Annotated in this window: 368 protein-coding genes, 2 tRNA genes and 1 pseudogene (2 of these 371 running past the window's edge); 196 read left to right on the plus strand and 175 right to left on the minus strand. The window is 37.3% G+C overall.

Features of this window, described 5'->3' with window-relative positions; genetic code table 11:
* Positions 1-3600: the 3' portion of a methionine synthase gene (gene metH / locus HMPREF9456_RS05050; protein ID WP_006842389.1), read on the plus strand. Its footprint begins 93 nt before the window's first position; only the last 3600 of its 3693 coding nucleotides appear in the window; its start codon lies beyond the left edge, outside the window; its stop codon occupies positions 3598-3600.
* A gap of 136 nt (positions 3601-3736) precedes the next feature.
* The gene (locus HMPREF9456_RS05055) at positions 3737-4579 is read left to right on the plus strand and encodes a metal ABC transporter permease (RefSeq protein WP_006842390.1); all 843 of its coding nucleotides are present in this window, start codon (positions 3737-3739) and stop codon (positions 4577-4579) included.
* Between the two features lie 28 nt (positions 4580-4607).
* Here HMPREF9456_RS05055 and HMPREF9456_RS05060 read toward each other — a convergent pair whose 3' ends face one another.
* Positions 4608-5117, minus strand: a complete 510-nt coding sequence (locus tag HMPREF9456_RS05060; RefSeq protein WP_006842391.1) for a threonine/serine exporter family protein — start codon at positions 5115-5117, stop codon at positions 4608-4610.
* Between the two features lie 6 nt (positions 5118-5123).
* A complete protein-coding gene (locus tag HMPREF9456_RS05065) occupies positions 5124-5924 on the minus strand; it encodes a threonine/serine exporter family protein (protein ID WP_006842392.1) in 801 nt (266 codons plus the stop codon).
* Between the two features lie 130 nt (positions 5925-6054).
* Between HMPREF9456_RS05065 and HMPREF9456_RS05070 the strand changes: the two genes are divergently transcribed.
* Positions 6055-7947, plus strand: coding sequence for a glycoside hydrolase family 35 protein (locus tag HMPREF9456_RS05070; protein WP_006842393.1), 1893 nt, complete (start codon positions 6055-6057; stop codon positions 7945-7947).
* A 66-nt stretch (positions 7948-8013) separates the two neighbouring features.
* Here HMPREF9456_RS05070 and HMPREF9456_RS05075 read toward each other — a convergent pair whose 3' ends face one another.
* From HMPREF9456_RS05075 to recO, 9 genes are all read right to left on the minus strand, one after another.
* Entirely contained in the window at positions 8014-8568 is a 555-nt protein-coding gene (locus tag HMPREF9456_RS05075; RefSeq protein WP_006842394.1) for a 2-oxoacid:acceptor oxidoreductase family protein, read from the minus strand.
* 10 nt (positions 8569-8578) lie between these two features.
* Positions 8579-9337 carry a thiamine pyrophosphate-dependent enzyme gene (locus HMPREF9456_RS05080; RefSeq protein ID WP_006842395.1) on the minus strand — a complete coding sequence of 253 codons (759 nt, stop codon included), beginning with the start codon at positions 9335-9337 and terminating at the stop codon, positions 8579-8581.
* A gap of 88 nt (positions 9338-9425) precedes the next feature.
* Complete coding sequence (locus HMPREF9456_RS05085) at positions 9426-10508, minus strand: 3-methyl-2-oxobutanoate dehydrogenase subunit VorB (protein WP_006842396.1); 1083 nt, start codon at positions 10506-10508, stop codon at positions 9426-9428.
* 63 nt (positions 10509-10571) lie between these two features.
* Positions 10572-10802 (minus strand): 4Fe-4S dicluster domain-containing protein, encoded by a 231-nt coding sequence (locus tag HMPREF9456_RS17015; protein WP_006842397.1) that lies wholly within the window; start codon positions 10800-10802, stop codon positions 10572-10574.
* A 201-nt stretch (positions 10803-11003) separates the two neighbouring features.
* Positions 11004-11480: a Cys-tRNA(Pro) deacylase gene (ybaK, locus tag HMPREF9456_RS05090; RefSeq protein WP_006842398.1), complete on the minus strand. Its 477-nt coding sequence runs from the start codon at positions 11478-11480 to the stop codon at positions 11004-11006.
* Between the two features lie 125 nt (positions 11481-11605).
* Positions 11606-12820 carry a DUF6051 family protein gene (locus HMPREF9456_RS05095; RefSeq protein ID WP_006842399.1) on the minus strand — a complete coding sequence of 405 codons (1215 nt, stop codon included), beginning with the start codon at positions 12818-12820 and terminating at the stop codon, positions 11606-11608.
* Between the two features lie 7 nt (positions 12821-12827).
* Positions 12828-14093 carry a DUF2851 family protein gene (locus HMPREF9456_RS05100; RefSeq protein WP_006842400.1) on the minus strand — a complete coding sequence of 422 codons (1266 nt, stop codon included), beginning with the start codon at positions 14091-14093 and terminating at the stop codon, positions 12828-12830.
* 22 nt (positions 14094-14115) lie between these two features.
* Positions 14116-15909, minus strand: coding sequence for a MutS-related protein (locus HMPREF9456_RS05105; RefSeq protein ID WP_006842401.1), 1794 nt, complete (start codon positions 15907-15909; stop codon positions 14116-14118).
* Positions 15910-15947: 38 nt separating this feature from the next.
* The gene (recO, locus tag HMPREF9456_RS05110) at positions 15948-16670 is read right to left on the minus strand and encodes a DNA repair protein RecO (RefSeq protein ID WP_018074785.1); all 723 of its coding nucleotides are present in this window, start codon (positions 16668-16670) and stop codon (positions 15948-15950) included.
* A 323-nt stretch (positions 16671-16993) separates the two neighbouring features.
* Between recO and HMPREF9456_RS05115 the strand changes: the two genes are divergently transcribed.
* From HMPREF9456_RS05115 to HMPREF9456_RS05125, 3 genes are all read left to right on the plus strand, one after another.
* Positions 16994-17626: an HAD family hydrolase gene (locus tag HMPREF9456_RS05115; RefSeq protein WP_006842403.1), complete on the plus strand. Its 633-nt coding sequence runs from the start codon at positions 16994-16996 to the stop codon at positions 17624-17626.
* A gap of 15 nt (positions 17627-17641) precedes the next feature.
* Entirely contained in the window at positions 17642-18583 is a 942-nt protein-coding gene (ribF, locus tag HMPREF9456_RS05120; RefSeq protein ID WP_006842404.1) for a riboflavin biosynthesis protein RibF, read from the plus strand.
* A gap of 251 nt (positions 18584-18834) precedes the next feature.
* Positions 18835-19155: an RNA recognition motif domain-containing protein gene (locus HMPREF9456_RS05125; protein ID WP_006842405.1), complete on the plus strand. Its 321-nt coding sequence runs from the start codon at positions 18835-18837 to the stop codon at positions 19153-19155.
* Positions 19156-19229: 74 nt separating this feature from the next.
* Here the strand turns inward: HMPREF9456_RS05125 and HMPREF9456_RS05130 are convergent, their stop codons facing one another.
* From HMPREF9456_RS05130 to mce, 6 genes are all read right to left on the minus strand, one after another.
* Positions 19230-20213 (minus strand): beta-ketoacyl-ACP synthase III, encoded by a 984-nt coding sequence (locus tag HMPREF9456_RS05130; RefSeq protein WP_006842406.1) that lies wholly within the window; start codon positions 20211-20213, stop codon positions 19230-19232.
* 73 nt (positions 20214-20286) lie between these two features.
* Positions 20287-20472 carry a 50S ribosomal protein L32 gene (gene rpmF / locus HMPREF9456_RS17020; RefSeq protein ID WP_006842407.1) on the minus strand — a complete coding sequence of 62 codons (186 nt, stop codon included), beginning with the start codon at positions 20470-20472 and terminating at the stop codon, positions 20287-20289.
* Between the two features lie 62 nt (positions 20473-20534).
* Positions 20535-21113 carry a YceD family protein gene (locus HMPREF9456_RS05135; protein WP_006842408.1) on the minus strand — a complete coding sequence of 193 codons (579 nt, stop codon included), beginning with the start codon at positions 21111-21113 and terminating at the stop codon, positions 20535-20537.
* Positions 21114-21629: 516 nt separating this feature from the next.
* Positions 21630-22076, minus strand: coding sequence for a biotin/lipoyl-containing protein (locus tag HMPREF9456_RS05140; RefSeq protein ID WP_006842409.1), 447 nt, complete (start codon positions 22074-22076; stop codon positions 21630-21632).
* A gap of 212 nt (positions 22077-22288) precedes the next feature.
* Positions 22289-23839, minus strand: a complete 1551-nt coding sequence (locus HMPREF9456_RS05145) for an acyl-CoA carboxylase subunit beta (RefSeq protein WP_006842411.1) — start codon at positions 23837-23839, stop codon at positions 22289-22291.
* A 92-nt stretch (positions 23840-23931) separates the two neighbouring features.
* Positions 23932-24345, minus strand: coding sequence for a methylmalonyl-CoA epimerase (gene mce / locus HMPREF9456_RS05150; RefSeq protein ID WP_006842412.1), 414 nt, complete (start codon positions 24343-24345; stop codon positions 23932-23934).
* Positions 24346-24687: 342 nt separating this feature from the next.
* On the opposite strand from mce, the gene HMPREF9456_RS05155 reads away from it, so the two are divergent.
* Positions 24688-24951 carry a hypothetical protein gene (locus HMPREF9456_RS05155; protein WP_006842413.1) on the plus strand — a complete coding sequence of 88 codons (264 nt, stop codon included), beginning with the start codon at positions 24688-24690 and terminating at the stop codon, positions 24949-24951.
* A 90-nt stretch (positions 24952-25041) separates the two neighbouring features.
* Here HMPREF9456_RS05155 and HMPREF9456_RS05160 read toward each other — a convergent pair whose 3' ends face one another.
* From HMPREF9456_RS05160 to HMPREF9456_RS05185, 6 genes are all read right to left on the minus strand, one after another.
* Positions 25042-25758: a head GIN domain-containing protein gene (locus tag HMPREF9456_RS05160; RefSeq protein WP_006842414.1), complete on the minus strand. Its 717-nt coding sequence runs from the start codon at positions 25756-25758 to the stop codon at positions 25042-25044.
* Positions 25759-25838: 80 nt separating this feature from the next.
* The gene (locus HMPREF9456_RS05165; protein WP_006842415.1) at positions 25839-26228 is read right to left on the minus strand and encodes a DUF423 domain-containing protein; all 390 of its coding nucleotides are present in this window, start codon (positions 26226-26228) and stop codon (positions 25839-25841) included.
* Entirely contained in the window at positions 26225-27586 is a 1362-nt protein-coding gene (locus HMPREF9456_RS05170; RefSeq protein ID WP_018074786.1) for a citrate synthase, read from the minus strand. The genes HMPREF9456_RS05165 and HMPREF9456_RS05170 overlap by 4 nt, the downstream gene beginning before the upstream one ends.
* A gap of 84 nt (positions 27587-27670) precedes the next feature.
* Positions 27671-28108 (minus strand): GNAT family N-acetyltransferase, encoded by a 438-nt coding sequence (locus tag HMPREF9456_RS05175; protein ID WP_006842417.1) that lies wholly within the window; start codon positions 28106-28108, stop codon positions 27671-27673.
* A gap of 10 nt (positions 28109-28118) precedes the next feature.
* Positions 28119-28703 (minus strand): DJ-1/PfpI family protein, encoded by a 585-nt coding sequence (locus HMPREF9456_RS05180; RefSeq protein ID WP_006842418.1) that lies wholly within the window; start codon positions 28701-28703, stop codon positions 28119-28121.
* A gap of 108 nt (positions 28704-28811) precedes the next feature.
* The gene (locus tag HMPREF9456_RS05185; protein ID WP_006842419.1) at positions 28812-31079 is read right to left on the minus strand and encodes an aconitate hydratase; all 2268 of its coding nucleotides are present in this window, start codon (positions 31077-31079) and stop codon (positions 28812-28814) included.
* Between the two features lie 287 nt (positions 31080-31366).
* Here HMPREF9456_RS05185 and HMPREF9456_RS05190 point away from each other — a divergent pair, with 287 nt between their 5' ends.
* From HMPREF9456_RS05190 to porN, 21 genes are all read left to right on the plus strand, one after another.
* Positions 31367-32401, plus strand: a complete 1035-nt coding sequence (locus HMPREF9456_RS05190; RefSeq protein WP_006842420.1) for a tetratricopeptide repeat protein — start codon at positions 31367-31369, stop codon at positions 32399-32401.
* Positions 32402-32434: 33 nt separating this feature from the next.
* Positions 32435-32986 carry an RNA polymerase sigma factor gene (locus HMPREF9456_RS05195; RefSeq protein WP_006842421.1) on the plus strand — a complete coding sequence of 184 codons (552 nt, stop codon included), beginning with the start codon at positions 32435-32437 and terminating at the stop codon, positions 32984-32986.
* A gap of 58 nt (positions 32987-33044) precedes the next feature.
* Entirely contained in the window at positions 33045-33410 is a 366-nt protein-coding gene (locus HMPREF9456_RS05200) for a hypothetical protein (protein ID WP_006842422.1), read from the plus strand.
* Positions 33411-33424: 14 nt separating this feature from the next.
* Complete coding sequence (locus HMPREF9456_RS05205) at positions 33425-33901, plus strand: hypothetical protein (RefSeq protein ID WP_006842423.1); 477 nt, start codon at positions 33425-33427, stop codon at positions 33899-33901.
* Between the two features lie 226 nt (positions 33902-34127).
* Positions 34128-34982 (plus strand): ATP phosphoribosyltransferase, encoded by an 855-nt coding sequence (gene hisG / locus HMPREF9456_RS05210; RefSeq protein WP_006842424.1) that lies wholly within the window; start codon positions 34128-34130, stop codon positions 34980-34982.
* On the plus strand, positions 34979-35506 hold the full coding sequence (locus tag HMPREF9456_RS05215; RefSeq protein ID WP_006842425.1) for a GNAT family N-acetyltransferase: 528 nt from the start codon (positions 34979-34981) through the stop codon (positions 35504-35506). The genes hisG and HMPREF9456_RS05215 overlap by 4 nt, the downstream gene beginning before the upstream one ends.
* Before the next feature lie 2 nt (positions 35507-35508).
* On the plus strand, positions 35509-36795 hold the full coding sequence (gene hisD / locus HMPREF9456_RS05220; protein WP_006842426.1) for a histidinol dehydrogenase: 1287 nt from the start codon (positions 35509-35511) through the stop codon (positions 36793-36795).
* Complete coding sequence (locus tag HMPREF9456_RS05225) at positions 36792-37142, plus strand: hypothetical protein (protein ID WP_006842427.1); 351 nt, start codon at positions 36792-36794, stop codon at positions 37140-37142. Before hisD ends, HMPREF9456_RS05225 begins: the two co-directional genes overlap by 4 nt.
* On the plus strand, positions 37139-37570 hold the full coding sequence (locus tag HMPREF9456_RS05230; protein ID WP_006842428.1) for a GNAT family N-acetyltransferase: 432 nt from the start codon (positions 37139-37141) through the stop codon (positions 37568-37570). The genes HMPREF9456_RS05225 and HMPREF9456_RS05230 overlap by 4 nt, the downstream gene beginning before the upstream one ends.
* Positions 37571-37616: 46 nt before the next feature.
* The gene (locus HMPREF9456_RS05235) at positions 37617-38072 is read left to right on the plus strand and encodes a cupin domain-containing protein (RefSeq protein WP_018074788.1); all 456 of its coding nucleotides are present in this window, start codon (positions 37617-37619) and stop codon (positions 38070-38072) included.
* Between the two features lie 88 nt (positions 38073-38160).
* Positions 38161-38739: a DJ-1/PfpI family protein gene (locus tag HMPREF9456_RS05240; RefSeq protein WP_006842430.1), complete on the plus strand. Its 579-nt coding sequence runs from the start codon at positions 38161-38163 to the stop codon at positions 38737-38739.
* A gap of 148 nt (positions 38740-38887) precedes the next feature.
* Entirely contained in the window at positions 38888-39916 is a 1029-nt protein-coding gene (gene hisC / locus HMPREF9456_RS05245) for a histidinol-phosphate transaminase (RefSeq protein ID WP_006842431.1), read from the plus strand.
* Between the two features lie 58 nt (positions 39917-39974).
* Positions 39975-41090 (plus strand): bifunctional histidinol-phosphatase/imidazoleglycerol-phosphate dehydratase HisB, encoded by a 1116-nt coding sequence (gene hisB, locus HMPREF9456_RS05250; protein ID WP_006842432.1) that lies wholly within the window; start codon positions 39975-39977, stop codon positions 41088-41090.
* A gap of 97 nt (positions 41091-41187) precedes the next feature.
* Positions 41188-43293 (plus strand): putative porin, encoded by a 2106-nt coding sequence (locus HMPREF9456_RS05255; RefSeq protein WP_006842433.1) that lies wholly within the window; start codon positions 41188-41190, stop codon positions 43291-43293.
* 7 nt (positions 43294-43300) lie between these two features.
* Positions 43301-44113, plus strand: a complete 813-nt coding sequence (locus HMPREF9456_RS05260) for a transporter substrate-binding domain-containing protein (protein ID WP_006842434.1) — start codon at positions 43301-43303, stop codon at positions 44111-44113.
* A gap of 189 nt (positions 44114-44302) precedes the next feature.
* Positions 44303-45496 carry an AAA family ATPase gene (locus HMPREF9456_RS05265; RefSeq protein ID WP_026177032.1) on the plus strand — a complete coding sequence of 398 codons (1194 nt, stop codon included), beginning with the start codon at positions 44303-44305 and terminating at the stop codon, positions 45494-45496.
* A gap of 89 nt (positions 45497-45585) precedes the next feature.
* Entirely contained in the window at positions 45586-49149 is a 3564-nt protein-coding gene (nifJ, locus tag HMPREF9456_RS05270; protein WP_006842436.1) for a pyruvate:ferredoxin (flavodoxin) oxidoreductase, read from the plus strand.
* Positions 49150-49334: 185 nt separating this feature from the next.
* Positions 49335-51497, plus strand: a complete 2163-nt coding sequence (porK, locus tag HMPREF9456_RS05275; protein WP_006842437.1) for a T9SS ring complex lipoprotein PorK/GldK — start codon at positions 49335-49337, stop codon at positions 51495-51497.
* A gap of 26 nt (positions 51498-51523) precedes the next feature.
* Positions 51524-52411: a type IX secretion system motor protein PorL/GldL gene (gene porL / locus HMPREF9456_RS05280; protein ID WP_006842438.1), complete on the plus strand. Its 888-nt coding sequence runs from the start codon at positions 51524-51526 to the stop codon at positions 52409-52411.
* A 53-nt stretch (positions 52412-52464) separates the two neighbouring features.
* Positions 52465-54033, plus strand: a complete 1569-nt coding sequence (gene porM, locus HMPREF9456_RS05285) for a type IX secretion system motor protein PorM/GldM (protein ID WP_006842439.1) — start codon at positions 52465-52467, stop codon at positions 54031-54033.
* Positions 54034-54054: 21 nt separating this feature from the next.
* The gene (porN, locus tag HMPREF9456_RS05290; RefSeq protein ID WP_006842440.1) at positions 54055-54927 is read left to right on the plus strand and encodes a type IX secretion system ring subunit PorN/GldN; all 873 of its coding nucleotides are present in this window, start codon (positions 54055-54057) and stop codon (positions 54925-54927) included.
* Between the two features lie 240 nt (positions 54928-55167).
* On the opposite strand, the gene HMPREF9456_RS05295 is transcribed toward porN, so the two are convergent.
* The 16 genes from HMPREF9456_RS05295 to HMPREF9456_RS05370 all read right to left on the minus strand — a co-directional run bounded on the left by HMPREF9456_RS05295 (position 55168) and on the right by HMPREF9456_RS05370 (position 72781).
* Entirely contained in the window at positions 55168-56538 is a 1371-nt protein-coding gene (locus tag HMPREF9456_RS05295) for an alpha-amylase family glycosyl hydrolase (protein ID WP_006842441.1), read from the minus strand.
* A gap of 35 nt (positions 56539-56573) precedes the next feature.
* Positions 56574-57911: an SLC45 family MFS transporter gene (locus tag HMPREF9456_RS05300; RefSeq protein ID WP_006842442.1), complete on the minus strand. Its 1338-nt coding sequence runs from the start codon at positions 57909-57911 to the stop codon at positions 56574-56576.
* Positions 57912-57945: 34 nt separating this feature from the next.
* On the minus strand, positions 57946-58971 hold the full coding sequence (locus HMPREF9456_RS05305) for a LacI family DNA-binding transcriptional regulator (RefSeq protein ID WP_006842443.1): 1026 nt from the start codon (positions 58969-58971) through the stop codon (positions 57946-57948).
* 36 nt (positions 58972-59007) lie between these two features.
* Positions 59008-60852 (minus strand): glycoside hydrolase family 13 protein, encoded by a 1845-nt coding sequence (locus HMPREF9456_RS05310; RefSeq protein ID WP_006842444.1) that lies wholly within the window; start codon positions 60850-60852, stop codon positions 59008-59010.
* Positions 60853-60874: 22 nt separating this feature from the next.
* On the minus strand, positions 60875-63541 hold the full coding sequence (locus HMPREF9456_RS05315; protein WP_006842445.1) for a 4-alpha-glucanotransferase: 2667 nt from the start codon (positions 63539-63541) through the stop codon (positions 60875-60877).
* Positions 63542-63776: 235 nt separating this feature from the next.
* Entirely contained in the window at positions 63777-65321 is a 1545-nt protein-coding gene (locus HMPREF9456_RS05320; RefSeq protein WP_006842446.1) for a 4Fe-4S binding protein, read from the minus strand.
* A 21-nt stretch (positions 65322-65342) separates the two neighbouring features.
* Positions 65343-66281, minus strand: coding sequence for a DUF362 domain-containing protein (locus HMPREF9456_RS05325; RefSeq protein WP_006842447.1), 939 nt, complete (start codon positions 66279-66281; stop codon positions 65343-65345).
* A 29-nt stretch (positions 66282-66310) separates the two neighbouring features.
* Entirely contained in the window at positions 66311-68212 is a 1902-nt protein-coding gene (locus HMPREF9456_RS05330) for a TonB-dependent receptor plug domain-containing protein (protein ID WP_006842448.1), read from the minus strand.
* 6 nt (positions 68213-68218) lie between these two features.
* A complete protein-coding gene (locus HMPREF9456_RS05335; RefSeq protein ID WP_006842449.1) occupies positions 68219-68620 on the minus strand; it encodes a phosphoribosyltransferase in 402 nt (133 codons plus the stop codon).
* A gap of 9 nt (positions 68621-68629) precedes the next feature.
* On the minus strand, positions 68630-69139 hold the full coding sequence (locus HMPREF9456_RS05340) for a hypothetical protein (RefSeq protein ID WP_006842450.1): 510 nt from the start codon (positions 69137-69139) through the stop codon (positions 68630-68632).
* A 328-nt stretch (positions 69140-69467) separates the two neighbouring features.
* Entirely contained in the window at positions 69468-70106 is a 639-nt protein-coding gene (gene pdxH, locus HMPREF9456_RS05345; RefSeq protein ID WP_006842451.1) for a pyridoxamine 5'-phosphate oxidase, read from the minus strand.
* A gap of 376 nt (positions 70107-70482) precedes the next feature.
* Positions 70483-70827, minus strand: a complete 345-nt coding sequence (locus tag HMPREF9456_RS05350; RefSeq protein WP_006842452.1) for a DUF2023 family protein — start codon at positions 70825-70827, stop codon at positions 70483-70485.
* A 14-nt stretch (positions 70828-70841) separates the two neighbouring features.
* Positions 70842-71342, minus strand: a complete 501-nt coding sequence (fldA, locus tag HMPREF9456_RS05355) for a flavodoxin FldA (RefSeq protein WP_006842453.1) — start codon at positions 71340-71342, stop codon at positions 70842-70844.
* 213 nt (positions 71343-71555) lie between these two features.
* Entirely contained in the window at positions 71556-71819 is a 264-nt protein-coding gene (gene rpmA, locus HMPREF9456_RS05360; RefSeq protein WP_006842455.1) for a 50S ribosomal protein L27, read from the minus strand.
* Positions 71820-71839: 20 nt separating this feature from the next.
* Complete coding sequence (rplU, locus tag HMPREF9456_RS05365; protein WP_006842456.1) at positions 71840-72151, minus strand: 50S ribosomal protein L21; 312 nt, start codon at positions 72149-72151, stop codon at positions 71840-71842.
* 129 nt (positions 72152-72280) lie between these two features.
* The gene (locus HMPREF9456_RS05370; protein WP_006842457.1) at positions 72281-72781 is read right to left on the minus strand and encodes a hypothetical protein; all 501 of its coding nucleotides are present in this window, start codon (positions 72779-72781) and stop codon (positions 72281-72283) included.
* A 261-nt stretch (positions 72782-73042) separates the two neighbouring features.
* On the opposite strand from HMPREF9456_RS05370, the gene asnB reads away from it, so the two are divergent.
* The 10 genes from asnB (at position 73043) to HMPREF9456_RS05420 (ending at position 88471) form a co-directional block, all read left to right on the plus strand.
* Positions 73043-74713, plus strand: a complete 1671-nt coding sequence (gene asnB / locus HMPREF9456_RS05375) for an asparagine synthase B (protein ID WP_006842458.1) — start codon at positions 73043-73045, stop codon at positions 74711-74713.
* Between the two features lie 405 nt (positions 74714-75118).
* Positions 75119-75958: a diaminopimelate epimerase gene (gene dapF / locus HMPREF9456_RS05380; protein ID WP_006842461.1), complete on the plus strand. Its 840-nt coding sequence runs from the start codon at positions 75119-75121 to the stop codon at positions 75956-75958.
* A gap of 47 nt (positions 75959-76005) precedes the next feature.
* Entirely contained in the window at positions 76006-77238 is a 1233-nt protein-coding gene (locus HMPREF9456_RS05385; protein WP_006842462.1) for an LL-diaminopimelate aminotransferase, read from the plus strand.
* A gap of 33 nt (positions 77239-77271) precedes the next feature.
* A complete protein-coding gene (locus HMPREF9456_RS05390) occupies positions 77272-79449 on the plus strand; it encodes a glutamine synthetase III family protein (protein ID WP_006842463.1) in 2178 nt (725 codons plus the stop codon).
* A 308-nt stretch (positions 79450-79757) separates the two neighbouring features.
* Positions 79758-84275 carry a glutamate synthase large subunit gene (gene gltB / locus HMPREF9456_RS05395; RefSeq protein WP_006842464.1) on the plus strand — a complete coding sequence of 1506 codons (4518 nt, stop codon included), beginning with the start codon at positions 79758-79760 and terminating at the stop codon, positions 84273-84275.
* A 17-nt stretch (positions 84276-84292) separates the two neighbouring features.
* The gene (locus tag HMPREF9456_RS05400) at positions 84293-85720 is read left to right on the plus strand and encodes a glutamate synthase subunit beta (RefSeq protein WP_006842465.1); all 1428 of its coding nucleotides are present in this window, start codon (positions 84293-84295) and stop codon (positions 85718-85720) included.
* Between the two features lie 147 nt (positions 85721-85867).
* Positions 85868-86338, plus strand: a complete 471-nt coding sequence (locus tag HMPREF9456_RS05405) for a calycin-like domain-containing protein (protein WP_006842466.1) — start codon at positions 85868-85870, stop codon at positions 86336-86338.
* A 109-nt stretch (positions 86339-86447) separates the two neighbouring features.
* Positions 86448-86993: a C40 family peptidase gene (locus tag HMPREF9456_RS05410; protein WP_006842467.1), complete on the plus strand. Its 546-nt coding sequence runs from the start codon at positions 86448-86450 to the stop codon at positions 86991-86993.
* A gap of 94 nt (positions 86994-87087) precedes the next feature.
* Entirely contained in the window at positions 87088-87849 is a 762-nt protein-coding gene (locus tag HMPREF9456_RS05415) for a C40 family peptidase (protein WP_006842468.1), read from the plus strand.
* A 142-nt stretch (positions 87850-87991) separates the two neighbouring features.
* On the plus strand, positions 87992-88471 hold the full coding sequence (locus tag HMPREF9456_RS05420; RefSeq protein ID WP_006842469.1) for a methylglyoxal synthase: 480 nt from the start codon (positions 87992-87994) through the stop codon (positions 88469-88471).
* Between the two features lie 33 nt (positions 88472-88504).
* Here the strand turns inward: HMPREF9456_RS05420 and HMPREF9456_RS05425 are convergent, their stop codons facing one another.
* Together HMPREF9456_RS05425 and HMPREF9456_RS05430 are read right to left on the minus strand one after the other, a co-directional pair.
* A complete protein-coding gene (locus HMPREF9456_RS05425) occupies positions 88505-89107 on the minus strand; it encodes an IMPACT family protein (protein ID WP_006842470.1) in 603 nt (200 codons plus the stop codon).
* A gap of 113 nt (positions 89108-89220) precedes the next feature.
* Positions 89221-90156 (minus strand): hypothetical protein, encoded by a 936-nt coding sequence (locus tag HMPREF9456_RS05430; protein ID WP_006842471.1) that lies wholly within the window; start codon positions 90154-90156, stop codon positions 89221-89223.
* Positions 90157-90919: 763 nt separating this feature from the next.
* Between HMPREF9456_RS05430 and HMPREF9456_RS05435 the strand changes: the two genes are divergently transcribed.
* Together HMPREF9456_RS05435 and HMPREF9456_RS05440 are read left to right on the plus strand one after the other, a co-directional pair.
* Positions 90920-93436 (plus strand): ATP-dependent Clp protease ATP-binding subunit, encoded by a 2517-nt coding sequence (locus tag HMPREF9456_RS05435; protein ID WP_006842473.1) that lies wholly within the window; start codon positions 90920-90922, stop codon positions 93434-93436.
* 100 nt (positions 93437-93536) lie between these two features.
* On the plus strand, positions 93537-93971 hold the full coding sequence (locus HMPREF9456_RS05440; RefSeq protein WP_006842474.1) for a VOC family protein: 435 nt from the start codon (positions 93537-93539) through the stop codon (positions 93969-93971).
* 4 nt (positions 93972-93975) lie between these two features.
* Here the strand turns inward: HMPREF9456_RS05440 and HMPREF9456_RS05445 are convergent, their stop codons facing one another.
* Entirely contained in the window at positions 93976-94575 is a 600-nt protein-coding gene (locus tag HMPREF9456_RS05445) for a hypothetical protein (RefSeq protein ID WP_006842475.1), read from the minus strand.
* A 69-nt stretch (positions 94576-94644) separates the two neighbouring features.
* On the opposite strand from HMPREF9456_RS05445, the gene HMPREF9456_RS05450 reads away from it, so the two are divergent.
* A complete protein-coding gene (locus HMPREF9456_RS05450; protein WP_006842476.1) occupies positions 94645-95400 on the plus strand; it encodes a creatininase family protein in 756 nt (251 codons plus the stop codon).
* Between the two features lie 146 nt (positions 95401-95546).
* Here HMPREF9456_RS05450 and HMPREF9456_RS05455 read toward each other — a convergent pair whose 3' ends face one another.
* The 6 genes from HMPREF9456_RS05455 to HMPREF9456_RS05480 all read right to left on the minus strand — a co-directional run bounded on the left by HMPREF9456_RS05455 (position 95547) and on the right by HMPREF9456_RS05480 (position 110626).
* Positions 95547-97139: a glycoside hydrolase family 43 protein gene (locus HMPREF9456_RS05455; protein WP_006842477.1), complete on the minus strand. Its 1593-nt coding sequence runs from the start codon at positions 97137-97139 to the stop codon at positions 95547-95549.
* Between the two features lie 123 nt (positions 97140-97262).
* Positions 97263-99464 (minus strand): beta-glucosidase, encoded by a 2202-nt coding sequence (locus tag HMPREF9456_RS05460; protein WP_006842478.1) that lies wholly within the window; start codon positions 99462-99464, stop codon positions 97263-97265.
* A 22-nt stretch (positions 99465-99486) separates the two neighbouring features.
* Positions 99487-101853 (minus strand): glycoside hydrolase family 95 protein, encoded by a 2367-nt coding sequence (locus tag HMPREF9456_RS05465; protein WP_006842479.1) that lies wholly within the window; start codon positions 101851-101853, stop codon positions 99487-99489.
* Positions 101854-101856: 3 nt separating this feature from the next.
* Positions 101857-104211: a glycoside hydrolase family 31 protein gene (locus tag HMPREF9456_RS05470; protein ID WP_006842480.1), complete on the minus strand. Its 2355-nt coding sequence runs from the start codon at positions 104209-104211 to the stop codon at positions 101857-101859.
* Between the two features lie 14 nt (positions 104212-104225).
* Complete coding sequence (locus HMPREF9456_RS05475) at positions 104226-106409, minus strand: glycoside hydrolase family 3 C-terminal domain-containing protein (RefSeq protein ID WP_006842481.1); 2184 nt, start codon at positions 106407-106409, stop codon at positions 104226-104228.
* A 95-nt stretch (positions 106410-106504) separates the two neighbouring features.
* Positions 106505-110626: a hybrid sensor histidine kinase/response regulator transcription factor gene (locus tag HMPREF9456_RS05480; protein ID WP_245530992.1), complete on the minus strand. Its 4122-nt coding sequence runs from the start codon at positions 110624-110626 to the stop codon at positions 106505-106507.
* Between the two features lie 199 nt (positions 110627-110825).
* On the opposite strand from HMPREF9456_RS05480, the gene HMPREF9456_RS05485 reads away from it, so the two are divergent.
* The 10 genes from HMPREF9456_RS05485 to xylE all read left to right on the plus strand — a co-directional run bounded on the left by HMPREF9456_RS05485 (position 110826) and on the right by xylE (position 130515).
* Positions 110826-113660 (plus strand): TIM-barrel domain-containing protein, encoded by a 2835-nt coding sequence (locus HMPREF9456_RS05485; protein ID WP_006842483.1) that lies wholly within the window; start codon positions 110826-110828, stop codon positions 113658-113660.
* 76 nt (positions 113661-113736) lie between these two features.
* Complete coding sequence (locus HMPREF9456_RS05490) at positions 113737-116904, plus strand: SusC/RagA family TonB-linked outer membrane protein (RefSeq protein WP_006842484.1); 3168 nt, start codon at positions 113737-113739, stop codon at positions 116902-116904.
* A gap of 21 nt (positions 116905-116925) precedes the next feature.
* Complete coding sequence (locus HMPREF9456_RS05495; RefSeq protein WP_006842485.1) at positions 116926-118542, plus strand: RagB/SusD family nutrient uptake outer membrane protein; 1617 nt, start codon at positions 116926-116928, stop codon at positions 118540-118542.
* 19 nt (positions 118543-118561) lie between these two features.
* Complete coding sequence (locus tag HMPREF9456_RS05500; protein ID WP_245530993.1) at positions 118562-120478, plus strand: hypothetical protein; 1917 nt, start codon at positions 118562-118564, stop codon at positions 120476-120478.
* A 76-nt stretch (positions 120479-120554) separates the two neighbouring features.
* A complete protein-coding gene (locus HMPREF9456_RS05505; RefSeq protein WP_006842487.1) occupies positions 120555-122261 on the plus strand; it encodes a cellulase family glycosylhydrolase in 1707 nt (568 codons plus the stop codon).
* A 123-nt stretch (positions 122262-122384) separates the two neighbouring features.
* Positions 122385-124883 carry a glycoside hydrolase family 2 TIM barrel-domain containing protein gene (locus tag HMPREF9456_RS05510; protein ID WP_006842488.1) on the plus strand — a complete coding sequence of 833 codons (2499 nt, stop codon included), beginning with the start codon at positions 122385-122387 and terminating at the stop codon, positions 124881-124883.
* Positions 124884-125153: 270 nt separating this feature from the next.
* On the plus strand, positions 125154-125870 hold the full coding sequence (locus tag HMPREF9456_RS05515) for an NUDIX hydrolase (RefSeq protein WP_006842489.1): 717 nt from the start codon (positions 125154-125156) through the stop codon (positions 125868-125870).
* A 33-nt stretch (positions 125871-125903) separates the two neighbouring features.
* Positions 125904-127385, plus strand: coding sequence for a xylulokinase (locus tag HMPREF9456_RS05520; RefSeq protein WP_006842490.1), 1482 nt, complete (start codon positions 125904-125906; stop codon positions 127383-127385).
* Between the two features lie 33 nt (positions 127386-127418).
* Positions 127419-128747 (plus strand): xylose isomerase, encoded by a 1329-nt coding sequence (gene xylA / locus HMPREF9456_RS05525; RefSeq protein WP_006842491.1) that lies wholly within the window; start codon positions 127419-127421, stop codon positions 128745-128747.
* Between the two features lie 211 nt (positions 128748-128958).
* Positions 128959-130515: a D-xylose transporter XylE gene (gene xylE / locus HMPREF9456_RS05530; RefSeq protein ID WP_006842492.1), complete on the plus strand. Its 1557-nt coding sequence runs from the start codon at positions 128959-128961 to the stop codon at positions 130513-130515.
* A 73-nt stretch (positions 130516-130588) separates the two neighbouring features.
* On the opposite strand, the gene HMPREF9456_RS05535 is transcribed toward xylE, so the two are convergent.
* The 8 genes from HMPREF9456_RS05535 to HMPREF9456_RS05570 are packed head-to-tail and all read right to left on the minus strand — an operon-like array spanning position 130589 to position 137544.
* Complete coding sequence (locus HMPREF9456_RS05535) at positions 130589-131701, minus strand: ABC transporter permease (protein WP_018074796.1); 1113 nt, start codon at positions 131699-131701, stop codon at positions 130589-130591.
* 5 nt (positions 131702-131706) lie between these two features.
* The gene (locus HMPREF9456_RS05540; RefSeq protein WP_026177034.1) at positions 131707-132813 is read right to left on the minus strand and encodes an ABC transporter permease; all 1107 of its coding nucleotides are present in this window, start codon (positions 132811-132813) and stop codon (positions 131707-131709) included.
* 4 nt (positions 132814-132817) lie between these two features.
* Positions 132818-133561: an ABC transporter ATP-binding protein gene (locus HMPREF9456_RS05545; protein WP_006842495.1), complete on the minus strand. Its 744-nt coding sequence runs from the start codon at positions 133559-133561 to the stop codon at positions 132818-132820.
* On the minus strand, positions 133558-134472 hold the full coding sequence (locus HMPREF9456_RS05550; protein ID WP_006842496.1) for an ABC transporter ATP-binding protein: 915 nt from the start codon (positions 134470-134472) through the stop codon (positions 133558-133560). Before HMPREF9456_RS05550 ends, HMPREF9456_RS05545 begins: the two co-directional genes overlap by 4 nt.
* A gap of 3 nt (positions 134473-134475) precedes the next feature.
* Complete coding sequence (locus tag HMPREF9456_RS05555; RefSeq protein WP_006842497.1) at positions 134476-134679, minus strand: winged helix-turn-helix domain-containing protein; 204 nt, start codon at positions 134677-134679, stop codon at positions 134476-134478.
* Between the two features lie 11 nt (positions 134680-134690).
* Positions 134691-135590, minus strand: a complete 900-nt coding sequence (locus HMPREF9456_RS05560) for an HlyD family secretion protein (RefSeq protein WP_006842498.1) — start codon at positions 135588-135590, stop codon at positions 134691-134693.
* A 57-nt stretch (positions 135591-135647) separates the two neighbouring features.
* A complete protein-coding gene (locus HMPREF9456_RS05565) occupies positions 135648-136913 on the minus strand; it encodes a TolC family protein (protein WP_026177035.1) in 1266 nt (421 codons plus the stop codon).
* A gap of 10 nt (positions 136914-136923) precedes the next feature.
* On the minus strand, positions 136924-137544 hold the full coding sequence (locus HMPREF9456_RS05570; protein WP_006842500.1) for a TetR/AcrR family transcriptional regulator: 621 nt from the start codon (positions 137542-137544) through the stop codon (positions 136924-136926).
* 374 nt (positions 137545-137918) lie between these two features.
* Here HMPREF9456_RS05570 and HMPREF9456_RS05575 point away from each other — a divergent pair, with 374 nt between their 5' ends.
* Genes HMPREF9456_RS05575 through HMPREF9456_RS05590 form a run of 4 tightly spaced genes read left to right on the plus strand, consistent with a single transcriptional unit; the run spans position 137919 to position 140196 of the window.
* A complete protein-coding gene (locus HMPREF9456_RS05575; protein ID WP_006842501.1) occupies positions 137919-138425 on the plus strand; it encodes an RNA polymerase sigma factor in 507 nt (168 codons plus the stop codon).
* Between the two features lies 1 nt (position 138426).
* On the plus strand, positions 138427-138855 hold the full coding sequence (locus HMPREF9456_RS05580; RefSeq protein ID WP_006842502.1) for a hypothetical protein: 429 nt from the start codon (positions 138427-138429) through the stop codon (positions 138853-138855).
* A gap of 11 nt (positions 138856-138866) precedes the next feature.
* Positions 138867-139352: a DUF6108 family protein gene (locus HMPREF9456_RS05585; RefSeq protein ID WP_006842503.1), complete on the plus strand. Its 486-nt coding sequence runs from the start codon at positions 138867-138869 to the stop codon at positions 139350-139352.
* 4 nt (positions 139353-139356) lie between these two features.
* The gene (locus HMPREF9456_RS05590; RefSeq protein WP_006842504.1) at positions 139357-140196 is read left to right on the plus strand and encodes an outer membrane beta-barrel protein; all 840 of its coding nucleotides are present in this window, start codon (positions 139357-139359) and stop codon (positions 140194-140196) included.
* A 93-nt stretch (positions 140197-140289) separates the two neighbouring features.
* On the opposite strand, the gene HMPREF9456_RS05595 is transcribed toward HMPREF9456_RS05590, so the two are convergent.
* The 3 genes from HMPREF9456_RS05595 to HMPREF9456_RS05605 form a co-directional block, all read right to left on the minus strand.
* Positions 140290-143802, minus strand: a complete 3513-nt coding sequence (locus HMPREF9456_RS05595; protein ID WP_006842505.1) for a bifunctional proline dehydrogenase/L-glutamate gamma-semialdehyde dehydrogenase — start codon at positions 143800-143802, stop codon at positions 140290-140292.
* A gap of 174 nt (positions 143803-143976) precedes the next feature.
* Entirely contained in the window at positions 143977-144561 is a 585-nt protein-coding gene (locus tag HMPREF9456_RS05600) for a hypothetical protein (protein WP_006842506.1), read from the minus strand.
* 73 nt (positions 144562-144634) lie between these two features.
* On the minus strand, positions 144635-145219 hold the full coding sequence (locus HMPREF9456_RS05605) for a Crp/Fnr family transcriptional regulator (protein WP_018074798.1): 585 nt from the start codon (positions 145217-145219) through the stop codon (positions 144635-144637).
* A 218-nt stretch (positions 145220-145437) separates the two neighbouring features.
* Between HMPREF9456_RS05605 and HMPREF9456_RS05610 the strand changes: the two genes are divergently transcribed.
* Positions 145438-147597: an elongation factor G gene (locus HMPREF9456_RS05610; protein WP_006842508.1), complete on the plus strand. Its 2160-nt coding sequence runs from the start codon at positions 145438-145440 to the stop codon at positions 147595-147597.
* An 80-nt stretch (positions 147598-147677) separates the two neighbouring features.
* Here HMPREF9456_RS05610 and HMPREF9456_RS05615 read toward each other — a convergent pair whose 3' ends face one another.
* Positions 147678-149066 carry an aspartate ammonia-lyase gene (locus HMPREF9456_RS05615; RefSeq protein ID WP_006842509.1) on the minus strand — a complete coding sequence of 463 codons (1389 nt, stop codon included), beginning with the start codon at positions 149064-149066 and terminating at the stop codon, positions 147678-147680.
* A 186-nt stretch (positions 149067-149252) separates the two neighbouring features.
* Here HMPREF9456_RS05615 and HMPREF9456_RS05620 point away from each other — a divergent pair, with 186 nt between their 5' ends.
* The 4 genes from HMPREF9456_RS05620 (at position 149253) to HMPREF9456_RS05635 (ending at position 155341) form a co-directional block, all read left to right on the plus strand.
* Positions 149253-149708 carry a hypothetical protein gene (locus tag HMPREF9456_RS05620; protein WP_018074799.1) on the plus strand — a complete coding sequence of 152 codons (456 nt, stop codon included), beginning with the start codon at positions 149253-149255 and terminating at the stop codon, positions 149706-149708.
* Positions 149709-149799: 91 nt separating this feature from the next.
* A complete protein-coding gene (locus HMPREF9456_RS05625; RefSeq protein WP_006842511.1) occupies positions 149800-151035 on the plus strand; it encodes an efflux RND transporter periplasmic adaptor subunit in 1236 nt (411 codons plus the stop codon).
* 17 nt (positions 151036-151052) lie between these two features.
* Positions 151053-154151, plus strand: a complete 3099-nt coding sequence (locus HMPREF9456_RS05630) for an efflux RND transporter permease subunit (protein ID WP_006842512.1) — start codon at positions 151053-151055, stop codon at positions 154149-154151.
* A gap of 17 nt (positions 154152-154168) precedes the next feature.
* Positions 154169-155341 carry a TolC family protein gene (locus tag HMPREF9456_RS05635; protein ID WP_006842513.1) on the plus strand — a complete coding sequence of 391 codons (1173 nt, stop codon included), beginning with the start codon at positions 154169-154171 and terminating at the stop codon, positions 155339-155341.
* 84 nt (positions 155342-155425) lie between these two features.
* Here HMPREF9456_RS05635 and HMPREF9456_RS05640 read toward each other — a convergent pair whose 3' ends face one another.
* Positions 155426-156253, minus strand: coding sequence for an ROK family protein (locus tag HMPREF9456_RS05640; RefSeq protein ID WP_006842514.1), 828 nt, complete (start codon positions 156251-156253; stop codon positions 155426-155428).
* A gap of 165 nt (positions 156254-156418) precedes the next feature.
* Between HMPREF9456_RS05640 and HMPREF9456_RS05645 the strand changes: the two genes are divergently transcribed.
* The 6 genes from HMPREF9456_RS05645 (at position 156419) to HMPREF9456_RS05670 (ending at position 168830) form a co-directional block, all read left to right on the plus strand.
* Positions 156419-159247: a triple tyrosine motif-containing protein gene (locus HMPREF9456_RS05645; protein ID WP_245530994.1), complete on the plus strand. Its 2829-nt coding sequence runs from the start codon at positions 156419-156421 to the stop codon at positions 159245-159247.
* 281 nt (positions 159248-159528) lie between these two features.
* Complete coding sequence (locus HMPREF9456_RS05650; protein ID WP_006842516.1) at positions 159529-162591, plus strand: SusC/RagA family TonB-linked outer membrane protein; 3063 nt, start codon at positions 159529-159531, stop codon at positions 162589-162591.
* 19 nt (positions 162592-162610) lie between these two features.
* Complete coding sequence (locus HMPREF9456_RS05655; protein WP_006842517.1) at positions 162611-164131, plus strand: RagB/SusD family nutrient uptake outer membrane protein; 1521 nt, start codon at positions 162611-162613, stop codon at positions 164129-164131.
* Positions 164132-164238: 107 nt separating this feature from the next.
* Positions 164239-166536, plus strand: a complete 2298-nt coding sequence (gene bglX / locus HMPREF9456_RS05660) for a beta-glucosidase BglX (RefSeq protein ID WP_006842518.1) — start codon at positions 164239-164241, stop codon at positions 166534-166536.
* 72 nt (positions 166537-166608) lie between these two features.
* On the plus strand, positions 166609-167970 hold the full coding sequence (locus tag HMPREF9456_RS05665) for a glucoamylase family protein (protein ID WP_018074800.1): 1362 nt from the start codon (positions 166609-166611) through the stop codon (positions 167968-167970).
* 95 nt (positions 167971-168065) lie between these two features.
* Complete coding sequence (locus HMPREF9456_RS05670) at positions 168066-168830, plus strand: carboxylesterase family protein (RefSeq protein ID WP_006842520.1); 765 nt, start codon at positions 168066-168068, stop codon at positions 168828-168830.
* Positions 168831-168946: 116 nt separating this feature from the next.
* Here HMPREF9456_RS05670 and HMPREF9456_RS05675 read toward each other — a convergent pair whose 3' ends face one another.
* From HMPREF9456_RS05675 to HMPREF9456_RS05705, 6 genes are all read right to left on the minus strand, one after another.
* On the minus strand, positions 168947-169726 hold the full coding sequence (locus HMPREF9456_RS05675) for a prephenate dehydrogenase/arogenate dehydrogenase family protein (protein WP_006842521.1): 780 nt from the start codon (positions 169724-169726) through the stop codon (positions 168947-168949).
* A 6-nt stretch (positions 169727-169732) separates the two neighbouring features.
* A complete protein-coding gene (locus HMPREF9456_RS05680) occupies positions 169733-170794 on the minus strand; it encodes a bifunctional 3-deoxy-7-phosphoheptulonate synthase/chorismate mutase type II (protein WP_006842522.1) in 1062 nt (353 codons plus the stop codon).
* 166 nt (positions 170795-170960) lie between these two features.
* Positions 170961-172130: a pyridoxal phosphate-dependent aminotransferase gene (locus HMPREF9456_RS05685; protein WP_006842523.1), complete on the minus strand. Its 1170-nt coding sequence runs from the start codon at positions 172128-172130 to the stop codon at positions 170961-170963.
* Positions 172131-172170: 40 nt separating this feature from the next.
* Positions 172171-173013 (minus strand): prephenate dehydratase, encoded by an 843-nt coding sequence (locus HMPREF9456_RS05690; protein WP_006842524.1) that lies wholly within the window; start codon positions 173011-173013, stop codon positions 172171-172173.
* A 267-nt stretch (positions 173014-173280) separates the two neighbouring features.
* Positions 173281-174378 (minus strand): sialidase family protein, encoded by a 1098-nt coding sequence (locus HMPREF9456_RS05700; RefSeq protein ID WP_006842525.1) that lies wholly within the window; start codon positions 174376-174378, stop codon positions 173281-173283.
* 36 nt (positions 174379-174414) lie between these two features.
* Complete coding sequence (locus HMPREF9456_RS05705; RefSeq protein WP_006842526.1) at positions 174415-175746, minus strand: PhoH family protein; 1332 nt, start codon at positions 175744-175746, stop codon at positions 174415-174417.
* A 152-nt stretch (positions 175747-175898) separates the two neighbouring features.
* On the opposite strand from HMPREF9456_RS05705, the gene kdsA reads away from it, so the two are divergent.
* From kdsA to HMPREF9456_RS05775, 14 genes are all read left to right on the plus strand, one after another.
* Positions 175899-176693: a 3-deoxy-8-phosphooctulonate synthase gene (kdsA, locus tag HMPREF9456_RS05710; RefSeq protein WP_006842527.1), complete on the plus strand. Its 795-nt coding sequence runs from the start codon at positions 175899-175901 to the stop codon at positions 176691-176693.
* The gene (locus tag HMPREF9456_RS05715) at positions 176694-177404 is read left to right on the plus strand and encodes a 2-phosphosulfolactate phosphatase (RefSeq protein ID WP_006842528.1); all 711 of its coding nucleotides are present in this window, start codon (positions 176694-176696) and stop codon (positions 177402-177404) included.
* A gap of 7 nt (positions 177405-177411) precedes the next feature.
* Entirely contained in the window at positions 177412-177777 is a 366-nt protein-coding gene (locus tag HMPREF9456_RS05720; RefSeq protein WP_006842529.1) for a YraN family protein, read from the plus strand.
* Positions 177778-177852: 75 nt separating this feature from the next.
* Entirely contained in the window at positions 177853-178224 is a 372-nt protein-coding gene (locus HMPREF9456_RS05725) for an MmcQ/YjbR family DNA-binding protein (RefSeq protein ID WP_006842530.1), read from the plus strand.
* Positions 178221-178961, plus strand: coding sequence for a biotin--[acetyl-CoA-carboxylase] ligase (locus HMPREF9456_RS05730; protein WP_006842531.1), 741 nt, complete (start codon positions 178221-178223; stop codon positions 178959-178961). Before HMPREF9456_RS05725 ends, HMPREF9456_RS05730 begins: the two co-directional genes overlap by 4 nt.
* A 14-nt stretch (positions 178962-178975) precedes the next feature.
* A complete protein-coding gene (locus tag HMPREF9456_RS05735) occupies positions 178976-181318 on the plus strand; it encodes a glycoside hydrolase family 3 N-terminal domain-containing protein (RefSeq protein ID WP_006842532.1) in 2343 nt (780 codons plus the stop codon).
* Positions 181319-181330: 12 nt separating this feature from the next.
* Positions 181331-182233 (plus strand): hypothetical protein, encoded by a 903-nt coding sequence (locus HMPREF9456_RS05740; protein WP_006842533.1) that lies wholly within the window; start codon positions 181331-181333, stop codon positions 182231-182233.
* Between the two features lie 67 nt (positions 182234-182300).
* Positions 182301-182795, plus strand: a complete 495-nt coding sequence (gene argR, locus HMPREF9456_RS05745; protein ID WP_006842534.1) for an arginine repressor — start codon at positions 182301-182303, stop codon at positions 182793-182795.
* Between the two features lie 10 nt (positions 182796-182805).
* A complete protein-coding gene (locus tag HMPREF9456_RS05750) occupies positions 182806-183444 on the plus strand; it encodes a GNAT family N-acetyltransferase (protein WP_006842535.1) in 639 nt (212 codons plus the stop codon).
* Positions 183441-184640 carry an argininosuccinate synthase gene (gene argG / locus HMPREF9456_RS05755; RefSeq protein ID WP_006842536.1) on the plus strand — a complete coding sequence of 400 codons (1200 nt, stop codon included), beginning with the start codon at positions 183441-183443 and terminating at the stop codon, positions 184638-184640. The genes HMPREF9456_RS05750 and argG overlap by 4 nt, the downstream gene beginning before the upstream one ends.
* 30 nt (positions 184641-184670) lie before the next feature.
* Positions 184671-185639, plus strand: coding sequence for an N-acetyl-gamma-glutamyl-phosphate reductase (argC, locus tag HMPREF9456_RS05760; protein ID WP_018074802.1), 969 nt, complete (start codon positions 184671-184673; stop codon positions 185637-185639).
* 109 nt (positions 185640-185748) lie between these two features.
* Positions 185749-186879 carry a glycosyltransferase family 4 protein gene (locus tag HMPREF9456_RS05765; RefSeq protein ID WP_006842538.1) on the plus strand — a complete coding sequence of 377 codons (1131 nt, stop codon included), beginning with the start codon at positions 185749-185751 and terminating at the stop codon, positions 186877-186879.
* A gap of 230 nt (positions 186880-187109) precedes the next feature.
* Positions 187110-188462 (plus strand): MutS-related protein, encoded by a 1353-nt coding sequence (locus HMPREF9456_RS05770; RefSeq protein WP_006842539.1) that lies wholly within the window; start codon positions 187110-187112, stop codon positions 188460-188462.
* 10 nt (positions 188463-188472) lie between these two features.
* Positions 188473-189594: an aspartate aminotransferase family protein gene (locus tag HMPREF9456_RS05775; RefSeq protein ID WP_006842540.1), complete on the plus strand. Its 1122-nt coding sequence runs from the start codon at positions 188473-188475 to the stop codon at positions 189592-189594.
* A gap of 30 nt (positions 189595-189624) precedes the next feature.
* On the opposite strand, the gene HMPREF9456_RS05780 is transcribed toward HMPREF9456_RS05775, so the two are convergent.
* Both HMPREF9456_RS05780 and HMPREF9456_RS05785 read right to left on the minus strand, forming a co-directional pair.
* A complete protein-coding gene (locus HMPREF9456_RS05780; protein ID WP_006842541.1) occupies positions 189625-190038 on the minus strand; it encodes a DUF2752 domain-containing protein in 414 nt (137 codons plus the stop codon).
* 63 nt (positions 190039-190101) lie between these two features.
* The gene (locus HMPREF9456_RS05785; RefSeq protein WP_006842542.1) at positions 190102-190485 is read right to left on the minus strand and encodes a CD225/dispanin family protein; all 384 of its coding nucleotides are present in this window, start codon (positions 190483-190485) and stop codon (positions 190102-190104) included.
* Positions 190486-190609: 124 nt separating this feature from the next.
* On the opposite strand from HMPREF9456_RS05785, the gene HMPREF9456_RS05790 reads away from it, so the two are divergent.
* Positions 190610-191347 (plus strand): glycoside hydrolase family 25 protein, encoded by a 738-nt coding sequence (locus HMPREF9456_RS05790; protein WP_006842543.1) that lies wholly within the window; start codon positions 190610-190612, stop codon positions 191345-191347.
* A 67-nt stretch (positions 191348-191414) separates the two neighbouring features.
* On the opposite strand, the gene HMPREF9456_RS05795 is transcribed toward HMPREF9456_RS05790, so the two are convergent.
* The 5 genes from HMPREF9456_RS05795 to HMPREF9456_RS17555 all read right to left on the minus strand — a co-directional run bounded on the left by HMPREF9456_RS05795 (position 191415) and on the right by HMPREF9456_RS17555 (position 197570).
* On the minus strand, positions 191415-193475 hold the full coding sequence (locus HMPREF9456_RS05795; protein ID WP_006842544.1) for a M13 family metallopeptidase: 2061 nt from the start codon (positions 193473-193475) through the stop codon (positions 191415-191417).
* A gap of 14 nt (positions 193476-193489) precedes the next feature.
* Positions 193490-194158: a GDSL-type esterase/lipase family protein gene (locus HMPREF9456_RS05800; RefSeq protein ID WP_006842545.1), complete on the minus strand. Its 669-nt coding sequence runs from the start codon at positions 194156-194158 to the stop codon at positions 193490-193492.
* Between the two features lie 11 nt (positions 194159-194169).
* Complete coding sequence (locus HMPREF9456_RS05805) at positions 194170-196107, minus strand: ABC-F family ATP-binding cassette domain-containing protein (RefSeq protein WP_006842546.1); 1938 nt, start codon at positions 196105-196107, stop codon at positions 194170-194172.
* A 105-nt stretch (positions 196108-196212) separates the two neighbouring features.
* Positions 196213-196890 (minus strand): hypothetical protein, encoded by a 678-nt coding sequence (locus HMPREF9456_RS17550; protein ID WP_006842547.1) that lies wholly within the window; start codon positions 196888-196890, stop codon positions 196213-196215.
* 59 nt (positions 196891-196949) lie between these two features.
* Positions 196950-197570 (minus strand): hypothetical protein, encoded by a 621-nt coding sequence (locus tag HMPREF9456_RS17555; protein ID WP_006842548.1) that lies wholly within the window; start codon positions 197568-197570, stop codon positions 196950-196952.
* Between the two features lie 92 nt (positions 197571-197662).
* Between HMPREF9456_RS17555 and HMPREF9456_RS05820 the strand changes: the two genes are divergently transcribed.
* The 3 genes from HMPREF9456_RS05820 to HMPREF9456_RS05830 all read left to right on the plus strand — a co-directional run bounded on the left by HMPREF9456_RS05820 (position 197663) and on the right by HMPREF9456_RS05830 (position 203250).
* Positions 197663-199168 carry a helicase HerA-like domain-containing protein gene (locus tag HMPREF9456_RS05820; RefSeq protein ID WP_006842549.1) on the plus strand — a complete coding sequence of 502 codons (1506 nt, stop codon included), beginning with the start codon at positions 197663-197665 and terminating at the stop codon, positions 199166-199168.
* Positions 199169-199394: 226 nt separating this feature from the next.
* Positions 199395-200291: an RsmD family RNA methyltransferase gene (locus HMPREF9456_RS05825; protein ID WP_006842550.1), complete on the plus strand. Its 897-nt coding sequence runs from the start codon at positions 199395-199397 to the stop codon at positions 200289-200291.
* 304 nt (positions 200292-200595) lie between these two features.
* Positions 200596-203250 (plus strand): AsmA family protein, encoded by a 2655-nt coding sequence (locus HMPREF9456_RS05830; RefSeq protein WP_006842551.1) that lies wholly within the window; start codon positions 200596-200598, stop codon positions 203248-203250.
* 75 nt (positions 203251-203325) lie between these two features.
* On the opposite strand, the gene HMPREF9456_RS05835 is transcribed toward HMPREF9456_RS05830, so the two are convergent.
* From HMPREF9456_RS05835 to HMPREF9456_RS05845, 3 genes are read right to left on the minus strand one after another with little or no spacing between them, the layout of a single operon-like run.
* On the minus strand, positions 203326-204705 hold the full coding sequence (locus tag HMPREF9456_RS05835) for an efflux transporter outer membrane subunit (RefSeq protein WP_006842552.1): 1380 nt from the start codon (positions 204703-204705) through the stop codon (positions 203326-203328).
* Positions 204698-207850 carry an efflux RND transporter permease subunit gene (locus HMPREF9456_RS05840; RefSeq protein WP_006842553.1) on the minus strand — a complete coding sequence of 1051 codons (3153 nt, stop codon included), beginning with the start codon at positions 207848-207850 and terminating at the stop codon, positions 204698-204700. The genes HMPREF9456_RS05835 and HMPREF9456_RS05840 overlap by 8 nt, the downstream gene beginning before the upstream one ends.
* A complete protein-coding gene (locus tag HMPREF9456_RS05845; RefSeq protein WP_006842554.1) occupies positions 207847-209019 on the minus strand; it encodes an efflux RND transporter periplasmic adaptor subunit in 1173 nt (390 codons plus the stop codon). Before HMPREF9456_RS05845 ends, HMPREF9456_RS05840 begins: the two co-directional genes overlap by 4 nt.
* Positions 209020-209624: 605 nt before the next feature.
* Here HMPREF9456_RS05845 and HMPREF9456_RS05850 point away from each other — a divergent pair.
* The 4 genes from HMPREF9456_RS05850 to HMPREF9456_RS05865 all read left to right on the plus strand — a co-directional run bounded on the left by HMPREF9456_RS05850 (position 209625) and on the right by HMPREF9456_RS05865 (position 218061).
* Positions 209625-212633: a SusC/RagA family TonB-linked outer membrane protein gene (locus tag HMPREF9456_RS05850; protein ID WP_026177038.1), complete on the plus strand. Its 3009-nt coding sequence runs from the start codon at positions 209625-209627 to the stop codon at positions 212631-212633.
* A gap of 13 nt (positions 212634-212646) precedes the next feature.
* Complete coding sequence (locus HMPREF9456_RS05855; protein WP_006842557.1) at positions 212647-214254, plus strand: RagB/SusD family nutrient uptake outer membrane protein; 1608 nt, start codon at positions 212647-212649, stop codon at positions 214252-214254.
* Between the two features lie 22 nt (positions 214255-214276).
* Positions 214277-215671, plus strand: a complete 1395-nt coding sequence (locus HMPREF9456_RS05860) for a SusF/SusE family carbohydrate-binding protein (protein WP_006842558.1) — start codon at positions 214277-214279, stop codon at positions 215669-215671.
* Positions 215672-215844: 173 nt separating this feature from the next.
* Entirely contained in the window at positions 215845-218061 is a 2217-nt protein-coding gene (locus HMPREF9456_RS05865; protein ID WP_006842559.1) for a glycoside hydrolase family 97 protein, read from the plus strand.
* 104 nt (positions 218062-218165) lie between these two features.
* Here the strand turns inward: HMPREF9456_RS05865 and HMPREF9456_RS05870 are convergent, their stop codons facing one another.
* Complete coding sequence (locus HMPREF9456_RS05870) at positions 218166-219449, minus strand: L-cysteine desulfidase family protein (RefSeq protein ID WP_006842560.1); 1284 nt, start codon at positions 219447-219449, stop codon at positions 218166-218168.
* A 449-nt stretch (positions 219450-219898) separates the two neighbouring features.
* On the opposite strand from HMPREF9456_RS05870, the gene HMPREF9456_RS05875 reads away from it, so the two are divergent.
* Positions 219899-220846, plus strand: a complete 948-nt coding sequence (locus HMPREF9456_RS05875; RefSeq protein WP_006842561.1) for a diacylglycerol/lipid kinase family protein — start codon at positions 219899-219901, stop codon at positions 220844-220846.
* 2 nt (positions 220847-220848) lie between these two features.
* Here HMPREF9456_RS05875 and HMPREF9456_RS05880 read toward each other — a convergent pair whose 3' ends face one another.
* The 5 genes from HMPREF9456_RS05880 to HMPREF9456_RS05900 form a co-directional block, all read right to left on the minus strand.
* Positions 220849-223407, minus strand: coding sequence for a DUF5686 and carboxypeptidase-like regulatory domain-containing protein (locus HMPREF9456_RS05880; RefSeq protein ID WP_006842562.1), 2559 nt, complete (start codon positions 223405-223407; stop codon positions 220849-220851).
* Between the two features lie 131 nt (positions 223408-223538).
* Positions 223539-225227: an energy-dependent translational throttle protein EttA gene (gene ettA, locus HMPREF9456_RS05885; RefSeq protein WP_006842563.1), complete on the minus strand. Its 1689-nt coding sequence runs from the start codon at positions 225225-225227 to the stop codon at positions 223539-223541.
* A gap of 5 nt (positions 225228-225232) precedes the next feature.
* Complete coding sequence (locus HMPREF9456_RS05890; RefSeq protein WP_006842564.1) at positions 225233-225790, minus strand: DUF1697 domain-containing protein; 558 nt, start codon at positions 225788-225790, stop codon at positions 225233-225235.
* A gap of 13 nt (positions 225791-225803) precedes the next feature.
* Positions 225804-227459: an AMP-binding protein gene (locus tag HMPREF9456_RS05895; protein ID WP_006842565.1), complete on the minus strand. Its 1656-nt coding sequence runs from the start codon at positions 227457-227459 to the stop codon at positions 225804-225806.
* Between the two features lie 98 nt (positions 227460-227557).
* Complete coding sequence (locus HMPREF9456_RS05900; RefSeq protein WP_006842566.1) at positions 227558-228487, minus strand: LysR family transcriptional regulator; 930 nt, start codon at positions 228485-228487, stop codon at positions 227558-227560.
* Between the two features lie 228 nt (positions 228488-228715).
* Between HMPREF9456_RS05900 and HMPREF9456_RS05905 the strand changes: the two genes are divergently transcribed.
* The 3 genes from HMPREF9456_RS05905 (at position 228716) to HMPREF9456_RS17610 (ending at position 230280) form a co-directional block, all read left to right on the plus strand.
* On the plus strand, positions 228716-229378 hold the full coding sequence (locus HMPREF9456_RS05905; protein WP_006842567.1) for a YceI family protein: 663 nt from the start codon (positions 228716-228718) through the stop codon (positions 229376-229378).
* A 76-nt stretch (positions 229379-229454) separates the two neighbouring features.
* Positions 229455-229952, plus strand: coding sequence for a dioxygenase family protein (locus HMPREF9456_RS17605; protein ID WP_018074808.1), 498 nt, complete (start codon positions 229455-229457; stop codon positions 229950-229952).
* 28 nt (positions 229953-229980) lie between these two features.
* Positions 229981-230280, plus strand: coding sequence for a class III extradiol ring-cleavage dioxygenase family protein (locus HMPREF9456_RS17610; protein ID WP_147591719.1), 300 nt, complete (start codon positions 229981-229983; stop codon positions 230278-230280).
* A gap of 16 nt (positions 230281-230296) precedes the next feature.
* On the opposite strand, the gene HMPREF9456_RS05920 is transcribed toward HMPREF9456_RS17610, so the two are convergent.
* The gene (locus tag HMPREF9456_RS05920; protein WP_006842570.1) at positions 230297-231235 is read right to left on the minus strand and encodes a hypothetical protein; all 939 of its coding nucleotides are present in this window, start codon (positions 231233-231235) and stop codon (positions 230297-230299) included.
* 313 nt (positions 231236-231548) lie between these two features.
* Between HMPREF9456_RS05920 and HMPREF9456_RS05925 the strand changes: the two genes are divergently transcribed.
* From HMPREF9456_RS05925 to HMPREF9456_RS05945, 4 genes are all read left to right on the plus strand, one after another.
* On the plus strand, positions 231549-231929 hold the full coding sequence (locus tag HMPREF9456_RS05925) for a hypothetical protein (protein WP_006842572.1): 381 nt from the start codon (positions 231549-231551) through the stop codon (positions 231927-231929).
* Positions 231926-232495, plus strand: a complete 570-nt coding sequence (locus HMPREF9456_RS05930; RefSeq protein ID WP_006842573.1) for an RNA polymerase sigma factor — start codon at positions 231926-231928, stop codon at positions 232493-232495. The genes HMPREF9456_RS05925 and HMPREF9456_RS05930 overlap by 4 nt, the downstream gene beginning before the upstream one ends.
* Positions 232496-232839: 344 nt before the next feature.
* Complete coding sequence (locus HMPREF9456_RS05935) at positions 232840-233790, plus strand: tetratricopeptide repeat protein (RefSeq protein WP_006842574.1); 951 nt, start codon at positions 232840-232842, stop codon at positions 233788-233790.
* Between the two features lie 790 nt (positions 233791-234580).
* Complete coding sequence (locus tag HMPREF9456_RS05945; RefSeq protein WP_018074809.1) at positions 234581-235546, plus strand: helix-turn-helix domain-containing protein; 966 nt, start codon at positions 234581-234583, stop codon at positions 235544-235546.
* An 85-nt stretch (positions 235547-235631) separates the two neighbouring features.
* On the opposite strand, the gene HMPREF9456_RS05950 is transcribed toward HMPREF9456_RS05945, so the two are convergent.
* Entirely contained in the window at positions 235632-236219 is a 588-nt protein-coding gene (locus tag HMPREF9456_RS05950; RefSeq protein ID WP_006842577.1) for a DUF1287 domain-containing protein, read from the minus strand.
* 89 nt (positions 236220-236308) lie between these two features.
* Positions 236309-237073: a hypothetical protein gene (locus HMPREF9456_RS05955; RefSeq protein WP_006842578.1), complete on the minus strand. Its 765-nt coding sequence runs from the start codon at positions 237071-237073 to the stop codon at positions 236309-236311.
* A gap of 492 nt (positions 237074-237565) precedes the next feature.
* On the opposite strand from HMPREF9456_RS05955, the gene HMPREF9456_RS05960 reads away from it, so the two are divergent.
* A complete protein-coding gene (locus tag HMPREF9456_RS05960; protein ID WP_006842580.1) occupies positions 237566-238288 on the plus strand; it encodes a pirin family protein in 723 nt (240 codons plus the stop codon).
* Positions 238289-238364: 76 nt separating this feature from the next.
* Here the strand turns inward: HMPREF9456_RS05960 and HMPREF9456_RS05965 are convergent, their stop codons facing one another.
* Positions 238365-239177, minus strand: a complete 813-nt coding sequence (locus HMPREF9456_RS05965) for an MBL fold metallo-hydrolase (protein WP_006842581.1) — start codon at positions 239175-239177, stop codon at positions 238365-238367.
* 370 nt (positions 239178-239547) lie between these two features.
* On the opposite strand from HMPREF9456_RS05965, the gene HMPREF9456_RS05970 reads away from it, so the two are divergent.
* Positions 239548-240090 (plus strand): DUF4924 family protein, encoded by a 543-nt coding sequence (locus HMPREF9456_RS05970; protein ID WP_006842583.1) that lies wholly within the window; start codon positions 239548-239550, stop codon positions 240088-240090.
* Positions 240091-240136: 46 nt separating this feature from the next.
* Here the strand turns inward: HMPREF9456_RS05970 and HMPREF9456_RS05975 are convergent, their stop codons facing one another.
* On the minus strand, positions 240137-240517 hold the full coding sequence (locus tag HMPREF9456_RS05975; RefSeq protein WP_006842584.1) for a hypothetical protein: 381 nt from the start codon (positions 240515-240517) through the stop codon (positions 240137-240139).
* The gene (locus HMPREF9456_RS05980) at positions 240514-241125 is read right to left on the minus strand and encodes an RNA polymerase sigma factor (protein ID WP_006842585.1); all 612 of its coding nucleotides are present in this window, start codon (positions 241123-241125) and stop codon (positions 240514-240516) included. The genes HMPREF9456_RS05975 and HMPREF9456_RS05980 overlap by 4 nt, the downstream gene beginning before the upstream one ends.
* Positions 241126-241225: 100 nt before the next feature.
* Between HMPREF9456_RS05980 and HMPREF9456_RS05985 the strand changes: the two genes are divergently transcribed.
* From HMPREF9456_RS05985 to HMPREF9456_RS06000, 4 genes are all read left to right on the plus strand, one after another.
* Positions 241226-241663, plus strand: a complete 438-nt coding sequence (locus HMPREF9456_RS05985; RefSeq protein ID WP_006842586.1) for a DUF6249 domain-containing protein — start codon at positions 241226-241228, stop codon at positions 241661-241663.
* Between the two features lie 12 nt (positions 241664-241675).
* Positions 241676-242029, plus strand: coding sequence for a hypothetical protein (locus HMPREF9456_RS05990; protein WP_006842587.1), 354 nt, complete (start codon positions 241676-241678; stop codon positions 242027-242029).
* A 237-nt stretch (positions 242030-242266) separates the two neighbouring features.
* Positions 242267-244783: a TonB-dependent receptor gene (locus tag HMPREF9456_RS05995; protein ID WP_006842588.1), complete on the plus strand. Its 2517-nt coding sequence runs from the start codon at positions 242267-242269 to the stop codon at positions 244781-244783.
* Between the two features lie 91 nt (positions 244784-244874).
* Positions 244875-245783, plus strand: a complete 909-nt coding sequence (locus tag HMPREF9456_RS06000; RefSeq protein WP_006842589.1) for a DMT family transporter — start codon at positions 244875-244877, stop codon at positions 245781-245783.
* A gap of 318 nt (positions 245784-246101) precedes the next feature.
* On the opposite strand, the gene HMPREF9456_RS06005 is transcribed toward HMPREF9456_RS06000, so the two are convergent.
* Together HMPREF9456_RS06005 and HMPREF9456_RS06010 are read right to left on the minus strand one after the other, a co-directional pair.
* Positions 246102-246965 carry a helix-turn-helix domain-containing protein gene (locus HMPREF9456_RS06005; protein ID WP_006842590.1) on the minus strand — a complete coding sequence of 288 codons (864 nt, stop codon included), beginning with the start codon at positions 246963-246965 and terminating at the stop codon, positions 246102-246104.
* Between the two features lie 279 nt (positions 246966-247244).
* The gene (locus HMPREF9456_RS06010) at positions 247245-247595 is read right to left on the minus strand and encodes a DUF805 domain-containing protein (RefSeq protein ID WP_006842591.1); all 351 of its coding nucleotides are present in this window, start codon (positions 247593-247595) and stop codon (positions 247245-247247) included.
* Positions 247596-248077: 482 nt separating this feature from the next.
* Here HMPREF9456_RS06010 and HMPREF9456_RS06015 point away from each other — a divergent pair, with 482 nt between their 5' ends.
* Genes HMPREF9456_RS06015 through HMPREF9456_RS06025 form a run of 3 tightly spaced genes read left to right on the plus strand, consistent with a single transcriptional unit; the run spans position 248078 to position 250047 of the window.
* On the plus strand, positions 248078-248905 hold the full coding sequence (locus HMPREF9456_RS06015; RefSeq protein ID WP_006842592.1) for an ABC transporter ATP-binding protein: 828 nt from the start codon (positions 248078-248080) through the stop codon (positions 248903-248905).
* 10 nt (positions 248906-248915) lie between these two features.
* Positions 248916-249674 carry a hypothetical protein gene (locus HMPREF9456_RS06020; RefSeq protein ID WP_245530997.1) on the plus strand — a complete coding sequence of 253 codons (759 nt, stop codon included), beginning with the start codon at positions 248916-248918 and terminating at the stop codon, positions 249672-249674.
* Positions 249675-249678: 4 nt separating this feature from the next.
* Positions 249679-250047, plus strand: coding sequence for a GntR family transcriptional regulator (locus HMPREF9456_RS06025; protein ID WP_006842594.1), 369 nt, complete (start codon positions 249679-249681; stop codon positions 250045-250047).
* Between the two features lie 318 nt (positions 250048-250365).
* Here the strand turns inward: HMPREF9456_RS06025 and HMPREF9456_RS06030 are convergent, their stop codons facing one another.
* From HMPREF9456_RS06030 to glmS, 3 genes are all read right to left on the minus strand, one after another.
* Positions 250366-250800, minus strand: coding sequence for a PaaI family thioesterase (locus HMPREF9456_RS06030; protein WP_006842596.1), 435 nt, complete (start codon positions 250798-250800; stop codon positions 250366-250368).
* Positions 250801-250809: 9 nt separating this feature from the next.
* Complete coding sequence (locus HMPREF9456_RS06035; protein ID WP_006842597.1) at positions 250810-251334, minus strand: Hint domain-containing protein; 525 nt, start codon at positions 251332-251334, stop codon at positions 250810-250812.
* 91 nt (positions 251335-251425) lie between these two features.
* On the minus strand, positions 251426-253270 hold the full coding sequence (gene glmS, locus HMPREF9456_RS06040; protein ID WP_006842598.1) for a glutamine--fructose-6-phosphate transaminase (isomerizing): 1845 nt from the start codon (positions 253268-253270) through the stop codon (positions 251426-251428).
* Positions 253271-253439: 169 nt separating this feature from the next.
* Here glmS and HMPREF9456_RS06045 point away from each other — a divergent pair, with 169 nt between their 5' ends.
* The 3 genes from HMPREF9456_RS06045 (at position 253440) to HMPREF9456_RS06055 (ending at position 256099) form a co-directional block, all read left to right on the plus strand.
* Positions 253440-254291 carry an energy transducer TonB gene (locus tag HMPREF9456_RS06045; protein WP_006842599.1) on the plus strand — a complete coding sequence of 284 codons (852 nt, stop codon included), beginning with the start codon at positions 253440-253442 and terminating at the stop codon, positions 254289-254291.
* Positions 254292-254367: 76 nt separating this feature from the next.
* Positions 254368-254778: a DoxX family protein gene (locus HMPREF9456_RS06050; RefSeq protein WP_006842600.1), complete on the plus strand. Its 411-nt coding sequence runs from the start codon at positions 254368-254370 to the stop codon at positions 254776-254778.
* Between the two features lie 145 nt (positions 254779-254923).
* The gene (locus HMPREF9456_RS06055) at positions 254924-256099 is read left to right on the plus strand and encodes a DUF418 domain-containing protein (protein ID WP_006842601.1); all 1176 of its coding nucleotides are present in this window, start codon (positions 254924-254926) and stop codon (positions 256097-256099) included.
* Positions 256100-256182: 83 nt separating this feature from the next.
* On the opposite strand, the gene HMPREF9456_RS06060 is transcribed toward HMPREF9456_RS06055, so the two are convergent.
* The 9 genes from HMPREF9456_RS06060 to kbl form a co-directional block, all read right to left on the minus strand.
* Entirely contained in the window at positions 256183-256629 is a 447-nt protein-coding gene (locus HMPREF9456_RS06060) for a hypothetical protein (protein ID WP_006842602.1), read from the minus strand.
* Positions 256630-256842: 213 nt separating this feature from the next.
* Complete coding sequence (locus HMPREF9456_RS06065) at positions 256843-258348, minus strand: PspC domain-containing protein (protein ID WP_006842603.1); 1506 nt, start codon at positions 258346-258348, stop codon at positions 256843-256845.
* Positions 258349-258360: 12 nt separating this feature from the next.
* Positions 258361-258696: a PadR family transcriptional regulator gene (locus tag HMPREF9456_RS06070; RefSeq protein WP_006842604.1), complete on the minus strand. Its 336-nt coding sequence runs from the start codon at positions 258694-258696 to the stop codon at positions 258361-258363.
* A gap of 9 nt (positions 258697-258705) precedes the next feature.
* Positions 258706-259284, minus strand: a complete 579-nt coding sequence (locus tag HMPREF9456_RS06075) for a PspC domain-containing protein (protein ID WP_006842605.1) — start codon at positions 259282-259284, stop codon at positions 258706-258708.
* Between the two features lie 404 nt (positions 259285-259688).
* A complete protein-coding gene (gene creD, locus HMPREF9456_RS06080) occupies positions 259689-260993 on the minus strand; it encodes a cell envelope integrity protein CreD (RefSeq protein ID WP_006842606.1) in 1305 nt (434 codons plus the stop codon).
* Positions 260994-261057: 64 nt separating this feature from the next.
* Positions 261058-261357: a winged helix-turn-helix domain-containing protein gene (locus HMPREF9456_RS06085; protein ID WP_006842607.1), complete on the minus strand. Its 300-nt coding sequence runs from the start codon at positions 261355-261357 to the stop codon at positions 261058-261060.
* Between the two features lie 2 nt (positions 261358-261359).
* Positions 261360-261965, minus strand: coding sequence for a hypothetical protein (locus HMPREF9456_RS06090; RefSeq protein WP_006842608.1), 606 nt, complete (start codon positions 261963-261965; stop codon positions 261360-261362).
* Between the two features lie 160 nt (positions 261966-262125).
* Positions 262126-263088 (minus strand): NAD-dependent epimerase/dehydratase family protein, encoded by a 963-nt coding sequence (locus HMPREF9456_RS06095; protein ID WP_006842609.1) that lies wholly within the window; start codon positions 263086-263088, stop codon positions 262126-262128.
* Positions 263089-263149: 61 nt separating this feature from the next.
* Positions 263150-264346, minus strand: a complete 1197-nt coding sequence (kbl, locus tag HMPREF9456_RS06100; protein WP_006842610.1) for a glycine C-acetyltransferase — start codon at positions 264344-264346, stop codon at positions 263150-263152.
* 256 nt (positions 264347-264602) lie between these two features.
* Here kbl and HMPREF9456_RS06105 point away from each other — a divergent pair, with 256 nt between their 5' ends.
* Positions 264603-265610, plus strand: coding sequence for a glycerophosphodiester phosphodiesterase (locus HMPREF9456_RS06105; RefSeq protein WP_006842612.1), 1008 nt, complete (start codon positions 264603-264605; stop codon positions 265608-265610).
* Between the two features lie 446 nt (positions 265611-266056).
* Positions 266057-266818 carry an SDR family NAD(P)-dependent oxidoreductase gene (locus HMPREF9456_RS06110; RefSeq protein WP_006842613.1) on the plus strand — a complete coding sequence of 254 codons (762 nt, stop codon included), beginning with the start codon at positions 266057-266059 and terminating at the stop codon, positions 266816-266818.
* Positions 266819-266886: 68 nt separating this feature from the next.
* On the opposite strand, the gene HMPREF9456_RS06115 is transcribed toward HMPREF9456_RS06110, so the two are convergent.
* Entirely contained in the window at positions 266887-267828 is a 942-nt protein-coding gene (locus HMPREF9456_RS06115) for a hypothetical protein (RefSeq protein ID WP_006842614.1), read from the minus strand.
* Between the two features lie 182 nt (positions 267829-268010).
* Here HMPREF9456_RS06115 and HMPREF9456_RS06120 point away from each other — a divergent pair, with 182 nt between their 5' ends.
* On the plus strand, positions 268011-270554 hold the full coding sequence (locus HMPREF9456_RS06120; RefSeq protein ID WP_006842615.1) for a S9 family peptidase: 2544 nt from the start codon (positions 268011-268013) through the stop codon (positions 270552-270554).
* A gap of 163 nt (positions 270555-270717) precedes the next feature.
* Positions 270718-272181 carry an alpha-amylase gene (locus HMPREF9456_RS06125; RefSeq protein ID WP_006842616.1) on the plus strand — a complete coding sequence of 488 codons (1464 nt, stop codon included), beginning with the start codon at positions 270718-270720 and terminating at the stop codon, positions 272179-272181.
* A gap of 40 nt (positions 272182-272221) precedes the next feature.
* Here HMPREF9456_RS06125 and HMPREF9456_RS06130 read toward each other — a convergent pair whose 3' ends face one another.
* The 7 genes from HMPREF9456_RS06130 to HMPREF9456_RS06160 all read right to left on the minus strand — a co-directional run bounded on the left by HMPREF9456_RS06130 (position 272222) and on the right by HMPREF9456_RS06160 (position 278569).
* Entirely contained in the window at positions 272222-273388 is a 1167-nt protein-coding gene (locus HMPREF9456_RS06130; RefSeq protein WP_026177040.1) for an esterase, read from the minus strand.
* A gap of 2 nt (positions 273389-273390) precedes the next feature.
* Positions 273391-274452 (minus strand): AI-2E family transporter, encoded by a 1062-nt coding sequence (locus tag HMPREF9456_RS06135; protein WP_006842618.1) that lies wholly within the window; start codon positions 274450-274452, stop codon positions 273391-273393.
* Positions 274453-274564: 112 nt separating this feature from the next.
* The gene (locus HMPREF9456_RS06140) at positions 274565-275266 is read right to left on the minus strand and encodes a porin family protein (RefSeq protein WP_006842619.1); all 702 of its coding nucleotides are present in this window, start codon (positions 275264-275266) and stop codon (positions 274565-274567) included.
* A 5-nt stretch (positions 275267-275271) separates the two neighbouring features.
* Positions 275272-276150 carry a TolB family protein gene (locus HMPREF9456_RS06145; RefSeq protein ID WP_006842620.1) on the minus strand — a complete coding sequence of 293 codons (879 nt, stop codon included), beginning with the start codon at positions 276148-276150 and terminating at the stop codon, positions 275272-275274.
* 4 nt (positions 276151-276154) lie between these two features.
* The gene (locus HMPREF9456_RS06150; protein ID WP_006842621.1) at positions 276155-277075 is read right to left on the minus strand and encodes a TolB family protein; all 921 of its coding nucleotides are present in this window, start codon (positions 277073-277075) and stop codon (positions 276155-276157) included.
* A 6-nt stretch (positions 277076-277081) separates the two neighbouring features.
* Positions 277082-277732 carry an outer membrane beta-barrel protein gene (locus HMPREF9456_RS06155; RefSeq protein WP_006842622.1) on the minus strand — a complete coding sequence of 217 codons (651 nt, stop codon included), beginning with the start codon at positions 277730-277732 and terminating at the stop codon, positions 277082-277084.
* 114 nt (positions 277733-277846) lie between these two features.
* Positions 277847-278569: an MBL fold metallo-hydrolase gene (locus tag HMPREF9456_RS06160; RefSeq protein WP_006842623.1), complete on the minus strand. Its 723-nt coding sequence runs from the start codon at positions 278567-278569 to the stop codon at positions 277847-277849.
* A gap of 623 nt (positions 278570-279192) precedes the next feature.
* On the opposite strand from HMPREF9456_RS06160, the gene HMPREF9456_RS06165 reads away from it, so the two are divergent.
* Both HMPREF9456_RS06165 and HMPREF9456_RS06170 read left to right on the plus strand, forming a co-directional pair.
* A complete protein-coding gene (locus HMPREF9456_RS06165; RefSeq protein ID WP_006842624.1) occupies positions 279193-280611 on the plus strand; it encodes a Gfo/Idh/MocA family oxidoreductase in 1419 nt (472 codons plus the stop codon).
* Positions 280612-280713: 102 nt separating this feature from the next.
* Positions 280714-281352 (plus strand): annotated as a pseudogene (locus HMPREF9456_RS06170) (3-keto-disaccharide hydrolase); the annotation flags it as partial.
* A gap of 175 nt (positions 281353-281527) precedes the next feature.
* Here HMPREF9456_RS06170 and HMPREF9456_RS06175 read toward each other — a convergent pair.
* The gene (locus HMPREF9456_RS06175) at positions 281528-282979 is read right to left on the minus strand and encodes an amino acid permease (protein ID WP_006842626.1); all 1452 of its coding nucleotides are present in this window, start codon (positions 282977-282979) and stop codon (positions 281528-281530) included.
* A gap of 161 nt (positions 282980-283140) precedes the next feature.
* The gene (locus tag HMPREF9456_RS06180; protein ID WP_006842627.1) at positions 283141-284592 is read right to left on the minus strand and encodes an amino acid permease; all 1452 of its coding nucleotides are present in this window, start codon (positions 284590-284592) and stop codon (positions 283141-283143) included.
* Positions 284593-284872: 280 nt separating this feature from the next.
* Here HMPREF9456_RS06180 and proC point away from each other — a divergent pair, with 280 nt between their 5' ends.
* The 10 genes from proC (at position 284873) to HMPREF9456_RS06230 (ending at position 294427) form a co-directional block, all read left to right on the plus strand.
* Entirely contained in the window at positions 284873-285658 is a 786-nt protein-coding gene (proC, locus tag HMPREF9456_RS06185) for a pyrroline-5-carboxylate reductase (protein ID WP_006842628.1), read from the plus strand.
* 306 nt (positions 285659-285964) lie between these two features.
* Positions 285965-287692 carry a single-stranded-DNA-specific exonuclease RecJ gene (gene recJ / locus HMPREF9456_RS06190; protein WP_006842629.1) on the plus strand — a complete coding sequence of 576 codons (1728 nt, stop codon included), beginning with the start codon at positions 285965-285967 and terminating at the stop codon, positions 287690-287692.
* An 18-nt stretch (positions 287693-287710) separates the two neighbouring features.
* Positions 287711-288508 carry an MBL fold metallo-hydrolase gene (locus HMPREF9456_RS06195; RefSeq protein WP_006842630.1) on the plus strand — a complete coding sequence of 266 codons (798 nt, stop codon included), beginning with the start codon at positions 287711-287713 and terminating at the stop codon, positions 288506-288508.
* Between the two features lie 87 nt (positions 288509-288595).
* A complete protein-coding gene (locus HMPREF9456_RS06200) occupies positions 288596-290500 on the plus strand; it encodes a RecQ family ATP-dependent DNA helicase (protein ID WP_006842631.1) in 1905 nt (634 codons plus the stop codon).
* Between the two features lie 77 nt (positions 290501-290577).
* Positions 290578-291045, plus strand: a complete 468-nt coding sequence (locus HMPREF9456_RS06205) for a magnetosome magnetite crystal formation protein family (protein WP_006842632.1) — start codon at positions 290578-290580, stop codon at positions 291043-291045.
* A 5-nt stretch (positions 291046-291050) separates the two neighbouring features.
* Positions 291051-291767 carry a 1-(5-phosphoribosyl)-5-[(5-phosphoribosylamino)methylideneamino]imidazole-4-carboxamide isomerase gene (gene hisA / locus HMPREF9456_RS06210; protein WP_006842633.1) on the plus strand — a complete coding sequence of 239 codons (717 nt, stop codon included), beginning with the start codon at positions 291051-291053 and terminating at the stop codon, positions 291765-291767.
* Positions 291768-291781: 14 nt separating this feature from the next.
* The gene (gene hisF / locus HMPREF9456_RS06215) at positions 291782-292534 is read left to right on the plus strand and encodes an imidazole glycerol phosphate synthase subunit HisF (RefSeq protein WP_006842634.1); all 753 of its coding nucleotides are present in this window, start codon (positions 291782-291784) and stop codon (positions 292532-292534) included.
* Positions 292531-293127, plus strand: coding sequence for a bifunctional phosphoribosyl-AMP cyclohydrolase/phosphoribosyl-ATP diphosphatase HisIE (gene hisIE, locus HMPREF9456_RS06220; RefSeq protein ID WP_006842635.1), 597 nt, complete (start codon positions 292531-292533; stop codon positions 293125-293127). The genes hisF and hisIE overlap by 4 nt, the downstream gene beginning before the upstream one ends.
* 61 nt (positions 293128-293188) lie before the next feature.
* On the plus strand, positions 293189-293884 hold the full coding sequence (locus HMPREF9456_RS06225) for a cell division ATP-binding protein FtsE (RefSeq protein ID WP_006842636.1): 696 nt from the start codon (positions 293189-293191) through the stop codon (positions 293882-293884).
* A 15-nt stretch (positions 293885-293899) separates the two neighbouring features.
* Positions 293900-294427 carry a GNAT family N-acetyltransferase gene (locus HMPREF9456_RS06230; RefSeq protein ID WP_006842637.1) on the plus strand — a complete coding sequence of 176 codons (528 nt, stop codon included), beginning with the start codon at positions 293900-293902 and terminating at the stop codon, positions 294425-294427.
* A 73-nt stretch (positions 294428-294500) separates the two neighbouring features.
* On the opposite strand, the gene HMPREF9456_RS06235 is transcribed toward HMPREF9456_RS06230, so the two are convergent.
* Complete coding sequence (locus HMPREF9456_RS06235; protein WP_006842638.1) at positions 294501-296837, minus strand: glycoside hydrolase family 20 protein; 2337 nt, start codon at positions 296835-296837, stop codon at positions 294501-294503.
* Positions 296838-296999: 162 nt separating this feature from the next.
* Between HMPREF9456_RS06235 and HMPREF9456_RS06240 the strand changes: the two genes are divergently transcribed.
* Positions 297000-297236: a YecH family metal-binding protein gene (locus HMPREF9456_RS06240; protein WP_006842639.1), complete on the plus strand. Its 237-nt coding sequence runs from the start codon at positions 297000-297002 to the stop codon at positions 297234-297236.
* A gap of 76 nt (positions 297237-297312) precedes the next feature.
* Here the strand turns inward: HMPREF9456_RS06240 and HMPREF9456_RS06245 are convergent, their stop codons facing one another.
* Positions 297313-298101 (minus strand): glycosyltransferase family A protein, encoded by a 789-nt coding sequence (locus tag HMPREF9456_RS06245; RefSeq protein WP_006842640.1) that lies wholly within the window; start codon positions 298099-298101, stop codon positions 297313-297315.
* Complete coding sequence (locus tag HMPREF9456_RS06250; protein ID WP_006842641.1) at positions 298091-298786, minus strand: PIG-L deacetylase family protein; 696 nt, start codon at positions 298784-298786, stop codon at positions 298091-298093. The genes HMPREF9456_RS06245 and HMPREF9456_RS06250 overlap by 11 nt, the downstream gene beginning before the upstream one ends.
* A gap of 202 nt (positions 298787-298988) precedes the next feature.
* On the opposite strand from HMPREF9456_RS06250, the gene HMPREF9456_RS06255 reads away from it, so the two are divergent.
* Positions 298989-301337 carry an ATP-dependent helicase gene (locus HMPREF9456_RS06255; protein WP_006842642.1) on the plus strand — a complete coding sequence of 783 codons (2349 nt, stop codon included), beginning with the start codon at positions 298989-298991 and terminating at the stop codon, positions 301335-301337.
* A gap of 64 nt (positions 301338-301401) precedes the next feature.
* Here HMPREF9456_RS06255 and HMPREF9456_RS06260 read toward each other — a convergent pair whose 3' ends face one another.
* The 5 genes from HMPREF9456_RS06260 to tamL form a co-directional block, all read right to left on the minus strand.
* Positions 301402-302010 (minus strand): FKBP-type peptidyl-prolyl cis-trans isomerase, encoded by a 609-nt coding sequence (locus HMPREF9456_RS06260; RefSeq protein ID WP_006842643.1) that lies wholly within the window; start codon positions 302008-302010, stop codon positions 301402-301404.
* A 105-nt stretch (positions 302011-302115) separates the two neighbouring features.
* Positions 302116-303300: a MalY/PatB family protein gene (locus HMPREF9456_RS06265; RefSeq protein ID WP_006842644.1), complete on the minus strand. Its 1185-nt coding sequence runs from the start codon at positions 303298-303300 to the stop codon at positions 302116-302118.
* Positions 303301-303449: 149 nt separating this feature from the next.
* Complete coding sequence (locus tag HMPREF9456_RS06270; protein WP_006842645.1) at positions 303450-304085, minus strand: peroxiredoxin; 636 nt, start codon at positions 304083-304085, stop codon at positions 303450-303452.
* Between the two features lie 131 nt (positions 304086-304216).
* Positions 304217-305038, minus strand: coding sequence for a tetratricopeptide repeat protein (locus HMPREF9456_RS06275; protein WP_006842646.1), 822 nt, complete (start codon positions 305036-305038; stop codon positions 304217-304219).
* Positions 305039-305167: 129 nt separating this feature from the next.
* A complete protein-coding gene (gene tamL, locus HMPREF9456_RS06280) occupies positions 305168-307582 on the minus strand; it encodes a translocation and assembly module lipoprotein TamL (RefSeq protein ID WP_006842647.1) in 2415 nt (804 codons plus the stop codon).
* A gap of 117 nt (positions 307583-307699) precedes the next feature.
* On the opposite strand from tamL, the gene HMPREF9456_RS06285 reads away from it, so the two are divergent.
* Both HMPREF9456_RS06285 and HMPREF9456_RS06290 read left to right on the plus strand, forming a co-directional pair.
* On the plus strand, positions 307700-308092 hold the full coding sequence (locus HMPREF9456_RS06285) for a VOC family protein (RefSeq protein ID WP_006842648.1): 393 nt from the start codon (positions 307700-307702) through the stop codon (positions 308090-308092).
* A 44-nt stretch (positions 308093-308136) separates the two neighbouring features.
* Entirely contained in the window at positions 308137-308889 is a 753-nt protein-coding gene (locus HMPREF9456_RS06290) for an RNA methyltransferase (protein WP_006842649.1), read from the plus strand.
* A gap of 20 nt (positions 308890-308909) precedes the next feature.
* Here the strand turns inward: HMPREF9456_RS06290 and HMPREF9456_RS06295 are convergent, their stop codons facing one another.
* From HMPREF9456_RS06295 to HMPREF9456_RS06340, 10 genes are all read right to left on the minus strand, one after another.
* Positions 308910-310103: a hypothetical protein gene (locus HMPREF9456_RS06295; protein WP_006842650.1), complete on the minus strand. Its 1194-nt coding sequence runs from the start codon at positions 310101-310103 to the stop codon at positions 308910-308912.
* Positions 310104-310115: 12 nt separating this feature from the next.
* On the minus strand, positions 310116-311678 hold the full coding sequence (locus HMPREF9456_RS06300; RefSeq protein ID WP_006842651.1) for an MBOAT family O-acyltransferase: 1563 nt from the start codon (positions 311676-311678) through the stop codon (positions 310116-310118).
* Positions 311668-313113 carry a LysM peptidoglycan-binding domain-containing protein gene (locus tag HMPREF9456_RS06305; protein ID WP_006842652.1) on the minus strand — a complete coding sequence of 482 codons (1446 nt, stop codon included), beginning with the start codon at positions 313111-313113 and terminating at the stop codon, positions 311668-311670. The genes HMPREF9456_RS06300 and HMPREF9456_RS06305 overlap by 11 nt, the downstream gene beginning before the upstream one ends.
* On the minus strand, positions 313110-314531 hold the full coding sequence (locus HMPREF9456_RS06310; RefSeq protein WP_245531004.1) for a GDSL-type esterase/lipase family protein: 1422 nt from the start codon (positions 314529-314531) through the stop codon (positions 313110-313112). The genes HMPREF9456_RS06305 and HMPREF9456_RS06310 overlap by 4 nt, the downstream gene beginning before the upstream one ends.
* Before the next feature lie 181 nt (positions 314532-314712).
* Entirely contained in the window at positions 314713-315201 is a 489-nt protein-coding gene (locus HMPREF9456_RS06315) for a pyridoxamine 5'-phosphate oxidase family protein (RefSeq protein WP_006842654.1), read from the minus strand.
* Positions 315202-315213: 12 nt separating this feature from the next.
* Complete coding sequence (locus HMPREF9456_RS06320; RefSeq protein ID WP_006842655.1) at positions 315214-315609, minus strand: hypothetical protein; 396 nt, start codon at positions 315607-315609, stop codon at positions 315214-315216.
* Between the two features lie 16 nt (positions 315610-315625).
* Entirely contained in the window at positions 315626-316441 is an 816-nt protein-coding gene (locus tag HMPREF9456_RS06325) for a DUF3316 domain-containing protein (protein WP_147591728.1), read from the minus strand.
* 112 nt (positions 316442-316553) lie between these two features.
* Entirely contained in the window at positions 316554-319286 is a 2733-nt protein-coding gene (locus HMPREF9456_RS06330; RefSeq protein ID WP_006842657.1) for a DNA gyrase/topoisomerase IV subunit A, read from the minus strand.
* A gap of 258 nt (positions 319287-319544) precedes the next feature.
* Positions 319545-320327, minus strand: a complete 783-nt coding sequence (locus tag HMPREF9456_RS06335) for a TIGR02757 family protein (RefSeq protein WP_006842658.1) — start codon at positions 320325-320327, stop codon at positions 319545-319547.
* A gap of 84 nt (positions 320328-320411) precedes the next feature.
* Positions 320412-320849, minus strand: a complete 438-nt coding sequence (locus tag HMPREF9456_RS06340) for a PepSY-like domain-containing protein (RefSeq protein WP_006842659.1) — start codon at positions 320847-320849, stop codon at positions 320412-320414.
* A 256-nt stretch (positions 320850-321105) separates the two neighbouring features.
* Here HMPREF9456_RS06340 and HMPREF9456_RS06345 point away from each other — a divergent pair, with 256 nt between their 5' ends.
* Both HMPREF9456_RS06345 and HMPREF9456_RS06350 read left to right on the plus strand, forming a co-directional pair.
* Positions 321106-321975: a mechanosensitive ion channel family protein gene (locus HMPREF9456_RS06345; RefSeq protein ID WP_006842660.1), complete on the plus strand. Its 870-nt coding sequence runs from the start codon at positions 321106-321108 to the stop codon at positions 321973-321975.
* A gap of 130 nt (positions 321976-322105) precedes the next feature.
* Positions 322106-323806 carry a tetratricopeptide repeat protein gene (locus HMPREF9456_RS06350; protein ID WP_006842661.1) on the plus strand — a complete coding sequence of 567 codons (1701 nt, stop codon included), beginning with the start codon at positions 322106-322108 and terminating at the stop codon, positions 323804-323806.
* 70 nt (positions 323807-323876) lie between these two features.
* Here HMPREF9456_RS06350 and HMPREF9456_RS06355 read toward each other — a convergent pair whose 3' ends face one another.
* Positions 323877-324575: a carbonic anhydrase gene (locus tag HMPREF9456_RS06355; RefSeq protein WP_006842662.1), complete on the minus strand. Its 699-nt coding sequence runs from the start codon at positions 324573-324575 to the stop codon at positions 323877-323879.
* A 199-nt stretch (positions 324576-324774) separates the two neighbouring features.
* Here HMPREF9456_RS06355 and HMPREF9456_RS06360 point away from each other — a divergent pair, with 199 nt between their 5' ends.
* Positions 324775-325728, plus strand: coding sequence for an aldo/keto reductase (locus HMPREF9456_RS06360; protein WP_006842663.1), 954 nt, complete (start codon positions 324775-324777; stop codon positions 325726-325728).
* Positions 325729-325802: 74 nt separating this feature from the next.
* Positions 325803-326570 (plus strand): M15 family metallopeptidase, encoded by a 768-nt coding sequence (locus HMPREF9456_RS06365; protein WP_006842664.1) that lies wholly within the window; start codon positions 325803-325805, stop codon positions 326568-326570.
* A gap of 90 nt (positions 326571-326660) precedes the next feature.
* On the opposite strand, the gene aspS is transcribed toward HMPREF9456_RS06365, so the two are convergent.
* The 4 genes from aspS to HMPREF9456_RS06385 all read right to left on the minus strand — a co-directional run bounded on the left by aspS (position 326661) and on the right by HMPREF9456_RS06385 (position 329974).
* On the minus strand, positions 326661-328415 hold the full coding sequence (gene aspS / locus HMPREF9456_RS06370) for an aspartate--tRNA ligase (RefSeq protein ID WP_006842665.1): 1755 nt from the start codon (positions 328413-328415) through the stop codon (positions 326661-326663).
* A gap of 19 nt (positions 328416-328434) precedes the next feature.
* Complete coding sequence (locus tag HMPREF9456_RS06375; RefSeq protein WP_006842666.1) at positions 328435-328725, minus strand: putative quinol monooxygenase; 291 nt, start codon at positions 328723-328725, stop codon at positions 328435-328437.
* 254 nt (positions 328726-328979) lie between these two features.
* The gene (locus tag HMPREF9456_RS06380) at positions 328980-329393 is read right to left on the minus strand and encodes a putative quinol monooxygenase (protein ID WP_006842667.1); all 414 of its coding nucleotides are present in this window, start codon (positions 329391-329393) and stop codon (positions 328980-328982) included.
* 74 nt (positions 329394-329467) lie between these two features.
* Positions 329468-329974 carry a hypothetical protein gene (locus HMPREF9456_RS06385; RefSeq protein WP_006842668.1) on the minus strand — a complete coding sequence of 169 codons (507 nt, stop codon included), beginning with the start codon at positions 329972-329974 and terminating at the stop codon, positions 329468-329470.
* 372 nt (positions 329975-330346) lie between these two features.
* Between HMPREF9456_RS06385 and HMPREF9456_RS06390 the strand changes: the two genes are divergently transcribed.
* Positions 330347-330937 carry a sigma-70 family RNA polymerase sigma factor gene (locus HMPREF9456_RS06390; RefSeq protein ID WP_006842669.1) on the plus strand — a complete coding sequence of 197 codons (591 nt, stop codon included), beginning with the start codon at positions 330347-330349 and terminating at the stop codon, positions 330935-330937.
* A gap of 182 nt (positions 330938-331119) precedes the next feature.
* Here HMPREF9456_RS06390 and HMPREF9456_RS06395 read toward each other — a convergent pair whose 3' ends face one another.
* From HMPREF9456_RS06395 to crcB, 4 genes are all read right to left on the minus strand, one after another.
* Positions 331120-331515 (minus strand): DUF1573 domain-containing protein, encoded by a 396-nt coding sequence (locus HMPREF9456_RS06395; RefSeq protein ID WP_006842670.1) that lies wholly within the window; start codon positions 331513-331515, stop codon positions 331120-331122.
* A gap of 126 nt (positions 331516-331641) precedes the next feature.
* Positions 331642-332319: a murein L,D-transpeptidase catalytic domain-containing protein gene (locus HMPREF9456_RS06400; protein ID WP_006842671.1), complete on the minus strand. Its 678-nt coding sequence runs from the start codon at positions 332317-332319 to the stop codon at positions 331642-331644.
* Entirely contained in the window at positions 332316-338300 is a 5985-nt protein-coding gene (locus HMPREF9456_RS06405; protein WP_006842672.1) for an alpha-2-macroglobulin family protein, read from the minus strand. Before HMPREF9456_RS06405 ends, HMPREF9456_RS06400 begins: the two co-directional genes overlap by 4 nt.
* Positions 338301-338390: 90 nt before the next feature.
* Positions 338391-338747 carry a fluoride efflux transporter CrcB gene (gene crcB, locus HMPREF9456_RS06410; protein WP_006842673.1) on the minus strand — a complete coding sequence of 119 codons (357 nt, stop codon included), beginning with the start codon at positions 338745-338747 and terminating at the stop codon, positions 338391-338393.
* 312 nt (positions 338748-339059) lie between these two features.
* Between crcB and HMPREF9456_RS06415 the strand changes: the two genes are divergently transcribed.
* The 7 genes from HMPREF9456_RS06415 (at position 339060) to HMPREF9456_RS06445 (ending at position 348228) form a co-directional block, all read left to right on the plus strand.
* Positions 339060-340538 (plus strand): DUF3943 domain-containing protein, encoded by a 1479-nt coding sequence (locus HMPREF9456_RS06415; RefSeq protein ID WP_006842674.1) that lies wholly within the window; start codon positions 339060-339062, stop codon positions 340536-340538.
* 4 nt (positions 340539-340542) lie between these two features.
* A complete protein-coding gene (locus HMPREF9456_RS06420; protein ID WP_006842675.1) occupies positions 340543-340962 on the plus strand; it encodes a GNAT family N-acetyltransferase in 420 nt (139 codons plus the stop codon).
* A 378-nt stretch (positions 340963-341340) separates the two neighbouring features.
* A complete protein-coding gene (locus HMPREF9456_RS17035) occupies positions 341341-342807 on the plus strand; it encodes a hypothetical protein (protein WP_147591721.1) in 1467 nt (488 codons plus the stop codon).
* Between the two features lie 176 nt (positions 342808-342983).
* Positions 342984-344597, plus strand: a complete 1614-nt coding sequence (locus tag HMPREF9456_RS06430; protein WP_006842677.1) for an OmpP1/FadL family transporter — start codon at positions 342984-342986, stop codon at positions 344595-344597.
* Between the two features lie 237 nt (positions 344598-344834).
* Complete coding sequence (locus HMPREF9456_RS06435) at positions 344835-345302, plus strand: SMI1/KNR4 family protein (protein WP_006842678.1); 468 nt, start codon at positions 344835-344837, stop codon at positions 345300-345302.
* An 865-nt stretch (positions 345303-346167) separates the two neighbouring features.
* A complete protein-coding gene (locus tag HMPREF9456_RS06440) occupies positions 346168-347088 on the plus strand; it encodes a helix-turn-helix domain-containing protein (protein WP_006842679.1) in 921 nt (306 codons plus the stop codon).
* 657 nt (positions 347089-347745) lie between these two features.
* Complete coding sequence (locus HMPREF9456_RS06445) at positions 347746-348228, plus strand: HAD-IB family phosphatase (RefSeq protein WP_006842681.1); 483 nt, start codon at positions 347746-347748, stop codon at positions 348226-348228.
* 50 nt (positions 348229-348278) lie between these two features.
* Here HMPREF9456_RS06445 and HMPREF9456_RS06450 read toward each other — a convergent pair whose 3' ends face one another.
* The 3 genes from HMPREF9456_RS06450 to HMPREF9456_RS06460 are packed head-to-tail and all read right to left on the minus strand — an operon-like array spanning position 348279 to position 350453.
* On the minus strand, positions 348279-349124 hold the full coding sequence (locus tag HMPREF9456_RS06450) for a M48 family metallopeptidase (protein WP_420864494.1): 846 nt from the start codon (positions 349122-349124) through the stop codon (positions 348279-348281).
* A gap of 43 nt (positions 349125-349167) precedes the next feature.
* Complete coding sequence (mscL, locus tag HMPREF9456_RS06455) at positions 349168-349578, minus strand: large-conductance mechanosensitive channel protein MscL (RefSeq protein ID WP_006842683.1); 411 nt, start codon at positions 349576-349578, stop codon at positions 349168-349170.
* Between the two features lie 50 nt (positions 349579-349628).
* A complete protein-coding gene (locus tag HMPREF9456_RS06460; protein ID WP_018074823.1) occupies positions 349629-350453 on the minus strand; it encodes a hypothetical protein in 825 nt (274 codons plus the stop codon).
* A gap of 33 nt (positions 350454-350486) precedes the next feature.
* Between HMPREF9456_RS06460 and gldG the strand changes: the two genes are divergently transcribed.
* The 5 genes from gldG to dapA all read left to right on the plus strand — a co-directional run bounded on the left by gldG (position 350487) and on the right by dapA (position 357748).
* Positions 350487-352883, plus strand: a complete 2397-nt coding sequence (gene gldG / locus HMPREF9456_RS06465) for a gliding motility-associated ABC transporter substrate-binding protein GldG (RefSeq protein ID WP_006842685.1) — start codon at positions 350487-350489, stop codon at positions 352881-352883.
* Between the two features lie 119 nt (positions 352884-353002).
* Positions 353003-355000: an NAD-dependent DNA ligase LigA gene (gene ligA, locus HMPREF9456_RS06470; RefSeq protein WP_006842686.1), complete on the plus strand. Its 1998-nt coding sequence runs from the start codon at positions 353003-353005 to the stop codon at positions 354998-355000.
* Positions 355001-355035: 35 nt separating this feature from the next.
* Entirely contained in the window at positions 355036-356178 is a 1143-nt protein-coding gene (galK, locus tag HMPREF9456_RS06475) for a galactokinase (RefSeq protein WP_006842687.1), read from the plus strand.
* A 90-nt stretch (positions 356179-356268) separates the two neighbouring features.
* Positions 356269-356781, plus strand: a complete 513-nt coding sequence (locus tag HMPREF9456_RS06480) for a DUF6913 domain-containing protein (protein ID WP_006842688.1) — start codon at positions 356269-356271, stop codon at positions 356779-356781.
* Positions 356782-356854: 73 nt separating this feature from the next.
* Entirely contained in the window at positions 356855-357748 is an 894-nt protein-coding gene (dapA, locus tag HMPREF9456_RS06485; protein ID WP_006842689.1) for a 4-hydroxy-tetrahydrodipicolinate synthase, read from the plus strand.
* A 1-nt stretch (position 357749) separates the two neighbouring features.
* On the opposite strand, the gene HMPREF9456_RS06490 is transcribed toward dapA, so the two are convergent.
* Complete coding sequence (locus tag HMPREF9456_RS06490) at positions 357750-358514, minus strand: DeoR/GlpR family DNA-binding transcription regulator (protein WP_006842690.1); 765 nt, start codon at positions 358512-358514, stop codon at positions 357750-357752.
* A gap of 240 nt (positions 358515-358754) precedes the next feature.
* On the opposite strand from HMPREF9456_RS06490, the gene HMPREF9456_RS06495 reads away from it, so the two are divergent.
* From HMPREF9456_RS06495 to HMPREF9456_RS06545, 12 genes are all read left to right on the plus strand, one after another.
* The gene (locus HMPREF9456_RS06495) at positions 358755-360350 is read left to right on the plus strand and encodes a glycerol-3-phosphate dehydrogenase/oxidase (RefSeq protein ID WP_006842691.1); all 1596 of its coding nucleotides are present in this window, start codon (positions 358755-358757) and stop codon (positions 360348-360350) included.
* 45 nt (positions 360351-360395) lie between these two features.
* Positions 360396-361886, plus strand: a complete 1491-nt coding sequence (gene glpK, locus HMPREF9456_RS06500) for a glycerol kinase GlpK (RefSeq protein WP_006842692.1) — start codon at positions 360396-360398, stop codon at positions 361884-361886.
* Positions 361887-361904: 18 nt separating this feature from the next.
* Positions 361905-362600 carry an MIP/aquaporin family protein gene (locus HMPREF9456_RS06505; protein WP_006842693.1) on the plus strand — a complete coding sequence of 232 codons (696 nt, stop codon included), beginning with the start codon at positions 361905-361907 and terminating at the stop codon, positions 362598-362600.
* 55 nt (positions 362601-362655) lie between these two features.
* A complete protein-coding gene (locus HMPREF9456_RS06510) occupies positions 362656-363609 on the plus strand; it encodes an HAD family hydrolase (RefSeq protein WP_006842694.1) in 954 nt (317 codons plus the stop codon).
* A 2-nt stretch (positions 363610-363611) separates the two neighbouring features.
* Positions 363612-364784: an OprO/OprP family phosphate-selective porin gene (locus HMPREF9456_RS06515; RefSeq protein ID WP_006842695.1), complete on the plus strand. Its 1173-nt coding sequence runs from the start codon at positions 363612-363614 to the stop codon at positions 364782-364784.
* A gap of 146 nt (positions 364785-364930) precedes the next feature.
* Entirely contained in the window at positions 364931-366547 is a 1617-nt protein-coding gene (glpA, locus tag HMPREF9456_RS06520) for an anaerobic glycerol-3-phosphate dehydrogenase subunit A (protein WP_006842696.1), read from the plus strand.
* Positions 366548-366555: 8 nt separating this feature from the next.
* A complete protein-coding gene (gene glpB, locus HMPREF9456_RS06525) occupies positions 366556-367806 on the plus strand; it encodes a glycerol-3-phosphate dehydrogenase subunit GlpB (protein ID WP_006842697.1) in 1251 nt (416 codons plus the stop codon).
* A gap of 8 nt (positions 367807-367814) precedes the next feature.
* Complete coding sequence (gene glpC, locus HMPREF9456_RS06530) at positions 367815-369029, plus strand: anaerobic glycerol-3-phosphate dehydrogenase subunit GlpC (RefSeq protein ID WP_006842698.1); 1215 nt, start codon at positions 367815-367817, stop codon at positions 369027-369029.
* Positions 369030-369411: 382 nt separating this feature from the next.
* Positions 369412-369585, plus strand: coding sequence for a hypothetical protein (locus tag HMPREF9456_RS17360; RefSeq protein ID WP_006842699.1), 174 nt, complete (start codon positions 369412-369414; stop codon positions 369583-369585).
* 381 nt (positions 369586-369966) lie between these two features.
* The gene (locus tag HMPREF9456_RS06535; RefSeq protein WP_006842700.1) at positions 369967-370536 is read left to right on the plus strand and encodes a helix-turn-helix domain-containing protein; all 570 of its coding nucleotides are present in this window, start codon (positions 369967-369969) and stop codon (positions 370534-370536) included.
* Positions 370537-370616: 80 nt separating this feature from the next.
* Positions 370617-372830: a heavy metal translocating P-type ATPase gene (locus tag HMPREF9456_RS06540; RefSeq protein WP_006842701.1), complete on the plus strand. Its 2214-nt coding sequence runs from the start codon at positions 370617-370619 to the stop codon at positions 372828-372830.
* Positions 372831-372856: 26 nt separating this feature from the next.
* On the plus strand, positions 372857-373075 hold the full coding sequence (locus HMPREF9456_RS06545) for a heavy-metal-associated domain-containing protein (RefSeq protein WP_006842702.1): 219 nt from the start codon (positions 372857-372859) through the stop codon (positions 373073-373075).
* 173 nt (positions 373076-373248) lie between these two features.
* Here HMPREF9456_RS06545 and HMPREF9456_RS06550 read toward each other — a convergent pair whose 3' ends face one another.
* From HMPREF9456_RS06550 to HMPREF9456_RS06615, 14 genes are all read right to left on the minus strand, one after another.
* Positions 373249-373629, minus strand: coding sequence for a DUF3244 domain-containing protein (locus HMPREF9456_RS06550; RefSeq protein ID WP_006842703.1), 381 nt, complete (start codon positions 373627-373629; stop codon positions 373249-373251).
* A 167-nt stretch (positions 373630-373796) separates the two neighbouring features.
* Positions 373797-375503 (minus strand): tetratricopeptide repeat protein, encoded by a 1707-nt coding sequence (locus tag HMPREF9456_RS06555; RefSeq protein WP_006842704.1) that lies wholly within the window; start codon positions 375501-375503, stop codon positions 373797-373799.
* A 197-nt stretch (positions 375504-375700) separates the two neighbouring features.
* Positions 375701-377779, minus strand: a complete 2079-nt coding sequence (gene dpp5 / locus HMPREF9456_RS06560) for a dipeptidyl-peptidase Dpp5 (protein WP_245530998.1) — start codon at positions 377777-377779, stop codon at positions 375701-375703.
* Between the two features lie 197 nt (positions 377780-377976).
* The gene (locus HMPREF9456_RS06565; RefSeq protein ID WP_006842706.1) at positions 377977-379269 is read right to left on the minus strand and encodes a 3-keto-disaccharide hydrolase; all 1293 of its coding nucleotides are present in this window, start codon (positions 379267-379269) and stop codon (positions 377977-377979) included.
* 193 nt (positions 379270-379462) lie between these two features.
* On the minus strand, positions 379463-380284 hold the full coding sequence (gene murQ / locus HMPREF9456_RS06570; protein ID WP_006842707.1) for an N-acetylmuramic acid 6-phosphate etherase: 822 nt from the start codon (positions 380282-380284) through the stop codon (positions 379463-379465).
* 6 nt (positions 380285-380290) lie between these two features.
* Complete coding sequence (locus HMPREF9456_RS06575; protein WP_006842708.1) at positions 380291-381148, minus strand: BadF/BadG/BcrA/BcrD ATPase family protein; 858 nt, start codon at positions 381146-381148, stop codon at positions 380291-380293.
* Entirely contained in the window at positions 381145-382314 is a 1170-nt protein-coding gene (locus HMPREF9456_RS06580) for an acyltransferase family protein (protein ID WP_006842709.1), read from the minus strand. Before HMPREF9456_RS06580 ends, HMPREF9456_RS06575 begins: the two co-directional genes overlap by 4 nt.
* Before the next feature lie 128 nt (positions 382315-382442).
* Positions 382443-383678, minus strand: a complete 1236-nt coding sequence (locus tag HMPREF9456_RS06585) for an exo-beta-N-acetylmuramidase NamZ family protein (protein WP_026177046.1) — start codon at positions 383676-383678, stop codon at positions 382443-382445.
* A 13-nt stretch (positions 383679-383691) separates the two neighbouring features.
* A complete protein-coding gene (locus HMPREF9456_RS17665) occupies positions 383692-385563 on the minus strand; it encodes an MFS transporter (RefSeq protein ID WP_006842711.1) in 1872 nt (623 codons plus the stop codon).
* Positions 385564-385588: 25 nt separating this feature from the next.
* Entirely contained in the window at positions 385589-386884 is a 1296-nt protein-coding gene (locus HMPREF9456_RS06595; protein ID WP_006842712.1) for a SpoIID/LytB domain-containing protein, read from the minus strand.
* A complete protein-coding gene (locus HMPREF9456_RS06600) occupies positions 386869-387822 on the minus strand; it encodes a DUF4922 domain-containing protein (RefSeq protein ID WP_006842713.1) in 954 nt (317 codons plus the stop codon). Before HMPREF9456_RS06600 ends, HMPREF9456_RS06595 begins: the two co-directional genes overlap by 16 nt.
* 85 nt (positions 387823-387907) lie before the next feature.
* Entirely contained in the window at positions 387908-389365 is a 1458-nt protein-coding gene (locus HMPREF9456_RS06605) for a glycosyltransferase family 2 protein (RefSeq protein ID WP_006842714.1), read from the minus strand.
* A gap of 10 nt (positions 389366-389375) precedes the next feature.
* On the minus strand, positions 389376-390854 hold the full coding sequence (locus tag HMPREF9456_RS06610; protein WP_006842715.1) for a sodium:solute symporter: 1479 nt from the start codon (positions 390852-390854) through the stop codon (positions 389376-389378).
* Between the two features lie 12 nt (positions 390855-390866).
* Positions 390867-392030 carry an exo-beta-N-acetylmuramidase NamZ family protein gene (locus tag HMPREF9456_RS06615; RefSeq protein ID WP_006842716.1) on the minus strand — a complete coding sequence of 388 codons (1164 nt, stop codon included), beginning with the start codon at positions 392028-392030 and terminating at the stop codon, positions 390867-390869.
* 536 nt (positions 392031-392566) lie between these two features.
* Here HMPREF9456_RS06615 and HMPREF9456_RS06620 point away from each other — a divergent pair.
* From HMPREF9456_RS06620 to HMPREF9456_RS06655, 8 genes are all read left to right on the plus strand, one after another.
* Positions 392567-394426, plus strand: coding sequence for an outer membrane protein assembly factor BamB family protein (locus HMPREF9456_RS06620; RefSeq protein WP_006842718.1), 1860 nt, complete (start codon positions 392567-392569; stop codon positions 394424-394426).
* An 8-nt stretch (positions 394427-394434) separates the two neighbouring features.
* Entirely contained in the window at positions 394435-395928 is a 1494-nt protein-coding gene (locus HMPREF9456_RS06625) for a glycoside hydrolase family 10-like protein (RefSeq protein WP_006842719.1), read from the plus strand.
* Between the two features lie 293 nt (positions 395929-396221).
* On the plus strand, positions 396222-399734 hold the full coding sequence (locus HMPREF9456_RS06630) for a SusC/RagA family TonB-linked outer membrane protein (RefSeq protein WP_006842720.1): 3513 nt from the start codon (positions 396222-396224) through the stop codon (positions 399732-399734).
* 13 nt (positions 399735-399747) lie between these two features.
* The gene (locus HMPREF9456_RS06635; protein ID WP_006842721.1) at positions 399748-401592 is read left to right on the plus strand and encodes a RagB/SusD family nutrient uptake outer membrane protein; all 1845 of its coding nucleotides are present in this window, start codon (positions 399748-399750) and stop codon (positions 401590-401592) included.
* 129 nt (positions 401593-401721) lie between these two features.
* A complete protein-coding gene (locus tag HMPREF9456_RS06640; protein WP_006842722.1) occupies positions 401722-404262 on the plus strand; it encodes a bifunctional glycoside hydrolase family 9 protein/polysaccharide deacetylase in 2541 nt (846 codons plus the stop codon).
* Between the two features lie 13 nt (positions 404263-404275).
* A complete protein-coding gene (locus HMPREF9456_RS06645; RefSeq protein WP_006842723.1) occupies positions 404276-407296 on the plus strand; it encodes a golvesin C-terminal-like domain-containing protein in 3021 nt (1006 codons plus the stop codon).
* Between the two features lie 357 nt (positions 407297-407653).
* The gene (locus HMPREF9456_RS06650; protein WP_006842724.1) at positions 407654-408778 is read left to right on the plus strand and encodes a DEAD/DEAH box helicase; all 1125 of its coding nucleotides are present in this window, start codon (positions 407654-407656) and stop codon (positions 408776-408778) included.
* Positions 408779-408806: 28 nt separating this feature from the next.
* A complete protein-coding gene (locus HMPREF9456_RS06655; RefSeq protein WP_006842725.1) occupies positions 408807-409262 on the plus strand; it encodes a cold-shock protein in 456 nt (151 codons plus the stop codon).
* Positions 409263-409278: 16 nt separating this feature from the next.
* Here the strand turns inward: HMPREF9456_RS06655 and HMPREF9456_RS06660 are convergent, their stop codons facing one another.
* From HMPREF9456_RS06660 to HMPREF9456_RS06670, 3 genes are all read right to left on the minus strand, one after another.
* Positions 409279-410127, minus strand: coding sequence for a hypothetical protein (locus tag HMPREF9456_RS06660; protein ID WP_006842726.1), 849 nt, complete (start codon positions 410125-410127; stop codon positions 409279-409281).
* Positions 410128-410196: 69 nt separating this feature from the next.
* Entirely contained in the window at positions 410197-411345 is a 1149-nt protein-coding gene (locus tag HMPREF9456_RS06665) for a dipeptide epimerase (RefSeq protein ID WP_006842727.1), read from the minus strand.
* 27 nt (positions 411346-411372) lie between these two features.
* Entirely contained in the window at positions 411373-412578 is a 1206-nt protein-coding gene (locus HMPREF9456_RS06670) for a C40 family peptidase (protein ID WP_006842728.1), read from the minus strand.
* 305 nt (positions 412579-412883) lie between these two features.
* Between HMPREF9456_RS06670 and HMPREF9456_RS06675 the strand changes: the two genes are divergently transcribed.
* Both HMPREF9456_RS06675 and HMPREF9456_RS06680 read left to right on the plus strand, forming a co-directional pair.
* Positions 412884-414146: a putative DNA modification/repair radical SAM protein gene (locus tag HMPREF9456_RS06675; RefSeq protein ID WP_006842729.1), complete on the plus strand. Its 1263-nt coding sequence runs from the start codon at positions 412884-412886 to the stop codon at positions 414144-414146.
* Positions 414146-414907, plus strand: a complete 762-nt coding sequence (locus HMPREF9456_RS06680) for a TIGR03915 family putative DNA repair protein (RefSeq protein ID WP_006842730.1) — start codon at positions 414146-414148, stop codon at positions 414905-414907. The genes HMPREF9456_RS06675 and HMPREF9456_RS06680 overlap by 1 nt, the downstream gene beginning before the upstream one ends.
* Before the next feature lie 104 nt (positions 414908-415011).
* Here HMPREF9456_RS06680 and HMPREF9456_RS06685 read toward each other — a convergent pair whose 3' ends face one another.
* Positions 415012-415848, minus strand: coding sequence for an energy transducer TonB (locus HMPREF9456_RS06685; RefSeq protein ID WP_006842731.1), 837 nt, complete (start codon positions 415846-415848; stop codon positions 415012-415014).
* A gap of 218 nt (positions 415849-416066) precedes the next feature.
* On the opposite strand from HMPREF9456_RS06685, the gene HMPREF9456_RS06690 reads away from it, so the two are divergent.
* The 11 genes from HMPREF9456_RS06690 to HMPREF9456_RS06740 all read left to right on the plus strand — a co-directional run bounded on the left by HMPREF9456_RS06690 (position 416067) and on the right by HMPREF9456_RS06740 (position 426640).
* Positions 416067-416804, plus strand: coding sequence for a polyprenol monophosphomannose synthase (locus HMPREF9456_RS06690; RefSeq protein WP_006842732.1), 738 nt, complete (start codon positions 416067-416069; stop codon positions 416802-416804).
* Between the two features lie 43 nt (positions 416805-416847).
* Entirely contained in the window at positions 416848-417474 is a 627-nt protein-coding gene (locus HMPREF9456_RS06695; protein WP_018074828.1) for a fumarylacetoacetate hydrolase family protein, read from the plus strand.
* Between the two features lie 146 nt (positions 417475-417620).
* Positions 417621-418787 carry a type IX secretion system outer membrane channel protein PorV gene (gene porV, locus HMPREF9456_RS06700; RefSeq protein WP_006842734.1) on the plus strand — a complete coding sequence of 389 codons (1167 nt, stop codon included), beginning with the start codon at positions 417621-417623 and terminating at the stop codon, positions 418785-418787.
* 32 nt (positions 418788-418819) lie between these two features.
* The gene (gene ispF, locus HMPREF9456_RS06705) at positions 418820-419299 is read left to right on the plus strand and encodes a 2-C-methyl-D-erythritol 2,4-cyclodiphosphate synthase (protein WP_006842735.1); all 480 of its coding nucleotides are present in this window, start codon (positions 418820-418822) and stop codon (positions 419297-419299) included.
* A 19-nt stretch (positions 419300-419318) separates the two neighbouring features.
* On the plus strand, positions 419319-419996 hold the full coding sequence (gene mnmC2, locus HMPREF9456_RS06710; RefSeq protein WP_006842736.1) for a tRNA (5-methylaminomethyl-2-thiouridine)(34)-methyltransferase MnmC2: 678 nt from the start codon (positions 419319-419321) through the stop codon (positions 419994-419996).
* Between the two features lie 155 nt (positions 419997-420151).
* On the plus strand, positions 420152-421147 hold the full coding sequence (dusB, locus tag HMPREF9456_RS06715; RefSeq protein WP_006842737.1) for a tRNA dihydrouridine synthase DusB: 996 nt from the start codon (positions 420152-420154) through the stop codon (positions 421145-421147).
* A 160-nt stretch (positions 421148-421307) separates the two neighbouring features.
* Positions 421308-422783 carry a cysteine--tRNA ligase gene (cysS, locus tag HMPREF9456_RS06720; protein WP_006842738.1) on the plus strand — a complete coding sequence of 492 codons (1476 nt, stop codon included), beginning with the start codon at positions 421308-421310 and terminating at the stop codon, positions 422781-422783.
* A gap of 133 nt (positions 422784-422916) precedes the next feature.
* Positions 422917-423618, plus strand: a complete 702-nt coding sequence (locus HMPREF9456_RS06725; protein WP_018074829.1) for a DNA alkylation repair protein — start codon at positions 422917-422919, stop codon at positions 423616-423618.
* A complete protein-coding gene (locus tag HMPREF9456_RS06730) occupies positions 423615-424838 on the plus strand; it encodes a M16 family metallopeptidase (protein ID WP_006842740.1) in 1224 nt (407 codons plus the stop codon). The genes HMPREF9456_RS06725 and HMPREF9456_RS06730 overlap by 4 nt, the downstream gene beginning before the upstream one ends.
* A 33-nt stretch (positions 424839-424871) precedes the next feature.
* Positions 424872-425570, plus strand: a complete 699-nt coding sequence (locus tag HMPREF9456_RS06735) for a porin family protein (RefSeq protein ID WP_006842741.1) — start codon at positions 424872-424874, stop codon at positions 425568-425570.
* Positions 425571-426013: 443 nt separating this feature from the next.
* Positions 426014-426640, plus strand: coding sequence for a ribonuclease H1 domain-containing protein (locus HMPREF9456_RS06740; RefSeq protein WP_018074830.1), 627 nt, complete (start codon positions 426014-426016; stop codon positions 426638-426640).
* 107 nt (positions 426641-426747) lie between these two features.
* Here the strand turns inward: HMPREF9456_RS06740 and htpG are convergent, their stop codons facing one another.
* Positions 426748-428637, minus strand: a complete 1890-nt coding sequence (gene htpG / locus HMPREF9456_RS06745) for a molecular chaperone HtpG (RefSeq protein WP_006842744.1) — start codon at positions 428635-428637, stop codon at positions 426748-426750.
* A 395-nt stretch (positions 428638-429032) separates the two neighbouring features.
* Here htpG and HMPREF9456_RS06750 point away from each other — a divergent pair, with 395 nt between their 5' ends.
* The 7 genes from HMPREF9456_RS06750 (at position 429033) to HMPREF9456_RS06780 (ending at position 433627) form a co-directional block, all read left to right on the plus strand.
* Positions 429033-429566: an RNA polymerase sigma factor gene (locus tag HMPREF9456_RS06750; protein WP_006842745.1), complete on the plus strand. Its 534-nt coding sequence runs from the start codon at positions 429033-429035 to the stop codon at positions 429564-429566.
* 366 nt (positions 429567-429932) lie between these two features.
* On the plus strand, positions 429933-430388 hold the full coding sequence (locus HMPREF9456_RS06755; RefSeq protein ID WP_006842746.1) for a DUF4494 domain-containing protein: 456 nt from the start codon (positions 429933-429935) through the stop codon (positions 430386-430388).
* 50 nt (positions 430389-430438) lie between these two features.
* Entirely contained in the window at positions 430439-431107 is a 669-nt protein-coding gene (locus tag HMPREF9456_RS06760) for a YggS family pyridoxal phosphate-dependent enzyme (protein ID WP_006842747.1), read from the plus strand.
* Between the two features lie 21 nt (positions 431108-431128).
* A complete protein-coding gene (locus tag HMPREF9456_RS06765; RefSeq protein ID WP_006842748.1) occupies positions 431129-432070 on the plus strand; it encodes a hydrogen peroxide-inducible genes activator in 942 nt (313 codons plus the stop codon).
* 141 nt (positions 432071-432211) lie between these two features.
* Positions 432212-432877 (plus strand): hypothetical protein, encoded by a 666-nt coding sequence (locus HMPREF9456_RS06770; protein ID WP_245530999.1) that lies wholly within the window; start codon positions 432212-432214, stop codon positions 432875-432877.
* 75 nt (positions 432878-432952) lie between these two features.
* Positions 432953-433026 (plus strand) — tRNA-Ala (locus tag HMPREF9456_RS06775).
* Complete coding sequence (locus tag HMPREF9456_RS06780) at positions 433019-433627, plus strand: hypothetical protein (RefSeq protein ID WP_245531000.1); 609 nt, start codon at positions 433019-433021, stop codon at positions 433625-433627. Before HMPREF9456_RS06775 ends, HMPREF9456_RS06780 begins: the two co-directional genes overlap by 8 nt.
* A 66-nt stretch (positions 433628-433693) precedes the next feature.
* On the opposite strand, the gene HMPREF9456_RS06785 is transcribed toward HMPREF9456_RS06780, so the two are convergent.
* The 9 genes from HMPREF9456_RS06785 to HMPREF9456_RS06825 all read right to left on the minus strand — a co-directional run bounded on the left by HMPREF9456_RS06785 (position 433694) and on the right by HMPREF9456_RS06825 (position 443995).
* A complete protein-coding gene (locus tag HMPREF9456_RS06785) occupies positions 433694-434167 on the minus strand; it encodes a GNAT family N-acetyltransferase (RefSeq protein WP_006842751.1) in 474 nt (157 codons plus the stop codon).
* Between the two features lie 62 nt (positions 434168-434229).
* Positions 434230-436512, minus strand: a complete 2283-nt coding sequence (locus HMPREF9456_RS06790) for an NADP-dependent malic enzyme (protein WP_006842752.1) — start codon at positions 436510-436512, stop codon at positions 434230-434232.
* 175 nt (positions 436513-436687) lie between these two features.
* A complete protein-coding gene (locus tag HMPREF9456_RS06795; RefSeq protein ID WP_006842753.1) occupies positions 436688-437701 on the minus strand; it encodes a S41 family peptidase in 1014 nt (337 codons plus the stop codon).
* Between the two features lie 18 nt (positions 437702-437719).
* Positions 437720-438421 (minus strand): glycoside hydrolase family 25 protein, encoded by a 702-nt coding sequence (locus HMPREF9456_RS06800; protein WP_245531001.1) that lies wholly within the window; start codon positions 438419-438421, stop codon positions 437720-437722.
* 96 nt (positions 438422-438517) lie between these two features.
* Positions 438518-439066: a dTDP-4-dehydrorhamnose 3,5-epimerase gene (rfbC, locus tag HMPREF9456_RS06805; protein WP_006842755.1), complete on the minus strand. Its 549-nt coding sequence runs from the start codon at positions 439064-439066 to the stop codon at positions 438518-438520.
* A 54-nt stretch (positions 439067-439120) separates the two neighbouring features.
* Positions 439121-439984 carry a glucose-1-phosphate thymidylyltransferase RfbA gene (gene rfbA, locus HMPREF9456_RS06810; RefSeq protein WP_006842756.1) on the minus strand — a complete coding sequence of 288 codons (864 nt, stop codon included), beginning with the start codon at positions 439982-439984 and terminating at the stop codon, positions 439121-439123.
* Between the two features lie 199 nt (positions 439985-440183).
* Positions 440184-440639, minus strand: coding sequence for a ribose 5-phosphate isomerase B (gene rpiB / locus HMPREF9456_RS06815; protein WP_006842757.1), 456 nt, complete (start codon positions 440637-440639; stop codon positions 440184-440186).
* Between the two features lie 19 nt (positions 440640-440658).
* Positions 440659-442686, minus strand: coding sequence for a transketolase family protein (locus tag HMPREF9456_RS06820; protein ID WP_006842758.1), 2028 nt, complete (start codon positions 442684-442686; stop codon positions 440659-440661).
* Positions 442687-442804: 118 nt separating this feature from the next.
* The gene (locus tag HMPREF9456_RS06825; protein WP_006842759.1) at positions 442805-443995 is read right to left on the minus strand and encodes an L-serine ammonia-lyase; all 1191 of its coding nucleotides are present in this window, start codon (positions 443993-443995) and stop codon (positions 442805-442807) included.
* A gap of 611 nt (positions 443996-444606) precedes the next feature.
* Between HMPREF9456_RS06825 and HMPREF9456_RS06830 the strand changes: the two genes are divergently transcribed.
* From HMPREF9456_RS06830 to HMPREF9456_RS06855, 6 genes are all read left to right on the plus strand, one after another.
* Positions 444607-445896 (plus strand): MFS transporter, encoded by a 1290-nt coding sequence (locus HMPREF9456_RS06830; RefSeq protein ID WP_006842760.1) that lies wholly within the window; start codon positions 444607-444609, stop codon positions 445894-445896.
* Positions 445897-446221: 325 nt separating this feature from the next.
* Positions 446222-448348, plus strand: a complete 2127-nt coding sequence (locus tag HMPREF9456_RS06835; protein WP_006842761.1) for a Tex family protein — start codon at positions 446222-446224, stop codon at positions 448346-448348.
* A 106-nt stretch (positions 448349-448454) separates the two neighbouring features.
* Positions 448455-448628 (plus strand): histone H1, encoded by a 174-nt coding sequence (locus tag HMPREF9456_RS06840; protein ID WP_006842762.1) that lies wholly within the window; start codon positions 448455-448457, stop codon positions 448626-448628.
* 122 nt (positions 448629-448750) lie between these two features.
* A complete protein-coding gene (locus HMPREF9456_RS06845) occupies positions 448751-449548 on the plus strand; it encodes an inositol monophosphatase family protein (protein ID WP_006842763.1) in 798 nt (265 codons plus the stop codon).
* 136 nt (positions 449549-449684) lie between these two features.
* Positions 449685-450443 (plus strand): NYN domain-containing protein, encoded by a 759-nt coding sequence (locus HMPREF9456_RS06850; RefSeq protein ID WP_006842764.1) that lies wholly within the window; start codon positions 449685-449687, stop codon positions 450441-450443.
* A 146-nt stretch (positions 450444-450589) separates the two neighbouring features.
* Positions 450590-451636 carry a carbohydrate porin gene (locus tag HMPREF9456_RS06855; protein WP_006842765.1) on the plus strand — a complete coding sequence of 349 codons (1047 nt, stop codon included), beginning with the start codon at positions 450590-450592 and terminating at the stop codon, positions 451634-451636.
* Positions 451637-451806: 170 nt separating this feature from the next.
* Here the strand turns inward: HMPREF9456_RS06855 and HMPREF9456_RS06860 are convergent, their stop codons facing one another.
* Positions 451807-452925 (minus strand): AAA family ATPase, encoded by a 1119-nt coding sequence (locus HMPREF9456_RS06860; protein ID WP_006842766.1) that lies wholly within the window; start codon positions 452923-452925, stop codon positions 451807-451809.
* A gap of 573 nt (positions 452926-453498) precedes the next feature.
* Here HMPREF9456_RS06860 and HMPREF9456_RS06865 point away from each other — a divergent pair.
* From HMPREF9456_RS06865 to HMPREF9456_RS06880, 4 genes are all read left to right on the plus strand, one after another.
* A tRNA-Ser gene (locus HMPREF9456_RS06865) sits at positions 453499-453583 on the plus strand.
* A 269-nt stretch (positions 453584-453852) separates the two neighbouring features.
* Positions 453853-455085, plus strand: coding sequence for a site-specific integrase (locus HMPREF9456_RS06870; protein ID WP_006842767.1), 1233 nt, complete (start codon positions 453853-453855; stop codon positions 455083-455085).
* 89 nt (positions 455086-455174) lie between these two features.
* On the plus strand, positions 455175-455594 hold the full coding sequence (locus HMPREF9456_RS06875) for a virulence RhuM family protein (RefSeq protein WP_006842768.1): 420 nt from the start codon (positions 455175-455177) through the stop codon (positions 455592-455594).
* Position 455595: 1 nt separating this feature from the next.
* Positions 455596-456111 (plus strand): ORF6N domain-containing protein, encoded by a 516-nt coding sequence (locus HMPREF9456_RS06880; protein WP_006842769.1) that lies wholly within the window; start codon positions 455596-455598, stop codon positions 456109-456111.
* 10 nt (positions 456112-456121) lie between these two features.
* Here HMPREF9456_RS06880 and HMPREF9456_RS06885 read toward each other — a convergent pair whose 3' ends face one another.
* Positions 456122-456298 carry a histone H1 gene (locus HMPREF9456_RS06885; protein ID WP_006842770.1) on the minus strand — a complete coding sequence of 59 codons (177 nt, stop codon included), beginning with the start codon at positions 456296-456298 and terminating at the stop codon, positions 456122-456124.
* A 247-nt stretch (positions 456299-456545) separates the two neighbouring features.
* On the opposite strand from HMPREF9456_RS06885, the gene HMPREF9456_RS06890 reads away from it, so the two are divergent.
* Positions 456546-460685 (plus strand): NACHT domain-containing protein, encoded by a 4140-nt coding sequence (locus HMPREF9456_RS06890; RefSeq protein ID WP_006842772.1) that lies wholly within the window; start codon positions 456546-456548, stop codon positions 460683-460685.
* 77 nt (positions 460686-460762) lie between these two features.
* On the opposite strand, the gene HMPREF9456_RS06895 is transcribed toward HMPREF9456_RS06890, so the two are convergent.
* A protein-coding gene (locus tag HMPREF9456_RS06895; protein WP_245531002.1) for an exodeoxyribonuclease VII large subunit crosses the window boundary here: on the minus strand, positions 460763-461373 show its 3' portion. It continues 817 nt past the right edge of the window; the window shows 611 of its 1428 coding nt (coding positions 818-1428); the start codon falls outside the window, past its right edge — the gene reads right to left on this strand; the stop codon is at positions 460763-460765.

Below are 461373 nucleotides of genomic sequence, written 5' to 3' on the forward strand. Positions count from 1 at the left end.
GATTTCAGAGGCGAGCGTTTTCGTGATAGTGCAATATTACAAAAAGGGAATAATGATTTGCTTAATCTCACACGCCCGGATATAATAGAAGAAATTCATCGAAAGTATCTGGATGCGGGAGCTGATATTATTGAAACAAATACATTCAATGCAACAGCTATATCCTTAGAGGATTATAACATGTCGCATCTGGCAAAAGAAATAAATAGAGAGGCAGCGAAAATAGCAAAAAAAGCTGCTATAGATTATACAAACCTGAATCCGGATAAGCCTCGTTTTGTTGCGGGTTCTATTGGACCGACCAATAAAACGGCATCAATGAGCCCTAAGGTTGAAAATCCGATCTATCGTGCTGTTACTTTTGATGACTTGTCTTCTGCCTATAAGGAGCAGATAGAAGGGCTTGCGGATGGCGGTGTTGATCTATTGCTCATAGAAACGATATTTGACACGCTAAATGCAAAGGCTGCCTTATTCGCTGCCGAAGAGGTTCGCAAAGAAAGAAATATAGAGTTGCCGATAATGATATCTGTTACTTTATCAGATAAAGCAGGACGTACATTATCAGGTCAAACAATAGGAGGATTTTTGGCATCAGTCAATCATATCGATTATCTTTCGGTCGGGCTTAATTGCTCTTTTGGAGCATCGGATATGAAACCATTCTTAAAGGAATTGGCTCGAATGGCTCCAAGTTTTATCTCAGCATATCCAAATGCAGGGTTGCCAAACCAGTTTGGAGAATATGATCAGACTCCCGATATAATGGCTGAGCAGATCAGCGAATTCATCGGAGAAGGATTGGTAAATATTATTGGTGGCTGTTGTGGTACAACGCCCGAACATATAGCAAAGTATGTTGATTTGGTGAAGGATGCAAAACCTCATAAACCTGCCGAAAAGCCAAAATATATGTGGCTTTCGGGTTTAGAGTTGCTAGAGGCTAAGCCTGAAATTAATTTTATCAATATAGGAGAACGTCTCAATGTAGCGGGTTCTCGCAAGTTTCTTCGCCTGATAAAAGAAGAGAAATATGAAGAGGCTCTAACTATTGCTCATAAGCAGGTAGAAGATGGGGCGCAGGTACTCGACGTGAATATGGATGAAGGGCTACTTGATGGGGTAAAAGAAATGACTACTTTCCTCAACATGATGGCCTCCGATCCTGATGTCTCTCGTATTCCTGTGATGATTGACTCCTCGAAGTGGGAAGTGTTGGAAGCCGGTCTAAAATGCGTTCAAGGAAAGGCTATTGTAAATTCAATATCGCTAAAAGGCGGAGAGGAAGAATTTCTTCGTCACGCTCGTCTTGTAAGACAATATGGTGCAGCAGTCATCATAATGGCTTTTGATGAAACAGGGCAAGCCGATACATTCTCCCGTAGAATAGAAATATGTGAGAGAGCATACAAGTTATTGGTGAATGACGGATTCGATCCGCTTGATATTATCTTCGACCCCAATATTTTGGCTATAGCTACCGGCATAGAAGAACACCGTAATTATGCTGTTGATTTCCTAGAAACTATTACATGGATAAAGAAAAACCTTCCGCATGCTAAAATTAGTGGAGGGGTAAGTAATTTATCTTTCTCCTTCCGTGGAAATGACTATGTGCGAGAAGCCATGCATGCCGTATTCCTCTATTATGCTATTCAGAGGGGAATGGATATGGGTATTGTTAATCCGGGGCAATCGGTGGTGTATGATGATATTCCACTCGAACTTAAAGATCTGGTAGAAGATGTGATCTTTAACCGCAGACCGGAAGCTACTGACGAACTTATCGAATATGCAGAACGCATTAAAAATGAGAAGAACGGGCAGACTGAACAAAAAGTGGAAGAGTGGAGATCATTCCCGCTTGATGAACGTATCCAGTACTCATTAATAAAGGGTATTAGCGACCACTTGGAAGAAGACTTGGAAGAAGCTCTCAAAGTATATCCTAAGGCTGTGGATATAATTGATAAGCCTCTGATGGACGGTATGAACAAGGTCGGCGACCTGTTTGGCTCGGGTAAGATGTTTTTGCCGCAAGTGGTGAAAACAGCTCGTACAATGAAGCGTGCCGTGGCTATTCTTCAACCAACACTGGAAGCGCAGAAATCATCTTCGGCAGGGAGCAATAAAGCCGGAAAGCTTGTTATTGCGACTGTGAAAGGCGATGTCCATGATATCGGTAAAAACATTGTAGCTATAATTCTTGCTTGCAACAACTATGAAGTTATAGACTTGGGGGTTATGACTCCTCCTGAGGTTATTATTCAGAAAGTAAAGGAAGAACAGCCGGATATTCTTTGCTTAAGCGGATTGATTACCCCATCGCTGGAAGAAATGAGTATTGTTGCTCACGAGATGGAAAAGGCAGGATTCTCTATTCCATTGATGATTGGCGGTGCAACTACATCTAAACTGCATACAGCAATAAAGATAGATCCTAAATATAATAATGGATCAGTAGTTTATGTAAAAGATGCGTCTCAGGCTCCTGCTGCTGTAAGTAAATTAATAAATCCGAATACAAAAGAAAATTATATAAACGAAGTAAAACAGGAATATTCTCAATTAAGAGATAATGCCGGAGATAAAAAGGCAGATCTGTTACCTCTATCTGAAGTTTTAGATAAAGGAATGCCAATAGACTGGTCTGAATATAAAACACCTGAGCCGAAAGTAAAAGGGCGACAGGTTTTGAAGAAGATACTGGTTGATGAAATAGTTCCGTATGTGGATTGGAAGTTCTTCTTCCATTCATGGAATTTGTCAGCTCGTTATGCATCCGTGCAGCATATTGATGATTGTTCTTCGTGTCGTACGTCATGGTTGAATTCTTTTCCCGAGCACGAACGAGAAAAAGCAAGCGAAGGTATGCAGCTTTATAAAGATGCGAAGGCATTGTTAGATCAATTGATATTTGATAAAGTAGGGTATATCAATGCTGTTTTTGGTGTTTTCGAGGCATATAGCGAAAATGAATGTCTTTACATCGATGATGTCTGTTTTCCTATGCTTCGTCAGCAAAAAAAGAATGACAGAGGAGAATATTTGTCTCTTTGCGATTTTGTTGCACCTAAATCATCCGGCAAGAAGGACTATGTAGGAGGTTTTACAGTAACTGCCGGAGTAGGCTCGAATGAATTGATGAGCGAATTCGAGCAGCAGGGTGACGAATACAAAGTTCTATTACTAAAGTCAGTGTTAGATCGGTTGGCAGAAGCTACAACTGAGTGGTTGCACGCAAAAATAAGAAGAGAGTATTGGGGCTTTGCTGCTGACGAAAATATTTCAGTCAATGATATGTTTACTCTTAAATATCAGGGTATTCGTCCGGCAGTAGGCTATCCGTCTATTCCCGATCAGTCTATCAACTTTTTGTTGAATAATGACCTGCTACAATCGAAAGAAATAGGAGTAGAACTTACCGAAAATGGCGTTATGTTACCCAATGCTTCGGTAAGTGGAATAATCATATCTCATCCTAAATCGAAATATTTTAATATTGGAAATATTCTCGATGATCAGATGGAATCCTATGTTGAAAGAAGGGGAGAGGAAGCAGAGGTCATTCGCAAATTTTTAAGTGCGAATCTGATATAAATATAAAATAAGGGACAAAACAGGTAAATAAGAAACCTTCAATAAAGTGTTACTTTTGTCACTTTTCTGGAAAATAGAAACGATAATTGTTTCTCATTCTAGAAATGTATGATTCAGAAAAAATAATATTATCACAATGGAATTTTTTGATCTTCTATCCTATAGCTTTTTTCAGAATGCTCTTCTAGGTAGTCTTTTTGCCTCTATTGCGTGTGGAATTATAGGATCGTATGTTGTTATCCGCAGATTAGTTTTTATTAGTGGAGGGATAACACATGCTTCGCTCGGTGGTATAGGAATGGGCTTTTATTTTGGGTGGAATCCAATTCTGTCGGCAATGATTTTTTCTATACTGTCGGCATTTGGTATTGAGTGGCTTTCTTCAAGGCAGGGTGTTAGAGAAGACTCTGCTATTGGCTCATTCTGGTCTTTAGGGATGGCTGTTGGTATTATTTTCATCTATCTAAAGCCTGGGTTTGCCCCCAATCTTTCCGATTATCTCTTTGGGAATATTTTAACTATAACAAAACCAGATATTGTATATCTGGCTGTTTTATCATTGGTGCTTATCATTGTTTTTTTACTTTTTGGGCGACAAATACTTTTTGCAGCATTTGATCCTGATTTTGCAAAGACGCGTAATCTTTCTGTCAATCTGATTAAGTATGCTATGATGATGGGTATAGCAATAACAATCGTTTTGTCTATCCGTTTGGTTGGGATCGTTCTGTTGATGTCTATATTGACTGTTCCTCAGATGACAGCAAATCTATTCACTTCTAATTTTGTGAAGATGATTTTGCTATCTATTCTTATAGGGTTCGTAGGCTGTTTGGTCGGATTGTTTCTTTCTGCTGTTTTGGACGTACCATCCGGCGTATTTATTATTTTTACTCAGATAATAGTATTTCTTGTATCCCGATGGATCGTCAAATTAATACATAAGAAGCAATTGATCGGTTCTTTAGAGAGGAACTGATTAACAGATAATAAAGTAAATTATAGCATCAGCCTTTTCCTATTATATCTTTCAGTGATATATTTTTTACACTCGATTTTCGGAAAAGCAGCGCACTGATACATATTCCTATTGCCAAGGTGAATAAAAGAGACATTGTCAGCATAAGATTGTGTGACATCTCTATGAGTATACGAGGGTTCTGCTCTACAATTGTTAGGTCTGTAACCTTTATTCCGGCAAGCATCGTTTTATAAGCAAACATACCCGGTATCATCGTAATACAGGCCGGCATTGTAAATACAACAGGAGGACTGTCTACCTTATGTGCAGCAAAAATGCCTATCAGTCCTATCAATACAGATCCCGCCAGAGTTGCGGTTATTAACCCGAAATCGAGCTGAACCAGAATAAAACGAATGCAATGTCCCATTCCTCCCAGCAGGCCGGCTACCCATAACAAACGTTTAGGTGAACCAAATAATATAGCCCAACAGAAGCCGACGATGAATGCAATGCCAAAGTCGCGTAGTATATTTATGATAGTAAGTTCTTCCATTTTTTTCTAAAAATTATTGATCCCCATTAATGTAATACATAAGGTCATCCCTGCGGCAATACAAAGTAAAATAAACCCTCCGAATAAGGCTCTGTTGATTGCAGACGAGAGGTATCCTTCTATCAGATCTATAACACAATTTATAAGAGGAACTCCCGGTATAAGATATAATACGCCTGTAGCCATAGCTGCTTCGGGATGCGCTCCGATTCCATATAGCCTTCCAAGCCCGGTAATGAGAGTGGTAACAAAAGCTGCTATCGATATACAAATCATAGAGTTGAAATTCTTCTTCGAGAAGGCGACACGGACAAAATAACCTAAAAAAGCAGCAACGAAAGTTACTACAGCATTCATCGAATCTCCTAATGAGAAAAGGCATAGACCTGCACATGAAAGCCCGACAGCTATAGCAACATATATATCTTTATAATATGGTTTAGCTTTGATTAGAGCAAATTCGTTTTCCGCTTCGGTGATGGAAAGTTTCTCTTCTTTTACTTTCCACGACAAATGTGATATTTCGGTCAAAACAGCAAGGTGGACATTGTGAGGGGGCGAATTCTTAAATCTGGTGACTGTATTTGCAGGGTCGTTCAGATCTTTTAGCGTAATTAACAGCCCTTTGAACGTCGGATCTATATGCAGATCAAACTCCCATGTCGAAGCCATTCTCCCCAGATTACTGTTCAGTCTTCCGCAGTGCGCGCCCGATGCAAGTAGATAAGTACCTATATCTAAAATGAGATCAGCTAAGCGTTGCGCTGGTATTTTTACTTTTTCTGTTGTATCTTTATACTCTAACATTCCAACCTTAATTTTACAACAAAGATATTAAAGAATATTTAATGTAGTAAACACTTATAATTGAGTTTATAAACGTGAGTTTAATTTATAATAATATATAGCTTTAAATTAGTAATTTAAAAAGAAAACCATGTGTAAAAAGATTTGTTCAACCTTTTTTATATTATTATTCGTTTTTTCTATTAGTTCTTTTTCTCAGAAGAAACATACGTTTGAGATTAAGAATGGAGATTTTGTATATGACGGAAAACCGGTAAGAATAATTTCAGGCGAAATGCATTATCCGCGTATTCCTCACCAATATTGGCGTCATCGTATGCAGATGCTAAAAGCAATGGGGCTAAATGCCGTGGCCACTTATGTATTCTGGAATATTCATGAGCCTGAACCCGGTAAATGGGATTTTACAGGAGATAAGAATCTTGCCGAATATATAAAAATAGCAGGTGAAGAAGGATTGATGGTGATACTTCGTCCCGGTCCGTATGTATGTGCTGAGTGGGAATTTGGAGGTTATCCTTGGTGGCTTCAGAATGTAGAGGGTTTGGAATTGAGACGTGATAACGAACAATTTCTAAAATATACCCAGTTATATATAAATAGATTGTATAAGGAAGTTGGAAATTTGCAAATAACTAAAGGTGGCCCTATTGTTATGGTGCAGGCAGAAAATGAATTCGGATCTTATGTCTCCCAACGTAAAGATATTCCATTGGAAGAGCATCGCAGATACAATGCAAAAATCGTTCAGCAATTAAAAGATGCAGGTTTCGATGTTCCATCTTTTACTTCGGATGGAAGTTGGTTGTTTGAAGGAGGTGCTGTTCCCGGAGCTTTGCCAACTGCAAATGGGGAAAGTAATATAGAGAATTTAAAGAAAGCTGTAGATAAGTATAATGGAGGACAAGGACCTTATATGGTTGCAGAGTTTTATCCCGGATGGCTTGCTCACTGGCTCGAACCTCATCCTCAGATAAGTGCTACAAGTATAGCTCGTCAAACAGAAAAGTATTTACAGAATAATGTGTCTATCAACTATTACATGGTGCATGGCGGAACTAATTTTGGTTTTACCAGTGGCGCTAACTATGATAAGAAACATGATATTCAGCCCGATCTTACTAGCTACGATTACGATGCACCTATTAGCGAAGCCGGATGGGTAACACCAAAATACGACTCGCTTCGTAATGTAATTAAAAAATATGTCAATTACTCTTTGCCTAAGGTTCCCGCTGCTATACCTGTTATAGAGATCCCATCTATTAAACTTGACAAGATCGCTACCTTAGACGGATTGAACTCAAAAGTAGTGGAAAATAATAAACCTATGACTTTCGAACAGTTAAACCAAGGTTATGGATATGTTTTATATAAAAAGCACTTCAATCAGCCAATAAGCGGTACACTGAAGATAAATGGTTTGCGCGATTATGCCATTATATATGCAAACGATGAAAAGGTAGGGGAGCTTAACCGATATTTTAATCAAGATTCTATCGATGTTGACATTCCATTCAATTCTACGTTAGAGATCTTAGTAGAGAACATGGGACGCATCAATTACGGATCAGAGATTGTTCATAACACAAAAGGAATCATCAGCCCTGTTATAATAAACGGAATGGAGATAGAAGGTGATTGGCAAATGTACCAGATACCGATGGATGAAGCTCCTGATTTTAGTAAGATGCAAAAAAATAGCGTATTTGGTAACACCGAATCAGCAGCGAAACGTCTTCTCGGAGCTCCGGCCTTATATAAAGGAACATTCAATCTGACAGAAACAGGGGATACATTCCTCGATATGGAAGATTGGGGCAAAGGTATTGTCTTTATAAATGGTAAGAACATCGGGCGTTATTGGCATGTAGGACCTCAACAAACGTTATATGTTCCGGGGGTATGGCTGAAAAAAGGACAAAATGAGATCGTAATTTTTGAACAACAGCATGATAAGCATCACACAGAAGTAAGAACAACAAAAGTTCCTGTGTTGACAAATCTTAAGTTGCCTCAATAAAATAAATATAGAAAGAGGCTGTCTAGTCTCAGACAGCCTCTTTTTTATTTTCAAAGAAACGAAATCTTATTCAGATTTTTGAACTTCTTGTATAATCTCCATACCTTTCATTATTGCCTGCTCATTCATTGGCAGTAAACCATGGTGACGTTCAGGTAAAGATTTTTTCAATCCTTTCATAACGTTTTCGAGTTTTACCATTGGGCTTACTTTCAATAATCCACCTAGAACAATCATATTGAATGCTTTCGTATTTTTCATCAATATAGCTGTATCCACAGCTTCAACTTTATAGATATTGATATCCTTGCGTGTTGGTGGATGTTGAAATCCGTTCGGGTCATAAATTAATATTCCTCCCGGTTTTACATGCGACTCGAATTTGTCCAATGACGGCTGATTTAAAATAATCGCAATATCAAACTCATTCACTATCGGCGAGCTGATGGGGCTGTCGCTCAATATTACAGTCACGTTAGCTGTGCCACCACGTTGCTCCGGTCCGTAAGAAGGGAACCATGAAACTTCTTTATCTTCCATCAGACCTGAATAAGCAAGGATTTTACCCATAGATAATACACCTTGTCCTCCAAAACCTGCTATAATTATTTCTTGTGTCATGTTTCTTTGTTTAAATATTTTTCAAATCGCCTAATGGATATGCAGGAAACATATTTTCTACCATCCAATCGTTAGCTGCCTGAGGAGACATTTTCCATCCGGCATTACATGTAGATACAATTTCTACAATAGATGTACCTTTATTCTCCATCGAGTTTTCGAACGCTTTACGTATCATGCGTTTCGCTTTCTTTACAGAGGCTGCTGTATGAACGCTCTGACGAGTAGCCAGACAAACTCCTTGTAACTGAGCCAACAGATCGAGAATCTTGAGAGGGTATCCACTCTCGTGAGTATCGCGTCCGTTAGGAGATGTTGATGTTATCATTTGGCTAAGGGTTGTTGGAGCCATTTGTCCCCCGGTCATGCCATAAATTCCGTTATTTATAAAGATTATAGCAATATTTTCACCTCTATTAGCCGCATGTATCGTTTCACCAGTACCAATGGCAGCTAAGTCTCCGTCTCCCTGATATGTAAATACCATTTTATCGGGATTCAGTCGTTTTGCTGCTGTAGCCAGTGCCGGAGCACGTCCGTGTGCAGCTTCCTGCCAGTCGATATCCAAATAGTTGTATGCAAACACAGCACAACCAACCGGAGCTATACCGATTGTTTTATCACGCAATTCCATATCATCAATAACCTCAGCTATCAACTTATGAACTACACCATGTGAACAACCCGGGCAGTAATGCATGTCCACATCGTTCATCAACGCAGGCTTGGCATATACTAGGTTAGCCGGATCTATAATATTTGTACTCATAATTGTTTAAACTTTGAATTTTAAGGTCTCAGACCTACTTACTATTCTCGCAAATGTAATGAACACTTGCCTATCTTAATATCGTTTTTCAACAGTCAAATTTATTCTGCAAGGCGTCTACTACTTCGCTTGGTGTAGGAACAATTCCACCCAAACGTCCGTAATGTTCAACCTTTACTTTACCGTTTACAGCCAAACGAACATCCTCGACCATCTGTCCGGCGTTCATTTCCACTGTAAGCATTCCTTTTACCTTTGTTGAATATTTGTCAATCTCCTTCGATGGGAACGGCCACAAAGTTATTGGGCGTATAAGACCCACCTTTATTCCTTGAGCACGTGCTATCTCCATTGCCTTTTGGCATATACGGGCAGCAGACCCAAATGCAACAAGTATATAATCTGCATCTTCGCAGTTTACTTCCTGGTGCAAACAAACATCTTTCTCTATCTTCTTAAACTTAGCTTGAAAACGGAGGTTATTTATCTCCATCTTATACGGATCAAGTTCCAGCGAAGTTATTACATTCGGTTTTCTATCAGCTGGTTTTCCAAGGGTAGCCCAAGGACATTGTTCGCGTATCTCCTTTTCGGTTCTTCTTCGTTTAAATTCCGGAAGTTTTACCTTTTCCATCATTTGCCCGATAACACCATCGGTAAGTATCATAGCCGGTGTTTGATATTTGAACGCGAGATCGAATCCCAATGCAACAAAGTCCACCATTTCTTGTACCGACGCAGGAGCAAGAGTTATCAGGTTATAATCGCCATGCCCTCCTCCTTTTACAGTTTGGAAATAATCGGCTTGCGATGGTTGTATTGTACCCAATCCGGGTCCTCCACGCATAACATTCACTAACAAACAAGGCAATTCGGCTCCGGCAAGATAAGACACCCCTTCGAGCATTAAGCTCATGCCCGGGCTTGAAGATGAGGTCATCACGGCCTTGCCGCATCCGGCTCCCCCGTAAACCATATTTATAGATGCTATTTCGCTTTCAGCCTGAAGTACAACCATACCGGTAGTATTCCACGGTGCTTCGGCCATCAACGTTTCCATTATCTCCGATTGAGGAGTAATAGGATAGCCAAAATATCCGTCTGTCCCATATCTAATTGCAGCATGAGCTATGGCTTCATTGCCTTTCATTAAAACTATTTCTTCTGACATAATTTTTGGTTAATTAAAAAAACGAATCTACTAAGCGAAAAAGCTGTATTGATTCGTCATCATTTATTCAAATTTTTTCTTGTAGACTGTGAGACATCCGTCAGGACATACATAACCACAATTGGCACAACCTATACAAGCATCTGGATTTTTCATGTAAACGTAGTGATAACCCCGACTGTTAACTTCACGAGGTTGAAGTTCTAAAACATCACAAGGACATGAAACCACACAGAGGTCACAGCCCTTACAACGTTCTTCGTTTACAACTACTGTTCCTTTTATTTTGGCCATTTTTCTTTATAATAATTTTTTTAGTAATCGCTAACTATAATAAAGTTCTCATTTGATCCCCACACAAAGGTAGATGTTATTCTTATTATATTCCTTTTTTTTATGAATAAAGATGTTAAAAAAAAGATGTCTTAAAACATATTGAGCTAGCATTTTATCATACAAAATCCAATAATCTCTATCTTTGGGGAGGTTCGGTCTTTATTTGGTTAGGTTTCCGCTGGTTGTACTTACTATTTGTACTAAATCTAGCGGATTTAACTGAATTTGTAGACCTCTTTTTCCGGCACTAATGTAAATATATTCGAACGCTTCATAAGATTTATCGATATAGGTTGGAAATAATTTTTTCATACCAATAGGAGAGCAAGCGCCTCTTATATATCCTGTGATGTTAAGAAGCTCTTTCATCGGTATCATATCACAACTCTTATTTCCTGAGATTTTCGCAGCTGCTTTCAAGTCAAGCTCTTCTGCTCCGGGTATAATACAAACAAAATAACCGGATTTATCTCCTTTCAGTACCAGTGTTTTAAAGACCTGTTCAACAGGCTCGTGTAACTGTTCGGCCACATGTATGGCACTAAGATCGGACTCGTCGACCTGATATGGAATAAGCTTATATTCTATTTTCTCTTTATCCAAAAGCCGGACCGCGTTTGTTTTATCAATCTTCATTTCTACTTATTTTTCTGCAAATAAAACAACTAAACACGATAGATGTTTACAAAGTCTATTTTGTACTCATATTAATTGCCATTATTGCTTTCTCATATATTAAGTTCAGAAAGAAAAATACAGGACTAGGATTGGAGAAAAGCACTGATTTTGTCAAATGTAAATCTGAATTGCTCGTCTACTTCATCTGCGATTTTTGGTAGTGCAGGAAATGGATCTTCATGTATATATTTGTATGGATAATCCAAAATTTCGATATTGATCGGGATATCCCTGCGTGAACCTTGCAGTGTATTTATCACTTCATAGGCTGGAACAACTTCATCCTTCGCCAATGTTATAGCATAAAACTGATGGCTCATTTTTCGGAATACTTCCTCCCGGCATTCTGTCAATACCCTATAATTCAGCATGCTTCTGAAGTTGTTGCCTTCCGGATGTGTATGCATATAATGACGAAGCACTTCGTCGCGTTTCATATGGCTATCCAGATGTTCTACGACATAAGAATAAAGACTTACATTGGCTTCACTGTCGAGGATGAATTTTGATACAGGTGATAGCCTGTTGAATACAGCTCCTCCACAAAAAGTAGCATACTTGGAGTTAGAGAAATGCCCATCTTTGTTGCTCATCATCAGTATTTCGCCTAAGAATGTACCTATAGAATATGAAAAGAAATCGATAGAAGCATCCTTATCTATAGCCGGATGTAGTCCTTCCTTGAAGTTTTCTACAAAGTCGATCACATCATAGTAGGTTTGCAACCCCGACCAAATAAAACGTTGAGGTTTATTATGCAAACGGGTACTGATCGCTACATTGGATAAACTGGAACAGATAACATCGGGATGTCGCATTTTTCGCTGCTCACTCACTCTGTACATTTCACGGGTGCTACTCCAAACCGCAGGAGCACGATTCATATGAAATGCTATAGGGAACATAACGACAGATTTACCCGTTTTATCAACGATATACTTAGCCCACGGTAAATATTTATACCATGTTTTTTCATTAAAGCCGTGAAACATGAGTATAATGCCCTTAGCTTTCGTTTCTTTCTTAGGCATTATCATGTGATATCTGAACTTGATATTCTCTAATATTTCAGCGTCTCTCTTGTTCAACATTTCCTGAATCACATCGGGCTCATAATCTTCAGGTACACTCGGTATAAATTCATAATCATCGTTATTGCCCAATCCTCCGGGAAGGATAAAACGATAATTGGAGTCGAAGGTAAAGTTACGCATTACCAAATTTTGATCGATCTCGATCTCACTATCAGTATAGTTCTCGATCTTCTTTAGATGATTAAAAAGGTCTATGTACTTCATTTTATTCTTATTTTTCTACCAGTAATTGATGTCCTATTCTACAAAACAAACATTTGCGAAGTTCGCAATATTCTCTCTTCAGTTGAATCATGGCCTGTGAGTCGGCTGCACTGTTTAATGGCATTTTCAATTTTGCAAAAAGCCTGGTTATACTATTTTGTTCAGGTTTTAGCATTTCCAAAAACTTTAGAGCTCGTTCGCAAAGGGCTTCATTGTCTATACTTTTCCCATATATAAATAATATTGGAGCTACAGTATTGATCAGTAAAATGTCGAGAGACGAATCACCCAGATACTTCGATTTGCGTTCCGATGTTACTCCAAATGCATAATGAGTCTGCCAATACTCAGAGGCATTGACATGAAACATCAGCCGGATACGTCCGATATCATCACAAGCTGTAATTTTAGAAAATAATACATGTGAACTATGCAACAAAGAAGCCAGTTGGGCAATTCTTATCTGAGGAAAAGCCGTAGGCCGTGATCTCATACTTTTGAATATATATGAATCTAACGGTTTTAGATCATATTTATTTTTCAGAAACTCATATTCTTTTTTCAACAAAACGAAGTAATCGTCTTCAACTTTCACATTATCAAGCATACCGGCCTGTCCGAATAAAAGAGCTTCTATTTGAATAATATTGTCTCCTTGTTTTTGAATACATTTCAACGGCAGACTAAGAGCTAATCGCTCAAAGGAGTCGGAGTTGAGACCGAATCCAAAATTTCGAGTAAGCAGCACATAAAAAGCATCTTCCCACGAGTTTTGGAAACGCTTTAACAAGCTTTCTATATGGTTTGCTTTTCTTTCAAGACGCTCTATCAGTAACGTATTCATCCACGAGCTGAGGTGAAAAGGCGGAATGTTTCCTATATAGTTGCGACACGGAATGTCTGTATTGGAATGAATTAGGAAATCATAGTTCTCTTTTATATGCTGCGGATAGACTATCTCGCATTGGATAACAGATTGTCCCAGTTCATTAAACACTTCACAATTAGCCTTCTCTACTACATGAAGTATCACCGAATTGTAGCTTTTATTTTTATGATGGTTATGCACTTTCCATTGATCTGAGCTTGTATGTATTTCTATATTTCCTGCCCATAGCTCACCATCTATTTTTATTTTAGCATTAAAATAATCGGGACCCTCATTCGTATTCGGTAAGCCCACGTCCAAAACTTCTATCTGACGACCATCAGTCGTTTTTAGTTCTTTTTGATAGAGTTTAAATTTCCAGATATAGTGTAAAATGTCTTCCATAAGTTAAGTGTTAGGTTGTCGATCATAATCCGGTGATACCCATCTTCTTCATCAGAAAGCTTGCATTCATGTTTTGAGCTACTCCTTCCCTGATTTTATAGGTAAATGAGAGATGATCGTCTTTAATATCCGCCTCAAAGCGGTAATTTTTTATAGCATCGGGGAATTCTTTTTCAAGGTCGCCCAACAATAAATCGTGTGTAGCGATGATACCATTCGCCCCAAGTGACAACAATTGTTTCATCAAGGCAATAGAGCCTTTTTGCTTATCTTCCGAGTTGGTGCCTTTCAGTATCTCGTCGAGAATAATAAATAATGGTTCGCCCGATTGCAAGCGGTCGATTATCATCTTCAGACGCTTAAGTTCTGCAAAAAAATAAGACTCATTGTCTGTAAGAGAATCGGAGGTACGAAGATTGGTAACTAGCTTGTATGGATAGAATCTCAATGAGGAGGCACACACCGGAGCTCCGGCACAAGCCAGCATGAGGTTTATACCTACGGTTCGCAAGTATGTACTTTTGCCTGCCATATTTGCTCCTGTGACTACAAGAAAAAAGGGATGGCTTTCTATTGTTACATCGTTGCTTACACACACACACCGATTGAGCATCGGGTGACCAAGATTTTTACCTTCCAATATATATGTTTCAGATGCCTCGGGATAAATATAGTCGGGGTGGTTGTAGGCATATACAGCAAAAGACACCAGACTGTCAAACTCTGCCAAAACATTTAGCCAACTTCCGATATTTTCTTGGTGGCGGGTTATCCACTTTTCAATCTTTATTGAATAAATAATATTCCAGAAGAAAATGGGATTGAGAAGAAGCAACCCCAAGACGTTGGATGACTGATCGAGGTTGTTGCTATATGATTTTAGCTGGCGGATAGCTAGTGAGGCAAGTTCCCCATCTTTAATTTTATTTTGCAATTCGATTAATAACGGTGATTTAAACTCTTCGGTTTCTATTATTTCAAATAGGCTTGAGTATGTTTGTAGCGTCTCTATTTTCTTTTCAAAAAAACTCATTTTCAGACGAATGTCTTTCATCGGAGTAAGGCTTGCTATAAAGAAAATAGTCCAACAAGATCCTAGTATTGCAATAGGAATCAAATCAAAGAAACTTAGAACAATAGATAGAGCAAATACAATAGGGGCGATATATACAAAGTATCGCCAATAGCTTTCAGATAATAAGCGAGTTTGCATAAATTGACGAGAGAAGTTGTCTATATCCAATCCTTCAGTTTCGCTCATCTGCCCTGTTGCTCTCAGGTGGTTGAGTAGCCGTGGGTTGCGACTCAATTCTTTTACGGCTTCCTGATGTTCAATAATATCATCTTTTTTCTCAAAAGGCTTTAGCAGGGAGCCTGCTAGTTTGTTCTTGCCAAAAGAAGTAACAGTACGGTTTATAGATTGAAAGAAAGAGTGATTTCCAAATAAGTCGAGATCTACACTATAGCTGTGACTGCCATCAGCCTTTTCGGGTGCTCCATCGAACGCTGAAAAATCATAATCGATACCTTTCAGCTCACTTTCGGCATTCTTTATCAGCAACTCACAATATCTTTTTTTTAGAAATAGCTTGTTGTGATATTTCAGCAGATAGAGAAAGAAAGCGGCTGTTATAAAAATAATAGAGACAACTGCAACAGTATGTCCCCACATTACCCAGCAAAGGAGAATACATCCCAAGATAGTAACTAACCGCAAAGTTCCGATCTGAAAAATAGCACTTTTTAGTTTAGTCAGCTTTTCGTCTTCTCTTTTTATAAGATCCTTATAAGATTCTTGTACTTCTTCTAGTGTCATTCGCTAAAGTTATAGATTTTATTATAATTAATCGTATGCTAAAACAATTCGTGTAAGACATCCAGCGACTTCAGTGCCGGAAAGTCGTATAGATGCAAACGGTAGTATTCCAATATTCTATTTATGATGTTAACCCGATCTTGCCGAGAGAAAACAAAATGATGCATATTTTCGTATGTAATACGTGCCAGCATAGATAAAGCTTTACTGTCGTACCTATTAAGATAATAATTATGCAAAGGTTGATAATGAACAAACTCGCCGTTTATCATATCAAACAAATTATTTTCCCTGTATTCTTCAAGGTTCGGATAAAATCCCATAAAGTGGCTCAGTTTGAGCATAAATACCAAATGGAAATTAGCTATGCTTTTATCCGTCATCTCGAGTATCTGTACCGACTGTTCAAGAAAGTCGAATAGCAATTGGCTGGTGTCGGCATCTTTTAAGACCCTTGACAAAAACTCGGAAAGGAAAAAAGTCATTGACGTTTTTCCCATATCTCCGGCTATCTCATATAAATAAAAATCGGAGCGGGCTTCTCTGATTCTTTGAATATCTCTATTGCTTTGATGCTCAACTTCCATGTCGAGTATCGCTAAAGGCGAAAATAAAGATTTGGGAACTTTTGAGCCCTTACCTCTTGCTTTGGACACCATATACGTTACCCGCCCGAAAGATTCGGTAAATAACTGAGCAAGCAAATACTTGTCGTTGTAGTTTATGGTATTCAGTACCAGTCCTCTTGTCTTATAAAGCACTTCGATAATGTTTAGCTTGACAAAAATACTATTTTTTATCCGAGTGAGATTCGTTATCTCTACAAAGAAGATAAAAGGGGATAGTAAAAAAGTAATAAACTCGTTTAGCTTTATTTTCAAATATTATCTTATTATAAGAGACCGTTTGATGTGTAATAAGTATTGTAATGGGAAAAAGTAACATCAAAAAATAAGTAAAATACTGTCACTTTTGTCACTTTTTGAAAATTTTTGATCAATGATCCTTATTTATTAAACATGCATGAATTATCTCAGCCATGTAAAAATAATTGACTAACTTCGCATATAATAAATATAACACTATGTCTCAAAAAATAAAAAATATACTTTTTGATCTCGGGGGAGTTATTATAAGCCTGAATAAGCAGGAAGCGTTGAACCGTTTTACGGCTATTGGCTTTCCTAATATTGAAGATTATTTAGGTGAGTTTCGTCAAGAAGGAATATTTCTGGAGTACGAAGAAGGTAAAATAAGTCCCGAAGGTTTTTATAAAGAATTCCGCAAGTTATGCGGTAATGATAATATTGCCGCCGAAGATATCGATAATGGATGGTTAGGCTTTTTAGCGGGAATTCCTCCATACAAATTTGAACTTTTGAAAGAGCTTCGCAAAAAGTATAAAGTATATTTATTAAGCAATACAAATCCGTCTGTAATTAAATGGGCTTCAAGTGAGGCTTTCTCACCCGAAGGTTTGCCTATTCAGGCATATTTCGATAAATGCTATCTTTCTTTTGAGATAGGGCATGCAAAACCCGACAGAGAGATATTTGACTTTATACTTGCCGATTCGGGAATGATTCCGTCCGAGACTCTGTTTCTTGATGATGGCAAAGCGAATATAGAAATAGGTAAAGAGATTGGCTTTGAAACTTGTTTGGTCGATCAAACAGAAGACCTAAGAAAAGTGTTTACTGATAGAGACCTGTTATAAGTTAATATTTAGGATATGCAGTTGGTAGATAAGACAAACAAGATAGAACTTCCGTCATTAGTGGCTACTATTGGCTTTTTCGATGGTGTACATACAGGACATCGGTATCTGATTGATCAGGTGAAAGAAGAAGCAGCCAAGCGAGGTTTACCCTCTGCTGTCATAACTTTTCCTGTACATCCGCGAAAGGTATTGCAAAAGGACTATCAACCGGCTTTACTTTGTGGCTATGACGAAAAGATAGAGCGTCTGGCTACTACCGGAATTGATTATTGTATTTGTCTCGATTTTACGGTTGAGATATCACAAATGTCTGCTAAAAGATTCATGCAGAATATCCTGAAAGAAAAATTGAATGTTGATTCTCTCGTTATAGGCTACGATCATCGTTTTGGTCACAATAGAGAAGATGATTTTTCTGACTACGAACGATACGGCAGTGAAATAAAAATGCAGGTAATAGAAGCCAAAGCTTTACCGGGGCTCGAACATGTTAGTTCGTCACGTATACGTAAGCTTCTGGCAGAAGGATATATCCGTAAAGCGGGGAAGCTATTATCATATAACTACACTATCTCAGGAAAGATTGTGGAAGGATTTAAAGTAGGCAGGACGATAGGCTTCCCAACAGCCAATATACAGATATGGGAGACTTACAAGGTAGTTCCTGCATTTGGTATATATGCAGTCTATGTACATGTCGAAGGTGTTAAATATGATGGTATGCTTTACATTGGCAAGCGCCCTACACTGCATAATGGAGATAATATAAGTATAGAGGTTAATCTCTTCGATTTTGACGGAGATCTGTATAATAAAACCCTCACGGCCGAGTTTCTCGATTTTGTGCGTCCTGACGAAAAATTCTCAGATATTGCGACTTTAAAGGATCAGATTAGTAGAGATAAAGAGACTGTAATAAAAGTTATTGAAAATTATAAAGGGCTTAATACCTAGTCTCTAAACCATATCTCAGTTATATAATCCTAAAATATTAACTTATAACAAAAAAATAATAGATAAAGAGTTAAATAACTGATTTTTATTTTTATATTTGTGGAGCATTAGAGTTCTTAACAGTATGGTTTAAATTTTTCTTCGCAAGTCACTTCCCTTCTTGGTAACCTTTCTTGTCTAGTTTATTTTAGCTTTTTATTCTTATTTACTTCTTCTGCAAAGTATTAAATTTTAAATTTTATTTTTTTACAATGAACATTTTTATTGCAGGGTTGAGCTACAGCATCAACGACAATGATTTGAGAGATTTATTCAACGAATACGGTGAAATTTCCTCAGCAAAAGTTATTATGGACAAGGCTACAGGCCGTTCTAAAGGTTATGGATTTGTTGAACTTGAAGACAATGCAGCCGGACAAAAAGCTATTGAAGAATTAAATGGTGCTGAATATGACGGAAGAACTATTTCTGTTTCAGAAGCTCGTCCTCGTACAGAAGGTGGAGACCGCCCACGCAGAAACTTCGATAACAACAGAGGTGGAAACGGTGGTTTTAGAAGACGTGAATATTAATTAGTATTCTACATAAACAATAAAAGGTGCCATTTGGCACCTTTTTTGTTTTTATTAATTGACAGGCTTAATAATCAGTATGCCCATTTTAAGTATAAAGCTCCCCATGTAAATCCTCCGCCAAATGCTGTAAGGATAAGGTTGTCTCCTTTCTTAAGCTGAGATTCCCATTCGTGTATGCAGACAGGAATGGTGGCAGCACTTGTATTGCCATACTTTTGTATGTTTACCATAACCTTGTTTGGCGAAAGTCCCATGCGATTTCCTACAGCCTCTATAATGCGAATGTTTGCCTGATGAGGAACTAACCAGTCTACCGATTCGTTTGATAGATTGTTGCGTTCCATTATCTCTACAGAAACATCAGCCATTTTAGATACGGCATGTTTGAATACTACTTGTCCTTCTTGATAAACATAGTGCATGTCTTTATCTACGGTTTCGTGGGAAGCCGGATATGCCGAACCTCCTCCATATTGGTGGAGATGAGTTATCCCAACCCCGTCGAGATGAAGAATACTATCCATAATACCAAACTCTTCTTCGGTAGGTTCCAGCATTACAGCACCTGCAGCATCTCCAAATAGAGGACATGTAGCACGATCTTTATAGTTGGCTATAGATGTCATTTTATCTCCTGCAGCTACAATTACTTTTTTGTATTTGCCTGATTTGATAAAATTAGAACCAACCTCTAATGCATATATAAAGCCTGAACATGCAGCTTGGATATCAAACCCTAAAGCATTTTTTATTCCACAAGCTTCAGCAGTCATTGCAGCCGTTGATGGGAATACATAGTCAGGTGTAGTAGTGGCAAAAATGATTACCTCAACCTCCTCTGGTTTGGTATTTGTTTTCTTCAATAATTCTTTCACAGCTTCGGCTCCCATAACAGAAGTACCTTTGCCTTCGCCTTTGAGTACACGACGTTCTTTGATTCCGACACGGGTCATGATCCATTCGTCTGTAGTATCCACCAATTTTTCAATATCACTGTTGGTGAGAATATCCTCAGGGACATATGCTCCTATACCGGTAATTGCAGCTCGAATCATTGTTTTTTTGGTTTTGTGAGTATTTATAAAAAAAATGCCCTAATATTAGGGCTTAAAGTCTTGGTTTAAGATATTAAACCGCAGCTCCTTTTTCTATTGCCAATTTACCTCTGTAGTATCCGCACTCAGGGCAAACTGTGTGGAATACATGCCAAGAGCCGCAATTAGAGCATACAGCTAATGTTGGAGCTACTGCTTTATCATGAGTTCTTCTTTTAGCTGTTCTAGACTTTGACTGTCTTCGTTTCGGATGTGCCATCTTTTTGTTTTATTTAGTTATTTCTATATATCTGAATTAAAAAATCAAATTTCTGTTCTTATTTAATCTTCGTCAATAGAGACATCTTTCAATGCATCCCAACGAGAATCTGTAAGAGGTGAGTCCTCTTCTATTTCGATATCGTCTAAGTCGTCTTCGTCCGAATCTTCATCGGAAGTACTTTTAGCTCTATGCTTATTTAACTTAGAAGACATTGCTTTATTGCATGTGCCTGGAGGATGTATGCGTTTTGCTGGTAAGCTAAGTATGATAAATTCATACAAAAACCATGCTATATTAATTTCCCCATCATCTTCAGGAATGATAACAATCTCATCACTTTCTTCAGAGTATTCTTTACCGAATTTAACGATAAGCTTGTTTTTTGTTTCCACATTCATGTTGATGTCGTCTAAACATCTGTCGCATGGAACTAAAACAAATCCGGTAATATCAAAATTGAGCTCAAAAATAGTACTTGTCTTTTTTAAAGATACTACTACTTTTAAGTTGCCCCTTTTTATATCGGCTGTGCCGTCATCAATAAGAGCAAAGTACTTATTATCCAAGTCATACTTGAATTCATGTTTCCCTTCGCTTAAGCTTCTCAAAGGGATATTATATAAGCTAAACTTTCCCACGTATTGTATTTAAAACTCAAAAGAACGGCGCAAAGGTATAAAGTTTTTTTGGAATAAATAAATATTTTAAGTCTAATCTTGAAACAAAGTAGAAGAGGAGATTCAAATGTAAATAATCTGATTTTGAATTTGTATATGAAAAAGCTACATAAAAATTAATTTATGTAGCTTTCTCGTAATTGGCGTAGTAATGTTGTTTGTTTTCTCTTATAATATATCTTTATAATACAAGATATATAATTTTAATTATGTAGTGTAGCTTTGTTTAAAAAAGTATTGTTCTAGTGCTCATTTACTATATAGATGGAGGAAATATAAAAACGTTGCATAAAAAAAATAGTTTTTTTGTTCTTTAATAATATAGTGTTTAGGTAAGGTGTTGATAAGCAGTTGATTCGTTTGGCGTCGTTATGGAATTATCAGGAATCAGGAAGTATTCTTTAGTATAAGGTGAAATAAAAAGAGAGTGCTGCATAAAAATAATTTATGCAGCACTCCTTTATAGGTAGTTGTTTTTTATCCGATTGTAATCAGAGCGACTCCTTCTAATACAGAGTCTCCTTTGGATACATGTATACCGGTAACTTTTCCGTCTTGAGTTGCTTGAATAGCATTCTCCATTTTCATAGCCTCAAGCATAACTACAGTCTGTCCTTTCTTCACTTCGTCACCTTCATTAACTAATACGTCGATGATGATGCCCGGAAGTGGAGATTTTACACTGCCTGCACCACCACTCGCTGGTTTGGTTGGTGCCGGAGTTGTAGCTTTAGGTGCTGCTGTGGCAGTAGCTGCCGGCGCTTTCGAAGCCGGACGAGTAACAAGAGTGATTTCTTCCTCGTTGTTTACCAATTCTACTTTATAGTTGCTTCCGTTTACGGCAACTTCAGCAAGACCGTTATCCATTTTGTTTACGGCTACTATGTATTCCTGTCCGTTTATTCTATATATGAACTGTTTCATAATAATTTATCAATTTTATTTTCTTACTGGCATTTGAAGCATAGCTTTACTTTTGTCAGCCCATGGTAGATAATCTTTCGACACATGTTTGATCGTTAGCACATTGCTTTCTATGTCGTGCTGGTTTTGCACTTCATATATCGCTAAGGCTATAGCTGCTAATACTTCTGACGGTATATTATTATTACTCATAATACTAATTCGTTTAGAGATTATAGAGGCAGGTTGTCATGCTTCTTGGAAGGATTAACTTGCTTTTTAGTTCTCAGTTGTTCCAAAGCACGGATAACGCGGAAACGAGTATTTCTCGGTTCGATCACGTCATCGATATATCCATAGCGTGCAGCGTTGAAAGGATTACAGAATAATTTGTTGTATTCTGCTTTCTTTGCAGCAAGTGCTTCAGCCGGATTCTCAGATTCTTTGATTTCTTTCGCGTAAAGTACTTCTGCTGCTCCATCAGCACCCATAACTGCGATTTCGGCAGTAGGCCATGCATAGTTGATGTCGCCACGAAGTTGTTTACAGCTCATTACGATGTGTGAACCTCCGTAAGACTTACGTAGAGTAACTGTTACTTTAGGTACTGTAGCTTCTCCGTATGCATAAAGAAGTTTTGCGCCATGAGTAATTACACCGCCGTATTCTTGACCTGTTCCAGGAAGGAATCCCGGTACGTCTACCAGTGTCACCAACGGAATATTGAAAGCATCGCAGAATCGTACGAAACGAGCTGCTTTGCGTGAAGCGTTGATGTCTAGTACTCCGGCAAGGTATTTAGGTTGGTTAGCCACGATACCAACAGATTGGCCATTCATGCGGGCAAAACCAATTATTATGTTCTTAGCATAGTTCCCATGTACCTCAAGGAATTCGCCATTGTCGACAACCGCACCGATTACTTCAAACATATCGTATGGTTTATTCGGATTGTCAGGGATGATTTCATTTAGTAAATCCTCCATTCTGGCAATTGGGTCTGTACATTCTTTGCGAGGAGCTTCTTCCATATTGTTTTGAGGAAGGAAGCTATATAAGTGGCGGATCAAAGATAATCCATCATCTTCGTTTGCTACAGAGAAATGAGCAACCCCCGATTTAGTAGTGTGTACGCTTGCTCCACCAAGTTCTTCTTGTGTTACATCTTCTCCGGTAACAGTTTTTACTACTTTAGGTCCTGTAAGGAACATGTAAGATGTGCCTTCTGTCATCAAGACGAAGTCTGTCAAAGCTGGTGAATATACAGCTCCACCGGCGCATGGGCCGAAGATTCCTGATATTTGAGGTATTACACCCGAAGCTAAGATATTACGTTGGAAAATTTCTGAATAGCCGGCAAGAGCGTTAACTCCTTCTTGTATACGTGCACCTCCCGAGTCGTTGATGCCGATTACCGGAGCACCTACTTTCATCGCCATATCCATTACTTTACAGATCTTTAATGCCATAGTTTCGGAAAGTGATCCTCCTATAACAGTAAAGTCTTGAGCGAAGACATAAACAAGACGACCTTCGATCGTACCACAGCCTGTAACAACTCCGTCTCCAAGGAATTTTTGTTTGTCCATTCCGAAGTTTGTACTGCGGTGTTCAACGAACATGTCAAATTCTTCGAAACTACCTTCATCCAATAAGATGGCTAAGCGTTCGCGTGCAGTATACTTGCCTTTTGCATGTTGAGCTTCTATTCTCTTTTCTCCTCCACCGAGGCGTGCCTTTGCGCGGAGCTCTATCAGCTCTTTTACTTTTTCAAGTTGGCCCATGTTTTAATATTTTAGATTCTAATTAAATTATAGGATAATGCAAAAATGACTTTACTTCATTGTGGGTTTAATGAGTAAAGTCATCTTCTTATTTATTTTTTTGGAGTCTCACAGAGTTCTGTAAGAACGCTTCCAGTTGATTTCGGGTGAAGGAATGCGATATCAAGACCTTCAGCGCCACGGCGAGGGGCTTTGTCTATTAGTTGAACTCCTTTAGCTTCTACTTCAGCTAAAGCGTTTGCTACGCCGTCTTGAACACACCATGCAATGTGGTGAATTCCTTCTCCTTTTTTCTCAATAAATTTAGCAATTGTGCTGTCTGGACTTGTTGGCTCAAGCAGTTCAATTTTTGTTTGACCTACTTTGAAGAAAGCAGTCTTTACTTTTTGATCTTCAACAACCTCTATGCTGTAGCATTTCAAGCCTAAAACTCCTTCATAATAAGGAAGTTGTTCTTCGATGCTTTTCACAGCAATACCTAGATGTTCAATGTGCGAAATATCCATGTTATATTTGAATAAAAAGTTATTATTTAGTTCGCCCCAAAGGTACTATTAAAATATAAGACAACGAAATTAAAATTATAAAAAAACTTGTATTATGCACAAAAAATAAGAAACTGTGCATTTGTGGAAATATGTTACTGTTTCTATTGATATTGTGGTTCTTGTAGTTGTACTACGTAACAATATATTCATATTTAGCACTAATTGCTATGTTATTAATATTGATTGTATATTGCCTACACTCATATCCCTTTTATATCAAACAGATAATTTTGTGAACAATGTGTTATAGCTGGTTGTTATATTATAACCTATTGTTCCATCTTTTAAAATGATATTGCTATGAGACTTAGAGATGTTTTGAAGGTAGGGGATATATTATATAGAGTTGACCCCAAAAAGTTGTCTATTAAGGAGTTTAAGGTTAATTCTCCTGACGAAGTCGTAAATTTTACGACGACCAATTATGAGGATTTTTCCGTAGCGTGTGAAAAGAAACGATTCTCTTTGCCTTTCGATAACTTCCCTTTTGAGTTTAAAGGGTTTATATACTTCCAGAGTGAAGATGAAGCGAATAACTTTATAAAAACTCAAATAGGATTATAGTTGTTTAGTTTATACAATTGCTATTGTATTATAATACAAAAAGATTATCCCAATCGGGATAATCTTTTTTGTTTTTATGCTTTAGGCTTCTTATTCTTGTCTCGAAATCTTACCGCTTCCGGATATTGACTGATCTATTTGTGGGTTACCTTTATACTTAACACTACCACTGCCAGAGATACTTACGTCTAGATATTTGTTTGCATATACAAAAAAGTCTCCGCTCCCTGATACCGAACATTTAACAGAGTCGGCAACCAGATCTGTAGCTATTACTTTACCGCTTCCTGATATTCTGGAGTCTATGTTTGTTACTTTACCTTTTGCATTTACATCGCCCGATCCTGATACTCTTGTTGATAATGAGTGGCATATAAGGCTGTCTATAATAATGTTGCCGCTCCCTGATACCGATACATCTAATTTTGATGTTTCTAACTTGCCTTTTAGGTGAGCTTTCATAGAACCGCTTATGCTTAGGCTTGTCAGGTCTTTCGAGTTAGTATATATCTTGTATGTTGTAGGGTTGATGTTTTCTTTACTCTTGAAAGATAGCACGTCACCATCTGTTTTTATTATCAACAATGGATAAATATTTTCATCAGTCTCTACGCGCACATATGGTGCTACGTCCGGCTTTTGCTCATAAACGAGTTCACCGCCTCCGCCAAATTCAATGGCTTTATAGTCAGATATACTAACTTCGTTTTCTACTATTGTTCCGTTACCTCTTACCGAATTGAAGTTACAAGACTGGGCAACAAATATTAATAAACTAATGCTGATTGTGTATAAAATAGATTTCATTTCTATAATAATTTAAAATTGTTAACTTATAGATATGACGGCATAACTATGTTTTTGGTTACAGAAAAAATCAAAAAAAATTAAATAATTTTATTTTTAATGAAAAATACAACCAGCAGCACCCATCCTGCAATCATAAACATGCCTCCGATAGGGGTAATGGGACCTAAAAATTTTAAGTTCACATTCCAATATTCGGAGAAGGCTAGAAAGTAAATACTAAACGAAAACAAGAATACACCCACAATTATGGAGATAGCAGCCCACTTCTCGATAGAGGACGTGAAAGACAGAGTCAGCCCTATTACCAGCAATACAATCGCATGATACATCTGATAACGTACCCCTGTGTCGAAGCTCGCTAACTTGTCGGGAGTAAGCATCGCTTTGAAGGCATGTGCTCCAAAAGCTCCAAGTATAACAGATATAGTCCCGTATACACTTGCTGCAATTAATACGAGTTGTTTCATTCTCTTTTATCTATTGGTATGTATTCGCGAACGTCAGCAGCATTTTTATATGCCGGGCGGATAATTCGTTTTTGCTTAAAGTTCAGTTCTTCGATACGGTGTGCTGTCCATCCTACAATACGAGCCATGGCAAACAAAGGAGTGTAAATTTCCTGCGGAAGGCCAATCATATCGTATACAAATCCGGAGTAAAAGTCCACGTTGGCACATACCTGTTTGTTTACATTCTTGCCTTTGGTTTCCATGAAGTTGAAGATTGCCCGCTCTTCTAATAAGGTGTAGAAGTTATATTCAGCTTCGCGCCCTTTCTCAATTGCCAGATCTCGAGCCATTTCTTTCAGGAGAACAGTACGAGGGTCTGATATGGTGTATATAGCGTGCCCGATACCGTAAATAAGCCCGGTGCGGTCATAAGCTTCTTTGTTCAATATCTTGCAAAGGTAATTGTCTATTTCTTCAACGCTGGTCCAGTCTTTAACCTCACTCTTGATTGTTTGTATCATGTCTATAACCTTCAGGTTTGCTCCTCCGTGCAGTGGCCCTTTTAGTGAGCCGATACCTGCGGCAATAGTAGAATATGTATCAGTGCCTGTCGAGCTGGTTACGCGTACCGTAAATGTAGAGTTGTTCCCTCCACCATGGTCGGCATGTACCATCATGGCTAGGTCTAGAATTTTTACATCTAGTGGAGTGTAATGTCGTCCTTTCATCATGTAAAGGAAATTCTCGGCTAGAGAAACGTCCGGTTGAGGGTGTCTTATATGTAACGACTTGCCTTGTCCATGTCGTATGGCATTATGTGCATAGGCTACTATAGTAGGGAATGTTGCGATTAGATTGACCGATTGTTTGATTAGGTTTTCGGGAGTTGTATCATCTGGATTCTCATCGAATGTATATAGCTCGAGCACGCATCTTGACAGATAGTTCATGATGTCTTTTCCTACCAAGTCTAATATATGCATCACTATCTTAGGATTCAGATCCATGGTTCTGCTTATTACACCCGAGAACTCTTTTAGTTCTTCTCTACTCGGTAGATTACCTGAGAGAATCAGATAAACGACTTCTTCAAATCCCAGACGGTCTTCTTTCTGAGCTCCTTTTACTATATCTTCAAGGCTAATTCCTCTGTATATCAGTCTACCCGGTATTGGAGTCAGTTTCCCTTCAGCATCACGTTCGTACCCAACAACGTCACCCACCTTTGTCAGACCAACAACAACTCCTGTATGGTCTTCATTTCTAAGTCCACGTTTTACATTGAATGTTTTGAAAAGTTCGTTGTCAATGTTGCATGTTGTTTCTACTGTTTTTGATATTTTTTTTATTGTTTCACTATCTTTTAATCTATCCATAATATCTGGTTTTAATTGTTTGTCAATGGTACTTATTAGGAACAAAAAATTATTCAAATAGGTTCTTGAATAATATAAATATATTTAGAATACTATATCGCAATTTCTTTCTGTTTCGTCTATTTTTGCTCCCAAACTTTTGTAGAAGGATATCGCTGGTTTGTTCCATTCTGAAACTTGCCATCTTAACCTGTCGCACTTCTCTTTCTCCGCATGTTTGATAACTGCATTGATGAGTAGCGAGCCGATTCCCTTTCCTCTATATTTTTCTTTTATGTAAAGGTCATCCATATATAAGGATTTACCCACCCATGTGTAATATGCAAAGAAAAATGTAGCATATCCTATAATACTATTATCTTCGTCTCTGGCTGTAAAACCATGAAGGAAGTCTTTCTCGGATATCATCTTTTCTACCGAATTTTTCATCTTTTCCGGTTGGTTCTGGAATGTTGCAAATTCAAGAAAAAGAGCAACTAGTTCTTCGAAATCATTCTCTTCAATGTTTTTTATTGTTACCATATTTTGATCCTTAATCAGTAAAGTTGTCAACGATTTTATCTTCTTGCCAGTTGTATTCTATTCTTTTTGCTATTTCTCTTGCTTTTTCTAGTCCCTTTATGTCTGCGATAAAGCCTAAAGCCATATCTATCCCTGCGCTAATACCTGAGGATGTATAGTATTTGCCATCTACTACCCATCGGGCTTGTTTTATCCAAGTGACTTGATCGGAGCTTTGTTTTACCCAATCGAAAGACCGTTTGTTAGATGTTGCTTCTCTTCCGTCCAATAGACCCGTCTTTGCCAGTAAGGCACTTCCTGTACAGACGGTGATAACAAATTGACTTTTAGTAGCTAGATGTTTAATTGTGTCAATAAAGCTGGAGTTGTTTATTTCATCCCTTGCGCCTATTCCTCCAGGAAGAAACAATACCTGATCGGAGATAAACTGATCAAGTTTTTCTGTTGCGATGTGTATATTGTCTTGATTCGAAATCAAACCGCCATCCAGAGAATAGTATTTGATTTCCCATTCGTCTGCTTTGCCAAAAACTTCCACAGGACCAAATACGTCAAGGGTTTCAAAGTTGTGAAATAGTACAACGTTTATGATCATTGCTACATTGTGTTTCTACGTAAAAGGTGACAAAGGGAACAGTTTAATGATGTTTTCGTAATGTCACCTTTTACTATAGGTGTAACTTTATAATGAGATAAATAAAAATTATTTTTGTTTCATATAGTTCAGGGCACTACCGGCTTTAAACCAAGCTATCTGCACCTCATTATATGTATGGGCAACCTCAAAAGATTCTTTTGTCCCATTCTTGTGTATTAGTTCAACAGTCAGGTTCTTTCCCGGTTTAAATTCGGAGAGTCCGATTATGCTGATTTTGTCGTCTTCCTTTATTTTTTCATAGTCATTCTTATCCACAAAGGTAAGTGCTAGCATCCCTTGTTTTTTTAGATTTGTTTCGTGTATACGAGCGAAAGACTTTACTAGTATAGCTTTTACATTCAAGAAACGAGGTTCCATCGCAGCATGTTCACGAGAAGACCCTTCTCCATAATTTTCTTCGGCAACAACAACTGACCCTAACCCCTCGGCTTTAAACTTACGGGCTAATTTTGGAACAGGAATGTATTCGTTCGTTTCCTGATCAAGTACTGCATTTGTCATATCATTGAAGGCGTTCACCGCCCCAATGAGCATATTGTCGGATATATTGTCCAAATGTCCTCTGAATCGAAGCCACGGGCCTGCCATCGAAATATGATCCGTTGTACACTTTCCTTTTACCTTGATTAGAAGCGGTTGTTCTATTATGTCTTTACCATCCCATGCCGCAAATGGCGCTAATTCTTGAAGTCGTTGCGAATCTTTTGCTATGCTGATTTCGATATCCGATCCATCTGCAATTGGTGCTAAAAATCCGGATTCTTTCAATTCGTATCCCAACGGAGGTAATTCGTATCCTTTTGGTTCTTCCAATTTTACTTTCTCTCCTTCACTATTCACTAAGGTGTCAGTCATAGGGTTGAAGCAGAGATCACCGGCAATGCTCAATGCTGCTACAATCTCGGGAGATGTAACAAATGCGTGAGTATTTGGGTTTCCGTCGTTTCTTTTTGCAAAGTTCCTGTTAAAAGAGGTGACGATAGAATTCGCACGCTCAGGGTCTTTACTTTCGCGTTTCCATTGTCCTATACATGGGCCGCAAGCATTCGCCATGATGGTAGCACCCACTTCTTCGAAGGCCGGAAGTATACCGTCTCTTTCGGCTGTATAACGTACCTGTTCCGATCCGGGATTGATAATGAATTGTGCTTTAACTTCTACATGCTTTTGTTTTGCATCTTTTACGATCGATACTGCTCGTGATAAGTCTTCATACGATGAGTTCGTACACGAGCCTATCAAGCCCACTTCCATTTTTTGAGGATAGCCTTTTTCTCTCACGACTTTGGCAAATTCCGAAATCGGATGAGCTGCATCGGGAGTGAAAGGGCCATTTACGTATGGTTCGAGTGTCGATAAATCTATTTCTATAACCTGATCGAAATACTCTTTCGGATTGTTTACTGTTTCTGTATCCGGTTGAAGGTATTCAATTACTTTATCTGCAAGTTCAGACACATCGGTGCGTTCTGTTGCTTTTAGGTAATCAGATGATTTTTTGTCGTAAGGAAAGATAGATGTGGTTGCACCTACTTCTGCTCCCATATTACATATCGTTGCTTTGCCCGTAGCAGATAGCGAGCTCGTTCCATCTCCGAAATATTCTATAATAGCATTCGTGCCTCCTTTTACGGTAAGTATTCCTGCCAATTTTAGTATTACATCTTTTGGCGAAGCCCACCCGGATAGCTTTCCTGTGAGTTTTACACCGATCAGTTTAGGCATTTTTAGTTCCCAAGGCATTCCCGCCATAACGTCTACTGCATCGGCACCACCCACGCCTATTGCTATCATGCCCAATCCTCCGGCATTAGGCGTATGAGAGTCCGTTCCTATCATCATACCTCCCGGGAAGGCATAGTTCTCGAGTACTACTTGGTGTATGATGCCGGCTCCCGGTTTCCAAAAGCCGATACCGAATTTATTAGATACGGTACTAAGAAAGTCATATACTTCTTTGTTTGTTACTTCGGCCGTGTTCAGATCTTCTTTTGCCGATTTATGAGCTTGTATAAGATGGTCGCAGTGTACGGTGGAAGGCACAGCCACTTTTGTTCGTCCCGAGTTCATCAGTTGCAGTAAGGCCATTTGAGCCGTAGCATCCTGCATGGCAACCCTATCGGGTGAAAAGTTTACATAGTCGGTAGCACGGACATAGTTTCTTAAAGGCTCATCTGTTGATAGGTGAGCGTATAGGATTTTCTCGCTAAGGGTTAATGGTCGCTTAAGAATCTTCTTTGCTTCATCAACTTTTTGGGGGTAAGATTCATAGAATTTACGAATCATCTCTATGTCAAACGTATTACTTTTCATCGATCATTGTTTTTTTAGTTATGTCCAAATACCTAGAATAACAAAAATAATAAAAATGTTCTATTATGTGACGTCTTTTATATAGAAAGATTATATTGCGCATAGATAAAGTAAGCTAAAATTGAATATCTATATATAAATGTAAGATGTGCATAAAATCGTTGTTTTAGATAATATGGAATAGCTGTATATTAAACCTCGGTCTTTTAAAAAAGTCTAAGAATTTTAGTTAAAGGCTTATTTTAGCAGGATTTTCTTATTTTTGTAGCTCTAAACAATTTTATGGCATGAAGAATATCATCTTTATATTAATTCTATTATTCGCAACTCTATCTATAAAGGCTCAGTCTTCCTCCGAAAAACTCATTAGAGAAGGGGTTAGCCTTCATGATAAGGGGCGTTATAAAGAAGCCATATCTTCTTATGAAGAGGCATTGAAGGTAAATCCTTCGTCAATGTCTGCTGTTTACGAAATGTCTTTGTCTTATTTGAAACTTAATAATTATGAGCGTGCCGTAAGCTTGAGCTCAAAAGTTATTAATGCCAACTTTCAGCCTTTACTTATGGATGCCTATATTGTAAAGGGTACGGCGCTGGCTAATATGGATAAGATGAGCGATGCAATTAAAACATTGAACGATGCGGTTGTCAGATGTGGAGATGAGTATTTGCTTCACTTCAACCTAGGACTCTGCTACTTCAATAGTAAGGATAATAAAATGGCGGCGCATCACTTGCGTAAAGCGATAGAAATAGATGCAACGCACTCGAGTGCATTCTTGTTGTATGCTTATGCTTTGAATGACTTGGATCAGTGGGTGCAGAGTTTTTATGCATTCCATTTCTTTTTGTTGCTGGAACCCAATACCGAAAGATCGAAAGATGCTTTCAGTGAGATGCTTGATATATTGAATGCTAAATTAGAGCCCGGTTCAGTAAGGTTGACTCCAGAAGATGGCATAGACCGTGAGTGGCTCTATAAGAATATACAATTGAAGAAACCGCAAGGTACAGATAGTGCCTCTGAGTATTCTTATTTTGTAGAGGCATCTAAGCTGATATTCTTTACTATAGCGCAAATGCAGAATGACTCTCAAAGTGGATTATTGTGGTTTTTCTTTGTTCCTACCTATGAAGAAATCTTAGGTTCGGGACATTTTGATACTTATTGCCGCTATGTGAGTGTCGCTTATTTCCCCGAATCGCTTACATGGTGGGATAAGAACAAGACGCAAGTTGATAATTTCATTGAATGGTTCGAGCATGGTCAGGGTGAAGCCGATGAGGAAGCCGATTTTGGTGATGATTCGGATTTAGAATAATAGAGTAATTGATATTTGGAAGATTTATAGTAAATGTCACGGGAGGCAGAAGAACAACTTATAGAGAGGCTGCACGAGCCCAAAACTCAGCAGGCGGCATTTGCCGAGCTGGTGAAGGAATATAGTGAGCCTTTGTATTGGCAGATACGAAAGATCGTATTGAGCCATGATGATACGGATGATGTCTTGCAAAATACATTTATAAAAGTATGGACAAGTATCGAAAATTTCCGGGGAGACTCCAAATTGTCTACCTGGCTTTATCGTATAGCTGTTAATGAGGCTATTACATTCCTGAATAAACAGCGATCTTTAAACAATGTTTCGATAGATGATGCCGATACGTTTTTATTGGGTAAACTCGAAGGTGATGAGTACTTTGACGGCGACGAAGCTCAACTGAAACTACAGAAAGCAATTCTTCTTTTACCGGAGAAGCAGCGTATTGTTTTCAATATGAAATATTTTGATGAAATGAAATATGAAGATATGTCCGATATTTTAGAAACCTCTGTGGGTGCGCTAAAAGCGTCTTATCATCATGCGGTAAAAAAAATAGAGGAATTTTTAACAACGGAGAATTAAACCTTTTATCTAAATAATAGTCTATACTACAGATAAGGACTCTAAAGATTAAACAATCATGTTGGATAATTTTGACAAAAGCAAAAAACCTTTTAAAGTTCCCGAAAATTACTTCGAGAATTTTAATAACAGGATAATGGATCAACTGCCTTCTAAAGAAGAACCAAAGGTAAAGATTGTTCCGTTGTGGAGGAAGGTATTGCCTTGGACAGCAGCTGCGGCAGCAATTGTTGGTATTTTGTTCACAGTTGGTGTTTTTGACAAAAACAATATGCCTTCGGATAAACAATATGCCAATCAGAAGACGGATATGACCGAAGAAACGATTGCATATCCCAGTGCTCAGGACGAAGAGGATTACTATCTTTTTTTGCAGGATGAGGTAAGAAAATCTCAATTTAAGGAAATGTTATATAACTATTAATAATGAATATCGATATGAAGTTGAAAAATATTCTGGTTTTGTTATTGCTGTTCTGTTTTACGTTTTCAGTTGCAGCCCAGAATAGACCAAGACAAGGTGGAGGACGGTTCGATATACAAGCATTCAATCAAAAGAAAGCAGAGTATTTAAAAAAAGAACTAAACTTAACAGATGCGGAAGCTAAAGCATTTTTGCCATTGGAGGCAGAGTTTTCAATGAAAAAATATGAAGCTAACCGTGAAGCACGAAGAGAGACTCGCGAACTGAAGCGTAAGAAAGACAAAACAGATGCAGACTATAAAAGAATTGTTCAATTGAATCTGGAATCGGAACAAAGGGATTCTCAGTTACAAATCGAATATTATAAGAAGTTTGCAAAAGTATTGTCGGCTGAGAAGTTGGAAAAGTATAGGTCAGTTGATATTCGATTCAAGGAAGACGAATTGAAGCGCCACAGGGAAAGATTCAATTCCGGTAGAGATTCGGATTAAAAGTAAAAAAATAATGACATAAAGTTTGGTTTATTGCAAATAATGTATACTTTTGCTTTTGTAAAAATAAAATTATGAGCAATAAATTTCATCATCATCATTATAGTGTTACTCCCGTTGGGTAAGTAAGTATATTGATGTGGTGTTTGCCAAAATATAGAAGAGCTTGCCTGATAGAGGTGAGCTCTTTTTTTGTTGCTGGAAAATAATATAAAATTAATATATCATGGTATTAAGAATTGCTGTTCAGTCGAAAGGTCGGCTATTTGAGGAAACGATGGCGCTTTTGCAAGAAGCCGGTATAAAACTGAATAATATTAAGCGCACGCTGCTTATTCCTGCGAAAGACTTCCCTGTAGAGATTCTCTTTCTGCGTGACGATGATATCCCGCAAGCTGTAGCTACAGGAGTTGCCGATATCGGTGTGGTAGGAGAAAATGAATATAAGGAAAAAGCCGAGGCTGCGGATGTCGTAAAAGGCTTAGGGTTTAGCAAATGCCGCTTATCGCTGGCTATTCCAAAGGATGAAAAATACGAGGGTGTGCAATGGTTTGAAGGCAAGAAGATAGCCACATCTTATCCTCATATCTTAAACCAATATTTAGCAGAGCAGGGTATTAAATCAGATATTCACATTATTACAGGATCGGTAGAAATTTCGCCTAGTATAGGTCTCTCAGATGCTATTTTTGATATAGTGAGCTCCGGCGGAACATTGGTGAGTAATCGTTTGAAAGAGGTTGAGGTTGTGATGCAATCGCAAGCCTTACTCATAGCCACTAAAAACTTACCACAGGAAAAAAAAGATATACTTGACGAACTAATATTCAGGATAGAAGCTGTTCAGAGTGCAGAAGGGAAAAAATATGTACTTCTGAATGCACCCGAAGATAAGCTTGAAGAAATATTTGATATCTTGCCGGGGATGAGGAGTCCTACAGTTACCCCACTAGCTACAAAGGGTTGGTGTTCTGTTCAGTCGGTTATCGAAGATAAACGTTTTTGGGAAGTTATTACCAAATTAAAAGCATGTGGTGCTGAAGGTATTATTGTATTACCTATAGAAAAAATGATTTTATGATAGAGGTTTCAGATGATATTGTATTATACCCATTGTCTGTAGATGACATCTTTAAGATATTTAATACGCTCAACAACGAGAGAGAATATATGCGTGAATGGTTACCGTTTGTGGATGCTACAAAAGAGATAGAAGATACGGGTAACTATGTGAGATATGTATTGCAGACTGCCGACAAACAATTTACTATATACTATAAGGATCAGTTTGTAGGACTGATTGGTTTTAAAGATACGGATACAGATAATAAGAAAACAGAAATAGGATACTGGTTGTCTCAATATGCTCAAGGTAAAGGCATCATGATACAGTCGGTTGCTAAACTTATAGAACATGCTTTCGGTGAATTAGATATGAATCGCATCCAGATAAAAGTCGCTGTAGGTAATGATAAGAGCCGTCGTATTCCCGAGAAGCTTGGGTTTCAGATGGAAGGGATAGAACGTGATGGGGAATTGTTGGTAGATAATGTGTTTACTGACATAGCTGTTTACAGCCTGTTGAGGAAAGAATATAAGAAGTAATTATGCAGATAATAAAATACCCTTTACGTAGTCAGTGGGCCGAAATACTCACACGCCCTGTTTTCGATACTTCGGCATTGAACAGCACAGTCAGTTCTGTCCTTGATGATATAAAAGAAAGAGGAGATCAGGCTGTCTTTGAATATGAAGAAAAATTCGATAAGGTGAAACTTCTCTCTCTGGCTGTTTCTGCAGAAGAAATAGCAGAAGCCGAGAATTTAGTTTCTCAGGAATTAAAGGAAGCCATTCGACAAGCAAAAGAGAATATCGAGATATTTCATCGTAGTCAGATATTTGAGACGAAAAAAATAGAGACAAGCAAAGGTGTCATTTGTTGGCAAAAAGCCGTCGCTATTGAAAAAGTAGGGCTTTATATTCCGGGGGGGACAGCTCCTTTGTTTTCTACAGTGCTGATGCTTGCTATTCCGGCTAAAATTGCAGGTTGTAAAGAGATTGTTCTTTGCTCGCCTCCCAATAAAGAAGGAAATATACATCCGGCTATATTGTATGCAGCAAAAGAAGCCGGTGTAGACAAAGTGTTTAAGGCGGGAGGAATACAGGCTATTGGAGCAATGGCTTACGGTACGGAATCTATACCGAAAGTATATAAAATATTCGGGCCTGGAAACCAATATGTAATGGCTGCGAAACAGCTTGTAAGCCTCAGAGATGTAGCGATAGATATGCCGGCAGGGCCATCCGAGGTACAAGTGATTGCAGATGAGACATCCATACCTGCATTTGTTGCGGCCGATTTATTGTCGCAGGCAGAGCATGGAGCAGATAGTCAGGTGATATTAACAACAACCAGTGAATCTTTTATCTCCGAAGTTTTACATGAGATAGAGCGACAATTGTTTGAACTTCCTCGTCGCGAGATTGCACAGAAGGCATTAGAAAACAGTAAGCTAATACTATTAAAAAATAATCGAGAAATTATAGATATAACCAACGAATATGCACCCGAACACCTTATTATAGAAACAGCAGACTATGCAGATATTGCAGACGAAATAGTAAATGCAGGTTCTGTTTTTCTTGGAAATTATACGCCGGAAAGTGCCGGAGACTATGCTTCAGGGACAAATCATACGTTGCCTACTAATGGTTATGCGAAGGCTTATAGCGGCGTTAATCTGGATAGTTTTGTGAAAAAGATAACTTTCCAGAAGATTACAAAAGATGGTATTCATAATCTTGGAAAAACGATTGAAGTAATGGCCGAGAACGAACAATTGTTTGCTCATAAAAATGCAGTAACTTTACGGCTAAAGGACAAAGGAAAATGAAATCACTTAGTTTATTAGTTACAATCGGACTATTGGTAAGCTGTTCGGCTTTTGAGAAAACAATCAATAAAGCTCAGTATGTAAATGCCGACAAGGTAATCTACGAAAAATATTTTGGGGAGAGAGTTGAAATACGAAACAAGGCGCAAATAGCCAAGTTAGTTGATATCATAGGTTCGGCGCAGAAGGAAGCTGTAGACTTTATACCGAAAGATCAATTTGTATTTATTCGAAGTAAAGATACTATCTCAATACAGCGAAACGGAGCATTATTAAGGGACGGAAATGGTACATATCGCTTAGGTGCTTACATGTCGACAGAACTAAATAAACTGTTAGAAAAATGATTCAGACCAGAATTATAAAGTATGGTACAGCAGACTATGACAAGATGGTTGCTCTTCGTTATAAAATATTGAGAGCGCCTCTGGGACTTACATTTTCAGCAGAATATCTGGAAAAGGAGAAAGAGGATATTCTCTGTGTTTGTGAAAATGAAGGGCAGATTGTAGGTTGTTGCATTCTTACGCCAGCAGATAAAACGGTAGTTCAATTGCGTCAAATGGCAGTAGATGATTCTGTTCAGAAAAAAGGAATAGGTGCAAAGTTGCTCTTGTTCGCCGAAGAGTCTGCAAAAGAAAACGGATTTGATAAGATTGTACTGCATGCCCGAAAGGTTGCGATAGGATTCTACCTGAAATATAATTATGATATAGTTGGCGATGAGTTTGAAGAAGTAGGTATTCCTCATTTTGAAATGCAGAAAATACTCTAAACATACCAAGAAAAATATTCGTAAAAAGACATATATAAATTGAATAATGATGGAAAACGAAAAAAAACAAGTACTGGAAACAGTATCAAAATATATAGATATTACATTAACTCCTTTTGGAAAATCTCAACGTACAGTTATAGATATAGAAAAGAGAGACCCGATGTATGATGGTAATGGCGTTGTTTACATGCTGTCTATATTCGAGAAAGGAGAATTGGTGAATAACCGTATCGGTACTTACATGGTTCTGTTGAATAAAGGTGATCAGGCTGGGTTTCATGAGCATGGGACTAAAAAAGAACAAGAGCTATATGTACTGGTTCATGGCGAAGGTGAATATATAGAACGTGAAGGATTGGACAAAATTACTAGAAAGTTCAACCTGAAAAAAGGAAACGTAACATCTATCCAGGGAGATAATAATTATCACTCTATAATCAATACAGGAGACGAGCCTCTGATTGTATTTGTTGTGACTACATATCAGCCTAATATATAAATAACTTTAACTCATAGAGCCTTTTGTTAAAATATTATTTATATTTATTGGAGTTAATTGATTGTCTAATTATAAAATCTGTTTTATCATGAATAAAAGAATATTGATGCTAGCGGGCGATTTTGTTGAGGATTACGAATTGATGGTTCCTTATCAGGCACTGGTAAGTGTAGGATTCCATGTAGATGTAGTATGTCCGGGGAAGAAAGCCGGAGAACAGGTTGCTACAGCAATACATGATTTTGTGGGATTTCAGACTTATGCAGAGCTGAGAGGTCATAACTTCACATTGAACAAGAGTTTCGATAATGTAAAACTTGAAGATTACGCAGGATTGTATATTACAGGAGGACGAGCTCCTGAATATATTCGTCTTGATCCTAAAGTATTAGAATATACAAAGTATTTCTTCGAAAAAAATCTGCCTGTTGCAGCTATTTGCCACGGTATTCAGGTGCTTACTGCCGCAGATGTAGTTAGAGGAAAGACGCTTACTTGCTATGTAGCTGTAGGGCCTGAAGTAAAGTTGGCCGGCGGTAATTACAAAGATATTCCCGCTACCGAAGCTATTACAGACGGTAATCTGACTACCTCCCCTGCATGGCCCGGACATCCGGCTATACTAAAAGAGTTTTATAAACTTCTTGGGGTTAAAATTGAATTGTAAATTATAGAAGTATAAGGGAATGGGAGTGCTCAAAAGTGTATTCTTCTTTTTTGAGCACTCTTATTACTCTAATATATAGCAGTGCTCGCTGCGTAGTTAAGTTAAATAAATAAGATAAAAAGATATCTAAACTAAACAGTTTAAAGGAATGAATTTACAGCAGCTCGTGCGCAAAAATGTATGGAATATGAAGCCTTATTCATCGGCTAGAGATGAATTTAAAGGGGATGCATCAGTGTTTTTAGATGCGAACGAAAATCCACTGAATGATAAATATAATCGCTACCCCGATCCTTTACAATGGTGTTTGAAACAAAAAATAGCTAAAGTAAAAAATATAGCTCCCGAAAATATTTTCTTAGGCAATGGAAGTGATGAGCCTATTGATTTGGTTATTCGTATTTTTTGCGAACCTCGCATTGATAATATTGTGGCCGTAGACCCTACTTACGGAATGTATCAGGTTTGTGCAGAGGTGAACGATGTAGAGTATCGGAAAGTATTGCTGAACGAAAACTTCGACCTGGATGCTCAGAAACTGCTTGAAAAAACAGATTGTAATACAAAACTGATATTTTTATGCTCTCCTAACAATCCTACAGGGAACTTGTTAAGCAGAGAAGAGATAAAAAAGGTATTAGATTCTTTTGAGGGTATTGTAGTTGTCGACGAGGCTTATATCGATTTTGCTTCTGAAGCGACATGGCTGAATGATCTTGATAAATATCCTAATCTTATAATTCTGCAAACATTCTCTAAAGCATGGGGGTTGGCTGCCGTACGTCTGGGTATGGCTTTTGCTTCGGCTGAGATAATTAAGCTGTTCAATAAAGTTAAGTATCCATACAATGTAAATATTCTGACTCAAAACTTTGTTGGAGATGAATTAGACAAACTTGAATTAAGAAAGCAGTGGATTGCTACCTTGCTCGAAGGACGAAATTATCTGATAAATGAGTTGCCAAAATTACCTTTTGTAGAGAAAATATATCCCACGGATGCCAATTTTATATTGGTAAAGGTTGAGGATGCCAATAGCCTGTACAAGCAATTAGCAGATAAAGGTGTAATTGTTCGCAACAGGAACTCGGTTTCCTTGTGCGCCGGCTGTTTGCGTATAACAGTAGGTACTGATAAGGAAAATGAGATGTTAATTAAAACTTTGCGAACGTTATAAATATAAACATATCAATAGAGAGGTAAATCCGATCTAAAAGCATATTCAATATATTATAATGAAAAAGAAAGCTCTATTTATAGACCGTGATGGGACTTTGGTTGTAGAACCACCGATAGATTATCAACTGGATAACCTCGATAAACTTGAGTTTTATCCAAAGGTTTTTCGGAACCTTTATTTTATCCGAAAGAATCTCGATTTTGAATTTGTGATGGTTACTAATCAAGACGGATTGGGTACTCCATCCTTTCCCGAGGATACATTTTGGCCGGCACATAACAAAATGCTTAAGACGCTGGACGGAGAAGGAATCGTATTTGATGATATCCTTATTGATAAAAGTTTTCCTGAAGATAATGCCCCAACACGAAAACCCCGTACAGGTATGTTAGGCAAATATATGACAGGTGATTATGATCTTGAGCAATCTTTTGTGATTGGAGACAGGCAAACAGATGTTGAGTTAGCAAAAAATCTAGGTTGTAAAGCTATTTTTATGCAAGATGAGTTTGTTTTACCTGATGAACTAAAGGATATATGTGTGCTTCAAACTACCGATTGGGATGTCATTTCTGAGTTTTTGTTTGCCGGAGAGCGCAAAGCAGAGGTAAAAAGAACGACCAAAGAAACAGATATATATGTTGCACTCAATCTGGACGGAAAAGGACAATGTCAGATATCTACAGGTTTAGGTTTTTTCGATCATATGCTTGAGCAAATAGGAAAGCATTCGGGGATGGATCTTACCATACAAGTAAAAGGTGATCTGCATGTAGATGAGCATCATACAATAGAAGATACCGCTATTGCTTTAGGTGAAGCGATATATAAGGCATTAGGAGATAAAAGAGGTATAGAACGTTATGGCTATAGCTTGCCTATGGATGATTGTTTGTGTTCCGTTGCGCTTGACTTTGGTGGTCGGGCTTGGTTGGTTTGGGATGCAGAATTTCATCGCGAGAGAGTAGGGGATATGCCTACCGAAATGTTCCTGCACTTTTTCAAGTCTTTGAGCGATTCAGCGAAAATGAACCTCAATATAAAGGCAGAAGGCGCGAATGAACATCACAAAATAGAAGGAATATTCAAGGCATTGGCCAGAGCTTTGAAGATGGCGAAGAAGAGAGATATCTTCAATTATGAACTACCTTCTACCAAAGGCGTGATTTGACTATTTAATGTGAAATTGATGCAATAAATAAAGTAAAAGCCTGTTTTTAAAGGTACATTAACTACTCATTTTTCATTTTTTGTGTAAGTTTGCACCAATGAAAAAATATACAGTATTTCTTTTCTTATTTCTTTTCGCTTCTCTTGTTGCGGAAGCACAAAACAAGAAAGCTTTACAGTCTCCCGCAATAGTGGAGAAAGCGGATTCTATATCTGCAAGTCTTGGTAAGTTGCCTCCGAGTGGACGAAAAATAGATACAGTAAAAGTTAACGTTCCCAATATATATGTGTGGAAAATAACACCCCGTTTGGGAGAACGTATATTTATTCCTCGCGATTCGGCTGTAATAGATTTTCATAAAACTATGTTAGTAGATGGAAAAGGTGTAGCCATTGGCTATTTGGGCAATGTAGGCTCTCCTTTACAATCCAAAATATTCTTTGAACGCCCCGAACCTTCCCGTTTTATTTTTCAAGATCCGGTACGTGCATGGCGAAAAGGGCCGGAGGATCAGGTGTTCTATAATACTAAAGTGCCTTACTCTGAGATTAAATATCAAAGTGGAGGTGGCGGAGAAAGTGCGGAAAATCGTTTTCAGGGAGAGATATCTATGAATATGGGTAAAAAACTGAATGTCGGTTTTGATTTTGACTATATCTATTCTCGTGGATTTTACAATTCTTTGTCAAATAAAGGAGTAAGTTATGACTTCTATGCCAGCTATATAGGTGACAAATATAAGATGCATGCTTACTTCCAGAATAATAATTTTACTATTATCGAGAATGGTGGTATATCCGATACATTGTACATTTCAAACCCTGACCATCCCAATGTAGTAAATAATGGAAACTTCAAAGGGAGTTCGTTGGACATTCCTACACGAATGCAGGATACTTGGAACAGACTCAGAGGTCGTAATCTGTATGTGACTAACAGATATGATCTGGGTGATGATACAGAAACATATCCTGTAAATGATAGCGTGATGGGAACACGCAAAAAGAAGGACTATGTTTCGTTAGCAAGCGTGATTTTTACAACGCACTATACGGATCAACGTCGCAGGTTTAATTCAAACTATAGCAATATCGCGAATGTCTATACTCCACAGCTTTGGAATGGGGAAAAGGGTTGGACTACTCTTTCGGATCCGAAGTATGAAGCGAATATTGATGATTATATGTCATATTATTCATTCAAGAATACATTGGCGTTGGCTATGAATGAAGGCTTCCGAAAATGGACGAAATTTGGTTTAACGGCGTTCATTGAACATGATCTGCGTAAATATTCCATGCCCTTTTTAGGCATTGAAGAATCAGGGGCTATGTATGGTCTTCCCGGTGCATCGATGAAGGAAAGTGAATATTCATTGCTTGTAGGAGGAGTCTTAACGAAAGAGAAGGGAAAGTTTTTAAGATACAGGGCTACAGCCGAAAAAGATTTACATAATAGCGATTACAGGCTCGAAGGAGAAATTACTACTCGATTGAATTTCAGTAATAAAGACTTTTCGGTAAAAGCTAATGCTTATATAAAGAATATAAGCCCAAGTTTTTTTCAGAACAATTTTTCATCTAAGTATTGGAACTGGAAGGATATGGGGTTGAAAGATACCCGTCGTGTTTATATAGGCGGAGAGATTGTTTTTCCAGAACTGTCATTTTCTCAGACTCGGATAAGTGGAGGTGTTGAAAATATAACAGGTCTTATATATTATAATCAGGAGAAGAGAATAGCTCAAAGCAATGAGGATATACATGTGATAGCTTTACGCCTCGATCAGAATTTCAGATCCGGGATTTTTCACTGGGATAATCAACTTGTTTTCCAACAGGCAGATAGTGAAGAGGCTTTACCCTTGCCTAAATGGAGTTTATATTCAAATATATACCTGACCACTAAGCTGGCCAAAGTATTAACTCTACAATTGGGTGCTGATGCTTATATTCACTCAAAATATTATATGCCGGGCTATGAGCCTTTGACTATGCAGTTTTATAATCAACAAGATATGAAACTGGGAGAATTTCCTGTTGTAAGTGCTTATCTGAACCTTCATCTAAAATATACTCGCTTTTTTGTTATGATGTATAATATTGCCGAAGGAATGGGGAATGGACAGTCGTTCTCTTTATATCGTTATCCGGTAAATCCTCGGGTTTTAAAATTAGGAATTTCTTGGCAATTCAATAATTAGTAAAATTATGAAGAATAAGGCTTTCTTATCGGTTCCCATAATTGTTATTATTCTGATTTTTGTTTGGATTTTTATACGGAATAATACTACAGATAAGGATTCTCGTGACTATCCTCAGATTCAGTACGAAGGAGTGCTTCGTGTAGTTACAGACTATAACTCTGTTGGTTACTTTGTGTTAGGGGATACGATTGCTGGTTTCAATCACGACCTTATTGAATTATTACAGGAGAATATCCCTTTAAAAATAGATATTCAGCTAGAATCCAGTATAGATAAAAGCATGGATGGATTGAGAACCGGAAAATACGATATTGTGGCTAGGAATATACCTGTTACTTCAGAGTTGCGCGACTCTGTAAATTTTACAGAAGTCATTGCTCAGAACAGACAGGTGTTGATTCAACGTAAAAAAAAGTATAATAATAATATAGAGCCGATTAGAAGTCATTTAGACTTGGCGAAGAAAACGCTTTATGTTCCTGCTAAGTCTCCGGTTATCCTTCGGATACAAAACTTGGCGCATGAAATAGGGGACACAATATATATAAAGGAAGATCCGGCCTATGGCTCCGAGCAGTTGGCTATGATGGTAGCATCAGGAGATATCGATTTTGCAGTTTGTGACGAAAAGGTAGCAGCTAATATTGCCAAAACATCGCCCGAAATAGATTATTCTACTTTTGTCGGTTTCACCCATCTGGAGGCTTGGGCTGTGAGGAAAAGCTCCCCTGCTTTGCTTGATTCTCTTAATGTTTGGATCAGTCGTATAAAGGGGACGGAAGCTTATAATAAAATATACAAAAAATACTATAATTGAGTTTTTTCAAAGTACAATTTTAGTAGAACGAATAGAGTTTGTTATTCATCATTGAAAAATACACTATGCGAATATAAAATTTTTCTGCATTTTTATATGCTGTTTCAAGAAAAATGATTAAAATTGCTAAGTGGACTTTGCAATGACATAAAAAAAAGTTACCTTCGTCGGGGTTTTAAGGAGTATCGAGTGGAATCTTTTTTTCGGACACATAAGTATTTAGTTGAACATCTTTTCGAAGATGCAACTCCCAGACTGTTAATGCAACAGATTGACTGGTCGCGCCGTTTGATTGGAATCAAGGGGGCGAGAGGTGTCGGGAAAACTACATTCCTTCTGCAATATGCTAAAGAGTTCTTCGAGTTAGACCAAAGAGACTGTTTATATATAAATATGAATCAGTTTTATTTTACAGTCAGAACAATCTTTAGTTTCGCAAAAGAGTTTGTAGAAAAAGGAGGTAAGACACTTCTACTCGATCAGGTATATAAGTATCCGGGGTGGTCTAAAGAATTGAGAGAATGTTACGAATGTCTTCCTCAATTGAAGATCGTATTTACAGGTTCTACAGTAAACAAGCTCGGAGAAGATGCAGAACTGGCATCTATTGTAGATGTATATAATTTAAGAGGTTTTTCCTATCGGGAATTCTTAAATATTCAATTTGGAAAGAATTTCAAACCGTATGGTTTGGATGACATAATAAATAATCACCGTGAAATAGCTGAGAATATATTCTCAGAGATCAACCCTTTAGAACATCTATGGGGCTATATACATCATGGTTATTATCCGTTTTTTCTTGAAAAAAGAAATTTTTCGGAAAATTTACTCAAAACGGTGAATATGATGTTGGAGGTAGATGTGTTGTCTATCAAACAAATAGAAATGTCTTATTTGCCCAAATTAAGAAAATTGCTGTATCTATTGTCTTTGTCTGCACCGGGCAAACCCAATATCAGCCAATTGAGTACCGATTGTGAGATATCCAGAGCTACAGTGACAAACTATCTGGAGTATTTGCGTAGTGCAAGATTGATAAATATGCTTTATAGAGAAGGTGAGGAGTTTCCCAAGAAACCCGACATGGTCTATATGCATAATACGAATCTGATTTTCCCTCTGAAAATATCAGATGTAAATGATCAGGAGCTGCGTGAAACATTTTTCTACAATCAGGTGCATCACAGCGATAGCAAATTGAAGAAAGGAGCTAAAAGCGGAATGTTTATTGTCGAAAATGATGACAAGAAATATAAATTTAAGATAGATGGTCAAAAAACCAGAGGCAAACATAAACCGGAGATGCTTTACGTAATAGCAAATCTAGAGAAGGGTGATAGAAATATTATTCCTTTATGGCTTTTTGGTTTTTTATATTAAAAGAATAAGGAGCTGATAATTGAAAAGTTGTCAACTTAGCCAAATCAAAACAATGTAAACTAAAAAAAGATAATCAACTATTAAAAAGTATGGCTAAACAAAAAAAATTCATTACATGTGATGGAAATCAGGCCGCAGCACATATTTCTTATATGTTCAGCGAAGTGGCTTCGATATATCCAATCACACCATCATCAACTATGGCAGAGTATGTTGATGAATGGGCAGCAGCCGGACGCAAAAATATATTCGGCGAAATCCTCAGAGTGCAGGAAATGCAGTCGGAGGCTGGTGCTGCTGGTGCAGTTCACGGATCATTACAGGCTGGAGCTCTAACAACTACTTATACGGCATCTCAGGGATTGTTGTTGATGATCCCTAATATGTACAAAATAGCAGGAGAGTTACTCCCTAGCGTTTTCCACGTATCCGCACGTGCTTTGGCAGCACAGGCTTTGTCTATCTTCGGAGACCATCAAGATGTTATGGCAGCTCGTCAGACCGGGTTTGCTATGTTCTTCTCGGGCTCGGTACAAGAAGTTATGGATTTGTCTGCTGTTCCTCACTTGGCAACTCTCGAGTCTCGTATTCCTTTTATGAATATTTTTGATGGATTCCGTACATCTCACGAAATACAGAAAGTGGAAGAAATGAGTCAGGATGACTTAATTCCTCTTGTAAACCAAGAGGCCCTTAAAGGATTTCGTGATAGAGCATTGAATCCTGAAAATCCTGTCACTCGTGGTACTGCTCAGAATGATGATATTTATTTCCAATCGCGTGAAGCTGCTAATAAATTCTATGATGCAGTTCCTGCTATTGTTGAAAAATATTTAGAAGAAATTAATAAGATCACAGGACGCAAATATGGCTTGTTTGATTATTACGGAGCTGAAGATGCCGACCGTGTGATTATAGCTATGGGTTCGGTAACAGAGGCAATTAAAGAAACTGTAGACTTCTTGAATGCCAAAGGAGAAAAAGTAGGCTTAGTTGCAGTTCACCTTTATCGTCCATTCAAAGCAGAAGCTTTCCTTTCAGCAGTTCCTAAAACTGCAACAAGAATAGCTGTACTTGACCGTACAAAAGAGCCGGGAGCTCTTGGACAGCCATTATACATGGATGTAAAAGACTGTTTCTTCGGTAAAGCTGATGCTCCTACAATTGTTGGCGGTATTTATGGACTTTCTTCAAAAGATACTACTCCGGCTCAGATTATGTCTGTGTACGAAAATCTAGCAATGAACCTGCCTAAGAACGATTTTACAATCGGTATCGTAGATGATGTTACATTCAAATCATTACCTCTTAAAGAAGAAGTTTCTGTAGATGATACTACTTATGAAGCTAAATTCTATGGTCTTGGATCGGATGGAACAGTAGGTGCAAACAAAAATACAGTTAAGATTATCGGTGACAACACCAATAAATACTGTCAGGCTTATTTTGCTTACGACTCTAAAAAATCAGGAGGATTTACAGCATCGCATCTTCGCTTTGGTGATAATCCTATCCGTTCTACATATTTGGTAAATACTCCAAACTTTGTAGCATGTCACGTTCCTGCTTATTTGCATTTGTATGATGTAACTAAGGGCTTGAAGAAAAACGGAACATTCCTACTCAACTCTGTATGGAGTAAAGAAGAAGTCGGAAACTACCTTCCTGATAATGTAAAGAAATATCTTGCAGTCAACAACATCAATTTCTATATCATCAACGCAACTCAGATTGCTACCGAAATTGGTCTTGGAGGCCGTACAAATACAATCCTTCAATCAGCATTCTTTAAGATTTCGAATGTAATCCCTTACGATTTGGCTGTAGAACAAATGAAGAAATTCATTGTGAAATCATACGGACGTAAAGGTGAAGACGTTATCAATAAGAATTATGCTGCGGTTGATCGTGGTATAGAACTCGAAAAAGTTGAGGTTCCGGCAGAATGGGCAAATATTGTAGTTGGTAAACCTGAAGAAGATGATGCTCCTGAGTTTATCAAAAACGTAGTTCGTCCAATAAATGCACAACGTGGCTACGATCTTCCTGTATCTGTTTTCGTTGGTCGTGAAGATGGTACATGGGATCATGGTACCACAGAGTATGAAAAACGCGGTGTTGCCGCATTTGTACCTGTATGGGATGCCGAAAATTGTATACAGTGTAACCAGTGTGCTTATGTTTGTCCTCATGCTACTATCCGTCCGTTTGTTTTAGACACAGAAGAGCAAGCTAAACTTCCGGGTGATGTTACTTTGTTGAAAGCACAGGGTAAACAATTTGATGGTATGGGCTTCCGTATTCAAGTGGATGTGCTAGACTGTCTTGGTTGCGGTAACTGTGCTGATATATGTCCGGGTAAGAAAGGAAACTCTGCTCTTACAATGGTTGAGATCGGATCACAATTCCCTGAACAAGACAACTGGGATTTCATGGTCAAGAATGTAACAAGTAAGGCTCATCTTATTGATACTAAATTGAATGTGAAGAACTCTCAATTTGCAACTCCGCTATTTGAGTTCTCAGGTGCATGTTCTGGTTGTGGAGAAACTCCATATATCAAACTTGTAACTCAGTTGTTTGGTGATCGTATGTTAATTGCCAACGCCACAGGTTGTACATCGATATATGGTGGTTCAGCTCCATCTACTCCATACCGTAAGAATGAAGAAGGCAAAGGACCGGCATGGGCTAATTCACTATTCGAAGATAATGCAGAATATGGTCTTGGTTTTGCCTTGGCTAATATTACTATGCGCAACAGACTCGAAAAACTGATGAATCAAGCTCAGGATTGCGATAAATGTTCACCTGAAATAAAAGCTCTATACAAAGAATGGGTAGAAAATAAAGATGAGGCTGACAAGACAAAAGAACTTACAGCTGCAATGTTACCATTACTGGAAGTAGAGAAAGATAAATGTGACTACTGCAAAGAGATATATTCATTGAAACAATATCTAATCAAACGTTCTATCTGGATATTTGGTGGTGACGGTTGGGCATATGATATAGGTTTCGGTGGATTGGATCATGTATTGGCTACAGGCGAAGATATCAATATTCTGGTATTGGATACAGAGGTGTACTCTAATACAGGAGGCCAGTCTTCTAAGTCTACTCCGATAGCAGCCGTTGCTAAATTTGCTGCAGCAGGAAAGAAGATTCGCAAGAAAGACCTTGGTATGATAGCTACTACATACGGTTATGTATATGTAGCACAAATTGCGATGGGAGCTAATCAAGGACAGTGTCTGAAAGCGATCAAAGAAGCAGAAGAATATAAAGGGCCATCATTGGTTATTGCATACTCTCCTTGTATCAGTCATGGTCTGAGAAAAGGGATGGGACATGCCCAGGATGAAGAAAAAGCAGCGGTTGCTTGCGGATACTGGCATCTATGGCGTTACAACCCAATGTTGGAAGAGGAAGGCAAAAATCCATTTACAATGGATAGTAAAGAGCCTGACTGGTCTAAATTCCAAGCATTCTTAGGAAATGAGGTTCGCTATACATCTCTACAAAAATCAAATCCATCTGAAGCTTCAGAACTATATGAAGCAGCACAGAACAATGCGATGTGGAGATACAATAGTTATCAACGTTTAGCTAATAGCAACTTTGGTAAATTTGACGAGACGAAAGAATTGTAAAATTAACAAATATTATGAATAAGAGGGAGGCTTGAAAAGGCCTCCCTCTTATGTTTTTGAGAACACGCAAAGTGCAATCGTTTATTGAGTTAAGTAGTTATTTGATAAGAAAGTAAATTAATATTCAAAAAAAATATTATCTTTGCAACACTTGATATATAGTTACTATAACTGATACAAAACAAATGAACAAAAAAACTTTACTGACTTCACTACTATTGATCTGTGTGTCAATAGCTTCTTATGCTCAACGTCAAAGCTCAGAGCAATATTCCGTTCCTTCGAGGAATGAATATTTGTTAAAAGATCCAGTGTGGTTCATATCCATTGGAGGTGGTGCCCAATTGTATGTGGGTGAGGATGATAATGGTGTTGCCTGGAATAGGACATCATTCTCGAGTAGAATAACCTTTGCACCGACATTTTCCGTTGGTCGTCGAATGAGTACATTGATTACTCTGCGAGCTCAAATATCAGGAGGAAGCATACATGGCTTCAATGATGGTTGGAGTGGAATTTACGATAGATGGTGGAAACATGGTACGAATGGAGAAGGTCTAAAAATGTTAACTAAAGACCCGGCTTGGGATTATATGGGCTGGATTGAAGGTGTTGATTATGTGTATGATGCTGTTGATGAGAGTGGAGTGCCCGTTTGGCATCCTACAAAATATCAACCCAACGAACAATATTATATGCAACATTTACGTTATATGAGCATAACTGGAGATGTGCAGTTAAATTTTCTTAATCTTATAAATGGATATAAGCCGGAACGTAAGTTTGAAGTAAACCCTTTTGTGGGTGTAGGTATGTATCAGCGCTTTGCTCATAGAGGGACTCTTCAGGGTACCTTCTTTGGTGGAAGCGGTGGTTTGAACCTAGGCTTTAATTTGACCAGAAATTGGCAAATATTTGGAGAAGGAAGAGTTGTTCTACTTAGTGATACCTTTGATGGACAAAAAGGCGATAAAAGTAATAATGGATTAGCTCAGGCAACTCTAGGTATAACTTATAAGTTTACAAATCCCAAATATATTGACCCTGCTATTGAAACTCGTTTACGCTTACCTTACAATATAGCCCGCGCTTGTGACAATATGCTTCTTGTTCCCGGGGGTAATATCGAATTGGGTACAGGTATTGATCCTTTATGGGGAGATGAAGTGCCTCGTAAACTTGTTGCCGTGAGTCCATTTTGGATGGATGAAACCGAAGTAACAAATAAGCAGTATCGTGAGTTTGTATACTGGGTGCGTGACTCTATTATTAGAGAACGTTTAGCAGATCCGGCGTATGGAGGAGACCCAACGTTTAAAGTTTTAGTAAGACCGGAAAATGAAAATAGTACTGTTGGTCAGCGTTTAAACTGGAGTAAGCCAATTCCTTGGAAAAATCCAACTCAACGCGAACAGGCTGCTATAAACAGTGTGATAGGAGGAAATCCTTTTGCTGCAGATAAATCCGGTTTGATAAATACAGCTTTGAATTTTAGATATGACTGGTTTGACGTAAAAAGTTATAATGCGTTTTTGGCAAAACTAAAAGAAGGTGATGCACGTTCTATAGTTATATCCAAGGATACAGCTTATGTAAATCAAAGAGGTGATATTATTCGCGAAACGTTAGCAAGATCATCGCACGGAGATAAGATTGATTTTACAAATACATATATTGTAAATGTTTATCCTGATGTGATGGCATGGATGACAGATTTTGCTAATGCCAAGAGTGAACAATATGTAGGTAAATATTTTAATGATAAGGCTTATAATAATCATCCTGTGGTAGGGGTATCATGGGAACAAGCGGATGCTTATTGTGCATGGCGTACAGATCGCTATTTGGCTGAAAAGAAGTGTAGCTTAGACGGTTTCGCCGGATATCGTTTGCCGACAGAAGCTGAGTGGGAATTTGCAGCAAGAAACGGGCGTTCGGAGTTGACCTATCCGTGGTATTCGGATAAAACGCATACAACCGATGGTTTGGCTCATGCTAATTTTAGAGCATCAAAAGATTTGAAAGACTTAATGTCTCCTGTAGCAAGCTTCTTACCGAATCGTTTTGGACTTTACGATATGGCGGGTAATGCGGCAGAATGGACAACTACAACATTTACGGAATCTGTAGATCGTATGGCTGATGAGGCTAATCCTGACTTCAGCTATAGAGCTGTACTTGCAGATCCAAGAGTGTTGAAACGTAAAATAGTAAAAGGCGGTTCATGGAAAGACTCTACGGTAAAATCCGGAGATCGTTCTGTTGAATTCCAAGATAAAGGCCGTTCATTCATTGGTTTCAGATGTGTAAGAACCTGGAGCTTTGATGAAAGAGGTAAATTTTATTAAAAATAATTTTCAAGAGAGCTCTCAATATGGGAAAAGCGTGGCATAGTTTTAGGCTATTTATTGCAAGTAGAAGAGGACAGACAGTGTTTAATATTCTTTATAGTTGGGGTGCTGCTGTAGTTATCCTGGGGGCAATGTTTAAAATTATGCATGTACCGGCAGGGAACATCGTTCTAATGATCGGAATGATTGTCGAAGTTATTGTTTTTATTGCCGCAGGGTTCGACTATTCATCACCATCAAGTGATGAAGTAGGAGCGAATGCTTTATCCGGAGTAATAGTAAGTGGTGGGGTTGGATATGACGAATCCCCTTCTAATATAAAACTAGCAGAGACAAGGAAATCCGGAGATTCTATAAAATCCTCCGGAGTTTCCGGCTCTTCGGTAGTTGTTCTTGGCGGTTCGGGTGCTTCGGGAGGAAATGGAGTAACAGCTGTATCTGGCAGTGGTTCATTTTCATCATCTTCTACAGGGCAACCTTCTGCTGCTCGTACGGGTTCGGCAGATTATGGACAGAGTGCGGCAAATACAGCTCAGAATTTAGAAGAATTCTCCATTACAATTAACTCGTTGAATGAGGCTTCTCAGAAACTGTTGAAAGCATACAATCAAATCACCGAAACAAATGGTTTTGTAGACAATCTCACTACGTTAAATCAGAATGTGAGTGGTTTGAATGATGTCTTTAATGCACAATTACAGACTATAACTGAACAAATGTCGGCTATCAGATATATCAATGACAGTTTGGCAAGGATGAAGAATTTATATGATGGAGCTATTGGTGATAGTTACATGTTCAGAGAAGAGTCTGCGAAAATGACAAAACATATTGAGGCTTTGAACAATGTATATGCTCGTTTATTACAAGCTATGACAACGAATAACAATCCAAACCAACCTAAATTCTAAAATAATCGGAGAAATAGAAAACAGAATTAGAAACCTAAAGAAGAGAATATAAAATGGCTTTAAGTAAAGGGCAATTGACAAGGCAGAAGATGATTAATCTCATGTATCTGGTGTTTATTGCGATGCTAGCTCTAAATGTTTCTACCGAGGTATTGGATGGATTTGTGATGATTAATGATAATATTCAGGAATCTATAGCCGTCACAGATGAAAGAAATAAGCATATATACGCCGATATAGCCGCTTCTTATGAGACTAACAGAGACAAAACTCAGGACTCATATAATAGGGCACAAAGTGTAAAGGCTAAGACCGATTCTATTTTCGATTACTTGCAGTATCTGAAACTGGAGATTGCAAAAAAGAGCGATGGTGCAGATGCTGATATAAATAATTTGAAATCGAAAGATAATCTCGATGCTTCTTCCGAAGTAATGATTTCGCCGGTGGGTGGTCAGGGAAAGAAGCTGAAAAAGATATTGGATGCGTATAGGGAAGCTATGGTAGCGCAGATTCCTGACGAGAGCAAACGTAAGATCGTAAGCAGTACTTTATCTACTGAACCTTCTGCAAGAGCGAAGAAGGATCATAAAGATTGGATAACATCGTCTTTTGACGGGATGCCAAGTATTGCTGTTCTGACTTTCCTTTCGGAATTGCAAATGAATGTGAAGCAGGCCGAGGGAGAAGTTTTGAATGATCTTGCTAAAAATATCGACTTGAAAGATATTCGTGTCAATGAACTGAGTGCGTTTGTTGTTCCGCAGTCAAATATGGTGATGAAAGGTGTTCCTTACAAAGCCAATATTATAATGGCGGCAGTAGATACAACACAACGGCCTCGTATTGTAATAAATGGTAAAGAGTTACCAACCGCGAAAAATGGTTTATATGAGGTCGGTACGGGAGTTTCGGGTACATATAAATTCGATGGATTTATCGAACTAATGGATAGAAGCGGATTGCCTGTAAAACGTAATTTCTCTCAAGAATATACAGTAATGGAACCTATGGCCACAGTAGCGCCATTCTGGATGGATGTGCTATATGCCGGAGTTCAGAACATGCTGACTATTGCTGTGCCGGGTGTAGCCAGCCAGGACGTACAGGCTACAGTGGTAAGTGGAGGGACATTAACTCCTTCGGGCAAAGATTGGGTTGCTGTACCTTCTCCATCTCAGATAGGTCAGAAGTTTATCATTTCTGTATCTGCAAAGGTGAATGGAACACAACAATTTATAGCAAGGAAGGAATTGAGGATTCGTCCGTTGCCGGAACCATTAGCGTTTATTTCATATACAGATCAGAACGGTGCACCTAAAGTTTTTAGAAAAGGGGTTATAGCCAGATCTATACTGTTGGGTACACAAGGTATAAAAGCTTCTATCGATGATGGTATTCTGAATATTCCATTTCAGGTTTTGAGTTTCAGAACAATGTCTGTAGACGCTATGGGAAATGTTACACCCGAAATGTCAAGCGGAGCTAATTTCTCATCCCGTCAGATAGAACAGATGCGAAAAATGACTAGAGGTACAATTTTAATAATATCAGGGATAAAAGCCAAAGGCCCCGATGGTATAGAAAGAGATCTATACCCAATGGAAGTAAGAATTAATTAATTAACACAAAATACACATCCTATGAAATATATTGTTTCATTAATGTTGGGTGGACTGCTCTCGGCAAGTTCACTCTTTGCACAAAACTCAGCAAATAACGAATTCAGAATGATGAATGGCGCACCTGTCACATCGTCCACAGAAGATATGATTACAGAGATTTCGTCCAGAGAACTTTTTCTTATGGAGAATTCGATGAATGATTACTCGTCTGCTACATGGACTAGAGATATATACAGGGAAGTATATGATGTAGAAGGTAACGAATCTTTGTTTTATCCAACAGTTTCAACCGAAAAGCGTGCTAATTTGTTTTCTCTTCTTATTAATCTTTTGTCAGATAATACAATTGCTGCATATAAATTTGAAGATCAACCCGACTTCAACGATGATAGTAAATTTACAGCAAAAGAGGTAATGGATCAGAATCGCATTGGATATACAGTAAATGACAATCGTACACTTACCATAAAAAGAGAAGATTTGGCGAATATGCAAATCACTTGTTACCTTGTAAAGGAAAAATGGTATTATGATATCGCAACAGGAAAAGGTGACGTGCGTGTAGAAGCGATTTGCCCTGTAATTTGCGATAGAGGAAGAGAATATCCGATGTTTTGGGTAATGTTTGACGATATTAGTGTATATCTCGCCAGAGCGATATCTCCTGTGGCTGTGGCTAATGTTACTCCGGTATTGAGCAATGCATCTTTTTACGATATCTTCAGAAACAGATATTATAGAGGATGTATATACCGTGTAGGAGTGCGAGACTTAGCGAAGTATTTTACTACTCCTGAAAGTCTTACAAAAGAACGCAAACGTATTGAAAGTGAACTTGACTTTGTACAATCTCGTTTTGATGCTGTGGCTACAGCTCATCAGAAGAATTAGAATATAAATCGTATATAACCGAATTGAAGGGGTTATCCGTATGGATACCCCTTTTCTTTTGCTGTTTTTTTGTGCAAATTAAGTTATAAAAAGGAATTATTATCGCATTCGCTCTTATCTGTTTTTATTACAGAGTAAAAAAAAGTACCAAGAATTTTTGTATTATATATTTATATACAAGGAAAAAGCTTAAAAGTTTCCTCTTAAGCTTTCTTTGTGAATAAATATAAGTAAATCTGATTATTTTGGTCTTACAAATACTTTATACTCCCATGCCTTTAGAGATTGGGGTAATTGCGGAACATTTACTCCTGCAAAATAATCGGTATAGCTGCCTCGTCCTATAGCGTCATTGCTGGTATACTTGATGTCTTTGTTCGATAGGTTGAGCATTACAACGATTTCCTGACCTGCTCTTTCTCTTGAATAAATCAGCAGCTCCTTATTGGCAGAAGTATTATATTTCTTGAATGTGCCACCCAGTCCTGCTTGTAATGCAGGATGTGTATGTTTTAGCTGGTTTAGCTTCTTATAGAACTGTGTTGTGCTATTTTCTGCCCACGAAGGAACCATATCTTTTTCGAAGAATGACAAGCGTTTTTTGAGTCCTACTTCCTGACCGGTATATATCATCGGCATACCATTCAACGTGTAGGTAAGAACAGCAAACGCTTCAACACCTTTTCCGTAGCGTTCAAACTCTGTTCCATTCCATGAATTTTCATCATGGTTTGTTAAGAAGAGCATTTTATAAGCGTCCGGACACATTATCGTATCCAGCTTTTGGATATATGATGTAATATCTTCTGCACTCTTTGTTCCTTTGTTTACATCAGCCATCATGTGCATCAACTCCCATGAGTAGTTTGCATCAAATGCGTGTTCCAGTAAATCATAATTTTCGGATTCAGCAAGCATAAATACAGGCTTGATGCTATCTAAAGTTTTACGTGCATCGTTCCAGAAATCGGTAGGTACTTCATGAGCCATATCGCACCGATATCCATCTATATTGAAATCCTTTATCCAGTATTTCAGGGCATCTGTCATTGCGGCTCTCATATCTTTATTGTCATAATTCAGTTCGTAGGTATCAGTCCAGTCATACGGGCTTTTGATATTACCAAGACTATCTTTCATATACCAGTCAGGATGTTCTGTAGTCCAGGCATTGTCGCAACCGGTATGATTCGCAACCCAGTCTAGTATTACTTTAAAGCCCATCTCATGCGCTTTATCTACCAGCTTTTTGAAATCCTCTTTTGTACCAAATTCAGGGTTGATATCTTTATAGTCTCTTACAGCATAGTAACTTCCGAGTGTACCTTTTCTATTCTTTTCCGAAATAGGATGTACAGGCATAAACCAAAGCACGTCTACACCCAGCTCTTTGAGTCGGGGAAGATGTTGTTCGAAAGCAGCAAAGGTTCCCTCTTTGGTATACTGCCTTACGTTAACTTCATATATTACGGCGTTTCTAGTCCAATCCAAGTGTTTGACTGTGCACTTCTCTTCTTGTTGCACCCCAGAGCTTTCTGTTTGAGGTTTTGGTTTACACGAATAGCAGGTGAGGGCTATTAATGTGATTACAAATAATAATTTATTCTTCATAAATATTTATTCTTTCAGATAATTATATTTTCTAATTATTTAGCAGATTCGGGTTTAAGTTCTTTATGTGAGTCTTCGACAAAGGATACCGATATAGCAGCCAAAAGCATGGCTATCCCTGCAACCACCAGCATCATTATAGAGCTGCCGCCAACTACATGTTTTAATATAAGCCCGCCTGTCAGCCCCGCTACGATCTGAGGTATGGTAATCGTTGCATTAAAGATTCCCATGTATAAGCCCATTTTGCTAGCCGGTAACACGGCTGATAGTATAGCGTAAGGCATAGCCAGAATGCTTGCCCAAGCAATACCGACACCTACCATAGAAATAAGTAACAAGTATTTGTCTTCAAACACATACATAGACATCAGACCTAAAGCACCGAGCAGTAATGAAAAAGAATATACTTTTTTACGACCGAGCTTATCAGCGATTTTAGCCATGAAAATAGCAAAGATAGCGGCAAAGATACCGTATACGCCACTTAATACGCCATTCCAGTTTCCGGCTTCGTTATATGCCGCAGATAGAGGGTCTGTTGTATGCCACACATTCTCCGCAATTCCGCCGATTGCATACACCCACATGATGAAGAGCGCAAACCATGAGAAAAACTGTACTATAGCCAGTTGTAACATCGTCTTTGGTGTGGCCTTGAGTACATCAATAAAAGATTTCTTTTGTTTTTCTTCTTCTGTTATATTATTATATTCTTCGTACTCTTTCGGGGCATATTCTTTGACACGGATACTTGTCCATAACACTGTCAGTAAAAGTGCCGAACCTCCTATATAGAAAGACCAGATAACAGAAGGAGCAACCTTTTCCCCGGCACCCGGAATATTCTGGATACCTATCCAAGTTAGAATAAATGGAAGAAACGATCCAACTACAGCTCCGATATTTGTAAGGAAGCTTTGAGTTGAATATCCTAGATTGCGTTGTTTGTCATTCACCATATCGCCAACCAAAGAGCGGAATGGCTGCATAGAAACATTAAAGGCACAATCCATGAACAATAACATAAATGCTCCAAAAAAGACAGGAGGCATAATGGCTGCGACAAATTCCGAATTTGGCATAAAGAACATGGCAATGGCCGAAACTATGGCTCCTCCCAAAATAAATGGAATACGACGCCCTAAGCGTGTCCACGTGCGGTCGCTCGACATGCCGATGATCGGCTGTACAATGAGCCCGGCAATAGGGGCAGCCAGCCAAAATAATGGAAGATGATGGGGGTCAGCACCTAAAGCTGATAAGATACGGCTAGTTTGAGAACTTTGTAAAGAATATCCGATTTGTATTCCTAAGAATCCGAAACTGAGGTTCCAGATTTGCCAAAATGTTAGATTTGGTTTTTGTTTCATGGTTTGTCCGATTATCTAAATAAACTTATTGTTATTAGCCATCAGACAAATTACGTGTTGTCTGCCTGACAATTAATGAAGTTTTTATTATTTTGTTTTTCCTTGAGGTATTCTCAGGGTTTTCTATTTTTTCTAGAATTAGTTTCATCGCCTCCATTCCGACTTCTATGGGGTGTTGATCCATAGTTGTTAACATGGGGTCGGTATCTTGAGATATATTAGAATTCGAAAATCCACAGATAGAGATTTCTTCAGGAACCTTGAATCCTAACTTTTTACAAGCAAGTAATATTCCCGAAGCCGTATAATCATTCATTGCCATAAAAGCATCAGGATGATTGGGTTCTTGCAAGATCTCCATTGCTCTTTCATACCCGAGCTGTTTTGTGTCTGCGGTACGTATCAGTTGTTCATCAACAGGTATTTGATACTTTCTAAGAGCATCCAAATAACCATTTTTCCTGTTTTTCGAAATTTCAAGATGTGAAGGAGCCGAAAAGAAGGCTATACGCTTACAGCCTGTTTTGATCATATAATCTACAGCAGTAAGTGTTCCGTTGTAGTCGTCCACCACTACTTTATCTGAATCGATTCCGGTACAAATCCTATCGAAGAAGATGACGGGAATATCATTGTCTATCAGCTCTTGAAAATGATCGTATTTTGTTGTTGTCTTCGACTGAGAGATTAAAATTCCACAGACTCGTGCCTTTATTAGTGTTTGTACATTCCTGGCTTCCTTTTTATAGTCTTCAAGCGATTGGCAAACAATTACATGGTAATCTTTTTCTTCAGCCACTGTTTCCATTCCAGAAAGGACACCCGAAAAAAAGTGATTAGCAAGTTCAGGTACAATAACTCCAATAATATTGTTGTGTTGAGTTCTGAGACTTAAAGCCAACGCATTTGGCTTATACTTATGCTTTTTTGCATAATCCTGTACTATTCTCCGTGTTTCAGGGCTAATGTCCGGATTATCTTTCAACGCCCTCGATACTGTCGAGGGCGATATATTAAGATCCTTTGCAATATCTTTAATAGTAAGAGGCCCTTTTTTCATGTACTAGAATTTTGATGATACTTTCTATAAAAGTAATCAAAATTCTAATATAAAGACACTTCTTGGTTTAATTGTTAACGTCTCACCATCCAAGTTTATAATATTTTCACTGATAATGTCTTTAGCCTTATTTTTAGGTAGTATTTCTTTATAAGTAGCCAGATTGATTGTCTTTTCACTATCCGAACCACTTAATATAACAACTACTGATTTTCCATTATACTTACGCTCGTAAACGTAAACGCCGTTGGTTGGAGCAAAATGCTTTAGAGTCCCTTTTGCTATTGTTTCATTTCCTTTGCGCCAGTTTAATATCTTCTTCATGTAATCGAAAGCCTCGTTCTGCAGAGCTGTTCTTTTATTCGCTTTAAACATATTCACCGCATCACCTTGCCATCCACCGGGGAAGTCGCGACGAAGATATCCATCACCTTCACTTTTGTCTGCCGCCATTAATATTTCTGTACCGTAATATATTTCAGGTATGCCGCGGGTAGTGAGCAGAAAAGCAATAGCTTGTTTGTATCTGTTAAGATTTGATGTTTGCTTTTCATTTTTGAAGAAGCGGGATGTATCATGATTGTCAAGGAATATTAATAGGTCATGAGTGTTTTCATAAACGATATCTTGCCCTAAATATTCATATATACGTGCTAGACCCAAATCCCAAGTTGTTTCTTCGTCAAAGGCTTTCTCCATCACAGACAATAGAGGGAAATCCATGACACTGCGAAGATTAGAATTTCTTGGTGCAGCCAGCTTACTGTCTTTTTGCCAGAAAGCAATAGCTACATTGTTGTTTAACCAAGTTTCGCCTACAATATTGAAGTCAGGATATTCCTCTGTAACTTCTTTACACCAGCGAGACATCATATCGTAATCGGCATAAGGATGAGTATCCTGACGAATACCGTCGATACCACTGTATTCTATCCACCAGATACTATTTTGAATGAGGTATTTTGCTACATGCTCGTTACGCTGGTTGAAGTCGGGCATAGATTCTACAAACCATCCGTCAATTGCCAGTTTTTTGTCTGCTGCTGAAGCATAGGGGTCATGTTGCGTTGTCGTCTTATAAGATGTTTGAACGTATTTGTCTGGATAATTAAACCAGTCTCTGGACGGCTTATCTGTGAATAAGTAATGTTCACTTCCACAGTGGTTAAATATCATATCCATAACTACTTTCATACCCTTCGCATGAGTCTTGTCTACAAGATCAACAAATTCTTGGTTAGAACCAAAACGACGGTCTACTTTGTAGTAGTCGGTAGATGCATATCCATGATAAGAACCTTCGGGCATGTCGTTTTCCAGTACAGGATTGAACCAGATCGCTGTTACGCCTAGGTCATGTATATAATCCAGATTATCGGCTACCCCTTTGAAGTCTCCGCCATGGCGGGCATATTGTTGATTTCTATCTACTTTGGTTTCACGCATTCCCGGAATCACATCATTTGTAGGGTCTCCATTCGCAAATCGATCCGGCATGATGAGATATAAAACATCACTGGAGTTAAATCCAACTCTTTCGGAAGAGCCTGCTTTACGTTGTTTAATCTCATAAGGAATAACTTTCTTTTCTTTACCTTGTTGTAAGATAATATCAAATTTCTCAGGTTGGGCATTCGAAAGATCTAAATATAAAATAAGGTAGTTAGGATTTTCAAGCTTTACAGTTTCTTTTATTCTGGCCGTTTTGGAAGTAATACTTACATCACATTTAGATATATTATTTCCGTGAATCAGCACTTGCAGTTCGGGGTTTTTCATTCCCGCCCACCAGAAAGCCGGATCTACAGTCTTTATATCAATTGCTAGAATTGATTGACTTACAAAAACAAGAAGTAATAAAATTAAACAGTTTCTTTTCATCGGTATATTTATATATATAGGTTTATTCTCTTCCGGATGATTTTACCATCTCTTTTACATGTGCATTATATTCTTCGGCATCTAATAATTCCTCCAGACTGAGGTGCATGCGATATCTCCAATAATGTTGTGCAATCGCCGGAATGTTTATACGTTCTTCTTCCGGATTCTCTCTTTTCAGCTTATCATCTATAGATAGCCAATCTTGAAGAGGAAGGATGGCTAGCATTGAAGGAGAGTTTAAGTGATTGGTTACAATCTGCGAGCAGATCTCAGAATTACAGTCTTGCGGAGCTGCTCCGTTTTTCCATAATATTTGATTGTAATACTTCTGCGTTGTTTCTCTGTTTTCGTTCCACCATGCTCTTATCGGAGCCATGTCATGAGTAGATGTAGTACAAACACTCATATATGGTAAGTTGCCCAGATAGTTGAAAGCCATATCTTTTACTTTAGGCATACGTTCTATCTCCAGACTGAGTATTTGCAACTCGTTCATTACAGAAGGAACAGATTCAGGAACCATCCCAAGGTCTTCCCCACATACAAGCATGCGTGTAGAAGCTATAAGGCTAGGCAATTTGCTCATGGCTTGCTCTCTCCAGAATTGGGAGTGACGGCGATAGAAGAATTCGTCATAAAGCCTGTTGAACGCAAGCTTAGCATTATTGTCCAGATCGGCATACGAATGGGTGTACTGTGCAGTAATACGTGGATGATATTTCCAAGGTTCACGTTTATCTTTAATAAACAGAACTTCGTTGCATAAACTGTACAGACCGTTTCTTATAACATTGCTTTTATTATCGGTCTTATTTTCAAATAGAGCTTTAATTTTCACTTGTGTATTGCAAGAGTCTTTCAATTTGAAAGTTTGCCAAGCAATCGGAGTTAAATATCTATCAATAACATCTTGAGTATATTCCCCAAATACATCATTCAGAAAATGTTCGTGAATATAAGGACTGGTCATTCTATACTCATCAAACCACATACCCCACGATTGTATTTCTTCCACGGTCATAGGTATGGCAGGGCTAAAATACCCTAGAAGACCTTGTACCGATGATAGAGGTATTTCCCAAATACGGAAAAATCCTAATATATGGTCAATACGATATGCGTCGAAATAATCGGCCATTTTTCGGAAACGCTTTACCCACCATTGGTAGCCGTCTTTTGCCATTTCATCCCAATTGTATGTAGGGAATCCCCAGTTTTGACCGAAAAATGAGAAATCATCAGGTGGAGCACCTGTTTGTACATCGAGGTTGAACAAATGAGGTTCTACCCATGCTTCAACACTGTTGCGGCTTATACCGATAGGTATATCACCTTTTAATACAACTTCATGTTGATGGGCATACTCTTTTACTTCCTTTAACTGTATATGTAGCAGATATTGAGTAAAGCAAAGCATCTCTACGCTTTCTTTTGCTTCTTTATTTGATTTTATAAATGCAGTTAACTTCTTTTTATCAAAAGCGTTTTGGGTTTTCCATAAAGAGAAGTTTGCCGTTTTGTACACATCACGGAAGTACGAAAAACAAGCATAAGGGAACAGCCATTCTTCATTCTGCTTATAGAAAGTGAGATAGTCTTTACTTTTGAGCGTTGACGTTCCGATCTCTTTAAATAAATCTTTTATATATGACGACTTAAGGGCTAGAACCTTATCATAGTCTATTTCTTTTAATGCATTTAGCTCTTTAGCTTCACTTTCGTATTTCTTATATAATTCATCATCCTTGAGCGGATAGCTCTTTAGACCTAAATAGATAGGGTGGAGAGCATAAATAGATATCGCATTATATGGGTACGAATCGATCCATGTGTGTGTGATTGTTGTATCGTTGATCGGTAATATTTGTATGATTTTTTGCCCCGTAAGGGTCGACCAATCAACCATTTTTTTGAGGTCGGAAAATTCACCTATCCCAAAGCTATCGTTTGACCGTAGCGAGAATACAGGGATAGATACCCCGGCAGCTTTCCAACTCATCCATTCGTGGCGATAGTCAAGTGCCTCTACTCTTACTGTATCTTCCTTTTCGGTGATGGGAGAGAGTACTCTATTTGACCCTTTTTCCCAATGAATTATCTTTTTCTCTGAATTATCGTATATAGCTAATTTATACTCCTGGGGAGTTTTTACTGAAGTCGCATTGATTACCACTTGCCATTCTCCAAAATTAGCGGGAGTAAGATGTATGGCCTTTTCAATATTCCATTCGCCTAATCCTTTTGACGAACCGGAAAGAATCATCGTTTGATTTTTCTTTATATATGGACAATTTACTTTGAGCAAAATAGTTTTTTTGTAATACTTCAATTTTGAAGCATTATCATGATGGAAAAAGCTTTCCGAAAATCCTGAAGTATAAAGATATCTTTGAGATGGAACTCCACGCCATGAATCCAATACATCGAAAGTCTTGCTTGCATCTAATAATAACGTATGAGGATCTCCCCATTCTTGGGCAGTAACTACTTTATTTTCTTTTACGATATAGCGGTATTCTATAGATGTATCATTTGTTTCGAAGTCAACAATCCATTCACTTGAAGAGATACATGTCATTTTCAGAGCCTTCTTCTCGTCCCAGTTGCCTAACTCGGGGCAAGATCCGCAGACATAGATATTTTGTCCCCAGACAGTATGATAGTCGATATGTAACTTTATTTTCATGTTGCAGTTTTTATGGTTATAGATTAATGGTCTTTTTATGCAAAAGAGTATATCTGCTAAACAAAACTACATATTAAAGTATGATACTATGGCTTTAGAGGATTGTTTTTTTATGAAAATGATTTGCAAACGATTGCATTAGAACATAAAAAGCACAGAATCAGTTCTGTGCTTTCAATGCTTTTGTTGACTATTATTGAGGTTGAAAATGTTTTCCGATCTTTTCGAATTGTGATCAGAAGCCGAAACCATCAATGACAACGTCTTCTTTCTTTTCTTCCTTAAAAGCTTTACGCTGTTTATGCTCCTTATTTCCTTCCACGTATATTGCTCTGTATGGGCGAACCGGGCAAATATATTCACAGCCGCCACAACCAACACAGATGTCGGGGGTGATGAATGGGATAGTTAACCCTTCGTGACCTTCGTACGGGATCATCGTTACGGCTTGAGTAGGGCAGTGTTCTGCACAGGCTCCGCAATTTGTCCCTTCGGTATGGACTACACATATATCTTCGTGAAAAGTTACACGTCCAATTTGAGTCATGTGTTTTTCTTCCATCGTAAGTGATTTTAGAGCATGACTTGGGCAAACATCAGAGCAAACAGTACAATTGTAATTGCAAAAACCCTTATCGTAGTTCATCATAGGTTGCATCATTCCCCCTAAACCATATTCCATAAAGGCCGGCTTGATAATTTTTGATGGGCATCGGCTGATGCAAAGATGACATGCTGTACAGTGCTCTAGTAAATGCTCTACACTTACCGCACCCGGAGGACAAATCGCATTCTTGCGGATGTACTTATCATTACCGATCAACTCGGCAGCTTTGTTTTGGGCATACGCAGCAGGAACTGCTATCGCTGTGGTGAGTCCGGAAAAAATAAATTGTCTTTTACTCTTATCTGTTTTATTCTTTGCTTCGGGAGTAATTGCATGTTGTTTCTTGAAAGATGGAGAAAATGTAATTGCATTTTTTGAGCAACTGCTTAAGCAATTGAAACAGTCTACACAACGAGTATAATCAACAGCGTGATTTTTGCTGTCGATACACGAGGCCTTACATTTCGTAGCACACGAACCACAACTGTTACACAAACTTTCGTTTATCCTGATTTTAAACAAGGAAAACTTGCTTAAGAATCCCAATACTGTGCCTACCGGACAGATCGTGTTACAATATGTTCTTCCATATCTCCAAGCAAAAAAGCCGATAGTAAAGAATGTAATCAACGCCACAATAAAAGAAAATAGGCTAAGCATGACTATTTCTACTTTATAGAAAGTATAATTACCAAAGCTTGTAAAAATAGATTCTAAAACATTGTTACCTCCCATATAAACCGGGCGAAATGCATTCGAGATAATTCTTCCCCATGCACTGTAAGGATCGATTAGTCCAAGTAGGATAGGGAATCCAGCGAAGAAGGCGATAATTGTCGCACCGAGAACAGTCCAGCGAAGAATGTTTCTTGCTTTACTGTAATTGTAGCGTTTCTTTTTCTTTGAGAATAAGCGTCGTTTAGAAAACCAGCTTACGATGTCCTGATAAATTCCCATTGGGCATATAGACGAACAGTAAATACGTCCGAAAAATAAGGTTAGGATAGCTAAAAAAACAAGGATAATAAAACTACCTCCCAGTATTGCGGGAACTAATTGTATCTGAGCTAACCAATGAAAGCTTTCGGGGAGTAAAGCTGCAAAGTCTAGAAAATATAATGTTATGAGAGTGAATATCACAATAGATATCCCAACTCGCAAGTACTTGAGCATTTGATGATAGTTATAGTTTAATTATATTTTTATTCTCTTGATGTTCAGTTTTTCAATATCCATCGTCCCCAGTTTCAGCTTTTGTCCGTTAGCCAAGTGTCCTACATGGTCGAGAGGCATCTCACGTACCTGACCAAAAAATTTGGTAGCGGCAGTATCTACTGCAACAATATCTTGTGAGACGAACAATCCCTTTGTAGTTACCACATCGGAGGCTGATCTTCCCTGAGGTCCGTTTGTTTTCACGATACGGTATGCGTCCACTACATTCAATACCGGTTTTTTAGAATATGTACACACATCGGCGATACATTGTTGCAATCCGCTTGCATGAAATATTCTTCTGTCCCATACAATGCCCATGTAGTTTTTCATCGAGATAGTCAGATTCGCTCCTCCATGATGTTTCAGTACGGGTACGTTGATCCACGCATCGCAGTCGAGAATGGCTTGGTGTATCTTTGTGCTTTTCAAGGTAACACCGTTAGGCAGGGACACATCTTTATAGTATGACTCCTCATGAGCAGGCACAACCTTTGCTCCAGCGGTTTTTGCAGCAGCTTCTATCCCGCTATTTTTGTAGCATTTGAGCCAGTCGTCACAGGTATGGTCAAATACAGTAACTTCTTTAGCTCCGGCAGCAAAGCATTGTCGAACAATCTCGCTTACGAGCTTTGGGTTCGTATTTCCGGCAAGCTCGGGAGCCTTGTCCCATCCAATGTTGGGCTTAACTACAACTTTATATCCTTTCTTTATAAACTTGCTCATACCTCCCATTTCCGAGATGGCACGTTTAAACATAGCGTCAGGTTCTCCGCCCATTACGGCTACCATATCCACCGGCTTACCTGTTTGAGTGTTTTCAAGCGTTTGGGCCAGTACGTCCATCCCTGCGCTTGTCTTTATTGTTGCTGCAGCACCGGTGATCGCTATTGCTCTTAGAAAATTTCGTCTGTCCATAGTTAATCTTTATTTAATAAAACCTTATTTTAAAATCTTAAATTGATACCGCCAAACACTGTTGCTCTAGGCATGGGGTATCCTGCATTTACTTCATAGTTCTGAGCCAGAAGGTTTTCTCCTCTCACAAATATTTCGAGCATACTTATAGGCTTGTAAGCTGCTCTGACATTCCATAGTGTAAACGTTTCTTTTTTTGCCTCTGTTTTTGTTGCTTTGTTCTCAAGCACAGTATACAGCCCATCTATAAATTGGATACCTGTAGATAACATCCATTTGTTATACGAATAATTTACCCCTGCATATAATTTATGTTCGGGAGATGCCAGAACTTTATATTTCATATGCAAGAAGCTGTAATTTGCAGACAAACTTACATGTGGGGCTACCCTGTATTGAGTTGCAAATTCTAGACCATAGTTTTTTATCTTTCCTGTATTTACATTCAATGGCTTGTTGTTTACCATCACGGTCTGTATGCTGTTACTGCCGTCTATATAATACAAACTCAGATCAAAATTTAATGCTCTGTTAAGTAACTTTTGGAATACTGATATTTCATAGTTCATCAACCGCTCGGCCTTTAAGTCCGGATTCTGAGGAGGGAACATGTACATTTCGCGTATAGTAGGATTGCGGAAACCTTTACTCACGATTCCTTTTATTATTGTATTCTCCGTAGCTATATAACTCACTCCGGCTTGTGGAATGTATTCTGTTCCGGTAATGGCATGATGATCTACTCTTATCCCTGCATTTAGTACTACTTTAGAAGCCAGCATTTGTTGGAAGTTTATATATCCTGCAACTTCATTTACGCTTTTTCTGGCTATGTCTGCATCTTCTCTATTATCGAGAAACTTGTTCCATGCATGTCCTCCGAAATGCTGAAAATCGAATCCTGCGGTTGTTTGGTTTCCTTTAAAGAAGCTGTAGTTTTGGTAGAGGGTAATACCTACCATCTTATCGTTCGACCTGAATCTATAATCTTTGGCTTCTCCTGTAGGCGGATATCCGTCATTGATCTTGTGCGAGCCAAAGTTGTAATAGAATTTAAGAGCTCCTGATGTTTTCTCGTAGTTGTTTTCAAGAGAGAATGATGTTACTCCACGAGTAATATCGGCATCATTATCGATGACAGGACTATTCACTGCTCCGGGGTTTGAGGCTTTGAAATTAGTCAAATCAAGATCGATAAATGTTTTCCAATTAGTAGTGAAATCATAACCAACTTTTGCATATCCGCTATATTGCTCAAAATCCATGTTTTCTCGCTGTCCGTCCGAACGATTGTAGCTTAGAGATACGTAGCTGTTAAACTTACCCGAGCGAATAGCATTATTCGCCTCTGTACTAAGTGTGTTGTATGAGCCGTACATAGCTCTGAAGTTTGTCTTCACTCCATCTTGTAGTTGCTTCTTGGTAATAATGTTGATCACCCCACCCATTGCATTCGACCCGTACAAAACGGATGCCGGACCACGCACTACTTCTACTCGTTCTGCCATTAATGACTGATACGAATCGGCTAAGGGGTGTCCCATCAACCCCATATATTGTGGGTGTCCGTCTATTAACATCAGCATCTGTGTGGTAGGGCTTCCACCTATACCACGTATTGTAATTCCTCCGGCAGATCCTGCCGCAACACCGTAACCCATAATGCTTCGTGAAGTAATAAATAAGCCGGGTACTTCTTCTGTAATGATAGGTAATAATGATTGTTCAAATCGACTTTCGATTTGCTTACTTCCCACTATGCTTACACTCATCGGGAGATTGTTAATATTTACAGCCGGACGAGTTCCGGTGACGATAACATCTCCTAGCTGGATAGAATCCCGTGGTATTGAAATCGGATTGTTGTCTATGGCGTAAGTAAGTTGGACAAATAATAAAACAGAAGCAATTGTACTAATTGTTTTTTTCATTCATTTTTATAATAGCCACGGAAACTTGAAGCAATCTTCATCATATAGGGCATAATCTGCTTTTCCATTTACCGCGAATGTTTTAACCAGTTTGGCACCTTCGAGCAACTTACATGCCAACGCCAGAGATGCGCCCGTCTTCACTCTGTCTTCTACCAGCAATATAGATTTACCTTTGAAGTCGAAGTCGATGGGTGCTATCAATTGCGGACTTTCATATTTGGGCTTTTGATAAGCGTCGCGTAGGTTTATTTTTAACAGATGGATATTGACATTTAGCCTTTGATTGAGAATAGCAGCAGGTATTATCCCGCCGTTAGCTATAGCGACAATCATATCGAACTTTTCGTGAAAAGCAATGTCGCGGAAGCGTTCCAACACTTTCGCAAAAGACTTGTTGTTAGACATTTTTGTATCTTATATTTTAGCGATAGCTTTCAATAAAGCATACCCCCCGAATATTTGTATTAACATTCCCGGAATACCAATACGGAAATCTTGTACTGCTATAAAGAAATCTTTTACGATAGCCCATTCTATCAATGTACCTACTATCTGATACGCCAAAACAGCCGCAATTATGCCTAACAGAGAAATTTTCCCGAGTCGATGTGCTGCATAAGCTGCTGCTCCTGCTAATAAGGTAGACTTGATTAGGATGACAGGGAGTAAAGCCACAGGAGGCATTCCAAATAAAGCGCTATTAATAAGTGGAGATAGTATTGCAGTTAACAAGCCAACTCGTAGACCGTATTTGTATGCTGCTATCAGCGTGAAAAAGTATATAGGGAGCCAGGTTAAGCCTCCACCAGGTATCAAATGGCACATTTGAGGAAGTGCAATGTTTCCGACAACGAATAACAGTGCAAACAAATATGTTTTAATCTCTTTGTAAGTTAAGGAATAAAGTTTTACTGTTGTTTCCATAATTATAGCAAATTAAAGTATATGTAATTATTTATTTTATTCGTTGTCCTTTTCCGGATACCTGAGCCGGAATAAATATAAGTTTATGTAAAATAATGAGGAGTGTTATTTTATCTTACTGGCATTCTCTATATTGGTGTTAACGAATACAATACTAAAAATAATTATTGAAACGAACAAATATTATAATATCTTTTCACTTTTAGACATAACGATATAGTATCAGCATAAAAATAGAAATTAATAATCAAACCTTCTATAATATCTGATAAAATATTTTTTCTTCTCGGAGCTTAATGCATAGATATTTTAGTATATCTATTTTAACTTATGGCGCGAGACGCTCAACTTCCCAAGCCCCATCTTCAAGTACATATTGTATTCTGTCGTGCAGCCTGTTGCTGCGTCCTTGCCAGAATTCTATAAGATAAGGTTTAACAATATATCCTCCCCAGTTTTGAGGGCGAACTATATTTTTGTCTTTAAATTTAGATTCATATTCTTTAATCAATCCCTCCAAGTATTTTCTGTCGGGTATCGCTCGGCTTTGGGGTGATGCCCACGCTCCCAACTTGCTCTTTGCCGGACGGACTTCGAAGTAAGAGTCTGATTCTGCATCTGAAGTTTTTTCAACAATACCTTCTATTCTTACTTGTCTTTCCAATTCATTCCAAACAAAAGTTAGAGCACAGTACTTGTTTAGTGTAATTTGATATGCTTTCTTGCTATCATAATTAGTGAAAAAAACGAATCCTTGAGGTTTAATCTGCTTGAGTAGTATCATACGCGAAGATGGTTTTCCGTCGGGAGTAGCTGTTGCCAGATTCATCGCATTTGGTTCAAGTGCTTTCGCTATAATAGCTTCGTTAAGCCATTGCTCGAACATATCCATTGGGTCGGATAAGACATCGCTCTCGTCTAGGGTTTTTAAAGTAAAATCTCTTCGTATATTAAATAAATCTGTCATAAATTATGGTTAAAATAGTAGTGAGCTTATTATTGTATATATAAGATAACAAAAAAGCAGTCTTTTTGTTGTTTTTTCTTTCTTTTTGGTTTTTAAAATTTTGATAGATAGTTTGTTGTGTTTTTATTTCGCTCTTTGTTTATTTTCTTTTTTTTGTTAAAAGGTGACAACCAACGGTCACAGGAGCGAAGCGTATGTAAAGGTGACACATTTTACGTCCTTTTATCTTGTCACTTTTCCACTTAAATATTCGTAAATATTATTTGCGGAAAGCTTGTGTATAATAGATAATAGTTGTGGATAAAAATGAAAAATCCTCACTGACATCACGTCTGCGAGGATCTAGATCAACTAAAAAAACTATCCAATAGAAAAGTTATGCCAAACAAAGTGTATTAATACTTTTCTTTTGTCTCTTGCTGTATCTGTTGCATTGTTCACAGACACTATATCCTAATAATATTCCTAATATAAAATCTTCTTCAGGCGTTAATAAGTTTAACGGCTTGTCTCCACATATTGCGTTAGCTACTAAGAGGCATTCCTCCTTGCCGAAAAAGACATTTATATTACCGTTTTTCAGATGGCTTATTTTGTAATTAATCGAGTTTTTCCCCAATTTCCATCTCACTTTATCTTCATATTCTCCGGGTAGTGTACAGAGTACCAAGCTGCGCACTCCTTTTTTGTATTCGTAAATCAGGTGAAAGAAAACACGCATATTGATCTACTTTGTTAAATTGCTTTTTTAAGATCTTCTGTCCAGATTGCAATGCGTTGATCTGTAAGGTTCGACTCGTTGTCGTTATCGATGAGCAAACCAAGAAATTCGCCGTCGACAACAGATTCAGAACTGTCGAAGGTATATCCCTCTGTGCTTACCTTACCGATTAGCTCGCAACCTTTACCCTTTATTACGCTGTATATTTTTGATAAAGCGTCGCCAAATGTATCGCTATATGAAGATGAATCACCACAACCAAACAGGGCTACTTTTTTACCATTCAGATCGGCAGCCTTTACTTTGTCGATATAGTATTCCCAATCGTCTTGAAGGTCACCCAATCCTAATGTTGAAGAACCGAATAATATTATGTCGTAAGCTGAAAAGTCTGTATTCGCCTTTGATACATCATGTAAGTCAGCCTTGCTTACTTCCAGTTTTTTTGCTATTTCTTCCGCTACTTCTTGTGTGTTGCCTGTTGTTGAGCCGTAGTATATTCCTATTTTTGACATTCTGATGAATTTAAAATGATTAAATATCTAATTTTCTGTTTACAAAGTAATGACAACCAATAAATGTATACAATACCAAGTAATAATGATATTTATGTCACTTTTTCATTATTTATAAGTAGGAATTATCGGATGATGGAAGATTATCAGTTATATAAACAAAAAAAGCAGCCTGATACTCAGACTGCTTTCTCTATGTTTTAAACTTGTTTCTTAAGCTTCTGCTTTAGGAAGTACAGAAACAAATGATCTGTCGTTTCTTTTTTTGCGGAAAACCACTGTACCATCTACAAGAGCAAATAGAGTATGGTCTTTACCAATACCTACGTTTTCTCCCGGATGATGAGTTGTTCCTCTTTGACGAACTATGATGTTTCCTGCTTTTACAACTTCTCCACCAAATGCTTTAACGCCCAATCGTTTACTTTCCGATTCACGGCCGTTTTTCGAACTACCTACACCTTTCTTGTGTGCCATTGTCTTCTGTTTTTAACTGATTAAGCAATAATTTCTTTTACTATAACTTCTGAAAATTGTTGACGGTGACCGTTTAGTTTACGGTGTCCTTTTCTTCTTTTCTTGTGGAAAATAAGAACTTTATCACCTTTTGCTTGAGAAACAACCTCAAGAACTACTTTTGCGCCATCTACAGTCGGTGTACCTACTGTTACTGTGCCGCCGTTGTCAACTAATAATACTTTGTCGAACTCAACTGTTGAGCCATTTTCTGCATTGATTCTATGAACAAACAACTTTTGGTCTTTTTCAACTTTCATTTGTTGTCCTTGAATGTCTACAATTACGTACATCTGTTTTGTTATTTACAGGTTATGTGCCTGAGGCGAACCGTTTTATATACAGTTTCTTGTTAGCCTATTAGCAATCGGGTGGCAAAGATAATCAATCGCTACTAAAAATTCAAATATTTGTAGAAAAGATTATCGTATTTCTTTGATTTTTAATTCACCTGTCAAGTCATTAGGGATTGTTGCGGGGTCTACTCCCATAATGGTAACGATGTTTCTAATGTCTTGTGAGGTTACTTTACGATAGGTAGTGAGGGTGTTAGGCGTTATAAGGTATTTACTAGCCGCTGTGCCTCCATGCAATGAACTTTGTATAAATATAGAGTCTCCTTTAACCTCGTATGCGTCGGTAGACTCACTGATAAGTCCGTCAGAGCCCGAAGATCCTTTTTTTCTGATCGTAGTTTTTACATTTAATTCTGTAAAAGCTCTGGTTGTTTGATTTTCTTTTAAGTCCAGACTGAAAACAGTATTTAGCATATTGTCAAAGCTGGAATCGGATGTTTTTATTGTCTGCTCGCGCATTAGCCACTCACCCTGTAAGGTTACGGCTTCCTCCTCGTTGTCTCCGCATGATGTCATCAAAGTGCAGGCGGTCAGTAAAATTGTTAAGGATAGTATAAAATTCTTCATTGTAATGTGTTCGTTATGCAAATATTTGTGGTGCAAATATATACATATTTCACTTAATTATATATAGCTCACGCTTTTTATAAGATTTTAAAACCGAAATTAACAAAAGTGTTTAGTTTGTTCTGTTTTTAGCTTTTATGTCATAATGAGACGTAATCTTGTTTTATATTAACAAAAAGTCGTATTTATTTTTTATTTACGAATAAAATGATATAAATTTGCCAAGCTGTTCAAATTGTAAACAAAACAGGTAATAAATATATGTGTGGATTTGTAGGAGCTTTTGATTTAATACAAGATATAAGCGTTTTGCGGGGGCAAGTTCTTCGTATGGCAAAAAAAATCCGTCACCGTGGTCCGGATTGGTCAGGGATATATTGTGGTGAGAAATCTATTCTTGCTCACGAAAGATTGTCTATTGTAGGAGTAGACTCTGGTAAACAACCTCTTTATAGTAAAGATGGCAATTTGGTCTTGGCTGTCAATGGTGAGATCTACAATCACAAAGAAATAAGAAGCCGCTATCCCGAATACGAATTTCTTACACACTCAGACTGCGAAGTAATCTTAGCTTTGTATAAAGATAAAGGGGTTGATCTCTTTGAAGATTTAAATGGCATCTTTGCTTTTGCGCTTTATGATGTTGAAAATGACATTTGTCTTATTGGGCGTGACCATATGGGTATAATTCCTCTTTATATGGGGTATGACGATCACGGACAATTTTATGTGGCAAGCGAATTAAAGGCTTTGGAAGGTGTTTGTCCCAACGTGCAGGAGTTCCTACCCGGTTATTATATGTGTAGTGCCGAGGGGAATGAGTTGAAGCGTTGGTATAAACGTGACTGGATGGAGTATGATAATGTGAAAGATAATAAGTCCGATGAAAATGAGTTGAGAGTAGCTTTAGAAAGTGCTGTGCATCGCCAATTGATGTCGGATGTTCCTTATGGAGTTTTGCTTTCAGGAGGATTGGATTCGTCTATAATATCAGCTATCGCAAAACGATATGCAGCTCGCAGAATAGAGGATGATAACCAGACCGAAGCTTGGTGGCCTCAATTACATTCATTTGCTGTTGGATTGAAAGATTCTCCCGATTTAGTGGCCTCTAAAAAGGTGGCAGAATATATCGGAACAGTGCATCATGAAATAAATTTCACTGTCGAAGAGGCTCTTGACGCTCTCAGCGATGTGATTTATCATATCGAAACCTATGATGTTACTACCGTTCGTGCATCTACCCCTATGTATTTGTTGGCTCGTTTTATAAAATCGATGGGAGTGAAAATGGTGCTTTCCGGCGAAGGTGCAGATGAATTGTTTGGTGGCTACTTGTATTTTCATAAGGCTCCCGATGCAAAAGCCTTTCATGAAGAAACCGTGCGTAAGTTGGACAGATTGCATTTGTACGATTGCTTGCGTGCGAATAAGTCGTTAGCTGCATGGGGTGTAGAGGGGCGTGTGCCTTTTCTCGATAAAGAATTTATGGATGTTGCTATGCGTTTAAATCCTCAGGATAAAATGTGTGGCAATGGTAAGATAGAAAAGTATATATTAAGGAAAACATTTCAGGATTATTTGCCTGAAAGTGTTGCTTGGAGGCAAAAAGAACAATTTTCTGACGGAGTTGGCTACAATTGGATAGACTCGTTGAAGGAGATGGCTGAAAAGAAAGTCTCGGATAAGCAGATGATGCATGCTTTGGAGCGTTTTCCAATCAATCCTCCAATGTCGAAGGAAGAATATTGGTATCGTACAATGTTTGAAGAGCATTTCCCATCAGCTTCGGCTGCTCATACGGTTCCATCCGTTCCGTCAGTCGCCTGTAGTACGGCTGTGGCACTGGAGTGGGATGCGTCTTTCAAGAACAGAGTTGACCCATCAGGTAGGGCGGTGAAGGCTGTTCATGCAGAGGCATATGATAAATAGTATACTTTAAGGGGGCAGTTGCCTCCTTTTTGTTTTATTCTTATCGGTAAAATAAGAGAAATGAAAAACAATTGATTATCGTGATTGTTTTTATTTAGAAATTAAGTTTTGATTCGAGCGGAATAGTGGCATATAGTTGAAAAGCGTGTTGTGTGAGAAGTATTTTGCTGCATAATTTTTGTAAAGAGCATTAAAGAGACGTGATATTAAATATAAACCTATCATTTGTAAATCAATTAAACCTTCATAATGTCTTTATGTTTTGTTTTTAAGTTGAAAATAAAACAAAAAGATTTTTTTGTTTTGTTAAAGATGAAAAAATGTTATGGATTTCTTGCAAAAACGAATAATTTGTATGAAATTTGTCCCTTGAAAAGATAAAGTAAAAAAGACGAAATATAGAGGATGAAGAAGTTGAAATTCACCAAAATGCACGGCGCGGGCAATGATTATATCTACATGAACGGATTTATTCAGGAGATTGAAGATCCTTCAGCATTAGCAATCCGCCTTAGTAATCGTAATTTTGGTATTGGCTCAGATGGTTTGGTGCTTATATTGCCATCAGAGAACTCAGATTTTAGAATGCAGATGTTCAATTCCGATGGTTCTGAAGCCGAGATGTGTGGTAATGCTTCTCGCTGCGTAGGGAAATATGTGTACGACAACGGATTGACAACAAAAAAAGAAATTGCGCTGGAAACAAAAGCCGGCGTTAAATATATTACTTTGCTGGAAGGAGACGAAAAAGCTCGTAAGGTGACAGTGGATATGGGTGAGCCGATCCTTGATCCTGTACAAATTCCGGTGAAGGTGGATAAAGAGCCTGTGCTTAATTTCCCGTTGGATATCGATGGCAAAATATGGGAAATATCTTGTGTATCGATGGGGAATCCTCATGCGGTTGTTTTTACAACAGGAATAAAAGAGCTTGATTTGCCTGTAATAGGACCTAAGTTTGAAAAACATCCGATATTCCCTCGAAAAACAAATACTGAGTTCATTGAAGTCGTTGATCGCAAAACGTTGAATATGCGAGTGTGGGAACGTGGAGCAGGAGAGACTCTTGCTTGTGGTACAGGAGCCTGTGCTGCGGCTGTCGCTGCCATACTGAACGGATATTGCGACCGTAAAATAACAATTCACCTGATAGGCGGAGATCTCGAGATAGAATGGGATGAGCAAAATAATCACGTGTATATGACCGGTGAGGCTGTGACAGTTTTTGAAGGAGAGATTTTTTAATGCTGCGGCCATATAACAGAAGAACCCGAAATTATTAATATATAAAAATGGCATTCATAAACGAAAATTATACTAAACTACCGGGAAGTTACTTGTTCTCGGATATTGCAAAAAAAGTAAATGAATTTAAGGCCGCCCATCCTGAAGCCAATGTTATTCGTTTGGGAATCGGTGATGTTACAAAACCTCTACCTTCGGCGATAATAAACGCAATGCATGCTGCTGTAGATGAAATGGCGGATGCATCTACTTTTAGAGGATACGGACCTGAACAAGGGTACGACTTTCTAGTAAATACAATTGTAGAAAATGATTATAAAGCACGTGGCTTGGATATTTCTGCTGACGAGATATTTGTAAGCGATGGCTCTAAAAGTGATACCGGTAATATCGGCGATATTCTTGGACTTGATAATATTGTTGCTGTTACAGATCCTGTTTATCCTGTCTACGTAGATACAAACGTAATGTCTGGCCGTGCGGGAGAATTGCAGGCGAATGGCAAATGGAATAAGCTTGTTTATATTCCATGTACATCAGAGAATGACTTTGTTCCGTCATTGCCGACTGAGAAAGTAGACATCGTTTACTTGTGTTATCCTAACAATCCTACAGGTACTACATTGACCAAAGATCAATTGAAAGTATGGGTTGATTATGCTCTCCAAAATAAGGTGCTTATCTTATTTGATGGTGCTTACAAAGAATTTATTACCGAAAGTGATGTTCCTCATAGTATATACGAGATAGAGGGAGCACGAGAAGTGGCTATCGAGTTTCGTAGTTTTTCCAAAACTGCCGGATTTACAGGTACTCGTTGCGCTTATACCGTTGTACCTAAAACCGTAATGGGTTATACAAAAACCGGAGAAAAGGTTTCTTATAATAAATTGTGGAACAGACGCCATACTACTAAGTTTAACGGTGTTCCATATATTATTCAACGTGCAGCCGAGGCTTGTTTTTCTGCTGAAGGTAAAAAGCAGATAAAAGATATTATCGACTATTATATGAATAATGCAAAGATCATTCGTGAGGGTCTCACTTCCGAAGGATTGCAGGTATATGGTGGTGTAAACTCTCCTTATATTTGGGTAAAAACTCCAAAGGGAATGACATCGTGGGGATTCTTCGATTATCTATTGAATGATCTGCATGTTGTAGGAACTCCCGGTGTAGGTTTTGGCCCTAGTGGAGAAGGTTATTTAAGGCTGACGGCATTTGGTACTTTAGAAAATACCAAAGAGGCTGTTAGTCGATTAAAAAAGATTTCTATTTGATAAATCCTATATAAACTCAATAAAAGTAAATTTATGACAAAGTTACGTTTTAAAGCAGTAGCACTGGCCTCAGAGCGAAAGCCTCTTGAGGTAGAGAAACCTAAAAGTAAAACTTCAGAGTATTACGGGGAAAAGGTGTTCAATCGTAAAGCTATGACCAAATATCTTTCGAAAGAAACTTTTAAAGCGCTTAATGATGCAATTGAAAAAGGACAATCTGTAAATCGTAATCTGGCAGAGCATGTTGCAGCCGGAATGCGTATGTGGGCTCTGGAAAATGGTGTAACACACTATACTCACTGGTTTCATCCGTTGACAGATGGTACTGCCGAAAAGCATGATGCTTTTGTTGAGCATGATGGTAATGGTGGACTGATTGAAGAATTTGAAGGAAAGCTTCTTGCACAGCAAGAACCTGATGCTTCAAGCTTTCCGTCAGGAGGTCTTCGTAATACATTCGAAGCACGTGGTTATTCCGCTTGGGATCCATCGTCCCCTGCATTTATTGTAGGCGAAACACTGTGTATCCCTACTATCTTTATATCGTATACAGGTGAAGCTCTTGACTATAAGACTCCTCTGTTGAAAGCTCTTGCTGCGGTAGATAAAGCTGCAACAGGTGTGGTTCAGTATTTTAATGAAGATGTAACAAAGGTAATATCTAACCTTGGATGGGAACAAGAATATTTCCTTGTTGACGAAGACTTGTTTATGGCTCGTCCTGACTTGGCTTTGACAGGAAGAACCTTGATGAGTCACGAAAGTGCAAAAAATCAGCAGTTGGAAGACCACTACTTTGGTTCAATCCCTGAACGTGTTCAACGTTTTATGAAAGAGCTTGAGTACGAAGCATATGCTTTGGGTATTCCTGTAAAAACTCGTCACAACGAAGTAGCTCCAAATCAGTTTGAGCTAGCTCCTATATATGAGGAATGTAATCTTGCTGTAGACCACAACCTTTTGGTTATGTCTGTGATGGATAAAGTGGCTCGCAAGCACTCTTTCCGTATCTTATTCCACGAAAAACCATTCAAAGGAATCAATGGCTCGGGTAAGCATAACAACTGGTCTCTAGCTACGAATACAGGAATCAATCTTCTTTCTCCGGGTAAGGATAAAGTAGAAAACCTTCGTTTTATCACATTTGTGGTTAATATCTTGGCTGCGGTTTATAAGAATAACGGGCTGTTGAAGGCTTCAATCTCTTCAGCTACAAATGCTCACCGTCTTGGTGCAAACGAAGCTCCTCCTGCTATCATATCGGTATTCTTGGGTACTCAGGTTAGCGATATTCTTGATAAGTTTGAGAAGAGTTCTGTAAAAGATGCTATCGTTGTTGATAATAAGAAACAGATTAGCTTGGGTGTAGGTCAAATTCCTGAAATCCTTTTGGATAATACAGACCGTAACCGTACTTCTCCATTTGCATTTACAGGAAACCGTTTCGAGTTCCGTGCCGTAGGTTCTTCTGCTAACTGTGCTTCTGCTATGACAGCCCTAAATGCTTCTGTTGCAGAACAGCTAAGAGTGTTTAAAGACGAAGTTGACGCACTAATCAGTAAAGGCAAATCGAAAGAAGAGGCTCTTTACGAAGTATTGAAGAAGTATATCAAAGAATCTCGTTCTATCCGTTTCAATGGTAATGGATATAGCGAAGAATGGAAAGCAGAAGCTAAAAAACGCAAATTGGATTGCGAAACAAGCGTTCCTGTTATCTACGATAGCTATACTTCAAAACAAAGCATCAAAACATTTGCCGGTATTTTATCTGAAGTAGAGCTTCATGCTCGTAACGAGGTGAAGTGGGAAATGTATACAAAGAAAATCCAGATAGAATCGCGTGTATTAGGTGATTTGGCTTTAAATCATATCATTCCTGTAGCGATTTCATACCAATCTATATTGTTGACAAATGTTTCTAAGCTAAAAGACATCTCTGACGACTACAAGACTCTTGGCGCAGAGCAAATCCGTTTGATAGAAAAAGTATCTACGCATGTAAATGCCGTGAACGCAAAAGTTCATGAAATGATAGATGCTCGTAAAGCGGCTAATAACATCGAGAGCGAACGTGAGAAAGCCGTTGCTTATCATGATAATGTAGCACCATATTTGGACGAAATCCGCTATCATATCGACAAGCTTGAATTGATTGTTGATAATGAAATGTGGCCATTGGCTAAATATAGAGAATTATTGTTTATACGATAATTAAACATTATAAGGAAAAAGAAGTCCCGATCTCTAATGAGTCGGGATTTCTTTTTTTTATACAGACTTTGAACTTGCGAGTATAAATATGAAATAAAACAAGCTGAATTATTTATTTCGGAGTCTTTAATTTGTTTCTTTTTATGTTCTTTTGTTAAATAAAATCGATTAAATATAGATTTTTTATTAAAAATGTGCATTTTTAAATCAAAAAGAAAATTTATTGAAGCGAAATTCTTACATTTGTCACTGTAAATAAATTAGGATAGAACCCGAAAATTCTTTCATTCACATATCAACTATTGACTATGCAAGATTTAAGATCAGCAATACAGCACGGACTATATGACCCAAACTACGAGCACGATGCGTGTGGGGTAGGTATGGTGTTGCATATGAAGGGTGCAAAATCACATGCTATCGTTGAGAATGGTCTCCGTGTATTGGAGAACATGACTCACCGTGGGGCAGAAAACGCCGATAATAAAACCGGTGATGGTGCCGGTATTATGTTACAAATACCGCACGAGTTTATACTTCTACAGGGGATACCTGTCCCTGAGAAAGGGCACTACGGAACCGGATTGGTCTTCTTGCCGAAAGGTGAGGCTGAGATGGAATCGTGTATGATAACACTCACGCAATATATAGATAAAGAAGGCTTGAAGCTTTTGGCTGTTCGCGATGTACCTGTCAATAGTGAAATATTGGGAGATATGGCAAAGTCGAATGAGCCTCATATAAAACAAATATTTGTACTCGGAGAAGAAGGTCTTTCTCAGGATGAATTAGAGCACAAACTCTATTTACTCCGTAAGAAAATAGAAAAAGAAATATTCAACTCTAAAATATTCTCATTAGAGACTAAGCGAGCTTTCTATATTGTAAGCTTGTCTACAAAACGCCTTATATATAAAGGTATGTTGTCGTCTGAGCAGCTTAGGCATTATTATCCCGATTTGCTGAACCCGCATCTCACAAGTGCTATTGCTTTGGTGCACTCACGTTTCAGTACCAACACGTTTCCTACATGGGACTTGGCGCACCCGTTCCGCATGGTCGCTCATAATGGTGAGATCAATACGATAAAGGGCAATCGCCTGTGGATGGAAGCTCGTGAGAGCATATTGAAATCAGATTTGCTAGGGAATATCAACGACTTGTGGCCAATTGTTCAGCCGTTTATGAGTGATAGTGCGTCATTCGATAATGTGTTGGAATTCCTTGTCATGTCAGGAAAATCCTTGCCTCATGCAATGGCAATGATGGTGCCCGAATCATGGAACGATCAGAATCCGATATCTGACGACTTGAAAGCTTTCTATGAATATCATAGCTTGTTTATGGAGCCTTGGGATGGGCCGGCTACACTATTGTTCTCGGATGGACGTTATGCCGGGGGATTGTTAGACCGTAATGGCTTGCGCCCTGCCCGTTATTTGATAACACATAATGACGTTATGGTTGTTGCTTCCGAAATGGGAGTATTGCCATTCGAACCATCCGAAATAAAAGAAAAAGGTCGCCTTCGTCCCGGTAAAATACTGATGGTAGATACCGAGAAAGGAACAATACAATATGATGCAGAGCTGAAAGAAAACCTAGCAAAAGCATATCCGTATCGCGAATGGCTATCTAAGAACCGTATCTCATTAGATGATATATCTTCGGGGCGTGCACCAAAATATAGCGTGGATAACTACGATAAGCTGCTGAAAGTTTTTGGATACTACAAAGAAGATATAGAAAAGATAATGACGCCAATGGCTGTAGAAGGCAAAGAGCCTACTGCATCTATGGGAAACGATGCGCCTGTCGCTGTTTTATCAAACAAGCCACAGCGCTTATTTACATATTTCCGCCAATTATTTGCTCAGGTAACAAATCCGCCGATCGACCCTATTCGTGAAGAACTGGTGATGTCTCTTGCCGGATATATCGGTTCGCTTCATAAAAATATACTCGAACCAATGCCGGAACACACCAAAATGGTTGGGCTATCGAATCCTTTCTTATCAAACAGAGAGCTAGATTTGTTAGTGCATCTTGGATATAAAGGCTTTAAGGCGGAAATCATTCCGATGCTATTCGACCCTAAACAAGGTGGAGCCGGACTGGAAAAAGCGATAGAGCAAATGTGTCGCAATGCAGAAAAGGCCGTAGATAGCGGTAGTAACTATATTGTACTTAGCGATAGAGGGGTAAATCCGGATAATGCCGCCATTCCTTCATTATTGGCTGTTTCGGCAGTTCATCATTATCTGATAGAACGCCGCAAACGCATGCAGATAGATATAGTGGTAGAATCGGCAGAACCACGTGAGGTGATGCATTTTGCTTTATTATTTGGTTATGGAGCTAATGCCGTGAATCCATATTTGGCTTTAGCTGTGATAGAAGATCTTGTTAAAAAAGGAGATATTCACTTAGATTTTCATACAGCGATGAAGAACTATGTGAAGTCTATAAATAAAGGCTTGTTGAAAACCATGTCCAAGATGGGTATCTCTACACTGAAAAGCTATATTGGTGCTCAGATTTTCGAGGCTGTGGGAATCAGTACAGGGGTTATAGATAAATACTTTAAAGGGACTACATCTAAGATCGAGGGTATTGATATCAATGATATAGCAAGCGATACAATCGAAGCTTTTTATGAAGCCTTTGAGAGTGACTTTATCGACCCGTCATTAGTAAGTCAGGGTATATACGCATGGCGCCGCAATGGTGAATATCACGCATGGAATCCTGAAACGATCATGAATCTTCAGATGGCTACACGTTTGGGTAGTTATAAGAAATTTAAAGAATATACCGACTCTATTGATAAAAAACCGGAGAAGATATTTTTACGTGATTTCTTAGATTTTGATCCTTCTAAGAAACCGATTGATATTTCGGAAGTAGAACCAGTGTCAGCTATTACAAAACGCTTTGTGACAGGGGCTATGTCTTTTGGCTCTATCAGTCGTGAAGCGCATGAGGCAATGGCTGTAGCGATGAATGCTATCGGCGGTAAAAGCAATACCGGAGAAGGTGGTGAGTTGCCTGAACGTTTTGCAACCAATGCCCGTTCTTCTATCAAGCAAGTTGCTTCCGGTCGCTTTGGTGTTACAACAGAGTATTTGGTTAATGCAGATGAATTACAAATAAAAATAGCTCAGGGAGCAAAACCCGGAGAAGGAGGACAGTTACCGGGCTTTAAGGTAGATAAAATTATCGCTAAGACTCGTCACTCAATCCCCGGAATCTCTCTGATTTCGCCTCCTCCTCATCATGATATATATTCAATCGAGGATTTGGCTCAATTGATATTTGATCTTAAAAATGTAAATCCTGCTGCTCAGATTAGTGTGAAATTAGTCTCAGAGAGTGGTGTGGGTACAATTGCTGCGGGTGTTGCCAAAGCTAAAGCGGATCGCATCGTTATCAGTGGATGTGAAGGTGGTACAGGAGCAAGTCCTGCCAGCTCTATCAAGCATGCGGGTCTTCCTTTGGAAATTGGTTTAGCAGAGGTTCAACAAACGTTAGTATTGAATGGGCTTCGTGGTCAGATATATTTACAAACTGACGGTCAGCTAAAAACCGGACATGATATCATTGTTGCGGCAATGCTTGGAGCTGAAGAGTTTGGGTTTGCAACAAGTGCCTTGATTGTATTGGGGTGTATAATGATGCGTAAGTGTCACTTAAATACTTGTCCTGTAGGTGTTGCTACACAAAACGAAGAATTGAGGAAGAAGTTTATGGGGCGTAGCGAGTATCTTATCAATTATTTCAATTTCTTAGCAGAAGAAGTACGTGAACACTTGGCTGCTTTGGGAGTGAAATCGCTTGATGAGGTGGTAGGGCGTGCCGATTTGTTGAAATATATGAAGAGTGATGCAAATAAGAAAGTTGAAAAACTAGACTTGTCTCGTCTGATGTATTTTCCTGTAGAAGCAAAAGAAAATGCTATTCATCATATAAAAAATCAGGAACATAAGTTGGATGATGCGCTCGATATTTCATTGATCACTACCTCTCGTATGGCTATCGATAAAGCTATGCCAACGGTAATGACCAAGACAATAAAGAATACGAACCGTACTGTGGGAGCGATGCTTTCGGGTGAGATTGCAAAGAAATATGGCAATGCAGGTCTTCCTGAAGATACTATTCAGTTTACATTCACAGGTTCGGCCGGACAAAGTTTTGGTGCATTCCTTGCGCATGGTGTGACCTTCAAGTTGGAAGGTGATGCAAATGACTATGTGGGTAAGGGTTTGTCGGGTGGTAAGATTATCATTGTGCCGCCAACAACATCCACATTTAAGCCAGAAGAAAATATTATTGCAGGTAATACATTGCTATATGGTGCTACATCGGGTGAAATATACATCAACGGACGAGTAGGGGAACGCTTCTGCGTGCGTAATAGTGGAGCTGTCGCCGTTGTTGAGGGTGCAGGAGACCACTGTTGTGAATATATGACAGGAGGCCGTACTGTGGTGCTCGGCAAGACAGGACGCAACTTTGCTGCCGGTATGAGTGGCGGTGTGGCTTATGTATATAATATAGATGAAGATTTTGATTACTATTGCAATATGCAAATGGTAGAGTTGACACTGATAGAAGATACTTACGATAGCCGTGAACTTCGTCAGTTGATAACCAATCATTATAACTATACAAATAGTCCTCTGGCTAAATATATTCTTGATAACTGGAATACCGAAGTGGAGAAATTTATGAAAGTGACTCCTATCGAGTATAAGAAAGTGTTACAAGATGAAAAATTAGAAGCTATTAAGAAAAAAATAGCACAAGTAGAATTTGATTATTAAAAGGAGGAGTACGAATCATGGGAAATCCAAAAGCATTTTTGACAGTAAAAAGAAAAGACGCAGGGTATCGTCCTGCTCAGGAACGTATCCTCGACTTTGGTGAAGTAGAACAAACACTAAATAGCGAAGATAGGCGTGAACAAGCGTCACGTTGTATGGACTGTGGCATACCTTTTTGCCACTGGGGATGTCCGTTAGGAAATAAAATGCCCGAATGGCAAGAATATATATATAAGGGAAACTGGAAGCTGGCAGCAGAAGTGTTGATGCAGACAAACGACTTTCCGGAGTTTACAGGACGTATTTGTCCCGCACCATGTGAAAAATCGTGTGTGCTTTCTATACACCGTGCCCCTGTAACTATCCGCGAAAACGAAGCGTCGGCTCTCGAGCATGCTTTCGGAGAAGGATTTATACAGCCTAAAGTTCCGGCTCATCGTTCGGGTAAAAAAGTTGCGGTGATTGGTTCTGGTCCATCCGGCCTTGCTGTTGCTAATCAGCTAAATCAGAAAGGACATGAAGTAACAGTGTATGAGAAGAGCTCTCATATCGGAGGTTTGCTTCGTTTTGGTATTCCTGATTTTAAGCTGAATAAAAATATTATAGATCGCCGATTGAAGCTAATGGAGGCTGAGGGTGTGAAGTTTGTAGTAAATACAGAGATCGGAAAAGATGTGAAAGGAAAAGATATCTTGAAAGATTATGATGCTGTATGTGTGGCTATAGGCTCGCAAGTGCCTCGTAATCTTCCTGTCGAAGGGCGTGAGCTGAAAGGTGTTTACTATGCAATGGAGTACCTTACAGCGCAGAATAAGCTGATCGCAAAAGAATCTGTTCCAGCCGATCAGGTGATTGATACCAAAGGTAAGAATGTACTTGTTATTGGTGGTGGTGATACGGGTTCGGATTGTATCGGTACAGCGAATCGTCAGGGCGCAGCGAATATACTGCAAATAGAAATATTGCCTAAACCGGCAAAGCTGGAAGAAATAGAAAATCCTTGGCCTAATCCATTCCCGGTAGTGCTGAAAACTTCTTCGTCTCATTTGGAAGGTTGTGAGCGTCGCTGGGCGTTAAATACAAAACGTTTTATTGGAGAGGATGGTAAACTGACAGCCGTGGAACTTGTAGAAGTGGCTTGGGAGAAAGACGAAAATGGTCGCCATGTTATGAAAGAAGTTGGACCGTCTGAGATTCATAAAGTAGATCTTGTGTTTCTTGCCCTTGGCTTTGTTCATCCTATACAAGAAGGCTTACTGCAAGAGTTGGATATAAAAACCGATGATGTTCGCCGTAATGTAATGACCGATAAGAATCGGGCTACAAATATATCAAAGGTTTTTGGTGCAGGAGATTGTGTAAGCGGTCAATCCTTAGTGGTAACAAGCATCGCATCGGGACGCAAGACAGCTCAGCATATTGATGAGTTCTTGAGTTCAAAATAGGCATTGTTAATAATCGTTTAAAATTAGGAATGTGTATCTTTTTTTGTTAAAAATGAGGGTGGGACTCTATAAGTAATCTTACCTTTATATCAGCAAAATTATAGACATGACACAAATTAACTCTTTTATTAATTAAAATTCCTAATTATGAACAAAAAATTTATTTGCTTATTGATGTTTGTTTTTTCATTAAGTCTTGCTTTTACAGCTTGTAGTGATGATGACGATAATGACAAAGTAGATTATGCTAAGGAAGTAGCTGCAACGTATAATGGTACTCTGACTATAGATCTTCCCGAAATACCGTCTGTAACTCAAGATGTGAAGCTGGAAAGAACTGCCGAAAATAAGGTGAAAATGGTATTGGAGAATTTTTCCTTTGCAGGGCTAGATTTAGGAACTATATCAGTGGCGAATGTTCCGACTTCTAAAAGTGGTACATCTATAAAATTAGAAGAAACTACAAATGAAGTAAAACTTTCTATAGGAGGTCAGGAAGTAAAAGCTGATGTTAAGGTTTCGGGGACAGTAGTAGATAAAAAACTCGATTTATCGATAAGTGTAACAAAAGCACTTCCTACAGCAATACCTGTAACTTTCTCTGGTACTAAAAAATAGAATCTTGTTAATTAATCTTTTTATTATATTTAGAAGGCGGTTTCTGGAGACAGAAATCGCTTTTATTTTTAATAATTTTCTATCTTTATGTCAAGAACTTATTAATGTTATGTTTAGAGTAGTTGGCAGATGTGTTTCTGTTTTTATATTACTGGTTGTCTTATTGTCTTCCTGTGGTACACAAAAACCACAAGGCAAACTTTTATACGATCCTCGTGAGGTGGCAGAGCTTTCCTCTAAACTGGGTATTGGATTAAGTAATATTGATAAAGATGATGATCGTAATATGCCTCTCTATGCCGAAGTTTCGCAATGGTTGGGCGTTCCTTATCGTTATGCCGGGTTATCGAGAAGAGGATTAGACTGTTCCGGTTTTGCTTATCTTATTTATCAGAAAGTATATCGGAAATCAATACCTCGTTCTACGACAGATCAGTCGAAAATGAAAATGCATAATGTATCTAAACGAGGGTTAGAGGCCGGAGACTTTGTTTTCTTTGCCACCTCGGGTAGAAATAAAATAAGCCACGTCGGTATTTATTTAAAAGATGGACGCTTTATCCATGCCTCTACTTCTAATGGTGTCATAGTAAGTCATCTGGATGAGGATTATTATAAACGTACATGGAAGAAAGGCGGTAGATTAAAAAAATAGCTCACCAGAACTTAAAATTCTATAAAACTTTTGCTAAGTTCCTGTTTCTTTAGACTGAATTTCCTATTTTTATTCGGCTAAAAAATAAAACAGCATGTCAATTTCGAAACGTATACTAGGAATATCAACATTTTTGTTAATGTGCTCCATGGCTTTTACGCCGGTTTCTGCTGTTACACCAAAGAAATCAAAAGCAGGGAAAAAGAAATCAAAAACGAGTGTATCTCATACTCCCAAATCGGTGAAAGTGGTACAGTCTTCACAAAATATGTCTGTAACAACAAATACAGGGGATAAAGTTTCCTTACCTGTGTTTGATAAAATATTTGAGAATTCTAAATATAATGTGCCAAGTTCAGATGCCTTGTTAGCGGATGCAGGTGCTAGCGCTGCAGTGTCTATGGAAGTGATGAGGCGCAGAATGATAGAACAAAAAGAAATGCAAGAGCTTTCTTCTCAATTAGGAATATCGATTAAAAATCCAGACAACTTAGATTTATATCGTGAGGTAGCCGATTGGCTGGGGACACGTTATCGTAGAGGTGGAATGAGCCGCAAAGCTGTTGACTGTTCCGGTTTTACGAATATTATATATAAAACTGTATTTGGTCAGCAACTTGATAGAGTTAGTACAACAATAGCAAAGAATGTAAAAGAAACAATCACCAATAAAGAGGATTTAGAACCGGGCGACATGGTGTTTTTCTCTACCTTCAGAAAGAAATACATTAATCACGTTGGTATATATATCGGAGACGGTAAATTTATACATGCCTCGATAAAAAAAGGAGTGATTGTAAGCTCTTTGCTCGAAGGTTATTATAGTACTGCATGGCGTAAGGGAGGAAGAAACTAAACGGATAATAATAGATAATAATATAGAAGGGGGTGCATAAGTGTCCTCTTTGTTGTTTTTATAAGTTTAATTGCATCGTTATAGAAAAGCAACATAAATATTGTATCTTTGAAATAATGATTACATATAACTATCGACAAATATGAGAAAAAGACTAACAATAGCCCTGGTGGCACATGATCACCGCAAAGCGGATATGGTAGAATGGTGTTATTATAATTCAGACTTCTTGTCAAAACACCAATTGGTTTGTACCGGAACAACAGGAACTCTTATTAAAGAAGCCTTTGAAGAAAAAGGAATAAAAGCAGATATTACCCGTATGAACTCGGGTCCATTGGGTGGTGATGCTGAGATTGCTGCAATGGTAGTGCGTCATGAGGTGGACTTGGCTATTTTCTTGATAGATGATTTAAATCCTCAACCCCATGAAGCCGATATAATGATGTTGTTGCGCCAATGCCGTGTGCACAACGTGCCAATTGCTTGTAATCGCTATAGCGCGGATCTTATGATCACAAGTACATTGTGGGATGATGATGATTATACGCCTACTTTGCCTCGATATGAAATTTTTGATCGAAGTAAATTTGATGCAAGTTTCAGAAGGAAAAAAGACTAAAAATAGAAAAAGGTAAGCTCATAAAAGCTTACCTTATTTTTTATCTGCGAATTGGAGACTTTCTACTTTTTCTAACCTGCTTACCAATTCGTCGTATTGAGCTTTTCTAATTTCTAGTGTCATACTACAGTTCATATCGAAATCTTGAAGCAATATTTTCGGTTCCATCTCTTTTATCAGTCGCATCACATCATTCATATATGGATACTCGAAAGTGAACGATACTTGTAAGTCTACAGTTTTATCAATAATCTCTGCCGCTGCAATAGCTTCCGCTGCAGCTTCCCTGTAGGCCACTATGAGCCCGCTAGTACCTAGTTTTATTCCGCCAAAGTAACGGACTACAGCAATTAAGATATTTGTAAGATCATTCGAGTTTATCTGTCCTAGTATTGGTTTTCCTGCTGTTCCGGATGGTTCTCCGTCGTCGTTTGATCTGAATTCCTTGCGGTCGGCTCCTAGCATATATGCCCAGCAAACATGTCGAGCGTCATAATATTCTTTGCGAAGCTTATCTATTTCATTCTTGGCTTCTTCTGTAGATTGCACAGGAATGGCGTAAGCAATAAATTTACTCCTTTTGTCAGTGTATATTGCTTTAGATAATTCCGTTATTGTTCTGAAAGTATCTTCCATAGACTACAAAGATACAAATTATGGAGTAAAGCATTCTTTAGAAAAAGTAGTAGATATAAAAAAATAGAGGCTTTCTAAATTTTGAAAGCCTCTATTTGTAAATATTGATAAATTTATTGGTTTATAAATTTATTATATTCTTCTATCGCTTTGCTATAATCGGAACCTGCAGTTCTAAACCAACTGTTTAAAACTTCAGGGTCTTTTTCATTATCCAGTCTGTTGGCAAGGCTTTTTAAGGTGTTTGCGGATGATGCACAGTTTCTATAAAAAGTTTGAAAAACTTCTTTATAATATATATCTGACAGCTTTGAGAAATCTTTGTTTTGTGGATTTTCATTACTACTTATCGATTCCTCCAAAGTTGTGATTGCTGCTTTTATGGCATCTGGAGTCATTGTAGGATTGCTAAACATTTTGAAGATACTTTCCAATGAATATAGATCCTTCTTCATAGAAATAACAAAAGAGGCTAACGGACTTTTTTCTAATAAAAGTAACTCTGCTCTGTTTCCCGCATCGGACGCTAATTGTGAGGCATTGCTCCATGATTTGGACGCTTTGTCGATATAGTAGTTAAAACTATCGCGCATAATGACATATTTCTCAAAATCACTATCTTTCTCGTATTCTTTACCGGAGAAATATTGTTTCATTTGCTCGCACCATCTAGTTAATTCTTCAATGTCTTTTTTTCCTTCATTCACAGACTCTATAATACTCTCCTTTTCAGGAAAGGTTAGTCCCGGTTTAAGAGCCTTTGAATAGGTGGCTAACTGATCTTGTTGAACTGTATTAACAGCACAATTAACGGCATATAACATCCTGTTAGGATTTTTTGAATAAATATCGATATTACCATCTGTAGTGTTAAGAAGAGAACGAAAGTTTCCAATGGTTTGGGAATAGGAATTTCCTAAATTAATGACAGAATTTCCGAACGAAATAATATTTGAAGCTTCAAGCTCTGTTTTGGTTGCTTTTTTTTGAGCTGATAAACTAATTGCTATTATTCCGCAAAGGAAGAATGTTAAAACTCTAAAATTCATAAACTGTAGTTTTTAGTTGTAATTAAAGATATTAGACGCTTGGTCTATATTGGGCTGCAAAGATATATAAAACTTTTAGAGAAGCTAATTCTGATTGAGTGTTATGCATTCAAATGTGTATAGATTGCTATAAAATAGGAATGGTTGTCTCACGACAACCAATCTTCACTCCTAACCATAAATCTAATACCATGAAAAATACTTTACAAAAGTATGTATAATTTTTTATAAAACAAACTTAATGATATAAAAAATATAATTTTAACATTAATATAATTTTATTGTTTCGTTTTTAGAATCAAAATGTAATATATTTGTTTTCGTAAATAGTTCATCAAAATTATAACTATCTGATTTTTTTGAGTTAAAGAATAGCATAAGAGATATTAACTATTTATATGGAATTTAAACACGGGGTTTTTATGAGTAAGACCTTACAAATATTTATATTTGTTATTAGTATGCTTGATTTATAAATAGATCTTATTATTCATTAAAACTCAATTAGCTCTCTAATTCTATAGCATAAATTTAGATCGTAATTGTTACAAAGCTGACACAGAGAGGTTAAGTTGTTATTAAAAGATTATCTGCTTGAAGAACTTTTTATCATTTAAAGAATAAATTTAGCAAGTATCTAAAAAACATTATGGCATAGTTTTTGTTTCAATATTATAAATAGATATTTTATTTTAATCTAAAAGGCTATTAGAAATAAAGCCTATATTTGCAACATATGCAAAGAACATCAAATAAGACGGTTATGGAAAATAATTTTTCACAAAGAGTTCGTAAAATCATGGGGTATAGCCGTGAGGAGGCCGGACGTCTTCAAACCAATTATCTGGCACCCGAACATTTGATGCTTGGTATACTTCGTAATGCAGAAGGATTGGCCATACAGGCATTAAAGGATTTTGGAATAGATTTGGTTGAATTAAAAGATAGTATTGATAATAATATATTAAAGCAGCAGGAAGATGCATATCCAAACAGTGAAGTCGTATTAAGTAAAAGTACAGAAAAGATTTTAAAGATGAGTATACTTGAAGCCAGGCTTACAAAAAGTCAGGAAACTGACTCCGAGCACTTACTTCTTGCCATTCTTAAAGATCATGACAATATAGCGGCGATGCTGTTGGAAGAATATCATATGGATTATAACGGAGCTTTCACTTATATAAAAAGTATGGGTGATATAATGCATGAAAATAAAAAGCAGTCGCCTCGTATGGGGGCCGACTTTACGGATGATGACGATGAGGATGATGAACCAATAAGCAGTGGAAACTCGAACGTTGGTACACAACAGCCTCGTCAGGCTACAGATACGCCTGTACTCGATAATTTCGGTATAGACATGACGAAGTCGGCTTTGGAAAATAAGCTAGACCCAATTGTCGGTCGTGAAAAAGAAATTGAACGTTTAGCTCAGATTCTCAGCCGTCGTAAGAAAAACAATCCTATATTAATAGGAGAACCGGGGGTTGGTAAGTCTGCTATCGTTGAAGGTTTGGCATTACGAATCGTACAGAAAAAAGTATCTCGGGTATTGTTCGATAAGCGTGTTATTGCCCTTGATATGGCTTCGGTTGTAGCCGGAACCAAATATCGTGGACAATTTGAAGAACGAATAAAGGCTATTTTGAACGAGTTGTCAAAGAATCCTAATATTATATTGTTTATTGACGAGATACATACGATAGTAGGAGCGGGGGGAGCTACAGGCTCACTGGATGCTGCAAATATGTTGAAACCGGCTTTGGCCAGAGGCGAAATACAATGTATTGGTGCAACTACCCTCGATGAATATCGTAAAAATATAGAAAAAGACGGAGCTTTAGAACGTCGTTTCCAAAAGGTGATGGTAGACCCTACCACAGCAGAAGAAACACTCCAGATATTGCATAATATCAAAGAACGTTACGAAGAGCATCACAATGTGAAATATACTGAAGGCGCACTCGAGGCTTGTGTAAAACTCACAGATAGATATATTACAGATCGTAATTTCCCCGATAAAGCGATCGATGCTTTGGATGAAGCAGGTTCACGTATGCATATTGCAAATATACAGGTGCCTGTAGAAATTGAAGAAATCGAGAGTGAACTCAAAAATGTGATAGAGCAAAAAGGGGAAGCTGTAAAAGCACAGAAATATGAATTGGCAGCGAGTTTTCGAGATACACAACGTCAATTGATGGCTAAGCTTGACAAGGCTGAAGTAGACTGGAAAGCATCGTTGAAAGAAAAACCGGAAACAGTAGACGCCGAAATGGTGGCTGAAGTGGTTTCTATGATGTCCGGCGTGCCGGTACAACGTATCGGTGAGTCGGAAGGTTTGAAGCTTGTAGGTATGAAAGATAGCCTGAAAGCTGCTGTAATTGGGCAAGATGAGGCTGTAAGTAAAATCGTAAAAGCTATTCAGCGTAACCGTATAGGTCTTAAAGACCCTAACCGTCCGATTGGTTCATTTATGTTCCTTGGGCCTACAGGTGTAGGTAAGACTCACTTAGCTAAGAAGATTGCAGAACAATTGTTTGACTCTGTCGATGCCCTTATCCGTATAGACATGAGTGAATACATGGAGAAATTCAATGTATCACGTTTGGTCGGAGCACCTCCGGGATATGTGGGATACGAAGAAGGCGGATTGTTGAGCGAGAAAGTACGTCGCAAACCTTATTCGGTGGTATTGCTCGATGAGATAGAAAAGGCGCATCCCGATGTGTATAATATCTTGTTGCAGGTGATGGACGAAGGTCACTTGACTGATAGCATGGGACGTAAGATAGACTTTAAGAATACGATATTGATTATGACTTCCAATGTAGGTACACGTCAGTTGAAAGATTTTGGAGGAGGTATCGGTTTCAATAAGCAATCTGCTGCTAACAAAGAATTCTCGAGAGGAGTACTTCAAAAGGCATTGAATAAGTCTTTCTCGCCCGAGTTTCTGAATCGTGTAGATGACATAATAACATTCGATCAGTTAGACAAATCTTCTATCGAGAAGATCATCGATATAGAACTGAAAGGCTTCTATAAACGTATGTCGGAGCTAGGATATACTATTGAGCTAAGTCAGGAAGCGAAGGATTTCCTTACAGATAAAGGTTATGATGTACAATTTGGTGCTCGTCCGTTGAAACGTGCTATTCAGAACTACGTGGAAGATGAGATTGCCGAGTTGATCCTTTCAGGTGGAGTCGCTGAAAATGGGACTATAGCTTTTGAAGTGGATAAAGAAAAAGAAAAATTGAAAGCAATAGCAAAATAAATTCTCTTAAATATTTTTTGAAAGAGGAGTGGACGTATTCACTCCTCTTTTGTTATACAATATATAATCTTATATTTGGGGATATTAAAGAATTACTATAATGAATCGGATAAATATTATTACACTGGGAGTAAAAGATGTAAAGGCTTCTTGTGCGTTTTATAAGAAGCTTGGTTTTTCAACTCCCAATACAGAGGACAATCCTGCAATTGTCTTTTTTAATAACGGCGGGACAAAATTAGCTCTTTACCCCCTGAAAATGTTAGCGGAGGATATCGACAGTTCAGCTACACCTGAGCTAAAAACAGGGTTCTCGGGATTTACATTGGCATACAATGCAAAATCGAAGGATGAAGTAGATGCTATATTCGCCAATGTGGAGAGCTTTGGAGGTAAGGTAATAAAAAATCCCCAAGGTGTTTTTTGGGGAGGTTATAGCGGATACTTCCAAGACTTAGATGGATATTATTGGGAGGTTGCTTATGCTGATTCTTGGCAGTTCGATGAAAATGATATGCTTCTTATAACAGAGTAACCTGTTATAAGTTTCGTGCATGTCGCATCAACTCTTCTCTTATAATGGTGAGTTTTAAGCTTACTATACGGTCTGCTTTTTGAAACTCCTCGTTGTCATCAAGCTTTTTGTAGCGGCGAACAAACTCGTCCAGACTGTCGGTGTCTGAATATCCTTCAAAAATGATATCCTTAGCATCTTTTGCCTTTAGGATTGCTTCTGCTGTCTCTTTCAATGGAGGGATCAACAGCAATGTATCCAATACGGCATTGAGGTATGAGAAGTCTAATGACAGCCCGAAGTCTTTATCTTCGATCAGTCTTAGCCATTGGTATATCAAACTGATGTTCTCTTTAGTTACTCCCTCTATATGTATATAGTTCTTGTCGAAAAGATCTTCCCTTATAGCCGATACCGTCCTGTTGAAATCGTACTTCTCTGCTTCATAATACTTATTAGCCGTTTCTTCGTCACAGCCGGTAAGGGATTGTATTTCCTTTATCGATTTAGCTTTGAATAGGTGGACGCATTTTTCTACATCATTATCATTCTCTTTCAATATTTGCATGGCTTCTCCCATTGGTATGGGGAGTATTTTTCTGAGCTCTATGATCTTTTCTTTCATCTGTTTGTTTTTTACCCAACAAAGATAAAAAGCTATTGTTATCTTTACAAATAATAAAAAAGCAAGGATATGAACTCACGATTTGATATGTTGTCAGCGATATACAACGACACGAAGAATGAAAAGTATGATTATGCAGTGCAACCATGGGGTGCTACCGAGCCTCATAATTATCATTTGCCTTATATGACAGATTGCTATCTGGCTCACGATTTGTCAGTAGATGCCGTCATTAAGGCATACGAAAAACAGAAAGTGAAAGGAATGGTATTGCCTGTAATACATCTTGGATCGCAGAATCCGGGGCAAAGAGAATTACCTTTTTGTTTGCATGCCGGTTATGAGACGCAAAAAGCTATACTATCGGATATCGTCTCTTCGCTGAACTATCAAGGGGTGCATAAACTTGTTATTGTAAACGGACATGGTGGGAATAGCTTTAAGAATATGATACGTGATCTGGCTGTTCAATATCCTGATTTTTTGATTGTGATAAGTAATCTGTTCGCCATTGTTCCTCAGACCGGATATTTTGAAGAAAAAGACGACCATGCCGGCGAAATGGAAACCTCAATGATGATGCATTATCATCCCGAGTTGGTGAACCTATCTGTTGCCGGAGACGGAGCGTCTAAACCCTTTAGTGCTGAATCTCTCCGGGAAGGTATTGGCTGGACACCAAGAAATTGGGCGAAGGTCTCTCATGATACAGGGATTGGTAATCCTAGAAAATCAACAGCAGAGAAAGGTAGAAAATACGCTGATGCTGTGAGCCGGAAACTTTCTGAACTGTTTATAGATGTAGCGAAAGGGAATATCTATTGATACAGTAAAAAGGTGAAATAATCGTTGTTGCTCTCTTTTTGTCATTTTGAGTGTAACGAAGAATCTCGACTTTGAATACACGAGATGTTTCACTTCGTTCAACATGAAAAAGAAAACAATAGCAATTATTCCACCTTCATCTTATATTATCTTTTTACATCGTAATCGAACCAATCAAAATAAGCTTTAGCCTTACTTGGTTTCCCATTCGAAGAGGTGTAGAGCCCTATCATCACTCCTGTAAATCCACCTGCAACCTCAGTACTCAGGTATCGGGTGTCTAGCCTTCCCAATTCGTTGAAGTTATCGCTATCGGCTTCTGCGCAATAAAAAGCGTATTGCGAAGGTGTGCCTTCAATTTTTAATTTCAGCTTATTACTTTTAACCTGTTTTTCTCCGGCAATGTAAGACAGAGATCCTACTTTTACACGTAATTGTACTATATACTGACTGCCCGACTTTTTCAATAACAAGTCGTAATGATGCGTATTATTTTGTATCAATGTCATTCCCGCTTCTTCGTTATTAGCAGATGAATTGAACTCTAATAGAGTTTCAGCCCTGAAATCATGCTCTGTTTGTCGGCGGCAGATCATTGATATTGCCTCAGTTTCGTTCAATGTATATGGAGAAGTGCTAATTCTTATCCACCCTTTCTTTTCTGTCAACGAATAGTTTTCTCTGATAGGATTACGTAGATATTGCCACTCGAAACCCAGTTTATCAGCATCAAAGTTTGTACGTATAGCTGCTTTTTCTACAGGATAAATTGGGAGGGTAGGAACGTCCATGTTTAGTGAAACAGTTCCGTTTCCGTTCACTTGTGGCCAGCCGCCTTTAGGCCAGTCTACAGGAGCTAAGAATGTTTCACGTCCCAGCACATGATAATATGCCCATTGATGAGTTACTCTGAATCCTAGGAATACCATCCACCAAGAGCCGTCTTTTGCCTGTACAAGATCTGCATGTCCGACACCCTGTATGGTATTGCCTTGCCCTCTTCGGTTGGCATGAGTCAGTATCGGATTTAATGGACACGATTCGTAAGGGCCGAATATATTCTTGCTGCGTCCTATTGTAGCGCTGTGCATATATTCTGTTCCTCCTTCACCGAGCAAAAGATAATAGAAACCATCTTTTTTGTAGATATGTGGAGCTTCGGGGAAACGACCTCCTATGCCGCCCCAAACAAGGCGTTCGGGAGATAATACCTTACCTGTTTTGATATCGATCTCGGTAACTCGGATACCCTCGTCACCTTGAGTTACAAAATATGTTTTACCATCTTCATCCCAGAAAATGTCAGGATCTATGCTTTTTATATCTACCCAGATAGGGTCGCTCCAAGGTCCGGCCGGATCGGTAGCGGTACAGTAAAAATTACCTTTGTCCGATACGTTTGTACAAATGACATAAAATAGTCCGTCGTGGTAACGTATGGACGGAGCATATAGTCCTCCCGATGCTGAAACCTTGTGTAATGACAACTGCGAATCTCTCGTTAGGCAGTGTCCTATCTGTTTCCAGTTTATCAAATCCTTGCTATGATAGATAGGTAGCCCCGGAAAATATTCGAATGACGAAGTTACAAGATAAAAATCGTCTCCTACTCTGCAAACACTGGGATCGGGATTAAAGCCCGGGATTATAGGATTTTTATATCCTGTTTGCGAAAAAGCCTGACTGATCAACAAAGTAGTGAGGCAAAAGAGAAAGAATGTTCTAAAAACGCTTTTCATGGTATTCTGTTATGTGGTTGTTTTTCAATTTAATATAATGAAAAGGTGACAAAAGTGACACTTTTTTTAAAGATTCTGTTTGTCACCTTTCCATTTCTGTCAGATTCCTATGTAAAGATAATTTTACTTCACATTTATTGTTACAGAGCTTTTTACATCGGCAGATGATGCAGCACAATGCAATGTGAACTTATCCGATTCTACTACCCATTCGTGTGCTTTGTCATTGAAGAAAGCAAGGTCTTTGACTGGTATTGACAATTCTACATTTTTAGTCTCTCCGGCTTTTAAGAAAACCTTTTTGAAAGCTTTCAATTCTTTAGCAGGGCGTTCCATCGAAGGTTTTTGCTGTGATGCATATATCTGTACCGATTCTGCACCGTCAACGTTTCCTTTGTTAGTAAGAGTTAGGCTTATTTTAATTTCGTCATTTTTACTGTATTCTTTCTTATCTGTAGAAGCTTTACCATACTCGAATGTGGTATAAGACAATCCATAGCCGAAAGGAAATAAAGCCGGAATTTTCTTTGTATCGTGCCAACGATAACCAACCAAGATATCTTCTTTGTATATCTGTTTGATGCTATCTCCCGGATAGGAAATTGTACCGAAAGATATAGCACCGTTATCTTCTAGCTTCTTCGGAATACTGAATGGTAACTTTCCGGAAGGATTGATGTCACCTGCAATTACATTCGCTGTAGCATTTCCTGCTTCCGAACCAAGATACCATGATTGCATCAAGGCAGGTACTTTATCCAGCCACGGCATAGCCACGGCATTTCCACTGACGATAACGATTCCCATGTTTTTATTTACCTTCAACAAGTCTTCGATCAGTTCGTTCTGACCAAATGGCAGGTCGTAAGAAGTACGGTCTCCGCCTTCGCAGTCTTGTTGATAGTTTTTGTTTAACCCTCCGAAGAATAAAACAACGTCTGCATCTTTAATCAAAGCCAAAGCTTCTCGCTTCAATGAATCTGCATTGTACGGAGATGGAATGAAATGATCGTATACGCTAGGTCCTGAACCGTACCCCATTGTGTAGAATACCTTATCAGCACCATATTTTATTTTCAATCCTTCGAGAGGAGAAACTTCTTTCTTTACTTTCAGTTCAGACGATCCTCCGCCTACTGTTAGTGAGCGGGTTGCATTTTCGCCGATTACAACAATTTTTTTGTAACGGTCTTTAGCTATCGGGAAAAAGTTATTTGTATTTTTCATCAATACAATACCTTGTTCTGCCACTTCACGGCTTACAGCTGCATGTTCGGGTGTAGTAAAACTACCGTATGGACGGTTTCTGTCCATATTGGTTCTCAAATTTAGACGTAATACTCTACGAACTTTATCATCGAGGGTAGACATCGGTAATTCGCCCTTTTCCAACATCTTCAGATATGGTTTTGCCAGATAGTAATTGTCGTAAGCAAAACTTTGACCCCATGTGAGCCCGTTAGTCCAAGTTCCCATTTCTATATCAAGACCGTACAATGCTGCTTCACGTGTGTCGTGAGCACTTCCCCAGTCTGTAACTACCACACCGTCATATTTCCATTCTCCTTTTAGTATCTGATTGATAAGTCTTTCGTGATGGCTGCAATATTGACCTCTGTATTTGTTATAAGAACCCATTATTGCCCATACCTTACCTTCTTCTACTCCTGCTTTGAATGCAGGTAGGTATATTTCATACAACGCTCTGTCGCTCACTTCCACGTCGATATGCCCGCGCCATAGTTCTTGGTTATTTAGGGCAAAGTGTTTCATAGTGGCAGCCACTCCGTTTTGTTGTACTCCTTTGACAAAAGGAACGACCATCTTTGAAGCTAGGTAAGGATCTTCTCCCATATATTCAAAGTTACGACCATTCATTGGCGTGCGATAAATATTTACACCCGGTCCAAGAATCATTTCTTTTTTTCTGAAACGAGCTTCTTCTCCCAATGCATTTCCGTATTTCAGAGAAAGCTCGGGGTTGAATGTCGCAGCCAAACATGTTAATGCAGGGAAAGCTGTACATGAGTCGTTTGTCCATCCTGCATGGTTCCATGTGTCCCAGTCTATTTCCATACGCACTCCATGAGGGCCGTCGCTCATCCATATTTCAGGAATACCAAGACGAGGAACTCCGGGTGTACTAAATTTAGATTGAGCATGTATCATCGCAATCTTTTCTTCTAGAGTCATTCTTGATAGAGCATCTTCTATTCTGAGCTCCATAGGTTTACTATCGTCAAGGTAGACCGGAATCTGTTTTGTTTGTCCGTTGGCTTGCAATAAGAGTAAGCTGAATAATACATAAAAAAATAATTTCTTCATGTTTTCTGTAATTGTTTAATATTTATTTGTTTAACGTAATTTCAATTTTATTTCCCTTATTCAAGGTCAGATATAATTTATCACCTTCTACTTTGTATTTGCTTGTTCCCGCTATCAAAGGCTTTCCGCTAGGTAGTTTTATTACAAACTGATTGTTTGTAGTTGCCGTGATATGTATATTTTGGATCTTGTTATCTTTCCATTTAAAGGAGATTTCTGCACCCCCTCTTACTTTCATGCCTCTTACTTCTCCGTCTTTCCACCCGTCGGGTATAGCCGGCAGTAGTTCTATAAAACCTTCGTGGCTTTGTAGAAGCATTTCCCCTATTCCGGCTGATCCGCCAAAGTTGCCATCTATTTGCATCGGAGGGTGTGCACTGAACAGATTTGGATACGTACCCCAGTTATTTTCAGCGGGTTTCAACAGGTCGCCAATCAGTTTGTAAGCTTTATTTCCGTCTTTGAGCCGTGCCCAGAAATTAATTTTCCATGCCATAGACCATCCTGTAGACTGATCACCTCGTCTTGTCAAGGTGACTTTAGCAGCTTCCATCAGTTCGGGAGTCTTTTCATACGTAAGCTCATTTCCCGGATGAAGTCCATACAGTTGCGATACATGGCGATGGTGGATTTCACTCTCTTCATAATCTTCGAGCCATTCCATTACCTGTCCGTATTTCCCGATTGAAGTAGGTGCTAGTCGTTCTTTCTTCGCTGAAATATCTTTGATCCATTCATTATCTACTTCTAATATTTTTGCGGCATTCTCCACGTTTGTAAATAATTCGCGAATAATCTGATTGTCCATCGCTGAGCCCGCACAGATACTTACCACGTCTCCCGATGGTGTTATGTAAGCGTTCTCAGGAGAAGTAGTCGGGGCAGTAACCAAATAGCCGTTGTTAGGGTCTTCGATCAGCATATCTTCAAAGAATAAAGCAGCACTTTTCATTGTAGGATATACCGATTTTAGATATTCTTTGTCCTGAGTATAAAGGTAGTGTTCCCAGAGATGCTGGCACATCCATGCGCCGGCCGTGTTGGTTGCTCCCCATGAAGGATGTTCTCCGGGAGACGTGAAGCCCCATACATTACTCAAAATATGAACTACCCATCCACGGCTGTTATAATATATTTTTGCTGTTTTTTCTCCCGGCTCTACCAGTGATTTCACAAACTCGATAGTCGGTTTGTGGAGCTCAGAAAGATTAAACATTTCAGCTCCCCAAAGATTCATCTGTAGATTGATATTCAAATGATAATCAGCATTCCAAGGAGTGTTTATTTGTGGAGCCCACAACCCTTGCAGGTTAGGAGGGAGGCCTCCCTCTCGGGTAGACGATATCAATAGATAACGACCATACTGCATATATAAGGCAGCCAGATTATAATCCGTTTTGTCTGTTGCAAATGCTTCCAGTCGCTTATCTATTGCTAGTGAGGAATTCTTATTTTTTTCTAAAGTCAGGTCTACACGATTAAATAGAGCCTGATATTTTGCAATATGTTTCTTTTTTAGTTTCTCATAATTTACTCCGGCATTGTTCAATAGGTCAGAAGCTACTTTTTCATGATTCGTACCGTTGTAGTTGGTCGCTAATGAAACATATAGGGTGACTTCATTTGCATTCTTTATGTCAATTACTTTGTCTGTCGCAGATAATTTCCCTCCTTTGTTTATCACCTTCACCATTCCCAAATATTTCATTCCCGAATGGTTTTCTCCTGCTTCCAATTGTCCGAAGATATAAAGTGTATTGCCGCTGGCATAAGTTTTAAAATTCTCATCACGTTGCAATGATATTTTTAGGCTTAATGCTTCCGACTTACTTGCCGTATATTTTACCAATCCGATGTCGTTCGAGAAAGACGTAAAGTATTCTCGTTTGTATTCTACATCATTTTTTGAGAAAGAAACAGTAGATAGTGCATTATTCATGTCCAGCACTCTTTTATACTGTGTCGCTTCAGATTTGTCAGGGTATAGAAAGTCTACATACAGATTCGCAAAAATCTGAAATTTACCGTATTCCAAACCTGCACTTCCTTTGCCTTTGCAGGTGAAAGTTTTGTACATTAACTCCTGAGCCTCTTTATTCTTTTTCTCAAACAGAAGTCTTCTTATTTCACCCAGATATTTATAAGCTTCCGGATTATCAGCATCCTGTTTGTTGCCCGACCATAGAGAAATTTCATTTAGTACGACTCGTTCCCTTTCTACTCCACCCCAAGGCATCATCCCTATTCTGCCATTTCCCAGTGGGATCGATTCTTCCCAAATAGATGACGGCTTATCGAAATAGTATTGCCATTCGTTCTGTTTATCTTGAGCAGAAAGTTCACTCCATGAAAAAATAAATAATAATAAAAATAGTTTGTAGAACTTCATTTTTTACTTGTTTATCCTATAATGTACACCTTGTATTTGTCCTTTTTCCAACTGATAATTATTACCCGATTTTGTAAGAATAATATCTGTTAGTTTATTGTCTGACGGAAGACAAACGAATCCTGTCGCTTTTTCTTTTTCTCCATAAACTTTGAGTTCTATATCAGACCAATTGATTTTATCTGTAGATTGAGCAAGTTGGGCGTGCGGGATAACAGCACCCTCGCGCACCAGAATGATAGCAGGGATTTTGCCGGCTTCTATCACATTCCATCCTTGTTGATATGTTTTTCCACTTTGATAATCGATCCAGTTGCCTTTGGGTAGATATACATTTCGCTCCGTTCCGGCTTCCATCATCGGAGCTACTAATATGTCAGCCCCGAAGAGATACTCATCTTCTACAAACCATGCTCCGGCATCGTCAGGATATTCCACAAACAAAGCCCGAACCATAGGCAACCCTTTTTCGGTACATAATTTAGCCTGTGCATAAATATACGGCATTAATTTGTATTTCATTTCGGCTGATTCACGAAAAGCTTTTACAAAGTTATCGTTATATAGCCACGGCTCTTTTGGTGGTGCTCCATGTGCACGACTATGCGATGTCAAAAATCCGAAAGGTAACCAACGGCGGTACAGATTTTCGGGAGCAGCAACCACAAATCCTCCTATGTCGTGACTCCAGAAAGAGAAGCCGCTTAGCCCGAATGAGAGGCCTCCACGTAATGTGGCATCCATACCGATGTCTGTATTGGCAGCATCGCCACCCCAATGGAGAGGATAGCGTTGGCTTCCTGCCCAAGCACTGCGGGCCCATATAATATTTTCATTGTTGACTTCTTTGGTGATGTCCGCAACAGCTTTGTTGTAACGCAGCGGATACAGATTGTGCTCGTACCATCCACCATGCCCTGACGCATAAAACCCTTCCATTGGTGCGGCTTCTCCGAAGTCTACTTTTATTGCACCAACTCCCATTTTTAGTAACCCTGCAAGTTTGTCCTGATACCATTTTACAGTCTCAAGGTTGGAAAAGTCTAAAACTGCATCTTCATAAGGCATTTCTCCTTTTGAGTTTTTTACATGCAGGTTTTTCTCTATTATTTCATTGAAAAATTTATTTTTAGGTGTAAAATAAGTCAGCTGCCACAGCGAGATGTGGAATCCATCTTTCTTCAGATCATCAATCATTTTCTGAGGATTGGAAAATCTCGATGGTGCAAATTTATAGTCGCATTGCCAGTCTGTTTCGAACCATCCTGTATCGAAATGAATAACATCTGACGGTATCTTGTAAGAACGTAGCTTGGCTGCTACATCATAACCCTCGCTTTGCTCAAAGTAAGTGATGCGGCTCATCCATGTGCCAAACGACCAAAGTGGAGGCATAGATGGCTTCCCTACTATTTCGGTATATTCATTCAGTATGTCTTTGGGTTCGCCGATAAATATGAATAGGTCGAGTGCTTCGTCTCCCATGAACAGCTTGTTTGCACCTACATAGGTATTTCCAAAATCGCAAGTGATAGGGGCTGATGTGTGCATGAACATCCCGTAGCCACGATTACTCATAAAGAAAGGAACAGGCTTGTACATCTGATCTGTTTCGGGGCCTTGCGGGTCGGTAACAAATAGATTCACTTTTTGTCCTCTTTTGTCTAATTTGGTTACAGATTCGCCACAACCAAATATTTTTTCACCCGGAGATAATGAAAATACTGGGTTTACTGCCCGGCTATTATCCACTCCCCGTTTGATGAAGTTGAAAGGGATAACCTTTACTTGCGAAGAATCATTGTCGCACCAACGCCATGTATCGGTCAAACGTTTTCCTTTTTCGTCTCTCAATGTGATACGGAATGGATTTTCTTCAATTTCTATACTTCCGTAATTGCTTTTATAGGTATGGGTATTTCCTGTTTTAGAATATTTCCATGAACTGTCTTTCCCCGGTTCTTTGACTAACATAGGAGAGTCGAAGGGTTTAGGCTGAACGGGTGTTGTCAACATTCTTATTCGCAAAGTGCGTGGTGTAACAAAATCTACCGAGAAGTCTAATTCAGGGTTTTGTTCATAGGCTTCACCCGGAAAATCTAACATCTTTAAATCTTGTGGCAAGATTGTATTAACATTAAAAGCCTGACGAGTGTACAATGATGTGCGTTTCCACGAGATTTTCCCTTTGCCGTCTGCTCCGTTAAATGAAGCCACCTTGTCGGCAAAGAAAAAGGTATTGTGAAAATCTTTAAAGTCGACACTCATGTCAATTGGTTCGCCTAATATGCGTTTTTGTTGAGCCGCAAGCTGCGTGCTGAGGCAAATGCTGAGGCAAAGAATAATTCGTATTTTCATAGGTCTTAGATTGGTTATTTTAGTTGTATTTCTTTTGTCAGCCTGATATCTTCCGAAGATGATCCTATCAAGATATTCACTGTTTCGGGTTCTATTACAAACGAGTCTTTATCGTTGTCCCAATAAGCAAGATCATCGGCACTTAAGGTGAATTCAAAAGTCTTACTTTCTCCTTTTTTGATACTAATACGATCGAAGCCTTTTAGTTGCTTGATTGGTCGTACTACTTTTGACTGAGGAAACGATACATATAGCTGAGCTACTTCTTCTCCATCCATATCTCCTGTGTTTTTTACATTAACAGATACTTTCAGATTTTTTCCTTTAGAAAGAGCAGAAGAAGATAAGGCCATATCGGAATAGGTGAAATTTGTGTAGCTAAGACCATATCCGAAAGGGTATAGCGGCTTTTCTTTTGCATACATGTATGTGCGACCATTTCGTATATCATAATCCATCATCGGAGGCAGGTCGGCAATGGATTTTACCCAAGTCTGATTTGTTCTGCCTGCCGGATTATAGTTACCGAAGATTACGTCAGCCAGACCATTTCCGAGCTCTTGACTGTTGTTTGTAATATGTAGTATTGCCGGTATATTCTCTTGCGACCAGTTTATAGCAAAAGGGAAACTGCTGACCAGTACCATTACGGTATTAGGATTTGCTTTGTGTACAATCTTTACTAAGTCTTCTTGTTCGAGAGATAAAGCTTTGCGATCTACAGCCTCACGTCCGTCGCTCGGTACGGGTGAGTATTTCCATTTAGGGTCGGTGCCATATACATGATTTCCGACGCATACAATAGCTATATCTGCTTTCTGTGCGGCAAGATAGGCTTTGTCGATTTCATTCGAAGACTCGTATATAACTTCTACATTGTTACCGACTGCATTTTTTATACCTTGTAGTATGGAAACTGTATAAGGCGGAGTACCGCTATACCAGTCGAGTAATACTTCGTTGGCTCGTGGTCCAATAACTGCAATCCTCTTGATGTTTCCCTTATTTAAAGGTAATAGTTTTTTCTCATTTTTTAGTAGCACAACAGATTTTGCAGTAACCAGACGTACAAAATCTTGTATCTCTTTATTTCTCCATACCGAAACTGTATCGGTAACTCCTATATGAGCATAAGGTAGTTTTGTCTGATCTCCATCTAGTAGGCCTAGCTTTAATGCGATATAGAAATTTCCCCGTATGGCTTTGTCTATCTCTGCTTCTGTCAGCATCCCTTTCTCTAAAGCTTGGTATATATATGGGCGAAAATTATCGAGGAATTGTCCTACACCGGCTTTTACGATGGCAGCACTACCTTCTGTGTGGGTTGGGAATGTCTTATGTGCTTTTATCAACAGATCGAGAGCTCCTCCATCGGTACAGATTATTCCTTTAAAGTTCCAGTCTTTACGGATCTTTTTCAAAATAGGATGGATTGTCATCGGTATTTCATTCCAGCTATTGTAAGCTGCCATGAAGGCTTGAGAGCCACCTTTTTCTATACCCTTGCGAAAGGGGTATGAGTAATACTCGTGAAACAGTCGATTGTCAAAATTAGAGGATGTAGAATCTCTCCCGTCTTCATTACTGTTGGCTAGGAAATGTTTCATTAAGGATGCCGATTTCCAGTATCGGGGATTTTCTCCTTGTAGTCCTTTTATAAAGGCTACGGCCATCTCCGATACTAGAAAAGGGTCTTCTCCAAAACTCTCCTCGGTGCGTCCCCAACGTGGGTCCCGGGCTAAGTCAGCATTGGGGGCACGCATTACCAAACCTCCTTTTGTATATCTTTCGTTTTGTGTGTAATATCTTATTTCTGTGGCTTCTATGTCAGCTACTTTTTTTATCAGTTCTGTATCCCATGTCTCACCTAGCCCGTAGGCCTGAGGGAACGTAGTTGTAGGATATACATCGGGTACGCGCTGATAATTTACCATTTTGAAACCGCCCCAGTTACCCGGGCCTCCCAGAGCCATCCCGTGCAATCCTTCAGAATGTCCTGTGTTTCGAATTCCTAAGCGAGGAACGCCTAAGTTTGTGGATAGTGCATTTATTTTCTCGTCAATTGTCATTATAGACAGTAGATTGTCGAGGCGTTTTTCGTCGCTTAAACTTGTGTTTTGGAACGGATAGACATATTGTGCAAATACCCCGGTATTCGCAAACAAAATAGATAGCAGAATAAATAATAATTTTTTCATGGAATAGATTTTAACCGTGCAATACAAAAATATTACATCTTTAGCTTTTAATCTATTCTGTATGTTTCATAAAGGGGGGTAATATGTTTACTAGATCATTTCGATACGTTTTTTTTATACTCATTGGGGGTTACACCGAATTCCTCTTTAAAATACTTGCGGAAATATTTGGGGTCATTAAATCCTACCTGAAAGGCGATTTCATTGACAAACATCTGGCTTTTTTCCAATAAATCAGCTGCTCGTTTCAAACGAATAAAGCGGATAAACTCAGAAGGGGTCTTGTCTGTCAGGGCCAATATTTTTTTGTAAAAATAGACTCGACTCATGCCCATCTCTTTGCAAAGGTCTTCTACAAGAAATTCAGGATTTCCAATATTTTCTTCCACAATAGAGATTGTTTTTTGCACAAACTTTTCGTCCATAGATGTTATCTCTATTTCACTCAGGGAGATATCTATTTTCTTCTTGAAGTTGCTATGTACCTTTTTCTGCCTCTCGATGATCTTCGCTATTTTTAGTTTCAGCATGTCAATGTTGAAAGGCTTGGAGATATAATCGTCTGCTCCTGCCTCAATACCCGAATATTTGCTCTCTTCCGACGATTTGGCCGTAAGTAATATGATCGGAATATGCGAAGTCCGTATATCTCCTTTTACATGCCTGCAAAACTCATATCCATCCATCTTTGGCATCATAACATCGCATAGTATAATATCCGGTAGTTGATCGAGCACAATGCTGTATCCTTCTTCTCCATCGTTTGCTATGACAGTGCGATAATCGTCTATAAACAAGCTGGTGATAAATTCACAAAAGTCTTCATTGTCGTCCACTATTAGTAGAAGCGGAAGATGTGCGCGTTGTGCCGACTTTAAATCGAGCTCGGCTCCCTCTTTTATTTCGCTAATAGAAATATCTCCCGAATGTATAATGTCTTGGTTGCTTAGTTCCTTATATGTCGAATTTTGTATAGGTAGTAATATTGTAAAGGTAGAACCCTTTCCTTCTGTACTTTCTACTTGTATTTCGCCTCCATGTAATTTTACATATTCACTGGCCAGATGGAGTCCTACTCCGGTTCCAGATTGATTGTTTTTTTCTACTTTTTCTATTCTGAAGAAGCGTTCAAATATTTTCTCGAGATATTCTTTCTCTATGCCAACGCCTGTATCAGAAACTTTCAGGCATAACTGTTTGGTTGGTGTATCTGTTTGCAGCAGTTCGGAAATGCCAATGCTGACATCTATCTGCCCGTCTTCTGTATATTTGAATGCATTGGAAATGAGATTGGATATGATTTTATGCATCTTTTCTTTATCAAACTCCATTTGCAGTTCTTGCAGATATGTTGTGAATGTGAGTTTTATTGATTTTTCTCCTGCCAATGCCGAGAATGACTGACAGATTTCTTTTGTAAACTCTATAATATTCCCTCGTGAAATGTTCAGAGTCATCTTATTTTGGTCAAACTTCCTGAAATCAAGTATTTCGTTCACCATGTTCAACAAGTTTTTTGCATTCTTGTGCATGATGCTCATCGTAGCTTTTTGCTCTTCCGATACAGATGATTTCATAAGTTTCTCCAGCGGTGTAAGAATAAGCGTGAGCGGAGTCTTGAATTCATGGCTTATATTGGTAAAGAACTTGAATTTCAATTCGTCTACTTCATGTATTTTCTGAGCTTCCAGTATTTTTTGAGCCTGTTCGTATTCTTCTTTTTGTTTATTCAACTTATATTTTATGAAAAACCTTAAAACCGTGATGATGATGAGTATGTATATAATAGTTGCCCACCATGATAGCCAAAATGGTGGTTTTACTACGATTGTCAAAACAATAGGTTCACTGCTCCATACATTATCGTCATTGCTGGCATAGACAATAAGTTTGTATGTGCCGGCATTAAGGTTGGAGTATGATGCCGAGCCGATTCCGGTGCTTGTTTCAGTCCATTTGTTATCGAGCCCTTCCAACATGTATTTATACCGATTCTTCTCGGAATGGATGTAATTTAGGGATGAAAATTGTATTGTAAAATTAGTTTCGCCGTAATGTAAAATAATCTCATCAAGGTCTGTTATTGATTTTTCGAGAATAACACGTCCATTGTATTTTGTATTCGGTTTAATCACCTGATTGGTAATCAGAAGATCAGTGAAATGCGGTTTAGGTACATTTTTATTAAATACTATTTTTCTTGGATCGAAAGATGTGTATCCTTTAGTACTGCCTATGTAAATAATTCCGTCTTTATCTTTAAATATAGCATTCGTATTAAATACCGAACCCGGCAGTCCGTCGTTAACATCGAATGATGCGATTGTATACGTCAGTTGCTGATTGTCATACTTACAGTAAAAGCATACCAATCCGTTTCGGGTTCCTGCCCATATATTACCATCATTATCTTCTATAAGCGATACAACTTCATCACTCGGAAGTCCTTCAGTATTTGTTATATATTCAAATCGTTGTTTCGCAGGATAATATACATTGATACCTTTGTCTGTAGCAATCCATAAAAGACCTCTTGAATCTACAATCTGATTGTTTATAACAATGCTGGTGAGGGAATCGAGGAATGTATTGTTGGGGAAATATCTTCTTACCTCTTTTTTACTTTCGTCTAATACGCATATTCCTCTGTCGGTACTTAGAAATATATTATTTTGAGTATCTACAAACATAGATACAATATAATTGGATAGAAGATCTTTACTGTTGCTCATATTGTGATGAGTAAAGGTATCCCTTGCAGAATTTAACTGATCTATACCTCCCCCAAGAGTTGCGATCCATAGATTCTGGTCGTTGTCTTCGGTAAGACTATATACACTTTTACTCGAAAGAGAGTTTGAGTTTGTCTCATTCAATTGAAATTTCTTGAAACTTTTACCATCAAAGGCGTTCAGCCCTCCCATGAAAGTTCCAATCCAAAGTGTTTGTCTGTGATCTTCGTATATTGATGTGATAATATCAGACGAGATACTTCCCGCATCGTTAGGATTGTTTCTAAAACGTTCTACTTTCTCCGTGCTTTGATGGTATTTGATAAGGCCGGTTCCATTTGTCCCTATCCACAGATTATCGCTCTTGTCTTTGTATAAACTATTGCAGTCGAATATCTCTGCATTTTTGTTAAACATATAAAAGAGGGGTGATTTCCTGAATTTGAAAAGGTTTGGATGATAATAAGATACACCACTTTTGTATGTGCCTACCCATACTGTTCCGTTTGGCTCACCATAGAAACTGATAATAGAATTCTGACTGATAGAGTTGTGATTGTATATATCATTTTTAAGAACCGTTATCTTTTGATTTTTTTTATCCAGAATACTTATACCACCATGATCTGTTCCTATCCATATCAGGCCGTTAATATCCTGTCCTACACATCTGACAAAGCTACTCGATAATGCAACCTTACTGTTGGTGTCCAGTAAAGTCCATTGTCCTTTTTTTGTATTTAGATATACCACGCCTTTATCCGCTATACTCGGATAAACCCAAATATCGTTATCAGAATCTATAAATAAGGATTTCTGTATTGTAGAATTCTGGTTGTTGTCTTTAAAGAACGTATTTCGCATATCCACTTTGTTTGTCTGCATGTTTACACGTTCCAAAAGTCCGTCGTTGTGAAGAACCCAAATGTAGTTATCCTTTATTTTTATATCGGAGATATCAGACAGAGCCAGATCATTTGTATTCTTCGATTGCTTGTAGATTGTTATTTTGTTACTAGTTGCATCGTATTTGTGAATACCCTTTCCCGGATATGAAATGTATAAATCTTTCTTCTTGTCTATTTCTATAATAGCTGGTGCGGGTGGTAACCCTATATCGCTTAGCAGTGAATCTATATTGTTTATAAAAGATTCCGATTTCCAGTCATATAGCATATAAATACCTGCACTCGACTGCAACCATAGGTTACCGTTTATATCTTCTTGTATTCCTGTAAAACGATCGTAAGATGGACTTTTGCTGTCATTCTTTATGTTCTTGTATGTTTTAAAGTTTATCCCGTCGTACCTGTTGAGCCCCATATTTGTTCCAAACCACATAAAACCACGGCTGTCTTTTAAGATTGCTTCCACCTGATTGTTTGATAAGCCGTTTGTATTATTCAAATGAGAGAATTCAAATTGCTGGGCTTTTATGATAAAAGATAATAAGAGGAATAGAAGGGTGTATAATGGCTTTTTCATTGCTAGGTATTCAGGTTCGATGGATACAAATTTATATAAATAAAGCGATTTCTGATGTTTTGTTAGCATTTTAATCCCTAAATGGAAACATTTAAACCCCTGCAGAGAATCTTTAACGGTTGCATTAAAAACATTTAAGAATGCCTCTCTGCATATTCAGGGATATTTTTGTATCAATGAAACTTAAACCATAATAACCATGAAAAAAAATCAACTGCTTTTGGTCAGTTTGTTGTCGATGGCTCTATTCATCGGCTGTAAAAGCGGACCATATCAGAGAACGAGTGACGGAATAATTGTAAACCTGAAAACGGATAATGCTTTAGCTACAAAAAACATCAGATTGCAAGTTGTCAATGATGATGTAATCCATGTTTCGGCTACTCCCGGCTATAAGTTTTCTGACAAAAAAAGTCTTATCACCATATATGATAAAACACAAACAACAGGATGGGATGCTAAAGAGGAAAACGGAAATGTTGTTCTCAAAACAGCTTCTACCATTGCTACAGTATCTCTGACTACAGGAGAGGTTACCTTCTCGGATATAAATGGTAATGTACTTCTCGCTGAGAATAAAGGAGGAGGTAAATCGTTTTCTGATATCGAAGTTGAAGGGACAAAAGCATATACTATGCAGCAAGTGTTCGAATCTCCGGCCGATGAGGCTTTCTATGGACTTGGACAACATCAGGCTGATGAGTTTAACTACAAGGGAAAGAATGAGGTTCTTTTCCAATATAATACAAAAGTGTCTGTTCCGTTTGTTTTATCCAGCAAAAACTATGGAATACTTTGGGATAACTACTCACTGACTAAGTTCGGTGATTCTCGCGATTATCTCGACTTAGATCAATTTAAGCTATATGACAAAACAGGAAAAGAAGGCGGGCTGACCGCTACTTATATGGTAAATGCCGATCCAAATAAAGTTTTTGTAGAAAGAGCAGAATCACAGATTGATTACGAAAACCTGGAAACAGTAAAAAAGTTTCCTCAAGACTTTCCGTTCTTTAATTCTCGCATCACATGGGAAGGAGATATAGAAGCAAAGGAAACAGGCAAATATCATTTTATACTTTATTATGCAGGTTATACAACCATATCATTGGATAATGAGGTAATAGTGCCTGAAAGATGGCGTACAGCATGGAATCCGAATAGCTATAAGTTCACGGTGGATATGAAAGCCGGAGAAAAACGTAAAATCAAACTCGATTGGAAACCTGATGGTGGTATTTCATATATAGGACTTAAAGCTTTGAGCCCGAAATCTCAGGAAGAACAAAATAAGTTGGCTCTTTGGTCAGAGATGGGCGACCAGATCGACTATTATTTTATTCGTGGAAACAATGCAGATGATGTAATTAAAGGGTATAGGGCTGTTACAGGAAAGTCGCAAATTATGCCTAAATGGGCAATGGGATTCTGGCAAAGCCGTGAAAGATATAAAACTCAGGAAGAGTTGCTTGGCGTTGTAGATGAATATCGCAAGAGAAATATACCATTAGATAACATCATATTAGATTGGTCGTATTGGCCGAAGGATGCATGGGGAAGCCATGATTTTGATACCGAGCGTTTCCCTGATGCAAAAGGGATGATGGATAGCGTACATGCAAAAGATGCGCATATTATGATTTCTGTATGGCCTAAGTTTTATTATACAACAGATAATTACAAGGCTTTTGACGAAAAAGGATGGATGTTTAACCGTGCTGTGAAAGATAGTATCCGCGATTGGATCAGCCCGGGTTATATTGGAGGATTTTATGATGCTTACAGCGAAGGTGCTCGCAAACTATTTTGGGATCAGTTGAACGAAAAGCTATATTCTAAAGGTATTGATGCTTGGTGGATGGATGCTTCCGAGCCGGATATTTTGTCAAATGCAAGTATGCAGTACCGTAAAGAGCTAATGACTCCTACAGCTCTAGGCCCATCAGTTGAGTACTTTAACGCTTACGCCCTTGTTAATGCACAGGGTATTTATGAAGGTCAGCGTTCTACTAACCCTAACAACCGTGTCTTTTTGCTTACCCGTTCTGGTTTTGCCGGATTGCAACGTTATTCTACAGCTACATGGAGTGGCGATATCGGTACTCGTTGGGAAGATATGAAAGCTCAGATTTCAGCCGGACTTAATTTTGCTATGTCGGGTATTCCTTATTGGACAATGGATATCGGTGGTTTCTGTGTCGAAAAACGTTATGAAAATGCGAAAGAAGGTTCAGAAGATATGAAAGAATGGAGAGAGCTCAATGCTCGTTGGTTCCAGTTTGGTGCATTCTGTCCGCTATTCCGTAGTCATGGACAATATCCTTATCGTGAGATCTACAATATTGCTCCTGAAGGTCATCCTGCATATAATAGCATGGTTCATTATACCAAGCTTCGTTACCAGATGATGCCATACATCTATTCATTGGCGGGAATGACATATTTCAATGATTATACTATTATGCGTGCTTTGGTAATGGATTTCGGAAAAGATGCTGCTACCCATAATATAAGCGATCAATATATGTTTGGACCGAACCTGATGGTTTGTCCGGTATACCAATACAAAGCAACATCCCGTGATGTATATTTCCCTGCCGGTACAAATTGGTACAACTATGATACAGGAGAATATGTTACCGGAGGAAAAAGCATAAAAGTATCTGCACCCTACGAACGTATGCCTCTCTTTGTACAAGAAGGTTCTATTTTGCCTATGGGAAATGATATTCAGACTACCAAAGAAGCTCAAACAGATCTCACCATAAAAGTATATACAGGTAAAAACGGAGAGTTTACTTTATACGAAGACGAAGGGGTAAACTACAACTATGAAAATGGGGCATATTCGACTATTAAGTTTAGTTATGATGAAGCCTCTCTGCAGCTTACTGTCGACGATGTTAAAGGTGAATATACAGGTATGGCTAAAGATAGAATATTTAAAGTAGAATGGATTACCAAAGGAAAGAAAAACACAATATCTGAAGTAAAATACTCAGGAAAGAAGCTCTCTGTAAAAAGGGCAGAATAAAGCAGAATTATTGTTATTACATAAATCACTTTTAGTTCAGATTCACTAATACTATTAAAAAACCATGAATGAGAAAATGACTAGATTTTTTCGGCAAACAAGTTGCATTTGTTTGCGGAGGGTATATCTGATGCTTATTATCAGCTTACTCTCAGTTGCTGGGCTTTATGCACAGTCAGTACGTGGAATATCGGGAACCGTAACCTCAGAAGGTGAACCTCTTATTGGAGCCTCTGTTGTAGAAAAAGGTACAACAAATGGTACCTTGACTGATGTTGACGGAAAGTTTACCTTAAGTGTGAAAGAAAATGCAACGATCGAAGTATCCTATATTGGATTCACTTCTAAAACGTTTGCAGTTGGGCAACAAACAGTATTCAACGTAGAGTTGAAAGAAGAAGCCAATGTGTTGAATGAAGTTGTAGCCATAGGTTATGGTGTTCAGAAGAAAAAACTGAATACAGGCGCTACGTTGCAAGTAAAAGGCGATGAGGTAGCTAAATTAAACACTACCAATCCTCTTCAGGCTCTTCAGGGGCAAGCTCCGGGAGTACAGATTTCTTCTACGTCCGGACAACCGGGTGCAGATATGAAAGTTACTATACGTGGACTTGGTACAGTAGGAAATTCAGGGCCGCTTTATATTATCGATGGAATTGAAGGAGATATCAGTGTGTTGAATGCCGCAGATATTCAATCTATCGATGTTTTGAAAGATGCTGCATCTGCTGCCATATATGGTGCTCAGGCTGCAAATGGTGTTATTTTAGTAACTACAAAACAAGGATCGAAAGGAAAAGGACAAGTATCTTTTGATGCATATTATGGGGTGCAGAATGTTGCACGTAAAGCCAAAATGCTCAACGCAAATGAGTATATGGCAATAATGAATGAGCAAGCATTAAATTCGGGATCGGCTTTATTTGACTTTGATTCGATGGGTACTCTTGCCAATACAAACTGGATTAACCAAATGTTTAAAGATGATGCTAAAACTGAAAACTATTCGTTGAATGTGAATGGTGGTTCAGAGGCTTCTGTTTATGCACTCTCATTGAACTATACATCTCAGGAAGGTATCGTTGGAGGTAAGGATGTCTCTAATTATGAGCGTTATGGTTTCCGTATCAATACAGAGCACAAGTTGTATAAGGAGGTGTTGAAGGTAGGACAACATTTAAACTTTAACTATATCAAGAATAGAGGTATAAGTGTTGGAAACCAATATAATAATACTTTACGTGGAGCATTTACTACATCTCCTTTGTCGCCTGTATATAGCGATAATAATATCTATGACAGTCCGTATAATGATACGAGCAACTCGCCATGGTATAATGGTGATGGTAATCCATACGGTTTAATGATGACTAACTCCAACAATAAGAATGATTCTCAAAGATTGATGGCTGATATATATGCAGAATTAGAGCCAATAAAAAACCTTAAGCTAAAATCAGTATTCGGTATTAATTATTATGCATCCGAATATCGTAGCTTCGAGCCATTCTATCAGTTTTCTGTATATACTTATAATAAAAATAATACAACTACATTACAGAATATGAGTAAAGGTCATACCCTGACTTGGACTAATACCGCAGGTTATGATTTTACTTTGGCCGATGATCATGCCATCAATGCTTTAGTCGGTATGGAGGCAACACGTTATCAGGGAACATTCCTTTCCGGATCTAACTGGAATCTATTATCTCAGTTCAATGATTTCTCACATGCATACTTAGATAATACAACAGGACAGGCCCATTTGGATAGTGATGGCAATATTGTAGAAACAAGAAGTGTAGGTGGTAGACCTGAACACGATTATCGTCGAGTGTCTTATTTTGGACGTGTTGGCTACAACTATAAAGAGAAGTACATGTTCAATGCAACTTTGCGAGCTGATGGTTCATCCAAGTTTGCAAAAGGTAACAGATGGGGATACTTCCCTTCGTTCTCTGCGGGATGGGTGATTACAAATGAAGACTTTATGCAAAGTATTGTAGAGAGCAGAACTCTCGATTTTCTGAAACTTCGTTTAAGTTGGGGACAAGTTGGTAACCAAAATATAGATGATGATCAATATCTTGCACCAATAAATACTTCCACTGGTTATACAAGTAGCGATCCCGCTGCATATTATAACTTCGGAACAAACAAAACAAACACTGCGGGAGCTTATCCAAGCCGTTTGTCTAACGAAAGTGTTAAGTGGGAGACTTCAGAACAGCTCAATATTGGGTTTGATGCCTATATGCTAAGAAATAGATTAGGAATCAATGTTGATTTTTACACAAAGAAAACAAAAGATTGGCTGGTTGTAGCTCCTATATTAGCTACTGCGGGAGCCGGAGCTCCATATATAAATGGTGGTGATGTGAAAAATACAGGTATTGAACTAGGTTTAACATGGAGAGACAATATTGGCCAAGTAAACTATAATATAGGCGTAAACGGATCTTACAACAAGAATAAAGTGGGTAATATCCCAACAGATGATGGTATAATTCATGGTCTGACAGGAATGCTTTATGATAACTCAGAGGAGTTTTACAGAGCTCAAAATGGTTATGCAATTGGTTATTTTTGGGGTTATAAAACTGCCGGGTTATTCCAAAGTGAGGAAGATATCGAGGCTTGGAAAGCTGCAGGTAATGGTATTCTACAGGCTGACGTAAAACCGGGAGATGTTAAGTACGTTGATCTCGATAAAAATGGAAAAATAGACGCTACAGACAAAACCGATCTAGGAAATGGTATGCCTGATTTCTCTTTTGGATTTAATATCGGTTTCGAATATAAAGGATTTGATTTTAACCTGAATGCAAATGGTGTAATGGGCAATAAGATTGTTCAATCGTACCGTAATCATACCAATAAACAGGCCAACTATACAACTGCAATCCTTAATCGTTGGACAGGTGAAGGCACATCAAACAAAATACCCCGTGTAACAGAGACAAATATAAACTGGCAATTCTCTGATTTATATCTGCAAGATGGTGATTTCTTACGTATAAGCAATATAAGTATTGGTTATGATTTTGCGAAACTAATCAACCTGAAATGTATCAGCCAGTGTCGTCTGTATGCATCAGTGCAAAATGCATTCACATTTACTAAATATGATGGAATGGATCCGGAGATCGGTTATGGTACATCAGGCTGGGTGTCAGGAATAGACTTAGGTTATTATCCTCGCCCGAGGACTTATTTATTCGGTGTGAACCTTAAATTTTAACCATTAAACGAGATATAAACTATGAATAAGTTTAAACATATATTAGTAGCAGTAGCTGTAAGTATGGGACTATTCTCCTGTTCTGATAGTTATCTTGATACAGAATCTAAAACAAATCTGACCGATGGTAGTTTTTATAAGACTGTCGCAGATATGGAAATGGCCTTGATCGGTTGCTATGACGGATACCAGCGTACTACTTCTGATGGAGGGGTTGCGCATTATGTCACCTCAGAACTTCTATCTGATAATTGTTTTGGCGGAACCGGTAATACTGACGGACGTGGTTATCAGGCTTTAGACCGCTTCGATATTACACAATCGCCTTCTGATAATAATATATTTAACCAGACTTGGATAAGTTATTACGCAGGCATCTTTCGTTGCAATACGTTATTGACTAAGATGGAGGCCTCAGACTGGAGCGATCAGGCTGCAACCGTAAACCGTATAGCAGGCGAAGCTCGCTTTATTAGAGCCCTTTTGTATTTCGATCTTGTTCGTTTGTTTGAGCGTGTTCCTCTTCTGACTGCACCAACAACCGATAATGTACCTCAGGCTGATCCTACCGATACATACAAGCTGATCGTTGAGGATTTGAAATTTGCTGCAGCTAATATTCCTGCTGATGCTTATCCTAAAGCTAAAGCTAGTGAGAATGATGGTCGTGTAACCTGTTTTGCTGCAAAAGCTTTATTGGCTCGTGTATATTTATTTTATACAGGTTATTATGCTAAAGATGATTTGGGGGTAACCAAGGCTGAGGTATTAGCCGGGTTAGAAGATATCGTGGATAGTGGTGAGTTTGATCTATTGCCTACATATAAAGAAATGTGGCCTGCAGCAAGTTATATACCGAATGCAGACGATAATAAATTAGATAAGTCGGGGTATGCAGGAGCAGGAAATGTAGAGGTGATTTTTGCGGAAAAATTCAATAATACATCCGACTATAACGGAATGGTAGATGGAAACCGTTGGTTGGTTATGTTGGGAATGCGTAATACAAACTGGTCGCCTTATGGTAAAGGCTGGGGAGCGTGTACTGTAAATCCTAAATTAGTGAATGCTTTTGCTGCTAACGACCAAAGAAAGACAGCATCAATAATTGACATAGCTAAAGAAGGAATTGAAGCTAAGTATGATAAGAAAGACCAACGCGAGTATACCGGATATTCAAATAAGAAATATACACCAACAGCTTTGCCTGATGGTACTTCTGATACCGGAGGTGACAATGACTTTCAGATTTCTCAAGATCAGGATTATATTATTATACGCTATGCGGATGTACTGTTAATGGCTGCCGAATTGGGATCAAACAATGCACAGAATTATTATGATCAAGTGCGTAAGCGTGCAGGACTTGCAACTAAGACAGTCTCTCAAGCTAATATTATGGAAGAGCGTCGTTTCGAATTTGCATTCGAAGGTCTTCGCTATTGGGACTTACTTCGTCAGGGGCTTGATGTTGCTGCTTCTACTATTGCTCAGTCACAAAAAGTATTGAGTGGCAATGCAGAAGATGAAGTTGTAATCACTGCTGAGAATATTAAGAAAACAAGAGGTTTCATGCAGATACCGAATACTCAGATTACATTATCTAAAAATGTTCTTACTCAAAATGCAGGTTGGTAACAAACAAAAACTAATAATTATGAAGAAACTGATTAATATATTTACATTATTCGCTCTTTTTGCGATGATGTTTGTTTCTTGCTCTCCTGATGATTATAGTTTAGGAAGTAAGAATGTAAAAGCAGAAGATTTGGTTGAAGGTATAGCCTTCAAGATTGAACACGATGCTTCAAACCCCAATATTATTTATCTGACAAGTTTGATGGGAAATGGTTATACTCCACTATGGAATCATCCTCAGGGACGTAGCCAGAAACAAAAAGTGACGTTGAAAATGCCTTTTCCAGGTACTTACAATGTAACATTCGGGGTAGAAACACCCGGAGGAATTGTATATGGAGAACCTGTTACTTTTACGGTTGATGATTTTTATGCAGACTTTGTAAATGACGATGTGTGGACTATGATCTCGGGAGGGGTAGGTAAATCCAAAACATGGTACCTTGATCTTGATGCCGAAGGTGTTAGTCGTCATTTCTTAGCTCCAATGTATTTTTTCACAGGTACATATAACTGGGATGCCCTTCACACAGCTTCAGGAGATAATTATCTTGATGCAGATGCATGGGATTGGAAAAAAGCTATCACACCTCTTGCCGGAGACGATGGTAATGCTTTATGGTATTGGCTTGCAGACTGGCCGGGTAATAAATGGATGTGTGATGCTGCTGACTTTGGAACAATGACATTCGACCTGATTGGCGGTGCAAATATCAAGGTAGATCAACAGGCTTATGGCTTAGGATCTTACAATGGTTCGTATATGGTTAATGTAGATGAACATACTATTGCCTTTACCGATGCTTATCCTGTAAATGTAACAAGCAGAAATGGAGAAGTATTGGCAGCTACCGAATTCAGGATATTATATTTGTCGGAAGACTTTATGCAGATCATGCTTGTTCCGTCGGGTACATGTTTCAACTATATTTCTCAGGAATATAAAGATAATTGGGTCGCAGGAGATCCGGAACCTCCATACAACGGAAATGCAAATGATGATTTAACATCAACATTTACAAAAAAATGGAAGCTCTCGGTCAATACACCATATAATTGGACTGGTCTGGATGGGACTTTCTTGAACAATTGGAGTTCGCCGGCTGACTATTCTGTTGCAGGTTATCCATACAATAAGAGTATGATTGATAATATTTCTTTGTCGATGACAAAAACAGGAGAGAAAACCGGAAGCTATATACTTACGGATGGTGCTGCTAAAGAACAGAAAGGTACATATAAGACTGATGCTAACAATAATATCATCTTCGATAAGGACATTAGCTTTGCTATATCGGGTTCACAGATGTTATCTACAACAGGGGATAAAGCTTTAAGAATTATCAGAACAGAAATCAATACATTTGGAGATTTGTCTGGTATATGGTTGGGTAAACGCGATGCTTCCAAGAGTGAATATATGGTTTATCATTTTGAGCTGTCTGCGTCAGGTGACGATGAAAGTGTAGCTGTTAAGAAAATGCTTTGTGCACATACATGGAAAATAGATGTGAAAGGTACTAAATTTGGAGGTCCTCTCACATATGCCGACCCAATTACATTTCCTGCATTGACAGGGGCATGGACACCAGGTCTTTCAGATAATTCATGGGTAATGATAGATGGCGATCATGGTTCTATGAAGTTTAATATGGATGGTACAGTGAATATCATACAGAAAACAGTTAAAGATGGTGCTTTTGATCAGACAAATAATCTTTCGGGAACCTGGGTCTATAATCATGATAATTATAGTCTGAAATTGAATATCCCAATGTTGCATGCAGATAATTTTACATTTGCTGTTGCTGATTGGAGTGATAGTCGTATTCAGTCTGTTGGGGCAGATTACTTACGTTTAAGTGTGATAAGAGATCCCGCTTTATCAGGCGAGAGTCGATGGCTATTTGTGTATAATTATATACCAGCTGATTAACTAGTCTCTTTTGTTTAAGGATAGTAACCAATGAAAGGGTTTTATTAAAAACCCTTTCATATTATATCAACATAGAATGAAAAAATATAAGTTTTTGCTTTATACACTTATCTGCGTTTGCTTGACCTTTTTCTCCATTTCTTGTTCCGGCGACGAAGATAAAAACGATCCGGAGTTAATTGTTTCAACAGATAATCTGACTTTCACAAAAGATGGAGGAGATAATACCATACATATAAAGACAAACCAAAGATGGACTGTAGCTAGTTCTGAGTCTTGGTGTACTGTTTCGCCTGCATCCGGAGAAGAAATAGGGACCATAAAACTCATAGTATCAGCTCAGGCTAATACCACAACAGATATTCGTAATGCGACCTTGACAATAACTGCCGGGAATATAAAAAAGGAAGTAGCCGTTACACAGGCTCTGACAAATCTACTTGTTGTAAAGAAGAATATATACGATGTAAAATCAGAAGGAGAAAATATAACTGTCGAATTACAAACATCAGGCTCTCACGAAATAGTAATAAATGGAGATTGGATTACGAAATCCTCAACGAAATCCGTTTCGGATGTTTCCGAAGTTTTTGTTATTGCTCCTAACAAGAATATTTTTGAAAGAGAAGGTACTATTGTATTTAAAGTAGGTAATTTGTCAGAAACAGTTACAATTGTTCAAGCAGCGACAAGTCTGAATATTGCGGCCGATAAGACAGGTATGAATAACGACGCTCCGGCTCTTGCTGCAAAAATGGGACTTGGGTGGAATTTAGGCAATACGCTCGAAGCTACAGATGGAACAACTGCCGGAGAAACAACATGGGGCAACCCAAAGGCGTCTAAAGCTTTGATAGATGGAGTAAAAGCAGCCGGATTTAATACCGTGCGTATACCATGCGCATGGAATGCATATATCGAGGATCAGACTACATATAAAATATCGGATGCAAGACTTGCCCGTGTGAAAGAAGTTGTTGACTATTGTATTGATAACAATATGTATGCAATAATTAATATCCATTGGGATGGAGGCTGGCTTGAAGAAAATCCAACCTACGATAAACAGGTCGAAGTAAATAAAAAACAAAAAGCATTGTGGGAACAAATTGCCGTATATTTCCGTGACTATGACGAACACCTCCTTTTTGCAGGAACAAACGAAGTTCATGCCAACTATAATACCCCATCGGCAGAAAATATAGAAGTACAGCAGTCATACAACCAGACATTTATTAATGCAGTGCGTTCTACCGGAGGAAAAAATACTTGGCGTAACCTTATCGTTCAGTCATACAATACGAATATAGACTATGCCGTAAATTATATGAAAATGCCTACAGATCCTACAGCCAATCGTATCATGGCGGAAGTTCATTACTACGACCCTTATGATTTTACACTAGCTGAAGAAAATACAATTTTCCTTTGGGGTAAAGATTTTTCAGGAGCCGGAGTTTCCACATGGGGGCAAGAAGATTGGGCTGATACACAATTTGGAAAAATTAAAACAAATTTTGTAGATATGGGGATTCCTGTAATCCTAGGTGAATATGCTGCAACATTGAGGGCATCGTTGAGTACTGCCGATTATGCAAATCATGTAAAGGCTCGTAATTATTATCTGAATTATATAACTAAAGTGGCAGTTCAGGATGGACTGATTCCTGTTTATTGGGATAATGGCCCTACGGGTGATAAAGCTTCAGGTCTGTTCAATAGAACTACCGGAGAGCAAGTACATACAGATGCTATTAATGCTATTATTAGCGCAGGGAAATAAAGTGTAGAAAAAGATTGTGAAATCTTTATTGGTTTTTATGGGTTTTTTAAGGTTGAAATTGATAGAGGTCGGAAGATACATATCCGACCTTTATTTCTAAATTTAAGGATTATAATATCAGACATGAAAAAACATTATCTATTTCTTTTTATTTGTACGGTTCTCTTTTCGTGTTCTTCGTCAAAGAAAGTAAGAGAGAATGTAGACTTTACCGAAGGTTGGAAATTCTATCTGGGCGATGATTCTATAGCATATAATGCTCAATATGACGATGCAAAGTGGAGGATTCTTGATCTTCCTCACGACTGGAGTATAGAAGCAGATTTCTCGCTCAAGAATCCGGCTACTCCCGGAGGTGGAGCATTACCGGGTGGTATAGGTTGGTATCGCAAAGACTTTATAGTAGATAAATCCGATGAGGGAAAGAATGTGTATATCGATTTTGATGGTATATACTGGAATAGTAAAGTATGGATAAACGGACATCTCTTAGGCGAGCGTCCCAATGGATATATTTCGTTTCGTTACGATCTAACCCCATATATTAAAGTCGGAGAAAAGAATGTTATTGCCGTTCGTGTAGACAACTCGAAGCAACCCAATTCTCGGTGGTATTCAGGGTCGGGTATTTATCGCAATGTATGGCTGGTAACTACAAATGCTTTACATGTTGATCATTGGGGTACTTATGTAACTACACCTACAGTAACAAGAGACAATGCCGAGATTAAGATAGAAACGAATATAAAAAATTCATCAGACCTTAGTCAAACATTTGAACTATATTCTATCCTGATAGATAAAGATGGTAAAGAGATTGCTAGAATAAATAATTCAGAAAGTGTTGGTGCTGGAGAGAATGTCTCTATGGGGCAAAGTTTGAAAGTCTCAAATCCAATCTTATGGTCGATAGACAATCCATATCTCTATAAAATAGTAACTCGTATAGAGCAAAATGGGAAAGTTGTAGATGAATATGAAACTCCGTTAGGTATTCGCTACTTTTCTTTCGATCCGAATAAAGGATTCTTTCTGAATGGCGAATCTATAAAGATAAAAGGAGTCTGTAATCATCACGATTTAGGATTCTTAGGAGCAGCCGTTAATACAAGGGCTCTTGAACGTCAGCTCGAAATTCTGAAAGAGATGGGATGCAATGGCATTCGTACCTCTCATAATCCACCTGCACCCGAATTACTCGATTTGTGCGACAAAATGGGGTTCATCGTTATGGATGAGGCTTTCGATATGTGGCGAAAGAAGAAATCACCGTACGATTATTCCCAATATTTCCCTGAATGGCACGAACGGGATTTGACCGATCTTATCCTTCGTGATCGCAACCATCCGTCTATCTTCATGTGGAGTATCGGAAATGAAATTCTTGAACAATGGTCAGATATAAATGCCGATACATTAGATTTGCAACAGGCTAATATGGTCTTAAATTTTGCCAATACATTAAACAAAAAAGATATTGACGCAAAGGAGCTTCACGTAAATTCTCTTTTGACTATAAAGCTGGCTGATATTGCCAAAAAGCTTGATCCTACACGACCGATTACAACAGGAAATAATGAAACAGAGCCATCCAATCATATCTTCCGATCGGGTGCGATGGATATTATCGGTTTCAATTATCATGGAAATAATTGGGTGAATTTTCATGAGAAATTTCCGAATCAAAAGCTGATTATTACAGAGTCTACATCAGGTCTAATGTCTCGAGGATATTACGAAATGCCTTCCGATAGTATGAACATTTGGCCCGAGAGATGGGACAAGCCTTTCGATCGTCCTGTGCATCATTGTTCATCATACGATAATTGTCATGTACCGTGGGGAAGTACTCACGAAGATACATGGAGACTCGTGAAAAACTATGATCATATTTCGGGTGTCTATCTGTGGACAGGTTTCGACTATTTGGGAGAGCCTACTCCATTCTGGTGGCCGTCTCGCAGTTCCTATTTCGGAGTAATTGACCTTGCTGGATTTCCTAAAGATGTATATTATATGTATCAGAGTGAATGGACAAATAAAGATGTTCTTCACATCTTTCCGCATTGGAATTGGAAAGAGGGTCAGACTGTGGATATATGGGCATATTTCAATAATGCTGACGAGGTAGAATTGTTCTTGAACGGCTTATCTCTGGGAAAGAAGGCCAAAGAAAAAGATGTATATCATGTGTTTTGGCGTGTTCCTTTCCACAAAGGTACTCTGAAAGCTGTTTCTTATAAAGATGGAAAAGAGGTGCTGACAAGGGAAGTTAAAACAACAGGTGATCCTATTTCCATAAGGCTTACAGCAGATAGGCAGACAATCAAAGCCGATGGGAAAGATTTGTCATTTATTACGGTTGAGGCTTTGGATGCAGAGGGCAATCCTGTTCCTGTAGCTGATAATCTTATAAACTTTACGATAGAAGGAGATGGTTTTATAGCCGGAACTGATAATGGAGATCCTACTGATCCGAATTCTTTGAAAAAGCCTTCAAGAAAACTGTTTAGTGGAAAAGCTTTGGTTGTTGTACAGTCTCATAAAAAGGCAGGGAAGATAATATTAAAAGCAATTTCTCCTAATTTGAAGGGAGATTCTATAGAGATAGATAGCAAATAATATACTTTTTTATTTAAACATCTTATTGTGATAATTAACATATAGGCTTTCGGGCTTATATGTTAATTTATTTTTGGCTAATGCCTTTATTAGTAGTTCTTTATTAATGTACGAACTACAATATCTTGTTTGTTCTTATTGTATTGTGTATGATATGTAATTAGTTGTAATACAAATATTTAACTAAAAATAGGTATGAGTGTTTGATGGTGTTTTAAAAGGAAGTTATATATTTGTACTTAGTACAATAAGTTTTATAGCCGGATTACCATGAAAATAAACTTCATTCATACTTATGTCTCTGTCGATTGCGTTGTGTTCGGATTCGAGAACGACAAGTTGAATATACTATTGGTGCAGCGTAATACCGATAAAAAAAGCAAAAAAGATCTCAAACTTCCCGGAAGCCTTATATATGATCAAGAAGATGTGGATGATGCTGCAAATCGTGTTTTATTTGAGCTTACAGGGATCAAGAGGATGTCGTTGAAGCAATTTCGTTGTTTTGCCTCACCGGGTAGATCCAATAACCCGGATGATAGAAAATGGCTCGATACAGCTTATCAACCAAATATTAATCGCCTGATTACTGTTGCGTATTTGTCTCTTTGTAAGGTAGACAGAAAATTAAACAATGTTTCTAAATATAAGCAAACAGAATGGTGTCCGATTGATAAAATACCACAAATGCCATTTGACCATAATCAGATCGTAAAAGAATCGCTGGTGGAAATCTGTCGATGGATAGAATACAATCCTGTTATAGTTTTCGAGCTCTTACCTCAGAAGTTTACGATAAGTCAGTTGCATAAACTGTATGAAGCAATATATAATAAGAAAATTGATATACGCAATTTCCATAAGAAGGTAGCAGCGATGAGTTATGTTATTCCTTTGGAGGAGAAACAAAAAGATGTATCTCATCGTGCAGCCCGTTATTATAAATTTGACAAAAAGGCTTATAATAAGTTGAAAACAAGTATATAATCGATTTAAAAAACATAAAAACACACATCTATCATGTATTTATTAGGATATGATATTGGTAGCTCTTCGGTAAAAGCTTGTCTGGTAAATGCCAGCACAGGAAAAATTGTTGCTTCAGACTTTTTTCCGAAAGAGGAAATGAAAATTACAGCTGTAAAATCAGGATGGGCAGAACAAGAACCTGCCGACTGGTGGGCAAACCTCAAACTTGCACATCAATCTGTGATGCAAAAGTCGGGAGCAAAAGGTGATGATATACAAGCTATTGGTATTACCTGGCAAATGCATGGGTTGGTGCTCGTAGATAAAGATAAAAATGTACTTCGACCCTCTATAATATGGTGCGACAGCCGTGCTGTACCTTATGGCGAAAAGGCATTTAAAACTATTGGTGAGGAAAAATGTTTGAGTCATTTGCTTAACTCTCCAGGTAATTTTACAGCATCTAAACTCGCATGGGTAAAGGAGAATGAACCTCATATCTATGAAAAAATAGATAAACTGATGCTGCCCGGTGATTATATCGGGATGAAATTAACAAATGATATCGTTGTTACTATCGAGGGAATGTCAGAAGGTATCTTCTGGGATTTTAAGACAAATACATTATCCGAAGATGTACTGAATCACTATGGAATACCGAAGAGTTTTTTCCCAGAGGTAAAACCTATTTTTGGTATACAAGGCTATGTTTCATCTTCGGCAGCCAAAGAACTTGGATTAAAAGAAGGTATCCCTGTTTCTTATCGGGCAGGCGATCAGCCTAACAATGCTCTTTCTCTCAACGTGTTCGAGCCGGGCGAAATAGCTTCTACTGCCGGAACATCGGGTGTTGTATATGGAGTCTTGGATCAGCTGAACTATGATAAACTATCGCGTGTAAATACTTTTGCGCATGTTAATTATACGCCGGAACAAATCAGACTTGGTGTACTGCTTTGTATCAACGGAACAGGTATTCTTAACTCATGGATGAAACGAAACTTAGCTCTTGAAGGCTTATCGTATAGCGATATGAACGCTTTGGCTGCTCAATCACCTATTGGAGCGAAGGGTATTAGTATTATTCCTTTTGGTAATGGAGCCGAGCGCGTATTGGAAAATAAAGATGTTAATTGCTCGATACATGGAATCAATTTTAATATTCATGATAAGAAAGACATTCTTCGTGCTGCACAGGAAGGCATTGTTTTCTCTTACGAATATGGTATGGAAATTATGCGCGAGATGGGTATGAATATCTCTACAGTGAAAGCCGGATATGCGAATATGTTCCTAAGTCCTATTTTCTCACAAACGCTAGCCAGTGTAAGTGATGTGACTATAGAATTATATAATACAGATGGTGCTGCCGGAGCTGCTAAAGGAGCCGGGATTGGTATAGGGCTTTATGCCACACCTCAGGAAGCTTTTGCTTCTCTCGAAAAATTAGCAGTCATAGAACCTGAGAAAGATAAGAGAGATCAATATAGAGAGGCATATCAACAATGGAGAAATCTGGTAACTAAAAAATAAGATTATTAATCATTTAAAATAAAAACTATAATCATGGAAATTTTAAAAGGAACAAAAGAATTTTTTCCGGGTATTGGAAAAATCAAATTTGAAGGAAAAGAAAGCAAAAATCCATTAGCATTCCGTTTTTATGACGAAAACAAAGTGGTAATGGGTAAAACAATGAAAGATTGGACTCGTTTTGCAATGGCATATTGGCATACACTATGTGCTAACGGTGGTGATCCATTTGGAGGAGCAACTATTCATCACCCATGGAATATAGGAGACGATGCTATCAGCCGTGCAAAATATAAAATGGATGCGGCTTTCGAATTCATGACTAAGATGGGAATCAATTATTATTGCTTCCACGATGTAGATTTGGTAGATGCTGGTAACTCTTGGACTGAATATGAAAAGAATTTGCACACAATCGTAGACTATGCAAAAGAAAAACAAGCAGCTTCGGGAGTAAAACTTCTTTGGGGTACAGCTAATGTTTTCAGCCACGAACGTTATATGAATGGTGCTGCAACAAACCCTGATTTTAATGTAGTTGCAAGTGCGGGAACTCAAATAAAGAATGCTATTGATGCTACTATCGCTCTTGGCGGATCTAACTACGTGTTCTGGGGAGGTCGTGAAGGTTATATGAGCTTGTTGAATACCGACATGAAGCGTGAAAAAGATCACTTGGCTCAAATGTTGACAATGGCTCGTGACTATGCTCGCAAACAAGGATTCAAAGGTACATTCCTTATCGAACCTAAACCAATGGAACCTACTAAACATCAATATGATTTTGATACAGAAACTGTTATAGGCTTCCTTCGTCACTATGGTTTAGACAAAGATTTCAAAGTGAACATTGAGGTTAACCACGCTACTCTTGCTGGTCACACATTCGAACACGAATTGCAGGCTGCTGCTGATGCGGGTCTATTAGGTAGTATCGATGCTAACCGCGGAGATAATCAGAATGGTTGGGATACAGACCAGTTCCCTCTCGATATCTATGATTTTGCTCATGCATGGTTGGTATTGTTGCCTTATGGCGGATTAGGAAATGGTGGTGTAAACTTCGATGCTAAGATACGTCGTAACTCTACAGATATGGATGATTTGTTTATTGCTCATATCTCGGGTATGGATGTATTTGCACGTGGCTTGTTAGTTGCTGCTGATATTCTTCAAAGCTCAGATTACAACAAATTACGTAAAGAGCGTTATGCTTCATTCGATGGTGGAGAAGGTAAAGCTTTTGAAGATGGCAAGTTAACTCTTGAAGATTTACGCACAATTGCACATAAAGTAGGCGAACCTAAGCAAATAAGCGGTAAGCAAGAGCTTTATGAGGCTATTGTAAATATGTATATCTAAACATATAACTAGGGATTGTTTTTAAAAGTAATAACATTCTTATCAAAAGTTCCTCGCTATTGTCATCCTGAGTGTTACGAAGAGTCTCTAAATTATCCGAAAAGAGATATTTGGTTCTGCCGATTTTTGATTCACTTCGTTCGATATGACAACTAGAAAATATAAATTACTTTTAAAACAATCCCTTTGTTCCTTAAATAATTATTGACCAATGAAAAATGAAGCGAGTAAATCATATACGCTAAAACTGACACTGATTGCCACACTGGGTGGATTGCTGTTCGGTTACGACACGGCAGTTATCTCAGGTACGGTAGAATCGCTTCGGCACTTTTTTATAGAGCCGATGGGATTATCCTTGAACGAGGCCAATGCAATGGAGGGCTTCGTGATAAGTAGCGCTCTGATTGGCTGTATCTTTGGTGCGGCTATGGCAGGCTGGGTAAGTCAGACTTTTGGACGTAAAAAAGCATTGTTTGCTGCGGCTATTTTATTCCTATTAGCAGCAATAGGGTCTGCATGGCCCGAAATAGGTTTCCAGATGCCTAGTGCAGGAGATCACTCTTTTGTATATCATTTTGTTTTTTATCGTATAATAGGCGGTGTAGGAGTTGGTATAGCTTCGATGGTCTCTCCTATGTACATCGCAGAAATAGCACCTCCCAGCAAGAGAGGTAGCCTTGTAGGACTCAATCAGTTTGCCATTATATTTGGTATGCTGGTAGTATATTTTGTAAATTATTTTATAGCAAAACAAGGAGACACAGAGTGGCTCCATACAACAGGATGGAGATGGATGTTTGCTTCGTTAGCTATTCCATCAGTCATATTCTTCCTATTATTGTTTATTGCACCCGAAACACCAAGATGGCTTGTGATGAAAGGCCACACCGTAAAAGCAGAAGGTATTCTTACCAAGCTTGTAGGTAACACAATGGCTAAGCAGGAAATGGTAGAAATAAGACAAAGTTTTGATAATGAAGAAACAGCATCATTAAAACCATATTATCGTTTTATGATGACATGGCTTATCTTATTTGTTGTGGGTCTTATTTCGCTATCGTTAGTCGGAGTTTCAAGTGCATTGGAAATCTCTATGATAGCCAGCTTTGTAATAGCATTGTATGTTCCTGTTAAATCTTACGGATTCCTGATTATAATGACAGGCGTATTGTTATCTGCATTTCAGCAATTTGTGGGTATTAACGTTGTGTTATACTATGCTCCCGAAATATTTAAGAGTATGGGATCGGGTACAGATTCGGCACTGTTGCAAACTATCATTGTAGGTATTATCAATCTGTCGTTTACAGTATTGGCTATTATGACTGTTGATAAATTCGGGCGTAAGCCGCTGTTGATTACAGGAGCTTTAGTGATGGCAGTATCTATGCTTGGCTTGGGAACATCTTTTTCTCAAGGACTACCCGGTACATTGAAACTTGTATTTATGCTTACATATACAGCCGGTTTCGCTATGTCATGGGGCCCTGTTTGTTGGGTTATGCTTGCAGAGATATTCCCTAACTCGGTACGTTCGAGTGTGATGTCTATTGCTGTAGCTGCACAATGGGTATCGAATTTCTTAATCTCTTGGACATTCCCTATCATGGACAAGAACGAGACATTAGTAAGTATGTTCAATCACGGATTTGCATACTGGGTATATGGCTCACTTGCAGTTATTGCTGCATTATTTGTATGGAAACGTTTACCTGAAACAAAAGGTAAGACGTTAGAAGATATGGAAAATTTATGGAAAAAATAGAATAACATTTTGAATGTTAAAATAGGTTGATAAAGTAGGAGGTTTGTTGTGATAATAAGCCTCCTATTACTTTTTAGTTCGTCTTTTTATAACTAATGATAGCCCAAGTATTGAAAAACACCACAAAGCCCAGTAAAGCAAACATCTGTGTGGTTAAATCCATAAACACACTACCCTTGAGATAAACCATTCGCATCACTTGTATGAAATACTTCAATGGATTGAAGATTGTAACAATCTGTGCCCATTCGGGCATACTACTTATAGGAGTAAACAAACCACTCATCAATATCAGAATCATTATAAAGAAGAACATCACGAACATGGCTTGCTGCATTGTATTTGAATAGTTGGAAATAACCAGTCCGAATCCGGATACTACCAAAATATAAACTCCCGAAAAAAGATAGATTGTGAATAAGCTGCCAACAGGCAATATCCCATAAACGAATGCTGCGAAACCAAAGCAGATAGTAAGCACTGTGAATCCGATGACCCAGTATGGAATAAGCTTTGCTAAAATGAATGTAAACTTATTTACTGGGGTTACGTTCATTTGCTCTATTGTACCCATTTCTTTTTCGCTTACAATGTTCAATGCGGGTAGAAAGCCGGTTAGCAATGTAAGTAGTATTACCATCAATGCCGGGACCATAAAGACTTTATAATCTAAATTAGGATTGAATTTGTACTGAGGTACCACGTTGATAAGGGGTAATGCTGCACCCTCTCTCTTTGGAGACCATTCTTCTCTGATTTCCGATGAAAAATCGGATAGTATAGCACCCATATATGAAGAACTTAGTGAGCCTTTCACGCCATTGACTGTATTTGCGGATATCATAACATTAGCCACTCCTGCTTTTACAAGGTTTTTCTCAAAATCGGGTTGTATTTCGAGTATAACATCTGCTTTTCCCGACTCGATACTATGCAAAGCTTTATCACCCGATGGAGACATATCCGTAAGATGAAAATATCCGGATGAGGTTGCTTTGCGGACTAATCTTTCGGAATAGGTGCTGTGATCATTATCAACAATGCTTAACTTAATGTTTTTTATCTCCTGATTGGCAGCCCAAGGCATAATGAGCATCATCATAATTGGCATGCCTATGATTAATCTCGGAAGAAATGAGTTCCGCATAATCTGTTTAAATTCTTTTTCGATCAAAAATTTTATCATGATAATCAGCCTAATCTAACTTTAAACTTTTTCAAACTTATTGTAATCAGTAATATGAACATAGATACGAGAATAGCCATATCTTTCAATATAAATTCGACTCTTACGCCTTGTATCATCAGTTTTTTTATGGCATCGATATACCATTTAGCAGGAATGATATTTGATATCCACTGTAGTACTTCAGGCATACTTTCTATCGGATATATCATGCCTGATAACAGCATGACGGGCATCATAAAACCCATTCCCGAAATCAGCATCGCTGTTACTTGCGTATTCGCAATGGTAGATACAAACAGCCCTAGCGAAAGTGCTACCGCAATGAATATGAATGATACAACAGCAAGCCAAAACAGACTTCCCATTACAGGTACTTTGAGAACAAAGTATGATAATAACAATATCGAAGTGAGATTCACTACCGATAGCGTAAAATATGGTACTGCTTTAGCCAGAATAATATAAATAGGCTTTATCGGCGAAGCGAGCAAAACTTCCATTGTGCCCATTTCTTTTTCGCGTACAATGGCTATAGATGTCATCATGGCACATATCAGCATGAGGATAAGCCCCATAACTCCCGGTACGAAATTGTATGCACCTTTTAACTGAGGGTTATACAGCATTTTCACTTCGGGTATTATGCGGAAAGGAACGTTGTGCTCACGCATCAATTCTTGTTGATATGACGATATTATATTTGTAGCATACCCTGTTTGCATGAGCGATTGATTGGGGTCTGTAGCATCGGCTATGAGTTGTATAGAAGCCTCTCCTGTATGTAACAAGTTGCTGTTGAAGTTTTCTCCAAATACAACTACCATGTTTACTTTTCCTTGCCTGAAAACCTGTTCAATATCATCGGAACTATTCAAAACTTGCGAGACTGTAAAGTATTCGCTTGCTTCAAGTTGTTCGATGATGCGCTGTGTCGAAATATCCTTCGAGAGGTCGAATATTGCGATCTCTGTGTTTTTGAGCTCAGTGGTTATAGCAAAGCCAAATATAATGATCTGCACAATGGGCATTCCCAGTAAGATCAGCATAGTACGCTTATCGCGGAATATATGGTAGAATTCTTTTTTTACAAAAGAGAGAAATTGTTTCATAATATCAATTATCAGAGCGTTTTGCTTTTCGTGCCAGTTGTTGGAAAACTTCATCCATATTTTTGGCATTGAACTGGTGGCGCAGATTCTTTGGTGTATCCAGCGCTTCTATTTTACCATCTACCATAATCGAAATTCGGTTACAGTACTCGGCTTCGTCCATATAGTGGGTGGTAACAAATACGGTAATTCCTTTATTGGCAGCCTGATATATAAGTTCCCAAAACTGTCTGCGGGTAGCGGGATCTACTCCACCTGTAGGTTCGTCCAGAAATACAATTTTTGGCTCATGGAATATAGACACAGAGAAAGCAAGCTTTTGTTTCCAACCCAACGGTAGTTCCTTTACCAGTGTATTCCGTTCTTTGATAAAGCCCAGTTCGCCGAGCGTTTGCGAAGTTTTAGTTTCAATAGCTTTTTCTTTCATTCCGTATATTCCTCCAAATAGCCTGATGTTTTCCCATACTTTCAGGTCTTCGTACAAGGAAAATTTTTGACTCATATAGCCGATGCTTTTCTTCACAGCTTCTTGTTGCTTCGATATGTCGTATCCGGCAACGAAGCCTTTTCCCGAACTTGGATAGCTCAATCCGCAAAGCATGCGCATGGCTGTGGTTTTGCCCGCACCATTCGCTCCTAGGAATCCGAATATTTCGCCTTTTTCTACACTAAAAGATATATTATCTACAGCTGTAAAATTTCCGAATTTCTTCGTCAGTTTTTCTGTATGTATAACTGTTTCGTTCATTGTTGTTCGTTTTGAGCCAATAGCATGTAACAATCTTCTATACTTGGCTTTATCTCGTGTATATAAATGCCTGTATGTCCGCTGTTTGCCAGATATTCACTCAGTTCATTTATCGAGAAATCTTTATTTACAGTGATATGGTGTACTTCTCCAAACGCAAAACATGTTTTTACCATACTATGACTCCTAAGATCTTTTAGTAGTTTATACATATCATCAGACTGTACAGACCATAATATCTCGGGATATCGGTTTATTATATTCTGTGGTGTTTCTACATCGAGGAAAGACCCATTTTGTATCAGAGCTATACGATCGCAGAGTTTAGCCTCGTCCATATAAGGAGTGGATACAAGTATCGTAATATTCTGCTCTTTCAGCAGCTTAAGCATATCCCAGAATTCTTTCCGCGACACAGGGTCTACTCCTGTAGTGGGTTCGTCCAGAAATAATACAGAAGGCTTATGTATCAATGCACAGCACAAAGCCAGCTTTTGTTTCATACCGCCGGAAAGTTTTCCTGCTTTGCGATCCTTGAAAGGTTCTATTTGTTGGTATATATCTTTTATCAGATGATAATTTTCTTGTATGGTTGTATTAAATACCGTAGCAAAAAACTCTAAATTCTCTTCCACGCTTAAATCCTGATAGAGCGAAAATCTTCCCGGCATATAGCCTATTCTGTTCCGTATTTCTTTATAATCTTTCACTATGTCCAAACCATCTACCTTTGCATTGCCACTATCTGCAAGCAGTAAGGTAGTAAGTATCCTGAAAAGGCTTGTTTTGCCCGCGCCATCGGGTCCTATAATACCATATATCTCTCCTTGCTCTACATCGAAACTTATGTCGTTGAGAGCCTGTACAGATTTGTAGCTTTTTTTTATATTTTGAACTGAAACAGCTTTCATATCTTATGCATTCAATTCAATGTACAAGTCATCATCTTTCTCCACATAGTTAATCTTGTTTTCTTTAGACAACCATCCCAGAGCCAGATAAATATACATTTCTCTATAGCCTGTTATTACTTCGAGATCATGTATCGTAAGCATTCCTTTTTCGGCAAGTGTATCACAAATAAGTTTTGTATCACTATTTATCAGCTCTTTCAACATAGCTTGTTGTTTTAATTCAATTTTAATTCTCCGTACATTCCATATTTTAGGTATCCATCGTTCTTTACAGCTACTTTTACGGCATATACTAAGTTGGCTCGTTCGTCACGAGTCTGTATCGTTTTAGGCGTAAACTCTGACTTATCCGATATCCAGGTTATAGTCCCTGAATATTCTTTCATTTCTTTCCCTCCAAAGTCTGCATATACTTTTACGGCTTGTCCTATTTTCACTTGTGTCAATTGGCTTGCTGTAATGTATGCCCGAAGGAACATGTGTTCGATGTCTGCTACTTTAAATAAAGCTCTTCCCTGTGTTGCGAGCTCTCCTTGTTCTGCATATTTAGAAAGGATAGTCCCATTGATAGGGCTACTGATAATAGATTTCTGTATCTGATCATTTATTTGGGCTACCTGCACGCCCAGTCCCGAGCTTTGTTCCGATATATTCTTGTTCGAATTTTCTAATAATTCCGTTTGTGCAGTTAACTGCCTTTCAAGAACCAGTATCTGTGCGTTTATATCATCCAATTGTTTTTGGTTTGCAGCGTTTGCCTTTACCAAGTTCTCGAATCGTTTCTGCTCGTTTTTTTGGGTTGCAATTTGTTGCTTTATAGCTGCTATCTGTCTGGGTATATCTACACGCCCGCTCTTTACTGCACTTGTATTGGTGAGAAGCTGCATCTTTTTTAGATATAATTGCACGGTGTCTATATACCCGAGAGGTCTACCTTGTTCTACTTGTTGCCCCTCAATGAAATTGAGCTGCATAATCTTTCCGTTTGCTTCGGCTGATACAATTACCTCAGTAGTCTCAAAAACGCCGGATGCATCATAGTCTCCATTCCCTTTTCCGCAAGCTGTAAGCAAGAGTATAATACTTGCATAAACTATATTTTTTATTGTTTTCATATATTATTTTTCATTTGATGTAGAGAGAAAAGTATATCGTTTTTTCTTACTTCTTGTTTAATTGTTTATTGTATATTTTAAATTGTAAATAGCTTGAAGCAATTCTATCTCATGTCGTATTCTGTCTTGCTTTGCAAGATCTTCTGCATTCACATCGCGCATGAGGTCAATGACGGTTGATGTTCCATTTGTCACCTTTGCTTCAGTTGCCCGCTTTACATTGTTGCGAAGGGTGACTATATCGTCATCATATTTTAGCAGGTCTTTATTCTTGTTTATTTCGTTTTGTTCTTGAGAGGTTTCCAAACTTGTATTGAAAAGGAATGTTTCTCGTGAAGTTGCAATATTATCCTGATTCGTTTCTATTAGTTTCCTGTCGTTTTTTTGTGTGTACAAGCTTCCAAAGTTCCAAGACAAGCGTATTCCTCCGATGTAATATGCCGAGAAATCATTATTGAGCATATTCAGCGCAGGTTTTCCATATCCACCGGTGAGAAATAGTCCAAGTTTGGGCATGTAGCCGGCTTTTATTGCTTTCTTTTGCGTTTCTAGATTTACTAATTGTGCGTCGAACAACTCCAGCTCAGGTCGTTTTACTTGTGATGATATGATTAAATTGTCCGCATTCGGTTTTGGCAGGATGGTATTTTCGTCTAGCTTTTGTCCGATAAGAATACCTAGCATATTTAAGTATGCCTTTTTATTGGAAACGATCTGCGCCTTATTTTGTACAGTTTTCAGTAGCTCTACTTTTATCGCATCCAAGTCTGTTTGATTCGCTATTCCATTGGTTATATAGCTTGATATCAGGTCAAAATTTCGTTGTAACTCTTCTTGTAAAAGTGTGTTTTGCTTCAATCTTGCATCGAGGAGCAAGATGCCAAAATACATTTGGTTTACCTGATAGACTATCTTGTACATATCAACGTCCAGTTGCTTCTGTTCTGCATAGGACGAAGCTTTTGTAATATCCTTTTTGCTGTTTATTATGCCTCCGTCCCATATTGTTTGGGTGACATCTATTGCAGCAGAATACTGATCTTTGCTCAGCCCTTTGATATCTATACCCTTGATATCGATAGGTATCTTTGTCACTTCCGATTGATACGAAGCTTTAGCCGATAATGAGAATTGAGGTAAATAGCCTTTTCCGGCATTTGAGAGATTATATTCTTTCGACCGCTCAATCAACCCGTACCGTTTGATAAGCGGATAATTTTCTTTTGCCATTTGCTGACATTGCTCTATGGTAAGTGTATTTTGAGCAAAAGCTATTGCAGAAAAGAAAAGCGAATATGTGATGATGATTAATGATTTTTTCATGCTGATTCTATTATTCATCTATTTTAAGCATCATTTTTATCCATTGTGGAATTAATGCTTTTCGTTCTTCTATAAATATCTCATATTCTTTTTCTCCGAAAGGAGCATGCAGGTTCATTAATAAAGGCTTTCCTACGATAGGAAAAATAGACATGGATACTATATTTATAAAAATCTGAAGCGGGGCTACTCCTTTTATTTCTTTTTTATCTATTTGTTCCTGTATCTGTTTAAATAGGAAATTATTTGCGATAGATTTTCCTTTAAGTCCCATCTTTTCTATTATTTTGTGAGGATTGGCTTGTATTTCACTTAGAACAAATAACTGAAGATTCGGATTTTTTGAGATAGAGTCTATATAGCGCGCAACAATCATGTCTATCTTATCCGAAAGACTAATATCTTCTGCGTTTACAATATTCACGATCAGTCCAAACATTTCTTGTAAGCTTTCTTTCATGATTATATCAAAAAGCTTTTCCTTACTCCTGAAATAATAGTTGAGCAAGGCAAGGTTTATTCCTGCTTCTTCTGCTATGTCGCGAGTTCGGGCTTGCCCATATCCTTTTTCATGAAATACTTTTCGGGCTGCATTTTTTATTTTTTCTTCTGTCGAAATATCTTTTTCCATTTTGTGATGTATTCTGTTTATTTCTTAATTGAGCTACAAACGTAAATTAAAATATCAATTTAAACAAATGATTAAAAATTATTTTTAAATATTTTGTCAAATTACTTTTATTCGTAGTCTGTAATGTTTTTATGAATAAATTTGTCTTATATAAGTAAGTAGCTTATAAAAACGGAACAGAAAAGTTACAAATAAAAAGAGTGAAATAAGTGTCACTTTTGTCACCTTTTTATTTTAAATTACTTTCTATATTATTGTATATATGTTCATTGTGTTGGTTTTTCGGCAAGGTGATAGTTGAGGCGTTTTTGGTGATATAATTAAAATGTTACTTTTTATGTTACAAATTTCAGTGTGGTTCGTTATCTAGATACATGGAGTTAGAAAAGTTCAAATCGGATGTTGTACCTCTACGCAACAAGCTGCAGAATGTTGCAAAGAATATGCTGGCTAATGAGGTAGATGCTGAGGATGCTGTTCAGGAAACCTTTTTGAGGTTATGGAATCAGCGATCTCAGTTAGGCAATCATCCTAATGTTGGTGGATTTGCAATGCAGACGTTGAAAAATATATGTATTGACAGGTTGAGGGCGGAGAGGCATAATGTTTCGCTCGATGGTATATCCATTGCCGGAAATTCGATAACTCCATATACATTTACTGAACAACAAGACAGTGTGTTGATCATCAGGAATATTATCGACTCTTTGCCCGAAACTCAACGCCATATTATAACATTGCGAGATGTAGATGGATATGAATTGGGCGAAATCGCAGCAATTATAGGCTCTGAGGAAAGTACTGTAAGAGTAAACCTTTCGAGGGCACGTAAGGCTGTTAGAGACAAATTTTTGAGTATGAATAATGTAATACGAAAATAGGATGAGTGATATAGATTTGCTTTTAGAAAAATACTTTGAGGGGCAAACTACCCTGGAAGAGGAAAGTATCTTACGAAATCATTTTCGTCAGTCCGAGATCGAAGATCGGCATAAGGTATATGCACCTATGTTCAACTATTTTTCAGCAGAAAGAAAAGAGGTTGCCGTAGAAAAGAAAAAGAAAAAAATACCTTTTTATGTATGGATAAGTGTTGCGGCTAGTATATTATTGATAATCGGCATCAGATCATTCAATTCAGTATCGGTTGGTAATGATATGGGCGGAACATTTTTATATGTTGATGGTAAGAAAGTTACGGATCAGGCAGAGGTCAGTGTTGCTGCACTCAATTCTATTCGCGTTGTATCAGAAGTCGATAATGATGTAGTGAGCAGCCAAATCGGGATTTTGGATTCTTTTACTGAATAAATTAGAAAATTATGAAATATAAAGTGTTGATATTATATTGTTTATTGCAGATTATATCCATGTCTGCTTTAGCACAAGATCACCTGAATATAAAAAGCATATTTGACAAATATGGCAAACAAGAGGGATCAGTGCTCGTGCAACTATCGTCCGACATACTTTCACAGGGCAGTAATATTACTTTTTATAAAAGTCTTATTATGAATAATGATGTAGCCAAAGAAAGAGACGTTCTAAATCTCCTGAAACTTGATATAGACAAAAATGTGATAGTATCGGAGGTTAAGAAAAATGGAAAAGTAGAGTCGGGGACATATTATGTAGGCAAAGACAAATCGGGCAAAACAGGTGAATATATTTTGTATAAGAATAAACCTGATAAGATAACAATCGTTTATCTGAAAGGGAACTTCCCACCCGCAAGGCTCGATTCGGAGCTGAAAAAATTGAAAGATCTTTTTATTTATGTGAATGATAAACGTTTAAAAATACAATAGTAATATGAAAAAAATAGTTGCGTTCTTAGCTTTTTGTTTTGTTGTAATATCCGCAAATGCCGATGAGATTGTTTTGCAGGATACGATTGTAAAAACAGTACAGATCATCAAGGAGATAAATCGGAATACAGGAGATACCGTTATTGTATCTACGACAGAAACTCAGGAGTTAATACCGAAGGAAGATAACGAGAGCAGTGTTCTTTACAATGGTTCGACCTACAATTTTATCTTTTCGTGGAATAAACGGAAAAGTTTGAGTTCTCACTGGACAGGATTCGGTATGGGATTTATGAACTATAGCGATAAAGATATCCCTTTCGGAAAATTAAAAATGAGCAGTTCTCATAATTTCACAGTCAATCTTTTCGACTTTCAGAAGCAGATAGGAAAAACCAATTGGTTATTTGTTAGTGGAATAGGTACAGAATGGTCTCGTTATCATTTTGATGACAATGCAGCGTTGACACAGGTGAATGGCGTAACATCTTTTGTTCCTGCACCGGAGGGTGTTAATTATAAATCGACAAAGCTATTGGCATATTACATAACTATTCCCCTCTTGTTGGAATATCAGGTGTCAGATTTTCATATATCAGGTGGGGTAGTGGGCTTTTTCAAATACTATTCCAAATCGCAAGTTAAATATTATGAAAACGATAAGAAGCAAGTCGTGAATATGGGACGCGATCTGAATATACGTCCTATAGATATGAGATTGAGGTTGCAAGTTGGGATAAGGGATGTTAGTGTATATGGTTACTATGCTCCATTCTCGATGTTTGAGAAAGATAAAGGACCTGATCTGAATACTTACACCATCGGCGTTATGCTAGGTATATAGAGATTGATTGTTTAGTCATTCCCAATGAAAAAAGAGCCCTTTAACCTAATAACCTAGGTCGGGGGCTCTTCTCTTCATTCAAAAAAATTGGACTTATTTATTATCTTCACCAAAGATGCTGCCGTAACGATGGTATTCGTAAGCAATACTTTGTTCTTTCAAATAGTGCAACAGTTCGATACGTCCTTCAATTAATGGCTTGTCGGATGCAATATGCTTTCCTAATTTTGCCGCTTTCCGATAGATTGCATCAGAAAGGTCTGGAGTACAAGTGCGGACACGTTCGTATGAATCCATTTCTTCTACAAACTTTTCTTCGTCTTGTATCTTGATGTGGATACCCGACAGCATGCTCGAAGCCTTTTCTATAGCCTCTAATTTTTCGTCGCTACCCGAAATACTAACTACAACAGGTGTTCCCGCCCTATTAGACGCTAACAAGATTAACATGATATCGCACAAAGAGTCTGATTCTTGTATGCGCAAACCTATACTCTTGAGAGGTAAATAGCGGAAGATGTTTTCTTCACCATAGAGATGATTCACATCTCTTGCTTTCGAGAATTCGTTTAGCCACGCTTTTGAATAACTGTCGTAAGCGAAGTTTAGGCGAGCCTTTTCTTTTATATCAGTCAGAAGATCACCTATATTGTATTTATATTCAGATCCTCCTGCTACATCTTTCTCGGTGAATTCGACAAAGCATGATACATAATTAGGTCCTCCGGCTTTGATGCCTCCGCCAAAGGCAGAACGTTTCATTCCTCCAAATGGTTGACGGTTTACGATGGCTCCTGTTATACCTCTGTTGATGTACAGGTTTCCTGCTTCAATGCTGTTTTTCCATAGATTGTGCTCTGCTTCATCCAAACTTTGCAATCCGGCAGTAAGACCATACTCTGATGAATTGGCATACTCTATTCCTTCTTTCAGTCCGTCTATGCATACAACAGATAATAGAGGGGCAAACAACTCATTCTTAAACGTAAAGCTACCCGGTTTAACACCCCATTTTACAGTCGGCTTGAGTATATATTTCTTATCATCCAAAAACTCCGGAGCAACGAGCCACGATTCACCCGGTTCGAGATTATTGATGGCATGCATCAACTTATCATTGTCGTTAGTTATCATTGGACCTACCATATTCATCGTATCCCATACACTACCTGTACGCATGCTTGTAACAGCATCTCGAAGTTTCGACTTGAAGTTCTCGTCATTGTATATTGTTTTGTCTACCAGGAATAGAGAACATGCCGAGCATTTTTGTCCTGCATTCCCGAATGCCGACGATACCACATTTTGTATGGCATGATCCTGATCGCCATTGGCAGTGAGTATGATTGCGTTCTTACCTCCTGTTTCTGCCGATAATGGAGTCTTAGGGCTGTTTTCTAATAGGCGGAATGCAGTATCGGTACCTCCGGTAAGTATTATATGTTTCACGGATGGATGAGTAGTAAGATAATCTAATGACGAACGATCTGCACTGCATACAACTTGTAGCGCATCTTTAGGTACACCCGCATCCCAGAAGCATTTCGCAAATTCCCAAGCTATTGGTAGTGCTACTGTAGCAGGCTTTAGGATAACAGTATTTCCTCCGGCCAAAGCAGCTGCAACGCCTCCTACCGGAATTGCAAGAGGGAAGTTCCAAGGAGGGATAACCAAGATGATACCCTTCGGTTTGTACTCAACAGTACTTAGTCCTGCAAACTGCTTCATCGTAATCGGATAAAAGCGGCAGAAGTCGATAGCTTCAGATACTTCTACGTCTCCCTCACCGAATGTCTTTCCAGTGATAGCTGCCATGCACCCGATAAGGTCTCCCCGCTTGGCGCTTAACTTTTCGGCTACTTGGTGGAGTATCTCATTTCGTTTGTTTACATCCGTCTTTCTCCAGTCCGATTTGTCTTCTTCGGCGATACTTATTATTTCCTTTATCTGATCGAGTGACGATAGATTTGCTTCGCAGAAACAAACCTGATCATTTCGGCTGCGATCATAGTATTTCTTTTTATGCTCGGTAATAACTTCTTTATCTCCTATCTGAACAGGGACAACAAAGTTTTTATCGTCTACAACTGTACCCCATTTGCGCAGTGATTCTAATGCCCATTCTCTATTTGGACCTAAGTCAAGATCGGTGTCGGGTTCGTTATGAAATATATTTATATTTTCTACAGGGATAGGTTTCTCTTTCCTGTTTTGTGTTCTGAATGATTTTGGGACTATATTATCTTTCAATTTATATGCTTCAAGGAACTGATTTGTAAGGAAGTTCCATTGAGGGCTATCAAGCTTCAGGTTAAATGAATAGCTAAGGAAGTTGTCTTTTCCTGTATTTTCATCCAGACGCCGAACGAGATATGAAATAGCATTAAGGAAGTGCGCCTTTTTAACTACCGGGGTGTACAGAATGATTTGTTTATTCAAACCTCTTATAACCCGTGGAAGGTTGTTTGCCATTCCCTCAAGCATCTCGAAAGTGACACAATCGCCAACGCCATTCTTTTCACTGAGCAGATAGGCATAAGCAATACTAAAGAAATTGTGCGATGCTACACCTACATGTAACGCTTTTGCATTTTCGGGCTCTAAGGCTATGTCGAGAATGTGCATATAGTTGGCATCTACTTCTACTTTTGTGGGTAGTATCGGATTAGGCCACCCTTTCAGAGAAGATACAATACTCTCCATCTGAAGATTTGCTCCTTTTACCAAGCGCATTTTTAAAGGAGAGCCTCCTTCGGCCACACGTTTCTTCGCAAATTTTAATAAGCGTTCCTGAAATAATCCTGCATCGGGTAGATAGGCTTGTATTACAATACCTGCCATGTAATTCTTGAATTGAGGCATGCTCAATACTTCTTCGAATACATCGAGCGTAAGGTGTGTATCTTTATATTCCTCCATATCCAGATTCACAAATTTAGGTCGGGTTACTCCGTTCTGATCTGTATATGGATAATCTATTGCCTGCTGGTAAATGGTTGCGACTAATTCGCAAAGCTCTTTTTTGTTTTGCTCGTAGCTTAAGGAATGTATTTGAGCATATATGCCCGATAACTTGATTGAAATATAATTTATATCCGGCTCTTTCAACGCTTCCAGATAATGTTCGTATCTATTCTTTGCTTCGCCATCGCCAAGAACGACTTCACCTAATAAATTAACATTTTGCCCTATTTTGGAATTCCATCTGCCAGATAAATGCCCTGTAAGTGTAGGACGTTCTTCGGCTATGATTATTTTGTTGGTTTCTTCACGTAATCTTCTATTAAATAGGGGAACCGCTATTCCGGGAGCCAAAGAACCAAAGTTCATAAAAAGTTTTAGCTGGAGCCGATCGAATGAGCTAAAGAAATCGGGGACGCCATACTCGTTGATAAGTTCTTTCATTCGCTTAACAACAAGTTTTTTATCTCGTATCTGCGACGACTCGTCCAGCATCTTAGATAAGACAGTTTTATTAGAGGGGGTTTGAATGAGTGAAGCAAACTTTTTTTGCTCTTTTACTTCCTCGGGGGTTAACTCTTTTTCTGCTCTTACGAGAAAGTCTTTTGCCCATTCAAGGACTTCTTTAGTCGTGATTTTTTCCATAGGTGTATATGCTGTTAACAAGGTTTTATTTAGAAACCTAAAGTTATATCAAAAGCTTGATAAAATGACTCTGATAAGTGAAAAAATATCACAATTTTAAGAGTGGAGACTTTAAAGCAATAGAAGGCTCTTAATTAAACAATTAAGAGCCTTCTGTGAGGTTGTAAAGATAAATTATTTACTCCATATTCTGTATCCTATCCTGAGTACGGGTGAAATATCCATATTCGGGATATTGTATTGTAGCTGATCAAAATCAAGATTTTTATCTTTTCTCAAATATACATGTACGGCCGGTTGTATATAAAGATTGCGCCATATAAAAAATTGGTAACCGATTCCACCTCCAAAATCAAGACTTCTCATATCCTTTTTAACACCTGTATCTTTCTGTTCAATTTCAAATTTATGAGCTTCTATAAATGTATATATGTCGAGATTCTTCCACACATTATACCCTAAGAATAAACCCGGAGCGGTTTTGTAATACCTTTTAAAGTCGTCGGCTGAATTGTTTATTCCCGCTCTCTCGGCATTGTACGATCCTCCATTAATGACACTAACTCTTACTCTCCATCTTTCATATCTATACCCTAAGGCAAAATGATACCCTCCGGTAAGAAACATGGGAAATAAACTTTCTGCTTCAAAAGCTTGCTTTACTTCGTAGCTTTGCTTTTTTATCTGAGGTATACTTTCTTGTGCAGATATACTAACTGCCAATCCAAGAAGAATGAATACTATTAATTGCTTCTTCATATTCTGATATTTTAATAATTATGACAAATATCCGGATAGAAAAGCAATTGATTACTCCACATTTGTTACCAAATTATTCTTTCTTGAAAATAGTATTTCTTATACGGCTTAATGATTTAGGTGCAATTCCGAGGTAATTAGCAATATAATGCAGGGGGATTCTTTGAAATATTTCAGGATAATTTCGGAATAGTTTTATATACCTTTCTTTTGCAGACAGAGTTTGTAAATCGATACTCATTTGAGTCATTTTTATAAAAGCTTGCTCTGTGAGTATTCTCCCAAAATGTTCGAGAGAAGGTATTTCCCGATAAAGATAAGGCAGATATTTTTCTTTTATTATCCAGAGCTCACAATCCTCAATAGCTTTTATATTAAGATGTGAAGAGAGTCTTTTGAGACGGCTATAATTATCAGTTACCCACTCACCTTCAAATGCCATATCAGTGGTCATATCATTGCCATTCTCCAGTTCCTTGCAGTATATCAATACACCTTTATTAATGAAAGCTATAAAATTACAGATTACCCCCTCATTCAAGAGGTATTCATTCTTTCTTACAATTTTATATTCGATATGGGTACTCAATATTTCCCATTCTTGGTCTGAGAGGGAAATGATAGTTTCGATATAGCTTTTTATTTTTTCGGTATCCATCGATTCATTTATCTCAATATGAGCAAAGGTAAGCAATCATTGATAATTTATTTTGAATCTTTTTGTTGAAATTCATAATATGCTAACATTTATAACTAAATAACATACGTTTTTTTGCTATTTCATCAGAACATTTCATTAATTTTGGAAAACATCGCCTCAAAATGGAGGCAATTTGGTAAAAGGAATAATATTAACCATGTAAAAAACATTTAGCCATGAGAACTTACCAAACACAAGAAATCAAGAACATCGCAATTCTTGGTAGTTCGGGAGCGGGCAAAACCACTCTCGCCGAAGCCATGCTCTATGAAGCCGGCGTCATTAAACGCAGAGGAAGTGTTAAAGATGGAAATACTGTCTCGGACTATTTCCCTGTGGAAAAAGAATATGGATATTCCGTTTTTTCCAGCATTTTCTCTGTGGAATGGATGAACCGAAAATTGAATTTTATTGATTGTCCGGGATCTGATGATTTTGTCGGAAATGTTGTTACATCACTCAATGTGACAGACACTGCACTTATGGTACTTAATGCTCAGTATGGCATGGAAGTGGGTACTATAAATCAATTGAGATATACTCAAAAGCTTCAAAAACCTGTTATTTTCATCGTTAATCAACTTGATCATCCTAAGGCTGACTTTGATAACGTTGTCGCTCAACTGAAAGCTGAGTATGGCGAAAAGGCAGTACAAATACAATACCCTATCAATTGTGGCGAAGGTTTTAATGCTGTGATTGATATATTAAAATATAAAATGCTCAGATGGAAACCGGAAGGTGGAGCTCCTGAGGTGCTTGATATTCCGGATGAAGAACTGGAAAAAGCAAGAGAATTAAAGCAGAAATTAGTAGAAGCCGCAGCAGAAAATGAAGAGTCTCTGATGGAAAAATTCTTTGATCAGGGAACACTCACCGAAGATGAAATGCGTATGGGAATCCGTTGGGGATTAGTGCATCGTGATTTATATCCGATTTTCTGTGTGTCGGCCGAAAAAGATATGTGTGTGCGTCGTACAATGGAGTTTCTAGGAAATGTAGTTCCTTACGTACGCGATTTACCGGCTCCGGTAAATACAGAAGGAGAAGAAATAAAACCGGATTCGGAAGCTCCAACCAGCTTGTTTTTCTTCAAAACAACCGTTGAGCCTCATGTAGGTGAAGTGTCATACTTTAAAGTAATGAGTGGAAAGGTACATGAAGGCGATGATCTTATCAATACAAATAGGGGCTCTAAAGAACGTATGGGACAAATATTCGCTCCTGCAGGACAGCAACGTACAAAAATAGAGGAGCTTGTAGCGGGCGACATCGGTGCGGCAGTGAAGCTCAAAGATGTTCGTACCGGTAATACTCTGAATGCAAAAGGCGTTGATAATAAATTCGACTTTATAAAATATCCTGATCCTAAATATCGTCGTGCAATAAAAGCTGAAAACGAAAAAGATACTGAAAAAATGAATGAAGTATTGCAGCGTATGCGCGAAGAAGATCCTACATGGTTAATAGAAAATTCGAAAGAGCTAAAGCAGTTGATCGTATCAGGACAAGGAGAATTCCATCTTAAAACATTGAAATGGAGAATTGAAAACAATGATAAGATTCCAATTGTTTTCTCAGAACCTAGGATTCCATATCGGGAAACAATTACCAAAGCCGCTCGTGCAGACTACCGCCACAAAAAACAATCCGGGGGAGCCGGACAATTTGGAGAGGTGCACCTGGTTGTAGAGCCATACACAGAAGGTATGCCAGCACCTGATGTATATAGATTTAATGGTCAGGAATTTAAAGTGCAGGCACGTGATACCCAAACATATAATTTAGATTGGGGTGGCAAACTCGTATTTGTTAATAGCATTGTAGGAGGTGCAATTGATGCTCGCTTCCTTCCCGCCATCCTCAAAGGTATCATGGCTCGCCTTGAACAAGGACCGCTAACAGGTTCTTATGCCCGTGACGTTCGTGTAGTTGTATATGATGGTAAAATGCACCCGGTAGATTCGAATGAAATATCATTTATGCTTGCCGGCCGCAATGCCTTTAGTGAAGCATTTAAAAACGCAGGACCTAAGATTCTCGAACCTATATATGATATAGCTGTATTTGTTCCTTCCGACAAAATGGGGGATGTAATGAGCGATCTACAGGGGCGTCGAGCTATGATCATGGGGATGGAAAGCGAACGAGGAATTGAAGTCTTGAAGGCAAAAGTTCCTTTGAAAGAAATGTCTAATTATTCTATCTCGCTCAGTTCCTTAACGGGAGGCCGTGCTTCATTTACGATGAAGTTTGCCAGCTATGAGCTCGTACCTTCGGATGTTCAGGATAAGCTGTTGAAAGAATACGCAGAAAGTCAGAAAGACGAAGATTAATAGAAATCAGTTTTTTGTAGAAATAAGAAAAGGAGTGAAAAAAACATTTTCACTCCTTTTCCATTTTTTGCAGGGAGAGGTTATTTTATTCCCGTCATATTTTCCGGATTTAATATTCTATCCAAATCATCTTTAGATAATATATTCTTCTTTAGTACTAGATTGTACACATTTGCCCCTGTTTCCAAAGCTTCTTTTGCTATAGCCGTGCTATTCTCATAGCCTATATACGGATTCAATGCTGTAACAAGTCCTATGCTGTTCATAACAAGATTTTTGCAATGTTCTTCGTTAGCCGTAATACCCTCGATACAATTTTTCCTGAGGCAAACCATCGCATTGTTGAGCAGGTTTTGCGATTCTAATAAAGTATATGTTATAATAGGTTCCATAACATTCAGTTGTAGCTGACCTGCTTCGGAAGCCATTGTTACCGCAAAATCATTAGCCAGTACTCTAAAGCATGTTTGAGAAACAACTTCAGGAATAACCGGATTTACTTTCCCCGGCATAATAGAAGAACCTGCTTGCATTGGCGGAAGATTTATTTCGTGTACTCCGCAGCGTGGCCCTGATGCCAGTATTCTAAGGTCGTTACATATTTTGGAAAGCTTTGTCGCTAACTTTTTCAAGGCAGAAGAATAGGCCACGAAACTGCCTGTATTAGATGTGGCTTCTACCAAATTTTTTGCAGGAGTAAAATTAAATCGAGTAAGGCGAGTGAGATTTTTAGCACATAATGCGTCATAACCGGGGATAGCATTTAGTCCTGTCCCTACAGCCGTTGCTCCCATATTTATTTCGAGGCACAAATTTACGCTTTGTCTCAGAGAAGTCTTCTCTTTCTCCAAAGTCGCAGCGTATGCGTCAAACTGTTGTCCCAATGTCATTGGTATGGCATCTTGTAGGTGGGTACGTCCCATTGTTACCACATGTTTCAGTTCGTCTCCTTTTTCTTTGAGGGCTGTTATTAACTCAATCAAGGTATCTTCTATCATTTCATTGTAAAATAGAATCCCAAGTTTTACTCCTGTAGGATAAGCATCGTTTGTCGATTGAGAGAGGTTTACGTGGTCGTAAGGAGAGCAGTATTGATATTCACCCTTTTTGTGCCCCATAATCTCTAAGGCAATATTTGTAACTACCTCGTTGATATTCATGTTGGTTGATGTTCCTGCACCTCCTTGTAGCATATCACTCGGAAACTGATCATTGTAATCTCCTTCTATAACTTTTTTACAGGCTTCTATTATTGCATCGTGAATGTCTTTATCCAAGACTCCGAGTTCATAATTCGCTTCGGCTGCTGCCCATTTTACATAAGCTAAAGCTTTAATGAACTGAGGATAATGCGATAACTTTATCCCTGAAATGTTAAAATTATTGATCGCTCTTTGAGTGTGTATTCCATAATAAGCATTATCAGGAACAGGCAGACTGCTAATAAGGTCATTTTCTATTCTACTCATGATGTGATATTTTGAAAGTTATTAAATGGGTTTTTGGTTAACAATCGTTCACTAAGTTATATATTTATTCTTAATTAAAATATTCTTTCTATTAAAATGTCATATTTTATCAGTTCTAAATTCCTTCGTTGCTTTTTTGTATGAAGAAAAGAAAGCTTCTTTACCTAAGTTTTGTATCTTTGTAGTATGAGACATTTGAGACTAATAGCTTTGACTCTAACTTTGATGGCTAGCATGTTTATGTTAGCCCATGCTATTATGCCTCATTCGCATCATGATGGTGTTATCTGTTTTTCTCTTGAAGAAATTATGCATCGACATCATTGCTCTGACCAGCAAGATGATACCCATAACTGTTGTGGACAACATAAAAAAGGATGTCATCATCAGGCGCATGCTGAAGATTGTAATCTTCAGGAATTGATACTTCGTCAACAAGATAATACGCATGATGATATATTGCCATGTGCAAACTGTCTTTCTCTTGCCTATATATTATACTCATTGAATGAGTTTTATCTGGAAGCTCCACAGTTTGGGGAACGCTTCAGACAAAAACCTTACTTAGTAAACTATACCCCGCCTTTTGTAGGTTCCATAAAAAGCCTGCGAGCACCTCCTGTATCTTATTTTTTAGCATAAATTCTCTAACAGAGAAGTTTGAATTATTATAGGGACAGTTTCCTAAACTGCCTATAATTGTTTTGTTTATTCAAGTTTAAGAAATAACAATATGAAAAAATATGTAATATATATCGCTTGTTTGCTTGCGATGCTTTGGGGGTGCAACTCTAAACAAAAAGCAGACAATCACACAGAACAAAATAAAGAATCTCATGCAGGGCATAATCATTCTGAAGAAGAGGGAGCTCACTCTCACGCCGAAGGAGAGGAGTGTGACCACGATCATGCTGAAGGAGATGATTCGCATGATAAAGAAGCCCATAGAGAGGAAATCGTATTCTCGCCCGAGCAGGCTAAAAAGGCAGGATTAGAAATTGTGAATGTTCAGCCTTCTGCATTTCATCAGGTAATAAAGACCAGTGGACAAATTCTATCAGCACAAGGCGACGAGGTAACAATCTCTGCAACTGCCAGCGGAATGGTATCATTTAATAAGGCTTCGTTGAATGAAGGATTAGCCGTACGTGGCGGAGAATCGCTTCTAAGTATTTCTTCTAAAAATATAGTGGATGGAGACCCTGTGGCAAAAGCGAAGTCTGCATACGAGATTGCTCAGAAGGAATATCAGAGAGCTGAATCTCTGATCGGAAATAAGCTTATTGCCGAAAAAGAATATAACGAGATCAAGCTGAACTACGAAAATGCTAGAGTTGCTTATCACGCTATCGGGCAGAAAACTACAGCTAAGGGTGTGGGAGTATCAACTCCTATAAGTGGATTTATAAAGACAAAATTGGTTAACGAAGGTCAATACGTGGAAGTAGGGCAAGCCTTAATGACCGTTACGCAGAATAGAAGATTGCAACTAAGAGCTGACGTTTCGGAACGTTACTTTAAAGATTTAGGATATGTAATATCCGCCAATTTCAAAACGCCTTACGATAAAACGGTTTATACCCTTTCCGCTTTAAACGGAAGGCTGGTATCGTACGGAAAGTCTTCGTCTAGCCAAGAATACTATGTACCGGTCAATTTTGAATTTGACAATATAGGTCAAATAATATCCGGTTCTTATGTCGAGGTTTATCTCTTAGGACAACCGCGTAGCAATGTTATTTCTATCCCTGTATCTTCTTTAATCGAAGAACAAGGTCTGTATTTCGTTTATTTGCAATCTCACGATGATGCATATAGCAAGCAGGAAGTTACTTTGGGTGCAAATGATGGCAATCGTGTGGAAATCTTGTCGGGTCTGAAGAAGGGAGATAAAGTAGTAAGTAAAGGAGCATATCATGTCAAGTTAGCTTCTACATCATCAGCAATCCCTCATGCTCATGAACATTAAATTGAGGAGGAATAAATATGCTGAATAAAATAATACAATTTTCGTTGAACAATCGGCTGATTGTTCTTATCGGTGCTGTTCTCCTATTGGTTGGCGGGCTTTATACAGCCAAGAATATGGAGATAGATGTATTTCCAGATCTCAATGCTCCTACCGTAGTGATAATGACAGAGGCGAATGGGATGGCTTCGGAAGAGGTGGAACGCCTGGTCTCTTTTCCGATCGAAACAGCAGTGAATGGTGCTACAGATGTACGGCGGGTACGCTCGTCATCTACTACAGGTTTCTCTGTTGTATGGGTTGAATTCGATTGGGGTACAGATATTTATAAAGCTCGGCAGATAGTAACCGAAAAACTGGCTACTCTGGGTGATGCTTTACCCGAAAATATAGGACAACCGACATTAGGACCACAATCTTCGATACTGGGAGAAGTGATGATTATCGGGCTGACTGCTGACTCTACATCTTTATTAGACCTTCGCACTATTGCCGATTGGACGATACGCCCACGCTTACTATCCACAGGAGGAGTGGCACAGGTGACAGTGATAGGTGGTGATATCAAAGAATATCAAATACTACTCGACCCGGGACGTATGAAACATTACGGTGTTACGCTAGATGAAGTGCTACAAGTAACTCGTAATATGAATCAGAATGCATCGGGAGGTGTGTTGTATGAGTACGGGAATGAATATATAGTAAGAGGTGTTCTGCAAAGTGCCGATGTAAAAGAAATAGGCAAAGCTGTAATAAAGAAAGTAGGAGAAAGTCCTATTCTGATCAGTGATGTAGCAGATGTAAAGATAGGAGCAAAAACGCCTAAGTTAGGTGTCGCTTCCGAAAAAACAAAATCAGCCGTATTGCTGACTATAACCAAGCAACCCAATACAAATACTATCGAGCTGAGTGAGAAGCTGGATGCTTCTATAGCCGACTTGCAAAAAGGACTTCCTACGGATGTGAAAATATCAACAGATATTTTCCGTCAGGAACGTTTTATTAATAACTCTATTAATAATGTGCAGAAGTCCCTTTATGAAGGTTCTATTTTTGTAGTCATCGTGCTGCTCTTGTTTTTGATGAATGGTCGTACCACTTTCATTTCCTTAATGGCTTTACCCCTTTCTTTACTGACTTCTATTCTTGCTCTCAAGCTGATGGGCTTAACGATCAATACAATGAGCTTGGGAGGGATGGCTATTGCCATTGGTTCGCTGGTAGACGATGCTATTATAGACGTTGAAAATGTGTTTAAGCACTTGAGAGAGAATCGGAAAAAGCCAAAGGAGGAACAACAAAGTGTGCTTACTATTGTATTCGAGGCATCGAAGGAAGTACGTATGCCAATATTGAACTCAACATTGATCATTGTAGCAAGTTTTACTCCTCTGTTTTTCCTTAGCGGTATGGAAGGGCGTATGCTTGTTCCTCTGGGGATAGCTTTTATCGTTGCTCTTTTTGCATCTACAATTATTGCTCTTACAGTAACTCCTGTATTGTGTAGCTACTTACTTGCAAATAATAAGAAAGATAAGATAGAAAAAGAATCCGTATTTGTAATGAAGCTTAAGGCTATTTATGAAAAAAGCTTGCATTGGGCATTAGAGAAACAAAAGATAGTATTGGGAATAACAGGCTTGTTGTTGATTTCGGCTATTGCTATTTCTTTTACTTTTGGGCGTAACTTTTTACCGCCATTTAATGAAGGGTCTTTTACTGTAACACTAAATACCTTGCCGGGTATATCCTTGGAGGAATCTGATAAGGTAGCTGGAATGGCAGAAGAAGCGATTCTTAGCGTTCCCGAAATACAAACCGTAGGACGTAAAACCGGGCGAGCTGAACTGGATGAGCATTCTTTTGGTGTGAATAGTTCTGAGATTGAAGCACCCTTTATATTAAAAGATCGTCCTCAGAAGGAAGTATTGGCAGAGCTTAGGGATAAACTGAATGCCATACCGGGAATTAGTGTGGAAATAGGTCAACCTATATCGCATCGTATCGATCACATGCTTTCGGGTACCAAAGCCAATATTGCCATAAAGATATTTGGTACAGACCTGAATAAATTATTCTCTCTCGGAAATGATATCAAGTCCAAGATAGAGGGCATAGAAGGTGTTGCCGACTTGAATGTAGAGCAGCAGGTCGAGCGTCCCCAATTAAAGATTGTACCTAAACGTGAATTGTTGGCAAAATATGGTATCACCTTACCTGAATTTACTGAGTTTGTAACTACAATGCTTTCGGGTGAAGTTGTTTCTCAGGTTTATGATGCAGGTAAAAGTTTTGACTTGACGCTAAAAGTTGATGAGAACTATAAAGACCAAGCCGAGAAGATCAGAAATTTGATGATCGATGCTAACGGGCTCAAAGTACCATTTGCTTATATTGCAGATATATCATCCTCTACGGGCCCTAATACAATCAACAGGGAGAATGCTCAGCGTAAAATTGTCGTGTCGGCAAACGTTGCCGGAAGAGATTTGCGAAGCGTTGTAAATGAAATTCAGGAGAATTTGGATAATAATATTCAGTTGCCTGAAGGTTATCATATTGAATATGGAGGACAGTTTGAAAGTGAACAGGCAGCATCGCAGATATTGCTCATTGCTTCTGTTTTTGCTATTCTTATTATCTTTCTATTGCTATTCAATCAGTTTAGAAGTGTTACACAATCGGCTGTAATTCTTCTTAATCTTCCTCTGGCTCTTATTGGTGGAGTGTATGCTATTCTGTTTACATCCGGAGAGATCAGCATTCCGGCTATTATCGGATTTATATCCTTGTTTGGTATTGCTACGCGAAACGGAATTTTGCTGATGGCTCATTACAACGATTTGGGAAACAAGGGGTACTCTGTGAATAAGAGTATATTGCAGGGATCGCTCGATCGGTTGAATCCTATTTTGATGACAGCTTTGTCCTCAGGACTAGCTTTGATACCTCTGGCTGTACAAGGAAGTTTACCGGGTAATGAAATTCAGAGCCCTATGGCTAAGGTTATTTTGGGTGGACTACTGACTTCCACCATGTTGAATATGTACATTGTGCCGATAGTATACAGAATGCTTAAGAGAAGAAAGACTTTAAAAGAAGAGATTGTTTAATAATTGAGTTATAATTTATGAAACAAATAATATATATTCTTTTGTCGGTGCTAACTATTAGTGCACAGGCTCAAGACTCGTTCGATAATGTTTTGAAGGAGATAGAAATTAATAATACAACGCTGAAAGCTTATCGCGAGAAGGCGAATGCTGATAAGATTGGTAACAAGACAGGAATAAATATGGCTAATCCCGAAGTAGAATTCGGTTATCTGTGGGGAAGTCCCTCCGGAGAAGGCAACCGTGTAGACCTTAATGTAACCCAGTCGTTTGATTTCCCTACAGCATATCGCTATAAGACACAATTGTCTGATGAGAAAAACCAACAGGTAGATATGATCTATGATCAACAGAAAGTGGAGATTTTGCAACAAGCTCGCTTAATTTGTGTAGAGCTGGTTTATCAAACGAAGATGAACAAGATATTATCGGATCGACTGAAACAAGCCAAAGAGCTTTCTGATGCTTATCAGAAGAGTTTTGATCAAGGAAATATCGATGTTTTGGAGCGTAATAAAACGAAGTTGAACTTGCTAAATGCTGAGAAAGCTTTGCAGATCAATGAAGTTGATTTGAATTTATCTAAATCTGAGTTGCAGCGATTGAACGGAGGTTTGGATGTTGGAGAATTTAATCGTTATTCAGATTTTACCTTTCCTCTGAACTTTATAGAATGGTTTGCAATAGTAAAGGCTAATAATCCTTCATTACGTGTAGCGGAACAAGAAGTTGCGTTAAGCAGAAAGCAGGAACAGCTTACAAGGGCTTTAAATTTACCAAAGATAACAGCCGGATATGCCAGCGAAAGAGTATCAGGCACAACATTTCAGGGAGTTTCGGTTGGCGTATCCATTCCTTTGTGGGAAGGGAAAAATACAGTGAAGCATCAGAAAGCCCAAACGGTAGCATTGCAGATGCAGCATGAGGACTCTGAGTTACAATTCAGGAATACCTTGAAGAATCAGTATGATAAAGCAAAGAAATTATCTCTGTTGTTAAAAGAGTATGAAGATGCTTTGAGTGTTACCAGTAGTCAGGATTTGCTTAAAATAGCATTGGATAAGGGGCAGTTATCCCTTATTAATTATCTATTAGAGTTGTCTGTGTATTATGAAACAGTGGATAAGTATCTGGAGACAGAACGAGATTATCAGCTTGCTGTAGCTGAGCTGCAGCAGTGGGAGAGATAAGATATCATTCTTTTTATTTTTTGACGGAGTGAAGAATCATAACATTATAGATTCTTCACTCCGTTCTGTATAATGGCTACTAATTTAGCTTAGGGTTGATGCTCCAAGTATAGCAACATCTTCTACTTTAGATGTATATATCTTCAGGTTCTTTACTGTTTCGGGATAAGGAAAGCTATCAAGACTATCCATCATGGCGGGAGCAAAATATTCGTAAGCGTTGGCTATACTTCCGCCTAAAATAATCACTCGAGGATCGTAAGCAAAAAGAATTACTTTCATCAGGTCGCCCACATGGTGTCCAAATTGATTCCATAGAATGATAGAGTCAACATCTTCATTTGCTTTAGCCTTTTCAAAAGCTTCCTTCCCGGTGATGCCATGTACACGAGTGAAATAAGAACTGCTGCAATAAGACTCGTAGTCATATTCCAGATAAGGAATACATCCGACCTCGCCGGCTCCAGTATTTCCTCCGTTGTATAATTTGCCATCAATAATAATTCCTGAGCCTACACCTGTTCCTAACGCAACGGCTACTAAATCTTTCGATCCGGCTCCTTCTCCAAAATGATATTCACCCAGAGCAAAACAGTTACAGTCATTATTTACGAAGACCGGGATATTAAATTCTTTTTCCAATATTTCTTTTAGATGCACTTCTTTCCAAGAGGGGATATTCATTACATTATATACAATACCCTTTTCTGCATCCACTACAGACGGTACACCTATCCCTATACTTTCTATTTCTGGCGATATGATTTGATGAAGCATGTCTGTCAATTGTTTTATAACAATGTCTTCGGGCTGGTCTGCTTTACATCGCTCTGATATTTTCTTTACAATGACTCCATTGTTAACAACCCCCATTCTGACATTCGTTCCTCCCAGGTCTATCCCGATTTTCATGATTTTCTGATATTAATTTTTTTATTACATACAAATATAACTTATGAACTTCTAAAGGCAAAACGATTGAGGACATTATATTGACATCTATCTGAAAACAAAATCCATAAAAAAGTAGTATTTTTGATGTCTTAAATAAGAAAGCTCTTTGTAAATTCAACCTGAATGAATAATTTAATGAAATATATCTTTTTATTATTCCTAACCTTCCTTCCTTTCATTTCAATTTCGGCAAATAAACCACATGTTATCAACCTGTCCAAGAGCATGTATAGAGCCGATAATAAAAACTGGTCGATAGCGCAAGACGAAAAAGGAATAATGTATTTTGGCAACGATATAGGCTTGCTCGAGTTCGACGGTGTAGAATGGAGGTTAAACCGTATCCCTAACTCTCTAATAGCACGCTCGGTAGCAGTACTTTCGCATCAAACTATTTTTACGGGCAGTTATGAGGAGTTTGGTCGATGGGATAGGGATATCTCAGGAAAATTAGTCTACACTTCTTTAAGTGATCAGTTGGATAAAGCTCTTTTTAAAAATGATGATTTTTGGAAGATCTGGATTGCGGAGGATTGCGTTTATTTTCAATCTTTTTCCTCCATCTATATGTACGACTATAAAACGGTGAAACATGTACCTTTCAATGGGGGCTTCTTATTATTATCTAAGGTAAGAAATGAATTCTTGGTGCAACAGATGTTTGGAGCTTTGTATCGCCTAAAAGGAACTACATTAACAAAGATAGAAGGAAGTGAAATCTTTACGAATACCGATGTTAGAGTTATATTGCCATATTCGACTGATAAATATCTTATAGGCACATCTACAAAAGGAATGTATATTTATGATGGAAAGACCTTTAATCAATGGAATGCTGCAATATCTTCTACCTTAAGCTCTGCAGAGCTTAATTGCGGTATATTGTCTTCGAAGGGTGTTTATTTTTTCGGAACTATATTAGATGGTATTTATCAGGTTGACGAAAGTGGAAATATATTAGATCATCTATCTACTATAAATACCCTCCAGAATAATACGGTGCTGTCCCTCTATGAAGATAATATAGGTAATGTGTGGGCTGCTCTGGATAAAGGTATCTCTTATATACAGCATATAGAGAATATGGACTGCTATATAGATAAAGGAGGAAAAACTGGTGCTGTATATGGTGGTGCTCTGTGGAATGATAAATTGTTTGTTGCTACCAATCAAGGTGTGTTTTATATAGCTGCTGAAGATCTGAGAAAGCCAGAAGCTTTGGCTAATATGAAACTGATAAATGGGACACAAGGGCAAGTCTGGACATTAAAAGTTGTGAATGGAAAGCTATACTGTTGTCATAATAAGGGTCTAAAATTAATAAATAGTAACCTTTCGGTTTCAGATGTGTTTGATATACATACCGGTGTTTACAACATCATGGAAGCAAAATATAAAGAGAAAGACTTGCTTTTTCTATCTACCTATCAGTCTCTAAAAATTGTAGATCTCGCTACAAATAAGGTATATATGCCGAAGCAGATATCAGAGCCGATAATTAATGCGGATATTGATCATATCGGTAATATTTGGTTAGAGCATGCTAATAGAGGGATTTATAGATGTAAACTTAGTGACGATCTCTCGGGCTTTGAAACATTCTCATATTACGGAGGAAGTAATAAAGATGGATTCCCATACAAAATGAAAATGTTTAAGGTGGGAGGACGTATTGTTTTGCTTGGAAATAATGAGTTTTATACCTACGATGATATTTCAAATAAAATAGTGCCGAATACAATACTGAATGACTGCTTTAAAAATGTAAAGAACCTAAAGCAAATTGTACATATTCGTGGAAATCTATTTTGGGCACTCACAGATGCTTCGATTTATAAATTCTCATATGATGGCTATGAAGCATCTATTCTCGAAAGTTACAACTTAGGGATGAACTTATCATTGGTAAACGCATACGAAAATGTGTCTATCCTGAATGATTCATTGAGCCTTGTTTGCTTGGATAATGGATTTATGATATACAATAAAGAACATGTCGTAAAAAAAGACCTTCAAAATAAATTACCTCTTCCATATTTAAGAATGTTGGGAACAACAAATGGTTATGGCGACTACGAATACAAGAATCTTGCTCAATTAGCTAAGGTATCATACAACTATAATACTATAACCTTTGGCTTTTCAGCAGAGAATGCTTTTTCATCTAATTTTTCATTTCAGTATATGTTGCAAGGCGTAGATAAGGATTGGTCTGTACCGCAAAAGGTGAATGGTGCTCAGTATGCTCGTTTACCTGAAGGTAAGTATGTCTTTATGGTACGTACAGTAGACAATCTCGGACATTATTCCGAATCTATTTCTTATGAGTTTGAAATACTGCCGCCTTGGTATCAGACTATTTGGGCGTATATGTTTTATATTCTTGCTTTTTTCTTTGTCATGTATATCATCTGGATGCTCATATTAAGACGATATCGAAACTTGCATCTTCAAAAGATTAGACATAGGGAAACCAAACGCTTGAAAATGTTGGCCGGGGAGTTGCAGCAAGAAGTGGAACAAAAGAGTGCCGAACTTCTTACTCAAACATCTTTTATTATTCAGAAAAATGAACTCATTTTGAAAGTAAAAGATATCATAGATGATTTTTATTCAAAGAATAGAAACAATGCTTTGATTCCATTGTCTCAAAAAATAAATGCCTTGCTCAATAGTAATATGAATACGGAAGACGACTGGAAAACATTTCTACTAAAGTTTGAAGAGAAACATACAGGCTTTTTCAAAAAAATGAAAACTCTATACCCTCAGTTAACCAATAATGATCTTAGGCTTTGTGCTTGTTTGAAACTAAATTTGGAAACAAAGGAGATTGCTTCTTTAATGAATTTATCCATTAGAGCCGTTGAAAATAGTCGTTATAGATTAAGGAAAAAGTTAAATATTCTTCCTTCCCAGAACTTGAATGAGTTTTTCCTAAATATAGATTAACTATTCTAATTTATTGTTTATTATATTTTTATGATTGTTTGAGAGGTAAAAGTGAGGTGGCGGTATTGTTAAAAGAGGAGCGGGTGTATTCACGGTGTATTAACTTTTAGAAACACTCTGTCTATAAACTCTAATTTTGACACAAATCTAATATCATACGCACAGAAAGAACAATCATAACTTAGCCGTTACTGAAAAATACGATCACTTTTTAGTTCTTCTTTTCTGTCGTTCATAGTAGATTTTATTTGAAAATATGTGTTTAAATAAAAAGTAAGACTATGAAAATTAAACCTAAAAAAATGAAAAGTTCAGCTGCTCTCATGCGGAGAATTTTTTTCTTCACTTGTTTTCTTTTGGCAAGCGTGACGACTATTTATGCGCAGACCAAAACAATCTCGGGTAAGGTTGTGGATCAAGCGAATGAGCCTCTAATCGGAGTTAGTGTTCTGGTACAAGGTACAACAAACGGAACAATAACAGATATAGATGGTATGTATTCTCTTTCTGCAAAACAAGGAGATGTCCTTGTGTTTTCTTATTTGGGAATGAAATCTCAATCAGTTACTGTAGGTACCCAGAATGCGATAAACGTAGTATTGGAAGATGACGCCAAAATGCTAACGGAAACAGTCGTAATTGGTTATGGTACAGCAAAGAAAAGAGACTTGACCGGTTCCATTGCCAGTATTAAAGCAGAGGATATAGCAAACCGTCCATCTGCCAACCCATTAGCCTCATTGCAAGGAAAAGTAGCAGGGGTGCAGGTGGTAAATACAGGTATTGCCGGACAAGATCCTGAAATCCGTATTCGCGGAACAAACTCAATTAACGGATATAAGCCACTATATGTAGTTGATGGATTATTTAATGATAACATTAGCTTCTTAAATGCTGCCGACATTGAATCAATGGAAATCTTGAAAGACCCTTCATCATTGGCTATCTTTGGTGTACGTGGTGCAAATGGTGTTATTATTGTTACTACTAAAAAAGCGAAGGAAGGTCAGACATTGGTAAATATCAATACTTCTTTTGGTTTTAAATCGGTAGTAGATAAAATCAAAATGGCGAATGCTGCACAGTTTAAAGAACTTTATTCAGAGCAGTTAGCAAATCAAGGTGCAAGTCCTTTCGATTATACAAACTGGACTGCTGATACAGATTGGCAAGATGAAATATTCCAAACAGGATTTATTACCAATAACAATATTAGTATAACATCTTCTAGCGAAAGGAATAAGTTCTATATGGGTGTTGGTTATACTTCAGAAGAAGGAACTTTGAAGCATGAACAATTCAGTAAGGTAACTATCAATCTGAGCAGTGATTACACTATCACTAAAGCATTTAAAGTTGGATTCCAATTTAATGGTGCTCGTTCAACCCCTCTTAATACTTCTACCAGCTTATATACAGATGTTGTGAAAAGAGCTTTATATGCAGCACCTATTGCAGCTCCTTATAATGAAAAAGAAGGTTTGTATAATACATTGCCTAGTTTCCAAAAAAATGAAGTGTCAAATCCGATGACTATTGTTGAGTTACAAAAGGATATGAACAAAGTAATTGACTACAGAGCATCCGGTAATGTATATGGAGATCTTACATTCTTGAAGAACTTCAATTTCCGTGTAATGTATTCATTAGATTACAAATCTTATGATAGCAGATTATATACTCCTAAGAGAACTATATTCGATGTTGATACTCAACAGCCTGTGGTTATGGGAGATGGGAAAACTGCTGTACAGCAACAAAAAACAAATGAAACAAAGGTTCAAAGCGATTATTTGTTGACTTATACAAATAGCTTTAATAATCATAATATTACAGCTACAGCCGGTTTTACAACATACTATAACAACTTATCCAGTCTTACCGGAAGACGTGGCGAAGGAAACGGACTCCCTATTGCTAATGATCCTGATAAATGGTTTGTAAGCATCGGTGATGCAAATGCAGCATCTGCTGAAAGTACACAATGGGAACGTTCAACCGTTTCATTCTTGGCAAGGGGATTGTATAATTATAAAAACAAATATTTGTTCAACGGATCGTTCCGTCGTGATGGATCTTCAGGATTCTTCTATACAGGCAACGAATGGCAAAATTTCTACTCTTTAGGTGCTGGTTGGGTAATAACAGAAGAGGATTTTATGAAAGACTTCACTTTTCTTGATTACTTGAAGCTTAAAGGATCATGGGGTACTCTAGGAAACCAAAATATGGATAGAGTTTATCCAGCAGAACCAGTGCTTCTAAACACTTCTAATGCGGTTTTTGCTGATAATATAATACCGGGATATGAAATCGCATATCTTCCAAATCCAAACTTGAGATGGGAAAAAATTGAGGCTTGGGAAGCCGGACTTGAAGCTTATTTCTTGAAAAACAGATTGAACTTCGAAGGTGTTTATTATAAGAAGAAGACTAAAGATCTTTTAGCTGAAATTCCTGGTATTGCAGGTACAAGACCAGGTCTTGGTAATCTAGGTTCAATGGAAAATAAAGGGGTTGAATTAACTTTATCATGGAATGATAAAATCGGTTCAGAATGGAGATATGGAGTTAGTGGTAATTTAACTACAATCAAGAATAAAGTCTTGTATTTATATCAAGAAGGATACAACATTACTACCGGAACTTCTGGTCTTCCTGAAATGTCTTATACACAGGCAGGATATCCTATCGGATATTTCTATGGATATAAAGTGGAGGGTATATATCAAAATCAAGCAGAAATTGATGCCGCTAAGAATACACTAGGAGCTAAACCCGGAGATTTGAAATTCAAAGATGTGAACGGAGACGGTCAAATAACCACTGCCGATAGAACAATGATAGGTAACCCTACTCCTGATTTTACATATGGACTTTCAGTAAATGTAGGATACAAAAATTTTGACCTGTCTGTTGACATGATGGGTGTATATGGTAATGAAATTTATCGCACATGGAATCTTTATGCTTGGTCTCAATTTAACTACCTAGAGGCTAGAATGGATAGATGGCACGGCGAAGGAACTTCTAATACAGAGCCAATAATGGCTAACAATAGAAACATTAATAGAGGTTCTACTCCATCAGATTACTTTATTGAAGACGGTAGCTTCTTCCGTATCAGAAATATTCAATTAGGTTATACTTTCGGTGCAGATATGTTGAAAAAATTAAGAATGAGATCTTTAAGAGTATATATAAATGCTCAAAATCCTAAAACATGGAAAAATAATACAGGCTATTCTCCAGAATTAGGAGGTTCGGCTATAGCTTTCGGTATCGATGCTAATCCGTATCCAATACCTGCGGTTTACACATTTGGTTTAAATCTTACATTTTAATAGATAAAAACAATATATTATGAAACGAATATTTAATAAATATATATATGCCGCTATAATTGCTGCTTTAGCATTATCGGTTATCAGCTGTAATGATTTTCTGGACAAAAGTCCTCAAGGAAGTTTTACTGAGGATGACGATACTAGTGGTGGTGTAGAAGCAAAAATCTTTGGTGTTTACTCAAAAATGAGAAGTTATAATATAACTGCCGGGATTCCTGCATTTGCAGTGCACATGTTCCGTTCCGAAGATTCTGAAAAAGGAAGTACTGAGAATGATGGACCGGATAACGCCAGATTTTGGGATGATTTTGAATACACAGCATCTAATGGGATATTAGGAACTTACTGGAATCATAATTATTCGATAATTCATGACTGTAACTCTACTATAGATACTATACAGAAATTGAATAACAGTGATCTTAGAAGCTTGGAAGCAGAAGCTAAATTCTTTAGAGCTTATTGTTATTTCAACTTGGTGAGAGCATGGGGTGAAGTTCCTAAAATAGACTTTAAAATAAAAGATGCATCACAGGCAAATATTCCGAAAAGTTCTGCTGCTGAGATTTATGCATTAATTGATGCGGACCTTACTTTTGCTGAAGCAAATTTACCTCAATCTTGGCAAGCTAAATATACAGGACGTTTAACATGGGGTGCTGCCAAATCGTTACATGCCAGAACATATATGATGCGTAACGACTGGGGAAATATGCTTGCTGCATCTAAAGAAGTTATCAATTCAGGAATTTATAATCTGAATACATCTGTTGATCAGGTGTTTACTGATGCGGGAGAGAACTGTGGCGAATCAATTTTTGAGCTGCAATGTACTGCTACTGCGGCAATGCCTGCAAGTACAGCTATCGGTAGCCAGTTTTGTCAGGTGCAAGGCGTGAGAGGTGCCGGACAGTGGAATCTTGGCTGGGGTTGGCACATGGCAACAAAAGAGCTGGGAACAGCTTTCGAGCCTGGAGATCCACGTAAAGATGCTACACTACTGTATTTCAGAAAACCGGGTGAAGCTATCACTCCTGAAAATACAAACAAGCCATATGGCGAGTCTCCTGAATCATCTGCAATGGGTGCATACTTTAATAAAAAGGCATACACAAATCCGGCGATGAGAGCTAAATATACGAGAGAAGGATTCTGGGTTAATATACGTATTATCCGTTATCCGGACGTTATTCTTATGGCAGCAGAAGCCGCAAACGAATTAGGTCAGACTGAAGATGCTTTGAAATATTTGGAAATGGTAAGATCTCATGCCAGAGGAGCCAGCACCAGCATATTACCCAAAGTTACTACAGAAGATCAGGTGGAATTGAGAAAAGCTATTCAGCGTGAAAGAAGAGTAGAATTGGCTTTGGAACCAGACCGTTTTTATGACTTAGTACGTTGGGGTACAGCTAAAGAAGTGTTACATGCAGCAGGTAAAACAAATTATCAAGATAAGCATGCATTACTTCCGGTTCCTCAATCGGAAATAGATAAATCAAATGGTGTTTTGAAACAAAACCCCAACTATCAATAAGGTTATTAGGTTATCACATTTTTAATGGTAAGGGCTAGACAATTAGCCCTTACTAATTTTAGGCAAGAAATAATTAGAGTTAAGGTATAACTGAAATTTAAGGTAAAATGACTGTAAGACAATTATTATTGGTCTTCTTGGCCTTCTTTGCTATCTCTGGCAATATATTGGGACAAGGGAAAGATCCAAAGATGGATAAGTTTATCAATGATTTAATGAGTAAGATGACGCTGGATGAGAAAATCGGACAGCTTAATCTGCCTAGTTCCGGAGATATAACCACCGGACAGGCTAAAAGCAGTAATATAGCTGAAAAAATTAAGAAAGGACAAGTCGGTGGATTATTCAATATAAAAGGTGTTGAGAAAATTAAAGAAGTTCAACGCATTGCAGTAGAACAGAGTCGTCTGAAAATTCCATTAATATTTGGAATGGACGTAATTCACGGATACGAAACTGTATTTCCAATTCCTTTAGGAATGGCTGCTACATGGGATATGGCTGCTGTAGAGCAATCAGCTCGTATCGCTGCAATAGAAGCAAGTGCCGATGGTATTTGCTGGACATTTAGTCCAATGGTTGATATTTCGAGAGATCCACGCTGGGGACGTTTTTCGGAAGGAAATGGAGAAGACCCTTTTCTTGGAGGACAAATCGCAAAAGCGATGGTTCGCGGATATCAGGGAGTAGGAGAGAACATGTATAAGTCTAACTCCAATATTATGGCTTGTGTTAAACACTATGCGCTATATGGTGCAGGTGAAGCAGGTCGCGACTATAATACTGTAGACATGAGTCGTATACGTATGTTTAATGAATATATGTACCCTTATCAGGCTGCAGTAGAGGCGGGTGTAGGGAGCGTAATGGCTTCGTTTAATGAAGTGGACGGAGTTCCGGCTACAGCTAACAAATGGTTGATGACAGATGTATTGCGTAAGCAATGGGGATTTAACGGTTTTGTAGTTACAGACTACACCGGAATAAGTGAAATGATAGATCACGGAATTGGTGATCTACAAACCGTTTCGGCTCGTGCCTTGAAAGCAGGGATCGATATGGATATGGTAAGTGAAGGCTTGGCTACAGTGGGCAAGTCTCTTAAAGAAGGAAAAGTTACGCAAGCTGAAATAGATCAGGCTTGTCGCCGTGTGTTGGAAGCAAAATATAAATTAGGATTATTTGCAGATCCATATAAATATTGCGATGTAAATCGTGCAAAAAAAGAAATATACACAGCCGAAAATCGTGCTGTTGCTCGTAAGATAGCTTCCGAAAGTTTTGTTTTGCTTAAAAACGCAAATAACACTTTGCCTTTGAAAAAAGGTGGAACTATAGCAGTGGTTGGTCCTTTGGCAAACACACGCTCTAATATGCCCGGAACATGGAGTGTTGCCGTGGATCTTACTAAACCTGCAACCGTAGTTGAAGGTATTCAGGAGGTCGCCGGAAGTAATGCTAGGGTTGTTTATGCAAAAGGTAGTCATCTGATAAATGATGCAAAATATGAACAAAATGCAACAATGTTTGGTCGTACATTGCATAGAGATCAGGAAACTCGTAGCAATGAAGAAATGCTACAAGAAGCATTACAAATATCAAAGGATGCAGATGTAATCGTTGCAGCATTGGGTGAATCGTCTGAGATGAGTGGAGAATCTAGTTCTCGTACCGAAATTGGTATACCTGATGTACAGAAAGAATTGTTAAGAGAATTATTGAAAACCGGAAAACCTGTTGTCTTGGTATTGTTTACTGGTCGTCCATTGACTTTGACTTGGGAAAATGAAAACGTACCGGCCATTCTTAATGTTTGGTTTGGTGGTTCAGAGGCTGCACATGCTATTGGAGATGTTTTGTTTGGAGATGTCAACCCTAGCGGAAAACTTGTTGCTACTTTCCCTCAGAATGTGGGACAGATTCCGTTATTCTACAATCATAAAAATACAGGTCGTCCGTTGCAGGAAGGCAGATGGTTTGAGAAATTCCGCAGTAACTATTTAGATGTAAGCAACGCTCCCCTATATCCATTTGGATACGGATTAAGCTATACTACATTTAGCTATAGCGACATTAAATTGAGTTCTACAACACTTGATGCAAAAGGAGAATTAACAGCTTCCGTCACTGTTACAAATACAGGGAAATATGATGGAGCAGAAGTTGTTCAACTTTATATTCGTGACTTGGTCGGTAGTGTGACACGTCCGGTGAAAGAATTGAAAGGCTTTGAAAAAACATTTATAAAAGCAGGAGAAAGTAAGAATGTTAGTTTTAAGATAACTCCTGAGTTATTGAAATTCTACAATTATAATCTCGAATATGTATTTGAAAAAGGTGATTTTGATGTGATGATAGGAGGTAATAGTAGTGATGTTAAATCTGCGAGATTTACATTAAATTAAATGCTCTGAGTCTTGAAAAAGAGACTATGCAATCTTAGTCTCTTTTTCTTGTTTATTATTAAAACAGATAATATGAAAAAAATATATATACCATTCATTTCTATAATACTTGTGCTAGCGGCTATTAGCTGTAAGGATAAATCCAATAAAGATACTGATGATAGCACCATAGAGCCAATTGCTATTACAGATGAGGCTCTATTGGATAGTGTTCAGCGCAGGACATTTAATTATTTTTGGGATGGGGCCGAACCTACGAGTGGAATGGCTCGCGAACGCTTTCATGTAGATGGAGTATATCCTCAAAATGATAAAAATGTGGTGACTTCCGGAGGCAGTGGCTTTGGAATAATGGCTATTGTTGCCGGAATAGACAGAGGGTATATAACTCGTGAACAAGGTTTAGAACGGTTTACAAAGATTGTAAACTTTCTCGAGAAAGCAGATTCTTTTCATGGTGTATTTCCACATTGGTGGAATGGTGAGACTGGCGAAGTAAAAGGCTTTAGTGATAAAGACAATGGAGGTGACTTAGTTGAAACGTCATTCCTTCTACAAGGTTTGTTGGCACTTCATCAGTATTATGTAAATGGGTCTGATGCAGAAAAAGCTTTAGCTGTCCGTATTGACAACCTTTGGAAAAATGTGGACTGGAACTGGCATCGTAACGGTCAAAATGTATTGTATTGGCATTGGAGCCCTAACCATTCATGGGAAATGAATTTTCCTATTCGTGGATACAATGAATGTCTCATTACTTATATCCTGGCTGCATGTTCTCCTACTCATGGCACTCCGGCTGAGGTCTATCATGAAGGTTGGGCAGAAAACGGAAAGATTATTGCTCCTCATCAATTGGATGGGTATAACCTGAATATGCGTTATCAAAGCAATAGCGGAGCAGGCCCTTTATTCTGGGCTCATTATTCATTCTTAGGATTAAATCCTACCGGGCTAAAAGATAAGTATGCTGATTATTATCAGGAAATGAAAAATTATACACTCATAAATAGAGCGTATTGCTTACGTAACCCGAAAGGATTTAAAGGATATGGAGAAGATTGCTGGGGATTGACTGCTAGTTATTCTGTAAAAGGATATAGTGCTCATGAGCCAACAGAAGAAGGAGACCTCGGTGTAATAACTCCTACGGCAGCCTTGTCTTCTATTGTATATACTCCTGAGGAATCAATGAAAGTAATACGCAAGCTATATAGCATGGGCGATAAGGTTTGGGGGCAATATGGTTTTTATGATGCTTTTAGTGAAACAGATAACTGGTATCCACAGCGTTATTTAGCAATAGACCAAGGTACAATAGCTGTGATGATCGAGAACTATCGTTCGCAGTTGCTTTGGAATCTATTTATGAGTCACCCTGATGTTCAAAAGGGGCTTAAAAAACTAGGCTTTGAATCTCCTTCATTGAACTAAAGAGTTATAAAACCAAAAGGAAATAGCATGATAACTCACATGAAGTAAGATGTATTATCGTTATCTTTAATGTCAGTTATTTTAAAATTAAGGTTATGAAAAAAGGTGTTTTATCTTTCATTTTTCTAATTTGTTCTTTATTCAGTTTTGCTCAGTTCAAGAATGCCTCATTTATGTTTGATGGGCATACGTTACCATATCAGATAATGTATCCAGAGAACTATGATGAGTCGAAGCAGTATCCATTGGTCGTATTTCTTCATGGAGCAGGAGAACGAGGTAATGACAATCAGAAGCAATTGACTCATGGTAAGCAGTTTCTTATTGATAATTTTCAGTCAGCTTATCCTGCTATCGTTATAGCACCTCAATGTCCTGCCGATAGTTATTGGGCCAATGTTGTTCGTCATCAGATTGATAATAAAATGACATTGACCTTCGGTGTTTCTGAGGGAATCACAGAACCAATGAGTACACTGATTGCTTTAGTCCAAAATTGGCTGACCTCAGGGAAAGTAGACTCCAATCAAGTATATGTAGGAGGTTTGTCAATGGGTGGTATGGGTACATTAGAATTGTTGTGGCGATTGCCTGATACTTTCTCAGCGGCGTTCCCAATCTGTGGGGGTGCTGATTTGAGTAAGCTACCTTTGTATGCCCACAATACAGCTGTTTGGCTTTTTCATGGCAGTGCCGACTCTGTCGTTCCTGTGGAAAATTCGAGAAATATATATAAACGTCTCAAAGAACTAGGATGTGATGCGGAATATACCGAATATGAAGGAGTTAATCATAATAGCTGGGACAATGCCTTCAAAGAAGAAGGGCTTGCCTCATGGCTGTTTAAACATAAAAAATAAAAGCTGAATTCAAGGTTTGTTTGGTGTTAGGCTAACTATGGTTGGTTGGTAATTGGTGTTATAAGGAGTAGAGACTGCATTAGTATTGTATGACTTTTGCAGTCTCTTTTTATATTCTATTTGTCAGCTATATTCGCTCTTACTTTTGTGAGGAAACTTAGCATTGCTGCACTGTCTTTTTTCTCGATGATCTCTAAAAGATGCTTTAATTCGCCTCGTATACTCTCCACCTGAGCAGGAGTATAAGGATTGAAGAGAATCTCGGTCAACAAATAGTCATCTTCCGACAGAAGCCCTTTTGCAATATTCATGTGACGCTTGAAGGTTGTTCCCGGAGCATCCTGATGTTTCATTACAGAAGCGAATACAAGTGTAGACGCAAACGGAATTGAAAGCGAATATGCAATCGTTTCGTCATGCTCTTCGAATGTATATTCAAAAACGTTCAACTTAAGGCTGTTATACAAGTCTTTGAAAAATATTTTTCCCCAATGGTTCGATTCTGAAATTACAATTGCACTCTGTGTACTAAGGTCTGTTAGATTGGCAAATGTAGGGCCAAACATAGGATGGGTAGATGCAAACGGTCTGCCTGTTTTTTTATAAAACTCTTTTAGTCCCGTCTTTACAGATGCAATATCCGACAATATACAATCTTCATCCAGATATGGCAGTACCATTTCAAATGCCTGAATGGTATATTTGACTGTTGCTGCATTAATAACAATTTCAGGTTTGAAGTCCCTTATCTCTTCCGGATTGCTCATTCTGACTACATTATAAACAAATCGTAGACGTTTGGGATCAATGTCAAATATAGCAACTTCGTGATCGAAACTTAATACATCAGTAAAGAAGGAGCCCATTTTTCCGGCTCCTAATATTAATATCTTCATATACGGTTACTTGTTTAATATCTCAACCTGTTGTCTTACAGATTCTTCGTGTATTGCTTCCAGAACCACACGCATAAAGTCAGGGTTCATACTCATAGATGTTGCCTGAGCAATTCGTTTTTGAAGAATTTCATCATAGCGGTCTGTCTGAACAACGGTTAAATTGTGCTCTTTCTTGAAAGTACCTATTTCGCATGATATGCGCATACGTTTTGCAAGTAATTCCAGCAACTGATCGTCTAGTTCGTCTATTTGTCTGCGAAGGTCAGAAAGGTCTTCTGTCGATTGCTTACCATCACGAATAATAAGTGCTGTCAGTATTTCTTTTAGTCTCACCGGCGTTACCTGTTGAGAAGCATCACTCCAAGCATTTTCAGGGTCGCAATGAGTTTCTATAATCAATCCGTCATAGTTTAAGTCCATTGCTTGCTGGCATAGCGGCTGTATAAGGTCACGTTTTCCTCCGATATGACTTGGGTCGCAAATAACAGGCAGATCAGGAAAACGACGTTTCAGTTCGATCGGTATATGCCATTGAGGCAGGTTTCTGTAGATTTTCTTATCGTATGAACTAAATCCACGGTGTATTGCTCCTATCTTGGTTAGACCTACATTGCTGAGGCGTTCAAGAGCACCGATCCATAACTCTAAATCGGGATTAACAGGGTTCTTAACCAATACCGGGATATCAACACCCTGTAGCGCTTCTGCTATTTCCTGAACTGCGAATGGATTTGCTGTTGTACGGGCACCGATCCATAACATGTCGATACCATATTTAAGAGCTTCATAAACGTGTTTCTGTGTTGCAACTTCAGTAGAAACGTACATTCCGGTTTCTTGTTTCACTTTTTTGAGCCAAGCAAGGCCTTCGCTGCCAACTCCTTCAAATCCACCTGGTTTAGTGCGAGGTTTCCATATTCCGGCACGAAGGATTTTTATGCCGTCTGCTGCTAGTTGCTTTGCAGTATTCATTACTTGTTCTTCAGTCTCGGCACTGCATGGACCGGCTATTACAAGAGGACGTTTCGGGTCAACTCCCGGAAGTAAAATTGAATCTAGTTTCATATTTATTTTAATTTGTTTTTTGATTATTCTATATTTTAGCTAAAAAGTGACAAAGGTGACAACTTTTAATCTGTTTTTATCTGTTACCTTTTATTTACTGTCTATAATTTAATACTCTATAATAGATAAATTTAGGCTGTCCTGATAAATGATATTGTGGCAATCATTAATTTGTTACCTTTTTTATTCTTTCCAAAGCCTCTTTAAGCATGTCTTCATTGCAGCACAAAGAGATACGTATATATCCTTCTCCTTTGTTCCCGAAAATGAATCCCGGGGTTAAGAAAACATTCGCTTCGTATAAAATTTTGTCAGCCAATTCTTCGCTGCTTTTGTATTCTGCCGGAATCTTTCCCCAAAGAAACATTCCCGATTGTTTTTTATCAAAAGTGCAACCTAGCTCTTTCATAATAGCTTCTGCATATTGACGGCGATTGGCGTATAATTTGATATTGTTTTCTTTGTGCCATTCGCCCGAATTGTTCAGAGCGGCAATGGCTGCCAACTGTATAGGTTTTAGTATTCCACTCTCGATGTTGGTCAGAACCTTTAGCACCCATTGTATAAATTGTGCATTTGAAGCCAATGTCCCAATTCTCCATCCGGGCATATTGTGCGATTTACTCATCGAATTGAGTTCGATACATATATCTTTCGCTCCTTCTACTTGCAGTATACTTAATGGCTTTTCGTTAAGAATAAGACTATAAGGGTTATCGTGAGCTATGATGATGCCATGTTTCTTTCCAAAAGTAACTATTTTTTCAAATAATTCGATCGTAGCGTTTGCGCCTGTAGGCATGTTAGGATAATTAATCCACATTAGTTTTACATTCGATAAGTCTAGCTTTTCCAATGCATCGAAATCCGGTTGCCAATTATTATTCTCATCCAATTCGTAAGAGACAATATTTGCCCCAACAAGCTTGCTCACTGAACTATATGTCGGATACCCCGGATTAGGCACTAATACTCCGTCTCCCGGATTGAGAAATGCCAGAGAGATATGTAAGATTCCTTCCTTTGAGCCTATCAAGGGTTGTATTTCATTTGCAAAATCCAGATTTACATTATATGTTCTTTTGTACCAATCAGCAAAAGCCTTACGCAACTCGGCAATACCCACATGGGGTTGATAGCCGTGTACATCTTTTTTTATTACAGATTCACATAGGGCTTTTGTGGTTTCTTCGGAAGGAGGGAGATCAGGACTTCCCACTCCGAGACTAATCACATTTTTTCCCATTGCGTTCATTTCGGCTACTTCTCTTAGTTTTTTCGAAAAGTAGTATTCACTTACTGTATTAAGGCGGTCTGCCGGTACTATTGTTCTCATATTGTTATTAGCAGTTTGCTATTGTTAAATCGTGATTTTTTTATAATTCGCTTTGTTTTCCGTTTGGATATTCTCCCAAAAGCTTTAGTTCGCTTGTTAAAGGGCGGATTGCCTGTAGCGATTGCTTGTATCGGGTAAGATCAGAAAATGTAAGGTCTACATAGAACTGATATTCCCATTCTCTACCTATTATTGGTAGAGATTGTATCTTAGTCAAATTGATGCCGTAGAAAGAAAATACCGATAATACTTTCGATAAGCTGCCTTCGCTATGTGGAGTTGTAAATACAATAGACGATTTATTCAAAACTTCTCCTTTTTGAAGTTCGTCTACCACCCACGGATTTGCTATAATAAGAAAGCGAGTAAAATTGTGCTTATTTGTCTCAATTCCCCTCGCTAAGATGTTTAGTCCATAAATTTCGGCCGCTTTGGTGCTGCATATCGCAGCAGTGGTCGATAGATGTTTCTCTGCTACATCTTTTGCTGCCAAAGCCGTATCTTCATGCTCTATAATCCTAACATCCGGTAGTGTATCTAGGAATTCTGTACATTGCATGAGTGCAATCGGATGCGATTCCACTTCTTTTATATCATGAATTGTTTGGCCGGGCAATGCCGCCAGACAATGAGAGATGCGTTGTTTGTATTCTCCTGCTATTGGGAGTTTATTTTCTTTTAGCAGATCGTAGTTGCCCAGAAGGCTACCGGCGATAGTGTTCTCTATGGCTATAATCCCGATCGTATTCGGTTCTTTTTTGATTGTTGTGAAAATATCACGAAAAGTAATGCATGGAACAATTTCGACTTCTTCTCCGAAAAAATTCTCTGCGGCTATCCCATGATATGCACCTAATCCTCCTTGTATCGCAACTCTTTTCATAAAATGTTATCAAAAAAAAATCCCGTCATATTTGACAGGATTCCATATATTCTTGTTGTTTTAATTCACTCCAAATTTCTCATACAAAATCCTGTTCTACTTTCTAAAGTAAAAGTAAAAAAAGAAAAAGTATGTATAAGAAAAAATATTCATTCTAACGCTTGTTGTTTTAAATGTGATTACAAAAGTAATATTTTTTTGAATATTGCAAGCATTTCATTCTTTTTTTATTCAGAAAATTGTAAAAATGAGGATTTATAGTTGTTATTACCACTTTCCGTTTACGATTGTTTCACTTTTAAGTAGTGACGGATCAACTTTTACATATTTAATTTTTTCTCTGCGCCACGTGTATACTATGTGTATCATACCGTCATGTCCTTGTATAACCGATGGGTAGGAATATTCCTTTATTGGCGAGTCTTCGAGAATGAGCGATGCTTTCCAGGTAATTCCATCGTCAGATAGAGCGACATTCAACGGTGTACGAGCTTTATCCTTATATGCACTCTCCGATGCTGCTACATGATTGTAGACCATTAGTTGGCGTCCGTCTTTGAGTGTTACGGCATCCGTCCCCGAGTTGTTATTGGGTAAGTAAAGAGCTATAGGATCGCTCCATGTTTCTCCTTCATCTTTCGAAAAAGCGGATATGATATGTTCGTTCTGAGAGCGACATACAATTTGCAATACATTATTGTTTAATGTTAATATACTTGGTTGAATAATATTCCAAGGCTTACTGTTGATTGGAGATGTTTTTCTCCAAGTTTTTCCTCTGTCTTCGGTAAACTCCATGTGAACTTGCCATCCGTCATTCTCTGTACTCGATGCGCAAATTAGTTTGTTACCAATCAGAATAGGTTTATTTTTTATTGGGCCTAGAAATCCTTCGGGCAGTGCTTCGGGTTTTGTCCATGTTTGTCCGTCATTGTATGAGCGGATTAGGTAACCTGTCCAATCTTGCACATTCTTTCCTATTTTATAAAACAATAGCAATTCGCCATCGGGATATTGAAATAAGACAGGGTTATAGCAGGCCTTCCTTAAAGTATCGCTCACGATGCCATCCGCTACCTTCACTGGGGGAGTCCATCCTGTTGCAGTATGACGAGAAGTATATATATTGACTTCGGGGTGTCCTTCATATTTTCCGCCAAAAAATGCCGTAATTAAACCCGACGGGGTTTCAGCAATTGTAGCTGCATGAACCGAGGGGAATTCAGCAGAATCATAAATGAATTGATCCACTAGGATACCTTCTTTCCATTTATGATTATCTACAGTTTGGGCTAAACAAGGGATAGTGAGTATACTTATTGTTACGATGAGTATACTATAAGCTCTGAGATAGAATTTGTCCATTTATATTTCTTGAAATGTTATTTTTTTTAATTGTTATTACAATAATATACTAGCTATCTCCGATAGTTTACTTCTTTCTCCTTTTATCAGATTGACATGTGCGAAAATATCTTGTCCTGTCATTTTATCTATCATGTAAGCCAACCCATTTGACTGAGCATCAAGATAAGGAGAGTCGATCTGTTGTAAATCTCCAGCAAAAATCATTTTCGTTCCTTCACCTGCACGGGTTATAATGGTTTTTATTTCGTGAGGTGTCAGGTTTTGAGCTTCATCGATAATACAGATCATCTCTGATAAACTTCGTCCACGGATATAAGCCAACGCTTCTATTTCCAGCTTCTTACTTGCCTGCATCGCTTCTATATTCTTGTACTCAGCACCACCATAAGGAATGTGATTTTTTATTACAGATAAATTGTCGAAAAGAGGCTGCATATAAGGTGCTATCTTTTGCTTTTCGTCACCGGGTAAGAATCCCAATTCTTTGTTTCCTAATGCAACGATCGGGCGGGCGAGGAGTATCTGGTCAAAGTTCTCGCTTTGTTTCAATGCTGAAGCTAAGGCCAGTAACGTTTTTCCTGTTCCCGCTTTTCCTGTAAGTGCTACTAATTTTATTTCGGGATCGGTGAGTACCTCCATCGCAAATGTTTGTTCCGCATTTCGAGGTTGTATGCCGTAACAAATCTGCTTGTCTATTTTCTTTATCTTTTTAGTAAACGGGTTGTATCTGGAAAGTACACTTTTCTTTCCATTCTTCATCACGAAACATTCATTCGCATTAACCGAAGTTTCCAGATTGAACTGGTCGAGATCAACACCGTTCGGGTTCGCATACAGTTCATCGATAACTGAAGACTCCATATCCTTAAATGTTTTATGGTGCCTCTCGAACAAAAATATATCAGGAACTTTGTCATTTATATAATCTTCTGCCAGAAGCCCAATTGCACGAGCCTTCATCCGTAGGTTTATATCTTTGGTTACCAGTATAGTTTTTGTTTTGCTGTCACGCTCCGAAATGTCAAGAACAGAAGATAATATACGGTGGTCGGGTATTCTCTCCGGGAATATTTGTGTTATCCTTTCTTGAGATTTGATACTGGTATCGATGAAGAGATTCCCTAAATCGTTGCCTAAGGATATACCTTTTGTAAATAAGTTATCATCTGTTATTGCATCGAGCTGGCGGAGAAATTCGCGGGCATTATAGTTAATCTGATCATTCCCTTTTTTGAACTTATCCAGTTCCTCCAAAACCACAATGGGAATATATATGTCATTTTCTTCAAAATTATCTAAGCATCTGAAATCATGTAGTATTACATTTGTATCCAATACAAAGTTTTTCTTCTTGGCTTTTCCCATAATTATCATGTTTTTTTATATAACAATAAAAATAGCTTAATTCCTTTAATATTGCTAATAAATAATATCAATGACAAACCTAAAATTTCTCAAAACGGTAGAATGTTTGTACCTTTGAAGACTATTTTATCTAGTAATCAAACAAATAAAAAATGAATATAGAGAACTTAAAAAATGATAATTTTTTCTTGCTCGCAGGACCATGTGTTATCGAGGGGGAAGAAATGGCACTTCGTATTGCCGAAAAAGTTAAAACTATAACAGATAGACTAAATATTCCCCATGTATTTAAGGGTTCCTATAAGAAAGCAAATCGATCTCGTGTAGATTCTTTCACCGGGATTGGAGATGAGAAAGCTTTAAAGATACTTCGCAAGGTAGGCGAAACTTTTGGTATCCCTACTGTAACAGATATTCATGAAACTCACGAGGCTGCAATGGCTGCAGAATATGTTGATGTTTTGCAGATTCCGGCGTTTCTTTGCCGTCAGACTGACTTGCTCATCGCAGCTGCCAAGACAGGTAAAATAGTAAACATAAAGAAAGGGCAGTTTCTGGCTCCGAGTGGAATGCAATTTGCAGCGCAGAAAGTATTGGATTCAGGAAATAAGAATGTAATCCTTACCGACCGTGGTACATCTTTTGGCTATTCTGATCTTGTTGTGGACTTTCGGGGAATACCTGAAATGAAAGAATTTGGTTTTCCTGTCGTGTTGGATGCAACACACTGCTTGCAAAAGCCGAATCAGGCTTCGGGTGTAACAGGCGGGCAGCCAAAATTGATAGAAACGATGTGTAAAGCGGGTATAGCTACAGGTGTAGATGGATTGTTTATTGAAACACACTTCGATACAGCAAATGCTTTGTCTGACGGAGCTAATATGCTTCCGCTAGACCAGCTTGAAGGCTTGATGGAGAAGTTAGTAAGAATAAAAGCTGCATTATAGATGAAAGTTGATGTTTGTTTTTCTCCAGCTTTGTATCCTTACTATGCCGATAGCAACAACTATATTGTAGTAGTGGTTGATATATTCAGGGCTACTACAACCATGTGTGCTGCCCTGAAAAATGGAGCTAAGTGTATTATTCCCGTAGCTTCTATCGAAGAGGCTCAACAATATAAGGCTAAAGGATATCTGGTTGGGGCAGAGCGGAATGTGAAACGTTGTGATTTTGCTGATTTTGGAAATTCACCGTTTGACTATACAAAGGAAAAAGTAGAGGGTAAAGAAATAGTATTTACAACAACAAACGGAACTCAGGCAATCGAAGCCGCTGCAAATGCAGATGTTTTGACTATCGGAGCTTTTTCGAATATAAGTGCATTGACTGAATTTTGCATACAAAAGCAAAAAGATGTAATGATACTCTGTGCAGGATGGAACAATCGTTTCAATATTGAAGATACGTTGTTTGGCGGAGCTTTAGCAGAGAGGTTAGTAGTAAAAGGATATGCGTCTGCTTCAGATGCGACTAAGGTTGCTTTATCGATGTGGCAAGAGGCTAAGTCTGAATTGAAAAGCTATATTAATCGTACTGAACATATCAAGCGGCTTGAAGCAAATAACCTGCAAGATTCTGTTGAATACTGCTTAACTGTGGACACAGCAAATCTCGTTCCTTTGTATGATAATGTAAATAAAGTATTGAAGCTTTAAATAGTCTATGGCTGAACACAATGATCTTGGGAAAAAGGGCGAGGAGGCAGCAGTTAATCTTCTTAAACAAAAAGGTTATGAGATTATTGAGCAAAATTGGACTTACGAAAAATACGAGATAGATATCATTGCTCGAAACGAAGAGTTTATTATTTTTGTAGAAGTAAAGACAAGAAGTAGTAATTATTGGGGACATCCGGAAGACGCAGTATCGAAACGAAAAATTAAAAGGATTGTAGAGGCGGCAGATTTCTATTTGAAAGAATTTAATATAGATTTACCGGCCCGCTTTGATGTTATTGCAGCAATTTGGACAGGACAAAAGTTCGAAATAGAACATATAGATGATGCGTTTTTTGCGCCTATAAACTGATATCTCATTATTTGCGATCATCTGTATAATTTTAAGAAAATCTTATTTGAAGAACAAGATCTAATAAATCAGAAAATGAATATAGAAGAAGCGCGCGAAGCCTGTATTGCTATAAAAGGAGCGACAGAGACATTTCCTTTTGGAGAGGATGTCTTAGTTTATAAGATCATGGATAAAATGTATGCTTATATGGCGTTGGATAGTAAAGATGGAGAATTTTGGCTTAACCTCAAGTGCGATCCGGAGAAAGCGATCGAGCTGCGTGAACAGTATACGGGGATAAAACCCGGATTTCATTCTAATAAAAAATATTGGAATACAATTGTTCTTGATAGCGATGTGCCAGATAAACTCATTAAAGAATTGATTCTTCACTCAGTAGACGAAGTAATAAAGAAACTAACCAAAGTAAAACAAACAGAATATAATAACTTACCAAATAGTTGACGACTGTGCCTGAGATAATTCACATTAGGGAGACTAACTCGACTAATAATTATTTAAAAGAACTACTCCAGACACAGAATGTTGATGAAGGTATTGTCGTTTGGGCAGATTTTCAGTCGGCAGGGAAAGGTCAGAGAGGGAATGGCTGGGAGTCGGAAACGGGAAAAAATATTCTTTTTAGTATTGTCTTGTTCCCTGGCTTTATAAAAGCGGGAGAGCAATTTATACTATCACAGATTGTATCTCTAGCCGTAGCAAATTGTCTGCAAGAATATACAGCGGGTATATCTATAAAATGGCCTAATGATATCTATTGGAATGAAAAGAAAATATGTGGTATCCTATTAGAAAACACTATTCTCGAAGATAATATAGGTCATTCTGTTGCCGGTATTGGTATTAATATCAATCAGGAAGATTTCAGAAGCGATGCTCCGAATCCTGTATCTCTGAAACAGATAACTAACAGAGACTATAATCTTGAAGAAATACTAAAGACTGTTGTTGATAATATCAATGTGTACTACCAGCAAATAAAAATTGGCAAGACCGATTCTCTGATAAAACAATATAAAGAGTCTCTTTTCAGGAAAGATGGTTATCATCTGTATAATGATGGGGAATCGAATTTCCTTGCCCGAATACAAGATGTTAATTCTTCGGGAATCCTTATCTTAAGAACTAACGAAGGCGAAGAAAGACATTTTGCCTTTAAAGAAGTTAAATATATCATATAAGAATACATATACTTATGAATTATCTTAAATTAAGCATTATTGCTCTATTTCTATTTCAAACAATAAGTGCTCAACAAGCGTATAAGTACAAAAATCCAAAACTGTCAAGCGAAGAACGTACCGTAGATCTTATCAGTCACATGACTTTGGAGGAAAAAGTAGGTCAATTGCTTTGTCCTCTCGGTTGGGAGATGTATGAACGCAACGGAAATCAGGTGACACACTCTAAAAAGTTTGAAGAGTATGTTCAACAGCGTCATATAGGTATGCTCTGGGCCACTTTTAGGGCAGATCCATGGACTAAAAAAACATTAGAAAACGGATTAAATCCGAAGTTGGCAGCTAAAGCGGGTAATGCTTTACAACGGTATATAATGGAGAATACACGCTTGGGTATTCCTATTTTTCTAGCCGAAGAGTGTCCGCATGGTCATATGGCGATTGGTACTACTGTTTTCCCCACTGCAATAGGACAAGCGGCAACATGGAACCCTAATCTTATACAGCAAATGAGCGCTGTAATATCCAAAGAAGCACGCTCTCAGGGTTCGCATATCGGATACGGTCCCGTGTTAGATTTAGCAAGGGAAGCTAGGTGGTCTCGTGTGGAAGAAACGTATGGAGAAGATCCTGTGCTGATCTCTAAAATGGGAGAAGCCTTTGTGACAGGTTTTGGCAGTGGAGATTTGAGTAAACCATATAGTTTGATCTCTACATTGAAGCATTTTGTAGCTTATGGAATCCCTGATGGCGGACATAATGGGAATAGCAACAGTGTGGGAATGCGCGACTTGAAAGAAAATTATTTACCTCCATTCGAAAAAGCTGTTAAGGCAGGGGCTTTGTCAGTGATGACTGCCTATAATTCGGTGGATGGTATTCCTTGTACATCGAACGAATATTTGCTAAAGGATGTCCTATGTAAAGATTGGGGGTTTAAAGGATTTACTGTTTCAGATTTGGGTAGTATCGAAGGATTGAAGGGTAGTCACTATGTTGTATCAACAATACAGGAAGCTGCTATATTATCCTTAACCTCAGGACTTGATTGTGACTTGGGAGGCAATGCTTTCTTTACATTATCTGATGCCGTAAAAAAAGGCATGGTTGGTGAAACTCAGATTGACTCGGCTGTATATAAAATACTGAAATTGAAATTCGATATGGGGCTTTTCGAAAATCCATATGTCGATGAAAACAATGCACGACAGGTTGTTAGAACACAAGAAAATATAGTATTGGCAAGACAAGTAGCAAGAGAGTCGATCGTATTACTCGAGAATAAAAATAATGTCTTACCTCTTAATAAGAGTAAAATAAAGAAGATAGCAGTGATAGGCCCTAATGCCGATAATGTATATAATCAGTTAGGTGATTATACTGCACCTCAGGATGATAGCAATGTTAAGACTGTTTTGGATGGCATCAGATCTAAGCTCAAACAATCGCAAATAGAATATGTGAAAGGCTGTGCTATCAGAGATACACTAAACACTGATATAGATAAGGCTGTGCAAGCCGCCTTAAGATCAGATGTGGCTGTAGTTGTGGTTGGAGGTTCCAGTGCACGTGATTTTAAAACAAAATATATAGAAACAGGTGCTGCTGTTGCTGATGAGCATAGCATTAGCGATATGGAGAGTGGCGAAGGCTTCGATAGAGTTAGTTTAGATCTTATGGGGAAACAATTAGAGCTATTGAAGGCTATAAAAGCCACAGGCAAACCTGTTGTTGTTGTATATATTCAAGGTCGTCCTTTGAATATGAACTGGGCGTCAGAAAATGCAGATGCACTACTGTCAGCTTGGTATCCGGGGCAAGAAGGTGGCAATGCGATAGCTGATGTTCTGTTTGGTGAATATAACCCTGCGGGACGTCTACCAATGTCGGTAGCCAAATCGGTAGGGCAATTGCCTGTATATTATAATCACAGGAATCCGGCAAGTCACGATTATGTGGAGATGACTAGTAAGCCATTGTATAGTTTCGGTTATGGGCTTAGCTTTACCAGTTTCGAATATAGCAATTTGAAGATCAATAAGAGCAATTCAGGTGTTGAAGTTACGGTAGAACTTCGAAATTCGGGGAATTTTGATGGAGATGAAGTTGTTCAGTTATATCTGAGAAATAATAGGGCTTCTGTTGTACAGCCGATTATGCAGTTGAAAGCCTTTGAAAGAGTCAATTTGAAGAAAGGTGAGACCAAAACGATTAAACTTCTACTCACTAAGGACGACTTTTCTATTATTGATAAGAAAATGAATAGAGTTGTTGAGCCTAACGGAGACTTCACTTTTATGGTAGGCAGCGCATCTGATAATATTAAATTACGAGAGAAAATGATGTTGAATTTATAGCTATAAAAAATTATGATTAAAATAACCTTATCACTTACTTTTACATTTCTATTATTATTTTCATGTATCAAGCAGCCCGCTACTCTCGAGAAGTGTGGTGCTTTTGACTTAGAGAGTGTCAATTTTCAGGAGAATGTTTCTTTCTTATATTCCCGACATCTTATTCTTAAAGATGGTTACGCAGAATATGACAGTATAAGAGATGGTAAACTGACTGATGATATGCTGAGGTATACAATTAACACTGTAATATCCGATGCTTTAGAGCTGAAAGTGCCTAAAGAGGAATTTGGGTATTTATATCAAACTCCGACTTTGGATAGTGTTGCCAAATTTCGAAATGCATACTTTGATAAATTATCTATATTAACAAATAGAGAGAAAAAGCCTGTAGCCTATTATGCTACAGGGAGATTTAATACACTTGAAGACAGAGCTCATTTTATGAATGGGTTTAAAGAAAAATATGGTCAACCCAAATATTCATTCTTTATAAGTTCCCATTTTGAACAATGTTCTTTTGAATGGGATTTGCAAGATCGGATTATACAGATTGAGACGTCTCATGGATTTGAGTTCTCTGTTTCTTCAGATGGTTCTTCATCGAATGGAAAGTACTATAATCTATATTTACTAATCATTGAGAAACAATATCAGGATGCAATTTATAAGGCTCACCTATATGAATTTTCTGATTCTATAAAGCATGAAGGTAAAACTTATAGCCTAAAAGATCTCGGGCTTGAAAAGGAGGTTTCTTTCAGCGATAGTTTCTTACTCAACTCAACAAATGAAAGATATACAAATGATGAATACGGAGAATACCATATAAGCCGATCCGAAGAGTATTCTGAAAAATTTGATAGTGACGAAGCTGAAGATATGGGAATACCGGCAGCGAAACCCATCGATTGATTTTTTATACACATATCCTTAGAAATTTATAATTTTTATACATCTAAAGTTTTAGATACGCATTATTATGTATATTTTTGCATTTTGTTTGTATATTTATACATATATGACTAAAAGATTCAGACACAAAATAATAAAAGAAGTACTTCAGGCTAATGAGATAAATAGTCAGGATATGCTTCTTAAGATACTTACTGAAAAGGGCTTTGAGCTTACTCAGGCTACGTTGTCGCGTGATATTAAAGAATTGAAAGTTGTAAAAGCTCCGACGTCGAAAGGAACATATATATATCAGTTACCAGAAGCAAAGGTTACGACTTCGGAGGAATCTCCGCTTTCATCTTTCGGTTTTGTCGGGATAGAATTCTCGGGACAACTGGCTATCATTAAAACCCGTCCGGGATATGCAATGGCGATAGCAGGTGAAATAGATAATAAAGCTTCGAAATATATTTTGGGGACAGTGGCTGGTGATGATACCATACTGATTATACCGAAAGAAAATGTGAGCAGAGAAGAAGTTATAGCTTCACTATCTACCTTTATTCCAAACATTGAATAGATCAACTAAAATGAACAATATAGAAGAACTTGTGTTAGACAAAAAAATGGAGGCGCAACAACAACTCACCATACAAATAGCCGGAGAAGAGCATCTTGGCTATGTGCAGACAATATTAAATACTATAGAAGCTGCGGCAAAAGTGCGTGGCACAGGGATCGCAAAACGTTCACCTGAATACTTGGAACTTAAAATAAAAGAAGGCAAAGCAATTATAGCTCTTATAGGAGACGAATTTGCAGGTTTTTGCTATATCGAATCGTGGGGAAACAAGCAATATGTTGCAAACTCGGGACTTATTGTTGTTGAGAAATTCAGACAACATGGTTTAGCGAAAAAAATCAAGCAACATGCTTTTTCGCTTGCTAGAGCGATGTTTCCTGATGCAAAGGTATTTGGTCTGACTTCGGGTGCAGCTGTAATGAAAATAAATACCGAACTTGGCTATGTACCTGTGTCATTTGCTCAGTTGACAGATGATGACGCTTTCTGGCGTGGGTGTCAAGGTTGTGTGAATTACGATGTGCTTACTCGTACCGAGCGTAAATACTGTATTTGTACAGCGATGCTTTTCGATCCGGAGAAGCAGAAAGACAAGAAAGAAATAAAAACAATCATAAAAGACCTAAAAAAGCAATTGAAGAAATGAAGAAGAAAGTCGTTTTAGCATTCAGTGGGGGATTAGATACATCTTTTTGCGCCAAATATTTGTCTGCTGACCTTGGATATGAGGTGTATACAGCAATAGCAAACACGGGTGGATTTACTGCTGACGAACTTAAGGTTATAGAGCAAAAGGCATATAAATTGGGGGCTGCAAAACATGTTAGTCTTGATATTACGCAAGAGTATTATGAGAAGAGCATCAAATATATGATTTTTGGTAATGTACTGCGTAACGGTACATACCCTATATCTGTTAGTTCGGAGCGTATTTTTCAGGCAATTGCTATTATCAATTATGCAAAAGAAATAGGTGCAGATGCTGTCGCTCATGGAAGTACAGGCGCAGGGAATGATCAGGTTCGTTTCGACTTAACATTTGACGTGCTTGCACCGGGTATTGAAATAATTACTCCAACACGTGACTTGCTGCTGACTCGTGAATATGAAATCAATTATCTGAAAGAGCATGGGTATGAAGCTGATTTCACAAAAATGGAGTATTCTATTAACAAAGGTCTTTGGGGTACAAGCATTGGTGGAAAAGAAACATTGAAATCGAACCAAACTCTTCCTGAGGAAGCATATCCTTCTCAATTGAAAAAGCAAGAGTCGGAAACACTGACTATTGATTTCGAAGAAGGCGAAATAGCTGCTGTTAATGGTGAAAAATATACCGATAAAGTAAAGGCGATACAGAAAATTGAAGAAATTGCATCCGCTTATGCTATAGGTCGAGATATGCATATAGGTGATACTATTATAGGTATTAAAGGACGTGTGGGATTTGAAGCCGCTGCACCTATCGTTATCATCAATGCTCATAAAATGCTGGAAAAACATACGCTAACCAAATGGCAACAATATTGGAAAGATCAGGTAGGTAACTGGTATGGAATGTTTCTACATGAAGCACAATACCTAGAACCTGTGATGCGTGATATAGAGGCTATGCTCGAAAGTTCGCAACGTAATGTTACGGGACGTGTTATCGTAGAACTCAAACCTTATCATTATACGCTTGTCGGTGTAGAAAGTGATTTCGATCTGATGAAGGCAGATTTTGGCGAGTACGGCGAAATGAACAAAGCTTGGACTTCGGACGATGCTAAAGGATTTACCAAAATATACGCTATGACAAATAAGATATATCATAGTGTGCAAAAGAAAAACGGGAAGTAAATTACTCTGTGTTTGGATAAAAATAGAACAATGATAAAAGCAGGAATAATAGGTGGAGCAGGTTATACAGCCGGAGAATTAATAAGGATATTACTTAATCATCCGCAGGTAGAACTTGTATTCGTAAATAGTACAAGTAATGCAGGGAACAAACTCACAGATGTTCATGGAGGTCTTTTGGGAGAAACAGATATGAATTTCACCGATCAGTTACCTTATGACAAGATTGATGTTTTATTCTTCTGTACAGCACATGGTGATACTAAGAAGTTCTTAGATGCGAATGATATCCCTAATCACCTGAAAATAATTGACCTTTCTACAGATTATCGACATAAGGCAGAAGGAAATAAATTTGTATATGGTCTTCCTGAGTTGAATAAACAAGAAATCAAGCAGTCTTCCTATGTGGCTAATCCGGGATGTTTTGCAACAGCTATACAGCTAGGATTGTTACCTTTGGCAAAAGCAAATAAACTGACATCAGAGATTCACGTGAACGCTATCACAGGATCTACCGGGGCAGGGGTGAAGCCTTCTGCTACATCTCATTTTAGTTGGCGTGAAAACAATATATCAGTTTATAAAGCTTTCGAACATCAGCATCTGACTGAAATTAAACAGTCTCTAAATCAGTTGCAGGCAAATTTTGGTGAAGATATTAACTTTATCCCTGTGCGTGGAAACTTCACGAGAGGTATTTTTGTATCTACCTATCTCAATTACGACGGTACAATAGAGGATGCAGAGAAATTATACAAAGACTATTATAAGGATAGTCCCTTTACGATTATATCAGATAAGAATATCGATTTAAAACAAGTTGTAAATACAAATAAATGTGTCTTGCACCTTGAGAAACATGGTAACAAGTTGCTTATTCTTTCATGTATCGACAATTTAGTAAAAGGAGCTTCGGGTCAGGCAGTGCATAATATGAATCTGATTTTTGGTTTGGAAGAAACTATAGGATTGAATTTGAAAGCATCTGCTTTTTAGTTAAGATTCTTTTCCTTGTCAAGCTTAGTTTTTAACGAGGCATGTCCTATTATAACTAAAAACAGATTCTTTTGAATAATATCTTTATCTTTACTTAAAAGAAAGAGTTATGAACATAACCTATATAACAAACTTTCCATCCACAGACATAAAGCATTGGTCAGGCACTGTGCATTTTATGGCAACAAATCTGGCTAAATACTCCAATGTGGATTATATAACAGGTTTGCAGGAAGATTGGACATTCTCTCTCAAGGTGAAGAATAAGTTATATGGACGAAACAAAATATATCGTGCAGACAGGTCTCCTGAATTCGGAAGGAGTTATGCAAGGCTGATCTCAGAACAACTGAATCCGGCTACAGATATATTATTTTCTCATAGTTCAACTCTTATGTCTTATCTGAAAACAAATAAACATAAGGTTATATATACTGATGCTACATTTGCTTCGATGATAAATTACTATGACTATTTTTCAAATCTTAGTCAGCAGTATATTAAAGAAGGAAATCAGATGGAGCAATTATCTTTAGACTCAAGTAGTTTGGCTATTTATAGTTCTCAGTGGGCTGCAGATAGTGCAATCAAAGATTATAATGCAGATAGGGATAAAGTAAGGATTGTACCCTTTGGTGCAAATATCTCTACACAGCAAAAATCTTTAGAGGAAATAAAAGATATACTTAAAAAAAGAAGTACAGATGTTTGTAAGATTCTTTTCCTAGGTGTTGACTGGTTTCGTAAAGGTGGAGATATTGCCATTGATGCTGTTAGGTATTTGAATGAAGAGTTACGTCAACCAGCCGAATTACATATTGTAGGTATCGATGATTTGCCGGTAGAAAACTTACCACCTTATATAATCAATCATGGGCGTATAAGTAAAGCTACTCCCGAAGGTATGAAAAAGGTAGAAAGCTTGATTTTGCAAAGCCATTTTCTTTTTATCCCATCACGGGCAGATTGTACACCGATTGTTTTTTCTGAAGCTATGTCGTATGCTGTTCCGTGTGTATCGGCTGCAACAGGAGGAATTCCCTCTATTGTGAATGATACGAATGGAATAATCCTAAGCCCCCAAGTAGAACCTAAAGAGTATGCTCAACAGATATATAAAACATTCGGAGATAAAAGCTATTATAATGAGTTGGCGCTGTCAGCTTACCATGATTTCGAATCCCGATTGAATTGGGATACGGCAATGAAGACCATTGTAGGATATATGAAAGAATTGTAAGGATTATATTCTGCTTATAAGATTATCTATTATAGAGATTTTTTAAAGTCTAAAGTAACAATAAAGAGTATACTGATAAGTGTTACTTTTACATACGCTTCGCTCCTGTGACAGTTGGTTGCCACCTTTTAATAGAAAGTCAGAGTTCTTAAAATAAAAAACGATAAGGTTTATGGAAAAAGGTTCTACAGTATATCTATTTTGTATAGAACCGATAAAACCTTATAATCATGAAATATATGAAATTTGAAGTAGACAGTCAGACGAAGAAGGATCTAGAAATCTTTGAAACAGTCAAAGAAGGGCTGTCTGTTGTTGGTTTATTTAATCATACACAGTGCATTGGAGGTAAGAAAAAGTTATACGAGTATCTTGCTAATCCTTTGGCTGACTATAAGCAGATCACGGAAAGAAAAGAGACGATTGCCTTTTTTCATAAGCATTTCCCGAATGGTCTGAATCTTGATAAGGATGCATTGGATTTTACTGAATACTATCTACGGCAGCCCGATTATCCTACACGGATGCCTTCTTGGTTTACGGCTATAGAGAAAATGATTGCTGACAAGATAAGTACAAGCAGTAATGAATATTATCTTGCCGAAAAAGGAGTTACTTCGACTGTAGACCTACTAAAGAATATATATCAATTTTCCATTGCCTTGGCAGAGAAACTTAAAGAAGGTGATGCTCCTGTATTCTTAGTGAAGAATAACGAAATTGTTCTGGAGCTTTTCCAAAAAGAGGCATACAAAGAGATAAAGGATATGAAGAAATACAAGTCTTATGATATAATGAGGCTCGATTATATGTTTCGCTATACCGATAAGAAACATATACATTTCTTCCTAGACCTTGTACATGAATATGATGCGTTGTTTGCGGTGGCAAAAGCTGCTGCTAAATATAATTTGCAATACCCTGACATATTACCTGAAACAGAGACTGTACTTGATTTGGAAGGATTATTCCATCCTTTTGTAGAGAATGCTATCTCAAATGATGTACATTTCGACAACCAATCGAATCTATTATTCATATCGGGACCTAATATGGCGGGTAAGTCAACATTCCTAAAAGCGCTGGGTGTGGCTGTATACTTGGCACACGCAGGTTTTCCAGTTCCTGCCGGTAAAATGAAAATCGGTATTTTGTCCGGATTGAGTACAACTATAAATATTTCGGATAATCTGAGTACAGGCTATAGCCATTTCTATGCCGAAGTAATGAGGATCAAGGATGTGGCGCATAAGCTAGAGGCAAATAACAGGATATTAGTTCTCTTCGATGAGCTCTTCAGAGGAACAAATGTGAAGGATGCTTATGATGGAACAGTAGCTGTTGTTTCTGCATTTGCTAAAATTAGAACCTCGTTTTTTGTTATCTCAACCCATATTGTAGAAGCAGCAAAAGAGTTGGAGTCAAAAGCTAATATTCAGTTCAGTTACTTTGATATAAAGGAAGAAGACGGACATCCGGTTTATACATATAAATTGAAAGAGGGCGTATCGGATGTAAGGCTTGGAATGTATATCATAAACAAAGAGGGTGTGATAGATTTGATAAATAATATAACTAATTAATATATAGAAAATGAAATTATTTGATGTGTTCCCACTGTTTGATATTAACATAGTGAAAGGTAATGGATGCTATGTATATGATGACAAGGGAAATGAATACCTGGATTTGTATGGCGGGCATGCTGTGATATCGGTTGGGCATACTCATCCGTACTATGTAGAAAAACTAACAGATCAATTGAATAAACTAGGGTTTTATTCAAACTCAGTAATAAACAAACTGCAACAGGAGGTTGCCCAGAAACTTGGAGAACAATGTGGTTATCCCGATTATTTTTTATTTCTGATAAATTCGGGTGCAGAAGCAAACGAAAATGCCATAAAGCTAGCTTCTTTCCATAATGGACGAAAAAAGGTGTTGGCCTTTGCCAAAGCTTTTCATGGGCGCACATCAGCTACGGTGGCAGCTACAGATATTCCGGCATATTCGGCTCCTGTGAATATGAATCCGAACTATGTGTTTGCTCCGTTCAATGATATTGAATTTATAAAGAAAGAGCTTGCAACCAAAGAGTATTCATCTGTTTTGATTGAAGGCATTCAGGGTGTTGCGGGAATACAAGTGCCAGAGGACAGCTTCTTAAAGCAGCTTCGTGATGTTTGTACCGAGACCGGAACTATTCTTATATTGGACGAAATACAATCAGGATATGGCCGTAGTGGTAAGTTCTTCGCTCACCAGTATGCCGATATACAGGCTGATATTATAACAGTAGCTAAAGGTATCGGTAATGGTTTCCCTATGGCAGGCGTGCTTATCAATCCGATGTTTAAGGCTGTATATGGTCAACTTGGTACTACTTTTGGGGGAAATCATTTGGCCTGCGCTGCTGCCATTGCAGTATTGGATATTATGAAAGAAGAGAAGCTGATAGAGAATGCTTACAATGTTGGTGAATACCTGATGCAAGAGTTAAAGAAGATCCCTCAGATAAAAGAAGTTCGTGGACGAGGTTTGATGATTGGGATGGAATTTAATGAACCTATTAAAGAGAAACGTTCGAAGCTTCTTTTCGAAGAGAAAGTCTTTACAGGAGCTACAGGAACTCATGTGTTCCGCTTATTGCCTCCACTTTGTTTGACTATCGATCAGGCAAATATATTCCTCGAAAGATTTAAGAAAGTAATATAATGCAAAGTGGCGAAAGCCACTTTCTTTCTTTTACTGAGGAGGAGATAAATAAATAAAAGGAGATATGGGTATGTTCCGTAGGATAAAGAATATGACCAATCCGGCGATAAAGATATATCCCAACTTCCCTGAAAAGTTAAAGTATTTCAGATAGTTCTTATTCTTTAATATGTAAACCTGAGCTAAGAGGAAATATATATATAGCAGGAAGGGGAGTATAATTATTAATAGAGCATTATACCGTAATGCTTGCAATATGTTTCCGTGTAGCAGATGGTAAAAAGATCGTTGACCGCCACATCCGGGGCACTGAAGTCCTGTTAGCTCGTGAAAACTACACTGTTTGCTCCATATATTCCCTGTTGTTGCATAATAATTGTAATAGACAAATGCTATGATTAAAGGAATAGCTATGATAATGATATATCCTATATATTTTCTCATATAAAAAAGGAAAGGTAATTGCTACGATTACCTTTCCAAATATATTAATTATTTAGTATTTATTTATTCAGCATATTTTAGAACCTCTTTGTATTGTTCCAGTACAGCATCCATTCCGCCTGTGATAAACATAATAATACCATAGATTAAATTGAGTGCGAATAATCCGATGGCAATGAGGGCAAAAATCTTAGCCTTTTGTGCATTTCCTTGTGCTGCCTCATATTCCCCGGCATTATATTTTGAATCTACTTGTGTAGAAAATACGATTGCAATAACACCTAATATCAGTCCTATACAGCATGGTGAACAGAGTCCAAGTACTGTACCTACAATTGATAATACCAAGTTATTATCAGGTTTAACAGGTTTAGCAAAATCATCTAAATTGTTAGCCTGATAGGGAGAAGATTGGTAACTTTGATTTTCTGAGTTAAATTCTGACATAACTATTTGATTTTTAAGATTAATAATTTTTATCAAAAATAAATATAATTTCTACATATTAAAAGAAAATAGTAATTATTATCTTCACTAAAAATAATATTATCGTGTTAACTTTAATATCTGTATGAAAAAGAAACTCATCATATATTCTTCCCTTGGTGCGATATTGATTATAGCTCTTGTTATAACCGGCTTATATTTTGCTTATACCAAAGGATATATACGAATGAACTACCCTTCTTTTGAGGAGTATCCGGTACAAGGCATAGATGTTTCTCATCATCAACAAACAATTGATTGGGGAAAATTAGACAAGCGATCCGTTCAATTTGCTTTTATAAAAGCCACAGAAGGAGGTAATCATAAAGATTCTCTTTTTCAGGAAAACTGGAGACTAGCCATTCATCATAATGTACCGGTAGGTGCTTATCATTTTTTTACATTTTGTAAAGATGGGGATGCACAGGCTAGAAATTATATTCATTATGTACCTAAAGATAGTATAGATCTTCCGCCGATTATTGATTTGGAGTATGGCGGGAATTGCCAGCAGGAAAATCGTAAGGAAGATATTATAGCAGAAATTGCCAAGTTTATAGAGATTCTAGAAAATCATTATCAACGCAAGGTGCTTATTTATACTACAAATGAGTTTTATAAAAACTACATGATCGAACAGTTCGTTGATAATCCCATTTGGATAAGAGATATAGTTTCTAAGCCAAAGCTGCCTGATGGGCGTAAATGGTTATTTTGGCAATATACGAATAAAGGGAAAATAGAAGGCATAAAAACGAATGTTGACCTGAACGCATTTGCCGGAACTAGAGAGGAATTTGATCAACTGATAAAGAAAGATTGATAATAAGACTATAAAATAAAAATGGGTTCGTAGAAAACGAACCCATTTCTTTTAAAACCTATTTATATTACCAGATATCAGCTCTCTTTTCTTTTGGAATATATAGAGAATCTTTTTCTGTGATATTAAATGCTTTATACCATGCATCGATATGAGGTAATGTACCGTTTACACGCCATTTCCCTAAAGAGTGTGGATCTGTTTTTGTACGACGTAGGATTTCTGCATCACGAATATTACCTGCCCATACTCCTGCATAAGATAAGAAGAAACGTTGAGCCGGAGTAAAGCCGTCTATTTTATCGCCTTTTTTAGCTTCATCTGTTTTTTCGAATGCATTGTATGAAATTTGAAGTCCACCAAAGTCTCCGATGTTTTCTCCCAAAGTAAATGTTCCATTTGCAAATACACCCGGAAGAACCTCTATCTTGTTGAAGTGTTGAACAAGCACCTGAGCTCTTTCGTTGAATTTCTTAGAGTCTTCTTTTGTCCACCAGTCCGACAGGTTACCTTCTTTATCATATTTAGATCCTTGATCGTCAAATCCGTGAGACATCTCATGACCGATAACAACACCGATAGCTCCATAGTTAACCGCATCATCCTCGTTTAGATAGAAGAATGGAGGTTGAAGAATTCCCGCAGGAAAACAAATTTCGTTTGTTGTTGGATTATAGTATGCATTTACCATTTGTGGAGGCATATGCCATTCACTCTTATCTACAGGCTTGTTAATCTTTTTGATCATTTCATTATAATCGAACTCACTTGCCCGTACTACATTTTCCCAATAAGAGTCTTTCTTTATAGTCAGTGTTGAATAGTCTTTCCATTTGTCCGGATAACCAATCTTAACAGTAAAAGAGTTCAGTTTCTCCTGAGCTTTAGCTTTCGTTGCATCGCTCATCCATGTCAGGTTGTTGATGCGTTCGCCTAATGTTACTTGTAGATTTTTTACTAATCTGAGCATTCTTTCTTTAGCTTCCGCAGGGAAGTATTTTTCCACATACATTTGTCCTACAGCTTCACTAAGAGCTCCATCTACAACTCCTACAGCACGCTTCCAACGAGGTTGTAATACTTTGCGGCCACTTAGTTGTTTCCCGTAGAAGTCAAAGTTTGCATTTACGAAATTGTCGCTAAGATACCCCGCAGCAGAATTAATCAAGCACCATGAAAGATACGCTTTCGACTCATCGATAGGTAGTGTATGGATTAAATTTACTGCTGTTGCAATAGGCTTTACCTGAGCTACATTGATCTCTGTGAAATCTTTAGCATCGGCTGCATCAAAGAAGGCTTTCCAGTCAAAATTAGCTACTGATTTATTCAAATCGGCAACATTCATTTTGTGATAATTCAATTCCGGAATTCTAGTGTCTTCTTTTTTGAAGTGATCTTTTGCTAAAGCTGTTTCTATTTTTAGAACTACATCAGCTGATTTTTGTGCATCAGCTTCGCTGTAGCCCGCATTTACAAATTGAGTCTTTATCAAGTTGAGATATCCCTTACGGATGGCAACCGATGTAGAGTCTTGTGCAACATAGTAATCACGTTCGCCTAATCCCAGACCTCCCTGGTATAGTTGAACAATATTCATAGAACTATTCTTGTCGTCGGCACCTACATATAGACCAAAGAATGGAGAGTTAGCATACTTTCTTAATTCTCCGGTTAGTTTTACTATATCAGCCGTTGTCGAAGCTTTGTTTATATTATCCAACTGAGCTTTTATAGGTTTTGCTCCGTCGGTATTCAGCTTCGTACTATCCATTCCCAACGCAAACAGGTCTCCAATCTTTTGAGCAATAGAACCTTGCTCATGTTTTGTTTTACCCAATTCTTCGATAAGACCTTTTACTTGCTCTTGGTTTCGTTCTGCCAATTGATCGAACGAGCCATAGCGTGCATATTCGTCTTTCATAGGGTTTGCTTTTGCCCAACCGCCTGTAGCGTATTGGTAAAAGTCGTTGCCGGGGATAGCTGTAATATCCAGATTGGCAGTATCAAATTTCTGTGCGATATTCATAATATCAGCATCCGAGTCCTGTGCGCTTGCCTTTTGTTTACAGCTCACTTGCGTTAGAGCAAGAGCGGCAATCGGTAAATAGAAATAGATTTTGTTCATATAAATTAAATTAGTTACTCCTCTACATATTTTCGTATTTGGTCTACCCAAACTGTATATCCGTTATCGTTCAGATGCAATCCGTCCGTTGTGTACTTTGCATCTAAGGTTCTGTCTTCGCTCAAAAAAGCAGGGTAAATATTGATAAAGGTTATATTCTCCTTTTCACAGAAAGCTTTTAACTCTTTATTCAACTGCTCTATCTGCCATTCTTTATTCAACATCCGTTGATATACATTCCTATTGTTGTTGATTGGCAATAGGCTTTGTACATAGATCTTTGTATAAGGCGAGCCTGTTTCTATCTGATAGATGATAGACTTGATGCCTATCATTATTTTCTCATTCGACCTGCTGAGAGATATATCATTGATTCCTGCCATAAGGAATACCTTCTTTGGCTTAGCGACTATAATTTCGTTTAACCGATTGAGCATCCCCAATGTATTATCACCTGCTATGCCTCTGTTTACAGGTTTTTGAGTAGGGAAGTATTCATTCCATTTCCCTCCTTGTGTCAGACTATTCCCTAAAAATATTATTTGCCCATTAGTGAGAGGGTTTGCCTTGAAGTAAGCCATTCTTTCGAGATAGGTTTTATTTTCAAGGATATTTTCTTGTATTTCCTGTGCCGATAAAATCATAGTACAAAATAACATCAAAATTGATAATATAGTTCTCATAGAATACAAATTTAGTCTTTCGAAATATTTTGAAGTTCAACAGTCAATTCTTCCCATTTGAGCATATCGTCTTCCAACTCTTTTGTTAATAGCCCATGCCTTTCGAAAAGAGAAGCATCGGCCGCACCTTCGGGTGTTGTTAGTTTGAGTTCTATTTCGGCTATTTCGTTCTCTTTACTTTCTATAGTTTTTTCTATATCCGAAATCTGCTTTTCTACTCGTTTGATTTGACGGCCTAATTCTTTTCGCTCTTCGTAAGATAGCTTATTTACAGGTTCTTGATCTGTAGTCTTATCAGATTCATTAAGCGGAGATGTAGACACTTCAAGTTCTTTGAGGCTATCCATCTTTTTCTTTTCAAGAAACTCATAGATTCCGCCTAAGTGCTCTATTACTTGCTGATTACCAAATTCGTAAACTTTTTCTACCAGTCCGTTTAAGAAGTCACGATCATGAGATACTACGATAACAGTTCCGTCAAACTCTTTAATTGCTTTTTTCAAAACATCCTTCGAACGCATATCGAGGTGATTGGTCGGCTCATCGAGAATAAGCAGATTGACGGGTTCGAGTAGCAGGCGTATCATTGCCAAGCGGCTACGTTCTCCACCCGACAATACTTTTACCTTTTTGTCAGATGCTTCGCCACCAAACATGAAAGCACCTAATATATCTCTGATCTTAGTTCGTATATCACCTACAGCCACATAGTCTATTGTTTCGAATACTGTCAGATTTTCATCCAATAATTGTGCTTGATTCTGAGCAAAGTAGCCTATTTTTACATTATGTCCTAGTTCTAGTTTGCCTTTAAAGTCAATCTCGCTCATAATGCATTTCACTAAAGTAGACTTCCCTTCTCCATTCTTCCCAACAAAAGCTACCTTATCTCCTCTATGTATTGTAAATGTCACATCTTTGAAGATCAGATGATCTCCATAGCTTTTTTCTACATTTTCTACAATTACAGGATAAGAACCTGAGCGTGGTGCGGGAGGGAATTTAAGATTCAGCATAGCATTATCTTCATCGTCTACCTCCAGTCGTTCTAGCTTATCCAATTGCTTTATGCGTGATTGTACTTGTACCGATTTTGTTGCTTTGTAGCGGAAACGCTCTATAAACTCTTCGGTTTTCTGTATTTGCTTTTGCTGATTTTCGTAAGCTCGTATTTGATGCTCGCGGTGCTCTTTTCTTAGCTCTACATATTTAGTATAGGGAACTTTATAATCGTAAATACGCCCAAGAGATATTTCTATGGTACGTTGGGTTACAGCATCCAGAAAAGCACGGTCGTGGGATACAAGCAAGACAGCATTGGCACGGGTCGAAAGAAATGTTTCGAGCCACTGGATTGACTCTATATCAAGGTGATTTGTCGGTTCATCGAGCAAAAGTACGTCGGGGCGTTGAAGGAGCAATTTCGCCAATTCGATACGCATGCGCCATCCTCCGCTAAACTCACTGGTTGGACGTTCAAAGTCTGTCCGTTTAAATCCCAGACCTGTCAGTGTCTTTTCTATTTCTGCCTGAAAGTTGCTCCCCCCCGACATCATAAATTCCTCGTTGAGATAAGATGACTTCTCAATCAGGTTGTGATAGGCTTCCGACTCATAGTCTGTTCTTTCAGCCAACTGTTTGTTTACATACTCTAATTCGGTTTCTATCTTCTGTATGTGTGAAAATGCTAAAGAAGCCTCTTCAAAAACAGTATTACCTTCTTTTAGGGTCATGTGCTGCGGCAGATAACCGATACTTATGTCTTTGGGCACAGAAAGATTTCCTCGTGTAGGAGCTTGCAGCCCCGCAAATATTTTAAGCATGGTTGATTTACCTGCTCCATTTTTACCAACAAGGGCTATTCTTTCCTTCTTGTTGATAACAAAAGATATATCGTCAAAGAGGCTGAAACCTCCGAATTCTACCGTTAGTCCTTCTACTGAAATCACATCAATTAAGTTTATAAAACGTACAAAAATAGTCAATTTTACTGCATCTGGCTATTTTTGATCTTTATTTTCAGCGTTGAAGCCTATTCTGATTTTTATTGCATCTCAGATATCGTGGATTCTTTTATTTTTTATGTCTAAAACATTTAATATGACAGATAATACAATAAGCATTTCGAACGGAAAGCTAAATCGAGAATTTGTTCCGTATGTAACAAAAGCTTGTAGTATAGATGCTGTAAATACTATTATAGATATTGTTAGCTGAGGGCTAATCTTCTTTTGCCTTATACCTCTGAATATATTGTAAGGAATAAGGATTATAAATGCGATCTTGATTAATTGTAATAGAATCCTTTCTAGGTAGCATATATACAATAATATTTCATTGGCATGAGGAATCGCAAATTTATCATATTCCCAATACAGCGATGTTTTCCAAAAGTCACGCCACGAGATAAAAACCTGCTGCAAGTACGCTGTCGGGTTCTCTTTAATTGTAGCTATACTATAATCATAAAGCCTGTTGGATAAGTCGGGGAACGATAAGCCGGTTTCCGATTCCAATTCAGGGTATGCTTCCCAGATAGTCATTGCTATTTCCTTGTCCGAAATCCTGTTGTCTCTATACTTGGCATATATATTGCCTATTGCGTTATATTCGGGTGTTGTTTTTTCTGCAAAGTTGACACAGTTCTGAGCAAGATTGAATCCGTAAAAAGTAGTAGAAGTGAAATAACCTGTGTTCTTTTTGTTTACATAAGACCAACCGAGAAAAACCAAAAGAGGAATTATTAAGATAAAAGACAGTCTGGTTAACAGAACCTTGAATGAACTAGCATTTAATAAAATAAAAAAAGAATTACGGGTAAGAATACATAAAAAGGCTTTATCAAAACAAGGTATCCACACAATATACCGAGGTTTATGTATTGATTAGATTCTCCGCTTCGAATTCTAAAAAACAGATACAATATAAGTGTTACAACGAGTAATGTAAGTGTTTCTGTAAGAATAGCTACCTCAAAGAAAATAGTTGGTAAATAACAACTTAATATAATCGTTAAATAAAAAGATATCTTTTTGCTCAACCTCACCGATAGGCATGTTTTGTAGAAGTAAATAAGAGTAACTATTCCTATAATAAACTGTAGTGCACCTGTTGTAGAATAAGAGATATTACTCAACGCAAGTAAAATAGGATATCCCGGAGAACGTTGACCTTCATAGCTTGAAAAATCAAAGTTTAGTATTCTCTTAGCTAACTCTACATACCCTTCACTATCAGGATAGAGGGTTATATACTGATATAAAAAGGCAACAACTAAGCGAACTAAAGTACCGACAATAATGATGCTTTTTATCGGATTATCTGTTACCCATTTTCTTATTTTAGCGAATGTGTTCAATAAATTCTTTTTGATAAAATTAAGCTTTATATCGATTGGTGATGTGTATTGCAATAAATAATTATTTTTGTAATACCATTAGCGAACTTTTTATACTCCTTTTTGATTTTATATAATAAGAAAACAAACTTAAAAAATATAATCCAATGTATGATAATGAAAAAAGAGCTTTTATAGCTATTTCTCCCGAACAGGAAGTCTGTATGGTTCCTAAAATGGCTAATCGACACGGACTTATCACCGGAGCCACAGGTACAGGAAAAACAGTGACGTTACAGACCTTGGCCGAGACATTCAGCAGAATGGGAGTTCCTGTATTTGCTGCAGACGTGAAGGGCGATTTATCGGGTGTAGCCGCCGTTGGAGGAAATAAGGAGAGCGTTACCCAACGTGTAGAATCATACAAATTGGCAGATAAAGGATTTAAATTTCAGGATTTCCCTGTTCAGTTTTGGGATGTCTTTGGAGATCAAGGTGCGCCTATCAGAGCCACAATTGCAGATATGGGGCCGCTTCTATTAAGCAGGCTTTTATCTCTCAATGATACTCAATCGGCAGTTCTCTCTATTATATTTAAATTAGCAAAAGATGAGTCTTTAGATATTATTGATTTGAAAGACTTGCAAAAGCTTTTGGAATATGTAGGGAATAATGCCAATCGTTTTACAACAAGCTATGGCAATATCTCTACGGCAAGTGTTGGAGCTATACAGCGTGGATTAATTGCGTTAGAGCAAGAAGGTGCTGATAAATTCTTCGGAGAGCCGAATCTGAATATCGACGATCTGATACAAACAGTAGGAGAGAAGGGCGTTATAAATATATTGGCAGCAGATAAGCTGATGAATTCTCCACGTGTATATACTACATTCCTGATGTGGCTGATGACCAAGCTGTTTGAAGTGATGCCCGAAGTGGGAGATCCGGATAAACCAAAACTGGTATTCTTTTTCGATGAAGCTCATTTACTGTTTAGTGATGCCCCGAAGGCATTGTTGGAAAAGATAGAGCAGGTTGTCCGTCTCATTCGTTCGAAAGGGATAGGCGTCTATTTTATATCACAGACTCCTGCTGATATTCCGGACTCTGTATTAGGTCAGTTAGGAAATCGTGTACAACATGCTTTGCGAGCCTATACGCCGAAAGATCAGAAAGCAGTTAAAGTTGCGGCGCAGACTTTCAGAGCGAATCCTAAATTTGATACAGAACAGGCAATCTCCGAATTAGCAACAGGAGAGGCTTTAGTCTCGCTATTAGATGAAAAAGGTCGACCCAATATGGTCGAAAGAGCTTTTATTCTACCGCCTGAAGGGCAAATCGGACCATTGGATACTGCTGCCCGTAATCAGATGACGCAGGGTTCTATTTTGTATCGCCACTATGCACAAGGAATAGATCGAGAATCAGCTTACGAAATCTTAACGGAGCGTTTGCAAGGTACTTTGAGTGAGAAAGAACAAGCGGCGCAGGATAAAGCAGAGGCAAAAGCTCAGAAAGAAGCCGAAAGGGCACAGCGTGAACAGGCTAAGATTGACCAAAAGAATGCCGTAGAGAACAAACGATTTTGGAGTAGAATGGCAACGACAGTGCTTGTCCCTATTGCCAAACAGGTATTGAATGTGTTTCTCAAAAGCTCTTCAAAGAAAAGATAGAGCCTGATATATAAACTATAGAAAGACAGTCGACTGGAATCAACCATTCGGCTGTTTTCTTTATAGATACAATCTTTGTTTATTTTTTTTCAAAATTTACTGTCGGATTAATTTATCATCCTACCTTTGTAGCCTTGAACCCAGAAAACAATAAAATCTTCAAATACGAACATTTGTTGAGCATTGATTTCGCTTTCAAATTCAGACTGAATAAAAGGAAATAAAGATGCAATTACTCAGACCGCAGCATTGGAAAGATTATGAACTGATCGACTCGGGCGATTATGAAAAATTAGAACGTTTTGGTAAATACATTATCCGACGTCCCGAACCACAGGCAGTATGGCGTAAGTCTCTGCCCGAGAAAGAGTGGGAGGACGCAGCCGATGCCACTTTCAAGAAGGAGAAAGGGAAGACATCCCAAGATGGTAACGACAAAGGTGTTTGGGTACAAAAAAATGGAATGCCCGACCAATGGTTTATCAACTATGAATATAAGGAAATGAAACTTCGGTTTCGCCTCGGTCTTACTTCTTTCAAGCATGTAGGGGTGTTTCCTGAACAATCGGAGAATTGGGACTTCATATACGATACAGTTCGGAACCTCAATGTTTCTGAACCCAAAGTGTTGAATCTTTTTGCATATACAGGTGGGGCTTCTATTGCGGCTAAAAGTGCAGGAGCTGATGTGACGCATGTAGATTCTGTGAAACAGGTAATCACGTGGTCGCGTGAAAATATGGATGCTTCCGGTCTGCATGATATACGCTGGATCGTAGAAGACGCACTTAAGTTTTGCCGCCGCGAAGTAAAAAGAGGTAAGAAGTATAATGGGATAATACTAGACCCTCCTGCATATGGTCGTGGTCCTGATGGCGAAAAGTGGATATTGGAAGAGAATATAGCTGAAATAATGTCTCTTTGTTCGCAATTGCTGGAGGAATCCAATTCATTCCTTATACTAAATCTGTACTCTATGGGCTTCTCGGCTGTCATCGCCGATAACCTCATAAAGGATTATTTTTCTGATGTCAAAGATCGCACGTACGGAGAACTGGTTGTTCCTGAAAAATCCGGTAAAAATCTGCCCTTAAGTATTTATATCCGTTTGATCAGAAAATAGTGTCACTTTTTGTATATTTGAGTTTCTCGTATAAGTGGCTTGTATATATGATGTTATATAAGCTTCTGTGAGCAAAAGGTGACAAAGGTGACAGTTGTTCGTATGTTTTTATTTGTAACTTCTGAGATGTTTCTTTTCTTACATTTACTCATAATATATGATAACTTTAAAGAATAATCTTTCATGATATAGTCTATATATAGAACATAATATATTTCATAACATGACTTATAACAAAATTGCGAATAAACCGTTAATAAAATAAACAAACACAAATACATAGTATAAAAATCGAAGCTAAAGTATGAAAAAAGCTCTAACTATTGCGGGTGTTGTTATCGTTGTGCTTATAGTGGCTATGATAGCAATTCCTTTCTTGTTTAAAGATAAAATAAAAACTGCCGTATTGAATGCCGCAAACGAAAAACTAAACGCTACAGTGGATATTAAGGATTTTGGACTAAACTTGTTTTCCAATTTCCCTAATGCAACACTCTCCCTAAACGATGCCTCGGTAGTAGGTGTCGGAGACTTTCAGAAAGATACACTGTTGAGTGCTAAATCGGCAAGCGTTACTATCGACTTGATGAGCCTTTTTGGTAGCGAATATAATATATCTAAAATCAATCTGGATAAGGCTTCTGTATATACAAAAGTACTTGAAGACGGACGTGCTAACTGGGATATAATGAAGGCTGACTCTACAGCATCTGCTTCAACCGAAAGTGAATCGGCTTTCAAACTCAATTTGAAAAAGATTACGGTCAACGATTGTAGTTTTGTTTATCAGAACGATTCTACAAAGATGAAGGTGACACTTAATAAATGGAACGGAGATCTGCATGGCGATTTTTCGGCTGGCGAAACAACATTAAATACGAACTCTACTATCGGCGAAGTTACATTTGTTATGGATGGTATTCCATATTTGAATAAAATACAAGGTGTGGCCGATGCTACCATCAATGCGAATCTTGATAAGATGGAATTTGCCTTTAAGGAAAGTAACCTGCAACTAAATGATCTTAAAGCATCTATTGATGGTACTTTTGCTATGGTGGGTAAGGATTATGAAGATATGGAGTTCGATCTTAAGCTGAATGCGCCGGATACCCAATTTAAAGATATCTTATCTCTTGTTCCGGCGATGTATACAGCGGATTTTAAAGATGTGAAAACGTCAGGAACAGCAAAGTTGGAAGCATATATCAAAGGTCTTATGCATGGTGATAGTTATCCTGCGTTTGATGTAAAGATAATAGTGAATGATGCGATGTTCCAATACCCTTCTTTACCCAAAGCTGTTAATAACATAAATGTTGCTATGGCTATAAACAGTAAAGGTGGCTCGTTGGATAATATGATTATTGATATCAGTAAGTTTAGCTTCAATTTGGGCGGTAATCCTTTCTCGGGAAGCCTGAATGTATCTACACCGATGAGCGATCCCAACCTGAAAGCACAGGCAAATGGGACGATTGATTTAGGTATGATAAAAGATGTATATCCGTTAGAAAAAGGAACAGCTTTAAATGGTAAGATGATTGCTAATCTAAATGTTGCAGCTCGGATGTCTGCAATCGAAAAAGAACAATATGAGAATGTATCGGCAGCAGGAAGCTTGAAGTTGAGCAATATGATTTATAAATCTCAAGATATGCAAGATGTGTTGATTAACGATGCCGGATTAGAATTTTCGCCACGCTATGTAAATCTGTCTTCTCTAAATCTAAAGATTGGTAAAAATGATCTGTCAGCGACAGGACGTCTCGAGAATTTTATTGCTTATGCGTTGAAAGACCAAACACTGAAAGGTCAGTTGAATATAAAATCAAACTACCTGAATGCGAATGATTTTATCAGTAGTGAAACTGCCGGAACAGAAGAAACCGCATCATCATCAACAGAAGACATTATTATTCCTAAAAATATAGATTTTGTATTGAACGCAGCCCTCAACCAAATTGTATATGGAAAAATGAACATTACAAATATGGTTGGTAATATGACTGTCAAAAACGGAGTGCTTACTCTTAATAATGTTGGGGCTAATGCTTTGGGCGGTTCTTGTAAAGTTAGCGGAACGTATGATACATCAGAACCTAAGACACCGAAGGTTAACTTTGATTTGGCTTTGTCGAAAGTTTCATTTGCTGAAACATTTAAGTCGGTAGAATCTGTGCAAAAGTTTGCTCCTATATTTGAGAAATTGGGAGGAACATATTCTATGAACTTCAAATTTAATACGTCTTTAGGTGAGACAATTATGCAAACTTTGGCTGGTCTTACAGGTAGCGGAGCATTACAAACTAATGATGTCAAAGTGGAAGGCGTTGAGGCTCTGACAGCTTTGTCGTCTTCATTGAAGACTGATGCTTTGAAATCATTCTCTACGAAAGATTTGAATCTGCCTTTTACTATAAATAATGGAAAACTGAATACAAAACCTTTCAATGTAAACTTTGGCAATGGCGGTGTTATGAAATTAGAGGGTGCTACTGGTCTTGATCAAAGCATCGACTATAAAGGCACTGTTACACTTCCTAAATCGTTGGCAAACCATTACGTATCATCTGTGCCGATTACTATAGGGGGTACATTTACAAGTCCCAAGATTGGAATAGACACCAAGGCGTTGGTTGCTGGAGCTGCTTCGTCTGCCGTAAATGAGCTTTTGGGAGGAGAAAAAGGAGCTGATGTTTCAGCGAAGGCGTCTGAAGAAAAAGCGAAACAAATAGAACGGATTAGATCGGAAGCGGATGCCACAGCAACAAAGTTGGTGACTGAAGCGGAGAAACAATCACAGGCTTTGGAAGAAAAGGCAGGGAGTAATCCTCTTGCAAAAGCAGCGGCTAAGGCGGCAGGAAAGAAGCTTGTAGAAGAGGCTAAAAAGCAAGGTCAGAACTTGAGGGATAAAGCCGAAGAACAAATAAAGAAAGTAGAAGGCACGGGTAACTGATAAATAATTAATTAAAAAACTGTCTGAAAAGAAGATGTTTATTGTAATTCTGAGTTTTCTTTTCAGACAGTTTTTTTAGTCCCTATTAAGTCCTCCACCCAAAGCTTTGTAGAGAGCAACTAACGAATAGAGTTCGTTTAACGTAGCATTATTCAAAGCTATCTCGGCATCGAACAACTGACGTTGTGCGTCCAGTACATCGATATACTTAACAGCTCCGTTTACATATTGTAACTTAGCCAGCTCGTGATAAGAGTTAGCCGAATTGTATAAAGCTTCTTGTGACAGATATACCTCTTTCATCTTATTGAACGTAATGATAGAGTTGTTTACTTCCTTAAATACATTCAATACCGATTTTTCGTAGCTGTATACTTCTTGCTCGTATGTAGCTTTTGCCGCATTATGTTTTGCTTTGTTTTTGCCCATATTGAATATAGGGCCGGTAAGTACTCCCGAGATAAACCATGTCGGACTTTTAAGAAAGTCTGTGAGTTCGGTATTCTCTCCACCTAAACGCCCTGTAAGTCTTAAAGAAGGAAACATATCGGTGTAGGCCATCCCTACTTTAGCATTAGCCTCTATCAGCTTTTGCTCTGCCTGTATCATATCCGGACGGCGTTTCAGTAGCGACGACGGTAAATCGATAGGTAGGCTGGCTGGAACTTGCAGGTGACTAATGTCATCTTTGCCTCTGGGAATGTTTCCGATGGGAAACTCTCCAACGAGTACAAAAAGATCATTCTCTTTCAGTTTTATCTCATTTTCTAGATTTGGAATCAGCGTTTCGGTACGGGCTAGTTCAACAAGGCTTTGCCTGTATGGTATTTCAGATGTCAAACCACCTTCGTAGCGCAATTTGGCAAATCGGACTCCCTCACGTCTGGCATCCAAAGTCTGTTTTACTATTACAAGCTCCTTATCTAATGCTTTCAATTCAAAGTATGCCTGAGCAACTTGTGCCACAATGGTTAGGTGCATAGCTCTTTGAGCTTCTACCGTTTGCAAATACGCAGCAACTCCGGCTTCGTTGGCCCATCTCAGTTTACCCCATATATCCAACTCCCACGATACGTTAAGATTGGCTCTAAGCTCAGGTGAATATTTTTTCGAATCGCCACCATAGTTCAGATATTCCTTTTGTCCTGCCACTTCAGCCCCTATTTCAGGGAATAGGTTTGCAAATGATATTCGTTTGTTCGCAGCCATTTCTTTTATGCGGGCAGCTGCGATGAGCATGTCTTTGTTGTGGTCGAGAGCTTTTGTGATGAGTCCTTGTAATACAGAATCCTGATACAAAGCACTCCATCCGATATCAGAGGCATTCCCTTGATTCGTTATTTTTGCATCAAATGTTTGAGGTATATTCATTTCCGGCTGTTCGTATTTCCTACCTATTTTACAAGATGAGAATAATGCTGTGGAAATGAGAAGTATATATGTAAGTTTATTCATTATCATCTTTTTTTATAAGTTTCTTTATTTTCAGGAACTTAGGAAACTTAAGTTCTGGGATCTTAAACTTATCCTTTACTTTATATACTATCACAAAGAAAAATGGCACAAGTATTATTCCTAATGTAATAGCTACAATCATACCGAAAAATACACCTGTTCCTATCGAGTGTCTGCTCGCTGATCCCGGGCCGGAAGCTATTACCATTGGTAACATACCCAATACGAATGCTAAAGATGTCATTAATATCGGGCGAAAACGTAATTTTGCTGCTTGCATTGCTGCAAATATAGGTTGCATACCTGCATCGACCTGTATTTTGGCAAATTCTACGATCAGTATAGCATTTTTAGCGGCTAATCCAATTAAGGTTACGAGTCCGATTTGAAAATACACATCATTATCCAATCCTAATATCCAGATACCGATAAATGCTCCTAGCGCAGCAATAGGTAAGGACAATATCACGGAAATTGGTACAGTCCAACTTTCGTATAATGCCGCCAAAAACAAGAATACAAATATTAGAACCAGTACCAAGACTGTACCTGTTTGCCCGCTTGCCTTTTGTTCCTGAAAAGAGAGACCGCTCCACGCTATCCCGATATTGGCGGGAAGGTGTTCTTTTGCGATGTTTGCAATTTCGCTCATCGCCTGTCCCGAACTATGCCCTGCCGAAGGAGTAACCTGCATAGAGGCCGATGTGTACATATTGAAGCGTGAGATGTTTCCCGGCCCTGTGGTATAGCTGGTTTTACCCAAAGCTGTAAGCGGAACCATGTCGCCGCTTTTCGTTTTTACGAAAAATAGATTAATATCGCTGGCTGTTGCCCTGTATGATTGATCGGCCTGGATGTATACTTTGTATATACGGTTAAACATATTGAAGTCATTTACATATACTGACCCCAGATAGGCTTTCATTGTTGAAAAAATATCAGACATTGGTACACCGAGTAGCATTGCCTGATCACGATCCACGTCAAAATATAGTTGAGGTATTTCAGATTGCAAAGAAGAAGAAACATTTGAAATGCTCTTAGACTTATTTGCATAATACATAAAAGTATCAGTAGCAGCTACCAGATCGTCCCACTGAGCATCGGAACGAGCTTGAAGCTTCATCTCGACACCACCAGCCGATCCGAGTCCCGGAATGACAGGAGGACGGCTCACAAATGCTCTTATTTCGGGGTAATTATAAAATTCTTTTTGTGCGTCACGCATCACCTGGTCTACACCCGTACTTCTTTCTTTCCACGGTTTAAGGATAACCGTCAAAGTTGTCCGTCCCTGATTGGTTCCTACACGAGGGCTCGATCCTGTTACATTTTGTACATACTCTACCGCTTCATGGTTGTCTAGATAAGCTACAGCTCTATCCGTAACTGTTCGCATACGCTCGAGTGTTGTACCTTCCGGCATTTCAAGCTCTACGGTAAAATAACCTTGATCTTCTTGTGGAATGAAACTGGTAGGGACTATTTTATTCAATACGAAAATAAATACAAGGACCATTCCAAATGCTGCCATCGTACGTCTAGGGTTGTTTATAACCTTCAGTAATATGTTTGCATATTTCTTATTGCCATTTCCTAACCAGATATTTATTTTGCGGAAGATGAAGTGTTTTTTCTTTTTCGATGGCTTTAATATTATAGCACACATGGCAGGGCTGAGGGTCAGGGCTACTACTGCAGATATAAGTACCGATACGACAATGGTTACAGAAAATTGTCTGTAGAGTGCCCCTGTTATCCCATCAAGGAAGCTTACCGGAACGAATACAGCAGCCAAGACTAACGATGTAGCGATCAAAGCCCCCGTTAATTCCTTCATTGCTCTGTGTGTGGCTTCCCGTGCACTTACACCCTTCTGTTCCATAATACGTTCTACGTTCTCGACGACGACAATCGCATCATCCACAACAATCCCGATAGCCAAAACCAATCCTAGAAGAGTAAGCATATTAAGGGAGAATCCCATTATAAGCATAAATCCGAATGTACCGATCAAAGAAATAGGCACGGCAACTATCGGAATAATAGCCGCACGCCAGTTTTGTAACGAAAGGAATACTACTATAATAACAAGCGTGAGGGCTTCGAACAATGTTTTATAAACTTCGTGAATAGATTCTCCGATGTATTCCGTCATATCGAACGGTATCAGATAATCTAAACCCTCGGGGAAATCTTGTTTTATATTTCCCATAGCTGCCTTTATTTCATCCGCTACTTCCATCGCATTAGCGCCGGGAAGAAGATAGATGCTCAACATGGTTGCATATTTGCCGTTCAATCCACTCTCGGTACTATATGATGATGCCTCCAGAGATACTCTTGCTACATCTCTCATACGGATAAACGAACCGTCGTTATTGGCTTTTACTACAATATCCTCAAATTCACTCACTGTAGACAAACGTCCTTGTGCTGTGATAGGCATCGTAACATCCACGTGGACTATCGGTTGTTTACCGAGTTCGCCGGCAGCAGACTCTCTATTCTGATCTTTTAGAGCATCTTGCAAGTCTTTGACTGTTAGTCCAAAGCTAGCTAGTCTATCCGGATATACCCATATTTGCATGCCATAATATCGGCTACCTACATTCGAAACACGTCCTACTCCGGGTATACGTCTGATAACGTCCAGTATATTTATAGTCGCATAGTTGCTTAAGTATATCTCATCATATTTTGGGTCGTCAGATGTCAATGCAATCGTCATCAATTGTCCGGGTGCTTGCTTTTCAACAGAAATCCCACCTTGTAGTACCTCTGCAGGTAGACGGCTTTCGGCTAATTTTACCCGGTTTTGTATTTCTACTGCGGCTAGGTCGGCATTGGTATTTACATCAAACGTAACGGTGATGGAGAGTCCTCCCGAGTTGGAACTGCTCGATTCCATATATATCATACCGGGCGTACCGTTCAACTCTTGTTCGATGGGCGTTGCCACTGCTTGAGAAACCGTTGTAGCATTTGCCCCCGGGTAAGAAGCTCCTATTTTTACAACAGGAGGCGTTATTTGTGGATACTGTTCGATTGGCAATAGCACCAGCCCAATGATACCTATAATAACAATAAGTAAGGATAAGACGGTAGAAAGTACAGGCCTGTCTATAAATAATCCCGGCTTCATTTCTTATCCTCCTTCTTCTTTTCATCCGCTTTCTCGAGAGCCTCTATTTTTGCTTCCTCTTTAGTACTTCTCGATATAACCTTTTGTCCGTGAGTAAGCTTTTGATATCCTTCTACAACAATATGCTCATTCGGGCTCAATCCACGGATAACTACTATCTTATTATCATGTTCGGGACCGGTCTCTATATAGCGTTTTTCGACTATGCTATCCGGACGTATAACAAATATATTGGCTCCTCCTTTTTCTATCGAAATAGCTTTTCGGGGGATAACTACAACATTTTCCAATACATTAAGCAATAATTTTACACGGGTGAATTGTCCCGGCAGAAGAACCTGATTCGGATTAGGCAATACTGCACGTACCCCAAAAGTTCCTGTTTTAGGGTCAACAAGGGGTGATGCAAAGTCTACGATTCCTTTTTCGTTGTATACAGAGTTGTCGGCAAGCGTAACTGTAACAGTTGGCTGCCACGACCGGGTTGTATCCAATTCGCCTAAATGCACATTCCTGCGTTGACTTCTTAGATAGTCGAGAGAAGTAAGTTTGAAATCGACCAATACGGTATCTCTTTTTACTACTGTGGCCAATAACGACTTCGAATTTCCCACCAAAGTACCTATGTCCACATATCTTTCGCTAATATAGCCCGAAAGGGGAGACCGTACCACTGTATAGCTTAATTCCAGCTCGGCTTGTTCCAAGTCGGCTTTACTCATAGCTACATCAGCTTTCGACATATTCAGTGCAGCTACTGCATTGTCAAGGTCTAGCCTGCTGGCAGCATTTTGATTATATAAAGGTTCTATTCTTTTGAGATCACTTTCTGCTTTTAGAGCCTGCGCTTCATCTCTTTTTAGCTTTGCTTTTGCTTTTTCAACTTTAGCTTTGTAAGTTCTGTCGTTAATGTAAAATAAAGGTTCTCCCGCTTTCACTCCTTTTCCTTCATTAAAGGTCATCTTTTCGAGGAATCCCTCTACACGTGCATGAATTTCCACATTACGTGATGCTTTAATAAGGCCCACGTATTCTCCGTATATTTCGAAATTATCTGTTGTTACAGTTTCAACTTCAACAACCGGAGCCTCGACTTGAGTTTTTTTACATGCGTATAGTAGTAATGTACTCAGTAAGGTGATAGATAAAATACTTCTTATGTTATTCATAAATAATTAATTGTAGTCAAATATTAAACAACCCATTAAGTTTTTTTGTTTAACATATATTGAGTTTATATTATTTCTTTTAGTGTGCAAGGGACGGGACTTTAGAGTCTTCTATAATTTTGTATATATATCGTATAGAAATTGTCTTCGTCTCGAAATAAGTTTTGCTAATTGCAAAAGTCTTGAATATGATAACAAATGTATACATTCATTTAATATATTGTATATAATGGTTATATAAAAGATTATAAAAGGTTGATAAGCAAAATATATGTTACAATCTGATTGCAATCGTTTGCATAACAAAAAGCAGCTTTTTATAAAATCTTTTGATACAAAACAAAATAGGTCTTCTCATATTTGTAGTATAATCCTAAAATATCATGAAAATACAAGTGTTTCTAATGTTAAATCTGAACCAAGATTTATTTAAAAATATACAAAATATAACATTTGCCTTTTCTATCCTCTATTCAAAATTCAGGGTTGATCAGGATTTTATTGAATACGAATAGTATTTTATGCACGCTAGAATATATAAACCGATTATATAGAAATAAGTAATAAACTAATCAATATTAATGTTAATCTTAATATTATTTCGCATGAAAAGAAAGATTAAGAACAGATGTTTAAATGTATTCCTGCTATTTATGTTAGGAATATTGGTATCAACATCAAGTATTTTTGCGCAAGGCGGAAATATCACAGTTAAAGGTAATGTGAAGGACAATAACGGTGAACCTATCATTAGTGGTAGTGTTGTTGTTAAGGGTACAACTAATGGTACTATAACAGATTTGGATGGTAATTATGAAATCAATAATGTTCCGTCCAATGGTACTTTGGTTTTTTCTTATATCGGCTTCAAAAACATAGAAGTCTCTGTATCAGGAAAAACGAATATTAATGTGTTAATGGAAGAAGACGCTGTTATGTTGTCAGATGTAATAGCTATTGGGTATGCTACCGGTAGTAAGCATACTGTATCTGGTGCTGTACAAAAAATCAGTAAAGAGGATATGAATGCCGGAGTTGTTAATAATCCATTAGATGCACTTAAAGGTAAAGTTGCCGGAGTTAATATTTCTAAGGTTGGAGGAGATCCAACAGCAGGGGCTTCTATTCGTGTGCGTGGAACGACTTCTTTGTCAGGAGGTAATGATCCACTTGTTATTATCGATGGGGTATTTGGAGATTTAGGGTTACTTAATGCAATTGCTCCTTCCGATATTGAGAGTTTTACGATATTGAAGGATGCTTCAGAAACTGCACAATATGGCTCTCGTGGGGCTAGTGGTGTTATTGTGGTAACAACTACAAAGGGAAAATATGGAGTTAGAAGCTTGAGTTATGATGGAACTTTTGGTATTGAATCGGTGTATAAGAATATCAAAATGCTTAACGGAAACCAATATCGTCAGGCAGTTCAGGATTTGGGATTGACAAATGCTATTGATGGAGGAGCCAATACTAATTTCTTAGAAGAAATGCAACAACTTGGTTATACCCAGAATCATAGAATTGCCTTTGGTGGAGGAACAGAGGATTCAAACTATAGGGCATCTCTTGGTATTGTAGATCAGAAAGGTATAATCAAAAATAACTGGATGAAAAACTATACTGCTAAAATTGATATTAGCCAGTTCTTTTTCGATAAAAAAATTCAATTGGAGATGGGTATGTTTGGTTCTAAGAAAGAACAACGATATGTAAATAACTATCAAAAGACATTTTATTCAGCAGCTTCATTTAATCCTACATTTCCAGCTACACAAAATGAAGATGGAACATGGCCGGAAGATGTTAATGCTAACGAGGTTGATAATCCTCTAGGGCGTTTGACTATCAATGATAGAGAAAATAATGCTTATCTGAATGCTCATGCTAAATTGACTTGGACGATAATAGATGGACTTAAGTTTAGTGCATTTGGATCATATACATATAATTCGAAAGAAAATTCGAAGTATTTACCAACAAACATAAAAGAAGGTATAAGAGAGAAGGGGTTAGCCTATAGAGGATTGGCTAATTCTGATATATTGATGGGTAATCTTGGATTAAATTATAAAAAGACCCTAAATGATGTACATGCTATTGATATTCTAGGATTAGTTGAAGGCCAAAATTATAAATATCATGGTTTTACCTCTCAGTCGAGAGGCTTTGGTACTAATTATTTTGATACAGATAATTTGAAAGGTGGTGCTTTGGTAAAATATGGAGATGTCAGCTCATACAGAAATGGATATGATATATTTTCAATACTTGGACGCTTTAACTATGTATATAATGGAAAATATATCGCAACAGTCAATTTAAGAAGCGATGGATCCTCTAAATTAGGAGATAACAACAAATGGGGCTTCTTCCCTTCAGCATCACTTGCATGGAATATGAGTGAAGAAGAATTTATCAAAAATATATCTGTTATCGATAATTTTAAACTGAGAGCTGGTTATGGTGTTACGGGTAATCAGGATGCAATATCAGCATATAATTCACTACAGTTAATGGGCCCTACAGGACTAGTTACCGTAAATGGCGACCCTGCTGTATCATATGGCTACTTAAGAAATCCTAACCCTGATTTGAAATGGGAAACTAAAAAAACTTTTGATGCTGGATTTGATTTGTCTATCTTGAAAAATAAGTTAGATATAACTTTTGACTATTATTATTCTAAAACTTCAGACTTATTATTCAATTATACAGTACCGGTACCTCCATTTATTCATCCTACTTTACTTGCTAATATGGGGTCAATGGAGAATCAAGGGCTCGAACTGGCAGTAAACTTTACTCCAATAAAGAAAAAAGATATGGGGCTGACTATTTCTGCTAATGGAGCATACCAGAAAAATAAGTTGCTGTCTTTAGATGGTGTCTACAAAGGTCAGGAGATTAATGCTGCTACTTATATGTCTCTTGGAGGTATCTCTGGCGCAGGTTCAATCGGGGGAGATAACAACGTGGTTTATAATTTGGTCGGTCAACCACTAGGTGTATTTTATCTTCCTAAAGCGACTGGTATCATCAACGATGGCTTTGATAGCTATTCTTATAATATTTTAGACTTGGATAATGATGGCTCAGTGATTACTTCTGCGGGTAAAGATCGTTATATAGCAGGACAGTCAATTCCTAAGTTTTTCCTTGGGGCAAACATAAACTTTAGATATAAAGACTTTGATATTCAAACTCAATTGAATGGCGCATTTGGACATAAAATATTCAACGGTACATACTTATCTTATATGAATATGAATAATTTTCCAACATACAATGTGCTGCCTGATGCTCCTAAGATGAACATAAGAGACAACAGAGTAAGTGATTATTGGCTGGAGAAAGGTGATTATCTAAATATAGCATATTTAACTTTAGGCTATAATATCAATACATCTAAGTTTAGCAAATATATAAAGACGATGCGTATTACTGCGTCTGTAAACAATTTGCATACATTCACAGCTTATAAAGGTCTTTCTCCGATGATCAATAGCTCGACTCTAGACGCTAATAAAACAGATAACGATCTAGGTATAGATGATAAACGTTTCTATCCATTGAGTCGTACATACTCTATTGGTCTTAACATTAATTTTTAAAGAATAAGCAATTATGAAAAAGAAATTTCTATATAGTTTTATTGCAGGAGCAGTTATTCTAGGACTTAATGCTTGCTCTCTGGACGAAACACCGATTGATCAATTACCGGAAGATGAAGCTTACAAAAGTCAGCAGTTGATCTACTTGAACGCTGTAGCTGGATTATATACAGAGATTGGAGCTGATGGAGGAGGTAGTGGTTTGGCTGGAACTGATCGTGGTTTGAATGATCTCAATCTTTTTACTGCAGATGAAGCTGTTTTGCCAACTAGAGGGGCTGACTGGTACGATGGAGGGCTATGGGTTAATCTATATCAGCATCAATGGACATCTACAAACGACCTTGTAAAAGGTTCTTGGGACTACCTCTACCGTGTTGTTGGTAAGTGTAATCAGTCGATAGATAAGATGCAGTTCTATTTAGATCAGGATAGTGAAAATGTATACCTTAAAGAATATATTGCAGAGGTAAGAGCGCTTCGTGCTATGTATTACTATTATTTATTAGATAATTTTGCCCGCGTACCTATTGTAACATCTTCTTCTACGGAGATCAGTGAGGTAAAACAAGCGGAAAGAAGTGAAGTCTTCAACTTTGTAAAGACAGAATTACAGGAAGCGTTACCCCTGTTAAAATCGGCAAAGAGTGCAGTCCCGGGAGAATATTATGGGCGTATGACAAAATCTGTAGCATACTTTCTTCTAGCCAAACTGGCATTAAATGCTCAGGTCTATTCTGACGATAACTGGGAAGATAATAACGGAGTTCCTAACGGCTCAACTTCATTCTCTGTTGATGGAAGTGATATAGGAGCTTGGAAAGCTACTATCAAATACTGTGATTTGATAAAAGAAGAAGGTTACACATTAAATCCAAGTTATTCGGCCAATTTTGCTGTTAAAAATGAAGGTTCGGTAGAAAATATCTTTGTCATACCAATGGATCCTACATTATATAAAGCAAGAAATATGTATTGTGTGCGTACTCGTCACTATGCTCACGCTAAAGCTTGGGGACAAGATGGATGGAATGGAGCATCAGCAACGACAGATTTATTAAAGGTCTTTAGAGAAGGTGGAGAAGATCCTCGTCTGAATATCTGCTTCTTTACAGGAAAGGTACAAGGACCCGATGGTAGTGATATAATGGATGGAGATGTTGTGTTAGAGTACAAACCTGATGCTATAAAAATAAATACGAGTAATGAGGCTACAGAAAAAACTGCAGGAGCTCGTTGGAAAAAATATGAATTTGACCCTAATGCTCAGTCCGGAGGACAATTGGTTAGCAACGATTATGTCTTATATCGCTACGCCGATGTCTTATTGATGAAAGCTGAGGCTATGGTTAGAGACGGACAAAATGCAGATGCCTTATTAAAAGAAGTTCGCAATCGTGTTAATGCATCCGAGAGACCTGCAACGTTGGAAAATATACTAAAGGAAAGAATGCTAGAATTATCTTGGGAAGGATTCCGTCGTCAAGATTTGATTCGATTTGGACAATTTAATAAGGCTGCTATGGACAGAAGTCCTTCTGAACCATATAGGAAAGTATTCCCTATTCCATTTGCAGTTCTGGATAACAATAAGAATCTAACTCAAAACCCTAAATATTAATCCCAAATTAAATAGCAATAAGATGAAAAATAAAATTATATATTGGGGAATAACACTCTGCCTTATACTGGGCTTCACCGCTTGTGGCGAAAATGATAATTGGGTGGTAGTCGATGACGTGCAGCCTGGTGTTTATGTATCAGGGTCGGCTGTGGTATATAAATCGATTGCACCGGCAGCCTCATTCAAGGCCGGATATCCGGATCCCGACACCGATGAGAGAGAAGGTGTGTCTACTATTTTTACATGGTTAAAAGCAAGTGGAGATTTATTTATAACAAAAGCTGATGCAACAGGAAATATAATCAATTATGGAAAAGGTGCAGAGGTTTCTTCTGTAACTAGTGAGCTTGTAGCAGAAGGTCCTGCTTACAAAGTGACTGAGGATGGTTTATATTTTCTTATTTACAACAGTAATTTAAGTCAACTCACGATAGTTCCGGCTAAGTTTGGAGTTATTGGAGCGGCCACTCCTCAGGGATGGAATGCCGAATCCCCTTTTACTAGTGTTAACTATAACGAGTCGACTGCTACAGTTGAATTTAAAGGCACTTTCCCTTTTACAAAGGATCAAATGAAGTTTAGGTTTAATGGAGATTGGGGTATTACTATTCCATACGATGCATCATCTACTATTAAATTTCATACTAATATGGGATCTATCGGAGACTCTGATGGTGCAGTTGCACTTGCTTCGTCTTCTACTGAACTCAAAGGAGGAGGTAAAAACCTCAGTGTACCTCTTGGCGCGGCATACGATGTGACGCTAAAACTTGATCTTCGTACTAATAAATTCTCAGTCTCAGCAGTACAAGGAGAAATTATAAAGCCTACCTATCCCGAAGAACTCTATATGACAGGAAATGAGTTTGGCAATTGGTTCTCTGATCCTGCGGGTGTTGTTAAAATGGTTCCGGTTAATGGAGCTAGTGGTTCATTCTGGTGTGTAAGGTATTTTACAGCAAACCAAGGTTTCAAATGGGCTCCTCAGCCATCTTGGGATGGTGGCGACTTTTCAGAGCTAGCATCTAAAGAAGGATATTCAATAAAAGATGGTAACGCTGTAGTTGATGCTGACGGTCTTTACATGGTGTACATTGATATGGTTGCAGATAAGATTGTTATAGAGCCTGCTAAGGTATACGGAATAGGTAATGCCTTTGGGGGATGGGATGCGGCTACATATCCGTTTACAATATCTGGGAATAAAATGACAATAACTACTACCGCTGCAGGAGATCTAAGAATCTATGCTGGTTCATCTGCTGCTACAACTGATTGGTGGACTCGTGAGTTTAATATATTTAATGGAAAAATAGAATATAGAGGAGCCGGAGGCGATCAAGCAGCAGTACCTGTTGCTGCAGGCAAAAAAGTTACTCTTGATTTCAATGCCGGTACAGGTACGATAGAATAAATTAGATTAATCGAAATACTTATTAGAAGAGGTGGCTGATTTGGTCACCTCTTCTTTTTGCTATAATCTGCAAACGTTTGCAGATTATTTTGTTTGGTTTACAAGAAAAGGATTCTATCATTGAACTCTAAATGTAGTTTCTTTGTATACAGGAAAATATTTTTTTAAGAATCATGAAAAAAATCATCAGTATTTCTATTTTTATTGGCTTTTATTTAATCTTTGGAACAGTGAAAGCGCAAGAACTCAAATCACCAAATGGAAATCTTACATTAAAGTTTTATTTGCAAGGTAATGGTGTGCCAACTTATAGTTTAACGTATAAGGGAAAAGATGTAATTAAGCCTAGTAAGCTGGGTTTGGAGTTGAAAGACAATAGTGACTCTCATACTGATTTTAATGACTTTTCTATAAAAGGAAATACAGACTCACAAAAAGAAGATAAGGTTTCTTTACTTGACGGATTTCAACTTACAAATAGCAATACATCATCGTTTGATGAAACATGGCAGCCTGTATGGGGTGAAGTAAAAGAAATACGCAATCATTATAATGAATTAGCTGTAACGCTAAATCAGCAATCAACAGACAGGCACATCCTTATTCGTTTTCGCCTATTTGATGATGGCTTAGGTTTTCGCTATGAATTTCCCGAGCAAAAGAATCTTATATACTTTGTTATAAAAGAAGAACGAACTCAGTTTGCTATGGCCGGCGATCATAAAGCATTCTGGATTCCGGGCGATTATGATACACAAGAATATGATTATACAACATCGAAGTTGTCAGAGATAAGAGGGCTGATGAGTAAGGCTATTACTCCTAACTCTTCTCAGACACCGTTTTCTCCAACAGGAGTACAAACTGCTTTGATGATGAAAACAAATGACGGGTTGTATATCAATCTTCATGAGGCTGCTTTGATAAACTACGCATGTATGCATCTTAATCTAGATGATAAGAACATGGTATTCGAATCTTGGTTGACTCCTGACGCACAAGGCAACAAGGGATATATGCAAGCTCCATGTAATACACCATGGCGTACTGTGATAGTGAGTGATGATGCACGCGATGTACTGGCTTCTCATATTACACTCAACTTGAATGAGCCATGTAAGATTGAAGATACATCATGGATCAAACCTGTAAAGTATGTAGGTGTATGGTGGGAGATGATTACCGGTAAAAGCACATGGGCTTATACTGATGATGTCTATAGCGTACAGCTAGGTGTTACAGACTATTCTAAAACAAAGCCAAATGGTAAGCATGGTGCAAATACTGCCCATGTGAAAGAATATATAGATTTTGCTGCAGAGCATGGGTTTGATGCCGTATTAGTTGAAGGCTGGAATGTTGGCTGGGAAGATTGGTTTGGAAAGTCTAAAGATTATGTGTTTGACTTTGTTACTCCATACCCAGACTTTGATGTGAAAGGATTGCATGATTATGCGAAGAGCAAAGGCATTAAACTGATGATGCATCACGAAACGTCGGCTTCGGTTCGTAACTATGAGCGTCATATGGATCAGGCATATAAATTTATGGTAGACAATGGTTATAACTCTGTAAAAAGTGGATATGTAGGGGATATAATTCCTCGTGGAGAATATCATTACGGACAATGGATGGTAAATCATTATCAATATGCTTTGGAAAAAGCAGCCGATTATAAAATAATGGTGAATGCACATGAAGCAGTTCGTCCTACAGGCGTATGTCGTACATACCCTAATCTGATCGGTAATGAGTCAGCTCGTGGAACAGAATATCAGGCATTTGGTGGTAGTAAGCCTAATCATGTTACCATACTACCTTTTACCCGTTTGATTGGTGGCCCGATGGACTATACTCCCGGTATTTTCCAGATGGATGTAAGCAAGATTAATCCTGATAATCATTCACATGTGAACAGTACGTTAGCAAATCAATTGGCGCTGTATGTGACTATGTATAGTCCGTTGCAAATGGCTGCCGACTTGATAGAAAATTACAAACAGCACCTTGATGCTTTCCAGTTTATAAAAGATGTAGCTATCGATTGGGACGAAAGTAAGATTCTTGAAGCAGAGCCGGGAGAATATATCACAATAGCACGTAAAGCAAAAGGTTCAAACGATTGGTTTATAGGAAGTGTATGTGATGAAAACGGACGTACATCAACTATTACATTCGATTACCTCGATCCTGCAAAAACATATATTGCTACAATATACAGCGATGCAAAAGATGCTCATTATAAGACTAATCCGCAGGCATATACAATTCGAAAAGTAGTGATTTCTAATAAGTCTAAATTGTCTCAATTCTGTGCTCCGGCCGGGGGATATGCAATAAGCATTGTAGAAGTAAGTAAGAACGATATAAAAGGTTTAAAGAAGCTGTAAAAGGCAAGATACAGTTAGTTATAGGGTTTGGTTATCTAGGTTTGAGTCGCTCCATTTGGGGCGGCTCTTTTATTTCATTTATTCCAATCTATGAATCATAAGAGTTATTTGCTGGTCATTATCTTTAACACTAATTTGTCTGTTTCTTGCATACCTACAGCACCTATACTTGTCAGGTTCTCTATGGTTTTGTCCACGTCGTCATCAACAATACCCTCTAGCGAAGAAACTACTTTCTGCTCCATTGCCATAATTGCCGAAAGCACGGCTGTAGACACTCCGCTGGATATCTTCAAGGCACAACTAGGCTTTGCCCCGTCGCAGATCATCCCTGTGATATTGCCAACCATGTTTTTTACCGCAAATGTTATTTGGTTGTAATCTCCTCCCATCAAGTAAGTTATCCCGCAACTAGCACCTGTTGCAGCTGCAACACAACCACATAGAGCCGATAAACGTCCTAGTTTCTGCTTTATATATACTACTGTAAGGTGGCTGATAATTAACGCCCTTATCAGACTCTCTTCCGAGCAATTTGTGTCTTCTGCATATGTCAGAACCGGAAGCGTTGCAGTAATACCTTGATTACCACTGCCTGAGTTACTCATTACCGGTATCATAGCACCATCCATGCGAGCGTCACATGCAGCGGCGGTATACGACATCATGTGAGTAAGCATTGAATCTCCGAATATTTGTTTTCCCAATGCTCCTGTCATCGTTTTAGCTACATTGTGACCATAGCTTCCTTGGGCTGACAGCTTCGAAGCGGTACGGTTTAGTTCCGCCGCTTGAAGTATAAAACGAATATCTTCTATCGGAGTAGTAGTCGCAAACTCATATACTTTTGAAAAGGATAACTTTATCTCATCTTTATTCTCTTCGCAAAGGCTGTTGTCACATTCATTTACTATTATTTCTCCGTTTTTAGAGATGTGAGAAAAATGTGTGTGTGTGCCTTTTATTATAGCTACAGCTTCATTTTCGTTCTTAAGGCAATGCACTTCAATATATAGATTATCATCTATATCTTCTTTAAGCCCTATTTCTATCCGTTTTTCCGCAATATATTCTTTCCCTGTATCTACATCTTCCGGCTTCAAGTCTTTCAGCACCTGTAGTCCATATTCACTTTTACCTATCAAAGCTCCTAGTGCAATCGCTATGGGCAGTCCTACCATCTTTGTCCCCGGAATACCAACACCCATTGCATTTTTCAATATATTGGCGCTCAGGTATACTTTTATCTTCTCCGGCATAGTTTCCAATACCTCAGTGGCTTTGGCTACACATAGGGAGACCGCAATAGGCTCTGTACATCCAATAGCCGGAACAACTTCTTTTTTGATTAAACTGATGATTAAACTACGTTCACATTCGTTTAGCATGCTCTTTTAGCTGATTTAAGTTTTATTCAGACAAAGGTACAGGTTCTTCTTTCAATTTATTGTTAAAGGCTTCATAAAAAAGGGAAAATAAAGAAATAATTGACAATAAGTCAAACTATAGATTATGTTTTAGTTTATAAAAAAAGTAACAATAGCTATTTTGGGAATTGTCATATAAACAGTTGTTTGGGTTCAAAAGGTGACAAAGGTGACAGTTTTTGAGTTATTTTATTGTGTTACTTTTCGTTTTGTATAGAAAATACTATAGCAATCTATGAAAGCTTTTCTGTATATATAAGATAAATTTAGAATATAACTTTATTTATATGGAGACCCTTAATAGGATCGCATCAATAGCCTTTTTAAGTGTCATATAATTCAATAGTCATTTATTTTGACAGTGATAGTTAAAACCGTATTTTTGTACCGCAAAACAGATTCATTTCATTATGGTTCAGAAGAAAAAAATATATGTAATAATCAACCCTAAGTCGGGTACTTCAGCTAAGCAAAATATTCCGCATAAGATTGCTGAAGCATTTGATCCCTATAAGTTTGATGTGCATATTTTTATTACCGGTTATCCCGGTCATGGATCAGAAATAGCCACTCAGGCGATAAAAGATAAGGCCGACTATGTGGTCGCTGTGGGGGGAGATGGCACTGTAAATGAAGTAGGAGGGGCTCTCGTAGGTTCAGATGTAGCTCTTGGTATTATACCTATGGGCTCGGGAAATGGTTTAGGACGCGACCTGAACATTCCAACCGATCCGAAGAAAGCAATGGAGATCATATTAGAAGAAAATATAATATCCATTGATTACGGAACAGTGAATGATCGCATATTCCTTTGTACCTGCGGAGTAGGGTTCGATGCTGAAGTTGCAGCTAAGGTTTCAGGTAGGAAAAATAGAGGTTCTTTGATGTATCTCAAAAATATGCTTGAAATATTTTTTCAACAAAAGCCACAAGAGTATATAGTTACATGCCCCGAAGGAACAATAAAGGATAAAGCCTTCGTTGTTACTTGTGCTAATGCATCGCAGTATGGATACAATGCCCATATTGCACCTCATGCCGATATACAGGACGGGTTGATGAATGTGGCGATATTGAAACCTCTTTCGATATTGGATGTGCCTCAAACTTCACTACAATTGTTTACAAAAAAAATAGATGAAAATAGTAAGATGGTTGAGCTTTTGACCAATGAGGTTACTATTATTAGAGAACAAGCTGGCGTGATGCACATTGACGGTGATCCGGTAGAGATGGGAAAAGAAATACATGTGAAGATAATTCCATTCGGATTGAAAGTACTTGTCCCTAAAAAACTACAAAAGAAACACCCTCTTGATCCACAAGAACTTCTGTTGAGGGTTTTAGGCTCTATTTAACGTTAGAACGTCAGCTCGAATGATATTCTGATTCCGTCTTTATCTACATTCGGATGGTAGAGATAGTTTACCCTTCTTACATAATCGACACGGAAGAATTTAAAAACATTCTCAATACCTATGTTATATTCCATATAAGGCGTGTTTGTGGTCGAAAACGTCTCTTGTGGAAATAACAATAGATTATGATTAAACCGAGGGTCGTTGCGCTTACTCAAATCACCATAAAAGCCTCTGAATCCAAAGACCTCACGCCATTTCAACCATTTAAGTACAGGGATTCTATTAAATAACCAACCTCCCAGATGGTAATATATTTCCCATGATACTTGAGCATCGTGCACAAACTCCAACGGTTCTATCAAATAATAATTACCACGCTGGACTGTATACGAATTGTTAGCACTTGGTGTAATTAAGAATGGAAAAGGAGCTTCGCCCCACAGCTTTTCTGCTTGTGCCGATAAGGTTAGCTTTCCGTAAGGAGCTATCCACATTTGTTTGAAGAATGATAATGAAGTCCTATTGTAATTGTATTGTCCGCCAAAAAGATTATTCACGGCCATCACATGCGACAAGGTGTAAATGGTTCGTGGTGCAGTTAAGGAACTTCTCTTTCGGCGCATTTGGTAGAATTTCTCATTGGGTGCATAGCGCAAGGTAAGCATTGTCTCGGTGGTACGTATTCTATTTACATTGTACTTGTTCCCGTCTTCGCCCATCTTCTCAAAAAGAAGTTTTCCGGCAGCTTCTTCATCAAAAGTATGCCCGGTGAGCGTGAATGAGAATCCACCGTAAAATTCCTTATCGTACGATATTTCAGTCTGGCGGTTATATGTCATCTTCACATTGTTGGATCTGCGAAACGACATAAATATGTTATCTTTCTCGGCTTGTGTCTGTCGTTGCCCAAGCGTGTTTACATCATATTTATAGGCTACCGTCAGGTTGTTTCTTGGGTATTCGTCTTTGGTATATTTTACATCGTTAAATGCCCATGTTGCTTCGCCATAATATTTAAACTTCTCGTCTTTAGTACCATAAGCTGCATATCCGTATAAGAAGAGATGCTTATGAAGGTTCTTGGTTGTGTTGAGGGTCAATCTAAAACGATTCCCTTCCACAGGATTGAAACTATACATTGTAGGGAGTCTTCCAATTTCCAGCTTTGTGTCCTCCTTATTTTTGGTGGTAGGAAAATAGCCTGTTGATAATACACTTCCGGCATTCAGCAAAACTTTAAACAGAGCTACTTTGTTTACATCTTCCATCATCTGATCCATCCGGTAATCTTTCTTAAAGTCCGGAGGGCGGCTGTTAGTCCAATATTTTTTATCTCTTTTCAGATAGTCTTTTTCAAATGCTTCGGGAGCAGCCAGAGCAAAAACGGGATCCATCGGATTGTCTATTGCAAATCTCTCGTATGACTTTACTTTATCAACATAGAATTTAACCATGTTTATCATAGACAGGTCTATGGCCATGCGCTCTTTGTCCGGAATCCATTTGTTGTCTGCTGTTTTTTTGAAATCGAGTTGTATGATAAGTTCATCCACAAAATTGATATTCATCTTTTTCGGAGTTCTCAATACTGCCCTTTTTACGGCATACATACTATCCAGAGAAATATATAAATTTCCCGTAAAGCCAATATCACGTGAATTGAACGGGGCAAAATCGAGCTTTACATATCGGTTATGATCTATATTTACTGTATCGGATATATACCAGCGATAGAAATTTACAGAGCTGTGATCACTTAGCGGGCTGACAAACTGCTGAAATAATAAAGTGATTGAGTTGTCTGTTATATTAATATCTTTAAAAACCTCTTTGATAATGGCATCGAGAGCTTCAGTCTCAAAAGTCTGGTCAAGACCTTCTATATGATACCCTTTTACAATACGTTTGTTTCCTTTCGGATCTTTACGATAAAATACATCTGTCAATTTCTCTCTTACCGACACCGGCAAGATGGGCTTTTTATCTATCAAAGATGTGTCTATATAATTAGGAAGGAATGTGTAACGCTTAAATTGCGATTGTTCAGGTTTGAACTCATTCAGGGCAATAAATGTACGCTCGTACTCTTCATACTGATAGTACTTTAATGCCGAAATACTATTGATGTCTTTATGGGCTATTACTTTCTTTATTAGTTCTACAGCCGGATTATTCTTTTTCGAATATTTTTCTTTTTGTGGACGTACTATTACTTCTTTCAGTTGTTTGTCTTCAGGTTCTAGTAATATCTCTCTGGTGGTGGTAACCCCGGGATGTATTGTGAATGATTGGCTTTTGTAACCCAACAGCGAGGCCGAAACAGTCGTTCTATTTCCCCTATAGCTAAGTCTATATTCGCCATCTTCGTCGGAGAATGTTACAGCAGATGTATTGTCGATCGTAATACTTGCGAAAGGTAGCTTTTCTTTTGTTACAGCATCTCTTACAACACCACGCACCACTGTGAGGGATTGGGCGTATGTCATGCCATAAAAACAACAGAATAAAAAGAGAAAAACTGTCTTCCTAAGTATTATATATTGTGGAGTTTCACTCATTCTTTTATTGGGGAATCACATTTGTTTTTTTGTATTTAAAAAATCAAGAGTAAATATCGATATTTACTCTTGATTATCAATACTAATTAGACTATGTAATTTCTGTAACGTTGCATAAAACGTTACCTTTTTTAGTTCATAAGCTTACGATAGCGGATACGCCTTGGTTCAACGTTACCCAATCGTGCTTTTTTATTTTCTTCGTATTCGCTATAGCTGCCTTCAAAGAAGAAAACTTCCGAGTTTCCTTCAAATGCCAGTATATGAGTACAAATACGGTCGAGGAACCAACGGTCGTGGGAAATAACCACAGCACAACCTGCAAAGTTTTCGAGTCCCTCTTCAAGAGCACGTAAGGTGTTTACGTCAATATCGTTGGTCGGCTCATCCAGTAGCAACACATTTGCTTCCGATTTCAGTGTAAGTGCTAAATGCAAGCGGTTACGCTCACCACCCGATAATACACCTGTCAGCTTTTCCTGATCGCCTCCCGAAAAATTGAAACGAGAAAGGTAGGCACGTGCATTGATTTCCTTGCCTCCTACACGAACAAATTCACTCCCTCCGGATATTACCTGATATACCGTTTTGTTAGGATCTATATCAGCATGTGATTGATCTACATATCCTATTTTTACGGTTTCGCCCACTTCGAATGTGCCTTTATCCGCTTGTTCGAGTCCTTGTATCAGTCTGAAAAGCGTGGTTTTCCCTGCACCATTCGGTCCTATGATGCCCACAATCCCTGATGGTGGAAGCATAAACTCGAGATTGTCGAACAATAGTTTATCTCCAAATGCTTTGCCTACACCGTGTGCCTCGATAACTTTGTTTCCTAAACGAGGACCATTCGGAATGAATATTTCGAGTTTTTCTTCACGTTCTCTCTGGTCGGCATTCAAGAGTTTCTCGTAATCGTTCAAACGTGCTTTCCCTTTTGCCTGACGTGCTTTAGGGGCCATTCTTACCCATTCCAACTCACGTTCGAGGGTCTTGCGGCGTTTGCTTGCTTGTTTTTCCTCTTGTTCCATCCGTTTGGTCTTTTGTTCGAGCCATGAGGTGTAGTTTCCTTTCCAAGGAATACCTTCACCACGGTCGAGCTCAAGAATCCATCCGGCTACATGGTCTAGGAAGTAGCGGTCGTGGGTAATACAAATTACAGTTCCCTTGTATTGTTGGAGATGTTGCTCCAGCCAGTCAATTGATTCTGCATCAAGGTGGTTGGTTGGCTCATCCAGTAATAATACGTCCGGTTCTTGTAATAGCAAACGGCACAGAGCTACACGGCGAGCTTCTCCTCCCGAGAGGTTGGCTGCCAATTGGTCTTCAGGCGGACAACGAAGAGCATCCATTGCACGTTCTAGTTTATTATCTATATTCCAAGCGTCACTTGCATCTATCTTGTCTTGCAATTCGGCCTGACGTGCAAAGAGGGCATCCATTTTGTCCGGGTCTTCGTAATATTCAGGCAGACCGAATTTCTCGTTTATGCCTTCATATTCCTTTAGTACATCCATTATCGGTTGTACTCCTTCTTGCACAAGTTCTTTAACGGTTTTTGCAGGGTCGAGTTTTGGATCTTGTTCCAAGTACCCAACCGAGTATCCTTTATCTGATACAATTTCTCCCTGATACTCTTTGTCTATACCGGCAATGATCTTTAGTAATGTTGATTTACCCGAACCATTTAGCCCGATGATGCCAATCTTAGCCCCATAGAAAAAAGAAAGGTAGATGTTCTTTAATACTTGTTTTTGTGGCGGGTACGTTTTACCTACGCCAATCATTGAAAAGATGATTTTTTTATCGTCTACTGACATGTCTGTTATATAAAATTATTTGTACCTAATTCTACTAATTTATTTATTGTTTTTATATTTCGAGATGTGCAATGCTCATTTGCTTTCTGCAAAGCACTGGCTAATTTCGAATTTCTGATTGTTTTATCAAATAAAACATATACATCCCGATTAATTATTTCAAGCCTGTCATTTTCTTGTTTTCGTGCTGATATACGTTCTCTGTTAGCTTGAGATAAAGCTTCTCTATACAGAAATAAATAGAAAACTTCCCCTTCTGCATTTTGCTCCATCTCTCGAATATCACTCTCCGAAAAGGGGATGCAATTCAACAGTTGCTTTAACTCTGATAGGGTTCTTAATATAACCGCAATATTTAGTCCAAATGTTTCAAAAATAAATGCCTCTATTTTTGTCCCTAATGCTTCCTCTGTATCTTCTGATGTGAAAAGAATATTGCCGCTTTGGATATATGTTATAGCATCCGATATTCCCATGTTAGCAAACATGAGTTTCAGGTCGGACATCTTTATGATATTCTTCCCTCCAACATTAATTCCTTTGAGGAGAGCAATATATACCACCGTGGAATATTATTTATCGTTGATATAAGAATCGTTTTATACTCCGTTTTGGAGTTTTTTCGAATTCCTGTTCCTGTATTCTGAAGTTGGCAACTTGGCTATAGCTAGGAAGTCGCTTGTTAATAGATTTTCGTTCAGTAAGGAAGATGTCGGAATATTCACTTTCCTTTATATCATGCTTCTTCATATAGTCCTTGTCTGGGTATATGAGAGCGATCAGTTTTCCATTTTCTTCTATGATAAGCGATTCGGATACGAATGGAGAGTTGTTATAGAAACCTTCTATTTCTTCAGGATATATGTTTTGTCCCGAAGCTCCGAGTATCATCGTCTTGCTACGGCCTTTGATGAATATAAAACCATCTCTGTCCATTACGCCCAAATCTCCTGTACGTAACCATCCGGCTTCGTCTATGACATGCTTTGTTGCTTCTTCATTCTTGTAGTATCCAAGCATTACATTCTGTCCTTTTACCATGATTTCGCCTGTCTCGGTTTCTATATTCGACGATTCTATACGCACACTCATTCTGTCTACAGGACGTCCGCAAGATCCGGGTTTGTACGTTTCCCAATACTCGTAAGAAATCAGCAGCCCACATTCTGTCATTCCATATCCAACGGTGTATGGAAATTTTATGTCTGTAAGGAACTGTCCTACTTCTTTGTTGAGTGCAGCACCGCCAATCACAACTTCGACCAGCTTGCTTCCAAACATCGGTATTAGTTTATCTGCAATCTTTTGATATACTTTTTTTCTGAAGAAAGGAATTTTTATCAGTGTTTTCACCGGCTGCTTCTTTAACTCGGGAAATACTCGCATCTGTATGATTTTCTCAATAATCAGCGGCACAGCCAGTACCAAAGTCGGATTTACCTTCGCAAAGGCATCCATTATAATTTGAGGAGAAGGAACACGTGTCAGATAATGAATATGACAGCCTTTGGCGATGGATAATAAAACTTCAAAGGCTAATCCGTACATGTGAGCCATCGGTAGCATGCAGACAATACCGTCACCGGCTTTTACGAATTCAATATTATCTATAGCGAACCGTGTATTAGACCATAGGCTACGATAAGGAACCATAACGCCTTTCGGATTGCTTGTTGTTCCTGATGTATAATTTAGTACAGCTAATTCGTCAGGTAACTCGTCGTGTACAATAACATCCTCTTTCGTAAAGCCATTGGGATATTTTTTCAATAGTGCCTGATCTAAATTGGCACAGGATGCCAACAATTTGGCTGACCGTGATTTCTGTACAGAAAAGTCATCTATCAAAAGAATGGTTTCCACAGTCGGTATTTGTATCGGGTCTACTTTCGACCATACAAATTCATCGGCAAAGAATACTTTCGATTCTGAGTGATTTACTAGCGAATGTATGCTTTCTCCACTAAAGTCGTGCAGTATTGTTGTTATCACAGCACCATAGGTGAGGGATGCAAAAAAGGCAACTGCCCAGTTTGCTGAATTACGTCCGCAAATAGCTATTTTATCACCTTTTTGGACGTCCATATCTTCGAATAGAATATGCAATTGTGCCATCTTTGTGGCGAAGTCCTTATATAGGTATGTTTCGCCATTATAGTCAGTGAGAGCAGGTCGCTCCCAGTTGTTACATATTCCGTCTTTTATGAGGGTTAGAAATTTTCCGCTTTCCATATTTTAAATTGTACTAGGTAATGTATACAAATATACACAAAAAACTAACTTTTTTGTGAATTAGGTAGAATCATAACTTAATTTTGTTTTTTCGGCTGTTATACAGTTGTTAAATCTTCCATATTTGTATCTACGTGTTTTAAGATGAAAGATTTTATTTTTTCTACATACTGTGGCTGTGTTTTGTTTTTATTATAAGCCAAATAGAGTGTATTCGTTGCCGTGATAGTTCCTTTCCATAATGTCTTTACCCATTTCTTCTCTAATGCCTTTCCTGCTATTATGTCAGATGATACGGCAAGGCCACTATTGTTTTTTATGGCTTTTAGGATAGATACGTTATCAGGGATTACAGCATGTAACTTCAATATCGGGCGCTTTTTGAAGCTCTCACGCCAGAAACGTCTGATAAGAGGCAGGTTATTATCGTAGGCATACCACTTTTGGGTTTTAAGCCATTTCTCGGCTTCGCTCAAATTGTTTTTTGCTATTAGCTCATCAAATAGCATTGTGTCCATGTTGGTGTTGCATACAATCATAAATGACTCGGTGAATAGAGGTTCATAGGTGAGCGTATCATCAGATTTGCTCTGTCGGGTGATGATTGCAATATCCAGATCATTGTTGATAAGTTTACCTGTAAGTTCGTCTGCCAGTCCGTATTCAACCGTTAGGTGCAGGTCATCTTGATCGCCTATATGTTCGGCTAGGTAATCCGAAAAAAGTTCTGCCGGAGTGCCAAAGCGTATGCTTGGAGCTTTATTGAGTACAGTCCTTTTAAATTCGGTTTCAACTCGTTCGAGGTTATCTATTGATTCTACGATCTGCGTGTAAAGCTGTTTACCATACTCCGTCGGAACCATCTTGCGTGGCATTCGTATAAACAGAGGCTGCCCGATATAGCTCTCTAGGGATGCCAATTGAATGCTGACATTGGGCTGAGATACCATAAGCTCTTGCGAAGCCTTTGTGAGCGTACCATATTGATAAATGGCTTTAAATGTTCTGTACCATTCTAAGTTTACCATTATTGTTTGATTGCAAATTATAAATACATGAATTTGAACAATCTTTAGGGCTACATAGTTCTATATTTATGAGAAGTTATTAGCAACCAAAGACTAACAAAATACAAATCTATAAAATTTTTTATGATAATGTATAAATATTGCTATTTTGTAAATAGAAAATGATAGTTTAACTTTGTGTCATATTTAATAGAATAAATTGATTAGTATTTAAAAATTATAAATAATATGAAGACATATTTATTAGCCATTGCGGTAGTATTGTTTGCTGTGTCTTGCAATACAACAACGAAGAACAAGGTAGAAGGAACAGATGCTCAGTCGGCAGCAACAGGAACAGGTGAACAGTTGGTAGTAGATACAACAGCGTCTACCATTAAATGGAAAGGGTCTAAGGTTGGAGGAGACCATGTAGGAACAATCGCATTGAAGAGTGGACAGTTAGCTGTAAATGGAGAAGAAGTAGCTTCAGGTAGTTTTGTGATTGATATGAATAATATTGTAGATGAAGACCTTCCTACGCAGATATTAAAAGATAAACTGACAGGTCACCTTAAAAGTGGAGATTTTTTTGATGTCGCTACTTATCCCGAAAGTACATTTACTATTACTAAAATAGCAAAGGCTGCTCATCCTACCGATAGTGTAAACTATGAAGTGAGTGGCAACCTGAAACTGAAAGATGTAGAGAAAAATATTACATTTGGAGCTAAGATAACAAAAGAAGGAGATGTATATAAGGCTGTTACAGTTCCATTCTCTATAGATCGTACGCAATGGAATGTAAAATATGGATCTAAAACTCTTTTTGCAGACCTGAAAGAGAATATCGTAAACGATAATATTGAACTACAGATAACTATAGTAGCTAAGGCAGCTCAGCAACAATAAATATATTCATAAATAGGTAGATGAGATTCAGCTCTGATCGCAGGTCAGGGCTGTTTTTGTATATAAGATTAGAATTATGACTCTGAAAGAATTACATAAAAAGGTTATGTCTTTTGATGATACCCCTTTGATGCCTGTTGTTTTTGTAGGACATGGAACCCCAATGAATGCAATAGAAGACAATGAGTTTGTGCATGAGTGGAATCGGCTGGGAAGTGAATTACCAAGACCACGAGCTATTCTTTGTGTCTCAGCACACTGGGAAACAAGAGGTACATTTGTGACAGCAATGGATATGCCGAAAACAATTCATGACTTCTACGGTTTTCCAAGAGAATTATATAATCAGCGGTATGCTGCCCCCGGTTCTGAAGAATTGTCAGCTATCGTGAAAGATCATGTAAAAACTGTAGAGCTTGATTACGAATGGGGCTTAGATCATGGTAGCTGGAGTGTGTTGAAGCATATCTATCCTTCGGCTGATATACCTGTTGTACAGCTTAGTATAGATCACTTTAAGGGCCCTCAGTATCATTATGAACTGGCTCGCGAACTGTTTTTTTCTCCGCTCTAAAGGTGTTTTGGTAATCGGTAGTGGCAATATGATCCATAATCTCAGGATGGTGAAAGTAGAAAATGGAGACTTCAATACGGAATATGGTTATGATTGGGCGTTTGAACTGAATGATATTTTCAAAAATAAAATCCAAGACGAAAATCACAATGCTTTGATTGACTTTAGTGATCTACACGATTCTGCACGACTGGCTATTCCTACCCCGGAACATTATATTCCACTACTCTATATCTTAGCCTTACAAAAGAAAGGGGAGGAAGTCCGATTTTTTAATGATAAGGTTATAGCTGGATCTTTGAGTATGAAGTCTTTGATTATATCTTAAGGCGAAAGAAAATCCACTATTTTGTACTTACTATTTTATCTCCTCTAAAGTTTAATTGTCCTGCCGGATAAAACCATTGCTCTATATTGCCATTTTTTATGACTTCTGTAGGTTCACCCCATGCCAGGCGAGTCATATCTTTGGTCATACCAACTCTGATTTTGTTTTGCAATATGCGGCGAAAATTGTTTGTATTATATTTCTTTGTCAACTCACTCGCCTCAGTTGCTGTGTATATTTTTTTTATACCTTCATTGTTATTCAAAAGAGAGTAGGGGATTGCGGTTTTTATTCCGCCTTTGCTTTCTAATATCAGCGATAATCCATTATTTGTATTATCTATTGTCAGATCGGCACATTTCCACGTTTGCCCGGTTGTAAACGATAGCGCTTTTCCAGTAGAAAGATTGCGTGATATTTTTAGTATATCGTCTGATACAACATACTCTTTTCCCGTTTGTATTGCTTTCTGTTTTAGAAAAAATCCTGTAACGATAAATGGAAATGTATATTCTGAATCGACATTGTATTTATAAAACAATACGTCTCTACTCGATTTTTCCTGAAGTTTCAGATAATAATCATCTGCATAGTCTTGTTTGTTCGATTTTGCTTTTGGGTGATTCAAAACCTCCAAAACTTGGAAATATTTTCCTGCCAGATCTTCGTAGCGAGAATTGTAATTATCATTCGGTTTATAGATGTTCTTTTCATCGTTTAGTATGTCGTCATCCTTTTTATACTTGAGGATAAATCCACTGTACCCGTATTTTTGTGAAGATTTATCAAGGCCTTTAAGAAATAATTCTTGTCCTGTATATTGTAGAACATCTTTTCCAAGAAAGTTTCTAGTGCTGTCGTATGGGAGAATATCTATCTCTTGCTTTTTATTCTTTTGAGCAAATATTGAGCAACTCAGTAAAGCCAAGGCGGCTATCAGTAATGTTTTTCTCATTTTTTATATCTTAAAGCTGACAAAAGTAAATATATTCGGCTTGATGTTTGTTGTTAATGAATGAGATTTAGTTTTTTTAGTACTTAATAAAAATCTTTCTAAAATATTTTATTGACTCATTCGTCATAAATAACAGAGGTTGTTTTTTAGAATATTTTGGAGATAGAATAAATAATGGAAAAGAAAGATATAAGTAAAACCGCTATCCCTATAGCAATTATAGTTGCTTCATTACTGATGGCAACGATTAGTATACTTCATTTGTATTTCAGTGTGATAAAGTAAGAGTTTTAAGAATAAAAGGATAAACAATATGAAAAATTTTAAAAGAAAAAAGATTGCGTGCTTTTTTATATTTATTGCTGTTTTTGCAGCATCCATAGCTGTTGTAATGCTTCTGTGGAATACTCTGATACCTTCAATAATAGGGTGGACGACGATCAATTATTGGCAGGCTGCCGGACTTATGATACTGTCGAGGTTACTGTTGGGCGGATTTGGACATTTTGGTAAATTTGGAAGACATCCTCGCCATGACAAGCGTAATAAAGATTTCTACTATTGGCATGCATTGAGAGCAAAAATGAAAGATATGCCTCTCAGTGAGCGACGCGAATATATTCGGAAGCATATGAGAGAAAGATGTGAAGGAAGAGGTTTTGAATCAGATATGGCCAACGACGATAAAGAATGACGAACGACTTAGCTAAAGAACAACAGAATGTTACGGATATTTTCTATAAATATCGCGTGCAACTGAAAAATTATATAGCTAAACGAGTCTTTTCGAAAGAGGATAGAGAAGATATTTTGCAGAATGTTTTTTATCAATTATCAAAAATAGATATGATAGAAAAACCCATTGAGCAAATGTCTGCGTGGTTGTATTCTGTGGCCAATAATCAGATCATAGACCGTAGTCGCAAGCATAGGGAGGTGGATATGCCTTATGTGACAGCTAAAGATGATGAAGATACATTCTTGGCGGAGGTATCTAGTCTTATGTTTGATAAAGATGCATCTCCGGAAACTACATATTTGCGGACTTTGGTTTGGAAAGAACTGGACGCTGCTTTGTCCGAACTTCCGATTGAACAACGGGAGGCATTTGAGCTGACAGAGCTTGATGGCTTTTCTTTTAAGGAAATATCAGAAGCTACCGGAGTAAGTGTAAATACACTGATCTCTCGTAAGCGTTATGCTGTCCTTCATTTGCGAGAGAGGCTCGGTAATTTATATAAAGAGTTGTTAGAGGGGTGAAGATTGTTTGAGTGTTACTTTGTTGAATGCTTTAATAGTTTCATCTTCTAAAAAGACTGAGAGTGTATCGCTTTTAGTCTTTTTTTGTTTTTTATAAAGGTTGTAAAAGAGAATAATATCATATTTTATGTTAAAAGAGTAACTTCTTTATACTTTATGCGTTATTAATAATAAGAAGTATAACATTATTATTTCTAGAAATAATTATAATATCACTTTTTTATTTAAACACTACCATGAAGCACTTAACTGAGACAGATAAGTGCTTCTTTTTTATATAAATCAATTGAGTTTGAGTATTCGTTTTTTTTATACCTTTGCCAACATATATATCAATACAATTTATGCGCAAGACAAAGATGATTTCACAAACAGATAGCAAGTTATATTTCCTAATTCTTATTATATTCCCTTTAGTTTTTGGCTCGTGTAGATTGTTTGATAAAGATATCAGGCAAGATAAACATATTGTAGCCTTCAAACATCAGATGGGGCGGGTTGCAGATAGTTTAGACACACCGGCCGAAAGAATTAATGCCTTGAAGACAATATTAGAAAACATAGAAGCTGATAAGGACTTGATAACCCCTCGAAAAAAAAATAAGTTGCTCATAGAAGCAAACTATTATCTGAGCAATGAATACTTTAATGTCAAGAATTATAAAAAGGCAATAGAATGTACGGATATAGCAATCGGACTTGATACTACTGATGCTACCGGGTATTATAATCGGGGAAGTATTTACCAATCGATAGGAGATGATAGCCTTGCCATGAGGGATTATACGCAGGCTATCAGACTAAATAATAATTATGCCGATGCGTATTACAATAGAGGTATAATTTATGAAGTGGGCGGAGAATGCGAGAAAGCCCTTGAAGACTACAATCGGGCGATAAAAGAAGAACCAAAAAATGTAGCTGATATCTATAACAATAGAGGAAATATATATTTGTCTATGAAAGATACCAGCAAAGCATTAAGTGACTATTCGAGAGTATTGGAAATAGACACAGCTAATATAAATGCATATACCAACCGAGCCGAAATATATATACTCCGTCAGGAATTTGATAAGGCTTTAGACGATTGCAATAGAGGGCTTATGCTCGACCCTGAGAATATACGCCTATATTATAAGCGTGCTGCAATTTATGAGCGAAAGAAGGAATATGATGAAGCTATCGCCGATTATGAAAAAGTTTTGGACTTGGATAGGCATGATTTATATAAGGCTCGAATAAAAACCAAACAGTCTATAAAGAAACTAAAAACATTGGCTCGAAAAAGATAATATGACTGTTTAATATTATCCGATCTTTTGAAGAGTGCTTCATAATAACTAATCTCTTAAAACGATTTATAAAACTTATAACAACAAATGGATAGAATCTGTTTGTTGCTTTTTTGTCATGGACATTCGTTGTAGAAGTTTATCTTGTGATGTGTATATTTCAATATGTTTTTGGTGTATGTTCCTCTTTTTGGTGTATTTTTTTATAAAATCTCTTTTCTTTCCTCTTTTTTGATATTTGTTTGCTTTTTTGATATGCAATAAGGTTTACGATTCTTTTTGTAACCTTATGAATGAGGTAAGAAATTATACTTTTCTACCGTATTTTTGTGCTCTGAAAAATGTGATAAGAATACAATTAGAATTCCTTGTAATTGTTTCCAGACCTACTTTTGCATATTTATGTGGTTTTGTAAAACTAAACATATTATTCTCTTGTTTTTATATGATAATATTCAATATAATTCATAAACGAATGAACACAAAATTTGACAATAATAGATTTAAAATATCGGGCCAGTTAATGATGTTATTCTTCACTTTCACAATGCTGGAAGAAAAGCTCTTGCATAGGTGACAATTCGTTCTTATATAGAACTTTTAGGCTGCTCAGTGCTTGATATGAATGTCTAGATTAATGCTCTGGGTGCAGAGCTATAATATATAATACATCCGATCAAATATTCTAATCAATTAATATTATTGCTAATAATTTCAATAATTAATGAAGGCTTTAATATTATTAATATATCAAGATTTATTTCTAATCTTTCTCTACAAAATAAATATCATGAAAAATGAATTAAACAGCAAATTAATTATATCTATCAAAGAAGCCCTTCCTCCTCAGATAAAGGTTGCAACCTACTTAATGGATTTGCTTTCTTTAGGGCGTGAAGCCGTTTATCGTAGAATAAGAGGGGATGTGTCTTTTGACTTAGAAGAGCTCTCAATAATATCTAAGGCGTTAAATATCTCAATAGATGATGTTTTGGGAAAGAACGATGCTACAGCATTGTTTAGTATAGATATGATTCAAGAAGAAACGTTTTTTGAGCAATATTGTAATTCCTTGATTTTTTATACAGATATTTTTAGTAGAATGAAAGTGTACCCTAGCTCTCAGGTACAAGGGGCTAATAATGAGTTGCCTTTTTCATTTTACCTTTCTCATGAAAAAATAGCTAAGTTTTATTTGTATAAGTGGGTATATCAGCTTCAGACTTCCAAGCCTACTGTTCCGTTTTCTGAATTCTACTTGCCTCAGAGAGTTATATACCTGAATAAAAAGTATGTTTCAGAATCTAACTCTTGTTGTCATACAACGTCTATTCTATCTCAAAATGTTTTGTCTTCATTTCTGAATACAGTAAAATACTTTTATAAACTTAACTTATTGAATGATCAGGATATCGAAGATATAAAGAATGAGTTGTTGTGCATGTTGGAGAGATTGGAATCGATGTCTATTTCCGGGGTTTGGATGGATGACTTTGAATTTAACTTTTATATATCCAATATCGATTTTGATAGCACTTATAGTTATATGCAGTGTCCTGAATTCGAATTGTCTACGATACGTGTGTTTTCTATTAATGTAGTGAGATCGTTTACTCCTGAAATCTGTCAAGCCAATAAGAAATGGATCGAATCATTGAAACGCTATTCTACATTGATCTCTAAAAGTGGAGATTTGTACAGAACAGAGTTTTTTAATAATCAGAGAAAGATTGTACGTGATGTACTTCTCGACTGATTCTTGAAACATAAAGAGATAATGAGAATTATCTTATTATGTTATATTTAAGTACACTGAGTTTTTGCAGAGGCGAATATTGTATTTATTTGCCTCTGTATGTATAATGTCCTGTCACTTTATAGCTAAATAAGCAATCTTGCAAGACCTGTCCTTGCCCTATATTATGCACTATCAGTGGCCGTTTCTTATCCGTAGACATGCGGTCTGTAACTATGCCTATATGTGTAATCCCTCCGCCGAGATCCCATGTGACAATATCTCCGACAACATAGTCCTCTGCTTTATCTGAAATCTTTTTTACAGAGCCAAACCTACTAAAAAAAGTGGCTTGATTGGGTACTCTACGGTGATCGATATTCTTATCTGTTGATTTCATACCCCATTTTTTAGGATACTTGCTAAAGTTGACTTTCATATCTTCATGTATCTTTTTCTGCAAGTCTATGCCTAGTTTACGATATGCTCTTATTATCACATCTGTACAAACGCCTTTGTCTGCCGGCACATCTCCATTCGGATAAGGAATCTTATAATAGCGTGGATCATAAACTACTTTATCCTTAGTCAGTTCTATGGCTGCATCTGATAACCTTTTATAGAAATCGGTTTCTTGAGCACAAATGCCAATGGATATAATGAATGTAAAGAGTATGGTTAGGCTAAGTCTCATTCTTTATTTTTGGTATTTGTGATAAAGATACTAAAACGTGCAAAAGACACAAATGTATTTTCATTACTGACTATATGCATCGATAGAATTTACTTCTTGTAGAATACCGGAGCGAAGTATGGTCTGTTCACCCATTTGCCGTTGAATGGATTAAGCTCACGGATTACACCGCCCTCGATTCCAAATTTTTCAGTGATTTTGACCTCTAATGTGCCTCCGTAATATGTTTGAGGGTACATGCCCATCATCGGGCCTTCTACACCGTTATGTTTTCCTCTTACGGAATATTGTCCGCGGGCATTTATTCTTATTCTGTCGCTTAAGATGAATTTCATATTTCCTCCTGCACCCACATCATTATAGTTTCCTCCATATAGTGCATATTTTGAAGCATAAGGACCAGCCGAAATTACTAACCAATCTGTAGGTTGATAGTTGAAGTACATACTTACAGATCTTACTGCGCCTATGGAAGGATATGTATTCTGTATAGAAGACGAACTTAGCCAAGCTTCGTCAGCCAGATTCATTCCTGAATAATAGCTGTAGTCATTGGCAAAAGGATACCGTGTAATCGTATTACTTTCTACAGGGGGGCCAAGATATACATCTAGCGGAGTAAGCATTAAGTCTATAGTTGCATCATCACCTTTTTCTAAAGGTTTATACAAGTCATATCTGCTTGCAGATGATTTGTTGTTGCCCGATACATCCAAGTTCAAGTAATTCTCTAACCTTTCATCAAACTTGAAAGATCCTTTCTTTAGAGGAGGAAAGCTATCTTTAGGAATCTCAGTTTGGGAATAAGAAGTAACTGAGACGAGTAAAAGTAGTATAAAGACTAGATTTTTCATGATTCCTTGTTTTTAATTACTACAACAGTAAAGTTAATAAATAATTGTGAAAGAAACATATCTTTTTTGCAAAAAGAAGTTGTAAATAGCTGATAGCTTTATGCTTTGTAGCTCATCTAGTAAATGTTTCCCTATCAAAAGGTGACAACCAACGGTCACAGGAGCGAAGCGTATGTAAAAGTAACAGTTTTTATCTGTTTTTGTGCTGTCACTTTTACTCATTCTTTGTTTATCCATACTCATTTTTATTATTTATATAATAAGATAAAATTAGAATAAATAAAATTATATAACTCTTTATTATACTACATTGCTTTTCTGTGCTATGTATTATAATGTTGTATAAATATATTTATATATATGTATGATTTATCTTATTTTGATAATAGATGAATAGAGCTTATCTTTGTAATGTAAAAATAAGGTGTATTGCTATGATATACTTTATATTATAAATAGTTATTCATTAGATATAACAGAAAGGGTAGTTTCATGAAAACAACATTAATTAGAGCATCTTCGAGAGGATCTGCAAATCATGGATGGTTGAACACACACCATACATTCAGTTTTGCAAACTACTATGATCCCAACCGTATACATTTTGGCGCATTAAGGGTTATAAACGACGATATAATTGCCGGAGGAGAAGGTTTTGGGACTCATCCTCACGACAACATGGAAATAATAACTATACCCTTGTATGGTGATTTGGAACACAAGGATAGTATGGGGCATACAGAAGTGATAAAATCTGGAGAAGTGCAGGTAATGAGTGCCGGATCGGGTATAACGCATAGCGAATACAATGCAAATGAGTATAAGCCGGTAAGTCTTTTCCAGATATGGGTTTTTCCATCTCAAAAGAATGTAGAACCTCGTTACGACCAACGTGAATTTGATTTTATAGACACTAAAAATCAATTCATTCAAATAGTTGGGCCGAAGAGTGATCCTTCAAATACAGCTCTTTGGATACATCAGGATGCTTGGTTTAATATCGGTACTTTCGATAAAGGTGTCAATACAAGCTATCAGGTGAAGAAAAAAGGAAATGGCGTATTTGCTATGGTTGTTGAAGGTGAGTTTTCTGTCGAAGGGCAAAAACTATATCACAGAGATGCATTTGGCGTATGGGATACAGATAGTATAAATATCACCGCAGAATCTGACAATGCACGCATACTGCTGATGGATGTGCCGATGGTATTTTAATAGAAGAGGTTAAATTATATACGTTAGTAAAGGGATCTTAAAGCCGAGCTTTGAGATCCCTTTTTTATAATAAAAGTCAGTAGGCTTTGTAATTATCATTCAGTCGTTTTACCTTGCCGGTCTTTACCTTTACATCGTGGCAATAAATAAGGGTATAGTTCTCTTTTTCTGCTTCAACGAGAAATCGCTGTTTCTCTTCGGCCGATTTTAACGCACAGATATCGTAAGCTGAAATCCATTCCAAGGGAACATGAGCACTTGTTGGTATCAGATCCCCGGGAAAAGTATATACACCTGTATCTGTCTTAATATATACAACTAATTGTCCTATACTATGTCCGTCAAATAATCTCACACTTACTTCTTTAGATATTTGCGTATCTTGGTCAACAAAACGTAGGAGTGCGGCATCGAATATCGGCTGTATATTTTCAGATAGGATAGAGTCTGCTTCCAGTATGTTAGGAGTTAGATAGTTGTCCCATTGTTTGCGGCTTAACCAATAAGTCGCTTTAGCGAAAGAAGGGACAATTTTGCCATTCTCATCCCTTTTAGTTGCATATCCGCAATGATCGAAATGCAAGTGGGTCAATATCACATCGGTAATATCCTCACTCGATAAGCCATATCTTTTTATTTCTTCTTCAATATTAATCAGAGAGTGCGGTTGGTAGTAAGACATTCTATCGGTATGCTTATCTCCCATACCGGTATCTATCAATATTACCCTATCTTCGGATATGACAAGTGCACATCGCATGGCTAATGTACACAAGTTGTCGGCATTGCTTGTATACTTCCTTTGCCAGGCACGCTTGGGTATAGCTCCAAACATAGCCCCTCCGTCTGCCAGGATATAACCACTTTCTATTATTTTTATGTCAACCATTTTTTTCTAAATATTCAGCTAATATACAAAAAAGAAGAGATGATTATCACAATCATCCCTTCCCCTCTTAACACTAATATAAAACTAACATATACTATGATAAAACAGGTAAAAAATCAACTAAACAATCTATCTAACACACTATGAAAAAAGTAAATCATACCTGTTTTACATTAGAACATCAAAGACAACATGTTTGTTCAGAATACTTTGTATTTGTTTTATTTATGTAGCGATAGATAAGGTTTATATAATAGCGTATAAATCCATCTTAAACTTTATATATAAAAAAATACTACTTTTGTACTCTGTTTTGTATATAAACAAAGCATAATCTATTATTGTTTATCATTTATTCTTAAAATATACTATGCTGATAGCTAAAAAACTAAAAGAAGAAAATATTGCCGAATATCTCTTGTATATGTGGCAGATAGAGGATATTATAAGAGCTAATAAATTGGATATAGATATAATTGATAAGCAAATAATATCAGGGTTCGATCAGCCTCAAGATGTGAAAAATGAAATAAGGGAATGGTACGAAAGCCTTATTGACATGATGAGGAGAGAAGACGTGGTGGAAAAAGGGCATCTGATTGTAAATAAGAATGTAATATCGGAGTTGACTGAATTACACAACAGACTGCTGAAGTCGGCGCAAGAAACTGAATATACTGAAGCCTATTATAAAACCTTACCTTTTATTGTCGAGTTACGTTCCAAAACGCAAGATAAAAATACTTCGGAACTCGAGACCTGTCTTGCTGCTCTATACGGTTTCTTGTTAATGCGCTTGCAAAAGAAAGATATTTCAGGAGAAACTCAATCGGCATTATCTCAGATAAGCTCATTCTTGAGGTTGCTCTCTCTTAAATATAAGGAGTATAAAACCGGAAAGTTAGATATTTGATAGGTCGCTTATATTTAAACTCTACTGTAAAGCTTCTGTAAATCTGTTAATTTTTGTGCTTCTTTTCTTTGATTCGTCTGCGGATCAGTGAGTCGCTTATAAGGAGTAATACTCCGACGCATGCTACAGATACCACGAAAGGATTAAACCCTACCGATGGGACATTGAATGTGATATTTGACCCCATACTCTGAATGTCTTCCTTGAGAGGTAATCCCAAAAGCCAAAAGATAAGCGTTGGTATTCCAAGCATTCCTACAATGCCGAACGTAATAGAAAGAATTGAAATAATGCTTCTCTTGCGATTTTGTTTTGCCGCAACAATATGTACTTGTTGCATCAACCGACTTTCGAAGTCTGCCGATGGTTCGTCTAGTTTTATTTCCTGAAATAAACTCTTTAGCCTATCTGTATTTTCTGTATTCATGATTGTATGAGCTTATTTATTTCAAAGTTTATAATTTTTCTGATTCTGTACAACTTTACTTTTACATTTGCTTCACTATTTCCTGTGATGATGCTTATATTTTTTACGCTTTGATCGTTTATATAGAACATACTGATCAGCAAAGCATCGTCCGGGGGCAGTTTTTTTAGTACTGTATCCAAAAGCTGTAACTTATCCTCGGTTGTAATCTCATCCAGTGTTTCTGATATTTCATCATCAGGAATATTTGAGAAATTATCGTCAATAGCAGTAAACTCATGCTTGCGCTTGCGCAATTCTGATATAGTTGTGTTATATGCGATTCTGTACAACCATGTTGCAAAGTTCGATTCTTCACGAAACTGTTTTAATGACTGAAATACCTTTATAAATATCTCCTGAACAATATCTTCGGCTTCTACCCGACGAGAAACTATTTTATTGACAATGGTAAATACCATTCTCTCATATCGACGTACAATATGTACAAAAGCATCGGTATGTCCGTCTTTTATTCGGCGTATAAAATAGATATCATCAAATTCAGCCATACCCGTATGACGCAAGAATATTTGATAGGTTACAAATGTAATGTAAAATCTTTTCAAAAAAATATTTTTTTATTTTGTTGTAACCTTTTAAAAATGCTTGCGTCAAAATGAGCAAACGGATGAAACAAAAATGTTTAATTAATAAAAATAGAAAATTATGGATCAAATTATGGCAATGGTTATTGTAGCTACAATAGCATATGCAATCTACCGCTTATTTGAGTTGTTTGCTCGTCGTAGAGAACGCTTAGCTTTTATCGAAAAAATTTCAGAAGGGATAGACCCGAATTTACTGAAAGGTCAATTGGATATGTCTCCGAATAAAAGCAATTTAAACAACTATGTAACCTCATGGGCTATTCGTATTGGACTCTTATTGGTGGGTGTCGGACTGGGCGTGGCTATCGTCGCTGTTATAGACTTGTTGGCAGTGGCTCCTCCAAGTGCAGACGAAAGGGCTTTCTATGAGTTCCGCAATACTATATCTATTTTATATCCGGCATGTGCTGCCATATTTGGAGGCATAGGGCTTGTTATTGCTTACTTTATAGAGAGGAAAGAGTCTAAGAAAGAACAGGATAAAGACGTCGAATAATTGGTTTCGGATATGAACAAAGAATTATATTCGATTCTGTTTACTCTGATTATTGTGGCCGTAGTTATAGGTGGTTGGTTGATTGGGCGTAATCAAGGTTGGTTTGTTCGTAACTCGGCAAATGATATCAATATATGCCGAAATGCAACAGGAGATACTTTGTACTTTAATTCTAAAAATTCAATCTATACGGTTTCGGGCTGGAGTGCTTCTCGTCATGACGATGATATTCTACACGTAGATCTGAAACTGAAAAGAAATAGACAGAACAATACTATAGAGATGTATTTAGATACGGCAAATGTTCGCTATGTAGAAATCTATGGTAAAGTGATACCGATAAACGATATTCCATTTAGTAAATAAAAATTTATCTGTAGATGAGTTGGCAAAAGACATCAGGTAAGCAGAGCTTGGTGTCTTTTTTTTGTGAAAAAAGTGTCTTTCTGTTAAAAATGATAAAATATTTATTGCTTTAGTGATAAATGTATAATTCTGGCGACTAGTAAGCATATCTCAGTCAAACGGATTAAATCAATGTATATCTTAGTCAGCTGAGAAACAACTAAAAAAACGAAATATATTTATAATTATACTAAACTTATGAATGTCCGTATTTTATTAACTTTTCTATCATTGCTAATTTCATCATTAGCATTCTCTCAATCCAGCCCACTAATAAATGTCCAGATCAAAGGCGTGATAACAGACTCATTAACAAATGAAACAGTGCCCTACGCTACAGTTAAATTGTTGGGTAAAGCAAACCCGAGAACTCCGTTAAAGGCTGTAGCAGCCGATGATAATGGTAACTTTCAGCTTTCGATGAATAAAAAGGGAGAGTATCTGCTCACGGTAGAATATATCGGTAAAAAGACCCTTGTTAAGCCTGTTGTTGTAGGTGATGCAAAGATAGTAGACCTGGGTACAATATATATGAGTGATAATGAAAATGCCTTATCGGAGGTTGTTGTTTCGGCACAGAAGCCACTGGTAAAAGTGGATCTCGATAAAATTGTATATAGTATGGAGAGTGATCCTGAATCAACTACGAATAACCTATTGGAAATGTTGAAGAAAGTTCCGATGATAACTGTTGATGGCGAAGATAACGTACAGCTGAAAGGATCTACTAATTTTAAAATATATCTGAACGGAAAACCGTCTAACATGATTTCTAACAATCCGAAGGAAGTTCTTCGCAGCATGCCTGCCAATACCGTGAAAGATATACAGGTGATTACTGATCCCGGAGCAAAATATGATGCTGAAGGTGTAGCAGGTATTATCAACATTATAACCAATACTTCTATGGGGGGGTATACTGCCACATTAAATGGCAGGGTAGACTCGCAAGGGGGATATGGTTTAGGTGCTTACTGGACTATGAAATATGGCAAAGTAGGCTTCACCGGGAATTATAACTATTATGAATGGAAACGTCCCGAAGGAACTTCTTCTTCTTTTAGAGAATATAACTTAAGCAATAATCCGAAATATCTTACAGGAGTAGGCTCTTCAAAGAATAATGGACTCGGCCAGTTTGGTTCAGGAGAGTTAAGTTACGAAATAGATACCTTAAACCTTATTAATATCGGATTCAATAGGTTCGAGGGTAATTATAAATCCAGAAGTAACATCTTGAATGAGGGGCTCGGAATAAATAAGGATAACCAATATATATATGTCCAAAAGGGGTATGTGAAACAAACGTATGGCGGTACAGATCTGAATGTGGACTATCAACGTACTTTCCACAAAAAAGAACAATTGCTGACAGCTTCTTATAAGTTCAGTATGAACCCTAACGATTCAGAATCAAATTCGGATGTTACGAAACTATCTGGTGAACTACCTAAGTATGTATATACTAACAAGCAATATTCTGATGCAGATATGAAAGAACATACCTTTCAGGTTGATTTTGTAACTCCTTTGAATAAGTCTGATATCCTATCTCATAGTATCGAAACTGGAGTAAAGTATATCATCCGTATAAATAATAGCAATAGTGGTTTAGATAGCCTTAATGTTACAGGTAATTGGGTAGCCTTAGATCGTCCGACTGATAGATTCAGACATACACAAGATATATTGGCTGCGTATGGCGGTTACAATGCCAAGTTCAGAAATGTTTGGGGTTTCAAAGCCGGATTGCGTTATGAAGCAACATGGTTGAATGCTGAATTCCCAAAGGATAGAGCTCAAGATTTTAAAGTGGACTATTCTAATATCGTACCTTCTGCAACCGTTACATATCAGATAAATCCAATGCAAAACCTGCGCTTTGGATACAATATGCGTATATCACGTCCGGGTATCTGGCAATTAAATCCTTATGAGAATACTTCCGACCCGAATAATATACAAAAGGGGAATCCGGCATTGGATGCTGTGAAAAATCATACAATAAGTACTAACTATGGACTTTTTAATCGTAACCTGACTTTAAATGTGAATTTGGCTTATAGTTTCGAAAATAATGGCATTGAACAAATCACAAATCAACAGGATAATGTATCGATCTATACATACGAAAACATAGGAAAAAGAAAAGATATTGGTTTATCCTTAAACCTGCGATGGACTCCTAAAATAGGTGGTGATAAATACAAGTGGGTAGAACAACTGAGTATATTCTCCAATATGGGTGCACGGTATGTGGATATAAAAGCAAATAATGGGTCAGGATTAAAGAATGATGGAGTATCTGCGAATGTTTTTGGAGGTGCGCAATATTCATTTCCTAAATCATGGAAGGCTTTTGCTAACATAGGTTATTTCTCTCCATCTATAAATTTACAAAGTGAAAACTCTTCGTTTTTCTTTCACCGATTTAATGTGAGTAAAGGCTTTAATAATGACAAATTGAATATATCTGCTTATGCTCAGAATCCATTTAAACGCATTCATGATTTCAGAAGCACAATGAATAATCAAGCGTTTTATTCGGAAACAATCATGTCTAATAAAATTCAAAATTTTGGAATCTCTGTGTCTTTCCGTTTTGGAGAGATGAAATCACAGATACAGAAAGCAAGACGTGGTATCAAGAATGATGATGTTATGTCTGGAGGACAAGGAGAACAAAGTGGAGGTAGTGCTGGAGGTCAAAACTAAACGGCTTAATTAATAATATATGCCCCAAAGAGAATGGATCTTTGGGGCTTTTTTTGATTAAAAGGGTATCTTTACAGAATATTTCTCTAAGATGAAACAAGCATTTATTAAGTTGCACTTATCTATTCTAATTGCCGGATTTACGGGTATATTTGGCAAGCTTATAACCTTGAACGAAGGTATGCTCGTTTGGTATCGCTTATTGATTACCTCTGTGTTACTACTCATAATGCTATCGGTAACAAAACGGTTTGTTCGATTACCGATGAAAGATTTCTATAGGATTGGTTTTGTAGGGCTATTATTAACACTGCATTGGCTGTTTTTCTATGCCAGTATTAAATATTCGAATGTTTCTATCGGAGTAGTCTGTTTCTCGATGACAGGCTTTTTTACGGCTGTTTTAGAACCTGTCGTGAGTCGTCGGCGAATCTCTTTCAGAGAATTGTCTTTTAGCATTATTGCTCTCTTGGGGATTGCGCTGATTTTTCATTTCGATACCCGTTACAGAACAGGTATAATATGTGGGGCTATTTCGTCTGCTTTGGCAGCTAGTTTTGTGATTGCGAATAAAAGAGTTGCAACAAATACTAATTATTCATGGGATGTTACTTTGTTTTATGAAATGATTGGAGGCTTTCTTAGTTTAAGTATTATACTTCCTTTTTATTTGCAGTTATTTCCTGTCGTGACCTTTTTTCCGAGTAATACGGATTTAATCTATTTGTTAATATTCTCAGTGGTTTGTACAATCGGTCTGTATATGTTGCAAATACAAGCATTGAAGAGCATATCTGCTTTTACTCTTAATCTCAGCTATAACTTAGAGCCTATATATAGTATTGTGTTGGCTATGATTATTTTTGGGGAGGCAAAGAATTTAAACTATTCATTTTATACCGGTTTGCTGTTAATCATTCTTTCTGTATTACTTCAAATGTATACTGTGATGAAAGAGCACAAAAGGATTGATTTGGCAGAGCAACGAAGTGGGTTTTAAATTTATCTTATTTTGTAACAAGCATAAATCTTATTGTGTAACAAGTTTCTTATCGAAAATTTTCGGAAAGAGCCTTGTTATATTCAAGCTGCATTGGAATCCTTTATGAAATGCAAAAAGCCCGCAAATTCACTTCGCAGACTTTCCAACCTTAACACAAACTTTACAAAACTACACAATAATAGAGTTAAATTCTAAATCTAGTCAGGTTTAGAATTATAAATATACTCCTCATATATTTACGCTACGAAGATATGAAGATTGGAAACGTTGCTTATTACAGATACCTGCCTGCTTTTTCAGAATTCGTGCCTTTTCTTAGTTGTTAGGCTTCATAGTTGCTTTTTGTTGACGAATTTTGCCCGGAGTGTTGCCAAAATTCGTTTTGCAAAAGTCATTGAAATGAGAAGGGGATGAGAATCCGTACTCGTCACTTATTTCTTTAAATGACTTATCGGTACTGTTTATTTGATAAAAAATTGATTTAGATCGCTCTTCTTTCATCCAGTGATAAGCGGGTACTCCAAATGCTTTTTTGAAACGTTTTTGAAATCCCGAAAGACTATAGTGCATCATGTCTGCCAGCTCTTGTACTGTTTTTGCCTTGTGATGGTTTTTAAGGACAAACTCGGAGAAAGAAAGATCGTGACTAATGAGAGGGAAAAAGAATGCTAGCAAATCTTTTTTTGTATAATATGCTCTTAGTAAAAAGTAAAATTCTTTCGCTTTCAGTGCGAAATAATATGTGCACTTTAAGCCTTCCGACATGCACGTGTTTAAGAATGTGAGGTATGAGTCTACTCTTTCATTTATAGTTAGATAGTGTAACCCGGGTTCAAACTCTTCATTTTTTTCTTTTAGTAATAAATCCAAAGAGAAGCAATCGCATAACATTTTAGTATTATGCAACCTTATGATAATTAATGTGGTATCTCTATCTGCTTTGCTGTTGAGGTGACACCCTGCCGGTATCATTACCATTTTTTTCTCAGAAATGGTCTGATTGCTTAGCTCATCCAAAGAAAAAGATAGAGAACCTTTTATGATAAATATAACTTTGTTTTCAACTGAAAATATATTCCAAGATTGTCCATCTAGTAAAGATATCTTTTCAATTGTTGGTCGGTTACCTTTTTCATAATTGTAGCAAGTAAGATGCTCTTGTTTGTATAATAACTCCATACCGGATATTATAATGTATACTCTATTATTGTTATTTATTCTTTACGCCTAAGTAAGAATAATGTGTTTTTGGCTTTTAATACTCTGAGCGTTAGATATGCTATTTCTGCCGACGTTGCAAATATAATAAAAAATAATAATAACAGGGGCAGTTAAATAAATAATTGTTATTGAATTGTTGATAAGATAAATTTATAAATATCAATAGTTTATAAACGGAAAGGACATAAATAATATTATTTATGTCCTTCTTTCTTTATATGGTAAAGCCTGAGGGTATTATGCCTTAGGATCCTGTCCATATTGGTTATTTCCCTTATCTCCTTCTGTGATAGCTAAAATAAAGCTGTAAATAGGAATTAATATATACCATCCACTTTTACCAACATCGTGCATTCTTCTTACTGCAACAGCGATCGAAGGTATAAGGATTGCTAGGTACGCTAATCCTAATATTCCGAAAATGATTACTCCAATAGTTGGCGAAACCATTGTAAAGATAATCCCTACTATATATAGGGCAAAGTATCCTATCATTACAAAAAGGTTATACATCCAGAATTCTTTTCGTCTAGCTCTTCCGTTAAAGTCTGCGTAGTGCTCCTTCACTACTTTTAAAAACCACTCCATTATAATATTAGTTTTGTAAAAATTATCCTACTCTTTTGGCTTTTCGGTTCCGCCTCGTTTTTTTGTATGGTTTCAGATCTCCATGTCGTTCATGTCAATTTGGCTGCAAAAGTATATAAAAAAACACTACTTCCTAAATATATTTACTGATAATAATTATTTGTAGATAAGGCCTCTCTTTATTTTAAAAGACAAAATCTACTTCTTTTCTATATAACTACTTTTTTGTTTTTATTTAGTTTTTGATCATAGCTTATTGTAATATTTGATAGGGTTAAAGTGTCTTTTCTCTTTTTATCAAAAAGAGATTAATTTATGATATGAATTTTATTGATTTAAAAATATTTCCCCAGCTTTTATAACTATTATAATTATGCATAACTCTTGAGTTTTTTTAATTAGCATAAAAAATATTCAAATGTTTTTGGTGTAATCAAAATATGTAATATATTTGTAGTGTATTAATAATCTAGTACACTATTATGGTTGAAATAAATAATCTTACTTTTTATTATAGAGAGCGTAAGCCTATTTTTGAGAATGTTTCATTTGAAATGAAAAATGGTATTTATGGTTTGCTCGGAGAAAATGGTGTTGGAAAGACCACATTGTTGCGCATTATTAGTGGGTTGTGTTTCCCTAAAAAAGGAAGTTGTCAAGTATTAGGTACTGAAACGGCACTTAGAAATCCCGATATGCTGAAGCAAGTGTATTATTTGCCTGAAGAGTTCATAGTACCCTCTCAAACAGTTAAAAGCTTTGTGAAGTTGAATTCAGTATTTTATCCCAATTTTAGCAATGAGCAATTTAACTCATATTTAAATGATTTTCATTTGGATATTGATTCTCGGATGAAAGAATTATCTTTTGGACAGAAGAAAAAAGTTCTTATCGCTTTTGCCATATCTTTGAATACACCGCTTACCTTACTAGATGAGCCTACCAATGGGCTGGATATCCCTTCTAAATCTCAATTTAGAAAAGTGATAGCTTCGGCATTTGACGAAAACAAATGTATCTTGATTTCTACTCATCAAGTTCGAGACTTGGAAAGTCTGATAGATCCTATCATTATTCTTGATCGCAATCAGGTGCTGCTTAATAATACGGTTGAGGAGATATCTAACAAACTACTGTTTACTTACTCTACTACAAAACCCGAAGACGCCTTGTTCACAGAACAGACTATGTTAGGATACACTTCGGTCTTGGAGAACAAGTATAATGAAGAAAGCACATTAAATATTGAAGCTTTGTTTAATGCGGTGGTTACGAATAAGGAAAAGATAAGAAATATATTTAACGCTTAACGAAATGGATATGAGTGCTGTATTTAATATAGAACGTTTTTGGAATTTGCAGAAGAGGGAGTTCGCAATGTATTGGAAGCAATACCTTTTTATTCTATGTGGTATAGCTGCATATTATACGATTGCGACTGTTTGGGAATCTATCGATACCGGCTGGTTATGGAATATGCTTCCTCCCGTTTATGTTGCGATTATCATTTGTAGCATTTCTTTTGATAAGAATTTAAGCGACGCTAATGGTACTTTTTATTTTACGTTGCCTGTATCTACTTTTGAGCGATTTCTCGGTTTGTGGATCAAATATATTGTTATTATACCTTTGCTGGTCTTTGGCGCATCGGTTTGCTTAGATTTTATATCCTCGCTATTTGTTTCCACTACACATCCTGTAGTTAAGTTTAGCGATTGGTGGGATTATCATCTGTTGTATGCTGCTCAATCCGTTTTTTTGTTTGGATATGTCTGTTTGAAGAAAAGGTCTTTTGTGAAGACATTGTCATTAATCGCTGTGTTTTTTATTTTTATAATAATTGTTTCTAAGATTATTATAAGTCAATTCTATCCGGATGTATCTTATATAAGAAGTTCTATGGATCCGATTTCTATTCTAAGCTTTGATGGCTATTGGATTCCCGAAGGCGATTCTTCGCGTTTCGTAACAACAAAGACAACAATGCTGTATGATGTGACTAAATATATACTGGCGGCTATATTCCCTCTTGGAATGTGGATATTGACGTATTTTAAATTAAGAGAAACAGAGGTATAGTATTATGGATTTTAAAGCAAATAAACCAATATATCTTCAAATAGTAGATTTCTGCTTTCAGCATATCCTTACAGGAGAATGGCGCGAAGATGAGCGAATTCCGTCTGTTAGGGAGCTGGCGATGACATTGCAAGTGAATCCTAACACGGCTATGAGAGCTTTTGAATATATGCAGTCTGAGGAAATTATATATTCGAAACGTGGCATGGGATATTACGTCGCCGAAAATGCTAGAGGACAGATATCGAAGCTTCAGAAAAAAGAATTTTTTGAAGAAGTACTACCCGAAACTTTTCGTTCTATGAATTTACTCGATATAAGTATCGATGATATAGTAAAGCAGTACGAACAATTTAAAAAGGAAGTAAAATGAAAAAATATACAAACAAAATTTTATATATTATGATTGCAGTCGTTATTATTTGTTTTATTCTAATGATATTTCAAATAATGGAGATGATAGTATCTTCTCTATAATACTTAATTTATAAATCTCATTCCTGCTTAATAGAATTCAATTCGTAAAAGGGAAGGGTGTAATAGGGGGTAGAACATCAAATCTATTATGTCACACCGAATGGAGTGAAATATCTCGCTTTTCTTATTCGAGATCCTTCACTTTAATCAGGACGAAATAGCGGAAAATATAAACAGGGTTAAAAAATTCTAACCCCTACTACATTCCTTGCCTTTATTTTCCTTTTGTATATAATATTTTTTTTACAACTGCATTTGTGACACGCACAGACGAAATTAGTTTTCGTGTTGTCTCCGAGAAGACGTCAACATTCCAGACGTGAGTAGATCGCCCTTTGTGTTGTAGGGTACCTATGGCTCTTACCACATCTCCTATTTTCGCACTGGAGATATGACTGGCACTTATTTGCATGCCAAAGCATTGCTCGTCGTGTGCACATAGCGTGTTAGAACCTACGCCGGCTACAGATTCTGCTAAAGAAATTGTTGCTCCTCCGTGTAATACGCCCATCGTTTGACTCAATTGTTTCTCTACAGGCATAATAGCTTCAAGAGACGTTTGATCATCCGATTCTATGAATGTGATGTTCAACGTCTCTATCAATGTATCTTTAATACGTTCTTGAATGTTATTGGTGTTCAGCTTCATTTAATTTTTTTAATCAACGCCTATGATAAAACCGTTGGCAATAATAGAGCCCCCTCCTTCGAGTTGGATGTTATAGCCCATGATTGGTTCGAGTATGCCTTCTATAATAGCAATTCTATCCGAACCGGTACTCAGTATATCATAGAATTTTAAATAATCACCCACATTGCATTGTTTTACTGATGCGTATTTGGGGTTTTGAATTGTCATTTCCGGATCGATAGAAACCCAGCCTCTTTCGCTCCAGAAGGGATATTGAGAAGTAACAAGCACCTGCATCTTGTTTTCTAACACAATGCGTGCTAATCTGTTGAACATGATTTTGTCCACTCCTGTTACTTTTTTCTTTTCATATAAGTCTTTTGTGTAGTCATAAGATAAAATAACGTCGCCCACAGTAACATCTTCCACACCTTTTCTTAAATCGTCTCCCATTGTTATTTGAGTTCCTGTTGCAAGATAGTTTTGGGCATTAATACTCATATTCAGTGCAAACAAAGAAAGGAATGTGAGTATCAAAATGTTTGTTTTCATAATTTTATGTTTTTGTGTAAAGTTTATGCAAAGATAGAAATATTTTGAATATCGGATTCAAAACTTAATATATATTGTGAAAACAAGCTGTCTATTCAACCGTTACCGATTTTGCCAGATTGCGAGGCATATCTACGTCCCTGTTTTTATTTACAGCAATATGATAGGCAAGTAGTTGTAAGGGTATGGCGGTCAACAAAGGGTCGAGACATTCTATTGTAGTTGGTATTTCAATATAATGATCGGCTATTGACTTCATTGTTTCATCGCCTTCGTTTATTATCGCTATTACTTTGCCTCTTCTGGCTTTTATCTCTTGTATGTTGCTAACTACTTTGTCGTATATGGCACTATGAGTTGCAATCGTTACCACCGGCATCTCATTGTCTATGAGTGCTATTGGTCCGTGTTTCATTTCGGCTGCCGGATAACCCTCGGCATGTATGTACGATATCTCTTTTAGCTTGAGGGCTCCTTCCAAAGCTATAGGATAATTATATCCACGGCCGAGGTAAATAAAGTTTTGTGCATAAGTAAAGATGTTGGATAGTTCCTTTATCTTTTCATTGCTTGATAAAACTTTTTTTATTTTGGATGGGATAGATAGGAGCTCTTTGGTAATTTCGATATATTTTTCTTCCTCTATCACCTTTTTCTCTTTCGCAATAACCAAGGCCATCAATATGAGGGTAGTAACCTGTGCGGTGAACGCTTTAGTTGATGCTACTCCTATTTCGTGTCCACAATGCGTATATGATCCTGAATTGGTATTGCGAGGGATAGATGATCCTACAACATTGCATACTCCATATACAAAAGCTCCGGCCTTGCGTGCTAGTTCAATTGCTGCAAGCGAATCGGCAGTTTCTCCCGATTGAGAAATGGCGATTACGATGTCGTCGGCATAGATAACTGGATTTCTATATCTAAACTCTGAGGCGTACTCTACTTCAACGGGAATGCGGCAAAACTCCTCGAATAAGTATTCTCCTATTAGTCCGGCGTGCCATGAAGTTCCACATGCGATGATAATGATGCGGCGTGCATTTATAAATTTTTCTTTGTGGTCTATTATCCCGGATAAGGTTATGTTTGTGCCTTCTATATTGATACGTCCACTCATGCAGTTTTTAAGAGTTTCAGGCTGCTCGAATATTTCTTTTAGCATAAAGTGTGGATATCCGCCTCGTTCGAGCTGGCTGAGGTTCATTTCCAATTGCTTGATTTCCGGTGTTTTTTCTATATTGGAGATGGTAATTACTTTAGGCTCTTTATCTCTTTTGAGTATAGCGATTTCTTCATCATCCAGATAAATAACTTTGTTGGTATACTCTATAATTGGAGAAGCGTCTGATCCGAGGAAAAACTCGCCATCACCAATTCCGATAACTAGCGGACTGCTTTTACGTGCAGCAATAATCTGATCAGGCTTTCCTTTTTCTATTACAGCTATGGCGTATGCCCCTACTACCTGATTGAGTGCAATTTGAACTGCTGTAAACAGATCGCAATTATTTAAACTTTTGATATATTCAATTAGCTGCACCAGTACCTCGGTGTCGGTGCTACTTTGAAAACTATACCCGTTTTGTGTTAGTTGAGCTTTAAGTACTGCATAATTTTCTATGATTCCATTGTGTATGAGGGCTAAAGACTCTGATTGCGAGTAGTGGGGGTGTGCATTGCAGTTGCTCGGTTCGCCATGTGTGGCCCATCTTGTATGTGCTATGCCGATTGTGCCGGTTGTGTCTTTTCCTTTGGTATATTCCTCGAGGTGCTGTACTTTTCCTTTTGTTTTGTATACCGAAAGCTTGTCTTCGCTATTTATTATTGCTACTCCGGCACTGTCGTATCCCCGATACTCTAGTCTATGTAAGCCTTTTATCAAAATGGGGTAGGCTTCTCTAAAGCCAATATATCCTACAATTCCACACATATTGTTTTTTATTTGGCTGTAAAGATATATATAGTATTGTTAAAAATATTGTTTCCAAATATTAAAAATGTTAATATTAACATAAATATATTTTACGGATTTAATAAAATATAAATACATAATAGACTTGAGTAATTTGTATATATTTGTTTGTAAAAAAGAACAAAAAATGAAATTTGTACATACTGCCTTATTTATATTCTTGTTTTGTATATTAAATCCTGTTTATTCACAAAAAGCTATTACTGCAAAGCTTTTGACAAAAGAAACATCGTCATTGAATGGTGTTGTTCCTCCTTACTATAAGGATGGAGAGAAGGCGTTATACGAATTTTTAGAGACTAATATAAAATATCCTCCCATTTTGATAAAAATAAAAATGGAAGGGGATCTGGAGTTGAAGTTCAACGTTGCTAAAGATGGAAGTATAAAAGATGTAGAAATAGTAAGAGGATTTGATCCGGATGCAGATGACGAGGTTATACGTGTTTTGCAAGCGATGCCCAAATGGTCGCCTGCCTTGCTTGATGGTAATCCAGTCAATTTCACTCAGCATCTTTCTGTCACTTTCAAGTTGACCGATACGTTAATATCACAAGCAAAGGAACAGCCTAAAAACGAAGAGCAGAAATTAACAAATGAGTCATCTTTGGTAATGATTCCGACAGATACCTTGACACAGATAGAAGAAAAACAGATTGTTCAAGAGTCTGACTCTTTAAACACTGATCCTCAATATCCGGGAGGGCAGGAGGCACTAGATGCTTACTTGAAGACTAATATGAAATATCCGAAGCGTGCCATTAAATATGGAATAGAAGGTCGGGTTATATTCAATATAGAGGTGTCGGCAGAAGGTGAAATATCAAAGATATGGTTGTTTAAGGGTGTGTTTCCCGATTGTAATGAAGAAGCCTATTATTTGATAAAGAAAATGCCTAAATGGATTCCCGGATTGAAAGATGGGGTGCCTATTGCAAAGCAAGTGATGTTACCCATTTCATTTGAATTACCTAAATAGAAAATGGTACTGATGTGAACTAATTTAACTTTTCATTGTTTTATATCTGTAATGTAAATAGTAACAGTATATATTGATGAAAACATTAGAACGTAATACAGATTTAGGACTACTTATTCTAAGATTAAGTGTGGGTATATCAATGCTCTTGCATGGGATAGCTAAATTATCACATGGGGCAGGGATGATAGAACAAATGGTAGAGGGTGCCGGATTGCCTTCTTTTATCGCCTACGGGGTGTATGTAGGAGAGATTATAGCACCTTTGTTTATTATTTTCGGATACGGCACACGTGTTGCTGCAGCGATATTCGTATTTAATATGTTGGTTGCCGTTTCGCTCGCTCATAGCGGCGATATATTCTCGTTAAATGAGACAGGAGGCTGGATACTCGAGTTGCAAGGTTTATACATCTTCGGCGCTTTGGCTTTAGTGTTTACCGGTGGTGGCAAATATGCTCTTAGTAAAAAGCATATTTGGGATTAAAAAAGAAAGATATTTTTTGCAAAGCATGAGACTATAGACTAGTCTCATGCTTTTCTTTTTATATAAAATATTATCTTTGACGCATCATGCAGAGAGTGCAATTTTATATTTCGAATTTTAATACCAAAAAACATATTATAGAAAAATGACAAAAAGTGTCCACCGTATTGATGTTGCCGATGCCCTGAGAGGTTTTTCGGTACTAGGAATAGTGTTAGTACATAGCCTCGAAAACTATAATCTTTTCAATTTCACTCCGATAGATACTCCATTTATGAAGTTTCTGGATTCGGTTCTATTCGATTCTACTTTTTTTATTTTTGCAGGAAAAGCTTATGGTATATTTGCCTTATTATTTGGCTTTAGTTTTTTTATTCAGGATAATAATCAGTTGAAAAGAGGCAACGATTTTCGTCCTCGTTTTTTATGGCGTTTAGTTTTACTATTCGTTTGGGGAATGATCAATTCTCTTTTCTATACAGGCGATGTTCTGGTAATGTTTTCACTCATCGGTATTGTGCTGATATTAACGGCACGTTTGTCTACCAAGACTGTATTGATTATCGCTGCAATCTTTATCCTTCAGCCAGTAGAGTGGGGGCGTGTTATTTATGCTTTAGTTAATCCGGACTATGTAATGGGCGAAAGTATGGTAGGATATCATTATGGCAAGCTAAATCCTATCTTGATAGATAAATCGGCAAGCTTGAGTGAGATATTTAATGTAATGTTGCATCATGGAGAATGGGGTAGCTTTATGTGGGCATGGGAAAATGGACGTTTTTGTCAGGTTGCCGGACTGTTCTTATTCGGAATGCTTATAGGGCGTACAGAATTCTTCCTTCATCCCGAAACTAATATTCGCAAATGGGTTCGTATGCTAATTCTTGGAGTTGTTTGCTTCTTCCCTCTCAAAGGGTTGACTCTTATGCTTCCGGGCTTTATTGAAAATAAAGCTGTGTTAGAGCCTTTGGGAATAATAGTCCAATCTTTTGCAAATGTTTCATTTCTATTTTTCCTCGTATCATTAGTTCTTATTGTTTATTATTCTACTGAAAAAGGACAATCCTTATTAAGGAGGTTGATACCTTATGGAAAAATGAGTCTTACCAATTATATAACTCAATCTTTGTTAGGTGGGGCAATATTTTATAGCTGGGGGCTTGGTCTATCAGTGAGTATAACAATGTCCTTTCTGATCGGGGTCGGAATATTCATCGTACAATATATATTCTCTTGTTGGTGGATGAAAAACCACAAGCATGGACCTCTCGAATATATATGGAAAAAGGCAACATGGATTGGCTCAAAGAAAGATTAAACCGTTTGTATTGATATTAAAAATAAAACCTCAAAAGCTTCATTTTGCCTTTGAGGTTTTATTTTAGATTTGTATCATATTTTCTAATTCGAGGGTTTCAACCCTTTTTCGAAAACTTCTGTAATTGTAGCCTCTATGATTTTGTTTTCACTGATCTTTAAATCTTTTGCGATCTGGCTTTTCAAATCAGATTGAACGTAAATTAAAGGATCCTCGCAAATTACTTTCTTTAATCCCCTTGAGTCATCCAGTGTTGCATAATCTTTATCCTGCATTTTATATTTCCCTTTTAGAGGGTCTGCGAAATTAAGATAATAATAATAAGTCTTATCATTCTTAAATTCATAGCTTGTATGCTCGGATATTACATTTTGTTTGATGTATTCTTCAACTTTTGCTTTTAACGCCGGATCTGTGACGGAGATATCAACTTTTGTTGCTGTATATATCCAATGCCCTTCTATGGTGCTTGTAGGTGGGTTTTCGTCTCCATCACAAGACAGCATAAAGAGACCTATAGAAAAGGCCATCAGTATATATGTTAAAAATTTCGCTTTCACAGCTTTAATATTAATATTAATTTACAAATGTACATATATTAAACGTAAAAATAGCTAAAATGTTGCATCTTTTTCGATAAAAAATCGGACAAAAAGATTTATCCGATTTCTTAACACCAAACTTATTATCTATTATCATTCAGTAGGTAATACATCTTTTATATAAGATGTTCTATTATGACTTCAATCAATAGTAATATTGTAAAAACAACGATTATAACCATATCTGTTTATATTTATATTGAAATCTTTATACGTTCTGTTTAATGGATATTCTTTTATAACTTTCTTATCACGTGGCGTTTTTATCACAATCTCAAACGTTTCTAAACTCCATGGGTTTGAATTTGTATGCCATGTCGGATTAATTGTTAATAAAGAATCAGTCAGGGTGTAATCTAAGTGCAGATCTTCTACTTTTCTTTTGGCTGTCATTTCGTTGTCTGCGAAATTCTTTTTATGTATTTCAATTACATAATTGGTTAATGTTGTATCCACACTGGTTTGTATGGAAGGTAACACGCATAGCTTTTTATTGTCGGCAGATCCGGTATACAAAACAAATGGATTGTTCGGCTGTGATTCTGCGTTTAAATATTCGCTACCCAATTTTACGTATAGTGAATCTGAGGTTGTATTTGCATTTACACTCTCTACGGCTTCCGCAGTGTGGCGATGATTTAATCCAAATTTAAATCCGGTATTTCCTAAATAAAACGAAGCCCCTAACCATAAAAGGAATCCAATAACAAAACTGATTAATGTCTGAGTTGTAAACGGAGATCTTTTCAATATTTTAATCATTAGAGATAGTAGCCCCATTAGTGGAATTAAAGATGCCAGCAAGAATGCAATCTTTAAATTAATTGAACTTAATCCTAATAGTATGAGATAATTATTTAGACCCAGGATTGTTGTGTCAAAGTACAACCAAATAAAAGAAGCAATCATCGCAATAATGATGAGAAACAAAATTACCGCCAGAATACCAATGAATACATTCACAAGGATGCCTATTGCCGAAGCTAAAGAACTGCCTTTGTATTTTCGGGCTGATTGTGTGCGGTCTTCTTCAATATTTGAAATAGACGGATCAGATCCGGTCATCGATAGTTTTTGCTTGAAAGAGTGAGCCGCAGGCATTACTGCCCATAGGATACCATATATCAGCACCATGACCATGCATGAAGGCCCTCTGTGTATAAACAATAGCAAGAAAAGGAATATCCCCGAGAATATAAGACGCATGATAGTTGTGTCTATTCTGAAATAGTGCCCCAATCCGCTGCACACTCCACCAATGAATTTGTTGTCAGTGTCTCTGTATAGTTTTTTCTTGAACAAATCCTGTGTGTCGTCGGTTGCATAGTCTGATTTCCCAAAAGATTTCTTTTCAGAATCTTCTTCCGCATATTCCTCTTGCAGAGCATCGTCAAAGTCTTTTGGGCTTCCCATAATTTTTATAATATCCAACGCATCCGCCATAGATACCACCCCATCTGCCGAGCTTACACGCATTTGTAATAATTCGCTCAAACGAAGTTCGATGTCGGATATGATTTCACCCGATTCCGAGTTTTTTTCGAAATGCCTCCTTAAGGCTTTCAGGTAATCGTCGAGGACACGGAATGCATCTTCTTCGAGATTGAAAGCTAATCCTCCTATGCTAACTCTAATTGTTGGTTTCATTGTTATCAGATTTTATTTATTTCTAATATTGTCTATTACTCTTACCAGATCAGTCCAAGCTCCATCCAGTTCTCCTAATACAGCATTTCCTTTTTCTGTGATTGCATAATATTTCCGGGGCGGCCCTTGTGTCGATTCTTCCCATCTGTAAGAGAGTAATCCTTGGTTTTTTTGACGTGTAAGCAACGGATATAATGTTCCTTCGACCACGATCATCTCCGAATCTTTCAGTTCGTTTATTATATCTGATACGTATGCGTCTCCTTTAGATAGAATACTGAGGATGCAATATTCTAATATGCCCTTACGCATCTGAGCCTTTATGTTGTCTACATTTATAGTTTCCATATTGTTGAATTATTTGTGTTGTGATGTAAATCTTCTGATGTTTTCGGCTGTCGGAGCATAACCTCTCAGCTCCAGCTTTTGAGCTACACTTATAGCTCTAGGCATTACAATCCAAAGAACACAGTATACAAGGATGGCTGTACCATACAAGAAAGAAGTAGCGGCAAAAATCACCCTGATGATAGTTACGTCGATACCAAGGTATAGTGCCAATCCGCTACATACACCTGATATCATTTTTTCGTCAATATCTCTATACATGCGTTTATCTCCTCTTGTATATTCTTTATCTGAGCTCTTATAATTTTTATATTCAGCTTCCTGATCGGACGATTTAGAGTCTACTTCGCCTAAATGGTCTATTACTGTTTGTACTTGTTTCATATCGACAACTTGATTTGAATATTTCATTTCTTTTTGTAATATCTCAGCTACACGAGCTTCAACATCTTCCATTACTTCACGAGCTTCCTGTTTGTCAGGAATAGTTTCTTCGAATCGTTTCAGATAATCTTTTAATCTGAAATATGCATCGTCTTCCATTGTGAAATTGATGCCTCCTATACTTACTTCAATAACCTTTTTCATATTTTAGACTATTTGTTTTTGTATTCTATTACCTAATATTATCCTATACAATGTTGTTTGTAATGCAAATATATAAATAAATACTAGTACCATGCAATGCATAGTACTAATGTGTAATGATTGTTGTTTTGTTATATATCTAATATATAGTTGTTTATCCATTTTTGAATATTGTATATTTAACTTTAATTAACTATTATGGGCTATTTATACTTGTGATAATTGATGTATACATGTACTATATAATATAAAAAAAGCGATGCCGGTAAGATTAATGTTATCTTATCGGCATGGCTTGAAGTATTGAACCTGTCAAAATAGGAGACAGGCATTTGTTTATCGTAAGCTTAATTTACATTCCTGTTTTTATCTTTCATTATATCGGTAGAAGATTCTTTTGCTATTTAGTCAGATTCATTATTATCGTTATACCAATTTACTCTTCTCAATACAAACATTACGATAGCCAATGCTACAAACAGACCAATAGCTCCGAATAGCAAAGAGAGGTTTTCTAACTGTAATATTATATATAGATAGGTGTATAGTCCTGCAAGGAATAATCCCATCATAGTTGCTTGTTTTGCGTTTCGGAACATTGTTATTGAATACGAGGCGATAAGAGTAGTGGTGGCAGAACACGAAATCAGATAAGATAAGCCAAAGCTGAGATGTTCTGATATGGCAAGTAATAGCACATAGAAGATAACAAGGCCGCTACTAACCAGCAAATACTGTACAGGGTGAATTCTTTTTCGGCTAAGGAGCTCAACTAAGAAAAACACTACAAATGTGAGTACTATAAACATAATGGCATATTTTACCGAACGCATTGTCATCTGATATTTGTCCACAGGTAATTTCATGGCTACACCTAGGGTGGAAGACTTCAATACATCATTATCGCCAATCCACATTTGTACATAATTGCGGTTATAATCAAATATATCCCATTTTGCATCAAAGCCGTCTTTATTCACGGTACGTTCTGTTGGTAGGAAATTGCCATCAAATGATACGGTGTTCCATGGTGATTTTAGGTGTATTGTACTTTCTTTTCCCACTGGGTTGAAGTATAATCCTTCGCTTCCATTAAGAGCCAGTTCGAAATTGAAATCGTAACTGTTGATAGCGGGATCTAAAGGTATTTCAACAGTCACTCCCGCACTCACAAATGAATTATTATTAATTCCCGGTTGAACGATCTGTGGCTTTCCATTTACATTGAATACAATCTTATTTTTAATCCCTTGCAGATACGTAATACCAATCAGGACGAAAGCCTTATCCCACATTACTTGCTCGGGTTTGATGTTTAACTTAGCATAATCCGGCAAAGAGAAGGTTCCGCTTACATGGAGATTAGATTGATATACCAATGCTTTGAAGAGTGTGCGAAAACGTTCTTCTGTTTTTATATTTCCTTCAACGTTGAAGCTGTCGGGAAGAAAATAGGCATAATTTGTGATTCCATTTTGATTTTTATCTGCCCCACTCTGTATCGGGAGTACCAATACAGGACCTGATATAGTTTGAACCCCACTCCATTTCTGGCTTATTTCGTCTTGAACTGCTTTCTGATTCCCTTCACGTTCTTCAACGAGTGATCTTACCAGATTGATAGGTAATAGCATAACGGCAATTAAAACTGCAACAACAATGACTTTTACAAAAATCATGTTTACTCCGATATCGAATTTTGTTTTCATAAATAATTAAATTAATAATATGTATAAAAGTTCTTTGAAATTCAAAGTTTGTAAATAAAAAAAATTATGCCAAAGGATTAAGTAATCGCTCGAGAGCGTCTATATGTTCTTTAAAGAGTTTCTTTCCCAGAGGTGTCACCTTGTAAGATGTATTGGGCTTCCTTCCCAAAAATTGTTTTCTTACTTCAATTACTTCCTCTTTTTCTAAAGCCTTCAAGTGACTGGCCAGATTTCCGTCGGTAACGTCAAGCAGCTCTTTCATTGTATTGAAGTCTACACTGTCATTTACCATTAGCACCGACATTATACCTAAGCGGATACGGCTGTCGAAGATTTTATTCAATCCTGATATAATATCTTTCATAATCAACCGTTTTTCTCTGATTTTACATCATATTTGTAATGAATTAGTATACCATATACAATATGTAAAACACCAAAACCTATTCCCCAAAATATAAGATCGTAGCCTACTGTTATCGCTGCTGCCAAACCCAATATTATTTCGCATGCACCTAATACCTTTACATCTCGGAATGTGCGGGAACCTGCAGCTATGAGTCCTAGTCCGTAAAAGATAAGCATACAAGGTGCTACCATAAAGTAAACATCTTTGTAAATAAGGATAAGGGATAATAGACCTCCTGATATTAATGGCACGCTAAAATCTTTAGCTATCTCTAACGTTACAGGCATCCAAAGTTTCGAATTGCTTTTTTTAGCCTTGCGGGCTGAGAAATATAATCCCACTGTAACAGCTCCAATAAGTACAACCGTCGCAATCAGAATAAGATCATATAGAAGATTCCCGGTAAAAGTAAATTCGCCTATCAATACAAAATAAGCTGATATAGCACCCAATATTGCAAATGTACCTGCCATAACACCAGACATACCGCTGATCGATAAGAATTTGCTCGAACGTTCCATCATAGAACGTATGTGTTTTATATCATCTAAATTTGTATCCATACTATTTACTTTGAAATACAAAGTAATATGATATATTTTGATTGTGCAACAAAATAGCTGGAAATTTTTATAGAGATAGAGAATCAAAAACTCCCTACTTATACAAGATGTTAAGCAGGGAGTTTTTAAATTTTAATTATCTCCGATTGAACTTTCTATGTTATATATTTAAAAGTACTTCTCTTTCCTTCAGAACTTTTATCATATCAGCAGTCATTTTCTCCAGATCATATTCAGGACACCATCCCCATTCGTGACGAGCGCAAGTGTCGTCAAGCGAGTTTGGCCACGAATCTGCTATAGCCTGTTTTAGAGGGTCTACTTCATATTCCATTACGAAACTAGGGTAATGTTTTTTTATTGCTGTATAGATCATTTCCGGATCGAAGCTCATAGATGCAATATTAAACGAGTTTCGATGGATAAGTTTTGCCGGATCGGCTTCCATTATATTTATTGCTGCATTTAGGGCATCGGGCATATACATCATGTCCATGAATGTTCCCGGCTTCAGAGGACATATAAATTTCTCCTCTCTTACTGCATTGTAGTATATCTCAACGGCATAGTCTGTCGTACCTCCACCGGGATGAGTAAGGTTGGATATGATACCCGGAAAACGTACCGAGCGAGTGTCTACTCCCCATCTGGTATAATAATAGTCGCTAAGCAGTTCACCCATTACTTTGGTAATTCCATACACCGTATTTGGACGTTGGATAGTATCTTGAGGTGTTTTGTCTTTTGGTGTGTTAGGACCGAAAGCACCTATAGAACTGGGAGTAAAAACGGCACAACCAAACTCGCGTGCTACATCGAGGCAATTCATCAGGCTATTTACTCCGACATCCCATCCTAACTTAGGATTTTTTTCGGCTGTAGCTGATAATATTGCTGCCAGATTGTAAATAGTATCAATTTTGTGTTTTTTTACTGCGTCTGCTATTTGCTGTTTGTCTGTAGCGTCTATTTCTACAGTAGGGCCCGATTCGAAAAAGTTTTCAGGAAAAGGAGGTTTGTAATATCCGCAGATAACATTACTCTCTCCATAAATAGAGCGCAATTTAATACTTAATTCCGAGCCTATTTGACCCGTACTGCCTACGATAAGAATGTTTTTCATAAAAGAAAAATCTGATTGTAAAAGGGTGATTGTTTAGTTGTATCTTGTTTCAATATCTCACTTACTTAATAACGCCCAGTTCTTTTCCTACCTTCGTAAATGCGGCGATACATTTATCGAGATGTTCTTTTTCGTGTCCTGCTGATATTTGCACACGGATACGAGCTAAATCCTTAGGTACTACAGGATAGTAGAAGCCTGTAACATAAATACCTTCGTCTAATAATTTTGCAGCCATATCCTGCGATAGTTTTGCATCATAGAGCATTACGGCACAGATAGAAGACTGAGTAGGTTTGATGTCAAACCCTGCTGCTTTCATTTTTTCTACAAAGTAGTCGGTGTTGGCATGCAGTTTGTCTTGCAACTCATTTGTGCGATCCATCATTTCAAACATTTTAATACCTGCTGCAGCTATAGCTGGAGGAATAGAGTTTGAAAATAAATAAGGGCGGGAACGTTGGCGCAACATGTCGATGATTTCTTTCTTTCCTGTCGTAAAGCCGCCAATAGCTCCACCGAAGGATTTGCCAAGCGTGCCTGTAATGATTTCTACCTTTCCACGAAGATTAAACAGTTCGGTGGTTCCGCGTCCTGTTTTTCCTACAACTCCGGCAGAGTGCGATTCGTCGATCATAATCATTGCATCATACTTTTGTGCCAGCTCATATATTTTATCCATCGGAGCCACATTGCCATCCATTGAGAAAACTCCGTCTGTAACTATTATACGGAAACGTTGGGCTTGGGCTGCTTGCAATTGTTTTTCCAGATCAGCCATATCTGCGTTTGCATAACGATACCGTACAGCCTTACATAAACGTACTCCATCTATTATTGAAGCATGGTTTAAAGAATCGGATATAATAGCATCTTCTTCGTTCAAAAGCGGTTCGAACACTCCGCCGTTGGCATCGAAGCAAGCTGCATATAAAATTGAATCTTCTGTGCCGAAGAATTTAGCAATAGCTGCTTCTAATTGTTTGTGCAGGTCTTGTGTTCCGCAAATAAACCGCACGGAAGAAACGCCAAATCCACGTTCATCCATAGCATCTTTGGCTGCTTGTATAAGTTCCTTATTGTTAGATAATCCCAGATAATTATTTGCGCAGAAATTAAGGACTTCTTGTCCGGTATTTACTTTGATTGCAGCACCCTGTGGTGATACAATAATACGTTCGTTCTTATATAATCCTGCTGACTGAATGTCAGCTAATTCGTTTTGTAGGTACTTTTGAAAACCAGAATAAGTGCTCATGATAATTATATTTTTGAAACAAAGGTAATAAAATGCTACTAACTAAAAGTGTCAACATGTTTAAAAATAGTGTCCTCAATGTCATTATTAGTATCTCTATCTTATCCTTTAACTCAGTAGAGTGCACTTCTGTTAGAGATTGTAGGCGTGATAAGCAAAAAGAGGGCTTATTGTACAATATATCCAATTTAAACTTTCAGCGAAAAAAAGATTATTGGTATCTTTACAAGTCAATATAAAAGATGAGATTTTTATTATGAAAAAAGTTATTTTGTTATTCGTATTACTAAGTGTTTGTTTTATCCATACATACTCTCAGAACCAACTTCTTGTATTGGATAATTATACTATCCCGGTAAATAATAAGGGTGCTGTTGTAGGAAAAGTCATTTCAACAGGAAGTGAAAAAATTACATTAAAAGATCCTTCCGGACTATTTGAAATCGATAAAGAAAAAAATATAAGGCTCAAGAAAGGAAAGCAGTTAACTCCAAGCTCGCCTATTTCTTATGAGATAGTATTAAAAGAAGGAAAGACTGAAAAATCATTCGAGCTGGTAAAAGATGAGTTTTTACATAACAAGGTGATTGCTCACAGAGGAGCGTGGAAAGATCGTGATTTTAGCCATAATTCGATGAGTTCATTGAAGCATGCCGTAGAGATAGGTTGTGAAGGTTCAGAGCTAGATGTGTGGATGTCATCAGACGATGTTGTTGTACTCTCACACGATCCTTCGATAGGAGGTAAGGATGTTGAATCAACTACAGCTGCAGAATTGTCTGCCGTAGCATTGAAGAATGGCGATTTTGTACCAACTCTAGAAGAGTATATCAACTATATAAAGACACAGAATAAAACAAAATTAATCATAGAAATAAAAGGTACAAATAAAGGGAAGGCTATCGCTGACTCTGTAGTGCATTTGGTACATCGGATGAAAGCTCAGGCGTGGGTAGATTATATATCTTTTGGTATGCAATATCTTACTCGAGTTAAAGAATTAGACCCTGCAGCAAAAGTACTTTATTTAGGATCGGATAAAAGCTTGGAAGGGTTAAAAGCAGCAAATATAGATGGTATTGATTTTCATTACTCATTATTTCAGAAAGACCAGGAATTAGCAGATAAGGCGAAGTCAATGGGTTTGCTTACTAATGCTTGGACGGTGAATAAGGAAGAAGATATGCAAAAAATGCTCAAATTAAAACTGGATTTCATCACAACCGATGAGCCGGAATTGCTTCTTAGACTATTAGATAAATAGCAAAAATGAATATATTATGGAGAAACGCTGAAAATATTTTCAGCGTTTTTTTTATGGAAAATCAAACGAATAAATCTCTACTAAATAAAAGGTATTGAATAACAGGACGGATAATCAATGTCTCGCATTATAAATATGAGAAGCCGTAGAATATACAATTTTACTGCTTTTTTATTTCTTTAATACAATAGATGAGTGTTAAATTGACGCATTTATTCTTAATTTTATATTAAATGCTTCTTATTGTAAATTTAATTGCCTATTTTCATATTAAGCGTTTTTAATACAAACCAAAACATAAAAAGCAATAGTTTTTACTAATCGGTCTCAAGGTATAAGATTAACTTATATCGTTGCATTACTTCATATTGATATATGAACTAATAATAGTGTGCTTTAGTACAAGCTATTCAACGTAATATTTAATTAATACAAACAATAGAGTTATGAATAAAAAAGAATTGGAAGGAAAGGTAGCAATTGTTACCGGAGGAGGATCAGGTATTGGTAAGATGTCAGCTTTGTCATATGCTGAATCGGGAGCTAAGGTTGTTGTAGCAGATATATCGGAAAGAGATGGACAGAACGTTACCGATGAAATTCTAGAAAAAGGGGGTGAAGCTATATTTGTAAAAACAGATGTATCTCAGGCTCAAGACAACGAGAATCTTGTGAATAAAGCATTGGAGGTATATGGTAAGCTAGACATTGCGTTCAATAATGCTGGAATTAAAGGACCTATTGCTCCTCTTGCTGATTACCCTATTGAGCAATGGAATAAAATATTACAGATCAATCTATCAAGTGTTTTTTACGGAATGCACTATCAAATACCGGCAATGCTTAAGAGCGGCGGTGGCAATATAGTAAATACTGTATCTATAATGGCACAATTGGCCGCTTACGGAAATTCCGGCTATGTGGCAACAAAACATGGTGTACTGGGACTAACAAAGAGCGCCTCTGTAGAGTATGGAAAATTAGGAATCAGAGCGAATGCTGTAGCTCCCGGTTTTACTGAAACTCCAATGTTTGTAGATTCTATAACACAAGATTTTTTGGATGAGAAAGTGAAAAAACAAGGTATGGGACGCATGGGTACACCCCAAGAGATTGCCAATATGGTCCTTTGGCTTAGTGGTGATAAATCGTCATTCTGTAATGGTGGGCTATATGTTGTTGACGGCGGTTTCTTAGTAGAACAATAAAAATAAAACAGGATATTCATCGTGAATATCCTGTTTTATTTTTATTATCCGCCCGAAGAGTCGACTTTTTATTGTTTCTTTTTCTCTTTTTTAATGTATGAGAATGAAGTTATATAATTCTCAAATGTTTTGTTATACTTTGTTGTTCCAGACATCACGATTTGAGAAACAAAGTTGTTTTCGTCAAAAGTATAATTGTATTTTATATCAGCATACTTTCTTTCCCCTTCCATTTGGATAATTTCTGCTTGGATAATATTGTTTTTATTTTTTGTCCCCATATGCTCCGACAGAAACGGAAGGCTTGCCATTAGCCAACATGTGCTTGCCATGTTGAATGTATTGCGTGGCATTTCATAGCAATAGTCCGATGGTGCTGCGTATTCTTTATCATCATAAGTATATACAAATCTGTATCCTTTAGATGTTGTGATTCCTGATATATTTCCATCTTTAATAGTGTAGTTTTCCGTATAATTCAAAGATGAGGTCACGCCTGTCTTATCATAATGATCAAGCTGTTTGATATATCCCGCATCGTCATAAATAAATGTGGTAGAGTCGTTGATAGCTACCTGCTTTGAGACCTTTCCGTTTGATGTTCTTTCTGTGTATCTTACATGTAAAGCATATTCAGCTTGCTTTTTATCATTACGAAAGACTAACAAGCTATCATAATATATTGTAGACTCGCTTTGTTTTATTAATCTGGAATATGATATTTTTCTGTCGCTTATATAGTCTATTACTATTGCAGAATCTTTGATGTTAGAACTTTGTATCGTTTTCATCAAGTCATTATCTGTATATGTAAATTCCTGACTATAACGAAAAGAAAAACCCGGATTATCTTCAGGGTAAGTAACTGTTTTTAATAACCAATAGTATTCAGGTATTTCAGGCTCAGGCTCTTCTTGCGGAGGATGGTATAATCTTATAGATTCATCAGAGCAGGATAAGCATATGATAATAAGTATTATACTAGATATTACATAAGAGGAGAATTTCATTTTCTTAGTTTTGTTTAGGCTTTACCATTAGACGCGCAAAGATAATAAATATAATATTAAAAAGTAATCAAATTTGTTAAAGGTATAATATCGAATATTTCAAAAATCAGGTTTGTGAAGAGATATAAACTCATTCTATAATTTGTACATTTGTAGTATATAAAAACACTAAAAATAAAGATATGAAGTTTAGGTCAATTATTCTATTGCTCAATTTGATTGTCGCAGTCACTTTGTTTGGGCAGAAAAAAGAGAGCTTATTACAGGCATATACCACACCTCCGGTTGCGATCGTAAACCCACTAAAGATTGATAGTGTAAACCTCAAAGGTGAAAAATTTTCTGAATCAGATTTGCTAAAAATGTCGATGTCAATACCAGAGCAGTCTGCTTTTGTAAGGCCTTTGAAAGCCGATAGTGATGGTTTTTTATATCCTGAAAAACCACAGGATGGAGCCTTCTCTTTGCAATTGATATCATTTTATATTACTTCAGATAGATATGCGAAGGGAACATTGAGGGTGACTAGTCCTAATATGTTGGAGATATACATTGATGGTAAGTTGGCTACTTCAAAAACAACAAAAGAAAAAACTTTCCGGTCTGACAAAAAAGATATAACGGCTTCGATAAATCCTTATCCTCTACAAAATCGTGTCGTAATAAAACTCTTGGCTTCGGCTAAAGATGAAGTACCCCCTACTTTGAAAATTGAAATAGAGAATGAAAAAACTGATTCTGTCTCTAATTTTACAATGTCAAATTCTATAAATCGAAGTGTGAATTTTTCAGACATGCTTCTGGGCAAACGAGTGACAAACGTGAGTTTATCCGCAGGAGGACAATATGCATTACTATCTTATAGAGAAACATTTGGAGAGAAGAGTGCTACAACTACTGAGCTATATAACCTAAAAACTCGTATTAGTCTTTTAATTGATACTGACGGACGTAAGAGCCAGCTTGCTTGGATGCCCAAAAGCGAGAAAATGTTTTATGTTTCTAAAGATGACTCAGGCTCAGAGCTAAGGACAATAGATCCTGCAACATTGCAGGAAGCTGTACTCGCAAAGAACATACCGGATGAAAGCATTATGTTTTCGCCTGATGAAAAAACTTTATTTTATACCAAGCTTGAAAAAGAAGCTGAGAATAAAAATGATCTGAGGCTCTTAAGGTCGCCCGAGGATCGTCAACCCGGTTATGGAAACAGGTCTTTTATATATAAATATGATTTGGCTACAGGGCTAAGTCAACAATTGACATTTGGTACTCATTCTACAGCATTGAATGATATAAGTGAAGATTCGAAACAATTATTGATTTCAATATCAGAAGAGACTGTTACCAGCAGACCTTTTAGTACAAACTCTATGTTTAAGCTGGATTTATCAACTATGACAGTTGATACTCTATGGACAAAAGACAGCTTTGCATATAGCGCATCGTTTTCTCCTGATGGAAAGAAAATCCTTATTGCCGGAGCCGGAGAGGCTTTTAATGGAATAGGGTTGAATATTGAGGAAGAGCAGGTTGCGAATAGTTATAATACTTTGGCTTTCATTATGGATTTAGAAACTAAAAAGATAGATCCGATAACTAAAGATTTTAACCCAAGTATTGATGCCTATTTTTGGAATAAAAAAGATAACCTTATATACTTTCGCACAACAGACAAAGACTGTGTCAATATGTATACTTATAACCTTTCGACTAAAGTATTTTCGAAACTCCCTTTAGACGAAGAAGTTATTCGTACATTTAGTACTGCGGGGAATGCCCTTTTAGGTATTTACGCCGGTGTTAGCGTATCTAACTCTACCAGGGGTTATATCTATGATCTTAAGACTCAGAAGTCGATTCGGATAGCCGACCCTTATCAAGAGAGATTATCTCAAATGACATTAGGTAAGGTTGAGGGTTGGAATTTTACAAATTCAGCCGGAACAGAGATTACAGGAATGTTCTATTTACCACCTAATTTTGATCCTACGAAAAAATATCCAATGATTGTTTATTATTATGGAGGTACTATGCCCACATCCCGTACATTCGAAGGACCATATCCCGGTCATGTATTTGCTTCACAGGGATACGTTGTTTATGTAGTGCAGCCAAGTGGTGCTACCGGCTTTGGACAGAAGTTTTCGGCTCTTCATGTTAATGCTTGGGGAAAGCGTACAGCTGAAGATATAATAGAGGGAACGAAGCAGTTTGTGAAAGAACATCCGTATGTGAACGATAAGAAAATAGGTTGTATCGGAGCTTCGTATGGCGGCTTTATGACGATGTACCTTCAAACTCAAACTGACATGTTTGCTGCTGCTGTTTCCCATGCAGGGATCAGTTCTATCAGTAGTTATTGGGGTGAAGGATATTGGGGTTATACATATAGTTCGGGGGCTAGTGCAAATAGCTACCCTTGGAATAATCAGGACTTATATGTTAAACAGAGTCCTTTGTTTAGTGCTGATAAAATAAAAACACCTCTTTTGTTAACACACGGAACCGTGGACACAAATGTTCCTATCGGTGAAAGTATTCAAATGTATACGGCTCTCAAGATACTCGGAAAACCGGTTGAATTTATTCAGGTAAAAGATGAAAATCATGGAGTCGCAAATTATAAAAGGCGGGTGGAATGGAATAATTCTATAATGGCTTGGTTTAGCAAATGGCTTAAGGAGGATACTGCTTGGTGGAATGCCTTATACCCGGATAAGTAAGTGTAAGTTTAGAAGGATATTAAGGAGGATATTGATGAAAATTCAGTATCCTTTTTTATTTTATTAAAAAGAGGCTTACTGTTTTACTTGGTTTAGAAATGTATTAAAGGAATACAATTATGTAACTTTACCTTTCGGTATGTCATGATAAAGCTATAACATTATGAAAAACGGAGTGATGATGCAATACTTCGAATGGAATTTACCAAATGATGGTAAACTGTGGAAGCAACTTTGTGCAGATGCCAGGCATCTGCATGAAATTGGTATTACTGCTGTTTGGATACCGCCAGCCTACAAGGCTGACGAGCAACAAGATGAAGGGTATGCAACGTATGATCTCTTTGATTTGGGAGAGTTCTTTCAAAATAATACGGTCAGGACAAAATATGGAACGAAGGAAGAGTTGAAGTCTATGATTTCCGAGCTGCATAAATATAATATTTCGGTATACCTTGATGCTGTGATGAATCATAAGGCGGAGGGAGATTATACTGAAAAGTTTACAGTTAGAGAAGTAGACCCTGAAGAAAGAAATCGTGACATTTCTGATGAGTTTGAAATACAGTCTTGGACGGGGTATGATTTTCTTGGACGTGCAGATAAATATTCTAGTTTCAAGTGGCATTGGTATCACTTTTCGGGAGTAGGCTTTGATGATATAAAAAGGAGAAGTGGTATTTTTCGCATTATAGGAGACAATAAGAATTGGAGTAGAGGGGTAGATTTAGAACACGGGAATTATGATTTTTTGATGTACAACGATATCGATTTGAATCATCCCGCAGTCATTACCGAACTCAACCGTTGGGGAGTATGGGTAGCTAACGAACTGAATCTTGATGGGGTGCGTTTGGATGCCATTAAACATATGGATGATAAGTTTATCAAACAGTTTATCCAGTGGGTTAGAATGAACACAGGCGAAGATTTCTATGCAGTAGGAGAATATTGGAGTGGTAATGTAGATACTTTAAATAACTATTTGGAAGCAGTGGATAAGAGTATTGATCTATTTGATGTGCCTTTACATTATAGCCTATACGATGCTTCCAGAAAGAAAAAAGAGTATGATATGAGAAATCTATTGAAAGACTCTTTGTCTGTTATGCATCCTGAGTTAGGTGTGACTTTTGTTGATAATCACGATTCGCAGAAAGGAAGTTCGTTAGAGTCTGAGGTTGAAGATTGGTTCAAGCCATCGGCATACGCCTTGATATTATTAATGAAAGACGGGTATCCATGTATTTTTTATGGAGACTATTATGGTGTGAATGGTAAAATATCCAATCATCGAAAAACGATAGATACACTACTAAAAGCGAGGCATAAATACGCATACGGTCATCAGGTTGATTATTTCGATCATGCAGCTATTGTTGGTTTTGTGAGACTGGGTGATACAGATCATTTAGATTCAGGTCTGGCTTTACTCATATCCAATGGTGAAGATGGAAGTAAAATGATGAATGTTGGCACTCACCGAAGTGGCGAAATTTGGTATGACTTGACTGGGAATGTAGAATATGATATAACTATAGATACCTATGGTTATGGAGAGTTTGCTGTTAAAGAGGATCGTTTTTCCGTGTGGGTAAAAAAGCCGAACGGCTGCAAAAGGAATTGATATCTCATCTTTTACAGCCGTTGCTTATACTATATTTTAATTACTTAAATAGTAATGGCAAAAATTCTGATAAGTATGTACGCCAGTTGCTCCAAGTGTGTCCACCCTCAGATTCTACATAAGTGTATTTAGCACCCATATTATTAAGCTTGGCTCTGAATCCTTCTACATCCTTATATAAAAAGTCTGTCTTTCCTATTCCTATCCAATAAAGTTTATAGCCATTATTTATTTGTCCTGATAGTGTTCCGTCAATATCTTCATAAACTTTTGAATTCTTATTTGGAGGATTTATCGCAGGAGAAAATAAGCCTATGTAGTCGAATGTATTTGGATAATATCGTGAGATATGCAATGAATGGTATCCACCCATCGATAAACCGGCTATAGCACGTTCCGAACGGTCTGTGTAGACACGATAATTGCTTTCTATGAATTTTATTATATCCGGGAATGTTTCTTCCATCTTTCCATCCATCGTTTGAGGTAACTGGAATACAGGTTTGTAAAACCCTAAGCTCGATTCTCCGGGAGCAGCCTCTTGAGATACATTCCCGTTCGACATCACGATAAGCATAGGTTTAGCTTTGCCTTGAGCAATAAGATTATCTACGATCTGTGAGGTTCGTCCCAGAGCCATCCATGCTTCTTCATCGCCACCCATTCCATGTAGTAGATATAAAACCGGGTATTTATCTTTACCGCTTTCATATCCTGGAGGAGTATAGATGGTAATCCGGCGTGTTTTATTATTTCCGGGAGAGTCGTGCCAACGACGAGTAACCGAACCATGAGGTACGTTTTGCACTTTATATAGATCTCCGTTGCCGTTACCTACTATAAATATATTAGATACCGTAGCTACATCTCTATTGAGATATACATTATTAGGGTCTTTTGTTTCTACTCCGTTTACAAAAAATGAATAGCTATAAAGATCAGAAGGTAAAGCTTCTGTCGTGTACGACCAAAGCCCTTTTGCGTCTTTAGTAAGGCTTATCATTCCCGGCTTCCAGTTATCTCGAGGAATCCAGTCTCCGGTGATTTCTACCGTGTTTGCATTCGGAGCATATAGGCGGAATGTAACAGTATTGTTACTGTGTACTTCCGGGGAAATAATGTCCGAACCCTCACCCAATGCCTGTTGTGCATGGATATATACCATTGATAAGATTAAAGTAATGGTAAATAAAAAAGTTCTTTTCATGTTTATAAATTTAGGTTTTCATCATCTTTATAGTCGTCAATAGTCATTGCAGTGTCTTTTTCATCTAAATACTCTCTTTTGAAAATATCAATGCAAAGGATAAATACTGAAAGCAACAATGGGCCGAATATTACACCCCAAAAGCCAAATAATGTAAGACCGATTATAACACCGAATACAGTTATTAACGGATGGGTATCTGCCATTTTCTTTTGTAATATAAAACGGATCAGATTGTCGGAGTTCGATATTACGATCAGAGCATATATAGCTAAGCCAATGGCATTAAACCAATCGCCGGTTAGTGCTAAATAGACAGCCAACGGGAACCATATCAGTGATGTGCCGATTAATGGAATAATCGTAGCAAAACATGTGAGGAATCCGAACAGAATCGGGCTGGGCGCATCAAATATAATGTATCCGATTGTGGCAACAACACCTTGTATTATAGCTAATAAAGGTATTCCGATAGCATTTGATGTAACCATCATTTTTACAGAATGTATAACGCTCTTTTTATTATCATCATCGAAAGGAAGGAGTGAGAAAAGATATTTCTCCATTCGTTCACCACCGATTAGCATGAAATAAAGCACAAAGACAAGTACCAGAGAATTGATGATAAAACTGCTGACGCTATCTAACAATATCTGACCTATTTTAGGTAGATAAGATGCTGCGCTTATTAAATTTTCTGAACTAAGTACATTATACCCTGTTTTTTGTTGAATTAACTCATTGAAATGCTGTATTCCTGATATGTAAGACGACGGGTCAAGATTTATATTGTTCAGTTCTCCTACTAATAACCATACTGCCACAGAAATGGGGATAAGAAAACATAATATGGCCTCGATAACAATAAGAATAGCAGACAAAGCCCGTCCCAAATTCTTTTTCTGCGTAAGATATCTCATTTGTCCTCTTACCATAACATAAATGGTAGATGCTCCTAGTACCCCACTCATAAATGGTGCAAGTTCTCGGAATAGGACAACGGCTATGAAAAGAATAAGTATTATAAGGGAATACTTCCAGTACTGAGCTTTAATGTTTTCCATCTGTTCTGGTGTAATTATTAATCTACAAATCTATAAAATAATTATACAGCATTGAATCTTATAAAACAAAAAATATTTTTAATAAAATCCGTGTCTTGTATTATCTCTGAGTTCAAAATATCCGATAACCTAAAGTTAAAAACAATGCACTGTTATATGACTTAGAACTGCCTCTGGAGTAATTGATCAAACCATGTTCGTAACCAAAGTTCAGTAATATACGTTTACATTCTACTCCTACAGATCCGGCCAAACCCATGTCGAAGCGTTTCAGTGTTTCGCTTGAAAAAGTGTCATATTCGTACTCTGAATATTCGGTATAAGTACCATTCGATAATTCACTATCGCCCGGTAGAGCCATTTTTAGAGCTTCTTTTGCTTTATATTTTCCACCAATACCGTAACCAAGATATGGGCCAAAAGTAAAATTAAGGCATACCTCCCTTGATACGTTTAGTCTGTAACCTGCTTTAATGGGCAAGACAAGATATGAAGCTCTCACCTTTTCTTCTGACATATAAACATCAGGAGAATAGCCATCCCCGTTAATATCACCAACTGCCATTGAACTAGAATTTGCTCCTTTCATCGCAAAATCCAATCCTGTTTGCAAAAATAAATTATTAGGGAGATTCATTTCCAGGCCTACCCCTCCTCGGAATCCATATTTGGAATCGGTAGAATTACCCTTTATCCGCATATCTGAAAGACTTCCTCCGGCATTGATAGTAAAAGAGAATGGAGAGCTTTGTGCCGCAATATAATTCCCTACAAAAAGTAGTATTGCAAGTAATAAAAGTTTAATAGATTTCATATTCGTTATTTAGAGTTAAGTTCTGTTTTGTATCTTACATAAGCAAAGCATTTACTATCTGGCGACCAAGAATTGACATTGAATGTTCCTTGACCTCCAAAAAGCTTTATTAATGTCTGAGGTTTGCCTCCTGTAGCCGACATTATGCGAATCTCTACATTTTTGTAGCGTAGATGCTCATGTGGTTCAAGATCTCCTTTTTTGTATGCTATATAAACTACATGTTTGCCATCGGGCGAGATATGAGGAAACCATGAGTTTCTATCTTCATCAAAAGTCATTTGAGTCTGTTCCGAACCGTCTGTTTTCATTCTCCATAGTTGCATCAATCCGGTGCGTACTGAGTTGAACCAGATGTATTTTCCTTTTGGAGTATATTCCGGCCCGTCATTCAACCCTTCCGAGAAAGTAAGACGGGTCTCATTTGTTCCATTTATATTTATAGTATATACATCCATTTCTCCTTCTCGGTTTGCACAATATGTCAGTGATTTTCCATCAGGACTCCACCCGTGCAGATAACTCGGAGCTGATGGCGTCACTTGTCTGGGAGTACCTCCTTCGGCGGGCAGTATAAAAACAGTAGGTCTCCCTTGAGGCAATGAGCGATGGCTTACTGCAAGCCTTTTTCCATCGGGAGAAACTAGATGGTCGTTATTACATTGGTTAGCAAAACCTGTATCTATTAATTGCGGTTCGCCTCCCGATGTAGATAGTTTATATATTAGTCCCTCACTGTTATATATAAGCCATTTTCCATCAGACGTCCAGTCGGGAGCTTCTATGAGATAAGGAAATTCTTTTATTAATATACTTTTGTTTGTAGCGATGTCGAATATTTCGAGTATACTGGTTACTTTCTCCGGTTCGGGATTATAATTCATTTTATTATTGATTGTTTAGACGATAACTTACGAAGGCAATATATTTACTATCGGGTGACCATGAATTAACATTTATAGTACCCTGCCCTCCAAATAGCTTTGTCAATGTTTTTGGTTCTCCTCCATTAGTCGGCATGATCCGTAATTCGACATTCTTATTAGGCAAATGTTCATCAGGTTTTAGATCACCTTTGTAATATGCAATAAATACAACAAGCTGACCATTGGGTGATATATGTGGAAACCACGAGTTACGTGTTTCGTCAAAAGTCATTTGAGTTTGTTTCGTGCCATCTATCTTCATTCGCCATATCTGCATTAGGCCTGTGCGCACCGAATTGAACCAAATATAATTTCCATCGGGGGAGTATTCCGGACCATCATCCAAACCGTCCGAATTTGTGAGTCGTTTTTCTACACCACCTTTAGCCGGAATAGAATAAACATCATAATTGTCTTTTCTTTCGGCACAATAAGTTAGGTATAGTCCATCAGGACTCCATCCATGTAGGTAACTTGGGGCTAACGGGGTTATGAGTTGAGGATCTCCACCGCCAATGGGTAATGTATAGATGCGTGACTGCCCATCTTCTTTTGTGCCGTGGCTGATTGCTATTTGTTTTCCGTCGAAAGACAATACATGGTCGTTGTTGCAATTAGTTGCAAAACCTGTGTATATTTCCTCTGGCTCGGCAGGAGTAGTAGGGGAGAGTTTCCAAAGTTTCCCTCCACTGTTATAAATAAGCCATTGTCCGTCATAAGTCCAGTTTGGCGCTTCTATCAGATAAGAGAACTCTTTTACCCTAGTTCGTTCACCGGTTTCAATATTCAATATTTCGAGAATACTGGTTGTTTTATTTTGTTGTGCCTGTATGGATAACAAATAAAACAGAAGAGAGATCAATAGGAGGGCATTTCTCTGCATGGGGCGTTATTGTTTTATGATATAATTGAATCCTATGCCTATTTGTATCGGGGTGGAGTTCTTAAATTTAATAACTTCAGGTTTGATTTTTGAGAAATCGAAAGTATTATAGCCTAACCAACAGTTAATAGCCCATCTTTCTGTTACGGGAAATTGATAGCCTGCTCTAATCTCATACTGAAGTTTGTATTTGTGAGCAGATCCTTCCATGTTGGTTATCTTGTCCAGATTCAAATTCATTCGTGTATACGATAGTCTGTTTTCAAGATACAGATACTGAGCCCGATCTCTCTTGTCGTCATAACCTATAGGGAAATATAATTTCGGGGCAATATAGGGTGCCCAATATGTGCCTCTGTATATGTCTTTGAAATCTCCGTTGGTTTCACTTATCCCTCCTTGTCCTATATTAGGATCTGCGTAACCTACTTTTTGATTGAATCCACCAAAACGAAATCCGGCTTCTACTCCGAAGAAAAAGATAAAATCATACTCGTACCCTATGCTACCACCAACAGCCGTTGGGTTGTTTTTCTCACTATTGAAATAATGCATTCCCCAAGACATGTCTATCCCGGCATTAAGCTTATGACCCTCTTGTGCAGAAGCAAATAGGAATGTCAGTAATAACGATAATAGAGATATTATATTTTTCATAATGTAACGGATTTACCTATTGTATCCAAATGTTTTGTACAGTAGCATTGTTATGTACAAATCTAATGAAAATAGAATAAATTACGTCATTAATTCAGTATATTTTGTAGATATCTAAAATTCAAAGCTTTCTCCCGTGTGCTGCCATTTTATAAACTTACAACCTTTGCTTTCGGCATATTCAGCAAATGCGTTTGCCTTATCATAAGCTTCTCCAAAGTGCATTGGTGCAAAAAGGTTTGTTTGTATCGCATCTAAAAATTGTTCAGCACCTTTCATGTAATCTTTCCCCAATCTAGGATCTACAGGAAACATGGCTAAGTCGAGATGTTTAATCTTGCCGACTAGTAAATCCAGTTCTTTCTTGTAAAAGCTTTCTGCTTCATCTATCTCTTCTTTGGTAGACTCTTCATTCCAATGCCAGTTATTTAAGTCTCCTGCATGAAAGGTGGTTTTCCCTTCGGCTTTTATCAAAAAAGAAATACCTAAGTCGGTAGAGCCAAAAGCTTCGATAGAGAGTGTTTCGTCCCTGTATGTATCCGATTTGTCAAGATAGATCGCATCTCTCTCTTTAGCTTTCCTATATTTTAAAATGTCTTTCGAAAAGATATAAATGACATTTGGATGTTCCCATTTCCATTTTAGTATCTCTTTGTTGAAGTGGTCGTGGTGCGAATGAGTGCAAAGGATATATAACTTTTTCTTTTTTTTTAGAAGTTCTTTGTAAACGATACCTTCGCCCGGTATATCAGACGAGTCTTTGTAATAATCTATAATGATAGTAAAGTTATCACCTTCTATTGCATAGCCGCTATGAAAAATATAAGTTAGTTTCATTTCTTTTAATTAATAATTCTTTTTTCTTACTGAGTTGTTTATTATTAAACTCTAAACTCTAATCATTTGTTCTGGCAATACAGTTTTCCCTGCAATTAGAAAGGCTACGAAAAACAAACTCTAAAAGCTATCAATTTTAATAATGAATAGTAACTTTAATCAGTAATAATCGTATTGAGATCGCAGATGTTTTGCGCGGTCTCGCTGTGATGAGAGTTACTCTTTTACACTTTATTGAACGTTTCAATTCCTATTAATAGTACAAAGGAAAGTATTTCTATATTCCGAGAAAAATATAAGGTTATGGATTAAACAATCTCGTCAGTTCTGCTGCGAGGTTGTTTATTATCTGTATTAATCAATGTTTAAATAACCCTTGTTGTCAACTTTAATGAAATGCAAGGGGGATATATAGCTTGTAGCTGGATAAAGGTTCTATGTTATAAAACATAAAAAATGAGGCTGTAATCATGTTTGTGTATGTTTCTGTATATTAGTTTATTGTGGTTTTTGTGTAATTGTGTGTTCGCACACACGTTTTGATTTTAAGAAATATATGCCTTATTTTGTATCGCTTATATTTATATAACACTTGGTGACTATTAAAACTAAATATATAATACATGGTAACACGCAGAAATTTCTTAAAAACCGCTGCAATGACCTCTGCCGGTATTGCTGTAGGCACAATGAACCCATTGAATGCAGCAAGTTATAGCAGAGTAGCGGGAGCAAATCGCAAGGTGAATATTGCTTATATAGGTATAGGTAATAGAGGCGAACAGATAATCGATGACTTTGAAAAAACGGGCTTGGTGAATGTTGTTGCTCTATGTGATGTAGATATGGGCGCGAAGCATACTCAAAAAGTGATGGGTAGATATCCTAAAGCAAAGCAGTTTAAAGACTTTAGGGTGATGTTCGATAAAATAGCAAACGAGTTTGAAGCTGTTGCTATCGCTACACCGGATCATTCACATTTTCCTATCACAATGTTGGCTATGGCTAACGGAAAGCATGTGTATGTCGAAAAACCAATGGCTCGCACTTTCTATGAGGCAGAATTGATGATGAAAGCTGCCCGTAAATATCCGAATGTGGTGACTCAGGTAGGAAATCAGGGGCACTCTGAGGCTAATTACTTTCAATTCAAAGCTTGGCAGGAAGCAGGTATAATAAAAGATGTAACTTCAGTAGTGGCTCATATGAATAATCCTCGCAGATGGCATACATGGGATACTAATATCTATAAGCTGCCAGAGGCGCAACCGATTCCGTCGACACTAGACTGGATGACTTGGAATTGTGCAGTTCCGTACCATGATTATAACGAAAAATATCATTATGGTGAATGGCGTTGCTGGTACGATTTCGGTATGGGAGCTTTAGGTGACTGGGGTGCTCATATCTTGGATACTGTACATGAGTTTCTGGATTTAGGACTACCTTACGAAATTAATCCGGTGAAACTGACAGGGCACAATGACTATTTCTTCCCAACATCCTCTACAATTCAGTTTAAGTTTGGTCCGAGAGGTGAGATGCCGGCTTGTGATATAACCTGGTACGATGGTGTGGATAACCTTCCTCCAATCCCTGAAGGATATGGAGAGTCGGCCCTTGATCCTAATATTCCGGCATCCGGAGCAGGTGAAATAAAGAAAACGTCTCTCAATCCGGGAAAGATTGTTTATAGTAAAGACTTGATTTTCAAAGGAGCTTCACATGGCACTACACTTTCTATCATACCGGAAAGCAAGGCTAGGGATATGGCTTCTAAATTGCCGGAAGTACCGAAGAGCCCTTCAAATCATTTCGCAAACTTCTTACTGGCATGTACAGGAGTAGAAAAGACTCGCTCTCCGTTTGAAATTCATGGACCATTAAGTCAGGTTTTCTCTTTAGGGGTAATGGCTCAACGCTTGAATACGAAGTTCTATTTCGACAGCAGAACAAAACAAATAACAAATAATGCGTTTGCCAATGCAATGCTGACTGGAATTCCTCCACGCAAAGATTGGGAACAATATTATAAAATATAAAATTAAATATCATACATGAAGAAATATATATTAGCGGTTGCTATAAGTTTATTTACGATGTCTCTGTTTGCTCAAGATAATGTATTGACCGAACAAGAAACAAGAGATGGCTGGAAATTATTGTGGGATGGTAAAACAACAGAAGGATGGAAAGGAGCCCGAATTAGTACTTTCCCATCTAAGGGTTGGGTAATAGAGAATGGTATTTTGAAAGTACTGAAAAGCGGTGGCGGCGAATCAACGAATGGCGGCGATATCGTAACTACCCGTAAGTATAAGAATTTTATACTAAAAGTAGATTTTAAAATAACAGAGGGTGCAAACAGTGGAATAAAATATTTTGTGAATCCTGATTTAAATAAAGGTGAGGGTTCTGCAATCGGGTGTGAGTTTCAGGTACTTGACGACGAGAAACACCCGGATGCAAAGTTGGGAGTAAAAGGGAATAGAACATTAGGTTCTTTGTATGATCTGATTCCGGCATCGGCAGATAAACCTTTTATCAAGAATGGTTTTAATACTGCGACTGTTGTAGTTATTGACAATAAAGTTCAACATTGGTTGAATGGCGTTAAAATTGTTGAGTATGAGCGTAACAATCAGATGTGGAATGCGTTGGTTGCTTACAGTAAATACGCAAACTGGCCTAACTTTGGAAATGCTCCGGAAGGCAATATTTTACTACAGGATCATGGTGATGAAGTGTGGTTTAAAAATGTAAAAATTAAAGAACTGAAATAACAAACCTACTAATTATAAAGATTAAAGAGGTTGTGCCGAAAATATTTTTTATCTTCTGTCGCGTTTGGATGAAGTGAAACATCTCGTATCTCAATAGCCGAGATTCTCCATTACACTAAGAATGACAAGGCGGATAACGATAAAGTATTTTACTTTTGGTACAACCTCTTTTATATTATTTCTTGTTGAGTTTACTATGCTTAATTCCGTAGGTGAAATAAATAACAAAACCTATAACCATCCATATTATAAGTCTGAGCCAAGTATCGAAAGGTAGGGCAAGCATCTGTGACAGACATATCAAAACGCCTAATATAGGAATAAAAGGAACAAGAGGTGTTTTGAACGGACGCTCAACATCCGGACGTGTTTTGCGTAGGATTATTATTGATATACATACCAGCGTGAAAGCCATTAATGTTCCAATAGACACAAGCTCCCCGAGTACATTTATCGGTAGAAGCCCTGCTATAAGACCAACAGCAATACAGGTTACAATCGTTGAATTGTGAGGTGTACTATATTTAGGATGTACTTTCGAAAAGAATTTAGGTAGTAACCCATCTCTGGATATAGTATAGAATATACGTGATTGGGCAAGCATCATAACCAAAACAACAGAGCTTAATCCTGCTATGGCACCTATTTTGATTGGCATACGCAGCCACATAAGCCCTTCTCCTGCATTATCTATAGCCAGAGCGATGGGAGCAGGGACGCTCAATTCTTTGTAATTTACTATTCCTGTTAACACAATCGTTACCGCTATGTATAAGATGGTGCATATAAGTAATGATAGGAGGATTCCTTTGGGCATATCTTTTTGGGGATTCTTGGCTTCTTGTGCAGTAGTTGATACAGCATCAAATCCGATGTAAGCAAAGAAGATAACTCCTGCACCTCGAAATATTCCGCTCCAACCATAATGACCAAATTCTCCTGTATTTTGAGGAATGTAAGGTGTCCAGTTGGTGGTGTCTATAAATGATAGTCCGAACCCTATAAATAAGAGTATAACAACAACTTTAACGACAACTACAATGTTATTTAACGTAGCAGACTGGCTTATTCCCCGAATCAACAGTACAGACATGACTGCGACAACAAACATTGCCGGGAAATTTATAATGCTACCGGTTGTGACCCAACCTCCGGCGGAGGTGTGATCGAATGGAGCTAGGCGCATATTCATTGGTATATGCAATCCGAAGTCGTCGAGGAAACTCACAAAATAGCCCGACCACCCAACAGCTACAGTTCCGGCAGTGAACAGATACTCGAGTATTAGATCCCAGCCTATAAACCATGCGAAGAATTCTCCTAATGTAGAGTAGCTGTAAGAATAGGCGCTTCCTGCTACGGGAATCATCGATGCAAACTCCGCATAACAAAGTCCGGCCATTGCGCATCCTAATGCAGAAATGATGAAAGAAATTGTCAGGGCTGGGCCTGCATAATTTGCAGCGGCAGTTCCCGTAAGAACGAATATCCCGGTACCTATGATCGCTCCTATGCCTAAGGCGATTAAATGCCTGACCGATAAGGTCCTTTTCAATCCACCCTTTTCTTGGAGGGAATCTTTGAGTATGGATGCAATATCCTTCTTGCGGAGTAGTTGTTCTTTCATTAAGTTGTTATATTTTATGCGTGTTGACAAAAATAATAACTTTTTGAAATATTTTGTCTTAGTTGTGTGTCAAAATGATTTTAAATATTAAAATTAAATTTCTTAAAGGCGTGGATTGATGCTAAGAGTGATTGTGCGAATCACCCCTTCTGCACAATGCCTTACTTATTATTCAGCTTACTATGCTTAATGCCATAAGTGAAATATATAATGAAACCAAGAATAGTCCAACCGATCATTCTTTCCCATGTACTCCAAGGTAGAGATACCATTTGTATTATACATATAGCAGCACCTAAGAGTGGAACAAATGGTACAAGTGGTGTTTTGAATGGACGCTTTAGGTCTGGCTGAGTTTTACGTAGTATGACAATTGATATACAAACTATAGTGAATGCCATTAACGTACCGATTGATACCAATTCGCTGAGTACATGCAATGGAAATAGACCCGCTATTAACCCTGTTACAATACTGGCGAATATGGTTGCATTATGAGGAACGCCATGTTTAGGACTTACTTTGGAGAAGATACTTGGCAATAATCCATCTTTTGAAATAGCATAATATATTCGTGATTGTCCTAACATCATAACTAAGATTACGGAACTAAGTCCGGCAATAGCTCCAAGCTTAATAAAGGGACTCAGCCATGCCAAACCTTCACCTGCACGGTCGATTGCTAATGCGATGGGCGCATCTACGTTGAGGTCTTTATAATTTACTATTCCTGTCAATACTGTTGTTACACCAATATAAAGAACAGCACAGATAAGTAATGATATGAGGATACCTTTTGGCATATCTTTTTGAGGATTACGGGCCTCTCCCGCAGCAGTAGACAGGGCATCGAAACCTAAATATGCATAAAAAACAACAGCAGCCCCACGAAGGATTCCTGTCCATCCGAAGTTTCCATACCCTCCTGTATTTTCAGGGATATATGGCACCCAGTTGCTTGTGTCGATATATGATAAACCAAAACCTATGAATAATAGAATAACACCGACTTTTATAACTACAATGACATTGTTGACAAGAGCTGATTGCTTTATGCCTCCTATAAGAAATGCGGAAACTATGGCTACGATAAATACTGCAGGAAAATTGATAATTTTCCCTGTCCACACCCAACTTCCGTCTTTCAGGTGATCGAAAGTGGCTCCTGCTATTTGCTCGGGAAAATGTATTCCCCATTCATTTAATAAGCTGAGCATGTAACCAGACCATCCCACAGCAACGCTGGAGCATGCAAAAAGATATTCAAGAACTAAAATCCAACCTACAAACCAAGCTAATACTTCGCCCATTGTAGTATAGCTGTAGGAATACACTCCTCCTGATACCGGTATCATTGCGGCAAACTCAGCATAGCATAAACCAGCCATAACACATCCCAGTGCTGATATAACAAAAGAAATAGTTAGAGCCGGACCCGCATACATTGAAGCTGCCTGACCGGTAATAACAAAAATCCCTGTGCCTACAATGGCTCCGATTCCTAAGGTTATAAGGTTGGTGGCAGTCAGACTTCTTCTAAGCCCTTCTTTGTTTTCTGAAGGCTCTCCAAGTATAACTGAAATGTCTTTTTTCTTGAATAATCTATCGAGCATAATTTAGATTTTGTGCAAAAGTAAGGAAAATGAAATAATTATCTTGTTAATCGAGGTTTTTTAGATAAAAAAGAAATATTTTTTGATAATTTTACGTTCTAGTGACATACATCGAACAAGAAAAGTAGAACACTAAAATAGTAAATGTTGATTTAGGAATTAATCATCACTAAAGAATCTTGATAAAGGTTGACTTGTTCTATAATTTTCATAAGTGAGATATATAACTAGAAAGAAGATTATAAAGACTATATAAAGAAACACTATAATAAATAAGTATATGAAAATATCGATTATAGGCGGAGGAAACATGGGTGGAGCTATTGCTCGGGGATTGTCTACCGGCTTACTCTTTAAACCTGAGGACATAACGGTCATTACGAAGACTTCGGCTTCCGCAACTCGGATGAAAGACTCGGCAGAACGCTTAAATGTAGTCGCAAGTGAGTACGATTCATTAGATACAGCCGATATTGTAATTGTTGCAGTTAAACCATGGCTTATAGAGGAAGTATTGTTACAAAACAAAGATAGATTGAAAAATCCAACTCAGGTATTGGTGTCTGTTGCTTCCGGTATTTCATTGGAGCAGTTAGCGAGTTGGTCGGTAGTCGGGAAAAGCATCTTTCGGGTAATGCCAAATACAGCGATTGCCGAAAAACAAAGTATGACTTTTGTCTCTACTCTGAATGCTCAAAAAGAAGATATAGCTCAGATTGTAGATATATTTAATGAATTAGGAAAAACAGAATTAATCGATGAAAAGCTATTGCCTGCAGCAACATCCTTAGCATCGTGCGGTATAGCCTACGCGTTTCGTTATATTAGAGCGGCGATGGAAGGTGGCGTAGAAATGGGTTTGTATCCAAATCAGGCTAAAGAAATAGTAATGCAAACATTGTTGGGCGCGGTGACGTTGCTTGAGGCAAATGGCTCCCATCCTGAAGCTGAGATTGATAAGGTAACCACAGCCGGAGGTATAACAATAAAGGGGCTTAATGAAATGGAGCATGCAGGGTTTACATCATCGGTTATCAAAGGATTGAAAGCAAGTAATGTAAAGTGATATATACTCCGGATGATATAGAGTCTTACTCAAAATAGTAAGACTTTTTTTATACATATAAATCACTCGATAGCCTGATTGTATTTGTGTTTTACGCATAGATTATTCTATCATAATAAAAAATAAAAAGTAAAATCGGCGATACTGATTTCACTTATATATATTATCTTTACGAATTCGTACTAGGCTACTTTTCGATATAAATAGCCGTACTAAGAGATTGGTAAAAGGGCATATTGTTGTCATATTTAACAAAAAAATGCTAGCCTATCTCTCTTGAGACAGAAGAAAGAAAAACTATATATAATGATTTACAAATGGAATTACGAAGCCCTAACAACCCAGCAAAAAGAGCAGAGAGATGAGCTTGCTAAGAAATTAGGCATAAGCCCTGTTCTTTGCCAGCTCTTGATTCAGAGAGGGATATCTTCTGCCGAAGAGGCCCGTAAGTTTTTTCATCCTAGTTTGAGAGACTTGCATGACCCCTTCTTGTTGCCTGATATGGATAAGGCTATAAAGAGAATAGAAAAGGCATTGGGACAAAAACAACGTATACTTATATACGGAGATTACGATGTAGATGGAACAACTGCGGTTGCTCTTGTTTATAAGTTCCTTCGGAAGTTTACTACCAATCTGGATTATTATATTCCCGACCGTTACGATGAAGGTTATGGGATATCCGAACAAGGTATAGACTATGCAGAGGAAACAGGTGTTAAGTTGATCATTGCGCTCGACTGCGGTATAAAGGCAAATGAGAAAATAGACTATGCTAAAAGCAAGGGGATCGATTTTATCATTGGTGATCACCACATGCCCGATGATGTCCTGCCCGATGCAGTAGCGGTAATAGATGCCAAACGCTTAGACTCTACGTATCCTTACGAACATCTTTCGGGATGCGGTGTTGGTTTCAAACTTGTACAGGCATTGGCTCAGAGTAATAAAATCGATTTTTCTGAAATTACGGATTTGCTTGATCTTGTAGCAGTAAGTGTGGCATCCGATATTGTACCTATTACAGGAGAAAATAGGGTGCTTACCTATTTTGGATTGAAACAGATAAACTCTAATCCCAGTTTAGGGTTGAAAGGTATAATAGATATTTGCGGCTTAACATATAAGAATATTACAGTCAATGATATAATTTTCAAGATCGGACCACGCATCAATGCTTCGGGACGTATGATGAAAGGAAAAGAAGCTGTAGATTTACTTTTGTCGAGCACGATAGAAGATGCTCGTGAAAAAAGTATGAATATAGACCATTATAATGATGATCGCCGCGAGCTCGATAAACGAATTACTGAAGAAGCAATACAGTTTATCGATGAAAATGTAGATATGAAAGAGAAGAAAAGTATCGTTATCTACAACGAAACATGGCATAAGGGTGTTATCGGGATTGTCGCTTCACGTTTGACCGAAAAATATTTACGACCGGCTGTTGTTCTTACCAAGTCTCAAGGGTTAATTACCGGCTCAGCCCGTTCGGTAATGGGGTTTGATGTTTATAAGGCAATTGAAGCCTGCAAAGATATTTTAGAAAACTTTGGAGGCCATACCTATGCTGCAGGATTATCATTGAAAGAAGAAAATTTAAAGGAATTCAAGAGCCGTTTCGAAGCTCTTTCTCTCGAGATGATAGCTCCCGAGATGATGAGACCTCAGATACGTGTTGATGCCGAACTCTCGTTCAAAGAAATAAATCAGAAGTTTACCGAAGATTTGGCTGCTTTTGCTCCTTTTGGTCCTGAAAACCTGAATCCTATATTTGTGACATGCAATGTAATGGATTATGGTACAAGTAAATTGGTAGGAAAAGATAATGTTCATCTCAAGCTTGAAATGATAGACGATACGCTGTCGACACCTGTTAATGGGATTGCTTTCAGGCAACAGGATAGTTCAGATAAGGTTAAAAGTGGTAAGCCTTTTGATATATGTTATACATTGGAAGAAAATACGCATAATGGCAAGACTAATATTCAGCTTTATGTGAAAGATATTGATACCGGACAATTTTGCTAACTTCAAAATTATAAGCTTATGAGGAAATCATTATTATCAATATTCGTATTAACTACAGTTTTATTCGTTTCTTGTGGTAATAAATCTACAGCAAATTCAGCTGTAGCGTCAACCGATTCATTAAGCATGGATACTCAACCCGAATATATTAAAGCGGATGTATACGAAACCAGTGCAGGGCCTTTGAAAGTGACTCTGGTTGGTCATGCCTCACTTATGTTCGAGTTTGCAGGGAAAATAATTCATATAGATCCGTACTCAAAAGTGGCAGACTATTCCAAGTTGCCTAAGGCCGATTTGATACTGCTCACTCACGAGCACGGAGATCACCTCGATAGTGCAGCTATTGCTGCCGTGAAAAAAGCAGATACACATTTTATTGTATCTAAGGTATGTAATGAAATCCTTAAATACGGTGATGTAATCAATAATGGTGATCATGTGCACTGGGCTAATCTTCATATAGATGCTGTGCCTGCATATAACATCGTCAATAAAAAGCCGGATGGAGAAGCCTATCATCCAAAAGGCAGAGGAAACGGATACATTATAGCATTCGGAGATAAAAGAGTATATGTAGCAGGAGATACCGAAAATATCCCTGAAATGGATAAGTTGAAAGGTACGATAGATATCGCTTTCTTACCCAAAAACCTTCCTTATACAATGAATGACGATATGTTTATTGATGCTGCTAAAAAAGTGCAACCGAAAGTTCTTTACCCTTATCACATGTCAGAATTTGATCAGGGAAAAATAGGCAAAGCCTTGGATGGTACTAATATAAAATTAGAGATTCGTCCAATGAAAAACTAATATAGGAATAAACTGAATTTAATGTGCCAATATGCCAATATTATAATCAAATTGGGATGTTGGCATATTTATTAATAGGTTTTTAGAATGGATATATATCACAAAATATTAAAGCAATATTGGGGTTACGATGAGTTTCGTCCATTACAGGAAGATATTATCCATTCCGTTAGCCAAGGGAAAGATACATTGGGGCTTATGCCCACAGGAGGAGGAAAATCTCTAACTTTTCAGGTGCCGGCAATGGCTATGGAGGGTATTTGTATTGTTGTTACCCCGCTCATTGCATTGATGAAAGACCAGGTGGATAATCTTCGTGAAAGAGGAATCAAAGCCTTGGCTGTATATTCGGGAATGACTCGCCAGGAGATTATTACTACACTCGAGAATGCTGTGTTTGGTGATTATAAGTTTCTATATGTATCACCTGAAAGGCTTGCCACGCAACTTTTTCTTAGTAAGCTTCAACATATGAATGTCTGCTTACTTGTAGTCGATGAATCGCATTGTATCTCTCAATGGGGGTATGATTTCCGCCCGTCTTATCTGCGGATAGTAGAGGTACGTCAGCATATACCCGAAGTGCCGATATTGGCTCTTACTGCGACTGCAACCGCTGATGTGATCGATGATATTCAGGAGCAGCTTCACTTTAAGGAAAAAAATGTCTTCCGAAAAAGTTTCGAGCGTAAGAATTTGGCATATATCGTTCGTAGCACAGAGGGAAAACAAGAAGAGCTAGTTCGAATTCTCGAAAAAATAAGAGGGTCTACCATTGTATATGTCCGTAGCAGGCAGCGAACGAAAGAGATATCTGATGTTTTAATTAAAAATGGTTTTTCATCCGATTTTTATCATGCAGGATTGAATGCTTCAGATAAAATACGCAAGCAAAATGCATGGAAAAATAATGAGAGCAGAATAATAGTTTGTACAAATGCCTTTGGAATGGGGATTGATAAGCCCGATGTTCGTTTGGTTGTGCATACCGATCTACCTAACTCTATAGAAGAATATTTTCAGGAAGCGGGACGTGGAGGACGTGATGGAGAAAAGTCTTATGCGGTTATACTGTACGATAGAAATGATAGTGCTAAACTCAAAAAACGTATAAGAGACGAATTTCCTGAAAGGGAGTTTATCTTTCACGTGTATCAATCTTTAGCTTATTTTTTTCAAATAGCAGAAGGTTATGGAACAGGTATGATTTATGATTTTAATATCCATCAATTCTGTTCGGTGTATAAGTTGCCGATATTACCTGTGCATAATGCTTTAAAAATTCTTGATCTTGCCGGTTATATTGAATATACAGATGAAGTAGATAATCGTTCTAGGCTCATGTTTGCTGTGTATCGGGACGATTTATACCATTATAATTTTGATAAGGAATATGATGAATTAGTAAACACAATATTGCGACTTTATACAGGACTTTTTACTAATTATGCAACTATAAATGAGGCTGAAATAGCTTTAAGGATGGATAAGTCGCGGAATGCAGTTTATGAAATGCTCAAAGTGTTAGATAAAAGAAATATTATTGATTTTATACCTCATAAAAAAACTCCACTGATTGCTTATACCCAGCCTCGTATAGATGTTAAGTATCTTAATATTCCCAGAATAGTGAACGAAGATCGTCGATTTCGCTTCGAGAAACGCATAGAGGCGATTAGTCATTATGCAGAACAAAATGAAATATGTCGAAGCCGGATCTTACTCTCTTATTTTGGTGAAAAGAAAATAAATGATTGCGGGCAGTGTGATATATGCTTGGCTAAGAATGGTTCGGGGCTAAATAATAAGACGTTTAACGAAATAGCTCAGGCTGTAAAAGGTTTGATAAAGAGTGATTTATTGTCTGTCGATCATATTATATCTTCTTTGTCTGAATATAATCAAAAAGACATCTTGGATACCATTCGCTTTTTAGTTGATCGTGGTGAATTGAAAATGATATCAGGTAAAGTACGTGTAATAAACGCCTAACACTTATCTTATAACTTACAACTTTATATTATCTTTACAGGATTATCGTTTTACTTTAAAAAAAACGTCATTTTGTTATGGATAAATATGAGGATTTGAGAATATTGGAAGATCTAAGATCGAAAGGAGCCATATCAGAAGAAGAATATCAAAGGGAAAAGGATAAGATCCTGAATTCCTCTTTTAGTGGCCAAACGAAAAATTCACTCGGTATGGAAGAAAATACATACTTGATGTTGATGCACCTTTCTCAGTTTGCCGGATTCATTATTGCCGGACTGGGTTTTGTTATACCAATTGTGATGTGGCTCGTTAATGCAGATAAAAGTGAGGCTGTAAGCAGGCATGGCAAGAATATCGCCAACTTTATGTTGAGTATGCTTATCTATATAGTTATATCAATCATACTCTGTCTCGTTCTTATTGGTATACCTATGCTTATCGCTTTAGGAATAATTGAGATTGTGTTCATTATTATTGCTGCTGTAAAAGCCAATAATGGAGAGTATTGGAAATATCCTCTAAGTATACCGTTTTTTACCTGATATAAATGATAGAAATAATTCCGGCTATAGATCTCATTGATGGGAAGTGTGTACGACTTTCGCAAGGAGACTATGAAGCCAAAAAAGTATATAATGAAGATCCCTTGGAGGTTGCCAAAATGTTTGAAGGTGCCGGTATTCGGCGTTTACATTTGGTAGACCTTGATGGAGCTAAAGCAAAACATATAGTCAATCAATCAGTATTGGAGAAAATTGCATCCAACACATCCCTTATCATTGATTTTGGAGGAGGTGTGCAAAGTGATGAGGATATTGAAATTGCTTTTAATTCGGGTGCATCAATGGTTACCGGAGGCAGCATTGCTATCCGAAATAAGGAGCTTTTTACTTCTTGGATAACCAAATATGGGGCAGGCAAGATTATCCTTGGTGCCGATTGTAAAGATCATAAGATTGCCGTGTCAGGTTGGCAGGAAGCAACCTCAGTTGAGGTAATTCCTTTTATCGGCGATTATAACCAAAAAGGTATATCGAAAGTTGTTTGTACCGATATAAGCAAAGATGGTATGTTACAGGGGCCATCAATTGATTTGTATAAGGATATATTAAATGTTTTTTCGAATTTGTATCTCATTGCTAGTGGTGGTGTAAGTTGTTTTCAGGATATCCTTGATTTAGAAAAATCGGGAGTGCCTGCTGTTATTTTAGGAAAGGCTATTTATGAGAATAGAGTTACACTAAAAGAACTGAGTAGGAGATAAAATAAAAAGAATAAATGTTAGCAAAAAGAATTATACCTTGTCTTGATGTAAAAGATGGGAAAACAGTAAAAGGGACGAACTTTGTAAATCTTAGAGAAGCCGGAGATCCGGTCGAATTGGGAGTACGTTATAGTGAGCAAGGAGCCGATGAATTGGTTTTTCTTGATATCACAGCGTCGCACGAAGAGCGTAAAACTTTTATAGACCTTGTAAAGCGTATTGCTGCAAATATTAATATCCCATTTACTATAGGAGGCGGTATCAATGAGCTTTCTGACGTGGACAGACTTTTGAATGCGGGAGCTGATAAGATTTCGGTAAATTCGACGGCTATCAGAAATCCGAAAATAATAGAAGAGATCGCCAAAAACTTTGGTTCTCAGGTGTGTGTGTGTGCGATAGATGCCAGTCTCAAAGATGGACTGTGGTCTTGCTATACGAGTGGTGGACGCAACAAGACAGATAAAGAGCTGTTTTCGTGGGCAAAGGAAGTTGAAAGTTTAGGAGCAGGAGAGATCCTATTCACTAGTATGGATCATGATGGTGTGAAGACCGGCTATGCGAATGAAGCTTTACGCATGTTATCCGAAACATTAAATATTCCCATCATAGCATCCGGAGGTGCAGGAAATATGCAACATTTTCGGGATGTCTTTGTCGAAGGTAAAGCAGATGCAGCACTTGCAGCCAGTGTTTTTCACTTTGGGGAGATTGCGATAAAAGATTTGAAAGAGTATTTGAAAAAAGAAAATATAAATGTAAGATGAAACTTGATTTCGATAAAGTGGGCGGACTTATCCCTGCAATTATACAAGATAATGTAACAAACAAAGTTCTAATGCTGGGTTACATGAACGAAGAGGCTCTGAATAAAACTCAGGAGACAGGAAAGGTTACATTCTTTAGCCGTACGAAACAGCGTCTGTGGACAAAAGGGGAGGAGAGTGGTAACTTTCTTCATGTGATTAGTATAAAAGACGATTGCGATCATGATACGCTACTCATTAAGGTGAATCCTATTGGCCCTGTGTGCCATACGGGGGCTGATACCTGCTTTGAGGAGGATAATAAAGAAGATATTCTTTTCTTTAAATATTTACAGCATTTTATAGAGAAACGTTACAAAGAAATGCCTGAAGGCTCATATACCACATCTCTTTTTCAATCAGGAATAAACCGCATGGCTCAGAAAGTGGGAGAAGAGGCTTTAGAATCTGTAATAGAAGCATGTAATGGTACTGATGATCGTCTGATTTATGAATCTGCCGATATGCTTTATCACTTGATTGTTTTGCTTACATCCAAAGGATTGAGTATCGAAGATTTAGCTAGAGAGCTTCAAAAGAGGCATAAGAAATAAAAGACTTAGACTGTGAGCAAATAGTGTCTGCTAATTGTTTAACTGTTGAAATAGAGTAATTATGGATACAGAAAAAGATATAATTGTAAAATACGAAGGTGTTGATCTCGAGCGAGCCGGCAATACAATATTAAGTGATATTAATCTGACTATCAGAGAAGGAGATTTTGTGTATCTGATCGGCAAGGTTGGTTCAGGAAAAAGTACTCTTCTCAAAAGTATGTATCATGAGATACCTTTAGTTAGAGGTACAGGAAAAGTTTTGGACTATGAGTTGGAAAATATCAAAAAGAAACAAATCCCTTACTTGAGAAGAAAAGTAGGTATTGTTTTTCAGGATTTTCAATTATTGATCGACCGGTCGGCAGAAAAGAATCTTGAATTTGTATTGCGGGCTACCGGATGGAAAAACAAAGATTTAATAAGTCTACGGATTAATGAAGTACTGACTCAGGTTGGTATGCAAAATAAAGGCTATAAGATGCCCCATGAACTTTCGGGTGGAGAACAGCAAAGAATTGTTATTGCTCGTGCTCTACTCAACTCACCGGAGGTTATATTGGCTGACGAACCAACCGGAAACTTAGATCCTGAGATGGGGGGGCAGATTGTGCAATTACTCCATACCATAGCAGGAAATGGTACGGCTGTAGTGATGTCGACACATAATTATGCCGTTGTACAAAAATATCCCGGGCGCATCGTAAAATGCGAGGACGGTTACTTGAAAGAAGTAAAAACTAGCCAAGGGAATTAATAAAAAAATAAGAAAATGGAGATTAAGGAATTAGATATATCAAATCATGCGGAGGTTTCGTTTATAGAAAATCTTTATATCGAATCTTTTCCTCTTAGTGAACGACGTCCTTTCGAGAAAATGCTCGATTTGCATAAGGGCAAGAGTCCATTTGTTATATCTGTAACGATAGAAGATGGTAAATTAGTTGGTTTTCTCACATATTGGGACTTAGATAAATTTATTTTTGCAGAACACTTTGCTATTTCACCCGACTTCCGAAATGGAGGTTACGGACGTAAAGTAATGGAATTGTTTATGCAAACGTCTAGGCCTATAATTCTTGAAGTAGAGCTTCCTGCAACTATATTATCCGAACGCCGTATCGGTTTTTATCAGCGCTTAGGATTCAGATTGTGGGAGAATGTACAGTACCAACAACCGGCTTATCATAATGATGGGAATGCCATTCCGATGAAACTAATGTCTTTCGGAGATGTTGATATTGAGCGTAACTTGGTAGATATTCGCAGTAAAATATATAGTATTGTGTATAACTGTTGAAACAAATATATTCTATATAAAAAGCAAAGGAGCTGCCTAACTAAGCAGCTCCTTTGTTTATCATTATATTTTCTTATTCAATGATTATCTCGTCAACAAATACGAATGAGGGACTTCCTTTCCCTACATGCCATTCAGGGATTGACTTGGTAACTTTTGCTGTTATTTTTACATAGCGAGCTTTCTGTGTTGGGAATTTAGCAACTAAATCTTGAACTCTGTCACTCGGGTTCTCTTTATCTACAATTGGATATTTTTCTTCGAATACTTGTTTGAAAGATTCTCCATCTTCAGAAAGAGATACAATATACTCTGTTGCTCCAAAAATCCACGATCCCGGACTAACAAATGTTCCGGTAGCAACCTCTGACATTTCTGTAGATTCTTTCATGTCGATAGTTGCAACAAAGTCTGTATTATAAAAGCCGAGCCATTCTCCATTCGCATGAGAGGTACCGCCTCTTTTTCCATTTACCAACGTGATTGCTCCGTTGTAAGTATAATTTTTGTGAGGGGCATTCTCCAGTTTGATGTTTTTGAATGTGGCCTTATTGAACTCAAAAGATTCGGTGTATTCTTTACTCTGTTCTTTGTCTCTGAATGCTATAGCCTTTATTGTTGCTGTCGAACTAATCTCTATAGGGTGCTCATATTTTATACTCTTGGTCGATGGTGTACTACCATCTAATGTATAGTATATGGGAGCATTATCATAGGTGAAAAGTTTTACATTTACTACACCTTTAGTAGCATCTTGAATAATTTCGGAACTAATGTCTACTACATGCGTTGCAAAGTTGTAATCCAACTTTTTATATAAATCCATCAATTTGCCAAGGCGAGGCAGGAAGAATTCATAGTTTTTCTTTTCCGGCATTGTCCATTGCACTTCGCTTAATGCCGCAGCTCGAGGCAATACCATATATTCTGCCTGTTTAGAGTCCACTACATACTCTGTCCATAAGTTAGCCTGAGTACCTATTATATATTTGCTTTCTTCCGCTGTAAGTTCACTAGGAACAGGTTCGAAGCTATATACTTTCTTAACAGAAACAAATCCGCCGAAAGCAAGAGGTTCTCCGGTTGTATCATCTGTCTGATAATAATCGAAATATAAATGAGATGTAGGGGTCATCACTGCTTCGTGTTTCATTTTAGCAGCAGACACGCCGCCTTCCATGCCTCTCCACGACATAACTTTAGCATTAGGGGCTAATCCTCCTTCGAGTATTTCGTCCCAACCAATGATTTCACGTCCTTTACTATTCAAGAATTTCTCCATACGAGATATTACGTAGCTTTGTAGCATGTCTTCTTTCGTATGCTTTGCATCTCCTTTAAGTCCTAATTCTTTAATTTTAGCCTGACATTTAGGACATTCCTTCCATCGTACTTTAGGACATTCATCGCCACCTACATGTATAAGTTTAGATGGGAATAGCTCTATAAGTTCAGAATATGCATCCTCGAGGAAAGTGTATATCTCTTCATTACCTGCGCATAGCACATCGTCAAATACACCCCAAGATTCACCCACCTTATATGGGCCTCCTGTACAACCAAGATTAGGATAAGCAGATAATGCAGCCAACATATGTCCCGGAAGATCTATTTCTGGAACGATGGTTATAAAACGTTTTTGGGCATAGGCTACTATCTCTTTTATTTGCTCCTGTGTATAATAACCACCATAAGGTTTTCCATCATACTTAGCAGAGTTTCTTCCGATAACAGTCTGAGCACGTAGAGACCCTACCTTGGTGAGCTCGGGATATTTTTTTATCTCTATTCTCCATCCCTGATCATCAGTAAGGTGCCAGTGAAAACGATTCATGTTGTGCAGAGCTAAAATATCTATATATTTTTTTATAAACTCTACAGGAAACATATGACGACCTACGTCAAGCATCATCCCTCGGTATTCGAAACGTGGATAATCCTTTATTTCTACAGCCGGAAAGATAATTGTACTTTTTGATGCATCTTCGGGGATCGATTTTCTTAATGTTTGTACACCGTAAAATGTTCCGGCATTGTCTTTCCCGTTGATGATTATCTGTTTACTGTTTACAATAAGACTGTATGATTCAGGCTTCTCTCCCTGATAATCAGCTTTGAGTATAATCGAGTTTTCAGATACTTTTTTATCTGTTACTTTTATGCTCAAACCTGTACTCAATTTGAGGTACTCGGACAGAAATTCGGCTGTTTGCTTTTGTATCTCATCGCCTTTCGAATAACTAATCTGAGTATTACTATTTAATGCGAAACTTTCATTTCCCGCCAAAGTTATACTTTGAGGTAATGGTATAACTTCGTAATTAGCCTTTAGTGGAATTTTGTTCTCGCATCCGGCTAATGTAGCGGTAACGAGTAAAAAATAACAAATTGTTTTAAGGGTTTTTCTCATGAACTTTTTTGATTTTAGATTTGAACTTATAAAGATACAACAAAATAGAAAACTAAATAAAAATATTTTTTAAGTAAAGAGAAATATCTATGTAACAGATGTTACGTTTGTTCTGGGCGTTTATCCCTTATCTTTGTGTGGAAAACTAAGAATAAGATAATTATGGAACAATTGCATGCTCATGAAGTACTTCATATGATGGAAGGAAATAACTACACAGAGTCTTCTTTAAAGGAGGCTATTATTGAACAATTTGGTAAAGATCAAAAGTTTTATGCTTGTTCAGCAGAAGATATGGATATTGATGAATTAATAGTATTCCTTAAGAATAAAGGAAAATTCATGCCTTCAACTGATAATGGATTTACTGTAGATGTAAGTAAAGTTTGTAGTCATTAGTAATAACTAAAGGATAGAACATATTCAATAGAAAAGAAAAGTGACAAAAAAACGGTGCTGTTACCGTCGTTTTTTGTCACTTTTTATTAGGGTTTATCAGACGAGTTTTTACTTCAGGATATGCATCCATGATATTTTTCATATTCTTGTCATTGAGTTTTTTCCCTTGTGTGTTGTCATACATCAAAGCCTCAGTCTGAGACTCTTCTATGACTGTTATTCTCTCGGAGCTTCCTGCAGGAGCTGTTTTTGTACCATTAAGAATTGCCATTGCACAAAACCAGAGGTCATCAGTTGTTGGGCAAAGATTCATAAATATATCATCGCGAAAAACGTCAGGATGTAAAGAATGCGGCGGAAATAAAGTGCCACCACCTGTTGTCGCTAGATTCCTAAATTTGGGTTTGCCTCCGTATAAAAATAATCGCCATTTTTTACATCGCTTCCATGTTTTATATTCTCCAACATCCCCATCTTTAGTGGTTATTAACCGAATGCGGCATCCGCAAATAGCATCTGGGTACTTATGGTGTTTTTTTATCAATCTTTCAATTATATTGGGCGGATACAAAATGTCATCATCGAATGTAACAATATTATCATCCGGAAACTCTTTTAATGCCGGAATCAATTTTTTAAATGATTTTATATCGCTTGCCCACCACCGGACTTCAAATATTCCATTTTTTGCCAAATCAGTTAATGTTTGTGGCAATTTACGATCGGGAAACTGTTCATCGGCCAGATACAAAATAACTTTATCCAGTGGTACCGATTGATTTAAAATAGTTTCAATTACACGGTGAACAGTCGTTATCCTAGCCGGGTAAGATGTTAGTGATCCTATTATTTTTTTATTTCCCATCTATAAAAGTAATATCGTTAAACCGTTCATAAGGCTTGCCTGCATGTATACGTTCTTTCATATAATAGTGGGCCGTTCTCTCTTTCCAATTTCTGCGAAATAGTTTTCGTAGGGTTTTCTTATACATCAACATTGCATCTAATTTTTCAGAAATTTCATTCTTTGTTAAATACACGTATGCATAATCGGCTGTCAATGGCGATTCTGTCTGTTCAATATCATAATAGAATTCTTCGTAGAAATAAACACGTCTATCCAGATCTTGAACTGCGATATTCACGATGCGGTGATCTATATGATTACCCAGTCCTGCCGGAGCAATCAATATATCATCAGACTTTGTATTCATCAGAATATAATCTCGGATTTTTTCAATTAAATCATACTCTGTAACTTCTACTGTGAACAACTTTTTCTTCGCCTGCTTCATCTGTTTTCTCATTCCCTTTCTGTATACAACATCCAGAAACGGGGCATTCTTTACACTGCATTTTAATGCCTTGGCTGCTCTCTTATTTTCTGAATGTCTATGTAATACATAGTATGCATATTTGGGATGATACCATGGTATCGCTGTCATAATGGTCATTATGCAACATTCTTCTCCTGATTCAACGAGTCTGTTTATAACACCTCCGGCCGACCCTATGGCATCGTCAAAATGTGGAGATATAAATACATACATCTATCTATTTCGATTTATGATTAATACTTTCAATATTTATTTACTGTGACAAAACAAAGTTAGTAGATATATTCTTTCAACCTTATAATATTTATATAGATTAATTTGAAGGGTACGAAAAATACATATACTTCTGTTGGTGATAAGCTGATTATTGTTCGCTGAAAAAGCATTACCTTTGTTATCCTATCTCAAATTTTTTATGGATAATTTACTCGATCAATTAAATAAGCAACAACGCGAAGCTGTAGAATATAATAGCGGACCTTCTCTAATTATTGCCGGAGCAGGATCGGGCAAGACTCGTGTGTTGACATACAAAATAGCCTATCTGATGCAGCAAGGCTACCATCCTCAAAGTATATTGGCACTAACATTTACCAATAAGGCTGCACGTGAAATGAAAGAACGTATAGCGCAGCTTATTGGCTGGCAATATGCCCGCTACTTATGGATGGGTACGTTTCACTCTGTTTTTTCACGAATCTTACGTACCGAGGCAGAAAGAATAGGATTTACAGCTAACTTCACTATTTACGATTCTGCCGATTCACGTAATCTTATAAAAAACATAATAAAACAATTTGAACTCGACGATAAAGTATACAAGCCGGCACGTGTGCAATCGATCATATCGAATGCAAAAAATGCTCTGATATCTTCACAGATGTATGCTCAGAATAAAGAGCTTATAGAGTACGATCAGCGAGCAAAGATGGCGATGATAAAAGATATATATAGGGAGTATAACAATCGGTTGAAAGCATCGAATACAATGGACTTTGATGACCTGTTGTTTTATACCAACCGCTTGTTTCGAGACCACCCGGATGTGTTAGCTGCCTATCAGGAGCGTTATCAGTTTATACTAGTAGATGAGTATCAGGATACAAATTTTGCTCAGTATCTTGTTGTGAAGCAGCTTGCTGATGCTCATCATCGAGTGTGTGTAGTAGGGGATGATGCTCAAAGTATATATTCGTTTCGCGGAGCCAATATTGAAAATATATTGAAGTTTAAAGAGGTATATCCGGAAGCCAAGCTATTTAAACTGGAGCAAAACTATCGTTCTACCCAGAATATTGTAAATGCAGCAAATAGCCTCATAAAACAAAATAAAGATCAAATAAAAAAAACAATATATTCCGAAAATGAAGAAGGAGACCGACTCGAGGTTACGAGTGCTTACTCAGATTTTGAGGAAGGAGTGATTGTTTCTAATAAGATATGGGATTTGCGCCGTGATAAGAATGCTCCATACAGTGAGTTTGTAATTTTGTATCGCACGAATGCTCAGTCTCGTATTTTTGAAGAAGCGTTGAGAAAGAAGAATATACCTTATCGTATTTATGGCGGATTATCTTTCTATCAGCGTAAAGAAATAAAAGATGTAATAGGATATTTTCGTATGGTGGTAAATCCGTACGATGAGGAAGCTTTTCGACGTATCGTCAATTTCCCTACCCGGGGTATAGGCAATACAACCTTAAATAAGATAGCTGATGCAGCACGCCTGCATAATGTAAGCTTATGGGAGGTAATCAGTAATCCTTTGGGCTTTAACTTGGATGTTAATGCCGGTACTGCAAAGAAACTGGCAGGATTCAAGGAACTGATAGAAAGTTTTATTGCCCAATTGCAAGAACTCTCTGCTTACGAACTGGCTACCCGTATTGTGAAAGAAAGTGGTATTGCTTCTGATGCATATCAAGATCAGACTCCCGAAGGTATGAGTCGTCAGGAGAACTTACAGGAATTGCTCGGAGGTATTCATGAGTACTGTGAAAGCCGTCAGGAAGAAGGTTTGGGTGGAATCGGATTAATGGACTTTCTTTCCGAGGTATCTCTTCTCAGTGATCAAGATACCGACAAGGAAGCTGATAAAGAGAAAGTGACCATGATGACAATCCATGCAGCTAAAGGATTGGAGTTTAATAATGTCTTTGTGGTGGGGCTCGAAGAAGATCTTTTTCCTTCGGCTATGGCAAAGGATGAATTCAGAGGACTTGAAGAAGAACGACGTTTGTTCTATGTCGCAATAACACGAGCGAAGGAGTTTTGTATGATAACTTATGCGAAAAGCCGATTTCGTAACGGTCAGATTAATGCATGTAATCCAAGTCGTTTCTTAAGAGACATCGATACGGATTATCTGAATGTAAATGCCGGAGTACTCGGATCGGGAGGCTTTGGTGTTCTCAATCGTCCTGAGACATATACCAAAGAGCTGTTTGACTACTCATCCAATACTCGTACTATTCATCTGGAACGACCTGTCCAAAGAGAATCAACTCCACTATCGCAACCGAAAACTGAAACCTTTGGTCAACCTAAATTTGTAAATGCAAGAATAGCTACGCCTAAAGCGTCGGCAGGAAGTAATGCAGGAGAGGTCGGTGTAGGGGCTATTATCAAACATGAACGTTTTGGCATCGGAAAAGTGACCGCAGTAACAGGTGATGTAGATAGTCGTAAGGCAACCGTAGAGTTTGAAAATTCAGGAGTAAAACAATTGTTATTAAAGTTTGCCCGAATTGAAATAATCGGATAAAAGAAAAAGACAGATGCTCAAAAGCATCTGTCTTTTATATATATTATATAATGTCAATTAATTATTAGTGACATCCACATCCTGAACCGCATCCGCCAGCTGTTTCTTTTTCGCTGCCGCATCCGCAAGAATCTTCTTCTCCGTCGCCACAACCACATCCTGAACCGCATCCGCATCCACCACCTTGAGGTGCAAACAATGCTGCAATTTCTTCAGGTGTAGATTCTCTTACAGTTAGTACTTTTCCTGAGAAATTTAATGTCTCTCCTGCTAACGGGTGATTGAAGTCCATTTTTATAACATCTTCTTTTACTTCCACAACAGAACCATTCAAACGATTTCCGTTTGTATCCATCATTGGAACTGTATTTCCTTCAAAGATTACTTCTTCATTCAATACACCATCTTGTTCGAATATATTTCGTGGGAGATCAACCACATGATCATCATCGTATTCGCCATATGCTTCTTCCGGTGTGAGTGTAAAATCGAAAGAATCTCCTTCAGCTAATCCATCGATGTTCTTCTCAAAAGCCTGAAGCATAGAGTCTGTACCAAAGATAAATTCAAGAGGAGTCTCAGCTGTAGCCTTTTCCATTAGTTCACGTTCCTCACCTTCACCAACTGTCAGGTCATAAGATAGAGCAACAAACTTATTAGTTGAAATTTTCATTTTATTTATTAATTGTTTATATGGATTAATAACCAAGTCCTAAGACCTATTTTACTTTATTCTAGTATGACAATAATCGTGCCCAAAATTGTAATAGAAACAATTCTAGTCATGTATTTGTTTTGCGTATACTGCCTTTTTAAGATTATCCAACGCTTTTTGTATGTTGGCTAAAGGTGTACCCACATTTAAGCGCATGTATCCTTCTCCCCCTTTACCAAACATCTCTCCATCGTTCAGTGCCAATTTGGCATCGTCTACAAATAGAGAAACTAAAGCCTTCTGTGAAAGATTTAGTTCTCTACAGTCTAGCCATACAAGAAATGATGCTTCAGGAGTCATTGCTTTTATTTGAGGAATATTGGCTTTTAGGTATTCGTCTACAAACTTGATATTATTCCACATATACTCTTTAGCTTGTGCCAACCATTCGTCGCAATGCTCGTATGCGGTTTGTGCTGCCAAATAAGCAAATATATGACCTTCGTCAAGCTCGCTGCTTTCTAAATATTTGTTGAATTTTTTTCTGAGTTCGTCATTCGGAATAATTGAATATGAACTTACAATACCCGCTATATTAAATGTTTTGCTGGGAGCCATGAATGTAATGCTGTTTTGCGCAGCTTTCTCTGACACACTGGCAAATGGAATATGCTTGTGTGGAGCAAATGCCAAATCTGAATGAATCTCATCTGATATAACCAATATTTTGTGCTCGTAGCATATTTCAGCTATATCAATTAATTCCTGACGTGTCCAGACTCTTCCTCCCGGATTGTGAGGGTTGCAAAGTATCAGTACTTTACTAGCCGGATTGATTATATTCTTCAATCCTTCCAAATCCATTTTGTATTGTCCGGCTTCCAATGTTAGTGGATTATCTACAACAATACGATGGTGCAAAGTCGGGATTATACGAAAAGGGTGATATACGGGCGGTTGTATTATTATTTGATGATCTTTGGACGTAAAGCAATCTAAAACGAAGGCTATTCCTTTTACTATTCCGGGAATAAATGTAATCCATTCTTGTTGGATTTGCCAGTTATGATGGCGGTTAACCCAATTTATGATAGAATTATAATATTCTTGAGATGCACAAGTATAACCAAAAATGCCGTGGTGAGCTCGTTCGATGATGGCTTCCGTTATTGCCGGTGGGGACTTGAAGTCCATATCTGCAACCCATAAGGGGATGAGGTCGGCATTACCATAACGTGCCGCAAGAGCATCTGTTTTTAATGCATTGGTCCCCTTGCGATTGATAATTTCATCGAAATTATATTTCATTTTGAGTTAAATTAAAAATAACGAGTACAAAAGTATGAAAAATAAGGGCAATATATTCCTTTTATGTATTAAAAAGCCGTAATCAGAAGGACTACGGCTTTTATGAACTAAATTAACTTAAACTTATATCCGTTATAAACAAGACAGAACTAATGTTTATGGGATAAATAATCAGAAATCCCTTCTTGGGTTGCTTTTAAAGCTTTATCACCTTTTTTCCAGTTTGCAGGACAAACTTCGCCGTATTCTTCAGTGAATTGAAGCGCATCGATTACACGTATTGCTTCTTCAACACTACGTCCCAGTGGCATGTCATTTACTACTTGATGGCGTACAACACCTTCTTTGTCGATCAAGAAAAGTCCACGATAAGCCTGAGGTGCACCGTTGAATACATCTTCACCTTCATCGTTGTAGTCAAATGATCCAGCCAATACATCATAAGCAGTAGAAATCATGAGTGATTGGTCTGATACCAATGGATATTTAACTCCCTTGATACCTCCATCATTTTGTTCTGTTTGCAACCATTTCCAGTGAGAGAAAGCAGAGTCGGTAGAAGCTCCAACAACAGCTACGTTACGTGATTCGAATTCTGCAATTTTTTCTTGGAATGCGATAATTTCTGTTGGACATACAAATGTAAAATCCGCAGGGTAGAAGAAAAATAATACATATTTTTTTCCTTTGTATTGTTCCAAAGAGAATCCTTCTACTATCTCATTTCCATTCACTACAGCACTTGTATTGAATACGGGTGCTTTCTTTCCTACTAATACTGACATAATTACTTAATTTTAATTATTAGTTTATTTGTTATACTTGCAAATATAGAAGCATAATCTTAATAAATCAAATAGATAATAATTATGTTAATATTGATAAATGTTATGTTCGATGAAAGAAGGGCTTTTTGTTATTTGCACAATTTGAGAAAGTCGGCTACAATTGTTTGACTAACCCCCATTTCCTGTGCTTTTAGAAAGTCTTCTTTGGCCAAACGTTTGTCATACTGAGCCAATCTTAATTGGCCTCTCAGTAGATAAATAATAGGATCGCTGAAGCCTAGTTCCAGAGCTTTATTTATATCTTCATTCATCCTAGCCAGTTTGTTTAACTGCAAGTAGCATTCTGCTCTGTTGAAATACAGTTCTGCGTTGTTTTTGTATTTGTATATTAAATCGCTGTATAGCTCTTCTGCTTCTTTAAATTCACCTCTTCGTTTCATTATCAGAGCCTGCCCCAGTTTAGCTTGTAGATTATCCGGTGCTTCTTTTAAGGTCTTTTCAAAATCTTCTTCGGCTGCAAATATATTATTGTTATTGAGGTGCAATAGTCCTCGTCGATAAAGAGCCTCTATGTCTTTCGGGTCGTTTAGCAATATCGTATTGTAGTCTTTCATAGCATCGTCGTACCGTCCCATGTCGCAATACAATGCGGCACGGCTATGTTTCAGGAATGCCCGATCGGGATATCGTTCTATCGCTACATTATAAGATACAAGAGCCTCTTCGTATTCTCCCAGGTTTCGTTGTATTGTACCAAGGTTAACCATCAGCATGATATTGTTCGGATTTGCAGGTTCTTTACGCAATGCAGCTTTCAGAGCTTGTTCTGCAGCGGCATAATCCTTCATATCTATATAATCCATAGCTCTATTTACCATATCCTCGTATGTTTGAGCCCATGCGATGGTTACGGAAGTAAGGAGTAGTAACAGTATGTATATTTTTTTCATTAAATAAGTAGAAATTTTATTTATTGCAAAAGTACATCTTATTAACTCGCTTGCTTAAAACATATTGCCTAAAAAGAATTAAAACTTATAAGGCGGAGTCTTAAGATGTTATAATTTGCTAATGTAGCATTAGAAAGGATAGCCCACGGCGATGTGCCAAGCCGTATTTTTGGCTATGCGCCAAGGTTCCTTGATCGGCCATCGGGTTATATTGGGATCTCCCGAAGGATCATAAGCTTTCCATCCGCAATCTAAGCGAATAAGTACGAAATCGAAATTAAGGCGTAACCCTAACCCCCATGCTACAGCAACTTCTTTATAGAATTTATTTAATTTGAAAGCTCCATCGGGTTGATCTTCATAGTTCTTCACTGTCCATATATTTCCTGCATCGATAAAAGCTCCCATTTCTATAATCCAGAATAACTTACTTCTATATTCTACACTTGCATCGAGTCGGATATCTCCCGAATGATAATAAAAGTTGTCCTTATTATTACCATCTTCGGATTTTTTAAAATAATAAGATCCCGGTCCGAGTTCTCTTATCGACCACCCTCTCACACTGTTCGCACCTCCCGCAAAGAAGCGTTTTTGGATAGGTATCTGCTGATTGTTTCCATACGGATAGGCTAGCCCTCCGCCAAGATGCCATGCGAGTGAGTTTTTTTCGTCTATTTGGTATGCTTTACTATAGTCTATGGTTGCCCGTACATATTGAGCGAAGTTTGTCCCGAATATTTGTCTTGAACCTAAAGAATCTGGTTTTGCCCCTAATATTTTAGCTGCCAGAGAAAGCAGGTTTCCGGCAGTTTCTATCGATGCTCGTAACGAATATATCGGTTGATAAGACCGCCTGTTTACATTTGCTACATTGGTACGTGAAAAAGTATATCCTGTTCCCAGAATAAAGTGGTCTTTAAAACTATACTGTTTGGCTGCCGCAGAAAGTTTACTTTCGAATGTTGAGTCGATAGACGGAAGATGAATATAGCTGATCTCTATCAAATCAAATATATGACGATTTAACGATTGCCGCCTGTCTTGCCATATATATTGTACTCCCGATCCTAATACAGTACGGGTGAAAAATCCCGGCCGCCGTTGGAATGAATAGCTCGCATTTAATTGGGTAGATGCGTGTATTCTTCGCTTTTGTTCTTTACTTAAAAGAGGAAACATAAAGCTTGGGAATGTAAGAGAGGTTTCTCCTCCGATTTCAAAGTAGTTGTCAGAGAAGCTCGAGAAGCTGGGAGTAATAGCTTCGTAGGCTCCACGCAAACGTGCGCTGAATAGCTCTGATCCTTTAAATACGTTTCGGTGAAGATATCCTACACTGGCTCCCACACCAAAATAACCGCCTGAGTTAGTGCCTTCCACCTCGGCAGAAATACCTTGTTTTTTATCCGGAACACAGGTGATTACACAATGCAGTTTAGTCGAATCATTATCGATAAATTCGTAGTAACTGATATTTATGTTCTTTAATATCTTAAGCTGAGCCAATGAGCTGTATGTGAGGGATGTTGCATTCTCATTAAACAATGCTCCCGGCGTGATATAACAATTATCCAAAATCGTTCTAGGGCTGATGTAACGTTCTCTAGGACCATACTTTATTTTATATCTCCCTTCTTCGTATACACTTGTAGGTTCAAATTCATTAACACTTTGGTCCGTCAGGGGATTATAGTCAACCAGGAAGACTACATCTTCTACTATGTATTGTCTGTGAGGAACTTCTGTGATTTGTCCATCAGCGGCACGTGTCGCAAATGGCTCGATTGTAAGATCGAGCTTAACCATATTATTGCCGAGTGTCGTATCTGCATCAAATCCTACGTACTCTTTATTAAATGCATAGTATCCCGTTCGACGGAATAAAGATGATACCCGCTCTCTTTCCTGATCCAGAACATCCAAATCCAGTAAAGAATTTTTGTGTACCAATGTGTTTCGAGATAAAATACTATCGATGCTCATTGGTAGATTGCCTCTGTCTCGTCTTAGGCTAATCAATGGCTGGTATTGCTGAGTAGGAATTATTGTTTTTTTTATTACACTGTCATTGATGTTGATAGTATAATCCTTTATACGATAAGGTGCACCCGCTTTTATATCATAAATTACTTTTGCTTTTTTATTCTTTAGCTCTACTATGGGGGTAACTCTTGCATCTATATACCCTTTGTTTGTCATCATACGCTCCAGATTGACTACTGTCTGCTCTAGCATCGTACTATCATATAGCACAGGAGGATCTCCCGCATTACGCAACGTACGATTAACCCATTTGGTCGTATCTTTTCCTGATAGATTATATAAGAAAAGTGGTAGCTTGAATATTGCAAAGGTCTTATAGTTAGGTTTTTGCTTGATAAAGGTTTCCATATCCATAGTAGACATGACCTTCTTGTCACTCTTTACTGTAGTGCTAGCAAGTAAATATTCTCCGTCCGGGATATATTTCGTTGTACTACACGACTGTATGAAGATCGTAAAAAGTATTACTACAAAGAAGGGAATCAAAAACTTATGTCTCATAGAAAATAACCTGAAGCAAACTCTATTTATTCAATTGAACGACAAATTTAGGGTTTTAATTGTTTCTTTTTGTAGTTTTGTTATTAAAAAGAGTATAAATTGATTTTAAAATAATTTATGAAACTTCACCATGCTGCTATTTGGGTTACCGACCTGGAAAAAGAAAAGGATTATTATGTCAAACATTTTGGAGCCCAAGCGAATCAACTGTACGAAAATAAAACCACAGGCTTCAGAAGTTACTTTCTAAGTTTCGAATCGGGCGGGCAATTAGAGATAATGCATAGAACGGATATTCCTGATAATGCAAATGATGTTGTGGGGACACAGCATAAAGGACTTATTCATTTGGCGTTTGTTGTTGATTCTATAGAAGAGGTGGATAAGAAAGCTGAGGAACTAAAGAATGCGGGATATCAGATATTAAGAGGTCCTCGGCAAACAGGTGATGGCTATTATGAGTTCGAAACGCTAGACCCTGAAGGAAATAGGTTAGAGGTAATGTTTTAGTTAGATTAAGGTATCGTGTTAAGTAAAATTTGGATAATAAATAAATGAGTTTAAGCAAAAATAAGCTGAAATATATTCGCTCTTTGAAAGAGAAGAAATATCGTACCGAGTTCGGAACTTTTGTCGCTGAAGGTCATAAGATGGTAAGCGATTTACTACCATTCATTAAATGTCAGTTACTGGTTGCTACTCCCGAATTCTTGAAATCGGCTGATGTGGCGAATGTGGAAGAAGTAATAGAAGTGAATGACAGAGAGTTGGCTCAAGCGAGTTTTTTACAAAACCCACAGCAGGTGTTAGCTGTCTTCTACCAATCAGAAAATGTGACTGATATAAAGATTGATGATGAGCTGGTTTTGGCATTGGATGGTATTCAAGATCCCGGCAATATGGGTACAATCATACGCTTGGCTGATTGGTATGGTATTCATCATATATTTTGCTCGCAAGATACTGTTGATGTCTACAATCCGAAGGTGGTACAAGCTACAATGGGGGCTTTAGCGAGGGTTAATATTCATTATACAGACTTATCAGATTTTTTGACTCGGAATAAACATTTGTCTGTGTACGGTACTTTTCTCGATGGAGAAAATATGTACGAAAAAAAGATTACATCTCACGGAATTATTGTTATGGGAAATGAAGGCAATGGAATCCGTCCTGAAATAGAAAGATTGATTACCGAGAAACTGTATATACCAAACTACCCTGTAGGTAATCCCACGTCAGAGTCGTTAAATGTGGCTATCGCTACAGCTATTATTTGTGCTGAATTCAGAAGGAGAAATTTGTAGTCGTATGATAGTGATGGGTATTAAAAGCCTTCTTCAACCAATACATAAGCTCTATATCTGTTGCTTCTGTTGATTGGGCATAACGAAAGGTATCCTGAGGTTATTTTGCCATTTTCTATTCGGATAGGGTGTTTTTCCTCCATCAAGAGATGGTTGTTATACATCTCTTCTGCTTTAGGATTAAAATCTATATAGAATTTCCCGCAAGACTGCGTAGCTATATAGTTTTCATACAACCGGCAACTGAGAAATCCCATATTGTATCGCATATTGATTTCAACGCAAGGATGTAATTTATACTCATTGTCTTCTAAATAAATAAGCATATCCACGCCGATGCAGCCATTGTAAAGTGTTGCAAATTTTTCAGACAATATGTTGATAAGTTTGTTCTTTACAGAATCAAGAAGGTCTAGCGATATCTTTTCAGACAATTGTTCTATTATGCTTTTTTGTGAGCCTATATAATTTGCTTCGTAGCCACCCTTCGCATTGGTATAAAAAAGAGAATAGCCAGCAAAGGCAATATTTCCTTTTCCGTCTGCCATAAATTCCATGGCAAAATCCATTTGTTTATCTAAAACTCTTTCGATAGAGACACTCCCTTGTTTTTTTAGAATTCCATGCAATATCTGATTTTCGGTACGGGTTAATCCTGTTGTCGGTAGCCACAGCAGTCCCCTGCCCGATGATGAATAAGGTGCTTTTGCTAATAATTGATATATCGAAGTATCTACAGCCTTGTTTATATCGTCCAGGTTTGTATAGAATTGCGGTATGACTGCTTGAGAGAGTAGGGGGATAGAGTTTATTAATTCAGACAGACAGTCTCTTGCTGCTAGTCTGCTATTAAGATATTTATATTCGTCACTCCATTCAGGAATATTCAGATTAATTTCTAATTTCTTATTTAGTTCTTCGAAGTAGCGAATCGCTTGAGGAGATACTCCCCATAATGATACATTTGCATATCTATATAGTTTCAGCTCGTTCTGAGATATTGGTTGAGCTAGTGCAGAGAATTGTTCTGTTAAGTATGAATAATATATTTCCTCTTTACGATCAACCAAAACTTTATCTTCCCGATCGGCGTACCATGCCGGTAGAAAAGACAATTCTTCTTGCATAGCCGCTATATTTGCCGGAGGTGTATAGTAAGGCGACGCATTGTTGACTGCTGTCTCGTGTCCGGGATTAAAGTAGTGGATGTTCAACTAAATATATTTTTAGAATTGAAAATAAATAAATGGTTGTGGTCCGCTGGAGGCTGTTGCAAATATCATCCAAAAGATAAGACCTGCAAAAGCAGCTTTCCCGAATAATGGGATAGAATCGAAGCCCGCTTTTATATTGTTAACCAATTTCTCGGGTAAGAAGTGCATAATATATCCTACAATCAGTAAGATAAATACATTTCTGTATCCTTCTATAATAACCAGCCATTCGTTTGGCGCAAATGTTAGTTTACCAATATTTGAAATAACGCTTCCAGCCAATTCGAAACTTCCGGCACGGAAGAATATCCAACAAAATGCTACGAAGTGAAAAGTTAGTAAGATACAGATTATCCGGGTGAAGCGGTTGTCAGGTATTTTTATAAATTGCTTAAAGAATCGTTCTATTGCCAGCATTGTTCCATGCAATCCGCCCCAAATAACAAATTTCCACGATGCGCCATGCCATAATCCTCCTATCAGCATTGTCATGAATAAGTTGAAATAAGTTCGAATCTTTCCTTTACGGTTTCCCCCCATCGAAATATACAGATAATCTCGCAGCCAAGAGGATAGGGATATATGCCAGCGACGCCAGAACTCGGTGACTGATTGGGATTTATATGGCGTCAAAAAGTTTGGAGGTATTGTGAATCCCATCAATAATGATAAGCCGATGGCAATATCTGAATAGCCCGAAAAGTCACAATATATTTGCAGCGTATATCCATATACAGCCATAAGGTTCTCGAATGCAGTATAGCTCATCGGTGAATCGAACACACGGTCAACAAAGTTGGTAGAGATATAATCTGAGATAATCGCCTTTTTTATCAAACCGATAAGTATAAGAAAAATAGCTGCACTTGCGTCTTCTTTAGTCAGATGCAATTTATTCTTCATCTGCGGCAGAAAATCTTTTGCTCGTATAATAGGACCTGCTACCAGTTTTGGGAAAAAGGTTATATAAAAACAAAAATCCAAAAGGGAATCGGCGGGTTTCATTTGCTTGCGATACAAATCCACAGCATAGCTTATCGCTTCGAATACAAAGAATGATATACCGATTGGTAATATAATATTATGTAATGCAAAGTTTCCATTGAAAATTGCATTGATATTATCGATAAGGAAATTCGTATACTTAAAGTATGCTAACATCAATAAGTTACCGACAATAATGATCGTTAATAAGAATTTTCGTATTCCCGTTTTCTCTGACTCATGCATTTTTACAGCTAGCCAGTGTGTTGCTACAGCGCAGATAACCAGTAGTACAAAATAGTTGAGCGGAAAATGAAATCCGAAAAGATTTATATCCATCGTATTTCCCCCTGCCAGATAGTAGAAGTAAAGAGAAAAAGCGATCAGGTATACTTTCCTGAAATGGTCGTGTTTCTTACTGGCTACATATACCATATAGAAGACAAGGAAGAACCCAAGAAAGAAGGCACTATTGAACAGGAGCGGTCGCGACGGGTCGTAAATAAAATATGGTGCTATATCGTTGATTACCTTCTCTAAAAAATCAGGTAAGTAGAAATCCCTTATACTTTCAAATATATTACTTATCATATTTGCTTTTATAATTATTGTAAGCGTCAAGAAAATCAGAAATAAATAACTGTCCCTGAGCTTCGTATCCGCCAGTTGTGTAGTGTACTTTGTCGCGAGCTATCATCGATGCATAATCACCTCTCGGTCTGATAGCGGAATCACCACTCATGCGTGAGTATAAATCCCATACCGGTAGGTAATTGAGCCCCATAAGAGCAACGCTATAGTCGGCAACGAATGTATTTTGCCTGCCTTTTCGAAACATGGATGGAGGAGGAGTCATTACCAGTATAGTTGCATTCTTACAATATGCTTTTATATTGTTGATAAACTCATTCAGCTGGAAGACATATTCCGAGTCGCTCATTTTTCCGAAGGATTCGTTTGTTCCAAAGGATAGAATGATAAGGTCGGGTTCGAGTATAGGTAGTTGTTTGAAAAACAGAGGATATTTAATGTAATCCGTCATTTTAGCGCCGTTTACACCTATTGTATGATATACAACTCCCGGCTCATTGTTTTCTATTACAAATCCGTTGAGATTATACATCGCCGTTTTACCATCAGGTACAAGAGTGATCCTGTTTATGGCTGAGTCACCGGTATACGATGAGTAATATGGCTTAGATAACATATTCACAAATTTAAGATTCTCCGTATCCAAGTTGGTTTCCTTCGATTTAACCTGAACAGGCTTGGCTGTAGTTTTCGTTGGTATTTTAAGCGATTGGTTCAATCGGATTGTATTCGATTTCATTCCGTTTGCTTTTTTTACCTGAGTAACCGTTACTCTGTATTTCCGACTTATGGAAGACAATGTTTCTCCTTTTTTTACCTTATGATATTTAATGCTTGTGCCCGACGTTGAGCTTGTTGGTGCTGCTCCTGTTACTTCAAGAGGGTCGGCTGATATGCTCATTTTGTAATGAGACTCTTTATCCGGATATATTACTTTAACGTTGGTAAATTCATATCCTTCTTCTGTATATAGCTGCAATACAAAGTCGTTAGAGGAAGTATATAACGCAATTCCGCTAAGTCCTACGCCTACATCTGCTATCGGTAGTACATTCCTAAGGCTCTGCCAAGAGGCATTGCTGCTGTATCTTACGTTGCGGGTTCCGTTTGTTCTTACCAAACTATAAGGAAAAGTAAAGCCATATCCTCCGTTTCCGAATTTTGACTGTAGTTCGCTTCTTATGGCATTCGTGAAAAAATCAGCCTGAATATGAGAGTCACCTATGTGGACAATATTAATCTTTCCTTTTTTGCTTTTCTCCAAGTTGTATAACTTATTGAAGATGGGATTTAATAATTCCTGATTCGCAAAAACATTATTCTTTATGTCCTTAACTCTTCTCGCATCTTTCGTTGAAGAATAGAAAAATGTAAGAGGGTAGAATAAGAATAATGTAAATAAACAGATTGTCCGTATTTTTTTCGAAAATATCATTTCTTAATCTCTGTTTCGGTCTTATGTTGTTTGTATTTCAGGTAGCCTTTATTAATCTCGTCATAAAGCAGTTTGGCTATCTTTTTCGAACCCGACGCATTAAAGTGGGTATAGTCTTTGTTCGCCAAATGATATTCATCAACCCATTTTACCATCGACCCATTACCACCCATTAACTCATAGAGGTTTATATAGCCCGATCCTGTTTTGCGTGCATAGTTCCTTTGTGCTTTTGCCAACGGAACTACTGCCGGATCTGTTTTCATCTCTTGTTCTATTTTGCTCGCCTTATCGGCTGTGGAGATAATTAGTATGTCAGCATTGGGGAAACATTGATGCAGATTGTTTACAACCGTCGTCATGTTTTTTTCATACCAACTATAATTTAGTGTGCCATAGCCCAACACATTAGTTCCGTATTGAAGAACAATGAGGTCGTACCCTAAAACTTTGTCGAACGCATTCATTAGCGATGGATTGAGTATAGAAAGCGGAAGACCTGAGTTGCCGCGCATAGAGAAATTATCGACATGTACTCCCTGTCCATCGTCGAAACTGAATCCGTAAATAGGAATAGAATCGGCATGGGCAAATGTAACCTGCAATGATTTTACACTCGAAGATGCGAGTGGCAGGGTGTTGAGTAAATGTGAAGGAGCAAGCTTTTTGGTAGATACCGAGTCTTTGTCTGCACGGATTGTAATAGACGCATTTGCATTATTGGAACTACCATATAGAAGTATAGGATTATATAACGCTGTTGAGTAGGGTTGAGCCTGAGCTTTATATTTTACCCAGTAATTAGAGCCTGATCCACGTGCAAAGAATACTTGACCATCTATTCCAAACGGTCTGGTTGGTTTCTTTACTTTTATAAAAGATTGTACAATCCATTCTTTCGAAACTTGGTGCGAGATAGACCCACGTGAAGCAGCAGAAAGAGAGGATATAGAAACGAAACCGACTCCGTGCCCCCCATAGTTTTTCTGGAATTCACTTCTGACGTCTTGTACAATATAATCACCGTCGTTCATTGAATCGCCGAAATAGGCTATTCTTACTTTGCCTGACTTATTTGCTTCCAGCTGATGCAGCTTTTCATAAAATCGTTTTAGATTTTGATAACCATCTGCATTGAGCGAAGGGTTTATAGCTTCGTCGATTTCTTCGGGCTGGATGTTTAAGCTGTCCGTTGTATTTGTGCTGTCAGCCTTGGCTATATGAGGAGAATCGTCAATGGCGGTTGTGTCATTGATTGCATTCAGCATTAGGCTGTCTACAACAATATTTTCGGTTGTTATTTTATTCTCGGGGAATAAGCGGTTGGGAAGCAACTGTTTACAGAGTAAAAAGAAGCCTACGGATAAAACAATAAACAAGATTGCTTTACCGAAGTAAGAATTATTAGATGGACTCACAATCAACAAATTAATAAGTTTTTATTGTTGCTACGATATATTTATAAAGCTGTGCAAAGCTAATCACTTTCTTTGAAAATCTATTTGAGAGAAAGTATAATTTAGCGATATTTTACTTTTCCCGATCTCCTCTATCTTGCTGCTATGAGGTACATATAGCTGAGCTTGGGTAAAAAGAAATTCAATGTGGACTATATTTTGCCTTGGCTGTTATGTGTTCTATTTCTATTTTGAATGTAGCTGTACGGCTCCACGATTTGTCTATATATTTTTCTCCGATTTCTTCAAATCCTTTTGAATATTTATTTACTAAAAGTCTGAGGGCTTTTCGTTTTTCTTCATCAGATAGATTTATATCAGCTTTACCGTAGGATATAACACTTTCGTATAAGGTGGTGAACTGCTCGGCAATGGGTTTTGTTACACCTACTACACAAAATGATACCTTGTTATTTTGGTTTATCAGGTCTAGTTTCTGACCTTCGGGGGCACAATGAAAATAAAGAGTATTGGCTTCTTCATCATAAACATAACTGATTGGGATACCATAGCCATATCCATTCTCGGATGTTCCTAAGCTGAGAAATCCGTATTCTGAAGTGTTTAATAGTTCGCTTATGCGAGCTTTATCTTCAAGTATTCTGTTTTGTCTTCTTACTTCTCTGAACATAATAGTCTAGTACTAATTGTTTAATCTTTTATTTATGGCTTTGTCTACCATATCGGAAATGAATACATGTCCAAAAACTCCCAATCCGATTGTTGCTTCTTCATTATTCCAGAAAGCTCTTGTTGTAGAGCATAGGAAATAATTATTAACAGAGATATGATTATTCACTAATGGGTCTACACTCGGATGGCGACCTACATATCCCGAACCCAAAGGCTCGGGGGGAAGTATTATACTGTTTATTTTATGTTTAATGGCCTCTCTGTGTTTTTCCTCATCCGGATTTGTAATAAAGGCAATAAGCAATATGATAAAAAGAAGATATCTCTTTTTGAATAAATGTGAGCCCCTTTTCGGTATCCTGTCCGGGTCTTTATATCTTTTTTCTATTTCTTTTATATCTCTCATTTAAGCCTGTTGTTACTTATCTACCATACCAATAGTCGATACGTGCTTTTTCTTTCGGTTTCTTTACCCCTTCTATAGGGAATCCGATTACAAAGCTGTTTGTATACTGATGTGTTTGGATCTCATTTACTTTTGTCTGATACCATGAGCCCATATACCCGACTCTGATTGTATATTTGTTTATCGGGATATCCATCGATATGTAGTTGCGCAATGATCGTTGATTATGATAGGATGCGAAATTGACAAGTCCGACAGAGTTGCCTAACGAAATCTCGTAGTACGATTGTCCGTATTTAGGAGAGAACAATATTCCCATAAATGGAGAATCTATTTGCCAGCGCACAGCTCCCCATTTGAATTTATATGAGGCGGTAACAGACAGATTGAGATTGGAATATGCACGGGCAGAAGCTGGATTGTTTCCATTTCGTTCATTGTACAATACACCGCCATTTATATCCCAAAGTCCTCCCACCCCGAGGCGGAAGTCGTCGGTATTATACACCATATAATGACCTCCTATCCTGTAGCTAAGAAGTGCCCAGTATTCCGATACGTTTTTTGTGGGATTATCTCCTTTCGAAAGATCCAGTTCGAATATCTGCTGTTTATAGAACTTATAATCAAACCATGTCGTACGGCGCATTTGCTCATACATCAAATGAATAGAGAAACCCTTGTACTCTAATGGCGATAGATATGTGTCGTATATATTGGCACTACCAATGGAGGCAGAAAGGGTATTATTGGTAATAAGAGAATTTGCATCTATAATATACAAAGAATGAAGCATCCCTTCTGTTGTAGGAAATAGCATAGGTCTTTTCATCTCAATAGAATCAAGAACAAATATTTTTTCTTGAGATAATGCCGGAGATAAAATGAATATGCCAATAATAAAATATAAGCATCTAAAAATGATAGAATTATTTATTAATCCTTTATGCCTCACTTTCCTTATCATCATCTTTAAATAAAGATTTCTGTCCTGTTATTTCATCCAAAATATCCGAGATGGGGCGATTGTCCACATCATCATCGTCATCGTCTATCTGTACTTCAAATTTCTTTTCCTCTTCTTCCTCCGGTTCAGGGAAGCGGATAGGTTCAAGTTCTTTGATGTCGCCTATTTCGAATGTAGATAAACGCTTACCTTTAGCTTTGAAGCCTTTTACTGCAATAAATTCATCCGCATCTATTTCCAAGGCTTCACGATAACTGTCGCGTCCGCCAAAAGTAACCAGAATGCGTGGATAAACAACGTCTGTAAGAATCTTCAGTTTCGAGTTTGGATTGTCTCCAAGGAAGTTTTGCTTTCTTGCAGAGGCTTCGAATGTAAAGCGTTTCAGATACATAAATTGCTGGTCGGCATCAAACAGAACGGCTGTCCAATTTTTATTTACATCGAATTTTTCGATACGGATAATTCCGGCTTCGTAGTGATTCGTTACATCGAAGTTGGAAGTGTAGAATTCTCCATTTTCGTGTACAACTAATATTTGGTCTTCGCTCTGAAATTCCCCAAGGAATTTGCCTCTTCCATCATAGTTCAGGCGCAATACATCCTGATCGAACCAAACTTTACGTCCGCCGAGTGTTGATCCTCCTTTTTGTTTCAGTGATATTTTATGTACCTCGGCCTTCGTCAAGATATTCCCCATCGATTGACGGCCTTTAATAGCAATATCACTAAAATCTTTTTCGAATACAAGTATCTTTTGGCGTGGCTTGGGTTTCAGTATCACTCGTATTGTTTCGGCTTCACCATTCGGGTTTGCACTGAAATAAGTGATGCGAGAACCATCTTCTCCTTGTGTTACATCATACTCCTTGTCACGAGTTATGCCCGTTACGGCAAAACGCTTGATATACGAAGGTCCATTCTTGCCGTGACGATAAACCACGTTATAGATCGTGCGCTTGTCGTTGCGGCGGAAGACGTATAGGTAAAGAATGTTTTTACCGATAAACATCTTGTCGCTCACTTTTACAATTTTGTACTTACCGTCTTTGAAGAAAATAATTATATCGTCAATGTCGGAACAGTTGCATACAAATTCATCTTTTTTCAGTGATGTGCCGATAAAGCCTTCTTCGCGGTTGATGTACAGTTTTTCGTTTGCTTCCACCACCTTTGTTGCCTCGATGGTGTCAAAGCTGCGGATTTCTGTTTTGCGAGGAAAATCTTTGCCGTATTTTTCTTTCAACATTACAAACCATGAGATCGTATAGTCTACAATGTTTTCTATATTGTGCTTTATTTCTTCTATTTCGTCTTTATATCTGGCTATCAATTCATCTGCTTTATCGGAATTGAACTTGAGGATACGTCCCATCTTGATTTCCATCAATTTGAGTATATCTTCACGTGTTACTTCACGGATAAACTGTTTTGCATATTTAGCCAATCTCTTATCGATATGCTCTACAGCTATATCCATATTGTCGGCATTCTCAAACTCCTTGTCTTTGTATATACGCTCTTCGATGAAAATCTTTTCCAGCGAAGAAAAGTGAAGGCTTTCTTCCAGTTCACTCTTTTGTATCTCCAGTTCTTGACGAAGTAGGCTTAGTGTATTATCTGTAGTATGACGGAGTATGTCGCTTACTGTGAGGAAATAAGGCTTATTATCTTCGATAACACAACAGTTTGGCGAAATGCTTATTTCACAATCGGTGAATGCGTATAGGGCATCTATCGTTTTATCGGAAGAGACCCCTGCTGCAAGATGTACCTGTATCTCTACATTCTGAGCGGTGATATCATCCACCTTGCGGATTTTAATTTTGCCCTTATCGTTAGCTTTCAAGATCGATTCCACAACAGACGATGATGTACGACCATAAGGAATGTCACTTATGACAAGCGTTTTGTTGTCTAATTTAGATATTTTAGCCCTAACCTTTACCGACCCGCCTCGCTCGCCATCGTTATACTTGCTGACATCTATATAGCCTCCGGTCTGAAAATCGGGATAAAATGCAAATTTTTCTCCTTGAAGATGTGCTATGGCTGCATCGCAAAGATCATTGAAGTTGTGAGGCAGGATCTTAGACGAAAGTCCCACAGCAATACCTTCTGCACCCTGAGCCAGAAGTAAAGGGAACTTAACAGGTAACGTAATCGGTTCTTTATTACGCCCATCGTAAGATGGTTTCCACTCTGTGGTTTTGGGGTTGAAAATCACTTCCAACGCAAACTTTGATAAGCGAGCTTCTATATAACGAGGCGCAGCTGCTCCGTCTCCTGTAAACACGTTTCCCCAGTTTCCCTGACAATCTACCAATAAATCCTTTTGCCCCAATTGTACCAACGCATCCCCTATAGAGGCATCTCCGTGCGGGTGAAACTGCATGGTATGTCCGATGATATTAGCCACCTTGTTGTAGCGACCATCATCCATGCGCTTCATAGAGTGCATGATACGACGTTGCACCGGCTTGAAACCATCAGATATGTGAGGTACTGCACGTTCGAGTATTACGTACGATGCATAGTCGAGAAACCAATTCTGGAACATACCCGAAAGATGAGTCTGATTGTCAGCGGTATCTTTTATCGGGACTTTGTAGTCTGAATGTGAGGCTGCATCAGCGTTCTCCAACTCATCGTCCAGTATTGGTTCGTCGTTATCTAAATTCTCTGGTTCGTCAATAATATCTTCAGGGAGCATATGTGTTTATTGGATTTAATAGCTAATAAAAAACTAGCTCAAAGATAGTTTTTTTTGGTGTGAATTCAAAATGAGAAGCGTGTTGTATATTACAAACAAAGAAATTACAGAAATTTTATTTGCGTTCATTTATTTTAAATAAAATTGTCATATATTGAGCTCTTTGACATCTATAACAACTGAAGTTTGAGAGTAGAAAGGTGACATGAAAAATATGTATAAAATGTGTCACTTTTGTCACCTTTGTTACTTTTTATTCTAAGGTATAATACATTTTTCTTCAATAGAAATACCAAACAGAGCGAAGTCGTATTTGGCGGGGTCGTTGGCATCCAGTATTTTTAGGCTTTCTGTCAATTCTATCGCTGCTTTCCAATCGGGTTTGTCTCGTTCGAGCAGGCCTAGCTTGCGTGCTGTACGTTCTACATGAAGATCGAGCGGGCAAATCAAGTTGGATGGGCTGATTCGTTTCCATAAGCCGAAGTCAACACCTTTGTTATCATCCCTTACCATCCATCGCAAGTACATATTCAGCCGTTTGCATGCCGATTTTTGAACAGGAGAGGGGATGTGCTTTCGTGTACGGTGGGGCGCGTTGGGATGAGAGAAGAAGTATGCCTGAAAGTGATTGAGTGCTGACTCCACATTCATGTCGGAGGAAGGGAAGAAAGCTTCCTCAAGGCTATTGTATTGAGTGAAGTGTCTTTTCATAAAGTCGATACAGTATAGCAAGTCTGTATCGTTGAACGTTCTGTGTTTAAACTGTAGGAGCTTTTTTAAGTCTTCGTCACTGTGGCTAATGATGAAGCTGTATGGGGCGTTATCCATCCTTTCGGCTAGTTCTTTGCACTTATTGATAATGGTCTTGCGTTGTCCCCATGCAAAAATAGCAGCAAAGAATCCCATGATTTCTTTGTCCTGCTTGCTTGTGAAGCTATGAGGAATGGAGATAGGATCGTTATCGATAAAAGCAGGGGTGTTGTACTGTTCTACTTTCTGGTCGAGGAAGTTTTTGAGATCAAATATATTTATACCTTTCACTTGTCAATCTATTTTGGTAGGACAAAGATATAAAAAACAAAAGAGCAGAAAGTCCTGCTCTTTGTCTGTACCATAATAGTTTGATCATTTATCTACTCTTATAAATTTGCCATTCGAATCGAACTCAAGCTCTATATTATTATTTAAGTCAATTTCATAGCCGAAATGTTCTTTGTTTATTTCCACTATGTATTGCGTTGGATAATGTTGTGCTATATAGCTAGGTATGGCACTAGGTAGTAATGCGATGATGTCGGCGGGAATTTGTTGTCCTTTGCCATCTACACTGTCCCACTCCCCGGAGAGTTTAAATTCTACCTCGAAGCCATTTGCCAGATAAACATCATAGCTGTCTTTGTCTTTTTCTACGCGTGTGACCTTTTGCGAAGGAAAATGTGCTAGTAAGAAGGCTTGTGCTGTTGGAGGTAAATCGCTAGTCGATACTTTTTTGTCGTCGTCACCACAGGCAATAAAAGCAAGTGGTAGAATAAAAAGGCTGAGTGCAAATAATATTTTTTTCATCTTAATTACTGTGTTTAGTTAATTATAAAGTTTATAAATAAAAGTGCCATCAATCTTAAGTGGCTTTTATCTTTATTTACGTCTTTCTCTGTAGAGGAAGAGAATTGTGTTTTCTCAAATATACAAAATCTATTTGAAATAGAAAATTATGTAAAATTAGATTGTTAAAAATCTATTTTAATCCCGAATATAATGACGATTGTATTGTATAAATATATAATTTTATGCTCGAATTATTGCACTTGTTATATACTTTATGCTGTTAGATATATTTTCTACTGATAGTCTGTCTGTTGTGAATGCAGAAGCAACGGTTTCGACGCTCGATAAGTTGCTTGACTACCTGCTTGATGTTTCGGTGGCGTTAGGTACAAAAATTGTAGCTTCAATTATTGTATTTATTGTTGGTCGTTGGGTGATTGGGTGGATAAGAAAGTTTTTTGATAAGTTTTTACTTCGTCGGCGGATAGAAGAAACTGTACGCTCTTTTTTGGATAGTCTGATCAATATTTCATTAAAGATTGTATTATTTCTTTTTATAGTAAATATACTAGGCATTCAAACGACTTCTTTTGCGGCTATATTAGCTGCTGCAGGATTAGCCGTAGGTATGGCTATGAAAGATAATCTATCTAATTTTGCAGGTGGTGTGATGCTGTTAATAAACAAACCGTTCAAGGTTGGAGATCGTATTGTTGCCCAAAGTACGGATGGGGTTGTTCAGTCTATTGGAATATTATATACTGTTTTGCTGACAGGTGATAATATTACTATATTTATACCCAATGGTCCTTTATCTACCGGAAATATAACCAACTATTCAGCCCAGAAAGAGAGACGTATTGACCTTACGTATAATATTAATTATGGAACAGATATTGACCTTGTAAAAGGTATATTGCTATCGGTTATTAAAGAAAACAAATCAATAAAAGATACCCCTACGCCTTTTGTTGGTGTTACCAATGTTTCCAATGGTGTTATCAATGTAACAATACGAGTATGGGTCAATAGTGAGGATTATGGAAATACAAGTGTCAGTTTGAACGAAAATATATATAAGTCTTTCTCCGAAAAAGGGATCTATACCGCATCAACACTGAGTGTGAAAATGCTGAAAGATTAAAAAAAATTAAAAGTCTTATTAATATTCAAAATAAGGTAATTGCATTTTATTTTCAGGCGGAAATCAAGTAGCTTTGTGATACGAAGAATCGGAATTTAATAAATATATAAAACTAAATTACTTAAGTGTTATGAAAAGGCAGAAACTCATTCAATTCCTTTCGTTAGTAGCCTTTGTTGCTATCATAGCAACATCGTGTGGCAAAAAAACAATGCCTCCTTTGGCAAATTCTTTATTTACAACAAATCCTTCACCGTTAGAATTGGTAGGGACTAAAGTTCCTGTTACAATAAACGGACGCTTTCCTGCTAAATGGTTTGAGAAAAGCACAACAGTAGTTGTTACACCGGTATTGAAGTATGCAGGAGGTGAAACTCTTGGAACTCCTTATACATATCAGGGAGAAAAGGTAGCCGGAAACGGAATTGTAGTACCTTATGAAGCTGGTAGTGCTATAACAATGAAGTCTGAGTTTGATTATATTCCGGCAATGAAAAAATCGGAATTGTTTTTACGCTTCGATTTTCATAGAGGAGGAAAACAAGTAGTTGGCTTTGGCGATGTGAAAATTGCTGATGGTGTAGTTGCAACTCAAGCGCTTGCAAATGCGGGTACTTCAGCTCCTGCTGTTGCTCCTGATGCTTTCCAACGCATAATCAAAGAGGCTTATGATGCTGATATAATGTTCTTGATCCAACGTGCAGAATTGCGTTCTAGCGAATTGAATTCTACAAACCTGAATGCATGGAAAGAATTGGTAAAAGAAGCAGATAGTAATGAGCGTAAGAAAGTAGATGTTGAAATTTCGGCATATGCATCTCCTGATGGAGGGTTCAAGCTGAATGATCAACTAGCTGAAAAACGTGAAAAAAATACAACAAACTATTTGACTAAAGAATTCAAGAAGAATAGTATTGATACTGAAATTAATGCTAAATATACAGCTCAAGACTGGGATGGTTTCCAAAAACTAGTTCAAGCATCTAGCTTACAAGACAAAGATCTTGTTCTTAGAGTATTGTCTATGTATCCGGATCCTGAAACCAGAGAAAAAGAAATTAAGAATATCTCAGTTGTATATTCTGATCTAGCTGAAACTATTTTACCAAAACTTCGTCGTTCTCGCCTTTTGGCTAATGTAGAAATAATTGGTAAGACTGATGAGGAATTGAAGAATGTTGCAGTAAGTGGTAATCTGGGAGACCTTACAGTAGAAGAATTGTTGTATGCTGCCAACTTGAACGGTGTATCTAAAGAGAAAGTATACACTTTTGTGACTCAAAAATTCCCTAACGACTATCGTGGATGGAACAACCTAGGTGCATATTATTATAAGAACGGTCAAAACAGCAGAGCAGTTCAAGCATTCAACAAGGCTGCTGAAGTTTCGTCTCGTGCAGCTGAAGCGAATATGAACTTAGCTTTAGTGTCATTGGCTGATGGAAATACAGCAAAAGCAGAGCAACTGCTTGGTAATGCAGCCGGAGCCAATTCATTAGGTGAAACTATGGGATTGATGTATATCCAAAAAGGAGAATATAACCGTGCAGCTCAATCGTTTGGTAACACTATTTCTAACAATGCAGCATTGGCTCAGATTTTGACTAAGAATTATAGCCGTGCTCAACAAATATTGGATGCTGTACCAACTAAAGATGCTACTACATATTATTTGGCTGCTATCGTAGCTGCAAGAACAAATAGTGCATCAGGTGTTGCAGGAAATTTGAAGTCTGCTATTCAGAACGGAATTTCTCCAGCTGAGATAGCAAAAGATATTGAATTTGCTAAGTTCCTTACAAATCCTGATATAAAGAATATGTTATTCTAAAATAAAGCATATAATGAAAAAGCTCAGCCTTTGCGGCTGAGCTTTTTTTATGCTTAAGAATGAAGATTTATTAAAGGTCTAAAAACTCCACCTCTCCCGATTCAATGTGGTAAATAGCTCCCACTATTTGAATCTTTCCTTCTTTATATTTTTCTGATAATATGGGAGTAGATTCTCTTAGCTGCTTTACTCCATGTATAACATTAGCCTTGATAGCCTTGTTGTACATATCCGAATCTTCAGTTTTAAAGAGTTCATTTTCTTCTTCTTCACTGTCTAACCTATCTATAATAGATTTTATGTGACCTAGCTTTTCGCCATGTTCGGCATGTATATGTTCCTTATTGTGCTTAATATCCATGAATGCTTTCACTGCACCACAACTAGTATGTCCTAATACAACTATAAGTGTTGAGCCAAGATGTTCGGCGGCATATTCGATACTACCTTCTTCAAAGTCAGCCATAACATTACCGGCTGTTCGGATCGAAAATAGATCGCCAAGCCCTTGATCGAATATAATCTCAGGGGAGACGCGAGAGTCAGAGCAACTGACAATGACCGCAAAAGGCTGTTGCCCGCTTTTTAGTTCGTCAACTCTAGCCATATCCTGATGTTGATGCAATAGAGTACTTGATACAAAACGGAGGTTTCCTTCTTTAAGCAGAGTTAAAGGGCTTTGATCTGCATCTTGAGCATAAGCAGAAACTGTAATCAAACAGAGCGTTACAGCTGTTAAAGTTAATTTTAGATAGTTTACAATTTTCATAGATGTTATGTATGTTAAAAAAATCGGGTAAAAGTATATAAAGATTCGACTTATAATTCTTTTTGATTATAGAAATATTAATACTTCATTGTTAAATATTATGAATAGGTAAGAGCTAAATAGAGCCATCTGAAAATTTAATAAATACGAGAATTCTAAAAGAAAATAAACTACCTTTATTGAAAATAAAACAAAAACTATGAAATATAACTTTTGCGGAAACAGTGGGTTGCAGCTTCCTGAAATCTCGTTAGGACTGTGGCATAATTTCGGAGATGTAGATGATTTTGAAATGGCTACATCTATGATTTTACACGCTTTTGATAGTGGTATTACACATTTTGACTTAGCTAACAACTACGGCCCACCTCCCGGCAGTGCAGAAGCTAATTTTGGAAAAGTGTTAGCTAAAGAGCTTAAAGGGCACCGCGACGAGCTTATTATATCATCAAAAGCAGGTCATTTGATGTGGAATGGTCCTTATGGCGATGGCGGTTCGCGAAAGTATATTATGGCAAGTATTGATCAGAGCCTGAAACGTACCGGCTTGGACTATTTTGATATATTTTACTCTCATCGGTATGATCCTCAAACTCCGATAGAAGAAACGATGCAAGCCTTAGTCGATATCGTTCGCCAAGGAAAAGCATTGTATGTAGGTGTATCAAAATATCCTCCTCAGCAGTTGATAAAGGCTTATGAAATATTGAAGTCACAGAATGTGCCTTGTTTGATTTATCAGGACAAGTATAGTATGCTTGTTCGTAATCCTGAGATAGAGCATATGGCTATCAATAAAGACTACGGAGTAGGATTTATTGCATTCTCTCCATTAGCGCAAGGGTTGCTTACGAATAAGTACCTGCATGGTATTCCTGAAACATCCCGAGCTCACAAAAGCCATGGTTTTTTGCAGGAAAGTGAAATTACTCAGGATGTGATAAAACAGGTTTCTGCATTGAATGACTTGGCTCTACAACGTGGTCAGACTTTAGCCGAAATGGCCTTAGCGTGGCTGTTGCATAACGAACAGGTTACATCCGTTATAATTGGTACAAGTTCTTTGAATCAGTTGAAAGATAATCTGAAGGCAAAAGATAATGCAAACTTTTCCGCCGAAGAGTTGATGTTGATAGAGAAAATACTGAAGTAAAAAACATCAGTTTGTAATGATAAAAAAAGGATATATTATCGTGATATATCCTTTTTTAATTTTATCTTTAGTATATGAAAAAGACAGTTATAGTCCTGCTCTTTCTCTTCATTGCCGGAATAAGCTTTTCTCAGAATAAAGATAAATATCCTGTAGCGGTTTATAAGCTAATGAAGGCTTATCCCGAAAGCATTGTGGCTTTTGATAACTCTAATATTGTCTTAAAAGACGGACGAACTATCAAATATAACGAAGGTGGAACGAAGGCTCACTCTGATCTGATGAACAGTTCTGATCTCGGCGATATCTTTACATATCCCTATATCAAAGGGAAGGTTGAGAATATTTCTAAGGATTATGATCCGGGACGAATAAGAAATGAAGAGCTCTTAACGTTAATGTATGGGTCTACTTCAGCGGAAGTACAAGCTAATTTGGTTACCATCATGTGGTGTCCAAAACTAGTAAACCAGACTCTGAGTGTAACGAAGATAAATGGTGTTGCCAAGCAATTACAAAAAATCTCAGACGAATTAGATAAGCATCCCGAATTGCGAGAATACCTGTATAGTTCGGGGGTATTTAACTGGCGAAAAATAAGAGGGACAAACAGGTTGAGCAGCCATAGTTTTGGTACTGCTATTGATCTGAATGTGAAATATTCAAACTACTGGCAATGGGACTGTCGTTGTAAATCAGAGGACGCAACTTTACAGTATAAGAACAGAATACCGCAAATTATAGTCGATATATTCGAGAAGCATGGATTTATTTGGGGAGGCAAATGGTATCATTATGATACAATGCACTTTGAATATCGACCAGAACTTCTTATCGACTGAGACTATCCAACCGAAAACAACAAGTGTTTTAAAACGAGAAAGCGCTCTAACCTTAAGTTAGAGCGCTTTTGATCTATATAGGATATACTTTTATTCCTTTATTTCTACTTTCAAATTCAGCTCCTCAAGTTGAGCCGGGTCAAGAGTTGCCGGAGCATCTATCATCATATCACGTCCCGAGTTATTCTTAGGGAATGCAATACAGTCACGAATGCTATCCAATCCTGCAAACAATGATACCAAACGATCTAAACCAAAAGCCAAACCGGCATGAGGTGGCGCTCCATATTTGAATGCATTCATCAGGAAGCCAAACTGAGCCTGAGCTTTTTCTTCAGTGAAGCCAAGTATTTGGAACATCTTATTCTGTAGCTGACTGTTGAAGATACGTACAGATCCTCCCCCTACTTCTACGCCGTTGATTACCATGTCATAAGCATTGGCGCGGACTACTCCCGGATCACTATCGAGCAAAGCAATATCTTCTTCTTTAGGACTTGTAAACGGATGGTGTTTTGCGAAATAACGTCCAAGTTCTTCATCTTTCTCTAACAGAGGGAAGTCTATTACCCATAAGCAGTTAAACTGGTTCTTGTCTCTTAGTCCAAGCTGTTCAGCGACTTCAAGTCGGAGTTCTCCCAACTGTTTTTGCGCCTTCTCAGTCTCACCACAGATAATTAGTATAAGGTCTCCGGGCTCTGCCTGACAGCGTTCTGCCCACTTCTTCAAATCCTCAGGATTATAGAACTTATCTACAGAAGATTTTAATGAGCCATCCGCCTCATAGCGGGCATAGACAAGCCCTTTTGCTCCTATCTGCGGACGTTTTACATAGTCAGTCAGAGCATCAATCTGCTTACGGGTATATGAAGCTGCTCCTTTAGCGCAAATAGCTCCTACGTATTCAGATGAATCGAATACGACAAAATCTTTACCTTCTGTCAAGTCTTTTATTTCTACGAATTCCATACCAAAACGTGTATCCGGCTTATCAGAACCGTAATACTTCATGGCATGCGCATAAGTCATACGAGGAAAATCAGGAATATCAATTCCCTTTACAACTTTGAACAGATGCTTTGTTAATCCTTCAAACATATTCAGCACATCCTCCTGATTAACATACGACATTTCACAGTCGATCTGAGTAAATTCAGGTTGACGGTCTGCTCTCAAGTCTTCGTCACGGAAACATTTAACGATCTGGAAATATCGATCAAATCCCGAAACCATCAATAGCTGTTTGAATAATTGCGGCGATTGTGGCAGTGCATAAAATTCACCCGGATTCATACGAGATGGTACAACAAAGTCACGTGCCCCCTCGGGAGTGGAACCAATAAGAACAGGTGTTTCTACCTCAAGGAATTGACGCTCGTCTAAATAACGGCGTGTTTCGAATGCTATTTTGTGACGAAGTTCAAGATTTTTTCTTACCACATCGCGACGCAAATCGAGATATCGGTATTTCATTCTTAAATCATCGCCCCCATCAGTATTGTCTTCTATTGTAAATGGTGGAGTATCTGATGTATTTAAAATTACAAGTTCGTTAACGATAATCTCAATATCGCCGGTCGACCTGTTGGGGTTCTTACTCGAACGCTCTTCTACGTTACCTGTCACCTGCAATACGTATTCGCGACCTATTTTATTCGCTCGCTCGTACAAGTCGGCATTTATATCTTTACTGAATGACAATTGAGTAATACCATAACGGTCGCGGAGATCGATAAATGTGACTCCACCACCAAGCTTGCGAACAGCGTTTACCCATCCGGCTAACGTTACTTCTTTGTTAACATCTGCAAGAGTTAATTCTCCGCACGTATGATTCCTATACATATATATTATTTGATGATATTTAATACACTTTTTTGATTATATCTACAGACAGACTTTCCACTTTTCCTTCTATAGCTTTTACAAAAGCCTTGAAATGATCGGTGTTATTGTGCTCGTCTATTGCAGCTTGAGATTTCCAACTTTCCAGAATTGTATACTTTAAAGGATTCTTTACATCTTGATGCAAATCGTATGAGATATTCCCATCTTCTTTACGTGTGCCATCTACTACATTTTGAAACGCTTTTTCCAATTCGTTCTGAAATTCGGCTTTAACTACAATTACAGCAACAATTCTCAATTCTGTCATAGCTTTTATTCTTTTATAATCTTTAAGGTTACAAAAGTAACAAAAGTAACAGATATAAGTATATTTTCTGTTTGTTACTTTTCTTGTCTCGCTTTGTTTTTATGTGTTTTGAGACATCAAATATTTACTCTATTCCTTCTGTATCGCTTCTTATTTGTCAACTACGTATATGTTATATCAAAGATCTTTATATTAGACAATCTTGTTATCTAAAAATACAAATCTAAGATATCTATAATGGAAGAGGTCGGTGATTAATATACCAACTTTAAAATGCTTACTTCCGATCTTTCTATCATCCCTTTCGACGCTTCTTTAAATGTTTTAAAGTGCTCGGTGTTATTGTGATAATCAATAGCTGCCTGAGATTTCCATTCTTCAAGCATTACAAACTTTGTAGAGTCGCTAATATCTTGATGCAGATTATAACTGATACAGCCATCTTCTTCTTGGCTACCCTGAACCAATGTCTGAAAAATGGGTAAAATTTCTTTTATAGCCTCCGGTTTAATGGTCATTATTGCAACTATTTTGAGCTCATCTCCTGTTCTTTCGTCTTCCATATCCGATTTTATTACAATAGTATCGTCTTGTCCTGTCTGCGTCTTATGTGTACAGCCGGCCATTAGGATTAATCCTAATAATAAAGGGAATACAATTTTTTTCATAATCTATTTTATGTTTATAGTTCTGTTTTTATCTTTCAGAAATTTATACTTAAGCCTTTCCTTCGTTGAACTTATTATTTAAGTTTCTTTCTTATTTCTTCTTCTAATTTACCTTTCTCTATCGATTTTTCTAACTTCTCCACGCTCGCATCTTTTTTCAGATATCCTCTGTTTTTTCTATAAAACGCTGCAACCGTTTCTAAAGCGGCTTTTGTGCATAGGACATTATCTTTCGAGTAGTTGTTATCAAAAGAGTATCTAGTCCAACCCAGCATAAAAGGCATTAATAGTTCTGGATTAACTTTTATGAAATCTACAACTCGGCTATCTACCCCCACACTAACATTTGGTGTGCCTGTAAGCCATGCTATAAAAAAAGCATTTGCCTCTTGTCTTTTAATAGGCTCTTTTCCTAATGGTGTATCCAATAACCAGCTTATAGTCTCTTTCACTTGAGGTTCGTATGCAGCATAAGCGTCTTTACTCTCAAATTTATAATTTTTAGGAACTTCATATTCCTGAGCCAACAAACTTGTGGTTAAAAGCGTAAATGCAGCAAAGAGTAACAGATGTCTTTTCATAATGATTAGTGTTTAATAGATTTCTATACAAATATATGCAATGACGTTAATAGAAAATATTCGAAAGCTAAAAAACTTTCTTTTTTCATATAACATTTCAATTTATTGTTCAATTCTTATATACTTTTTGTTGTCTTCTATTCTGTCATAGAGATATAAAGAGTCTCTTTTTTATTTTCGTATCAGTCAACATGATGACAAGTAAGACTGCATTTGATATACTCTGGTCTTATTGTTAAATATTCTTTCTGTATTTGTAAGTTTGGTAAATTTATTCTTTATTTGCATCATTAACATAGTTTTATTTATAAACCTCAAAAAATCAACGCCTATAGAATAGACATTACTCTAAATTTTTAAATATAAGAGATAATGGAAACATTAATTACGATGACTGATGAACAATTGGTCTGTGATTATTCTAACGGCAACAATCTTGCTTTTGATATTCTATTGGAACGTCATAAAAGAAGTGTATATAATTACATTTTTTTTACTGTACGTAATAGGGAACTTGCAGAAGATATTTTCCAAGAAACATTTATAAAAGCAATCGTTACTATCAAGCAGGGACGTTATACCGAATCGGGTAAGTTTCGTGCATGGATTTCTCGGATAGCTCATAATCTGATTATTGACCATTTCCGTCAGGAGAAAAACGAAAATACGGTATCAAATGATGAGGCTCCGGTTGACTTATTAAATAACCCTACACTCTGTGACGGTACTATTGAGGACGAACTGATCAAGGTGCAAATAACATCTGATATTAGAAAGTTAATATCTTTCTTGCCTGAAAATCAGCGCGAAGTTTTAGAAATGCGCTATTACCAAGATCTTAGTTTTAAAGAAATAGCAGACCAAACAGGGGTTAGCATCAATACGGCGTTGGGGCGTATGCGCTATGCTATTCTTAACATGCGCCGTATGGCAGAAGAAAATAACATTGTTCTTACGATGTAGTATTTTATATTTTATTAAAGTAGTTTTTAAAGTGTGAAAAGAAAAAGATGTGTTATAAATATAAATGTTTGTGAAGCAATATATTAAAACAAAACAGGAGAAAGGTTAACCTTTCTCCTGTTTTGTTTTAATTCTTTTATAAGTTCTTAGCTGTTTATTGTACTATGCCGGAACTTATTATTTTATTTGTTGCGAATAACTTCTCCTTTGATACGAACTTTGTAAACCGAATCAGGAACGTTTGTAAATACTGTAATTTCTTTAGTGAAAATTCCCGGACGACCTGTTGTCGAGTAAGTTACTTTTATTACCCCTGTTTTTCCCGGAAGGACTGGTTCTTTTGTGTAGTCTGGGGTTGTGCATCCGCATGTTGTTTGTACGCGTTGGATTAGAAGAGGAGCAGTACCTGTGTTTTTGAACGTAAACTCGCAAGTCACAGAACCGGCACTTTCATCCACTTTTCCAAAGTCGTGTACATCTTTTGTAAAGACAGCCTTAGGAGCTTTATCTCCATTTTGAGCCATCATAAAGCTGGTAGATAATACCAAAGCCAATAGTATAAAACCAATCTTTTTCATATACCTAATTTTCTTTATTTTACTTTAAGTTATTAACTATGTAGTTAGGCATTAGCTATAACTGTCTTACAAAGTTAGTAATAAATATGACTATTTTTTAAGAATTTAGCAATATTTAGTATTGTACTAATTATATATCCATAGCAGTAGAGGCTTTTTACTCTCTTTGAGTAAAGCATCACATTTGCGCATTATTTCATTATTTATTACAGGACATCCCTGACTCCAGCCTAATGGCAGATGTTTGGGGTAAACTTCTTTATTCGCAACCGGATTGTGCGAATGAAGCACTATGATTCGTTTGAATGCATTGTTATTGGTCTTCTCTAAACCATGCAGTTTGTAGTGTACATTTATACCCCAAGTGCTGTATGATCGTGCTCCTGTTTTATATTTACCTAATGAAGAAGAATAGCTGCCCTCAACGTTGCTGAATACGGGTTTAGACTGTGTACTCTTCTGCCCGTATCCATGACAACAAAGACTCTCGTATTTTATGCTGTCTTTTGCAAAATCCCATACAAAGAAACGGTTCTTGCCCGAGTGTATACTGAAATCAATCAGTATACAATGCTTCGAGCTTAGCCCTTGTTGTTTACTATATACTTTGGCCTCATCTGCTTTTGCTTTAAGCCTTGCATAAAGTTTTTTTCTTTCTTCTTTCTTTTGTTTCGATTCCGAGGATTCTATTATTTCCGCTCCTTCGGTTTGTTTTGTCGATTTATTATTTGATTTGTAGCAAATGAAAGATACAAAACCGGTAAAGAGCAATATTGCAGCTATTATCGGAAAATATGTTTTCATTCTTTTTCTTTTACAGTTACTTTTATTCCGGCTGTATGCGATACAAATTCAGGAGCATACATACATTGTATTGTTGTTATTCCATTAGCGTATTCTCCTGTACGGCTTACATATACAGGGTATTCAAATACATAAGTTCCCTTTGGCATAACATCGAAGAAGAAATTAGTAGATGCATCTTTTGACGTTTGATAATACATCAATTCTTCATTCCATTTTATGCCCGAAATCGTTTGAATAGGTTCGAAGCAAGAAGCCCGCATGTCTTTCAGATGAACAAATTCCATATCCTTGTCTGTCCTTACTGTTAGGCGTACTACTACTTTGTCTCCGACAGCAAGCGGATTGTTCTCTGTAACTTGACTTAACGATTTACCTGTAGCTGTGTTGATCTCTTTAAATAACTGTTTCTCTACATTTAGGTCTCCTTTATGCGCTGTAATCTTATCCAAGTTTTCATAATATTGCCAGTATAAAGCTCCATAAGCCGGACGGGTATCTAATGTTGTCACCTCTATTTTACCCATTTCATTTTTTATCTCGGCTTTGTCCCATACTTTCTTGAAGTAGCCTGTTCCAGCCTCTTTCTTTTCGAGTTCTATTTTCTCATTCCCGATAGTGATAACAGGTGTTTCTTCACTTGCAAACCAATCAGACCCTGTGCTCAACAATGCAGTGATAGCATCTATAGAGGCATGTGTTGATTCCCATATTTGGGTTCGTTTCTGATTTATGAGCCATCGTTTCAGCATATCCATTTCTTCTTGCGATGAACCAACTTCTTGCAGCGCATCCATTAAGAATGTATGTACACTGATTGCAGATAGAGACATAAATACCTGATTACGATTATTTGGCCAATACATACCTACTTTTTGATTTTTAACAGCGTATTCGCGTATTGATTTGATAATTTTGTTTGCAAGTTCTTTCTCTCCATTCCTTTTTAATACAACCGAAAGGATAGACTTTTCGTACAAATCCAGTTTTTGCCAGTTTCTACTTGCAACATTCGTGTAGAACCTTTCGGCGGCACGTGTTGCCTGATCAATCGGTATATCTCGGTAGAATGAGCGGACATAGGCGTATTCTAACTGATTGGTCGACACAGACGTTGTTTTCTCCCAATTCTTATTATTCTTTTTCAGATTTTCGAAGTCTTTCAATATTTGGCTATCAATAAATTTGAGAGCATTTATTTGCATTTCCTTCACATCCTCAGGATATTCTATCTGCCCAACTTGCTGTAGTTTAGCATAACCATACAAGATATACTGGGTAACAGAACGGCTGGGATACATCCCTTTGTACCACGACCATCCTCCACCGTTCGTGTTTTGTCGGTCTTGCAGTTTTTTTGTAGCTGCATCGGTCATCTGTTTTGTATTATTCAGATCAAATAATAAAGAAAGACGTTGCATCTGTTCGGCTTCGTTTTTGGCATCCAACACCCAAGGTGTTTCTTCTAACAGTACATTTTTCAGCTCTTCATCTTTCTGTAGTTTCGATACGAATGTCTGTTTATCTCCTCCTTGTTTTTTCCATGCTTCTATCATAGACCCAACTTTCGGATACTGACGGATGATAGAAGAGCCAAGCGTATTCACATAATAACTAGCAAACCAGTTTACTGCATTTTCACTGGTAGGATTACTAAATGAAGGCAGTGCTTGTATAGCGTACCATGCAGGATTGGATGTATATTCGAGTGTCAGTCTATAGTTACTTGCTGTGGATGACGTATTATTGTATAATTTATCGAAAGTAAATGTATTCGTTCCTGCTTTTGTGACATCGATAGACATGCTTTCTGTCACCATCATACGGTTTGATAGTGCAGCCAAAACATGTTGTTCTCCATCACTGAATGTTTCGTTTTGTGCTACAATGCGACAACCGATCAGTTCAATGCCATCGGGTACATCAAAAGTCCATTGGGCAGAGGTCGATGCTCCTTTGTCTACAGAGAATGTTTGGGTTTGATTTGGAATTCTGAGGTCAATCGCTTTATCTGTAGCAGGATCGAAGAATTCTATTCTCACATTTCCCGAGATAGCATTTTCTGACAAATTGGATATCTTGGTAGAAATACTAGTCTTATCACCCTGACGAACAAAGCGAGGCATATTCGGTGTCACCATCAGTTCTTTTTGTGTTATTACAAATTGCTCCAATGTTCCTACTCTCGAATTCTTGTCATGCGCCAACGCTCTGAAACGCCATGTTGTATTGCTTTCGGGTACAGTGAACGATATCAGGGTTTCGCCTTTTTCGTTTGTTCTTAATTGAGGATAGAAAAATGCGGTTTCATTGAAGTTTTGGCGGATTTGAGGTGTGGGAGCATTATTCTCTTCATTGACAGTTTCCTCTTGTCTAATGATGGAGTCTGCTGCGAAGTAGTCTTCTAAACTTTTTGATTGAGCTAGGCGTGGAGGTGCAGGCGTTGATTCTAATTTCACAACTTTATTTTCACTTAATTCAGCTATAGCCATCGCAAACACAGGGGTAGAACCTATACCGCTAGAGGTGATAATTCCGATACTTTGATTACTTTTTTCATAAATATATTCCTCAAAAGATTGATTTATATATCCAAACCAATTTAGTTGGTCAAATCTTCTCGCTGGTGTTTTTTCTTCAGACGTATTTATTTCGGCCACATATAACGAGCCTGCATAAAACCACTTAGATTGATCTACATTCCAATAGCGTGATAGATAGTCGAACGAAATAGGATATATTGCTTCTTTTCCGATGTATGGGCGATTGAAGCTCCAAGCCATATACGGATATAGCTTATCCATTGATACATCGTACATAGATGCCAAGACTTCGGCTATAGAAGGGGTATTGGTTGTATCTTTTACACTGATTGTCCATGTCTCTGCCTGTCCTGGACGTAGTTTATCGCGAAAGACCTCAAGCTTAAGATTTAACTTCGTGTCAGTTTTTTCGGTTTCTTTTGCTAGTAGTATATTTTGGTTGTATAGCTTTCCATCTTTTACAAAAGTAAATGACATGTATACTTCGTCTTCATATTCAGCCTTATAAGGAACAGTAAACAATTGATTCGCCTCACTCATTTTTATGAAGCGACGTTCAAATACTTTTTTATTGTTATTTAGTTGGTACAATACATATATATCTTTATCTGATACTCCGAATATAATCTCAGCCGGCTTGTTGGGACTAAGAGATGTATTCTTTTTTACAAGCCATTCATTTGTCTTTATCGGCGGTTTTTTGTCGCTAAAGCTGTATAAAATAAAATTAGCCTTTTCTTCTATTTCATTATTCTTACTATCAAGGGCTTTTACTTTTAGTTGATATTTACCTGAAGGCTGACTTTGTAAAAAAGACTTTAATTTAGCTTGTTCTCCTGTTTCAAATCTGCCGTCAAATATTTTCTTATTGATAGAATCTTTTTCCGATAAACTATAAAGAATATAAGTTCCGGATGTCTTAATGTCTTCCCCTTGTAAATTTTTTGCACCTATATTTATTTTATCATTTCCCGATTTTTCTATCTGGCTAGGTATATCTATGTTGATAGCTATCGAGATATTACCAACGTTAATGGAGTATTGGTTCGACTGAGTCTCTCCATTTACATCCGTCACTGTTGCTGTAACTTCAAATGTGTAATTCTGTTGATTGAAAGGTGTATAGCGTTTTTCATCTGAAGGCTGTGGAGTAAATACAACTTCGAATGAACCATCATCATTTGTTTTTACTACACCATCAGCAAAAGGAGCTTTGTAGCCTCTTCCCCAGCGCCAGATATCCAACTGTTTGCGGGTTATAGTGTAGTTTACATCCGTTTGTTGGAGATTTACACCCGAATAATTTTTTGCATAGCCTTTCAGCTTAATTTCTTCTCCGAAAGCATACGTTTCTTTTAATTTATCGAATGTGATTTCAAAGGTAGGTCGTTTGTACTCTTCTACATTGAAATAATTAGTTCCTGCTCCGCCGCCGGTTGCCATTATGCTATATTGACCTAATAATCCGGATTGCGGTAATATAAATTCTCCTGATGCAGAACCGAATTCATTTGTGATGATCTCTTTTTCTGAAACCGTTTCATCATTCACATCCAATAACTCTATTGTACAAGTCTGATTCGCTAATACTTTGGATTCTTTATCGATCACGATGGCTTTGAAGTAAACAGTTTGCCCGGGACGATATATGGTCCTGTCGGTAAATATATTAATCGTATTCTCTTGGGTGCTGTAAGGAACAGTACGTTCCCATCTGTATGAGTTTGAATTCAAATTCTCTGCTTGCAAGCACGAGTCTGCACCAAGCTCTACTTTGTATTTAGCGACAGAGTATAGATCTTTGACATCGCGCGAATCTATGAATGTTGCAATACCTATTTCATTTGTTTTTAATGTAGCTAGCAATATTTTTTTATCATCCTTTTTTCTGACTATAGAATGTATTTTTACTGCAGCATCTTTTATAGGCTTGCCCGAATTTCGGTCAACTACAAATATTTCGTATTCATTCTTTGCGCTATTGCGAGAGAATGTCATTAGAGAAGAAACAATAAATTTGAATTGGTTGTCATCCCAATGATTGTAAAGAAGATATTCACTTTCATCTTTTAGTGTTTCTTTGTTAAGTTCTTCAATAGATTGAGTTGTGAATGTGTACTCGCCGGGTTGAAGTTTTCCTATATTCAAATCTAATGTATCAGCGTTGTATGTTGTTTTAGATGTCAGATTCGGAGAATATTCTTTTATTAAGGAATATTTTCCATTTAATTTCCTCAATAGTTTGAATGGTGCAATGCTATCTGTTTTTACATTTTTATATTCTACTTTTAGTAGGATTTCCTCATTCGGATATTGCAGATTTTTACCATTGACTAGAAGGATTGGAGATTCAAGAATGTTCAATTGTTGTTGCAAAATTCTGGCTCCATACGATTTAGGATATTTATCTAGCCCTTTTTTCAACCAAGCATATATGGTTTCATTTCTTTTAGCGATGTTTATATCATCCGTTCCGTAATTATAAGCATCAACTATTTTAGCTATTATTTCGGAACAGTTTTCGTTTGACTCATATTTTTTCTCAAGCTTCAAATATGTATCCAATACGTCTTTTGGCGTAAATGAATTCGACTTGTTTTGAGTAAAAGATATCTTACCAATCTCCATTGATATGATTGTTGCAGTCATATTTCTATCCAATAGATCTTTCATGTATTGCTGATAATATGTATATGCAAGCATTCTATTACCGGGACTTGACTTCATATTGAGCTTAACGAACTCATCAGTTGGGAGGATTAGTTGTTTGATGTCTAAACCTATAAGGGTAGGGTCAAATTCACTGTTATCAATATTTTGTATACCCTCTGCTATCTCTATCGCTCTTTTCATCAAGAAGTCATAGAGTGTCGGGAATCTTTCAGTATCCTTCCCAAGATTTATTATATCATCGTATTCTTTTGTTGTATACTTTTTTAGCGTTGTAATATTTACAACTGAAAGTTTAAGATGATCCGCAATTTTATTAACAAATATATTTCCTGTCCATTCTTTGATGTCATTCGGAATTATATCAGAAAGGTTGGTACGTCGATTTATCTCCCAGCTGTTTGAACTGTAGTAGTCTAGATAAGCTTCGGCAAGCATAGAGTTCAATAGTGCTTTTTCTGTAACATCATTCGACTGGCTTAGGAGGTTTTGGAGGTCATTTAATATACCTTCATTATCACTAAAATCGATTTCTTTTTTGAACCTATTCTTATATATAAGTGCCTTTATTACTTGTGTGTTGTTCTTTTCGGCGATTGCCATCTTAAGCACATCATCTACCGACTGTAATGCAGATTGGGGTAAGTCTTCAGATGCAAGTTGCTCTATGTTTTTCCATTCATTTTCATATTTATTGTTAGAAGTTTGTGATTTCATAATGATACTTAATGAAAAGAATAAAAGAATAAAGAATAAATGCTTTTTCATATTATTATGTTTTGTATTTCTTATTAATATATTATAGATGAAAAGGAGGTGCCAAAAGCACAATCAAAAAAGTTAAATATCTATAATGTGTTATTTTGTTAGATACATTCCTAACCAAACGGCAGATATTCCGATAACACAACTTGCCAATACATAAACAAATGCCAATATTGATTGGTTGTTGTTTGCGAATGTTAAAGTTTCGCTAGCGAAAGTAGAAAATGTGGTAAAACCTCCGCAAAATCCTGTAATGAGTAGCATTCGTAAATTGTTGGAGGGAACCAGATTTGCAAATAAGCCTATACAAAAGCATCCGAGAATATTGATAAGAAATGTAGCTAATGGAAAAGGAAATGGCTCAATCCTTACGATAAAAGCAGATGTAAGAAATCTCAATATACTTCCTACAGCCCCACCAAGTCCTACTAATAATATTTGCTTAATCATTTTCCAAAATTAATTCAATATTTTCTAACTTTTTACTTTTAGAGGTGATAAATGGAAGTACCTAATAATCCCTCTTTATTTCTTCAATATTAGCACCTTCTACTGCCGAAAGGCTTGTGGCTTAATCTAAGGCGTGAAAGTTTTTTAATAATGCGATTATATAGGGATGTCGTTCTATGATATTTACTAAAAGTCGGATTTAAGTTAAAGTAGTGATTTTAATAAAAAAACAATGAGATATGTGCCGTTACAAGAAGCAATGAATTATATTTGCTACTTGAATTTAATATTTTTAATAAATTAGGTTAATCGATGCAAAATAAGTTGCTCTTATTCTTTACATTTTTATTAATCTCATTTTACGCTCAAGCTCAGTTTGCTATTCGTTATCAGGTGGCTCCACCCAAGCCGGCTGATTCGATTGACATAGCTTTTTATTCTAAGAAAAAATTCTGGGAAGCGGCAACTCAGACTTTTGGTTTGAATATGGCTATTTGGGGATTTGATCGGTTTGTAATGAAGGAAGACTTTGCATATATAAATATGCATACCATAAAGAAAAATTTAAAGGGTGGTTTTGTTTGGGATAATGATCAGATGGGAACAAATATGTTTCTTCATCCTTATCACGGTAATCTATATTACAACTCCGCTCGTTCCAGAGGATTTAATTATTGGGAGTCGGGGCTTTTTGCTCTCGGTGGTAGTGCCATGTGGGAATTGTTTATGGAGAATGAGTATCCGTCAATAAATGATATAATCGCAACACCCATTGGGGGACTATCGCTCGGAGAGGTGCTTTATCGAACGTCCGATCTGGTGTTGGACGATCGCCGTGAAGGAAGTCATCGTTTTGGGCGTGAATTAGCTGCCTTTGTAATAGCTCCAACCAGAGGACTGACAAGAATCCTGAACGGAGATGCTTGGCGTAGACGTTCTACTACAGGCAAGCAGTTTGGAGTGCCCGATGTGAGTGTAGAGGTATCTGCCGGAGTAAGAGTTTTAGAACTGAAAGGTGAGATACTAGACAAGGGTGTAGGGGCTGCAATGGATGTAAACATCGAATATGGCGATCGATTTTCAGATGAGAATGAAAAACCCTATGATTATTTCACATTTAAGAGCAATCTCAATATACACAGTTCGCAGCCAATGCTTAGCCAATTAAATATTATTGGCCGACTGTATGTCACAGAATTGGTAGATACAAAAAATGATTTTCTAAGTTTAGGATTCTATCAACATTTCGATTATTATGATTCAGATACAATATCAGATGTTTCGGGTAAAATTCCATACAAGTTTTGTACTCCTGCATCATTCGGAGCAGGGTTCATCTATCAAAGCAAACGTTTACAGAATGTAGGGTTTAATGCGTTTATGCATACAAATCTGGTGTTGCTAGGTGGAGCTCTTAGTGATCATTATGTGGTAGATATGCGTAATTATAATCTGGCCAGTGGCTTCAGTACAAAGTTAGGTTTTAATCTGACGTACAAGGATTGGATCAGCATATCGGGTAATTATGAGGTCTATCGTATGTTTACTTGGAAGGGGTATCCCAAAGATATAGATTGGGATAATATTGATGTGCATGAGTTTAATTATCAAGGGGATCGGTCGCAAGCAATTCTACATGCAATCAGCCTTCGTACAGATATAAAATTAAGAAGCCATTTATTCTTAACGGGTATATATTACAACTATATGCGCGACACAAATTATAGATATTTTGATGATGTATTTTCTAAAACATCAGAAGGACGATTAATGCTAACATATAAATTTTAATAAAATGATTATTTCCGAAGCCCCATATGAAGATGTTCTGGTCGTGCGCAGACAGGTGATGTATCCGGATAGAGATATTGATTTCGTAAAATTGCCTGACGATGACCGAGGTTTGCATATTGGTGTATACGAGAATGATGATTTGGTGTCTGTTATGTCTATATTTCTACATGGTAGAGACGTTCAATTCCGGAAATTAGCAACTCTCGGCGAAATGCAAGGTAAAGGATATGCTACAGCACTTATGGAATGGCTTATATCTTATGCAAACGATCTGAAACTGGATCGTCTTTGGTGCAATGCTCGTACCGAAGCAACTGATTTTTATAAAAAATTTGGTTATAGTGTAACAGATCAAATCTTCTCTAAAAATGGATATGATTATATTGTAATGGAGAGGAAATTTAATCATGAATTCGGTTGAAGAGGCTTTTTCTAAATTCAATTTTTCTTTCATTACCCTTTGCCCTCTCTAACTCTAAGTCTCGGTTTAGCTAACAATTAGTTTCGAGCGAAGGAGTCTTTTTTATGTCTGAAATAAGGCTAGGTTAAGAAATAACTTAAGGATAACTATTTTTAACACAATGGGGAGCAACATCGGTTTGTTTCTTCGCATCTTTAGTATATATAATGTTGAATTGAAAAATAAAAGTCGTACATTTGTTTTATATACCATAAGATCTTACTGTAAGTTTTAAACCTTTTGACGATTGTTTAGTCTAAGGTATATACACGAAAGTATATTGTACAGTAAGTGAATACAAAACTAAATTAGTAAATAATAATTATAGGAGAGCAGATTATGAAAGCTAAAAAAATGTTTCTAATGATTCTGGTGTCAGCTATACCGTTCTTGGCTTTTGCTCAGGAATGGGATGACATATATGCTACTTCTAAATCGAAAGAATCGAAACAGAAAGAAGTAAAAGTAAAGACTACTGCTCCCCAAAAGCAAGTAGACCAAACTCAAGTTTTGGTAGTGAAAGACAATGGGGATATAACATTAGAACGAACAGGAAATGTGAATATCGATGTAGATGCTTATAACCGTAGGGGTAATGTAAGCGTTTACGATGCCGAGCAAACGCAGATACCTGAAGACTCTATTGCAAATGCAGATGAATATAAGGATTTTGAATATACCGATCGTATAGTAAGATTCCACGATCCGGCAAATAGTGTTAAAATATCAAGCGATAACGAGATAAATGTATATGTTGTAAATGACACATATAATAGTTATTATCGTAATCGTGGCTGGAACTTCAATGTAAACTTCGGTTGGGGTTGGGGAGGATATGGATATTATCCTTGGTACGATTCATGGTATTATCCTTCTTATGCATGGGGATGGTACGATCCTTGGTATTATGGCTCTTGGGGCTGGGGTTGGAGCAGACCTTGGTATTATAGTTCTTGGGGTTGGGGATGGAACAGTCCTTGGTATGGTGGCTGGTATTCCGGCTGGTACGGCGGCGGTGGCTGGTATGGCGGTGGACATTATCATCGTTCAAACTATTCATATTCCGGTCGTCCTAGATATAGCTCAAGCGGCAGATATTCAGCTTATAATAATTCAGGACGCTATAACTCCGGTTATAATAACTCCGGCAGATATTCTTCATATAGCGGAGGACGTGGGTCTTCTTCTAGTGTAAGCACCCGACCATCATACAATTCGGGAAGAGGCTCAAGCAACGTAAGTACACGTCCATCATATAATACAGGCAGGGGATCGTCAAGTGGTGTGAGCACTCGTCCCGCTACTCGTCCAAGCTACAATAGTGGAACATCTACAGGTCGAGGTTCATCAAGTGGTATTAGTACGCGACCTACGACTCGTCCAAGTTACAATAGCGGAACGTCTTCGGGAAGAGGTTCTTCATCGGATGTAAGTACTCGTCCGAGCACACGCCCAAGTTATAACAGTGGCTCCTCAAATAGTACCCGTCCAAGTTACAATAGTGGTTCTTCCAGTAGTTCCTCAAGACCAAGCTATAACAGTAGTAGTCCATCAAGGAGCTCTTCTAGTAGCAGCCGTCCAAGTTACAGCAGTGGCAGTTCTTCTAGTAGTCGTCCAAGCTATAATAGCAGTAGTTCTTCTTCAAGTTCTTCAAGTTCACGCCCAAGTTATAGTAGTAGCTCTTCTAGTAGTTCTTCCTCAAGAAGCTCTGGCTCATATAGTTCCGGCAGTTCTTCTTCAGGACGTTCTTCAGGTGGAGGATCATACAGTGGCGGCGGTGGTAGAAGTAGTAGCGGACGCAGATAATACGATCGTATCATATAAAAAATATAAAAGCTGTTTCAACAAACGTGGTTATTGGAACAGCTTTTTATGGAAAATATAAGAAAATAGAACATTTAATATACTCTGAAATGTGTATGTTTCGTTTCGAAAGAGTTTAAACATGCAAATTTCATCTGTTAGATAAAAAATATTGAAATATGAAAAAATTATCATTATTAATGCTTGCTGTTGCCTTTTCTGTAGGAATGGCTTATGCTCAAAATGAAATGGATGCATACAGATTTTCCAGGAATGATTTAACCGGTACGGCAAGATCTGTAGCTATGGGGGGGGCATTTGGTGCACTGGGAGGTGATATCTCCGGTATTGCAATAAATCCTGCCGGTATAGGAGTTTATCAAAAGTCTGAGATTGTGACAACAATGAATTTTCAGAATACGAAGTCACAAGGGCAATTAAATGTAGGTAAGCAAAATGAAAATAAATTTACTTTTGCTTTTGATAATTTAGCCTTTGTAGGAACTTTTCCGTTATATGATGATGTAGTTCCTTTTCTTAATTTTGGATTTTCTTATAACCGGTTAAAAAGCTTTGATAGGAAATATGCGATAATGGGTGATAATACTCGATCTCTTACGGGTTATATGGCAGGCAGAGCTAACTTTAATGGAGTTTCAGCTTCACATCTATCTCTAAAAGATAATGACTTTTGGGGAGTGTGGGATAGTCAGGATTGGTTGACTGTACTTGGTTACAATTCTTTCTTGATAAATGAAGGTTCGAACGGCTATAGTGCGGCAATACCAAACAACGTTTCCAATGATTTGTTTGTGGAAGAGAAAGGTTATATTAGTTCATACGACTTCAATATCGGAACTTCTTTCTCTGATATCGTGAGCATTGGTGCTACAATTTCTATGACAGATATAAACTATCGTCTCTATTCTCAATATACAGAGTATATGCCTGATGGAAATGGTGCATTGGCAGATAATCGCAGATTTGATTTGTATAATTGGAATAGAACGGATGGAACAGGTTGGCAAGTAAAAGCGGGAGTTATAATAAAACCGGTTCAAGAATTCCGTATAGGTATTGCTTACCACTCGCCAACATGGTATAAAATGACAGATCATTTTGCTGCCGATTTGAGTCATAATTTATCAGGAGTATCGAGTTCTAGTCTTGATCCCGATTATGTAGCAGGAACAGTAAAAAGCTACGATGGACGGGAAGATGCTGTTTTTGATTATAAATTACGTACACCCGATAAATGGACATTTAGCATGGCGGGAGTAATAGGGACAAAGGCTATCATAAGTGCAGACTATGAATTGACAAACTATAAGAATAATATGAAGCTGTTTAATCGTAACAGTAAAACATTTTCGCCGGATCCGAATGAATATATTAAAAACGATTTCAAAATGGCATCAACCCTGCGTGTTGGACTTGAATATCGTTTTACCAGCAAATTTTCTGGTCGTGTAGGTTATTCATGGGTGCAAAGTCCTTTTGACTCAAAAATAAAGAATAATGGTAATGAGGTTACTACAGATCCTCGTCCTGTTACACAATATGCATTCGATGCCGATACTCACTATATCACTTATGGATTAGGGTATCAATTTATTCCTGAAAGAAGAGGTAAAGCTGATTGGTCGAATGGTTATTTTTACACAGATGTTGCCTTTGTGATGAGATCACAAAAGGCTGATCTGTATTCTTTTGCGGGAGCAGATAAAGCTTCTTTGAAGACAAACTCATTTCAAGGATTATTGACTTTAGGGTATAAGTTTAGTATGAATTAGACCATTCTTGAAAATATAATAAAATAGAAAAGGTATGCTTTGAGCATACCTTTTCTATTTTATAGCAGAATACTTCTGCTCTCGAAAGCATTATTTTGTCACTGACAAGTAGGGCGGAGTTTAATTTTGAATTGTATCTTTGTAAATATATTTGCGTCAAATTATTTGTTTAATTGACCATTTGTTAACTTTTAAACTAAATGTATTCTGTTTCTCAAACAATTAAAATTAGTATAGATGACCTCCCCATATCATAAGTTTCTTGAGTTATTCAGAGCTAATGAATATAAAATAAAACACGGCAAGAAGGGTGTAGTAAAACAAGAATGGATTGACTACACAGAGCAAGAATTGGGGTTCCCGTTACCAGATTCTTATAAGTGGTGGTCGAAGGAGTTTGAGTACTTCAAAGTAGAAGATGAATATGTTAAATATGTATCTCCTCCCGAAAACTATAATATTGCAGATATAGATAGTCTTTTATATCTATACAAGTCTCAGACGATAAATAGTCCTTTATCTCAGAATGAATTGACCATTTTAGAAGAAGGAGAGGGAGATGCTTTGTACTATTTCTTAATAGAGCCCGGGCTAAAAGGTAATGAGTATAAAGTATTTTGTCGTGATTATATGAATGAAGATGATGATTTTTATGCTGATGATTTTTTTAAGTTTTTGGAAATGAAAATACATCAAATGAAATAATGCACGGTTTGAATGTAAAGATAGATTATAATCAAAGAGATATATGATGCTATAAGGTAAAAGTTATAGCATCTTTTTTATTCTTTTACTCTTTAAAAAGTCATATTTTACTCTTTCTGTGTATGGTTTAATGTGTTTATATATAGCCTGTTATTTGTTTTGTGTTATGCTAAAAAGTCGTATCCTATTGTTCTTGAGGCTAATCTTTACTAACTATGTATTGTAATTATAAAATAATCACAATTTTAGAATAGAAAAATATATTCATTCTTGCACAGATAATAATGTAGCAAAGTATATAAAATATTGATAATAATTTTTAAGTGAAACATTTGTCTATATGACAAAGCCTTGTAATAAAGTAGTTATAAAGTTCCCGAAAATGAGGATTGCTTTGGTTGTCCTCTCTCCGTCCTGAAATTGCCCGTTTCAGGACGGTTTTTTTATATGAATTATTTAATCGATTGAGAGCTTAAATACTAACAAAAAGAAAGAACAGCACTATACTGAAATTAGTTTAAATGAGCTTTTTCAAAATATATTCTGGTTTTACTCGAAGTTTATCATTAAAAAACATAACTATTCATCAAAATAAAGAGCCCGAAAATTAGTAGACTTATCGTTTAGTAGAATCTAAGACGATTATATCTTTCTTCTTGTGATAATGTTTTGTTATTTAGTAGTTTATGTAAGTTGTCTATGGGTAAAGAAAAAGGATTAAGAATAGAAGGAAATCCCTATCAGTAAAAGATGAGAAGATAAAAGTTTTAAATAATTATAAATATTATACTAAAAGTCCATTTATTTTCGCTGTTAAGAAATTAAATTCTATATTTGCACCGTGAAATATTAAGAGCAATATTTCATGATAAATAACACACAACAAAACCAAACTAAAGTCATGCTAGAAAAGGGAAGTAACGAGCTTGGATATTCGTTAGAGAACGAATTTGAATTATATAAGAATGCTCACTCTTTACCAGTTCCTCATTCTGCATTTTGTACGACTTTTGGTATAGTAGGTATTTGTCATGAAGGTTCTATTACGATAGAAGTACATCAGCGTCAAGAAGAGCATCGTTTTGTTGAGGGAGAGATGATCGTTTTATTGCCAAACCAGACTATTTCGGTAAAAGATAAAAGCGACGATTTTAAAGTTGATTATTTTTTACTTTCCCAAACAATGACAAATGATATTTTAGGTGGTATTTCACGCTTTTCGCCACTATTCTTCATATATATGATGCAAAAGCACTTTTACAAACTGACTAAGGATGAGATGTCTCGGTATTCAGAATACTATAATCTTGTTAATGAAAGACTTCTTACGTCAGATTCTATGTTTCAGCGGGAATATATAGTAAGTTTAATAAGACTTTTTTATTTAGATGTTTATTATAGCTTTAAGAATAGCGTATTGTCAGCGAATGCAACTCCTTGTTCAAGGAAAGAGAACTTGGCATATCAATTTTTTCTTTTAATACTGAAGCATTACAAAGAAAATAAAGAAATGTCTTTTTATGCGAAGCAATTGGATATAACACCCAAGTATCTTTCTAAGGTGATAAAGGATGTAAGTGGTCGATCTGCCAAAGACTGGATTGTAGAATATACTTTGTTGGAAATAAAATCGTTATTGAATAATACAACGTTAAATATTCAACAAATAACATTGGATACACATTTTTCGACTCAAGCTTCTTTAGGTAGATTTTTTAAAAAACATACAGGACAATCTCCGTCAGAGTATAGGTTGAGGTTAGATGTTCAGCCAAGTATGTTTTAGTATATTGATGAGAGCAAATAAATGCCTCGTAAAAGATAGGAAAATAAATAAAAATATATTGTGTAGTTTTGTAAAGTTTGTGTTAAGGTTGGGGTCCTGCAAGTCGTGAGATTAGCAGGATTCTTTTTGAAGGAGCTTCATTACGAAACTGCCTCATTTTATACTACTATTTATTTATCCTATTCGATATATATAGCATTAAGCACATCTGTTATAGATAATATGTCGTACGAAACAGATATTTTTGCACCTTTTTCTACTAATTTACTATTGTGCTTTACACCTGAAAGTTTTACGTTATCTGCTATGTTCTTGGCATTTATTATGTATATACTATTTCGCCGGAAGTTACAGTACGTAACGGAGATAATCTTTATCTGACATCCTTTTTTGTGTTTGTAGGACTGTTCCGATATTTACAAATCATATTTGTGGAAGAAATGAGTGGTAATCCAACATTGATATTCCTCAAAGATAATTTTATCCGCATCATCATAATCTTATGGATTATATCTTTCTTTGTTATCACAAAATTCTTTAGGTAATGATAGATGTAAATTCATCGAAGGTAATAGCTGTTTTCGACTTTGACGGAACGATAACGACCGTAGATACCTTATTCGATTTTATTATGGATTTCCACGGCTAATTTTAGGATTGTTTGCTCTCTTTCCTGTTCTGATCTTATTTAAACTAGGTTTTGTTGCAAATAATAAGGCAAAAGAACGGCTGTTTTCTTATTTCTTTAAAGGGAAGAATTTATCAGAGTTTAATGCTATTTGTGGAAAATATAAAAATCGAATAAGCCGGACGTTGAGATCACAAGCAATCGATAAGGTCAAGTTTCATCAACAAGAAGAGCATATAGTTCTCATTAATAGTGTATCTATTTGCAACTGGATTTTGCCTTGGGCACAATCAGTCGGCATTGATGTAGTTATCGGTACAGAGCTTGAAACAGAAGGCGGTGTAATTACCGGTAAATTCAAAGGTGAAAACTGTTACGGAGTAGAAAAAGTCAAACGTTTCCTGGAACTTTACCCGCATAGAGATACTTATAAGCTTTATGTATACGGAGACATTAGTGGGGATAAACCGTTGTTAGATATTGCAGATTTTCCGTTTTATAAGGAATTCTAAAATAAAAGAGACTACCTCTTACCCGAAATAGCCTCTTCTGTTTTATTCAATTAGAACTTCCATTTGTTAGATGTTTTTGATGAATTCGTATTCGTTGTTCCCGTTCCACTTTTATAGTATTTCATGGCTTCAGGTAAATCTTTTTCTATCTGTTGGATACGCGTATTGTCTGAAGGGTGAGTACTCATAAATTCAGGAGTGCTACTTCCTTGCTGCGACATGCGAGTCCAGAATGCGGCAGCCTGACTTGGGTTGTATCCTGCCATTGCCATAAATATCAGACCAAGTTTGTCTGCTTCTAATTCTTGTTTGCGCGAATAAGGTAATAAAATTCCATATTGAGAACCGAGCCCAATTGCGGCGGCGGCAGCTTGTTGTACCCCGGCAGAAGTTCCTCCTAGAGCAGTGCCTATTGCAGCGGTGCCATACTCAGTCATCATTTGTTGGCTCATACGTTCATTTGCATGTTTTGCTACAGCATGTGCGACCTCATGTCCTAAGACAACAGCCAGGCCTGTTTCGTCTTGAGTGTAAGGCAGTATTCCTTCATATACGACAATTTTTCCACCGGGCATACAGAAGGCATTTACATCAGCACTCTTCACAAGGTTGAATTCCCATGCATACGATGATAATTCATCTGCATAACCATTGTTTTTCAGATAAGTTTCAACAGCATTCGCTATATTTCTACCAACTTTCTGTACCAATGCCGTATTTTTTTTATCGTTCGATATCGGAGCTGATTTTATAAACTGTTGATATTGCTGCAAACTTATAGTAAGAACCTCTTGGTTAGAAACCAGATTCAATTGTTTGCGTCCGGTCACAGGTACGCTGCCACAACTGGAGAACAATAGTGACATCGCTATAAATAAAATAGGGAAATACTTCATCATAATGCTTGTTTGTTAAGTTCTATTTATCAAAGTTCTATATTTAATTTTTACTCTGCTCCTTCAATAAATCTCTGATTTCCGTTAACAATGTTTCCTCTTTGCTTGGGGCCGGAGGTGTAACAGGGGCTTCTTCTTTTTTCTTCTGTAGCATATTGATACCCTTGATAGCAAAAAATATAGCACTGGCTATGATAACAAAATCAAAAACAGTTTGTACAAAAGAGCCATAATTGATTGTTACAGCTGCTGCGTCACCTACTGCTTCTTTTAGCGTTACCTTCAGGTCAGAAAAATTGACACCGCCAAGTACAACTCCGATTGGAGGCATGATAATATCGCTTACAAGCGATGATACAATTTTGCCGAATGCTCCACCGACAATGACACCGACAGCCATATCAACTACGTTGCCACGCATCATAAACTCCTTTAATTCTTTTAATACCGACATAGTTATTTTATTAAATAGATAAATTATAATATATTTTTATAAACACGAATTTAAAACTTTTTGTTTAGAAATACTTTTACACTTGTTAGTTTACTGTCATTTTGTACGTTTATACTATCTATGCACATTTTATCCGGCAAATCCATTAATAAGGGAATTGTTGCATAATCTAATTTGATCGAATCGCTTACTCCTTTCTGTTTGTTCTCTAGTATATAGCCTGTTAGTTGTATTGAGTTGTTGTAAGGCACATAGTTAAGAGCCAGAGTTTTGTCCTGCACCTTTGTGAAAATACATACTGGCGTGCTATTTCGAATTTTGGTTATAAGCTCGATGTTATTTTCGTCCGAAAAGAATGTGTTTTCCGAGTCAGAATCAATAAATATTTCGATAGGTCTGAGATAATTACTGACTGCAAGCATTCCTTTGTAAAAAGTACAAACAAGAAATTTATCATCCGGCTGAGTAAAATACCATACGATTGCATCTTTATATTCTCTTTTTTGAGGAGGAAAATCTGCTGCTATATAGCTTTTTATATAATCTGCTATCTCAGGTTCTTTCTCTTGTTCTATTTTGGTTACTAAAATACTAGCCTTGTCTTTGTCTTGCGAAATGATGGTAGGAAAAGATAAATTTCCTCCGAGTAAACCAATTAAGCTGCGAAGTGAAGGGTCATACTGATATAGCATATCCAGATTATATTCTCTATTGATATTTATTACAGTCACGGCCTGAGGAGAGATATATTCATAAATATCAACAGAGAAAGATTGTTTATTCTTTTCTAGTTTGTTATATAATCGCCATCCTCCGATAAGGACTGTAATTATCAGAACAAATAAAATAACTATCTTTATGTCTCGTTTAGCCATTGTGTAATTAAACCTCAATTTATACAAAGATATATGAAAGCTTTAGTATTTAAAGAACTTAAGTCTATTTTTTGCTCTTCCTTCGGAGCGTTCTTTTCTTTAGCTTTTCTTCTCATTATAGGAGGTTTACAATGGTTCTTCTCTGGGAAATACAATGTGGTGGATACCGGTTACGCTGATCTGGGCGGCTTTTTCGCTTTGTCTCCCATCTTGCTTTTGGTGTTGATTCCAGCTCTTACCATGCGTTCTTTCTCTGAGGAGCGAAAGGGAAAGACTTTAGATATCTTAAAGACAAGACCTGTCAGCATGTTCCATATTTATCTGAGTAAATATTTAGCAGCATTTATTTTTATCTTTATTACCTTACTGCCTACATGTGTTTCTGTTTATTCTTTATCTCAACTAGCCAATCCAGTAGGAAACATTGACCTTAATGCTATTTTTGCCTCGTATTTATCTTTGCTACTATTGGTTATGGTTTTTATAGCTATCGGTCTATTTGGGTCGGCTTTGTCTAAGAATCAGGTTGTAGCACTTATAACTTCAGTAATCTTAAGTGTTTTTGTTTACTATGGTTTCGCTTTGCTCTCCGGCTTATTTCTTACCGGAAAAACGCAGGCTGCCGTGTCATCTTTGGGACTGCTTCATCATTACGAATTGATGCAGAAGGGTGTTATCCTATTCAAGGATTTGCTTGTTGTTGTTAATTATTTGGCTTTATTTGTAATTCTTGCTCTTATCGTATTAAGTGGGAGCAAATCAAGAATTTTAGTCAGGGGGCTAGTTTTATTCGTTATCCTTAATGTTGGATTGTACTTTATACCTAATTATAGAATTGATTTCACATCCGATAAACGTTATACGTTAAGTGATTATACAATAAGCCTCTTGAAGGGTATGAAAGATGAGGCTCCTCTTGATATAAATATATATTTGAGCGGAGAACTCAACTATGGATTCCAGCGTTTACAGGATGCAACACTTAATATGTTAAATGATTACAATCGATATGTGAACAGCAGCCTTGATATAAAATTGAAGAATGTATATCAGTCCGAAAACTCTGCGTCCGAGATATATGAGGCGATGGCAGAAAGAGGTATGCCCGGTATTGTTCTTAACGAGATCGATAGAGAAGGGAAAGCCAGCAAAAAAATAATATATCCATACGCCCAGATATCAAACGGAAAAGATACTCTGGTTGTTCCTTTGCTGAAAAATGTTGCAGGGTACACAGCGGAAGAAAATATAAACGCATCTATCGAAGGTTTAGAGTTTGAATTTACGGATGCTATTCGCTTACTAAGTCAGGATGCATCTAAATCTGTTGCCTTTATTGAAGGTCATAATGAGATTTCACGTACGTATGTATATGATGCCGAGGAAGTATTGTCTAAATACTACACAGTGAATAGAGGACAGATTGGTAACGAAATAAATATATTGGACAATTTTGATGCGGTGATTATTGCCGGCCCGTTATCAAAATATAGCGAAACGGATAAGTATATTCTCGATCAGTATATAATGTCGGGAGGTAAGGTTTTGTGGCTTATCGATGGGGCTTTTTATTCTCATCAGGATCTCGCTCAATTAGGTCATTCAGCAAGTATGAAGAATGATGTCAATCTCGATGATATGCTTTTCTCTTACGGTGTGCGTATAAATCCCGATCTTATTCAGGATAGCCAGTGTATTTCTACATATTTGATGAATGATGGAGGAGTACAGTCTGCATCCGTTGTGCCGAGCTATTTTCAGCCACTGTTGATTCCGTCTCAGGATTTTCCTATCACAAAGAATATAAGAGATATAAAAGCTGGGTTTGCAAGTTCGATTGATATTGTAAACAACTCTTCTGCTGTAATAAAGCATATATTATTGACTACTTCTGCTAACACGCATTTAGTAAAAGTGCCGGATATGATTGATTTTGATATTGCAAAAATACAAGACAATAAAGACTACTTTAATCAGCAATTTGTTCCTGTCGCTGTAAGTCTCGAAGGTGTATTTACTTCCGTATTCCAAAATAGGGAGATGCCTGATAGCATTAAAGCTGATAATTATAAGACTAAAAACACAAGCGAAAAAACAAAGATGATCGTCGTTTCGTCCTCCGATATCATAACAAACGAGATTCAGGGACAAGGGCAAAGCTCGCAAGTATTGCCTATGGGATACGATCGAGTTTCGCAACAGCACTTCGGTAACCGTGATTTTATAGTGAATGCCGTAAACTGGCTCACAGGAGATGACGCACTAATGCAGCTAAGGACAAAGCAGCAAAAGCTATATGTTTTGAACAAAAAAGAGGCTTATGAAAACAGAAATCAATATGCTATACTAAATATTGCTTTTCCTGTATTTTTTATTGCTTTGGTCATGGGTTCGATTTTTCTGTATAGAAAAAGAAAATATGAAAAGTAACTTGATATTCCGTTCGCTAAAGATAAGTCAATGTGTAAATAGATTTCTGAAAAATATCTAATTTTACACACTTTCAGCCTATTTCTTTTTATATTTGTATTTACGATTTTAACAAAATAATGGATCAGATAAAGCACCAAATTGATACTCTTCGGGAAGAGTTGAACAAACATAATTACGACTATTACGTACTGTCAGCACCAACTATTTCAGATTTTGAATTTGATAAGAAATTAAAAGAATTGACAGATTTAGAAACTCAATATCCTGAGTATTTCGATCCTAATTCTCCGAGTCAACGTGTTGGTAGCGATATTAATAAATCATTCAAACAAGTACCTCATAAATATCCCATGCTATCGTTGGGAAATACATACACAGAGGCAGAAATTACAGATTTTTACAATCGGGTAAAGAAAGGATTGAATGATGATTTCGATATTGTATGTGAATTAAAGTACGATGGAACATCTATTTCTCTTACATATATCAACGGTCAGTTAACACAGGCCGTTACACGTGGTGATGGAGTGCAGGGAGATGATGTGACAGCTAATGTGCGTACCATTCGTAGTATCCCTTTGCGATTGCATGGGGCAGGTTATCCTGCCGAGTTTGAAATCAGAGGAGAGATTCTGATGCCATGGTCAGTCTTTGATGATATCAATAAGGAAAGAGCTGAACAAGAAGAAGCCCTTTTTGCTAATCCCCGTAATGCCGGATCAGGAACGCTTAAGCAACAAGACCCTAAGATAGTAGCATCACGTAAGCTTGACTCTTATCTCTACTATTTGTTGGGAGAAGATTTGCCTACAGATGGACATTACGAAAATCTGATCAAAGCGAAGGAGTGGGGCTTCAAGATTTCGGATGCAACCAAGAAGTGTAAGACTTTAGACGAAATATTCGCATATATACATTATTGGGACAAGGAGCGTAAAAACTTGCCTGTAGCTACCGACGGAATCGTCCTTAAAGTAAACTCGTTGACTCAGCAAAAGAATCTTGGCTTTACCTCTAAGTTTCCTCGTTGGGCTATTGCCTTCAAATTTCAGGCAGAGCAGGCTGTTACCACACTAGAGTCTGTTTCATATCAGGTGGGCCGTACAGGAGCTATTACACCTGTGGCCAACCTCAGACCCGTAAAATTGTCGGGGACTACCGTAAAGCGAGCATCGCTTTATAACGAAGATTATATCAATTCCCTTGATTTGCATATCAATGATCAGGTTTATGTAGAAAAAGGAGGAGAAATAATTCCAAAGATTACAGGTGTGGATGTTGCCCAAAGAAATATATTTGATGCTAAAGTCGAGTTTATAAAAGATTGTCCCGAATGTGGTACACCTCTTGTCAAAGACGAAGGAGAGGCTATCTATTATTGCCCGAACGACGTGTCGTGCCCACCTCAGATAAAAGGACGTATCGAACACTTCCTGACCCGAAAAGCGATGAATATTGCCGGAGGAACAGAGACTGTTGAGCACCTTTACAATGCCGGATATATCCGAAATATTGCAGACCTGTATACACTAAAGTGGCAGGATGTCTCTCGTCTTGAGCGTTGGGCTGAGAAGAGTGCCAAGAATCTTATAGATAGCATTCATGCATCAGTATCTGTGCCTTACGAAAGAGTGCTTTTTGCTTTGGGTATCCGTTATGTCGGCGAAACCGTAGCGAAAAAACTAGCATTGGCTTTTCCTGATATCGACTTGTTACAAGCCGCTACAATAGAAGACTTGACACAGGTTGATGAAATTGGTGATCGGATAGCTCAAAGCATCGTTAAATATTTTAGTAATCCTAACAATCTTGAAGTCATAAATAAACTTCGTACATTTGGATTGCGATTTGAACTTAGTGAATCTATTATTGCCCAGAGAACAGAAAAACTAAAAGGCTTGTCAATCGTAATTAGCGGGACTTTCGAAAAATATTCCCGCGATGAATACAAGAGTATGATAGAACAGAATGGAGGTAAGAACAGCGGTTCTATATCTTCAAAAACTAGTTATGTCTTAGCCGGTGACAATATGGGGCCTGCTAAACTCGAGAAAGCGAAAAGCCTGGGTATTCCTATTATTAATGAAGATGATTTTCTTAAAATGTTGGAATAATTCTTTGTATAAACCCTAAATAATTAAAATCGACCATGGAGCTAAATTTATTAAAAGAAAAATTTAAATCGCTATTCGGAACCGAAGGTGCAATGTATACATCGCCGGGGCGTATCAATCTTATTGGAGAACATACCGATTACAATGGCGGATTTGTGTTGCCGGGAGCAATCGACAAAGCCATGTATTGTGTGATCAAGCCAAATGGAACGCCCGACCGCATTAAGGCATACGCTATGGATTTGTCTGAAATGGATGAATTCGGATTAGATGATATTCCGATCAAACAATGGGGAAAATATATTTTCGGCGTATGTCACGAAATAATGAAGCTTGGAAAACAGGTTCAAGGTTTTGACTGTGTGTTTGCCGGTGATGTGCCTCTTGGAGCAGGAATGTCTTCGTCAGCAGCTTTGGAAAGTTGTTTTGGGTTTGCAATCAATGATATGTATAATCTTGGCTTAGATCGTTTTCAACTAGCCAAAATAGGACAAGCAACAGAGCACAATTATGTAGGTGTTAAGTGTGGTATTATGGATCAGTTTGCATCTTGCTTTGGCAAGGCGGGATCTTTAATCCGCTTGGATTGTCGCTCTCTTGAGTATAAATATATTCCGTTCAATCCGGAAGGATACCGCTTGGTGCTGTTGAATACTTGCGTAGCACATGAGTTGGCTTCTTCGGCTTATAACAAACGTCGCGAATCGTGTGAAAATGCAGCATCATATATTCGTAAATATCATCCTGAAGTGGAGTTATTGCGTGATGCTACAATCGACATGTTGAAAGAGGTAGCTAATGAAGTTAGTGCCGAAGATTACATGCGTGCAGAATTCGTTATCGAAGAAATTCAACGTATGAGCGAAGCGTGTGATGCATTGGAAAGAGGTGATTACGAAACTGTAGGTAAGAAAATGTATGAGACTCATATCGGACTTAGCCGTAAATATGAAGTTAGCTGCGAAGAACTTGACTTCCTGAATGATATCGCACGTCAGTGTGGTGTAACCGGGTCTCGTGTAATGGGTGGCGGCTTTGGTGGTTGCACTATCAATCTTGTAAAAAATGAGCTTCATGATGATTTCATCAAACGTGCTACCGAAAGCTATGAGCAAAAGTTCAGAATCAAGCCGAAAGTATACGATGTGGTGATCAGTGATGGTGCCAGAAAATTATAAAAAATAATAGAAGCAGAATTTATTTTTCCCGGTTGAAAACGAAATATACGACTGCTCGTTTATTATGATATCTAACACAACAAAATTATTATGTTTGATTTTTTAGTAAAATGGAAAATAAATTCTGCTTTCCGAGATAATAAAAGAAAACATGCTTTCCGAAATTTAGAGAGCATGAAGAGTGTACTTATTCTGTTCTCATATAACGATTGGCCGGCTATAGCTGCTATATCAAAAGATTTGACAGCAAATGGCAAGAAAGTTACTTTGTGGACGTATCAATCTACAAAGAAGGCTCCGGGGAATACAATCTTTCCGGCAAATGTGAGGATTATTCACCCTCAGGAAATGTCTTTACTTCAGATACTTGCACCATCCGTCTTGGATGAGTTCAAAGCATTGGAGTATGATACGCTTATTGACTTGACTACGACTGAAAGTAAGGTTTATGAATATCTGCTAGCCAATAACTCTTCGGAATTTAGTATCGGTATTATAAAGCCTGATCGTCCTTTCTATGACTTTCTGGTGCTCAAAACTGATGAAATGAATCTGCAGGAAACTTATCAGCAAATAAAAAATTACCTGAGCAAAGTGCTCTAGGGTGTAAATTAATTCTTAATTTTGCACAAACTGAAAAGAGATATACACTTTTCTAAAGATAAAGATTGACTTTATGTCCAGGATAAATCTGAGAGGAATGGGAGTTGCCCTAATTACTCCTTTTAAAGAAGATGAGAGTGTCGATTATGATGCCCTGCTTCGGCTTGTTGATTATCAGTTGCAAAATGGAACTGATTATCTGGTTGTGCTTGGTACAACAGCAGAAACCCCAACATTGACCGAAGGAGAAAAAAAACAGATTGTCGAACTGGTCGTAAATAAAGTCAATGGTCAAATTCCTGTTATTATAGGTGAAGGAGGAAACAATACACGTGCCATTGTCGAAAAGTTAAAGAAAAATGATTATGCCGGCATAGACGGTATTCTTTCGGTAGTTCCTTACTATAACAAACCTTCGCAGGAAGGTATATATCAGCATTATAAAGCAATATCGGAAGCATCGCCACTCCCTATTATAGCTTATAATGTTCCGGGACGGACAGGCGTTAATATGACGGCGGATACAACGTTGCGTATTGCTAATGAGTTCCGAAATATTGTTGCTGTAAAAGAAGCCTCTGGAAATATGACACAGATGGATGATATCATAAAGCGGAAACCCGAACATTTTGATGTGATATCAGGTGATGATGGGGTTACCTTTCCTCTTATAACCCTCGGTGCTGTTGGTGTTATATCAGTGATTGGTAATGCATTCCCTCGCGAGTTTAGCCGTATGACTCGTTTGGCACTTGAAGGTGATTATGCCAGTGCTTTGACTATACATCATAGTTTCAACGAGCTATTCAACCTTCTTTTCGTGGATGGAAATCCGGCAGGTGTAAAATGTATGCTCAATATGATGGGTTATATTCAAAATAAGCTTCGCCTGCCTTTAGTTCCTACACGCATAACTACTTATGAGCAAATAAGAAACGTATTGCTCGAACTCAATATCAAATGTTAGTTTAGACAAGAGTTACTTCTATTTCTCTTTCTCTCATCATCTCAATTATATGAGCCGGTGCATTTTTGTCTGTAATGATATGATGTATTTTATTTAAATCGCATATTTTACAAAACCCTCTTCTTCCAAATTTGGATGAGTCTGTAAGTACAATAATTTTTTGTGCGGCATCTATCATTTGCTGATTGATTCTAGCTTCGCTCATGTCGCTGGTTGTCAGTCCGTAATCGAGATCAATTCCGTCCACCCCCAAGAATAGTTTATTACAGGAGAGACTTTCCAGTATGTTTTCAGCATAGTGTCCAATCACTGATACCGAGTTTTTTCTCATAATGCCTCCCAGTTGAATGATCTCAATATTCGGGTTATAGCATAAGCTTAATGAAACTTTTACCGAAGATGTGATTACTGTAATACCTTCGCTGGCATTTATTTCGTTTGCGAAAGCGAGTAGGGTTGTTCCCGATGCTATTATAATTTTATCGTTTGGTTCTAATAATTTACTTGCAGCCTTTGCTATAGATGATTTTTCATCCATATTAAGCTTTTCTTTCACATCTATATGTTTGTCTGATATAATCGAACTAAGGCTACTGGCACTTCCATGATTACGATATAACATCTTTTTGCTTTCGAGAAACTTTAAATCTTTTCGTATCGTAACTTCCGAAACCCCCAGCTTTTCGCTTAAGTCCAGAACTTTCACATATCCGTCTTCTTTGAGTTGCTCCAGTATATATTTATGTCGCTTTGCTATATTTCCCATATTATTTGCTAATTAGTTATTAGATCTTGCTGCAAAGGTATAAATATTTCTATTGTTTATGTAATACAGCTTACTTCTTTATTGTTAAGTTTTTTTATTGTTATATGTATTTAGTTTCGTAGTTATATGTTTTGATTTCGAAGTAGTAATAAATAACTCCGAATGTATATAAAAAAGTTTCGAATTTGTTTGTTTATTTCAAACTCTTAATTAATTTTGTGTGTACATAGATGTGATACAATGAAACGAGATAATTATATAAAACAAATAGCAGATAAATCTCTAAGATGGGATTTTGTTGTTGTCGGTGGCGGGGCAACCGGGCTTGGTGCTGCGGTTGATGCTGCTTCACGAGGATTCAAGGTAGTGTTGTTGGAGCAGGCTGATTTTACAAAAGCTACTTCCAGTCGCAGCACAAAACTTGTGCATGGCGGTGTGCGTTATTTGGCACAAGGAGATGTTAGCTTGGTTGTTGAGGCTCTTCGCGAAAGAGGATTAATGAAAAAGAATGCACCACACCTAGTAAAGGATCAGCGTTTTATCATCGGAAATTATAAATGGTGGGAAAAGCCATTTTATACAATAGGTCTTACTATTTATGACCTGTTGGCAGGCAAGAGGGGTTTGGGGCGTTCTTTGCCAATGAGTAAGAAGGCTGTAGAATGTGAGATACCTCAAATAAATAAGGCTCGATTAAGAGGAGGTGTTGTTTATCATGATGGGCAGTTTGATGATTCTCGTATGGGGATTAACTTGATGCAGACTGCAGCTGAACAAGGTGCAGTTGTGATTAATTATGCTAAAGTGACCAATTTGATAAAGGACGATTCTGGCAAAATTTCAGGAGTAAATGTTTATGATGAAATGGGTAAGCAGACATATTCGCTAAAAGCAAAAGTTGTAGTGAATGCTACCGGAATATTTGTGGATAGCTTGATGAAGATGGATGCTCCCGAAAAAGATAATATAGTTCGTCCGAGTCAGGGGGTTCATCTTGTTGTAGATAAATCGTTTTTAGGAGGAGATACAGCAATAATGATCCCAAAAACAAGCGATGGGCGTGTTCTGTTTGGTGTGCCATGGCACGATAAGGTTGTTTTAGGTACAACCGATACTCCATTAAAAGAATTTGTTCTGGAGCCTCAGGCACTGGAAGAGGAGATAGAATTTATTCTTAGGACTGCCGGAGAATATTTAGCGAAGAAGCCGACACGGAACGATGTTCTTTCTGTTTTTGCAGGCTTGAGACCTTTGGCTGCGCCTAAAAAAGAATCTGACGGTAAGAAAACAAAAGAAATATCAAGAAGCCACAAAATTGTAATATCAGATAGTGGGCTCATTACTATTACAGGTGGTAAGTGGACTACCTATAGAGATATGGCCCAAGATGTTATCGATAAAGGTATTGCTATAGGGGGATTGCCTCGCAAAGAATGTGTTACCAAAGAATTGCGAATACATGGATACAAGGAAAAGGTCGACAGGTCTAATTTTAACTATGTTTACGGAAGTGATATTGATAAGATCGTTGAGCTTCAAAATCAGTCTCTGAAATTTGCCGAAAAATTACATCCCGATTATGATTATACAGTTGCTGAGGTTCTGTGGGCTGTTCGAGAAGAAATGGCTTTGACTGTAGAAGATGTACTTGCAAGGCGTTTTCGGATTTTGTTTTTAGATGCACGTGCAGCTATTGATATGGCACCCCAAGTTGCCTCGATTATGGCTATAGAAATGGGGAAAGATAAGGAGTGGGAAGAGACCCAAGTTCATGAATTTGTGGAATTAGCCCAGCATTATTTGTTAGTAGACTATAAGCCGAATTATATACCTTAGCATATGGAGTGATTGCAGAAAAACTAATCATATAACCAATATACCATGGAACAGAAATACATTTTATCATTTGATGCCGGCACTACCAGCTCAAGAGCTATCGTCTTCAATCGTAAAGGAGAGATATGCTCTGTAGCCCAGAAGGAGTTTCCGCAAATTTTTCCACAGAGCGGTTGGGTAGAGCATGACCCTCTCGAAATATGGGCTTCGCAAGCTGCCGTAGCTGCTGAAGCTATTACAAAAATTGGAATCAATGGTACGAATATTGCCGGAATCGGAATTACCAATCAGCGGGAAACTACTATTGTCTGGGATCGTGAAACAGGAGAGCCCATATATAATGCTATTGTGTGGCAAGACCGAAGAACATCCGAATATTGTGATGCACTGAAAAATGAAGGACTACTTCCTGTTATTAAAGAAAAAACAGGACTGATTGTTGATGCATACTTCAGTGCAACAAAAGTAAAATGGATACTGGATAATGTTCAGGGTGCGAGAGAAAAAGCAGAAAAAGGAAAATTGGTGTTTGGTACGGTTGACACTTGGATTGTATGGCAACTAACAAGAGGCTCAGTACATGTTACCGATGTCTCGAATGCTTCACGTACAATGTTGTTCAATATTCATACTTTACAGTGGGATAAAGACTTGCTCGAGTTGTTTAACATACCGGCAAGTATGATGCCTAAGGTATGCGCTTCTAGTGAGGTATATGGACATACACGAACTACAATTTTTGCCTCCAAAGTCCCTATTTCGGGTATTGCCGGCGACCAGCAAGCTGCGCTCTTCGGACAAATGTGCCTTGAACAAGGAATGGTAAAGAATACATACGGAACAGGTTGTTTCATCTTAATGAATACAGGGAATAAGCCTGTTGTCTCAAAAAATAATCTAATATCTACGATAGCATGGCAGTTGGATGGAAAAACAACTTATGCTCTCGAAGGAAGTATCTTTGTTGGTGGAGCAATAGTGCAATGGCTCAGGGATGGGCTTAAAATTATAAACTCTTCTTCCGAAATAGAGGAATTGGCCACGCAGGTAAAAGATAATGGAGATGTGTATTTCGTGCCTTCCTTGACTGGCTTAGGCGCTCCTTATTGGGATCAATATGCACGGGGTACAATTGTTGGAATATCGCGAGGAACTACTTCTGCACATATTGCCCGAGCTGCACTCGAAGGTATTGCTTATCAGACTATGGATGTAATCAATGCAATGATCTTGGATGCAGGCGTAGGGCTTAAAGAGCTCAGAGTAGATGGTGGTGCTGCAAAGAATAATTTATTGATGCAGTTTCAAGCAAATGTACTTGGGCAAACAGTAATTCGTCCACAAACTACTGAAACCACAGCTTTGGGGGCTGCTTACCTCGCCGGGCTTGCTGTTGGCTATTGGGATAATGTAGAAGAGATAAAGAGTCAATGGCAAATTGATACCAAATTCGAGCCTGATCTTAAGATTGATATGCATTTGGCTAAGAAAAAATGGTCTGAAGCTGTTTACCGTGCCCAATCGTGGGTGAGATAATGCTCTAATCTATATACCATGGGACAAGATATATTATTCGAATTTATAGGCACAGCTATACTCATCTTATTGGGTGCGGGTGTTTGTGCAAATGTTAATCTCAAGAATACATTGGGTAACAGTTCCGGTTGGGTTGTGATTTCTTTCGGTTGGGGTTTGGCCGTTTTTGTTGCAGCGTATATTTCTGCTCCATATTCGGGAGCGCACCTTAATCCGGCTCTTACTATCGGTTTGGCTATTGCGGGCAGTTTCAAAGGAAGTGTAATCGGATATATTGTAGCGCAGATGTTAGGTGCTATAGTAGGTGCATCTTTGGTTTTTCTGATGTATAAACCTCATTTTGATGCCGAAGAAAATCCAAATGCTAAAAAAGGTGTTTTCTGTACCGGACCTGCGATAAAAGCTTATACCTATAACTTTATCAGTGAAGTAATCGGAACATTTGTCCTTATGTTCGGAGTGCTGATGGTAGGTGGTGCTCAGATAGATGGGCCACTTCCGGTGTCGTTACTTATAGTATCTATAGGTATGTCATTGGGGGGAACTACCGGATATGCTATTAACCCGGCTCGTGACCTAGGACCGCGCATCGCACATGCAATACTACCTATAAAGAATAAAAGAGACAGCGATTGGGGCTACTCTTGGATACCTGTTCTCGGACCGATAGTTGGTGCTGCCTTAGCTTCGGGACTATATTTATTAATCAAGTAGAAACTATATCTAATACCAAAATCTAGTTGTTAAAACCTTTTTAAATTACTAAGTTATGAAAAAGATTAATTTTATGCGTAAGGCATTATGTCTTGCGGTAGTGATGATTTTGACTTCTTCGTTCGCTTTAACGGCTCAAACATACCGTTATATAAAAGGCTGGCCGAAAGAAGCGAACGATCGTATCGAGAGCTTTTTGAACTCTACGATTACGATGAAAGAACGTAAAGTCGCCATATTTGACTGCGACGGTACATTGTTTGGTCAGGTTCCTTACTATCTGGCGGATGAAGCTCTTTTTAGTTTTGCTCAAAAAACTTATGGAAATAGAACAGATAAAGAAGCAAAAGAAAAAATGGCAATTGTAGATGATATGCTTCATGGAAAAGATAATGTAGGAATTGCTTATGTACAAAAGCGTGTGAGATTTTTTGCCGGATTATCTCCTGAAGAAATATCCACAATAGGCAATGATTGCTATCACGAAAAATTTCAAGGGAAATTCTATCCTGAGATGAAAGAATTCTTGGCAAATCTGCAAGAGTATGGAATCGAAATATGGGTGTTGACTGCATCTCCCGAGTTTTTATATCAACGCTTTGTTCACGAGCAACTTGGTATTCCGGTAGATCGTATTATCGGAGTGAAATCTGCTGTAAGAAATGGAAAGACAACAGACGAATTAGTATTGCCAACACCACAAGATTGGGGGAAGGCTGAAACTATTCATACGTTTATTAAAGCTCGTCCGATTATTGTTGGTGGTAATAGCCGTGGTGATATGGAAATGATGGATGAGTCCGTAGGATTGAAGTTGATGGTTAACCCTGATAATGTGAAGATAGAAAAAGAACATGCCGGAAATATGGAAGGTATGACAGTAAAGCAATATTGGGATAAAGATCCGAACTGTGTTATTGTTTATTGTAACGATGTTCCTGAAGGAAACTATAAATATACAACTCAGGAATGGGGTGTGAAAGTTAATAAAACCAATAAGAAACAATAGTCATGTCTAGTTGTAGATTAACTATATTGGCTGCTCTTTCTCTGTTTTCATTTTCTTCATTGTTTGCTCAGTCTGTGGATGTGAAAATCGCAGACGAAACCGTGAAAATAACTCCAACGGGTCGCTTTTATTTTGACGGAGCAACTTATATAGAAGACGGAACAGACCTAAGTAATGGAGTAGCTATGCCGGATGCCCGGATAGGACTGAAAGCGAAATATAAAAGTTTCGATATGAAAGTTGATCTCGGATTTGCCGGAGGGAAAGTAGGTTATAAAGATATTTTCTTGCAGTATAATCTGAATAAAACATCTTATGTTAGAGGCGGACATTTTGCCGAACCATTCGGTATCGATCATATGGAGAGTTCTGCTAACATCAAGTTTATTACTGCCAACGCTACATCGTTTGCATTCTCTCCGGGAAGAAAACTGGGAGTTGAGTATATTGGTTGGAATAAATATGCATGGGTAGGAGTCGGTGCATTTGCTGATGGCGACTCTATGAACAATTCCATCGAAGGCGATGATGGCTATTCGGCTACAGGACGTGTTGTATTTAATCCGTTGCAGCAGGAAGGTAAAATATTCCATATAGGATTAGCCGGTTCTTACCGTAAGGCCGATGCTAATGGCTTAGATGCTAACGGTGTACAGAAGCCGAAAGTAATCAGCTATGGAAGTTCGTTGATCACAAATGTAGAAAAGCGTAAATTTATTCAGGCGAGTATATCAAATGCCGATTATCAGGCTAAATATGCTGTAGAGCTTATCGGAGCATACGGACCTGTGTATCTTCAAGCTGAATATTTTCATAGCAATGTAGAAAGAAAAGATGATCTGCCTGCATATAAAGCCAGTGGGGCTTATGCTCAAATCGGTTTTTTGGCTATTGGGGGTAATTATACTTATTCATCTTCTTGGGCGAGGATGGGTACTCCAAAACCGAAGTCTTTAGAATTTGCATTGAGATACAACTATACCGATCTTGATAATAAAAACTCAGGGATAAAAGGAGGGAGAATGAGCGATTGGACGTTTGCCGCAAATTATTATTTAAATAAATATATAATGTTAAGATTAGACTATTCTAATATTTCTTTAGGTAATACAAATCCTTTAGCTGCAGGAGAAACTATTAATGCTATTCAAGGTAGGCTTCAAGTTGTCTTTTAATTATATATAGTTTTATATATTAACATGGCAATGAGAGGGTAGATTTAATTTCTATCCTCTTATTTTATTTGCTAAATATTTCGATATATTTCTTTTATGTTTCGAATAGTTTCGTATATTTGTGGATCATCTTAAATGTTATTCTTATGAAATATTCTTCAGATATTTTTGATGTTATAGTCATCGGTGGAGGAATTACCGGAGCAGGTCTTGCAAGAGATTGCTCCCGTAGGGGATTGAATGCTGTTTTGCTTGAGCGTTACGATATATCTACAGGTGCTACAGGGCGCAACCATGGATTGTTGCATAGTGGTGCACGTTATGCTGTAACAGATAGGGAGTCAGCCGAAGAATGTATCAAAGAAAATATGATATTAAAACGAATAGCGAGCCATTGCATCGAAGAAACTAATGGTTTATTTCTAACACTTCCCGAAGATGATCTGAATTATCAGGCGAAGTTTGTAGAGGCTTGTAACATTGCAGGGATAAGAGCCGATATAATAGATCCAAAAGAAGCACTCTTACTCGAGCCCTCAGCCAATCCTTCGATAATAGGAGCAGTAAAAGTTCCTGATGGATCGGTAGATCCGTTTCGGTTGACGGCATCCAATATGATAGATGCAAGAGAGCATGGTGCAAAGATATTGACATACCATGAAGTAATAGGTATGCTAATAGAGCAGGATCGCATAATTGGAGTAGAGGTATTTGATCATAAAGAGAAAGAAACAAAAAAGATATACGCATCGATTGTTGTCAATGCCGGAGGAATCTGGGGACAGCATATTTCTATGCTTGCAGGTGTTACAGTGAAAATGTTACCCGCCAAAGGTTCTCTATTGATTTTTGGTCACCGTGTTAATAACGTGGTGCTTAATCGATGCCGAAAACCTGCCGATTCGGATATTTTGGTTCCGGGGGATACTATCTCCTTGATCGGTACAACATCGATGAATATTCCATACGATGAAATTGATAACATGACTGTGACTCCTCAAGAAGTCGATATTCTGATCAGGGAAGGAGAGAAGCTTGCCCCACGATTGGCGCAAACTCGTATTTTGAGAGCCTATGCCGGAGTCAGACCATTAGTTGCATCCGATAATGATCCTACGGGACGAAATGTTAGTCGTGGTATCGTACTGCTAGATCATGCTGAACGTGATGGGCTGCAAGGATATGTAACGATAACGGGAGGTAAGTTGATGACTTATCGTTTGATGGCGGAATGGGCAACAGATCTTGTGTGTAAGAAATTGAGTGTTTCGTCGCCATGTACTACGGCTGAAGAGAAATTGCCGGGATCTCGAGAAAATATAGAAGAAATAAATAAAAAAATAATTTCGTTGCCCGCTACGCAACGAAAAGCTGCGATATATCGCCATGGAGATATGGCCGAAAAGCTTATGGATAATACACAACTAGATAACAGTCTGGTTTGTGAGTGTGAGGGCGTATCGGTAGGCGAAGTAAAATATGCTTTGGATGAATTGAATGTGAAAAGCCTTGTCGATCTAAGGCGAAGAACACGCATTGGAATGGGGACTTGTCAAGGAGAGCTTTGTGCTTGTCGGGCATCCGGTGTAATGAGAAGTACCGAACGGTTTTGTACCAAAAGAGCAAAACTTGATTTGTCTTCTTTTTTGAATGAACGTTGGAAGGGTATTTATCCTATAGCATGGGGCGATACTTTGCGTGAAAGCGAATATACTGCTTGGATTTATCAAGGTGTGTGCGGGTTAGATTCAGTTGAAAAATAATTATAATTATGAAGTTTGATACGATTATAATAGGAGGTGGATTATCGGGGCTTGTTTGTGGCATCAAATTGGCTCAACAGGGAGAACGTTGTGTTATTGTATCTTCCGGACAAAGTGCTTTACATTTTTCTTCCGGTTCGTACGACTTGTTGAATGCTTTGCCTGACGGAACAGCAGTCAATAATCCTTTATCCGCTTTGCCCGATGTAATAAAGCAAATGCCGAACCATCCTTATGCAAAACTGGGAGCAGACCGTTTTAAACGTTTGGTTTCTGATGCTGAAATTTTTTTTACAAATGTCGGGCTACCTATGTTTGGGAATGATGATGTGAATCACTATCGAATTACTCCAATGGGGACATTAAGACCAACATGGCTGACCTCTTTTGGCTTTGCAACAAGTGAACGAATGGATAGTCTCAGATGGAAAAAGGTTTCAATATTCAATCCTTTTGGCTTTCTTGATTTTTATCCGCAGTTTATAGCTGATGAGTTCTTGAAGCTAGGTACAGAGAGCGACATTCATTTGTTTGATATTCCCGATTTAGATTATCTCAGGCGTAATCCGACCGAAATGCGATCAACTAACATTGCTCGGGTTTTGGATCGAAATATAAATGTTGTAGCTAAAATATTAAATGATAAAAGTGCAGATAGCGAAGCTATTATCTTACCGGCTTGTATAGGGCTTAATTCAACAGCCTTTCAGGATTTACAAAAGGATGTAAATAAACCAATTTTATTGATTCCAACAATGCCGCCTTCTATTGTTGGGATTTATACACAACAATATCTTCACGATTATTTTTTGAAGCTGGGCGGAGTTTATATGCTTGGTGATAGCATTAAAAAGGCAGATATAGAGAATAATACGATAAAGAGGGTTTATTCTTTCAATCATGGAGACATTCCTTTCGTGTGTAAGAACTATATTTTGGCTACCGGAAGCTATTTCAGTCAAGGGCTGATTGCAACATCTGATCGGATATATGAGCCGATTTTTAACTTAGATGTTAGTTATTCAGATAACAGGCAAAAATGGTATAACCTAAAAATGTTTGATGCGCAGGGTTATCAGCAGTTTGGTGTTAAAACAGATAGTAATTTCAGAGGACTTTTGAACGGAACTGCATTGGGTAATCTATATGTTTCAGGAGCTATCCTTGAAGGATTCAATCCTATAAAAGAAGGCTGTGGAGCCGGTGTATCTATTCTGAGTGCACTAAGTATAGCCGAAAGCATAATAAAAAATAAATAGGGAGAATTATGAATTTGCAACAACATAATATAAGCGAAAATAACTTTGAACAATGTATAAAATGCACTGTTTGTACTGTTTATTGTCCTGTAGCTGCCGTTAACCCTGATTATCCGGGACCTAAGCAAGCCGGGCCGGATGGAGAACGCTTACGTTTGAAAGAAGCTGATTTTTATGATGAGGCTCTGAAGTATTGTATCAATTGTAAAAGATGTGAGGTTGCTTGCCCGTCGAATGTTAAGATTGGTGATATAATACAATCTGCCAGAATTAGATACAGTAAAAAGAAACCCAAGGTTCGGGATTTCATTTTAGCAAATACGGATTTGGTTGGTAGCTTTGCTACCCCATTTGCTCCAATCGTGAATGCAACACTCGGATTGAGTCCGGTAAAATCGGTGCTCGATTCTGTATTTAAGATAGATCATCGCAGAACTTTTCCAAAATATTCGTTGGGTACATTCGAGGGTTGGTATAAGAAACATGCTGATGACCAAAAGGTGTTTCCGAAGCAAGTGAGTTATTTTCATGGTTGCTATGCGAATTATAATAATCCTCAATTGGGGAAAGACTTGGTTAAGGTTTTCAACTCATTGGGAATAGGTGTGCAGTTGCTAAAGAAAGAAAAGTGTTGTGGCGTTGCATTGATTTCTAATGGATTTATTGATCAAGCCAAAAAACAGGCTAGAACAAATATTGCATCTATCCGCGAATCTATATTGGAGAAAAACATTCCAGTGGTTGCAACATCATCTACCTGTACTTTCACTATAAGAGATGAATATCCACATTTATTGGGAATCGATACCAAGGATGTAAGAGATCATGTCGAACTTGCTACACGTTATATTTACAGGCTATTGAGCACAAGCGATAACGAGCTGAAGTTGAGGGATAAGAGAATAAAGGTAGCGTATCATACGCCATGCCACATGGAGAAATTGGGTTGGTCATATTATTCGATAGAGTTGCTGAAACTAATTCCGAATATCGAATTGAAAGTGTTAGACTCTCAGTGTTGTGGTATAGCCGGTACTTATGGTTTCAAGAAAGAAAATTATAAAACTTCGCAAGATATAGGAGAGTCTCTTTTTAACCAAATTGAAGCAGAGGATTATGATTATATAGTGACAGATTGCGAAACTTGTAAGTGGCAGATAGAAATGTCGACTACAAAACGTTGTGAACATCCAATTTCGATATTGGCAGAAGCTTTAGCTTAGAGATATATGTGATGAATTAAGTAGAGTATAGCGTGGTTTCGAATAGGGTTTCGATCATTTCAGTGTTTTATCGTATAGTGAAAGATATCTTATGCTACATTTTTCTACATAAAGCTGATAAGTTACTTTTTTAATATGTGTATACTATTTTATAGTATATGCAAAATGTTGTAATTGATTGTTTTATAAATATAAATGTTGGTTTGTTTCGAATCGAAACTTTTCGAAGCTTTTTGTTGTCTTAAAATTAGTAAAAAAAGTATATTATTCGTATATTTGTTATAGAGTATATAGTAGAACTATTTATAATTTCATATTGAGTTATTTCGTTGTTTTGCTATTATTCAGATCGAGTTATAAACTTTATAAAATATAAAATATTATGTCAAAAGTCTACAGTATAAAAACAACTCAGAATATGAACGTGAATGATTATAATATCTTTGATAATTATGAAGCTATAAATAATTTATCACCAACATATATGGAGATACTGAAAATATTTAAAGAAATATTCAAGCATGTTGATATTTCTAAAGTAATTAATGATAAGTAGTTAATCGTTTTATTTCAACCCTTCCTCTCTTCGATAAACTAACTCCTATAAGAAGTTTTTATAGCTTCGAGCTGTTCCTTACACACTATTCTTTTCTTTGTTTTTATATTTGGTCTTATTAATCCTATCGGTTGTTTATATTGGATAATTATAATTATCTAATATAAAGTAACTTTTGTGTAATTAGAGGTAATTAATAAAGTGACATTAAAAAACATGTTGTAATCTGTCACTTTTGTCACCTTTTGATTGTATTGATCTGTATATTAGTGTGTTATGTTTTTATGCTTTGTCACCTTTTCTACTAGAAGACAAGCATTGATAATTGAACTATTTGGTGCTATTTTTGTATATAAATAGTTAGTAAACTAGGAGGCGGATATGTTAGAAGAAAAATTATATATAAAGAATATGGTTTGCAATCGTTGCATAATGGTTGTGAAATCTGAGCTTGAAAAACTCGGAATTAGCCCTGCATCAATTGTTTTGGGTGAAGTAACCTTGTCGGGAGGTTTAAGTCCTGAACAGAAAGATGCGTTGAGTAAAAAACTTGAAGACTTGGGTTTTGCTCTGATAGATGATAAAAGAGCACGCCTGATAGAGCAAATCAAGAATGCAATTATAGAACTGGTGCATTATAATAATAATGATCTGAAGGTGAATCTATCTGATTATATAAGCGATAAGCTTCATCACGATTATAATTATATCAGTAACCTCTTTTCGGAAATAGAAGGCACAACAATTGAAAAATACTTTATAGCACAAAAGATAGAGAGGGTAAAAGAACTACTCGTATATGATGAATTGACATTGAATGAAATTGCATTCAAATTAAACTATTCGAGTGTGGCACACTTAAGTTCCCAGTTCAAAAAAGTAACAGGACTGACGCCTAGTCATTTTAAACAGATCAAAACCAACAAACGTAAACCATTGGATGAGGTGTAAATCTCATAAACTTTTCAAAGAATAGTATAACAGCCTTCCAAACTATTGTTTCCATATTTGCATCATAAAAGAATACAATTATGAAAACAGATAATAGAGTAAAAAAAACATTTCCTGTGCTGCAAATGAGCTGTGCTTCGTGTGCTATTAGTGCCGAAAGCATAGTAAAAGGGCTAGATGGTGTAAGCAATGCTTCAGTCAATTTTGCTGCGGCAACCCTAAACGTAGAATACAAACCCGAAATAATTAGCCCTGAACAAATACGAGCAGCCGTTCAGGATGGCGGATATGACTTGTTAATAGAGGATGACAAAGATACTGCGGCAGATACATTGGAAGATATACATAAAAAGAAGTTTAATGTCCTGAAAAGAAAGACAATCTTTGCAGCTATATTCTCTCTGCCTGTTGTTATTATCGGTATGTTTCTGATGGATATTCCGTATGCCAATGAAATAATGTGGGTGCTTTCTACACCTGTTATATTCTGGCTCGGAAGGGATTTCTTTATCAACGCATGGAAGCAGGCGAAACATCGTTCGGCTAATATGGATACATTGGTTGCTCTGAGCACGAGTGTCGCATATCTGTTTAGTGTCTTTAATACGTTGTTTCCTCAATTTTGGCTAGATAGGGGAGTTCATCCTCATGTTTATTTCGAGGCTTCCTGTGTTATTATAGCATTTATCTTGCTTGGACGATTAGTAGAAGAGAAGGCCAAAGGGAACACGTCTTCATCGATAAAGAAACTGATCGGGCTGCAACCTAAAACTGTTACAGTATCCGAAAATGGGAATTATACTGAGCTGTCTATAGAGGAGGTAAATATTGGCGATATAATAGTCGTGAAACCCGGTGAAAAAGTAGCTGTTGATGGAGTGGTGATAGAAGGTTCATCTTATGTTGATGAAAGTATGCTTAGTGGTGAGCCGATACCTGTATTAAAGAAAGAAGGGGAGACCGTTTATGCCGGAACAATAAATCAGAAAGGGGCTTTTTTATTCCAGGCGGAAAAAGTAGGAGCGAATACCATGCTCGCTCAAATTATCAGAATGGTACAAGATGCTCAGGGAAGTAAAGCTCCTGTACAGAAGCTTGTCGATAAAATAGCTGGTATATTCGTTCCCATAGTCATGTCTATTGCCGTTCTTTCTCTTGTTATTTGGTTATTATATGGAGGGACTGATGGAATAACTCATGGTATCTTGGCATTGGTTACTGTACTGATAATTGCATGTCCTTGTGCTTTGGGGCTGGCTACACCTACAGCTATTATGGTGGGAATAGGAAAAGGAGCTGAAAAAGGTATATTGATAAAGGATGCCGAAAGCCTTGAGCTGGCAAAAAAAGTAGATGTCGTAGTGTTAGATAAAACCGGAACCATAACAGAAGGTAAACCTGTTGTTACTGATATTTATTGGCTGAATGGCGATGATAGTAAAAAAGATGTTTTGTATAGCCTAGAAAAACAATCTGAACATCCTTTGGCTGATGCTGTAAAAAATTATTTGGCTGGTATTGTTCCTTTGCCTATTCTGAACTTTGAGAGTATTACAGGAAAGGGTGTGATTGGGCTTGTTGATGGGGTAAAATATCTTGTCGGGAATAAGAAATTCCTCGATGAAAACGGTGTAATTGTGGATAAAGTACTCCTTGAAAAGATGGAAAGTTCAAGCCTTTCTTCAAAAACTATGATATGGTTTTCTGACAGTAAAAAGGCCATTGCTTTAATAGCCATTACAGATGAAATAAAGGGTACATCTTTATCGGCGATACAACAACTTCAATCTTCAGGTATAGAGGTATATATGCTAACTGGTGATAATTATGTCGCAGCAAAAGAGATAGCATCAAAAGTAGGTGTGAATCATTTTCAGGCAGAAGTTTTACCTCAGGATAAAGCTGAGTTTGTGAAGCAGTTGCAGTCAGAAGGTAAAGTTGTGGCTATGGTTGGGGATGGTATAAATGATAGTGCTGCATTAGCACAGGCGGACTTGAGTATTGCAATGGGGAAGGGTAGTGATATTGCAATAGATGTGGCTAAAATGACTATAATCTCTTCTGATCTGACAAAGATATCTGAAGCCATAAAACTATCGAAACAAACAGTTGCGACTATTCGCCAAAATCTGTTTTGGGCTTTTCTATACAACTTAATTGGTATTCCTTTGGCTACAGGAGTTCTATACCCAATAAATGGATTCTTATTAAATCCGATGATAGCCGGAGCAGCGATGGCTTTGAGTAGTGTGAGTGTTGTGAGTAATAGTTTGAGATTGAAATGGACTAAATAATTAACTTACATATTAAAATTGAAATTATGGAAAAGAATATTTTAAAATTCAAAACAAGCATTAATTGTGGAGGATGTATAGCTAAAGTGACTCCTTATCTAGATTCTGTGAAAGGTATAACTAAATGGGAAGTAGATACAACTGATAAAAATAAGGTATTGTCTGTTATATCTGATGAGGTTGTGGAATCAGACATTGTCAATGCTGTTCAACAAGCAGGATTTAAAATAGAAAAGATCAATTAAATAAAAAAAATAAAAGTCTGTCATTACCACAACGATAGACTTTTACAATAATTTAATTGAATGAAAATAAGTAACCGTAGTGCAAGCTGTAAATAAGAAGTATTGAAAAGCAAAATAATTGCCGCACTACGGTAATGAAAATCAGAAAAACCACTCTATATTTTATGCTAACTTTATAAGATAAAATTAGCTGTTGCAGACTTTTTATAGGTAACGTTATTTAATACAATTTTATAAGATCCTGAAGCCCAAGTTGCCATGTCAATTGATAATACTTTACCTCCGTATTTAACAACAGTCTTAGTATATACTAATGTATTTGCAGCATTGTATACTTCTATCTTAAACTCACTCTTCGTATAAAAGTACAAATCTATATTAGTCCCTTCGATGTACATATCGATAGGCTCTACACCTGAAGTCTTAGTTGTACCTTCATCACTAATATCACCTTTTATTTGTATTTTGTTATCGTTGATGGAAGTTGTGTCAGCATTTATAGTTGCTGGCAGTAAAAGAAAAATAAATGATAGAAGGTAAAGATATTTTTTCATAACATGCATTAATTTAATGTTTGTAATTCCAGACACTAAATTACTCAAGATATGCTATGCTTGTGCTATATATATAGGTCGATATGACTTTTTTTGACTATCTATTTTTGATAAGTGTTTTTCTTACAGTTGTTTATTATTATCCTGGAGGAACCGAAATATGACTTTTATTTTGACTTAGTTGGTGTAGAAAACGTCTCCTTTTGGTTCTTTGCAACATTACTATCCAAGTAATCGACTATATTTCCATAATCTTTTACTCCAATTTTCTTTCTTATGGAAGATCTTTTCGAAGTAATGGTATTAATGCTTTGCTCCATAATGATGCTTATTTCAGCATTCGTGAAATCTGAATATATAAGGCAACATATTCTAAATTCAGATTCATCCAGCTGAGGAAAGGTTTCTCTCAGCGAATCGAAGAATCCATCGTGTAGTTCATTCATTGTTTGATATAACAAGTCCCAATCAAGACTAGCTTGATTATATACAATTTCATTAAACTTCTTTAGTAGTTTTTCTCCATGCTTCTTCTCATCTTCGCGTAAAAAACCTTCCAGCAGAGCTGATTTCTTTAAGATGTCGAAGTGGTGTAGTAATTTATTTCTGAACGAATCTTCTTTTTTATCGTAACTTTTAGCCATTTGGTTCAATTGGCTTATTTTTTGTTCGGCTTCTAATAATTCTCGACCATTTTTCTGTGTTTTATAATAAAAGAAGAACCCTATAATAAGTGTAGTCAGTCCAAGACCTAATAATATGATAAACAAAAATTGCCTTTGAATTAACAGCCGGTTATTCGTGTTTTTCACCAACTCATAATCATACTTTTTCTGTATATCCAGAATGGCTTGATTTTCATTCTTTTCATAAATATTATAAAGATTGTTGATGCAATCTTTATTGTAGTCTAAAGCGCGCCTAAAATTATTCTTTGATTCTTCTATTTTTGATAAAGATTCATATATTCTTGAAGTTAAAAAAGGCTCATTACTTTCTTTAAGAAAATCTAAAGATTTCTCGAAATAATAAATTGCAGAGTCACTTTTATTTTCACTATAAAGAACCTGAGCTAGAGAAGAATATATTTTAGCCTTAGTCAGACTATTTGAAGCAAAACGAATCGCTTGATTTATATACTCCTTTGATTTATTATATTCTTCTTGATTTTTATAAATTAATCCTATATTTATTCTAATACTTGATTGACAAATCGAGTCTTTTGTAATATCGGCAATTTCAAGCCCTTTTTGATAATAATAGAACGCACTGTCATTTTCCTTTTTCAACAAAAAACTATTTCCTATATCTCTCAGCGAAAAGGCTTCATTCTTATAGTTGCCTGCTTTTTCAAAATAGTTGGCAGCTCTCTTAAAACGAATAAGAGATTCGTCCTGCAAAAGTTCATTGTAATACAAATATCCGATGTGTGATTGAATTAATCCTTTAATGTTGAAATTGTTTATTGTTTGGTCTGCATAGGTTTCGGCCTCCATGTAGGCACTCATAGCCTCCTTGTTCTTTTTTTGATCTTTCAGTACTCTCCCTGTGTAAAAGCAAGCGAGAGTTCCGTTAACCATATCATTACGTTTTATATAATAGTCTTTTACTTTGAAGATTATCGTATCATTCGAAATATCCTTGTTGCTTTTATCTCTAGCCTGAATTCTGAGGAGATTATATTTATTGAATTTCTCTTTATTCAGATTTTCGGGATATAAAATAGAATCTAATAGAGCAAGCGCACTGTCGGGCTTGTTATCTATAAGCGATTCTGCTTCAAAAATATACCTTTCAGCATTTTCTGATCCGGGGTTACATGCAAAACACGTAAAGGCTAAGATTAGAATAACAAATAACCTTATATATCTCATAATTCGTAAACTTCAATGTGAAAACTGTATACTTCTCTATATACAAAGTTACTTTTTATATTTTTTAATCTAACAAATGTTTGTTCTAAAATAGTTAAATTTTCGTTGTGTAGATTAATAATAATAGAATTAAGTAGAGCAAACAAAAAAGGTTATTACCAATTAAGATAATAACCTTTTATATGAGTGCTAAATTTCTATTTTAGGTATGCGTCAAACCAACGGAAGAACTCTCTTTGAAACAGAACTCCATTTTGAGGCTGAGATATCCAGTGGTTCTCATTTGGGTAAATCAGCATTCGAGCCGGAATACCTTTAAGTTTTGCTGCATTGAATGCCATCATACCCTGAGAGGCAAGAATGCGATAGTCAAGTTCGCCATGAGTAATCATAATAGGGGTATCCCATTTATCGATAAACTTATGAGGAGAGTTAGCATACGAGCGTTGAGCAATAGAATTGCTTCTATCCCAGAATGAACCGCCTAAGTCCCAATTTGCAAACCACATTTCTTCAGTTTCAAGATATTGAGCTTCCAAATTGAAGATTCCTGCATGTGCAAGGAATGCCTTAAACCGTTTATTATGATTTCCGGCTAACCAATATACCGAGAACCCGCCATAACTAGCACCTGTGCATCCTAATTTGTCTGCATTTACATAAGGCTCTTTTGCTAAAGCATCAATGGCAGAAAGATAATCCTTCATATTCTGACCGCCATAATCTTTACTGATTTGCTCCAGCCATTCTTGACCAAAGCCGGGTAAACCTCTACGATTAGGTGCTACAATGATATATCCGTTAGCTGCCATCATTTGTAAATTCCAACGATAAGACCAAAACTGGCTCACTGTACTTTGTGGCCCTCCCTGACAGTATAATATTGCAGGGTATTTCTTATTTGGATCAAAGTTTGGAGGATAAACGACCCATGTCAGCATTTTCTTGCCATCGGTAGTCGCTATCCAGCGTTCCTCTACTTTACCCATCGTTAACTGGTTGAGTATATCTTTGTTTTCGAAACTTAGTTCAGTAGCTTCTCCTGTTGAAATATTTACAGAATATATTTCATTCGGTTTCGATAATGAGTGACGAAGTGCTATAAGTTTGTCTCCGGCTATCTCGAATGATTCATAATCATGGTCGCCTTTGGTGATTTGCTTTATTTCTTTTGTGTGGATATAAACCTGAAACAATTGAGTTTTGGCTTCAACACAAGAAACAAAATAAATGCTTTGATTGTCATCACTCCACAAAAGGAAATCGGTATTATAATCGAATGCTTCGGTCACGTATGTCTTTTCTTTTGTAGCTAGATTTATGACAAACATTCTGTTTTTGTCCGACTCATAGCCTTCACGTTCCATGCTTTGCCAAGCTATATATTTTCCATCGGGAGAGAATACAGGATTTATATCATATCCCATCATACCCTCTGTGAGATTTTCGGTCTGTTTACTTTCAATATTATATAGGTAAATATCTGAATTGGTAGACAAAGCGTATTCTAATCCTTTTTTCTTACGGCATGTATATGCGATGGATTTACTATCAGGGCTCCAAGCCAACTGTTCGGTACCTCCAAACGGAAGCATTGGACATTCGTATGGTTCATCGCCAAGAATATCAATTCCATCTGATACTTTTTCTCCATCAAAATCAGCCACAAAGGTGTGAGGTATTTCTTCAATCCACTCAGACCAATGTTTATACATCAGGTCATCAATAATTCGTCCCGACGCTTTAGGCAGATCTTTGTAACGGTCTGTTGTACGCTCTCCGAATTTTATGTTTTTGATGTACATAATTCTTTTTCCGTCAGGAGAATAAGAAAACCCATTAACACCCCCTTCTATATTGCTTATTTGCTTACGGCCGCTACCATCTGGATTCATTTCCCATATTTGAGAAGATCCACTCTCGCTACTCAAGAATGCAATCTTACTACCACCTTTCACCCAAATAGCGTTGTTTTCGCTTTTAGGCGTTTGAGTAATTTGTTTTTTGTCAGAACCATCTACATTCATCGTAAATAGTTCTTTGTTTGTTTTATTCTGTTCAATGCTTACATAAGTCACACCATACAGTATTTTAGATCTGTCCGGAGAGAGTTGAATATCAGATACACGTCCAAAACTATACAATACTTCGGGCGTCATTATTCCGTTTTCTACCTTTACGGAGGCCTTGCCTATGATGGGCTCATCTTTTTCTGTATTTGCCTTCTTGTCGGCAGAATTACATGCTGATAAGACTGCACCTAAAACTAATGCCATAATGGATTTATATTTCATATACTTATTTGTTTTATGGCTTCAAAGGTATTGGTTTTTTGTAATACATACAACTTTAATTGGCCTGTAGAAATCATATATTTATACTCAATTGCATAATTTTTTAGAATTCTAAAATAAGCGTGGCGATTATGAAATAACCGCCACTCTATTAAGTCTATATAAACTGCCTTTTTCTATTAAAGTGTTTTTAGCTTTAAATTACGCCACAGAACTTTTATGCCGCCACCATCATGTATTTGAAGTGCTATGCGTCCTTGCCCTGCACCGATTTTCTCATCATCAAAGTTGACCATCTCTTGTCCATTAAGCCATGTCGTTACTTTATTACCCTGAACGAGTATACGCATAGTATTCCAGTCGCCAACCTTAAGAAACTCTTCTTTCTCTTTAGGTATTTGTATCAACCATCCTCTACCGTACGATTCGTAGATGCCTCCTGTTCCATGACCTTTAGGTGCTACTTCAACTTGCCAACCATTTACTTTCACATCTTCTTCGATAAACGAACGGATAAATACGCCCGAATTACCATCTGCTTCTTGCTTAAATTCAACAGTCAGGTCAAAATTATCATAATATTCGCGAGTAGCTAGATATCCATATTGTTTGTCCGGTCCGCTTTCACATACCAAAAGTCCATCTTGTACGTACCATTTTTCTGTTCCGTAAACGTCCCAGCCTTTCAGGTCCGTACCGTTAAACAGATTTACTTCTTTCAATTTCGCTGGTAGCTCTTTAATCTTTATATTGCGGAACGATGCTGGATATCCATGATCTTGAAGACATAATACACCTTTCTTTGCCAATCCGTATTCTGGAGCATCTTTCCATTTTCCACTATTCTTTCGTTCGAACCAATCATCAGTCCATGCTTCGAATTCTAATATTTTTACACCGTTCAACCAGTGTTCTACATGACCATTGTCAAATACTATTTTCGAATTATTCCATTCCCCCTGAGGATTGACTTTCATTTTTGTTGTATCGGGAATATGCATAGCATAATCTGCACCTAAATCTTGCCAAGCTTCCAGTTTTTCCGCAAAATTAGGGGTGTCTATCAATTGGTATTCAGGGCCGGTAACATACGGAACTTTATATTGCGGTCTTTCCACTACATGGTATAGCATACCACTATTTCCACCTTTCGATAATTTCCAATCCCAAGACAACTCGAAATTTTCATACTGTTTTTCTGTAACAATATAGCCGCTGGCATCGCTACCATCACCTTTTGCCTGAATGCAACCATCTACAACATGCCAAGGCTCAGTGAGCGATGTGCCATTGTAGTCGCGCCATCCATTAAGTGTTTCTCCATCAAATAAAAGTTGCCAACCTTCTTGCTTTTCTTTTTCGGTCAGAGTGTTAGGCTTTTCTCCACCGATGCAGGCTGTAAAAGATACTGCCACAATGGAGCATAGTGTCAGTAGGATTTTAGGAGTCTGTTTTTTAATTGTAAACATCATATTTGATTTTGGTTTATAAATAGGTTAAACTTATCGGTAAAGATAATGAATTATGAATAAAACACTTACTGATCAGTGGCAACACTTCGTATAAATCTGTCTTTTTTGACAAATGGCTAAATGATGCTATGCTATGAAATGAGTCTATAAACTTCTGAATAGTAGATGTCTATATATACATTATTTAGAGCGATTATTTATTATCTGCTCTGTATGCATCCACAGCTTTTTTAACCGAACCATGCAGCAACAGTAAATGCTTTGCTTGCTCATAATCCAGACCTAACTCTTCGGATACCATACGAGTTCCCCTGTCTACAAGTTTAGCATTCGATAATTGCATGTTAACCATTCGGTTACCTTTTACCCGCCCTAACTTTATCATGGTAGCGGTAGTAATCATATTCAATATCATTTTTTGACCCGTACCGGATTTCATACGCGAACTACCTGTAACATATTCAGGGCCAACTATCATCTCTATTGGTATTTCAGCTTCTTGAGCAATAGGCGAATCCGGATTGCTAGAGATGGATGCCGTAAGAATCCCACATTTGCGAGCTTCCCGTAAAGCCCCTACAACGTAGGGTGTTGTTCCTGAGGCTGCAATTCCAATTACTGTATCTTTATCATTTATGCTATGAGCTTGTAACTCTGTCCACCCTGACTCCATATTGTCTTCGGCTTTTTCTACCGGGTTACGCAATGCTGTATCGCCTCCTGCAATAAGTCCGATAACCAATGTTTTTGGCATACCAAATGTTGGTGGAATTTCGGAAGCGTCCAATACGCCGAGACGTCCGCTAGTTCCTGCTCCCATATAGAAAATACGCCCTCCTTGTTGCATTCGGGGTACTATCTGCGAAACAAGTTTTTCTATTTGCGGTATCGCCTTTTCTACAGCTAAAGCTACTTTTTTATCTTCATTGTTTATGTCTGTCAAGAGTTCAAGTACAGACTTGTTCTCAAGATTGTCATATAGCGACGGTTGCTCTGTTATCTTTACAAAAGCCATGTTCAATTAATTATGTATTGTTTGACATTCGCCTGCATAGTATCTAATGAGGCCCTCCATCGGAGACTGAGAGATAATACCTACCTTAATGTTTAAGTCAGTACCAACTTTGCGTACCAAATCTTTATAATAGTATGCTACCGATCCGGTGAAATGCACATCATTGTTTTTGTAATCATATTGCATCACGTTTTTTACAAAAAAATCTTTAAAAGCATTGTATACTAGATCGTATACCGTTTTGTCGTGTATATTTTCTATCAGGAATGGAGATAAGCTTGCCAAAAAACGATTAGCAAGTGGTTGTCTATATACCATATCCAAAATTGTAGCTGGTGTGAGATCAAATTCTTTTAAGAATTTTTCTTTCAACCCTTTTGTTAGCTGGTTTTTTAGACAGGCTCCTAAGAATAAGCGGCCAAGTACGGCACCGCTTCCCTCGTCACCTAATACATAACCCAGAGGTGAAACGTTCTCAACAATCTCTTCTCCGTCGTAAAAGCAAGAGTTTGATCCTGTGCCCAAGATACAAGCGATGCCTTTTTTTGTTCCACATAATCCTTTTGCTGCTGCAACCAAATCACTATTTACTTCAATGTGCGATGTCTTTATGTTATCGGCTATAGCATCTCTTACAATTTTATTCTTTTCGGGGGATGCACAACCTGCACCAAAAAAATGTACAGAATCTATTGTGTGTCCATTGAGGACGGGGTTAATAACTTTCTTTATTTCTTCACTAATATCTTCTTGAGACCGAAAAAACGGATTTGCTCCTTTGGTAGAAATCTGTTTGATCTCTTTAGTACCCTCTACTAAACGCCAATCGACCTTTGTAGAGCCGCCATCTGCTAATAATATCATATTTTAATATAGATTTTCTTTTTATACAATATGTTTCCTATTATCCAATTAAATCCTACAAACAAAAGGGCATATACAAGTGAACCTAGATAATTGCCCAAATAAGGTTGTAGGCAGATTTGGTATATGAAATTTTTTAAATTAATTATATTTCCCTCATACGTAAAAATTATGTTTCCGAGCAAAATAGAAAAAATACCTGCTGCAACATATATAAATAAAGGATTTACACCAAATGATTCAAAAAATGCGCTCCATTTTTTATGCCCTTTTATATCTATGATCCATATCAGAAGAGCGAGCATCGTTGATGCTAACCCACATGTTGCTAGAACAAATGTAGGAGACCATATTTTTTTGTTAATTGGGCAACCGTAACTAAGCAAAAAGCCCAAGAATGTCATTATAGCTCCGATTATAAATAAACGTTGTATTCGCTCGTTATTGTCTTTGGTTGTTAGGAGAATTTCTCCGCAACAGAATCCGATTAATACATGGCAGATTGCGGGTATGGTACTTAATAGTCCTTCGGGATCAATTGCCAAACCACTATCTTTATACATATGATCTGCACCCAAAATAGCTCTGTCCAGAACTGAAATGATATTGTCTTCACTAAAGTCGAAGCCGTTGCCAAATAAGAGCAGTAAGAAATATCCAATGAGTGTAACGACTATGATATAAGGGATATACTTATGTTTTACAAATATAGCTATCAGAGCTGTAGCTCCGTATGTAAGTGCCAGCCGTTGCATAACGCCGAGTATTCGAATATGCTCGAAGTTTGTAATAGCTGTTATAAATCTTTCAAAAAAGCCAATATCTTCACCTGATAGACTATTGAATGTTCTGAATGATAATGAAAGCCAGCCTAATCCAAGTCCGATAAGGAATATAACTACAGTTCTTTTTAGTATTTTGAAGAGTGTAGGCTTGTTGAACTCAAAATTGAATTTTCGTAACGAGATGTAAGTTGATATTCCCATAATAAACATGAAGAATGGGAAAACCAAGTCGGTAGGAGTTAGTCCATGCCATGCTGCATGTCCCAGAGGTGCATATACATAGCTCCACGAACCCGGATTATTTACCATTATCATTCCGGCAATGGTTATTCCCCGCAGTATGTCGAGTGATAGAAGTCTGCTGCTTGGTTTTTGAGTCATTTGTTACTTTTTTTATATTGCTTATAATCAGATGTTATGGTGCTAAAATGTGACAAAAGTGACACTTTTTCAGTATGTTTATATTGTAACCTTTTGCTTTGTAATTTTCAAATTGGTATCTCAAATAACTATTTATATAGATAATATTTTTTTGATGTCTTTTTAAAAGGTTCTGTTTCTTTATACCAAAAATCTTTTATATCATCAAATCTATTATTTTTAGCAAATGTAAGTCTTACATAGTCACTTCCCGAAACTTGGTCAAACATTCTATAGCGTTTATCATTCGCATTGTCGAAAATAGCTTTGTTAGGATATAATTTAGCTATTTCCTGCATCACATAAAATTGTATTTCAGATAAACGAGTTTTTTCATAATTCATTATATGCACTTGTACACCTTCCAGCTGTTCTCCTTGCCCTACAGAATAGAACGGTTTCAGATATATTGGTCTGAAATGTATTCCCGGTAAGCGTAATTTGTTAAGACTATTTGCCAAATCGCTTGCTTTGATCCATTGGGCAGCAAACATCTGGAACGGAATTGTATAACCTACACCGATAGACATATAACCTAATTCTCCTAAGATTCCCGATACAGGATACATAACTGCTGAAATTGGTTGTGGGATATGGGGTGAAGATGGTATCCATTGCAATCCTGTTTGCTCGTATGTCATTTTACGCTTCCAGCTTTTCATTTTTACTACTTGCAGCTTACACTGTTTGCTTAGCATATTCTCTCCGTTTAACAGCAATGCTAACTCGCCACAAGTCAACCCATATACATAAGGTATTTTAAATTGGCTTACAAAGGAAATAAATTTGTCGTCAACCAGTCCGCCTTCAACTTTTAAACCACCCAGAGGATTTGGTCTGTCGAGAACTACGAACTCCACATTGTTTTCGGCAGCAGCCTGCATTGCTAATCCCATTGTGCTAATATAAGTGAACGAACGGCAGCCTATATCTTGTATGTCGTATAGCAGCACATCAATATTTTTAAGCATTTCGGCAGAAGGGAAACGTGTTTTTCCATGCAATGAATATACAGGCAATCCTGTTTTCGGATCTGTTACATTATCTACAGGATCTCCTGCGTGTGCATCGCCTCTTACTCCATGTTCGGGAGCAAAAAGTGCAACTAATTGTACATTCTTTGCTTCATCAAGAATATCAATAGTCGATTTCATATTATTGTCTACCCCTGTAGGATTTGTTATAAGTCCTACACGTTTGCCTTCCAATATTTTAAAGTTTTGCTCTTTTAGAACTTCAATTCCTGTCTTAATCTTTATCTTCTGAGCGAAGGTTGTGAAAGAGAATAGGAATAACAGTGATAATATTATAGATACTTTTTTCATTGTTGATTGTTTTTTATTGTTTTTCAGATTCTTTTTCTGTTGCTTTACCATAATTCGGATTTATTTTCAGTAAAGAAACGGCTATGATAGGAATAATGCTACAGATCATTACCCAAATGAAGAAATGATTATAACCTAATTGTTCTTGAAGCCATCCTGCAAACATACCCGGAATCATCATACCCAATGCCATAAATCCTGTACAGAAAGCATAATGGGCAGTCTTATGTGTTCCTTCTGAAAAATAAATCAGATACAACATATATGCTGTAAATCCGAATCCGTAACCAAATTGCTCAATAAAAATGCAGATATTTATTATTATAAGGCTATCTGTTTGCGTAAAGCTTAGATATAGGAATGTTGCAATGGTAAGCAACATGCTTAATGTCATTGGCCACAACCATTTTCTTAATCCGCCTTTTGCTGCTACAAATCCGCCTATAATACCACCTAGTGTAAGCCCGATAATACCGATCGTACCGTATACCAATCCTACTTCACCTGTAGTTAATCCCAATCCTCCGATATCTTTCGAATCTAATAAGAATGGATTAATCAGTTTAAGTAGTTGGGCTTCAGAGAAACGATATGTCAGCATAAAGAATATTGCTGCAAGTGCTTGAGGTTTCTTGAAGAACGAGCGGAATGTAATTTCAAACTCTTTGAATATAGATTTTGCTGTAATATGTTCGTGTGGCTTATCCGAATCAGGTTTAGGTAACACAACCCGATGATAAAAACTGAAGAACATAAATAACCCTGCTAATACGAAGAACGTAATAGACCATGCAAAAGGAATATTTCCCGATAGTCCCTTATATTCGGCTGAACTAGCAGTCGTTAATTTAGGATCTACCTGAAAAATAAGGTATGCTGGTTTATTCCAGTTACTTTCGGTAAAGGCAAGTCTTTCTCCATGTATCAGTGAAATACTATTGTCGCCTCTATTTATCGATGTATTTAAAACCATCTCTTTCCCATCTTCGGGACGTTTAGATAACCATACAGCAACTAAGGCTATGTTTCCGGTATGCTCAGACTTGGTAACAAATCGTTTTTCGCCGAAGTTTGTTTTTATCCAGTTTCCCAAAGGTTTGGATACATTCTTAGTCCATAAGCTTTCTTCTTTTTCTATAATTAGTGTGTTGGAAGTATGCTCTTTTGCTGTAAATCCATTGTTCTGATTTAATTTTACGACACTATCCATAAAGACCTTGAGGCTATCTTTATTAACTCCATGTGTACCGATTTTTACTACAGCTTCATTTACGATGAAGTGTATATCCCCATCTTGTTCTGTAATATTTTGCACTTCCGGTACAAATAAAGTAGATTGGGTGTATTGGGGTGATGCGTCTATATTTAATTTTAGAGGTTCACATCCTGAAGTGCTTTCCAAAAAGCCGGCAAGAATGATGAGTACTCCTTGCCCCATGATGGTAGCAATACGATAGAATGTACTTCTTATTCCTACGTATTTGGCTTGATCATTAGTATTCAGACCTAACATATAAAATCCATCGGCAGCAATGTCATGAGTGGCAGAGCTAAAGGCTAATAGCCAGAAGAATGCCAGTGTTGCTTGGAAAAAGACGGGTAGGGGAATAGTAAAAGCAATTCCGGCAAACCCTGCGCCGATAAGTATTTGCATGGTCACTATCCACCAACGCTTTGTTTTTAATAAATCTACGAATGGACTCCAGAACGGCTTAATCACCCACGGTAAATATAGCCAACTGGTATACAGAGCTATATCTGTATTTGATATACCCATCCGTTTATACATGATCACCGAAATAGTCATTACGGCAACATAAGGCAGTCCTTCAGCCAGATAAAGCGATGGAATCCACGCCCACGGTGATTTTTTATTTTCTTTCATGGTTTTATCCTTCGTGTAAATTTATTTAATATAACTTTTCAATAGTTGCATCGATATAATAATGCAACAATATTTGATTGTATTGATAGCCTTTTTCACCCATCACTGCAGCACCTATCTGGCAAAGTCCAACGCCATGTCCCCAGCCGGCTCCTGTTAAGATGAATTGATCATCTTTTTTGTCGATAGTAAAAGCGGAACTATACAAGTGAGATTCGGACAAAGTACGTCTGATTTCCAATTCTTTGCCGATGGTCATGGTTTTCTTAGATCCTACAATTTTCAGCTTAGTTAGTCGTCCTGAAGTCCCTCTTTCTATAGGGATTAGTTCTTGAATTGTTCCGAAATCTATACCCGAACGTCTATATGCCAATTCGGATAATTCTGTTTGGCTGTATACTACTTGCCAACGATAAAAGTCGGTTGTTTCCTGATCATAATTATTCAGAACCTGACTCAATATCTTTTTATCTTGCGTATTGCAAAATGCAGAAGGACGAGTATGTATCCATTTTATGGATTCCTGTTCTTGGGTCAGATCAGGTATATCTTGTATACTGTCGTCATCTCTTAGTTTTACCAGGTAGGGGAATTTAGTATCTTCCCAGCAGTTTTGAAACTCCTCGACAATTCCTCCGCAACATTTAGAGAAGCGAGCATCACATATTTTGTTTTCAGACTTTAGTACCTGTCCTCTAGTCTCTTCTATTGCCTGCTTAACGATATCAATATTTGAGTTGGCTCTTGTTATGCCCTGATAACGTTGACAATGGTCGTCTGCGCAAACATCAAAATTAACGTGGTCTTCTCTGTCGTACCAGCGAATTCTTTCATCTTCGGTTTCAATGAAAGTGGTATATTTTTCTTCTTGTGCGATAATCTCGCGATTCTTTTCTATTTGAGCTAAGAGCCAACTGCGAGATATAACTGCATGAGCTTTTAGTAACTCGAGGGAAGCAGTGGCACTCATCTCGGAGGAGATAACACTTGTCAGATAATCTTCTACACCAATGATGTTGATTGCGGTTATCGTATCATTCTCTACTATTAGTTTCAATGCTCCTTGGAATTCTTGATCTTCCTTACGCTCCCAGTGGAAGTTGATACCAATTACTACATCTTTAATAGTGAATGATGCATCTTTATGTTGTGGTTCGAAATATAATTCATCATAGGCGTTTCCATTCCATACAATTTTTCCATCGTTGAAAGAAACGGTGTTTTCTCCAGAGGTTTCTTGTCCTTGGTATAAATAAGCTTGATTGAGAATAAAAGATATTTTTTTATTCCATAAAATACCGACACTTACTTTTGGTTCCATACGCTTTGTTTTATCTTATCGGTAATAGATTGCATTTGTTGACTGTCGATACATATCTCTTTTAATATCTGAGAAATATCTTCTTTCGTAATCTTGTTAAAATCTTTTTCAAGAGGGGTAATAAACACACCTCCCAAGTCTACAGAAGCAGGGCTGATTAGCAAATTTCCTTCTCCTTCGGCAAAGAAGCAAGCCGGACGGTGCTTTTGTCTAGGAAAGATGCAACTGTACCATATATCATTGTCGTACCAAGTGATAATATTCATCATTGGTTCTTTGTCGTCTTCTTTTATCTCAAGAAGGCTATATAGCAGCTTAAAAAAGTCGATGGCTTCTTCTTTATCTTTTGTCTCAATCAAAAAACAATTTCTTTGATAGTTTTTTAATACAGAGACAGATGTTGCCCCGGTTGTATATATTGTTTCCTTTGGTAGGGACTCTATGTCATTTTCTATTGGTAAAAACCCTTTTATTCCTCCCTGAAAGTGGGCGTGGTCAGGTGCCGAAGCACCACATTTAGGTCCATTGTAAAATATAGTATATTCACACAGACTTTTTGCCAGGTCGAGCATATCACCATATCTGTTGAAGATAAGTTGATCGGTATGCTCGTATGTTGGTATTGTAAAGTGTTCGGGGAAAATAGGAAATGGATTTACAAGTATCTGATAGTTTCCGGCAAAGTCAACTCCTCTTTGTTCTTTTGGTAAATTATTAGGACAAAGAAAGCATTTTCTCTCTTGTATAGATTTCGCATCTACTTTTGCCGCAGATGATTGAATACGTGCAGGATTGAATTGAACTCTTATTTTAAATCCATCAAATAGAACCTCTTTTGTTTTTACGCAATTGAGAGCTTCAAAATTTATTCTTGCCAAATCCCATTCTTTCAACTGAGACTGTAACAGTTCTTTTGCTTCTTTAGATGTATGATCCATATCTTTTTATTTGACATCAAAAAATGAGGGCTTTTTCATGAGTAGTAAATCCAACCCTCATTTTTTCAAACTTGTTTAATTACAATTACCTATTGCCTTTGTTAAGGGTAATACGAGCTTCAACTTCCCATGTACGAATTCTATCCTTATATGTATTGTGTGCATTCATCTTCACTATGTCTAATGATGCATCGGAGTTATCATCCCAACGGCGGCAGAGGTATAAGACATCATAGATACGTCCTATTTGGTAGTTGCGTGAAAAATGTAAGCCTAACGCATAATCTTCTCCATAACTGGTATTCGGTACTTTGATTTCTCTCAGAACCGGCGTGTAAAATGCACGTGGAGCACCCAAGCCGTTTATACGCAACGCATTGTTCCGGCCATTGTCAGGCGTCCATTCTTTATGATCTATGATGCCCGGAGGTATCATTTTCATATCGAAGTCGGTAAGCATATATGTTCCTACTACCATGGCGCAGTTTTGTTCGTAGAATGCATCTACTATTTTTTGCAAGGTATTTTCATCAGAATATACATCATCACTATCTAATTGGATGGCAAATTTACCACACTTCGGGTGATGTACACCGGCATTCCAACAACCTCCTATTCCCAGTTCCTTATTTTCGGGAATAACGTGGATAAGGCGTTCGTCTGCAAATTTGTCAATAGCCTCGGTGGTACCATCGGTAGAATAGTTGTCTACGATAATAAGATTGAACTTAAAATTGGTTTTCTGGCTCAATACAGATTTTATAGCATCAGAAATCGTTTTGATACGGTTTCTGACAGGAATTATTACCGATGCCTCGTATTCAAAGTTTACCTGATCAAATTCCACTTTTCGAAAGTTAGGAGCTAAGTATGCACCAATTTTCTTCAGGTGTTCTGTGCATGCTTTTTCCATCTCTATTTGTACTTCCCTGTTTTTTGGATCTACATAGTCAAAAACTTTTTCACCGCTTTTACGGGTGTCGTTTTCTATTTCTGTATATAAATATTCATTTATATGTACAATCTCGGATTGTTGAGATACTTTTAATCGAAGATCATATATTCCTGCAAACTTATATTCTGTCTCCATATCGGCTACAGCTTTTTTCAATCTATCAGACTTGTATATTAATACTGATCCGAAATTGAAATCGTCGCGCAAACTTCCTTTCTGGTATGTGATTACAGGACTGTTTTTCTTTTCGTTATTCGCTATTTGATAATGATCGGCATATACCATTCCTGCACCTGAGTCTTCTGCAATTTGCAACATACGGTCTAAAGCAAACATGCCAAGACGAAGATTCGCAGACTTGGTATAGATCAGTGTATATTCAGCATCGGCTTTAGATACTATTTTCTTTATTGTTGCTGTCGAGCGTAGGGTATCTATATCTAATATATCGCAACCTTCAATGGTTTCTTGATTATCGTTTTCTTTTAGCAGATATATTTTATTTACTAGCTCAGATTCCTTAAGAGATAATACTGTCTCTTTTACTTGACTTACGCTTTGAAAAGGTATAAAACAATTGATCTTCATCGTTTTCAGTTTATTTCGTTTGATAATATTCTACTGTTGATTTATTTTTAGTTGTAAGGATAAGTAATCCTATGAATGTTAATATAGCATTTATAATTAATATTTCGTAGCTAAACCTATATCCGTTAAACCATGTTTCGGAGTTTTTATCTAGAATAAAACAGATTACAGGTGCTATAATTGCAACTAGTGGTATATATCTGTCTTTGACAGCTTTTTTCGTAAAAATACCAAACGCAAATAAGCCTAATATTGGTCCGTATGTATAGCTGGCCAGAATATATACAGCATCAATAACGGAGGTATTATTGAGTAGGTCTATGATGATAATTGTCACTCCCATCGTTATAGCCATGCCTATGTGAACTTTTTTCCGTATCTGTGCAACCTCTTTCTCTGATTTTTTCTTTGTGCTTTCCAGTATGTCTACCGTAAAAGATGTAGTTAGAGCGGTCAGAGCCGATCCGGCAGCAGCATAGGCCGCAGATATCAAACCGATAATAAACAATATGCCTACTATGGCAGGGAAGTATCCGCCGGTGGCTAGTAGAGGAAATACTTCATCGCTTTTTCCGGGAATAGATATATTATTCTGAAACACATAGGTATATAATAAAACCCCAAGCATTAAGAACAATAGATTAATTATTAATTGCATCGAACCACTGATAATAATATTTTTTTGAGAATCACTTGAATTCCTACAGCTCATATTTTTCTGCATCATATCTTGATCTAGTCCTGTTGTGGCTATCACAGTAAATATGCCGGCAAGAAACTGTTTGAAAAAGAAGCGTCTATCATTTATATCATCGAAGAAGAAAGTTTTGGAGAAATCATTTTCGTTAATGGTTGATAACATACTCGAAAAATTAAGACCTAAGTCTGATGCAATATAATAGATACATAATCCTACCGAAACAATCAAACAGAATGTTTTTAAAGAATCCGTCCATATTAATGATTTTACTCCACCCTTGTATGTATACAACCATACCAGTCCCACAGTAAACACCACATTCAAAATAAAAGGTAGCTTAAGTGGTGCAAAAACTAATAATTGTAATACGATGCACACCAGAAATAAACGAACAGCAGCCCCCAGCATCTTAGATATAAAAAAGAGCCAAGCACCTGTTTTATATGATGCAATACCAAAGCGGTTTTCTAAATATTCATATATGGATGTCAGGTTCATCTTGTAAAATAAAGGAACTAGTACAAATGCAATAATAAATTGCCCTACTACAAAACCCATCACCATTTGCATATACGAAAATCCACTGGCCGCTACCATGCCCGGAACAGAAACAAAAGTTACTCCAGATATAGCTGACCCAATCATGGCAAAGGCAACCACATACCATGGCGATTTACGGTTTCCGGTAAAGAATCCCTGATTATCCGCTTTGCGCCCTGTTATGTATGAAATGGCAAAGAGTATGGTGAAATAAAATGCTATAGTTAATAATACTAATATAGGACTCATTCAACTGTTTTTTTATTCTTCGTATAATAAATAAGGCTTGCGTTGTTTCTTAAAGTTCTCAACGTCATCTTTCCACATTTCTTTAATCTCTGAGGCAGATCTTCCTTGTTTGATCATATCTCGTACATAACTTACTCCAATGAGTTTTTCAAAAAATGGAGTGAAAAACTTATCGCCCATGTTTAAATTTTTATATGCATCTATAATATACGAGAGGTCAATTCCTTTCGTATATATATCTTCGTCGTATATATTTCTTAAATCTACTCCATAGCATTTTTGGTTCAAAAGAGGCGGATTTTTTGCTCCGGGTATGCTCTTAGGTGTAAAAGAGAATGTGTACCCTTTCATCTGGGGATGACCATAGACCTGAAAAGGATAAGATGTACCTCGTCCCAAACTTACAGGTGTTCCTTCGAATAAGCATGTTGATGGATACAAATATATTGATTTCATATTCGGCAAATTTGGAGACGGTGCTATCGGTAATTCATAAAGAGTTTTATGAGTGTAATTTTTGCATTTGATGACTGTCAGATCACAAACTCGATTTTCAGTAAGCCAATGTTCTCCATTCACCATCAGAGCCAACTCCCCTAAAGTCATTCCGTGCACTACGGGTATCGGAAGCCACCCTACGCCTGACTTGTATTTCATGTCTAGTATTGGCCCATCGACATAATGTCCGTTTGGATTAGGACGGTCTAATACGATAAATTTTTTGTTATATTCAGCACATACATCCATGAGCCTTGCCATCGTAACGTAATAGGTATAAAATCTAAGTCCAACATCTTGTACGTCGAATAGCATAACATCAAATGAATCCATCGCCTCTTTACTCGGTTTGCGACTATCGCCGTCATATAATGATCTTATAGGTATACCCGTTTTTTTGTCCACCGAACTCGAAACATGTTCTCCTGCGTCAGCATCACCTCTAAAGCCATGTTCGGGAGAGAAGATAGACGTTACATTAACTTTCTCTTGTACTAATATATCGACTAAGTGTTTGCTCCCAACCATACCTGTATGATTCGATAGCACTGCGATACGTTTATCTTTTAATAGTGATAAATACTCTTCTGTTAATTCCGCAGCAACAATCGGACTCTTTTGTCCGTATACGTTTGCCATAAAGAGCAATAAAAGGGCTGTATTCAAAAGTTTTTTCATAGTTTAATCCTTTGATTGTTAATTTTAATTCTAACCCCAAAGATAAAAGATTATATAGTCCAGCGGCTTTAATTTTATTAGGATTACTCAACAAATATAAGAGGATATATTTAATTAGGTAACTCTATAATTATAATAAAGTCATAAATTAACAATAATTTAGAGTTATATATATAAATTTGCTTATTCTGGGAGCTTTTAGTGTGTGGAGTCTTTTTGTATTTTTATTTAGTTTCTATTTTAAATGTATATGTCTGTCTTTTTGTTTTGTTATTCATGTTTAATGTGACTAAATTGTATTTGTGGGTGTTGTTTTTGTTTGTTTATATTTCTTCTTTTGTGTGTCTAATGGCTTGTTTATAAGATGTATATTTGTTTTAATTGTATTTGTGTTATATAAAATATATGTATAAAGCATAATAAATATTAAAATTGATGAATGACTCGAAAAATATATATAGAAACCTTATATATTTGTATACCTCGAATCGAGAAGTGATCTTATTTATTTAGCTTATCTGTCAAACCTTGTTTATATGAAGAACCTATCTTGCCATTTACCTCTATTAATATCTTTATTATTGCTAACTGGAATAATAAAAGGGCAAAATTTTAGCTTTGCTTTAGTAACGGATACGCATGTAACGAAAGATTCTTTGGCTTATAATGATTTAAAACGTACAGTTGATCAGATTAATAAAACTCCGAATATTAGTTTTGTTTTGGTTACAGGTGATCTAACTGAAGAAGGAGATCGTGCATCTTTAGAGAAAGTAAAAGGTTTGTTGGATCAACTTAGAGTGAAATATTATCCACTATCAGGCAATCATGAGACTAAATGGAGCGAATCCGGTGCTACCGACTTTGGTCATATTTTCGGTTCAGAGCGTTTTAAGTTCGAATATAATGGAATTACATTTCTAGGTTTTGGTACAGGACCAATAATCCGGATGATGGATGGGCATGTTGCTCCACAAGACATAACATGGTTGAGGAATGAGTTTTCTTCTGCTAAGCCAGGCACACCTTTTCTTCTTGTAACACACTATCCTTTACAAGATGGGGATGTCGATAATTGGTATGAAATAACAGATTTAGCAAGGAAATATAACGTAAAAGCAGTTCTTGGTGGTCATTATCATCGCAACCTATTATTTTCTTATGATGGAATCCCCGGTATTTTAAATAGATCTAACTTGCGAGATAAATCAGATGGTTTAGGTGGTTATTCTTTATACAAAGTAACGCAAGATTCAATATTGGTTTATGAACATAAAATAGGCTATACGCCTAAAAAATGGGGCGGGTACTCTTTGACTGAAAAATATTATACTGACGATAATTCTATTTATAAGCGACCTTCAGACTCTGTAAACCATATTTACCCTCAAGTAAAAGAAAAATGGATTGCAAATATAGGCAACACCATATATTCATCTCCTGTTGTTTATAAGAATAAGGTGTATGTTGGAGATGATTCGAGCATTCTATCTTGTTTGTCTTTACGAGACGGGAAGGTGATCTGGCGCTTTAAAGTTAATAACAGAATTGTTGGAACTCCTGCTGTAAGTGATGATATTGTTGTTTTTGGGTCTGCAGATAAATATATATATGGAGTGCACGTAAATACAGGTAAGCAGATATGGAAATATCCGGCAAAAGAAGCTGTTTTAGGAGCTGTTACTATTGAAGATGGAATTGCCTATGTTGGAGCTAGTGACCATACGATGAGAGCTATAAGTATCAAAGATGGTTCGCTTGTCTGGGAATATAGTCAAGTTGAAGGATATATAGAAACTCGTCCTTTAATTTATGAAGACAAGGTTATTTTCGGAGCTTGGGATAATAATATGTACGCTTTGGACAAAAAGACAGGAGGTCTCTTGTGGAAATGGGATGGCGGTCTGAATCGTATGCATTTTTCTCCGGCAGCGGTGTGGCCTGTCGCTGCGCATGGAAAAGTATTTTTTACAGCTCCGGATAGGGTGATGACAGCTTTAGATGCAGAAACAGGGAAAACTGTTTGGCGTACAAAAGAATCAATGGTTCGTGAAACAATCGGTTTGTCGATCGATAAAACCAGATTATACAGTAAAACAATGCAAGATAGTGTTGTTTGTTATTCAGCATTAAGCGATGCTCCTGATAAGATATGGTCTGTTAATGCTTTTTATGGATATGATCATGCTCCATCAATGCCGGTGGAAAAGGATAATATTGTGTATGGCAGTACTAAGAATGGTATTGTTTTCGCTTTGGATGCGAGAACAGGCAAGCTACTATGGAAACATAAAAAAGGTAATTCATTAATAAATACAGTAGTGCCCTTAGATAATAAAGAGTGCTTATTCTCTTCTAGCGAAGGGATTGTCGGTGTTCTGTCTTTAGAAAAATAACTTGAAATATGAAAAAATATTTTATTTACCTAATTGCGTTAATCCTCTCTATTACCTCAGTCGTTAATGCACAGTCTAACAAGAGGGCTTTGCGTGGAGTTTGGATTGCTACTGTAACTAACATCGATTGGCCTACTCAGGCAGGTCTTTCTGTAGAACAACAAAAACAGGAGATGATTTCTTTGTTGGATCATGTTGTTTCTTATAATATGAATACTGTTATCTTTCAGATTAGACCAACTGCGGACGCTTTTTATAAATCCAAATTTGAACCGTATAGCCATTGGTTAACAGGTAATCAAGGTGAAAATCCTGGATATGATCCATTACAATTTACTATTGAAGAATGTCATAAACGAGGATTAAATATACATGTCTGGCTTAATCCTTATAGAATAAATAATGATACAGTAGCTTATAATACATATGCCAATGATCATATAATGAATAAGCATCCGGAATGGGTTGTGAATTATGGTAAGGCAAAATATTTTAATCCGGGATTGGATGAAGTTCGTGATTTTACATGTAAAGTAGTTGAAAACATTGTTAGTAATTATGATATTGATGCTATTCATATGGACGATTATTTTTATCCATATAAAATTGTTGGCAGTGAATTTCCTGACTCTTTGACTTTCGTAAAATATCCAAGAGGATTTAAAGATAAAAATGATTGGCGCAGAAATAATGTCAATTTGATAATAAAAGAAATAAACGAAACTATAAAATCAATTAAACCATGGGTGGAGTTCGGAATCTCTCCATTTGCGATCTGGCGTAATAAAACAGAAGATCCAAGAGGATCTGATACGAAAGCTATGACTAACTATGATGGGCTTTATGCTGATATCTTATTGTGGCAGCAGAAGGGTTGGATCGATTATGTCTTACCACAACTGTACTTTAATATTGGATATCCAATTGCTGATTATGCTATTTTGGCAGATTGGTGGTCGAAATATAATTATGGAGCAAATGTCTATGCAGGGTTAGCTCCATATAGAGTATCAAAGAATGCAAAACAAAAAGAATGGCGAAACTCTAAAGAAATTATTCGTCAGATAAATAGAAATATGTCTGATCCTAATATTAAAGGTGAAGTTTATTTTAGTGCGAAATCATTGTTTAACAAGCCTGAAGTGAAAATTCAGGAGCAATTAAGGAAAAAGGAATATAAATATTTGTCCATTTCTCCTGAAAATAATAGAATCAAACGTATAGAGCCTGAAAATCCCTGTAATGTTTCGATGCAAATAGTTGATGAGCGTAATATTATTTTGAAATGGGAAAGAGGTTGTAACTCAAAGCGCTTTGTTATTTATAAGTTCAAGAGAAATAAGCCAGTAAATATGAACAATCCTGAAAATATTATGGCTGTTACGGGATTAACTCAAATAATATTGCCATGTAAGAATAAGAAAGAATTAAAAAAATATCGTTATGGTATTACCAGTTTGAGCCCTTCTCATTCAGAGAGTTCAGTCGTATTTTTTGATTAGCGAAATGGCTTGACTTTAAATATAAGGGTTATATTCCTGACATTGTCTTTTATCTCAGTAAAAGTATTGTGTCGAAAGGAGAAAGGAAAGGTTGTATTTAATTAAAATAATATATAATTAGCCTATGGAAACATAATAAAACCACAATTTTAAATCTATTTCTAAATTTTTCATTTGTTTTATTCTTGTAAATATGAATTCGATAAAGTAGTGCTCACTTTCCAAATGCATTTTTCCTCAATATCTTCATTCATATCAACAGGAAGAAGTATAAAATTAATAAACAAAGTATTATGAATCTAAAAAAAGTAGAAAAACACTGTCAAAGGAGATTCTTTGTTTTGCTGGCTATAGGACTCATCTATTCGTCTATAGGATATAGCTATGCCTACGATTCAAAGGGATCTAAAGATTTTGCAGAAAATCAACAAACGCAGATTACGGTTAAGGGAAAGGTGATCGATTCCAAAAAAGAGCCACTTATAGGTGTGAGTGTAACTGTAAAAGGTACAACAAATGGTACTCTTACAGATATGGATGGAGGATATAGTATTACCGTTCCGTCTAATAATGCTACATTAACATTTTCGTATGTGGGATTTAAGACTCAGTCAATAACGGTTAGTACCCAAAGAACCATTGATGTAACAATGCAAGAAGATTCTCAAATAATGAGCGAAGTTGTAGTGGTAGGTTATGGAGTGCAGAAAAAAGAAAACTTAACAGGTGCTGTATCTTCTGTAGATATAGGGAAAACCTTGGAAAATCGTCCGATAGCTGATGTTGGACGTGGGTTGCAAGGTTCTGTTCCAGGCTTGTCTATTGTTATACCTAGTGGAGAAGTAGGTTCTGATCCCATTTTTAGAATACGTGGGCAAATAGGATCTATTCAAAGTTCATCCAAGTCTGATCCACTCATTTTGTTAGACAACGTTGAAATTCCAAGTTTGACACTTGTTAACCCCGACGACATAGAAACAATAAGTGTATTAAAAGATGCTGCAGCATCTTCTATATATGGAGCCAAAGCTGCATTTGGTGTAATATTGATTACTACGAAGAAGGGAGCTAAAACGGATAAAGTAAGCGTTCAGTATTCTGGTAACTTTGCTTGGTCTAAAGTTACTAAAGATGTTGATATGGCAACTCTTGACGGACTTGAATATTCAATTTCGGCAATGGAGAGAGTTGGTACAAGTCTAAGTGGAGCTTTTTGGAAACTGAATAAAGCAAGTTATGAGCGATCTAAAGAGTGGTATTCAAAATACGGAAATTTGGGAGTAAATGATCCGATGGTATATGGTCGTGACTGGTACGTAGATGGAAAAAACAATATGGGAGTACGCTTGTACAATGCTTATGACTATATGGTTGAAGAATGGACACCTACGCAAACTCATAACTTATCTGTAAATGGACAATCAGGAAAAGTAGGTTATAACATCGGTCTAGGATATTTTAACCAAAGCGGCTTGATGAAAGCGGCAAAAAAGGATAACTATGAACGCTACAATGCTAGTGCAAAATTAAGTACAGAGATCAATAAATATGTGACTTTGAGAAGTGGATTTATGTTTTCTCAAGGAACAAAATATTATCCGTATATGACAAACTCTGTGACTGCAGATCCTTGGTTATACATATATCGTTGGGGACCTCTACAACCATTTGGTATGGATGAAAATGGAAACATTATCCGGAGTCCTGCATCAGAAGCGGCACAAGCAAATACAGCAAGCAGACAGACAAATTATTTGAATGTGAATGTTGGAGCAACTGTCAATTTTACAAAAGACTGGAATTTGGAATTCGACTATACTTATGCAAATCGTGAGTTTTTATGGGATAGACCCGGAACACGTTATACTGCTGCAGATTCATGGTCAGCAGCAGTGCCTAGAATGGATGCAAATGGAAATCGTATTTATGTAGATCAGGATGGAAATGTTGTCTCTGCCGGAGATACTGGTGCAATGCCAGCTTATAGTTTACCGCTGAATACTTATACAGGTAAAGGTGCCAACCCCGATCATTTCCGAAGAGATTCGGAAAATGAGCAACAACATACTTTTAATGCTTATACAACATATAATCTGAATTTGGCCAGTATTCATACATTTAAATTTATGACAGGTTTGAATGCTGTGAAATCGAAAAGAAAACAATATTGGGCTCAGAAAACAGAATTATTGGATTATAACAATCCTCAGTTCGACTTAGCTACAGGAGCTACTCCTACGGTGGGTGGTGGAACATGGTGGGAATCGCAAGCTGGCTTTTTCGGCCGTGTGAATTATGATTTTTACCAGAAATATCTATTGGAAGCTAATTTACGTTACGATGGTTCCTCAAAATTTCCAACAGAACTTAAATGGCGTTGGTTCCCTTCTTTTTCTGCAGGTTGGCGTACAAGTGAGGAGTCCTTTATGGCATGGGCTAAACCTACTTTAAGTTCGTTAAAATTCAGAGGATCATGGGGATCAATAGGGGATCAGACTGTTTCATCAGGTCTTTATATGCAGTCGCTTTCTGGTTTAACTTCGTCTTGGCTTGATGGAACTACTAAATTTCCATACTTCAGGACACCGGGACCTGTAGATAGAAATATTACATGGCAAGATATAGAAACACTTGATTTTGGTGTAGATGTTGTTCTTTTCAATGAGCTAAGTGCTACATTCGATTGGTATCAACGTTATACACGAAATATGATTGTCCCTGGTGTTACATTACCTAATACTTTTGGTGCACCTTCTCCAGAAGGTAATTATGGCGAATTAAGAACAAGAGGTTGGGAGTTTTCACTTGATTATAACCATCGATTTGCCAATGGGTTGAGTATAAACGGAATGTTTACATTGTCTGATGCTCAGACATATATAACAGATTACACAGAAGGAGCGATCAAAGGTACTTCTGCTACCTCATGGTGGGCAGGAAAACGTTATGGAGATATTTGGGGATATAAAGTAGATCGTCTTTATCAGAAAGATGACTTTGAGTATGACTCTTCTGGTAATTTGATTATTATTTCAGTACCTCTGGATCCTAATAATCCGAATTCAGCTACTAAACAGATGTATAAATTGAAGGGTGATAATGCTGTATATCAGCCTTTTGTTCAGACGTCGGCTGACTTTAAATTTGGACCTGGAGATGTCAAGTACAAGGATTTAGATGGAGATGGTAGAATCACCAATGGTAGTAATACCGCGGATAATCATGGAGATTTATCTGTAATAGGAAATACGACACCTCGTTTCAATTATGGATTCCGAGTAGGTGCGGATTATAAAGGTTTTGATATGCAATTGTTTTTCCAAGGAGTAGGTAAACGTAGTATCTGGGGAGATGGAGCATTGGCTATACCAGGATACAATACATCGGATGGGGCTATGGCTCAGGCAATAGCCGGAGATTTCTGGCGCGAAGATCGTACAAACGCTTTTTATCCTCGTCCATATAATGTGGCAGCAGTAGCCGGTGGATCTACAGCTGTAAATAATACACATGTATCAGATAGGTATCTTCTGAACATGTCTTATTTAAGACTCAAGAATGTAACCTTTGGATATAGCTTGCCTCCTGCTCTTACACGCAAGGCATATATAACTAAGGCTCGTATATATTTGTCCATGGAAAATATATATACTTGGGATAAATTAAATGGTCTACCTGTCGATCCTGAAGTGATGAATGGAATCTCTATGTGGGATACTACGAATAATAACTATAACTCTGGGCGTACCGGTGTTGGCGCGCCGATGTTTAAGAATGTTTCATTTGGTGTTCAATTAACTTTTTAAAAATTAAGCAATAATGAAGAATATCAATCTAATAAAGAAAACTATTCTTGTGTTCGGATTAATCTCTGCTACTCTCTTTCAGGGCTGTTCCGATTATTTGGATCGTTCGCAATTGAATAGTATAGATGATGATAAATATTGGGTACAGGAAAATAATGTACGTTTATATGCTAATGAATTTTATACACAATTCTTTGTTGGCTATAATTCTTCCTGGACGTTAGATTATTCTCTCTTCAAGGGATATATGTTCAGTGATGATGTTGTTTCTAAAAATGTACAGTCTTTGTTTGAGGTCAGCGTGCCTGCTACAAGGGGTAGTAACAGTATTACTAGTCCGCCGGCATGGCTGACCCAGTACGCCGGCCCTACTTGGTATTTCGGGTGGATACGTAAGTCTAATTTGATGATAGATCGTATTGAAACTCGTATGCAGAATGTTCTTACACCCGAAGCTTATAATCACTGGATGGCTGTAGCGCGTTTTTTTAAAGCACTCGATTATTGTCGTTTAGTAAGCGTATTTGGTGATGTCCCTTATTTCGAGAAAGATTTCTCTACTACAGAGAAAGATATCATGTATAAAGATCGGACACCTCGTAATGAAGTAATGGATAACGTATATAATGAGTTCAAGTATGTATTGCAAAATATTCGTACTAATGATGGAGCTCAAACTCTGAATAGAGATGTTGCGGCTGCTTTTATCTCAAGATGGATGCTATTCGAAGGTACTTGGCAGAAATATCATAATGCAGATCAGACAAGAGCAAAAAAATTCCTTGAATTTGCAGTAGAAGCTTCCGAGTTACTTATGACCGGTAAGTATGCGATAGACACTGACATGCACACTCTTTTCGGGTCTGAAAATCTCTCAGGTAATAAAGAATGTATTATGTACAGGCATTATGATGCGTCAGTCAGTATAACACATTGTGTGGCTTCTTATAATTGCAATTATGAGGCACAAGATCAGTCTGCAAACCTAGATGTAGTGAAAGCTTTTATCTGTAATGATGGAAAGGTTTGGCAAAATTCTTCAGTAGCTGCTGCTAAATTTGATCTTGAAAATCTTATGAAAACACGGGATCCTCGCTTTGAGTCTTCATTTTCGAATAAATTAAATTCAAAAGCTGCAGCATTGCTTTTTACAAATAAATTTGTGGATAGGACAGGCCCTACGCTTTCACTTCCGCTTCCACCCAAGTATACAAGCAATACTAATACAAATGATGCCCCGGTTATACGTTATGGAGAAGTCCTTCTAAACTGGATAGAAGCGAAAGCAGAGCTTGCGACAATAGGAGGTACTGCTGTTACACAGCAAGATATAAACAGGTCTATAAATGTTTTGCGTGATCGTCCTTTAGATGCTGAAGCGATTGGTAAAGGCATTGTAAAAACTCCACATATGAATTTGGGCGCATTACCTGTTGATCCGGCTCGTGACCAAGATGTTCCGGCTCTGATATGGGAGATTCGTCGCGAGCGCCGCATGGAGTTATTTATGGAACCATCTCGTTTGTTGGATTTGAAGAGATGGAAAAAAATAAATTACATGAAAGGTTCTGTGAAATCAGATATACTAAAAGGCGTTTGGGTGGATATTCCTAAAGAAATACCAGAATTGGTTGCAGCTACGAAGAAGAATATCACTCAAGTAATGAAGGAAGATGGGACTATTGTTAAATTTAATGGAAGTAATGCTGCTGATATGGTAGGGTATTACTTGCCTGAAGGAGTTAAAGATAGAGATAATTTTACCGATAGGGTTTATTTGTCTCCAGTTAGTCAAGATCAGATTAGCTTGTACTCTAGTCAGGGATATAAATTGACTCAAACCAAGGGGTGGGAATAAAAAATAGTATGATATAAAGGAAGGTTTGTTACACCATTCTTTATATAATTAGGTTTTAGACTTTTTAGATAGGAGGAGACATCCTGGGATGCCAAGTTGTCTCCTTCTTTTATCTTAATCTTTTGTCACATGAAACAGCATCGCTTAGTCGCTTTTTTTATTTTTTGCATGATGGTTTCCTTGTCTTATGGGCAATCTTCATGGGTAAGGATAAATCAATTGGGATATCTACCCAAGGATATCAAAGTTGCAGTGCTAATCTCAACTGAAGAAATTACCCCCGATTTATCTTTTCGCAGCAGAAGTGGACAACCACCTGTGTTGCCTACAACTCAACATGGTATCCCCGATTTTTCACTTATTGATGCAAAAACCGGAAAAGCAGTATACAGCGGACAGGGAAAAATTGCAGATGCTGCATATTGGGGATTAAAATCAGCTTTTCGTCTAGACTTTTCTTCTGTTCAGGCAGAAGGTGATTATTATATTGAAGCTGCCGGCGTGAAATCTCCTCAATTTAAAATTGGAGCAGATATTTACGAAGGGTCTGTTGATTTTATGCTTAATTATATGCGCCGTCAACGTTGCGGGCAGAATAATTTTTTAGGCACTGTTTGTCATCAACATGATGGTTTTATTGTAGAGCATCCCACCCGTACAGGAGAACATATTGATGTTCGCGGTGGTTGGCATGATGCAGACGATAAATTACAATATGTTACCACCACAGCAAGTGCTATCTATCACATGATGTTAGCTTATTATCAGGCAAAAGATAAAACAATTTTTAAAGACAATTATCGTGCTGATGCTAGTCCGGGCAGTAACGGCATTCCGGATATCTTAGATGAAATCCGTTGGGGATTAGACTGGTTATCCAGAATGAACCCTGCACCTAAAGAAATGTATAACCAGATAGCCGATGACCGAGACCATGCCGGTTATGGGTTGCCTCAAAATGATAATGTAGATTATGGCTGGGGGCCTGGTAAGGGGCGACCGGTTTATTTTATTACCGGAGAGCCTCAAGACTTACCTAATCCCAGAAATGGAGAGATTCAACTGAACCGTACCACCGGAGTGGCTTCCTCTGCAGGTAAATTTGCTTCCTGTTTTGCTCTGGGAGCCGAGCTTTTCAAGAATATAGATCCTGCTTTTGCTCAAGTACTATCAGATAAGGCAGAACCTGCCTATGAATTTGCTCTTGAACATCCCGGAAATACTCAAACAGTCTGCGTGGTTTCGCCATATTTTTACGAAGAAGACAATTATGTGGATGATGTAGAGTTAGCGGCTGCTACATTTTATACTCTTACTAAAGACCCGAAATGGCGTACAGAAGGAGACTATTGGGGACAACTTGAACCCGTTAATCCTTTGTGGGCATTTGGATTTGCACGCCACTATCAGTTCTATCCTTTTGTTAATCAGGGACATCACCTGATGGCAAAATCCGACGACGAAGTAACAAGCAAAAAGTTCACCGACTTTATGCGTCAAGGATTACAAATTATTCGAAACCGTGCAGGAAGTGAGCCGTTTATGAATGGTGTACCTTATGTGTGGTGTGCTAACTTTGCCATTATTGGAGCTGCTTCTTATGCTCACCAATATAAAGAGATTTCAGGAGACAATTCTTTTCAGGAGATGGAAGCTGCTTTACGTGATTGGATTTTGGGCTGTAATCCTTGGGGATTCTCTTTTATAGGAGGTTTTCCTGAAGGAGCCGTTTCTTCCAGAACAGACGAAACTCGTTTGGGAGGATTGGTTGATGGCCCCATCAATGAAGGTTGGCATGATACATTCTTGGGTGTTCCAAAAGTGAGCCGAAGTAAAGACCCTTTAGCTGCCTTTCAGAATGGTCCTGCTGTGTTTCATCAAGACTCCTATGGTACCAATGAGCCTGTGATCGATGGTACTTGTTACATGATATATTACCTCTCCATAATGGAGCAACTAGGAAGAAAGCAGTCTAATAAACCAAATAATACAGTAACTGATGCCTATGGAGCTACTGTTCGAATCAACTCAGATAGAAAAGTAATTCATTTAATTTTTTCTGCAGATTCTGCTTTTGAAGGAGCAACAACTATCCTTAAGACATTAGATAAAAACAATGCGAAAGCATCTTTTTTTCTTACAGGGAATTGTCTGAGAATGAAAGAACATAAAGAAACAATTAAGAACATTATTAAAAAAGGACATTATGTAGGGGGGCATTCAGATAAGCATTTGTTATATGCTTCTTGGGGAAATAGAGAACAATCTCTTGTGACATCAGATAGCCTTATTAATGATTTAAGGCAAAATATAAAAGAACTCGAAAAGTATGGAATAAAAAAATCTGATGTAAATTATTATTTGCCTCCATATGAGTGGTATAATAAAGAAAATGTGAGCTTAATTGAATCGCAAAATCAGATAACGATTAACTTTACTTCCGGACTGAGAACAGCTGCCGATTATACAACACCGGATATGAAAAACTATATGTCTTCCCAACAGATAATAGATCAGCTGTTTGCATATGAAAAAGCAAATACATTGGATGGTGCAATAATTCTTATTCATCCGGGAACTCATCCTGATAGAAAAGATAAATTATATTTGAGATTAAATGAAATTATAAAAGGTTTAGTAAAGAGAGGTTATTCTTTTGAACGTTTATGATAAATAAATTATAATGAAAAGGACGTTTTTTTTCAATATTGCTATTTTATTTCTCTCATTTTTTATAGTGAATGAAATAAAGGCTCAAATTATTTCCGATAGTATTAAAAATAATATTGGAACATATCTCACAGAATTTGCCAACAAAGATGTAAAAACAGGGAGAATAAAAATAGATTCTGTCAACATGAAAGGGAAAACTATAAGCCTCTTTGCTGGAGTAAACCTTTCCTATATTCCTTTTCAGAAAAATGAAGTAGATGTCATTTATAATAAAATTAAAGATCTACTTCCCGAAAAATATAAAAAATACAAAGTTGAATTGATTACCGATACCCGAAAAGTCGAAGATTTGGTTTTGTTTGGAAAAGACAAAAAGCAACTATTTGCTAACAAACTTGATAAACCATTGATCGTAAACTTATCTCAACCCTATGTTGCTGACCGAGGGTTGCAAAATCATCACTTGGCTATATGGCAAAGCCACGGGTGGTATTACGAACAAAAGTTGGCACGCTGGGAGTGGCAGCGAGCTCGAATCTTCCAGACAGTGGAGGATTTATATACTCAAAGCTATGTATTGCCATATTTAGTACCTATGCTCGAAAATGCAGGTGCGAATGTTTTGTTGCCTCGTGAACGTGATATACAGCGTCATGAAATAATTGTAGATAATGATAGAAACAAAGATAAATCGATATATAAAGAAATTAATGGAAAAGACAGCTGGATAGCTGGCTACTATGAAGGATTTGCATATTTGAAAGAGTCATATCTGGATGGAGAAAATCCATTCAGATCAGGCTCTTATAAAGAAGTAAAGACAATAAAGACCGGAGAAGAAAGTCGATGTGAATGGATACCCGATATTCCCGAAAAAGGTAAATATGGGGTGTATATATCGTATAAGACTTTAGAAAATAGCACCGATGATGCCCGATATACAGTATATCATAAGGGAGGGAAAACCGACTTTAGTGTTAATCAAAAGATGGGAGGTGGTACGTGGATCTTTCTGGGTTATTTTTCTTTTGATAAGGGTGTAAATGAAAATTGTAAAGTTGTATTGACCAATAAAAGCAATAAAGCGGGGCGTATCTTGACCGCCGATGCTGTTAAGATAGGAGGCGGAATGGGCAATATTGCAAGGCAACCTCATGCCAGTGGCATTGTAACAGACAATACTAAGAGTTCTGAAACTATTGAAAATAATATAAAGAAACTGCCTGCGATAGATTACAAACCGGAAGTAAGTGGTTATCCTCGTTATACAGAGGGTGCTCGTTATTGGTTGCAATGGGCTGGTACTCCCGATAGTATATACAACAAGAGCGAAGGAAAGAATGACTATACCGACGATTATCAAAGTAGAGGGTTTTGGGTAAATTATATTGCCGGAGGTTCTTCTGTATTACCGAAGAATGACGGTCTGAATATTCCGATAGACCTTGCAATGGCTTTTCATACCGATGCCGGTACGACCTTCAACGATTCTATTATAGGAAGTCTGGGTATCTACATGACGCATCACAATGATGAAAAGTTTGAAAATGGTAAGACTCGTTGGGCTTCTCGCGACCTTACGGAGCTGATAATGGATGAGATAGTAAAAGATATTCGCCGTGAGTATGAGCCGCAGTGGACTCGCCGCCAAATGTGGAACCGTTCTTATAGTGAAGCTCGTGTTCCGAATGTGCCTACCATGTTGTTGGAATTACTGTCGCATCAGAATTTTGCAGATATGAATTATGGGCTCGATCCTCGTTTTCGTTTTACAGTTAGTCGCTCCATATATAAAGGGATGCTCAAATTTGTGGCTCATCAATATGGCTATGATTATGTTGTGCAACCATTACCTGTAAAATCATTTAGTGCTCAATTTTCCGGGAATACTCAGGTAGAATTAAAATGGAAGCCGGTAAATGATGTTACCGAGCCAAGTGCAAAGCCTGATCAATATATCGTATATACACGTATAGGCGATGGAGACTTTGATAATGGTAAAGTAGTTAATGGTACAGGTGCGATTATGCCGATCGAAAAAGATGTATTATATAGCTTCAAGATAACAGCTGTAAACAAAGGAGGACAAAGTTTCCCTTCCGAAATACTTTCGGTATGTAAAAAGTCGGAAGAGAAAGGGCAGGTGCTTATTGTCAATGGTTTTGATAGACTATCTGCTCCTTATAGCTTTGCATCAAGAGATAGCATTGGTGGATTTTTAGACTTTATTGATCATGGAGTGCCGGATAAAGTGGAGTATAATTATATTGGAAGTCAATACGAATTCAGGAGGGTAATACCCTGGATGGATGACGATGCAGCAGGCTTTGGTGCAAGCAATGCGAATTATGAAACAACAGTTGTTGCCGGAAATACATTTGACTATCCGGCTATGCATGGGCGATCTATTGCTGCAGCGGGATATTCGTTCGTATCGGTAAGCCGTGATGCTGTATTGGATGGAACTGTGGATATGAACTCTTACAAATTAGTAGATTTGATATTAGGGAAACAACGACAAACAAAAATAGGTAGAGGTGTAAGTCCTGTTGAGTTCAAAACATTTCCTAAAGAGTTTCAAAACAAAATTACTGATTATTGTAAACAAGGGGGAAATATATTTATAAGCGGAGCTTATGTAGCTTCTGACCTGTGGGATACTGAAAAGCCTCTAGGAGAAGATCAGAAGTTTGCTGCTGATGTGTTAAAATATAAATGGAGAGTAGGGCGTGCAGCAGTTGAGGGGAAAGTAAAAACAATTGCCTCTCCATTTCCGGCATTTTCTGGTAACTATGAGTTTTATAACAAGCTCAACTCCATAGCTTATGCTGTTGAGTCGCCTGATGCTTTAGAGCCAGCCGGAGAGAATAGTTATACTATATTCAGATATACAGAAAATAACCTTAGTGCGGGTATTGCTCATGATGGCGATTACAAAACATGTGTAATGGGCTTTCCCTTCGAGGCGATAAAAGATCAAGCAGAAAGAGATAGTCTGATGTCAAATATTCTTTCTTTTATTTTTAAATAAAGGAAAAAAGAGGGAGTGTCGTGAAATAATACAAATTATTTCACGACATCTTTTTTATTATCGTCTATATAGTTTTATTACTCTATATACTAGAGCATTTTATCAAATAAAGTGCGAAGAACACAATAAGTCAATTTGTTTTCGTATCTTTGTCTTTTAAACAATCGAGTTTATATTGTATCTTTCTTCGCAATGTTTTGCTCCGCCTCTGTTTTAGCGGAACTTCCCATCGTAAAAAATGACGTCAAAATTAACTTTCTTGTTTATTTTATTAACAAGTTACGGAAATGTGTTGCACAGTGTTCGTAACACATTATTCAATTATAAAATCTGTAGTAGATTACAGTTAAACTATTTATGACATTTAATGAATTAAATATTATTGAGCCAATATTAAAGGCTCTGGAAGAAAAAGGATATACAACGCCAACTCCTATACAAGAAAAAGCTATTATTCCGGCTTTAACGAATCGAGATATTCTAGGACTAGCACAAACAGGTACAGGTAAAACCGCCGCTTTCTCACTGCCTATCATTCAGCAACTTTATTTGAATAAAGTTAGTGGTAAAAGAAGAGAAATCAGAGCTTTAATATTAACCCCCACACGAGAACTGGCAATTCAAATAAATGACAGTCTTAATGACTATACTCAATATACGGGACTTCGCCACTGTGTTATATATGGAGGAGTGAAGCAAAAAGCACAAACAGACGAATTGAAGACAGGTATAGATATATTAGTTGCTACACCGGGACGACTATTGGATTTGATTAATCAGGGATTTATAAATCTGGACTCTATACGTCATTTCGTCCTTGATGAAGCTGATCGTATGTTAGATATGGGTTTCATTCATGATATTAAACGTCTGCTCCCTAAGTTACCAAAAGAAAAACAGACATTGTTTTTCTCTGCTACTATGCCATCTACCATAGCTTCTTTGTCTCGCTCTATTCTGAGAGATCCTCTTAAAGTGGAAGTTACTCCTGCATCATCTGTTATAGATACTATCAAGCAATATCTATATTTTGTAGAGAAACAAGAGAAGAAAGACTTGTTAATCAATTTGTTGAAAAAAGATAAAAAGCAATCAGTATTAGTCTTTTCCCGCACGAAGCATGGTGCCGATAAAATTGCGCGTCTTCTTTGTAAGGCAGGTATAGGTAGCGAGGCTATTCATGGCAACAAATCTCAAAATGCACGTCAACGTGCTTTGACTAATTTTAAGTCGCAAAAAACACGTGTTCTCATTGCTACGGATATTGCAGCAAGAGGAATAGATGTTGATCAATTGGAACTGGTTATCAATTATGATTTGCCCGATGTTCCCGAAACTTATGTACATCGTATCGGTCGTACCGGACGTGCAGGTAATAGCGGTACTGCTCTCACATTCTGTTCGGCGGAAGAGAATGCAATGCTTAATGATATTCAGAAACTAACAGGGAAGAAGTTGAATCAATTATCAATTCCAGCGTAAGAAATATAAAAACATAAATATATAATTAATGGCAAAATCAAATTCATTTAACAAAAGAGAAATAGAAAAAAACAAACAACAAAAGAGAAAAGAAAAACAACAGAGAAGAGAGGAAAGACGAAATGCTCCTGTCGACTCATTTGAAGATATGATCGCTTATGTGGATGAGAATGGCGTTATAACCAGTACACCTCCCACTCAGACGAATAAACAAGAGATAGAAATAGAAGATATCGCTATTTCAACACCCAAGAAAGAAGATGTCGAAGATCCTATTCTCAATGGCCGTGTAGAATACTTTAATCAGGATAAGGGGTATGGCTTTATTAAACACACAGGCAGCACAGAAAAATACTTTTTCCATGTAAGTAGCACTTTAGTACCGATTGAAGAAGGTAATATGGTGACATTCGAGTTGGAGCGAGGGCAAAAAGGTATGAATGCCGTAAGAATCACTTTGGCCAATAAGGACGATCAAAAGTAATATAGAGATCCCTTATCTATATTAACTGTCCGTTTTCTTTATGATATTCAATCAGTCCTTTTATCGGATTTTCAATAATAACATCAATGTATATTCCTAAGTCTTGAGCTATTTCTCTTAAGATAAAGGAATACATTTTTGCTATCGATCCTACAAAGCGTATAGGATATTCCGTATATTCATATTGAAGAATATTCCTTTCAAAGAAAGATCGTAAATTCTTTCTGACTAAATTATTGATATAGGGATGTTCGAGATATTCGTATAAAAAGAATGATAAAACGGATAACAGCTTGTTTGGGAAAGGCTTAGAATAAATATAATCCATTATCTCATCCGGATCAATCTTATACTTTCTGTAAAATGGTTCTATAAGCTCAGTAGGAGCTAATCCTTTTAAGCAATCTGCAAGAAATATCTTACCCAAAGAAGCACCACTTCCTTCATCACCAAGGATATACCCCAAAGACTTCACATTCTTTATTATAGTATCCCCATCGTATAGACACGAGTTAGAGCCGGTTCCCAAAATACAGGCAATGCCGGCTTCGTTTTTAAATAGGGAACGAGCCGAACCCAAAAGGTCACTTTCGATGATCGATGGTGTTTTAAACTGGGCTTCAAGTGAAGCTTTTACTACATTCTTCTTTTCTAGAGAAGAACAACCAGCTCCATAGAAATATATAGTATGGAATTTAGTCTTAAAGAAGACCGGTGGCAGTTGTAGCCGAATAGAACGACTTATCTCCTTTCTTGTCTGGAAAAAAGGATTAATGCCATCGGACAAGAAATGTTCTACAATTCCACTTCTGTCCACCAGGCACCACTCTGTCTTTGTAGAGCCGCTTTCAGCTAGTAATATCACGTATTCTTATGTATTAAATTTATGCAAAGATAGATAAATAAATATAATCTCATCAAAAAACTATTTAGATCACCCGACTTTCTCTATTCCGATTCCGGGCTTATCATCCAAATGTAACTTACCATTTATAACTGTTACCCCTTTGAAGCAGTCGTTACTGATCAGTAAATTTCCATCCAGGTCGGCCCAATCTACAGCCGGTGATAATTGCGTTGCGGCAGAGATGGCACAAGATGTCTCGGTCATACAGCCTATCATTACTTTCATGTTGGCTGCCCGTGCAACAGTTTGTATTTTCCATGCTTCACGCATACCTGTACACTTCATCAATTTGATATTTACTCCGGTGAAAGCTCCTTTTAGTCGTAGCACATCTTGAAGACGTTGAAAAGACTCGTCGGCAAATACAGGTAATGGGCTTCTTTCTGTAACCCATGCGGTATCTTCCAGATTGTACTTGGGCATTGGCTGTTCGATCATGACGACACCCTTTTCTTTTAGCCAGTTGATCATATCCAGTGCATAGTGTTTATCTTTCCACCCCTGATTGGCATCTACGGCTATAGGCTTTTCGGTCACTGTCCGTATAGCCTCTATCATCTGCTTGTCATTTTCTCGTCCGAGCTTTACCTTCAGTATATTATACAATGGGGCCGCTTCTCTGGTTTTTTGTTTAACAACCTCATCCGTATCGATACCAATCGTAAACGTTGTAGATGGTGTTTTCTCTTTGTCCAATCCCCATATTTTATACCAAGGTTGACTCATTGTCTTGCCTACCAAATCATGCAATGCAATATCGATAGAAGCCTTAGCCGCAGTATTGTTCTCTGTTATTTTGTCGATATAGGTGAGTATATCATCCAGCTCAAATGGACTGGAAAATTGTTCGAGGTCTACTTTCTTAAGAAATTCGATTACAGAAGCTTGAGTTTCCCCCAAATAGGGCGGGAGAGAAGCTTCACCATATCCGGTTATGCCATCGTATGTAATTTCAGTCAGTACAACAGGTGTTGTTGTGCGTGAAGAATTAGCAATAGTGAATACATGGCGCAATTGCAGATCGTATGGCTTAAAGCTTAATTTCATTTTCTTATTTAATGAAATTGTCTTTTTATTGTTTTGAGCAAATGCTGCTAATGGATTACCGGCGAGTAACCCACTACCTATTGTTGTCAGAGCTGCTGTTTTTAGAAAATTACGTCTCGATTGTGGCATGATTCGATATATTAAGTGCAATGTTAATTACTTATAGAATGAATTGTTTGATATAGACCATATTCCCGATCCTTCTTTATCTATGGCCCCTATTATGCGCGAAGCTCTGATAAATTCTTTTGTATTCACTTCGTCATAATCATTGTCTTTAGGGTTGAGGCTGCTGATACGGATATAGCCCGATGCATGAATGAATTTATTGTTGCCAATATAAAATGCGACATGACGTATCCGTTCTTTCTTATCTTTCTCAGCTTTTTTTCCGAAAAACATCAAATCTCCGGGTTGTAAATTTCCATATCCATTGCTTATATCAATCGGTATACCTGTATGTGCCTGTTGTGAGGCATCTCTCATCAGGATAATACCATGCATTAACGCTATTGTTTTGGTAAAACCGCTACAGTCCATACCTTTTACCGATGTACCACCCCATACATAAGGAATACCCATCAGGGTGTATGCTTTTTTCACAAAGTTGTCTCCTGATATTGTAATTCCGGCAAGCCAGTCTTCATATTTTTTACTTTGGCTTTTTAGTATATACGCCTTCCGTCCATCGGGGTATGATACTTTATAAAAATCTCCAACCTCGCCTTCCTTTTTCAGAATATTGCAACTGACTAAATCCGATACAGTCTGACTTTGTGTATCAGGTGCAGAATATGCAAACCCAAAATAGTCTGTAAATATTATTTTTTTTGCCGAGTTCCAATCCTCAAATTCTGTCCTAGTCATCGGGTGGTAATTTATTTCCTGTGTCCAAGCTATATATCCGTCAGGGGTTTGTATACGGCTCCATCCATCTTTTTGCAGAATTCGGATTGGTGTTCCGAGGATAGCCTGAGTAGCCATTTCGGCCGAGAATTTACCTTCAACTCGGATATCGGCAACAGATAAGGTTATCACACCATAAGTCTTGTCTCCTAAATCTTTGTCGGGTAATAATTTTATCTTATCCGTGAAGTTTTTTCCATAAATTTTTTCAGACTGCTTTATAACTTCTTTGTATGCAGTAATATCCGATGTGACACCTAGTAAGGTAGGGGCCTTTTCGTGATCATCTACTTTTATATCAAACACTTTTACTCTTTTATCAGGGATATGTTTCTCTCTGATATTGTTGAGGATTGTCTCTAGTTCTGCATGTTTGGAAATTTGCTTGTCTGTATTTTGCGCATATAATACAGAATAACATATACATAAAGCAATCAGTGTGCATATTTTTTTCATAACGGCAGGCCTGAATAATTAATTAGTTGTGATATTACAAATATATGCAAAATAAGGATTTCTGCCGAGTTTCACTTTGTGTTTTCTCTTTTTATATCGTTAAAATAGTTTAAAATGTATATCTAAACGCTAATTTTGTGTATGTGTCTTTATGCTTGACTTTAACGATGTATTGTGCTTAATAGTAAAAAGTTTTTGCCGATAAGTGTTTTGTAGTGAGATGGTTATTTATTTATCAACAAAAGTGCTTATTTTAAATTATTTTATAACAACCTCTCTTTTAAAATCCTTTTCTTTGTATTTCTATGAATGATAATGTACTCGAAAAACTGAAGGTGTTGGCAGAGTCGGCTAAGTATGACGTTTCTTGCTCTTCCAGTGGTACTGTCCGCAAAAATAAAGTGGGCGGACTTGGAAATACTGTAGGTGGTATGGGGATATGTCATAGTTTTACAGAAGATGGGCGTTGCGTTTCATTGTTGAAAATTATGTTAACCAACTACTGTATTTATGATTGTGCATATTGTATCAATCGTAGAAGTAACGATATCCGCAGAGCTACATTTACAGTTCAAGAACTGGTTGATCTTACAATTGAATTTTATCGTCGTAACTATATCGAAGGTCTTTTTCTTAGTTCGGGCGTTATCAACAACCCAGACTATACGATGGAGCGTATGGTGAGAGTCATAAAAAATCTCAGAACTGTACAACGATTCAACGGATATATTCACATGAAAAGCATACCTGGTGCTAGTCAGGAGCTGATTAGCGAAGCCGGATTGTATGCCGATCGTATGAGTGTAAATCTGGAAATACCCACAGAGGTAAATCTGAAACTGCTGGCTCCCGAAAAAGATCATCGCAGTGTATACAAGCCGATGCGTTATATTCAGCAGGGAATGCAACAAAGTATAGAAGATAGGCGGAAGTTCCGCTCTGCGCCGCGCTTTGTTCCTGCCGGACAGAGTACACAAATGATAGTAGGCGCAACCAATGAACGGGATAAAGATATCTTGCGTGTGTCTTCGATCCTTTATCAACAGACACAGATGAGGCGTGTATACTATTCGGGCTTTATTCCGGTGAATAGTTATGATACTCGTTTGCCAGCCTTAAAGCAAGCCCCATTGGTGAGAGAAAATCGCTTATATCAGGCCGACTGGCTGATGCGTTTCTATCAGTATAGAGCTGATGAAATAGTGGACGATGCATATCCTGATCTTGACCTTGAGATAGATCCGAAATTGGCGTGGGCACTGCGTCATCCCGAAATGTTTCCGGTGGATATTAACAAAGCCGACTATGCAATGATTCTTCGTGTGCCCGGTATTGGGGTTAAGTCGGCACAGTATATTGTAACTTCGCGTCGGCATGGTAAGCTGAATGCCTCACACCTTAAAAAGATTGGAGTGGTGATGAAGAAAGCTCAATATTTTATTACTTGCAACGAGTTGCCGATGTATACTGTTAATGAAGTTACGCCTGAGTATGTTCGCAAAATCCTTACTGAACCTAAAAAACGAAAAAGTGATGATAGTCAGTTGTCTATAATATTCCCTGACTGATGGTAGTGTTTTTTTACGATAAAACATTCGAAGGCTTATTGACCGCCATCTTTGATGCATATAGCCGAAAAGTATTTCCCGACAGATTACTGGCAGAAGGAGATATTGCTCCCATGTTTATGGATGATAGCTATACGGTGGTTACGCAAGAAGACAAAGCTACTCGGGTTTGGAAAGGATTAGAAAATAAACTGTCGAAAGGAGCATGCAACATGCTTACCTATGTTTGGCTTTCGGAGGAAGAAGGAAGTGACGATCTTATGTTCCGTTATATTCGTAAATCGCTTGATAATAAAATCTCTATAGAAACGAATTTTGCAGATAGCGATGTTTTGCAGATGAGCCAACTGGCTAGGAAAGTATCTCACGAGGAACTCTATTTGAAACAGTTTGTGCGTTTTCAAAAAGCTGCTGACGATATATTCTTTGCACCTGTATTTCCCCGATATAATGCTCTTCCTTTGGCTATTGGTCATTTCAAAGATCGCTTTTCGGATCAAAAATGGGTTATCTATGATATGAAAAGAAAATATGGGTATTACTATGATCTGAATACAATGGTAGAGATCACACTTGATAATGATGAGTATTTGCTGGGTGGAAAATTAGATGAAAAGTTGATGGCCGAAGATGAAAAGTTATTTCAAGAGTTGTGGAAAGGTTATTTTAAGTCGATGACCATAAAAGAACGTATAAATCCAAAACTGCATCGCCAGCACATGCCAAAACGTTTTTGGAAATACCTTACCGAGAAACAATAAGAAGGCTGTTATAGAGTTTTTCTTGTCTTTTGTCATCCTGATCGAAGAGAAATCAATATAGGATAAGGTAAAAATGCTATACAGCCTTCTTGGGTAGAGTACTTCTATTGTTTCAGTTTGAATACAATCGGAATTGTGAAATATACCTGAACCGGATTTCCGCTTTGCTTCCCAGGAATCCATTTTGGCATACTTTTTATAACTCTCATTGCTTCCTTGTCGCATGTTGGACTGATTCCTTTTAATAATTCCAAGTTGGATATTTCACCGGTTTTGCTAACAACGAATCTTACTATAACACGTCCCTGTGTTCCTATCTCTTGATCTACAACTGGATATTTGAGATTATCACTAATGAATCTATACATTTCTGCCTCCCCTCCGGGGAACTGAGGCATGATTTCTACTGCAATAAATGTCTCGGGTTTCTTTTCTGTTCCTCCCTTATCTGTTGGTGTCATTATGGTCTCAATGTCCTTTCGGATTGCATCAGGGTCAGTAGAACCGTTTTCTACCTTGTGTTTTCCAATGGCGTCTTTCCCTTTTGCAACCTCTTCCATTGTCACCATCTCTTCTTCATTATTGACTTTAGTGTCATCAACAATTGTTGGTGGAACAAACTTCGTCATTTGTATAAATTTAGGTGGTTCTGGAATTGGTGGTTTTTCAATCTCATCCACTTTGTTTAATGGCGGATCGATAACTACTATTGTATATTTATCTGTTATATTATCCGGCTGTATACCTGTTGCAGCTTTTACAGTACTGATGATTAACGGTAGGGCTGTTACAAAACCTACAAACAATAAGATGATTGCAAAAGCGAGGATGTGTCGTTTCCAAGAAGATTGTCTTAAAGCGAATGCTCCGTATGATTTGTTTCTTCCTTCAAAAACTATGTCACACCATTCTGTTGAGTTTAGGTTTACTGCGTTTTTCATAACTGTATGTTTTAAATTGTTACTTAATCTTGTCTTTTTCTACTTAATAGATATTAAAGTCTCTGAAATTCCATAAAGAGGTATTAATTTTTTTTAATCTCATTGAAAAAGTTCTTTTAGCGAAATGGATATCCTAATATTTTAGTTTTTTTTGTCGGGCAAATTTTTATTTATCAATACTTAAAATGCTACATTTGTAACTTAATATATTGTAGGAAATGTCAGATTCAATAGTTATCATCCCGACTTATAACGAAAAGGAGAATATAGAGGCCATCACAAGGGCAGTGTTCAATTTACCTAAAGAGTTCGATATTCTGGTTATTGACGATGGGTCTCCTGATGGAACCGCTTCTATTGTAAAGAGGCTTCAAACAGAGTTTCCCGAAAGGTTACATCTTGTGGAAAGAGCCGGTAAACTTGGTCTTGGAACGGCATATATCGCAGGGTTTAAATGGGCTTTGGGACGCAGTTATGAGTATGTGTATGAGATGGATGCTGATTTTTCTCACAATCCGAACGATCTTCTCCGCTTATATGAGGCATGTGTTAATCAAGGAGCCGATCTAGCGGTAGGCTCACGCTATTGTAGTGGCGTAAATGTTGTAAACTGGCCTATGGGAAGGGTCTTGATGTCTTATTTTGCTTCCAGATATGTGCGTTTTATTACGGGCATGAAGGTACATGACTCTACAGCCGGATTTGTTTGTTATCGGCGTGCAGTTCTTGAAACTATTGATTTGGACAATATTCGCTTCAAAGGATATGCTTTCCAAGTGGAGATGAAGTATACGGCACATTGTCTGAAATTTAATATAAAAGAAGTATCTATTATTTTTGTTAATCGGATGTTGGGTACTTCAAAAATGAGCTCCGGTATTTTTGCTGAAGGTGTCATTGGTGTAATTACAATGCGCTTGAGGCAAATGTTTGGCGGAATTCATAAAAAGAAATAAAAACTTGTGTATCTTTGTTGTATATTTTTTATACAGCAAAAAGATGAAGATTATTTGCGTAGGACAAAATTATCAATCACATAATAAAGAAATGAACAGGGCATTATCGAATAGCGAGGATGATCCTGTTCTTTTTATGAAACCCGATACATCTTTGCTTTCGGGAGATAAGAAAGATTTCTATATTCCCGATTTCTCTGCCGATATACATTACGAGGCTGAGGTTGTAGTTAAGATATGTAAGATGGGTAAAAATATAGCAGAACGATTTGCTCATCGCTATTACGAAGAAATTAGTCTCGGTATCGATTTTACGGCAAGAGATATACAATCTGAACTTAAGAAAAAAGGACTCCCTTGGGAAATAGCCAAAGCATTTGATAACTCTGCTGCTGTAGGGCAATTTGTGCCAAAAGATAAATGGGGGAAACCGATGGATGACTTGAACTTTAGTTTGTCGATTGACGGTAGGATAGTCCAATCGGCTAATACTACCGAAATGATACATCCGATAGATAAAATAATTGCATACGCCAGCCGTTTTTTTACCCTCAAAACCGGCGATTTGATTTTTACCGGCACACCCGCCGGAGTAGGGAAGGTGCAAATAGGAAATCATCTGTCAGGAGAAATAGAAGGAGAGAAATTGTTGGAAATATCTATTTGCTGATAATTTAAAATGTTAAATTTATGCTAGGTAACAATAAATATTATAAAAAATTGTTATCTATACATACTGAATAATTAAAATAAGGAATACGAACAAACTATAATAAAACCTTAACATATAAATTAATTACTTAAATAGTAGAATAAATGAAGAGTCTTTTGAGAAAAATCTTATTTGTAAATATTTTTGCATTGCTTGCATTAGGCGCGTATGCACAAGATGACGTGAACCCGATACAAACGGCTATGCCGTCATTAAATATTGCTCCTGATGCCCGTGCAGGAGGTATGGGAGATGCCGGAGTGGCTACAGCGCCGGATGTGTATTCTCAACACTGGAATGCTGCTAAATATGCATTTAGCCCAAGTAAGGCAGGTTTTGGAATATCATATACTCCTTGGTTGAGAAAGATCATTAATGATATAGCATTAGTTTATGGTGTTGGTTACTATAAATTAGGCAATGAAAATAATCAGGCATTAAGCGCATCTATTCGTTACTTTTCTATTGGAGATGTGAAAGTTGTCACAGACCTAAACGACTTTAATGGTGTTGTTTTAAGCCCCAACGAGTTGGCTATCGACTTGGCATATTCTCGTAAATTGACAGAGACTTTTTCCGGAGCTGTAACAGTGCGTTATATCCGTGCCGATTATACAGGAGCCTCTGAAGAAACTTCAGTAGGGAATGCTTTTGCAGCAGATATTTCGGGTTATAACGAATCTTATATCCGTACAGGGAGTTCAGAAAGTTTGCTAAGTTTTGGTTTCAATATTTCTAATATTGGTACAAAAATTTCTACAAACGGAGATTCTCGAAATGAGTTCTTACCAACCAATCTGCGTTTAGGAGCTTCTCTTATGTATCCTATCAACGAGGTGAGTACAATATCATTCAGTGCAGACCTGAATAAGTATTTGGTTCCAACTCCTCCTGTTAAAAAAGAAGGGGAGACCAATGATGAATTCAGTAAACGTATGGCAGACTATAGAGATATTAACCCGATAGCGGGTATCTTCAAATCATTTGGCGATGCTCCGGGTGGATTCTCGGAAGAAATGAAAGAGATTGCATGGTCGCTTGGTGCAGAATATGATTATAATGATAAGTTCCGTTTACGTACCGGTTACTTCCACGAAAATAAGATGAAAGGTAACCGTCAATATCTTTCTTTTGGTGCAGGATTTAAGCTAAGCGCATTCCAACTGGATGTAGCATATCTGTTGGCTACCGCTCAACAAAATCCATTAGACCAAACATTGCGTTTTTCTCTAGGGTTTGATATTGATGCAATGAAAAATTTATTTAAGTAATTATTGTTTCGTAGATAAAGTTATTTGATATAATGAAGATAAGGGTAGGTTTTGGCTATGATGTGCATCGCCTTGCTGATAATAGAGATTTGTGGTTAGGTGGAATCAAGATAGAGCATAGTCAGGGACTATTAGGGCACTCCGATGCTGATGTACTTATACATGCTATTTGCGACGCTATTCTTGGTGCGGCAAATTTACGTGATATAGGTTTTCATTTTCCTGATACAGCCGGGGAGTATAAAGATATAGACAGTAAAATCTTATTGAAAAAAACATTAGAGGTGATAACCGAGAAAGGGTATAGTATAGGTAATATAGATGCAACTATCTGTGGCGAACGTCCTAAAATAAATCCTCATATACCTCAGATGCAGAAAGTGATGGCTGAGATTTTAGAGATCTCGGTAGATGATATATCGATAAAAGCAACAACTTCAGAAAAAATGGGGTTTGTAGGCCGTGAGGAAGGTTTTGCAGCATACGCCGTTGCTTTAATTGAAAAAAAGTGATAATTAGACACAAAAAGAAATGAGTGTGAAACCCAAAATAGAATTAACCGCTGATGGGTCTCACACTCTTTTCATGTCCGACCTGAATGAACACTATCATTCGGTAAATGGAGCTATACAAGAATCAACCCACGTATTTATTAACACAGGATTGCATCATTGCAAAAAAGAGAGTGTCAATATTCTTGAAATTGGTTTCGGAACAGGTTTAAATGCTTTTCTTACAGCATTGGATGTAACCAATACCGAAAGAATTATTCATTACACAGGCTTAGAGTTATATCCTTTGCCTAAATCAATTATCAGTGAGTTGAATTATTCGGATAAGCACTTAGAGCAAGCCAAGATATTATATAATAAGCTGCATGATGCTGATTGGAATAGGGAAGTTCAAATTTTACCTGAGTTTTATTTGTCGAAGATAGAATGTGATTTTACCAAGTTTGATTTCTCCTCATTAAAATCTTCTTTCGATCTCATTTACTTCGATGCATTTGCTCCCGATAAGCAGCCCGAAATGTGGACGCAATCAATATTTGATTCATTGTATTCTGTTACAGCCCAGAATGGGATATTAGTTACTTATTGTGCTAAAGGTGCTGTGCGTAGAATGCTACAACAAGCAGGCTACAAAACTGAAAGACTTCCCGGACCTCCCGGAAAAAGAGAAATGCTGCGTGCTACAAAAACAGGTTGATGCCTCGTCTCTGTTCTCTGTATTCTTTTATATTCATTTCCTCAGCGTTTATAATATAGTTAAGATCAATTCCATCTTTTTATCTTCTGATAAAAGATACTTATCTTTGTGCCCGATATTTAATAAATATCTATAAGAATCTACACTATAATATAATGAAAATAGGCAATATAAAATTCTCCGAAAACCCTGTCTTTCTTGCTCCTATGGAAGATGTAACAGATATGGGATTTCGTCTTATGTGCAAGCAATTTGGGGCAGATATGGTATATACCGAGTTTGTATCCAGCGATGCACTTATTCGTCATGTGAATAAAACTCAGGCTAAGCTCACCATCAGTGAAGAAGAGCGTCCTGTGGCTATACAGATATACGGACGGGAAGTAGATGCGATGGTAGAAGCTGCAAAAATCTGTGAAGAAGCCAATCCGAATATTTTGGATATAAACTTTGGTTGTCCGGTGAAGAAAGTGGCAGGTAAGGGTGCCGGTTCGGGTATGATGAAAACCCCTGAACTGATGGTTGAAATAACTGCTGCAGTAGTGAAAGCTGTAAAAATCCCTGTAACAGTAAAAACTCGTTTAGGTTGGGATCATGAGTCGAAGATTATTGTGGAGCTGGCAGAGCAATTGCAAGACGTAGGAATACAAGCCTTGACAATACATGGGCGCACACGCTCACAGATGTACACAGGAGACGCCGATTGGGAGTTGATCGGCGATGTCAAAAATAACCCTCGTATACATATTCCGATAGTAGGTAATGGGGATGTAACTAGTCCCGAAATATGCAAACGCCGTTTCGACGAGACAGGAGTGGATGCCGTAATGATAGGGCGGGGGAGTATCGGTAGTCCGTGGATATTTGAAGAGGTGAAGCATTATTTGAGAACCGGTGAAACGCTTCCGAAGAAAGAATTCGAATGGTATTTGGATGTTCTAAAAGAGATGATCCGCAAAAATGTTGTTCATTCAGGGGAACGTGGCGGAATTATTCATAGTCGGCGTCATTTGGCTGCAAGCTCATTATTTAAAGGGTTGCCCGATTTTAAGAAAGTAAGAGTGGCTATGTTGCGAACAGAGTCCGTTGATGAACTTTTTGAAATTATGGATACTATACCGGAGCAATTTCAGATGGAATCAAACAATTGAATATAAATTGAGTTTTCGGTAATAGGAATAAAGAAACCTATAACCCCTAAATATTTAATAATACATAGGTTTGGTTACACACTTAATATTCGGTGTGTAACCTCCTTACTTCTATATAATTTTCTTACTTTTGTATTGCTAAAAAAATTACAGACTGTTTATGGAACAAAAATTATTGGTTTACAATACTCTGACACGAAAAAAGGAAGTATTCGAACCGCTTCATGCACCGCATGTGGGGATGTATGTTTGTGGACCAACCGTATACGGAGATGGCCATCTCGGACATGCCCGTCCTGCTATAACATTCGATATACTATTTCGTTATCTCACACATTTAGGTTATAAGGTGCGTTACGTTCGTAATATCACGGATGTGGGGCACTTGGAGAACGATGCCGATGAGGGTGAAGATAAAATAGCCAAAAAAGCACGTTTGGAGCAGTTGGAACCAATGGAAGTTGTTCAGTATTATGTAAATCGTTACCATAAGGCAATGGATGCTTTGAACGTACTGTCTCCATCTATAGAGCCTCATGCTTCAGGGCATATCATAGAGCAGATAGAGGCAATCAAAGGTATATTGAAAGCCGGATATGCATACGAAAGTAATGGTTCGGTTTATTTCGATGTAGAGAAATATAATAAGGATTATGATTATGGTATTCTTTCTCATCGCAATATCGAAGAAATGCTAAATACTACGCGTGAGCTTGATGGTCAGGAAGAGAAGCGGAGTAGAGTTGACTTTGCTCTGTGGAAAAAAGCTGCACCCGAACATATTATGCGTTGGCCTTCGCCTTGGAGTGATGGTTTTCCCGGGTGGCACATCGAATGTTCAACAATGAGTATAAAGTATCTCGGCCGAGAATTTGATATACATGGAGGTGGGCTCGATCTTATGTTCCCCCATCACGAATGCGAGATAGCTCAGAATACGGCAATGGAAAAGCATCAGGTAGTAAGATACTGGATGCATAACAATATGATAACTATTGGCGGGCAGAAAATGGGCAAGTCCTTAGGAAACTTCATTACACTGGATGAATTCTTTACAGGCTCTCATAAAATGCTGGTACAGGCGTATAGCCCTATGACAATTCGTTTCTTTATTTTGCAGGCGCACTATCGTAGTACAGTAGATTTCAGTAACGAAGCCTTGCAAGCTGCAGAAAAGAGCCTCGAACGACTTTATGATGCATACGCACGTATAGAGAAAATTCCTGTCTCAGCTACATCTTCTGTAGATGTGAAAAATATTAGGAACAAGTGCTATGAGGCATTAAATGATGATTTGAATTCGGCAATCGTAATAGCACATCTATGTGAAGCCGGAACAACAATCAATTCTGCAAGTACGGGTAATATAACATTGAGTCAGGAAGATATAAATGAGCTTAAAGAAGTATTTGATATCTTTTTGTTCGGTATACTCGGTATCCGTAACGATGCAATAGGTGCAAACAGTGGCAATAATGAAGCTTTTGGCAAAGCTGTGGACTTATTGCTCGAGATTCGCCAAAAAGCAAAAGAAAATAAAGATTGGGCTACTTCAGATCAGATTCGCAACGAATTGGCTAAAGCCGGATTTGAAATCAAAGATGGCAAGGATGGTGCCGAATGGAAACTGAAATGATTCTTTTTCTCTTTATCTAAAGCATCAATATTTATCTTATTATACATCGAAGGCTATTTTTATGAACTTTAAAAAGTGACAAATGAAAATAGCCTGAAATCTGTCACTTTTGTCACCTTTTATAGAGAATATAATGATAGCTAAACAGATACAAGAAGAGCTAAATGCTTATTCAATTCCTGAAAAGCGGGAATTTCTTCCGTACTTTTTCAAAACAGGGAAAGGTCAATATGGCGAAGGTGACAAGTTTCTGGGAGTTGTAGTTCCTGATACTCGAAAAGTAGCTAAGAAATATAAAGATATTCCTTTTACAGAGGTAGCAAAACTTCTCAATAATGAATATCATGAGTGTCGCCTGTGTGCTTTGCTTATTCTCGTAGAGTTATTTAAAAAGACAAAGGACGAGACAAGAAAACAAGAGATTGTAGATTTTTATTTGGCTCATACACATCGTATCAATAACTGGGACTTGGTAGATCTCAGTGCAAAAGATATTGTTGGAGAGTACCTTGTAGATAAAGATAGGTCAGTCTTATATCAATTAGCAGACAGCTCTCTGTTGTGGGATCAGCGAATTGCTATTATTGCTACGTTCGCATTTATCCGTCGAAACGATTATCAAGATATTTTAGATTTATCCCGACGATTATTATATCATAAGCACGATCTGATGCATAAAGCTATCGGGTGGATGCTTAGAGAGATGGGCAAGAGAGATAAAATGAAATTAACTGGTTTTCTCGATAGTTATAGTAAAGAGATGCCTCGTACGATGTTGCGTTACTCAATAGAAAAATTAAGCCCTGAAGAAAGGGCGTTTTACATGAAGAAATGATAAATTATCTCACTCATACATTATCCAACGGACTTCGTATTGTGCACAAACCAATTGAAAGTAACGTTTCTTATTGTGGTTTTATAGTCAATGCGGGTACACGCGATGAAGCTCCCGATCAGTACGGTATGGCTCATTTTGTAGAGCATATGCTGTTTAAAGGTACGGATAAAAGACGGGCGTATCATATTATCAACCGTATGGAAAATGTGGGTGGAGAGCTCAATGCATTTACAAATAAAGAAGAAACGGTTGTTTACTCAGTCTTTCTTGAGCAACACTTTAGCCGTGCGATAGAGTTACTTTCAGACATTACTTTTCATTCGAATTTTCCTCAATCGGAAATTGAAAAAGAAGTAGAGGTTATAATAGACGAAATACATTCGTATGAAGATAGTCCATCAGAACTGATATTTGATGAATTCGAAAACCTTGTTTTTGATCAGTCCCAGATAGGGCATAATATATTAGGAAGTGCCGAGCTGTTGCAGAACTTTGATGGGCAGATGGCTAAGGCTTTTGTGAACAAATTCTATAATCCTTCCAATATGGTGTTTTTTTCACTTGGAAGAACAGACTTTAAGAAGATTGTTTATTATGCCGAGAAATATTTATCGGCTATTCCTAATATAAAATCAGATATACAACGGATTAAGCCGGTTGACATCTCATCAGTAAATAAGAGGGAGGATAAAGAGACTTCGCAGGCACATGTTCTGATTGGCGGACGTTCATATTCATTGTGTGACCCCAATAGAAGAGTCTTGAATCTTTTGAATAACCTTTTGGGTGGCCCGGGAATGAATAGCCGTTTGAATATCTCTTTACGAGAGAAAAGAGGCTATGTATATAACGTAGACTCGTCGATCACATCATATACCGATACGGGGATAACTTCAATTTATTTTGGCTGCGATAAGAAAAATGTGGATAAGTGTATCAGTTTGGTGAATAAAGAATTAAATAGATTAAGAAAAGAGAAGCTTACATCAAGTCAACTAAGTACAGCCAAGAAGCAACTCATTGGGCAGATAGGAGTGATGGGAGACAATCATGAGAATCTGGCATTAGCCTTGGGTAAGAATTTTTTGCATCATAATCACTTCAATACGTTGGCGGAAACCGCTCAAAAAATAGAAGCTGTGACGGCAGAACAAATACTGGCTGTGAGTAACGAAATTTTTGATGAAAGAAGTTTGTTTACTTTAATATATGATTAATTCTCTTAACTTTGCATTAGCTATACTAACTTTATGAAAACAATCTTAAAAATATTTTTACTTATATCTTTGTTTGTTTGCAGTATTGGAACTATAAATGCTCAGTATCCTAAAAAACGTATCACTTCGGATATACATGTGGGATTAAACCTTGCCGGAATGGATATTAAGAATGAAAATACATATAAGCAAGCCAAAGTAGGAGTTCATATCGGGTTCAATGTAAATTATAAATTTTGGAGTAATATGCAGCTCCAAACAGGGTTGTTTGTTACTAAGAAAGGGTTGAAAAGACATATTCATACTCTAGAAAAAAATGGTGATATTTCTGTAACTACCTATGACGGATATTATAATGCCACAGGCAATTATATACAGATGCCTTTTAATTTGGGATATGAATTGTATTTCACGAAGTCATGGGCATTTAATATTAATGGAGGACTATATGCCGCTTATGGATATAAAGGGACAGGTACAACAAGCAGCGTTACAGTAATTTCCGATAATATAGGGAAGCCTGTTGTTACAACCGTTCCTGAGGTCGAATTTGAATCTTTTACTCCTGACCGGTGGCGAAGGTTTGATTATGGCTTGAACGCGAAAGTTGGTCTGGTGTATGATATATATACAATAAACATAGGGTATGAATATGGGCTCTACAATATTGCATATACCGGTCCTGAATTAAAAAATAGAAACTTTTTTGTTTCGTTCGGATTCAGATTCTAGCCTATTGGTATGTGTTTTATAGTCTGAACTTTGTTTGTCTGATTGTTGTTTTCTATAAATAAAAACCATCAAAAATTATAATCATGGAAAACTTGATAAAAAAACTGCAAGATGAGGTTGGGCTTACATATGAACAGGCTGTTAAAGCTGTTTCTGTAGTTAAAGATTATAGGATAAGGAAGGTCTTGATATAGACTGGGATAAATTCTTTAAAGGAAAAACAGAAGATTTTTTAACTAAGGCTAAAGATTTATTTGAAGACGTGTCGAAGCATACGCAAAGTTATACTGAGAAATTTGTAGATAAGGTTGATGAGTTTGCTGATAAGGCACGAAAAAAGGCTTCTGATTTTTTTAACGAAAAGTAATTAGAGTAATAAAAGATTTAGAATATCTGTAAGTACAGCTTACGGATATTTTTGTGATATATACTGTTGGAATAAGGTGGCGAAGAAGAATTTTTATGTGGTGTGGAATGGAGTAAAGACCGGTGTCTACTCTTCATGGGCAGAATGCAAGGCTCAGGTAGAAGGTTATGATGGTGCTATTTATAAATCATTTCCATCGAAACTCGAGGCTGAGAAAGCTTACAATGAAAGTCCTTGGTTGTATGTAGGTAAGAATGCTGAAAAAAAGAAGCAGGTTTCAATACATAACATTCCCGAGATTATAAAAGATAGCCTTTCCGTAGATGCTGCCTGTAGTGGTAATCCCGGCTTGATGGAGTATCGCGGAGTATATGTGAAGACCGGAGAGGAGATCTTTAAACAAGGACCATTTGAGCAAGGGACAAATAATATTGGAGAGTTTCTTGCTTTGGTACACGGCTTGGCTTTGTTGAAGCAGAAAGGCTTTTCTATTCCCATTTATTCAGATAGTGTAAATGCAATAAAGTGGGTAAAAGAAAAGAAATGTAAGACCAAGCTGGAGCGGATTCCCGAAAATGAATCTCTTTTCTACATGATAGAACGTGCCGAGAACTGGCTTAAAACAAATACTTATACAACTACAATCCTTAAATGGAAAACTGATGAATGGGGTGAGATTCCCGCAGATTTTGGACGGAAGTAAACTTTGGTTTGAAAATTTATTACAATAAATAAACGGAGCAAAATGTCTTCTTTGTTTAGTGACATTAAGCTCCGCTATTACCTGCTTGGGTTAATATATTCTGTAGATTATATATTATCCATATTTCTTTTGATAAAGTTGCTCAAAGCTTCGCCTTTCAGCATACCGTTTGACAGCAGAGCTAAATCTATCAATTGACGGATATTTTTATTCTCATTAGCATAAGCACTTACCGCCTCTTTATCTTTGTTATCTATATCAGCCATTATCTTTTTTATTAATGGATGCTCGATGTTTAATACAAGATTATAATTGTTCGGCATCTCACCATAAAATCCCATACCCGACTGCATAGCAGACATTTCCTTCATACGGCGCATAAACTCATTCTGAGTTATTTGTATTGGTTGTGCCTTTTCGTCCAACGATTTGTAGTCGACAGTAAATTCAGTTTTATCAATCTTCGGTAGTTGAGAAGTAAAGGCTTCATTCAACTCTTCCTTTTGTTTATCAGTTAGATTGATCTCTTTGCTGTCTTCTTTCAAGATCAGATTGTCCACTGTATCACTGTCTACTCGAACAAAGCGACTCTTCTCAAACTTCTGTTCAAGCAGTCCTGCCATGTGTACATCTAGTTGACCGTCAAATAAGATTACATCATATCCTTTGTCTTTCGCTGTATTTATGTAAGAGAATTGCTCTTCTTTGTTGCTGGTGTATAGATAAATCAGGTTACCATCCTTATCTGTTTGATCAGAAGATATAAGTGTTTTGTATTCTTCAAATGTGAATGCTTTACCGTCAACGTTCTTCAATAAACAGAACTTTTGAGCACGGTCGTAGAATTTCTCGTCGGTAAGCATGCCATATTCAACAAAGAGCTTGAGACTATCCCATTTGTCTTCGAATTGACTACGATCGTTTTTGAATATTTCTTCCAGCCTGTCTGCAACCTTTTTAGTAATATGATTGGATATCTTTTTTACATTCTGATCACTTTGCAGATACGAGCGAGAAACGTTAAGAGGAATGTCCGGTGAATCCAAGACTCCATGCATCAATGTCAAGAATTCGGGAACTATTCCTTCTACAGAATCGGTAACAAATACTTGGTTGCTATATAATTGTATCTTGTTGCGATTGAGGTCTATATTGCTCTTAACTTGAGGGAAATATAATATTCCTGTCAGCTTGAACGGATAATCAACGTTTAGATGTATCCAAAACATTGGTTCGTCAGAGAAGGGATACAAGTCTTGGTAGAATTTCTTATAATCTTCATCTTTCAAATCAGCCGGTTTGCGTGTCCATAGCGGATTTGTATCATTTATAACATTGTCTTCTTCTGTCTCTACCGATTTTCCGTCTTTCCACTCTGTTTTCTTTCCAAATACTACCGGTATGGGTAAGAAGCGGCAGTATTTTTTTAATAGTTTGTCTACTTCTGTTTTTTCTAGGAAGTTTTTATTCTCATCATCTATATATAAAATAATGTCAGTGCCTCGTTCTGCTTTTTCTACCGCTTCTAGCGTAAATTCAGGAGATCCGTCGCAACTCCATTTTATAGCTTGGGCATTTTCTTTGAAAGACTTGGTGATGATTTCTACTTTCTTAGATACCATGAAAGATGAATAAAAACCTAATCCGAAATGTCCAATAATAGAATTAGCGTCTTTTTTGTATTTATCGAGAAATTCGTTTGCAGAAGAAAATGCTATTTGATTGATGTATTTGTCTATTTCTTCATCGGTCATCCCGATGCCTTTATCTGAGATTGTAAGAGTGCCTTTATCTTTATCAATAGATACACTTACCGACAAATTGCCCATCTCTCCTTTGAATTCTCCTAACGATGCGTATGTCTTTAATTTTTGAGTAGCATCTACAGCATTAGAAACTAATTCACGGAGAAATATTTCATGATCACTATATAAGAATTTTTTGATGATAGGGAAAATGTTTTCGGTCGTAACCCCAATTTTACCAGTTTTTTCCATGTTCTATAATATTTTATCAGTTATATTTATTAATTATGTATTATTAAGGCAAAATAAATGCCAAAGAGTATCTGAGTGACAATTTGTCGCAGTTCGTTAGATTTATTTTGATAAATTAATGAAGTTTATAGAAATAATTTATAACTTATATTAATATTCAAATAATATTTGAGGGTTCATTGTATCAGTGTATTATGTGTTTTGTTCTTGCTTATTTTTCTGAAAAAAAGTATATTTTTATAAAGTTTTTTCTAGTTGATAAAAAAAAAGAGTATATTTGTTTTAAGAATTAATGAAAAGAGATCATAAAAACAAAGCGTTGTTTTACTATATTTTTGGCTTAAAAGCCATACGAGATTACTTAAATTGCATTAGCCGACTAAAATTACAAAAAAATGACAACACTAAATAACACTTATAAAGGATTTGAAGACAGGTTAATAGACTTGCAGAATAACATGTTGAACTTTGCACTTACTCTAACATCCAATAGAGAAGAGGCGAAAGATTTGTTGCAAGAAACAACTTTACGTGCTTTAGACAACAAAGAGAAATATTATGAAAACGTAAACTTCAAAGGTTGGGTTTTTACTATCATGCATAATATTTTTGTGAATAACTATCGTCGTGTAGTTCGCAGTCAGACAATGATAGATCAAACTGAAAATTTATATCATTTAAATCTACCTCAGGATTCAGGCTTTGATACACCAGAAGGCGCATATACAGTATCTGAAATAGTTAAAGTGATAAATAGTTTTGCAGATGAATATAAAGTTCCTTTTACAATGCACGTGTCGGGGTATAAATATGAAGAAATTGCTCAACAACTAGGTTTACCAATAGGTACGGTTAAGAGTCGTATTTTCTTTGCTCGTAAACGTCTTCAGGAACTATTGAACGATTATAAATATCAAGATAGAGAATAATATAAAAATTATTTAAACAATAAATGAAAGCCTGCAGTATAATAATTGCAGGCTTTTTTTTCTGAGGCAGAAAGTCCTTTTTATTCTAATATATCCTAATTTTATTATTTTAAAATATCCTAGTTTTGTTTATTTTTACTATCTCATAAGTTGAATAATAATAAAAAAGATGAGCCTAAATATTTTTCAAAAATATCGATTTTTATAACTTGAATATATATAGATTTGTTCTTTATTTTCTCTTTTTGTGATAGAAGAATCTCATAATGAAGCAATAGAGAACTTTTATCAATTGATAGATATAATGAATTAAATTGTTTATATTTGTATCAATAAATTATAGATTAAAACAATAACCTAGACTATATGCATAATTGGTTTGAATGCAAAGTCAGTTACGAAAAAGTACTGGAAAATGGTATGCAAAAGAAAGTAACTGAACCATATTTAGTAGATGCACTATCTTTCACAGAGGCGGAAGCCCGTATAATTGAAGAAATAAAACCTTATATATCGGGAGAATTTACAATCGCAGATATTAAAAGAGCTAAATTGTCTGAATTATTTTTTAATGACAATGGCGATCGTTTTTTTAAAGCCAAAGTAATGTTTATTAGTTTGGATGAAAAAAGTGGAACCGAAAAGAAAACAGCAGTACAAATGCTAGCTCAGGCTTCTGATATAAAAGAAGCATTGAAAGTTGTAGAGAAAGGCATGGAGGGAACCTTGGCTGATTATACTATTGCTTCATTATCCGAGACTACTATTATGGATGTGTTTCCTTATTCAGAAGACGAAAAGAAGAAAGTAATATTAGTATGATTTGCCATAAATTTATGGTTGTATAAATTGTATTGTGTTACCGATTTGAAATGAATATATCAGATAATTTACATAAAATAAAAGAGGCTTTACCTGAAACTGTAAAACTTGTCGCTGTATCTAAGTTTCATCCTGTAGAAGCTATACAGAAACTTTATGATACCGGTCAACGGGTTTTTGGTGAGAGTCGGATGCAAGAAGTAGACCAGAAATATAATAAGTTGCCACAAGATATAGAATGGCACTTTATCGGTCATCTGCAAACAAACAAAGTGAAAGCAATTATTCCATATGTTCATACTATTCATAGTGTTGATAGTTGGAAGCTTTTGCAGGAGATAGATAAACAGGCAACAAGAGTAAATAAGCGTATTTGCTGTCTTTTAGAAATTCACATAGCTGAAGAGGACTCTAAATATGGATTATCATTTGATGCCTGTCGGCAGATGCTGAATGAAGGTCTTTGGAAGCAGTTGAAATATGCATATATTGGAGGGGTGATGGGGATGGCTACCTTTACCGATAATGTAGATCTGATAAGGACAGAGTTTCGTAGCCTGAAACTATTCTATGACAAACTTAAAGCAGACTATTTCCAAGATTTTGATTCGTTTTCCGAAATTTCAATGGGAATGTCTGATGATTATGAAATAGCAGTGGAAGAAGGAGCTACTATAGTACGAGTAGGTTCTTCAATATTTGGACAAAGAGAATACTAACACTAACTAAATACCGTAGATATGAACATACAGCAACTGGAGTATATTATTGCAGTGGACAATCACCGCCACTTTGCAAAAGCGGCGGAAGCTTCTTTTGTAACGCAGCCTACCCTAAGTATGATGATCCAGAAATTGGAAGATGAACTGGGGGTTAAAATATTTGATCGTAGTCAGTTGCCTGTTCAGCCAACTGTTATTGGTATTCAGATCATAAATCAGGCTCGTGTCATTGTATCGCAAGTAAAACAGATAAAAGAAATAATCCAAGAAGAAAAAGGAATAGTTCAAGGTGTGTTTAAGCTGGGTATAATCCCTACCATCGCTCCTTATTTATTACCTAAATTAATGAAAGTACATGACGAAAACGGTTATGATATTGTCTTGGTAATAGAAGAAACAACAACCGGTCAGATAATAGAGAAGTTGTTGAATGGGGCTTTGGATGGTGCTATATTGGCTACACCTCTTAAAAATGATAAAATATCGGAACATCCGATATATTACGAACGATTCTATGCTTACGTTTCTCCCCGCGAAACGTCGCTTTATGCAAAAAAAGAGCTGGAAGAAGATGATCTGAATATAAACCGTTTGTGGTTGCTTGAAGAAGTTCATTGTTTCAGAGGACAGATATTGAGAATTTGTAATATGCGTAAGCGTAAAAGCTCACATTCTTTATTCTCTTACGAAGCAGGAAGCATAAGCACATTGATCAATATTGTAGATAATAATAGTGGGCTTACTATTATTCCCGAGATGGCAATAGAAGATCTCACCGAACAGCAAAAAAAGAATGTGCGTCCGCTGAAAGGTATTTCGCCGGTAAGAGAAATCAGTTTGGTTACTCGTAAAGAATTTTTGAGAGAGAGAGTTTTAGATATAATAATTTCGGAAATAAAGCAATCGGTACCTCAACCTCTATTGAGTTTAGAGCTAAAAAAGTTCGTTGTGGATATTTGATCTGAATTTTCTGTAAAACATAATATAAGAAAGTCCTGAAACTATCAGGACTTTTACTTTTTAAAGAGAATAAATCCTGAATTATTTGTAGATTTATAAATACTTTATTTTCTTTGTTAAAGCTTTATATAAATGCCTGTTATGAAAAACAAATATCTTCTTCTGTCATTATTCTTTAGTCTCTTTTTGGTATCATTGGAACTGCAAGCTCAAGAAGACAATGTATATATATTCGATGAATTTAAAAATGGAAAAGTTGTATATAAAAATGGTGCAGTTGTATATGCAAAACTTAATTATGATCCTTTAAATCAAAGGATGCTCTTTCTCTCACCTTCGGATAATTCTTTACTAGAGATAGTCAATCCTTCGGATATTTCATATATCAATATTGAAGGGCGAATGTTTGAGCAAATAAAAGGCAATTTATTCTACGAACGGATTAATTATAATGACCTTATTCTTTATATACAATGGAGATCTAAGGCTATATCGGAGGGAAAACCGAGTGGTTATGGTACGACATCGACAACAAGTGCTATTACGAGTGTAAGTGTAATTAATAAAGAGGGACGTACTATCCCACTGAACGTTTCCGAGAAATTTAATTACAAGCCTGATAATTTCTATTATGTAAAGATTAATAATACACAGAAGCGTTTTTCTACCCCAGACTCATTAGCAAAGTTATTTAAAGCTCACAAGAAAGAAATCAAGAAATATATTAAAGAAAATAAACTGGATTTTGATAATCCGGAAGATATTAAGTCTGCTGTGGAATACTGCTCACAGTATGCAGGTAAATAGAGATAAAGTTCTCTTTTTATTTATATATCTGGCATTATTAGCGAAAATTGTATATATTTGCACAGCTTTCATAGGGGGGCATTAGCTCATCTGGCTAGAGCGTTAGACTGGCAGTCTAAAGGTGATCGGTTCGAGTCCGATATGCTCCACGAAATTTTAACTCCTCATGCAGAAATGTGTGGGGATTTTTATTTTATCTTTGAAGAAAATATTATTATGGCTATACAAGATTGGTTTGTTGCATTAAGTGCGATTGCTACACTATTCATGGCAGGGGTTACTTATTGGAGTTTACGCCAAAATAAAGAGCAGTTAAATGAGCTAAAACGCCAATGGGAGGAGCAAAATTCTCCTAGAATAGTACCACTAATTATAAGAAAAAACAGATATATTATTTTGCGATTTAAAAACATATCTAATGTTACAGCTCATAATGTTTTTCCCAAGGTAAAAATTAAGACCGTACCCAATGAGCTTGAATGGTATTTTAATGTCGAAGAAAAAATAAATGACACGAGATTATTGATAGAGCCTAATGGATATAAAGATGTCATTATAAGTCAATATTGGGCAGAAATAAAATATCAGGGAAATATTGATGTCGAAATTCTTTATATGAATAGAGTATCTGAAAAGTTTAATATATCATTGACAGAACTTAATATAGTTCAAGCATATCAAGATATCGATGCTATATCTATTGAGTTACGAAGGATTTCAGATGAAATACAACGTAAAAAGTTTATGTAATATTTTTAGCGCCATTTCATAGATCTAACAATTTCTTTCTAATCCACGCAAGAAGAGTTTGGCTCGTTATAAGCATTTTAATATGTAATAATTATTATCAAAGTCGTAGATATAACCATTGGCTAAAAGAGCTTTGCATGATGCTATATTTTCTTGTTCCGGCTGAACTATTATTGCCTCTGGATTCTTGTCCCGAATTATTTTATTAGTAAGAATTCTTACAATTTCTTTGCCATATCCTTTCCTTAGAAAATGTTCTTCCCCAATCAAATAATCAATGCTATATATATTGTTTGGGCACTCCACCGAATACCAGCCTTCTTTGGCATCGAAGCAATCATAAAATTGACAAAATCCAATTGGTTTATCATTCTCAAGAATAATATAGTGAGATAAGAAGTTAAAGCTTCCTTCTCTTTCTTTTATTTCATGAATCCATTCATCAGCATCATGATACCATTGCAGTATATAATCCTTATGTAACCATTCATTCAATAACTCGATGTCTGAATCTTGTATCGCAGTTAAAGTCAGTTGCATTCTTTTCTTATTATCAGTATAATATAGCTTTTTATTATTCAATATTAACCGAAACAATACATTTACTTACTTTGTAGACTGTTTGCAATTGCATCCACAACAGCTACAGCCGTTAAGTTGACTATATCTCTTACAGAGCTTTCTATATCTGTAAAGTGGACAGCTTTGCGTAATCCCATCTGAATTGGTCCTAAGCTTTCACCTGCAATACCCAACTCCATCAATAGTTTACTGGATATATTCGCTGAACTTAAATTCGGGAATATCAATGTGTTTACATCCTTGCCTTTAAGGGTGTTGAATGGGAATGCTTTATCTCTTAGCTCTTTATTCATCGCAAAATTCAGCTGCATTTCTCCATCAATATTATAATCCGGATAATTGTCATGAAAATATCTTACTGCATTTGCGATACTTTTAGGGCTTCCGTTATCATCAGCTCCGTAGTTGGAAAACGAGAGCATTGCAATCACCGGCTCTGTAGAGAAATATTGTACAGTGTCGTGCGCCAGTTTTACTATTTCGATCAACACATCTTCTTCCGGCCAACGATTAATAAGTGTGTCTGCAAGGAAATAAGGACCTCTTTTTGTTTGTACAATATGCATGGCTGCAAAATGTTTATACTGAGGCTTTAATCCGATCACTTCCAGTGCGGTTTTTGCAAATTCACGGTAGTGGCTATATATTCCTGTGATAACTGCATCAGCATCACCTGTCTCTACCATCATCATTCCAAAATAGTTGCGGTCGCTCATTTTCTCGAATGCTTCTTGGTAGCGGATACCTTCTCTCGACTTTTTCTCACTCAGTAGCTGAGCATAGCGCGCCCTACGTACATCCTCTGATATGTTTCTGTGATTTATTATTTTTATTCCGTTGAGATCAAGTCCATTTTCTTTGGCTATATTCTGTATTCTCTCTTCACTACCCAGTAAAATAGGTTCACACAAATTGTCTTTATACGCAATGATAGCAGCTTTTATCGTATTAACGTGGTTTCCTTCACAATATACAACACGTTTTCTTTCGCTTTTGGCAAGAGCTGTCAGACGGTGGATTAGCTTATTGCTATATCCCATCATCTCAGATATCCTGTTTTGATACTCTACCCAGTCGGTGATTGTCTTTTGAGCGACTCCACTCTCTATGGCGGCCTTGGCTACGGCGGTAGATACTGATGTTAACAGTCTTGGGTCTAGCGGTTTCGGGATAATATAATCTTTTCCAAAATTCAATTTCTTTATTTCATAGGCTGAATTAATAACATCGGGAACGAGCTCTTTTGCAAGGTCGGCAATCGCTCTCGATGCAGCTAGTTTCATTTCTTCGTTTATTGTTGTAGCCCTTACATCTAATGCTCCTCTGAAAATGTATGGAAATCCCAAAACATTATTTACCTGATTGGGATAATCGGAACGTCCGGTAGCAAAAATAAGGTCATCGCGTGACGCCATCGCTTCTTCGTAGGAAATTTCGGGATTAGGATTCGCTAAAGCAAATACTATCGGGTTGTTATTCATTTTCCGTATCATTTCCTTTGTCAGAATGTCAGCAGTAGACAATCCTAAGAAAACATCGGCGCCCTCGATAGCTTCATCTAGCGTTGTTATATCGCTGTCTATAGCAAATTCTTTTTTAGTCGCAGTTAGATTAGATCGCTTAGTTGTAATAACACCTTTGCTGTCGCACATAATGATGTTTTCTTTTTTTACACCAAATCTCATATATAGGTTTGTACATGCGATAGCAGAAGCTCCGGCTCCATTTACTACAAGTTTTATTTTGGAGATATCCTTTTTCGTTATATCTAATGCGTTTATCAAAGCCGCTGCAGAAATGATCGCTGTGCCATGTTGATCGTCATGCATCACCGGAATATCAAGCTCTTCTCTTAATCTTTTTTCTATTTCGAAACATTCGGGTGCTTTTATATCCTCCAGGTTAATACCCCCGAAAGTAGGAGAAATTGCCTTGACTGTCTGAATGAATTTTTCAGGATCTTTCTCATCAACCTCAATGTCAAAAACATCAATGCCTGCGAATATTTTAAATAAGAGCCCTTTGCCTTCCATTACAGGTTTGCCTGCAAGTGCGCCAATATCGCCTAGTCCAAGTACCGCTGTCCCATTCGAAATAACAGCAACCAGATTTCCTTTGGTCGTATATTCATACGCCAGCTGAGGATCTTTTTCTATTTCAAGGCATGGTTCTGCCACACCGGGTGAATATGCCAGAGACAGATCCATTTGGGTACTATGCGGCTTAGTAGGTACAACCTCAATTTTTCCGGGTCTCCCACTTCTGTGATACTTCAAGGCGGCTTCTTTCGTAACTTTAGGCATGATTATTAATGTTTTACAGGTTTGTAGATAGAATCTCTGCTTTATACAAAGTTATACAAAATGAATTTCAAAATATTTATATTTTAAGAAATCATTTTGATCTTTATTATATGTTATATAACACTTGTGTAACGTTATATGTTTTGAAATTAGTTTGTATTTAGATTTTTTAGTTTCAAAAAGATAGGTTTGCGGTAGAGCTTTTTATGATTTCTTTAGCTTTTTCTATTATTGTGTCTATACCCTTGTCCATATCTGCTTCTGTCATGTCTATTTTAATGTCCGGATCAATTCCAAATTCCAGTTGATTCATTTCTGCATCCATGATAGGAGATGCCGAAAAACGTATAGACCAACCGTTCGGTAATTCTGAAGAAAATGGAAGCCCACTTCCCCCGCCGGTTTTGTCGCCAACTATAGTTGCATTTGGAGCATATCGCATTGCATTAACAAAATCATTCGCTGCACTGTAGCAACTACGATTCGTAAGGATAACCACCTTCTTTTGATACTTGACTCCACTTGTTGGTTCTACATATATTTCATAGGGCTTGGAAAAGTCATCATGCCCTTTTCCCGTTTTATGCCTCATGTAACCAACCAGTGTTTTTTCGTTAAAGAAATGAGATGCTAGCCTATCGCTATTGGACATCAAGCCTCCTCCATTATCTCTCACGTCGAGAATGATACCATCACATAGTGCAAACCTATCGAGCACTTGATTGATATTTCCTTCGCCGATACCACTCGAGAAACTACCATAATATATATATCCTATATTATTATCCAACAGTTTGTACTTAAGTCCTCCGGCTATTCCATAATCTGTTCCGATATAGTTTTTTTGTATCTTAGAGTCAAAGTTGTCAGGATAATCTTCAAACCATTTCCAATAACGAGCTACATTGTGTGAGGCAACTAGATTTACGTGTCCATCCTGTACCTCTGCAAGCATTTCGCCTAAGACTGCAAATAAAGCATCGTTATCCATATTTTCACTTATACGTTGCGAGTAACGATTATAGATTTCGTTCCAGTCTATGTCCTTATAATTAAAAAAGCAATAATGCTCATCCATGATTTGCCAAAGGGCCTCGAAGTTTCCCTTCTTTGAGTTCTCGAACTTATCTTCCTTAAAACAGGATGTAAAAAAGAAACAGGCGAATATGGCAATATATAGATACTTCATCAGCTTAATTTTGAGTGTTCAAGGTAGTAATAATTCTTTAAACTCGTTGAATGTATATCGATAGTAATTCAAGTCAACATGTCCGTCTACTCCCGGTAATTCACCTTTATGTGAGAATTGCCATATTTTCCAGTTATTTACATCGTCTGAAGGCTCGTTGTGCAAATCACACATCCATATAATATTCTTAGTGAAATTACCTTTTATATATAGCTTATAACAGTCTCTGTTGGTATAAATGATAGGATGAACTCCAAAATGTTCATAGAGCTTATTCTCCATTATTTTAAGCTCTTTAACAACAGTTCCTACAAATTCTTTGTCCTTGCTATACGGATTTGCCGGAGAATGTTCCACGTCTATAGCAGGAATCAAGTCTCCGCTATTAAATTTTGCTGTTTTAAGAAAATGTTTTGCCTGTTCTTCTCCCGATAAGGCAAACGTATAGAAATGATATGAGCCTACCTTTATATTCGACTTTCGAGCCAGATCATAATTGAAAGGATAATTCCTGTCCTCATGTGTTGTCCCTTCTGTCGATTTCAGATAAGCGAATGTTATATCTTGTTCCATTACATTATCCCAATTCAGAATTGGATTATGATGCGAAACGTCTATGCCTTTCACAAAATATTTATTAGAATCGAAAGATTCGGGCTCTTCAAAAAATCCTTTAATAACAAAGAAAGCTGCAATGCCTAAGCATACAGCTATACTCATTGACAGGATATATTTCTTTAAATTATTTTTTTTAGATTTCCTCCTGTTTACTCTTTTGCGTATTGTTCTTTTTCGTACTGTTTTTGCCATTTACTTTTAGTCAAATAAAATAGCTTCGGATAAAAACTTCCCGGCTTTATCTTTGGGTGACAAGATTAGTTCTTTCTCATCTATTCCCCAGTTGATAGCGACCGATGGATCACTCCACAGTAGAGAAGCTTCATGTGCAGGAGCATATACATTATCTACTTTGTAAGAAAAAACCGCTTCTTGACTAAGAACCAAAAAACCATGAGCAATACCTCTTGGCATAAATAGTTGCTTTTTATTTTCATCTGTTAGCTCTACAGCCAAATATTCTCCAAAAGTAGGAGAGCTTTTCCTTAAATCAACGACAACATCTAGAACAGATCCGTTAAGTGCTCTAACTAATTTTGCCTGAGAATATTCTCCTATTTGATAATGTAATCCTCTTAGTACTCCCCGAGTAGACTTGGATTCATTATCTTGAATAAAATCAATCTTACCGATGTGTTCATCGAAAAGATTTTTCTTATATGATTCCATAAAGTATCCTCTTTCATCATTAAATACTTTAGGCTCTATTACCCAGACTCCTTTAATGGATTGTTCCGTAAATTTCATTTTTTAGTATACTATTTCTTGTTGATATTATGCGTTTCTATTTCTATCCGGTTTTTACTTGACCAAACTTAAGATATATTGTCCGTAAGCTGTTTTATCTAGTTTTTGCCCAAGAGCAGCCAGTTGGTCGTCATCAATCCACTTGTTGCGCCATGCAATTTCTTCGATACAAGAGACATAGAATCCTTGTCTATTCTGTATTGTTTCTACGTAGTTTCCTGCCTCTAGTAAGCTATCACAATTTCCTGTGTCAAGCCATGCAAAACCACGACCAAACAATTGTACTTCTAACGTTCCTTCTTCCAAGTAGCATTTATTTAGGTCTGTAATTTCATACTCACCTCTAGCCGACGGTTTTAAGGCTTTGGCCTTCTCTGTTACCGTTTTATCATAAAAATATAGTCCCGGTACAGCATAGTTCGATTTTGGCTTCTCGGGTTTTTCTTCCAGAGATAACACTTTTTTTGACTCATCAAACTCTACAACACCGTATGCACGAGGATCTTTTACGTAGTATCCGAATATACAGGCTCCGGTTTCGATAGAGGCCGCTTTTTTTAGCATCTGCGAAAAATTTTGCCCATGAAACATATTATCGCCAAGGATAAGGCAACCCGGCTCACCATCTAAGAATTTCTCGCCAAGAACAAAAGCCTGCGCAAGTCCGTTCGGAACTTCTTGTATCACATATTCGAATTTCATGCCGAGCTCTTCCCCTGTACCGAGTAGCTCTCTGAACATAGGGAGATCACGAGGAGTAGATATAACCAATATTTCCCGAATACCTGCCAGCATTAGTGTTGATAGCGGATAATAGATCATTGGCTTATCGTACACAGGCATTATCTGTTTCGATATTGCTTTAGAAAGTGGGAAAAGTCGTGTAGCACTTCCTCCGGCAAGAATAATTCCTTTCATAGTGTTTATGTTTATATAAATAGCAATATACAAAAATAGTAAATCTAGCGTATGATTCGAGTATATATCGAGAATAGTTTATTGTTGCATGCTCTTTTTGCCAATGTTCACTATTTACTCAAGATAGAAGTTGAGAATACATAAAAAATAGAGGCACTCTAACGAAATGCCTCTATTTATTTTATTCACAATAACCAGATTAGATGCAAGGGATTTTGTCGATGCGTCTCTGATGTCTTCCTCCTTCGAAAGGAGTATTGAAGAAGGCTTCTACCATCTGAGAAGCTTCCTCCGGAGAAATCATTCTTCCCGGTAATGCAAGTACATTCGCATTGTTGTGTGCTCTTGCCAATTGAGTTATTTCTACATTCCAGCAAAGCGCGCTACGTACTTTCTGATGCTTGTTCAATGTCATATTAATGCCATTGCCTGTACCACAAACAGCAACACCAAAATCACATTCGCCATTGTCAATAGCTGTTCCCAATTTATGACCATAGTCAGAATAATCTGTACTTTCTGTAGAATAAGTTCCATAATCAATATATTTAACTCCTTGTTTATCAAAGAGGCTTATAATATATTGCTTTATAGAATATCCTGCATGATCGCTAGCCAATCCTATCGGTTTATCTCCTTGTATCGTAATTGTCATTGTTTTTTGCTTTTTTATATTACTTCAGATATTCTTTGACCTGTTTATATACATTATCAGGTGTAAACCCTAGTTTTTCATCGAGTACTTTGTAGGGAGCGGAAAACCCGAAAGAATTCATACCCCAGATTTTGCCATTGTCGCCAACGAGCCCAAGTAATGTCACGGGTAGCCCGGCAGTCAATCCGAACTTTTTCTTTTCCTTCGGCAATACGCTTTCCTGGTATTCTTTGCTTTGTGTGCGGAATACTCCCTCGGATGGAACGGAAACAATACGTGTTTTTATGCCGTCTTCTTTCAGCAGCTTAGCCCCGTCAACGAGTGTCGATACTTCCGATCCTGAAGCCAGCAGGATGATGTCATAGTTCGCATCTTCCTCCACTATATATGCTCCCTTTTCGGCTTGAAGGGCTTCTGCATATCTGTCTTCTTTTGCCGGCAGGTCGTTGATGTTCTGACGGGAGAAAATCAGTCCTGTCGGGCTTGTTTGATTTTCCATTGCCATTTTCCAAGAAACCGTCGCCTCTGTAACATCCGCGGGACGAAGTACCAACATGGAGTTGTGCCCGTTGTGATTTTGCAATTTCTCCAACAGACGAATCTGAGCTTCTTGCTCTACGGGTTCATGTGTCGGTCCGTCTTCCCCTACACGGAAAGCATCGTGTGTCCAGATAAACTTAACAGGCAGTTCCATCAGAGCAGCCAGACGTATGGCGGGTTTCATGTAGTCAGAGAACACAAAGAAGGTTGCACAAGCCGAAATAATACCGCCATGCAATGTCATGCCGATACACAGACAAGCCATTGTCAGTTCCGATACCCCTGCCTGCAGGAATGCTCCTGAGAAGTCCCCTTTTTTCATGCTGTGGGTATGTTTCAAGAAGCCGTCTGTTTTATCCGAGTTGGAAAGGTCGGCGGAGGAAACAACCATGTTCTCCACTTGCTTTGCCAATACACCCAGTACGGTTGCTGATGCCGCCCGAGTTGCCTGATTAGGTTTTTGCTCTATGGCTGCCCAGTCGATTGCCGGTGTATAGCCGCTAAACCATTTCTGCATTTTTTCGGCAAGTTCAGGGTTTTGTTTTGCCCAGGCTTCTTTTTCGGCGTGTTTTTTTGCTACTATTTCCTCGAGTTCAGCCTTACGTTTGGCGTAGAGTTCTTTTACCTCCGGGAAAATAACGAACGGATTTGTGGGGTCACCTCCGAGGTTTTCGATTGTTTTCTCGAAAGAAGCCCCGGCAGCACTTAAGGGTTGTCCGTGAGTCTCAGTTTCATTTTCAAAGCTTGATCCGTCGGCTTTAAGCGCACCTTTCCCCATGATTGTTTTACCGATGATAAGAGTCGGCCTTTCTTTTTCAGCTTTAGCTTCTGTTAGAGCGGCACGTATTTCGGATGCGTCATTACCTTTGATGGTGATCACTCTCCATCCCCAAGCCTGATATTTAGCGGCAACATCCTCTTCGGTTACTTCTTTTGTTTTGGTAGATAACTGTATTCCGTTCGAATCATAGAACATGATCAGGTTATCGAGCCCCAGGTGTCCGGCGGTACGTCCTGCTCCCTGCGAGATCTCTTCCTGAATACCCCCATCGGAAATAAAAGCATATATTGTTTGATCCATACGGTCACCAAATCGATGCTTTAAGAATTTCGCAGCGATTGCTGCTCCTACGGCAAAGGTATGTCCCTGCCCCAGTGGTCCGGATGTATTTTCTATTCCGCGGTTGATGTCTCTCTCGGGGTGTCCGGGAGTGACGCTTCCCCATTGGCGGAATTGTTGTAAGTCTTCGAGTGTGAATTTTCCTGTCAGGCACAGCGTGCTGTAAAGCATCGGTGACATGTGTCCGGGATCGAGGAAAAAACGGTCACGACCTTCCCATGTCGGGTTTTGTGGATCGTAAACGAGAAATTCAGTGAATAAAACATTGATGAAGTCCGCTCCACCCATTGCTCCACCCGGGTGTCCTGACTTCGCTTTTTCAACCATTGAAGCCGACAGTATACGAATATTGTCTGCCGCACGGTTAAGTAAATCGATTGATGTCATAGTGATATGGTTATTTGTAAATTGATTTCATTTACAAAAGTAATGAAATATACATGTATTCTAAAATAAAATAATATTCAAAAAAGGCAAACTTTGCGCCTGTACTTAATTATTTTCACTAATCAAGGTTTATTGCTAGTCCCCCCATTGATGTTTCTTTATAGAGACTCGGTAAGTCATGTCCGGTTTGTTGCATCGTACGAACGACTTTATCAAAATTAATGAGGTGTTTTCCATCCGACAGCATTGCAAAGGAACATGAATCGAGTGCTCTGGCAGCAGCAAAAGCATTGCGCTCAATACATGGAACTTGTACCAATCCGCACACGGGGTCGCAAGTGAGTCCCAAGTGGTGTTCCAAGCCCATTTCGGCAGCATACTCTATTTGCTGAGGAGAACCTCCGAATAATTGACAAGCAGCACCCGCTGCCATTGCACAGGCTACTCCAACTTCTCCCTGACAGCCAACTTCTGCACCCGATACCGATGCGTTTGTCTTCACTATGTTGCCTATAAGTGCTGCTGTAGCAAGAGCCCTTACTATTTTTTGATCGCTAAAATCGTGGTTTACTTTTAAGTGATACAGAACGGACGGAAGAGTTCCGCTTGAACCGCATGTAGGTGCCGTAACAATTACATTGCCACTTGCATTTTCTTCCGACACAGCAAGTGCATAAGAGTATATCAGTGCCCTGCTTTTCATTGAGCCTTGGTATCCTTTGGCTTTTATGCTATACATCGAGGCTTTTCGTTGCAATCCCAATCCTCCGGGAAGCAATCCTTCGGCATCGATCCCTCTGTGTATTGCAGCTACCATTGTTCTCCATACTTCCAGAAGATAATTATATATTTCTTTGCCTTCGGTATCTTCTACATATTCCCAAAATGTTTTGCCTGTTTCGTGACACCATTGCAGGATTTGCTTCATTGTATTTTTATCGTACAATTTTTCCTTATTTACTTTGCTATTCCCATCCGATAGGTCTCCTCCGCCAATGCTGTATACAATCCATTCTTTTATGGGCTGCTCGTCTGCAATAGCTTCGAATTTCATGCCGTTGGTATGGTATGGCAAAACAATCTCAGGTTGCCATATAATTTCTGTAGGGTAGGGTAGTAAGGTGTTTGTGATAGCTACATCGGTCATATGTCCTTTTCCTGTAGCTGCGAGGCTTCCGTATAATGTAACTCGGAACGATGTGGCGTTCTTATTTTCCTCTTTAAACATCAAAGCGGCTTTTTGTGGAGCCATTGTGTGGCTACTCGACGGGCCATGTCCGATTTTATACAAATTGCGAATCGATTCCATAATATTTATTTATAAGCTATAACAATTCTTCTTTTCTACTGTTCAGTTCTTAGTTAGAGCACAAAAATAGCAATATTAAATATTGTTAATCCTATAAAAGCAGGAATTAAGATATTTTACTATTATTCCTGTTTTTATAAGAATTCTCAAAGAGTAAGTTTTTATGTTATTTGTATGTTTTTTTGTTATGATTAGCGGTTGGGTTAAAGTTAATGGTTTGATAATCTGTTAGTCATTTTTATGGTGTTTTGGCGTTGGATACAAAAAGACATAAATAAACAGGAACATGTCGGCATTATAATATAAAAAGAAATGATATTTTAATCTAAAAATACATGTTGTACAACACGTTTTTTTATGAATGACAGCTGAAAAGAGATAAGTATTTTTACATCGATTTTATACAATAACAATCTTCACTTAACCTAAACAACCATGAGTTTTTGGATACTAACCATATCCAAATGAGAATCAAAGGGTAATTGAGTTTTGTGTAGTTTAATTACTCTTTGAATTCTCAGAGTTAAGTGCAGAAGATCGACCTAAAGAAGAATGAAATTTGACTAAAACTATAAAAATAAAACAATCTAACTAAATGTAAAAACTTAATCATGAGTAGTACGGAGAAAAAAAATTACTTGTTACCCATCATTGTGATGATCCTGCTTTTCGGGATGGTCTCATTCGTAACAAATCTAGCAGCGCCGATGGGTGTTGTTTTGAAAAACCAATTTGGAGCTAGTAACGCTGAAGGTATGCTAGGTGTGCTTGCTAACTTTATAGCGTATGCATTTATGGGTATTCCTGCTGGTATCTTGTTGAAGAAAATCGGATACAAGAAGACAGCACTTATCGCTATCGTTGTTGGTTTCGTCGGTATTGGTATTCAATACTTATCAGGAGGAGCCGGTAGCTTTGCTATATACCTGATTGGTGCATTTGTTGCAGGTTTTTCTATGTGTATGTTAAATACAGTAGTAAACCCTATGTTGAACACTCTTGGTGGAGGTGGTAACAAAGGTGGTGCATTGATACAAACAGGAGGTACTTTCAACTCATTGTGTGGTACATTGGTTCCTGTTTTAGTGGGTGTTTTTGTTGCTGACGTGACAAAGGCAAACATTAAAGATGTATACCCTGTTATGTATATTGCTATGGGTGTTTTTGCTTTCGCTTTTATTATTTTGGCATTGGTTCAGATTCCGGAACCTCACATGGAAGTGAAAAAAGCAATTGACAACGTAAAAGACAAATATAGTGCATTATCTTTCCGTCACTTTGTATTAGGTGCGATAGGTATCTTTGTATATGTTGGTGTTGAAGTTGGTATTCCCGGAACATTGAACTTATTCCTTGCAGATAAATCTATTGCAGGTTTGGATGCGACATCTGCTGGTTTTGTAACGGGTACATATTGGTTCTTAATGCTAATCGGACGCTTCTTCGGAGCTTCTATTGGTAGTAAGGTGTCAAGTAAATCAATGCTTACTGTTGCAGCAGGCTTAGGCCTTGTATTAGTTTTATTAGCGATTTTCCTTCCTATAACAACAAAAGTGTCAATGCCTGTATTCCAAAGCATCAATGGTAGTCTTTCATTTGGTATGATGCAAGTGCCTATTAATGCAATGTTCTTGGTATTATGCGGACTTTGTACTTCTGTAATGTGGGGTGGTATCTTTAATCTTGCAGTAGAAGGACTCGGTAAATATGTAACAACAGCATCAGGTATATTTATGACATTAGTTTGTGGTGGAGGTATCTTACCACTTCTTCAAAACTTCCTAGCTGATAGCGTTGGTTATATGGCAAGCTACTGGGTAGTATTTGTTGGATTGGCTTATCTATTATATTATGCTGCTATCGGTAGCAAGAATGTAAACACAAATATTCCTGTAGAATAATATTCCTGAATATAAAATATATTATGAAAGCCTGCTGAATTCTTTAGCAGGCTTTCATGTTTTTATTCTTGTGAACAATTATCTTATAATAATAACCATTGCTTCTTATACCAACTGATAAGGAGCTGTATTCAACGTATTATTTTTTATTCAGTTTAACTCATGATTCATTTTTTATTTAATCGCTTTATATTTTATATTTGTATTGTTAAAATTGAAATCTTATTATAAAAAAGGAGACAAATGAAAATGAATGGAAAGGTGTTACTTTTGTTACTTTTTAACAAAAAGCTGAAGAATAAAATATATTGAAATAAAGAAAACTATGTCAATTAAAAGTATAATTGCTTCGACCTTAAATATTAAGGAGTCTCAGGTGTCTAAAACTGTAGATTTACTCGAATCGGGTGCTACAATTCCTTTTATCAGTCGTTACCGTAAAGAGGTAACCGGAGGCCTTGACGAAGTTCAAATAACTGCAATAAAAGAGCAGAATGATAAACTAAATGAGCTCGTAAAACGTAGGGAAACGATCTTAAAGTCGATAGAAGAGCAGGAAAAGTTAACACCTGAACTGAAAAATCGCATAGAGAATTGTTGGAACTCATCGGAACTTGAAGATATTTATTTGCCATATAAGCCAAAACGCCAAACACGAGCTGAAATAGCAAGGAAGAAGGGTTTGGAGCCTTTAGCGAATATTATTATGCTTCAGCAAAGGATTGACGTGCAGTCTAAGGCTCAGGCTTTTGTTAAAGGGGATGTTAAGGACGTGAAAGAAGCTATTGCGGGTGCGTGTGATATAATTGCCGAACAGATAAATGAGGATGAGTATGCCCGTAATTCTATTCGCAACCTTTTTCAGCGTGAGGCGGTTTTAACATCGAAAGTTGTAAAAGGAAAAGAAGAAGAAGGGGATAAATATCGAGATTATTTCGATTTTTCAGAAAAACTGAATAAAGTTCCTTCTCATAGGATATTGGCTATACGCAGAGGTGAATCGGAAGGTTTCCTCAGGGTAAATATTGCACCCGACGAGGATGCCGCCTTAGAAAGGTTAGACAAACGCTTTCTGAAAGGAGATAACGATAACGAAGCAACGAACTATGTTGCTGATGCAATTGAAGATGGTTATAAACGCCTGTTGAAGCCTTCGATAGAAACAGAGTTTGGCGCCTTGTCGAAAGAGAAAGCAGACGAAGATTCGATACATGTATTTACTGAAAATTTGCGCCAATTACTGCTTGCGGCTCCACTAGGAGAAAAGAGAGTATTGGGTATCGATCCCGGGTATCGTACAGGCTGTAAGCTGGTGTGTCTTGATGCTGAGGGTAATTTGCTTCATAATGAAACTATATATCCACATCCTCCTCAGAAAGAGATCTCTAAGGCCGGAAGTAAGATTGTGAAATTAGTAACTACTTATAATATAGATGCCATAGCCATAGGAAATGGAACCGCAAGTCGTGAGACAGAGCACTTTATCACAAATCTTCGCTATGAGAAAAATGTGCAGGTGTTTGCAGTCAGTGAGAACGGAGCATCTATTTATTCTGCGTCAAAGGTTGCGAGAGAAGAATTCCCGGACTATGATGTTACGGTAAGAGGTGCCGTGTCGATTGGTCGCCGATTGATGGACCCTTTGGCCGAACTTGTAAAAATAGATCCAAAGTCGATAGGAGTAGGTCAATATCAACATGATGTGGATCAAGCCAAGTTGAAAAAGTCGTTGGATCTTACCGTAGAAAGTTGTGTTAACCTTGTTGGGGTAAATGTTAATACTGCCAGTAAGCACCTTTTGACTTATGTTTCCGGTTTAGGTCCCGCCTTGGCTCAGAATATTGTTGACTATCGTGCTTCCAATGGAGCGTTCCGATCTCGTAAAGAACTGATGAAAGTGCCTCGCATGGGTGAAAAGGCTTTTGAACAGTGTGCCGGATTTTTGAGAATAGCTGGAGCGGAAAATCCTTTAGATAATTCTGCTGTGCACCCTGAAAGCTACCATGTGGTAGAAACTATGGCTAAGGATTTGAAGTGTACGGTAAAAGATTTGATAGATAATAAGGATTTGAAGAAGTCTCTTAAGCTTGAAAAATATGTATCGGATAAAGTTGGTTTACCGACTTTAAATGATATAATAGATGAGTTGGATAAGCCCGGACGTGATCCTCGTAAGGGTATTAAGGTTTTTGAGTTTGATCCGAATATAAAAACGATAGAGGATCTCAGAGAGGGGATGACATTGCCGGGTATTGTTACTAATATTACAAACTTCGGGTGCTTTGTGGATGTGGGTATAAAAGAAAATGGTTTGGTTCATGTCTCAGAACTGGCTGACCGCTTCGTTTCCGATCCGACAGAGGTTGTTTCGTTACATCAACATGTGGAAGTCAGGGTATTGTCTGTCGACATATCTCGAAAAAGAGTACAACTATCAATGAAAACGGCATAAAATAACAAGAAAATTATGTTTTTAAGCCTATTTTTAAACTCTGGTTCGTTATAATTGTTATTAAAATCAGATTATCTTTGTCTGAACTTTTTAAATAGAAAAACAAATGAAAAATTTAGTAGAAAAATTAAATCAAGATTTTGCCGCATTCTCTAAAGACGCAGCTTCACAAATCGAAAATGGTAATAAAGCAGCTGGCCAACGTGCTAGAAAAATTTCACTTGACATAGAAAAAGCTCTAAAAGAGTTTCGTAAACAATCAATTGAAGCAGCTAAATAAAAGCATAATGCAATATTGCACGGAGGCTGTCTCATATTAGATTTGAGATGGCCTTTTTAATTATTTGCTTTAGAGCCAGCGTTTAATTATATTATTGCTTCTATAAATTAGGGAGGTAGATTATGAATTTAGAATTTCTTACATCAGAGGTTTGTAAAATAGCTAAAGAAGGAGGGTACTTTTTAGCACAAGAAAGGAAAACCTTTCGTAAGGATAGGGTAGAGGAGAAGAATGCACATGATTATGTTTCGTATGTTGATAAGGAAACCGAAAAGCTGTTAGTTGCCAGATTGTCACTGCTTCTGCCTCAAGCGGGATTTATTACCGAAGAAGATACTGTTGCATTTGAAAAGAAAGATTATTATTGGGTTATTGATCCTTTGGACGGTACGACCAATTATATACAAGACAATGCTCCTTACTGTGTGAGCATAGCTTTGACTACCGAAACCGAAATATTACTAGGTGTGGTTTACGAAGTATGTAGAGGCGAGTGTTTCTATGCATGGAAAGGTGGTAAATCGTACCTGAATGAGACACAAATCCACGTTTCTGATAAGGACAATATGGGGCAAGCTTTCATCGGCTTAGATCTTCCTTATAATGCAGGAGATTACAAACCAGTAGTTAATCATTTGATGGATTCATTGTATGGGAAGGTTTCGAGTGTGCGTATAAACGGTTCGGCTGCGATGTCGATGTGTTACGTTGCCGCAGGGCGGTTCGATGCATGGGCTGAAGCATATATTAAACCGTGGGATTTTATGGCAGGGGCATTGATTGTACTTCAAGCCGGAGGGTCTGTTACTAATTTTAAAGGGAGTTCTTTGTTCAGGAAAGGACATGATATTTTGGCATCCAATTCATTGCTTCATAATGATATGTTGGAACTATTAGCTCCATTTCAAGATTCTTTGTAATTGTTCTGTTTGTTTTAAAAGAAAATTATCAACTCAGAATATTATACTAAAATTACATTCGTTAGTAAGATAAGTTTTATAAATTTGAACTATCAATATACATATACGCTATACTTCCAAAGCAAAATTAAAATATATGATAGAAAAGAGAGATTTAAATCTAGCTGTACTTATCGATGCCGATAATGTGCCTTATTCGAATATAAAGGGTATGCTTGATGAAATTGCTAAAATAGGTGTGCCAACTATCAAAAGAATTTATGGAGATTGGACAAAGCCTAGCGTTTCTGGATGGAAGCAACCTTTGCTGGAGCATGCAATAACTCCTATACAGCAATATAGTTACACAACAGGTAAAAATGCGACCGATTCGGCAATGATTATCGATGCCATGGATATTTTGCATGGAGGGCGGGTTGACGGCTTCTGCCTTGTATCTAGCGATAGTGATTTTACACGTTTAGCCGTGAGGCTGAGAGAGTCCGGTATGCAGGTAATAGGTATTGGAGAAAAGAAAACGCCTAGTCCGTTTATTGTAGCTTGTGATAAGTTTATTTATATCGAAATAATCAGGGACTCAGATGATAATAACGAAACGGAGTCTCCTGCGTCTACTGTTAAGAAACAACAGGAAAAGACTGTTGAACCTGTAAATAAAAAGTTGATAAATCTATTGAAGAGTACTATTAGAGACCTTGCTGATGATGATGGGTGGGCTTATTTGGGTGATATGGGGAATCTCGTAATAAAGAAGCGTCCTGATTTTGATTCACGAAATTATGGCTTTTCAAAGCTGGCCGCCTTGGTTAAAGCTCAGAGTAAGCATTTTGAAATGGATGAGCGAAAGAGTGAGAAAGGACATTCGCGTTTGGTATTTGTTAAAATAAAGGAGTGAAAGCTCATATTCTCATTTAATCTGTAGTCAAAGCTATTTGTCTCTATTAAGAATAATATTATTTTTTTATATGTTTATTGGGCTATTGTTTAGTCTGAAGGATATATCTTCGCACCCTGAATATGAGAATGTTTAAAAGCTGCACAATGAAGAAAATTTTTATTACATGCATGTCTTTGTATTGTTTTATCTCAATTAGGGGACAAGATCAAATACTAAAGTATGAAGTAAACAATGTAGGAGAACTACAATATAATATAGCAGATGCTCGCGAAAAAGATGTGAAGTATGTGAATTTATTGAGCATGGAGGCTTCTCTTAGAACAGATAAATGGTGGAAAAACGGATCATTTGATATTGCATTTTGGTCGGTAGAAAGAACATTCTCTCACAATATTGCAAATGATTTCTTGACATTTTCCAATATAGAAGAAGATAATTTTTGGCTTGTCTGCTCAAAATTTGGTTATCAGCAAACTTTCGGGGACTTTAGTTTGTTTGCAGGGATACGAAATATGAACTTAGATTATTTTAATAGCCCGTATTCTTCTTTCTTTACAAATAGTTCGGCAGGAATCTTTCCAACTATCTCTATCAACTACAGTGTACCAAATTATCCACTTGGGGCTATCGGACTGCATACAGAATATATGAAAGGAACTATTAATATAAAAAATTCATATTATAATAATTTAGATAATATAAATAAAGGATTGGTTTTTAATTTAAAATTTAATCCAAAGAAATATGGATTCGTCAATATCACTCAATTTGCATATATGCCTTTAGATGGGTTTTATGCCGGAGGGGTGGCTTTGAATAAACTCCCCGAAGAGTCTTTGAAATATTCATTGTATATGTTGGCCGAACAAACTATACTGAAAACGGGTAAACAAAATCTAGGTATTGTCGCTCAGTTGGGATATGCTCCAAAGAAAAGCAATGAATGTTATTTATATTATGGGGTGGGAGTTGTTCTAGATAATTTATTCCGAAGAGATGGCGGAGATATTATAGGGTTAAATGCTTTCAGAGCAAATACGTCACAAGGAGCAGAAACGGCATTGGAAATGTCATATAAATATATAATTACTTCACATATTTCGATTCAACCCGCATTGCACTATATACATACGCAGGGTAAAGATGATTTGGTTGGGCTTCTTCGTGGAAGCTTTACTTTTGGAAACTAAGGATATTACTTTCTTTGATGCTGAGGAAAATATCATCAGTCTTAGCTTGTGAGAGATATAAATTTCATTATCTCTTATTTTCGCGATAATCAAAAAAATATAGGAACAGAATTCTATCCCTATATTTTATTTTTTTCTATCTAGTCTTTAAATTCTTTTAATCATTGAATTTAAGATTCCACAATATATTCTACTTCATGAGCTTCTACCAATTGCGGAATTTCTAGTTTTTGTAGCATTTTATCCAATACTTTTTCCGGTAAAACATCCTCTCTATTTAGATTTTGAGCACGCCATTGGGCGTAAGGTTTTTCTAAATATACTATTTTGACTTTTGCATCATATAAAGTAAAAAGATCTACTAATTGTTGACGCATTAGCCTCGTAATATTAGTTGCATTCCATATGAAATTTTGTCCTTTTCGAAGATATATGCGAGCTTGTTCCTTTGCTTCTTGAACTACTTTGCCGGTAGCAGATCTATCTGTTGGACTTAATTTATACTTTTTGCGAATAGCATCAAGACTGATAACTGGAATATCTGTATTTAAAGATTGTATATAGTGGTCTTTGCCCATCCCAGGTAGACCTGAAAGTATTGTAACTTCACTTTTGAAATTATCAAACGGAACATAGCCGATATATCCGTCTATCGAGTCAAAATATTGAAATCGTGCATTCGGATTTTCAAACTCTAATGCTTTTCCCCAACATCCCTGTTCTTTACAGAACAGTTCAAAAAGCTCAAGAGATTCAAGCAACTGAGGTAAGTTATTACATATTCTGCCTTTGGCATCAGCCTCAGCTAGTGTCTTTAATTGCGAAGTACTTATCCTTAAAGATACTTCATGGATCTTTTTAGCAGGCTCTACCTTTTCTAATAGCCAAAGAGGCAGACCATGATAACGTACAAAGGATGCAATTTTTTCACGGATATGAAACGGTGTAGGGACATCACGAAATAAGACTGTGCGCGCTGTATATTCTCCTCTCCGAGCATGTCCATTTGCAGATACCTTGCCAAAACCTTCGTCAAGAGATGTTGAACGTTTTTCTACATCATGCAACAGGGCACTTACCCAAAGTATTTCTTGATCCTGTTCCGGTAGGGATTTATATTCCTCCGATTTCCTCAATTCATCTAAGACCATCTGTGTATGAGTTGCTACGTTACCTTCTTTATGATGTTCCTTATGTTGAGGCACCTCTTTCATATCCTCTACCCAATCAAATTTCTTTTCAAGGGCATTCCAATTTTTATCTTGTGTTAATTTCCAAATTTTTTCCATTATTTTTTAGTTTTATTCAGTCGGAAGAGCCATCCCCTTATTAACGGTTCTTTTTCCAAACTGACATTTCTCGTTTTTAATTGCGAGCCCAACGGGCATTTTTTAGATTTTAATTCAATATATATGATAAGTAGTCATTACATATAATTCTATAAAAATGAAAATGATATACAGAATTATATCTTTGTGAAAATATAATGCAATTGTTTTAGTTAATAAAATGTATAATAAGTATAGCCCGTGAGGTAAGACTCAAGAAGGGGTAATAAAAGGAAAGAATTCCAGTCTGATACTGAACAATTACATGACTTTATTTTCTGAAAAATGAATAAATTGATTCTTACAAAGGTATAAATATTTTTTAACTAAACAAAATTGAGCTAAGTTTGATGTATCAATACTATAATATGGAGCAGAGTCTCGAATAGATTCTTTAAAATTCGCAATCAATAAATATTGATACAGAGCTTGTTGTGAAAAACGTATATAAAAGTTGGTGGAATTGTTTGTAGAAACAAAAAAAAGACATACATTTGCATCGCTTTAGAGGAAATCTCAATAAGCAAAAATATTGGAGAGATGGCAGAGTGGTCGATTGCGGCGGTCTTGAAAACCGTTGAACTGCGAGGTTCCGGGGGTTCGAATCCCTCTCTCTCCGCGGAAAGGCTAAGACAAAAGAAGCCAAAAACAAGAAAAGTCCTACAGATCAGTGATTTGTGGGACTTTTTCGTTTATCCCCATTTCATATAGAAGCCATAAAAAAGCCATTTTTTGACATAGCTGCGTAACCTATTCGTAACCTATTGTCAGAAAATCAAAATAGGTTACGATTTGTCTGATTTAGGCAGTTTGAAGTCCATTTTTGGAAGTCTGTATTTATCTCATTATTTGATTGTTGAATGTATTTTTGAAATTAAATTTTGAGTTATGAAAAAGACCACATTCAGTATCCTTTTTTATGGAAAAAAGAATGGATTAAAAGCAAATGGCAAGATGCCGGTTATGGGACGAATTACCGTGAATGGAAAATCGATCCAGTTTGGAACAAAGGTTGATGTTGATCCTAAATTATGGAATGTAACGGCAGGTAAGCTTGTCGGAAAAACACAGGAAGTCATTAACATAAACTCAGTGCTTGATAGTATCAAAGCTACGATGACTAAGATTTACAGAGAACTACTGGAAAGAGAAGTTTCTGTTACCCCTGAACGTATTAAGAATATCTTCTTTGGTGTTGAAATTCAACAGCAGATGCTGCTTGATCTTTTTAGAAAGCATAATGAAGATGTTGAGAAACTGATCGGCATAAATAAAAGTAAGGCTACTTACCAAAAGTACGAAGTTACCAGAAAACATCTGACTTCTTTCATTAAAGAAAAATACAATCGTTCGGATGTTGCCTTAAAAGAAATCGACTTTATTTTTATAACTGATTTTGAGGTTTATCTCTTGACCACAGCTGGATGTAATCCGAATACAACAGCCAAATTTATGCAGTTTTTCAAACGGATTGTTATTATAGCCAAGAATAATGGCTGGTTAAAGAGTGACCCATTTATCAATTATAAGATCCGGATTAAGAAAGTCGATCGAGGTTATTTAACACAGAACGAAATAGAATCTATCATTAACAAGAAGATAACGATAAAGCGCCTGGATCAGATTCGGGACATTTTTATTTTCTCCTGTTTTTGCGGATTGGCTTACATCGATGTGAAAAATCTGCGAAAAGATAATATTCGTATATCATTTGATGACAAACTCTGGCTAATAGGTAAAAGAGAGAAAACAGGAGTGTCTTTTACTATTCCTTTACTTGATATTCCTCAAAGGATACTGGATAAATATGAGGGAGCATTATCTGATGATCGTGTACTTCCGGTTCCAAGCAATCAAAAGGTAAATGCGTATTTGAAGGAAATCGGTTCTTTATGCGGAATTGATAAAGAATTGAGCTTCCACCTAGCCCGCCACACTTTTGCCACTCTGACTCTTTCGAAAGGAGTTTCTATCGAGAGTGTTAGTAAAATGCTCGGACATACCAATATTCGTACAACACAAATTTATGCTCGCATTACTGATTCTAAGATAAGTAATGATATGGACGATTTTGCTTCAAAAGTAAAAGGTCTGAGTGATAAATTTGCCATAAATCAATAAAATCTAAATTATGGAAACAGGATATATAAAGCTCGAAGATATAAAAGGTCTGAGTGATAAATTTGCCATAAATCAATAAAATCTAAATTATGGAAACAGGATATATAAAGCTCGAAGATATAGACACCAATAAGCCCGTTGTTGAAGTAAAAATAGTTAATGGCACGGTTTGGATGACAATAAATGAAATTGCAGATCTGTTTGGCATATATACACCTACAATCAATGAGCACCTCAAGGTTATATTTAAAGATGCTTTATTGAGAGAATCGGATGTGATAAAAGAATGCAGATATACCCGAAATGAGAAAGAAGAATATATTCGCATCTATTATAATCTAGAGGTTATTATTTTCTTGAGTTTTCGTATTCAATCTCTATACACCAAAGCTTTTCGAGAATGGGTATTGAATGCTTTCTGTGAATATGGAAAAGAAGCAACTGAGCCAGAGGTAATCATTCTGTTCAATACGAATACAAGAAAGTCCACTCTTAATATACCTAACTGATATGGAACTACAGATTATTCAGAATAAAATATTTGAAATAAGGGGGATGCGTGTCATGCTTGACTTTGATTTGGCAGAACTGTATCAGGTAGAAACAAAAAATCTGAAAAGAGCAGTCAAACGCAATATTGAAAGATTCCCCGACGATTTTATGTTTGAATTGACAGCCGATGAATGGGAAATCTTGAGGTGTAATTTTGGCACCTCAAACTGGGGAGGAACGCGGTATATGCCTTTTGCTTTTACAGAACAAGGTATAGCACAACTATCCAGTGTATTAAATAGTTCATTGGCTATTCAAGTAAATATCTCAATAATCAGAGCTTTTGTTACATTGAGAAAGTATGCTTTAGGCTACGCAGAACTTAACCAAAAGTTAGAAACATTTATGCTCGAAACTAATATGCAGTTTAATGAGATATATCAGGCTCTAACAGAGTTGGCCAGTACCAGAGAACAGGACGATAAACCTCGAAAACGTATAGGATATATACAAAATGAAGATGAGGAGCAGTAGCTCCTCTTTCTTATTTTTTAGACTCTTCTATAGATACTTTACGGAATTCTTTCAAAGCTTTTTCTATTTCTAACGATACTTTTCTGGCACGTTGTCCGGCTGCTTTGTTTCCATTCTCTACCTGAGTGTTTGCATCTTTTGAAAAGTCAGCAAACAGTTGACTTAAATTTTCTACTAAATTTTTCATCGCTATCATATTTTAAAATCGAACTGCAAAGATAGATTTCTTATTGAACTTCTCTGTAAAATTCAGCGATATATTCTTTCATAAATGAATGCCGTTTTGCAGCTATCAGCTTAGCCGATTCAGTATTCATCATATCTTTTAGCTTAAATAACTTGTCATAAAAGTGTTGAACACTTGAAATCTCTAAGAATTCTTTAAATTTGTAATTTGATGAAAAATTAGTCGTAAAAAATAATTAAGATATTTGATGGCTGACACAAAAAGACTTGCTCCTACTGCTGAAACTTTAAAAATGCTTTTATTACGATCGGGGAATAAATGTGCATATCCAGGTTGTGATCATGTAGTTTTTAATGATAAAGATAAACTCGTAGCCGAATGTTGTCATATCGAGGCAGCTTTACCCGGAGGAGAACGCTATAATGTAAATCAGACAGAAGAAGATAGAAGATCTATAGAAAACTTGCTATTTTTCTGTCATAAACATCATGTAGAGACAGATGATGTAAATATTTATACTGTAGAGAAACTCAAGAAGATAAAACAAGATCACGAAGATAATTTTAGGGAAAACCCTCCTTCTGCCTCAATTGCCAGTATGAATAATGTAAATCAGGTACTGGTATCAATGACCGAAATCGAACGATCCTTAAAACGAGTAGATATCAAGCAGGACCTTATTTTGACAAATCAAGAAAATGTTAAAGTTCTTCTTGAAAGAGTAATAGAAGATAGAGTAAAATTCAATAAACTTATATATAAATTTCCTACAAATCATTTCATATCAGAAAAGGATTTCGGTGAAAAATTAACTTATTATATTCCCAGGGAATTATATACTGAAAAAGACTGGCATCTCAAGATTTCCTCTTTTGATGATCTTATCTCCTATCAAAATAATAAAAAGGGGAATAATGATATAATCCGTGCTATTGTAATCGCAGATGGTGGTGTCGGAAAAACAACATTTCTGCAATACTGGGCTCTTGATATAGCTAATTACGGTAAATTTTATCCTATCTATGTGAGTCTCAGAGATTGTAAATCTACTGATATATTGCAAGATTATATTTATAGGCGTCATCCAGATATGGCTGAAATAGAAAAATGTGAACACCGGTCGATGGTTTTGTTACTTGATGGTTTTGATGAAATAGGAGATTCCATAAATGCAATTAAACAAATAAACGATCTTTCAAGGACTTTTCCTAATATACATATATTGCTGACCTGCAGAAGAAATTCTTTTTTTAACCAATTCTCTGAATTTGATCTGTTTTTATTAAGTGGAATCACAGATAAGGATATTTTACAATATATTCAAAATTTGTACCCTAATGGAGAAATTCCTTATGATCATTTTATTGAGGAAATATTATCAAATGGGTTTCAGAATCTGTTATATAATCCATTTTATCTTAAAATATTAATTTATTGTTATATTGAAAATAAAAATAGCTTAAAAATAAGCAAAAAAGAGCTGATTGACAATCTTCTGATTCAACGTAAAAGTAAAGATAATCTCCGACGCCCAGATCTTCAATTAGGGAAACGGGTTAATCAACGGAAAAACGAAAGATATGGACTAATGATTGCTTTTACAATGGCATTGATGAACCAAAAAAGTTTGTCTGAAGATGAATTATTGGACCTGTTGGGTGAAGATGGTTTCAATTTAGCTATTGATTCTTTACCTATAAAAAAAAGCAGTCAAGATAATAAGAATCAATATTGGGACTTTGAGCATAATATTTTCCTTGAGCATTTGGCTGCATCAGTCGTAAAAGAATTATCCTTCGAGAAAATCATAGAATTTGGAACATCTCATGGAAAAGTAAAAACTAAGTGGAAAGATATACTGGCTCACTTATTGGGTATTTTGGACATGAATAATGAACGGGAAGCCGAACTAAGTCAAAACCTAAAAGGATGGTTAACTGAGAATGACCCTAAATTATTATTCAATATAGAGATTACTCAAGTTGACCCGAATGAACGCTCAAATATTTTTCTTCAGATATTTCACGAGTTTCAGGAAAGAACTCTCTGGATAGATACCTATGATATCGATAGGAAAAAAATGGCTTTATTTGGTGAATCAAAAAATAATATCCGATATGTATTTAGTGAAATAGAAAATACAAACCATCATTGGAGAAGGCGGGCAAATGCTGCTTTAATATTTAATGAATTTACATTTGTAAGCTTAATAGATAAAGAAAAGAAAGAAATTTCGGAACAATATATTAAGGCTATTAAACAGGTTAATCCAGAGGAGGATAATTTATTGTATTATTTATTAATCTCATTTCCCTTTTCATATGGAGACGATATCGATGATATTGTTAATTATACTCAAAATATTAGGTCAGCTCGTACTCGCTCTGGTTTATATACTATTATTGGCAAAAATAATCTACAAGATAAATATTTACAGATTTTATTATCCGGCCTGTCAAATAGAATGACTCGGGGTAATGATGGCATTTCTTTTGATGTAAGCACAGGCATTAAATTATCTTTAATGAATTTAAAAGATGCTGACTCGTATTCAGCTTTTTTTTCTTATTTAGCTGATGATATAGATTCCACATTTGATTGGTTTCAATATTCTCAAGATGAACTTATGTATATTGTAAAAAGGGGAATTACTTTCTTCAATGATGATATTTTAGTCAGTTTGGTGAATTTATTAAAAAAACAATGTTTTGAGCTATATAGAAATGCTGATGTTTTCAACTTATTTAAAGAAAACGAGAATATCCGAAATTCAATTATTAATATATTTATCGATTTTCTGAGAAAAGAAACTGATCGCAATCCTATTTATCAGTGTTGTATTATTTTGGCATTTTTTATAAAAAATGAAGATTTTCCTAAAATTGAAGCTGAATCATTCCCTCTAGAACCATTTCGCTATTTATACTTGTATATTGATAAGAATACAGAAATATCCATTAATTTAAAAAAACTCTTAAAGGATAGATTTGATCATGAAGAACTCGAAGTTCCCGATAAATGGGCTATACGAAAAAAAAATGAATTTGACATCTATTTTACTCCAATGCGTTTTGCCCAAGAATGCTTAGAAATATTTGATAAGTTTAAAGATAATAGACTAGATCCGTATAAATTACTTACAGAATATCATTCTAGAGAAGGTACTAATTATAATCTATCAATAATACAATTTCTCAGGTGGAATTTTGGAGATCGGGTTATAATATCCAAAGAAGAGGTCTCGAATTGGATAAGTAGTAATGAGAACAAATATTTAGCTTATTTAAATTTGCAAATATCAGAAAATATTAATCGTCTTAATACAGAGGATAAACTACCTCCTGCCAAATATGAATTTATAAAACAATGGTATGATAAGAATATAAATTCTGCAGATTTCAAGATAACATATACCAGTGAAGATAAAAATCAATATACTTATGAGCTCGAATCTTTACCATTGATTCGTTATATGTTAAGGTTTAATTTTGATTGTCCTGATGTACAATTATGCGATATGCTTAATAGATTAGATGATAATTTCAATCTTATAACAGATAAAATAAATAATAAGAATTTACTCAAGAACACAATACTGAATACCCTAAGAAGTTTTAGGGAATACAACTCATTTGTATTAAAAAATCAGATTATCTATGCTTTAAACAATAAGATTACAGAATCATATCCAATTATTATAGATATTTTAAAAGAGGACTATCTCAGTTTCTACAAGGATAGCATTATCATTATATGGTTGCAGAATAATTTATCTTCAGAATCTCTTTTGGAGATAAAAAATAATTTAAATCAGAACGAATTATTAATCATTTGCAAAAATTTAATAATAAAAAAAACACCCAATAAAGCCCATTCAATATTATTAGAGATTATAAAGGCTCCCAATGATGAAAAAATAAATTTATCAGCTATCGATCTTCTTATTTGGCTTAAAGATCCATTAGGACTGCAAATGTCATTAGAATGTAGCAAAGAAAAGGGAATTATATCCTTGAATGACCCTTTCTATGGACATTATTCTTCTTTAGACCTTCCTGATAGTTATTTATTATATGATGATATGGTTATATATCCTTTACTAATTGAATATTTAGATTTCTGTTTTTCGAAAGAAGGGAGTTTAAAAAGAGGACGAAGTCGAAAAATTGAAGGTAATATCAAGTTTTTAGCATCTCTCTCAGAGATGAATTACATATTAATTATCAAATCATTAAAAGAATTTATTGACTCAAAAAAGGATATATATCAAAATACTGAGGATTTGAATTTTTTAATTGAAGATATAAATAAGGAATACAGGGAAAAGCAATCTAAATATTTAAATTTTCAAGATGCAAAAAATATATGTGAAGAATTAATCAAATGAAAGTATTCTCTAAGGTGTGTATTGTCAGTAAGTTATTCTAAATTAAATAAATTGAAAAAGTGAAAATTAAAGTAGGGTTAAATTATAAATAATATGAATATTATTATTCCGGCAAAAGTAGCAGCCATCCCCAAACAGCCGGGACGTTTACTTGATAATTGATTGATCTGCTTATTCTTTTCCTCTATAGATTTTAACAGATTATCTATTTTTATTTGAGATGCTATTAATTGCTTATTTAGTTCTTCTGTTCGTTTTGTTGCAGTTCGATCTTGTTCGATTTGATTATCTGTTAGTTTTTTTATTTGTACTGTAAAAGCCGTTATTTGTTCCTGATTCCTTTTATCTTTCACCGTATTTGTTTCAAAGATTTCTTTAAGTTGTTTTTGTAAATTCGTTATTTGTGTGTTAGATTTTTCTGATGTCAACTTATGAGATTCAGTAATTTCTTTTAGCTGCTTTTGGAGAGATTTGTTCTGTTCCTCTTGCTGAACAAGCTGTTTTTCATATTGCTTCTTTACTTGTTCTACTAATGCTGCTCGACTTTTTGATTTTTCAGAAATGACACGTTCAACCATATCCTTAAAATATGTGCCTAATGCATGAGGTACAGCAACGACTTTATCTGCAATATTTTTAATAAATATTTTATCATTTTCATGACCTATGGCTGATATGATAGGGGTAT

Origin of the sequence: Dysgonomonas mossii DSM 22836, from assembly GCF_000213575.1 — a bacterium.
Lineage (GTDB): Bacteria > Bacteroidota > Bacteroidia > Bacteroidales > Dysgonomonadaceae > Dysgonomonas > Dysgonomonas mossii.

What these genes read in the sequence shown, in the direction of transcription:
- HMPREF9456_RS05055 (WP_006842390.1), top strand. Translation starts at nt 3,737, where the DNA reads ATGGAATTTTTTGATCTTCTATCCTATAGCTTTTTTCAGAATGCTCTT.
- HMPREF9456_RS05060 (WP_006842391.1), bottom strand. Translation starts at nt 5,117, where the DNA reads ATGGAAGAACTTACTATCATAAATATACTACGCGACTTTGGCATTGCA.
- HMPREF9456_RS05065 (WP_006842392.1), bottom strand. Translation starts at nt 5,924, where the DNA reads ATGTTAGAGTATAAAGATACAACAGAAAAAGTAAAAATACCAGCGCAA.
- HMPREF9456_RS05070 (WP_006842393.1), top strand. Translation starts at nt 6,055, where the DNA reads ATGTGTAAAAAGATTTGTTCAACCTTTTTTATATTATTATTCGTTTTT.
- HMPREF9456_RS05075 (WP_006842394.1), bottom strand. Translation starts at nt 8,568, where the DNA reads ATGACACAAGAAATAATTATAGCAGGTTTTGGAGGACAAGGTGTATTA.
- HMPREF9456_RS05080 (WP_006842395.1), bottom strand. Translation starts at nt 9,337, where the DNA reads ATGAGTACAAATATTATAGATCCGGCTAACCTAGTATATGCCAAGCCT.
- HMPREF9456_RS05085 (WP_006842396.1), bottom strand. Translation starts at nt 10,508, where the DNA reads ATGTCAGAAGAAATAGTTTTAATGAAAGGCAATGAAGCCATAGCTCAT.
- HMPREF9456_RS17015 (WP_006842397.1), bottom strand. Translation starts at nt 10,802, where the DNA reads ATGGCCAAAATAAAAGGAACAGTAGTTGTAAACGAAGAACGTTGTAAG.
- ybaK (WP_006842398.1), bottom strand. Translation starts at nt 11,480, where the DNA reads ATGAAGATTGATAAAACAAACGCGGTCCGGCTTTTGGATAAAGAGAAA.
- HMPREF9456_RS05095 (WP_006842399.1), bottom strand. Translation starts at nt 12,820, where the DNA reads ATGAAGTACATAGACCTTTTTAATCATCTAAAGAAGATCGAGAACTAT.
- HMPREF9456_RS05100 (WP_006842400.1), bottom strand. Translation starts at nt 14,093, where the DNA reads ATGGAAGACATTTTACACTATATCTGGAAATTTAAACTCTATCAAAAA.
- HMPREF9456_RS05105 (WP_006842401.1), bottom strand. Translation starts at nt 15,909, where the DNA reads ATGACACTAGAAGAAGTACAAGAATCTTATAAGGATCTTATAAAAAGA.
- HMPREF9456_RS05115 (WP_006842403.1), top strand. Translation starts at nt 16,994, where the DNA reads ATGTCTCAAAAAATAAAAAATATACTTTTTGATCTCGGGGGAGTTATT.
- ribF (WP_006842404.1), top strand. Translation starts at nt 17,642, where the DNA reads ATGCAGTTGGTAGATAAGACAAACAAGATAGAACTTCCGTCATTAGTG.
- HMPREF9456_RS05125 (WP_006842405.1), top strand. Translation starts at nt 18,835, where the DNA reads ATGAACATTTTTATTGCAGGGTTGAGCTACAGCATCAACGACAATGAT.
- HMPREF9456_RS05130 (WP_006842406.1), bottom strand. Translation starts at nt 20,213, where the DNA reads ATGATTCGAGCTGCAATTACCGGTATAGGAGCATATGTCCCTGAGGAT.
- rpmF (WP_006842407.1), bottom strand. Translation starts at nt 20,472, where the DNA reads ATGGCACATCCGAAACGAAGACAGTCAAAGTCTAGAACAGCTAAAAGA.
- HMPREF9456_RS05140 (WP_006842409.1), bottom strand. Translation starts at nt 22,076, where the DNA reads ATGAAACAGTTCATATATAGAATAAACGGACAGGAATACATAGTAGCC.
- HMPREF9456_RS05145 (WP_006842411.1), bottom strand. Translation starts at nt 23,839, where the DNA reads ATGGGCCAACTTGAAAAAGTAAAAGAGCTGATAGAGCTCCGCGCAAAG.
- mce (WP_006842412.1), bottom strand. Translation starts at nt 24,345, where the DNA reads ATGGATATTTCGCACATTGAACATCTAGGTATTGCTGTGAAAAGCATC.
- HMPREF9456_RS05155 (WP_006842413.1), top strand. Translation starts at nt 24,688, where the DNA reads ATGAGACTTAGAGATGTTTTGAAGGTAGGGGATATATTATATAGAGTT.
- HMPREF9456_RS05160 (WP_006842414.1), bottom strand. Translation starts at nt 25,758, where the DNA reads ATGAAATCTATTTTATACACAATCAGCATTAGTTTATTAATATTTGTT.
- HMPREF9456_RS05165 (WP_006842415.1), bottom strand. Translation starts at nt 26,228, where the DNA reads ATGAAACAACTCGTATTAATTGCAGCAAGTGTATACGGGACTATATCT.
- HMPREF9456_RS05170 (WP_018074786.1), bottom strand. Translation starts at nt 27,586, where the DNA reads ATGGATAGATTAAAAGATAGTGAAACAATAAAAAAAATATCAAAAACA.
- HMPREF9456_RS05175 (WP_006842417.1), bottom strand. Translation starts at nt 28,108, where the DNA reads ATGGTAACAATAAAAAACATTGAAGAGAATGATTTCGAAGAACTAGTT.
- HMPREF9456_RS05180 (WP_006842418.1), bottom strand. Translation starts at nt 28,703, where the DNA reads ATGATCATAAACGTTGTACTATTTCACAACTTTGAAACCCTTGACGTA.
- HMPREF9456_RS05185 (WP_006842419.1), bottom strand. Translation starts at nt 31,079, where the DNA reads ATGAAAAGTAATACGTTTGACATAGAGATGATTCGTAAATTCTATGAA.
- HMPREF9456_RS05190 (WP_006842420.1), top strand. Translation starts at nt 31,367, where the DNA reads ATGAAGAATATCATCTTTATATTAATTCTATTATTCGCAACTCTATCT.
- HMPREF9456_RS05195 (WP_006842421.1), top strand. Translation starts at nt 32,435, where the DNA reads ATGTCACGGGAGGCAGAAGAACAACTTATAGAGAGGCTGCACGAGCCC.
- HMPREF9456_RS05200 (WP_006842422.1), top strand. Translation starts at nt 33,045, where the DNA reads ATGTTGGATAATTTTGACAAAAGCAAAAAACCTTTTAAAGTTCCCGAA.
- HMPREF9456_RS05205 (WP_006842423.1), top strand. Translation starts at nt 33,425, where the DNA reads ATGAAGTTGAAAAATATTCTGGTTTTGTTATTGCTGTTCTGTTTTACG.
- hisG (WP_006842424.1), top strand. Translation starts at nt 34,128, where the DNA reads ATGGTATTAAGAATTGCTGTTCAGTCGAAAGGTCGGCTATTTGAGGAA.
- HMPREF9456_RS05215 (WP_006842425.1), top strand. Translation starts at nt 34,979, where the DNA reads ATGATAGAGGTTTCAGATGATATTGTATTATACCCATTGTCTGTAGAT.
- hisD (WP_006842426.1), top strand. Translation starts at nt 35,509, where the DNA reads ATGCAGATAATAAAATACCCTTTACGTAGTCAGTGGGCCGAAATACTC.
- HMPREF9456_RS05225 (WP_006842427.1), top strand. Translation starts at nt 36,792, where the DNA reads ATGAAATCACTTAGTTTATTAGTTACAATCGGACTATTGGTAAGCTGT.
- HMPREF9456_RS05230 (WP_006842428.1), top strand. Translation starts at nt 37,139, where the DNA reads ATGATTCAGACCAGAATTATAAAGTATGGTACAGCAGACTATGACAAG.
- HMPREF9456_RS05235 (WP_018074788.1), top strand. Translation starts at nt 37,617, where the DNA reads ATGATGGAAAACGAAAAAAAACAAGTACTGGAAACAGTATCAAAATAT.
- HMPREF9456_RS05240 (WP_006842430.1), top strand. Translation starts at nt 38,161, where the DNA reads ATGAATAAAAGAATATTGATGCTAGCGGGCGATTTTGTTGAGGATTAC.
- hisC (WP_006842431.1), top strand. Translation starts at nt 38,888, where the DNA reads ATGAATTTACAGCAGCTCGTGCGCAAAAATGTATGGAATATGAAGCCT.
- hisB (WP_006842432.1), top strand. Translation starts at nt 39,975, where the DNA reads ATGAAAAAGAAAGCTCTATTTATAGACCGTGATGGGACTTTGGTTGTA.
- HMPREF9456_RS05255 (WP_006842433.1), top strand. Translation starts at nt 41,188, where the DNA reads ATGAAAAAATATACAGTATTTCTTTTCTTATTTCTTTTCGCTTCTCTT.
- HMPREF9456_RS05260 (WP_006842434.1), top strand. Translation starts at nt 43,301, where the DNA reads ATGAAGAATAAGGCTTTCTTATCGGTTCCCATAATTGTTATTATTCTG.
- nifJ (WP_006842436.1), top strand. Translation starts at nt 45,586, where the DNA reads ATGGCTAAACAAAAAAAATTCATTACATGTGATGGAAATCAGGCCGCA.
- porK (WP_006842437.1), top strand. Translation starts at nt 49,335, where the DNA reads ATGAACAAAAAAACTTTACTGACTTCACTACTATTGATCTGTGTGTCA.
- porL (WP_006842438.1), top strand. Translation starts at nt 51,524, where the DNA reads ATGGGAAAAGCGTGGCATAGTTTTAGGCTATTTATTGCAAGTAGAAGA.
- porM (WP_006842439.1), top strand. Translation starts at nt 52,465, where the DNA reads ATGGCTTTAAGTAAAGGGCAATTGACAAGGCAGAAGATGATTAATCTC.
- porN (WP_006842440.1), top strand. Translation starts at nt 54,055, where the DNA reads ATGAAATATATTGTTTCATTAATGTTGGGTGGACTGCTCTCGGCAAGT.
- HMPREF9456_RS05295 (WP_006842441.1), bottom strand. Translation starts at nt 56,538, where the DNA reads ATGAAGAATAAATTATTATTTGTAATCACATTAATAGCCCTCACCTGC.
- HMPREF9456_RS05300 (WP_006842442.1), bottom strand. Translation starts at nt 57,911, where the DNA reads ATGAAACAAAAACCAAATCTAACATTTTGGCAAATCTGGAACCTCAGT.
- HMPREF9456_RS05305 (WP_006842443.1), bottom strand. Translation starts at nt 58,971, where the DNA reads ATGAAAAAAGGGCCTCTTACTATTAAAGATATTGCAAAGGATCTTAAT.
- HMPREF9456_RS05310 (WP_006842444.1), bottom strand. Translation starts at nt 60,852, where the DNA reads ATGAAAAGAAACTGTTTAATTTTATTACTTCTTGTTTTTGTAAGTCAA.
- HMPREF9456_RS05315 (WP_006842445.1), bottom strand. Translation starts at nt 63,541, where the DNA reads ATGAAAATAAAGTTACATATCGACTATCATACTGTCTGGGGACAAAAT.
- HMPREF9456_RS05320 (WP_006842446.1), bottom strand. Translation starts at nt 65,321, where the DNA reads ATGCTCAAGTACTTGCGAGTTGGGATATCTATTGTGATATTCACTCTC.
- HMPREF9456_RS05325 (WP_006842447.1), bottom strand. Translation starts at nt 66,281, where the DNA reads ATGGACAGACGAAATTTTCTAAGAGCAATAGCGATCACCGGTGCTGCA.
- HMPREF9456_RS05330 (WP_006842448.1), bottom strand. Translation starts at nt 68,212, where the DNA reads ATGAAAAAAACAATTAGTACAATTGCTTCTGTTTTATTATTTGTCCAA.
- HMPREF9456_RS05335 (WP_006842449.1), bottom strand. Translation starts at nt 68,620, where the DNA reads ATGTCTAACAACAAGTCTTTTGCGAAAGTGTTGGAACGCTTCCGCGAC.
- HMPREF9456_RS05340 (WP_006842450.1), bottom strand. Translation starts at nt 69,139, where the DNA reads ATGGAAACAACAGTAAAACTTTATTCCTTAACTTACAAAGAGATTAAA.
- pdxH (WP_006842451.1), bottom strand. Translation starts at nt 70,106, where the DNA reads ATGACAGATTTATTTAATATACGAAGAGATTTTACTTTAAAAACCCTA.
- HMPREF9456_RS05350 (WP_006842452.1), bottom strand. Translation starts at nt 70,827, where the DNA reads ATGCGTGTTTTCTTTCACCTGATTTACGAATACAAAAAAGGAGTGCGC.
- fldA (WP_006842453.1), bottom strand. Translation starts at nt 71,342, where the DNA reads ATGTCAAAAATAGGAATATACTACGGCTCAACAACAGGCAACACACAA.
- rpmA (WP_006842455.1), bottom strand. Translation starts at nt 71,819, where the DNA reads ATGGCACACAAGAAAGGTGTAGGTAGTTCGAAAAACGGCCGTGAATCG.
- rplU (WP_006842456.1), bottom strand. Translation starts at nt 72,151, where the DNA reads ATGTACGTAATTGTAGACATTCAAGGACAACAAATGAAAGTTGAAAAA.
- HMPREF9456_RS05370 (WP_006842457.1), bottom strand. Translation starts at nt 72,781, where the DNA reads ATGAAGAATTTTATACTATCCTTAACAATTTTACTGACCGCCTGCACT.
- asnB (WP_006842458.1), top strand. Translation starts at nt 73,043, where the DNA reads ATGTGTGGATTTGTAGGAGCTTTTGATTTAATACAAGATATAAGCGTT.
- dapF (WP_006842461.1), top strand. Translation starts at nt 75,119, where the DNA reads ATGAAGAAGTTGAAATTCACCAAAATGCACGGCGCGGGCAATGATTAT.
- HMPREF9456_RS05385 (WP_006842462.1), top strand. Translation starts at nt 76,006, where the DNA reads ATGGCATTCATAAACGAAAATTATACTAAACTACCGGGAAGTTACTTG.
- HMPREF9456_RS05390 (WP_006842463.1), top strand. Translation starts at nt 77,272, where the DNA reads ATGACAAAGTTACGTTTTAAAGCAGTAGCACTGGCCTCAGAGCGAAAG.
- gltB (WP_006842464.1), top strand. Translation starts at nt 79,758, where the DNA reads ATGCAAGATTTAAGATCAGCAATACAGCACGGACTATATGACCCAAAC.
- HMPREF9456_RS05400 (WP_006842465.1), top strand. Translation starts at nt 84,293, where the DNA reads ATGGGAAATCCAAAAGCATTTTTGACAGTAAAAAGAAAAGACGCAGGG.
- HMPREF9456_RS05405 (WP_006842466.1), top strand. Translation starts at nt 85,868, where the DNA reads ATGAACAAAAAATTTATTTGCTTATTGATGTTTGTTTTTTCATTAAGT.
- HMPREF9456_RS05410 (WP_006842467.1), top strand. Translation starts at nt 86,448, where the DNA reads ATGTTTAGAGTAGTTGGCAGATGTGTTTCTGTTTTTATATTACTGGTT.
- HMPREF9456_RS05415 (WP_006842468.1), top strand. Translation starts at nt 87,088, where the DNA reads ATGTCAATTTCGAAACGTATACTAGGAATATCAACATTTTTGTTAATG.
- HMPREF9456_RS05420 (WP_006842469.1), top strand. Translation starts at nt 87,992, where the DNA reads ATGAGAAAAAGACTAACAATAGCCCTGGTGGCACATGATCACCGCAAA.
- HMPREF9456_RS05425 (WP_006842470.1), bottom strand. Translation starts at nt 89,107, where the DNA reads ATGGAAGATACTTTCAGAACAATAACGGAATTATCTAAAGCAATATAC.
- HMPREF9456_RS05430 (WP_006842471.1), bottom strand. Translation starts at nt 90,156, where the DNA reads ATGAATTTTAGAGTTTTAACATTCTTCCTTTGCGGAATAATAGCAATT.
- HMPREF9456_RS05435 (WP_006842473.1), top strand. Translation starts at nt 90,920, where the DNA reads ATGGAAAATAATTTTTCACAAAGAGTTCGTAAAATCATGGGGTATAGC.
- HMPREF9456_RS05440 (WP_006842474.1), top strand. Translation starts at nt 93,537, where the DNA reads ATGAATCGGATAAATATTATTACACTGGGAGTAAAAGATGTAAAGGCT.
- HMPREF9456_RS05445 (WP_006842475.1), bottom strand. Translation starts at nt 94,575, where the DNA reads ATGAAAGAAAAGATCATAGAGCTCAGAAAAATACTCCCCATACCAATG.
- HMPREF9456_RS05450 (WP_006842476.1), top strand. Translation starts at nt 94,645, where the DNA reads ATGAACTCACGATTTGATATGTTGTCAGCGATATACAACGACACGAAG.
- HMPREF9456_RS05455 (WP_006842477.1), bottom strand. Translation starts at nt 97,139, where the DNA reads ATGAAAAGCGTTTTTAGAACATTCTTTCTCTTTTGCCTCACTACTTTG.
- HMPREF9456_RS05460 (WP_006842478.1), bottom strand. Translation starts at nt 99,464, where the DNA reads ATGAAGAAATTATTTTTTTATGTATTATTCAGCTTACTCTTATTGCAA.
- HMPREF9456_RS05465 (WP_006842479.1), bottom strand. Translation starts at nt 101,853, where the DNA reads ATGAAGTTCTACAAACTATTTTTATTATTATTTATTTTTTCATGGAGT.
- HMPREF9456_RS05470 (WP_006842480.1), bottom strand. Translation starts at nt 104,211, where the DNA reads ATGAAAATACGAATTATTCTTTGCCTCAGCATTTGCCTCAGCACGCAG.
- HMPREF9456_RS05475 (WP_006842481.1), bottom strand. Translation starts at nt 106,409, where the DNA reads ATGAAAAAATTATTATTTATTCTGCTATCTATTTTGTTTGCGAATACC.
- HMPREF9456_RS05480 (WP_245530992.1), bottom strand. Translation starts at nt 110,626, where the DNA reads ATGAAAAAGCCATTATACACCCTTCTATTCCTCTTATTATCTTTTATC.
- HMPREF9456_RS05485 (WP_006842483.1), top strand. Translation starts at nt 110,826, where the DNA reads ATGAAAAAAAATCAACTGCTTTTGGTCAGTTTGTTGTCGATGGCTCTA.
- HMPREF9456_RS05490 (WP_006842484.1), top strand. Translation starts at nt 113,737, where the DNA reads ATGACTAGATTTTTTCGGCAAACAAGTTGCATTTGTTTGCGGAGGGTA.
- HMPREF9456_RS05495 (WP_006842485.1), top strand. Translation starts at nt 116,926, where the DNA reads ATGAATAAGTTTAAACATATATTAGTAGCAGTAGCTGTAAGTATGGGA.
- HMPREF9456_RS05500 (WP_245530993.1), top strand. Translation starts at nt 118,562, where the DNA reads ATGAAGAAACTGATTAATATATTTACATTATTCGCTCTTTTTGCGATG.
- HMPREF9456_RS05505 (WP_006842487.1), top strand. Translation starts at nt 120,555, where the DNA reads ATGAAAAAATATAAGTTTTTGCTTTATACACTTATCTGCGTTTGCTTG.
- HMPREF9456_RS05510 (WP_006842488.1), top strand. Translation starts at nt 122,385, where the DNA reads ATGAAAAAACATTATCTATTTCTTTTTATTTGTACGGTTCTCTTTTCG.
- HMPREF9456_RS05515 (WP_006842489.1), top strand. Translation starts at nt 125,154, where the DNA reads ATGAAAATAAACTTCATTCATACTTATGTCTCTGTCGATTGCGTTGTG.
- HMPREF9456_RS05520 (WP_006842490.1), top strand. Translation starts at nt 125,904, where the DNA reads ATGTATTTATTAGGATATGATATTGGTAGCTCTTCGGTAAAAGCTTGT.
- xylA (WP_006842491.1), top strand. Translation starts at nt 127,419, where the DNA reads ATGGAAATTTTAAAAGGAACAAAAGAATTTTTTCCGGGTATTGGAAAA.
- xylE (WP_006842492.1), top strand. Translation starts at nt 128,959, where the DNA reads ATGAAAAATGAAGCGAGTAAATCATATACGCTAAAACTGACACTGATT.
- HMPREF9456_RS05535 (WP_018074796.1), bottom strand. Translation starts at nt 131,701, where the DNA reads ATGATAAAATTTTTGATCGAAAAAGAATTTAAACAGATTATGCGGAAC.
- HMPREF9456_RS05540 (WP_026177034.1), bottom strand. Translation starts at nt 132,813, where the DNA reads ATGAAACAATTTCTCTCTTTTGTAAAAAAAGAATTCTACCATATATTC.
- HMPREF9456_RS05545 (WP_006842495.1), bottom strand. Translation starts at nt 133,561, where the DNA reads ATGAACGAAACAGTTATACATACAGAAAAACTGACGAAGAAATTCGGA.
- HMPREF9456_RS05550 (WP_006842496.1), bottom strand. Translation starts at nt 134,472, where the DNA reads ATGAAAGCTGTTTCAGTTCAAAATATAAAAAAAAGCTACAAATCTGTA.
- HMPREF9456_RS05555 (WP_006842497.1), bottom strand. Translation starts at nt 134,679, where the DNA reads ATGTTGAAAGAGCTGATAAATAGTGATACAAAACTTATTTGTGATACA.
- HMPREF9456_RS05560 (WP_006842498.1), bottom strand. Translation starts at nt 135,590, where the DNA reads ATGAAAACAATAAAAAATATAGTTTATGCAAGTATTATACTCTTGCTT.
- HMPREF9456_RS05565 (WP_026177035.1), bottom strand. Translation starts at nt 136,913, where the DNA reads ATGAAAAAATCATTAATCATCATCACATATTCGCTTTTCTTTTCTGCA.
- HMPREF9456_RS05570 (WP_006842500.1), bottom strand. Translation starts at nt 137,544, where the DNA reads ATGGAAAAAGATATTTCGACAGAAGAAAAAATAAAAAATGCAGCCCGA.
- HMPREF9456_RS05575 (WP_006842501.1), top strand. Translation starts at nt 137,919, where the DNA reads ATGGAGTTAGAAAAGTTCAAATCGGATGTTGTACCTCTACGCAACAAG.
- HMPREF9456_RS05580 (WP_006842502.1), top strand. Translation starts at nt 138,427, where the DNA reads ATGAGTGATATAGATTTGCTTTTAGAAAAATACTTTGAGGGGCAAACT.
- HMPREF9456_RS05585 (WP_006842503.1), top strand. Translation starts at nt 138,867, where the DNA reads ATGAAATATAAAGTGTTGATATTATATTGTTTATTGCAGATTATATCC.
- HMPREF9456_RS05590 (WP_006842504.1), top strand. Translation starts at nt 139,357, where the DNA reads ATGAAAAAAATAGTTGCGTTCTTAGCTTTTTGTTTTGTTGTAATATCC.
- HMPREF9456_RS05595 (WP_006842505.1), bottom strand. Translation starts at nt 143,802, where the DNA reads ATGGAAAAAATCACGACTAAAGAAGTCCTTGAATGGGCAAAAGACTTT.
- HMPREF9456_RS05600 (WP_006842506.1), bottom strand. Translation starts at nt 144,561, where the DNA reads ATGAAGAAGCAATTAATAGTATTCATTCTTCTTGGATTGGCAGTTAGT.
- HMPREF9456_RS05605 (WP_018074798.1), bottom strand. Translation starts at nt 145,219, where the DNA reads ATGGATACCGAAAAAATAAAAAGCTATATCGAAACTATCATTTCCCTC.
- HMPREF9456_RS05610 (WP_006842508.1), top strand. Translation starts at nt 145,438, where the DNA reads ATGAGAACTTACCAAACACAAGAAATCAAGAACATCGCAATTCTTGGT.
- HMPREF9456_RS05615 (WP_006842509.1), bottom strand. Translation starts at nt 149,066, where the DNA reads ATGAGTAGAATAGAAAATGACCTTATTAGCAGTCTGCCTGTTCCTGAT.
- HMPREF9456_RS05620 (WP_018074799.1), top strand. Translation starts at nt 149,253, where the DNA reads ATGAGACATTTGAGACTAATAGCTTTGACTCTAACTTTGATGGCTAGC.
- HMPREF9456_RS05625 (WP_006842511.1), top strand. Translation starts at nt 149,800, where the DNA reads ATGAAAAAATATGTAATATATATCGCTTGTTTGCTTGCGATGCTTTGG.
- HMPREF9456_RS05630 (WP_006842512.1), top strand. Translation starts at nt 151,053, where the DNA reads ATGCTGAATAAAATAATACAATTTTCGTTGAACAATCGGCTGATTGTT.
- HMPREF9456_RS05635 (WP_006842513.1), top strand. Translation starts at nt 154,169, where the DNA reads ATGAAACAAATAATATATATTCTTTTGTCGGTGCTAACTATTAGTGCA.
- HMPREF9456_RS05640 (WP_006842514.1), bottom strand. Translation starts at nt 156,253, where the DNA reads ATGAAAATCGGGATAGACCTGGGAGGAACGAATGTCAGAATGGGGGTT.
- HMPREF9456_RS05645 (WP_245530994.1), top strand. Translation starts at nt 156,419, where the DNA reads ATGAATAATTTAATGAAATATATCTTTTTATTATTCCTAACCTTCCTT.
- HMPREF9456_RS05650 (WP_006842516.1), top strand. Translation starts at nt 159,529, where the DNA reads ATGAAAATTAAACCTAAAAAAATGAAAAGTTCAGCTGCTCTCATGCGG.
- HMPREF9456_RS05655 (WP_006842517.1), top strand. Translation starts at nt 162,611, where the DNA reads ATGAAACGAATATTTAATAAATATATATATGCCGCTATAATTGCTGCT.
- bglX (WP_006842518.1), top strand. Translation starts at nt 164,239, where the DNA reads ATGACTGTAAGACAATTATTATTGGTCTTCTTGGCCTTCTTTGCTATC.
- HMPREF9456_RS05665 (WP_018074800.1), top strand. Translation starts at nt 166,609, where the DNA reads ATGAAAAAAATATATATACCATTCATTTCTATAATACTTGTGCTAGCG.
- HMPREF9456_RS05670 (WP_006842520.1), top strand. Translation starts at nt 168,066, where the DNA reads ATGAAAAAAGGTGTTTTATCTTTCATTTTTCTAATTTGTTCTTTATTC.
- HMPREF9456_RS05675 (WP_006842521.1), bottom strand. Translation starts at nt 169,726, where the DNA reads ATGAAGATATTAATATTAGGAGCCGGAAAAATGGGCTCCTTCTTTACT.
- HMPREF9456_RS05680 (WP_006842522.1), bottom strand. Translation starts at nt 170,794, where the DNA reads ATGAAACTAGATTCAATTTTACTTCCGGGAGTTGACCCGAAACGTCCT.
- HMPREF9456_RS05685 (WP_006842523.1), bottom strand. Translation starts at nt 172,130, where the DNA reads ATGAGAACAATAGTACCGGCAGACCGCCTTAATACAGTAAGTGAATAC.
- HMPREF9456_RS05690 (WP_006842524.1), bottom strand. Translation starts at nt 173,013, where the DNA reads ATGAAAAGAGTTGCGATACAAGGAGGATTAGGTGCATATCATGGGATA.
- HMPREF9456_RS05700 (WP_006842525.1), bottom strand. Translation starts at nt 174,378, where the DNA reads ATGGACAAATTCTATCTCAGAGCTTATAGTATACTCATCGTAACAATA.
- HMPREF9456_RS05705 (WP_006842526.1), bottom strand. Translation starts at nt 175,746, where the DNA reads ATGGGAAAAGCCAAGAAGAAAAACTTTGTATTGGATACAAATGTAATA.
- kdsA (WP_006842527.1), top strand. Translation starts at nt 175,899, where the DNA reads ATGAATATAGAGAACTTAAAAAATGATAATTTTTTCTTGCTCGCAGGA.
- HMPREF9456_RS05715 (WP_006842528.1), top strand. Translation starts at nt 176,694, where the DNA reads ATGAAAGTTGATGTTTGTTTTTCTCCAGCTTTGTATCCTTACTATGCC.
- HMPREF9456_RS05720 (WP_006842529.1), top strand. Translation starts at nt 177,412, where the DNA reads ATGGCTGAACACAATGATCTTGGGAAAAAGGGCGAGGAGGCAGCAGTT.
- HMPREF9456_RS05725 (WP_006842530.1), top strand. Translation starts at nt 177,853, where the DNA reads ATGAATATAGAAGAAGCGCGCGAAGCCTGTATTGCTATAAAAGGAGCG.
- HMPREF9456_RS05735 (WP_006842532.1), top strand. Translation starts at nt 178,976, where the DNA reads ATGAATTATCTTAAATTAAGCATTATTGCTCTATTTCTATTTCAAACA.
- HMPREF9456_RS05740 (WP_006842533.1), top strand. Translation starts at nt 181,331, where the DNA reads ATGATTAAAATAACCTTATCACTTACTTTTACATTTCTATTATTATTT.
- argR (WP_006842534.1), top strand. Translation starts at nt 182,301, where the DNA reads ATGTATATTTTTGCATTTTGTTTGTATATTTATACATATATGACTAAA.
- HMPREF9456_RS05750 (WP_006842535.1), top strand. Translation starts at nt 182,806, where the DNA reads ATGAACAATATAGAAGAACTTGTGTTAGACAAAAAAATGGAGGCGCAA.
- argG (WP_006842536.1), top strand. Translation starts at nt 183,441, where the DNA reads ATGAAGAAGAAAGTCGTTTTAGCATTCAGTGGGGGATTAGATACATCT.
- argC (WP_018074802.1), top strand. Translation starts at nt 184,671, where the DNA reads ATGATAAAAGCAGGAATAATAGGTGGAGCAGGTTATACAGCCGGAGAA.
- HMPREF9456_RS05765 (WP_006842538.1), top strand. Translation starts at nt 185,749, where the DNA reads ATGAACATAACCTATATAACAAACTTTCCATCCACAGACATAAAGCAT.
- HMPREF9456_RS05770 (WP_006842539.1), top strand. Translation starts at nt 187,110, where the DNA reads ATGAAATATATGAAATTTGAAGTAGACAGTCAGACGAAGAAGGATCTA.
- HMPREF9456_RS05775 (WP_006842540.1), top strand. Translation starts at nt 188,473, where the DNA reads ATGAAATTATTTGATGTGTTCCCACTGTTTGATATTAACATAGTGAAA.
- HMPREF9456_RS05780 (WP_006842541.1), bottom strand. Translation starts at nt 190,038, where the DNA reads ATGAGAAAATATATAGGATATATCATTATCATAGCTATTCCTTTAATC.
- HMPREF9456_RS05785 (WP_006842542.1), bottom strand. Translation starts at nt 190,485, where the DNA reads ATGTCAGAATTTAACTCAGAAAATCAAAGTTACCAATCTTCTCCCTAT.
- HMPREF9456_RS05790 (WP_006842543.1), top strand. Translation starts at nt 190,610, where the DNA reads ATGAAAAAGAAACTCATCATATATTCTTCCCTTGGTGCGATATTGATT.
- HMPREF9456_RS05795 (WP_006842544.1), bottom strand. Translation starts at nt 193,475, where the DNA reads ATGAACAAAATCTATTTCTATTTACCGATTGCCGCTCTTGCTCTAACG.
- HMPREF9456_RS05800 (WP_006842545.1), bottom strand. Translation starts at nt 194,158, where the DNA reads ATGAGAACTATATTATCAATTTTGATGTTATTTTGTACTATGATTTTA.
- HMPREF9456_RS05820 (WP_006842549.1), top strand. Translation starts at nt 197,663, where the DNA reads ATGTATGATAATGAAAAAAGAGCTTTTATAGCTATTTCTCCCGAACAG.
- HMPREF9456_RS05825 (WP_006842550.1), top strand. Translation starts at nt 199,395, where the DNA reads ATGCAATTACTCAGACCGCAGCATTGGAAAGATTATGAACTGATCGAC.
- HMPREF9456_RS05830 (WP_006842551.1), top strand. Translation starts at nt 200,596, where the DNA reads ATGAAAAAAGCTCTAACTATTGCGGGTGTTGTTATCGTTGTGCTTATA.
- HMPREF9456_RS05835 (WP_006842552.1), bottom strand. Translation starts at nt 204,705, where the DNA reads ATGAATAAACTTACATATATACTTCTCATTTCCACAGCATTATTCTCA.
- HMPREF9456_RS05840 (WP_006842553.1), bottom strand. Translation starts at nt 207,850, where the DNA reads ATGAAGCCGGGATTATTTATAGACAGGCCTGTACTTTCTACCGTCTTA.
- HMPREF9456_RS05845 (WP_006842554.1), bottom strand. Translation starts at nt 209,019, where the DNA reads ATGAATAACATAAGAAGTATTTTATCTATCACCTTACTGAGTACATTA.
- HMPREF9456_RS05850 (WP_026177038.1), top strand. Translation starts at nt 209,625, where the DNA reads ATGAAAAGAAAGATTAAGAACAGATGTTTAAATGTATTCCTGCTATTT.
- HMPREF9456_RS05855 (WP_006842557.1), top strand. Translation starts at nt 212,647, where the DNA reads ATGAAAAAGAAATTTCTATATAGTTTTATTGCAGGAGCAGTTATTCTA.
- HMPREF9456_RS05860 (WP_006842558.1), top strand. Translation starts at nt 214,277, where the DNA reads ATGAAAAATAAAATTATATATTGGGGAATAACACTCTGCCTTATACTG.
- HMPREF9456_RS05865 (WP_006842559.1), top strand. Translation starts at nt 215,845, where the DNA reads ATGAAAAAAATCATCAGTATTTCTATTTTTATTGGCTTTTATTTAATC.
- HMPREF9456_RS05870 (WP_006842560.1), bottom strand. Translation starts at nt 219,449, where the DNA reads ATGCTAAACGAATGTGAACGTAGTTTAATCATCAGTTTAATCAAAAAA.
- HMPREF9456_RS05875 (WP_006842561.1), top strand. Translation starts at nt 219,899, where the DNA reads ATGGTTCAGAAGAAAAAAATATATGTAATAATCAACCCTAAGTCGGGT.
- HMPREF9456_RS05880 (WP_006842562.1), bottom strand. Translation starts at nt 223,407, where the DNA reads ATGAGTGAAACTCCACAATATATAATACTTAGGAAGACAGTTTTTCTC.
- ettA (WP_006842563.1), bottom strand. Translation starts at nt 225,227, where the DNA reads ATGTCAGTAGACGATAAAAAAATCATCTTTTCAATGATTGGCGTAGGT.
- HMPREF9456_RS05895 (WP_006842565.1), bottom strand. Translation starts at nt 227,459, where the DNA reads ATGGAAAGCGGAAAATTTCTAACCCTCATAAAAGACGGAATATGTAAC.
- HMPREF9456_RS05900 (WP_006842566.1), bottom strand. Translation starts at nt 228,487, where the DNA reads ATGGTAAACTTAGAATGGTACAGAACATTTAAAGCCATTTATCAATAT.
- HMPREF9456_RS05905 (WP_006842567.1), top strand. Translation starts at nt 228,716, where the DNA reads ATGAAGACATATTTATTAGCCATTGCGGTAGTATTGTTTGCTGTGTCT.
- HMPREF9456_RS17605 (WP_018074808.1), top strand. Translation starts at nt 229,455, where the DNA reads ATGACTCTGAAAGAATTACATAAAAAGGTTATGTCTTTTGATGATACC.
- HMPREF9456_RS17610 (WP_147591719.1), top strand. Translation starts at nt 229,981, where the DNA reads ATGATCCATAATCTCAGGATGGTGAAAGTAGAAAATGGAGACTTCAAT.
- HMPREF9456_RS05920 (WP_006842570.1), bottom strand. Translation starts at nt 231,235, where the DNA reads ATGAGAAAAACATTACTGATAGCCGCCTTGGCTTTACTGAGTTGCTCA.
- HMPREF9456_RS05925 (WP_006842572.1), top strand. Translation starts at nt 231,549, where the DNA reads ATGAAAAATTTTAAAAGAAAAAAGATTGCGTGCTTTTTTATATTTATT.
- HMPREF9456_RS05930 (WP_006842573.1), top strand. Translation starts at nt 231,926, where the DNA reads ATGACGAACGACTTAGCTAAAGAACAACAGAATGTTACGGATATTTTC.
- HMPREF9456_RS05935 (WP_006842574.1), top strand. Translation starts at nt 232,840, where the DNA reads ATGCGCAAGACAAAGATGATTTCACAAACAGATAGCAAGTTATATTTC.
- HMPREF9456_RS05945 (WP_018074809.1), top strand. Translation starts at nt 234,581, where the DNA reads ATGAAAAATGAATTAAACAGCAAATTAATTATATCTATCAAAGAAGCC.
- HMPREF9456_RS05950 (WP_006842577.1), bottom strand. Translation starts at nt 236,219, where the DNA reads ATGAGACTTAGCCTAACCATACTCTTTACATTCATTATATCCATTGGC.
- HMPREF9456_RS05955 (WP_006842578.1), bottom strand. Translation starts at nt 237,073, where the DNA reads ATGAAAAATCTAGTCTTTATACTACTTTTACTCGTCTCAGTTACTTCT.
- HMPREF9456_RS05960 (WP_006842580.1), top strand. Translation starts at nt 237,566, where the DNA reads ATGAAAACAACATTAATTAGAGCATCTTCGAGAGGATCTGCAAATCAT.
- HMPREF9456_RS05965 (WP_006842581.1), bottom strand. Translation starts at nt 239,177, where the DNA reads ATGGTTGACATAAAAATAATAGAAAGTGGTTATATCCTGGCAGACGGA.
- HMPREF9456_RS05970 (WP_006842583.1), top strand. Translation starts at nt 239,548, where the DNA reads ATGCTGATAGCTAAAAAACTAAAAGAAGAAAATATTGCCGAATATCTC.
- HMPREF9456_RS05975 (WP_006842584.1), bottom strand. Translation starts at nt 240,517, where the DNA reads ATGAATACAGAAAATACAGATAGGCTAAAGAGTTTATTTCAGGAAATA.
- HMPREF9456_RS05985 (WP_006842586.1), top strand. Translation starts at nt 241,226, where the DNA reads ATGGATCAAATTATGGCAATGGTTATTGTAGCTACAATAGCATATGCA.
- HMPREF9456_RS05990 (WP_006842587.1), top strand. Translation starts at nt 241,676, where the DNA reads ATGAACAAAGAATTATATTCGATTCTGTTTACTCTGATTATTGTGGCC.
- HMPREF9456_RS05995 (WP_006842588.1), top strand. Translation starts at nt 242,267, where the DNA reads ATGAATGTCCGTATTTTATTAACTTTTCTATCATTGCTAATTTCATCA.
- HMPREF9456_RS06000 (WP_006842589.1), top strand. Translation starts at nt 244,875, where the DNA reads ATGAAACAAGCATTTATTAAGTTGCACTTATCTATTCTAATTGCCGGA.
- HMPREF9456_RS06005 (WP_006842590.1), bottom strand. Translation starts at nt 246,965, where the DNA reads ATGGAGTTATTATACAAACAAGAGCATCTTACTTGCTACAATTATGAA.
- HMPREF9456_RS06010 (WP_006842591.1), bottom strand. Translation starts at nt 247,595, where the DNA reads ATGGAGTGGTTTTTAAAAGTAGTGAAGGAGCACTACGCAGACTTTAAC.
- HMPREF9456_RS06015 (WP_006842592.1), top strand. Translation starts at nt 248,078, where the DNA reads ATGGTTGAAATAAATAATCTTACTTTTTATTATAGAGAGCGTAAGCCT.
- HMPREF9456_RS06020 (WP_245530997.1), top strand. Translation starts at nt 248,916, where the DNA reads ATGAGTGCTGTATTTAATATAGAACGTTTTTGGAATTTGCAGAAGAGG.
- HMPREF9456_RS06025 (WP_006842594.1), top strand. Translation starts at nt 249,679, where the DNA reads ATGGATTTTAAAGCAAATAAACCAATATATCTTCAAATAGTAGATTTC.
- HMPREF9456_RS06030 (WP_006842596.1), bottom strand. Translation starts at nt 250,800, where the DNA reads ATGAAGCTGAACACCAATAACATTCAAGAACGTATTAAAGATACATTG.
- HMPREF9456_RS06035 (WP_006842597.1), bottom strand. Translation starts at nt 251,334, where the DNA reads ATGAAAACAAACATTTTGATACTCACATTCCTTTCTTTGTTTGCACTG.
- glmS (WP_006842598.1), bottom strand. Translation starts at nt 253,270, where the DNA reads ATGTGTGGAATTGTAGGATATATTGGCTTTAGAGAAGCCTACCCCATT.
- HMPREF9456_RS06045 (WP_006842599.1), top strand. Translation starts at nt 253,440, where the DNA reads ATGAAATTTGTACATACTGCCTTATTTATATTCTTGTTTTGTATATTA.
- HMPREF9456_RS06050 (WP_006842600.1), top strand. Translation starts at nt 254,368, where the DNA reads ATGAAAACATTAGAACGTAATACAGATTTAGGACTACTTATTCTAAGA.
- HMPREF9456_RS06055 (WP_006842601.1), top strand. Translation starts at nt 254,924, where the DNA reads ATGACAAAAAGTGTCCACCGTATTGATGTTGCCGATGCCCTGAGAGGT.
- HMPREF9456_RS06060 (WP_006842602.1), bottom strand. Translation starts at nt 256,629, where the DNA reads ATGGCCTTTTCTATAGGTCTCTTTATGCTGTCTTGTGATGGAGACGAA.
- HMPREF9456_RS06065 (WP_006842603.1), bottom strand. Translation starts at nt 258,348, where the DNA reads ATGAAACCAACAATTAGAGTTAGCATAGGAGGATTAGCTTTCAATCTC.
- HMPREF9456_RS06070 (WP_006842604.1), bottom strand. Translation starts at nt 258,696, where the DNA reads ATGGAAACTATAAATGTAGACAACATAAAGGCTCAGATGCGTAAGGGC.
- HMPREF9456_RS06075 (WP_006842605.1), bottom strand. Translation starts at nt 259,284, where the DNA reads ATGAAAAAGGTTATTGAAGTAAGTATAGGAGGCATCAATTTCACAATG.
- creD (WP_006842606.1), bottom strand. Translation starts at nt 260,993, where the DNA reads ATGAAAACAAAATTCGATATCGGAGTAAACATGATTTTTGTAAAAGTC.
- HMPREF9456_RS06085 (WP_006842607.1), bottom strand. Translation starts at nt 261,357, where the DNA reads ATGAAAGATATTATATCAGGATTGAATAAAATCTTCGACAGCCGTATC.
- HMPREF9456_RS06090 (WP_006842608.1), bottom strand. Translation starts at nt 261,965, where the DNA reads ATGGATACAAATTTAGATGATATAAAACACATACGTTCTATGATGGAA.
- HMPREF9456_RS06095 (WP_006842609.1), bottom strand. Translation starts at nt 263,088, where the DNA reads ATGAAAAACATTCTTATCGTAGGCAGTACGGGTCAAATAGGCTCGGAA.
- kbl (WP_006842610.1), bottom strand. Translation starts at nt 264,346, where the DNA reads ATGAGCACTTATTCTGGTTTTCAAAAGTACCTACAAAACGAATTAGCT.
- HMPREF9456_RS06105 (WP_006842612.1), top strand. Translation starts at nt 264,603, where the DNA reads ATGAAAAAAGTTATTTTGTTATTCGTATTACTAAGTGTTTGTTTTATC.
- HMPREF9456_RS06110 (WP_006842613.1), top strand. Translation starts at nt 266,057, where the DNA reads ATGAATAAAAAAGAATTGGAAGGAAAGGTAGCAATTGTTACCGGAGGA.
- HMPREF9456_RS06115 (WP_006842614.1), bottom strand. Translation starts at nt 267,828, where the DNA reads ATGAAATTCTCCTCTTATGTAATATCTAGTATAATACTTATTATCATA.
- HMPREF9456_RS06120 (WP_006842615.1), top strand. Translation starts at nt 268,011, where the DNA reads ATGAAGTTTAGGTCAATTATTCTATTGCTCAATTTGATTGTCGCAGTC.
- HMPREF9456_RS06125 (WP_006842616.1), top strand. Translation starts at nt 270,718, where the DNA reads ATGAAAAACGGAGTGATGATGCAATACTTCGAATGGAATTTACCAAAT.
- HMPREF9456_RS06130 (WP_026177040.1), bottom strand. Translation starts at nt 273,388, where the DNA reads ATGAAAAGAACTTTTTTATTTACCATTACTTTAATCTTATCAATGGTA.
- HMPREF9456_RS06135 (WP_006842618.1), bottom strand. Translation starts at nt 274,452, where the DNA reads ATGGAAAACATTAAAGCTCAGTACTGGAAGTATTCCCTTATAATACTT.
- HMPREF9456_RS06140 (WP_006842619.1), bottom strand. Translation starts at nt 275,266, where the DNA reads ATGAAATCTATTAAACTTTTATTACTTGCAATACTACTTTTTGTAGGG.
- HMPREF9456_RS06145 (WP_006842620.1), bottom strand. Translation starts at nt 276,150, where the DNA reads ATGAATTATAATCCCGAACCGGAGAAAGTAACCAGTATACTCGAAATA.
- HMPREF9456_RS06150 (WP_006842621.1), bottom strand. Translation starts at nt 277,075, where the DNA reads ATGCAGAGAAATGCCCTCCTATTGATCTCTCTTCTGTTTTATTTGTTA.
- HMPREF9456_RS06155 (WP_006842622.1), bottom strand. Translation starts at nt 277,732, where the DNA reads ATGAAAAATATAATATCTCTATTATCGTTATTACTGACATTCCTATTT.
- HMPREF9456_RS06160 (WP_006842623.1), bottom strand. Translation starts at nt 278,569, where the DNA reads ATGAAACTAACTTATATTTTTCATAGCGGCTATGCAATAGAAGGTGAT.
- HMPREF9456_RS06165 (WP_006842624.1), top strand. Translation starts at nt 279,193, where the DNA reads ATGGTAACACGCAGAAATTTCTTAAAAACCGCTGCAATGACCTCTGCC.
- HMPREF9456_RS06175 (WP_006842626.1), bottom strand. Translation starts at nt 282,979, where the DNA reads ATGAAAGAACAACTACTCCGCAAGAAGGATATTGCATCCATACTCAAA.
- HMPREF9456_RS06180 (WP_006842627.1), bottom strand. Translation starts at nt 284,592, where the DNA reads ATGCTCGATAGATTATTCAAGAAAAAAGACATTTCAGTTATACTTGGA.
- proC (WP_006842628.1), top strand. Translation starts at nt 284,873, where the DNA reads ATGAAAATATCGATTATAGGCGGAGGAAACATGGGTGGAGCTATTGCT.
- recJ (WP_006842629.1), top strand. Translation starts at nt 285,965, where the DNA reads ATGATTTACAAATGGAATTACGAAGCCCTAACAACCCAGCAAAAAGAG.
- HMPREF9456_RS06195 (WP_006842630.1), top strand. Translation starts at nt 287,711, where the DNA reads ATGAGGAAATCATTATTATCAATATTCGTATTAACTACAGTTTTATTC.
- HMPREF9456_RS06200 (WP_006842631.1), top strand. Translation starts at nt 288,596, where the DNA reads ATGGATATATATCACAAAATATTAAAGCAATATTGGGGTTACGATGAG.
- HMPREF9456_RS06205 (WP_006842632.1), top strand. Translation starts at nt 290,578, where the DNA reads ATGGATAAATATGAGGATTTGAGAATATTGGAAGATCTAAGATCGAAA.
- hisA (WP_006842633.1), top strand. Translation starts at nt 291,051, where the DNA reads ATGATAGAAATAATTCCGGCTATAGATCTCATTGATGGGAAGTGTGTA.
- hisF (WP_006842634.1), top strand. Translation starts at nt 291,782, where the DNA reads ATGTTAGCAAAAAGAATTATACCTTGTCTTGATGTAAAAGATGGGAAA.
- hisIE (WP_006842635.1), top strand. Translation starts at nt 292,531, where the DNA reads ATGAAACTTGATTTCGATAAAGTGGGCGGACTTATCCCTGCAATTATA.
- HMPREF9456_RS06225 (WP_006842636.1), top strand. Translation starts at nt 293,189, where the DNA reads ATGGATACAGAAAAAGATATAATTGTAAAATACGAAGGTGTTGATCTC.
- HMPREF9456_RS06230 (WP_006842637.1), top strand. Translation starts at nt 293,900, where the DNA reads ATGGAGATTAAGGAATTAGATATATCAAATCATGCGGAGGTTTCGTTT.
- HMPREF9456_RS06235 (WP_006842638.1), bottom strand. Translation starts at nt 296,837, where the DNA reads ATGAGAAAAACCCTTAAAACAATTTGTTATTTTTTACTCGTTACCGCT.
- HMPREF9456_RS06240 (WP_006842639.1), top strand. Translation starts at nt 297,000, where the DNA reads ATGGAACAATTGCATGCTCATGAAGTACTTCATATGATGGAAGGAAAT.
- HMPREF9456_RS06245 (WP_006842640.1), bottom strand. Translation starts at nt 298,101, where the DNA reads ATGGGAAATAAAAAAATAATAGGATCACTAACATCTTACCCGGCTAGG.
- HMPREF9456_RS06250 (WP_006842641.1), bottom strand. Translation starts at nt 298,786, where the DNA reads ATGTATGTATTTATATCTCCACATTTTGACGATGCCATAGGGTCGGCC.
- HMPREF9456_RS06255 (WP_006842642.1), top strand. Translation starts at nt 298,989, where the DNA reads ATGGATAATTTACTCGATCAATTAAATAAGCAACAACGCGAAGCTGTA.
- HMPREF9456_RS06260 (WP_006842643.1), bottom strand. Translation starts at nt 302,010, where the DNA reads ATGAAAATTTCAACTAATAAGTTTGTTGCTCTATCTTATGACCTGACA.
- HMPREF9456_RS06265 (WP_006842644.1), bottom strand. Translation starts at nt 303,300, where the DNA reads ATGAAATATAATTTCGATGAAATTATCAATCGCAAGGGGACCAATGCA.
- HMPREF9456_RS06270 (WP_006842645.1), bottom strand. Translation starts at nt 304,085, where the DNA reads ATGTCAGTATTAGTAGGAAAGAAAGCACCCGTATTCAATACAAGTGCT.
- HMPREF9456_RS06275 (WP_006842646.1), bottom strand. Translation starts at nt 305,038, where the DNA reads ATGAAAAAAATATACATACTGTTACTACTCCTTACTTCCGTAACCATC.
- tamL (WP_006842647.1), bottom strand. Translation starts at nt 307,582, where the DNA reads ATGAGACATAAGTTTTTGATTCCCTTCTTTGTAGTAATACTTTTTACG.
- HMPREF9456_RS06285 (WP_006842648.1), top strand. Translation starts at nt 307,700, where the DNA reads ATGAAACTTCACCATGCTGCTATTTGGGTTACCGACCTGGAAAAAGAA.
- HMPREF9456_RS06290 (WP_006842649.1), top strand. Translation starts at nt 308,137, where the DNA reads ATGAGTTTAAGCAAAAATAAGCTGAAATATATTCGCTCTTTGAAAGAG.
- HMPREF9456_RS06300 (WP_006842651.1), bottom strand. Translation starts at nt 311,678, where the DNA reads ATGATAAGTAATATATTTGAAAGTATAAGGGATTTCTACTTACCTGAT.
- HMPREF9456_RS06305 (WP_006842652.1), bottom strand. Translation starts at nt 313,113, where the DNA reads ATGATATTTTCGAAAAAAATACGGACAATCTGTTTATTTACATTATTC.
- HMPREF9456_RS06315 (WP_006842654.1), bottom strand. Translation starts at nt 315,201, where the DNA reads ATGTTCAGAGAAGTAAGAAGACAAAACAGAATACTTGAAGATAAAGCT.
- HMPREF9456_RS06320 (WP_006842655.1), bottom strand. Translation starts at nt 315,609, where the DNA reads ATGAGAGATATAAAAGAAATAGAAAAAAGATATAAAGACCCGGACAGG.
- HMPREF9456_RS06325 (WP_147591728.1), bottom strand. Translation starts at nt 316,441, where the DNA reads ATGAAAAGACCTATGCTATTTCCTACAACAGAAGGGATGCTTCATTCT.
- HMPREF9456_RS06330 (WP_006842657.1), bottom strand. Translation starts at nt 319,286, where the DNA reads ATGCTCCCTGAAGATATTATTGACGAACCAGAGAATTTAGATAACGAC.
- HMPREF9456_RS06340 (WP_006842659.1), bottom strand. Translation starts at nt 320,849, where the DNA reads ATGAAAAAAATATTATTTGCACTCAGCCTTTTTATTCTACCACTTGCT.
- HMPREF9456_RS06345 (WP_006842660.1), top strand. Translation starts at nt 321,106, where the DNA reads ATGCTGTTAGATATATTTTCTACTGATAGTCTGTCTGTTGTGAATGCA.
- HMPREF9456_RS06350 (WP_006842661.1), top strand. Translation starts at nt 322,106, where the DNA reads ATGAAAAGGCAGAAACTCATTCAATTCCTTTCGTTAGTAGCCTTTGTT.
- HMPREF9456_RS06355 (WP_006842662.1), bottom strand. Translation starts at nt 324,575, where the DNA reads ATGAAAATTGTAAACTATCTAAAATTAACTTTAACAGCTGTAACGCTC.
- HMPREF9456_RS06360 (WP_006842663.1), top strand. Translation starts at nt 324,775, where the DNA reads ATGAAATATAACTTTTGCGGAAACAGTGGGTTGCAGCTTCCTGAAATC.
- HMPREF9456_RS06365 (WP_006842664.1), top strand. Translation starts at nt 325,803, where the DNA reads ATGAAAAAGACAGTTATAGTCCTGCTCTTTCTCTTCATTGCCGGAATA.
- aspS (WP_006842665.1), bottom strand. Translation starts at nt 328,415, where the DNA reads ATGTATAGGAATCATACGTGCGGAGAATTAACTCTTGCAGATGTTAAC.
- HMPREF9456_RS06375 (WP_006842666.1), bottom strand. Translation starts at nt 328,725, where the DNA reads ATGACAGAATTGAGAATTGTTGCTGTAATTGTAGTTAAAGCCGAATTT.
- HMPREF9456_RS06380 (WP_006842667.1), bottom strand. Translation starts at nt 329,393, where the DNA reads ATGAAAAAAATTGTATTCCCTTTATTATTAGGATTAATCCTAATGGCC.
- HMPREF9456_RS06385 (WP_006842668.1), bottom strand. Translation starts at nt 329,974, where the DNA reads ATGAAAAGACATCTGTTACTCTTTGCTGCATTTACGCTTTTAACCACA.
- HMPREF9456_RS06390 (WP_006842669.1), top strand. Translation starts at nt 330,347, where the DNA reads ATGGAAACATTAATTACGATGACTGATGAACAATTGGTCTGTGATTAT.
- HMPREF9456_RS06395 (WP_006842670.1), bottom strand. Translation starts at nt 331,515, where the DNA reads ATGAAAAAGATTGGTTTTATACTATTGGCTTTGGTATTATCTACCAGC.
- HMPREF9456_RS06400 (WP_006842671.1), bottom strand. Translation starts at nt 332,319, where the DNA reads ATGAAAACATATTTTCCGATAATAGCTGCAATATTGCTCTTTACCGGT.
- HMPREF9456_RS06405 (WP_006842672.1), bottom strand. Translation starts at nt 338,300, where the DNA reads ATGAAAAAGCATTTATTCTTTATTCTTTTATTCTTTTCATTAAGTATC.
- crcB (WP_006842673.1), bottom strand. Translation starts at nt 338,747, where the DNA reads ATGATTAAGCAAATATTATTAGTAGGACTTGGTGGGGCTGTAGGAAGT.
- HMPREF9456_RS06415 (WP_006842674.1), top strand. Translation starts at nt 339,060, where the DNA reads ATGCAAAATAAGTTGCTCTTATTCTTTACATTTTTATTAATCTCATTT.
- HMPREF9456_RS06420 (WP_006842675.1), top strand. Translation starts at nt 340,543, where the DNA reads ATGATTATTTCCGAAGCCCCATATGAAGATGTTCTGGTCGTGCGCAGA.
- HMPREF9456_RS17035 (WP_147591721.1), top strand. Translation starts at nt 341,341, where the DNA reads ATGAAAGCTAAAAAAATGTTTCTAATGATTCTGGTGTCAGCTATACCG.
- HMPREF9456_RS06430 (WP_006842677.1), top strand. Translation starts at nt 342,984, where the DNA reads ATGAAAAAATTATCATTATTAATGCTTGCTGTTGCCTTTTCTGTAGGA.
- HMPREF9456_RS06435 (WP_006842678.1), top strand. Translation starts at nt 344,835, where the DNA reads ATGACCTCCCCATATCATAAGTTTCTTGAGTTATTCAGAGCTAATGAA.
- HMPREF9456_RS06440 (WP_006842679.1), top strand. Translation starts at nt 346,168, where the DNA reads ATGATAAATAACACACAACAAAACCAAACTAAAGTCATGCTAGAAAAG.
- HMPREF9456_RS06450 (WP_420864494.1), bottom strand. Translation starts at nt 349,124, where the DNA reads ATGAAGTATTTCCCTATTTTATTTATAGCGATGTCACTATTGTTCTCC.
- mscL (WP_006842683.1), bottom strand. Translation starts at nt 349,578, where the DNA reads ATGTCGGTATTAAAAGAATTAAAGGAGTTTATGATGCGTGGCAACGTA.
- HMPREF9456_RS06460 (WP_018074823.1), bottom strand. Translation starts at nt 350,453, where the DNA reads ATGGCTAAACGAGACATAAAGATAGTTATTTTATTTGTTCTGATAATT.
- gldG (WP_006842685.1), top strand. Translation starts at nt 350,487, where the DNA reads ATGAAAGCTTTAGTATTTAAAGAACTTAAGTCTATTTTTTGCTCTTCC.
- ligA (WP_006842686.1), top strand. Translation starts at nt 353,003, where the DNA reads ATGGATCAGATAAAGCACCAAATTGATACTCTTCGGGAAGAGTTGAAC.
- galK (WP_006842687.1), top strand. Translation starts at nt 355,036, where the DNA reads ATGGAGCTAAATTTATTAAAAGAAAAATTTAAATCGCTATTCGGAACC.
- HMPREF9456_RS06480 (WP_006842688.1), top strand. Translation starts at nt 356,269, where the DNA reads ATGTTTGATTTTTTAGTAAAATGGAAAATAAATTCTGCTTTCCGAGAT.
- dapA (WP_006842689.1), top strand. Translation starts at nt 356,855, where the DNA reads ATGTCCAGGATAAATCTGAGAGGAATGGGAGTTGCCCTAATTACTCCT.
- HMPREF9456_RS06490 (WP_006842690.1), bottom strand. Translation starts at nt 358,514, where the DNA reads ATGGGAAATATAGCAAAGCGACATAAATATATACTGGAGCAACTCAAA.
- HMPREF9456_RS06495 (WP_006842691.1), top strand. Translation starts at nt 358,755, where the DNA reads ATGAAACGAGATAATTATATAAAACAAATAGCAGATAAATCTCTAAGA.
- glpK (WP_006842692.1), top strand. Translation starts at nt 360,396, where the DNA reads ATGGAACAGAAATACATTTTATCATTTGATGCCGGCACTACCAGCTCA.
- HMPREF9456_RS06505 (WP_006842693.1), top strand. Translation starts at nt 361,905, where the DNA reads ATGGGACAAGATATATTATTCGAATTTATAGGCACAGCTATACTCATC.
- HMPREF9456_RS06510 (WP_006842694.1), top strand. Translation starts at nt 362,656, where the DNA reads ATGAAAAAGATTAATTTTATGCGTAAGGCATTATGTCTTGCGGTAGTG.
- HMPREF9456_RS06515 (WP_006842695.1), top strand. Translation starts at nt 363,612, where the DNA reads ATGTCTAGTTGTAGATTAACTATATTGGCTGCTCTTTCTCTGTTTTCA.
- glpA (WP_006842696.1), top strand. Translation starts at nt 364,931, where the DNA reads ATGAAATATTCTTCAGATATTTTTGATGTTATAGTCATCGGTGGAGGA.
- glpB (WP_006842697.1), top strand. Translation starts at nt 366,556, where the DNA reads ATGAAGTTTGATACGATTATAATAGGAGGTGGATTATCGGGGCTTGTT.
- glpC (WP_006842698.1), top strand. Translation starts at nt 367,815, where the DNA reads ATGAATTTGCAACAACATAATATAAGCGAAAATAACTTTGAACAATGT.
- HMPREF9456_RS17360 (WP_006842699.1), top strand. Translation starts at nt 369,412, where the DNA reads ATGTCAAAAGTCTACAGTATAAAAACAACTCAGAATATGAACGTGAAT.
- HMPREF9456_RS06535 (WP_006842700.1), top strand. Translation starts at nt 369,967, where the DNA reads ATGTTAGAAGAAAAATTATATATAAAGAATATGGTTTGCAATCGTTGC.
- HMPREF9456_RS06540 (WP_006842701.1), top strand. Translation starts at nt 370,617, where the DNA reads ATGAAAACAGATAATAGAGTAAAAAAAACATTTCCTGTGCTGCAAATG.
- HMPREF9456_RS06545 (WP_006842702.1), top strand. Translation starts at nt 372,857, where the DNA reads ATGGAAAAGAATATTTTAAAATTCAAAACAAGCATTAATTGTGGAGGA.
- HMPREF9456_RS06550 (WP_006842703.1), bottom strand. Translation starts at nt 373,629, where the DNA reads ATGAAAAAATATCTTTACCTTCTATCATTTATTTTTCTTTTACTGCCA.
- HMPREF9456_RS06555 (WP_006842704.1), bottom strand. Translation starts at nt 375,503, where the DNA reads ATGAGATATATAAGGTTATTTGTTATTCTAATCTTAGCCTTTACGTGT.
- dpp5 (WP_245530998.1), bottom strand. Translation starts at nt 377,779, where the DNA reads ATGGCATTAGTTTTAGGTGCAGTCTTATCAGCATGTAATTCTGCCGAC.
- HMPREF9456_RS06565 (WP_006842706.1), bottom strand. Translation starts at nt 379,269, where the DNA reads ATGATGTTTACAATTAAAAAACAGACTCCTAAAATCCTACTGACACTA.
- murQ (WP_006842707.1), bottom strand. Translation starts at nt 380,284, where the DNA reads ATGGCTTTTGTAAAGATAACAGAGCAACCGTCGCTATATGACAATCTT.
- HMPREF9456_RS06575 (WP_006842708.1), bottom strand. Translation starts at nt 381,148, where the DNA reads ATGATATTATTAGCAGATGGCGGCTCTACAAAGGTCGATTGGCGTTTA.
- HMPREF9456_RS06580 (WP_006842709.1), bottom strand. Translation starts at nt 382,314, where the DNA reads ATGACTCAAAAACCAAGCAGCAGACTTCTATCACTCGACATACTGCGG.
- HMPREF9456_RS06585 (WP_026177046.1), bottom strand. Translation starts at nt 383,678, where the DNA reads ATGAAAAAAGTATCTATAATATTATCACTGTTATTCCTATTCTCTTTC.
- HMPREF9456_RS17665 (WP_006842711.1), bottom strand. Translation starts at nt 385,563, where the DNA reads ATGAAAGAAAATAAAAAATCACCGTGGGCGTGGATTCCATCGCTTTAT.
- HMPREF9456_RS06595 (WP_006842712.1), bottom strand. Translation starts at nt 386,884, where the DNA reads ATGGAACCAAAAGTAAGTGTCGGTATTTTATGGAATAAAAAAATATCT.
- HMPREF9456_RS06600 (WP_006842713.1), bottom strand. Translation starts at nt 387,822, where the DNA reads ATGGATCATACATCTAAAGAAGCAAAAGAACTGTTACAGTCTCAGTTG.
- HMPREF9456_RS06605 (WP_006842714.1), bottom strand. Translation starts at nt 389,365, where the DNA reads ATGAAGATCAATTGTTTTATACCTTTTCAAAGCGTAAGTCAAGTAAAA.
- HMPREF9456_RS06610 (WP_006842715.1), bottom strand. Translation starts at nt 390,854, where the DNA reads ATGAGTCCTATATTAGTATTATTAACTATAGCATTTTATTTCACCATA.
- HMPREF9456_RS06615 (WP_006842716.1), bottom strand. Translation starts at nt 392,030, where the DNA reads ATGAAAAAACTTTTGAATACAGCCCTTTTATTGCTCTTTATGGCAAAC.
- HMPREF9456_RS06620 (WP_006842718.1), top strand. Translation starts at nt 392,567, where the DNA reads ATGAAGAACCTATCTTGCCATTTACCTCTATTAATATCTTTATTATTG.
- HMPREF9456_RS06625 (WP_006842719.1), top strand. Translation starts at nt 394,435, where the DNA reads ATGAAAAAATATTTTATTTACCTAATTGCGTTAATCCTCTCTATTACC.
- HMPREF9456_RS06630 (WP_006842720.1), top strand. Translation starts at nt 396,222, where the DNA reads ATGAATCTAAAAAAAGTAGAAAAACACTGTCAAAGGAGATTCTTTGTT.
- HMPREF9456_RS06635 (WP_006842721.1), top strand. Translation starts at nt 399,748, where the DNA reads ATGAAGAATATCAATCTAATAAAGAAAACTATTCTTGTGTTCGGATTA.
- HMPREF9456_RS06640 (WP_006842722.1), top strand. Translation starts at nt 401,722, where the DNA reads ATGAAACAGCATCGCTTAGTCGCTTTTTTTATTTTTTGCATGATGGTT.
- HMPREF9456_RS06645 (WP_006842723.1), top strand. Translation starts at nt 404,276, where the DNA reads ATGAAAAGGACGTTTTTTTTCAATATTGCTATTTTATTTCTCTCATTT.
- HMPREF9456_RS06650 (WP_006842724.1), top strand. Translation starts at nt 407,654, where the DNA reads ATGACATTTAATGAATTAAATATTATTGAGCCAATATTAAAGGCTCTG.
- HMPREF9456_RS06655 (WP_006842725.1), top strand. Translation starts at nt 408,807, where the DNA reads ATGGCAAAATCAAATTCATTTAACAAAAGAGAAATAGAAAAAAACAAA.
- HMPREF9456_RS06665 (WP_006842727.1), bottom strand. Translation starts at nt 411,345, where the DNA reads ATGCCACAATCGAGACGTAATTTTCTAAAAACAGCAGCTCTGACAACA.
- HMPREF9456_RS06670 (WP_006842728.1), bottom strand. Translation starts at nt 412,578, where the DNA reads ATGAAAAAAATATGCACACTGATTGCTTTATGTATATGTTATTCTGTA.
- HMPREF9456_RS06675 (WP_006842729.1), top strand. Translation starts at nt 412,884, where the DNA reads ATGAATGATAATGTACTCGAAAAACTGAAGGTGTTGGCAGAGTCGGCT.
- HMPREF9456_RS06680 (WP_006842730.1), top strand. Translation starts at nt 414,146, where the DNA reads ATGGTAGTGTTTTTTTACGATAAAACATTCGAAGGCTTATTGACCGCC.
- HMPREF9456_RS06685 (WP_006842731.1), bottom strand. Translation starts at nt 415,848, where the DNA reads ATGAAAAACGCAGTAAACCTAAACTCAACAGAATGGTGTGACATAGTT.
- HMPREF9456_RS06690 (WP_006842732.1), top strand. Translation starts at nt 416,067, where the DNA reads ATGTCAGATTCAATAGTTATCATCCCGACTTATAACGAAAAGGAGAAT.
- HMPREF9456_RS06695 (WP_018074828.1), top strand. Translation starts at nt 416,848, where the DNA reads ATGAAGATTATTTGCGTAGGACAAAATTATCAATCACATAATAAAGAA.
- porV (WP_006842734.1), top strand. Translation starts at nt 417,621, where the DNA reads ATGAAGAGTCTTTTGAGAAAAATCTTATTTGTAAATATTTTTGCATTG.
- ispF (WP_006842735.1), top strand. Translation starts at nt 418,820, where the DNA reads ATGAAGATAAGGGTAGGTTTTGGCTATGATGTGCATCGCCTTGCTGAT.
- mnmC2 (WP_006842736.1), top strand. Translation starts at nt 419,319, where the DNA reads ATGAGTGTGAAACCCAAAATAGAATTAACCGCTGATGGGTCTCACACT.
- dusB (WP_006842737.1), top strand. Translation starts at nt 420,152, where the DNA reads ATGAAAATAGGCAATATAAAATTCTCCGAAAACCCTGTCTTTCTTGCT.
- cysS (WP_006842738.1), top strand. Translation starts at nt 421,308, where the DNA reads ATGGAACAAAAATTATTGGTTTACAATACTCTGACACGAAAAAAGGAA.
- HMPREF9456_RS06725 (WP_018074829.1), top strand. Translation starts at nt 422,917, where the DNA reads ATGATAGCTAAACAGATACAAGAAGAGCTAAATGCTTATTCAATTCCT.
- HMPREF9456_RS06730 (WP_006842740.1), top strand. Translation starts at nt 423,615, where the DNA reads ATGATAAATTATCTCACTCATACATTATCCAACGGACTTCGTATTGTG.
- HMPREF9456_RS06735 (WP_006842741.1), top strand. Translation starts at nt 424,872, where the DNA reads ATGAAAACAATCTTAAAAATATTTTTACTTATATCTTTGTTTGTTTGC.
- htpG (WP_006842744.1), bottom strand. Translation starts at nt 428,637, where the DNA reads ATGGAAAAAACTGGTAAAATTGGGGTTACGACCGAAAACATTTTCCCT.
- HMPREF9456_RS06750 (WP_006842745.1), top strand. Translation starts at nt 429,033, where the DNA reads ATGACAACACTAAATAACACTTATAAAGGATTTGAAGACAGGTTAATA.
- HMPREF9456_RS06755 (WP_006842746.1), top strand. Translation starts at nt 429,933, where the DNA reads ATGCATAATTGGTTTGAATGCAAAGTCAGTTACGAAAAAGTACTGGAA.
- HMPREF9456_RS06760 (WP_006842747.1), top strand. Translation starts at nt 430,439, where the DNA reads ATGAATATATCAGATAATTTACATAAAATAAAAGAGGCTTTACCTGAA.
- HMPREF9456_RS06765 (WP_006842748.1), top strand. Translation starts at nt 431,129, where the DNA reads ATGAACATACAGCAACTGGAGTATATTATTGCAGTGGACAATCACCGC.
- HMPREF9456_RS06770 (WP_245530999.1), top strand. Translation starts at nt 432,212, where the DNA reads ATGAAAAACAAATATCTTCTTCTGTCATTATTCTTTAGTCTCTTTTTG.
- HMPREF9456_RS06780 (WP_245531000.1), top strand. Translation starts at nt 433,019, where the DNA reads ATGCTCCACGAAATTTTAACTCCTCATGCAGAAATGTGTGGGGATTTT.
- HMPREF9456_RS06785 (WP_006842751.1), bottom strand. Translation starts at nt 434,167, where the DNA reads ATGCAACTGACTTTAACTGCGATACAAGATTCAGACATCGAGTTATTG.
- HMPREF9456_RS06790 (WP_006842752.1), bottom strand. Translation starts at nt 436,512, where the DNA reads ATGCCTAAAGTTACGAAAGAAGCCGCCTTGAAGTATCACAGAAGTGGG.
- HMPREF9456_RS06795 (WP_006842753.1), bottom strand. Translation starts at nt 437,701, where the DNA reads ATGAAGTATCTATATATTGCCATATTCGCCTGTTTCTTTTTTACATCC.
- HMPREF9456_RS06800 (WP_245531001.1), bottom strand. Translation starts at nt 438,421, where the DNA reads ATGAGTATAGCTGTATGCTTAGGCATTGCAGCTTTCTTTGTTATTAAA.
- rfbC (WP_006842755.1), bottom strand. Translation starts at nt 439,066, where the DNA reads ATGAAATTTACGGAACAATCCATTAAAGGAGTCTGGGTAATAGAGCCT.
- rfbA (WP_006842756.1), bottom strand. Translation starts at nt 439,984, where the DNA reads ATGAAAGGAATTATTCTTGCCGGAGGAAGTGCTACACGACTTTTCCCA.
- rpiB (WP_006842757.1), bottom strand. Translation starts at nt 440,639, where the DNA reads ATGACAATTACGATACAAGGAGATAAACCGATAGGATTGGCTAGCGAT.
- HMPREF9456_RS06820 (WP_006842758.1), bottom strand. Translation starts at nt 442,686, where the DNA reads ATGACATCAATCGATTTACTTAACCGTGCGGCAGACAATATTCGTATA.
- HMPREF9456_RS06825 (WP_006842759.1), bottom strand. Translation starts at nt 443,995, where the DNA reads ATGGAATCGATTCGCAATTTGTATAAAATCGGACATGGCCCGTCGAGT.
- HMPREF9456_RS06830 (WP_006842760.1), top strand. Translation starts at nt 444,607, where the DNA reads ATGAGTAGTACGGAGAAAAAAAATTACTTGTTACCCATCATTGTGATG.
- HMPREF9456_RS06835 (WP_006842761.1), top strand. Translation starts at nt 446,222, where the DNA reads ATGTCAATTAAAAGTATAATTGCTTCGACCTTAAATATTAAGGAGTCT.
- HMPREF9456_RS06840 (WP_006842762.1), top strand. Translation starts at nt 448,455, where the DNA reads ATGAAAAATTTAGTAGAAAAATTAAATCAAGATTTTGCCGCATTCTCT.
- HMPREF9456_RS06845 (WP_006842763.1), top strand. Translation starts at nt 448,751, where the DNA reads ATGAATTTAGAATTTCTTACATCAGAGGTTTGTAAAATAGCTAAAGAA.
- HMPREF9456_RS06850 (WP_006842764.1), top strand. Translation starts at nt 449,685, where the DNA reads ATGATAGAAAAGAGAGATTTAAATCTAGCTGTACTTATCGATGCCGAT.
- HMPREF9456_RS06855 (WP_006842765.1), top strand. Translation starts at nt 450,590, where the DNA reads ATGAAGAAAATTTTTATTACATGCATGTCTTTGTATTGTTTTATCTCA.
- HMPREF9456_RS06860 (WP_006842766.1), bottom strand. Translation starts at nt 452,925, where the DNA reads ATGGAAAAAATTTGGAAATTAACACAAGATAAAAATTGGAATGCCCTT.
- HMPREF9456_RS06870 (WP_006842767.1), top strand. Translation starts at nt 453,853, where the DNA reads ATGAAAAAGACCACATTCAGTATCCTTTTTTATGGAAAAAAGAATGGA.
- HMPREF9456_RS06875 (WP_006842768.1), top strand. Translation starts at nt 455,175, where the DNA reads ATGGAAACAGGATATATAAAGCTCGAAGATATAGACACCAATAAGCCC.
- HMPREF9456_RS06880 (WP_006842769.1), top strand. Translation starts at nt 455,596, where the DNA reads ATGGAACTACAGATTATTCAGAATAAAATATTTGAAATAAGGGGGATG.
- HMPREF9456_RS06885 (WP_006842770.1), bottom strand. Translation starts at nt 456,298, where the DNA reads ATGAAAAATTTAGTAGAAAATTTAAGTCAACTGTTTGCTGACTTTTCA.
- HMPREF9456_RS06890 (WP_006842772.1), top strand. Translation starts at nt 456,546, where the DNA reads ATGGCTGACACAAAAAGACTTGCTCCTACTGCTGAAACTTTAAAAATG.